General features: G+C 42.2%; 463 protein-coding genes, 7 tRNA genes, 3 rRNA genes and 1 riboswitch (2 of these 474 cut by a window edge). Of the genes, 201 read left to right on the forward strand and 272 right to left on the reverse strand.

The features are described 5' to 3' along the window. The 16 genes from KA713_11935 to KA713_12010 all read left to right on the forward strand — a co-directional run. Positions 1–305: the 3' portion of a prephenate dehydrogenase gene (locus KA713_11935; GenBank protein ID UXE65200.1), read on the forward strand. The gene continues 538 nt to the left of window position 1, outside the view; only the last 305 of its 843 coding nucleotides appear in the window; its start codon lies off the left edge, out of view; the stop codon is at positions 303–305. A gap of 239 nt (positions 306–544) precedes the next feature. Then, positions 545–1636, forward strand: a complete 1092-nt coding sequence (locus KA713_11940; GenBank protein ID UXE65201.1) for a bifunctional 3-deoxy-7-phosphoheptulonate synthase/chorismate mutase type II — start codon at positions 545–547, stop codon at positions 1634–1636. A 27-nt stretch (positions 1637–1663) separates the two neighbouring features. Next, entirely contained in the window at positions 1664–2509 is an 846-nt protein-coding gene (locus KA713_11945) for a M15 family metallopeptidase (GenBank protein ID UXE65202.1), read from the forward strand. Positions 2510–2563: 54 nt separating this feature from the next. Then, entirely contained in the window at positions 2564–3322 is a 759-nt protein-coding gene (locus tag KA713_11950) for an iron-sulfur cluster repair di-iron protein (protein ID UXE65203.1), read from the forward strand. Continuing rightward, on the forward strand, positions 3313–3738 hold the full coding sequence (locus tag KA713_11955) for a DUF3995 domain-containing protein (GenBank protein ID UXE65204.1): 426 nt from the start codon (positions 3313–3315) through the stop codon (positions 3736–3738). The genes KA713_11950 and KA713_11955 overlap by 10 nt, the downstream gene beginning before the upstream one ends. Positions 3739–3740: 2 nt before the next feature. After that, positions 3741–4196, forward strand: a complete 456-nt coding sequence (locus KA713_11960; GenBank protein ID UXE65205.1) for a PaaI family thioesterase — start codon at positions 3741–3743, stop codon at positions 4194–4196. A 4-nt stretch (positions 4197–4200) separates the two neighbouring features. Further along, the gene (locus tag KA713_11965; GenBank protein ID UXE65206.1) at positions 4201–4644 is read left to right on the forward strand and encodes a thioesterase family protein; all 444 of its coding nucleotides are present in this window, start codon (positions 4201–4203) and stop codon (positions 4642–4644) included. A 6-nt stretch (positions 4645–4650) separates the two neighbouring features. Further along, positions 4651–5181, forward strand: a complete 531-nt coding sequence (locus KA713_11970) for an RNA polymerase sigma factor (GenBank protein ID UXE65207.1) — start codon at positions 4651–4653, stop codon at positions 5179–5181. 31 nt (positions 5182–5212) lie between these two features. Further along, on the forward strand, positions 5213–5488 hold the full coding sequence (locus tag KA713_11975; GenBank protein ID UXE65208.1) for a hypothetical protein: 276 nt from the start codon (positions 5213–5215) through the stop codon (positions 5486–5488). Then, on the forward strand, positions 5481–5948 hold the full coding sequence (locus KA713_11980; protein UXE65209.1) for a periplasmic heavy metal sensor: 468 nt from the start codon (positions 5481–5483) through the stop codon (positions 5946–5948). The genes KA713_11975 and KA713_11980 overlap by 8 nt, the downstream gene beginning before the upstream one ends. Positions 5949–6053: 105 nt before the next feature. Continuing rightward, positions 6054–6998 carry a YHYH protein gene (locus tag KA713_11985; protein UXE69112.1) on the forward strand — a complete coding sequence of 315 codons (945 nt, stop codon included), beginning with the start codon at positions 6054–6056 and terminating at the stop codon, positions 6996–6998. 13 nt (positions 6999–7011) lie between these two features. After that, positions 7012–7638, forward strand: a complete 627-nt coding sequence (locus tag KA713_11990; GenBank protein UXE65210.1) for a hypothetical protein — start codon at positions 7012–7014, stop codon at positions 7636–7638. Between the two features lie 124 nt (positions 7639–7762). Next, complete coding sequence (locus tag KA713_11995; GenBank protein ID UXE65211.1) at positions 7763–8284, forward strand: transposase; 522 nt, start codon at positions 7763–7765, stop codon at positions 8282–8284. Further along, the gene (locus KA713_12000) at positions 8265–8801 is read left to right on the forward strand and encodes an IS630 family transposase (GenBank protein ID UXE65212.1); all 537 of its coding nucleotides are present in this window, start codon (positions 8265–8267) and stop codon (positions 8799–8801) included. Before KA713_11995 ends, KA713_12000 begins: the two co-directional genes overlap by 20 nt. Before the next feature lie 51 nt (positions 8802–8852). Continuing rightward, the gene (locus KA713_12005; GenBank protein ID UXE65213.1) at positions 8853–9611 is read left to right on the forward strand and encodes a YHYH protein; all 759 of its coding nucleotides are present in this window, start codon (positions 8853–8855) and stop codon (positions 9609–9611) included. Next, complete coding sequence (locus KA713_12010; protein UXE65214.1) at positions 9583–9891, forward strand: hypothetical protein; 309 nt, start codon at positions 9583–9585, stop codon at positions 9889–9891. Before KA713_12005 ends, KA713_12010 begins: the two co-directional genes overlap by 29 nt. Here KA713_12010 and KA713_12015 read toward each other — a convergent pair. Next, the gene (locus KA713_12015; protein UXE65215.1) at positions 9853–10980 is read right to left on the reverse strand and encodes an ISAs1 family transposase; all 1128 of its coding nucleotides are present in this window, start codon (positions 10978–10980) and stop codon (positions 9853–9855) included. The genes KA713_12010 and KA713_12015 overlap by 39 nt on opposite strands. A gap of 199 nt (positions 10981–11179) precedes the next feature. Between KA713_12015 and KA713_12020 the strand changes: the two genes are divergently transcribed. From KA713_12020 to KA713_12030, 3 genes are read left to right on the forward strand one after another with little or no spacing between them, the layout of a single operon-like run. Continuing rightward, the gene (locus KA713_12020; protein UXE65216.1) at positions 11180–12502 is read left to right on the forward strand and encodes an IS1380 family transposase; all 1323 of its coding nucleotides are present in this window, start codon (positions 11180–11182) and stop codon (positions 12500–12502) included. Between the two features lie 54 nt (positions 12503–12556). Then, positions 12557–12847 carry a hypothetical protein gene (locus KA713_12025; protein UXE65217.1) on the forward strand — a complete coding sequence of 97 codons (291 nt, stop codon included), beginning with the start codon at positions 12557–12559 and terminating at the stop codon, positions 12845–12847. Then, positions 12819–13508: an SCO family protein gene (locus tag KA713_12030; GenBank protein ID UXE65218.1), complete on the forward strand. Its 690-nt coding sequence runs from the start codon at positions 12819–12821 to the stop codon at positions 13506–13508. Before KA713_12025 ends, KA713_12030 begins: the two co-directional genes overlap by 29 nt. On the opposite strand, the gene KA713_12035 is transcribed toward KA713_12030, so the two are convergent. The 5 genes from KA713_12035 to KA713_12055 all read right to left on the reverse strand — a co-directional run bounded on the left by KA713_12035 (position 13505) and on the right by KA713_12055 (position 20402). Further along, positions 13505–14470 (reverse strand): MoxR family ATPase, encoded by a 966-nt coding sequence (locus KA713_12035; GenBank protein ID UXE65219.1) that lies wholly within the window; start codon positions 14468–14470, stop codon positions 13505–13507. The genes KA713_12030 and KA713_12035 overlap by 4 nt on opposite strands. Before the next feature lie 42 nt (positions 14471–14512). Next, complete coding sequence (locus tag KA713_12040; protein ID UXE69113.1) at positions 14513–15841, reverse strand: peptidylprolyl isomerase; 1329 nt, start codon at positions 15839–15841, stop codon at positions 14513–14515. Further along, entirely contained in the window at positions 15822–16700 is an 879-nt protein-coding gene (locus KA713_12045; protein UXE65220.1) for a peptidyl-prolyl cis-trans isomerase, read from the reverse strand. Before KA713_12045 ends, KA713_12040 begins: the two co-directional genes overlap by 20 nt. Further along, on the reverse strand, positions 16701–18650 hold the full coding sequence (locus KA713_12050; GenBank protein UXE65221.1) for a peptidylprolyl isomerase: 1950 nt from the start codon (positions 18648–18650) through the stop codon (positions 16701–16703). A 138-nt stretch (positions 18651–18788) separates the two neighbouring features. Beyond that, entirely contained in the window at positions 18789–20402 is a 1614-nt protein-coding gene (locus tag KA713_12055; GenBank protein UXE65222.1) for a DUF4139 domain-containing protein, read from the reverse strand. A gap of 95 nt (positions 20403–20497) precedes the next feature. On the opposite strand from KA713_12055, the gene KA713_12060 reads away from it, so the two are divergent. The 3 genes from KA713_12060 to KA713_12070 are packed head-to-tail and all read left to right on the forward strand — an operon-like array spanning position 20498 to position 22159. Then, the gene (locus KA713_12060) at positions 20498–20758 is read left to right on the forward strand and encodes a hypothetical protein (protein ID UXE65223.1); all 261 of its coding nucleotides are present in this window, start codon (positions 20498–20500) and stop codon (positions 20756–20758) included. 11 nt (positions 20759–20769) lie between these two features. Then, a complete protein-coding gene (locus KA713_12065) occupies positions 20770–21081 on the forward strand; it encodes a type II toxin-antitoxin system RelE/ParE family toxin (protein ID UXE65224.1) in 312 nt (103 codons plus the stop codon). Continuing rightward, a complete protein-coding gene (locus tag KA713_12070) occupies positions 21074–22159 on the forward strand; it encodes an Ldh family oxidoreductase (GenBank protein ID UXE65225.1) in 1086 nt (361 codons plus the stop codon). Before KA713_12065 ends, KA713_12070 begins: the two co-directional genes overlap by 8 nt. Here KA713_12070 and KA713_12075 read toward each other — a convergent pair. From KA713_12075 to rplC, 34 genes are all read right to left on the reverse strand, one after another. After that, on the reverse strand, positions 22156–22695 hold the full coding sequence (locus tag KA713_12075; GenBank protein ID UXE65226.1) for a hypothetical protein: 540 nt from the start codon (positions 22693–22695) through the stop codon (positions 22156–22158). The genes KA713_12070 and KA713_12075 overlap by 4 nt on opposite strands. A gap of 13 nt (positions 22696–22708) precedes the next feature. Continuing rightward, positions 22709–22999 (reverse strand): septum formation initiator family protein, encoded by a 291-nt coding sequence (locus KA713_12080; GenBank protein ID UXE65227.1) that lies wholly within the window; start codon positions 22997–22999, stop codon positions 22709–22711. A gap of 272 nt (positions 23000–23271) precedes the next feature. Next, positions 23272–24549 carry a phosphopyruvate hydratase gene (eno, locus tag KA713_12085; GenBank protein UXE65228.1) on the reverse strand — a complete coding sequence of 426 codons (1278 nt, stop codon included), beginning with the start codon at positions 24547–24549 and terminating at the stop codon, positions 23272–23274. Positions 24550–24599: 50 nt separating this feature from the next. Continuing rightward, a complete protein-coding gene (locus KA713_12090; GenBank protein ID UXE65229.1) occupies positions 24600–24968 on the reverse strand; it encodes a four helix bundle protein in 369 nt (122 codons plus the stop codon). Between the two features lie 120 nt (positions 24969–25088). Continuing rightward, positions 25089–26174 (reverse strand): glutamine-hydrolyzing carbamoyl-phosphate synthase small subunit, encoded by a 1086-nt coding sequence (gene carA / locus KA713_12095; protein ID UXE65230.1) that lies wholly within the window; start codon positions 26172–26174, stop codon positions 25089–25091. 153 nt (positions 26175–26327) lie between these two features. Then, entirely contained in the window at positions 26328–26849 is a 522-nt protein-coding gene (gene rplQ, locus KA713_12100) for a 50S ribosomal protein L17 (GenBank protein UXE65231.1), read from the reverse strand. After that, on the reverse strand, positions 26849–27838 hold the full coding sequence (locus KA713_12105) for a DNA-directed RNA polymerase subunit alpha (protein UXE65232.1): 990 nt from the start codon (positions 27836–27838) through the stop codon (positions 26849–26851). Before KA713_12105 ends, rplQ begins: the two co-directional genes overlap by 1 nt. Before the next feature lie 23 nt (positions 27839–27861). After that, the gene (gene rpsD, locus KA713_12110) at positions 27862–28467 is read right to left on the reverse strand and encodes a 30S ribosomal protein S4 (protein UXE65233.1); all 606 of its coding nucleotides are present in this window, start codon (positions 28465–28467) and stop codon (positions 27862–27864) included. Between the two features lie 36 nt (positions 28468–28503). Beyond that, positions 28504–28908 (reverse strand): 30S ribosomal protein S11, encoded by a 405-nt coding sequence (rpsK, locus tag KA713_12115; protein UXE65234.1) that lies wholly within the window; start codon positions 28906–28908, stop codon positions 28504–28506. A 24-nt stretch (positions 28909–28932) separates the two neighbouring features. Beyond that, entirely contained in the window at positions 28933–29313 is a 381-nt protein-coding gene (gene rpsM, locus KA713_12120; GenBank protein UXE65235.1) for a 30S ribosomal protein S13, read from the reverse strand. 2 nt (positions 29314–29315) lie between these two features. After that, on the reverse strand, positions 29316–29432 hold the full coding sequence (gene ykgO / locus KA713_12125; protein ID UXE65236.1) for a type B 50S ribosomal protein L36: 117 nt from the start codon (positions 29430–29432) through the stop codon (positions 29316–29318). Between the two features lie 12 nt (positions 29433–29444). Further along, positions 29445–29663, reverse strand: coding sequence for a translation initiation factor IF-1 (gene infA, locus KA713_12130; GenBank protein UXE65237.1), 219 nt, complete (start codon positions 29661–29663; stop codon positions 29445–29447). Next, the gene (gene map, locus KA713_12135; protein ID UXE65238.1) at positions 29642–30439 is read right to left on the reverse strand and encodes a type I methionyl aminopeptidase; all 798 of its coding nucleotides are present in this window, start codon (positions 30437–30439) and stop codon (positions 29642–29644) included. Before map ends, infA begins: the two co-directional genes overlap by 22 nt. Before the next feature lie 6 nt (positions 30440–30445). Then, positions 30446–31756 (reverse strand): preprotein translocase subunit SecY, encoded by a 1311-nt coding sequence (secY, locus tag KA713_12140; GenBank protein ID UXE65239.1) that lies wholly within the window; start codon positions 31754–31756, stop codon positions 30446–30448. After that, positions 31757–32203, reverse strand: a complete 447-nt coding sequence (rplO, locus tag KA713_12145) for a 50S ribosomal protein L15 (GenBank protein ID UXE65240.1) — start codon at positions 32201–32203, stop codon at positions 31757–31759. A gap of 1 nt (position 32204) precedes the next feature. After that, positions 32205–32384: a 50S ribosomal protein L30 gene (rpmD, locus tag KA713_12150; GenBank protein ID UXE65241.1), complete on the reverse strand. Its 180-nt coding sequence runs from the start codon at positions 32382–32384 to the stop codon at positions 32205–32207. A gap of 26 nt (positions 32385–32410) precedes the next feature. Next, positions 32411–32929 carry a 30S ribosomal protein S5 gene (rpsE, locus tag KA713_12155; GenBank protein UXE65242.1) on the reverse strand — a complete coding sequence of 173 codons (519 nt, stop codon included), beginning with the start codon at positions 32927–32929 and terminating at the stop codon, positions 32411–32413. A 4-nt stretch (positions 32930–32933) separates the two neighbouring features. Further along, entirely contained in the window at positions 32934–33281 is a 348-nt protein-coding gene (locus tag KA713_12160; GenBank protein UXE65243.1) for a 50S ribosomal protein L18, read from the reverse strand. A 10-nt stretch (positions 33282–33291) separates the two neighbouring features. Next, positions 33292–33849, reverse strand: a complete 558-nt coding sequence (gene rplF, locus KA713_12165) for a 50S ribosomal protein L6 (GenBank protein UXE65244.1) — start codon at positions 33847–33849, stop codon at positions 33292–33294. A 13-nt stretch (positions 33850–33862) separates the two neighbouring features. Then, positions 33863–34267 carry a 30S ribosomal protein S8 gene (rpsH, locus tag KA713_12170; GenBank protein UXE65245.1) on the reverse strand — a complete coding sequence of 135 codons (405 nt, stop codon included), beginning with the start codon at positions 34265–34267 and terminating at the stop codon, positions 33863–33865. Positions 34268–34422: 155 nt separating this feature from the next. Then, the gene (gene rpsN / locus KA713_12175; GenBank protein ID UXE65246.1) at positions 34423–34692 is read right to left on the reverse strand and encodes a 30S ribosomal protein S14; all 270 of its coding nucleotides are present in this window, start codon (positions 34690–34692) and stop codon (positions 34423–34425) included. A 6-nt stretch (positions 34693–34698) separates the two neighbouring features. Next, a complete protein-coding gene (rplE, locus tag KA713_12180; protein ID UXE65247.1) occupies positions 34699–35250 on the reverse strand; it encodes a 50S ribosomal protein L5 in 552 nt (183 codons plus the stop codon). A gap of 3 nt (positions 35251–35253) precedes the next feature. Then, the gene (rplX, locus tag KA713_12185; protein ID UXE65248.1) at positions 35254–35598 is read right to left on the reverse strand and encodes a 50S ribosomal protein L24; all 345 of its coding nucleotides are present in this window, start codon (positions 35596–35598) and stop codon (positions 35254–35256) included. Between the two features lie 4 nt (positions 35599–35602). Continuing rightward, complete coding sequence (gene rplN / locus KA713_12190) at positions 35603–35971, reverse strand: 50S ribosomal protein L14 (protein ID UXE65249.1); 369 nt, start codon at positions 35969–35971, stop codon at positions 35603–35605. 2 nt (positions 35972–35973) lie between these two features. Continuing rightward, a complete protein-coding gene (rpsQ, locus tag KA713_12195; protein ID UXE65250.1) occupies positions 35974–36246 on the reverse strand; it encodes a 30S ribosomal protein S17 in 273 nt (90 codons plus the stop codon). 4 nt (positions 36247–36250) lie between these two features. Beyond that, positions 36251–36445: a 50S ribosomal protein L29 gene (gene rpmC, locus KA713_12200; protein UXE65251.1), complete on the reverse strand. Its 195-nt coding sequence runs from the start codon at positions 36443–36445 to the stop codon at positions 36251–36253. A 4-nt stretch (positions 36446–36449) separates the two neighbouring features. Continuing rightward, a complete protein-coding gene (gene rplP, locus KA713_12205) occupies positions 36450–36881 on the reverse strand; it encodes a 50S ribosomal protein L16 (GenBank protein UXE65252.1) in 432 nt (143 codons plus the stop codon). Positions 36882–36912: 31 nt separating this feature from the next. Next, a complete protein-coding gene (rpsC, locus tag KA713_12210; GenBank protein ID UXE65253.1) occupies positions 36913–37734 on the reverse strand; it encodes a 30S ribosomal protein S3 in 822 nt (273 codons plus the stop codon). After that, positions 37734–38207, reverse strand: coding sequence for a 50S ribosomal protein L22 (rplV, locus tag KA713_12215; GenBank protein UXE65254.1), 474 nt, complete (start codon positions 38205–38207; stop codon positions 37734–37736). The genes rpsC and rplV overlap by 1 nt, the downstream gene beginning before the upstream one ends. A gap of 11 nt (positions 38208–38218) precedes the next feature. Next, complete coding sequence (gene rpsS / locus KA713_12220) at positions 38219–38497, reverse strand: 30S ribosomal protein S19 (protein UXE65255.1); 279 nt, start codon at positions 38495–38497, stop codon at positions 38219–38221. A gap of 1 nt (position 38498) precedes the next feature. Next, positions 38499–39323: a 50S ribosomal protein L2 gene (gene rplB, locus KA713_12225; GenBank protein UXE65256.1), complete on the reverse strand. Its 825-nt coding sequence runs from the start codon at positions 39321–39323 to the stop codon at positions 38499–38501. 12 nt (positions 39324–39335) lie between these two features. Continuing rightward, complete coding sequence (gene rplW / locus KA713_12230; GenBank protein UXE65257.1) at positions 39336–39623, reverse strand: 50S ribosomal protein L23; 288 nt, start codon at positions 39621–39623, stop codon at positions 39336–39338. 8 nt (positions 39624–39631) lie between these two features. Next, complete coding sequence (rplD, locus tag KA713_12235) at positions 39632–40258, reverse strand: 50S ribosomal protein L4 (protein UXE65258.1); 627 nt, start codon at positions 40256–40258, stop codon at positions 39632–39634. Further along, positions 40258–40890: a 50S ribosomal protein L3 gene (gene rplC, locus KA713_12240; GenBank protein UXE65259.1), complete on the reverse strand. Its 633-nt coding sequence runs from the start codon at positions 40888–40890 to the stop codon at positions 40258–40260. The genes rplD and rplC overlap by 1 nt, the downstream gene beginning before the upstream one ends. A gap of 454 nt (positions 40891–41344) precedes the next feature. On the opposite strand from rplC, the gene KA713_12245 reads away from it, so the two are divergent. Next, positions 41345–42367 carry an iron ABC transporter permease gene (locus KA713_12245; protein UXE65260.1) on the forward strand — a complete coding sequence of 341 codons (1023 nt, stop codon included), beginning with the start codon at positions 41345–41347 and terminating at the stop codon, positions 42365–42367. After that, positions 42367–43290 (forward strand): ABC transporter ATP-binding protein, encoded by a 924-nt coding sequence (locus KA713_12250; protein ID UXE65261.1) that lies wholly within the window; start codon positions 42367–42369, stop codon positions 43288–43290. The genes KA713_12245 and KA713_12250 overlap by 1 nt, the downstream gene beginning before the upstream one ends. A 65-nt stretch (positions 43291–43355) precedes the next feature. Here KA713_12250 and KA713_12255 read toward each other — a convergent pair whose 3' ends face one another. The 11 genes from KA713_12255 to KA713_12305 all read right to left on the reverse strand — a co-directional run bounded on the left by KA713_12255 (position 43356) and on the right by KA713_12305 (position 52847). Then, complete coding sequence (locus tag KA713_12255) at positions 43356–43949, reverse strand: hypothetical protein (protein ID UXE65262.1); 594 nt, start codon at positions 43947–43949, stop codon at positions 43356–43358. Between the two features lie 148 nt (positions 43950–44097). Beyond that, the gene (locus tag KA713_12260) at positions 44098–45777 is read right to left on the reverse strand and encodes an amidase (GenBank protein UXE65263.1); all 1680 of its coding nucleotides are present in this window, start codon (positions 45775–45777) and stop codon (positions 44098–44100) included. 9 nt (positions 45778–45786) lie between these two features. Next, positions 45787–46494: an Eco47II family restriction endonuclease gene (locus KA713_12265; GenBank protein ID UXE65264.1), complete on the reverse strand. Its 708-nt coding sequence runs from the start codon at positions 46492–46494 to the stop codon at positions 45787–45789. A 50-nt stretch (positions 46495–46544) separates the two neighbouring features. Continuing rightward, positions 46545–47816, reverse strand: coding sequence for a DNA (cytosine-5-)-methyltransferase (gene dcm / locus KA713_12270; GenBank protein UXE69114.1), 1272 nt, complete (start codon positions 47814–47816; stop codon positions 46545–46547). Between the two features lie 57 nt (positions 47817–47873). Then, a complete protein-coding gene (locus KA713_12275) occupies positions 47874–48779 on the reverse strand; it encodes an alpha/beta hydrolase (protein ID UXE65265.1) in 906 nt (301 codons plus the stop codon). Further along, positions 48779–49846 (reverse strand): dipeptide epimerase, encoded by a 1068-nt coding sequence (locus KA713_12280; GenBank protein UXE65266.1) that lies wholly within the window; start codon positions 49844–49846, stop codon positions 48779–48781. The genes KA713_12275 and KA713_12280 overlap by 1 nt, the downstream gene beginning before the upstream one ends. Positions 49847–49860: 14 nt before the next feature. Next, complete coding sequence (locus KA713_12285) at positions 49861–50178, reverse strand: type II toxin-antitoxin system RelE/ParE family toxin (protein ID UXE65267.1); 318 nt, start codon at positions 50176–50178, stop codon at positions 49861–49863. Further along, positions 50162–50383: an addiction module protein gene (locus tag KA713_12290; GenBank protein UXE65268.1), complete on the reverse strand. Its 222-nt coding sequence runs from the start codon at positions 50381–50383 to the stop codon at positions 50162–50164. Before KA713_12290 ends, KA713_12285 begins: the two co-directional genes overlap by 17 nt. A 66-nt stretch (positions 50384–50449) precedes the next feature. After that, complete coding sequence (locus tag KA713_12295; protein ID UXE65269.1) at positions 50450–51526, reverse strand: DUF1611 domain-containing protein; 1077 nt, start codon at positions 51524–51526, stop codon at positions 50450–50452. 47 nt (positions 51527–51573) lie between these two features. Beyond that, the gene (locus KA713_12300) at positions 51574–52443 is read right to left on the reverse strand and encodes a serine hydrolase (GenBank protein UXE65270.1); all 870 of its coding nucleotides are present in this window, start codon (positions 52441–52443) and stop codon (positions 51574–51576) included. Positions 52444–52496: 53 nt separating this feature from the next. Then, on the reverse strand, positions 52497–52847 hold the full coding sequence (locus KA713_12305; GenBank protein UXE65271.1) for a hypothetical protein: 351 nt from the start codon (positions 52845–52847) through the stop codon (positions 52497–52499). A gap of 59 nt (positions 52848–52906) precedes the next feature. Between KA713_12305 and KA713_12310 the strand changes: the two genes are divergently transcribed. The 6 genes from KA713_12310 to KA713_12335 all read left to right on the forward strand — a co-directional run bounded on the left by KA713_12310 (position 52907) and on the right by KA713_12335 (position 56562). After that, complete coding sequence (locus KA713_12310; protein UXE65272.1) at positions 52907–53329, forward strand: hypothetical protein; 423 nt, start codon at positions 52907–52909, stop codon at positions 53327–53329. Positions 53330–53340: 11 nt separating this feature from the next. Then, positions 53341–53571, forward strand: coding sequence for a hypothetical protein (locus tag KA713_12315; protein UXE65273.1), 231 nt, complete (start codon positions 53341–53343; stop codon positions 53569–53571). Next, positions 53568–53873 (forward strand): type II toxin-antitoxin system RelE/ParE family toxin, encoded by a 306-nt coding sequence (locus tag KA713_12320; protein ID UXE65274.1) that lies wholly within the window; start codon positions 53568–53570, stop codon positions 53871–53873. The genes KA713_12315 and KA713_12320 overlap by 4 nt, the downstream gene beginning before the upstream one ends. Continuing rightward, on the forward strand, positions 53874–54920 hold the full coding sequence (gene rlmN / locus KA713_12325; GenBank protein UXE65275.1) for a 23S rRNA (adenine(2503)-C(2))-methyltransferase RlmN: 1047 nt from the start codon (positions 53874–53876) through the stop codon (positions 54918–54920). Positions 54921–54986: 66 nt separating this feature from the next. Further along, entirely contained in the window at positions 54987–55700 is a 714-nt protein-coding gene (locus tag KA713_12330; GenBank protein ID UXE65276.1) for a carboxypeptidase-like regulatory domain-containing protein, read from the forward strand. A gap of 172 nt (positions 55701–55872) precedes the next feature. Continuing rightward, on the forward strand, positions 55873–56562 hold the full coding sequence (locus tag KA713_12335) for a VIT1/CCC1 transporter family protein (GenBank protein UXE65277.1): 690 nt from the start codon (positions 55873–55875) through the stop codon (positions 56560–56562). A gap of 9 nt (positions 56563–56571) precedes the next feature. On the opposite strand, the gene KA713_12340 is transcribed toward KA713_12335, so the two are convergent. The 9 genes from KA713_12340 to KA713_12380 form a co-directional block, all read right to left on the reverse strand. Then, positions 56572–57423: a rhomboid family intramembrane serine protease gene (locus tag KA713_12340; protein ID UXE69115.1), complete on the reverse strand. Its 852-nt coding sequence runs from the start codon at positions 57421–57423 to the stop codon at positions 56572–56574. Between the two features lie 89 nt (positions 57424–57512). Further along, positions 57513–58091, reverse strand: coding sequence for a rhomboid family intramembrane serine protease (locus KA713_12345; GenBank protein ID UXE65278.1), 579 nt, complete (start codon positions 58089–58091; stop codon positions 57513–57515). An 11-nt stretch (positions 58092–58102) separates the two neighbouring features. Further along, positions 58103–59899 carry a DNA mismatch repair endonuclease MutL gene (gene mutL / locus KA713_12350; protein UXE65279.1) on the reverse strand — a complete coding sequence of 599 codons (1797 nt, stop codon included), beginning with the start codon at positions 59897–59899 and terminating at the stop codon, positions 58103–58105. Positions 59900–60041: 142 nt separating this feature from the next. Beyond that, a complete protein-coding gene (locus KA713_12355; GenBank protein UXE65280.1) occupies positions 60042–61205 on the reverse strand; it encodes an efflux RND transporter periplasmic adaptor subunit in 1164 nt (387 codons plus the stop codon). Between the two features lie 16 nt (positions 61206–61221). Further along, positions 61222–65550, reverse strand: a complete 4329-nt coding sequence (locus KA713_12360; protein UXE65281.1) for a CusA/CzcA family heavy metal efflux RND transporter — start codon at positions 65548–65550, stop codon at positions 61222–61224. Positions 65551–65552: 2 nt separating this feature from the next. Beyond that, positions 65553–66662 carry an outer membrane beta-barrel protein gene (locus KA713_12365; protein UXE65282.1) on the reverse strand — a complete coding sequence of 370 codons (1110 nt, stop codon included), beginning with the start codon at positions 66660–66662 and terminating at the stop codon, positions 65553–65555. A gap of 100 nt (positions 66663–66762) precedes the next feature. Then, positions 66763–67113 (reverse strand): hypothetical protein, encoded by a 351-nt coding sequence (locus KA713_12370; GenBank protein UXE65283.1) that lies wholly within the window; start codon positions 67111–67113, stop codon positions 66763–66765. A gap of 34 nt (positions 67114–67147) precedes the next feature. After that, positions 67148–67669 (reverse strand): ATP-binding protein, encoded by a 522-nt coding sequence (locus KA713_12375; protein UXE65284.1) that lies wholly within the window; start codon positions 67667–67669, stop codon positions 67148–67150. Then, a complete protein-coding gene (locus tag KA713_12380; protein UXE65285.1) occupies positions 67666–68331 on the reverse strand; it encodes a nicotinamide mononucleotide transporter in 666 nt (221 codons plus the stop codon). Before KA713_12380 ends, KA713_12375 begins: the two co-directional genes overlap by 4 nt. Positions 68332–68354: 23 nt before the next feature. Here KA713_12380 and KA713_12385 point away from each other — a divergent pair, with 23 nt between their 5' ends. Next, positions 68355–68594, forward strand: coding sequence for a hypothetical protein (locus tag KA713_12385; protein UXE65286.1), 240 nt, complete (start codon positions 68355–68357; stop codon positions 68592–68594). Continuing rightward, complete coding sequence (locus KA713_12390; protein ID UXE65287.1) at positions 68576–68878, forward strand: type II toxin-antitoxin system RelE/ParE family toxin; 303 nt, start codon at positions 68576–68578, stop codon at positions 68876–68878. The genes KA713_12385 and KA713_12390 overlap by 19 nt, the downstream gene beginning before the upstream one ends. Here the strand turns inward: KA713_12390 and KA713_12395 are convergent. From KA713_12395 to KA713_12415, 5 genes are read right to left on the reverse strand one after another with little or no spacing between them, the layout of a single operon-like run. Next, positions 68875–70323, reverse strand: coding sequence for an aldehyde dehydrogenase (locus KA713_12395; GenBank protein ID UXE65288.1), 1449 nt, complete (start codon positions 70321–70323; stop codon positions 68875–68877). The genes KA713_12390 and KA713_12395 overlap by 4 nt on opposite strands. Before the next feature lie 13 nt (positions 70324–70336). Beyond that, positions 70337–70588, reverse strand: coding sequence for a hypothetical protein (locus KA713_12400; GenBank protein UXE65289.1), 252 nt, complete (start codon positions 70586–70588; stop codon positions 70337–70339). Next, the gene (locus KA713_12405; protein UXE65290.1) at positions 70585–70788 is read right to left on the reverse strand and encodes a hypothetical protein; all 204 of its coding nucleotides are present in this window, start codon (positions 70786–70788) and stop codon (positions 70585–70587) included. The genes KA713_12400 and KA713_12405 overlap by 4 nt, the downstream gene beginning before the upstream one ends. A 58-nt stretch (positions 70789–70846) precedes the next feature. Next, the gene (locus KA713_12410) at positions 70847–71038 is read right to left on the reverse strand and encodes a hypothetical protein (GenBank protein ID UXE65291.1); all 192 of its coding nucleotides are present in this window, start codon (positions 71036–71038) and stop codon (positions 70847–70849) included. Between the two features lie 41 nt (positions 71039–71079). After that, the gene (locus tag KA713_12415; protein UXE65292.1) at positions 71080–71865 is read right to left on the reverse strand and encodes an SDR family oxidoreductase; all 786 of its coding nucleotides are present in this window, start codon (positions 71863–71865) and stop codon (positions 71080–71082) included. A 71-nt stretch (positions 71866–71936) separates the two neighbouring features. Between KA713_12415 and KA713_12420 the strand changes: the two genes are divergently transcribed. The 4 genes from KA713_12420 to KA713_12435 are packed head-to-tail and all read left to right on the forward strand — an operon-like array spanning position 71937 to position 75615. After that, positions 71937–72464: a 3-hydroxyanthranilate 3,4-dioxygenase gene (locus tag KA713_12420; protein ID UXE65293.1), complete on the forward strand. Its 528-nt coding sequence runs from the start codon at positions 71937–71939 to the stop codon at positions 72462–72464. Between the two features lie 2 nt (positions 72465–72466). Next, positions 72467–72988: a DinB family protein gene (locus KA713_12425; GenBank protein ID UXE65294.1), complete on the forward strand. Its 522-nt coding sequence runs from the start codon at positions 72467–72469 to the stop codon at positions 72986–72988. Continuing rightward, on the forward strand, positions 72985–74253 hold the full coding sequence (kynU, locus tag KA713_12430; GenBank protein UXE65295.1) for a kynureninase: 1269 nt from the start codon (positions 72985–72987) through the stop codon (positions 74251–74253). The genes KA713_12425 and kynU overlap by 4 nt, the downstream gene beginning before the upstream one ends. A 6-nt stretch (positions 74254–74259) precedes the next feature. After that, positions 74260–75615, forward strand: a complete 1356-nt coding sequence (locus KA713_12435; protein UXE65296.1) for an FAD-dependent monooxygenase — start codon at positions 74260–74262, stop codon at positions 75613–75615. Here the strand turns inward: KA713_12435 and KA713_12440 are convergent. The 4 genes from KA713_12440 to KA713_12455 all read right to left on the reverse strand — a co-directional run bounded on the left by KA713_12440 (position 75597) and on the right by KA713_12455 (position 81043). Then, the gene (locus KA713_12440) at positions 75597–75902 is read right to left on the reverse strand and encodes a type II toxin-antitoxin system RelE/ParE family toxin (GenBank protein UXE65297.1); all 306 of its coding nucleotides are present in this window, start codon (positions 75900–75902) and stop codon (positions 75597–75599) included. The genes KA713_12435 and KA713_12440 overlap by 19 nt on opposite strands. Next, a complete protein-coding gene (locus tag KA713_12445; GenBank protein UXE65298.1) occupies positions 75880–76161 on the reverse strand; it encodes a type II toxin-antitoxin system Phd/YefM family antitoxin in 282 nt (93 codons plus the stop codon). Before KA713_12445 ends, KA713_12440 begins: the two co-directional genes overlap by 23 nt. A gap of 50 nt (positions 76162–76211) precedes the next feature. After that, a complete protein-coding gene (locus KA713_12450; GenBank protein ID UXE65299.1) occupies positions 76212–77648 on the reverse strand; it encodes a transporter substrate-binding domain-containing protein in 1437 nt (478 codons plus the stop codon). 77 nt (positions 77649–77725) lie between these two features. Further along, the gene (locus tag KA713_12455; protein UXE65300.1) at positions 77726–81043 is read right to left on the reverse strand and encodes a TonB-dependent receptor; all 3318 of its coding nucleotides are present in this window, start codon (positions 81041–81043) and stop codon (positions 77726–77728) included. Between the two features lie 189 nt (positions 81044–81232). On the opposite strand from KA713_12455, the gene KA713_12460 reads away from it, so the two are divergent. From KA713_12460 to KA713_12475, 4 genes are all read left to right on the forward strand, one after another. Then, entirely contained in the window at positions 81233–83788 is a 2556-nt protein-coding gene (locus KA713_12460; GenBank protein UXE65301.1) for a zinc carboxypeptidase, read from the forward strand. Between the two features lie 62 nt (positions 83789–83850). Further along, complete coding sequence (locus KA713_12465; protein UXE65302.1) at positions 83851–84234, forward strand: four helix bundle protein; 384 nt, start codon at positions 83851–83853, stop codon at positions 84232–84234. Positions 84235–84326: 92 nt separating this feature from the next. Then, positions 84327–84845: a hypothetical protein gene (locus tag KA713_12470; protein ID UXE65303.1), complete on the forward strand. Its 519-nt coding sequence runs from the start codon at positions 84327–84329 to the stop codon at positions 84843–84845. 83 nt (positions 84846–84928) lie between these two features. Beyond that, positions 84929–86521 (forward strand): FMN-binding glutamate synthase family protein, encoded by a 1593-nt coding sequence (locus tag KA713_12475; protein ID UXE65304.1) that lies wholly within the window; start codon positions 84929–84931, stop codon positions 86519–86521. A 323-nt stretch (positions 86522–86844) separates the two neighbouring features. Here the strand turns inward: KA713_12475 and KA713_12480 are convergent, their stop codons facing one another. From KA713_12480 to rplU, 4 genes are all read right to left on the reverse strand, one after another. After that, positions 86845–88485 carry a RagB/SusD family nutrient uptake outer membrane protein gene (locus KA713_12480; GenBank protein UXE65305.1) on the reverse strand — a complete coding sequence of 547 codons (1641 nt, stop codon included), beginning with the start codon at positions 88483–88485 and terminating at the stop codon, positions 86845–86847. An 11-nt stretch (positions 88486–88496) separates the two neighbouring features. Continuing rightward, on the reverse strand, positions 88497–91670 hold the full coding sequence (locus tag KA713_12485; GenBank protein UXE65306.1) for a SusC/RagA family TonB-linked outer membrane protein: 3174 nt from the start codon (positions 91668–91670) through the stop codon (positions 88497–88499). Between the two features lie 246 nt (positions 91671–91916). Beyond that, positions 91917–92174, reverse strand: a complete 258-nt coding sequence (rpmA, locus tag KA713_12490; GenBank protein ID UXE65307.1) for a 50S ribosomal protein L27 — start codon at positions 92172–92174, stop codon at positions 91917–91919. Positions 92175–92291: 117 nt separating this feature from the next. Beyond that, the gene (rplU, locus tag KA713_12495) at positions 92292–92600 is read right to left on the reverse strand and encodes a 50S ribosomal protein L21 (protein UXE65308.1); all 309 of its coding nucleotides are present in this window, start codon (positions 92598–92600) and stop codon (positions 92292–92294) included. A 186-nt stretch (positions 92601–92786) separates the two neighbouring features. Here rplU and KA713_12500 point away from each other — a divergent pair, with 186 nt between their 5' ends. The 3 genes from KA713_12500 to KA713_12510 all read left to right on the forward strand — a co-directional run bounded on the left by KA713_12500 (position 92787) and on the right by KA713_12510 (position 98085). Further along, a complete protein-coding gene (locus tag KA713_12500) occupies positions 92787–93914 on the forward strand; it encodes an ISAs1 family transposase (GenBank protein UXE65309.1) in 1128 nt (375 codons plus the stop codon). Positions 93915–94568: 654 nt separating this feature from the next. Continuing rightward, positions 94569–95555: a ribonucleotide-diphosphate reductase subunit beta gene (locus KA713_12505; GenBank protein ID UXE65310.1), complete on the forward strand. Its 987-nt coding sequence runs from the start codon at positions 94569–94571 to the stop codon at positions 95553–95555. Positions 95556–95613: 58 nt separating this feature from the next. Continuing rightward, positions 95614–98085, forward strand: a complete 2472-nt coding sequence (locus KA713_12510; GenBank protein ID UXE65311.1) for a ribonucleoside-diphosphate reductase subunit alpha — start codon at positions 95614–95616, stop codon at positions 98083–98085. Between the two features lie 59 nt (positions 98086–98144). Here KA713_12510 and KA713_12515 read toward each other — a convergent pair whose 3' ends face one another. The 4 genes from KA713_12515 to KA713_12530 form a co-directional block, all read right to left on the reverse strand. Beyond that, positions 98145–100055, reverse strand: coding sequence for a mucoidy inhibitor MuiA family protein (locus KA713_12515; GenBank protein UXE65312.1), 1911 nt, complete (start codon positions 100053–100055; stop codon positions 98145–98147). A 213-nt stretch (positions 100056–100268) separates the two neighbouring features. After that, positions 100269–101354, reverse strand: coding sequence for a Fic family protein (locus KA713_12520; GenBank protein ID UXE65313.1), 1086 nt, complete (start codon positions 101352–101354; stop codon positions 100269–100271). Positions 101355–101951: 597 nt separating this feature from the next. After that, positions 101952–102041: transfer RNA gene (locus KA713_12525), tRNA-Ser, on the reverse strand. 91 nt (positions 102042–102132) lie between these two features. Then, positions 102133–103662, reverse strand: coding sequence for a hypothetical protein (locus KA713_12530; GenBank protein ID UXE65314.1), 1530 nt, complete (start codon positions 103660–103662; stop codon positions 102133–102135). Between the two features lie 85 nt (positions 103663–103747). Here KA713_12530 and KA713_12535 point away from each other — a divergent pair, with 85 nt between their 5' ends. The 7 genes from KA713_12535 (at position 103748) to KA713_12565 (ending at position 110469) form a co-directional block, all read left to right on the forward strand. Then, on the forward strand, positions 103748–104092 hold the full coding sequence (locus tag KA713_12535) for an MGMT family protein (GenBank protein UXE65315.1): 345 nt from the start codon (positions 103748–103750) through the stop codon (positions 104090–104092). 107 nt (positions 104093–104199) lie between these two features. Further along, positions 104200–105225: an aminotransferase class I/II-fold pyridoxal phosphate-dependent enzyme gene (locus KA713_12540; protein UXE65316.1), complete on the forward strand. Its 1026-nt coding sequence runs from the start codon at positions 104200–104202 to the stop codon at positions 105223–105225. Beyond that, on the forward strand, positions 105222–106352 hold the full coding sequence (locus KA713_12545; protein UXE65317.1) for a DUF3667 domain-containing protein: 1131 nt from the start codon (positions 105222–105224) through the stop codon (positions 106350–106352). Before KA713_12540 ends, KA713_12545 begins: the two co-directional genes overlap by 4 nt. Before the next feature lie 36 nt (positions 106353–106388). Continuing rightward, on the forward strand, positions 106389–107621 hold the full coding sequence (locus KA713_12550) for a replication-associated recombination protein A (protein ID UXE69116.1): 1233 nt from the start codon (positions 106389–106391) through the stop codon (positions 107619–107621). Positions 107622–107702: 81 nt separating this feature from the next. Beyond that, positions 107703–109775: a VWA domain-containing protein gene (locus tag KA713_12555; GenBank protein UXE65318.1), complete on the forward strand. Its 2073-nt coding sequence runs from the start codon at positions 107703–107705 to the stop codon at positions 109773–109775. 54 nt (positions 109776–109829) lie between these two features. Continuing rightward, positions 109830–110063 (forward strand): hypothetical protein, encoded by a 234-nt coding sequence (locus KA713_12560; GenBank protein UXE65319.1) that lies wholly within the window; start codon positions 109830–109832, stop codon positions 110061–110063. Further along, a complete protein-coding gene (locus KA713_12565) occupies positions 110053–110469 on the forward strand; it encodes a putative toxin-antitoxin system toxin component, PIN family (protein ID UXE65320.1) in 417 nt (138 codons plus the stop codon). Before KA713_12560 ends, KA713_12565 begins: the two co-directional genes overlap by 11 nt. 10 nt (positions 110470–110479) lie before the next feature. On the opposite strand, the gene KA713_12570 is transcribed toward KA713_12565, so the two are convergent. Continuing rightward, positions 110480–111178 carry a superoxide dismutase gene (locus KA713_12570; protein UXE65321.1) on the reverse strand — a complete coding sequence of 233 codons (699 nt, stop codon included), beginning with the start codon at positions 111176–111178 and terminating at the stop codon, positions 110480–110482. 161 nt (positions 111179–111339) lie between these two features. Here KA713_12570 and KA713_12575 point away from each other — a divergent pair, with 161 nt between their 5' ends. Together KA713_12575 and chrA are read left to right on the forward strand one after the other, a co-directional pair. Further along, a complete protein-coding gene (locus KA713_12575; GenBank protein UXE65322.1) occupies positions 111340–112311 on the forward strand; it encodes an isopenicillin N synthase family oxygenase in 972 nt (323 codons plus the stop codon). A gap of 17 nt (positions 112312–112328) precedes the next feature. Next, entirely contained in the window at positions 112329–113546 is a 1218-nt protein-coding gene (gene chrA / locus KA713_12580) for a chromate efflux transporter (GenBank protein UXE65323.1), read from the forward strand. A gap of 72 nt (positions 113547–113618) precedes the next feature. Here chrA and KA713_12585 read toward each other — a convergent pair whose 3' ends face one another. The 3 genes from KA713_12585 to KA713_12595 all read right to left on the reverse strand — a co-directional run bounded on the left by KA713_12585 (position 113619) and on the right by KA713_12595 (position 115887). After that, positions 113619–114290 (reverse strand): TonB family protein, encoded by a 672-nt coding sequence (locus tag KA713_12585; GenBank protein ID UXE65324.1) that lies wholly within the window; start codon positions 114288–114290, stop codon positions 113619–113621. 139 nt (positions 114291–114429) lie between these two features. Continuing rightward, positions 114430–115098 (reverse strand): energy transducer TonB, encoded by a 669-nt coding sequence (locus KA713_12590; GenBank protein ID UXE65325.1) that lies wholly within the window; start codon positions 115096–115098, stop codon positions 114430–114432. A 93-nt stretch (positions 115099–115191) separates the two neighbouring features. Next, positions 115192–115887: a hypothetical protein gene (locus KA713_12595; GenBank protein ID UXE69117.1), complete on the reverse strand. Its 696-nt coding sequence runs from the start codon at positions 115885–115887 to the stop codon at positions 115192–115194. Positions 115888–116103: 216 nt separating this feature from the next. Between KA713_12595 and KA713_12600 the strand changes: the two genes are divergently transcribed. Next, entirely contained in the window at positions 116104–116502 is a 399-nt protein-coding gene (locus KA713_12600) for an OsmC family protein (GenBank protein UXE69118.1), read from the forward strand. Here the strand turns inward: KA713_12600 and ytxJ are convergent. Beyond that, on the reverse strand, positions 116492–116848 hold the full coding sequence (gene ytxJ / locus KA713_12605; protein ID UXE65326.1) for a bacillithiol system redox-active protein YtxJ: 357 nt from the start codon (positions 116846–116848) through the stop codon (positions 116492–116494). The two genes, KA713_12600 and ytxJ, sit on opposite strands and share 11 nt — an antisense overlap. 30 nt (positions 116849–116878) lie before the next feature. Beyond that, a complete protein-coding gene (locus KA713_12610; protein ID UXE65327.1) occupies positions 116879–119419 on the reverse strand; it encodes a hypothetical protein in 2541 nt (846 codons plus the stop codon). An 81-nt stretch (positions 119420–119500) separates the two neighbouring features. On the opposite strand from KA713_12610, the gene KA713_12615 reads away from it, so the two are divergent. The 3 genes from KA713_12615 (at position 119501) to KA713_12625 (ending at position 120993) form a co-directional block, all read left to right on the forward strand. After that, complete coding sequence (locus KA713_12615; protein UXE65328.1) at positions 119501–119791, forward strand: hypothetical protein; 291 nt, start codon at positions 119501–119503, stop codon at positions 119789–119791. A gap of 185 nt (positions 119792–119976) precedes the next feature. Beyond that, a complete protein-coding gene (locus KA713_12620) occupies positions 119977–120828 on the forward strand; it encodes an SPFH domain-containing protein (GenBank protein UXE65329.1) in 852 nt (283 codons plus the stop codon). A gap of 9 nt (positions 120829–120837) precedes the next feature. Next, the gene (locus KA713_12625) at positions 120838–120993 is read left to right on the forward strand and encodes an Arc family DNA binding domain-containing protein (protein UXE65330.1); all 156 of its coding nucleotides are present in this window, start codon (positions 120838–120840) and stop codon (positions 120991–120993) included. Positions 120994–121015: 22 nt separating this feature from the next. On the opposite strand, the gene KA713_12630 is transcribed toward KA713_12625, so the two are convergent. The 3 genes from KA713_12630 to prmC form a co-directional block, all read right to left on the reverse strand. Continuing rightward, positions 121016–122995: a dehydrogenase E1 component subunit alpha/beta gene (locus KA713_12630; protein ID UXE65331.1), complete on the reverse strand. Its 1980-nt coding sequence runs from the start codon at positions 122993–122995 to the stop codon at positions 121016–121018. A gap of 76 nt (positions 122996–123071) precedes the next feature. Further along, positions 123072–124079 carry a fatty acid desaturase gene (locus tag KA713_12635; protein UXE65332.1) on the reverse strand — a complete coding sequence of 336 codons (1008 nt, stop codon included), beginning with the start codon at positions 124077–124079 and terminating at the stop codon, positions 123072–123074. A gap of 187 nt (positions 124080–124266) precedes the next feature. After that, complete coding sequence (gene prmC / locus KA713_12640; GenBank protein ID UXE65333.1) at positions 124267–125109, reverse strand: peptide chain release factor N(5)-glutamine methyltransferase; 843 nt, start codon at positions 125107–125109, stop codon at positions 124267–124269. A 35-nt stretch (positions 125110–125144) separates the two neighbouring features. On the opposite strand from prmC, the gene ribD reads away from it, so the two are divergent. Further along, positions 125145–126176: a bifunctional diaminohydroxyphosphoribosylaminopyrimidine deaminase/5-amino-6-(5-phosphoribosylamino)uracil reductase RibD gene (ribD, locus tag KA713_12645; GenBank protein ID UXE65334.1), complete on the forward strand. Its 1032-nt coding sequence runs from the start codon at positions 125145–125147 to the stop codon at positions 126174–126176. Positions 126177–126214: 38 nt separating this feature from the next. Here the strand turns inward: ribD and rrf are convergent. From rrf to fabG, 18 genes are all read right to left on the reverse strand, one after another. Further along, a 5S ribosomal RNA gene (gene rrf, locus KA713_12650) occupies positions 126215–126327 on the reverse strand. An 85-nt stretch (positions 126328–126412) separates the two neighbouring features. Next, a 23S ribosomal RNA gene (locus tag KA713_12655) occupies positions 126413–129303 on the reverse strand. Between the two features lie 35 nt (positions 129304–129338). Next, positions 129339–129503, reverse strand: coding sequence for a hypothetical protein (locus KA713_12660; protein ID UXE65335.1), 165 nt, complete (start codon positions 129501–129503; stop codon positions 129339–129341). 1 nt (position 129504) lies between these two features. Then, positions 129505–129578 (reverse strand) — tRNA-Ala (locus KA713_12665). Positions 129579–129654: 76 nt separating this feature from the next. After that, positions 129655–129728, reverse strand: a tRNA-Ile gene (locus KA713_12670). A 125-nt stretch (positions 129729–129853) separates the two neighbouring features. Next, positions 129854–131374: ribosomal RNA gene (locus KA713_12675) — 16S ribosomal RNA — on the reverse strand. Together the 16S, 23S and 5S rRNA genes with 2 tRNA genes alongside form the textbook arrangement of a ribosomal RNA operon. Positions 131375–131866: 492 nt before the next feature. Continuing rightward, positions 131867–132397: a DUF2480 family protein gene (locus KA713_12680; GenBank protein ID UXE65336.1), complete on the reverse strand. Its 531-nt coding sequence runs from the start codon at positions 132395–132397 to the stop codon at positions 131867–131869. A 101-nt stretch (positions 132398–132498) separates the two neighbouring features. Further along, a complete protein-coding gene (gene tsaB, locus KA713_12685; protein UXE65337.1) occupies positions 132499–133182 on the reverse strand; it encodes a tRNA (adenosine(37)-N6)-threonylcarbamoyltransferase complex dimerization subunit type 1 TsaB in 684 nt (227 codons plus the stop codon). Further along, entirely contained in the window at positions 133182–134891 is a 1710-nt protein-coding gene (locus KA713_12690) for a S41 family peptidase (GenBank protein UXE65338.1), read from the reverse strand. The genes tsaB and KA713_12690 overlap by 1 nt, the downstream gene beginning before the upstream one ends. 66 nt (positions 134892–134957) lie before the next feature. Beyond that, the gene (rnpA, locus tag KA713_12695) at positions 134958–135311 is read right to left on the reverse strand and encodes a ribonuclease P protein component (protein UXE65339.1); all 354 of its coding nucleotides are present in this window, start codon (positions 135309–135311) and stop codon (positions 134958–134960) included. Between the two features lie 68 nt (positions 135312–135379). Beyond that, the gene (gene rpmH, locus KA713_12700) at positions 135380–135547 is read right to left on the reverse strand and encodes a 50S ribosomal protein L34 (protein UXE65340.1); all 168 of its coding nucleotides are present in this window, start codon (positions 135545–135547) and stop codon (positions 135380–135382) included. Between the two features lie 239 nt (positions 135548–135786). Next, complete coding sequence (locus KA713_12705) at positions 135787–136776, reverse strand: adenosine kinase (GenBank protein ID UXE65341.1); 990 nt, start codon at positions 136774–136776, stop codon at positions 135787–135789. Between the two features lie 327 nt (positions 136777–137103). After that, entirely contained in the window at positions 137104–138144 is a 1041-nt protein-coding gene (locus KA713_12710) for an IS5 family transposase (protein UXE65342.1), read from the reverse strand. 243 nt (positions 138145–138387) lie between these two features. Further along, positions 138388–139614, reverse strand: coding sequence for a homoserine dehydrogenase (locus KA713_12715; protein ID UXE65343.1), 1227 nt, complete (start codon positions 139612–139614; stop codon positions 138388–138390). 70 nt (positions 139615–139684) lie between these two features. After that, positions 139685–140779, reverse strand: a complete 1095-nt coding sequence (metX, locus tag KA713_12720) for a homoserine O-acetyltransferase (protein ID UXE65344.1) — start codon at positions 140777–140779, stop codon at positions 139685–139687. 75 nt (positions 140780–140854) lie between these two features. Then, positions 140855–142177, reverse strand: a complete 1323-nt coding sequence (locus tag KA713_12725; protein ID UXE65345.1) for an O-acetylhomoserine aminocarboxypropyltransferase/cysteine synthase — start codon at positions 142175–142177, stop codon at positions 140855–140857. Positions 142178–142425: 248 nt separating this feature from the next. Further along, a riboswitch (SAM riboswitch) is annotated at positions 142426–142529 on the reverse strand. A gap of 225 nt (positions 142530–142754) precedes the next feature. Beyond that, entirely contained in the window at positions 142755–142931 is a 177-nt protein-coding gene (locus tag KA713_12730) for a sensor histidine kinase (GenBank protein ID UXE65346.1), read from the reverse strand. Between the two features lie 175 nt (positions 142932–143106). Continuing rightward, positions 143107–143853 (reverse strand): 3-oxoacyl-[acyl-carrier-protein] reductase, encoded by a 747-nt coding sequence (fabG, locus tag KA713_12735; protein ID UXE65347.1) that lies wholly within the window; start codon positions 143851–143853, stop codon positions 143107–143109. Positions 143854–144194: 341 nt separating this feature from the next. Between fabG and lpdA the strand changes: the two genes are divergently transcribed. Continuing rightward, complete coding sequence (lpdA, locus tag KA713_12740) at positions 144195–145583, forward strand: dihydrolipoyl dehydrogenase (protein ID UXE65348.1); 1389 nt, start codon at positions 144195–144197, stop codon at positions 145581–145583. A gap of 332 nt (positions 145584–145915) precedes the next feature. Here lpdA and KA713_12745 read toward each other — a convergent pair whose 3' ends face one another. The 3 genes from KA713_12745 to KA713_12755 form a co-directional block, all read right to left on the reverse strand. After that, positions 145916–146614: a hypothetical protein gene (locus KA713_12745; protein UXE65349.1), complete on the reverse strand. Its 699-nt coding sequence runs from the start codon at positions 146612–146614 to the stop codon at positions 145916–145918. 103 nt (positions 146615–146717) lie between these two features. Continuing rightward, positions 146718–147338 (reverse strand): HAD family phosphatase, encoded by a 621-nt coding sequence (locus tag KA713_12750; protein ID UXE69119.1) that lies wholly within the window; start codon positions 147336–147338, stop codon positions 146718–146720. A 96-nt stretch (positions 147339–147434) separates the two neighbouring features. After that, positions 147435–148259 (reverse strand): esterase family protein, encoded by an 825-nt coding sequence (locus tag KA713_12755; protein UXE65350.1) that lies wholly within the window; start codon positions 148257–148259, stop codon positions 147435–147437. 315 nt (positions 148260–148574) lie between these two features. Between KA713_12755 and lysA the strand changes: the two genes are divergently transcribed. Both lysA and KA713_12765 read left to right on the forward strand, forming a co-directional pair. Further along, positions 148575–149813, forward strand: coding sequence for a diaminopimelate decarboxylase (gene lysA, locus KA713_12760; protein ID UXE65351.1), 1239 nt, complete (start codon positions 148575–148577; stop codon positions 149811–149813). A gap of 110 nt (positions 149814–149923) precedes the next feature. Continuing rightward, on the forward strand, positions 149924–151135 hold the full coding sequence (locus KA713_12765; GenBank protein ID UXE69120.1) for an NAD(P)/FAD-dependent oxidoreductase: 1212 nt from the start codon (positions 149924–149926) through the stop codon (positions 151133–151135). Between the two features lie 101 nt (positions 151136–151236). Here KA713_12765 and KA713_12770 read toward each other — a convergent pair. Further along, a tRNA-Phe gene (locus tag KA713_12770) sits at positions 151237–151312 on the reverse strand. A gap of 150 nt (positions 151313–151462) precedes the next feature. On the opposite strand from KA713_12770, the gene KA713_12775 reads away from it, so the two are divergent. The 5 genes from KA713_12775 (at position 151463) to KA713_12795 (ending at position 156714) form a co-directional block, all read left to right on the forward strand. After that, positions 151463–152776 (forward strand): 4Fe-4S dicluster domain-containing protein, encoded by a 1314-nt coding sequence (locus tag KA713_12775; protein ID UXE65352.1) that lies wholly within the window; start codon positions 151463–151465, stop codon positions 152774–152776. Between the two features lie 47 nt (positions 152777–152823). After that, positions 152824–153606, forward strand: a complete 783-nt coding sequence (locus tag KA713_12780; protein ID UXE65353.1) for a (Fe-S)-binding protein — start codon at positions 152824–152826, stop codon at positions 153604–153606. 50 nt (positions 153607–153656) lie between these two features. After that, the gene (locus tag KA713_12785) at positions 153657–154157 is read left to right on the forward strand and encodes a hypothetical protein (protein ID UXE65354.1); all 501 of its coding nucleotides are present in this window, start codon (positions 153657–153659) and stop codon (positions 154155–154157) included. Positions 154158–154257: 100 nt separating this feature from the next. Further along, positions 154258–156249, forward strand: a complete 1992-nt coding sequence (locus KA713_12790; protein ID UXE65355.1) for an OmpA family protein — start codon at positions 154258–154260, stop codon at positions 156247–156249. Between the two features lie 63 nt (positions 156250–156312). Then, positions 156313–156714 carry a DUF2721 domain-containing protein gene (locus KA713_12795; protein ID UXE65356.1) on the forward strand — a complete coding sequence of 134 codons (402 nt, stop codon included), beginning with the start codon at positions 156313–156315 and terminating at the stop codon, positions 156712–156714. Between the two features lie 9 nt (positions 156715–156723). On the opposite strand, the gene KA713_12800 is transcribed toward KA713_12795, so the two are convergent. Beyond that, entirely contained in the window at positions 156724–157902 is a 1179-nt protein-coding gene (locus KA713_12800) for a phosphoribosylformylglycinamidine cyclo-ligase (GenBank protein ID UXE65357.1), read from the reverse strand. Between the two features lie 64 nt (positions 157903–157966). Beyond that, entirely contained in the window at positions 157967–159385 is a 1419-nt protein-coding gene (glmM, locus tag KA713_12805) for a phosphoglucosamine mutase (protein UXE65358.1), read from the reverse strand. Positions 159386–159501: 116 nt separating this feature from the next. On the opposite strand from glmM, the gene KA713_12810 reads away from it, so the two are divergent. Next, complete coding sequence (locus tag KA713_12810) at positions 159502–159690, forward strand: type II toxin-antitoxin system HicA family toxin (protein UXE65359.1); 189 nt, start codon at positions 159502–159504, stop codon at positions 159688–159690. A 1-nt stretch (position 159691) separates the two neighbouring features. Continuing rightward, positions 159692–160087 (forward strand): hypothetical protein, encoded by a 396-nt coding sequence (locus KA713_12815; protein ID UXE65360.1) that lies wholly within the window; start codon positions 159692–159694, stop codon positions 160085–160087. A 13-nt stretch (positions 160088–160100) separates the two neighbouring features. On the opposite strand, the gene KA713_12820 is transcribed toward KA713_12815, so the two are convergent. Beyond that, on the reverse strand, positions 160101–160340 hold the full coding sequence (locus KA713_12820) for a hypothetical protein (GenBank protein ID UXE65361.1): 240 nt from the start codon (positions 160338–160340) through the stop codon (positions 160101–160103). Positions 160341–160482: 142 nt separating this feature from the next. Here KA713_12820 and mazG point away from each other — a divergent pair, with 142 nt between their 5' ends. The 7 genes from mazG (at position 160483) to KA713_12855 (ending at position 165110) form a co-directional block, all read left to right on the forward strand. Continuing rightward, entirely contained in the window at positions 160483–161295 is an 813-nt protein-coding gene (mazG, locus tag KA713_12825) for a nucleoside triphosphate pyrophosphohydrolase (GenBank protein ID UXE65362.1), read from the forward strand. Positions 161296–161452: 157 nt separating this feature from the next. Continuing rightward, positions 161453–161674, forward strand: coding sequence for a helix-turn-helix transcriptional regulator (locus KA713_12830; GenBank protein UXE69121.1), 222 nt, complete (start codon positions 161453–161455; stop codon positions 161672–161674). Continuing rightward, positions 161661–161987, forward strand: a complete 327-nt coding sequence (locus tag KA713_12835) for a HipA N-terminal domain-containing protein (GenBank protein UXE65363.1) — start codon at positions 161661–161663, stop codon at positions 161985–161987. The genes KA713_12830 and KA713_12835 overlap by 14 nt, the downstream gene beginning before the upstream one ends. A gap of 1 nt (position 161988) precedes the next feature. Next, positions 161989–162942, forward strand: coding sequence for a HipA domain-containing protein (locus KA713_12840; protein UXE65364.1), 954 nt, complete (start codon positions 161989–161991; stop codon positions 162940–162942). A gap of 2 nt (positions 162943–162944) precedes the next feature. Next, positions 162945–163361 carry a Holliday junction resolvase RuvX gene (gene ruvX / locus KA713_12845; protein ID UXE65365.1) on the forward strand — a complete coding sequence of 139 codons (417 nt, stop codon included), beginning with the start codon at positions 162945–162947 and terminating at the stop codon, positions 163359–163361. A gap of 44 nt (positions 163362–163405) precedes the next feature. Beyond that, entirely contained in the window at positions 163406–163963 is a 558-nt protein-coding gene (locus KA713_12850) for a peptide deformylase (GenBank protein ID UXE65366.1), read from the forward strand. A gap of 4 nt (positions 163964–163967) precedes the next feature. After that, positions 163968–165110, forward strand: a complete 1143-nt coding sequence (locus KA713_12855) for an aminotransferase class I/II-fold pyridoxal phosphate-dependent enzyme (protein ID UXE65367.1) — start codon at positions 163968–163970, stop codon at positions 165108–165110. A gap of 48 nt (positions 165111–165158) precedes the next feature. On the opposite strand, the gene KA713_12860 is transcribed toward KA713_12855, so the two are convergent. Together KA713_12860 and KA713_12865 are read right to left on the reverse strand one after the other, a co-directional pair. Beyond that, positions 165159–165989, reverse strand: a complete 831-nt coding sequence (locus tag KA713_12860) for a phosphatidate cytidylyltransferase (protein ID UXE65368.1) — start codon at positions 165987–165989, stop codon at positions 165159–165161. Beyond that, positions 165986–167008: a CPBP family intramembrane metalloprotease gene (locus KA713_12865; GenBank protein ID UXE65369.1), complete on the reverse strand. Its 1023-nt coding sequence runs from the start codon at positions 167006–167008 to the stop codon at positions 165986–165988. Before KA713_12865 ends, KA713_12860 begins: the two co-directional genes overlap by 4 nt. Here KA713_12865 and dusB point away from each other — a divergent pair. From dusB to KA713_12910, 9 genes are all read left to right on the forward strand, one after another. Next, a complete protein-coding gene (gene dusB / locus KA713_12870) occupies positions 166989–167984 on the forward strand; it encodes a tRNA dihydrouridine synthase DusB (protein UXE65370.1) in 996 nt (331 codons plus the stop codon). The genes KA713_12865 and dusB overlap by 20 nt on opposite strands. A 61-nt stretch (positions 167985–168045) precedes the next feature. Then, positions 168046–168273 (forward strand): hypothetical protein, encoded by a 228-nt coding sequence (locus tag KA713_12875; protein ID UXE65371.1) that lies wholly within the window; start codon positions 168046–168048, stop codon positions 168271–168273. Continuing rightward, entirely contained in the window at positions 168263–168589 is a 327-nt protein-coding gene (locus tag KA713_12880; GenBank protein ID UXE65372.1) for a type II toxin-antitoxin system RelE/ParE family toxin, read from the forward strand. The genes KA713_12875 and KA713_12880 overlap by 11 nt, the downstream gene beginning before the upstream one ends. 7 nt (positions 168590–168596) lie before the next feature. Beyond that, positions 168597–169475: a DMT family transporter gene (locus KA713_12885; protein ID UXE65373.1), complete on the forward strand. Its 879-nt coding sequence runs from the start codon at positions 168597–168599 to the stop codon at positions 169473–169475. 210 nt (positions 169476–169685) lie between these two features. Next, positions 169686–171593, forward strand: a complete 1908-nt coding sequence (locus KA713_12890; protein UXE65374.1) for a S9 family peptidase — start codon at positions 169686–169688, stop codon at positions 171591–171593. A gap of 92 nt (positions 171594–171685) precedes the next feature. Then, positions 171686–172531, forward strand: coding sequence for a carbon-nitrogen hydrolase (locus KA713_12895; GenBank protein ID UXE69122.1), 846 nt, complete (start codon positions 171686–171688; stop codon positions 172529–172531). Positions 172532–172618: 87 nt separating this feature from the next. Next, positions 172619–173659, forward strand: a complete 1041-nt coding sequence (locus tag KA713_12900; protein UXE65375.1) for an agmatine deiminase family protein — start codon at positions 172619–172621, stop codon at positions 173657–173659. Positions 173660–173734: 75 nt separating this feature from the next. Next, complete coding sequence (locus KA713_12905; GenBank protein ID UXE65376.1) at positions 173735–174388, forward strand: hypothetical protein; 654 nt, start codon at positions 173735–173737, stop codon at positions 174386–174388. Between the two features lie 3 nt (positions 174389–174391). Continuing rightward, the gene (locus KA713_12910) at positions 174392–174607 is read left to right on the forward strand and encodes a PLDc N-terminal domain-containing protein (protein UXE65377.1); all 216 of its coding nucleotides are present in this window, start codon (positions 174392–174394) and stop codon (positions 174605–174607) included. Positions 174608–174658: 51 nt separating this feature from the next. Here KA713_12910 and KA713_12915 read toward each other — a convergent pair whose 3' ends face one another. From KA713_12915 to rimO, 3 genes are all read right to left on the reverse strand, one after another. After that, entirely contained in the window at positions 174659–175234 is a 576-nt protein-coding gene (locus KA713_12915) for a 5-formyltetrahydrofolate cyclo-ligase (protein UXE65378.1), read from the reverse strand. Continuing rightward, on the reverse strand, positions 175227–176789 hold the full coding sequence (gene bshC / locus KA713_12920; protein ID UXE65379.1) for a bacillithiol biosynthesis cysteine-adding enzyme BshC: 1563 nt from the start codon (positions 176787–176789) through the stop codon (positions 175227–175229). Before bshC ends, KA713_12915 begins: the two co-directional genes overlap by 8 nt. A gap of 97 nt (positions 176790–176886) precedes the next feature. Further along, positions 176887–178197 carry a 30S ribosomal protein S12 methylthiotransferase RimO gene (rimO, locus tag KA713_12925; GenBank protein UXE69123.1) on the reverse strand — a complete coding sequence of 437 codons (1311 nt, stop codon included), beginning with the start codon at positions 178195–178197 and terminating at the stop codon, positions 176887–176889. Positions 178198–178286: 89 nt separating this feature from the next. Between rimO and KA713_12930 the strand changes: the two genes are divergently transcribed. Together KA713_12930 and KA713_12935 are read left to right on the forward strand one after the other, a co-directional pair. Continuing rightward, positions 178287–178790: a hypothetical protein gene (locus KA713_12930; protein ID UXE65380.1), complete on the forward strand. Its 504-nt coding sequence runs from the start codon at positions 178287–178289 to the stop codon at positions 178788–178790. Continuing rightward, positions 178771–179538: a hypothetical protein gene (locus KA713_12935; GenBank protein ID UXE65381.1), complete on the forward strand. Its 768-nt coding sequence runs from the start codon at positions 178771–178773 to the stop codon at positions 179536–179538. Before KA713_12930 ends, KA713_12935 begins: the two co-directional genes overlap by 20 nt. Here KA713_12935 and ftsY read toward each other — a convergent pair. From ftsY to KA713_12970, 7 genes are all read right to left on the reverse strand, one after another. Beyond that, positions 179535–180494: a signal recognition particle-docking protein FtsY gene (gene ftsY / locus KA713_12940; protein ID UXE65382.1), complete on the reverse strand. Its 960-nt coding sequence runs from the start codon at positions 180492–180494 to the stop codon at positions 179535–179537. The genes KA713_12935 and ftsY overlap by 4 nt on opposite strands. 111 nt (positions 180495–180605) lie before the next feature. Continuing rightward, positions 180606–180761, reverse strand: coding sequence for a DUF4295 domain-containing protein (locus KA713_12945; GenBank protein UXE65383.1), 156 nt, complete (start codon positions 180759–180761; stop codon positions 180606–180608). Positions 180762–180764: 3 nt separating this feature from the next. Continuing rightward, complete coding sequence (gene rpmG, locus KA713_12950; GenBank protein UXE65384.1) at positions 180765–180947, reverse strand: 50S ribosomal protein L33; 183 nt, start codon at positions 180945–180947, stop codon at positions 180765–180767. A 20-nt stretch (positions 180948–180967) separates the two neighbouring features. Next, complete coding sequence (locus tag KA713_12955; GenBank protein UXE65385.1) at positions 180968–181207, reverse strand: 50S ribosomal protein L28; 240 nt, start codon at positions 181205–181207, stop codon at positions 180968–180970. Between the two features lie 200 nt (positions 181208–181407). Continuing rightward, positions 181408–182067, reverse strand: coding sequence for an HAD family phosphatase (locus KA713_12960; protein ID UXE65386.1), 660 nt, complete (start codon positions 182065–182067; stop codon positions 181408–181410). A gap of 247 nt (positions 182068–182314) precedes the next feature. After that, the gene (locus KA713_12965) at positions 182315–182635 is read right to left on the reverse strand and encodes a hypothetical protein (protein UXE65387.1); all 321 of its coding nucleotides are present in this window, start codon (positions 182633–182635) and stop codon (positions 182315–182317) included. A gap of 14 nt (positions 182636–182649) precedes the next feature. Then, positions 182650–184887, reverse strand: a complete 2238-nt coding sequence (locus tag KA713_12970; protein ID UXE65388.1) for a T9SS type A sorting domain-containing protein — start codon at positions 184885–184887, stop codon at positions 182650–182652. A gap of 90 nt (positions 184888–184977) precedes the next feature. Here KA713_12970 and KA713_12975 point away from each other — a divergent pair, with 90 nt between their 5' ends. Then, positions 184978–186261, forward strand: a complete 1284-nt coding sequence (locus KA713_12975; protein ID UXE65389.1) for a UDP-N-acetylmuramoyl-tripeptide--D-alanyl-D-alanine ligase — start codon at positions 184978–184980, stop codon at positions 186259–186261. 2 nt (positions 186262–186263) lie between these two features. Here KA713_12975 and KA713_12980 read toward each other — a convergent pair whose 3' ends face one another. Next, a complete protein-coding gene (locus KA713_12980; protein UXE65390.1) occupies positions 186264–186806 on the reverse strand; it encodes a YceI family protein in 543 nt (180 codons plus the stop codon). A gap of 66 nt (positions 186807–186872) precedes the next feature. Here KA713_12980 and KA713_12985 point away from each other — a divergent pair, with 66 nt between their 5' ends. Then, positions 186873–187532, forward strand: coding sequence for a DUF2461 domain-containing protein (locus tag KA713_12985; GenBank protein UXE65391.1), 660 nt, complete (start codon positions 186873–186875; stop codon positions 187530–187532). Here the strand turns inward: KA713_12985 and KA713_12990 are convergent. The 3 genes from KA713_12990 to KA713_13000 are packed head-to-tail and all read right to left on the reverse strand — an operon-like array spanning position 187529 to position 190501. After that, positions 187529–188734 carry a hypothetical protein gene (locus tag KA713_12990; protein ID UXE65392.1) on the reverse strand — a complete coding sequence of 402 codons (1206 nt, stop codon included), beginning with the start codon at positions 188732–188734 and terminating at the stop codon, positions 187529–187531. The genes KA713_12985 and KA713_12990 overlap by 4 nt on opposite strands. Then, on the reverse strand, positions 188718–189269 hold the full coding sequence (locus tag KA713_12995) for an RNA polymerase sigma factor (protein ID UXE65393.1): 552 nt from the start codon (positions 189267–189269) through the stop codon (positions 188718–188720). Before KA713_12995 ends, KA713_12990 begins: the two co-directional genes overlap by 17 nt. An 8-nt stretch (positions 189270–189277) precedes the next feature. Next, on the reverse strand, positions 189278–190501 hold the full coding sequence (locus KA713_13000) for a hypothetical protein (protein ID UXE65394.1): 1224 nt from the start codon (positions 190499–190501) through the stop codon (positions 189278–189280). A 177-nt stretch (positions 190502–190678) separates the two neighbouring features. On the opposite strand from KA713_13000, the gene KA713_13005 reads away from it, so the two are divergent. From KA713_13005 to rodA, 7 genes are all read left to right on the forward strand, one after another. After that, positions 190679–191515 (forward strand): amidohydrolase, encoded by an 837-nt coding sequence (locus KA713_13005; GenBank protein ID UXE65395.1) that lies wholly within the window; start codon positions 190679–190681, stop codon positions 191513–191515. A gap of 115 nt (positions 191516–191630) precedes the next feature. Then, a complete protein-coding gene (purH, locus tag KA713_13010) occupies positions 191631–193154 on the forward strand; it encodes a bifunctional phosphoribosylaminoimidazolecarboxamide formyltransferase/IMP cyclohydrolase (GenBank protein ID UXE65396.1) in 1524 nt (507 codons plus the stop codon). A 100-nt stretch (positions 193155–193254) separates the two neighbouring features. Further along, the gene (locus KA713_13015; GenBank protein UXE65397.1) at positions 193255–194280 is read left to right on the forward strand and encodes a rod shape-determining protein; all 1026 of its coding nucleotides are present in this window, start codon (positions 193255–193257) and stop codon (positions 194278–194280) included. Positions 194281–194392: 112 nt separating this feature from the next. Continuing rightward, positions 194393–195232, forward strand: a complete 840-nt coding sequence (gene mreC / locus KA713_13020) for a rod shape-determining protein MreC (protein ID UXE65398.1) — start codon at positions 194393–194395, stop codon at positions 195230–195232. 125 nt (positions 195233–195357) lie between these two features. Further along, on the forward strand, positions 195358–195741 hold the full coding sequence (locus KA713_13025) for a Rod shape-determining protein MreD (protein UXE69124.1): 384 nt from the start codon (positions 195358–195360) through the stop codon (positions 195739–195741). Then, on the forward strand, positions 195738–197564 hold the full coding sequence (locus KA713_13030; GenBank protein UXE65399.1) for a peptidoglycan glycosyltransferase: 1827 nt from the start codon (positions 195738–195740) through the stop codon (positions 197562–197564). The genes KA713_13025 and KA713_13030 overlap by 4 nt, the downstream gene beginning before the upstream one ends. A gap of 5 nt (positions 197565–197569) precedes the next feature. Further along, complete coding sequence (gene rodA / locus KA713_13035) at positions 197570–198844, forward strand: rod shape-determining protein RodA (GenBank protein UXE65400.1); 1275 nt, start codon at positions 197570–197572, stop codon at positions 198842–198844. A 30-nt stretch (positions 198845–198874) separates the two neighbouring features. On the opposite strand, the gene KA713_13040 is transcribed toward rodA, so the two are convergent. The 4 genes from KA713_13040 to KA713_13055 all read right to left on the reverse strand — a co-directional run bounded on the left by KA713_13040 (position 198875) and on the right by KA713_13055 (position 202126). Continuing rightward, complete coding sequence (locus KA713_13040; GenBank protein ID UXE65401.1) at positions 198875–199234, reverse strand: phosphate-starvation-inducible PsiE family protein; 360 nt, start codon at positions 199232–199234, stop codon at positions 198875–198877. Positions 199235–199458: 224 nt separating this feature from the next. Continuing rightward, on the reverse strand, positions 199459–200241 hold the full coding sequence (locus KA713_13045) for an IS3 family transposase (GenBank protein UXE65402.1): 783 nt from the start codon (positions 200239–200241) through the stop codon (positions 199459–199461). A 23-nt stretch (positions 200242–200264) separates the two neighbouring features. Continuing rightward, entirely contained in the window at positions 200265–200534 is a 270-nt protein-coding gene (locus KA713_13050) for a transposase (GenBank protein ID UXE65403.1), read from the reverse strand. 515 nt (positions 200535–201049) lie between these two features. Beyond that, the gene (locus tag KA713_13055) at positions 201050–202126 is read right to left on the reverse strand and encodes a mannose-1-phosphate guanylyltransferase (GenBank protein ID UXE65404.1); all 1077 of its coding nucleotides are present in this window, start codon (positions 202124–202126) and stop codon (positions 201050–201052) included. Positions 202127–202371: 245 nt separating this feature from the next. On the opposite strand from KA713_13055, the gene recQ reads away from it, so the two are divergent. From recQ to KA713_13095, 8 genes are all read left to right on the forward strand, one after another. Further along, positions 202372–204552 carry a DNA helicase RecQ gene (gene recQ / locus KA713_13060; protein ID UXE69125.1) on the forward strand — a complete coding sequence of 727 codons (2181 nt, stop codon included), beginning with the start codon at positions 202372–202374 and terminating at the stop codon, positions 204550–204552. A gap of 89 nt (positions 204553–204641) precedes the next feature. Further along, positions 204642–205937, forward strand: coding sequence for a phosphoribosylamine--glycine ligase (gene purD / locus KA713_13065; protein ID UXE65405.1), 1296 nt, complete (start codon positions 204642–204644; stop codon positions 205935–205937). Positions 205938–206280: 343 nt separating this feature from the next. Then, positions 206281–207603 carry a Signal peptidase-like protein gene (locus KA713_13070; protein ID UXE69126.1) on the forward strand — a complete coding sequence of 441 codons (1323 nt, stop codon included), beginning with the start codon at positions 206281–206283 and terminating at the stop codon, positions 207601–207603. Further along, the gene (locus tag KA713_13075) at positions 207600–208082 is read left to right on the forward strand and encodes a gliding motility lipoprotein GldH (protein ID UXE65406.1); all 483 of its coding nucleotides are present in this window, start codon (positions 207600–207602) and stop codon (positions 208080–208082) included. The genes KA713_13070 and KA713_13075 overlap by 4 nt, the downstream gene beginning before the upstream one ends. A 192-nt stretch (positions 208083–208274) precedes the next feature. Further along, positions 208275–209372, forward strand: a complete 1098-nt coding sequence (locus KA713_13080; GenBank protein ID UXE65407.1) for a hypothetical protein — start codon at positions 208275–208277, stop codon at positions 209370–209372. 50 nt (positions 209373–209422) lie between these two features. Continuing rightward, entirely contained in the window at positions 209423–210946 is a 1524-nt protein-coding gene (locus tag KA713_13085) for a magnesium chelatase (protein UXE65408.1), read from the forward strand. A 1-nt stretch (position 210947) separates the two neighbouring features. Next, positions 210948–211634: an ATP-binding protein gene (locus KA713_13090; protein ID UXE65409.1), complete on the forward strand. Its 687-nt coding sequence runs from the start codon at positions 210948–210950 to the stop codon at positions 211632–211634. Positions 211635–211729: 95 nt separating this feature from the next. Then, positions 211730–211894 carry a hypothetical protein gene (locus KA713_13095; protein ID UXE65410.1) on the forward strand — a complete coding sequence of 55 codons (165 nt, stop codon included), beginning with the start codon at positions 211730–211732 and terminating at the stop codon, positions 211892–211894. Positions 211895–211896: 2 nt separating this feature from the next. On the opposite strand, the gene KA713_13100 is transcribed toward KA713_13095, so the two are convergent. The 8 genes from KA713_13100 to selD form a co-directional block, all read right to left on the reverse strand. Then, on the reverse strand, positions 211897–212616 hold the full coding sequence (locus KA713_13100) for a glycosyltransferase family 2 protein (GenBank protein UXE65411.1): 720 nt from the start codon (positions 212614–212616) through the stop codon (positions 211897–211899). After that, a complete protein-coding gene (locus KA713_13105) occupies positions 212613–213587 on the reverse strand; it encodes a GDP-mannose 4,6-dehydratase (protein ID UXE65412.1) in 975 nt (324 codons plus the stop codon). The genes KA713_13100 and KA713_13105 overlap by 4 nt, the downstream gene beginning before the upstream one ends. A gap of 187 nt (positions 213588–213774) precedes the next feature. Continuing rightward, positions 213775–215220 (reverse strand): amino acid permease, encoded by a 1446-nt coding sequence (locus KA713_13110; GenBank protein UXE65413.1) that lies wholly within the window; start codon positions 215218–215220, stop codon positions 213775–213777. Positions 215221–215291: 71 nt separating this feature from the next. Beyond that, positions 215292–216329: a hypothetical protein gene (locus tag KA713_13115; GenBank protein UXE65414.1), complete on the reverse strand. Its 1038-nt coding sequence runs from the start codon at positions 216327–216329 to the stop codon at positions 215292–215294. Continuing rightward, the gene (locus KA713_13120; GenBank protein UXE65415.1) at positions 216330–216854 is read right to left on the reverse strand and encodes a hypothetical protein; all 525 of its coding nucleotides are present in this window, start codon (positions 216852–216854) and stop codon (positions 216330–216332) included. A gap of 62 nt (positions 216855–216916) precedes the next feature. Continuing rightward, entirely contained in the window at positions 216917–217375 is a 459-nt protein-coding gene (locus KA713_13125) for a YHS domain-containing protein (protein UXE65416.1), read from the reverse strand. Positions 217376–217493: 118 nt separating this feature from the next. After that, positions 217494–218267 (reverse strand): glutaminyl-peptide cyclotransferase, encoded by a 774-nt coding sequence (locus tag KA713_13130; GenBank protein ID UXE65417.1) that lies wholly within the window; start codon positions 218265–218267, stop codon positions 217494–217496. Further along, positions 218264–219295 (reverse strand): selenide, water dikinase SelD, encoded by a 1032-nt coding sequence (selD, locus tag KA713_13135; protein UXE65418.1) that lies wholly within the window; start codon positions 219293–219295, stop codon positions 218264–218266. The genes KA713_13130 and selD overlap by 4 nt, the downstream gene beginning before the upstream one ends. 116 nt (positions 219296–219411) lie before the next feature. Here selD and KA713_13140 point away from each other — a divergent pair, with 116 nt between their 5' ends. Further along, a complete protein-coding gene (locus KA713_13140; protein ID UXE65419.1) occupies positions 219412–219561 on the forward strand; it encodes a PLDc N-terminal domain-containing protein in 150 nt (49 codons plus the stop codon). On the opposite strand, the gene mnmH is transcribed toward KA713_13140, so the two are convergent. From mnmH to KA713_13210, 14 genes are all read right to left on the reverse strand, one after another. Then, entirely contained in the window at positions 219512–220564 is a 1053-nt protein-coding gene (mnmH, locus tag KA713_13145; GenBank protein ID UXE65420.1) for a tRNA 2-selenouridine(34) synthase MnmH, read from the reverse strand. The two genes, KA713_13140 and mnmH, sit on opposite strands and share 50 nt — an antisense overlap. Before the next feature lie 102 nt (positions 220565–220666). Continuing rightward, positions 220667–223294, reverse strand: coding sequence for a carboxypeptidase-like regulatory domain-containing protein (locus KA713_13150; protein UXE65421.1), 2628 nt, complete (start codon positions 223292–223294; stop codon positions 220667–220669). Between the two features lie 76 nt (positions 223295–223370). After that, entirely contained in the window at positions 223371–223955 is a 585-nt protein-coding gene (locus KA713_13155; GenBank protein ID UXE65422.1) for a nicotinate-nucleotide adenylyltransferase, read from the reverse strand. After that, entirely contained in the window at positions 223952–224368 is a 417-nt protein-coding gene (locus tag KA713_13160; protein UXE65423.1) for a PIN domain nuclease, read from the reverse strand. The genes KA713_13155 and KA713_13160 overlap by 4 nt, the downstream gene beginning before the upstream one ends. Beyond that, entirely contained in the window at positions 224368–224613 is a 246-nt protein-coding gene (locus tag KA713_13165; GenBank protein ID UXE65424.1) for a hypothetical protein, read from the reverse strand. Before KA713_13165 ends, KA713_13160 begins: the two co-directional genes overlap by 1 nt. A 61-nt stretch (positions 224614–224674) precedes the next feature. Further along, complete coding sequence (gene gmk / locus KA713_13170) at positions 224675–225271, reverse strand: guanylate kinase (protein UXE65425.1); 597 nt, start codon at positions 225269–225271, stop codon at positions 224675–224677. Further along, the gene (rsrA, locus tag KA713_13175) at positions 225271–225534 is read right to left on the reverse strand and encodes a mycothiol system anti-sigma-R factor (GenBank protein ID UXE65426.1); all 264 of its coding nucleotides are present in this window, start codon (positions 225532–225534) and stop codon (positions 225271–225273) included. The genes gmk and rsrA overlap by 1 nt, the downstream gene beginning before the upstream one ends. A gap of 3 nt (positions 225535–225537) precedes the next feature. Next, entirely contained in the window at positions 225538–226128 is a 591-nt protein-coding gene (locus tag KA713_13180) for a sigma-70 family RNA polymerase sigma factor (protein ID UXE65427.1), read from the reverse strand. 45 nt (positions 226129–226173) lie between these two features. Then, on the reverse strand, positions 226174–227034 hold the full coding sequence (locus tag KA713_13185; GenBank protein UXE65428.1) for a glycosyltransferase family 2 protein: 861 nt from the start codon (positions 227032–227034) through the stop codon (positions 226174–226176). Between the two features lie 17 nt (positions 227035–227051). Beyond that, the gene (locus tag KA713_13190) at positions 227052–227738 is read right to left on the reverse strand and encodes an FkbM family methyltransferase (GenBank protein UXE65429.1); all 687 of its coding nucleotides are present in this window, start codon (positions 227736–227738) and stop codon (positions 227052–227054) included. Further along, positions 227735–228385 carry a class I SAM-dependent methyltransferase gene (locus KA713_13195; GenBank protein UXE65430.1) on the reverse strand — a complete coding sequence of 217 codons (651 nt, stop codon included), beginning with the start codon at positions 228383–228385 and terminating at the stop codon, positions 227735–227737. The genes KA713_13190 and KA713_13195 overlap by 4 nt, the downstream gene beginning before the upstream one ends. A 3-nt stretch (positions 228386–228388) precedes the next feature. After that, a complete protein-coding gene (locus KA713_13200) occupies positions 228389–229369 on the reverse strand; it encodes a glycosyltransferase family 2 protein (GenBank protein ID UXE65431.1) in 981 nt (326 codons plus the stop codon). Positions 229370–229378: 9 nt separating this feature from the next. Continuing rightward, positions 229379–230200: a hypothetical protein gene (locus tag KA713_13205; protein ID UXE65432.1), complete on the reverse strand. Its 822-nt coding sequence runs from the start codon at positions 230198–230200 to the stop codon at positions 229379–229381. A gap of 79 nt (positions 230201–230279) precedes the next feature. Next, positions 230280–232064 (reverse strand): glycosyltransferase, encoded by a 1785-nt coding sequence (locus KA713_13210; GenBank protein ID UXE65433.1) that lies wholly within the window; start codon positions 232062–232064, stop codon positions 230280–230282. Positions 232065–232507: 443 nt separating this feature from the next. Here KA713_13210 and KA713_13215 point away from each other — a divergent pair, with 443 nt between their 5' ends. Further along, complete coding sequence (locus KA713_13215; GenBank protein ID UXE65434.1) at positions 232508–233212, forward strand: UMP kinase; 705 nt, start codon at positions 232508–232510, stop codon at positions 233210–233212. Between the two features lie 17 nt (positions 233213–233229). On the opposite strand, the gene KA713_13220 is transcribed toward KA713_13215, so the two are convergent. From KA713_13220 to KA713_13230, 3 genes are all read right to left on the reverse strand, one after another. Next, a complete protein-coding gene (locus tag KA713_13220) occupies positions 233230–233655 on the reverse strand; it encodes an AraC family transcriptional regulator (protein ID UXE69127.1) in 426 nt (141 codons plus the stop codon). 204 nt (positions 233656–233859) lie between these two features. Next, positions 233860–234069 carry a hypothetical protein gene (locus KA713_13225; protein ID UXE65435.1) on the reverse strand — a complete coding sequence of 70 codons (210 nt, stop codon included), beginning with the start codon at positions 234067–234069 and terminating at the stop codon, positions 233860–233862. A 43-nt stretch (positions 234070–234112) separates the two neighbouring features. Next, positions 234113–234670, reverse strand: a complete 558-nt coding sequence (locus tag KA713_13230; GenBank protein UXE65436.1) for a cupin domain-containing protein — start codon at positions 234668–234670, stop codon at positions 234113–234115. A 186-nt stretch (positions 234671–234856) separates the two neighbouring features. Between KA713_13230 and frr the strand changes: the two genes are divergently transcribed. Then, complete coding sequence (gene frr / locus KA713_13235) at positions 234857–235411, forward strand: ribosome recycling factor (protein ID UXE65437.1); 555 nt, start codon at positions 234857–234859, stop codon at positions 235409–235411. Between the two features lie 77 nt (positions 235412–235488). Here frr and metK read toward each other — a convergent pair whose 3' ends face one another. The 3 genes from metK to KA713_13250 form a co-directional block, all read right to left on the reverse strand. Further along, entirely contained in the window at positions 235489–236742 is a 1254-nt protein-coding gene (metK, locus tag KA713_13240) for a methionine adenosyltransferase (GenBank protein UXE65438.1), read from the reverse strand. A 79-nt stretch (positions 236743–236821) separates the two neighbouring features. Continuing rightward, positions 236822–237523 (reverse strand): SAM-dependent methyltransferase, encoded by a 702-nt coding sequence (locus KA713_13245; protein UXE65439.1) that lies wholly within the window; start codon positions 237521–237523, stop codon positions 236822–236824. Positions 237524–237576: 53 nt separating this feature from the next. Next, positions 237577–238347 carry an alpha/beta fold hydrolase gene (locus tag KA713_13250; protein UXE65440.1) on the reverse strand — a complete coding sequence of 257 codons (771 nt, stop codon included), beginning with the start codon at positions 238345–238347 and terminating at the stop codon, positions 237577–237579. Between the two features lie 198 nt (positions 238348–238545). Here KA713_13250 and KA713_13255 point away from each other — a divergent pair, with 198 nt between their 5' ends. The 12 genes from KA713_13255 (at position 238546) to mnmD (ending at position 248155) form a co-directional block, all read left to right on the forward strand. After that, entirely contained in the window at positions 238546–238722 is a 177-nt protein-coding gene (locus KA713_13255) for a helix-turn-helix domain-containing protein (GenBank protein UXE69128.1), read from the forward strand. A gap of 142 nt (positions 238723–238864) precedes the next feature. Next, positions 238865–239149, forward strand: coding sequence for a hypothetical protein (locus KA713_13260; GenBank protein ID UXE65441.1), 285 nt, complete (start codon positions 238865–238867; stop codon positions 239147–239149). A 22-nt stretch (positions 239150–239171) separates the two neighbouring features. Further along, entirely contained in the window at positions 239172–239882 is a 711-nt protein-coding gene (locus tag KA713_13265) for an esterase family protein (GenBank protein ID UXE65442.1), read from the forward strand. A gap of 5 nt (positions 239883–239887) precedes the next feature. Then, complete coding sequence (locus KA713_13270) at positions 239888–240832, forward strand: alpha/beta hydrolase (GenBank protein UXE65443.1); 945 nt, start codon at positions 239888–239890, stop codon at positions 240830–240832. Between the two features lie 6 nt (positions 240833–240838). Continuing rightward, complete coding sequence (locus KA713_13275; protein UXE65444.1) at positions 240839–241885, forward strand: hypothetical protein; 1047 nt, start codon at positions 240839–240841, stop codon at positions 241883–241885. 71 nt (positions 241886–241956) lie between these two features. After that, entirely contained in the window at positions 241957–243054 is a 1098-nt protein-coding gene (locus KA713_13280; GenBank protein UXE65445.1) for a carboxylate-amine ligase, read from the forward strand. A 66-nt stretch (positions 243055–243120) separates the two neighbouring features. Next, positions 243121–243921, forward strand: coding sequence for a homoserine O-succinyltransferase (locus KA713_13285; GenBank protein UXE69129.1), 801 nt, complete (start codon positions 243121–243123; stop codon positions 243919–243921). After that, a complete protein-coding gene (locus KA713_13290) occupies positions 243918–245111 on the forward strand; it encodes a hypothetical protein (GenBank protein UXE65446.1) in 1194 nt (397 codons plus the stop codon). Before KA713_13285 ends, KA713_13290 begins: the two co-directional genes overlap by 4 nt. A 41-nt stretch (positions 245112–245152) precedes the next feature. Then, positions 245153–245710 carry a hypothetical protein gene (locus KA713_13295; protein ID UXE65447.1) on the forward strand — a complete coding sequence of 186 codons (558 nt, stop codon included), beginning with the start codon at positions 245153–245155 and terminating at the stop codon, positions 245708–245710. Between the two features lie 39 nt (positions 245711–245749). Next, on the forward strand, positions 245750–246985 hold the full coding sequence (locus tag KA713_13300; protein ID UXE65448.1) for an insulinase family protein: 1236 nt from the start codon (positions 245750–245752) through the stop codon (positions 246983–246985). A gap of 16 nt (positions 246986–247001) precedes the next feature. Continuing rightward, positions 247002–247481 carry a 2-C-methyl-D-erythritol 2,4-cyclodiphosphate synthase gene (locus KA713_13305; protein UXE65449.1) on the forward strand — a complete coding sequence of 160 codons (480 nt, stop codon included), beginning with the start codon at positions 247002–247004 and terminating at the stop codon, positions 247479–247481. Further along, on the forward strand, positions 247478–248155 hold the full coding sequence (gene mnmD / locus KA713_13310; GenBank protein UXE65450.1) for a tRNA (5-methylaminomethyl-2-thiouridine)(34)-methyltransferase MnmD: 678 nt from the start codon (positions 247478–247480) through the stop codon (positions 248153–248155). The genes KA713_13305 and mnmD overlap by 4 nt, the downstream gene beginning before the upstream one ends. A gap of 67 nt (positions 248156–248222) precedes the next feature. Here the strand turns inward: mnmD and KA713_13315 are convergent, their stop codons facing one another. The 9 genes from KA713_13315 to KA713_13355 all read right to left on the reverse strand — a co-directional run bounded on the left by KA713_13315 (position 248223) and on the right by KA713_13355 (position 258980). After that, a complete protein-coding gene (locus tag KA713_13315; protein ID UXE65451.1) occupies positions 248223–248798 on the reverse strand; it encodes a NifU family protein in 576 nt (191 codons plus the stop codon). Positions 248799–248898: 100 nt separating this feature from the next. After that, the gene (locus KA713_13320) at positions 248899–249651 is read right to left on the reverse strand and encodes an FKBP-type peptidyl-prolyl cis-trans isomerase (GenBank protein UXE65452.1); all 753 of its coding nucleotides are present in this window, start codon (positions 249649–249651) and stop codon (positions 248899–248901) included. A gap of 78 nt (positions 249652–249729) precedes the next feature. Then, the gene (locus KA713_13325; protein UXE65453.1) at positions 249730–250881 is read right to left on the reverse strand and encodes an ATP-binding protein; all 1152 of its coding nucleotides are present in this window, start codon (positions 250879–250881) and stop codon (positions 249730–249732) included. A 56-nt stretch (positions 250882–250937) separates the two neighbouring features. Further along, on the reverse strand, positions 250938–252338 hold the full coding sequence (locus KA713_13330; protein ID UXE65454.1) for a dicarboxylate/amino acid:cation symporter: 1401 nt from the start codon (positions 252336–252338) through the stop codon (positions 250938–250940). 155 nt (positions 252339–252493) lie between these two features. Further along, positions 252494–252682 (reverse strand): hypothetical protein, encoded by a 189-nt coding sequence (locus KA713_13335; GenBank protein ID UXE65455.1) that lies wholly within the window; start codon positions 252680–252682, stop codon positions 252494–252496. Continuing rightward, positions 252679–255840 (reverse strand): N-6 DNA methylase, encoded by a 3162-nt coding sequence (locus tag KA713_13340; GenBank protein UXE65456.1) that lies wholly within the window; start codon positions 255838–255840, stop codon positions 252679–252681. The genes KA713_13335 and KA713_13340 overlap by 4 nt, the downstream gene beginning before the upstream one ends. 11 nt (positions 255841–255851) lie before the next feature. Further along, on the reverse strand, positions 255852–256388 hold the full coding sequence (locus KA713_13345; GenBank protein ID UXE65457.1) for a Uma2 family endonuclease: 537 nt from the start codon (positions 256386–256388) through the stop codon (positions 255852–255854). 63 nt (positions 256389–256451) lie between these two features. Then, the gene (gene aroC / locus KA713_13350) at positions 256452–257525 is read right to left on the reverse strand and encodes a chorismate synthase (GenBank protein UXE65458.1); all 1074 of its coding nucleotides are present in this window, start codon (positions 257523–257525) and stop codon (positions 256452–256454) included. A gap of 18 nt (positions 257526–257543) precedes the next feature. Then, positions 257544–258980, reverse strand: a complete 1437-nt coding sequence (locus KA713_13355; GenBank protein UXE65459.1) for a BatD family protein — start codon at positions 258978–258980, stop codon at positions 257544–257546. Positions 258981–259184: 204 nt separating this feature from the next. On the opposite strand from KA713_13355, the gene KA713_13360 reads away from it, so the two are divergent. Both KA713_13360 and KA713_13365 read left to right on the forward strand, forming a co-directional pair. Next, positions 259185–259370: a hypothetical protein gene (locus KA713_13360; GenBank protein ID UXE69130.1), complete on the forward strand. Its 186-nt coding sequence runs from the start codon at positions 259185–259187 to the stop codon at positions 259368–259370. A 133-nt stretch (positions 259371–259503) separates the two neighbouring features. Then, positions 259504–261501, forward strand: coding sequence for a S9 family peptidase (locus tag KA713_13365; protein ID UXE65460.1), 1998 nt, complete (start codon positions 259504–259506; stop codon positions 261499–261501). A gap of 23 nt (positions 261502–261524) precedes the next feature. Here the strand turns inward: KA713_13365 and queG are convergent, their stop codons facing one another. The 3 genes from queG to ruvB are packed head-to-tail and all read right to left on the reverse strand — an operon-like array spanning position 261525 to position 264672. Continuing rightward, positions 261525–262502, reverse strand: coding sequence for a tRNA epoxyqueuosine(34) reductase QueG (gene queG, locus KA713_13370; protein UXE65461.1), 978 nt, complete (start codon positions 262500–262502; stop codon positions 261525–261527). Then, positions 262499–263629 carry a DUF1016 family protein gene (locus KA713_13375; GenBank protein UXE65462.1) on the reverse strand — a complete coding sequence of 377 codons (1131 nt, stop codon included), beginning with the start codon at positions 263627–263629 and terminating at the stop codon, positions 262499–262501. Before KA713_13375 ends, queG begins: the two co-directional genes overlap by 4 nt. An 8-nt stretch (positions 263630–263637) precedes the next feature. Continuing rightward, on the reverse strand, positions 263638–264672 hold the full coding sequence (gene ruvB, locus KA713_13380; GenBank protein ID UXE65463.1) for a Holliday junction branch migration DNA helicase RuvB: 1035 nt from the start codon (positions 264670–264672) through the stop codon (positions 263638–263640). A 90-nt stretch (positions 264673–264762) separates the two neighbouring features. On the opposite strand from ruvB, the gene KA713_13385 reads away from it, so the two are divergent. From KA713_13385 to KA713_13395, 3 genes are read left to right on the forward strand one after another with little or no spacing between them, the layout of a single operon-like run. Further along, positions 264763–265803 carry an FAD:protein FMN transferase gene (locus tag KA713_13385; protein ID UXE65464.1) on the forward strand — a complete coding sequence of 347 codons (1041 nt, stop codon included), beginning with the start codon at positions 264763–264765 and terminating at the stop codon, positions 265801–265803. Positions 265804–265840: 37 nt separating this feature from the next. Beyond that, a complete protein-coding gene (locus tag KA713_13390) occupies positions 265841–266047 on the forward strand; it encodes a hypothetical protein (GenBank protein ID UXE65465.1) in 207 nt (68 codons plus the stop codon). Positions 266048–266099: 52 nt separating this feature from the next. Then, positions 266100–266840, forward strand: coding sequence for a ZIP family metal transporter (locus tag KA713_13395; GenBank protein UXE65466.1), 741 nt, complete (start codon positions 266100–266102; stop codon positions 266838–266840). On the opposite strand, the gene mtgA is transcribed toward KA713_13395, so the two are convergent. Both mtgA and KA713_13405 read right to left on the reverse strand, forming a co-directional pair. Beyond that, complete coding sequence (gene mtgA, locus KA713_13400; protein UXE65467.1) at positions 266829–267539, reverse strand: monofunctional biosynthetic peptidoglycan transglycosylase; 711 nt, start codon at positions 267537–267539, stop codon at positions 266829–266831. The two genes, KA713_13395 and mtgA, sit on opposite strands and share 12 nt — an antisense overlap. A 113-nt stretch (positions 267540–267652) precedes the next feature. After that, the gene (locus KA713_13405; protein UXE65468.1) at positions 267653–268087 is read right to left on the reverse strand and encodes a hypothetical protein; all 435 of its coding nucleotides are present in this window, start codon (positions 268085–268087) and stop codon (positions 267653–267655) included. A gap of 68 nt (positions 268088–268155) precedes the next feature. On the opposite strand from KA713_13405, the gene acs reads away from it, so the two are divergent. The 3 genes from acs (at position 268156) to KA713_13420 (ending at position 272019) form a co-directional block, all read left to right on the forward strand. Beyond that, a complete protein-coding gene (acs, locus tag KA713_13410; GenBank protein UXE65469.1) occupies positions 268156–270042 on the forward strand; it encodes an acetate--CoA ligase in 1887 nt (628 codons plus the stop codon). Positions 270043–270116: 74 nt separating this feature from the next. Then, a complete protein-coding gene (locus KA713_13415) occupies positions 270117–270470 on the forward strand; it encodes a DUF3127 domain-containing protein (GenBank protein UXE69131.1) in 354 nt (117 codons plus the stop codon). A gap of 274 nt (positions 270471–270744) precedes the next feature. Beyond that, entirely contained in the window at positions 270745–272019 is a 1275-nt protein-coding gene (locus KA713_13420; GenBank protein ID UXE65470.1) for a Glu/Leu/Phe/Val dehydrogenase, read from the forward strand. A 56-nt stretch (positions 272020–272075) separates the two neighbouring features. Here the strand turns inward: KA713_13420 and KA713_13425 are convergent, their stop codons facing one another. From KA713_13425 to KA713_13435, 3 genes are all read right to left on the reverse strand, one after another. Beyond that, positions 272076–273611: an NAD(P)/FAD-dependent oxidoreductase gene (locus KA713_13425; protein ID UXE65471.1), complete on the reverse strand. Its 1536-nt coding sequence runs from the start codon at positions 273609–273611 to the stop codon at positions 272076–272078. Positions 273612–273760: 149 nt separating this feature from the next. After that, positions 273761–275071, reverse strand: a complete 1311-nt coding sequence (locus tag KA713_13430) for a RagB/SusD family nutrient uptake outer membrane protein (GenBank protein ID UXE65472.1) — start codon at positions 275069–275071, stop codon at positions 273761–273763. A 21-nt stretch (positions 275072–275092) separates the two neighbouring features. Further along, positions 275093–278275: a SusC/RagA family TonB-linked outer membrane protein gene (locus tag KA713_13435; GenBank protein ID UXE65473.1), complete on the reverse strand. Its 3183-nt coding sequence runs from the start codon at positions 278273–278275 to the stop codon at positions 275093–275095. Between the two features lie 157 nt (positions 278276–278432). Here KA713_13435 and KA713_13440 point away from each other — a divergent pair, with 157 nt between their 5' ends. Beyond that, entirely contained in the window at positions 278433–279182 is a 750-nt protein-coding gene (locus tag KA713_13440; GenBank protein ID UXE65474.1) for a DeoR/GlpR transcriptional regulator, read from the forward strand. Here KA713_13440 and KA713_13445 read toward each other — a convergent pair whose 3' ends face one another. From KA713_13445 to mltG, 5 genes are all read right to left on the reverse strand, one after another. Continuing rightward, on the reverse strand, positions 279183–280412 hold the full coding sequence (locus KA713_13445; protein ID UXE65475.1) for a carboxypeptidase-like regulatory domain-containing protein: 1230 nt from the start codon (positions 280410–280412) through the stop codon (positions 279183–279185). 56 nt (positions 280413–280468) lie between these two features. Further along, positions 280469–281668 carry an anhydro-N-acetylmuramic acid kinase gene (locus tag KA713_13450; GenBank protein ID UXE65476.1) on the reverse strand — a complete coding sequence of 400 codons (1200 nt, stop codon included), beginning with the start codon at positions 281666–281668 and terminating at the stop codon, positions 280469–280471. Between the two features lie 29 nt (positions 281669–281697). Continuing rightward, on the reverse strand, positions 281698–282693 hold the full coding sequence (locus KA713_13455; GenBank protein UXE65477.1) for a YihY/virulence factor BrkB family protein: 996 nt from the start codon (positions 282691–282693) through the stop codon (positions 281698–281700). Positions 282694–282828: 135 nt separating this feature from the next. Next, positions 282829–283236, reverse strand: coding sequence for an acyl-CoA thioesterase (locus KA713_13460; protein ID UXE65478.1), 408 nt, complete (start codon positions 283234–283236; stop codon positions 282829–282831). A gap of 87 nt (positions 283237–283323) precedes the next feature. Continuing rightward, positions 283324–284370: an endolytic transglycosylase MltG gene (mltG, locus tag KA713_13465; GenBank protein ID UXE65479.1), complete on the reverse strand. Its 1047-nt coding sequence runs from the start codon at positions 284368–284370 to the stop codon at positions 283324–283326. Between the two features lie 125 nt (positions 284371–284495). Here mltG and KA713_13470 point away from each other — a divergent pair, with 125 nt between their 5' ends. Continuing rightward, positions 284496–285119 (forward strand): threonylcarbamoyl-AMP synthase, encoded by a 624-nt coding sequence (locus tag KA713_13470; protein ID UXE65480.1) that lies wholly within the window; start codon positions 284496–284498, stop codon positions 285117–285119. A 25-nt stretch (positions 285120–285144) separates the two neighbouring features. Here KA713_13470 and KA713_13475 read toward each other — a convergent pair whose 3' ends face one another. The 4 genes from KA713_13475 to rocD all read right to left on the reverse strand — a co-directional run bounded on the left by KA713_13475 (position 285145) and on the right by rocD (position 288604). After that, positions 285145–285906, reverse strand: a complete 762-nt coding sequence (locus KA713_13475; protein UXE65481.1) for a hypothetical protein — start codon at positions 285904–285906, stop codon at positions 285145–285147. Between the two features lie 22 nt (positions 285907–285928). Continuing rightward, entirely contained in the window at positions 285929–286969 is a 1041-nt protein-coding gene (locus KA713_13480) for an NAD(P)-dependent alcohol dehydrogenase (protein ID UXE65482.1), read from the reverse strand. A 6-nt stretch (positions 286970–286975) separates the two neighbouring features. Continuing rightward, positions 286976–287128 carry a hypothetical protein gene (locus KA713_13485; protein ID UXE65483.1) on the reverse strand — a complete coding sequence of 51 codons (153 nt, stop codon included), beginning with the start codon at positions 287126–287128 and terminating at the stop codon, positions 286976–286978. Positions 287129–287371: 243 nt separating this feature from the next. Continuing rightward, positions 287372–288604, reverse strand: a complete 1233-nt coding sequence (gene rocD, locus KA713_13490) for an ornithine--oxo-acid transaminase (GenBank protein UXE65484.1) — start codon at positions 288602–288604, stop codon at positions 287372–287374. A gap of 56 nt (positions 288605–288660) precedes the next feature. Here rocD and rmuC point away from each other — a divergent pair, with 56 nt between their 5' ends. From rmuC to KA713_13545, 11 genes are all read left to right on the forward strand, one after another. Further along, complete coding sequence (gene rmuC / locus KA713_13495) at positions 288661–289977, forward strand: DNA recombination protein RmuC (protein UXE65485.1); 1317 nt, start codon at positions 288661–288663, stop codon at positions 289975–289977. Between the two features lie 56 nt (positions 289978–290033). After that, complete coding sequence (locus tag KA713_13500; protein ID UXE65486.1) at positions 290034–291251, forward strand: ABC transporter permease; 1218 nt, start codon at positions 290034–290036, stop codon at positions 291249–291251. A gap of 75 nt (positions 291252–291326) precedes the next feature. Continuing rightward, entirely contained in the window at positions 291327–291803 is a 477-nt protein-coding gene (locus KA713_13505) for a hypothetical protein (GenBank protein ID UXE65487.1), read from the forward strand. Between the two features lie 96 nt (positions 291804–291899). After that, a complete protein-coding gene (locus KA713_13510; GenBank protein ID UXE65488.1) occupies positions 291900–292274 on the forward strand; it encodes a co-chaperone GroES in 375 nt (124 codons plus the stop codon). A 60-nt stretch (positions 292275–292334) separates the two neighbouring features. Then, complete coding sequence (locus KA713_13515; protein UXE65489.1) at positions 292335–292874, forward strand: Uma2 family endonuclease; 540 nt, start codon at positions 292335–292337, stop codon at positions 292872–292874. A 20-nt stretch (positions 292875–292894) separates the two neighbouring features. Further along, positions 292895–293119, forward strand: a complete 225-nt coding sequence (locus KA713_13520) for a hypothetical protein (protein ID UXE65490.1) — start codon at positions 292895–292897, stop codon at positions 293117–293119. A gap of 67 nt (positions 293120–293186) precedes the next feature. Further along, positions 293187–293975, forward strand: a complete 789-nt coding sequence (locus tag KA713_13525) for a sulfite exporter TauE/SafE family protein (GenBank protein ID UXE65491.1) — start codon at positions 293187–293189, stop codon at positions 293973–293975. A gap of 149 nt (positions 293976–294124) precedes the next feature. After that, positions 294125–294778: a TetR/AcrR family transcriptional regulator gene (locus KA713_13530; protein ID UXE69132.1), complete on the forward strand. Its 654-nt coding sequence runs from the start codon at positions 294125–294127 to the stop codon at positions 294776–294778. 5 nt (positions 294779–294783) lie between these two features. Beyond that, entirely contained in the window at positions 294784–296940 is a 2157-nt protein-coding gene (locus KA713_13535; GenBank protein ID UXE65492.1) for an ATP-binding cassette domain-containing protein, read from the forward strand. Positions 296941–296944: 4 nt separating this feature from the next. Continuing rightward, the gene (locus KA713_13540; protein ID UXE65493.1) at positions 296945–298240 is read left to right on the forward strand and encodes an HlyD family efflux transporter periplasmic adaptor subunit; all 1296 of its coding nucleotides are present in this window, start codon (positions 296945–296947) and stop codon (positions 298238–298240) included. Next, a complete protein-coding gene (locus KA713_13545; GenBank protein ID UXE65494.1) occupies positions 298240–299706 on the forward strand; it encodes a TolC family protein in 1467 nt (488 codons plus the stop codon). Before KA713_13540 ends, KA713_13545 begins: the two co-directional genes overlap by 1 nt. Before the next feature lie 326 nt (positions 299707–300032). Here KA713_13545 and KA713_13550 read toward each other — a convergent pair whose 3' ends face one another. Then, positions 300033–301127, reverse strand: a complete 1095-nt coding sequence (locus tag KA713_13550) for an ISAs1 family transposase (protein UXE65495.1) — start codon at positions 301125–301127, stop codon at positions 300033–300035. Between the two features lie 231 nt (positions 301128–301358). Further along, on the reverse strand, positions 301359–302138 hold the full coding sequence (locus KA713_13555; GenBank protein UXE65496.1) for a segregation/condensation protein A: 780 nt from the start codon (positions 302136–302138) through the stop codon (positions 301359–301361). 182 nt (positions 302139–302320) lie between these two features. Between KA713_13555 and KA713_13560 the strand changes: the two genes are divergently transcribed. The 3 genes from KA713_13560 to KA713_13570 all read left to right on the forward strand — a co-directional run bounded on the left by KA713_13560 (position 302321) and on the right by KA713_13570 (position 305927). After that, a complete protein-coding gene (locus tag KA713_13560) occupies positions 302321–304246 on the forward strand; it encodes a 1-deoxy-D-xylulose-5-phosphate synthase (GenBank protein UXE65497.1) in 1926 nt (641 codons plus the stop codon). A gap of 15 nt (positions 304247–304261) precedes the next feature. Next, positions 304262–305023, forward strand: coding sequence for an alpha/beta hydrolase (locus KA713_13565; protein UXE65498.1), 762 nt, complete (start codon positions 304262–304264; stop codon positions 305021–305023). A 121-nt stretch (positions 305024–305144) separates the two neighbouring features. Further along, complete coding sequence (locus KA713_13570; protein UXE65499.1) at positions 305145–305927, forward strand: hypothetical protein; 783 nt, start codon at positions 305145–305147, stop codon at positions 305925–305927. Between the two features lie 57 nt (positions 305928–305984). Here KA713_13570 and KA713_13575 read toward each other — a convergent pair whose 3' ends face one another. Both KA713_13575 and KA713_13580 read right to left on the reverse strand, forming a co-directional pair. Further along, positions 305985–306233, reverse strand: a complete 249-nt coding sequence (locus KA713_13575) for a hypothetical protein (protein UXE65500.1) — start codon at positions 306231–306233, stop codon at positions 305985–305987. Between the two features lie 46 nt (positions 306234–306279). Beyond that, the gene (locus tag KA713_13580; GenBank protein ID UXE65501.1) at positions 306280–307488 is read right to left on the reverse strand and encodes a carboxypeptidase-like regulatory domain-containing protein; all 1209 of its coding nucleotides are present in this window, start codon (positions 307486–307488) and stop codon (positions 306280–306282) included. A 203-nt stretch (positions 307489–307691) separates the two neighbouring features. On the opposite strand from KA713_13580, the gene KA713_13585 reads away from it, so the two are divergent. Together KA713_13585 and KA713_13590 are read left to right on the forward strand one after the other, a co-directional pair. Continuing rightward, complete coding sequence (locus tag KA713_13585) at positions 307692–308837, forward strand: histidine kinase (GenBank protein UXE65502.1); 1146 nt, start codon at positions 307692–307694, stop codon at positions 308835–308837. Next, on the forward strand, positions 308838–309584 hold the full coding sequence (locus KA713_13590) for a response regulator transcription factor (protein UXE65503.1): 747 nt from the start codon (positions 308838–308840) through the stop codon (positions 309582–309584). 25 nt (positions 309585–309609) lie between these two features. Here KA713_13590 and KA713_13595 read toward each other — a convergent pair whose 3' ends face one another. From KA713_13595 to kdsA, 3 genes are all read right to left on the reverse strand, one after another. After that, positions 309610–310287 (reverse strand): phosphatase, encoded by a 678-nt coding sequence (locus tag KA713_13595; protein ID UXE65504.1) that lies wholly within the window; start codon positions 310285–310287, stop codon positions 309610–309612. 134 nt (positions 310288–310421) lie between these two features. Further along, positions 310422–311429, reverse strand: coding sequence for a CBS domain-containing protein (locus KA713_13600; GenBank protein ID UXE65505.1), 1008 nt, complete (start codon positions 311427–311429; stop codon positions 310422–310424). Between the two features lie 41 nt (positions 311430–311470). Continuing rightward, positions 311471–312322 (reverse strand): 3-deoxy-8-phosphooctulonate synthase, encoded by an 852-nt coding sequence (gene kdsA / locus KA713_13605; GenBank protein ID UXE65506.1) that lies wholly within the window; start codon positions 312320–312322, stop codon positions 311471–311473. Positions 312323–312526: 204 nt separating this feature from the next. On the opposite strand from kdsA, the gene KA713_13610 reads away from it, so the two are divergent. From KA713_13610 to KA713_13620, 3 genes are all read left to right on the forward strand, one after another. Further along, on the forward strand, positions 312527–315109 hold the full coding sequence (locus tag KA713_13610; protein ID UXE65507.1) for a hypothetical protein: 2583 nt from the start codon (positions 312527–312529) through the stop codon (positions 315107–315109). Beyond that, complete coding sequence (locus KA713_13615; protein UXE65508.1) at positions 315060–317408, forward strand: transglycosylase domain-containing protein; 2349 nt, start codon at positions 315060–315062, stop codon at positions 317406–317408. Before KA713_13610 ends, KA713_13615 begins: the two co-directional genes overlap by 50 nt. Before the next feature lie 80 nt (positions 317409–317488). Next, entirely contained in the window at positions 317489–319264 is a 1776-nt protein-coding gene (locus KA713_13620; protein ID UXE65509.1) for an excinuclease ABC subunit C, read from the forward strand. Positions 319265–319295: 31 nt separating this feature from the next. Here the strand turns inward: KA713_13620 and KA713_13625 are convergent, their stop codons facing one another. Beyond that, complete coding sequence (locus tag KA713_13625) at positions 319296–319991, reverse strand: hypothetical protein (GenBank protein UXE65510.1); 696 nt, start codon at positions 319989–319991, stop codon at positions 319296–319298. 63 nt (positions 319992–320054) lie between these two features. On the opposite strand from KA713_13625, the gene KA713_13630 reads away from it, so the two are divergent. The 9 genes from KA713_13630 (at position 320055) to KA713_13670 (ending at position 326902) form a co-directional block, all read left to right on the forward strand. Next, positions 320055–320963, forward strand: a complete 909-nt coding sequence (locus KA713_13630; GenBank protein UXE65511.1) for a TIGR01777 family oxidoreductase — start codon at positions 320055–320057, stop codon at positions 320961–320963. A gap of 72 nt (positions 320964–321035) precedes the next feature. Then, positions 321036–321788, forward strand: coding sequence for a TIGR00730 family Rossman fold protein (locus KA713_13635; GenBank protein ID UXE65512.1), 753 nt, complete (start codon positions 321036–321038; stop codon positions 321786–321788). Positions 321789–321855: 67 nt separating this feature from the next. After that, the gene (locus KA713_13640; GenBank protein ID UXE65513.1) at positions 321856–322182 is read left to right on the forward strand and encodes a winged helix-turn-helix transcriptional regulator; all 327 of its coding nucleotides are present in this window, start codon (positions 321856–321858) and stop codon (positions 322180–322182) included. Positions 322183–322241: 59 nt separating this feature from the next. Continuing rightward, complete coding sequence (locus KA713_13645; GenBank protein ID UXE65514.1) at positions 322242–323090, forward strand: arsenite methyltransferase; 849 nt, start codon at positions 322242–322244, stop codon at positions 323088–323090. A 21-nt stretch (positions 323091–323111) separates the two neighbouring features. Continuing rightward, entirely contained in the window at positions 323112–324206 is a 1095-nt protein-coding gene (locus tag KA713_13650) for a GNAT family N-acetyltransferase (GenBank protein UXE65515.1), read from the forward strand. Positions 324207–324377: 171 nt separating this feature from the next. Next, the gene (locus KA713_13655; protein ID UXE65516.1) at positions 324378–324713 is read left to right on the forward strand and encodes an arsenosugar biosynthesis-associated peroxidase-like protein; all 336 of its coding nucleotides are present in this window, start codon (positions 324378–324380) and stop codon (positions 324711–324713) included. 61 nt (positions 324714–324774) lie between these two features. Then, positions 324775–325830 (forward strand): arsenosugar biosynthesis radical SAM protein ArsS, encoded by a 1056-nt coding sequence (arsS, locus tag KA713_13660; GenBank protein ID UXE65517.1) that lies wholly within the window; start codon positions 324775–324777, stop codon positions 325828–325830. 23 nt (positions 325831–325853) lie between these two features. Further along, positions 325854–326126 (forward strand): hypothetical protein, encoded by a 273-nt coding sequence (locus KA713_13665; GenBank protein UXE65518.1) that lies wholly within the window; start codon positions 325854–325856, stop codon positions 326124–326126. 14 nt (positions 326127–326140) lie between these two features. Next, positions 326141–326902: a creatininase family protein gene (locus KA713_13670; GenBank protein ID UXE65519.1), complete on the forward strand. Its 762-nt coding sequence runs from the start codon at positions 326141–326143 to the stop codon at positions 326900–326902. 135 nt (positions 326903–327037) lie between these two features. Here KA713_13670 and KA713_13675 read toward each other — a convergent pair whose 3' ends face one another. Beyond that, entirely contained in the window at positions 327038–328033 is a 996-nt protein-coding gene (locus KA713_13675; protein UXE65520.1) for a hypothetical protein, read from the reverse strand. A 185-nt stretch (positions 328034–328218) separates the two neighbouring features. Between KA713_13675 and KA713_13680 the strand changes: the two genes are divergently transcribed. Then, positions 328219–328815: a thymidine kinase gene (locus tag KA713_13680; protein ID UXE65521.1), complete on the forward strand. Its 597-nt coding sequence runs from the start codon at positions 328219–328221 to the stop codon at positions 328813–328815. Position 328816: 1 nt separating this feature from the next. Next, on the forward strand, positions 328817–329485 hold the full coding sequence (recO, locus tag KA713_13685) for a DNA repair protein RecO (protein UXE65522.1): 669 nt from the start codon (positions 328817–328819) through the stop codon (positions 329483–329485). Between the two features lie 54 nt (positions 329486–329539). Here recO and KA713_13690 read toward each other — a convergent pair whose 3' ends face one another. The 6 genes from KA713_13690 to KA713_13715 form a co-directional block, all read right to left on the reverse strand. Then, complete coding sequence (locus tag KA713_13690; GenBank protein UXE65523.1) at positions 329540–332014, reverse strand: hypothetical protein; 2475 nt, start codon at positions 332012–332014, stop codon at positions 329540–329542. Positions 332015–332093: 79 nt separating this feature from the next. Beyond that, positions 332094–332885, reverse strand: coding sequence for a hypothetical protein (locus KA713_13695; protein ID UXE65524.1), 792 nt, complete (start codon positions 332883–332885; stop codon positions 332094–332096). After that, positions 332886–333938 carry a ParB N-terminal domain-containing protein gene (locus tag KA713_13700; GenBank protein UXE65525.1) on the reverse strand — a complete coding sequence of 351 codons (1053 nt, stop codon included), beginning with the start codon at positions 333936–333938 and terminating at the stop codon, positions 332886–332888. A 119-nt stretch (positions 333939–334057) separates the two neighbouring features. Next, entirely contained in the window at positions 334058–335026 is a 969-nt protein-coding gene (locus KA713_13705) for a DNA cytosine methyltransferase (GenBank protein ID UXE65526.1), read from the reverse strand. Positions 335027–335147: 121 nt separating this feature from the next. Beyond that, positions 335148–335222, reverse strand: a tRNA-Val gene (locus KA713_13710). A 67-nt stretch (positions 335223–335289) separates the two neighbouring features. Then, positions 335290–335895 (reverse strand): DJ-1/PfpI family protein, encoded by a 606-nt coding sequence (locus tag KA713_13715; GenBank protein UXE65527.1) that lies wholly within the window; start codon positions 335893–335895, stop codon positions 335290–335292. A gap of 133 nt (positions 335896–336028) precedes the next feature. On the opposite strand from KA713_13715, the gene KA713_13720 reads away from it, so the two are divergent. From KA713_13720 to KA713_13730, 3 genes are all read left to right on the forward strand, one after another. Beyond that, positions 336029–337054, forward strand: coding sequence for an aldo/keto reductase (locus KA713_13720; protein ID UXE65528.1), 1026 nt, complete (start codon positions 336029–336031; stop codon positions 337052–337054). Positions 337055–337127: 73 nt separating this feature from the next. Next, complete coding sequence (locus tag KA713_13725) at positions 337128–337778, forward strand: DUF3291 domain-containing protein (GenBank protein UXE65529.1); 651 nt, start codon at positions 337128–337130, stop codon at positions 337776–337778. 48 nt (positions 337779–337826) lie between these two features. Continuing rightward, positions 337827–338297 carry a hypothetical protein gene (locus tag KA713_13730; protein ID UXE65530.1) on the forward strand — a complete coding sequence of 157 codons (471 nt, stop codon included), beginning with the start codon at positions 337827–337829 and terminating at the stop codon, positions 338295–338297. Here the strand turns inward: KA713_13730 and KA713_13735 are convergent, their stop codons facing one another. Further along, entirely contained in the window at positions 338298–338804 is a 507-nt protein-coding gene (locus KA713_13735; GenBank protein ID UXE65531.1) for a DUF1905 domain-containing protein, read from the reverse strand. Between the two features lie 187 nt (positions 338805–338991). Here KA713_13735 and KA713_13740 point away from each other — a divergent pair. From KA713_13740 to KA713_13765, 6 genes are all read left to right on the forward strand, one after another. After that, positions 338992–339064: transfer RNA gene (locus KA713_13740), tRNA-Met, on the forward strand. Positions 339065–339100: 36 nt separating this feature from the next. Continuing rightward, the gene (locus KA713_13745; GenBank protein ID UXE65532.1) at positions 339101–339352 is read left to right on the forward strand and encodes a GIY-YIG nuclease family protein; all 252 of its coding nucleotides are present in this window, start codon (positions 339101–339103) and stop codon (positions 339350–339352) included. Between the two features lie 170 nt (positions 339353–339522). Further along, positions 339523–340410, forward strand: a complete 888-nt coding sequence (gene era / locus KA713_13750) for a GTPase Era (GenBank protein ID UXE69133.1) — start codon at positions 339523–339525, stop codon at positions 340408–340410. A gap of 68 nt (positions 340411–340478) precedes the next feature. Beyond that, positions 340479–341786: a ribosome biogenesis GTPase Der gene (gene der, locus KA713_13755; GenBank protein UXE65533.1), complete on the forward strand. Its 1308-nt coding sequence runs from the start codon at positions 340479–340481 to the stop codon at positions 341784–341786. Between the two features lie 127 nt (positions 341787–341913). Then, a complete protein-coding gene (locus tag KA713_13760; GenBank protein UXE65534.1) occupies positions 341914–342102 on the forward strand; it encodes a hypothetical protein in 189 nt (62 codons plus the stop codon). Positions 342103–342280: 178 nt separating this feature from the next. After that, positions 342281–342904, forward strand: a complete 624-nt coding sequence (locus tag KA713_13765; GenBank protein UXE65535.1) for a SprT-like domain-containing protein — start codon at positions 342281–342283, stop codon at positions 342902–342904. 11 nt (positions 342905–342915) lie between these two features. Here KA713_13765 and KA713_13770 read toward each other — a convergent pair whose 3' ends face one another. Genes KA713_13770 through KA713_13785 form a run of 4 tightly spaced genes read right to left on the reverse strand, consistent with a single transcriptional unit; the run spans position 342916 to position 345914 of the window. Further along, on the reverse strand, positions 342916–343452 hold the full coding sequence (locus KA713_13770; protein UXE65536.1) for a Uma2 family endonuclease: 537 nt from the start codon (positions 343450–343452) through the stop codon (positions 342916–342918). A 47-nt stretch (positions 343453–343499) separates the two neighbouring features. Continuing rightward, positions 343500–344309, reverse strand: coding sequence for an N-acetylmuramic acid 6-phosphate etherase (gene murQ, locus KA713_13775; GenBank protein ID UXE65537.1), 810 nt, complete (start codon positions 344307–344309; stop codon positions 343500–343502). 36 nt (positions 344310–344345) lie between these two features. After that, complete coding sequence (locus KA713_13780; GenBank protein ID UXE65538.1) at positions 344346–345188, reverse strand: N-acetylglucosamine kinase; 843 nt, start codon at positions 345186–345188, stop codon at positions 344346–344348. Positions 345189–345203: 15 nt separating this feature from the next. Next, a complete protein-coding gene (locus KA713_13785; protein ID UXE65539.1) occupies positions 345204–345914 on the reverse strand; it encodes an RDD family protein in 711 nt (236 codons plus the stop codon). 95 nt (positions 345915–346009) lie between these two features. Between KA713_13785 and KA713_13790 the strand changes: the two genes are divergently transcribed. Continuing rightward, positions 346010–346924, forward strand: coding sequence for a DUF58 domain-containing protein (locus KA713_13790; protein UXE65540.1), 915 nt, complete (start codon positions 346010–346012; stop codon positions 346922–346924). A 40-nt stretch (positions 346925–346964) separates the two neighbouring features. Here the strand turns inward: KA713_13790 and KA713_13795 are convergent, their stop codons facing one another. Further along, positions 346965–347207 carry a cytochrome b5 gene (locus KA713_13795; protein ID UXE69134.1) on the reverse strand — a complete coding sequence of 81 codons (243 nt, stop codon included), beginning with the start codon at positions 347205–347207 and terminating at the stop codon, positions 346965–346967. A gap of 37 nt (positions 347208–347244) precedes the next feature. On the opposite strand from KA713_13795, the gene KA713_13800 reads away from it, so the two are divergent. Further along, on the forward strand, positions 347245–348489 hold the full coding sequence (locus KA713_13800) for a dipeptidase (GenBank protein ID UXE65541.1): 1245 nt from the start codon (positions 347245–347247) through the stop codon (positions 348487–348489). Between the two features lie 49 nt (positions 348490–348538). Further along, positions 348539–351907: a zinc-dependent metalloprotease gene (locus KA713_13805; protein UXE65542.1), complete on the forward strand. Its 3369-nt coding sequence runs from the start codon at positions 348539–348541 to the stop codon at positions 351905–351907. Here KA713_13805 and KA713_13810 read toward each other — a convergent pair. The 11 genes from KA713_13810 to nusB all read right to left on the reverse strand — a co-directional run bounded on the left by KA713_13810 (position 351894) and on the right by nusB (position 363508). Further along, complete coding sequence (locus tag KA713_13810; GenBank protein UXE69135.1) at positions 351894–352448, reverse strand: ATP-binding protein; 555 nt, start codon at positions 352446–352448, stop codon at positions 351894–351896. The genes KA713_13805 and KA713_13810 overlap by 14 nt on opposite strands. A 99-nt stretch (positions 352449–352547) precedes the next feature. Beyond that, the gene (locus tag KA713_13815) at positions 352548–353057 is read right to left on the reverse strand and encodes a hypothetical protein (protein UXE65543.1); all 510 of its coding nucleotides are present in this window, start codon (positions 353055–353057) and stop codon (positions 352548–352550) included. Between the two features lie 204 nt (positions 353058–353261). Then, positions 353262–354719 (reverse strand): TolC family protein, encoded by a 1458-nt coding sequence (locus KA713_13820; protein ID UXE65544.1) that lies wholly within the window; start codon positions 354717–354719, stop codon positions 353262–353264. A gap of 66 nt (positions 354720–354785) precedes the next feature. Then, positions 354786–357833, reverse strand: coding sequence for an efflux RND transporter permease subunit (locus tag KA713_13825; protein UXE65545.1), 3048 nt, complete (start codon positions 357831–357833; stop codon positions 354786–354788). Between the two features lie 59 nt (positions 357834–357892). Beyond that, positions 357893–358975 carry an efflux RND transporter periplasmic adaptor subunit gene (locus tag KA713_13830; protein ID UXE65546.1) on the reverse strand — a complete coding sequence of 361 codons (1083 nt, stop codon included), beginning with the start codon at positions 358973–358975 and terminating at the stop codon, positions 357893–357895. A 38-nt stretch (positions 358976–359013) separates the two neighbouring features. After that, a complete protein-coding gene (locus KA713_13835) occupies positions 359014–359619 on the reverse strand; it encodes a dephospho-CoA kinase (GenBank protein UXE65547.1) in 606 nt (201 codons plus the stop codon). Then, complete coding sequence (locus KA713_13840) at positions 359616–360551, reverse strand: hypothetical protein (GenBank protein UXE65548.1); 936 nt, start codon at positions 360549–360551, stop codon at positions 359616–359618. The genes KA713_13835 and KA713_13840 overlap by 4 nt, the downstream gene beginning before the upstream one ends. 24 nt (positions 360552–360575) lie before the next feature. Next, positions 360576–360884 carry a preprotein translocase subunit YajC gene (gene yajC, locus KA713_13845; GenBank protein ID UXE65549.1) on the reverse strand — a complete coding sequence of 103 codons (309 nt, stop codon included), beginning with the start codon at positions 360882–360884 and terminating at the stop codon, positions 360576–360578. A gap of 174 nt (positions 360885–361058) precedes the next feature. Then, the gene (locus KA713_13850; protein ID UXE69136.1) at positions 361059–361577 is read right to left on the reverse strand and encodes a DUF1573 domain-containing protein; all 519 of its coding nucleotides are present in this window, start codon (positions 361575–361577) and stop codon (positions 361059–361061) included. Between the two features lie 173 nt (positions 361578–361750). Next, positions 361751–362059 carry a YtxH domain-containing protein gene (locus tag KA713_13855; GenBank protein UXE65550.1) on the reverse strand — a complete coding sequence of 103 codons (309 nt, stop codon included), beginning with the start codon at positions 362057–362059 and terminating at the stop codon, positions 361751–361753. Between the two features lie 159 nt (positions 362060–362218). Next, a complete protein-coding gene (nusB, locus tag KA713_13860; GenBank protein UXE65551.1) occupies positions 362219–363508 on the reverse strand; it encodes a transcription antitermination factor NusB in 1290 nt (429 codons plus the stop codon). Positions 363509–363513: 5 nt separating this feature from the next. Here nusB and KA713_13865 point away from each other — a divergent pair, with 5 nt between their 5' ends. Continuing rightward, entirely contained in the window at positions 363514–365298 is a 1785-nt protein-coding gene (locus KA713_13865; protein UXE65552.1) for an ABC transporter ATP-binding protein, read from the forward strand. Positions 365299–365349: 51 nt separating this feature from the next. Here the strand turns inward: KA713_13865 and KA713_13870 are convergent, their stop codons facing one another. From KA713_13870 to KA713_13900, 7 genes are read right to left on the reverse strand one after another with little or no spacing between them, the layout of a single operon-like run. Continuing rightward, positions 365350–365811 (reverse strand): hypothetical protein, encoded by a 462-nt coding sequence (locus tag KA713_13870; GenBank protein ID UXE65553.1) that lies wholly within the window; start codon positions 365809–365811, stop codon positions 365350–365352. Then, the gene (locus KA713_13875) at positions 365801–366658 is read right to left on the reverse strand and encodes a 3-hydroxybutyryl-CoA dehydrogenase (GenBank protein UXE65554.1); all 858 of its coding nucleotides are present in this window, start codon (positions 366656–366658) and stop codon (positions 365801–365803) included. The genes KA713_13870 and KA713_13875 overlap by 11 nt, the downstream gene beginning before the upstream one ends. Beyond that, a complete protein-coding gene (gene pheS, locus KA713_13880) occupies positions 366658–367692 on the reverse strand; it encodes a phenylalanine--tRNA ligase subunit alpha (GenBank protein UXE65555.1) in 1035 nt (344 codons plus the stop codon). Before pheS ends, KA713_13875 begins: the two co-directional genes overlap by 1 nt. A 9-nt stretch (positions 367693–367701) precedes the next feature. After that, positions 367702–368784: an undecaprenyl/decaprenyl-phosphate alpha-N-acetylglucosaminyl 1-phosphate transferase gene (locus KA713_13885; protein ID UXE65556.1), complete on the reverse strand. Its 1083-nt coding sequence runs from the start codon at positions 368782–368784 to the stop codon at positions 367702–367704. Continuing rightward, positions 368768–370093, reverse strand: coding sequence for an exopolysaccharide biosynthesis polyprenyl glycosylphosphotransferase (locus KA713_13890; protein UXE65557.1), 1326 nt, complete (start codon positions 370091–370093; stop codon positions 368768–368770). The genes KA713_13885 and KA713_13890 overlap by 17 nt, the downstream gene beginning before the upstream one ends. Before the next feature lie 30 nt (positions 370094–370123). Further along, positions 370124–371320 (reverse strand): O-antigen ligase family protein, encoded by a 1197-nt coding sequence (locus KA713_13895; GenBank protein ID UXE65558.1) that lies wholly within the window; start codon positions 371318–371320, stop codon positions 370124–370126. Between the two features lie 46 nt (positions 371321–371366). Beyond that, on the reverse strand, positions 371367–372449 hold the full coding sequence (locus KA713_13900) for a transposase (GenBank protein UXE65559.1): 1083 nt from the start codon (positions 372447–372449) through the stop codon (positions 371367–371369). Between the two features lie 511 nt (positions 372450–372960). Between KA713_13900 and KA713_13905 the strand changes: the two genes are divergently transcribed. Beyond that, positions 372961–374856, forward strand: a complete 1896-nt coding sequence (locus tag KA713_13905) for a hypothetical protein (protein ID UXE65560.1) — start codon at positions 372961–372963, stop codon at positions 374854–374856. Here KA713_13905 and KA713_13910 read toward each other — a convergent pair whose 3' ends face one another. From KA713_13910 to KA713_13945, 8 genes are read right to left on the reverse strand one after another with little or no spacing between them, the layout of a single operon-like run. Then, entirely contained in the window at positions 374857–375399 is a 543-nt protein-coding gene (locus KA713_13910) for an HAD family hydrolase (protein ID UXE65561.1), read from the reverse strand. Beyond that, positions 375392–376120: an NTP transferase domain-containing protein gene (locus tag KA713_13915; GenBank protein ID UXE65562.1), complete on the reverse strand. Its 729-nt coding sequence runs from the start codon at positions 376118–376120 to the stop codon at positions 375392–375394. The genes KA713_13910 and KA713_13915 overlap by 8 nt, the downstream gene beginning before the upstream one ends. After that, positions 376117–376692 (reverse strand): D-sedoheptulose 7-phosphate isomerase, encoded by a 576-nt coding sequence (locus KA713_13920; GenBank protein ID UXE65563.1) that lies wholly within the window; start codon positions 376690–376692, stop codon positions 376117–376119. Before KA713_13920 ends, KA713_13915 begins: the two co-directional genes overlap by 4 nt. Before the next feature lie 15 nt (positions 376693–376707). Beyond that, complete coding sequence (locus tag KA713_13925) at positions 376708–377739, reverse strand: dehydrogenase (GenBank protein UXE65564.1); 1032 nt, start codon at positions 377737–377739, stop codon at positions 376708–376710. 10 nt (positions 377740–377749) lie between these two features. Then, positions 377750–378520: a WecB/TagA/CpsF family glycosyltransferase gene (locus tag KA713_13930; GenBank protein UXE65565.1), complete on the reverse strand. Its 771-nt coding sequence runs from the start codon at positions 378518–378520 to the stop codon at positions 377750–377752. Positions 378521–378526: 6 nt separating this feature from the next. After that, a complete protein-coding gene (locus tag KA713_13935; GenBank protein UXE65566.1) occupies positions 378527–379483 on the reverse strand; it encodes a glycosyltransferase family 2 protein in 957 nt (318 codons plus the stop codon). Further along, positions 379443–380585, reverse strand: coding sequence for a hypothetical protein (locus KA713_13940; GenBank protein UXE65567.1), 1143 nt, complete (start codon positions 380583–380585; stop codon positions 379443–379445). Before KA713_13940 ends, KA713_13935 begins: the two co-directional genes overlap by 41 nt. Further along, a complete protein-coding gene (locus tag KA713_13945) occupies positions 380585–381610 on the reverse strand; it encodes a glycosyltransferase family 4 protein (GenBank protein ID UXE65568.1) in 1026 nt (341 codons plus the stop codon). Before KA713_13945 ends, KA713_13940 begins: the two co-directional genes overlap by 1 nt. A 435-nt stretch (positions 381611–382045) precedes the next feature. Here KA713_13945 and KA713_13950 point away from each other — a divergent pair, with 435 nt between their 5' ends. Beyond that, complete coding sequence (locus KA713_13950) at positions 382046–382885, forward strand: hypothetical protein (protein UXE65569.1); 840 nt, start codon at positions 382046–382048, stop codon at positions 382883–382885. A 59-nt stretch (positions 382886–382944) separates the two neighbouring features. Here the strand turns inward: KA713_13950 and KA713_13955 are convergent, their stop codons facing one another. The 14 genes from KA713_13955 to KA713_14020 all read right to left on the reverse strand — a co-directional run bounded on the left by KA713_13955 (position 382945) and on the right by KA713_14020 (position 397124). Continuing rightward, positions 382945–383904 (reverse strand): FkbM family methyltransferase, encoded by a 960-nt coding sequence (locus KA713_13955; GenBank protein ID UXE65570.1) that lies wholly within the window; start codon positions 383902–383904, stop codon positions 382945–382947. A gap of 10 nt (positions 383905–383914) precedes the next feature. Further along, positions 383915–385339 carry a hypothetical protein gene (locus KA713_13960; protein UXE65571.1) on the reverse strand — a complete coding sequence of 475 codons (1425 nt, stop codon included), beginning with the start codon at positions 385337–385339 and terminating at the stop codon, positions 383915–383917. A 90-nt stretch (positions 385340–385429) separates the two neighbouring features. After that, the gene (locus tag KA713_13965) at positions 385430–386593 is read right to left on the reverse strand and encodes an O-antigen ligase family protein (protein UXE65572.1); all 1164 of its coding nucleotides are present in this window, start codon (positions 386591–386593) and stop codon (positions 385430–385432) included. A gap of 55 nt (positions 386594–386648) precedes the next feature. Continuing rightward, positions 386649–387581, reverse strand: coding sequence for a GDP-L-fucose synthase (locus KA713_13970; protein UXE65573.1), 933 nt, complete (start codon positions 387579–387581; stop codon positions 386649–386651). Then, entirely contained in the window at positions 387581–388693 is a 1113-nt protein-coding gene (gmd, locus tag KA713_13975) for a GDP-mannose 4,6-dehydratase (protein UXE65574.1), read from the reverse strand. The genes KA713_13970 and gmd overlap by 1 nt, the downstream gene beginning before the upstream one ends. 38 nt (positions 388694–388731) lie before the next feature. Then, the gene (gene rfbB / locus KA713_13980) at positions 388732–389739 is read right to left on the reverse strand and encodes a dTDP-glucose 4,6-dehydratase (GenBank protein UXE65575.1); all 1008 of its coding nucleotides are present in this window, start codon (positions 389737–389739) and stop codon (positions 388732–388734) included. A 2-nt stretch (positions 389740–389741) separates the two neighbouring features. After that, positions 389742–390290: a dTDP-4-dehydrorhamnose 3,5-epimerase gene (gene rfbC, locus KA713_13985; GenBank protein UXE65576.1), complete on the reverse strand. Its 549-nt coding sequence runs from the start codon at positions 390288–390290 to the stop codon at positions 389742–389744. Next, the gene (rfbA, locus tag KA713_13990) at positions 390290–391174 is read right to left on the reverse strand and encodes a glucose-1-phosphate thymidylyltransferase RfbA (GenBank protein UXE65577.1); all 885 of its coding nucleotides are present in this window, start codon (positions 391172–391174) and stop codon (positions 390290–390292) included. Before rfbA ends, rfbC begins: the two co-directional genes overlap by 1 nt. 33 nt (positions 391175–391207) lie before the next feature. Further along, on the reverse strand, positions 391208–392113 hold the full coding sequence (locus tag KA713_13995) for a Gfo/Idh/MocA family oxidoreductase (GenBank protein UXE65578.1): 906 nt from the start codon (positions 392111–392113) through the stop codon (positions 391208–391210). A gap of 7 nt (positions 392114–392120) precedes the next feature. After that, positions 392121–392702 carry an N-acetyltransferase gene (locus KA713_14000; protein UXE65579.1) on the reverse strand — a complete coding sequence of 194 codons (582 nt, stop codon included), beginning with the start codon at positions 392700–392702 and terminating at the stop codon, positions 392121–392123. Then, the gene (locus KA713_14005) at positions 392695–393828 is read right to left on the reverse strand and encodes a DegT/DnrJ/EryC1/StrS family aminotransferase (protein ID UXE65580.1); all 1134 of its coding nucleotides are present in this window, start codon (positions 393826–393828) and stop codon (positions 392695–392697) included. Before KA713_14005 ends, KA713_14000 begins: the two co-directional genes overlap by 8 nt. Beyond that, positions 393828–394853, reverse strand: coding sequence for a UDP-glucose 4-epimerase GalE (gene galE, locus KA713_14010; GenBank protein UXE65581.1), 1026 nt, complete (start codon positions 394851–394853; stop codon positions 393828–393830). Before galE ends, KA713_14005 begins: the two co-directional genes overlap by 1 nt. A gap of 2 nt (positions 394854–394855) precedes the next feature. Next, on the reverse strand, positions 394856–396106 hold the full coding sequence (locus KA713_14015; GenBank protein UXE65582.1) for a nucleotide sugar dehydrogenase: 1251 nt from the start codon (positions 396104–396106) through the stop codon (positions 394856–394858). A gap of 1 nt (position 396107) precedes the next feature. Next, positions 396108–397124 (reverse strand): NAD-dependent epimerase, encoded by a 1017-nt coding sequence (locus KA713_14020; protein ID UXE65583.1) that lies wholly within the window; start codon positions 397122–397124, stop codon positions 396108–396110. A 91-nt stretch (positions 397125–397215) separates the two neighbouring features. On the opposite strand from KA713_14020, the gene KA713_14025 reads away from it, so the two are divergent. From KA713_14025 to ccsA (KA713_14050), 6 genes are all read left to right on the forward strand, one after another. Further along, the gene (locus KA713_14025) at positions 397216–398061 is read left to right on the forward strand and encodes a hypothetical protein (protein UXE65584.1); all 846 of its coding nucleotides are present in this window, start codon (positions 397216–397218) and stop codon (positions 398059–398061) included. A gap of 11 nt (positions 398062–398072) precedes the next feature. Then, on the forward strand, positions 398073–398726 hold the full coding sequence (locus KA713_14030; protein ID UXE65585.1) for a heme exporter protein CcmB: 654 nt from the start codon (positions 398073–398075) through the stop codon (positions 398724–398726). Positions 398727–398795: 69 nt separating this feature from the next. Then, on the forward strand, positions 398796–399470 hold the full coding sequence (gene ccsA / locus KA713_14035; GenBank protein ID UXE65586.1) for a cytochrome c biogenesis protein CcsA: 675 nt from the start codon (positions 398796–398798) through the stop codon (positions 399468–399470). Positions 399471–399510: 40 nt separating this feature from the next. After that, positions 399511–399711 carry a CcmD family protein gene (locus KA713_14040; protein ID UXE69137.1) on the forward strand — a complete coding sequence of 67 codons (201 nt, stop codon included), beginning with the start codon at positions 399511–399513 and terminating at the stop codon, positions 399709–399711. Positions 399712–399875: 164 nt separating this feature from the next. Continuing rightward, entirely contained in the window at positions 399876–400286 is a 411-nt protein-coding gene (locus KA713_14045) for a cytochrome c maturation protein CcmE (GenBank protein ID UXE65587.1), read from the forward strand. A gap of 93 nt (positions 400287–400379) precedes the next feature. Continuing rightward, on the forward strand, positions 400380–402908 hold the full coding sequence (gene ccsA / locus KA713_14050; GenBank protein UXE65588.1) for a cytochrome c biogenesis protein CcsA: 2529 nt from the start codon (positions 400380–400382) through the stop codon (positions 402906–402908). A gap of 70 nt (positions 402909–402978) precedes the next feature. Here ccsA (KA713_14050) and KA713_14055 read toward each other — a convergent pair whose 3' ends face one another. From KA713_14055 to KA713_14080, 6 genes are all read right to left on the reverse strand, one after another. After that, positions 402979–404118 carry an acyl-CoA dehydrogenase gene (locus tag KA713_14055; protein ID UXE65589.1) on the reverse strand — a complete coding sequence of 380 codons (1140 nt, stop codon included), beginning with the start codon at positions 404116–404118 and terminating at the stop codon, positions 402979–402981. Positions 404119–404252: 134 nt separating this feature from the next. Beyond that, on the reverse strand, positions 404253–404951 hold the full coding sequence (locus tag KA713_14060; protein UXE65590.1) for a zinc metallopeptidase: 699 nt from the start codon (positions 404949–404951) through the stop codon (positions 404253–404255). Positions 404952–404953: 2 nt separating this feature from the next. After that, positions 404954–405445, reverse strand: coding sequence for a D-glycero-beta-D-manno-heptose 1-phosphate adenylyltransferase (gene rfaE2 / locus KA713_14065; protein ID UXE65591.1), 492 nt, complete (start codon positions 405443–405445; stop codon positions 404954–404956). After that, positions 405430–406425: a flippase-like domain-containing protein gene (locus KA713_14070; protein ID UXE65592.1), complete on the reverse strand. Its 996-nt coding sequence runs from the start codon at positions 406423–406425 to the stop codon at positions 405430–405432. Before KA713_14070 ends, rfaE2 begins: the two co-directional genes overlap by 16 nt. A 15-nt stretch (positions 406426–406440) precedes the next feature. Then, positions 406441–406788 carry an aspartate 1-decarboxylase gene (locus KA713_14075; GenBank protein ID UXE65593.1) on the reverse strand — a complete coding sequence of 116 codons (348 nt, stop codon included), beginning with the start codon at positions 406786–406788 and terminating at the stop codon, positions 406441–406443. 80 nt (positions 406789–406868) lie between these two features. Next, positions 406869–407717 carry a pantoate--beta-alanine ligase gene (locus tag KA713_14080; protein ID UXE65594.1) on the reverse strand — a complete coding sequence of 283 codons (849 nt, stop codon included), beginning with the start codon at positions 407715–407717 and terminating at the stop codon, positions 406869–406871. A 123-nt stretch (positions 407718–407840) separates the two neighbouring features. Between KA713_14080 and KA713_14085 the strand changes: the two genes are divergently transcribed. From KA713_14085 to KA713_14120, 8 genes are all read left to right on the forward strand, one after another. Beyond that, on the forward strand, positions 407841–408644 hold the full coding sequence (locus KA713_14085) for a glycogen/starch synthase (GenBank protein UXE65595.1): 804 nt from the start codon (positions 407841–407843) through the stop codon (positions 408642–408644). A gap of 126 nt (positions 408645–408770) precedes the next feature. Beyond that, entirely contained in the window at positions 408771–410606 is a 1836-nt protein-coding gene (glmS, locus tag KA713_14090; protein UXE65596.1) for a glutamine--fructose-6-phosphate transaminase (isomerizing), read from the forward strand. A 4-nt stretch (positions 410607–410610) separates the two neighbouring features. Beyond that, on the forward strand, positions 410611–411246 hold the full coding sequence (locus tag KA713_14095) for a CPBP family intramembrane metalloprotease (GenBank protein UXE65597.1): 636 nt from the start codon (positions 410611–410613) through the stop codon (positions 411244–411246). A 272-nt stretch (positions 411247–411518) separates the two neighbouring features. Beyond that, positions 411519–412013 (forward strand): hypothetical protein, encoded by a 495-nt coding sequence (locus tag KA713_14100; protein ID UXE65598.1) that lies wholly within the window; start codon positions 411519–411521, stop codon positions 412011–412013. Between the two features lie 393 nt (positions 412014–412406). Then, on the forward strand, positions 412407–412955 hold the full coding sequence (locus KA713_14105) for an RNA polymerase sigma factor (GenBank protein UXE69138.1): 549 nt from the start codon (positions 412407–412409) through the stop codon (positions 412953–412955). Between the two features lie 2 nt (positions 412956–412957). Beyond that, complete coding sequence (locus KA713_14110) at positions 412958–413737, forward strand: HEAT repeat domain-containing protein (GenBank protein UXE65599.1); 780 nt, start codon at positions 412958–412960, stop codon at positions 413735–413737. A 151-nt stretch (positions 413738–413888) separates the two neighbouring features. Continuing rightward, positions 413889–414779: a hypothetical protein gene (locus KA713_14115; GenBank protein UXE65600.1), complete on the forward strand. Its 891-nt coding sequence runs from the start codon at positions 413889–413891 to the stop codon at positions 414777–414779. 54 nt (positions 414780–414833) lie between these two features. After that, positions 414834–415721, forward strand: a complete 888-nt coding sequence (locus KA713_14120) for a DUF4097 family beta strand repeat protein (GenBank protein ID UXE65601.1) — start codon at positions 414834–414836, stop codon at positions 415719–415721. A gap of 75 nt (positions 415722–415796) precedes the next feature. On the opposite strand, the gene KA713_14125 is transcribed toward KA713_14120, so the two are convergent. Next, the gene (locus KA713_14125; protein ID UXE65602.1) at positions 415797–416462 is read right to left on the reverse strand and encodes a 3-hydroxyacyl-CoA dehydrogenase; all 666 of its coding nucleotides are present in this window, start codon (positions 416460–416462) and stop codon (positions 415797–415799) included. Positions 416463–416512: 50 nt separating this feature from the next. Here KA713_14125 and KA713_14130 point away from each other — a divergent pair, with 50 nt between their 5' ends. Further along, on the forward strand, positions 416513–416893 hold the full coding sequence (locus KA713_14130; GenBank protein UXE65603.1) for a RidA family protein: 381 nt from the start codon (positions 416513–416515) through the stop codon (positions 416891–416893). Here KA713_14130 and KA713_14135 read toward each other — a convergent pair. The 5 genes from KA713_14135 to KA713_14155 form a co-directional block, all read right to left on the reverse strand. Beyond that, positions 416890–417660 carry a DUF2279 domain-containing protein gene (locus tag KA713_14135; protein UXE65604.1) on the reverse strand — a complete coding sequence of 257 codons (771 nt, stop codon included), beginning with the start codon at positions 417658–417660 and terminating at the stop codon, positions 416890–416892. The two genes, KA713_14130 and KA713_14135, sit on opposite strands and share 4 nt — an antisense overlap. Before the next feature lie 33 nt (positions 417661–417693). Continuing rightward, a complete protein-coding gene (locus tag KA713_14140; GenBank protein ID UXE65605.1) occupies positions 417694–417873 on the reverse strand; it encodes a hypothetical protein in 180 nt (59 codons plus the stop codon). 267 nt (positions 417874–418140) lie between these two features. Next, on the reverse strand, positions 418141–420381 hold the full coding sequence (locus tag KA713_14145) for a M1 family metallopeptidase (protein UXE65606.1): 2241 nt from the start codon (positions 420379–420381) through the stop codon (positions 418141–418143). Between the two features lie 22 nt (positions 420382–420403). Further along, positions 420404–420874, reverse strand: coding sequence for an N-acetyltransferase (locus KA713_14150; GenBank protein ID UXE65607.1), 471 nt, complete (start codon positions 420872–420874; stop codon positions 420404–420406). 2 nt (positions 420875–420876) lie between these two features. Continuing rightward, positions 420877–421461, reverse strand: coding sequence for a HupE/UreJ family protein (locus tag KA713_14155; GenBank protein UXE65608.1), 585 nt, complete (start codon positions 421459–421461; stop codon positions 420877–420879). 101 nt (positions 421462–421562) lie between these two features. Between KA713_14155 and KA713_14160 the strand changes: the two genes are divergently transcribed. Next, the gene (locus KA713_14160; protein ID UXE65609.1) at positions 421563–424013 is read left to right on the forward strand and encodes a prolyl oligopeptidase family serine peptidase; all 2451 of its coding nucleotides are present in this window, start codon (positions 421563–421565) and stop codon (positions 424011–424013) included. A gap of 44 nt (positions 424014–424057) precedes the next feature. Here the strand turns inward: KA713_14160 and KA713_14165 are convergent, their stop codons facing one another. The 4 genes from KA713_14165 to KA713_14180 all read right to left on the reverse strand — a co-directional run bounded on the left by KA713_14165 (position 424058) and on the right by KA713_14180 (position 430043). Next, positions 424058–425185 (reverse strand): amidohydrolase family protein, encoded by a 1128-nt coding sequence (locus KA713_14165; protein UXE65610.1) that lies wholly within the window; start codon positions 425183–425185, stop codon positions 424058–424060. A 7-nt stretch (positions 425186–425192) separates the two neighbouring features. Beyond that, positions 425193–425738, reverse strand: coding sequence for a DUF2911 domain-containing protein (locus KA713_14170; GenBank protein UXE65611.1), 546 nt, complete (start codon positions 425736–425738; stop codon positions 425193–425195). A 189-nt stretch (positions 425739–425927) separates the two neighbouring features. Further along, the gene (gene gdhA / locus KA713_14175; protein ID UXE65612.1) at positions 425928–427280 is read right to left on the reverse strand and encodes an NADP-specific glutamate dehydrogenase; all 1353 of its coding nucleotides are present in this window, start codon (positions 427278–427280) and stop codon (positions 425928–425930) included. 639 nt (positions 427281–427919) lie between these two features. After that, positions 427920–430043, reverse strand: a complete 2124-nt coding sequence (locus KA713_14180; GenBank protein ID UXE65613.1) for a S9 family peptidase — start codon at positions 430041–430043, stop codon at positions 427920–427922. A 99-nt stretch (positions 430044–430142) separates the two neighbouring features. Between KA713_14180 and KA713_14185 the strand changes: the two genes are divergently transcribed. Beyond that, positions 430143–430910, forward strand: coding sequence for a tryptophan-rich sensory protein (locus tag KA713_14185; GenBank protein ID UXE65614.1), 768 nt, complete (start codon positions 430143–430145; stop codon positions 430908–430910). A 1-nt stretch (position 430911) separates the two neighbouring features. On the opposite strand, the gene KA713_14190 is transcribed toward KA713_14185, so the two are convergent. Both KA713_14190 and serS read right to left on the reverse strand, forming a co-directional pair. Continuing rightward, positions 430912–431163: a hypothetical protein gene (locus tag KA713_14190; protein UXE65615.1), complete on the reverse strand. Its 252-nt coding sequence runs from the start codon at positions 431161–431163 to the stop codon at positions 430912–430914. Between the two features lie 22 nt (positions 431164–431185). Beyond that, positions 431186–432460 (reverse strand): serine--tRNA ligase, encoded by a 1275-nt coding sequence (gene serS / locus KA713_14195; GenBank protein UXE65616.1) that lies wholly within the window; start codon positions 432458–432460, stop codon positions 431186–431188. A gap of 260 nt (positions 432461–432720) precedes the next feature. Between serS and rho the strand changes: the two genes are divergently transcribed. Then, positions 432721–434307 (forward strand): transcription termination factor Rho, encoded by a 1587-nt coding sequence (gene rho, locus KA713_14200; GenBank protein UXE65617.1) that lies wholly within the window; start codon positions 432721–432723, stop codon positions 434305–434307. Positions 434308–434545: 238 nt separating this feature from the next. Here rho and KA713_14205 read toward each other — a convergent pair whose 3' ends face one another. Then, positions 434546–435781, reverse strand: coding sequence for a DEAD/DEAH box helicase (locus KA713_14205; protein ID UXE65618.1), 1236 nt, complete (start codon positions 435779–435781; stop codon positions 434546–434548). A 56-nt stretch (positions 435782–435837) separates the two neighbouring features. Here KA713_14205 and KA713_14210 point away from each other — a divergent pair, with 56 nt between their 5' ends. After that, positions 435838–437178 (forward strand): dihydroorotase, encoded by a 1341-nt coding sequence (locus tag KA713_14210; GenBank protein ID UXE65619.1) that lies wholly within the window; start codon positions 435838–435840, stop codon positions 437176–437178. A gap of 110 nt (positions 437179–437288) precedes the next feature. Then, positions 437289–437362: transfer RNA gene (locus KA713_14215), tRNA-His, on the forward strand. 259 nt (positions 437363–437621) lie between these two features. Here the strand turns inward: KA713_14215 and KA713_14220 are convergent. From KA713_14220 to KA713_14230, 3 genes are all read right to left on the reverse strand, one after another. After that, positions 437622–440693: a glycosyl hydrolase gene (locus tag KA713_14220; GenBank protein UXE65620.1), complete on the reverse strand. Its 3072-nt coding sequence runs from the start codon at positions 440691–440693 to the stop codon at positions 437622–437624. A gap of 144 nt (positions 440694–440837) precedes the next feature. Further along, complete coding sequence (locus KA713_14225; protein ID UXE65621.1) at positions 440838–442526, reverse strand: sodium/solute symporter; 1689 nt, start codon at positions 442524–442526, stop codon at positions 440838–440840. A 39-nt stretch (positions 442527–442565) separates the two neighbouring features. After that, complete coding sequence (locus KA713_14230; GenBank protein UXE65622.1) at positions 442566–443420, reverse strand: helix-turn-helix domain-containing protein; 855 nt, start codon at positions 443418–443420, stop codon at positions 442566–442568. Positions 443421–443584: 164 nt separating this feature from the next. Between KA713_14230 and KA713_14235 the strand changes: the two genes are divergently transcribed. The 7 genes from KA713_14235 (at position 443585) to KA713_14265 (ending at position 449796) form a co-directional block, all read left to right on the forward strand. Then, positions 443585–444553 carry a phytanoyl-CoA dioxygenase family protein gene (locus KA713_14235; GenBank protein UXE69139.1) on the forward strand — a complete coding sequence of 323 codons (969 nt, stop codon included), beginning with the start codon at positions 443585–443587 and terminating at the stop codon, positions 444551–444553. A 1-nt stretch (position 444554) separates the two neighbouring features. Further along, on the forward strand, positions 444555–445370 hold the full coding sequence (locus KA713_14240; GenBank protein UXE65623.1) for an aldo/keto reductase: 816 nt from the start codon (positions 444555–444557) through the stop codon (positions 445368–445370). A 326-nt stretch (positions 445371–445696) separates the two neighbouring features. After that, positions 445697–446947 (forward strand): glycoside hydrolase family 3 protein, encoded by a 1251-nt coding sequence (locus KA713_14245; protein ID UXE69140.1) that lies wholly within the window; start codon positions 445697–445699, stop codon positions 446945–446947. A gap of 1 nt (position 446948) precedes the next feature. After that, positions 446949–447251 (forward strand): hypothetical protein, encoded by a 303-nt coding sequence (locus KA713_14250; GenBank protein ID UXE65624.1) that lies wholly within the window; start codon positions 446949–446951, stop codon positions 447249–447251. A 5-nt stretch (positions 447252–447256) separates the two neighbouring features. Further along, on the forward strand, positions 447257–448063 hold the full coding sequence (locus tag KA713_14255; protein UXE65625.1) for an N-formylglutamate amidohydrolase: 807 nt from the start codon (positions 447257–447259) through the stop codon (positions 448061–448063). 70 nt (positions 448064–448133) lie between these two features. After that, positions 448134–449501, forward strand: coding sequence for a formimidoylglutamate deiminase (gene hutF, locus KA713_14260; GenBank protein UXE65626.1), 1368 nt, complete (start codon positions 448134–448136; stop codon positions 449499–449501). A 25-nt stretch (positions 449502–449526) separates the two neighbouring features. Then, positions 449527–449796, forward strand: coding sequence for a hypothetical protein (locus KA713_14265; GenBank protein UXE65627.1), 270 nt, complete (start codon positions 449527–449529; stop codon positions 449794–449796). Between the two features lie 201 nt (positions 449797–449997). Here KA713_14265 and KA713_14270 read toward each other — a convergent pair whose 3' ends face one another. Beyond that, positions 449998–453135 (reverse strand): glycosyl hydrolase, encoded by a 3138-nt coding sequence (locus KA713_14270; GenBank protein ID UXE65628.1) that lies wholly within the window; start codon positions 453133–453135, stop codon positions 449998–450000. 77 nt (positions 453136–453212) lie between these two features. Then, entirely contained in the window at positions 453213–454436 is a 1224-nt protein-coding gene (locus tag KA713_14275; protein UXE65629.1) for a serine hydrolase, read from the reverse strand. A 200-nt stretch (positions 454437–454636) separates the two neighbouring features. Between KA713_14275 and KA713_14280 the strand changes: the two genes are divergently transcribed. Beyond that, positions 454637–457015: an ABC transporter permease gene (locus tag KA713_14280; protein UXE65630.1), complete on the forward strand. Its 2379-nt coding sequence runs from the start codon at positions 454637–454639 to the stop codon at positions 457013–457015. 79 nt (positions 457016–457094) lie between these two features. Here the strand turns inward: KA713_14280 and KA713_14285 are convergent, their stop codons facing one another. Next, positions 457095–457271, reverse strand: coding sequence for a hypothetical protein (locus KA713_14285; protein ID UXE65631.1), 177 nt, complete (start codon positions 457269–457271; stop codon positions 457095–457097). A gap of 87 nt (positions 457272–457358) precedes the next feature. Between KA713_14285 and KA713_14290 the strand changes: the two genes are divergently transcribed. Continuing rightward, positions 457359–460532 (forward strand): glycosyl hydrolase, encoded by a 3174-nt coding sequence (locus tag KA713_14290; protein UXE65632.1) that lies wholly within the window; start codon positions 457359–457361, stop codon positions 460530–460532. A gap of 204 nt (positions 460533–460736) precedes the next feature. Here the strand turns inward: KA713_14290 and KA713_14295 are convergent, their stop codons facing one another. Continuing rightward, positions 460737–461373: the 3' portion of an NAD-dependent epimerase/dehydratase family protein gene (locus KA713_14295; GenBank protein ID UXE65633.1), read on the reverse strand. It continues 275 nt past the right edge of the window; 637 of the gene's 912 nt are visible here — the last part of the coding sequence; its start codon lies off the right edge, out of view; the stop codon is at positions 460737–460739.

The raw sequence follows: 461373 nt of genomic DNA on the forward strand, positions 1-461373 counted from the left end.
ACGTTTCGCACCTATCGCACGTTAGCTCATTTTTACTAGGACAAACTGTGCTCGACATAGAGAAAGATGAAAAGAATATATTTAATTTAGCAGGAAGTGGTTTTGCTTCAACCGTGCGTTTGGCGAAAAGTTCACCTGAAATGTGGGCTCCGATATTCGAACAAAATTCAGGATTTTTGAGTCAGGCATTGTCGGAATACATTATGCACTTGCAACGGTTTCACTATCACTTGATGAAGCACGATACAAAAGAATTACTGAGTACGATGAAGAAGGCAAATGAAATTAGAAGGATATTGAAATAGATACTGGATTCCGGATGCTGGTTGCCGTCCAGAAACTAGTATCCAGTATCTAGTGATAAGTTAAATGTATTATGACGTCATTTAAAAAGTAGGCAGTAGGCAGTCACCGCAAGTCCTATAATGCACACTGTATCCTGCCCACTGCCGACTTTATAGCCCCGTACGCCAAAGTACAGTTAACATAACACTAGCATCACTAAATATAAACTGAAAAAATAAAAATAAACTTAAAATGACTTATGAAAGGTATTAACACGATTAGCGGTTGGTTAAAAATAGATAAACCGATTATCATCAGCGGACCTTGCAGTGCCGAAACGGAAGAGCAAACCATTGCCACGGCCAAGCAAATTGCTGCCACAGGCAAAGTGCATGCCTTGCGAGCAGGCATTTGGAAGCCCCGCACACGACCCGGACAATACGAAGGCGCAGGTGATATTGGGTTGCAATGGTTGGCCGCTGCTAAAAAAGAAACAGGTTTGCCCATTACAACCGAAGTGGCCAACGCTGCCCACGTGGAAGCAAGCTTAAAAGCAGGTGTAGATATTTTATGGGTAGGCGCGCGTACCACCGTGAATCCATTTTCAGTGCAGGAGATTGCCGACTCCTTGAGAGGCGTTGACATTCCGGTGATGGTAAAAAATCCGGTTAACCCCGATCTAGAATTATGGATTGGTGCTATGGAGCGTTTGAGCAAAGCCGGCATCAAAACAATGGCCGCTATCCATAGGGGATTCTCTTCGTTCGAAAAAGGGCCCTTCCGAAATCTGCCCATGTGGGATTTAGCAATCGAATTGAAAACTCGTTTCCCTGAATTAGAAATTATTTGCGACCCAAGCCACATTTCGGGCAACCGCGATTTGATTGCTTTTGTTTCTCAAAAAGCACTTGACATGGACATGGCAGGTTTGATGATTGAAAGTCACATCCACCCCGATGCCGCCTGGAGTGATGCCAAGCAACAAGTAACGCCAGCAGTATTGGGCAAAATTCTTTCTGAATTAGTAGTACGCAGGGTTACAACAGACAACAAAACATTTAAAGATACGCTCAGTATTTTGCGTGAACAGATTGACTCGCTCGATGACGAAATCATGCAGAAGATGTCTGCACGAATGAAAATATCAGAAAAGATTGGTCAGTACAAGAAAGACAACAACGTTACTATTTTACAAGTAAACCGTTGGGAAGAAATTGTGAAGACACGCGTAGCACTTTGCAAAGCCATGGGAATGGACGAAGGCTTTACCAGAGATCTGTTACGATTGATTCACCATGAATCGATACAAGTGCAGACGAAGGTGATGAATCAAGTGGAGGAGAGAGTTTAAACTTTAGTTGACAAAAAACGAAGGGTTATGAAAAGTTGGCAGTTGGCAGCCTGCCTACCGGACAGGCAGGTAAACAGTCGGCAGTACCCGTTGGCTAATGCTACGGAGGATAAATCGGCAGTAAGCAGTTGGCAGTATCTCCTAACTCCTAACTCCTATATTTTGACTGCTTTTGTGTTGCTACTATTGACCATAAAAGTTGTTAGCGGTCAAACCATTGATAAAAAATACCTACTCGGTCAATTTGATGAAACCAAAGACAGTCGGTTTGTAAAGATTGATTCTCAATACGCAAGAGGAAGTGCAGTCGGTAAATTTCTTCGCAAAGAAAGTTATGAGGCTTTTGCAAAGATGGCGAATGCGGCCAAGAAGGAAGGCGTGATCCTTTTCATCATTTCAGCTACACGCAATTTCACTTCACAAAAATCGATTTGGGAAAATAAATGGAATGGTAAGACCTTAGTGGAAGGAAAAAATCTAACCACCATTGCGGATCTCCCCGAACGAGCCAAAATGATTTTGTTATACAGCTCGATGCCCGGCACCTCACGTCATCATTGGGGTACAGATATGGATTTGAATTCGCTGGACAATTCTTATTTTGCTTCTGGCGAAGGATTGAAAATTTACCAGTGGCTGCAAGTGCATGCGTCAGAGTTTGATTTTTGTCAACCGTATACATCTAAAGCAACTGGCCGCTCCGGCTATGAAGAAGAAAAATGGCATTGGTCGTATTTACCTTTGTCAAAAGAATTGTTGAAAGAATACAAGAAACAAATCCGATCTGCGGACATCAGTGGATTTAAGGGAAGCGAAGTGGCTAAAAAATTGAAGGTCATTGATTCTTACGTTGACGGAGTGGCTTGCAAATAAGGTGGCCAACTGCCTATTGTCTGCTACTTCTTGTTTTCCTACCTTTACTTATTGATGGAAAAAGTGTTGCTCAAAAATAAACGCATTGCCGACCTAGTGGAGGAGGACAAAGAGATGGCACAAGTGCTCTTTTACTTCGGCATTCGCTTTTATGAATACTCTGATCAAACCTTGGAGCAAGTATGCAAAAAGTGTGGCCTCAATCTTGAGCAAATGGTGAAAGAACTTGAATCGCCACGCACCAATTTTCAAGAAGAAGACGTTCCGCTCTTCTACTATCCCATCGATTTGATTATTGAATACCTGAAGCATAGCCACTATCTTTTTGCGAAACACAAGCTGCCATTTATCGGCAAATTGGTTGAAAATTTTAAAGCAAATCATGTGGAATATGATTCGATCGAAAAAGATTTAAAAGTTCTTTACCCGTTATTCTTAGAAGATTTTATCCATCACATCTACGAAGAAGAAGATACACTCTTTAAATACATCAAAACATTGGAGCGTGCCAAGCGAGGGTATTACAATCCATCGCGCCTTTATCAGTTGATGGAAAAACATTCGTTGCAAAACTGCGCCCTCGAGCACGAAGCCCATGACGATGAGATGGCAGGCATTCGCAGAATAACAAAGGATTATTTTATCACACCAGACGCGCCCCTTCACATCAAAGTGATTTTCACAGAACTCATCAACTTCGAAAAAAGTTTGCAAGTTCACGCCCGCATCGAAAACGAAATTCTGTTTCCCAAAGCACTGTCGTTAGAAAACGAGGTAAAGCAAATTTTCTTCACGAAGGCAAAGTGGAATTAATCCTTGTTTCGGCCATTATCAACTTCACTATTTTAATCACCCTTGCAGGTATTCATTTTTATTGGGCAATGGGCGGCACATGGGGCGGTGATGTTGCTGTTCCTTTGAACCCGCAAGGCAAAAAATTGTTTCAACCAAGCGCACTTTCTTGCATAATAGTTGCGATTGGTTTGCTTATTTTTTCTGCTATTGAGTTAGGCTATGCACAACTTTTATCCTGGCCAGTTCCTAATTACATCTTCAAGAATGGAAATTTCATTGTTACCTTCATTTTTTTACTCCGAGCCATTGGCGATTTTAGATATGTTGGCTTCTTTAAAAAAATAACAAGCAGCGCCTTTGCAAGAAATGACACTCTTTACTATTCACCGCTTTGCTTGCTGATTTCGCTCTTAAGCCTTAGCCTTAACTTTTGATTATGAACCTCAACCAACTTCATACCTTTCGACAAGTGGCAGCCAATGGTAATTGGAAAGCCATTGAAGATCTCTTCAATGAATCTGTTCAACTCAAGCAAATGCACATACGGGTAGATTTATCAACATCAAAGTTACCAATGGTTTTTATCGATGAGGTAATGGATATTCACAAAGGTGGTATCGGTACAGACGCAGTGAACGGTGCTGTCATTGCGTTACTTTCAGACCTAGCGATTGGCTTGCTGGGCATTTACCACTATGCCGATGGGCTCACGGCCACTTCAAGCCTCACCATTCATTACGTTAAACCCTTGCTTACACAAAAGGTAATTGTAAAGGCCGAAGAAACCCAAGTCATCGGCAAACGTATTTTTGGAGTCGCTAGTATTATGAACGAAAAAGATGAAGTTTGCAGCTATGCCAACGGAAGTTTAGCCAAAGGAATTGTAATATAGTGTTATGACGAAGTTTGAAATACCCATTCAAGTTCGGTGGTCAGACATTGACCAAAACCGGCACCTCCGACATTCCGCCTATTATGATTACGGGGCTACTACTCGTATTGCCTGCTTCTCACAACACGGGCTCACCAATCTAAAATTTGAGGAGTTGCGCATTGGTCCGATTTTGTTTCGGGAAGAAGCCATCTTTAAAAGGGAAATTAAATTTGAAGATTTGGTTACGGTTGATTTAGTAGTGACCAAGTCAACCAAAGACTTTAGCCGTTGGAGTATTCGCCATCACATTTATAAAGACGATCGAACCGTTGCTGCCATTCTTAATATGGATGGTGCGTGGATCGACATGACGAAACGTAAATTGGCTGTTCCGAATGAATTCATCCAAAAGGTATTTGAAGATTTTCCGCAGGCGGAGAATTTTGAGTGGGTGGTGAAAGCTTGATTTAACATGGCAATCGAAGGGCAATTCGAATCCATTTACAACGAATATAAAAACCTTGTCTACAATGTATGCTTGCATTATGTATTGAACAAAGAAGATGCTCAGGACGTGGCACAAGAAGTCTTTGTAAAGCTGTACCATAATCTGAACCAATACAAGCCGGAGGCAGCGTCATTAAAAACATGGATTTACCGCATCGCGATCAATCAATCGCTTGATTTTCTCAAGGCAAAAAAGACAAAAAAGCGCTTCGGGTTTATCACCTCTCTCTTCCATCCTGATTCCAACGAGCCATTGTACGAGGTGGCCTATCTTGGCATTTCCCTGGAAGACAAAGAGAGTTTGCAAGAACTATTGAGAATCATCCACTCGCTGCCCGACAAACAAAAAACAGCCATTATCTTATCTAAAATTGAAGATCGCCCGCAAAAAGAAGTGGCCGAGATTATGGAATTAAACATAAAAGCGGTTGAGTCGCTGCTCCAGCGAGCCAAACAAGCCATTGAAAAAAAATTAAAAGACAGAGAAGGATTTTGAAGTAACTATCGTAAAACCAAATACAAAGGCTATGGACATTGATAAAAAGCTGGAATTACTGAAGAAGATTCAACCCGTGGAGGCACCTCCTTTCTTGCTCACCCGAATTAGGGCGAGCATCGATTTGCCAACGGGTGAAAAACTTTCAGTCACATGGAGGTTCACTTTTGTCACTGTGGCACTGATCGTTCTCACACTAAATGTTTCGGCATTTTTCACGCTACCAAATAATAAAAGTAGCAAAGGCATTGAAGAGGTAGTTAACTCCATGGAATTGTCTAACTCAAACGATTTGTACCATGAGTAAACTAAAGTTGTTGACCATTGTTGTTTTCCTTTTGTTGGCGATCAATTTTCTTCTTGTGGGGTTCTTGTTTTTGAAAAGACCTCCACACGGGCGCCCATTTGATCGAATTGGCCCAAAAGACAGAATCATTGAAATCTTACATTTAGAAAAGGATCAGGTAGAACAATATGAAAAATTGATCGGACAACATAGAACTTCAATTAAATTATTGAATGACCGTATTCAAGAAACGAAAAGCAGTCTTTATCAAACTCTTCAAAACGAAAATGGCACGGTCAAAGATTCACTGATCAACGAATTGGGTGCTTTGCAAAAGGAGATTGAAGCCATTCATTACAATCATTTTAATGAGATTAAAAAACTTTGTAGAGCCGATCAATTAGACAACTTTAGCGAACTAACCGATGATCTTGCTGATTTCTTTAGCCCTGAAAATAGAACGACTCCACCGAAAGAATAGATTTATTCCTCCCACCGAAGGATTGTTTTAAAAAGGTCGTATTCATAGGTATACTAAAATACAACTATGATAAAGCTTAAAACTTCTCGTAAACTTTCAGTTGCAATGATTACACTGGCTTTGGGTCTGATTGCATCGTGTAGTAATAGTGACCCAACACCTGCAGCCAATTCTTCTGGCACGGTCATTCAGGTAGACGCTAGCAAATTTCTTTCAGCAGGACTTTCTGAGCCAATTAGTATTGTTTCGCGCACCCTGTCTAACGGAAAAACAGCCGATTGCTACAAAATTGTGAGCAAAAGTACACCCACTGATCATGCACAAGGTCCGTGGTGCCCCACGAATATTGCAGATGATGCAAGCAAAGGTGGCATTTGGATGGAAGGAGGTAACGTGTATGATGTAGATGGTGCCTTCATTAAGAACCTGGCCACATTTTACAATAATACGACTTGGCAAATGTACAACGCAAACACTGGCGCTATCACCAAGACATTAACACAAGCCGATTGCCAGGCTGCCGCCAATCCAAATGTTGGCGTAGCCTATAAAAATTACTGTGTAGAATGCTTGCCCTCCTACGTTTCCACACTGACCAAAACCATTTACATTCCGGTTACTCCTGTGAAGTTATCTTCGTCAACCAGTTTTGGAGCTGGGCCTGGTTCATCGGGACCATCCGCACGAGGCATTGCTTTCAACGGAGTGGTATTTGATGCCCCTGCGCCTGTAAACATAATTTTAGCTGCCTACACATTGGCTCCGTTTGACGATGCAGGAGGCCATATAAACTTGGGGGCAGGTTATCATTACCATGCAGCCACAGGAAAGTCGACTAAAATTACACAAACCGATGGTCACGCAGCAATGATCGGCTATGCCATGGATGGTTTTGGAATATTTGAACGATTGAGTGCTAGTGGGACAGAGTATTCGGATTTGGATTCCAACCGTGGGCATTATGATGATACCCGAGGTTACCACTACCATGTAGACAAAGCAGGGTCGAACAATTTTATCAATGGTTTGGCCGGTGCCTATGCAAACTAATAAAAGCTCTCCTATGAAAATACTTGTTGTGTTTTTTTTGTTCGTTGTAAATATGGCGAATGGCCATAGCCCAGATTTATCAAGTTTGATGATTTATGAGCAAAATGGAAAATTTCTCTTGCTGATTAAAAGTTCACTTACCGCTTTTGAAGGAGAGATTGATTATCAATATGGAAAAAATGCGTATAAAACTAAGGAAGAGTTTATTCAATTGGTGATTGAGCATTTTAGAAAAAGCAGTTTGGTGATCATCAACAATGATACGAGTAGGTTTGTAAATCTTCAGGTTCAGCTCGGGCATGAAACAACCTTATTCGCAGAACTGACTGGTAAACCCAAAAATGGTAAGTCCTTTTTCATTCAAAATACGATGTTCAAAGACATGCCAAACAATCAGACTGAGTTGATTGTAGCTACCCAAGCCTTACCACAAAAGCAATACATTTTATACAACGGTAACAATCATGAAATAAAGCTGCGGGTAGAAAATGGAAAATGGGAAGTTGATAATTCTCACAATGCTCTTTTCTCCAATAAAAATTCTATTTTGTGGACGATGCTTTTTTTAACGGCTATTATTTTTGTGGTAGTCGTCAATAATAGAATCCCTAAAGTCGATTCTTCGAATGAAGTTATCTGAGCCACTGTAGTGGTTTGTTTGCCCGATATAAATCCGAAACACATTTTATACACAGCGACATAAGTAATGCAGTATAATTATTAAATTGTTATCTTTGTTTTCAACAAACTAAAAATGAAGACAAATGAAACGGTTATTTATTAAAGACGACAAGAACATGCACATAGCCATCCAACAGGAGATACACAGATCGGATGATTCCAAGTACGATCATAGGCTACACGGTTTATTGTTGGTTCTTAACGGCTATGATTGTTATACCGTGGGAGAATTGTTTGGTCAATCCCCTACTACTATTCAGAGATGGGTAAAAAGTTTTAACAGCAAAGGGTTTTCTGGTTTGGCAGAAGGAGGAAAGTCAGGTCGGCCTGGTAGTCTAAGCGAGAAGCAATGGCAACAATTAGGTGATGACTTACGCAAAAGCCCTGTCGATTTTTCTTATGGACAGAATTTTTGGGATGGTAAGTTGATGTCCGCCCACCTTAAAAAAAAGTATAAGGTTGAACTGGGCGTCCGTCAATGCCAACGGATATTTAATTCGATGGGATTTCGACTACGAAAGCCGCGCCCACTAATTGCAAATGGAGACCCAAAAGCCAAAAAGGCTTTTAAAAAAACTCCTTTTGATGGCAATAAACAAAAATAACGATTTGCGTTTTGAGGATGAATGTCATTTTCAGCAGCATGGTTCAAGGTGCAAAATGTGGTTTCCGCCCGAAGATAAAGACCCCGTTTTGCTTCATGCCCCCACACGGAAAACCATATCACTTTTCGGGGTGGTAAGTGCAAGTACTGGACAGATGACAACAATGCTAACCAAAGTGTTCAACGCAATGACCTTTTTGGCGTTCTTAAAAAAAGTCCTCAAGACAAGAAAACGCGGGAAGAAATTGATCGTGGTTCTGGACAACGCAAGATATCACCATGCTATTTTGTTGAAGTCGTGGCTATCGGAAAACCAGGATAAAATCGGCCTAATGTTTTTGCCACCATACAGTCCCGATCTAAACAATATTGAGCGGGTTTGGAAGATAACACGCAGGAAATGTACCCACAATAAATATTTCTCCACACTGGGCGAAGTAGAGTTAATTATAAAAAAACAAATGAAAGAGTGGGGAAAGCCAAATGAAACAATACATAAATTATGCTGCATTATTTAAGTCGCTATGTATAGTAGTAATCAAATTACCATTTTAAACTTAGAATAGCCAATGAAAAAAATAAAAAGCATGACTTGGTTCAACTATCTTTTCTGTTTGTTCTTACTGGGCGCTTGTAAAAACAACGATGTGACACCAACCACAACCTCAACGGAGGTTCCCGATGTGTACAAAAAAATATATGGCGCCAGTAGTGTAACCTCTGATGGAACATATATTACAATTAAAACAACAGGCGCACCCGATCACAAAAGTGTTTACTACGCTTCCACCAATAGCCTGTATGAAAGCTTTACAGGTACTACTTTTGGCGGAAACACATTTAAGAAAAACCCGAATTCAATAAACACATTCAATTATACTTTTAAAATCCCCGCGAATCCAAAGGTAGCAGCTAGTCATAGTGCCACCCCGCTTGGAGCAATTGGTGTTTCGTTGAATGGCGTTCCGTTTTACAATCAATATGCTGGCCCCAATCAGCCTCTGACGAATGAAATCACTAGTTTTGATCAATACTATAGGCACCCTCAGCAAGCAGGTGCCTACCACTATCATGTAGAGCCAATCTATCTAACACAAGTAAAAGCAACTAAGTCGGCTTTGCTAGGCTTTCTCTTAGATGGCTTTCCTGTGTATGGCCCTCAAGAGAATGGCGCTGACGTGGTGGAAAGTGCGCTTGATGCCTATCACGGGCACACTGCTGCAACAGTGGATTATCCCAATGGCATTTACCATTACCACGTCACAAACAAAGACCCATACATCAACGGAAGTGGTTTTTATGGAACACCTGGAACGGTTTCGCAGTAATAGTACATTTATCATTTTACTACTCTTAACGATTGGCTGCCAACAGTTGAGTGTACGAGAGAAAACGAACCATCCAGTGATTCGACTGCACATAAATGATTCGAATCTTCAGATGGAGAATGGTATATTACTTTGGAATAAATCACCCTTCACAGGGATTCTCTTTTCACTCAATCAAAACAATGCAGACACCTTATCTTTATCGACATACCAAGATGGACATGAGCCAGGGAAATCGCTTTTAACATTTCAGCACCAAACTTCTGTAACCATCATCTAGTGCAGCGGTCAACCGTTTAGATCGTTTGGACATTTTGGTGGATTTTTCTTTGTCCAACAAAGCCAAGGCCATCTTGTTGACAATCGAGAAATTGATAACCGAGTTTCCGGATTTCATCAGCAGGGCATCTTCGTTGAAGAGCACATCCAATGACCAGTGCAGGTTGTTTTCGATTGCCCAATGTTGCCTGATCTTGGCATTGAACTGTGCGGCATCCCCGCGCAAAGAAGAAATATAATAGCGGGCCTCCCGCGTGATCTTCCCTGTTTTCTTTTCTGCCCGTTCTGATCTTATCCGCACGATACTTTGAAGCCCCGGCCAATTCGAACGGTCATCTAAAAACCTCAGCCCACTGATCACATCACATCCCCTTTTTTCTGCACGCCCATGCCCCATATCTGTCTGCCTATGGGAATGGGAAGGTTTTTCAAGGGTGAACACTTTCTCGATCTGTTGTTTCAGACTTTTCTGGTTGTCCTTCACCATCAAAATATAATCGGCCTTCTTGTCGAGGATTTTCTGGGCAATATCCTGTTGGCAGCCCATTGCATCCACAGTGACCACACAGCTTTCAATGGCAAGCATGTCCAATAAAACAGGGATGGCGGTGATCTCATTGCTCTTTTCCTTCACACATTGTTGGCCCAGGCAAAGCCTGTTTTGGGTGGCATAAGCAGAGACCAGGTGAAAAGCTGTCCGGTCTTGCGAAGCTGATCCACAAAGCGTCTTCCCATCTATGGCAACCACTTCCCCGTCCGTTAGTTTGGACAGGGAATTGACCCAAAGCATAAAACACCGGTTGAACTCAACGGGGTCGATCAACGCAAACACCTTCCCCAACACATCGTGTGAAGGTATCCCATTTGCATAGGGAAGGTATTGGCGCAACCAGTCCAGTTTGGCTTTCCCGAAAACGTGTACGGGGCACCAGCCATCGGCCCCGCTCAGTACGGCCGAGATCACTAAAAACAAAATCTCATCCAGCGGGTATTGAAAGTGGCCTTTGGTGGTTCTGCGAGGGTCGGGCAAGGGGCTGAAGGATGTATGGAAAACCGAGTTGCTATCTCTAAGGGGATTTGGGCTACGCATTTTTTTTCACGTAACTCATTTTGATGAATCAAAAATACAGTATCACTGCCCTTGCTCCAAATACTTCATAATCATTTTGTTATCTGAAAATTTCTTAAAAGCGATTTCCCTGGGACATGAGCATGGCAAGTGGAGGCAGTTTTATGAACCCAGATTTTGCAGTAGAATGAAATAGTGACAAGGTGTCTTATATTTGAATATGGAACACCACTATACCGATAAATTAGTAACAGCGTGGGGCGGGATGAAAGAGATGAAAATATTGATTGACCAAACTGGGATCAGCAAGAAGTTGGCCGAGCTTGGTTTGCCTGAGAGCAAGAGTAACAACCGGATAGATGCCGTGGGTATAATAGAGAGTTTTTGGGTGGGCATCTGGATTGGTTGCTTTCGTTTTAGTCACACAGCGGTGGTGCGGGTTGATGAAGTGTTGCGCCAGATATTTGGATGGAAGCGGGTTGCTTCGGGGACCACCTTCGGGCGGTTCTTTAAAAAGTTTACGCCCTCAATGAACCACCAAATTTTCATTGAACTGTACACGTGGTTTTTTGAGCAGATCCAATTCGACAATTATACGTTGGATATGGACAGCAGTGTGATCACCCGTTACGGGGAACAGGAAGGCAGCAAAAAAGGGTACAACCCCAAGAAGCCTGGCCGTGGCAGCCATCATCCCTTGTTTGCTTTTGTCAATGACATACGCATGGTGGCCAATTGCTGGAACCGCAGCGGCAATACAGGGAGCAACAGCAACTGCATCCATTTTTTAGAAGAGACCTTTGCCATCCTCAAAAACAAAACAGTAGGGTTGTTCAGGGCCGATAGTGGGTTTTGTACCGGTACAGTCTTGGATTTCATTGAGCAGAGAAATATCCCCTACGTCATTGCCTGTAAGCTGTATGCCAATTTACAAGCCAGCATTTATGGTATCACCCAATGGAATGCGATAGGCGAAGGCTTATGGGTATCGGAAATAAACTACCAGCAAGGCGGCTGGGGCAAAGCCCGTAGGATTGTGGTCATCAAACAAAGTGAAGAAATCAGGGCCAGGGCAACGGGTAAGAAGCTCAAGACATTATTCAGCAGCGTGGGCATAGCGGACGAAAAAGTGTACCGCAAAAGGTACCATGCCTTTGTCACTAACCAAGCCCTGCCGGCAACAGAAATATGGGAACAATATAAGCGCAGGGGTGATGCCGAAAACAGGATCAAGGAGTTGAAAGAAGATTTCGGTACAGAAGGCTTTTGCATGGATAGTTTTTGTGCTACTGAAACAGCTATGCGCTTTGTGATGGTAGCCTATAATTTGATGAGCCTGTTCCGCCAAATAACCCATCAAAAACAGCCACAGCCCAAGCTTTCCACATTAAGGTTCAACTGCTTTGCAGTTGGAAGTTGGGTGGAGCAGGAAGCCCAAAAATGGGTACTGAAAATGTCCGTCCCACTCAAAAGAAGGCAATGGTATGATGGATTATTCTCAAATGTCCAAAAAATAAACCTGCCACTAAGTCTGACTGGATAGTTCTACTGCAAAATCTGGGATGAAGGAGGTAACTTAAAAGAAAAAAGATTTTTCGTGAACGGATCGAAAGAAGGTGAGTACGTAACATGGTGGCCAAACGGAAAAAAGCAACTTCACTATTTTTTTAAAGATGGTGAATACGAAGGCTGCTGTCGCGAGTGGAACGAACAGGGGACATTGATCAAAGTGGCAAACTATAAACAAGGCCATGAGGAAGGATGGCAACAATTGTGGTACGACAATGGGAAAATACGAGCGAATTACATCATTAAAAATGGAAGAAGATTTGGATTGCTGGGCACTAAAAACTGCACCAATGTTTCGGATAGTGTTTTTCGGAAGTAGTGTTTTAGTCATCATGATCTTTTCTATGTCGTGTTCAAATAGAAAAGCAAAAAACAGGCTACCGTATTACAATACGCCTGAGTTTACGCCCACGTTCATCGATTCACAAGAAGAGGCTGCGCAAAAAATCAATCACACGATCCGTTCGTTTTCATTCACCGATCAAAATGGAAAGTCAGTTACCGAACAGGAAATAGAAGGGAAAATACACGTGGCCAATTTTATCTTTACCAGTTGCGGAAGCATCTGTCCGGTGATGACCAAGCACATGAAATTGGTTCAGGAAAAATTTGGTGACAATCCTGCTGTTGTTATTCTATCTTTTAGCGTAACCCCGTGGATCGATGACGTCAATCGTCTAAAAACCTATGCCGAGGAGAACGATATTACCTCACCCAATTGGCATCTGCTCACGGGGAGAAAATCAGAGATTTACGATCTGGCCCGCCAGTCTTATTTCGCAGAAGAAGATTTGGGTTTCACCAAAGACAGTACTGATTTTTTGCATACAGAACACGTTTTGTTGATTGACCAGTCGAAGCGCATCCGGGGAATTTACAACGGAACCTTGCAACTGGAAACGGAGCAAATGATTAAAGATATCGATGAACTAGTAGAAGAATTCGGTAATCCTTACGGGAATAAAGTTAAGCCGAACTAAACCATCAATTTCTCTATGATTCCATCTACGGTTACCCCATCGGCTTCTGCTTTAAAGTTGCGCACCATGCGGTGTCGTAGCACGGGTTTGGCAATGGCTTGCACATCTTCAATATCAGGGGAATACTTTCCATTGATGAGGGCATTACATTTAGCCCCTAACACCAAATACTGCGAAGCACGGGGGCCAGCACCCCATTCTAATAAATCATTTGCTATCGAAGAGGCTCCCGTTTTTCCGGGGCGTGTTGACTGGCTCAATTTCACAGCATACTCTACTACATTATCGGCAATGGGCACTCTGCGCACCAAATGCTGAAAGGCCACAATCTCTTCGGCTGTAAGTGTTTTAGATGCTTGCTGAACAACATCTGCTGTCGTATTTTTTACAATACTTAACTCCTGCTGGTAAGAAGGGTAATCCAAAAAAATGTTAAACATAAAACGATCCAACTGCGCTTCTGGCAACGGATATGTTCCTTCTTGTTCGATGGGATTCTGCGTGGCCAGTACAAAAAACGGGCGCGGAAGCGGATAGGTATTTCCGGCAATGGTCACTGCATATTCTTGCATTGACTCTAACAGCGCGGCTTGGGTTTTGGGCGGTGTGCGGTTGATCTCATCTGCCAAAATAATGTTCGCGAATATTGGCCCTTTGACAAATTGAAAATTGCGCTCTTTGTCCATCGTTTCTGCACCTACAATATCGGAAGGCATTAAATCGGGCGTGAACTGGATGCGCTTAAAATGTAAGTCAAGCGAGGTAGCAATGGTTTGTACCAACAATGTTTTGGCCAAACCCGGAACACCCACCAACAACGAATGGCCTTGACAAAAAATACTGGTGAGCACCAAGCGCACCACTTCATCTTGCCCTACCACCACCTTGGCAATTTCGCTCCTCAGGTTTTGATAGCTCTGTGCCAACGCATCGGCTGCTTCTACATCGTTTTTGAAATTCATTTTCATTTGAGATTTTAGATTCCTGATTTTAGAATGAAGGTGCTACTCTAAAATCTTACAATAATTGTACGTTGGGTCGATGTTGATGAATACATCTTGGCGCGACTTACTAAACCACTTGCCAATGGCTTTGTCTCTTTTCTCCGCCAAGGCGGCCGATTGAATGCGGTGCCAGTCATCTTTTAAATTAGCTTGGTGCGGAGGCACCTTCGTTTTATAGTATAGAATGCGCATACCTTCTTTTCCATCATCGGTGCGGTACGCAATTGGCTTAGAGATGGTTCCCAACTTCATGGTATCAATTGCCAAGTAAACGACTGGATCAATATCGCGAAGCGAAACGTTGATACCTCCATCAGGATCGGTAAAGTAGCCACCACGGCCTTTGGTTTCGCTATCATCTGAGAATTGCTTGGCGGCATACTCAAACTTGATACTGTCTTTCACAATTTTTCTCCGCAAGCTATCTAAGAATTTTTCTGCTCGATTAATATCTTCCTTCGATGGATTGCCCAACAATAAAATGTGGCGTGAATTATACTCGTTGCCGCGTCTGTCAATCAACTGCATGATGTGGTGGCCAAAGGAGGATTTGAAAGGCATAGAGATTTCGCCTTTGCGAAGTTTAAATGCCATGGCTTCAAACTGAGGTACCATCGCTCCACGCCCCACAAAGCCCATCTCGCCACCGTTTTGTCTGGCACTTGGGTCTTCCGAATATTTCAATGCCAAATCATTAAAACTTTCTCCCGCCAAAATTCTATCGCGGAGTTCGCTCAACCTTCGCTTGGCTTCGTCTTCTTGTTGAGAACTTATTTTAGCGATACGAACGATCTGGCCAATCTGCACATCTGAAGAATAAAAGGGTAAGCTATCCGTTGGTATTTTATTGAAGAATCGCTTTACTTCTGCCGGTGTCACTTTCAACTCTTTGGTTATTTTTTGGGTCATCTCACGCGCAAGCAATTGCTCGCGTATTTGATCGCGAAGTTCCAATCGGATTTGATCCATGCTCTTGCCATACCTGCGCTCCAACTCTTCGGGCGCATTGCCAGAGCTTTGCAAAATCATGCCCATGCGCTGCGTGGTGTTCTGATCTACCTCTAGATCGGTGACCGTAACCGAGTCAATCTCTGCCTTGGCCACCATCAGTTTATTCATGATCAACCGATTGAAGATTTGGCACTTCATCTCATCGGTAGCCGGATTGCCTTCTGCCACCGCACCTTGGTAGGCCTGCTCCAACTCCGACTTAATCACAATGTAGTTATCTACTTTGGCAATGATCTTATCCACTACAAATCCTGTTTTGTCTTGGGCATGACCAATCATGGTCGCCAAGCAAAAGAGACTAGCGATTGAATACTTCAAACTCTTTTTCTTTAGCAGCATTTTCATAAATTTCATCTTCTAATTTCTTGGCAAGTTCTACTTTCCGTTTGTTCAAAATAATATTGCGAATATCTTCTTTCACAAAATCAATAGGCGAAGCATTGTCAGAAATCTTGTAAGCATTTATCTTCAAGAAATATAAATAACTTGCATCGCTAGTTTCGTAATAATTATAGCTGCGGAGGAATTGTATTTTGTTCGGGATATCGGCCAGTGGTGAATTGGCGGCCAGCTTGTCGAACTCAATCCAAGTAGAGTCAGGCAATTGATAGGCTTCAGTAAACCCGAGGCAATAGGATTTTAGCTCACTCCTATCTTTTGGCTTAGTGGAAAAGAGCAAATCTTTGATGCGCTGTGTGCGCGGTGCCGTTTTAGCCACTTTGATATAAGCCCCTTGAATAATGTTTTGTTTCAAAATAAAATTATCCAAATGCTCTTTGTAATAAACCTCTAACTCTTGCTGGGTAACACTATCGTTTAGGTTTTTATTGATGTAATAATTTTGAAATTCGTAGCCAATCAAGCTATATCGGTAGTCGAGTACTTTGCGTTCTACTTCCGCTTCGTTGATGTCAATGTTTTTGGCTGCTTCATTCAATAGCAATTGTTTGCGAATCCAACTGTTGACATAGGCCGAGGCGCGCGCTGCGCTGTCTTCTTTTGTGCTTTCAGAAGAAGCAATGCCGCGCAATTCATCAGCATACAGATACGTTTGCCCCACACGTGCCACTTCTTTTCGTGCGGCATCCCCAGCACTATTTCCTTTCATGCGAATGATGTCGCACGAAAAGACAAAAAGCCAAATAGACAATACAAGTAGGTAGGTTGTTAGTTTCATTTACTTTTTAACCAATTCTGCCAAAACCATTTTCTTTCCTTTGCTAGAAACGGAAACGGGGTATTTCTTTCTCAGCTTTTCTAACCATATTTTCTCCAACTCGGCCTGATAGTCGGTAATGATAGATGCTTTGGATTCTTCAAAAGTTTTAAGGCCTGGCAACACCAGTTGCTGAATCTCCACCAGGTAATAATTGCTTTCTACCTGTGTTTCGTGCAGCCCTACCACCCAGCTTACTTTATCAATAATCTTGCTATCGCCTTTTTCATACTTGCGAAAAGATTGAACCGACTTAAACTTTTTTAAGAATGCTTCCGAAATGGTATCTCCTTTCTCCACCTTCCGCTTAAATTCGTCAATGGGGCTTTTATCGGTGGCTGTAAAAATCCGTGCCTCTACCCGCTCTTTGGCTTGAAACTTATCAGGATGTGATTGGTAATAGTTTCGCTGGCCTAAGGTATCTTCGGAAGCTTTGTTCCAAATTTTTTTTTCCATGATTTCGAAAAACAAAATGCCTTCGCGGTATTCGGTTAGGAGATTTTTAAATTCTGGTTTGTCTGATTTAAGTCGTTCCTCCTCCAAATCGTTCATTGATTCGTCCACAAAAGTGGTGTACAATTGCTCTAGGTAATTTTTAGGGTTCATACCATTGGGGGCTTGGTTGATGGAGATGAATTTTACCACATCGCTCACGCGCAATTCCTTTCCTTGCAACGCTGCAATTTTCTTCTCCAACAAAAGTGAACTGCCCGAAAACTTCCATTTGCCTTTGTTAAAGGAAGAATCGGCCAACGCAAAAAATTCCCTTTTTACTTCCTCTACCTCTACAAAACCCATGTCCTTTTTTCTCTTTGCATTTAATGCCTGCTGCGAGATTTGCAAACGCTCATCGCGAGCCACTCGTTTTTTCAAAGAGGCTTCCAATTCAGCATAGGGTGGCAACGGAATTTTTTTCTCCAATCTTATCAAATGCCAGCCAATGGCCGATTGGAACGGATCTGAAATGTCGCCCGGATTTTTAAGCGAAAAGGCCATGCGCTCGAATTCAGGAACGGAGGCCAACGCACCTACGCCAAATGGCCGAAGTTTGCCGCCAACATCTTTCGTGCTGGCATCTTCTGAATATTCTTTGCACAGATCATTCCACGCACGACCGGCCTTTAGTTGTTCGTAGATTTCTAAAATAGTGTTTTTTACTTTTCCGTTTTTATCCTTTTCAGCGCGAAGCAAAATATGCGAAACTTCAACTTCGCCACGCGCAGGTTTTTTGTCGATTACTTTGATGAGATGATACCCAAAACGTGTGCGAACGATAGGGGAAAGCTGACCAACATTTGTTTGATATGCTGCTCTCTCAAACGGATACACCATCTGCATAGCGGTAAAGTAACCCAAATCGCCACCATTGTATTTGGCTGATGGATCCTCGGAAAGTTCGCGTGCCAGTTTTTCAAAATCTTCGCCAGCCAAAATCCGTTTGCGTATGTCTGCCATCTTTTGGTAAGCTGTCAACGTATCGCTTGGAAAAGCATCTTCCTTTAAGCCAATCAAAATATGAGAAGCCCGCACCTCTTGGGTGAGGTTTTGATAGGTCTCTTTGGCCAATTGATCAACCACGTCTGGCTCGGCCCGGTAGGGTTTCTTTAAATCTTCGCGGTACGTTTTAAATTCTTTTGTAAATTTTTTGGTGGTATCCATCCCCAAGGCACGGGCTTCGGCCACTTTTAGCTTAAAGTTGGTGAAGAGATTGATGTATTCGCTGATTTTACTTTCCGTAAATTCTTCGGGGCGGTTTTGGTGGTTCTTTTTATAGAGGTACACAAACTCATCGGTATAAACGGGCTGTTTGTTGACCGTAATGAGCGGAACGGGCTGTTTGTTTTTTTTAGTTTGAGAAAAAGCCTGAACCGAAAAACCGGTAAGAATCAAAAATAATAGCCTAGTGCGCATTTCTAAAACAGAATAAGAACGCAAAAATACGCCTAAATTTTTGAATGGAAAGGCTGAATTTTAATTGATTAATACCTTGATTTAAAGACAAAAGCGGTGTTAAAACACCGCTCTTACCTAATCTTGAAAAATTTGCTTCTACAAACCCATCACTTGTTTATCCTTCGGGTATTTCACTTCAAATTGATAACTCAATTTTCGGGTTTCGTTTGCTTTTAGATCCAACTCCCACACCAGCTTACCGTTGGTTTTGTTGTACTTGGCTCCTCCTGCATTTTGAAGCGAGACATCTATTTGGGTATTCTGTGATATCGGCACCTGATCTTCTACTACAATTTTGATCGACTCGCTTTTGCTATTGCGAACAGAAATTTCGTATGAATAACTTTCCTTTTTGGTAGAGCCCACAAAATTGCGCGAAGTGAGGTCTTTCAATTTTTCGCGCTTCACCACAATCCGCTTATCGCGCCCAAGCGAAATGGAAAGAGTGTCTTTGATATTGTTGGGGTCAATAAACGACTTACCCACAAACGTTCCCTCAAAGAAGATATTTGCTTCGCCTGGCAATAAACTGAATTCTTCCCAGCCCGTGGCTCGTGCTAGCAAGAAAGCATCGTTATCCAACTTGGGTGCTACCGAATACACATAGTCTGACTTCATTTCATAATTACGAATATCAACCGTGGTTGCTTTTGCTGCCGACACAACCGTATAAGGGAGTGAAATGTCAAACTCGGTATTGAGTGAAGTTTGAATAGTGGAAACGTAATCCGCTACTGAGGAAGCAACAGAGGCTGCCATGTCAGCATCCATTTTTGCCATTTCCATGGAGGGTGCACCCGCCATAGCTCTTTCCTTCTTCTTGTCACCAAAGTAACCCATCCTAACAGGCTGATAAAAATCCAAGAACCAAGAACTCAATTCAGGTTTCAATCCACTTTGATTTGGATTGGCCGTAGACAATTTCAATTTTACGTTCTTCCACTCCTCGCCCGTACTTTGAAATACATTGGCTTTGTAACTCAACTGCACCGGATTTTTGGTATTGATGGCTCTCAAATCATACACCGGATACCACCCCGCATTCGCCACTACATAGTTTACGTCCAAATCCACCGCAGTAGCCGCTTCTGCCGAAAGGCTCACCACAATTTCACTCGTGCCTCTATTATACAATTCATGGTGTTCGTTAATCTGATTGTTCAGTTTGCCCATGCGTTCATTAATCTTTTTTATTTTCTCGTCTTGCTTCATGCGTGCAGCAACAATATCGCTCAAACGACTTCTATAAAAATCGGCCATCGCTTTTAGTTCAGCCACCGTTATGTTTTGATTGGCACTTCCAATTTTTTGGTTGCTTAGGAGCATTTGTTCTTCTTTAGTAAGAATCTCCTTCTGGCTTTGTTCCAACAAAAGTTGACGTTGAAGTATTTCCACTGAGTCTTTCAACACGCGCAATCCCTTTGGCAAATTGAATTCATTCAAATAGTTTTGCTGATGGTTGATTCCCAAAATAACAAAACCCCCTTTGCCCGAAACCTGAATGCTGGTGGGATCGAGTTGAGCAGTCAATCCGCGCAATACGAGATTAGTTCGACCCACTTCAATGCGGGTTTTTACCTCGCGTGTTACTTGTGCTTTGTTTAAAAACACGGTCACTTCTGTGATTTTTGAGTCGGTTGGTTTTTCGGTTTGGGCAAAAGCCGTAAAAACGCCCGCTACCAAGGCAATAGTTAAAAATTTATTCTTCATGGAATTCATTATTTGTTTTAAGCTTAGATGCTAACCAAATCAAAATTCCATAATTAAACTGACAACTTTATTGAAAGTTTGCCTTAAATTCATTGGTGAATAGCATCAAATCTATTTTTGTATCTTTCGGATACAATATTCATGATATGGGAGAGGCAGTAAAATCTAAAATCTACCAATTAGTGGATTCGATAGGTGATGAAAATATACTTCAACAAGTAATGGAGGATGTCGCTTTTTATGCTTCCAAAAAAAATGAAATGGACTTATTGACAATTGAACAACATGCAGAATTGAATGAGGCCATTAAGGAAGCTGATGCCGGGGAAACAATCACTTGGGATGAATTTAAATAAGATATGAATGGATGGAAGAAGCGAGCAGAAAAGAAATAATTATTACCAAACGGTTTCGTAAGGATACCGACCGAGTATTTCACTATCTGCTAAGTAACTTTTCCTCGAAAATAGCTCTATTGTTTTTAGATAAAATCCAGGAAAGGATTGATTTAATTTCGAATCACCCTGCCATTGGCAAACCCTCCCCTAATCATCGGAATATTAGAAGCATTATGGTGAAGCCTTACAATCTTCTTTTTTATCGATATAATAAAGTTACAATTCTTTGTTTATTCGATATGAGAAGTAATCCTGAAAAAAACCTTATTAAAAATGATTGAATCTGTTTTTACTTATAGTTCGCTCAAGCAGTTTGCATTTGATGTTTTCAAAAAAATAAATTGCACGGATGCCGATGCACAACTCGCTACCAACGTTTTACTAAGTGCCGATTTACGCGGCATCGATTCGCATGGCCTCGCACGCTTGTCTGGCTATGTGCGCTTGTGGGAAGCCAAACGGGTGAACAGTCAGCCGAAAATTAAAACCGTTCATGAAACGCCCAGCACAGCAGTGGTGGATGGCGACCAAGGCCTCGGCTTGGTGGTGGCACCTCATGCCATGAACATTGCCATCGCAAAAGCAAAACAAGTTGGCACCGGTTGGGTGGCGGTAAAAAACTCCAATCACTTTGGTATTGCCGGCTATCATTCCATGATGGCCTTGGAGCATGACATGATTGGCATTTCGATGACCAACGCAAGTCCCTTAGTAGCCCCTACTTTTTCGATTGAGCGATTGTTGGGAACAAACCCCATTTGCGTGGCCATACCGGCTGATAAGCAACCCCCATTTGTGGCCGACTTTGCCACCACCACTGCTGCCAACGGTAAACTTGAGATCTTACAACGAAAAAATAAAGAAGCACCGCAAGGCTGGATACAAACCAAAGAAGGTAAACCCAGTACGAATCCGAATGAATTGAAAGATGGTGGCGCGCTTATTCCATTGGGCAGCGACTTTGAGCATGGCAGCCACAAAGGTTTTTGTTTGGGCGCGTGGGTCGATATTTTTTCTGCCGTGCTAAGCGGTGCCAACTACGGGCCGTGGGTCCCACCATTTGTAAGTTTTCTGGCTCCAACTGCCGATCCGGTAGGAGAAGGCATCGGTCATTTTTTTGGAGCGATGCGCGTAGATGCTTTCCGCCCGGCAAGTGAATTTAAACAACACATGGACAATTGGATTTCTCGCTTTCGCGAAGCCAAAACGATGGAGGGGTACGACAGATTAATAATACCTGGTGACCCCGAGCGTGAAGCTGAAAGTAAACGATTGAAAGAAGGCATACCACTAAATGAAAAAGTGGTGAAGGATCTACAGCAACTCGCTCAGAAATTAAATCTTGCTTGGAAAAACTAAAAAGAAAAGAACACGCGGAATACCCAAGGTGACGCAAACGCACGGTCGGCCTGATTATAAAGCACATCGTATAGTCCTATTGCATTGATTGCACCACGGCCACCCAGCGGTTGCGAGTAACCCAAACCTAAAAGCATGCGGTTAAAACTTCTGCGTTCGCTTCGGTTAATGAAAGTAGGGGTAGAAATGTAATTGTACTCAGCATAACCAAAAAACTGCCCACCAAAATTGTAACGCGCAAAGGGGCTAACACCATATTGGTCTAAGTTGATCCCTAAATCAGAATAACTGGTCCGTTGCCAATTGATGCCTGTACCTACCGAAAATTGTGGTTTCACCATATAACCAATGATTGGGTTGAGTGCGATGAAAAAATAATTGTTTCCAAATCCATCTCGCCCACCACTTAAGCCAAAACCACCACCAAAGTAACCACGCTCTTTGAAGGTATGTGGCGTTTCTTCATCGATTGTCCGTTGCGCAAATGCAGAATATGCTACCAAACCAAAAACTAACACAACCACTAACTTTTTCATATCGGTATTGATTTTAATCTTCTTCCTGAATGATAAAAATGTCTTCCTTTTCTTTCTTCATCAAGTACTTTTCACGAGCAAACTTCTCCAATAGTTCCTTATTCGTCAACAGCTCTTTGCGGTCTTCTTCCACTTCCTTTATTTTGGCTTGATAATATTGTTTCTCTTTTTCTAAGGTGCGCAACTTAGATCCAAGTTTGAAGCGGGAAATCAAATCGTTGGAATCCAAAAAGATCATCCATACCAAAAAACAAAGCCCGGTAACCCAATAGAAGTTCCTAAAAATGGGAGGTAAACGTTTCATTGTTTAAAACACTTTGACAATAGTTTAAAAAATATTCTATCATTCATTTTTGATCTACGAAAAGTAAGTGATTTATTTGGTTTCAATCATGGTTATCAAATGAATCATTGATATGTTTAGTCAAACAAGTCAGACGAGTTTCCTACAAGTCCTTTAACCCCAACATCATGGTCAAAAATGAATACTAAAGTAGGCAAAATTTGGTAAAATGCTAGCAAACAAAAAAAAGCCGAAGGTCTCCCCTCGGCTTTTCAAGTATAAGTTTTTCTCGGTTAAAACTTCTTGCCCGGAAAATACGCCACTTCACCCAATTCCTCTTCAATGCGGATGAGTTGATTGTATTTCGCCATCCGATCTGAGCGGGAGGCAGAACCAGTCTTGATTTGACCACAGTTCAAAGCTACCGCTAAGTCGGCAATCGTATTGTCTTCGGTTTCACCGGAGCGGTGGCTCATGATGCTTTTGTACGAATTTCGTTTGGCCAAATTCACGGCATCAATTGTTTCGGTCAACGATCCGATTTGGTTTACCTTAATTAAGATCGCATTGCCCACGCCTTTGTCAATTCCTTCTTGCAAGCGTTTCACGTTGGTTACAAACAAATCGTCTCCTACCAGTTGTACTTTCTTACCTACGTTGTCAGTCAATGCTTTCCAGCCAGCCCAGTCGTCTTCGGCTAAACCGTCTTCAATGGAAATGATCGGATACTTCTTTGTCCAGTTCGTCCAGTACTCGGCCATCTCCAACGGTTTCAATTTTTTACCAGACGATTTTTTAAATGTATAGGTTTTGGTTTTGCTATCGTAAAATTCGGAGGCGGCAGGATCTAGTGCAATCATGACATCCGAACCGGGTTTGAAGCCAGCCTTTTCAATAGCCTTCAATACAATCTCAATCGCTTCTTCGTTTGACTTGATATTAGGTGCAAAACCACCTTCGTCACCTACGTTGGTAGATAGACCTTGGTCATGCAATACTTTTTTCAACGTATGGAAAATCTCTGCACCCATGCGAAGTGCTTCAGAGAAAGTCTTCGCGCCTACGGGCATGACCATAAACTCTTGAAAGTCGATCGAGTTATCAGCATGGCTACCACCATTTAAGATATTCATCATTGGTACGGGCAACGTGTTTGCGTTCACGCCACCGATGTAGCGGTATAATGATTGGCCTGCTTCCATGGCTGCCGCCTTCGCAACAGCTAATGAAACACCTAAAATCGCATTAGCGCCCAATTTTCCTTTGTTAGGTGTACCATCAAGCTCGATCATGATTTTATCGATCAACGACTGATCGAAAACAGGGAATCCAACTACTTCTGCAGCAATCTTGGTATTGACATTATCAACGGCCTTCAATACACCTTTGCCCATGTATTTTTTCTTGTCGCCATCGCGCAGTTCCACTGCTTCATGCGAGCCAGTGGACGCACCCGAGGGCACAGCCGCGCGACCAAATGCACCTGATTCTGTTACTACATCAACCTCTACGGTTGGGTTTCCACGGCTATCAAGTATTTGACGTGCGTGGATGCTTTCGATTAAACTCATAAGTGGATGTTAGATTTTTAGATGTGAGATGTTAGATTTATGTTATCGATTTAAGATTTAGGTTTCTTTTGATTTAAAGTCTTTAACGATGCAGCAAATATTGCAGTCAATTCATTCGATTCTTTTGTTAGCAATTCTAGCTCTTTGTCATCCTTTTTTAATAGCTCAACATCAGCCAGAAAGGTTAACCAGAAATGACTTTCATCAGCTTCCTCCAAAACTGTTTTTATCTTATTTGTGAAATCCGCATCAGATTTTCCTCTATTTGCGGCTCTATAATTTGCAGCTACCGAAGATGATGACTTTAATAATTGGTAAGTGATAACTTTTGCGGCTTCTGATTTTGGCAACCTATTCATCAACTTAAAAACATTAATGGCAAATTGTTTTGTCCTCGCCATTAATTCAAATTTGTCCATAAGCAGATGTTATATATTTTGATTTTAGATGTTAGGTGTCAAAACTAGATTAGGTTTATTGGGAAAACTATTGTTTTCGAGTACACCACAGTCCAAATCTAACATCTTACATCTCACATCTTAAATTTTAATCATTGCCAGAAACTGGTCAAAAAGGTATCTGGAATCATGCGGCCCTGGCGAAGCTTCTGGATGATACTGAACTGAAAACGCTTTTTTATTTTTCAACCGAATGCCCATGATGGTTTCGTCATTCAAGTGTACGTGCGTCACCTCTATTTCGGGGTGTTGCTCCAAGCCCTCGTTCTTTACTGCAAAGCCATGATTTTGCGAAGTCATTTCTCCCAAACCGGAGACCAAATTTTTTACAGGGTGATTGAGCCCTCGATGACCATGGTGCATTTTGAAAGTGGTCAGTCCTCCAGCTAAAGCCAGCAACTGATGACCTAGGCAAATTCCAAAGACGGGTTTATCGGCCGCCAACATTTCTTTCACCGTCTTAACGGCATAATCCATTACTGATGGATCGCCCGGGCCGTTGGAGATAAAATAACCTTCGGGATTCCACGCATTCATTTCTGTAAAAGGTGTTTTCGCTGGGAAAACTTGTACATAGCAACCTCGCTCAGCTAAGCTTCTCAAAATATTGGTTTTGATGCCCACATCTAAGGCCGCAATTTTTATGGTTGCTTTCGCATTGCCAAAAAAGTACGGCTTCTTGGTGCTCACCACCGATGACAACTCCAAGCCATCCATCGAAGGTACTTTCTTCAATTCTGCTTTCAATTGATCGGGCGTCAACTCTGAGGAGATGATGGCATTTTGTGCACCTTTGCTGCGGATGTGGCGTACCAACTTGCGCGTGTCTACATCGGCAATACCTACGACATTGTTTTTTTCTAAATACTGCTGCAGACTTTGCTTCGAAGTTTTGCGGCTAAAATCATCGGAGAATTCATTGATCACAATACCTTTGATCATGGGCGCGGCCGATTCTTGTTCTGCCTCTACCGTTCCGTAGTTACCGATGTGAGCGGTGGTGTTCACAATGATCTGCCCATAATACGAAGGGTCGGTGTAGATCTCTTGGTAGCCCGTCATGCCCGTGTTGAAGCAGATTTCGCCACCGCTGGTTCCTTTTTTTCCAATGGCGCGGCCTTCTACCAGCAGGCCATCTTCTAGCAATAAGTAAGCTTTATTTTGCAAGGTGAGGTTTGTTTTAAAAGGTTAACAAAAATACTTTTCGGATTGATACTGTCGCTAAAAACGCGGTTAATTCTTTCCGCATTCGATGTAAATAGGGCATAAAAAAAGGGATTGAACTCTCGCTCAATCCCTTTCTATATTTTAGGCCATCCACTATTCGTCTTTTTTAGATTTTTTAGTGGCTTTTTTTGGCTTTTCCTCGGTTTCGTTTACTTCGCCCTCCACTTTGGCATCTTCTACTACGCCTTCTGCTTTCTTGGCGCGACTTCTTCGTGTTTTGGTCTTCTTTTCAACACCATCTTTTTTGTAGATGTCGTTGAAGTCAACAAGCTCCATCATACACATGTCGGCTGCATCACCTAAACGAACTTCGCCCAATTTAATGATGCGTGTATAACCACCTGGACGGTTAGCAATACGACCCGCCACTTCACCAAACAAAGCCTTGATAGATTCTTTGTTTTGCAAGTATGCAAACACCGTTCTGCGCGAATGTGTAGTGTTATCCTTCGATTTGGTCAGCAAAGGTTCCACATATTTTCTCAATGCTTTTGCTTTTGCTACCGTGGTGGTAATGCGCTTGTTTAAAATAAGCGATGATGCCATGTTGGATAACAACGCATGACGGTGCGCTGATTTTCGGCCAAGATGGTTTACTTTCTTCCCGTGTCTCATTAGTCTTCTTCTAATTTGTATTTTGCCAAATCCATTCCAAAGGTCAAGTTCTTATCGGCCACCAATTGCTCAAGCTCGGCCAATGATTTCTTACCAAAGTTGCGGAACTTCATCATGTCTGAAATATCCAATCGTACCAAGTCGCCAAGTGTTTTTACTTCGGCAGCTTTCAAACAATTGTACGCGCGCACCGACAAGTCCAAATCGTGAAGTTGTGTCTTCAACAACTTGCGCATGTGCAACATTTCTTCGTCAACCTGCTCTACCTCGCTATCTTTTGTTGTTTCTAATTCAATTGATTTGTCAGAGAATAAACGGAAGTGCTGGATCAAAATGAACGCTGCGCCTTCCAATGCCTTTTCTGGATGGATAGAGCCATCGGTCTCAATTTCAATCAACAATTTTTCGTAGTCAGTTTTCTGCTCAACGCGCGTGTTTTCTACACTGTACTTTACATTCTTAATCGGTGTAAAAATCGCATCGATGGGAATGAAGCCGAATACTTGCTCGTTGGGTTTGCTTTCCTCTGCAGGCAAGTAACCTCTGCCTTTCTCAATCATCAACTCGATTTCGAAATGTGCAGCCTCGTCTAAATTACAGATCACGTGGTCTGCATTCAAGATTTCGAAGCCAGAGGTAAACTTAGCGATATCTCCTGCTTTGAATTGCTTTTGCTTCTTGATATTGACTACTACTTTGCTATCGTTGCCTTCGCCTACTTTGCGGAAGCGAACTTGCTTCAAGTTCAAAATGATTTCGGCTACATCTTCTACTACCCCTTCGATGGTAGAGAACTCATGAAGAACACCTGGAATTTTAATACCGGTGATCGCGTACCCTTCCAAAGACGACAATAAAATTCTGCGTAATGCATTACCGATAGTTACTCCGTACCCTTTTTCCAAAGGTTTGAAAGTAAAGAAGCCATGGAAATCATCTGATTTTTCCATCACCACTTTATCTGGCATTTGAAATGCTAATATTGACATATTGGTTTTATTACTTGTTAGAATTACTTAGAGTACAATTCGACAATCAACTGCTCGTTGATATTTTCAGGAATATCTTGGCGTGGCGGCAAGTTGATTAATTTGCCCTCCATCTCCTTTAAATCCCACTCCAACCAGTTGTATTTTTTTGCACCTTGTATGGAGAGTGAGTTATTGATGGCTTCCAATGACTTTGATTTTTCGCGCACCGCTACTTTATCGCCAGGGCGCAAAAACGATGAAGGGATATTCATTACTTCACCATTTACTAAAATGTGTTTGTGCACAACCAATTGGCGAGCTGCTCTTCTGGTAGGAGCAATGCCCAAACGATACACGGTATTGTCTAAGCGAGACTCCAACATTTGAAGAAGCACTTCACCGGTTACGCCTTTTTTACGAGACGCCTTGATAAATGTATTCTCAAATTGGCGCTCTAAAATTCCATAAATGAAGCGTGCCTTCTGCTTCTCTGCTAACTGCAAAGCATATTCCGATTGCTTGCGCTTTTTTCCTTTTCCATGTTGACCTGCAGGATAGCTCTTTTTTGCCAATGTTTTTGCATCGCCAAAAATCGGTTCGTTATACCTTCTAGAAATCCTGGTTTTGGGGCCGGTGTACCTTGCCATATCTTGTTCTTAAATTCTTTATCTAAAATCTTACTTTTAAACTCTTCTCTTTTTAGGAGGACGGCAGCCGTTGTGCGGAATGGGTGTGAAATCACGAATGATCGTTACTTCTACGCCACATGCCTGAATGCTGCGGATAGCAGACTCACGTCCGGCACCGGGGCCCTTCACAAAAACTTCTACTTTGCGTAAGCCTAACTCAAATGCTTTGGATGCACACTCTTGAGCAGCAACCTGTGCGGCATAAGGAGTGTTTTTCTTAGAGCCTTTGAAGCCCATCTTTCCAGCCGATGCCCACGAAATCACCTGTCCGGTGCTATTGGTCATCGAGATGATGATATTGTTGAAAGTAGCGTGCACGTGTGCTTGGCCAATGGCTTCCACATTTACTACGCGCTTTTTGCTTTTGTCTTTCTTCTTTTCAACTGCAGGTGCTGCCATACGAAAAGTATTATTGTTTAGTTGTTAACCTTTAACTGCTTTCTTCTTATTCGCTACTGTCTTACGCTTGCCCTTACGGGTACGTGAGTTGTTTTTTGTCTTTTGGCCACGCACTGGCAAACCTTTGCGGTGACGAAGTCCACGGTAACAACCGATGTCCATCAATCGCTTGATGCTCAATTGCACCTCCGATTTCAACGCACCTTCAATGCGGAATTGCTCTCCTATGAGTGAACGAACCAAGTTCGATTCTTCATCGGTCCAATCTTTCACCTTTTTATCCAAACTGATTTTAGCTTGGGATAATATTTTTTGAGCTGACCTGCGGCCAATTCCAAAAATGTAGGTAAGGCTGATCTCGCCTCTTTTGTTATCCGGAATATCTACACCAGCAATACGTGCCATAATTATCCTTGTCTTTGTTTATAACGTGGGTTCTTTTTGTTGATTACGTACAATTTTCCTTTGCGTCTGATGATTTTGCAATCAGCGCTTCGTTTTTTTATGGATGCTCTTACTTTCATATCGTTGCTCTATTACTTGTATCTAAACGTTATCCTGCCTTTGCTCAAATCGTATGGAGACATCTCTAATTTTACTTTGTCGCCTGGTAAGATGCGGATGTAGTTCATCCTCATTTTACCCGATATGTGAGCCAACACCTCATGGCCGTTTTCTAACTGCACTTTAAACATGGCATTAGACAACGCCTCTAAAATTGTTCCGTCTTGCTCTATCGACTTTTGTTTCGCCATTTATAACTATAACTCTCTTCTAAGTACTCGTGTGTTGTCAAAATCTCAGTGCCATCCTTATAGATCGCCACCATGTGTTCGAAGTGAGCCGAGGGTTTGTGGTCGTACGTTCGAATCGTCCAACCATCCTTCTCTTGCACCACTCGTTTTGTTCCCATGTTGATCATGGGCTCAATGGCGAATACCATTCCTGGCATTATCTTAGGCCCCTTCCCTCGCTTTCCGTAGTTCGGCACTTCGGGGTCTTCGTGAAGGTCTTTTCCTACTCCGTGTCCCACCAGTTCCCTCACTACTCCATATCCAAACTTTTCTACAAAACTTTGGACCGCAAATCCGATGTCACCTATTCTATTTCCGGCTTTCGCTTGTGCGATGCCGAGATAGAGCGATTCGTACGTTCGGTTCAGCAAACTCAACACCTCTTCGCTTGCACCTTCCAAGGGATAGGTATAAGCTGAATCGCTGTGAAAGCCTTTGTACTTCACGCCACAATCAATGGCTACCACATCTCCTTCTTTCAATTCGTAGTTACTCGGAAATCCGTGTACTACCACATCGTTTACCGAAATACAAAGGGAAGCTGGAAACGACCCATTGTAATTCTTAAAGGAAGGTATGCCGTTGTTGTCTCGTATATACGCTTCGGCAATTTCATCCAGTTTTTTCGTTTTCACTCCAGGCTTTATGGCCTTGGCTACTTCCGCATGAGTCTTGCCCAAAATTTGAGCACTCTCCTTAATAATCTGAATGTCCTCTGCCGATTTGTAGTGAACCATTCAACTTCAAGCCGCAGCAAACTGAGAACGTCCTTTAACTCTGCCAGACTTCATCATTCCTTCGTAGTGGCGCATCAATAAATAGCTTTCTATTTGTTGAAGCGTATCCAACACCACACCCACTAAAATGAGCAATGATGTTCCACCGTAGAAATAGGCGAAGTTTTGGGTGATGCCGGCCTTCACCGCAAAAGCAGGAAGGATAGCAACAGCGGCCAACAACAATGCGCCTGGCAACGTAATCTTTGATAAAATGCTATCTATAAATTCGGCAGTTTGCTTGCCCGGTTTGATACCTGGAACGAAACCACCGTTTCTTTTCAAATTGTCAGCAATGTCATTGGATGGAACGGTGATCGCTGTGTAGAAAAATGTAAACACAATGATCAACGTTGCAAATAAGGCATTGTATTGCCATGAAGTAAAGTCAGCAAACGTAGAACCCACGTAAGCACTCACATCACTGTCTTGCCAAATTTGCGCAACCAAAGGAGGTAAAAACATTAACGCCTGTGCGAAGATAATGGGCATTACACCAGCTGAGTTCAACTTCAATGGAATGAAGTCGCGCTTGCCACCGTATAATTTATTTCCTACTACCTGCTTTGCGTATTGAACCGGAATTCTGCGAACCGCCTGTGTTAAAGCAATCACACCCACTACTACAAAGAACAAAGCAAGAATTTCTAATATCAAGGTCAATCCACCACCTAAACCTTTCGCATCAGCCTCTTGATAGATAGCTGCTGGGAAGCGAGAAACAATGCCAATCATGATCAACATGCTGATACCATTACCAATTCCCTTGTCTGTAATACGCTCACCCAACCACATACAGAACATAGTGCCGGCCACAATGATGATCATCGAGGAGATGGTAAAGAACAAACCGGGATTGATAATCGCCTCATCGTTCACCGTAGCTCTCAAGTATCCATACGACTGAGCGGCCGTAATGAAAATGGTTAATACGCGTGTGAACTGATTCAATTTTTTTCTTCCGCTCTCGCCTTCCTTCTGCATTTTAGCAAAGCGCGGCACAGCTACCGTTAACAACTGCACCACAATAGAGGCAGAGATGTAGGGCATAATGCCCAACGCAAAAATGGAGGCGCGACTGAACGAACCACCCAAGAATGTATTCAAGAAATCGAAAATACCGCCTTGGTTACCTGTTAATAAATTAGGATCAATGCCAGGCAATACAATGTATGAGCCCAAGCGGAAAATAATCAAGAACCCAATCGTATTGATAATACGAACGCGAAGGTCTTCGATTGAAAAAATGTTCTTTATGGTGGTAAAGAAACGCTTCATTTATTTTACAGTTGTGGCGCTTCCGCCTGCGGTTTCAATTGCTTTTGTGGCGGTTTCAGAAAAAGCGTGTGCCTCAACATTCACTTTCGCTTTCAATTCTCCTCTGCCTAAAATTTTTACTCTGTCTTTTTTGCCTACGATACCATTATCAATCATCAATTGAACATCGATAGCGGTAGCGCTGGTCTTCTGTGCCAATGCCTCGATCGCATCTAAGTTAATGGCCTTGTATTCAACGCGGTTTAAGCTTTTGAAACCAAACTTAGGAACGCGTCTTTGAAGTGGCATCTGACCACCTTCAAAACCAAATTTGCGTGCATAACCAGAACGTGACTGAGCACCTTTGTGTCCACGGCCGGCAGTACTACCACCCGAACCTTGACCACGGCCAAGTCGCTTGTTGTTTTTTGTCGAGCCTTCTGCAGGCGATAATGTGTGCAGTTTCATTTTATAACTCGGTTACGCTTACTAAATGACTTACTTTTTTTACCATTCCTTTGATTTGCGGAGTAAGCTCCACCTCAACTGTTTGGTTTACTCTTCTAAGACCCAATGACTTCATTGTCAATTGTTGTGTTTCAGGTCTCTTGATAGTGCTACGGGTTTGTGTGATCTTAACTTTTGCCATCGCTTTCGCTTTTAAAACTCCGTTGATTATCCGTTAAATACTTTTGATAACGATACGCCTCTATTGCGTGCAATAGTTTGCGGATCACGCATGCTGGTCAATGCTTTGAAAGTTGCCTTCACCACGTTGTGTGGATTCGAAGAACCTTTCGACTTTGCCAACACGTTATGCACACCAGCACTTTCCAACACGGCACGCATCGCACCACCTGCAATTACACCTGTACCAGGCGAAGCCGGCTTTAACAATACAAAGCCACCGCCAAACTTGCCCAGCGATTCGTGCGGCACTGTTCCTTTGATAATCGGCACTTTTACCAAGTGCTTCTTGGCATCATCAATACCTTTGGTGATGGCGTCCGTTACTTCATTGGCTTTACCCAAACCGTACCCTACCACTCCATTACCATCGCCTACAACTACAATGGCTGCAAAGCTGAATCGTCTACCACCTTTCACCACTTTCGCTACGCGCTGAATGGCTACTACTTTTTCTTTTAAATCAATTTCGCTGGCTTTTACCGTACTGACGTTGCTCTGTGTCATGCTATTAAAATTTTAAACCTCCCTCTCTGGCACCTTCTGCCAAAGCCTTGATATTACCATGATATAAGTAACCGTTGCGGTCGAACACTACTTGTTGTATGCCGCTGGCCAATGCCTTTTCAGCTAACTTCTTTCCTACATTCTTAGAAAGCTCCACTTTCACTCCGCCCTTTTTGTCCAAGTCTTTGGAAGATGCTGCCAACAAGGTGGTGCCTTTGGTATCATCTATTACTTGTGCATAAATAGTGGTGTTGCTCTTGAAAACAGAAAGACGTGGCCTTGCCGCAGTGCCTTCCATTTTCTTGCGGATTCCTTTCTTAATCCGCTCTCTTCTGTTTTTAATATTTGGCATGACTTATACTTTATTTAGCAGCTGCCTTACCAGCTTTACGTCTTACAAATTCACCCATGTAGCGGATACCCTTTCCTTTATATGGCTCTACGCTGCGCAGTGATTTAATCTTAGCCGCCACCTGGCCGATCAATTGTTTATCAATACCTTCTAACGTAATGATAGGGTTTTGACCTTTTTCTTGGGTGGCAATCACCTTCAATTCACTAGGGACTGCGAAGATAATGCTATGTGAAAATCCTAAACTCAAATCCAACAAATTGCCTTGAGCCGTTGCCTTGTATCCTACACCAATTACTTCTAATTGGGTTTTGTATCCAGTGCTTACACCTTCCACCATGTTATTGATAAGTGAGCGGTATAAACCGTGCATGGCCCTGTGGCGCTTTTGCTCGGTCGGGCGCTGAACCAAAACTTGGCTTCCTTCCAAAGTGACTTTGAAATCTTTATCAATAACTTGTTTCAATTCGCCCTTCGGACCTTTTACAGTAACCTGATGGTCGCTATCAGAAAAGGTGCATGTAACACCTTTTGGAAGTTCAATGGGTAGTTTACCTATACGTGACATATCCTTTCAGCGATTAATAGATGTAACACAATACCTCACCACCAACATTGAGCGCCTTGGCTTCCTTATCGGTGATTACGCCTTTTGACGTTGACAAGATGGCGATACCTAAACCGTTCAATACTTTTGGCAATTCATCTGCACCACGGTATTGACGCAAACCTGGTGAGCTGACGCGGTGCAATTTGGTGATCGCAGATTCTTTTGTTTCTGGATTGTATTTCAACGCAATCTTAATGTTGCCTTGCTTGTTTTCCGTATCCTCAAACTTATAGTTTAGGATGTACCCTTTATCGAAAAGTACTTTCGTCATCTCCTTCTTTAGGCTAGACGCGGGCACTTCTACAATACGGTGGCGCGCTTTGATAGCATTGCGTAACCGGGTCAAATAATCTGCAATAGGATCTGTTGTCTTCATTTCACTCTACTTTTTAAAAAGCAAGCCCCGGGTTTTAAACGGGGCTGCAAAGATAAATAACAATTTTAGTTATCCAAACTGTTACCCGGTTTCGCTTTCAATGTTTGAGCCGCGACCTCGGTACTCAGCAACCAATATGTAGTACAATAACTCTCTTACCAGCTAGCTTTTGTTATGCCTGGGATTTTGCCCTCGCTTGCCAATTGGCGGAACTGGTTACGGCAAATGCCAAACTTTGACATATAACCTCTCGGTCTGCCCGTTAGCTTGCAACGGCTATGCAAACGAACTTTGGAAGAGCTTCTAGGAAGTTTATCCAAGGCTGCCCAATCTCCGGCCTCTTTTAGCGCGGCACGCTTTTTTGCGTAGCGCTCTACCAAGCGAAGCTTTTTCTTGTCTCTAGCGATGACTGCTAATTTTGCCATTCCTGTTTAGTTTTTAGTTACAAAAGGCATCCCAAATGCTTTGAGCAATTCATAGCTCTCTTCATCTGAAACTGCGGTTGTTACAAATGTGATATCCATACCGTTGATCTTGGTCACTTTGTCAATTGATATCTCGGGGAAGATGATCTGTTCCTTCACACCCAAGGTATAATTGCCACGGCCATCAAAACCTTTATCGCTGATGCCTTTGAAATCGCGCACACGCGGCAAGGCGATATTCATCAAACGATCCATGAATTCGTACATCCGATCGCCACGTAGTGTAACCTTTGCGCCAATGGCTTGATTGCCACGTAGCTTAAAGTTCGAAATGTCTTTCTTCGATTTGGTTGATACTGCCTTTTGGCCTGTGATTGTAGACAATTCCTCTACACCTGCTTCAATCAATTTTTTGTCAGCTACGGCTGCGCCAATGCCTTTGTTCACACAGATTTTCTCAATCTTAGGAACTTGCATAATTGATTTGTACTGAAATTTTTCTTTCAGTGCCGGAATAATCTCTTTGCTATATTTCTCTTTTAGTCTAGGCGTTGCCATATACTATTGCTTAATGAATTCTCCTGTTTTCTTTGAATAGCGCTGTAACTTACCCTTGCTATCAAGCTTGCGGCCAGTGCGTACCGCTTTGCCTGTACCGGGCTCTATCAACATCAAATTGCTAAGATGGATAGTACCCTCTGTTTTCTTAATACCGCCCTCCGGCTTTCCGGCAGATGGCTTTTGGTGTTTGGTAATGATGTTGATCCCTTCTACAATTGCCCGATTCTTGTCGATCAATATCTCCATAATCTTTCCTTCTTTGCCCTTATCGTTGCCAGAAAGAATTTTCACTGTGTCGCCTTTGCGCACATGAAGTTTTGGCTGCTTGTTAAATTTCCTTTCCATATTCTTATAGCACTTCTGGTGCCAATGAAATAATTTTCATGAATTGTTTTTCGCGAAGCTCACGTGCCACAGGGCCGAAGATACGAGTACCTCTTGGCTCGTCTTGCGCATTTAAAAGCACCGCTGCGTTATCTTCAAAGCGGATATACGATCCGTCTTTTCTTCTTACCTCTTTTTTAGTCCGAACGATCACTGCCTTTGAAACAGTGCCCTTCTTTATTTGGCTGGTGGCGATGGCCGATTTTACGGTCACTACAATTTTGTCGCCTACACTGGCTGTACGCCTGCGCGTTCCGCCCAATACGTGCATACACAAAACTTCCTTTGCACCACTATTGTCGGCTACCGTAAGCCTCGATTCTGTTTGTATCATGATTACTTCGCTTTTTCAATAATTTCTACCAATCTCCAGCGCTTCATTTTGCTCAATGGGCGCGTTTCCATAATGCGAACCACGTCACCAATACCAGCTTCATTCTTCTCGTCATGAGCCATAAACTTAGACGTTTTGGTCATGAATTTTCCATAGATGGGGTGCTTCACCTTTCTATCAATAGAAACGGTAATAGACTTTTGCATTTTATTGCTGGTCACTTTACCAATTCTGTCCTTTCTGAGGTTACGTTCGTTTTCTTGCGCCTGCTCCATGTGATTATTTTTTTGATTCCTTAGCTGTTAATTCTGTATGCAAGCGTGCAATAAGCTTGCGTGTCTCTTTAATGCGCATTGGATTTTCAATGCTAGAGATTTGGTGCGCGAACTTAATCTTGCGAAGATTTTCTGTTTCGCTTCCAATTTTCTCTTTCAATTCGGCTACAGTTAAGCCTTTAATTTCTGTGTTCTTCATCGTATTACTTTTCTACTTGTTCAACATAATCCCTGCGAACAGTGAACTTCGTCTTCAACGGAAGTTTTCCTTCTGCCAATGCCAATGCTTCTTTAGCGGTAGCCATTGTTACGCCACCTGCTTCGAATAAAATCGTTCCGGGTTTTACAACGGCCACCCAATATTCAGGAGCACCTTTACCTTTACCCATACGAACCTCGGCTGGCTTGCGTGTAATTGGCTTATCTGGAAAAATGCGAATCCAAACTTGTCCTTCACGCTTCATGGCACGGGTAAGAGCCACACGGGCAGCCTCTAACTGACGGGCGGTAATCCACGCTGGCTCTAGAGCCTTCAATGCAAATGAACCAAAAGCGATTTGGTGACCACGTGTGGCCAACCCTTTCACTTTGCCCTTTTGCATTTTTCTAAACTTTGTACGCTTTGGCTGTAACATGACTTGCTACCTTAAATATTTTAAACCTCAATTATCTTTTTCCGCCTCTTCTTGCTCCGCCACGATTGTCATCGCGATCGCTTCTTTCTCTTCTTTCACCACGCTCACCACGAGGAGGACCGCCTGGGCCTCTTCTTCTATCGCCACCGCCTTGTTGCGCTGGGCCTTTGTTATTATCCCCTCCGGAATTACTAACCATGCCGATGTTAGGCGATAGATCGCGCTTTCCGTATACTTCACCTTTGAAAATCCAAACCTTGATACCGATTTTACCATACACTGTTTGAGCTTCAGAGATTGCATAATCAATATCTGCGCGCAAGGTGTGCAAAGGAATACGGCCTTCTTTGTATTGTTCGGTGCGGGCCATATCGGCACCTGCCAAACGGCCACCCAATTTTACCTTGATACCTTCCGCACCTACACGCATGGTTGACGCAATTGCTTGCTTCATCGCTCTGCGGTAAGAAATACGTGCTTCCAATTGTTGTGCAATGGATTCGCCTACCAAACGAGCATCTAATTCTGGACGCTTAATTTCAAAGATGTTAATTTGAACATCTTTCTTGGTAAGGTTCTTCAATTCTTCTTTGATCTTATCTACTTCAGTACCGCCTTTTCCAATAACCACACCTGGACGAGCCGTGTGGATGGTAATGGTAATACGTTTTGAAGTACTACGCTCGATTACTACTTTGGAGATACCGCCTTTTTGAATGCGGGCATCTACATACTTGCGGATGGTGTGGTCTTCTACCAACTTGTCTGAGAAATCTTTGCCACCGTACCAAGCTGAATCCCAGCCACGCACGATGCCTAAACGTAATCCAACAGGGTTAATTTTTTGTCCCATTACTTTGCAGTTTCTGTTTGAACAGTTCTTTTTCTTTCTTTCGGCTCTTGTGCGGGCATACGATCTACGGTTAACGTAACGTGATTGGATCTTTTGCGAACACGGTGCGCACGACCTTGTGGTGCTGGGCGAAGACGCTTTAAAATTCTTCCGCCACCCACAAATACTTCTTTCACATATAGATTGGCTTCATCCAAATCAACGTCTGGGTTTTTAGCTTTCCAGTTTGCCATGGCCGAAGTCAAAAGTTTTTCCATCTTATCAGAAGGATGCTTGGCATCGTAACGCAAAATCGTCAACGCTTTGAAAGCATCTACGCCCCTGATCATATCCGCAATCAACCTCATTTTGCGAGGTGAAGTAGGCGCGTTGTTAAGGTATGCAGTAGAAGGGCCGGTTTTGGCTGCTTCTTTAATAGCCTTAAGTTTTGCTCGCTTGGCTACTGATCCTTTAATTTTCTTTTCTTTTTCCATTGCTCGCCTGATTATTTAGCGTCTGCCTTGTTATTACCACTGTGTCCTTTAAAGGTGCGGGTAGGTGCGAATTCGCCCAACTTATGCCCCACCATGTTCTCGGTTACATACACTGGAATAAACTTGTTTCCATTGTGTACCGCGAATGTGTGACCTATCAAATCAGGAGTGATGGTAGATCTGCGTGACCACGTTTTAATCACTGATTTTTTTCCAGCCTGCTCCATTACTTGCACTTTCTTGGCAAGACGGGCATCTAGGTATGGACCTTTTTTTATTGACCTTCCCATATTATTTCTTTCTTCTTGCTATAATTAAGTCATCAGAATACTTCTTCGGATGGCGAGTTTTCTTGCCTTTCGCCAACAAACCTTTGCGCGAACGCGGGTGACCGCCTGAAGCGCGACCTTCGCCACCACCCATTGGGTGATCGACTGGGTTCATCGCTACCGCACGTGTACGTGGACGGATACCTCTCCAACGGCTACGGCCTGCTTTACCAACGCTTTCATTCATGTGCTCGGCATTCGATACGGCCCCTACTGTTGCCATACAGTTTACCAATACATTGCGCATTTCGCCCGAAGGCATCTTCAAGGTAGCATACACATCTTCGCGAGCTACCAATTGAACAAACACACCTGCACTGCGTGCGATGGCAGCACCTCTGCCCGGCTTCAATTCCACATTGTGTACAACCGTACCCACGGGGATCTTTGAAAGCGGCAAGGCGTTTCCAACTTCAGGGGCAACGTTGTCTCCTGAATATAAGGTTTGACCTACTTTTATTCCATTGGGTGCCAAAATGTATGATTTGGCTCCGTCTGCGTAATACAATTTAGCGATGCGCGCTGTACGCGTAGGGTCGTATTCAATCGACTTTACCACCGCTGGGATGCCGAACTTATTTCTTTTGAAATCGATTAAGCGAATTTTTTGCTTGTGACCTCCACCGATGTAACGCATGGTCATTTTACCGCTGCTGTTACGTCCGCCTGACTTCTTCAGGGTTACTACCAATGACTTCTCAGGTTTTGATTCTGTGATATCATCGAACCCAGGGGCCAAACGATGGCGTGTGCCTGGGGTAATCGGTTTTAATTTTCTAAGTGCCATCTTACCTGAGAATTATACGTTGCTATAAAAATCAATAACTTCACCAGTCGCTAAGGTAACGATCGCTTTTTTGTAGCTTGGCTTGCGGCCTGATACGCTAGCTGCTTTAGTGAAACGGGTTTTTGCTTTGCCCAAAACACGCATGGTATTCACGCTTTTCACGTTTACGCCATACATTTTTTCTACGGCATTTTTAATTTCTATTTTGTTGGCTTTTTCATCTACAATAAAGCCATACTTCCCTTTTTCGTTTAAGGCAGAAACTTTTTCAGTAACGAGGGGGCTAACTAAAATACTCATCGCTTCTGTTACTTTAAGAGGTTATTGATTGTGTCAAGTGAGCTTTCTACCAATACCAGCTGCTGTGCATTCATTACATCGAATGTATTGAGTTGTGCAGCAGTAATGATTTTGGTGTTTTGAATGTTTCTTCCGGAGCGAACAACATTGTCGTTAATAGAAGGAAGAACCACGAGTGTCTTTTTATCAGCCAAGGAGAGAGACTTCAACATGGCTGTGTATTGTTTGGTTTTAGGAGCGTCAAAATTGAAATCTTCTAAAACTGAAATGGAATTGTCTTTTGCTTTGTAGGATAGAGCCGACTTGCGCGCCAAATCTTTTACTTTCTTGTTGAGCTTAAAGGAGTAATCTCTAGGCGTAGGTCCGAATACGCGACCACCGCCTTTGAATTGTGGGTTTTTGATGTTACCCGCACGTGCACCACCAGTGCCTTTCTGCTTCTTCAACTTCTTAGAAGAACCTGAAATTTCGTTACGCTGTTTTGATTTGTGCGTACCCTGACGTTGGTTGGCTTGAATGCTCTTTACATCTAAATAAATAGCATGGTCATTTGGCTCAATGCCGAAAACCTCTGGAGAGAGGTTGATTTTTCGGCCGGTACTTTCGCCACTGTATTTTACAACTGCTATGTCCATTACTTTTGAAGGATTATCGTTGAATTCTTTGCGCCTGGAACAGATCCACTCACTAAGATTATATTTTGCTCAGGCATAATCTTAACCACTTTCAAATTGGTCACTTTTACGCGCTCGCCCCCCATGCGGCCAGGCAAACGCTTACCTTTAATAACACGGGCGGCAAACGATGCGTTACCCATTGAACCAGGTGCGCGAAGACGATTATGCTGACCGTGGGTTTGACCACCCACACCAGCAAAGCCATAGCGCTTTACCACACCTTGAAAACCTTTACCTTTTGAAGTACCTACTGCATCGATGAAATCACCTTCTGCAAATACATCCCCTACTTTTACTTCTTTACCTAATTCTGCAACGGTGTCAAATTCAGTCGCGAAATCGCGGAACTCAACAATATTCTTTTTAGGAGTGGTGTTCGCTTTTTTGAAGTGACCGACCATAGCAGAAGAAGTATTCTTCTCTTTCTTTTCGCCAAAGGCCAATTGAATGGCTTTGTAGCCATCCACTTCTTGGCTTCTCACCTGCGTCACTACGCAAGGGCCAGCCTCGATGACTGTAACGGAAACACTCGTTCCGTCTGCGTTAAAAACGCTGGTCATTCCTATTTTCCGTCCAATTATTCCAGGCATGATTGAAACCTTTTTACTTGTTTTTAATTCGATTTGCGGGTTTCCTTCCGCAAAAAGGACTGCAAAGATAGGAACATAAGATTAGTTACCAAGAGGGCAAATGAAAAATTGTGAGGGAATTTGGAAATTAAAGGAGAAGGGGTGCTAATTATGCCTTTCAAATAATTGATATTCAATAATTTAAGATTGACTTTTTTTTATATAACAATTCAATTGTGGCACTTGCGGGCTTCTAAAACTGGAAGGAAAAGCCCCTTTTTGCAAGTTACCTGTTGGCATCTCTACAATCATTGCTTTTTTCATCTCAACACGCTACTTCCTTCTAAAGAGAAGGGTGGAGTTTTTAGAGTTGCCCTTATCTTCATACAAAAAGCCCAATAACCTTATCTATGGATGGCGCACCTCTGTTTATGGTAGGAAGTAAAGCTTTGAATATCTTTACGAAATAATATCCGTGTCGCTATTCCCATCTTATTGGAAAAAAATCCTAACCGTAGGTGGGTTATTGATGTTGCTATTCACCTTAGATGTATCGATGGGTGAATCGTTCATAAACCCTTTCGATTGGATAGGCTCATTGTTTGGTCCTAACGAATCTACTCTAGCAGAAATCGTTTGGCATTTTCGATTGCCCAAAGCCATTACTTGTGTGTTTGCGGGGGCAGCACTGGGCACGGGCGGATTGTTAATGCAAACACTTTTCAGAAATCCGTTGGCCGGCCCCGATGTGCTGGGGCTAAGTTCGGGAGCAAGTTTATTGGTTGCATTGGTGATTATGTTGGGGCAATCCAGCATCAGCATTTTGCAATCTTTCGCTGGCAATCCGTGGAGTTTGGCATTGGCGGCCACCTTGGGCAGTGCTTTCGTGTTTATGTTGGTAATCGCCATTTCACGGTTTGTAAAAGACGATACATCTTTATTGATTATAGGCTTGATGTTGAGCGCAGCTACTACTTCAGTGGTGGGTATGTTGCTTTTTGTTAGCAAAGCTGAAGACTTGCAGCTTTTCATGATTTGGTCACTGGGCAATGTGGGTGGCACGAATTGGAAAGAGATTTTGGTTTTACTGATAGCCGTTGCCATCGGCATCACCATCGCAATCAGCCAAGTCAAATCACTTAATGCCCGACTTTTGGGCGAAACCTATGCGCAAAGTTTAGGCATCGCATTATCTCCATCGCGGTTTTGGCTCGTTGCTTCTACCAGTTTATTGGCAGGAAGTGTTACTGCATTTTGTGGTCCTATTGCTTTTGTTGGATTGGCCGTGCCGCATTTAGTGAAACTGATTGCCCCGACCAGCAATCATAAAATGTTATTACCCTTAGTAATGATGGGTGGTGCGAGTTTGTTGTTGTTTTGTGATATGCTCACCCACTCGGTTGGCTCAACTATTTTGCCGCTCAATGCGGTGACCTCTATTATCGGTGCTCCGTTGGTGATTTGGATGGTAGTGAAGAATAAAAAAGTAAGCAGCTAATGGAAGCGCACAACCTTTCTATCGGCTATCGCAGCAAAACAAAAGACAACATTTTGTTCGAAGGTTTAGATTTGGTGCTGCGGGCAGGTGAATTGGTTTGTTTTATGGGGCCAAATGGGGTTGGAAAATCTACGCTGATGCGCACCTTGGCGGGATTGCAATTGCCCTTGAGCGGAACGCTTGAGAAAGTGAACGAAAAAAATGTGGCGTTGGTATTGACCGAGCGCATTTCGGCCGCTAACATGACAGCCAAGGAATTAGTAGCATTTGGGCGGTACCCCTACCTCGATTGGCGCATTAATCTTTCTCAACAGGATGAACAAATTGTTCATGGGGCAATTGAGCAAGTGCACATTGCAGACTTAGCAGACAAAAAAATCAATGAGCTAAGCGATGGCCAAATGCAAATGGTGATGATAGCAAAAGCCTTGGCACAACAAACTCCCTATTTACTTTTAGACGAACCTACGTCACACCTTGATTTGAACAACCGTGTGGAGATTATGAAGTTGCTTCGTCAATTGGCGCATCAAACAAAAAAGGCCATCTTAATTGCCACACACGAATTGGACCTTGCTTTGCAAATGGCCGATGTAATTTGGCTGGCAACTGCCGACAAAAAAATAATGGCTGGCATGCCGGAAGATTTAGTGCTGAGCGGTGCCTTTGATGCAGTATTTAAATTAAAGGGTTTTGATTTAAAAACGGGTAAAGTGCATCACGAAGCACATCGAAACATATCCATCCGATTGGAAGGCATTGGTTCTACATATCTGTGGACGAAAAATGCATTGGAGCGGAATGGGTATGCGGTGGATGACACTTCTACTTTATTAATCAAAATAGATAACCAGCGATCGAGTTGGGAGTACAATAAAAAATTATTCACCAAACTTGAAACATTGATTAGGCAGTTACCTTAGATTTTCTTTCAATGAAAGCCGCCAAGATGGTTGTATTTCAAAATTTTCCAAACAATAGCTTAGAACTAAGTTGATACCTTATTTTTAGGGTCGTGCAAATCGATATCATGCACACTAAATCCCAAATCGCGAATAACTTTATCCCGAATACTTATTGCTCCAACATAAAGAACTGAGTTAACATCATAACCGCTATTAAAAGCTGCTTGCTCCAACATCAATTTACATTCCTCAAGGTTCTGATAATCTGATACTATACTTATTAGTGATTCTTGCGCTTGATAAGGGTTTTCGGGACCTGAAGCTTTAACTCTTTCTAAAATGTCTTTGTAATATTTGCTAGTGAAATCTGATATTTTAGAAGTCTCAAAAACTCTTAAACCAGCTTCATTGAGAATCAACGGGGAATTTGATTTGCTCAAATGATTTCTCCATAGAGTATCCACCTTAACGGTCATCTGACCAAAACTATATTTTATTTTAGGAACGTCTTTTAAAGTTTCCTCCATAGAATCAATAGATTGGACAATTCTACCCGTTCGAAAAATAAGAAAGGCAGCACTTCCTAATATTGAAACGAAAAGTGCTGCGACAATACCCCAAATAGTCACCCAATCGGAGGTCGATAATTGTAATATTATCATAATCGAAGTTTTCATATGCTATTTACGACATTAATATTCAGTTAGTAAGCATTAACGTGTAAATAAAGAAAGGCGCTCAAATGTAACGTATTTTTTACAAGTTTAGTTTTAATTTATTAATCAAATTCCGTACCGCTAAAAATTACCTCGCCCACTTGCAAAGCTATTTGCTTATTAGCGCTTTAACAAACATTTTCGGGTGCTTCTCGTCCCAATCACTAACGCTCTGAAAAAGATAGGCTGCTTCCAAAAGAGGTGCCTCATCATACAAGTTTCCAATCAGTGTTAAAGAAGTTGGACGACCTTTTTTATCGAAACCAGTTGGAATTGTGATGGCAGGATGGCCTGTTAAATTGGTGGAAAGTGAAATATTCTTTCCGCTAGAGGGTGCAATGATGAAGTCGTAAGGTGCAATCATCGCATTAAACTTCTCGATCAACACTTTTCGAAAACGATTGGCTTGCAAATACTCTACCGCTGAAATAAATCGTGCTTGGCGAAGGGAGTTGGCACGTGAACCCTTATCTTGCTCTGATAACAATCTCTCTTGATGGCTGCGCACCAGCTCATCAAAAAAACTTCCGGCTTCGGCACGTAAAATAATATCGAACGATTCGTAGGGTATCGAGTCGGGCAACTCAACTTCTTTCAAATCAGCCCCTAGGTTTCTAATTGTTTGTAATGTCACCGAATCTATTTTCCTATAGTGAGAAGTGTCTTCGTCAAATAGTTTTTTGAAGTACCCAATTTTAAAATTTTTCAAATCCTTTTTCGGTTCAAAACCAAATGCATAGTCAGCGGTAGCCCGATCCTTTTCTGCCTCGCCATTTTTTCCTTTGATCAATGAAAACACGAGCGCACAATCTTGTGCCGATCGTGCAATCACACCTACTTTGTCCATCGACCATGAAAGCGTCATGCAGCCACCTCGGCTCACGGCTCCAAAGCTTGGTCGCAACCCAGTAACCCCACAGCGCGCAGAGGGAGCCAACACCGAGCCTAGCGTTTCCGTACCAATGGCAAAAGGAACAAGGCCGGCTGCCGTTGCCGAAGCTGACCCTGCTGATGAACCGCTCGCACCTTGCTTTAAATCCCACGGGTTTTTTGTTTTGCCGCCAAACCAAACATCACCTCGTGCCAACGCACCGGTTGTTAACTTGGCGACCAACACCGCACCGGCTTCTTCCAATCGCTGAACGACTGCGGCCTTTTCATTAAACTGCTGCTGTTGATAAGGCTCGGCTCCCCACGTAGTTTTATAGCCGGGCACCGAGAACAAATCTTTTATTCCATAAGGTATGCCGTGCAAAAGGCCTCGATAATTTCCTCTCGAAATCTCGTCATCAGCTTTTGCGGCTTGTTGAAGTGCGAGTAATTCGGTTATGGTGACTACCGTTTTTAACGTATCGCCATACTTTTTTAGTCGCGCTAGGTAAATTTGAGTTAAGCGCGAGGAGGAAATTTTCTTTGCTTTGAGAAGATGAGCCAATTCGGTTACTTTCAAAAAAGCAATCTGTTCATCGGTTGACGGCAAATTTATTTCGTTCTCATCCCAACGACTGATGACGTTTCTTTTTTTAAATTGAAAGTTATCGGGCTTTGGGTCAAACAGCACCGCGGGGGCTACCTCGTTGGCAACTTTGAATTTACGCATGCTATCATAGCCGGCTTTGTTGTCGGCTAGGTAGGTGCGCATTGTATCAATTTCGCTTTTGCTGAATTGCAAGCCAATCAATTTTTGTGCACTTACAACATCTTTGCGTGAGATTTTATTTGGGGCGTGGCAGGCGCTCGCAATTGAAACGAGCAGGAAAAGCAAAGAGCATTTAGAATTTTTTATCATCGAAAACAATTATTCAAACGCCTTTTTAAAAAATTCCTTGAGTTTTTGTTTTTCAGGCAACTGCTTAGTGTTTTTTGAAACCGCTTTAATCACAGTCGGCAAAACATCAAATAAATTCTCCAAGGCATTTTCATCACCCGTGACCAATGCATAAAAACTTGCACCATCAATTTCTCTAATCTTTTCATTCAAAGCGCATTTCTCTCCTTTCTCTTTATCAGACGGTGTAAATTCTCGATTAAACCGTTGGGGCTTTTTAGGAACAATGGCTACATAGTAGGCTGTATAACCTTTGTAGACGCTCGCTTTCTGCATCACTAATTTTTCTAAAGAAGAATACAACTCTGCGAGCTTGCCGCCTGAAATGGTGTTGTACTTATTTTTTATTTCACCAATAACTTTTTTCTCTTCCGAAAGGATGTCCACCACATTTCCTTTTGTAAGATTAGTCCAACCCTTTACACATCCTAAAATATTTTGATGAAACTCACCAACATGATTGAGTAAAGTTTTTTGGGCTTGGCGGGTTTTCTCACTTTCTAGCCATGCGTTGTATTCAATGTCGAATCCGGCCATTTCAAACAGAGTTGAAAATGGGTCAATGACGTTTTTCGTAAAGTCTTTTTGAGCCTTAAGCTGGGCTTCGCTTGCCTTTAATAAAAGGTGCTCTACAGCTCCTTGCAAATGCTTATCATCAATCCAATCTAAGTAAGACATAAGAGAGTTATGATTCTACTTTCTGAAAAGTATGAATTAAACTCTAAAAATCATAAGCTCATAGTTACTTGGTTAAGCGAGGCACGGCTCTCTAAAGAATAATGCTCGTACACTTGATTCAAAAAACGTACAATAGAGTAACCAAGCTCGTGAGCCAAGTTTACTGGCACAGCATTCCCAATTTGTTTATATTGTTGAGCCACCGAACCTGCAAATTGCCAATCATCGGGAAAAGTTTGAATGCGTGCATACTCCCTAACTGTAAAGGGACGGGTTTCATCTGGATGACAGCGCTCAGTTTGTTTTTGAGCCGGACTGCAAGTCAATGTTAAACTTGGCTCATCCCAACTCATCCGCCTTGCCATGCCTGTTTTGCCGCCACCTAAAAAGAAACTTTTTTGCATATACTCCTTTTGAAGTTTAAGGGGCAAATCACGCCAATATCCTCCAGGAGGTACTTTATCCAAAATCTCTTTTTTCCTTTTGGGGTAACTTACACCTAAAGACTTTGGAACATCTACTGGGAAAAGCTCGCTTGCTTGCAGTGCATCTTTGAGCTTATAAATTTTTTTATACGGTTTCGGGAAAGCAAAATCAATATCAATGTCTTTTCGAACGCCTATTAAAATCAATCGTTCGCGCTTTTGAGGAACTCTATAAAAAATTGCTTTCAAAATCTTTTCGTCCAATGGTTTGTACCCAATCTCGTCTAAAATTGATTTCATCCCCGCCAAAGTTCTGCCGCCATCATGATTCAGTAAGCCACGAACATTTTCGCCAACACAAAGCAACGGATTCGTTTCCTTTACCACTCGGGCAAACTCATAAAACAAGGTGCCTCGGGCGTCCTTCAATCCTAGTTTTTTCCCGGCATAACTAAAGGCTTGGCATGGAAATCCTCCCGTCACTACATCAATTTTTCCTTTGTACTCTTTAAAACTCACTTGTCTAATGTCTTCTTCAATCACTCGCCACTTTGGTCTGTTCTTGCGAAGTGTTTCCGCTGCCCAATGGTCAATTTCATTCAGCGCAGCACATTTCAGTCCTGCTTTTTCCAAGCCAATGGCTAAACCGCCAGCTCCGGCAAACAATTCGAGAACGGAATAATGATGACTAGGCTTCTCTTGATTGGATGCCGAGTCTTTATTGAATAAAAATTCTAATTCGTCAAAAATCTTAAGCTGCTCTTTCTTGTAAACTCGATAATTGCTCATGGGCTCGCGAACCGCAGTGAGTTTGCCGCTATTGTCCCATCGCCTGAGGGTTTCTTTACTCTTACCCAACAAATCGGCCACTTCAGAAAGGGTATAATGTTCTTTTATAACCATATTAGTAAAGCTTATACATGGTTACAAATATAAATGAAAGATCGTTATCTCCTACCTCAAAAACCCCTTGAGCACTTGACTATACTCTTTCGATTTATTTACATATGGCATGTGACCTTCCTCACCAAAGTTTACGACTGGTGCTGTTGGATAAAGTTTTTTAAGAGATGCACGCAGCATGGGCGAAATCAAGGGGTCATTGTTGGATTCGATAATCAAGACGGGGATGGTGGTGTTGGCTGCCGGCTTAAATTTATCAATAACACAACTGTATCGTGCCAATAATTGGCTGCGCGAAGTGCGGTAGGTGCCTTCCATCAAGTACGCTTTCAATACTTCATTATTGCCCGAAGGTGGAATTACTTTTTGTTTGATGTTGGTTCTCAATGCTGACATCACCGCCCAGTGCGGTGCGATGCGCATAAGCCAGTGATTGGTTTTGTTTTCTTTTTCAATGATGGTATTGGGAGGAAAGGTATTTCCGAATACAGCTCGCTCCACTCGATTTGGGTAGGTGGCCACCAAGTACTGCGCAAAATATCCACCCAATGAAGTGCCCACGACATTTACCTTTTCAATTTTCTCTTTGTCGAGAATGGCCATCGTAGCTTTACCCATGTCCGCCAGATTATCAACAGGCGGGTAAGTGATGGAAATAATATTGAAACCGTCCTTGAGCGCATCGATTTGGTTCCACCAGATATCGTACGCGCCAGCCATGCCGTGCAAAAACAAAATAGTGCGGTTGCCTTTACCGATCGATAGATACCTCCAGTCTTCTCCATCTACTTCGATTGTAGAAAGTGGTAGGGCGCGCAATTCATACAACTTATCGACTTGCGCTGATGGATAGCCGTGATAAAGTCCATTGAATGTTTTTTGTGGAGAAGGGAAAAAATAAATGATAACAAGGGCTACAGCAACCCAAATCAACCGATAACGATATTTCTTTCGCATTATAGTTTCTCCACCCCCAAGCCTGGTTTTTCAGAACAATACATTACTCCATCTCTCAAAATAAAACCACCTTTCACCACATCGCGAGCAAGATCTAGACTTCCATCTAGGTCAATGTACTTTGTGTTTGAGCACGAAAATGCCAAGTGCAGCGCTGCCGTGATGCTGATGATACTTTCATCATTGCAACCCCAGAATAAATCGATGCCTTCATGCAAACCAATTTCAGCAATCTTTAAGCCTTGACTAATGCCGCCACACTTCATCAATTTAATATTAAAAATGCCCGTGGCCACCGGAGGTTTCACTATTTCCAAAGCACTTTTGGGAGTCAACAATGATTCATCTGCTGCAAGTATTTTTCTGATTTCGGCCGGCAGTTGGCGCATGGAGTCAATCTCCTTAGCGGGAAGGGGCTGTTCAATCAACTCAACATCCAAGTGCTTGGTCTTGTTATAAAACTCAATTGTTTTGGCTAAATCATAACCCTGATTGGCGTCAATGCGGATGGTGAATTTCTTCCCGAACTTTTCACGCAGCTTAACAATGCGCTCGATGTCTTCAGCTAAATCTATTCCCAGTTTTACTTTTAAAACTTTAAAGCCACGTTCTCCATATTCTTGTGCTTCTTTCAACGTTTCTTCCACATTTTTAATTCCGATGGTATTGGAGGTAGGCAACGATTGAATTTTTTGCCCCAGGAATTTTACCAGTGGAACATTCAAGAACTTGGTGAACGCATCGTACATGGCAATGTCGAGGGCAGCACACGCGGCTGGGTTGGCGGGAAATTTTTTCCACACTTCAAAAGTAAGTTGGTTTAGTTCGCGAATATCACGCCCAACTAAAAATTGGATGTTGGCTTCTTTCAACGCAGCTTCGCATTGCTCAAAGCTTTCGCCAGTCACATACTCGCTGGGATTGCCTGCACCTATCCCCGTAAGGCCGTTTTCAAGTTCAATCTCGACAAAAGCATTGTTTACTTCATCGATGGTTTTGAAAGCGATGGTGTAGGGCTTGGTGTTGCCTAAGTCGGCCGACCACGATTTGATGGATTTGATTTTCATTTAAACAAATTTTATTAAAGGCCGCTGGTTCTTTTGCGAATGTATTTCTCATTTCGTTTTGTGTGAACGACTCCTATTATTTTCACCATATTCGCTTCGACAAAATAATATACTCGATATGGAAAGCGCTGCAGCAAAAGAGACCGAATGGAGTCAAAGTTAATTTGGTATATGAAAGGATTCCGTTGCAAAAAATTGGTGGAATTTTTTAGGCTTAGTAAAAACCTGTCCTCAAGCCCTTTCATTTCACTTCTATACCAGACTACAATCTCTCTAATATCCTCTCTAGCTTGTGGGATGAAGTCTAAAAGATACTCAGGGTTCTTTGGCATAACTTACTACTTCATCCCATGAATATGTTTTCTGGTCTCCCGATTTAAAATCTTCAAATCGTTTTAATATCATTTTTTTTTCCGCTTCGGGTATGCGCAAATCTTCAGATGTGGTATCCTCGGCAATGCTGTCCCAAATTGCTTCTACCATCAATATACGCTCTTCAATGCTCAACTGGCGGATTTCTTTAATTGTAGCAATCATAAGGAATTCGGTAAAGACAAATATATGAACCTGTCATATTACACTGGCGAAGTTACGAGAGTTTTTCTAAACCTGCGCTATCGATTTTTCAATCATTTCCTTAAAGATAGGCACTAGTTGTTTAACGGAATCTTCTAGCGGAAGAATAACTGGGATGCCCAACTCTTTTTCTTTCTGTGCAGCCCAAGTACGAGCTTCCTCTTCTTTCATCTTCATCGTGTTCACGGTAATGGCCACCGTGGGCGCACCATAAATTTTTATTAAATCAATTTCGTCTTTTACGTCCACAATGTTCGCAGGATAATCTTCTAAGCCTTTGTACTTTTTGCGAGTAGGATTATGCTGTAACACAGCTGCATTGGCATCGGCCGACACAATCCATTCGGCACCTGCCGGGCCGCTAGGGTTACGTAACGAAGATTGACCTTCGATAAAAATGATATCAGGCTTTACTTCTTCCCAGCAAGTTACAATGGCGTGTTCCATCTCACCCGAAATAAAATCATTGAGCGTGCTATCGAAAACAAATCCATAACGTGCACCTTGCATCCAACCGGTTTGTCCGGTGTAAATCATTTCGGCTTTGTAACCGGCCTCGCGCATAGCTTCCACCAAAAATCGTGAAGTCGTTCGCTTGCCCAACGCACAGTCGGTACCCAACACAGCAATTTTGGGGCAATGCACATTTTTTATTTTGCCACTCCAAAAATGAAGGTCTTTGAATTTTTTAGGTTTGCGCACATCAATAATTTCTAAGCCGCGCGATTTAGCAAAATCCGCTAGCTCAGGAATATCTGAAATGTATTCATGCAATCCGTTGATAAGTCCATAGCCATGAACCAACGCATCTTTCAAAATAGCGCGCAACGAATCGGGAATCACCCCGCCCTTGGTGGCAACGCCAATGATTCCATAAACCGCTTTCTCCTTTGAGTTCTTGCTGAAATCATCAATGGAGGCATAAATAGGAATATTCCGTTTCTTCCCATCCAAAATTTCACCTGCATCCTTACCAGGGTATTTGTCATCGATCACACCAATAATGTTAAATCGCTCAGTGCCACGAATAAGGCCATGAGCTGTTTTTCCGTTTGATGAATCTAAATGGCCAGCCGTGATAATGATCGCATTGGTCTTTTGCATAAATTGATTTGAAAATTTGTTGATTTGAAAATTGAACGCCTTGGCTATCAATCTCGCTTCAAAGTAACAACCGGGGCATCATACTTCAAAATAAACTCGCGCAAATCAGGCCTGTGCTTTCTCTTGCGCTTGAGTTCGTATTGATAGACAGTTTGGCCTAGGTTTTTCATAAACGGATAACCAATCGTTTTGTATTCGTACTTCCCATCGTTGTAAATGCCATCGGTATTGGTATTGATAACGGCCGATAACATAAACTCTACTCCGTTTTCAAAATCAACGATATAAGCATTGTCGATTAAATAGCCGTATGCATCGCCTACTTTATTGAAGATGCGGATGTTTTTGGGAATCGATTTTTTATCTTCGCCAAACATCAAAAACTTGCAATAGGCATCATACATAACGGTGTCTTTTTTATAAGGAGGAGAAAATGTTTCGGTCGGCAATTGGCTCATGTATTGCATCACAAATTTTCGGTCGGCTTCGGTGAGATCAAACCGCTTTTTGGGGTCAACAAAATTGGGGAACAAAATTGCCTTTAGAATTTCTTGTTGTTCAAAAAGTGAATAATCGTTTTTATAAGTAAAGTCAAATGGCTTTCGTATCAAGGTATCCTTCTTAATAAATCCTATTCCTTTGAACACTCTTCTTCGAGGAAAAACCGAGTCCGTATTTACTAACATTGGTTGTTTGTAGATAACCGAATCGTTGCGAATAAAGCGAACCGCCTCCGTATGTCTATTTTGGTCGGGTGAGAGTGGCCGCTCCAACCGATGAAAGAGTTTTACCAAATACCCTTTTTGTTGAAAAGCCTGATTGGTGTGGCGCTGCCCTACAAATTCATATAATCGATTGTATGCATCGTTATCGCTTACCACCAAAATCTTTTTAGCATAATGCGCGATGGTAGGCACAGCTATCCACAGCCGTAGTATCCATTTTTACTGATTGTTGCCCCTCGTAAAGACTATCGTGAAAAATAGGGGTGAACTTGTCTATTTTGATACCCTGCTGCCGTAGGTATTTTATCTTTTCTAGTGCCAACAAGCAGCATAGGGAGCTTTACGGTGCTGGCCGGATAAAAATATTGGTTTGAATCGGCCCGAAAGTAAAAAGACTTAAAGTTTGGCCTGTTTATTGAATCACGGTTGATTTGGGTGTAAATAATCTGAATTTGAAGTGTATCTGCCTTATCCAGAATATTTTGAAAATTCTTGGGGTCTTGCTTCATTAGGTTGGCAAGGAAGTTTTCGTCCTCCACCAGTGCCGGTTGACAAGCAAAAAGCACGAAAAATAGTACTGATAAAAAGACACGCATGGTTAAAATTTTTACGGCCTAAAATAGTTTAAATTTGTAACACATAAACCATTTAAGATATGAAGACTGCAATAATTGTGATGATGAGTTTAATTGCTTCCTCTGGTTTTTCGCAAGGACTAATTGGCACGTGGCAACTAACAGAAGAAAAGACATGCTTTACGGCCTCTTTCGAAAAAAGCGATACTGAAAAAGAGTTGGAGCAATCCATGGGCAAAGGTTCTAAATCAGCCGTGGCCAAGATTATTAAGTTTGATAAAAAAGGAACGGGCGAAGAAGGGATTTTCTCGCAAGGCAAGAAAAAGGGAACGGGGCTAAGTACATTCAAATATTCTGTGAAAGACAAAGAGCTTCAATTGCTTGATGCAAAATCTGGAATCATTACGCAGCGATTTGTGATTGACGAAGTAACGGAGAGTTCGTTGAAAATACACGATGCTGTGAAGGATTGCGAAGTGAAGATTTTTTCGAGGGTAAAGTAGTATATTTGAAGATGGATGAAATTACACAACAAAAGCAAGAACTTGTTCGCATGATTGAATCTGTGAATAATCCAGAAATTCTTGATTCCATTAAGAATTTATTATCTGATGGCGAAAGGGATTTAATGTTAAAACAGAAAATGGTTTTTGGGGCACTTAGGTCTGAAGAGGATTTCAAAGCAGGCAGAGTCTATACACGCGAACAAGTTATAGAACGAACGAACAGGATTTTGGATAAATGAAATTAGTTTATTCTGAATATGCGGTAGAGCAACTTCAGAGAATTTTGGATTTTTTGGTTTACCAACAAGAAATTCCATCGCAAAAAGCACTGGAGATAAGGGATAAGATTTTAGATAAAGCGGATACGATTCTTTCCAACGTTTACGTAGCTCAAAAGGAAGAACTTTTAGAACATCTTCAATTAGCCCATCGTAGACTTATAATTAGTAACTACAAGATTATTTATACAATCAAAACTGACCATATTTTGATTACTGATATTTTTGATACGCGTCAGAACCCTGATAAAATGAAAGGCTGAATGACCGAAACCATCACACCACGCGACATCCGCAAACTCAAGCTCGAAGAACTGAAAGACTTTTTTGTTTCGCAGGGCGATAAAGCCTTTCGTGCGCAACAAGTGTACGATTGGCTTTGGAACAAATCGGCCAAGAGCTTTGAACAAATGACCAACCTCTCGCTGCCCACCCGCGAGCTGTTGAAAAAGCATTTTGTCATCAACCACATTAAGGTTGACAAAATGCAGCGCAGCGAAGACGGCACCATCAAAAATGCCGTGATGCTGCACGATGGAATGATTGTTGAGTCGGTGCTGATTCCCACCGAAAAAAGAATTACTGCTTGCGTCTCTTCGCAAGTCGGTTGCAGCTTGGCCTGTAAGTTTTGTGCTACTGCTCGCTTAAAAAGGCAACGCAATCTAAGCCCTGATGAAATCTACGACCAAGTGGTGGCCATTAAAGAGCAAGCAGAATTATTTTTTGGAAGGCCACTTACCAACATCGTGTTCATGGGCATGGGCGAACCACTGTTGAACTACGCGAATGTGATCGAAGCCATTTCAAAAATCACTAATCAAAAAGGCTTGGGCATGGCCAGCAAACGCATCACCGTTTCTACAGTGGGCGTGGCCAAAATGATTGTGAAAATGGCAGACGATGGCGTGAAATTTAACCTAGCTGTTTCATTGCATGCCGCCATCGACAAAACTCGTTCTTCCATCATGCCCATCAACGATTCTAATCCGTTGGAAGAATTGGGTGAAGCCTTGAAATACTGGTATCAAAAAACAAAAAGCAAAGTCACGTATGAATATGTGGTGTGGAAAGGCGTGAACGACACCGAAGAACATGTCCGCGCATTACTTCGATTTTGCAAATTGGTACCCAGCAAAGTAAACCTGATTGAATACAACCCCATTGATGATGGCGAGTTTCAGCAAGCCTCCGAAGAAGTACTGAATATGTATATGGACTTGCTCGAAAGCAACGGCATCACCTGCCGCGTGCGCAAAAGCCGTGGAAAAGATATTGATGCGGCCTGTGGGCAGTTGGCGAATAAAGGGTAAATAAATTCCAGAATCTAATCAACCATTATTCGTCTGCATTCATCTTATCTTCATATTTTGCGCCCCATGTCCTTTAAGTTGAAATTAATCTTTGCCGTAATTCTAACCGCTACACTTTCGTGGGATGGGCAAGCGCAAAAATTGATTAAGGGAATTGTAGTTGACTCGGCCACGCTCAATAATCTGCAAGGAGTACACGTGATGGTAAAAAGTACAAACCGCGCCACCACTACCAATCAAAATGGGGTGTTCACCATTTTGGCTACTGAAAAAGACACCCTCATTTTTTCATATGTGGGATACGCTAAAGAAAAATTGCCTATTTACTTAGAAGAGGAAACCATGTTTGTGCGTATGCGCGAAGAAAGCATTCTGCTAAAGGAAGTTATTATTAAAGATAGATTTCTCTTGCTAAACGAGCGATATATTACCTCTCCTACCCTGAACAGTTCAAAACCTTTAAAGAGTGCTGGTTTTTCTTCTCAGGGTGGAGTGGGTGTAAATTTCTCCTACTTTTCAAAACAAGAAAAAGAGAAAAGAAAGCTAGGAAAGATAATGGCGGAAAACGAGAAGGCGCGTGTGTACATGGAGATGGTAAATGATCCCGACTTAAAAGATGAAATCATGGCCCGGTACAAAATAGATGAAGCAAAATTTTATGAACTGTTGGCCATCTATAATGAGAAAAATAGAGACATTATGTATTCGTCTAACTCGGGACTGATTCTAAACTCATTGCTTTCTTATTACCAAGAGGCGACTAAAAAAAGTAAGCAGTAAGCAGTTGGCAGTAGGCATTCATTGGTCTAAAAGACGATTACTAAAATTGGCAGCCATTGAAATCTTCTATTCTCGTTAAAATCCTATATTCTAGCTCCGAGCTCCTACATACTTTCATTAAATTCTATAGTCCAAATTCTGACTTCTAACTTCTTCTCTCTACCTTCGCCACATGGAAGAACACTTTAAAAGTTCAGAAAAAGTACGCGACTTTGTAATTGGCATGAGCGATGGGCTCACCGTGCCCTTTGCATTAGCGGCTGGCTTGAGCGGTGCCCTAAGTGCCGAGCCGAACTCCACACAAATAATTATTACTGCAGGCTTGGCAGAAATTGCTGCAGGTTCTATTGCCATGGGATTGGGCGGCTACTTGGCAGGGCGCACTGAAATAGAGCACTATGAAACAGAAGAGAAGCGCGAGTACGATGAGATTGTGCACAAGCACGAAGTAGAAATAAAAGAAACCAAAGAGATTTTTGAAAAGTACGGCATCAGCGATGAACTGCAAGAAAAAATTGCACGGGAGATGGCCAAGCGACCCAAAGAGTGGGTGGATTTTATGATGCGATTTGAGTTAGGTCTTGAAAAACCCGACAAGAACCGGGCGCACCAAAGTGCTTTTATTATCGCCATCAGTTACGTTGTAGGCGGCTTGATTCCATTAAGTGCCTATTTCTTTACCTCCTCAGCCGAAGAAGGTTTATTGTATTCTTCCATCATCACTTTGTTGTGTTTAATTGTATTTGGTTTAACAAAAAGTAAGCTCACGGGGCAGCCCTTATTGAAGGGAACGCTTCGGGTTACGTTGATTGGAGCGGCAGCGGCAGCCGCAGCATTCGCCATTGCGAAGATGATTGCGTAAGACAAAAACTTATTTCTTACTGGCATTGAAGAGTTTTTCTTTCTCTTCTTTGGAGAGGCTTTCGTAGCCTTTGTCGGAAATTTTATCGAGAATGGTATCGATTTCTTCTTGTGAAGCTTTTGTGAAAGTAGATGAAGTCTTCTTTTGAACTTTAGGTTCTTCTTTGCGGTAGGTGATTTTTACTTTCGGCTTAGGTGCAAACAATGATTTAATGGCATCAATAGTGCCCGTTATCCACGCGCCCCAATTAATGCCTGCTTGCAATTGCTTGGTATAAATGAAACCCATCAATGCCCCGCCTAAGTGAGCTAAATTACCACCAGCATTAGAACTTACAGTACCAAGAAAGGAAAGAAAAACAATAATAGCAGCTAAGTATTTTATTCTAACGGGGCCAAAGAAAAGTAAGAAAAATGTATACTCTGGCAACAAGGTAGCAGAAGCAACCACAATCGCATCAATACTTGCTGAAGCCCCAACCATCACTACATTTGAGTTTACCGATCTCATTACAAAGTAAGGAATGAGATTATAAGAAAGTAGATAAACTAAAGCCCCAGATATTGCACCTAAAATATAAACTGCTATGAGCTTGTCACTACCCAAATATTCTACAAACAGTTTCCCAAACCAATACAAGGTTAGCATGTTGAAAAGTATATGCAAGATTCCCGGAATTTCATGCATAAACGAGTAAGTAAGTATCGTCCAAGGTCGGAAGATAAATTCTTGGAATTTTGCTGGGATTTGAAACTGCAAATGTATTGCATCGAAAAATCCTCTAAATCCTCCAATCTCAGATACGACAAGGATTATTCCCATAGTAACAAACACCACCACGTTGATGATGATCAACTGCATGTGGGCGTTGTTGGGTTTGCTAAAGGCGTTTTTAAATTCTTCTAACACAAATTTTTATTTCTGATTAGCAAAAATAATAGGAATACTTTTTATTTTCCTTGACTTCGCCAATACGTCATAACAAGATAAGCCACCAAGGCACCACCAAAGTGTGCCAAGTGTGCCACTGAGCCAGATCGATCCATTGCATAAGTGATGAACCCCATTACAAACACCATGTACTTTGCTTTCAACGGAATGGGCGGAAACAACAACATAATCTCCAAGTTAGGGAATTGTAACCCAAACGCCATCAAAATTCCATACAGTGCTCCGGATGCACCCAACATGTATCCACCATTGCCAGGAAAAAAATAATTAAAGATTGCATAAATCACGCCTGCGCCAATTCCTGTTATGATGTAAAACGATAAGAACTTCTTTTCCCCCCAATACGATTCTAGAATAGGTGCAAACGAAGCGAATGCCAACATATTAAAAAATATGTGCATGAAGCTGCCATGCGCAAACATGTAGGTAAAAAATTGGTAAGGCCTAAAAAGTCCCGATTTAAAATCCCATAAGGACAAATACTGTGTTACGTACAGACCTTCCAAGAGATTCTGGGCTAAAAACACGATTACATTAATAATAATGATTGTTCTAACCAGTGGAGTAATATTAAACATATCTTCTAAAACTAACGATTAAAGTAACTTTCTATCTTAGACGTGTCAAGGGTGAAAAATGTTGGCTTTCCTTCCGGGGAATAATTGGGATTGGCACAGGCAAATAATCTTTCCACCAACGCTTCCATTTCCGCAATACCTAATTTTTCGCCTGTGCGCAGGCTGGTGCGCTTGGCCATCGCACGTGCCAAATTTTCTTGTATGGGCAATTGCAACTCAGATTGATTTTTTTTGAATTGCTCAATCAACCCTTCCAACAATGCCTTCTCCCCCATTTTCATATCGGTGGGTGTGCCCGTAATCAACAAGGCATTCTTCCCAAATAGTTCAAACCGAAAACCGAGTGCAGCAATTTCTTTTTCCATTTCAATTACCAACGCAAAATCGGGTGCGCTAAGGGATATGGTCTGCGGAAACAAACTCTGCTGGCTGTGGCCATTGTTTGATTTCAACTGTCCACTATATTTTTCAAACAGTATCCGCTCGTGAGCCGCTTGTTGATCGATGATCATCAACCCACTTTTGGTCGACCGCACAATGTACTTTTGTTGGAATTGAAAGATGCCTTTTTCAAATACCTGTTCACTCGAATCGTGATGGAGATTAATCGCACTTTCAAAAATCAATTCTTTTGGCTGCGTGGGCGCAAACAGTTTTGAGTTGCTTTCGTCATCAAACATCCGTTCCCAATTTTCTAGGTTGCTGCGCTTAAAGGAGGTGGCAAATTGCTCGTCAAAGTAGTGTTGATTCGTAATAGGTTGGGCAGCCAACTTGTGGGTCAAATTTACATCGGCTTGAAAATCGATGGCCGGTGCTAAGTTGTGTGTGCCCAAGGCTTGTTTCACTGCCGACCACACCACGGCATACACGGCCCGTTCATCATCAAATTTTATTTCTGTTTTGGTGGGGTGAACGTTCACGTCAATATGCTTGGGGTCAATCTCCACCATCAACACATAAAACGGATAACTATTTTCGGGAAGCAAGCCTTCATACGCAGTCGTTACCGCATGGTGCAAATAATTGTTGCGGATGTAGCGGTTATTCACAAAAAAGAATTGCTCGCCCCGAGTTTTCTTGGCAGATTCCGGTCGGCCCACATAGCCAGTCACTTTGATTAACGAAGTTTCTTCTTGGCTGGGTGCCAATTGATGCTGGTAGTTTTTTCCAAACAAGGTAACAATGCGCTGACTTAGCTTGGCTGGTGGCAATTCATAAATCAATTCATCGCCTTGCATTAATGAAAAAGACAGCGCAGGATTTGCCAACGCCAATCGGAAAAACTCATCGATGATGTGGCGCATCTCCACCGAATTTGACTTTAAAAAATTTCTGCGCGCTGGGATATTGTAAAACAAATTCTTGACGCTGATGCTGGTTCCTTTCTCGCACGCTACCGGCTCTTGCTTTTTCACTTCTGATCCTTCCACCAACAAAAAAGTGCCCAACTCGGTTGTTGCCAACTTTGTCTTCATTTCAAATTGCGAAACGGCCGCAATGGAAGCCAATGCCTCCCCACGAAAGCCCATGGTGCGCAGTTGAAACAAATCTTCGGCCTTTCTGATTTTGGAGGTAGCATGCCGCTCTAAGCTTAAGCGGGCATCTGTTTCGCTCATGCCATTGCCATTGTCAATTATCTGAATCAGCGCTTTGCCCGCTTCCTTCACAATCAATTGAATGGAAGTTGCCCCGGCATCAATGGAATTCTCCATCAACTCCTTTACAGCCGAAGCGGGGCGCTGCACCACTTCGCCTGCGGCAATTTGGTTGGCAATGGAATCCGGAAGCAGGTGAATGATATCGGGCATGAAAAAATAAACCCAAATTTACAGATAACTTACCGAACGGCATAGAGGAGTTGAACTCGATAAATTGGTAAGTAGGCAGTAGGCAAAGAGCGGAGGTTCACCAATGTGAAAAATTGCCTACTGCCTACTAAAATAAAAAAGCTTATTCAAATGTCATCCCACTCTTTTTCTTGCGCTCGTTTTCTACTATCATCAAATTTTTGGTAACAATACGGTAATCTCCGGTGGGTTCATTCGCGAACGCAATCTGTACTTGCTTTTCGTTTTGGTTGCCCAACGATACCCGGTATTTGTGCATCATGGTTTCCTTATTCTTGTTCTCATTGGTAAAGCTTAAATAAACAAAGTGGTGATCTTCCTCCGTTAAAATAGCTGCCAGCGGAACGGTCAACTTGGGCGTCAGGCTTTCCTTCTTCACAATCACGCAACGAACGCTCATATCAGGTAACACCAACTTATCCGCTGGTGCCGTAAATTTTACGTGCACGGTTACCGCTTTTGTCTGGGGATCGATGGCACGCGAGATGTGGGCTACTGAACCAATGACAGAAGGATAGCTGTGGGTAATAAAATCTATTTCTACAGGCTGACCTTCGGTGATGTTATCGAGGTCTTTATCGTACACAAACACATCGGCCATCAACTCACGGTTGTTCACAATTTCTGCAAGCGTTACATCGGTAGTTGCCAGCATTCCAATTTGCACAGGCAATTTAAAAACGTATCCGTCAATAGGTGCCAAAATCATCACGTTTGATGCTACTTCAGGGTTGTTGATGAACTCTTTGGAATAGCCCAACAACATAAGTTTGGCCTGCAAGGCATTTACTTTGCTTTCGGCTGCCCGCAATTTTGATTCGGTCGTTTGAAAATCAACCAGGGCACCGATGTTATTTTTGATCAACTCCTCTTGGCGTTTGAATTCCAACTGTAAGAAGTCGCGCTGTGCCCTCGCTTCAAAAAACTGATTTTGCAATTCAATCACCTCCATGCTACGCAGCGACATGAGGGGCATACCTTTTTTCACGTACGTTCCTTCCCGCACCATGATGTTATCAATCTTACCCGAAATATCAGTGCTTACCGAAGCGCGAAAGTTTGGGATGGCCATTACCTTGCCCGCCAGGTAAATATTTGATTCTACTTGTTTGATTTCGGGAGCTGTCAATTGCACATCCATCAACACAAGTGAACTATCGGCTATGGAAACTACCGTAGTGTTTTCGTCTGTGGCAATAGAGGCTGTCTTCTTTTCTCCACACGATAGTAGGGACAGAATGAAAAGCAGGATAAATAGATTCTTCATGTAATAAATAATTGTATTACTCACCTTTCAGGTAAATAAGGTTGATAATGGCTTGGTTATAGTTTTTTAATGTCTCTAAATAATTTTGCCGGATGGTGTACGACAACTCTACGTTTTGCAGATATTGATAATACGTAATGCTGCCCAACCGAAAACTTTCGCGTGCGTTGCGTAAAATCTCGGAAGCTTCGGGCAATCCGGTCGATTCAAAGTAGGTTACGTTGTCACGATTCTGTCGGTAATCAGCTTGTGCTTTCGCGTATTCGGTATTAAGTTGATAGGCGGTTAACAATTGTTGTGTTTGCGCAATTTCAATTCCCTTTTTGGCTGCGTTGATATTTGACTGGAAAACCCATTGCCACACGGGTAGGGTAATACCCAATCGCAGACGCGGTTCAATTCCGGTATCAGGCGTGCCTTGGTTCAAGTATCCTAACACAGGGCCGGGTATTCTTCTTCTGCGTTCTACCTTCAACTGATTTCTATTCAGCGTTACGTTTCGGTAACTGTAATCCAGCAATGGGTTGTTGGAAATGTAGGAAGTATCGACTGGCGTAAAAACAAATTGATACGAACTTTTCCGCAGCGCCTCGGCCGGAATGTAAGTGGTATCATTGGGGCGGCCCATCAATAAATTGAATTGATACTTGGCATTGCGCAATTCGTTGCGCGAAACTTTTAACGAATATTGAATACGCTTGTACTGCGACTCACCGTTGATTTTTTCCAAGGAAGAAATCTGCCCAACACGGTAACGGATTTCATTCACCTTCAACAGATCGAAATAAACCGAATCTTGGCTTTGCAACAAGCGTGTTCTCGCCAACGAAAATTGCAATTGATTGTAGGCAGCCCGTAACCGAAATTTAAGATTATTGATGGTGATGTTTTTTTCTGTTTCCGTTAACTGAATGCGTGTACGCTGCGTTCGGCCTTGAGCTGTGTAAACACCCGGATAATCGATTACTTGCAAAATGCCTGGGCGTAAATCTTGACCTGTGGGAGCCTCAAAAACCAAATCAGGCGTTGGCAAATTAAACGTGGCCGGTTTCAGTTTTATTTGCTGATCGATGCGTTGCTGCGCCAACGTCATCTCCGGGTTTTTTTTCAACGCCATAGTGAGCGCACTGTCCAGCGTAATGGGCTGATGTTGTTGCGCGGTGCTAGGCAAAGCGAGCATGAACAACACAAGGGTGGTGGCGATAAATGATGTATTTGGCATTTTCGGTTTTTTAACAAAGAAAGTATAGATCACCGGCAAAATTAACAAGGTTAAGATAGTAGCCGTAAACAAACCACCGATTACCACCGTGGCCAATGGCTTTTGTACTTCAGCCCCCGCACTGGTGGATAAGGCCATGGGCAAAAAGCCCAGTGCCGCCACAGCCGATGTCATCAAAATCGGGCGGAACCGATCTTTCAACCCTTGCAAAACACGATCGTTTACGTTGGTCACTCCTTCTTGCTCCAATTCGTTGAACCGGCTAATGATGAGGATACCGTTCAATACTGCAATACCAAACAATGCGATAAACCCAACCCCTGCCGAAATACTAAAGTTCATTTGCCTGATCAACAAAGAAAAAACACCGCCCACAGCAGATAACGGTACCACGGAATAAATCAACAAACTATCTTTTACGGTGCCGAAGGTAGCGAACAGCAATCCAAAAATGATGATCAACGAAATAGGCACCACAATGGCCAATCGTGCTTTTGCTCTTCTAAAATTTTCAAATTCCCCACCAAAATCAACTGTATAGCCAGCAGGCAAATTTACTTGCTCGCCTATTTTTTTCATGGCATCGTTCACCACCGACTCCAAATCGCGGCCACGCACGTTAAAGCCGATGTTCATTCTGCGCTGCAAATTTTCGTGCCCAATTTCAGAGGGGCCAATTTCTTCATTGATATCAGCAAGCTCCTTGAGTGGAATGGGGTCGCCATCTATATCATTGAGAATAAGGCCACCAATGCTTTCAGCTTTCGACCGATCTTCAGCAGATAAGCGCAAGGACAAATCAAATCGCTTGTCATTTTCGTAGACGGTGCCTGCTCGTGCGCCCGCAAAAGCGGTAAGCACTGCACGGTTTACTTGCGCCACGGTTATACCATAACGTGCCATGGCGCTACGATTGTACTTGATGTTGATTTGTGGCAGTCCAAAGATTTTATTCTCCTGCACATCGGCCGCACCATCTACCCCTTTTATGATTTTAATAATTTGATTGCCCTTCACCACCATGGTGTCTAGGCTTGTGCCGAAGAGTTTCACCACCACATCGGTACGCGCACCGCTCATTAATTCGTTCACACGGTTTTCAATGGGTTGCTGAATCGAGTTGACGATACCTGGGTATCGCTGCAGCAAGACTGCAATCTGCTCTACCAACTCTTCTTGGTCGTGCGCTTTCTTCCATTGGCTTTTGTCGGTGAGCACCACCACAATTTCTTGTGCTTCCATTGGCATGGGATCTACCGGCACTTCGGATGTTCCAATTTTTGAAACAATTCGCTCAATCTCATCGGGATACGCTTGCAACAACATCTTTTGGATTTTTTTGCTGAGCGCGATGGTCTCCGTCATGGAAGTGCCCACGGGCAAATTGGTTTCAATCACCAAATCTCCTTCTGCCAACTTGGGAATAAATTCTCCTCCAATAAATTTAAACGCCACCACCCCCGAAACCATAATGCCAATGGCAATGGCCACCACTACATTTCGTTTCGCTAAACCGAAGCGTATGAGTGGTTCGTACAATCGATACAAAAATTGCACGCCCACTTCCGACCAACCATGATGATCAGCCGATTTTGGTGGCTGCAAAATGATGGAGCTCATCATGGGCACATAGGTGAGCGCCAAAATAATGGCACCAAAAATGGCGAAGCTTACGGTTTTGGCCATAGGGCCAAACATTTTTCCTTCAATGCCCGAGAGTGTTAAGATGGGGAAGTACACAATCAAAATAATCAATCCGCCAAACACCACCGACTTCTTTACTTTTTGTGTGGCTTCAATCACAATATTTTCTTTTTCTATTTGCGACATGCTCTCTTCCTTGGTATGCTTGGCCATGGAAAATGCCAAATAGAAAACCACCGATTCTACAATGATAATCGATGGATCGACTAGCAAACCAAAGTCGATGGCGCCCAAACTCATGAGGTTGCCCACCACATCGAATTGGCGCATCAATCCAAACGCAAATAACATAGAGAGGGGAATCACCGAGGCTGCCAATAAACTTGCACGCCAGTTTCCTAAGAATACCAAAATCACCAACACTACAATGAATGCACCCTCCACCAAATTAGTACCAACGGTTTTGATTGCCTTCGAAACAATTTTTTCTCGGTCGATAAAAGGTTCAATGATCAACCCTTCAGGCAAGCGTGCTTGAATGATGCGCATCCTTTCTTTGATGCGCGTGATCACAGCACTTCCGTTTTCTCCTTTCACCATCATAATGATGCCACCCACGGCCTCACCTTCGCCATTCAGCGTGATGGCACCATAACGAATGCTGTGGCCAAAATCAACATCGGCCACATCTTTTACCAGAATAGGTATGCGATTGTTGACACGAATAACGGTATTGCCAATTTCTTCCAGTGTGGTGGCCAATCCAATCCCACGAATGGTGAAAGCTTTATTGTCTTTTTCGATGTAAGCTCCGCCCGTGTTGCTATTGCCCGTGCTGAGTGCGTCAAAAATTTCATCGATGGTTACACCCAACGCACGCATGCGCTCTAACTTTAACGTGGTTTGGTATTCTTTTTTGTATCCACCAAAGCCACTTACTTCGGCAATGCCACGAATGCCCAGCAGTTGCCTGCGAATGACCCAGTCCTGCAAGGTTCTAATTTCAGCAAGCGAAAAAGATTTATCGTTCGGATCTTTTGGCCTGATCACATATTGAAACACTTCACCCAAGCCCGTTGATACCGGACCCATGTATGGCTTACCCAGTTCAGTGGGGATATCAGCCTTTACAGTTTCTAATCTTTCAAATACTTGCTGGCGCGCCCAGTACACATCGGTATCATCATCAAACACCAACTTTACCACCGATAATCCAAACTTGGAAACAGAACGCACCTCTACCAAACCTGGAATGTTGGACATGGCCATTTCCAACGGGGCAGTAATAAATTTTTCCATCTCCAGCGCAGCCAAGCTGGGGCTGTTGGTGATCACATCAACCTGATTGCTGGTAACATCGGGCACGGCATCTACCGGAAGTTTAGAAAGTGAGTAACTGCCCCACGCTATCAATGCCGCCACCAAAATGCCGATGAACAGTTTGTTGCGAACACTGAATACGATTAACTTATCTATCATACTTAAAAATTTGCGGCCATCGAAATCAAGACATACCCATCATAATCCACTAACCTATTAGGGCCGTCCAAAAATAACTTATCCTTGTTAAGGGCGTACCTGCCTTCCATACGAACGGTAAAATTCTCACTTAACAATCGTTCGAGGGTTAAAGTTACGCTATTTGATTGCCAGCCGTTAGGATTATTAGCGGCATTGACCAAACTAGGGGTCACTAATTTACCATTCAGCTCCGGAATCATGTTTTTGGGGTCATTGACCATATCCCAACGCGATGCCAAAGCCCAATTGCTGTTAAAGCTATATCGAACTGAAAGTGCTGGGGCAATCATAAAAAGCACTTCATTATTGTTTTCTGATTGTTGCTGGTGAGCAAAGTCAAGCATGGGCACAAAAGTCCAACGGTTTACAGTCCTCTTCCAAAAAATATTGTGATACACACGATTGCGAGAAAAAGACTCACCTATCTCTCTCACATCACCCAAGTAAATTCCCCAGTTGAAAAATGTGTTTTTGCGATTGTCATACTGTGCCACAAAGCCCAGTGCCTTTTTTCCGTTAGAGTCTTTGATTTCTTGCCAGCCATTTAAAACCATAATGCGACCAGACCAAAAATTATTGATTTGATATTTGAAGCGAACGCCCGCTTCGTAGTCGGGCGCAAAGTCGGCAATGTAGCCACGTGTGGCGTGTAGGTTTTCTTTGCTTAGAAAAATTTCAAATCCGTACAAGGATGGGAATATTCCTGCTTCGACTGAAAACTTTTTCGTGAACTGATAATTCAAACTTGCCTCACGCACCATGCGCATCGATTCCAATTCTTGCGCATAAAGCGATTCTACAATGTCGCCCACATGCAATGCCAACCGAAAGGTAAGTTTATCCATTTGGTAGGTAGACCCTATGTAGGCATAGGGTAAAGTGAATTTATCTGAATATAGTGGCGAACTGGTGTATTGCCGCCTTCCAAAATCAACAGAGTTAACTCGGTTAGGATCTTGAATGCCTGCCGCATAGATGAAATCAAGATACCCGTGCATGGTTAGTTTGCCCTTTTTTGGTCCATGATGGTACACCACTTGATCTGCCGAATCAATATCTTGAGATCGCAATTGAATAACGCAACAAATACTACTTAGTACAAAAAAGATTTTTTCATTATTTAAAATCTGATAAAGAGTGAAACACCAAACAAAAAGAGTTTGGGCTCAATCAGATTCTAAAAACACAAAGCAAGACAGTATTGGGCGGCTGCCTAAAATCTTGGCGAAGGTTTACGGTTCTTGTTTGATCAAAAGATTTGATAACAAAATAGGTTGCAGAAAAAGCAAGAAAAAATTGACCGATCGGATCGGTGGAAATGGAATGAACCTCGCTATTTCTGTACTCTGCAAAATTTTCTACCTCATCCGCGGTGATTACGCACTTCTCTACCTCTTGTGAAAGGTCTGCCAGCTCATTCTGATTAAAAAACTGGTAGGGACTGATCAAACAAAAGCAGACCAATACCAACCAGGCCAATGGTTGGATGTGCTTTTTGATGATGCTGATGGACTTTTTCAAAGTGGCGCAAAAATAGAAAAAAAACAAAAGCACCCTATTTTGAAAGTAATAATTTCAGATTTTGTTCAATGATTTGCTGCCTTTCAACCCAACTTCCTTTAACCAACGTGTAAGAGATGCCTCTTTTCTCTAATTCATCCTTAAAAGCGTCAAACATTTTGGCTCGATGAGCTCCCAAATCGCGTAAGCCATCTGCCACCCATGGCACATCAACATCAAATAAAAAATAAGTGTCATAAGTTATCTGTTTCTCCAGTTGGTAGAGAATGGGAGGAACGATTTTGAGGTAATGACGACTATAAATTTGGGTGGTGATCAAGTCGGTATCGCAGAAAAGAAACTTGTTGGCAATTTTCGTTTTCTCCATCACGCGCTCGGTTTGTGCCTTCCCTATCCGAATAATATCTTCGATTGTAAATTCATTACTCGAAACGATTTCCTTGGCCACTTCAGGCACAAATTCAGTTTGGTAAATTTCAGCAAACTTTTTTGCCATGACGGATTTGCCCGTGCTCTCGGGACCGTAGAAGCAGATTAGTTTTATCCCATCGATCATACAGCCTTTACATTTGATCGGTATTGCTTTTTCCAATTCAAAAATCCAAACCCCGCAATAAAACAAAACACCACGTATTCGATACCTACCAACATAATGTCCTTTGAAAAATAGAGGGAACAAGCTACTACATCTACCGCAATCCACACCAGCCAACATTCTACTTTTTTTTGCACCATCAGGTAAGTGGCCACAATACTCATGACGGTAACAAACGAATCGGCAAACGGAAAAGCACTTGGTTGGCTGAACAGCACCGGAAAAAATTCGTGAAGGTTTTTTGCAAGAAGGCCCATGGTAACTGTTCCAACCAACCCAATCAAAATCATACTAGCAAGCATTTTAGTAGGCATGAGGCTTACCCGCAGTTGATTCTTTTGGTTTTCTTCTTCTTTGGCAGGATGCGTCCACCGCCACCAGCCCATCAGGTTGGTGATGAAAAAGAAAATTTGCAAAAACATATCGGGATATAACTGCACTTGAAAGAATAAAAAGAAAAATAGTACCACGTTAATGATACCAATTGGCCAACTCCAAATATTTTCTTTTGCAGAGAGCCATACCGCTATCGCACCCGAGAGCGTACCAAAAAACTCGAGGTAGCTCATGGGGTAGCCGAGGATGGTGAAAAAAATGGATTGGTGTGAGAAGAAGTCTGCCATTCAGATTTTTAACGTAACTTTAAATGAAATTCAAAGCTATGGAAACTGTTCAAATAAAAATCATCAACCCTAAAGCCAAAAAGTTACTGAGTGGCATGGAAGATTTGAAGCTTATCCGTATAAACGTTGCCGACAATCTATTTCCTCTCACAGATGAGCAAAAAAAGAGTATCACAATGAGTCGAAAACAGATAAAAAAAGGTGATTTCAAAGAACATGGAGTGGTCATGAAAAGTGCACGCGAATGGATAAAAGGAAAATAATTTGGTCCGCGCGGGCAGAAAAAGAATTACTCCATATCCTTGATTTTTATATCGAAAGAAATGGCAACACCAAATACTCCACAAAAATATTGGATAGAGTGGAGAAATTGATAAGCCTTCTAATTGCCTACCCAGAATTGGGCCATCTGACAGAAAACAAAGAAACCAGAGTAATTGTAAAAAATGATTTTCTTATCTTCTATGAAGTGAGTAAGTTTTATGTTGAAGTTGTGTCGTTTTGGGATGGCAGACAAAATCCAAAATATAGGATTGATAAGATTTAGTTGCTAACCTTCACACACACATTCTTCGCCTCCGTAAAAAATTTCATTGCTTCCCATCCACCTTCTCTGCCTACGCCACTTTGCTTCATGCCGCCAAAGGGCGTGCGCAAATCGCGTAGCAGCCAGCAGTTGATCCAGATGATGCCGCTCTTCACTTGTTGCGCCACCCGGTGCGCGCGCGATAAATTTTCTGTCCAGATGGTAGCGGCCAAACCATAGTGTGTGCTGTTGGCCATCATCACGGCTTCTTCTTCGGTATCGAAAGGGAGAATGGTTACAACGGGGCCAAAGATTTCTTCTTGGTTGGTGCGGCAAAGATGGTTGAGCCCGGTGATTACGGTTGGCTCAACAAAATAACCATCTTCGCATCGGCCATTTATTTTTATTCGTTTACCTCCTGTTAAAATGATTCCGCCTTCTTGCTTGGCCAATTCAATATAGGAGAGCACTTTATTAAGGTGCGCTTCTGAGACCAACGCACCCAAATTTGTTTTGGCATCGAGCGGGTCACCTATTACTAAACTCTTTGTCCGCTTCACAAACTCTTCCACAAATCTGTCGTACACACTTCGCTCTACCAAAATGCGCGATCCACACAAACATATTTCGCCTTGGTTTGAAAACGAAGAGCGAATGGAAGTGGCCATGGCTTTTTCAAAATCACAATCAGCAAACACCAAATTTGGATTTTTGCCACCCAACTCTAATGAAAGTTTTTTAAACATCGGTGCCGCAGTTGCCGCAATGGTTTTTCCCGTAAGGGTGCCTCCTGTAAAAGAGATAGCCGAAATAGTTGGATGCTCCACAATTGATTGGCCGACTTTACTACCCAATCCGTGAACAATATTGAGCACACCTTTTGGCAAACCTGCTTCTATGCACAGCTTAGAAAACAAATAGGCCGTCATCGGTGTAAGCTCTGATGGTTTGGCCACCACCGTGCAACCTGCAGCCAAAGCAGGAGCAATTTTCCAAGTGAATAAATACAAAGGAAGATTCCAAGGCGAGATACAACCGACCACGCCTATGGGAGAACGTAAGGTGTAATTGATGGCTTCGCCTTCGGTGAGGTGCGATTCAGAAGAAACATGCATGGCTGCTGTTGCATAAAAGCGCATATTGGCCGAGGCGCGTGGTATGTCCATTACCTTCGCTAGTGATACTGGCTTTCCATTATCAATGCTTTCGGCCAACGAAAGTTTTTCAAAGTCGCGATCAATGAGGTCAGCAATTTTTTGAAGCACGGCTGCTCGTTGTGCATTTGGTAAACTCGACCAACCCGGAAACGCTGCTTGGGCAGCCTCCGTGGCTAGGGCCACATCGCTCGCATCTGAATCGGGTATAAGTGAGTACACTTTTCCCTCGGCAGGATTTATGTTTTCTAAATAGTTGCCTGCATTCGGTGCAAGCAGTTGGCCATTGATGTAGTTGAAGATTTTTTCCATCACAATTGATTGATCAAATTATTGTAGTCTTCATGTGATCCAATCCAAAACCAAATAAGTGTTTCATTTTCTTTGACTCCGATAGCTCGATGGAGCCTATTCGAACAGAATAGATAGGTCTTACCTCGTGAATTTGCTTATAGTTCAAACTGCTATGGTATGGATCTTGCCTCCACAATGCATAAGCCTTTCTGGCTTTCTCTTTTATGGGATCAGGTAGTTTGGCAAACGATTTCCTAAATCGATCAGTAGTACGGGCAATCACTCACTTAAGTCTAATGGTTTTGTCTTACCCGTTCTGAATTCAGAAATTGCCTCCTCCGCTAAAGTCACCAAATTATTCTGTGAGTCTCGAAAAGTCTGGGACCATTCAATTTCATCCAAAATAAGTCGAGCAATGGTTTGCTGATCATTTACAGAAAGTTTTTCAGCTTTATCAACGGCTTGTTTTAGTTCATTTACCATATAGCGAAGCTACAAAAAGTTTCTTACTTCTTAGTAATCACAAATTCAACTCGTATGTTCAGCAACCGTTCTTCTTCCGTTTCTCCTTTGGAAACAGGCAAGTGGCACCATTTCCTTTTCCCGTTACGTGGGCGGAAGCAATGCCATGGTCAACCAAATAAGTCCTCACGGAAGGTCTAATTTTCGAAAATCCGACCACCCGCTTTCGGTTCTTTACAAGGAGTTGATTTTCCAAATCAAATACCACCATATTGTTATCGGCACTTACCGCCAACAAATTATCAGCAGCAGTTACAAGCTTCCTGTTCGTCCTCCATCCACCGGCAAGTTGATTCCGGTAATATAACCTGCCGCGGGACTACACAAAAAGGCAATGGCTGCGGCCACCTCTTCCGCCTCTGAAATTCTGCCAATGGGTACTTCTTCAATCATTTTCTGCTTCACTTCATCAAACGATTTGCCCGTGCGCTCTGCGTTACTCTTGATTACAAATTCCAATCGACCTGTTAGGGTTGTTCCCGGCAATACATTGTTCACCGTTATCCCGTAAGGCGCTAATTCTGTTGCCAATGTTTTTGACCAATTGGCTACCGCTCCGCGGATGGTATTAGAAACACCCAATCCCTTGATGGGTATTTTTACGGAAGTGGAGATCACATTTACGATTCTTCCATACCCCTCCGCTTTCATACTTGGCACCAGTGCCTGCACCAAATGCTGCCCGCAAATCAAATGAGCTGAAAAGGCCTTTAGAAATTCTTCTGGGTTAGCCTCGATTGCAGGGCCTGCGGGTGGACCGCCTGTGTTGTTGATAAGAATATGGGTCTTGTTTGCTTTCGCGAAAGCACTGATCACTTCTTTGAGTTTGTTGGGTTCGCTAAAGTCAGCAATCAAATAATTGTGCTGCTGGCCGTGCGCGGTAGGCAACCCTGTGAGCGTCTCTTTCAATTTTTCTTCATTGCGTGCCACTAAAGTGATGGATGCCCCCAGTTGCGCCAGCTCCATGGCTGAAGCTTTGCCAATGCCTTGGGTACTGCCGCAAACAACTGCCCTTTTGCCAGTCAAATTTAGATTCATAAAATACCGCTAAGTCGTTAAAATATTTGTTGTTAAATTAGCACATTCTGAATTTAAAACCACAAAATGCCATGTCTATTCGCAGACCTTTTAACCTGAATAAGTGGATTGAAGAAAACCGTGCACTGTTAAAGCCTCCGGTTGGCAACAAAAATCTGTATGCCGATGCAGGCGACTACATTGTGATGATTGTGGCAGGCCCCAATGCACGAAAAGATTATCACTACAATGAAACCGAAGAATTGTACTATCAGCTGGAAGGCAATATCACGGTAAAAATCCAAGAAGACGGCAAGGCAGTGGATATTCCGTTGAATGAAGGCGATATGTTTTTGTTACCCGCACGCGTACCGCACTCGCCCATTCGCACACCTAATTCAATTGGGTTGGTGATTGAATGTAAACGCACCACAACCGAAGACGATGGCCTAATGTGGTTTTGTGAAAACTGCAACAACAAACTACACGAATATAAATTTCACCTGGAAAACATCGAAAAAGATTTCATTCCGCGTTTCCGCGACTTTTATGGATCCGTGGAATTACGGACTTGTAAGAAGTGCGGTACAGTAATGGAAACAGACAAACGATTTGTATAAGAATGAAAAAAGAAGAAATCATACGCGAGCTTCATAAGCATTACTTGGATTTTAGTCAATTTGTTCAATCAATTCCACCCGAAAAAGTAAGCACCCATTCTAACAATAAATGGAGTGCCGCAGAACAACTGGACCATATCATTAAAAGTTTGGCACCTGTTAAGTTAGCCTTCTCACTGCCACACTTTTTATTCAAAATTGCTTTTGGCAAAGCAAACAGGCCATCAAAAAACTATGAGCAATTAGTTGCCAAGTACCAAGGCAAATTAGCAGAAGGAGGAAAAGCACCCAAAAGGTATATACCTGAAAAAAAGAGAAACGTATCGAGCGAAGCATCCAAATTAGATGCAATCGTTGAAGCGCTGTGCAAAAAAGTAGAAGGGTTTTCAGAAAATGAATTGGACTTATTGCTATTGCCTCATCCCTTAATGGGAAAATTAACGTTACGCGAAATGCTTTACTTCACCATCTATCATGTACAACATCATCACATTCAAGTAAAAAACAATCTTTCGCTAAAATGAAATTTGAAAATTCACTGGCTTTTGCAAAACAGTTAGATCAACAAGACCCACTTAAATCTTTCCGCTCTCAATTTCATTTTCCAAAAATAAATGGAAGAACTCCTCTTTATTTTACTGGCAATTCGTTGGGTTTACAGCCTAAGATCACCAAAGAATTTGTGAATGAAGAATTGGAAGATTGGTCGAAGCTTGGAGTGGAAGGTCATTTTCATGCACGCAGGCCATGGTTACATTATCATAAATTCAGCAAGAAGGTGCTGGCGCAATTGGTAGGAGCAAAACCGATTGAGGTAGTGGCCATGAATCAGCTCACCGTTAATTTGCATTTGATGATGGCTACCTTTTATAATCCAACCTTTTTGCGGTATAAGATTATAACTGAAGCAGGCGCTTTTTCATCCGATCAATATGCGTTTGAATCGCAATTCAAGTTTCGCTATGTCAATCATAACGATGGATTGATTGAACTAAAACCACGACCGGGCGAGTTTACCCTTCGCACCGAAGATATTGTTCGCGCCATCAAAGAAAATTCCGACCAATTGGCGCTAGTCATTTTCGGTGCGGTGCAATATTATTCGGGTCAATTCTTCGATATAGAAAGCATCACCAAAGCTGGTCATAAGGCTGGTGCGATGGTTGGTTTTGACTTGGCGCACGCCATCGGTAATGTGCCGTTGCAACTGCACAAACACAATGTTGATTTTGCTGTGTGGTGCAGTTACAAGTATTTAAATGCTGGGCCGGGAGGAGTGGCCGGAGCGTTTGTTCATGAACGCCATGCAAAAGATTTTTCACTTTCGCGCTTGGCCGGATGGTGGGGGCATGACGAAAAAGAGCGCTTTCAAATGAAGAAAGGTTTTGTGCCCATGCCTGGGGCAGATGGCTGGCAGGTTTCTAATTTTCCAGTATTGTCTGGAAGTGCCTTGCAAGCTTCGCTACAAATTTTTGAGAATGCCAGCATTAAAAAATTGAGGAAGAAAAGCGAACTGCTGACGGGCTATTTATACTTTTTGTTGCAGCAAATTGATTTAGAAAAAGAACATTTTCTAATCATCACGCCCGCCAATGCCAACGAGCGGGGTTGCCAGCTTTCTATCTTGATGAAAAAAGATGGCAAGAAGGTATTCAATAAAATTGCGAAAGCAGGAGTCATAGCCGATTGGCGCGAGCCAAATGTCATTCGTGTGGCACCCGTGCCATTGTACAATTCATTTGAGGATGTGTTTAGATTTATTAAAATTTTTAGAGATTCATTAAAGTAAATAGTTGTGTCAAACAAAAAACACATTGCCCTTATCGGTGCTGGATTAGTTGGTTCGTTGTTGGCCATCTATCTACGGAAAAGAGAGTATCAAGTTTCGGTTTTTGAGCGCAGACCCGACATGCGCAAAAAAGGATATGAAGGCGGACGATCGATTAATCTTGCCTTGAGCAACCGTGGCATTCGCGCACTAGAAGAAGTTGGTTTGGCCGATGCGTTAAAGAAAGAAGCTATTCCTATGCATGGCCGCATGATCCACGATTTGCAAGGCCACCTCAATTTTCAACCGTACGGAAAAGAAGGAGAATACATCAATTCTGTTTCGCGAAGTGGGTTGAATAAGATATTGATGAGTGAAGCCGAGCGTTTAGGTGTCAATTTCTTTTTTGAAAGAAGAATTCAACAGGTTAATTTTGAAAAAACATCCATCACCTTTCAAACTTCAAACCACGAAACTCAAACATCTAATTTCGATTTAATCATCGGCACAGATGGTGCGTTCTCGGCTGTTCGGCTAGCGATGCAACTCACCGATCGGTTCGATTATCAACAAGACTACATCGATCACGGTTATAAAGAATTGCACATTCCATCCGATCAAGCTGGCAATTATCAAATGGAAAAAAATGCACTCCACATTTGGCCACGCGAAAGTTACATGCTCATTGCATTGCCCAATCCTGACGGTAGTTTCACACTCACGTTATTTTTTCCCTTTGATGGAGAGCCTTCCTTTAACCAATTAAAAACAGAGCAGGATGTAGCCTCTTTTTTTAAGCGCGTGTTTCCAGACGCGCACGCGTTAATGCCTGAGGTACTAAAAGATTTTTTTCACAACCCGACCTCTTCGTTGGTGACCGTAAAATGTTTTCCATGGGTAAAAAATAAAACACTTTTGATTGGCGATGCTGCCCATGCCATCGTTCCGTTTTATGGCCAAGGCATGAATGCTGGCTTTGAAGATTGTCGCGAATTAAATTTATTGTTGGATAAACATCGTGATGATTGGGAAAAAGTTTTGCCCGCGTTTCAAGAATTGCGAAAGCCAAATGCCGATGCCATTGCGCAGTTGGCACTCGATAATTTTATTGAGATGCGCGACTTGGTAAACGACCCTGATTTCATTCTCCGAAAAAAGATTGAAGCCGAACTTCATAAACGTTACCCCACCCAATGGATTCCACTTTACTCGATGGTCACCTTTCGCGAAGACATACCCTACGCGGTTGCCTACGCCACGGGACAAAAGCAAAAGAAAATAATGGAAGAAGTTCTTCGATTACCTAATATTACAACATCTTGGGAACAGCTACGATTTGAGGAGATTATTGAAAAATTGAATGATCAGAGTATTTCGGTGTAATTTCTAGCTCCGTGTAAAACTCGGTAAACGTAAACTGCATTGGACTTAATGCTATAAAAAATTAAGTAATTACCTACCACCAAATAACGATAACCTAAAAGACTCAATCTTTTGTCCCTCGCTTTTCGACCTGCCGATGGATTCTTTGCCAAGAGAGAGAAAGCTATCTGAAATTTTTCAAAAATACTATCCGCAGCACTTGGCCGATCCTCGAAAATAAAGTCAATAATTTCTTCGATGTCTTCCTCGGCTTGAGAAAGAATATTAACCCTTACTTTTCCGCTCATCAAGTCTTTTTCGAATGTCCTTCATTACGTCACGATAAGGTCGGCCTCGATCACCTTGATCCCACTGCGCTTGTGCAACCGACAGTTTAGCAAACAAGTCGAGTTTTCTTTCGAGTTTCCGATACTCCTGAATTGACATGACTACTAGGTCGCCTTCCCCATTTTTAGTTATGTAAATAGGTTCCTGCGTAGCATGCGCCATCTCTGAGATTTCATTCGATTTGTTCCGCAAATCTGAAATTGGTTTTATAATCGCCATGTATCAAAATTATATCACTTAAATGATACTTCCAAGAGCACTCCTAAATTTTAGGCTTCAATATGTATCTTGTATTCTTCGTATCGTTCCAACACTTCCTTCACATAACGCACGGGGCCATCGCATCGGCAATAGCCTGCGGCCACCACCGCATCTCGATAGTATTTTGGATTTGACTTTTGTGAAAGAAAATATTCTACTTCGTCTGTCCACTTCGCGGGATTGCGTCCATTTTTTCGGGCTAGCTTCTGCGCATCGATCACGTGAGACAAGCCCACATTGTAGGAAGCCAACACAAACTTCATTCGCTCGTCAGGGTTGGTTACCGTTTTTACCCAATAGTCATCCAAAAATTTCAAAAAACGAATACCCGTTTTGATGTTTGTTTGCGGATCCCAAAGATTGTGGACACCAAAATAATCGCCCGTCTCCGGCATCAGTTGCATCAGCCCAATGGCACCCGCCCACGATTTTACATTGGGATCAAAATGTGATTCTTGATAAACGATGGAAGCCACCAAGCGCCAATCCCAACCCAATTGCTCCGCTCCTTTTTTAAGTTGCTCGTCATAGGGGGAAAGTTTTTGTCCGCCTAACGTTGAATAATCGCTTTCTGCCATGGTTATTGAAAATCGCGGGGAGTTAAAATACTTATCATATATCGTTTGGAAGATTCCGTTCCGCTTTACCTGCAGCAGCCACTGGTTTGTGGCCGCTAACAACAAGGGAGAATTTTGTCTCACTCCCCAAGCAATTTGCTGTGGCAAGCTTACGGTGGTGTTAATATCCAAGTTCGGGTAATACAATGAATTGACCAAGGCAATGGTTTGATCGGTGACCGTGTATTTTATTTCACCCGTGGCCACCTTTCGAATCAACGATTCTGTTTCCGCCAAAGCACTGTCTTCCTTGATCAAAATATCACCACCTACTTCGTGCGATAAATTTTTCAACCGCTCACTAAACGAAGAACTTTTTAGCACGTGGACTTCTTTACCAACTAGTTCGATGGGGTTGCGAATTAGTTTTTTCTCCACCACCGCTGGCGGCTGCATGCGCCAGTTGGCTGGCTTCTTTTGTACCAATACTTGATAGGTATTAAAATGGGTCTGTGTAAAAGATAAATAATTAGTTCGCTCTTTTGTAACGGTCAACGGAAAAGCCAATACATCTCCACCGCCAATGTTCAATTGATTGATGGCCTCATCAATGCCGGAGATTACTTTAATTTTCAATTTTACTTTTAGCGACTTACACAACTGCTGCAACAGCTCATACTCATAGCCCATGGGTGTGCCTTTGTAAATAAAATAGCTGACCGAGTTGTTATCGATAATGGCTTCTAAGTAGCCCCGTTTCTGAATGGCAGGAAGGTCAAATTCTACTTGCGGAGTTTGCGAAAAGGTTGGTTGATCGGCCACGGGTTTACAATGCGTTGCCAAAAGCGCAATTGTGAGAAAAAAAACGACTACCGCCTTTCTAGCCATTAGTGAAGGTAGGCAGAAAAGAGATAAAAAAAAAGACCGCCTAAAAGGCGGTCTTTTGAAAAATTTGAAGTGCTAATTTAGTTGAAAATATACCGAAGGCTTAGCTGTGCCTGCCAAACATCATTAATCGTTGTACGTGTTTGATAAGTTCTCGAAACAGGAGTAATGGTGCCTCCCGCAGTTGAAAGAGGAGTAAATCTGTATATCGGTTCCCCGGCAGCAGTAAAACCAGAACGATTCAAAAGCTGTGTTTGAACGTTTAAATCCGAAACCCCCCAAGCACTATTCAATAGATTACCGATATTAGTGAAATCTGCTCTTACTTGGATGGTGTTCCTTTTCCCTTTGTCTCCTACCTTAACAAAAAACTCTTGGACAATGCTTAAGTCAACGCTAGTGAGCCATGGGCGCAATGCGCCATTGCGTTCAGCATATTGACCTCTTCTTGAACTGAGATATTCATCTTGCGAGATATAGGCATTAAAGTCGGCTGCTTGCTGAGCGGCAGAATAGGAACCTGCTGTCAATGGCCCAGATCCATCCGGATCCCATGTATTGTCAAAGATTAAATCGGTAGCTGCGTCACGAGGAACCCAGATTAGGTCGTTTCCAGTAGCTGCATCACCATTGGCATCGCCAGAATAAACGTAGCTAAATCGACCTTGCGTTCTGCTCTCCCAAACCATTGATATCTGAGTAGCTGCAAATCCTAGGTATTCCTTGCGGTAGCTTGCAGATGCGATCACTCTGTGCGTTTGATCGTTGCTAGAAAAAGCCAGATCTGGTTTGTTTGGATTGTTTACGATGGCATTTCCTGTCCATGAACCTCTCGCGATTGAACCTGCGTCTAATACATTTTTGGATTCACCGTAATTGTATGCTGCCATGGCAGTAAATCCATTTTTGAAAGGTCTGGATAGCATGGCTGTAAGTGAAGTAGAATAACCTTGGTCATTATTGGAAAGAACCTCTGCACTTGTAACGGTGAAGCCTGGGCCAGGATTTACTCTATTGTTTGTCCAACGGGCTCTAGTATCAGGTCCAACAAAAGACGATTGAGCACCCGGTAAATTTGCATTCCAATACGTAACTCCATTTACATCCTTTGAATAGATGTACTCTAACGTACCTACCAAGCCGAAAGGAAGCTTCTGATCAACCGCTAAATTTGATCGCCAGATTTGAGGAAACTTAAAGCTCGGGTCTGTAGCAGCAAGTTCAACGGAACTTGGCAACGTAGGCGTAGCAGGAATATAGGCAGCCGGATTGGGACTGAATGGTCTGATCAGAGTGTTATCTAATTGCTCGAAACCTGTTAACACACCATTGTTACCAATCTGGTTTGATATCCACACAAACGCAGGACGACCAGTAAACAAACCTGTACCTCCTCTTACCTGAGTTGATCTATTTCCAAATACATCATAGTTAAACCCAAAACGCGGAGAAATCAGCACATTCGCATCAGGCAATTTTGAAGTATTGATTTTATAGCCTGCATTTCCGTTCGCATCATTAAATGAAAGTGGTTCAACCGAAGTATTTGTTCTACCAGTATTCTCAAAACTTGGAACATCAAAACGAATACCAGCCGTGATTTTTAATCTTTCAATTGGTTGGAATTCGTCTTGCAGGTACAATCCCATATAGTTCACCTTGGTTGGCTGAACTGGCTCGGCTCCTCCCGGAAGACCGGAATAGCGCAATTGGAACCGCCTCAGAGTAGGATCATTAGTGGGATTGGCGTCAGTAGCAGCATAGAAGTTTGCAAGACTATTATACACGTAAACGCTTTGCGAACCTGGGAAAAACACATTTTCAAACTCAAATCGCTCAAAGTTGAAGCCAGCCGTTACGGTATGTTTGCCACCGTAGTAGGTTAAATTGTCCTGAAACTGATAGGTCTTATAATTCAGTTTATTACTTGGCGTGAAAGGCTCAGAACCAAACGTTATATAAGTCGTGCCTCCATTCTGAATCTCCACTAACGGAAACAAGTTACCCGCAGAACCTCGATCTTCATTTTGGAAGGTATATCCAGCAATAATCTGATTAGATAACTTACCACTAATTCGGGAGTTCAACTCAGCAATTACTGATTGTATTTTCTCTGTCTGCTTATAGTTTGAATTCTTATAGTTTAATGCATTATTATTTGACCTTCTGGCGCCAAAACCAAGTGAAGCGCTATTACTTAACAATACATCTGTTTCTGAATCTAAATAATTGTAACGTAGACTTAACTTGTTGTTTTGGTTGATGTTGTAATCAAACTTTATCAAAAACTTGTCACTGAATGACTCATTGTTATAGCCTTGATAAGGACCGGTTTCGTAGCCATAAGTACTCTTGAGAAAAGAGCTCAAAGCGTCCAAATCAGACGCTAACACACGTGTCACGTTGCCGGTAACAGGTTCAGTGCCTGTGTTTGCCCTGAAGTTGGTGGCTGGCTCGGTTCTTCTTTCAAGTTCGGCATTGGCAAAAAAGAACAATTTGTCTTTAATAATCGGACCCCCTATTCTAAAGCCATATTGCTTGACATCAAAACTATTTACTACAACAGGCAAATCTTTTGCCTTTGTACCAACGAATGATTCGTTCCGTATGTTGTAGAAAACCGAACCGCTAAATTCGTTCGTTCCGCTACGTGTCACTGCGTTCACACCGGCACCTGTAAAGCCTGCCTGCCGAACATCGAAAGGAGCTATGTTTACTTGAACTTCCTCAATCGCATCTAACGATATGGGTGTAGAGCCCGTGCGACCGCCAGGCTGGTCAGCCAAACCAAAACTGTTGTTGAAAATTGATCCATCAATTGTAATGTTATTCAATCTAGCGTCTGTTCCGGCAAAGGAACGTCCATTCGCTTGTGGAGTCAATCTCGTAAAGTCATTAATTGAGCGGCTGATTGTGGGTAGTGAGTTGATCGTTTGTTTCGTGATGTTTGTCCCCGCTCCGGTCCTGTCAGCACTAAAAATATCGCTCTTATCAGCTGAAACCACAACCGCCTCTAAATCTGTTGATTCCTCCGGTAATTGAATATCCAGGTTAGCAACTGCCCCCAAGCTAAGATAAATGTCAGTATAGCTCGTCTCCTTGTATCCAACAAATGAGACCTTAACGACATATGGCCCTCCAATTCTCATACCTGGAATAACAAAACGGCCATCGGCTTGTGTGGTGGCTCCATACGTACTTCCAGAAGGTGTGTGTGTTGCTACCACATTCGCACCTGGTAAAACTTCGCCAGGAGAAGTAGTCCGTTGTTCGGCAGTCACCGAACTTTTTATTCCTGTCACCTTTCCGCTGATCGAAGCGGTGGTAACTCCTTGCGCCATCAGCCCTACCGTTGCCGATAGGAGAAGCGTCAAAGTCAGCAGTAAATTTTTTCTCATAAGCTTTTTTGGTTTTTTAATCAGGGGCAAAAGTATCCTTTTCGTGATAACTCTTTACGATGTCTATTTTAAATTATTCCCTAATTTTGTTAACAATTTGGTAACATTGGGATACCGTTTATCCCGTATTCGATTGCGAAAACGCAGAAAATGCGATTACTTGATTTTTTAATCAAAGCTCTACTTGAAATGAAAAAACTACTCGCCATCTGTCTGACGTTGGGATGCTTATCGACCGCTTGGTCGCAGGTAAATCTTGACTACTATCTTCTCTTCAAAACCCAATACAACCCTGCCATCCCAACCCCTCAATCTGTTATCGGACATCAAGTGGGCGAGTGGCATATCACGCACGATCGGCTGGTAAACTACATGATGGCACTGGATAAAGCCTCCGACCGGATTTCATTAGAAGTTATCGGCCAAACCCATGAAAACAGGCCTGTAATTGTATTGATCATTACTTCACCCAAAAACCATCAGAACATTGAGCAAATTAGAATGCAACACATTCAATTGAGCGACCCAGCAAAATCGGGCAGTCTTGATGTAAAAGATATGCCTGCTGTATTTTACATCGGCCACAGCATTCACGGCAACGAAGCCAGTGGAGCTAACGCCTCGTTGGTCACCGCGTATTACCTAGCGGCAGCGCAAGGACCAGAGATTGAAAAGTACTTGGACAACACCGTCATTCTTTTTGACCCTAGCTTTAACCCAGATGGCTTGCAGCGATTTTCGGGTTGGGTAAATGCCCGCAAAAGCAAAGTGCCCAATGCCGACCCGAATGATACCGAACACAACGAAGCTTGGCCAGGCGGTAGATTCAATCACTATTGGTTCGACCTCAACCGCGATTGGCTGGTGGCACAGCACCCTGAGTCGCAAGCGCGCGTAAAAAAATTCCATCAGTGGAAACCGAACGTGCTTACCGACCATCACGAGATGGGCACAAATGCCACTTTCTTCTTTCAACCCGGTGTTCCTTCGCGCATGCATCCGCTCACGCCCGAAAAAAATTTAGAGCTCACCAAAAAAATCGGCACCTATCACGCGAAAGCGTTAGATGAAATCGGGTCACTCTATTATACACAAGAAGGCTACGATGATTTTTATTATGGCAAAGGCTCTACGTTTCCCGATGTGCAAGGGGCTATCGGTATTTTGTTTGAGCAGGCCAGTTCGCGCGGCCATGCGCAAGAAAGTGTGAACGGTATTTTGCGTTTTCCTTTCACCATCCGCAATCAGTTTACCACCGCGCTGAGTACGCTTAAAGCGGTAAATGAAATGCGCATAGAGCTTTTAGAATACCAGCGCGAATTTTACAAAAACGCTTCCGCGGAAGCGGCCAAAGATTTGACCAAAGCAGTGGTAGTGGGCTCGAAAGACAAAGCAAAACTATTTCACTTTGCAGAAATGGCAGCACGGCAGCAGATCGCTATTCATAAATTAACCAGTACCCAAACAATCAACGGAAAATCATTTGAAGCAGAGAATAGCTATGTGATACCGTTTAATCAAGCACAATATCGCCTCATCAAATCGATGGTGGAAAAGCGATTGCAGTTTAAAGACAGTTTGTTTTACGACATCAGTAGTTGGACGTTGCCGCTGGCCTATGGCTTGGAATACGAAGAAGTAAAAACTCCGATTTCGCTAGGCCAGAAACTGACAGATATAAAAATGCCAGAAGGCAAAATGATTGGCAAAGGAGAATATGCGTACGTGGTTGAGCCGTTTGGTTACTACATACCTCGGGCTACCTACCGTTTGCTCAGCAAGAACATTCGGGTAAAAGTAGCCACCGACCCCTTTTTTGCTGATGGGAAAAAATTTGAGCGAGGCACATTGTTGATTCATGTGGAGAATCAAGAAAAAGTTTCGGCCGAGCAACTACAGGTTTACATGAAAGAAATCGCAGAAAAAGATGGCTTGGATGTTTACGCGCTTAGTACAGGTCTCGATTACCGCGGTGTGAGTTTGGGAAGCCCTACTTTTCTTACACTGAAAAAACCAGAAATCGCCATGCTAGTAGATGGCAATGTATCCCCCACGGATGCAGGTGAGCTTTGGCATTTGTTGGACACACGGTTTCAAATTCCGGTGACGTTACTGCCCACCGCGGTATTCAACTCAACTAATATTAATCGCTACAACACCATCATCTTCCCGGAAGGAAGCTATGGCTCCATCAGCGATGCCGCAAAAGAAAAACTAAAAGCGTGGACGCAAGCAGGCGGTTTAGTAATCGGGTTCGAATCGGCCGTTAATTGGTTGACTACATCTGGTCTAGCAAAATTTGAAACCAAAAAAGAAGAGGATGCCAAAAAAGAAAATGCAAAACAGAAACCCTATGCCGACATCGAAGAAAACCGAGGTGCACAAGAAACCAGCGGAGCCATTTTTGAAGCGGATGCCGACTTGACAAATCCGCTGATGTATGGTTACACCAATTCCAAAATCGCGTTATTCAAACCCAACAACATCTTCATGCAAAAGGCACCCGGTGCTTATGCTAACCCACTCTCGTATGGAAACGCTCCACTGTTGAGCGGTTATATTTCGAAACCAAATTATGCCAAGCTCAAAAATTCTTCTTGCTTGGGAGTTTCTGCTCTAGGACGGGGCCGGGTGATTGGCTTTACCGAAAACTTAGCTTTTCGCGCCTTTTGGTTCGGCACAAACAAGATGGTGATGAATGCAATTTTTTATGGGCCGCTTCTGAGCAATGAGGTGGGAAGGTGAGAGTGATCAGTAAGCGGTATTCGGTGAGCAGAAGATATAGTGTTCAAACAAATCCTTAAATCATGGAATATGTCGAAAGTTTTCGAGACTTAGAAGTCTATAAATTCTCTAGACTGTTATCAAAAGAAATCTTCGAATTGACAAAAAGCTTTCCAAAGGAAGAGATGTACTCAATGACTGATCAGGTAAGAAGATCGTCAAGATCGATTGGTGCACAAATTGCGGAAGCGTGGGGCAAAAGAAGGTACGAAAAACATTTTGTAAGCAAGCTAACAGATGCAGATGGCGAACAGCTCGAGACCCAGCATTGGATTGAATTAGCCTTCGATTGCGGCTATCTATCAAAAACGAAGACAGACGAATTATTAAACCGATGTTTTTCTATTGGCAAAATGATCGGTTCAATGATCACAAAGTCGTCATCTTTTTGCAAACCTGATCACTAAAATCGACATACCGAACACTGACTACCGAACACCGGTAACCGTTCACTAACTCCAAATGCCTAATTTTATTACCTTTGCAAAACCCTTTGCCAGTGTTGCGAAAATTTTTTCCGCTGGATAAAAATTATCTCCTCGAAGAAGCTCAACTTCAACTTCGGGAGGAGCTACTTCGCTACCTGGTAGAAAAAGTGAAGGACTCGTTTGAACTTCGGCACAACCCGTTAGGGTTAGTTGACTCTTTTAGTCTTCAAATTAGAAATTATAAAACTGGTTCGGTTGAGCCTCTTGACCGTTTCTACGAAAGCCTGGCAGCGATTTATCGGTTTAAATGTGGAGACAACCAGCTTGAATTTATTTGGGATGGACGAGATCATCGGGAAAAATACAAGGCCGAGTGGATTGCCTTTTTCAAAGAAAGCACAGACCGGTTTTGCAAACAGGAACTGTTCATTCAGGCTGTTTTAGATCTAACTGTATTTCAAGCTAGCATACAAGAAGATAACATCAAGCACCTTCATTTGGCCGAAAACAGAATGAACCATTTTATGGCACAAGAGTTTCAGGTCAAGTTTCTTCGAAACCGGGGGGTAGTGCGGCTAGAGGTGGCCTAGCGCATTGGCCTTTCTACAAAAAGGCATTGGGCGGTGAATTTTTGTGCCAATAGTTTATATTTGAGTGCTAACCCTGCCCCATCATGAGAAAACTATTCATCATTAGCAGCATACTTATTTCTGCCGTTTTTATTGTTTGGTCTTTTTTCTGGCCCGATATGCTGCTTGCATTCGTGATCATCATTCCTATTATTTATATGGGAGTGGTCGACATGATCCAGACAAAACAATCGATCAGGCGCAATTTTCCCGTGTTGGGTAGACTACGGTATGTGTTTGAAGATCTGCGTCCAAAAATCCAACAATACTTTGTGGAGTCGGACACTGATGGTGCTCCCATCAACCGCAATGAACGGTCGGTTATTTATCAGCGTGCAAAAAAACAAACGGATACTGTCCCTTTTGGTACGCAACTAAATGTGTATGCAGAAGGATACGAGTGGATCACCCATTCTATCGCGCCCAAGGATTTTCATAAAATGGACCATAGCCCTCGGATTCGTTTTGGAGGAAAAGAGTGTCAACAGCCATACGACATGAGCGTGTTAAATGTATCTGCTATGAGCTTTGGTTCACTCAGCAAAAATGCAATTCTGTCATTGAATGCTGGGGCAAAAATTGGTGGCTTTGCCCATAACACAGGTGAGGGAGGCTTGAGCCCCTATCATTTACAACCGGGAGGGGATATCATTTGGCAAATCGGTACGGGCTACTTTGGTGCCCGCACGGAAGATGGAAATTTTTCGGACGAAGCGTTTAAAACAAACGCCATCAAGCCAAACGTAAAGATGATAGAAATAAAATTATCACAGGGGGCAAAACCAGGGCACGGAGGTATTTTGCCAGCCTCCAAAAATACTCCAGAGATTGCTGCCATTCGTTTGGTGAAGCCTGGCACTACCGTTTTCTCACCACCCTTTCACAGTGCCTTTTCCACTCCAAAGGAGTTAGTCTTGTTCATCAAAAGATTAAGAGATCTTTCTGGAGGCAAGCCGATTGGTTTTAAGTTGTGCGTAGGCAGAAAAAGTGAATTCCTTTCCATTTGCAAAGCGATGGTAGCTTTAAAAACATATCCCGATTTTATAACAGTGGATGGTGGCGAAGGTGGCACGGGCGCGGCTCCGCCCGAATTCACCAACTCGGTAGGCATGCCTTTACTTGATGCATTGGCATTTGTTGACAATGCTTTGCGCGGTTTTGGTATACGAAACGAAATGAAACTCATCGCTTCTGGAAAAATATTGAGCGGCTTCCACATGGTAAGGGCCATGGCACTAGGTGCAGATACCTGTAATTGCGCGCGTGCAATGATGATGGCTTTAGGCTGCATCCAAGCGCTGGAGTGCAACAAAAATACTTGCCCCACTGGTGTGGCTACGCAAGACCCCTACTACATGAAAGGGTTGGTTGTTGAGGACAAAAAAACCAGGGTGGCAAACTACCATAAAAATACTGTTGAAAGCTTCGTGGAGTTGATTGGCGCTGCCGGCATAGACCATCCGGATAAAATCAATCGCACGCATGTGTACCGCAGAGTATTCATGAACATGGTAAAAACCTATGAAGAGATTTACCCCACTCTTCCCGAAGGATGTTTATTGGAAGGTGGCGATACACCTTTTGACTATGAGGATTACATGAAGAGAGCAAGTGCCGAGAGTTTTGAGGTGGTCTAATAACTCTTAAGCTTTTTTTGATGTCCGATCAAATGGTGAGATCATTTATCTTCGATTGAGAACTTCAAATTGCATACTAAAAACAAAAAAATAAGAAATCTTAGGTTGGCTTCAAATGGAGCCATTTTTACATAAACCCTGTAAAAAAAGCCTTGACCGATTTCTCAGTCAAGGCTCGCTCGATAGTCTTTAATAACTTACTAATTATCTATCCAAAGCCTAGGTGTTTGTAAGCTTGGGTCTTATAAAAGAATATTTGTATGGAACAAAAAGAGGCTGTCCTTTTGAGACAGCCTCTTTTTATTATTTGATCACAGCTTCTCTTACTGTTTAACCGCAACAGAACCTTCTAGTGGCTTATTAAAGTCAAGCTCATTGGCTGGCAAGTCCCAATATCCTGCATAATCATATTCAATATAGCACGGATATACACCTGGTATACCATCTCCCTCTGGATCGTAAACATTAGCTGGAACAAGAACGTTTGCATTTGAACGACCTCCTCCGGCACTTTGCTTGTCAATTACACCCCATCTACGAGCGTCATAAAAAGATAAACCCCACAACGCCATAGCCGCTCTTCTTTCTCTTCTAAATTCTTCAATAGCTTGAGCAGTGTTTAAACCCGTTCCGCTTACATTAGCTATTCCAGCACCTTGGAAAGTCCTAACATTATCGACATGAGTCAAGCCAGCATCCAATTGATTTGTTCGGATCTTAGCTTCGGCAAGCATTAACTGGTTTTCTTCATAGGTTGGCGAAATTGGCCAGAGTCCCTGATTGGCTGCCGTAGCAAATTTTCCACCATTCTCAACGTCTGTAAAAGCCCAAGTAGTGCCAAAGTTCAATCCTCTGTTTCTGAAGGCAGGCGAAAAACCTCCATCATAAGGATACGGTTCAAAATTTTTCGCTAGTCTCTGATCACCGGGTTTGTACTCCTGAACCAGTCGCTCGCTAACTCGCACCCAATCTTGCTCCACGTTGGCCAAATAATTGGTGTGCCAAAAATTTCCCGCTAGGTCATTAGTCCCATCGCTTGACATTCCATAATTGAATGGCAGGTCTGAGGCTGTCATTCCGGCATTGCAAAGAGTGATCACATTTGCCCAATCCCCAGCTGTCATAGCAGAAACCTTTTTATTCACCACCAAATTTCTCGCCTTCATGGTATTGATCATCCTCACCCAATTGGCAGCAGAAATGCCTGTTCCGTTGAATCCCGGAACAAGTCCGTTAATTGTAGATGTATAATCGGCATCACCAGGGGCTATGGCCGCTAACAACGCAGAAGCTAAGTCTAGATTTCTATTTGCTTCCACAATGATCTCTGTTCGATCCTTATAGTTTCCATTGGTCTCGCCTACCTTATTGTTTATAATTCCACCCAAGTACAAAGATCCAACTCTGGAATACATAAATCCCTTCCACCAAAGTGCCCATGCCTGCAACGTGGCCTTTTTGGTTGCTGCATTACCGCTAAATAGAATTGTTTTATCCAACGCCTCCAACAATGCGTTGCACTGCCCGATAGTTAAATAAGCCGAATACCACTCATACTTTGTGCCATTTCTGTCACCAGCTGCTCGTGAGTTAGTATTCTTCATTTGTTCAGTCATCGATACATACGGGACTATTGTATGTGGTAAATTAGTGCCATTCGGCAGCGTAATTTTGTTGTAGACCGCCCAAAATCTCCAACCAAAGTTTCCATAATGAATGACACCATCATCACCTAAGTTATTCATCATGCAGATATTAGACATAAATCCACTATTCCCATTTTCAAGATCATTGCGGAATCCTAAAAATTTTTCATAGATACCTGTTGCAAAAGCATTTACCCCAGTTTCGGAAGTTAAGGATGCCTTTGTGGGCTGGTTAGGATTAACCAATTTTAGTTCATCCGTATTACATGCAGAAAACACGGAGATAAAGACAGCTATTAATAATAATTTCTTTGTCATAGTTTTAGTATTTAAAATCCGATTGTAACGCCAAACTGATAGGACTTCAAGTTAGGAAAATTGAAAGAGTCAATACCCCTTGCCGGTCCATCCGAAGGATTTTGATTGTTTCCAATTTGCGAAATGCCTGCTCCTTGAGCGGTACCGCCCACCGAAGCACCTGATGAAACAGATTCTGGATCCAAACCTCTATAGCCAGTAATAGTGACTAGGTTTCTTGCAGCAAAATTGACCGAAATTTGTTTTGCCCATTTTCCTCTTACCGCGCTGCCTAAATTGTAAGTCAAAGAAAGATTTCTTAACCTGGCAAATGATCCATCTTCTACAAACCACGAAATTGGCGAAACCGAGTTGTATAAACTTGCATAGGTCTGAACCCAAGCGCCACTTTCACCCGCAACAGTAATAGGTAGATCATAGTCTTTAGAAATATTATCTCTGTATAACCACTGACGAGTTTGGTTGTATATCTTATTACCCACCATAAAATCCCACTGCATATTCAATTGAAAATTCTTCAAGAAAGAAAAATCATTGATCAATGAGCCAAAATAGGATGGCTGTGGATTGCCAATATCTACCAGATCGGTAGATGAACTCACGACAGCAGCCTTACTGATGTTATTCACTACAATTGAACCATACTGTGTATTAACTACACTAAAATCTGCAGGGGTAGTAATATAAGGTGTGCCATCAGGTCGCTTCGCATCCAAGGAGGAGATTGCGTATTGGCCGGTCATAATACCGAGGGGAGCTCCAACTCGATTTAAGAACAGGCCACTTGGCCCATAAGGTACCGGAATATTGAGGGATAACTGATCCACCAAAGTCTCTGCAGTACCAATTCGTGCACCTAAATTCCAAGTGAAATTTGAACTGGTGAACACGCCAAGATCAACGCTAATATCCATACCTTTTGAACCAAGTGAGATATTATTGTTTACTACTGCCGATACACCGGTTGTTTGACCTTGGTTTGCTTGTTGAATAATATCGGTGCTTTTTCTGTCCCAATACGTAAAAGCAACATCTATTTTTGTTAACCAACGATCAGAAAAAGAGGGTGTAATCGTGAAATCTGTTCCAACCTCAATCTCCTTTGTTCGTTGAACACTCAAAGCTGGATTTCGAGCAACCGCCTGATTAAACAATCCAGGAGTTGATCCATACAACTGCGAGCTAAGTACATCCTGTCTTGCGTAGTTAAACGGCTGAACACCTGCCTCTCCATAGGCTCCCCTAAATTTCCAATTGGTCAAAAACTGCGCGTCAATCAATTGAGAAAGATTGAAATAGGCTGTACCCCGTGGGAATCCAAAAGGAGTGATACTCGTACCTGCTGAATTAAATCCAAATTCCGAAGAGTAATCCGATCTAAACCCAACCGACACACCCGCGATATCCCCGTACTCAATTGTTTGATTGATGAGGTACCCAAAAGTTGTAAATGCTCCTTCATTTGAAAAAGCAGCTTGGGTAGTACCATTGTTTAAATTGTATGGCGGATAGCTAAAGCCATTGGCTGTCGCAGAAAAATAACTATTCTCATCCTTACGGTAGTCATACGTTAATTGAGTAACCGTTTTAATGGGAATACCGAAGCCAAAATCCTCTTTAAAATCAAAGTTAATAAGAGCGGTTAGCAGCGAGTTTTGATACACCGATTTAGAATTGTTCTGAAAATACTGCCCAGTTCCCGGAGGTGGTCCCCAAAAAGCTGATGCTGGTGTTACAAAACCAGCCTGACTTCTTGTGACATCCGTCCCATTTGAGTTGTAATATTGTACTCCGTACTTGTAATCTAATGTCACAAACTTTGGAAATTTGTAATTAAAATTAAAACTCTGAATAACGCGAACATCTTTGGCGCTCCGCGTTCTCCATTCGAGTTCTGAAAGTGGATTAAACTCATTCGTAGACCTCGGCTTTATTACTTTGAAGCCTGTTGGAAGTGTGGCATTGAAATCAACCCAGGCATCATTATTAATCATGGCAAAGCGATTTCCACTTAAAAGATTATCCTGTTGGAGTTGTAATTGGGAAGTTGACCGTAGGGTTAGCCCTTTTACCAACTCTGTTCCAATATTTAATCCAATGTTCGTTCTTTCCAATTCACCAAATCGAACGTTCTGTTGTTTCAAATAATTGACATTTAAAGAATAGTCCAATTTCTCGCTTCCTCCAGAGATATTCACCGTAGAATTGGTTGAAACGGCCTGTCTGTAAGCTTGAGAAAGGTGGTCGGGCGTTGCTTCCCTGTATGGCTTATCATTTTTTAATGATCCACTGAGTAATGAGGCCGGGCTAGTCCAAGTTCCATTTGCGTTTGGAGCAATTCTAGCACCGCTCCCATCGACAATAAACCCTTGACTATCTGTTTGAAAATAATGCTTTTGTGCGTTTAGAGGCACACTCCCTCTGATGATCTCATCAATTATTACTTTCGAGCTTACGGAAATATTCACTCTTCTGTCGCGTGACCCTTTCTTGGTGAAAATTTGAATTACACCATTTGCACCCTGAGCTCCGTAAAGCATACCAGCAGCTGCACCCTTTACAACTTCAATTCGCTCAACGTTGGTCATATCCAACCCCTGAAGAGGAGAATCTCCGTTTCCCGCACTGATCTGAACTCCATCCATTAGAATAATAGGCTGCGTAGAACCCAACGAATTGATACCTCGCAACTGAATATTCGCTGCTGATCCAGGGGCACCACTAGTAAGTTGTATCTGTGCTCCTGCAATTTTACCTTGAAGTGCTTGGTCAAGTGAAGCAACAGCACTTTGCGGAAAATCCTTTGCTCCCATTGTCGCTACCTCAATTGGAAGTTTTCTTTTCTCAGTAGCTACCCCTACACCAGTGACAACGATCTCAGAAAGTTGGGTAACATCCAATCCAAGCTGAACATCAACGACTGTTCGATCTCCTATCTCAATCTCAGCGGTCTTTAAACCGATAAAAGAGAAAACGAGACTGCCGCCAGAGGCAGGTACGGAAAGAGAATACTTTCCATCGGCATCTGTAACAGATCCACTGGTGGTACCTTTAACGATCACATTCACACCAGGTAAAGCCGATCCGTCTTCCGTGGACGAGACCCTACCTGTAATCACTCGTTCTTGCGCCCAGGCACTGAGCACAAAAACGAATGAGAAGCACAACAGTAAAAACTTCTTCATAGGTTTTAGTTTAGGTTAAACATTTAAGTCCCCCAAATTATGGTATTATTATCAAGTAAAAAATACTGTTGCTGGATTTTTTAAGAAATTTCTTTCTGCACACGGTTTCTGCAACGGAATAAAAGATGGGTGAAGTAATATTCAACAACATAAAAGTAATACTGTCAATTGGCAAAGTTTGGGGCATAAAAAAGGCTGTCTTTTAAAAAAGACAGCCTCTTATATAATTAATACTAGCTTGTTTTTCTATGCCTCAGCTACTACCGAAACAAAAGACTTATTTTCTTTTCCTTTTTTAAAGACTACTGTACCAGGAATCAAGGCGAAAAGCGTATGGTCTTTTCCCATGCCCACATTTCTACCCGGGTGATGCTTTGTGCCGCGCTGGCGAACGATAATGTTGCCGCCAATTACTTTTTGGCCACCAAAAGCTTTTATACCTAGGCGTTTGCTTTCCGACTCGCGGCCGTTCTTTACTTTACCTTCCCCTTTTTTATGTGCCATAACTCAATTTGAAAATTTGCTAATTCGTTAATTTGAAAATGATGCCAGCTTTATTACCAACTTGTTAAATCGAAGACCGAAGTAATTTTCAAATCTTCAAATTATCAAATTGGTTAATCATCCAATGCTTTCAATTTGCACCTTCGTGTATTGTTGACGGTGACCATTGCGTTTTGCATAACCTTTTCTGCGCTTTTTCTTGAACACAATAACTTTATCACCTTTTACGTGCTCTAGGATTTTGCCAGAAACCTTCACGCCAGAAACAGTAGGAGATCCCACCTGCACGCTGCCATCTGCATCTGTTAAAAGAACTTTATCGAACGAAACAGCAGTTCCTGCATCGCCCTCCATTTTAGGCGCATATATATATTGGTCTTTGCTAACCTTAAACTGCTTACCGGCAATCTCAACAATGGCGTACATATTTGTTCTTTTAAAAATTGGAGTGCAAAGATAAGGCTACTGGACAAAAAAACAAGGGTTTGTTGGGAAAAAGACAGGGAAATCGCTTTTAAGAAATTTTCAGATAACAAAATGATTATGAAGTATTTGGAGCAAGGGCAGTGATACTGTATTTTTGATTCATCAAAATGAGTTACGTGAAAAAAAATGCGTAGCCCAAATCCCCTTAGAGATAGCAACTCGGTTTTCCATACATCCTTCAGCCCCTTGCCCGACCCTCGCAGAACCACCAAAGGCCACTTTCAATACCCGCTGGATGAGATTTTGTTTTTAGTGATCTCGGCCGTACTGAGCGGGGCCGATGGCTGGTGCCCCGTACACGTTTTCGGGAAAGCCAAACTGGACTGGTTGCGCCAATACCTTCCCTATGCAAATGGGATACCTTCACACGATGTGTTGGGGAAGGTGTTTGCGTTGATCGACCCCGTTGAGTTCAACCGGTGTTTTATGCTTTGGGTCAATTCCCTGTCCAAACTAACGGACGGGGAAGTGGTTGCCATAGATGGGAAGACGCTTTGTGGATCAGCTTCGCAAGACCGGACAGCTTTTCACCTGGTCTCTGCTTATGCCACCCAAAACAGGCTTTGCCTGGGCCAACAATGTGTGAAGGAAAAGAGCAATGAGATCACCGCCATCCCTGTTTTATTGGACATGCTTGCCATTGAAAGCTGTGTGGTCACTGTGGATGCAATGGGCTGCCAACAGGATATTGCCCAGAAAATCCTCGACAAGAAGGCCGATTATATTTTGATGGTGAAGGACAACCAGAAAAGTCTGAAACAACAGATCGAGAAAGTGTTCACCCTTGAAAAACCTTCCCATTCCCATAGGCAGACAGATATGGGGCATGGGCGTGCAGAAAAAAGGGGATGTGATGTGATCAGTGGGCTGAGGTTTTTAGATGACCGTTCGAATTGGCCGGGGCTTCAAAGTATCGTGCGGATAAGATCAGAACGGGCAGAAAAGAAAACAGGGAAGATCACGCGGGAGGCCCGCTATTATATTTCTTCTTTGCGCGGGGATGCCGCACAGTTCAATGCCAAGATCAGGCAACATTGGGCAATCGAAAACAACCTGCACTGGTCATTGGATGTGCTCTTCAACGAAGATGCCCTGCTGATGAAATCCGGAAACTCGGTTATCAATTTCTCGATTGTCAACAAGATGGCCTTGGCTTTGTTGGACAAAGAAAAATCCACCAAAATGTCCAAACGATCTAAACGGTTGACCGCTGCACTAGATGATGGTTACAGAAGTTTGGTGCTGAAATGTTAAAAGCGATTTCCCTGGGGAAAAAGAGGGGAATTAGAATAGGGTAGATAAAATATAAGCAATAGGCTTTCCGCTAAGGAGAATAAATAGTCAAAAATTTGATTAACAGGCAGTTGAAAATTAAAAATTGATAAAATGCCGGAGAAAGTCACTTACCCTACCTGAAGATAAACAGCTAGGAGTTTAACAATTTAGTAAGTAGGTAAGCGGTAATGGTAATTATTCTGGTCATCAATAAACATAGGCAATCAGTCACTCCAAATCTCCAAACTCTGATTCCAAAATTCTATGTTCATTTTCACGCAGCCTTTAATACAACAATTCAATCGATTGAGCAACCATTCAAGCATTATTAAATTTTAAAAAAAGTTTAATTCAAACTTCACTTCGCTTCAACTCTTTAAGTAGGTGATTATGAATTCATTTTCTTTTACATGATTTTTTTTTCCTGTCTTTTCACCGCTTTGCCTGTTGTTCATCTCTTTGAATTCTCTTTTGCATTTAAGTTATTTGTCGATGCTGTTGTCAAAATTTTTGTACAACTAAAAAATCAAGACTGCTGCATAAAAATTTTAACGACTAAACAAGTAAACCAGCAACTTCTTTTTTAAGATTTTGTTGACAAGACATACCACTATCTAAACCAATATTTTTTAAATGAGCCAAACCCATATTGAACCCATTTTGAGAGAGAACAAAGACCGATTCGTTCTCTTTCCCATTACCCACCCTGACATATGGAAGTACTATAAACAAGCCGAAGCCAGTTTTTGGACAGCCGAAGAGATTGACTTAGGGCAAGACATGAAAGATTGGCTGGCATTGAACGATGGCGAGCGCCACTTCATCACGCACGTGTTGGCCTTTTTCGCGGCTAGCGATGGCATTGTGAACGAAAACTTGGCCGAGCACTTTGTTTCTGAAGTGCAATACACCGAAGCAAAGTTTTTCTACGGCTTTCAAATCGCCATCGAAAACATCCACTCGGAAACTTACTCTTTATTAATAGACACCTACGTTAAAGATCCAAAAGAGAAAGACATGCTCTTTCACGCTATCGAAACCATGGATTGCGTGAAGAAAAAAGCCGACTGGGCACTAAAGTGGATCGACCAAGGAAATTTTCAAGAACGCTTGGTAGCATTTGCGGCCGTGGAGGGCATTTTCTTCTCAGGTTCTTTCTGCTCCATTTTCTGGTTAAAGAAACGCGGCTTGATGCCTGGCTTGACTTTCTCTAACGAGTTGATCAGCCGCGATGAAGGCTTGCATTGCGATTTTGCTTGCCACTTGTACACTGAACATGTAAAAAATCAATTGCCCGTGGAGCGCGTGATTGAGATTATAAAAGATGCGGTAGAAATTGAGAAAGAGTTTGTTACCGATGCCCTGCCCGTGAATTTGATTGGTATGAACGCTTTGCAAATGTGCCAGTACATTGAATATGTGGCCGATCGCCTCATCAATGAATTGGTCGGCCAAAAAGTGTACAACGCCACTAACCCATTCGACTTTATGGACATGATCAGCTTGCGCGGAAAGACCAACTTCTTTGAGAAGCGCGTGGCCGAATACCAGAAAGCTGGAGTAATGAAGAGCACTGAAAAAGAAAGTGCTCCAAAGTTTTCGTTGAACGAAGATTTTTGATATATTCGATTCGCCATTTTTTAAACTTTTTTTTTAACAACCCACAACCTATTCTAACATGCTCGTATTAAAACGTGACGGACACCGGGAGTCCGTAAAGTTTGATAAAATCACCGCCCGAATTGAAAAACTCTGCTACGGTTTAGATCCCAAATTTGTCAACCCAGTAGAGGTGGCGATGAAAGTAATCAATGGTTTGTATGACGGTGTTTCTACCGTAGAACTGGACAACCTTGCCGCTGAAACTGCGGCATCGTTAACCACCAGGCACCCAGATTTTGCCAAGTTGGCGGCACGGATTGCGGTTTCGAACCTGCACAAGGTTACAAGTAAATCGTTTTCCAGCACCATGAAACGTTTGTACAACTACGTTGACCCAAAGACAGGGCAAAATGCCCCCTTGATTTCGAAGGAGTCATGGAAGGTGATTCACGAACACGCAGCCGAACTGGACGAAGCCGTTCTATACGATCGCGACTTCAGCTACGACTACTTTGGTTTCAAAACCTTGGAGCGCTCGTACCTGATGAAGATCGATGGAAAAGTGGTGGAGCGTCCTCAACACCTGTTAATGCGGGTAGCGGTGGGCATCCACGGAGAAGATATTCCGGCAGCTATTGAGACATACAATTTACTTTCAGAGAAGTGGTTTACACACGCCACTCCTACCCTCTTTAACGCAGGCACACCCAAGCCTCAACTTTCATCTTGCTTCTTGTTGACCATGAAGGATGATAGCATTGATGGCATTTATGATACATTAAAACAAACCGCCAAGATTTCTCAATCAGCAGGTGGCATTGGCTTGAGCATTCACAATGTGCGTGCAAAGGGCTCTTATATTAAAGGAACTGGCGGCACATCCAACGGCATTGTGCCCATGCTGAGAAACTTTGACATGACAGCTCGGTACGTAGATCAAGGTGGCGGCAAACGCAAAGGCAGTTTCGCCATTTACTTAGAGCCGTGGCATGCCGATGTGTTTGATTTTCTCGAACTGAAGAAAAATCACGGCAAGGAAGAAATGCGCGCCCGTGATCTTTTCTATGCGATGTGGATTCCGGATTTGTTCATGAAGCGGATTGAAGACAACGAAATGTGGTCGCTCTTCTGCCCGAACGAGGCTCCTGGCCTTGCCGAATGTTGGGGTGAAGATTTCGAGCGCTTGTATGAAAAATATGAGAAAGAAGGAAAATACCGCAAGCAAGTAAAAGCACAAGATTTGTGGTTTGAAATATTGGAAGCTCAGATTGAAACGGGCACTCCTTACATGTTGTACAAAGATGCCGCCAATCGCAAATCCAATCAAAAGCATTTGGGTACGATCAAGTCGAGCAACTTGTGTACAGAGATTATCGAGTACACCTCGCCTGATGAAGTAGCCGTATGTAACTTGGCGTCTATCGCGCTGCCTAAGTTTGTAACAGACGAAGGTAAATTCGACCACCAAAAATTGTATGAGATCACGAAAGTGGTAACACGCAATCTCAATAAAGTAATTGATGTAAATTACTATCCTGTTATAGAGGCGAAGAACTCAAATATGCGTCACCGCCCCATCGGCATTGGCGTGCAAGGGTTGGCCGATGCGTTTATTTTGTTGCGTATGCCGTTTGACTCAGAAGAAGCGCGTGGTTTGGATACCGATATCCACGAGACGATTTACTTTGCCGCCATGGAAGCTTCGATGGAGTTGGCAAAAGAGAATGGTCCATATGAATCGTACAAAGGCTCACCCGTATCAAAAGGAATTTTCCAATTTGACATGTGGGGCGTAACGCCATCGTCAAGAAGATGGGATTGGACCAAGTTGAAACAAGAAGTGAAGAAAAACGGTGTACGCAATTCCTTGTTGTTGGCTCCGATGCCTACCGCCTCTACTTCGCAAATTTTAGGAAACAACGAGTGCTTTGAGCCCTACACATCCAATATTTACACCCGCAGAACATTGTCGGGTGAGTTTATCATTGCCAACAAGCATCTGATGAAAGATTTGATCAGTGCAGGTTTGTGGAGCGAAACCATGCGCCAAAAATTGATTGGTGCAAATGGCTCGGTACAAGGCATTGCAGAAATCCCTCAAAACATTAAAGACATTTATAAAACCGTTTGGGAGATTTCGCAGAAGGCCATTATTGATATGAGTGCCGACCGCGGTGCTTACATCTGCCAAAGCCAGAGCTTGAACATCCACTTGACCAATCCAAACTTTGGCAAGTTGACATCGATGCACTTCTATGCTTGGAAGAAAGGTTTGAAAACCGGTATGTACTATTTGCGTAGCAATGCAGCAGCCGATGCCATCAAGTTTACACTTGATAAATCAGCACTTGCCCAACCTACCACCGCAGAGGCAACCACTACCATGACGGTGAGTGAAACCGTAACCGTACAACAACCTGTGATGGTGGCTGCTGAAACGCAACAAACCTTGCGCTACGAAGCACCCGTAACGGATTACGAACAAAAACGTGCCGACATGGCATGTTCATTGGATAATCCTGATGCGTGCGAGGCGTGTGGTTCGTAAAAGAATCAAGAATAGAATTCAGAAGAAAAAAAACCCGGCTTATCACCGGGTTTTTTTGTTTACTCCAAAATCATGTTTGACGACTTGGGATAGCGGATCGTATACTGAAGTTTGATGGCTTCTGTCTTGCCGGGCTGAATTACCTTTTTCCATTTCAATAAACCCGTTTCTTCGTTGTGCTCTGCGTTGGAGTCCTCTATCTTATCTACATCAATATCTTTTGTGTTGGGAATAGGCAACTGATCTTCGATCAAAATCAAGACAGGTTGCGTTTTTTTATTACGCACTGTAATCTCGTAGGTAAACGAAGATTTTTGACTGCTTCCAATCAATTGCCTTGACGAGAGGTTCTTTAACTTCTCGCGCTTCACCGACACATTTGAATCTCTGCCCAATGAAATACGAAGCGTGTCGCTTGAGTTGCGTGTATCCAAAACCGATTTTCCAATGAATTTACCTTCAAAAAATAAGTTCGCTTCGCCTGCCAGAAAATTGTATTCATCCCACCCTGTCACTTTTGCAATTAGAAAAGCATCCAAATCAATTTTTGGAACGCAAGAATATTCGTACAGCGCATCCAGTCCATATTCAACCATATCCGTAGCACGCACTTCTCCGTCTGATTTAATTGAAAAAGGCTCGGTAATGGTAAATTCAAAATTGGTTTGCTTTACAATAGTGGTAGCCGCAATTGTTTTGGGCACACGCGGAGTGTAGGTTCTAAATCCATCATCGTTGGTAACGGTACTAATAGAACCTGTTAATTCTCTTTTTTGCGAAACCCCATAACCCGTTACAACTATTTCATTCAACTGAGTTGCATCCGAAGATAGATGAACATCGATTGCATTTCTTCCGTTGATTGGAATTTCTTCGGTTTTCATCCCGATAAAGGAAACCACTAACGAAAAAGCTTCAGGAGGCAGCGACAAGTGATAGTTTCCTCCCGCATCTGTCACCGTGCCAATGGTGGTTCCTTTTACAACCACATTAACACCCGGCAATCCAACTCCATCTTCATCGCTTATCACTCGACCTTGCACATAAGAGCTACTTGAGTTTACTCCTACAGACGCTATGCCTCTGATTCGAATGGAATTGCTATAGCCATTATTGAATCCTAATACCCATGTTTTCAATGACGGCTTCTCTCCCGCCATGAGCGGATTTGCCGAAGAGATGATCAAGTCAACATTGTCCCAATCCTCACCCGATTGTTGTGATACATTGGCTTTGTAAGTAATGCTGACGGGCGACTCTATATTCTTTGCGCGAATGTCATACGATGGAAACCACTTCGCATTTTTTACCAAATATTTTAAGGAAAAGTTCGATTGAACATCCGCTTTAGATGAAACCTTCACAGCTATTTCCCCACTTTCCTCTTCTTTCGATGAACTTAATTCCCTTAGTTGGCTATCAATCTTGGCAATGTCTTCATTTATTTTTCTGATGTTTTTATCGATTTCAAAAAGCTTGGACTTGATTTCCAATAGCCGCTGACGAAAGTAGTCCATGGCGATTTTAAGTTGCTCAACCTCCACGCCTTTTGAAGTGCCGCCAATTGACTTATTGGTTTTTAAAATGATCTCTTCTTCCTTATAGACTTCTTCTTGCGATAACTCCTGTCTGAGCAAAATGGCTAACCGCTTTTTCTCGATTTCAAGATTTGATATCCTGCCCGGCTTTTGTTGTTTTTCAAGGTAATCGACATTAAAAGCAACAGATAATATTTTTACACCTTGCGAGGCTTCCGCCTGAATGCTTTGTTCCAATATCCGAGGTGATAAGTTTTTGAAGGTGAGGATCGTGACACCTGCCCTCAGGTTTACGGTGGCATTTCTTGTTACTTGTGCGCCTTCTAGGAAAACCGTGGCTTGTCTAATTTTAGAAGATACACTTTGATTCTGCTCTTGAGCGTAGGCCATAGCAATTGTAATAGCCAATAATGAAGTAAAGATTGCTTTCATAGCGTTGAGGTTTAGGTTTCAACACTAGGATGCTTTCGTTATGTATTTTCCATAAAACGGGGCCAGATATAAAGTTGCAAGGGCTGCCGAAAAAAACACTACCCTGTGGTTTGCGTGGAGGGTGGTGAGGGTAGAGATTTTTTTGCAAGCGTAGCGCACCTTTGCGGCTTTCTATTACGCATACCCGTAACTTTGTGTTATGTTTAACTATTGCTACTTCATTAGTAACTCAAATAGTTTGGTGTTGATATAAAGGGTTTCTTTCCAAACTTGTTTTGACTTTAGAATACCAATGTCTTCGAGTTGTTTAAGATATTTAGATGCTGTAATGCGAGATATCTTCATGCGGGTAGTTAAAATTTCAGTTTTACAGTAAGGGTGCTCAAATAAAATCTCGATTAATTCTTTATCGTACGCTTTGGAAGCTTCCTTCTTTACCTTTTCCTGTGTGCTGATGAACAGTTTTTGAATGGCTTTAATTTGTTCGATTGTCTCAAGGGAGGTTTGCTCCACGCCTTTTAACATATACAGAATCCAATCTTCCCATTTATCTTTTGTACGAACTTCCTGAAGAAGACGATAATATTCTGCTTTATTTTGAATGATGTACTCACTTAGATATAGGATAGGACTTTCTAATAAATCACTAAGTATGATTTGCAGTATGTTAATGATTCTTCCTGTTCGACCATTGCCGTCATAGAACGGATGGATGCTCTCAAACTGATAATGCTGAACTGCCATTTTGATAAGAGGTGAGATATCATTTTGCTCATTTATATACTCCTCTAAATTCTTTAAGAGTTTTAAAATTATTTCGTGGTCATCGGGTGGAGTATAGATGACTTTGTTGGTAGAGGCATTTCTTAGCGCGGTACCCGGAAGTTTTCGGATGCCGGCATTATTTTCTTCCAGAATTTTTTGAATGTTGATGATTGCATTCGTGCTTAAAAAACCTTTTTGCTTAATGAAATTAAAGCCAAAGAGTGCGGCCTCTCTATAGCGCAACACTTCTTTTGTGGCCGGATCAGGTTCTATGCCTTTAGCAGAGAGTGCCTGATATAGTTTGTCTTGCGTGGTGATTACATTTTCAATTTCGGAGCTGGCTCTCGCTTCTTTAAGAATAACAGCATTTAATAGAATGGAAGGATTGGGTAAGGTTGGAGCCAACCCCTTTAACTCTGCTAAAGCAACAGATGATTTCACCAACTGCCGCAACACCTTCACGGTTTCAATTTTTTCCCGTTTAGGGGGTAGTACAGGTAGTTTGTTATAGGGGTTTTCAGCAGAATCTTTCATGTGTTAATGTTTATTGCTACTAGTCACTTGGAATTCGGATTATCGTATTGTGGAGTACGACACCCCTATGCTCATTTCATGTAAAAGGTTTATACCTGATTGGGTTATCATGTAAAGATAGTGATAAATAATATACATGATAAAACTCTCAAGTATAGAAAGTATACATGAGGGATTAACTTGGGTTTACCCTCTGTTGCCTTACGACATTGCTGTTTAGAAGAAGTTTCTCGATTCTGTGGTGCACCCTTGCCCGTCAAAAAAAATTGAGAAGGTTATCCATCAAATCCAAACCAAAAGCAAAACCATTGTTATCTAAATCCGATATTTGACAAAGTAGAGTTACGTAAGTCGTATAGGTCTTTTGGTGTAGCCCAATTTTCTGAATGAATTAAGTTACGGTTCTTCACTTTGCTAGATTCTCTTATCATCACTTTTATCAAATGAAATCAGGTTCATCATTTCGCTAAGGCGTGAGCGGAGCACCGCTACCGGCACCTAGGGATTGAGCGACTTTGAATAATTTGAAAGGGTATAAAAAGAAAAAAGCCCGAATTCATAGAGAATTTGGGCTTTTAGTTTTAGTTGATTTTCAACTGGCAGAGGAGGAGGGATTCGAACCCCCGGACCTCGTGAAAGGTCTCCGGTTTTCAAGACCGGTGCAATAAACCGCTCTACCACTCCTCTGTTTACTTCTTCGCAGCTTTAGCGAAGGAGTTATTTTGCGATTTTGGACTGCAAAAGTAATGGTTATTTTGTTTTCGGCAAACCAGCAACCCTACTCTTCGCTAAAATCGGCAAAAGTCTTTTTTATTTCCTCGTTATCGTATTTAGGATAGGCCGGCAAGGCTGCACTAAGCTCTAAAGTCTCCAATTTTTGATTGTTGATAATGGGCAACAGCTTATCGCGGTCGGCATCAAAAGATTTATCCCTGCGGGCAGATTTAAGGGCATACTTACGGGCAAAGTTGTCACCCTCCAATTGCAATTGGTTACGGATCTCAACATTGATTTTCAGCTTGTCCAAAATCTCATTTTTCGATTTGCCAATCACTTCCGTTGCTTCCAGGGTTCCCAACGTAAGCACCGTAGTTCCCCCAATGGCAGAAACGGCTTTGTAGCTGTTGGGGTCGTTCGATAAAACGACAGGCGATAATCCGGTGGTTGCACCCAACGATGCATTTAAAATGGCGCGATTCTTTTTGCCCTTTTTCGCTTGCTTCAATGTTTTGCTCAACACCTCATGGTTCTCGTCTAGTTTTTCGATCAATGATTTGGCTGTAAGGAGCAAGTTTTTATATTTCTGAAATAGCAACTTGTCCTTTTCATCAATATTTTCGGCATCGAGCACTTTTACTTTAATCTTACGTTCAATCCGATTGGCGGATTTATCCAACACAAAAAAAATCAAACCAATGGCCTTTTCTTTTTCTGCCTCTTCTACAAAACTGTATCCCGGCAACCAAGTAAACTCACCCTGCACATTGGTACTTTCTTTCAAACTGTTTTTGCTGATACGCGTATCGGAACTAACAAAGTCGAACGTGGTGATGTTATCATCTCCATTTGGGTCAGAAGCATAAATCTTAAAGTTCAACCGATCGTCTTCTTTGATGGTGAAGGTGCTATCGCCCGGAAGGATGAGCAAATCAGGCGGCAGGTCGAGTTGCGTCTGGGCAATTTTTATACGGCCTTTTATCTCTGCTTGTTCGGGTTGGTCTTGAATAACAAATTCCAAAACCAACGCATTATTTTTTAAGAAGTTGAATTGATTGCGCGAAGGGTTCCAGGTAATTAAACCTTGCGAAGAAAACTGTAAACCCTCTGGCAGCTGTGAAACAACAGGCTTGTACACGATGGGGTCATTGTCAGGATCGGTCACATAATCGTCTGAAATTTGATATTGATTTTGCGTGGATTGCTTGACGTAAAAAGTGGGCAAGTCGTCAATCAGTGGCGGCCTATTTTGATGGAGGATAGTAAATGAAATTGGCTTCCGTATGCGATGACCATTTTTCCATTCGGCCTGAAATATCAACGTGATTTCTTTTTGCTTTTCAAGACGGTCAACCAAATCAAAAGAAGGCGTCCACGAAAAACGGCCGAGCGTATCAAGCGAAATTCGGTAGCCATTGATTCCGTCTATCGAAAACCTAGGTTTTTCTGGGTCGGTGACATTCAAATTAAAGGTGAGCTCTTGGCCTTCTTTTAAAACCGTCCAGTTTTCAGTGCTAGGAAAAATGAAATTTTGCCCAAAAAGATGATCAGACACCAAAATAAAAACAACAATAAAAGGCCAAAGCCGCATGACGAAAACTATTTTAACGAGTGGCAAATTTAGTATTTTGTGCGTTTATTAAAACTGTAACTTTCGTCCAACATCAGTTGCTGTTATGCCAAAATCCAAACCCGAAAAGAAGCACAACTTTTTTGAGGACGTATATGAAGTGGTGAAGTTGATTCCGAAGGGCCGTGTTACGAGCTATGGTGCGATTGCCAAATACCTTGGCACCGGCATGAGCGCGCGTATGGTGGGATGGGCGATGAATGCGGCCCATGGCCTAGGTATTGCTGCACACCGAGTGGTCAATTCAAAAGGACTGTTGACTGGCCGGCATCACTTCACGCCACCAAATTCGATGCAAAAGAGTTTGGAAAAAGAAGGAGTGAAAGTGAAGAAACATCAAGTACAAGATTTTGAAAAGAGACTTTGGGATCCGAGGAAGGAGTTGCTTTAAATCTTTGCCTCATGCTTCAAGCTACACGCCACAAGCCTGCGGCCTGAAGCATGGACGTGCAGCCAAATGAGGTAATGAATTAACACAAATTTTCAATATTTTTCAACATGACAATCGACCTTCGAAGCGACACCGTAACCAAACCAACTCCTGCCATGAAAGAGGCCATGTTCACAGCCGAGGTAGGCGATGATGTTTTTGGTGAAGACCCCATGGTAAATAAACTGGAAGAAAAGTGCGCAGCCCTATTAGGCATGGATGCAGCCGTGTACTGCCCCAGCGGCACCATGACCAACCAAATTGGCATCAACGTGCTCACACAGCCCTACGATGAAGTGATTTGCTACAAAGGCGCACACATTTACAAATATGAAGGAGGTGGACTGATGGGCAACAGTCAGGTAAGTGTAAAATTATTGAATGGCGATAGAGGAAGAATATCAGTTGAGGAAATTGCGGCCAATATCAATAACGATGACCAGCATTATCCTCGCACAGCGGTGGTAGCTTTGGAAAACACAGTGGTGCGTGAAGCGGGAAGTTTTTATTCATTGAAAGACATTGAAAAAATAAGTGCCTTTGCTCGCAGCAAAAATTTACAAATGCACTTGGATGGAGCAAGGTTGTTCAATGCGTTAGTAGCCACAAGAGAAAATGCGGTTGACTACGGAAAATATTTTGACACGATTTCAATTTGTTTATCGAAAGGATTAGGTGCTCCTGTGGGTTCAGTATTGGTTTGCAAAAAGGAGTTTGCAAAAAAAGCGCGAAGAATGCGCAAGGTTTTTGGTGGAGCTTGGCGGCAAGCTGGATTTTTAGCTGCTGCTGGAATTTATGCCCTAGACCATCATGTTGGTCGATTGAAAGAAGACCACGCACGAGCAAAAAAATTAGGCGAGTGCTTGCAGCAACAATCGTATATAAAATCAGTAATGCCAGTAGACACCAATATTGTGATTTTCGAACTGGTAGCCGCTGTAACACCAACTTTGTTCTTAGAAAAAATAGGAAATCATAATATAAAGGCACTCGCCTTTAGCGCTACTGAAATCAGGTTGGTGACACATTTGGATTTTGATGATACTATGCTGCAAAAGACAATCACTGCATTAAATCAACTTCGTTTTTCATGATGGATGAATTAGGAAAATCGATACCCATCTCGGAGGGAATGGTAGATGCCGAACAAGGTGGGGAGCGCAAGCAGCCCAATGAGTTTTGCTTGAACTGTGGAACAAAATTGCTCGATACCTTTTGCCATCATTGCGGTCAAAAGGATATTCCACAGCGGCAAACGCTAGGCGAGCTCTGGACAAATTTCATTTCATCGTTCTGGAGTTACGAAGGGAAATTTTTCCGCACGACCAAATACCTAGTTACAAAACCAGGGTTTTTAGCTGAAGAGTATTGTGCCGGCAAGCGCGAAAGCTATTACCATCCCGCCCGCATGTACGTGTTCATCAGCTTTGTGTTCTTCTTCGCCTTTTTTTCCGTTGCAGATTTTGAAGAAGAAAAAAAAACTGAAAAGGACAAAGTTGAACTCAGTGAAAAAGACAAGAAAGAAATTGCCGATAATACAAAGAAAGGTTTGGATCAAGTTGTAAAATTTACGGGCGATTCCTCATTTGTTGCCCTGAGTGATTCCGTCCAGAAGCAGGTAAATGCCAGCTTAGATACCACTAAGTCAAAAAAGAAAAAGCAAAGCGGTGCAAGTTTCAATTTCGATGATGTAGCAGAATACAAGACGATTGAAGCATATGACTCCATTCAGCTGACCAAGCCAGAGGCAGACCGCGACAATTGGTTTGTTCGGCTTGTTTCAAAACAAGTCATTAATGTACGAAACAAGTATGGCGAAGATTCAGAAAGATTGGGTGAAGAATTTCTTGCTGCCTTCAAGGACAATTTTTCCAAGGTGCTGTTCTATTTGCTTCCTTTTTTCGCACTACTGCTCAAGTTGCTGTATATCCGCAGGGGATACTACTATAGCGAACACCTGGTATTCTCGATTTACTACTACAACTTCTTTTACCTAGCCGGCACCTTGCAAATAATGGTAGGACTTTTGCCTTGGCTTGCATGGACGAGCACGTTTATAGGGTTTTGGATTGTACTGTACTTGTTGTTCGCCATGAAGCGCATGTACAAACAAAGCTGGAGGAAAACTATTTTAAAATACTTAGTCTTTGGTTTTTTATTCATCATCTTGGTAGCAATTGCTTTTGCAATTAGTGCTTTTGTAGTGTTCTTATCGATTTAAGTTGTGATTAACAACCGAGTGCCTTTAGCCGAACGCATGCGCCCTGCTAAGTTAACCGACTTAGTTGGGCAGAGCCATTTGGTAGGAACCAACGGCATCATCCGCAAAGCCATTGAAACGAGCAACGTGCCTTCCATGATTTTGTGGGGACCGCCTGGAGTGGGCAAAACCACCATCGCCAATATTATTGCCAATGAAGTAAAGCGACCTTTTCATATTTTAAGTGCTGTGAGCGCGGGCGTGAAAGATGTTCGGGAGATTATTGAAAAAGCAAAATATACCACTCGTGCAATTTTATTTATCGATGAAATTCACCGTTTCAATAAATCACAGCAAGACGCACTGCTTGGTGCGGTGGAAAAAGGAACGATTACCTTGATTGGCGCCACCACCGAAAACCCTTCCTTTGAAGTCAACTCCGCTTTGCTTTCGCGATGTCAAGTGTATGTGCTCAAGCCGCTTACCAATGATGAACTCATTCAACTAGCACAACACGCCATTCTGCAAGACAATGATTTGAAAAATCGCTCCATTGAAATAAGAGAACGGCAGGCCCTGATTAATATTTCAGGGGGCGATGCGCGCAAACTTCTCAACTTAATTGATTTGATTGCCGAAGCGACTGTTGGTGATGTGGTCATTACCGATGAGTTGGTGATGAACGTAGCACAAAAACACATTGCCATCTATGACAAAAGTGGTGAGCAACATTACGATATCATTTCCGCCTTTATCAAATCCATCCGCGGCAGCGACCCCAATGCAGCGGTTTATTATTTGGCCCGAATGATTGAAGGGGGTGAAGATGTCAAATTCATTGCCCGCAGAATGGTGATATTGGCCAGCGAAGACATTGGTAACGCCAACCCAACGGCATTGGTGATGGCCACCAGTGCTTTTCAAGCCGTCAATGTAATTGGGTATCCCGAAGCAAGGATTATACTTTCGCAGTGCGCAACGTACTTGGCGAGTTCGCCCAAAAGCAACGCCAGCTACGTAGCGATTGATAATGCTTTAAAAGCGGTAAACGATTTAGGTGATTTGCCTGTTCCGTTATCTGTGCGTAACTCGCCCACCAATCTGATGAAAGACTTGGGTTATGGAAAGGATTATCAATATGCCCACAGTTTTGAAAATAACTTTGTGAATATGGAATTTCTACCCGAACAGATTAAAGGCACTACGTTTTACAACCCCGGTAATAATCCGCGCGAAAATGAGTTACGGAACTATTTGAAGAATTTGTGGAAGGAGAAGTATGGATACTAATTTGAAAATGAGTCAATTTGAAAATTCTGCCATTAAACCAATAACCTGAAACCAGCAACCAGCAACCAGCAACTACGAAACGTGCAACGCCTACAATTTGAACATTCGCCATTATTTATCCTTCTCTGCTTGGCCGTTGGGGTGGGCTATGCCTTTGTTTTGTACCAATCGAAAAGTCCGTGGAGCAAAAGAGCAAATCAAGTATTGTTTGGGTTGCGGGCAGGATTGGTGACGCTTCTTTGCTTTTTGTTGATTGGCCCCATCTTAAAACTCATCACCAATCAAGTTGAAAAACCTTCGTATGTTTTCTTGATTGATAATTCTAAATCCATTTCAGAAATACTAGACTCCACCCGGTTAATAAAAATAAAATCGGATTTAGAACAAGCGGCCGATGCATTGAAACAACAAGGCTTCGAGGTGAAGTGGAAAAGTTTAAGCAATCAATCAGAGAGTTTTTTGTTCAATCAATCGCAATCTGATTTAACATCTGCTTTGCGCGAAACGCTGGCCGACTATGAAGGAAAGAATCTATCGGGCATCACCTTGGTTTCAGATGGGCTTTATAACTCGGGCACTTCACCTTTATACACACCCCTGTCCGTGGCCGTCAATACGGTTGGCATTGGCGATACTACCGCGCGAGCTGATTTGATTCTGAAGAATGTGGAGTACAATAAAATTGCTTATCAAGGAAATAAATTTCCGATTCGTGCCGAAGTTTTAATCCAAAACCTACCCAATCAAAATATTTCAATCCGAATTCTAAAAAATGGAAAAGTAATAGAGCAACAGACCAAAAATTCCGAAACAAAAACCGTACTCGCCATTGATTTTCTATTAGAAGCTTCGGAAAAAGGAATGCAGCGATTAGAGGTGGTGGTCGATGCCCTCTCAACAGAATCCAATCTTAAAAACAATCGTGTCAGCATTTTTGTAGAGGTGGCGGAAGGGAAAAAGAAAGTGCTGCTGGTAGCTCCCTCGCCTCATCCGGATATCAAAGCGATCCGAGCGGTGGTCGACAAAAATTCAAACTATGAATTTATTTTGCACATACCGGGCGTGGCCGAAGCCGAAGCAGCCATGCTAAAACCCACGGCTGTTGAGCTTGCCATTTTTTACCAAGCAGTTGATGTGTTTGGCAAGACCACCTCCCTCCTACAACAATTTTTAAAAAGCAAAACCTCTGTTTGGATAATATTGGGCAACCAATCGAACCTGCGGCAGCTGAGCGCGAATACGGTGCCATTGGCTTTTGATAACTTGGGTCAGACCGATGAAGTAACTCCCATTATCAATCAATCCTTTCGCGACTTTAGCTTTCAAGAAAACAGCAATGGAATTTTTGCTCGTTATCCGCCAGCCGAAGTGCCGTTTGGTAAATTTTCCTTCCCCTCCACTGCCAACATACTGCTGTACCAGCGCATTGGCAGCGTGGCTACCGACCGACCATTGTTGTTTACCTGGATAGATGAAAACCGAAAACTGGCCGCCTTGGTAGGAGAAGGCATTTGGAAATGGCGGCTGCACGAATTTAGTACCACCGAAAAAACAGAAATGTTTGACGATGTGTTTTTGAAACTGATTCAGTACCTCAGCACACAAGAGGACAAGCGCAAATTCAGATGCTTTCCTGTTCAAAATGAATTTTTAGAGTCTCAATCGGTAACACTAGAAAGTCAGGTGTACAATGATTTGTACGAAACCATCTACGGAAACAAAATCGAAATCGAATTAAAAGACGAAACCGGAAACACTACTCGTTATGATTACGTAACCAGTCCGGGGGGAGTGCGCTACCAAATTGGGGGATTGAAAGAAGGTGTGTATCAATACAAAGCCTCTACCCAAATCAACAATCAACGCGAAGAAGTGCGTGGACAATTTTTGGTCACGGCCGCTACTCTTGAAGAACAAAACCTAACAGCCGATTTTGGTTTACTGCGAAAACTGTCTCAAGCCAACGAAGGTAAATTCTACCAAGCTAACAACCTTGCTGCCCTTAACAATGACTTTCAAAAACTGGAAGCCAAAAGCCTCATCCACTCCGATGAGTCATTCAACCCACTCATCAACCTCAAATGGTTTTTCTTTTTACTGTTGTTGGTAGTGAGCGGAGAGTGGTTTTTGAGGAAGTATTGGGGTGGGTATTGATTTCTCTACATTTGATAATATGCTATCTTTGTTTAAGCAGTTAGATAATTATTTATGGAAAGAATTGTAATAGAAGTATCACCCAACGTTGCCCGCGCTTGGCGAAGTGCATCAGATAGCAAACGAAAAATGCTGGGCAATGAAGTAAGTGTGCGCATTGGTAAAGAACTTTTGAACGGGTCGAAAGAAGAGTACATTCAATACATCCGTGAGTTGCAACAAACAATGAAAGAGCAAGGCCTTACTCAAGAATTGCTCAATGAAATCTTGAACGAAGATGAAGATTGACAAAGTCTTCGTATTCGATACTAATTCAATAGTTAGCGCCCACCTTATCGCTGGTTCTGTAAGTGACCAGGCTTTCCAAAAGGCATTGCGATTAGGCGCAATTGCTATTTCAGAAACAACCATGATTGAACTTGTGGACGTATTGTACCGCAAAAAGTTTGACAAATATTTTAACGAGGAACAAGCCCGTGAAAAACTCATCCAAAAAATAGAAGAGTATGCGGTAACTTTTTCTCCTAGTGAAAAAATCACAGTCAGCATTGACCCAGACGATAACATGTTTTTGGAACTTGATGTTGCCTCTCAAGCTTCGTGCATTATTTCAGGTGACCCTCATTTGCACGCTCTCAATCCCTTCAGAGAAATTCCAATTTTATCTGCATCTGATTTCTTGAAGGTATTTTGATGAGGCTAATTTACACTCCCTTCGCCACCTCATCCCAATTCACCACATTCCACCAATTGGCCACATACTCGTTGCGCTTGTTTTGGTATTTCAAATAATAGGCATGCTCCCACACATCCAAAGCTAAAACAGGCGCACCTTTTAGTTCGCTTAAATCCATCAACGGATTGTCTTGATTGGGTGTAGAACCAATTTTTAATTTTCCACCATCGTTTACCAACCAAGCCCAGCCCGAACCAAAGCGTTTCATGGCGGCATCCGTAAACTGCTCTTTAAATTTATCAAACGAGCCAAACGCGCCATTGATGGCATCGGCCACTTTGCCAGTGGGTGCTCCTCCTCCATTTGGTTTCATCGCATTCCAAAAAAAGTTGTGGTTGTAAACCCCACCACCATTGTTGCGTGCCTTAGCCGATAGCTTGGAAACGTTCGCAAAAAAATCTTTTTCAGTTTCAAAAGTAATTTTGTCGGCACCAATGGCTTCGCTCACATTTTTTACATACGCAGCGTGGTGCTTGCTGTAATGAATCTCCATGGTCATGGCATCAATGGAGGGCTCGAGTGCGTTGTAGGCATACGGCAACTTCACTTGTGCAAACTGAACAGGCGTTAATGCGAATAGCTCCTTTGGATTAATCGAGCTAACAACAGCACCTACGGCTGTTACCTTCAACGCGTCTTTTACAAACTTTCTCCTAGTGGTTTTCATAATTCAATATTTTAGATTCGATTTTAGATTTCTGATTTTCACTGCTATTCCAACGGGTTGCTTGAGTCCTGAAGTTTAGGTCTTTTCACTTCTCCATTTAGTGGCCTAATTTACCTAAAAATTTGATTAGCTTGCATAAACCAAAAACCATACCGTATAATATGGCAGACGTACTGTACGATGAAGCGCCTTCTTTAGATTTAGCAGACTTCACAGGAAATAATCCTGACAAGAAGAAAAAATTTGTGCACGACCTTGGCACCGCTTATAACAATATTGGTTTTGTAGCAATTCGAAATCATTATCTGACAGACGATTTATCTTCAAAGCTTTACGACCTCATTAAAAAGTTTTTCGCCCTGCCCGATGCCGTAAAACAACAATATGAAATAGCCGGATTAGCAGGGCAGCGTGGCTATATCGGCAAAGGAAAAGAACACGCTAAAGGCCGCAACACGGGCGACCTAAAAGAATTTTATCACGTAGGGCAAGAGGTAAAAGACAACGACCCGATCAAAAGTGAATATCCAGATAACATTTGGCCAACAGAGCTTCCCGAGTTTGAAAGCATCGCACTTGAAGTATATCAGCGATTGGAAAAAACAGGTATGCAAATGCTCAAGGCTATTGCCTTGTATTTGAACATGCCCGAAGACTACTTCGACAAAAAAGTTAAGCATGGCAACAGCATCCTTCGCCCCATTCATTACTTCCCCATCGAAAACCCAGAGGCAGTACCAGCCGATGCCGTGCGCGCAGCCGAGCATGGAGACATCAACCTTATTACATTGTTGATGGGCGCCAGTGCCGATGGATTACAAGTGTTAAGACGGGACAACAAGTGGATACCCATCACTGCCTTACCCGAACAATTAGTGGTAAATGTAGGCGACATGCTAGAACGATTGACCAATAAAAAATTAAAGTCAACTATTCACCGAGTGGTCAATCCGCCCCGCGAGCAGATGAACAAACCGCGCTACTCCATTCCATTCTTCATGCACCCACGCTCCGAAATGAGTTTGGCCGCATTGTCCAGCTGTGTAGACCCAGAAAACCCAAAGCAATGGGAAGACATTACAGCAGGAGAATTTTTAAATCAGCGTTTACGCGAAATTGGTTTAAAGAAATAGAGGTGAAAAACTAAGCCTTGACGCACCCTGTCAATTATATTGCTTTCCTGAAAGATGTCTTCGTACTTTCTATCTCTAGTTTTGGAGGACCTCAAGCACATTTGGCACACTTTCAAAAAATGCTGGCGCAAAAGCGGCAGTATGTAACCGAAGCAGAACTAATTGAACTAAATGCTCTTTGTCAAGTTTTGCCCGGCCCCACCTCTACGCAAACACTTTCTGCTGTTGGCTACAAATTAGGTGGCCCCAACTTGGCTTACTTGACTTTGTTGATTTGGATGTTGCCTTCTGTCACTATCATGACGGTGGCAGGCTTGCTCATTGGCAGTTTCGATTCGAAACAAGTATTTGCCTTCACTAGGTTCATTCAACCCATGGCAGTAGGATTGGTAGCGTATGCCGCCTATACCATGGGTCTAAAAGCGATTGCCCGATTTCGAGCAGTGTTGATTATGCTGGGTGCAGGATTGATATCATTCTATATCAAAACACCTTTTGTGTTTCCCATTGTATTGTTGATTGCAGGGGTAATAACAGCCTTCAACTATAAAGTATATCCGCGCGAAGAGAAAAAAAAATTTGAAGTGCCTTGGGCAAATTTCTTTTTATGGATTGGGGTTTTGATACTGGCCGCCATTTTAGGTAGTTTAACAAAAAACACACCTTCCTTTCTTCCTGTCCGTTTATTTGAAAACTTCTATCGAAATGGAAGTTTGATTTTTGGAGGGGGCCAAGTGCTGACTCCTTTGTTGCACACAGAGTTTGTACAATTTGCCAAACCTACTATCGAAGGCATCCGTGAGCCTTACTTAACCAACCAAGAATTTCTTTCGGGATATGCACTCGCACAATCATTGCCAGGCCCGGTGTTCTCGTTTAGTTCGTATGTGGGAGCTCTGGCCATGCATAGTCGAGGGTTTGGTATGGGAAGCCAAGTGCTAGGCGGAGTGATGGCTGCCATTGGAATTTTTCTCCCTGGCACATTCCTAATTTTCTTTATGTTTCGGATTTGGGAGAGCTTAAAAAAATTTAGACCAATTCGCGCTTCACTCGAAGGAATCAATGCCGCTAGTGTTGGGCTGGTGACCGCTGCTGCCTTCACGCTTTTTCAGCCACTCGAAGGTTCTTTCTTAAATTATTCATTTATGATTGCCACATTCCTATTGGTTGCGTTCACCAAAATCCCTTCGTGGGCAGTAATAGCTTCAGGTCTGATTTTAGGGTTTCTTCTTTAGGAAAAGCAAATGACTAAAAAAAATCCCCACCCGATTGGGGTGAGGATTCTGAAAATACTTCTAGATTATTTCTTATCCCAACTTAAAGATGATAGGCAATGTATAGCGTTGCTTCACAGCCTTACCTCTTTGCTTACCAGGGTTCCAAGAGGGTGAGCTTTGTACCACACGAATGGCCTCCTCATCACAACCGGCACCAATACCTTTAATCACTTTCACATCACTAATGGCGCCATCTTTACCAATCACAAACTGAACGAATACTTTTCCTTCCACACCCATGCGCCTGGCTTGAGCGGGATATTTCATTTTATCGCTTACCATTTTATAGAAGGCCGACATACCACCTTTGGGGGTAGCCGTTTCTTCCACCACAGTAAAGATTTCATCAACTTCTTCCTTTACCTCCTCGACTACTGTCACAGCTTCTACCTTGGTATCTTCTGTAACCTCTACGTCAAATTTGATGTTAAGGTCTTCTTTGATTTCTTGTTCATCGGGCACCTCCACAATTTGGGGTTGCTGAATAACCGGTGCGGGTGGAGGTGGTTGTTCGGTGGGTGGCACTTCCAACATTTCTTCCATTACGTTGGTACGGGCACCTTGTAAAAGGTCTAATTTTTCTTCGTAGGTGCGGTGTTCAAACGACCTTTCTGCAACTATTAGTGTAAAGGTCAAACCTATACTAAAAAATAGGCCTGTTTTGTTGGTCAAATCTGCTTTTTCTGACTTCTTGGCTTCCATATTGATAAGGTTAGGATTTCAAATATAGCAATACAATCCTAATCCAATAAAGGAGTCACAGAAATGGTCAATTTTTTTTTGATTTTTTTGCAAAATCTTAAAAAAACAGACCTAAAATCTCAAATAAAAGCGGTTAAGCCTAAAAAGCGAACACAATCGGAACGATGCAACGCTGACGAACGGGCTTGCCGCGCTGCTTGCCGGGTGTCCAATTGGGGGCTTTTTGCATCACTCGCACAGCTTCTTCATCACAGCCGGCACCAATGCCACGCAACACCTTCACTTCGCTAATCGAGCCATCTTTGCCTACTACAAACTGCACCAATACTTTGCCCTCCACTCCGGTTCTTCTGGCCACGGCAGGGTAACGTACGTTGTCTTTTAGATATTGATAAAAAGAATTGATGCCACCGATGGGTGCGGCAGCCTCTTCCACGATGGTGAAAATCTCATCTGTCTCTTCTGCGGCAGCTTCGGTTACGGTTACGGTTACGGGCAAATCCACACGGGGTGCTTCCACATCAAACTCTAGGTTCAATGTTTCGTTCACCTCTACTTCATCGGGCACTTCAATAATCTGAGGTTGCTGAATAACCGGGGCAGGTGGTTGCGCTTGTTCGGTGGGCGGCACATCAAGTAACTCTTCAAAATTATTACCACTCTTGTTTTCAGCAATGTTTATTTGCTGGTCCACAGTTTTCCACTCAAAGGCAGTTGAGGCTAACCCCAACGAGGCGAATAAACCAATTCCAAAAAACAGACCGCGCTTATTCGATACGTCAGCCTTTACACTTTTCTTTGCTTCCACAACTTTTCAATTTTAATATTCAATTGAAGTTGTTTACGGCAAGTGTGCGTAAAAAGTTGGAATTAAAAATTTATATATTGAAAAGGAAACTTATTACTTACGGCTTCCGTAGAAGAGCGTGAAGTATGCTGTGGGAAAAATCGCTTGATTGGTAGCGGTGGGCATCAGAATTACTTCTTTGAAGTAAGCATCCACCAAAATACCTACTTCAAATCCTGTTACCTGCGATTTCACTAACCCTAGTTCAAAATTTATCCCGAATTTTAGATTGGCACCCATTTGGATTTTCGATTTGCCCAGGCCTTCAAACAAGTAACCTGTTCCATAAATCTTATCAATGGTATGGTTAGGATTGTTAGGGTCATACTGCTCGTGCACGGTATTAAAAAAACTATTGTCAACAGATCGCTCAATAAAATAAGGAGCTACAATTCCTAAAGAGGGGCCACCGGCAACTACTGCTTTTATCTCAACTCCTTGCTGTGGTGCTTTGGTAAACAAAACAAAATCCCTTCCGTACTGAAATCGGAAAGCATACAAATAGTTGGTTTTGCCATAGATGAAAAAATTACCAGTAGATCCTGATTGAATCCGTACTTCTTGTGGATTTTTCACGTTCATGATTTCCAGGCCAAAAGTCTCAAACTGATTTGGCCGGATGCGTCTTGCTTTTTTGAACGTAAACCCTCCTATTAAACCACCAGCCGAATTCTTGTTTATGCCCCAAGTAAATTCAGAATTGTATTCATAGCTGTCTTGGGTTTGGGCCCATGCGCCCAAACTTATCATGGTGAGACCCGTCAGTAATAAAATTCTTGAATGCGTGTACATCTTTGAATTAAAGTATCCCAAATTTACGTTAATTAGCCAAACGAAAAAGACCTAAGTAAAGTTTAAAAAGTTATGAAGTGGCTGTAAAAAAAGCCCTTTCAATATAATTTGAGCGTTATTTCGGTTCAGGACATACAACCCTAAAATTAAACTACAATACTTATGAATTCTATCATGGCAACAGCCGAATATCTTGGTCAGTTACGCACCCAGGCCACCCATTTGCGCTCTGGGAACACCGTGATAACCGATGCCCCCACCGACAATATGGGCAAAGGCGAGGCGTTTAGCCCTACCGATTTGGTATGTGCTGCCCTTAGCAGTTGCATGATGACCATTATGGGCCAAGTGGCCGAGCGGGAGGCCATCGACCTAAAGGGATTGAAAACGGAGATTGTGAAAATGATGTCTAGCAACCCACGAAAGATTGCAGAAATTGAAATCACTTTTTCGCATCCGCATTTGGTAGCTACCGACATTCAAAAACAAAAATTGATGAATGCCGCCCGCACTTGCCCGGTGGCATTGAGCCTAAGTGAGCATCTTAAGCAAACGGTAATCTTTAATTTTTAGCGTGAAGGCCTGCCAACTGATTTTTGATAGTGGTGTAGTCAATATCAAAATGTGAGCGATCAAATACCGACTTGCCTTTTTGAATAATCAATACTTGAGGTGACTGATGCTCTACACCAAACAATTGCGCAATCTCGTTGGAGATAGAGCGATAGGTAAGTAAATCTAAATAGTAAGCCTTCGTTCCCTTCATTTCTTCTTCATGCCAGTTGCGTTCCAATCGGTTTAACGAGGTTTTGCTGATTGAACAGGTAGTGCTGTGTTTAAAAAGCAACACAGGTTGTTGATTCGATTGTTCTTTTATTTCTACCAGTTGATCGCTAGTGGTTAAGGGAATCCAGTTCATGCTACTTCGCTAGGTAAATTCATAATTAAACTAATCGTATAAATCTTTCCACAATTCTTTCTCTTTCTTATCGTAGCGAGGCCTGCGTACTTTTTCCTTTACCGCCTCGGTTTGATTGTCGCTCTTCTTAAAGAGCTTTGCCCACCACAACTTCACATTCATAAAAATAGTTCGTTCGCCTTTCACATTGTCGCGATGGCCGTGAGCAAATTTTGCATCGGGGTGTAATCCTTTGCCCCGTGGCTTGCTCATCTTCAAGTTCCCTTGATAGTTATTAATTTTAGCATAGGCCCGGCCGGGTGCAATTACTTTCAACGCGTCTTTATCACTCTTGGGATTGTGCCTATAATTGCGTGTCAATCGAGCTCGACCTTGAAAGGTGTTGCCCTTGCTAAATGTTTGGTTAGGTTTGCGTACATCTAAGGCCGATTTATTGCTGCTTGGGTTATGTTTGTAGCTCCAAAGTATTTTCATTCGGCCTTCATATTCGCTGGCTTTTACTGAAGCACTGCTCGGGCCAATACCCTTTAACATTCCGTCCTTGGCATTTGGCTTTTTGATATACTTTCCTTGTTTCACTTTTATTTGCAAGCCTTCCACTGCAAACACGTCATCATCCGGCTCCTTTTTCTTTAGTGAGTTTTTATTGGCCTTCGGATTTTGAACATATTTATAATCACGCTTTACCTTTACTTGTAAGCCCTCTGCTGCAAACGTATCATCGTTGGGTTCGCGTTTCTTTAAAGAGTTATTATTGGCCTTTGGATTTTGAACATATTTATAATCGCGCTTTACCTTTACTTGTAAGCCCTCTGCTGCAAACGTATCATCGTTGGGTTCGCGTTTCTTTAAAGAGTTTCTATTGGCTTTTGGATTTTGTACAAAAAGATAGTCGCGCTTAACTGGCAATATCAAATCCTTTTCGGCCAAAATGGTACTAGCAGGCTTTTTCTTTTTAAGTGCTAACTTGCTTGCGCGCAGATTTTTAATGTAGCCATATTCCATCTTTATCTTTCCAGAATAATTCGTGATTTTAGTATCTCGCGCCAGCGGTGCTCGTGAAGCGATGGGTTTCTCTTTGTTGTTCCAAAGTTTTCCGCTCACGCTGCCTCCACCTTTCTTTGGTTTTATTGATTTTATGAAACCTGTAAATTCTTCGCCCTGATCGCGCATGCGCGGATAGGCATTTTGTATTCGGATATTGCCAGAATATGTGCCCCCACCGCGTGCACCAGCACCGGGGGTCCGAACACTCAGCGGATTTCCATTATTGTTCTGCGGTTGTCCGCTGATACTGCCACCACCTTTTAAAGGGCGTTTCGTTTTTGTAAAGCCTGTAAATTCTTCTCCCTGATCGCGAAAAGTATGCTTCGCATTTTTTAAACGAATGTTTCCAGTATAGTTTCCCGTGCGTGCTGCAGAACCCGGTGGCACTTTGACACCAATGGAATTTCCGTTGTTGTTCCATCGCTTGCCACTGATGCTTCCGCCTCCCTTCAACTGTCGTATTGATCTGGTAAACCCTGTAAATTCTTCTCCTTGATCACGAAAAATATGCTTCGCGTTTCTTAACCGAATGTTTCCGGTATAGTTTCCCGTGCGTGCCGCAAAACCCGGAGGCACTTTGGCACCAATGGAATTTCCATTGTTGTTCCATCGCCTGCCGTTGATGCTGCCACCCGGAAGCGGCCCATTGGCACGACCACGATTGCCACTAACAGAAAATTTTCGTGGAAAAATAAACTGGCCTGGATTTTCTGTTTTTCTTCCTGAAGAAGTTCTTCTAAGTGATCTACCAGATACATCTCCGCGCCAAGCGCGTTCCCCACGTTTGGTTGCACTGGCATAGCCACTTTTGAAAGTCCCTCGATATGGCCGATCTCGCCCTTTCAATTTTTTTGGCTTGTAGGGGCGAGGGCCTGCTTCAAACACCATAGGTGGAGATTTGAAGTTTCGTGTGCGTAGTTCCCTACCAGCAATATCTTTGGTGTAAGGCTTTTCACCTTTTCTGAATTTTCCCCAATACACATTTTTCTTGCCGCGCGTAACAAAGGAGCGCGAAGCAGACCGCGGTGCACTTCTGCTTTTTCGAGGTGGAGAAAATACGCGCTCGCCAGAGCGAGAAACAACTTGCGGTGTGGAATTGCGGTAAGGTGCTTTGGAAAAAGAGCGCTCACCACTGCGCGGCTTACGAGAATTGTTATTTACATAGGGGCCACTATTGGGGTATACGTTATTTCGTGCCGCACGAGCGGTGGAAGACTGAATGCGCCTAGGGGAAACAGGCCTTCCAGGTTTATCGCCTTTACGTTTTTTTCCATAGTAAGTGGCAGGTGGCTGTTCGATGGCCGGCATAGCCGAAGATTTGTTTTTGGTGCGAAGTCTCCGACCCGATATATCTCGTGTATTTGACTTAACTACTTTTTCCTTCTTGGGTTTTGATTTTTGAATTTGCTTGGGGAGTGCGCGGGCAGGCTTATCACCCTTGGTATTTTGGCCAAAAGTAAGGTTGGCCACTGCCATCAACAGCAATGCCAATAACGCAATTTTGAATGATTTTGGAATGCCCACCAATTCTTTGTTAATAAAACCCTCTTTGGTTTACTTTAAACAGGCTAAGTTAGCAAAATATTGTGATTGATTTGGTCAGCTATGAATTTTCAAGAATTCCAAAAATCCTTAACGGACAATGAACCTAGCGGCAACTTTAGCCCTTTGCTAGTAGCCTTATGGCACGATGGCAGAGGGGATTGGAAAAGCAGCCACAATATTGTTCAAGACATTGAAACAAAAGAAGCAGCTTGGGTTCACGCGTATCTTCACAGAAAAGAAGGTGACGATGCAAATGCTCGATATTGGTATGCCCGCGCAGGCAAAAAGTTCCCGAAGTTTGATTTAAAGCAAGAGTGGAGAGAGATTGTAGACGAGTTGCTCAATCAATAGCACGCCAGATTTTAATGCATCTCCTTTCAGGTCATCGAGATAACTGGCATTTCCGCAAATTTGTTGATATCATTTGATGGATTGCGAATCCCAGAAATGATTTTTATAAAAAAAAACTTACTAAACTAAACCTTAGTGTCTTTGAATACGTAATATTGATATAATATCATTTTAATATCACTTATATGAGCAACGAAAAAAGCTATTCACCTATCTCTGGCTACTTAATTTTTTTGATCATTATTACTTTGCTAGCGATTTGTCTTGCTGGAGTAATTTTTTTGAAAAGCCCGGTTTTTATTTTCTTAGTGCTACCTGTCATTTTTTTGATGCCCGGTTTCTTCTTTTTAAATCCGAATAGCTCAATGGTATTGGTCTTGTTTGGTGATTATCGAGGGACAGTTAAATCAAGCGGTTTCTTTTGGGTAAACCCTTTGTTTAGCCGAAAAAGTATTTCGCTAAGGGCGCGAAATTTTGATAGTGAAAAGATTAAGGTGAATGATAAAGTGGGTAACCCTATCCAAATCGGGGTGATTTTGGTTTGGCAGGTGAAGGATACTTACAAGGCGGCCTTTGAAGTGGACAACTACGAGAATTTTGTTCGCATTCAAAGCGATGCCGCAGTTCGTACCCTTGCAGGAATGTATCCTTACGATAACTTCGATAACGATTCGGAAATGACGTTGCGTTCGGGTCATGCTGAAGTAAATGCAGCATTAGAGGAAACATTACGTAACCGACTCGATATTGCTGGTATTTATGTGATTGAAGCGCGTATTGGCTATTTGGCTTACGCTCCAGAGATTGCTGGAGCAATGCTGCGAAGGCAACAAGCTACTGCAGTGGTTGCGGCACGATTCAAAATAGTAGAAGGAGCAGTTAGCATGGTGCAAATGGCATTGGCACATTTGACAGAACAAAACGTTATTGAACTTGATGAGGAGAAAAAAGCAGCAATGGTTAGCAACTTAATGGTGGTACTTTGTGCTGACAAAGATGTAAATCCGGTCATCAACACCGGAACATTAAATCAGTGAAGTTAAGATATGGCTCAAAAAAAACCATTTGTTCTACGCTTAGATCCCGAGATATTAAAGGCTGTGGAGAAATGGGCAGGCGATGAATTTCGAAGCACCAATGGACAATTGGAATGGATTATCAGCAAAGTATTGAAAGAGCAGGGAAGGCTGAAGAGTAAGTGAATAAGCTACTAAATTGTTAGTCTTAGAATTGCAATAACTCCTCAATCTTTCCCTTCAACCTACCCTTCGCCAAAAAATTATTCTCCAAAGTTGGTGCAAACGGAATGGCGGTATCCAAACTTGCCACGCGCATCACGGGTGCATCAAGGTATCGAAAACAATGCTCTGTAATCAAAGCAGAAATTTCCGCTCCAATTCCTCCAGTCAGCGTATCTTCATGTAGCACCAAAACACGCCCCGTTTTTTTTACGGTTTGTTCAACGGCATCTTTGTCCCATGGCAACAGTGTGCGCAAATCCAATACATCGGCATTTACTTCGGGCATGGTTTGCAAAATTTCTTTTGCCCAATGTACACCCATACCATACGTAATAATTGAAACATCGCTTCCTTCACTCACTAATTTCGCCTTGCCTATTTCTACCGTGTAGTAATCGTCCGGTATTTCCTCTTTTACCGAGCGGTACAACACTTTATGCTCAAAATATAAATACGGATTGGGGTCTTCCAATGCTGCACATAACAAACCTTTCGCATCGTAGGGATTGGAAGGGTACACAATTTTTAAACCAGGTGTATGAAAAAACCATGCCTCGTTGCTTTGCGAATGAAACGGCCCCGCAGCCGTGCCTGCACCTGTAGGCATACGAACCACCACATCGGCTGCTTGGCCCCAGCGCCAATGGATTTTAGCAAGGTTGTTCACTATCTGATTAAAGCCTTCCGTTACAAAATCGGCAAACTGCATCTCCACCATCGCCTTCATGCCTTTGATGGATAAGCCCAAGCCAGACCCCACAATGGCCGCTTCACAGAGCGGTGTGTTACGCACACGCTCCTTACCAAATTTCTCTACAAAACCATCTGTGATTTTAAAAACACCACCGTACTCCGCTATATCTTGACCCATCAACACTAAGTTATTATGCTTCTCCATGCTCTGGCGGAGACCGTCACTAATGGCATCGATAAATCGTTTCTCTGATTTCTTTTCATTTGTTGGTGAAACCACAACTTGTTGATGAGGTGCATACACATCATTCAATTCCAATTCGGTATTGGCTATCGGATGTGTTTCCTCAAACGCTACTGCCAACCCATCTTCAATTTCTTTTTTTATTTTCTTTCGAAGGCCGTCAATCCATTTTTGGTCAAGGACTTTTTCACCAATCAAGTACTTTTCAAAATTTTCAACAGGATCCTTTTTCGCCCACTCTTCCATCAATTTTTTAGGAACGTATTTCGTTCCACTAGCTTCTTCATGGCCACGCATACGGAAGGTCATACACTCCAATAAAATCGGTCTGGGTTTTTTGCGCAAACTCTCCGCTAGATTTTTTACGGTATCATATACTTCCAGCACATTGTTGCCATCTACTTGCACTCCTTCAATACCGTAGCCAATCGCTTTGTCAATAAATTGTTTGCACCGAAATTGTTCGCTGCTGGGCGTACTCAATCCGTAGCCGTTATTTTCAATCACAAAAATCACCGGTAAGTCCCACACGGCAGCCACGTTTACCGACTCATGAAAATCGCCTTGACTGGTGCCACCATCGCCATTGAAAACAACCGTTACTTTATTTTCCTTTTTCAATTTGGTGGCCAGTGCAATTCCATCGGCCACACCGTTTTGAGGACCTAGGTGGGAAATCATGCCCACAATATGGTGCTCGTTTGTGCCGAAGTGAAAAGAGCGGTCACGACCTTTGGTATAGCCCATCATGGTTCCTTGCCATTGTGCAAACAGTCTGTCAAATGGCATCTCTCTACCGGTAAACACACCAAGATTTCGGTGCATGGGTAAAATGTATTCGTCTCTATCAAGGGCTGCGGTAATCCCCACTGAAATGGCTTCTTGCCCAATGCCGCTGAACCATTTGCTGATTTTGTTTTGGCGAAGAAGAATCAACATCTTCTCTTCAATCATGCGCGGTTTGAGCAGAGCGCTGTATAATTTTTGAAGGGTTTCGTCAGTGTATTTTTTGCGGGAGAATTTCATAGAAATAGAAAATCAAAGGTAGTAGATTCTTAAAAGCAATCTAATTACAATCCACATTGAAATATGTAAAAATGAATTAAGCGACTGCCTTCTCCCTCACCATCTCCGCATCCGGCCTGCTTTCATCCGTTAACGCCACTTTACCACGTTCATTGCGCGTAATGCGCGAGTAAAGGGAAATGTTTTTATCGAACAAGAAACGGAAAAACAATTTTGTCCAAGATTGATGAGACTGGAGCGAATCGTAATAAGGAGCGGCTCTTTGTTTTAACTGGGGGAGTTTATTCCACGGCACGCTGGGGAAATCGTGATGCTCGTTATGAAAACCAACATTAAAGGCCAAAGCGTTCATCGGGCCATAATAGCTGTATGTTTCCTGATTTTCGTCAAGTGTCAAATAATGTTCTTGTATCCACCTCGCCCCTAGCGGATGCAAACCCACTGAGAAGAAGAAGCTAATGAGCATAAATACCAACGCTTGGATCCCAAAGAAATATACAATGGCCACATCAAAGACAATTTGCGCAATCCAGTTGGTAACAATCCAGCCATCCACTGGTTTAATTTCCTTTAACCGAAACGTGCGGAACACTTGAAAAAACGGATAGAGCAAAAGCCAAAATGCTTTGCCGATGGTGGAATTATTAAATAATCTCGCTTCCCAAAAATCGGGTAAATCGGCATCCAACTCATGTACGCCTTGAAAAGAGTGGTGCTTAATATGATAACGCTCGAAAGAAATAGCCGAAGGAAAAACATGAGGCATATTGGCTACGATAGCAGCAATTCTGTTCAGCGATTTGTTTTTGAAAAGCAAGTGATGAGAGCATTCATGAATCATGACAAACAACGCATGATTAAAAAAAGCACCTACCAGATAGGCAACTAATACCATCATCCACCAAGCACTGTCTTTTAACAAATATGACATCACCACCATACCACTCACCAATCCAAGAATCGCCAACAGCGTTAATGGATTCTTTCCCATAAGTTGTTTCACTTCAGGGTGCGATTTTAAAATTTTGGCAGTGCGAATACGGTGCGGCTCGGGGCTGTTGGAAAAATGAAATTGCTGAGTCATAGGTCAATAAATATAAGGTCACAAAAGTAACGATTTTACTGAAGCAATCCTTTGTTTGGCTTGTTTGGAGTACAAGGCCCGATTACGCACACGAATCACCTCTGGAAAAGGTGTCACACTCTTTTAAGTAGCGGAAACTGTTTAAGAGTAAATTCTTTGAATACTAGCTCATTAAACAAAGTAAAACTTAGCACTTCTCTAATGAGGCCACAATCATTCGGGGCTTACCTTCTAAATCTGGAAAATAACTTACCGAATCATAACCATGTAATTCAAATAATTCAACCGTTTGCTTGACTAGGAGCGGATTTATCTCAGCCACAATTTTCCCAAAGGGCTTTAGCCACTTCTTACCTTGAGTGGCTAATGCGCTATAAAAAATTAACGGTTCATTATCAGATACGAACAAAGCTAGTGCAGGCTCATAGACAAGAACATTTTCATGCATGATAGAGCGTTCTTTTTCCATTATATAGGGAGGATTGCTTACTATGTAATCCAATGGCTCAAGGCTTACTTCAGAATTCAAAAAATCATCTTGAATAAATTCCACATCAGCGTTTAATCTATTGGCATTTCTTATGGCCACTTCGAGGGCGATATTACTGACATCAAGAGCAATAACCATAGCCTGTGGAGCTTCAAGTTTTATTGAAATAGAAATACAACCACTGCCTGTTCCAACATCCAAAACCCTAGAGCCTTCGTTTAATTTTTGTTGGATTATATAATCAACAATCATTTCAGTTTCTGGCCTGGGTATTAAAACAGAAGAATTTAGCTCAAAAAAATGATTCCTAAACCATGCTTGATTGGTAATATATTGAATGGGTTCATGCCGATTAATTCGATGAATGACATCTGTAATTTCAATTTTTGCAATTTCAATGTCCGGATTTTGCATGATGGCTTCACGCGTTAAGTTCAGTTTGCTTTCAAAAAAAAAGTATAGAATGGCAATCGCTTCCTCGCGATCAGAAAGGGATATTTGGCTTAGGAGTTCGTTGAAAGCATCCTTTGCTTTAGTCATGTAGAAATGGATCTTTGCAATGTTAAGAAAACAGAATGACACAACAAGAGGTTTTTATGGCTCGTGCACTTGAACTTGCCAAGCTGGGTGCTGGATTGGTGAGCCCAAACCCACTTGTTGGTTGTGTCATTGTTCATGAAGGAAAAATCGTAGGCGAAGGTTGGCACAAGAAGTATGGTGAAAATCACGCTGAAGTAAATGCGATTAAATCAATTAAAGATCAATCTATTTTAAATCAATGCGATTTATATGTAAATCTTGAGCCGTGCAATCACTATGGCAAAACACCACCGTGCGCAGATCTCATCATTGAAAAAAAAATCAAGCGAGTTGTTATCTCCAATCTCGACTCAAACAAAAACGTGAGAGGCAATGGGGCAAAAAAACTGAAAGATTCTGGTATTGATGTGATTTCTGGGGTACTGGAGAGACAAGGAAAAGAATTAAATAGGTTTTTTTTTACAGCCACTCAAAAAAATAGACCCTATATAATTCTAAAATGGGCTGAAACAACTGATGGTTTCATGGCTCGTGAAAATTTTGATTCAAAGTGGATCAGCAATATTTACGCCCGTCAATTTGTTCACAAGCTAAGAAGCGAGATTGATGCCATTCTCGTTGGCAGAAAAACCGCAGTCGTTGACAATCCTGAATTAACCACTCGGCATTGGTCTGGTGGAAGTCCTATAAGGGTAGTTCTAGATCGAAATCTTAAATTGAATGATTCCTTAAGATTACTTGATACTAATCATCCAACATTGGTTTTTAACAACTTAAGAGATTCAGATAAAAACAATGTGTCATTTATAAAACTTAACGAACATAATTTCATGGAAGAATTACTTCAAAATTTGGTTCAAAAAAAATGCAATTCATTGTTGGTTGAAGGAGGGAGTTCAACGCTAGATGGTTTTATTAATGCCAATCTATGGGATGAAGTGAATTTAATTAAATCAACACAAAAATTTGGATCTGGAATTAAATCGCCAGAACTAACTGCCAACCAAACTATGAAAGATGGATTTATATTAGATGATAGCGTGTCTATTTTACATCCACGCGCATAAAAAAAAGCCCCGTTTTTTGGGGCTTTTTGTTGGTGGCAAAAAGGCAACGGCCTACTCTCCCGGGTCTTACCCTAGTACCATTGGCGCTGGCAGGCTTAACTTCTCTGTTCGGGATGGGAAGAGGTGTGGCCCTGCCGCCACAGTCACCTTGATTTCTTCAAGTGTCCAATTTTTTTTTTGACATGCTGCCGGCAGAGGAAACGTAAGGGCGGTCCACAGGGGCGGTGCGCCTGGCGCGCCCGAAGCGCCCGGGCAATTAGTACCGCTCGGCTCTGGCATCGCTGCCCTTGCACCTGCGGCCTATCAACGTGGTCATCTCCCACGGCCCTTAAAAGGAAGCCTCATCTCGGGGCGGGTTTCGCGCTTAGATGCTTTCAGCGCTTATCCCTGCCCAACATGGCTACCCGGCGGTGCGGCTGGCGCCACAACCGGTACACCAGGGGTTGGTCCAGCCCGGTCCTCTCGTACTAAGGCCAGATCCCCTCAAGCTTCCAGCGCCCATCACAGATAGGGACCGAACTGTCTCACGACGTTCTGAACCCAGCTCGCGTGCCACTTTAACGGGCGAACAGCCCGACCCTTGGGACCTTCTCCAGCCCCAGGATGTGACGAGCCGACATCGAGGTGCCAAACCTCCCCGTCGATATGAGCTCTTGGGGGAGATCAGCCTGTTATCCCCAGCGTACCTTTTATCCTTTGAGCGATGGCCCTTCCATGCAGGACCACCGGATCACTATATCCAGCTTTCGCCCCTGCTCGACATGTCCGTCTCACAGTCAAGCCCCCTTATGCTATTGCACTCCGCGCACGATTACCAACCGTGCTGAGGGGACCTTTGAAAGCCTCCGATACACTTTCGGAGGCGACCACCCCAGTCAAACTACCCACCACGCAATGTCCCGCGCCAAAAGGCGGGGTTAGGCACCAAGGAGGCAAAGGGCGGTATTTCACCGTTGGCTCCCCTGCCCCTAGCGGGGCAGGATCAGCGCCTCCCGCCTATCCTACACATCACCCCCCCAGTGCCAATGCGAAGCTATAGTAAAGGTGCATGGGGTCTTTCCGTCCCGTGACGGGTACACGGCATCTTCACCGTGACTACAATTTCACCGAGCTCATGGCCGAGACAGCGCCCAGATCGTTACACCATTCGTGCAGGTCGGAACTTACCCGACAAGGAATTTCGCTACCTTAGGACCGTTATAGTTACGGCCGCCGTTTACTGGGGCTTCGGTTCAGCGCTTCGCCTTGCGGCTGACGCCCCCCCTTGACCTTCCAGCACCGGGCAGGTGTCAGGCCTTATACTTCATCTTGCGATTTCGCAAAGCCATGTGTTTTTGTTAAACAGTCGCCTGGGCCATTTCTCTGCGGCCCCGCTCGCGCGGGGCACCCCTTTTCCCGAAGTTACAGGGTTAATTTGCCGAGTTCCTTGGCCATGATTCACTCGAGCACCTCAGGATATTCTCCTTGACTACCTGTGTCGGTTTGCGGTACGGGCCCCACAGCGGTTGTGCTTAGGGGGTTTTCTCGGGAGCATGGTTACGTCCGCTCCATTCGGCCGGGGCCTCTTGGTACTTTCGGGTTTCGGCAAGGGGCGCGGATTTGCCTGCGCCCCCTGTACCTACGCCCTTAAACGGCCTGTTCCGTCAGGCCGTGGGACTTTCACTCCTCCTTCGCCCCATCGCCCGCTGCGGTGGTACCGGAATGTTGACCGGTTTGCCATCGGGTGCGCCTTTCGGCCTCCCCTTAGGTCCCGACTGACCCGCGGCTGATTGACATTGCCGCGGAAACCTTAGTCTATCGGTGGGCGGGGTTCTCACCCGCCTTATCGTTACTTATGCCTACATTTGCTTTTCCAACCGCTCCACCAAAAGTCATCTCTTGGCTTCCCCGCTGTTGGAATGCTCCCCTACCACTGTCCCGCTCACGCGGGACAATCCCAAGCTTCGGCACCACATTTTATGCCCGATCATTATCGATGCCCTGTCGCTCGACCAGTGAGCTGTTACGCACTCTTTAAAGGGATAGCTGCTTCCAAGCTAACCTCCTGGCTGTCGCGGCAACTGGACCTCCTTAGTTCAACTTAATGTGGATTTTGGGGCCTTAGCCGTGGGTCTGGGTTCTTTCCCTCTCGGACACGGACCTTAGCACCCGTGCCCTCATTGCAAGGTATGTTTGCCGGCATTCGGAGTTCGTCAGGATTTGGTAGGATGTGACTCCCCCTAGTCCTATCGGTAGCTCTACCTCCGGCAAACTCGACCCTCACACTGTCCCTAAAGACATTTCGGGGAGTACGAGCTATTTCTCAGTTTGATTAGCCTTTCACCCCTACCCTCAGCTCATCCAAAAGCTTTTCAACGCTTACTGGTTCGGGCCTCCACCCCGTGTTAACGGGGCTTCACCCTGGCCAAGGGTAGATCACAAAGTTTCGCGTCTGCCCCCACTGACTGTGCGCCCTGTTCAGACTCGCTTTCGCTCCGGCTCCCCCCGTCAACGGGGTTAACCTTGCCAGTGACGGCAACTCGTAGGCTCATTATGCAAAAGGCACGCCGTCACCAAATCCCTTGGCTCCGACCGCTTGTAGGCGCATGGTTTCAGGTTCTCTTTTCACCCCGTTGTTCACGGTGCTTTTCACCTTTCCTTCACAGTACTGGTCCACTATCGGTCTCTCAGGAGTGTTTAGCCTTACCGGATGGTGCCGGCAAATTCAAACGGGGCGTCTCCGACCCCGCCCTACTCAGGGTACCACCTCTCCCCTATGGCTTCCTTTACGGGGCTCTCACCCTCTTTGGCCCGGTTTCCCACCCGGTTCATGTCGCCCTCGGTTTCGATTATGTGGCCCTATAACCCCCGCCAAGCCTTGACTTGGCGGGTTTGGGCTCTTGCGCGTTCGCTCGCCACTACTGGCGCAATCACTGTTGTTTTCTCTTCCTCCGGGTACTTAGATGTTTCAGTTCCCCGGGTTTGCCCCCATTGCTGGGTGTCACGCCTTCAGCGTGACGGGTTGCCCCATTCGGACACCTGCGGATCAAACCCCGTTTGCGGGTCCCCGCAGCTTTTCGCAGCTTACCACGTCCTTCTTCGCCTCTGAGAGCCTAGGCATCCCCCATGCGCCCTTCATTACTTCTTTTTGGCGCGGCCCCGCGGCCGCCCCTGTCTATGCTCTTACATTTTCTCTGCCAACATGTCAATGAACACTTTTGCCGCCCTTGTGGCGGCATAGCGGCACGGCATTTCCGCTGCCCTTGCCTTTTTTGTCTCTTTTATCCCGCCCCCGGCAGCCCGTTTGGCGGCCGGTGTTCGTTCCCGCACCCCTTTCGCTGGGCCCATGTGGAGAATATCGGAGTCGAACCGATGACCTCCTGCTTGCAAAGCAGGCGCTCTAGCCAGCTGAGCTAATCCCCCTTTTCAACAAGTGGGCCTGCGTGGACTCCCCGATAGCCATCGGGGTAAACTTCCCGTCCACTTAGTTCCCACTTCGTGGGCCTGCGTGGACTCGAACCACGGACCTCTACATTATCAGTGTAGCGCTCTAACCACCTGAGCTACAAGCCCCGGTGGCCGGTGGCCGGTGCGGAAAAATGACTTTGAAAAGGCGGGCAAAAAGAGAGGGGGGCGGGAGGGCCCGTCCTTGCCCTGTGCGCGGAACGCCCAAAGGCGTGCCGGCACGGGCGCTCCAGAAAGGAGGTGTTCCAGCCGCACCTTCCGGTACGGCTACCTTGTTACGACTTAGCCCCAGTCACCGGTTTAACCCTAAACAGCGCCTCGCGGCAACTGCCTTCAGGTCCCCCCAGCTCCCATGGCTTGACGGGCGGTGTGTACAAGGTCCGGGAACGTATTCACCGCGCCATTGCTGATGCGCGATTACTAGCGATTCCAACTTCACGCAGGCGAGTTGCAGCCTGCGATCCGAACTGAGACGCGCTTTTCGTGATTGGCTCCCCGTCACCGGGTCGCGACACGCTGTGCGCGCCATTGTAGCACGTGTGTAGCCCTGGGCGTAAGGGCCATGATGACTTGACGTCATCCCCTCCTTCCTCTCCGCTTGCGCGGGCAGTCCCCTCAGAGTCCCCACCTTTACGTGCTGGCAACTGAGGGCAGGGGTTGCGCTCGTTGCGGGACTTAACCCAACACCTCACGGCACGAGCTGACGACAGCCATGCAGCACCTTGCTCCCTGTCCTTGCGGAAAAGCGCATCTCTGCGCCTGTCAGGGGCATTCTAGCCCAGGTAAGGTTCCTCGCGTACCATCGAATTAAACCACATGCTCCACCGCTTGTGCGGACCCCCGTCAATTCCTTTGAGTTTCACCCTTGCGGGCGTACTCCCCAGGTGGGTCACTTAACGCTTTCGCTAAGGCGCTGGCCGTGTACCGCCAACACCGAGTGACCATCGTTTACTGTGCGGACTACCAGGGTATCTAATCCTGTTTGATCCCCGCACCTTCGTGCCTCAGCGTCAGTTACAGCCTAGCAAGCTGCCTTCGCTATCGGTGTTCTTGACGATATCTAAGCATTTCACCGCTACACCGTCAATTCCGCCTACCTCGACTGTACTCAAGTCCTTCAGTATCAATGGCACCTCGACAGTTGAGCTGCCGTATTTCACCACTGACTTAATGGACCGCCTACGCACCCTTTAAACCCAATAAATCCGGACAACGCTCGCCACCTACGTATTACCGCGGCTGCTGGCACGTAGTTAGCCGTGGCTTATTCACCGGGTACCTTCAATTCCCCACGCATGGGTCTTTTATCCCCCGGCAAAAGCAGTTTACAACCCAGAAGGCCTTCTTCCTGCACGCGGCATGGCTGGATCAGGCTCGCACCCATTGTCCAATATTCCCTACTGCTGCCTCCCGTAGGAGTCTGGCCCGTATCTCAGTGCCAGTGTGGGGGATCACCCTCTCAGGTCCCCTATTGATCATCGCCTTGGTGGGCCGTTGCCCCGCCAACTAGCTAATCAAGCGCATGCCCATCCACGGCCCCGTGGTTTAAATACAGGACGATGCCGTCCCGTATTCCTATGGGGCGTTAATCCCCCTTTCGGAGGGCTGTGCCCCGGCCGTGGGCAGGTTGCATACGTGTTGCGCACCCTTGCGCCACTCTAGGTCAAGTATTGCTACTCAACTTGCCGTCCGGCTTGCATGTATTAGGCCTGCCGCTAGCGTTCATCCTGAGCCAGGATCAAACTCTCCATAGTATTGCATTCGGCCCCCAGCGCATCGCTGCACGGGGGGCACTGTTCTCTTCAGGACGGGCCCGGACACCCATGACGCATCCATCTGCGGCTTGGGCGCCCCGGCCCCCTTTACCTCTCTTTACCCAACCTTTTCAAGGAACGTTTGAGCTATTATTCTGCTCATTGAAACTTACCTCGTTCGTTAACTCAGTAAGTCTATCTTTAAAAACGGAGCGCAAAGGTATGGAAAACCAAATTGCTTTGCAATAGCTATTCTAAAATAATTTGAAGTTGCACTGGTTTTCAATTAGTTGTGGTTAGAAAAAAGTTCTTCTGCAAAAACTTGTATTGTCTGACGTTGATTAAAATCAAAAACCAATAAAGATTAGCGAGAAAAATTGTGGATAACTTTTAAACTAAGCAGATGAATTGCAGGTAAAAATCAGTCGTGAAAAAATATCTTAAAAGGAAAAATTCTTCTGAGTTCAATATAATTTTGGATTGACTTTAATTCTACTTCGCTCTCTTAAAAAGCGGAACCGTGCTACATGGCTCGCCAAACATAATACTGGCTGCCCATGGGCGCAGTCGATTGGCGGCTTCTACATAGATTGCAACAGGTACTTCTACTTTACTGCAGCCTTTGATGACTACTTTAGCGTTTTTGTATTGTTGCCAATCTATTTTTTGAAGTGATTGTAAAAAAAGTTGTGTTTCGAGTGTTTGCAAATCGCCAAAAACAACTTGAGTTGCATAGGGCTGAAGAGAAAGGGAGACAAGCATAAACGCCCATGTAGGAATGATGGCATCGGCAGAGCAGTGGAGAGCTACAAATTGGTTTTGATACTGCTGCCAATTATGATTTTTAACGTGCTCTCGAAACTCTTTTTCTTTGAGAACAATCTCCTGGAACAACCATGGTTTGATATCCACCAGCGTGCGGCTACCTAGTTGAAAATAATCTTCTAAATTGAATGCAATCAATGCACTGCTTGCTACGCGGTTGAAGATAGGCTCTTCGGTATTTAGTTGAGTGTTGGGCATTGGAGCGTTTGGGCTGATTTTTTTTTATAGTTGTTGAGATTGTTACAGGACTCTTTCGGAATCCTAATCCGACCAACTTGATAAGTTGAACACAAAAGAAATCAAATTGGTTTTTTTATCATGAAATCTTTCAGGTAGAATGGCTCGTACAATGGAAGGTCCTCAAATTTACCGGATATAAATTTTTGCCACACTACTGGCCCCATGTGTCGGGCCGAAGGATGGACATCCTCGATAAAAATTGCGTGGGGATGAGTAATAATTTGCTTGCACTTGCTTGCACCATCACCAAAAAAGTAAACTTCATTTTTCTGCAACCATTCACCAAAACTACTGGACTCAATTACTTTTGCCTGGGTTGATTCGATAATATCTGCTTTTGTATCTGCTAAAAGGCAGTATACTTCCATTCTGCGGGCGTCTAACATTGGGCACAAAAGGGATGACCTTTCCTTAAATTGGTGGTCTTTTATAGTTTGATGCACCATCAGTTCGAGCGTGTTGATTGAAATAAGAGGCAGCGACTTTGCAAAGCAAATACCCTTGGCTGTGGCTACCCCAATACGAAGCCCGGTATACGAACCTGGCCCTGCAGAAACGGCTACTGCAGAAAGCTGATCTACTGATGTATCGGTTTTTTTAAACAATCGATCGATCATAACAGCTAATTGTGAAGCGGTTGATTGGGGGGCAATGCTTACTTCGGTTGCCACCCATTCTTCAGCGTCCTGCAAAGCCACTGAACAAATGGGTGTGGCCGTTTCGATACATAGAATGAGTGCCACTAATTAGGTAATAGTAATTTTTTGTAGGCCGCCTGATCTGCTAAAATCTTTTTGGCTTCTTGCACTTCCTTATCGCGATTGAGGGATACCAATGCCTGGCCTTCTGAAAGCTGATAATGAAAACCGATTTCTTCTTCCAGTAACGGAGCTATTTCTGATTTAAGTCGTATTAAATCAGTGTTTCGGTATTGACTAACTTTGGATTGAAGTTCAGTGAGCGATTGCTTCAAATCTTCATAATACCGTTCACTTTTTGCCGAAACCACTAATTCTTGTGCTTTTTTCTCCAACTCCGAAGAATAGGAGAACCTTCTTTCCTTTACCCAATCCACAAATTTTTTATATTCAAGTTCTGAAAGTTTGAAATCCTTTAATTGAATAGCGGGATTTTCTGAACAGAATTTGGTGGCATACTCAAACAACAAACCAGAGTTGGCCAATTCTACGGTTGCTGTAGCAAACTCATCTGCAGGGATAACAATGTCTGGATCTAATCCGCCACCATCGTACACTTTTCTGCCTCCTTTGGTTTTGAATTCACGTTTTAGTGAATCGGCAAATTTTTCAACAGCTCCATCGCTTTTGCGATGGGTGTAATCCAATGCTTGAATGCAGCGGCCACTGGGTATATAATACTTAGCAGTAGTAACTTTCAGTTGCGCATTGTAGGAAAGCTGACGGGTGGTTTGCACCAAGCCCTTTCCGAATGTTTTTTGGCCTACTAAAATGGCGCGGTCGTAATCTTGTAGTGAACCCGCCACAATTTCTGAAGCCGAGGCCGTGCCACCGCTTGTTAAAATTGCCAATGGAATTTCTAAATCTTGGGGTTGATTTAGTGTGGTGTACAATTTGTTCCACTCTTGCACTTTTCCTTTGGTCGAAACAATTTCTCTATTCTTGGGCAAGAAAATATTGGCAATGTTGACTGCCTCGTAGAGTGACCCGCCAGGGTTGGCCCGTAAATCCAAAATTAATTTTTTTGCCCCTTGTGATTTTAATTTTTCAACCGATTCTTCTATTTCTTTGGCAGCGCCAGGGGTAAACTCATCGAGTTTGATGTAGCCGATGTTTCCATCTACTAAAGTGCTATAGGTAATATTGCTGATTTTGATTTTCTCGCGAACAAGTTTTACTTGAATATCTTCTTTTGTGCCAGTGCGCCTTACTTTGATTGTCACTTCTGTATTGGGTGTTCCTTTCAGCATGTTGCTCACTTCGCTAGTGGGTTTGCCTTGGGCATTTTTTCCATCTACTTCAATAAACTCATCACCAACTTTTAGACCTGCCCTGTAAGCAGGAAAATCTTTGTAAGGAATCGTGATCACTGTTTTGTTGTTGACGATGCCAATGAGTGCGCCAACACCTGCATATTGGCCAGTTGTTAAGATGCTGAAAGCCTCTCGATTTTCTTCTGGGATATAGTCGGTATAGGGGTCCAATTGCTCGAGCATACCGTTGATGCCCGTTTCGATTAACTTTTTTGGGTCAACTTCATCGACATAGTAGGTGTTGACTTCTTTGAAGAGAGTGGCAAAAATATCCAAGTTCTTGGCGATGTCGAAGTATTTTTCGGCCGGGGGGGTGAAGGCGAAAGAAATGAGGGCTATTAACAGAATTGCAAGGGAGATTTTGATTACCTCACCCCTCCGCCCCCTCTCCGAAAGAAAGGGGGTGACCGTACCTACCTTTTTTTCGTTCTTACTTTTCATTTTGTGCTCTTTAAGTATTCGCATAAAAATTGCCTCGAAGACCTCTTGTTCTAATTTTCTGTCTATTTAAAGCTCGTTTAATTTCTTGATGGCCAAAATCATCTTTTCGTTGATGATTTTAGAATCTAAAATTTCTTTGGGAGTATAAATATAGGCAATCAGCCAGTTTTTTTCGCAAGAGAAATTATGCTTGTTGAGGCGATATGCCTCGCGGATGCGCCTTTTGATTTTGTTACGGTCTACGGCACGCTTGAAATGGCGAGCTGAAGCAGAGATGAGAACCTGATTTAGTGAACTTGTGGAAGGCAGATGGATGACCTTAAATGGGTGCAAATAAAAATAGGAACCCTTGGTAAAGAGTTCCTCTATTTGCTTTTTGCCTGAAAGCCTTTCTTCTTTTTTGAAAGTAAACTTTCTCATACGACCTCACCCCCAACCCGTCTCCAAAGGGAGAGAAGGGACGGTCGAGTTTTATTTAAATCTGAATGCTACTTCGCTTTAGACTTAGCAGTGCCTTCGTCTGATACGGTAAGTCTTTTTCTACCGTTTCTTCTGCGGTTTGCCAACACTCTGCGGCCATTGGCTGTTGCCATACGCTCGCGGAAACCGTGTTTATTCACTCTTTTTCTTTTGGAAGGCTGATAGGTGCGTTTCATATCTCAAATCTTAGCTAAATGACTGATTCTTAAAACCTTTTCGTAAAAGGGCTGCAAATATGGCTAAGAATTGTGGATTATACAACTGGTTGTTGGGGATTGGGGTCGAAGCGCGATTGCTTTTGAAGCTGGCCGGACTTGGAGTGGATAGCCTGCCTTTGCCGAAGCGGCTACGTGCGGGCACATCCGACCCGTGTGAGTGGCTTGTTGCGATGTTAGGAGCCACCAACAGAGAAAAATTACAACAACAGATGCTCCAATACTTTTTCCACTTGCGGGGTGGTGAGCCTTGGGCCAAATTGCTCCACCACTTTTGACGATGCCAAGGATGCTAACTTGCCAGCTTCGGCATAGCTATGGCCGTTGGTGATGGCATACATAAACGCACCTGCAAACATATCGCCTGCCCCGTTGCTGTCTATGGCGTGCACTTTGTATGGTTCTATGTTGATGAAGGTGTCTCCATCGTATACCATCGCTCCGTTTTTGCCGAGGGTCATTACAAAACGCTTGGCTAGACTTTTTAATTTTTCGCGGGCTTCGGCAATTGAATTGGTACCTGTAAAAATCATGGCTTCTTCTTCGTTGCAAAAAAGCAAATCGACACTGGCGCCCACTACTTCTTCCATTTGCTTGGAAAAATATTTGACCATGCTGGGGTCAGAGAAGGTGAGGGCTACCGAAACTTTGTGATGCTCGGCAAGTTTTTTCGCTTCCTTCATGGCCTCCAGACCTTTAGGGCTTGCCACCAAGTAGCCTTCCATATATAAGTATTTTGAGTTTTTGATGGCTTGCTCATCCAAGTATTCGGGCGAGAAGAAAGAATTCACCCCTAAAAAGGTATTCATGGTGCGCTCGGCATCTGGGCTGGTCATTACCAAGCAGCGGCCAGTGTGGTCAACTGGAAGTTTTTCGTATTGCAGGTTAGTCGCAATACCATTGGTTTTTAAATCATCGATAAAAAATTTGCCCAGCTCATCTTTCGCCACCAAGCAGGAGTAAAAACCTTTGCCGCCAAACTGACTGAGTGCGGTGATGGTGTTGCCCGCAGAACCTCCTCCCGTGAGTTTGCTTTTATTCATGTCGATAGCTTTCATCAAATGCTGTTGGCGTTTTTCATCTACCAGCGTCATCACGCCTTTTTCCACTTCGTTTTTTTGAAAGAAGTCGTACTCTACTTCAGTAACAATATCAACAATGGCATTGCCTATGGCATAAACATCAAACATGATTAAGGATTTTAGATTTAAGATGTGAGATTTTAGATTTTGCGCGAAGATAAGTTAAATCCACAAAGTGTTGAAAATGCAGAGAAATTATGAAGAACACTCAAATTCAGCTCTGGCGCTAAAATCACACCCACTTTTTAACTTTTAAAAGTAAAAATAAAAACCTGTCCATTTTACTTTAAGGGCATCTCTAAAAACCCGTTTTAAATTTTTTCACTTCCTAGTTTATCGAATTTTTTCTTTGCCATCTTAAAAAATAGTGATTAAGGGCTCTTTTGACTTTTTCTTTTCACCCTTGGCAGGATGATGATTGACCATTTGGTCAAACTATCGGCCATTCAAGTTCACTTTTATTTGCGTTAGCCTGAACAAATTGTAGGTGAGGTTCATTAAACCAATCGTTGCTTTGGCCCTCACAAAGTTTCGGCATCGGATATACATTCGGTTCATCGAGTTGGTCATGAACCCAAAAATGTGTTCCACTCTTGCCCTTGTCTTTGATTTCTTCTTGTTGCGCTTTTGCTGCGCCTTGGTAAGGGGTTTATTGCGGTATCCTTTTTCATGGATCATGGAGGTCATATTTTTTTCGTTCAACTCTTTTTCAATTTTCTCACTCCGATAAGCACTATCAGCATATACTTTTTGTCCGCGATCCCTTTTGTCAATCAATGATCCAATCATTTCACTATCGTGAACATTGGCAGGGGTTACCTTATAACCCGTAATGAGTTTGGTATGCGCATCGGCTTTCACATGGTCTTTATATCCATAGTAACTTTTTCCATTGTGCGTAACCCATTTGGCATCAATATCTTTCTGGCGTAGCTTGTTTTCTTTATCTTTCCAATCTGGGGGAATAATTCCCTCATTGAGTTGTTGGTTTTCATCGCGACCGTTTCGTTGAATAGGGACTTCCACAATGGAGGCATCTATCATTCTGCCTTTGTTAAGAATTACACCCCGTTGGCTCAAGGTTTTATCCAGCAAGGAAAACAATTTCTCCACCATCTTGCCTTTGGCAAGTTCATTTTTAAAGTTCCAGATTGTTTTGGCATCGGGCACCGTATCAGATATGGTCAACTCTAAAAAACGCATGAACGATAAACGATCTAAAATCGCATATTCCGTGCCGTCATCGCTTAAATTATAATAGCGTTGCAAAATCAATATTTTGAACATCATCAGATAATCAAAGGAAGGGCGACCGCCTTGGCTTCTGTCTTTTCCCGATTCAAAATGTGCCTCCAAGGGTTTGCGGAAAATCTCAAAGTCAATGTGGGCTTGCAATTTTAACAATGGATCGTTTTGCTTACCGATTTTATCCAACCGAAACTGCTCATCAAATAATCCTCTCGATTTATTTTTCATCTATTTTCACCTTTGCATCAAGAAACAAAATTTATAGATAACTTCGTAGGGTTTTTAGAGATACCCTTAATGGACTTAAAGTAAAATACCAATATTTTTATTTTACTTTATCAAAAATTCGATCAGTAAGACTTATGGAAAAAAATGGAATTCTAAAGGAATTTACTGGTAATTTTAGGAACCGGATTTTTGGGTTTGCTCCCTATTTGAACTTATTTAATGACTGACGAGTAGAAAAAGTCCTTAAGCACTCAACAACTCCTTCTCTTCCAATTTCTGAACAACACTCAAATTCAACTCAGGTGCTAGAATTATGCTTACTTCCTCTCGTTCAGAAAGTTCTTTTAGTTTGGTAAGTGATACAGAGCCCGTCATGTATTGTAAGCCTTGCCCTTGGTAGCCGCCTTTAAAGTTTTCAAAATCGGCTGGCTGGATGGACTCCTTTTTAGTGAAGCTTATGACCACATCTACCAACGCGTCATTCGAAAATGCAAAGCCTTCACCTTGGGTAAATTTTTTGTATTCGTAGCGATAGTCAAACGTAAGTGCAGAAATATCAGACAGCACAGCCGAACCCGTAGGATAGCCACCTGCGCCTTTGCCAATGAACACTTGCTTTTCTGCGAAAGCTCCTTCTACCAATACTGCATTGTATTCGTTGCGAACGTTGGCAAGCATGTGATCAGCAGGAATAAACTGCGGAGCAACAAAGCCAATAATTTTCCCATTGAGCTTGTAAGCACGAGCCACCAATTTGATGGTAAGGTTATTTTCTCTGGCGTATTTTAAATCCACCGCAGAAATCTTATCGATGCCGATATTGATGATGTCTTCGGGTTTCACAAAAACGCCAAAGGTGTGGGCGATAGCAATTACCAACTTAAACTTGGGGTCAAAGCCTTTCACATCCAAACTTGGGTCGCTTTCAGCAAAGCCTAAGTCTTGTGCGCCTTTCAACGCTTCGGCATAACTTCTGCGTTCCTCAAAAACTTTCGTTAAGATATAATTCGTAGAGCCATTGAAGATCCCTTCAATACTGGTGATTAAATCATTATCGTAGTATTCTTCTAGATTTCTGAGGATTGGAATGCTTCCGCACACGGAGCCTTCGTACAGCACAGAACGATTATACGTTTGTTGAAGCTCGTAAATTTCAGAAAGGTTTTCGGCCAGCATGCGCTTGTTGGCAGTAACTACGTGTTTGCCTTTTTGCAACGCAGCTTTCACGATTTCAAAAGCGGCATTGGCATCATCAATCAATTCCACTACAATGTCAATGTCGGCATCGTTAAGGATATCCAGTTTCTCAAACGTAAAAATGGAGCTATCCAAATCGCGTTGTTTGTTTCTGTTTTTTACACAGATTTTTTTGATCTCTGCTTTTACACCATGTGTTTTGTTGAGTACGCTGTACAGGCCATGCCCTACTACACCGAATCCGAATAAACCAATCTTTAATTTCTTTTTCATTTTTTAGAAGTATTATTAAAACCTTCAAGTTCTTTTTGCTTTAGCGTTCAGACCTTGAAGGTTAGGTTTGTTAAGAATTAAAATCCTCCATCGATTTAAAATCATACGAACCATGCAGCAAAACTGTTTCCTTTTCGTTTGCCTTAGAGCGTAGAAATCTTTTAACAATTTTTTTAAACTGATCGAACTCCACCAAAAAGCCATCGTGACCATACAGCGAAGCGATCGATTCAAAATGAGCATTGGGTATTCTTTCTGCCAAATACTTTTGTTCTTGAATGGGGTACAAAAAATCATTTTCAATACCCACCACCAAGGTTCTGGCTTTGATGCTTTTCAACGCGGCTTCCACGCTTTCGCGATTGCGGCCCAAGTTATGGCTGTCCATCGCCTTCGACAAAATCCAATAGGTAAATGCATTGAAGCGGTTCACTAATTTTTCTCCTTGGTATTTTTGGTAGGTAGCTGCTCGATAGTTGTCTGTTTTATCATTCGTTTTTTCAGCTTGCGTTTCCGCATACGTTTCATACGCGCGATAGGAAATCATGCCCATGGCCCGTGCCGCCTTCATGCCTTCAGCACCCGCGCGCAAATCATCCTGCTTCCAGGTAGGGTCGGCTTCAATGGCCATTCGCTGTGCTTCGTTAAAGGCAATGCCCCACGGTGAGTGAAAAGCATTGCACGCAATCGGTACGATGTGTTCAAAAATATTTGGTTGTTGAATCGCCCACTCCAAAACCTGCTGGCCACCCAATGAACCGCCAATCAATGTGTGAATTTTTTGGATGCCCAATTGCTGCCGCAGCAAATCAAATGCACGAACAATATCACGATGCGTAATGGCCGGAAAACTGTGGAAGAAATTTTTTCCTGTTTCTGGATTGATGGATAACGGGCCTGTGGAGCCATAACATCCACCCAACGTGTTGGCGCAAATGATAAAATAATCGCGTGGATCAAAGGGTGAACCTTCTTCAAATAAACCTTTCCACCAATCGGTAAAATCAGAACTTCCCGTAAGGGCGTGACAAACCCACACCACATTGCTGCGGTCTTTGTTCAATTGCCCAAGCGTGGTGTACTTAAGTTGAAAGCCCGGGAGTGTTTTCCCGAGCTCTAACTCAAAGTTCTGTTGATAGTGAAAGATCGATTCTGATTTTATCATATTAGTTAAAAAAGCCGTGAGCCTTGAGTTACGAGCCACCGCTGGCAACTAGCAGCTCGAAACTCAAAGCTTATTTTAAGCAACTAGTTCTCCCGCAAACACCTTATCAAACGCCTGTTGCAAATCAGCTTTGATGTCGTCTATATGCTCCAGACCAACTGATACACGCAGCAACGTAGGCAATACGCCCGATGCAATTTGTTCTTCATCCGACAATTGCTGGTGTGTGGTGGCCGAAGGTTGAATGATCAACGTCTTCGCATCACCCACATTGGCCAGGTGACTGATCAGTTTCAAGTTATCTACTAACTTGGTTGTGTGCTGTTTTGTTCCCTTTACGGTGAAAGATAATACCGCACCGAACCCATTCTTTAAATATTTCTTGGCCAATTTATGGTAGGTGCTGGAGGTAAGGCCCGGATAATTCACTGTTTCTACATTTGGATGTTGCTCTAGCCATTGCGCCAACGCCAAGGCATTTTCAACGGCACGCTGCACACGCAACGAAAGCGTTTCCAAGCCTTGAATCAACAAGAAAGAATTGAATGGACTAATGGCCGGTCCGAAATCGCGCAAGCCTTCCACGCGCGCACGGATGATGAAGGCGATGTTGGGTAACCCAAGAGGATTGCCTTCGCCAAACACGTCCCAGAATTTCAAGCCATGGTAGCCTTCGCTTGGCTCAATAAATTGACTGAACTTGCCATTGCCCCAATTGTAATTTCCACCATCTACAATCACACCGCCAATGGAGGTGCCATGGCCGCCAATCCATTTTGTGGCAGACTCAACCACTACGTTCGCACCATGTTCTAACGGGCGAAATAAATAACCTGCTGCACCGAAGGTATTGTCAACGATCACCGGCAGGTCATGCTTTTTTGCCAGGGCTGCAATTGCTTCAAAATCGGGAATGTTGAAACCGGGGTTGCCAATGGTTTCTAAATAAATGGCTTTCGTCTTTTTGTCGATGTGTTTTTCAAATGCTTCTGGCTTGTCGCCTTCGGCAAAGCGAACTTCAACCCCCAAGCGCTTGAAAGCAACTTTGAATTGGTTGTACGTGCCTCCGTACAAAAAGGAAGTAGAAACAAAATTATCGCCAGCCTGCAAAATATTGTTGAGTGCAATAAACTGAGCGGCTTGGCCTGAACCCACCGCCAGTGCCGCCACGCCACCTTCTAAGGCCGCCACACGCTTCTCAAAAACGTCAGTAGTCGGGTTCATGATGCGGGTGTAAATGTTCCCAAACTCTTTCAAGGCGAAGAGATTGGCACCATGCTCAGAATTTTTAAACTGATACGAGGTGGTTTGATAAATCGGCACTGCACGTGAGCCCGTAGTAGGGTCAACTTCCTGGCCTGCGTGTAATTGGAGTGTTTCGAAACGTAAGTTTGACATAAAATAGTTATTTAAGGTTTAAGATTTTTTGATTTCCGATTTTGTAGAAAGAAACGTAGCCTTAGCCATACCCGTCACTCTGCAGGCCGTGCGCTAGTTTTGTTGTGAGATGGTTCAACAACCGATCAACAACAAAAAATCATACAACAACAAATGTTGTTTCGCAAAGTCTGATTGTAAATATTGGGTGAAAGAGATCGAACTTTTGTTCGTGCGGGAGTAATGTTGATTGTTTTCATTTTCATACCGGTTTATAGTTCCTCAAAGACCTTCTCTGAGGCAGGTATTAGCACCCTTCTCGGGGTTGCTAGTGGTTCAAAGAGCCTGTTCTCTCCCCACTTCTTTATAAATCGGTTTGCCTAATTTTTAGTAGTGGCTTCCCCGACTATGATGACACAAACGTATACTAGTTTAGTAGAGTTTCCAAATGTTGTGTTAAAAAATTCATAAAAATATTTTTTGGAGATGCTTACAAGTGTTTGGTGAATCTACAACGGCACCCTCGCATTAAACACAGATCCTGTTTCCATGGAGCTCGTAAACTCAATCATGCCATTCAGTCGCTCACCCTCTCTCTTTAATATATGGAGGCAAAGCCTTGTTTCCGATCGTTGGCGCGATAAAACATATCGAAAATGTTGGCTTGATGTGCCTCAGCAATCCCTTGCCCGTTGTCCTCCTCCGAAATGGAAACAAAAGAATGTTCTCCCTTTGGACTGGTAAGTGCTGTGTGTAGGCGTTTGGCTCGGCTCACTTGCGCCTTTTAAAATTGAACTTAAAGATAAGGGTCAATTTACAAAAATCAAAAAGTTGTTTTCAAACTAGGCACAAGTCTCGCGCTTGCTTACACGCATCGCGAAGACTTGCACCAGTTGGGTTATTTTAAGAAACCATGTTGCTGTGCATTGGCGCAAGACGTAAAAATCCGCCTAAGTAAGCATGCCCCCGTCCACTTGCAGCACCTGCCCTGTCATGTAGGTGGACATGTCTGAAGCTAAAAATACGCACGCATCAGCCACGTCTTCTGGTTTGCCTCCACGCTTGAGTGGAATGGCATCGCGCCAACTTTGTACTGTTTTTTCATCCAACTTGCCCGTCATTTCTGTTTCAATGAAACCGGGGGCGATGGCATTGGAGCGGATGCCCCGCGAACCTAACTCTAACGCAACTGATTTAGTAAATCCAATGATGCCAGCTTTTGAGGCTGCATAGTTTGCTTGCCCTGCGTTTCCTTTCAAACCAACTACAGAAGTCATGTTAATTATAGAGCCTCCTTTTTGTTTCATCATCGGTTTGCAGGCAGCCTTCACCGTATTGAAGCACGATTTCAAATTTACTTGCATGATTTTGTCCCATGCCTCTTCGGTCATTCGCAGCAAAAGATTGTCCATGGTAATGCCTGCGTTGTTTACCAAAATATCGAGTGAACCAAACTCGGCCACCACTTCATTGATTAGTTTATCGGCCTGGGCGAAATCAGAAGCATCAGAGCGATAGCCTTTGGCCTTAATGCCTTTGGCCGCGAGCTCTGCTTCCAATGCCTGACCTTGTTCTACGCTGGATAGATAGGTGAAGGCAACGTTGGCACCTTGCTCTGCAAACTTGATGGCAATGGCCTTGCCTATTCCTTTGGAAGCACCGGTGATTAGGGCGTTTTTATTTTGGAGGAGTTTCATGGGGAGGTATTGAAAAAATTTAGAAGTCAGAATTTAGGAGTTAGAATTTAGGAGTATGCTGTAATCTTCTTCATCAAACTAACTTCCAACTTTAACTAACCCCAAAACTAATATTTTTCTTATTGATATGTTAGATAAATTGAGGTGATGAACTGCGTATTGGCGTGGGCAAGGGATTGCAGCGGAAAGCCCGAAGTGTGTCGGGTTCGCGCGTGGCCGGACTTGTAGCGGAAAGCCCAGTGGCCTTTCGCCTCGCTTGGCCATGCCCCAAAGAAAAATCTTACTTGTTTTTCGATTTGTAATAAGCCACTATCTTTGACGCGATTTTAAAAGACAACTTTATGGGATATGATGTAATCGTTATTGGCTCTGGTCCTGGGGGCTATGTGGCGGCTATTCGTGCTTCACAATTAGGCATGAAAGTAGGCGTGGTAGAGAAAGCAGAGCTGGGTGGCATTTGCCTCAACTGGGGATGTATACCCACCAAGGCATTGCTAAAAAGTGCCAATGTGTTTGAATACATCAAGCACGCAAAAGATTACGGTATCGATGTGAAAGAAGCCTCACCCGATATGGCGGCTATGGTAAAACGCAGTAGAGATGTAGCGGCTGGGATGAGCAAGGGGGTGCAGTTTCTATTCAAGAAAAATAAAATCGATCAGATTGAAGGGCACGGGAAGTTGAAGAAAGGTGGCAAAGTAGAAGTGATGGATGCTGCCGGGAAGAAAACCGATTATGACGCCAAGCATATTATTTTGGCCACAGGCGCGCGCTCGCGCGAATTGCCTGCACTGAAAATCGATAACAAAAAAATCATTGGCTACCGCGATGCCATGGTACTGCCATTTAAACCGCAAAAAATGTTGGTGGTAGGCTCGGGGGCGATTGGTGTTGAGTTTGCCTATTTCTACAACACGATTGGTGTGGAAGTAACCATTGTTGAATTTTTGCCACGCATTGTGCCGGTGGAGGACGAAGAAGTTTCGAAGCAATTGGAAAAGTCATTCAAGAAATCGGGTATAACGATTTACACGAATTCAGAAGTGACGAAAGTCGATACCGGTGGCAAAGGCTGTGTATCGACCGTAAAAACGCCAGCAGGTGAAATCAAAATTGAAACTGACGTAGTGCTTTCTGCGGTGGGTGTCACCACCAATTTAGAAAATCTCGGATTGGAAGAAGTGGGTGTGAAGAACGAAAAAGGAAAAGTGATTGTAGATGCGTTCTACAAAACCAATGTGCCCGGAGTGTATGCCATCGGTGACATCACCAGCGGCCCCGCCTTGGCGCACGTAGCTTCAGCCGAAGGAATCATTTGCGTGGAAAATATTGCAGGCAAAAAACCAGAGCCACTCAATTATAATAACATCCCTGGCTGCACATACTGCTCACCAGAAATTGCTTCGGTAGGTTATACAGAAGAAGCTGCAAAAAAAGCAGGCTACGAAATTAAAGTAGGTAAATTTCCATTCACTGCTTCAGGCAAAGCAAAAGCGGCCGGTGCGCCAGATGGTTTTGTAAAGGTAATTTTCGATGCCAAGTATGGCGAATGGTTGGGTGCGCACATGATTGGCGCGAATGTTACGGAAATGATTGCCGAAGTGGTATCCGCACGTAAATTGGAAACAACCGGACATGATGTGATCAAAACGGTGCATCCTCACCCTACCATGAGCGAAGCCATTATGGAAGCCGCTGCGGCTGCGTATGGAGAGGTGATTCATTTGTAATAAGTGCCAGTAAGTGGTTCGTGTCAGGCCATTCGTGTAAAGCGAGTCGTCCCCATTTTTTTGAAAGGTGTAGGTAAAGAGGGCATCCGTAAAAGTCAACAACCTATTTATGTACTTACAAGCTTACACCCCCGATTTCGGGGTAAAAAAATAACCTAATCCCCAGCGGTGATAAACTGTATTGTTTGATGAAGGCTCAAGCGGGACGATTACGCCAGAGAGGGGTCATCTTTTCATGAAAAAACGGTGTGTGGGAATACAGTACGTACTTGAGAAAAAATTGATCACGTTATCAATCAACCTGATAGTAACCAACAGGCTTCTTTCAATTTCTATTTGCTAAACTCGGTCAGAATTTCTGACGATATCAGCTTGCCCTTTTTGTTGTAATCCTCCTGCTTAACAAGCCCAACACCTTTCGCAATCCATGATTTGGACGTGCCTGTTTTTGTCATCAACATCTTCACTTCGGTTTGGCTGGAGATGATGAAGCAATCAAACTTACCTGCAGGCGTGTCTATCGTTTCGGTTCCGGTAACCGTCCGGTCGGTGTAGCGCATAAAGAATTTGAAATTTATATTTCCGGAATTCATGATCATATTTAGGTCGATCTCCTCAAGTTTTTGGCCTACCTGTAGGTTGTTTGGCAACTTGAAATTATTTCCGTCAACAGAAACGGATACTTTCTGATCCTTTATTCCTGCCTTTAAGGTTTCTTCCGTAATCTTCTTTAAATCTACTTCAAAAGTGGTCCCATCAAAGGTTGACTCAAATTTCAGTGTTGTGGATTTGTTTTTTTTCTTGTCCTCCATAACCGATGTGGTCGTAGCTTTCTCAATTCCATTTTCAACCGTATAGTCGGTGATATCATTTGTAACAATTTGGGTAATGTTGCCTTTGTTGTCATAGTGCGTGAACACAGACTTTATCCCCTTCGTCATGGGGTAATACTCACTCCCCGTAGGATTTAGGAATGACATCAGCACAACCACGGGCAAAAAGGAAATCATGACTAGTTTGAATTTTTTCATTGTTTAAAGTTGAATGCAGAGGTAAGTAAGGAAAATAAGCGAAAATAGGCAAGCATTGCACGTGTAAAAATCAGCAACGGACGATTAGTTGAAGTGAAAATAGTCAAATCACTTTTGCTTTTGCTAGCTCCTTCTTTGTTTGTTCTGCCGATTGAAAATGAATCGTGGGCAATCCTACTTTTAAAGCGCCCTCCACGTTTTTGATATTGTCGTCAATGAAAATCGCCTGCGCAGGATTGATTTGATAGCGATCAAAAAGAATTTTATAAAATTCGGGAAAGGGCTTTCGCGATTTCTCTACCCCCGAAACCACAATACCTTCAAACCAATGAAGGAACTCAAAATTATCTAACGCCCACGGAAATGTTTCTGCCGACCAATTGGTGAGGGCGTAAAGTTTGTACTTTTTTGACTCTTTGATCTCCTTTAGAAGCGCTACGGTTTCATGAATGCGCCCGTTGATGGTCTCATTCCATCGGCCATACCACGCACGGATAGCCAGCTCATGTTCAGGAAATTTTGTAACCAACTCTTCGGTGGCTTCTTCAAATGAACGGCCCGCATCTTGTTGATCGTTCCACTCAGGCGTGCACACATTCTCCAGAAACCAATTGATTTCTTCTTCCGTTTTAAAAATCTTGCGATAGAGGTAGCGAGGGTTCCAATCGATGAGCACTCCGCCCAGATCGAAAATGACTGTGTTGATAGATGACAAAGCTAAGATAGTAAATGAATGATTAAAATGATAAAAAAGTCTATGTGCTTTTTTTCGCCAAGATAAAATGTTTTCTATTAATAAGTAAACAAAAAACCCTACTCCCTAACTCCCAAACGCCCATTTCAAAAACTCAGGCATTGCTTTCGCCCAGGTGGCGGTGTCGTGGCGGCCTCCCACCATTTCCAAGTAGTGAATATCTTTAAATGGCCGATATCCTTTTTTTGTCAGCTCGGCAATTAAATCTAATGTGTCGTCAATGGAGTCAATCACACCATTGTTGTTGCGGTCGCTGGCTTCATCTTCGGTACCCGTCTGAAACCAAAAACGCAAGCCATGTTTCATTTTTCCGTTGCGAATGCGCTGGTGCATAATACGATCGCGGTGATCGGAATAAAAAAGACTGTGGGCATCGCGTTTACGCCACCACAGCGAACCACTAAACACGCCCACCTTCCTAAACATTTCCGGATGGTTCCAAGCAATGTCCATTGCGCTGAGACCACCCATAGAGTAGCCAGCAATGGCGTGTTGCTCTGGCGAAGGATGGATGGGGTATTTATAAACCAAGTACGGCACAAGTTCGCTCACAATGTATTTTGAATACGCCTTCGCGCTGGCGCCTCTGCTTTGGTAGTCTTTTTTATCGGCCACACCGTATTCTTGCAAGCGATCACCAGCGGTTACACCCACAATGGCTACTTCTTGCACAACGCTCGATTGGGTAAGCTGTTCAATCGTTTCTTTTATTCTCACCGCTTCATTATCCTGCCCATCGTTTAACAACAGCAAAGGATATTTTTTTCCAGATGTTTCGAACCCCGCTGGCAATAGTATTTCTACATCCACATCGCGCTTAAGCAATTCTGAGTGAATGCCCGTAAGTTTAATTGATTGATAGGTGCTTTCCTTGATTAAATCTTCTTTCACCGTTTGCGATTCAGGTTATTACTTGTCATTTTTAAAAGACACAAAAATAGGATTTTTGAGGTGAGATAGGCGACAAATGCTTGTTCTAAGGAAAAATTGGCATGAAGTAGCACATGAAGAAAAAAGGAAATGCTTCAATTTTTGAGTTTGGATACTCAGCCTGAAAACTATAAATCAGTAGTCAATAAAATTCTTAATGGAGAAAAACTATTTGATAAAAATTGGATGGGCTATTCATATAAAAATAAGGTTGATTTTAGAACTTAAAAAATACAGGAATAGTTAGTTTGTATATTTGAGGCTTATTTTTTTAAAATGAACCTCGTCAATAACGTTTATCAAATCCAAGGGCTGAATGTAGCCGATATTTGCGCTGAATTTGGAACGCCATTGTATGTGTACGATGGCCAAAAAATAGTTCAGCAACTACAGAATTTAAAAAATGCCTTCTCAGAAAACCAAGTAAAGGTGAAGTATGCGGCCAAAGCGCTCACCAATATTTCGATTTTAAAGTTGCTGAAAAAGAACGGGGCAGGGGTAGATGTGGTGTCGTTGCAAGAAGCACACATTGCCATGGGTGCCGGGTTTACGCCTGACGAAATCATGTTTACGCCCAACTGCGTTGATTTTTCTGAAATTGTAGAAGGGGTAACGCTCGGCCTCAACATTAATCTCGATAATCTGTCGGTGCTTGAAAAGTTCGGAAAAAAATATGGAAGCAATTATCCTTGCTGCATCCGGCTGAACCCACATATTTTGGCAGGGGGAAATTATAAAATTTCTACGGGGCATGGCAATTCAAAATTTGGTATTTCGGTTTATCAGCTTCCGCAGATTATGCAGTTGGTGCAGCAATACAAAATCAATGTAAATGGTTTGCACATTCACACCGGTTCTGAAATCACCGAGACGGACGTGTTTTTGAAAATGGCCGAAATCCTGTTTGGTGTGGCCCGCGATTTTCCCAATCTTAAGTTCATCGATTTTGGAAGCGGATTTAAGGTGGCCTACAAAGAAGGCGACCACATTACCAACATTTATGATTTGGGTTTGAAGTTGGGCAAAGCCTTCAAAGAATTTTATCAAAGCTATGGCAAACAATTGGAGCTTTGGGTTGAGCCCGGAAAATACTTAGTAAGCGAAGCAGGTTATTTGTTTGTAAATGCCAATGTGGTGAAGACTACACCTTCCGTCACCTTTGTGGGTGTTAATTCAGGACTCAATCATCTCATCCGACCGATGATGTACGATGCTTATCATGATATTGTGAACACCTCTAACCCAACAGGCGACAACAAAATATACACTGTGGTCGGTAATATTTGTGAGACCGATACTTTTGGTGCCGATCGCAAAATGAACGAAGTGCGCGAGGGCGATTTGTTGGTACTGAAAAATGCAGGAGCGTATGGTTATTCGATGGCCTCTAACTATAATTCACGCTTCCGCCCTGCGGAAGTATTGGTGTTAAATGGAAAAGCGCAACTCATTCGCAAGCGCGACACATTGGACGACATTTTGAGAAATCAGGTAGCGATTGACTTTGATAAGTAGTGAGGCCGCATCCTTCATGCTACAAGCAGCTTGCATCGGGAGGCATGAGGCTTGTGACAATTCTTAAATAACACAACTTGTCTAACCACAAACCATTCGACTTAATAGTAATCGGTGGCGGGGCAGCTGGTTTTTTCGGTGCCATCAATGCTGCACATAAAAATCCTAAACTTAAGATTGCCATTCTTGAGAAATCATCAAAGCTACTTTCTAAAGTAAGAATATCTGGAGGTGGCCGATGCAATGTAACCCATCATTGCTTTGAGGCCACACCCTTGTCGCAGCACTACCCCCGTGGACAAAGAGAATTGAAGAAATTGTTTCGAGTGTTTCAAGCGAGCGATACGGTAAAATGGTTTGACGAGCGAGGAGTAAAATTAAAAACCGAAGAAGATGGACGGATGTTTCCGACCACCGATGACTCCCAAACCATTATCAATTGTTTTTTAAAAGAAGCTGACCATTATAATATTCAGATTTATCTAAATGAAGGTTTAGAACATTTGGAGAAAAATGAGAATCTGTTTTATCTGAAAACAAATCGACAAACGTTTATCAGCAACAAGGTGTTGGTAGCAATTGGTGGTCATCCTCAATCTTCCTCTTACGATTTTGTAAAACAAGCCGGCCATACCATCGTTCCGTTGATTCCTTCGCTTTTTACATTCAATGATTCCGAAAAGAAATTTAAAGACCTGATGGGTGTTTCGGTGGCGGAAGCGACCGTGAGAATTGCAAGCACCGATTTTTCAGAGCTTGGCCCGGTGTTAGTTACTCATTGGGGATTGAGTGGGCCAGCCGTTATCAAACTCTCGGCTTGGGCGGCTACCTATCTTCATGATAAAAAATACACGTTCACAGCTTTGGTAAATTGGACAGGCAAGCGGGGCGAAGAAGAAGTTCGGGAATTTTTACAAAATCAAAAGGCAAATCGCGGTAAGCAAAAGATAGTAACCAACCCATTGTTTGCGTTGCCGAGCAGGTTGTGGGAGCGGTTAGTCTCGATAGCAGAAATTATAGATGAAAAAATTTGGGCCGAGGCGTCCAACAAAGAAATAAATAAACTGACTGAACTTTTGATTCGGTGCCCATTCCACATAAAGGGCAAAACTACTTTTAAAGAAGAGTTTGTTACCTGTGGCGGTGTAGACCTGAAAGAAATTGATTTGCAAACCATGGAAAGCAAAAAAGTACAGTGTTTATACTTTGCTGGCGAAGTGTTGAATATTGATGGCGAAACAGGCGGGTTTAATTTTCAAGCAGCTTGGTCTACCGCCTTTGTGGCGGCTAAGTCAATTTCCCAACAATTTTTGGAAGCCTGACAGTGAAAACCCTTTGTAAAACGAATTGTTGATTTGGCTTTGTAGTATGTAAATAAAGAAATCCATGAACAAAAAATGCTAGCCAAAGCTAGCATTTGAAGTGGTGGTGACGGAGGGAATTGAACCCCCGACACAAGGATTTTCAGTCCTTTGCTCTACCAACTGAGCTACGTCACCTTAAAAAAATCCCTATTAATTCGTTCAATAGGGCGACAAAATTAGTGGAATTCTGTTAATTTGAAAGTGCCTGATTCCTAATTTCAACAACTTATTTTAGGAAAACGGCCTTTGATTGGCACAATGACACAGATTAGCTAAGTTTGACTCATGGCAATAGCACAGCAAATACTCTTCCTTATAGCACTCGGGCTTGCCGGGTACTTCATTCGCAAGCGCGTGGTGCGCATTCGCAAAAACATTGAATTGGGCAAAAAAGAGACCGTTTCAGGTTCTAGCAGCGAGCGTTGGCAAAACGTATTGCTCGTGGCCTTTGGTCAACGTAAAATGTTCAAACGTTTTATTCCCGCCTTTTTTCACTTTTTAATCTATGCTGGTTTTCTCATTATCAATTTGGAAGTATTGGAGTTTGTGATTGATGGCGTAGCCGGCACCCACCGGATTTTTGCCCCTTACCTCGGTGGCTTCTACAATGTGTTGATGAATATTTTTGAATTTTTGGCCGTGGCCGTGTTGGCGTCTTGCATTGTTTTTTTGCTCCGAAGAAATGTTTTAAAAGTAGCACGCTTTCAATCAGCTGAAATGACAAAGTGGCCGCGCATGGATGCCAATTTGATTTTGACGATTGAAATCATTTTGATGTTGGCTATCCTTACCATGAATGCTACCGACCAAATTTTGCAAACCCGCACTACACACTATCATCCGACAGGCTTATTGTTCTTTAGCAACATTATCACACCGGCACTTCAAAATATCAACACCTCAACGCTTATTTTTATTGAGCGTTTCTGCTGGTGGTTTCACATCTTGGGCATTTTTGCTTTCACGATTTATGTTACGTACTCCAAGCACCTTCATATTTTCATGGCGTTTGTCAATACCTATTATGCCAAACTTCAACCGAAGGGCCATATTAACAATATGCCTGTGGTTACGCACGAAGTGAAAACCATGTTGGGGTTACCGGTAGAGCCTTCAATAACACCATCAGTGCCTGGTCGGTTTGGTGCAAAGGACATCAACGATTTAAGCCGAATCAATTTGATGGCAGCCTACGCCTGTACTGAATGCGGCCGTTGTACGAGCGAGTGCCCGGCCAACCTTACGGGAAAAAAGCTGTCACCACGTAAAATCATGATGGACGTTCGCGACCGCATGGAAGAAGTGGGCAATAGTTTGGAAAAAGGCGGACCCGGTTTGAATGATGGAAAGTTTTTGCTGGGAGATTATATCAGCAAAGAAGAAATCAATGCGTGCACGAGTTGCAATGCGTGCGTGGAGGCTTGCCCTGTTTTAATCAACCCGCTGGAAATCATTTTGGAACTGAGACGCTACCAAGCGATGGAAGAAAGCAGTTCGCCCCAGCAATGGAACAGCATGTTTCAAAATGTGGAAACCAGCTTTACGCCTTGGAAATTTCCGGCCAGCGATCGCTTTAATTGGGCAAAAACAAATTCTTGAGAGCGGAAGAAAAATCGTAAATCTAAAATCCTAATTCGTAAATCTAAATGACCATACCAACCCTTGCCGACCTTACCGCCAAAGGCGAACAACCTGAAATACTTTTTTGGGTGGGCTGTGCCGGCTCGTTTGATGACCGCGCCAAGCGCGTGACCCTTGCCTTTGTAAAAATCTTAAATGCCGTAGGCGTAAAGTTTGCCGTGCTGGGCAATGAAGAAACCTGCACGGGCGACCCTGCACGCAGGGCTGGCAATGAGTTTTTGTTTCAGATGCAAGCCATGAACAACATACAAGTGCTCAATGGCTATGGCGTAAAAAAAATTGTGACTGCCTGTCCGCATTGCTTCAATACATTAAAAAATGAGTATCCAGAATTAGGTGGAAACTATGAAGTGATTCATCATTCTTCTTTTTTACAGAGTTTAATTAACGAAGGCAAAATCAAAATGGAAGGAGGAGGTTCGTTCAAAGGAAGAAAAATCACCTACCACGATAGCTGCTACCTTGGAAGGGCCAATAATATTTATGAAGCTCCGCGTGAAGTATTGCAAGCGTTGGATGCTGATTTGGTAGAAATGAAGCGATGCCGCACCACTGGCCTATGTTGCGGGGCGGGAGGCGCGCAAATGTTTAAAGAACCCGAGAAAGGAAGCCAAGACATTAACATCGCTCGCACCGAAGAAGCGCTTTTGACGGGTGCGACCACCATCGCAGTGGCTTGTCCGTTTTGCATGACCATGATGACCGATGGCGTGAAGAACAAAGAAAAAGAGGTGAGTGTGCAAGTGAAGGATTTGGCTGAGTTGATTGTGGAGGCCAAAGGGCTTTAAATATTAGAGAATGGTGTAGTCTATTTTTTCTTACTAATCGTTTCGATTTTATGCTTATCCCAATTCCTCAACTTCCCCCTTCTGCTCGTACTTGGATTTATCAGGCCAACCGAGCCCTGCTTTCTCCTGAAGTTGAAATCATAAAATCAGCCCTTACCGAATTTTGTCAACAATGGGCAGCACATGGCCAGCCGTTGGAGAGCAATTTTGAAATCCGGGAAAATCGGTTTGTGATTTTATTGGTGAACGAAGAAACTCACGCGGCCAGCGGTTGCTCCATCGATGGTTCGGTACGGGTGATGAAGGGATTGCAACAACAACTGGGCATCGATTTTTTTGACAGAACGCAAGTTCCTTTTTGGATCGAGAATCAAATTCAAACCTTTCCGACCACCCAATTGAAAGCGGCTTTTGCCACAGGCCAGTTGACAAGTCAATCGATTACTTTTAACACCTTAGCGGCCACCAAATCTGAGTTAGATCAAAGTTGGAAAATGTTGGCGGAAAAATCGTGGCTGATAAAATATTGGCCCAAACCAGCGTTATCCTAGTTGCGAGAGTTGAAACCATAAATCGCAAAATCACAACTTGAATAAAATTTTTGAGGATATATTTCGTATTTTTAACGATGCATTACGGAGTGCAAATAATATGAATGGTATAAGACTGGTTTTATTAGGATTGGCGCTGTTGGCAGTTGGGTGCAGCGTGGAGAAAAAGATGAAAAACAACTTCAAGTATGCCAAATACGAGAAGGTGATCAAATATTATAAAGATGTCGTGCGCAAGCAGCCCAACAATGGCAAGGCCAACTTTTTTGTGGCAGAGTCCTATCGCCTTTCCAATCGCTTAAAAGAATCAGAATCCTTTTATGCCAAGGCAAGCGGTGCGGGCATCGATAAAGATTCGGTAAAATTGTTTTATGCCAAATCTTTGCAAGCCAACGCCAAGTATGACGAAGCCAAAACTGTACTGGAAGCCTTGCTAAGCGGCACTGAAAATGAAAAACTGAAGGACCGCGTTCAAAAAGAAATCAACGGATTGTCTTATTTGGGAAAACTGAACGAAAAGAAAAGTTATTACCGGGTAAAGCAAATGGAGTCGCTGAATACACCCTTTGCCGAATATGCGCCTGCTTACTCCAATGGTATTCTATATTTTGCTTCTTCCCGCAGCAATGCCCGCATTTACGAGGCATCGGGCACACCGTTTACAGATCTGTATCAAGTAGAGACCAAAGGAGCAGTGCCTGATTTAAATACTTTAAAAACCATTCAGGGAAATATCAATGCCCCGAATGTGAATACAGGTTGCATCACCTTTTCTCCTGATGGTAAATTGATGGTTTTTGCAAGAGGCAATTCAGGAAAGAAAAAAGGAGCTGAAGATGTTGACTTGTTTTTATCGCGGTTTAGAAATGGCGTTTGGACAGATCCTATTCCGATCAACATCAATACACCAAAATATTGGGAATCTACACCGGCCCTTAGCCCCGATGGCAGAACATTGTACTTCTCCTCTAGCAGGCCTGGCGGTTATGGTGGATTGGATTTGTACTCCGCGCAAATGGATAGTCGTGGGCGTTTTGGAAAAGTAAAAAACCTTGGCCCTGACATTAACACGGCTGGCGATGATACCTTCCCTTACATGGCCGAAAACAGCAAACTTTATTTTTCTTCGGATGGCCACCCAGGCTATGGTATGTTAGATCTGTTTGTGGTGAACCGCGCTAATGGTAAAACGCAAATTGAAAATCTTGGTCAACCCATGAATTCCACCAGCGATGATTTTGGCATGTACCTCTTTAAACCCGATCGTGGCTTTTTCACCTCCAATCGCGAAGATGGAAAAGGGGATGATGACATATATACGTTTGTGAACGATGATCCAAATTTGAAAGTAGTCAATTACTATTTGCAAGGAATCACTTACAATGTTCGCAAAGACAGCTCACGCGAAATTTTGCCCGATACAAAAGTTTCGTTGCTTGACCAAGGTGGCGATGTGATGCAAGAATTTACCACCGGCACGGATGGAAAATTTTTGTTCCGCGTGTATGAAAACGAAAACTATGTGTTGTTGGGCGATCACGATGGATATATTGTAAAGCGACAGCCCTATACGACCATCGGTAAATCTGTTCCGTTGGAGTCATTGAAAGAACTTGTAACCAATATTACACTCGATACTGTTTTGGTATTGGATAGAAAGGCAAAAAACATTGCGTTCATATTGAAGAATATTTATTTCGCATACAATATGGCTGACATCAATCAGGAATCAGCGAAAGAGCTTGATAGACTAGTTCAAATTTTAGAAGATAACCCAGATATCAAAATTGAAATGGGTTCACACACAGATAGTGTAGCTTCTAACTCTTACAATATTGAACTTTCGCAACGAAGAGCACAATCAACCGTAGATTACTTGATCCGCAAAGGCATAGACCCCAAACGATTGACTGCCAAGGGGTATGGAGAAGAAAAGCCCATCGCGCATAACACCAATCCGGATGGCACCGATAACCCTGTTGGCCGACAAAAAAACAGACGTACCGAATTTCGCATTTTAGAAATAGGCCCCGCACAAAAGCGCCCTGACTTTGATGAGGAAAAATATTTTAAGGAGGACAATGATAACTAGATGGTGGATGCTAGATAATCGATTCTGGCGACCATCAAGAAGAATCTAGTTGGATCTAATTTCATGGAACTAACAATCACTACACCCGCACTACTCTTTCCAACGGTCTCTTTGGTGTTATTAGCTTACACCAATCGATTTTTGGCGGTAGCCGCGTTGATCCGAAAATTGGCGGCACAATACAAAGACGATCATAATGAAAATGTGGCCGATCAAATCAAAAGTTTGAAGTTGCGGGTACGCCTCATCCGCGATATGCAAATGCTCAGCATTTTTGCCTTGCTACTAAGCGTAGTGTGTATGTTTTCACTTTTTATTGGCGAAATAGTTCTCGCGAAATATGTTTTCAGTGCGTCTCTGCTATCGTTGATGATTTCATTGGGGATGTCGCTGCGCGAAATCATGATTTCTACTCATGCGCTTGCCATTCAGTTGAAAGACATGGGGGATGACTTGAAGCTCTAAGTCGAGAAATCAATTGTAAATAAATTCCCCTGCCTCCGTTTTTATCGTCACTTGTTTTTTCTCTGAGGCTTCAACCCTGCCAATAATTTTTGCTTCAATACCAAATGATTGAGCAATATCGATGATCGGCTGCGCAAACTTTTGCGGCAAATAAATCTCCATACGGTGGCCCATATTGAAGACTTGGTACATCTCTTTTAAATCCGTTCCACTTACCTCGTGAATCAGTTTGAACAAAGGTGGAATTTCAAACAAGTTGTCTTTAATTACATGCAGGTAATCTACAAAGTGTAAAATCTTTGTTTGAGCACCACCACTGCAATGCACAATTCCATGAATATGATTTCGCAGTTCGTTCAATACCTTTACCATCACAGGCGCATAGGTGCGTGTAGGCGATAGCACTAGCTTACCTACATCCAAAGGCGAGCCAGAAGGTGAGTTATTAAGTTTGTCCGTCAATTGATATTTGCCTGCGTAAATCAAATCAAGCGGAACGGCCGGGTCAATCGACTCAGGAAATTTTTGGGCGTATTCTTTTGCAAAAACATCGTGCCGTGCAGAGGTAAGTCCGTTGCTGCCCATGCCCCCGTTGTATTCGCTTTCATATGTTGCTTGACCATAAGAGGCGAGCCCTACAATTACATCACCCGCTTGAATATTTTTGTTGTCAATCACATCAGATCGCTTCATGCGTGCCACCACGGTGCTATCCACAATAATGGTTCTTACCAAGTCGCCCACATCGGCCGTTTCACCACCGGTGCTGATGATGTCCATGCCATGACTACGTAGCATGGCCAACACTTCTTCTGTGCCGTTGATGAGGGTGCTGATGACCTCACCCGGGATTTTATTTTTATTGCGGCCAAGGGTAGATGAAAGCAAGATAGGGCCTGTAGCCCCAACGCAAAGCAAATCATCCACGTTCATGATGATGGCATCTTGCGCAATTCCTTTCCATACTGATAAGTCGCCCGTTTCTTTCCAATAGAGATAAGCCAACGAAGATTTTGTTCCCGCGCCATCGGCATGCATCACCGTGCAATAGGCCGGGTCATTCGCCAGCAAGTCTGGCACGATTTTGCAAAATGCTTTTGGAAAAAGTCCTTTGTCTAATTTTTGGATGGCTTGATGCACATCTTCTTTGGAAGCAGAAACACCTCTTTGGTTGTAGCGGTCAGTCATTCATCAAAAAATTGAAAGGCAAAGGTAACGATTAGAAATTCTTTGGAGGGTGTGAGCGGTTTTATTAAAGTTTAGCAATACGCTTAATATCTTCGATAATCCGCTTCGCCAACTCATCCGCCTTTTTTTCATTTTGCGATTCGGCATAGATGCGAATGATCGGCTCAGTGTTCGATTTGCGCAAATGCACCCATTCTTTCGCCTGCTCAAAATCAATCTTTACCCCATCGATGTCATTTATCTTTTCGTTTTGGTATTTCGCTTTTACGTCAACCAGCACTTTATCAACATCAATTTGAGGGGTTAGCTCAATCTTGTTTTTGGAAATGAAATACTCTGGATAGGTTTTACGGAGCTCAGAAGCTGACAGATTTGATTTCGCTAAATGAGTCAAGAACAAGGCAATGCCCATCAACGCATCGCGGCCATAATGCAGCTCTGGAAAAATAACACCGCCATTGCCTTCGCCACCAATCACGGCTTTTACCCGTTTCATTTCGTTCACCACATTTACTTCGCCAACGGCAGCAGCAGTATAAGTCCCTTCCGCTTTTTCAGTTACATCGCGCAAAGCACGGGTGGAAGACAAATTGGAAACTGTATTTCCCGCCTTCAGTGAACCTTTGGCGGACAAGCCTTTTTTATTTTGTAACACATAATCAGCAACCGCCACCAATGTATATTCTTCCCCAAAGGGCTTTCCATCTTCGCATACCAATGCCAAACGGTCTACATCCGGGTCTACAATTATTCCCAAATCATATCCCTCCACCCTCACGGTTGTGCAGATGGCTTTAATGTTTTCAGGAAGTGGCTCTGGGTTGTGCGGAAACTTGCCAGTGGGGTCGCAATACAATTTTTTGATTTTCTTCGCACCCAACGCTTCCAATAACTCGGGAACACAAATGCCCCCTGAAGAGTTAACCGCATCTATCACAATTTTGAACTTCGCTTTTTTGATGGCCTTCACATCCACCAACTTATTTTTTAAAATCAGTTCGATGTGTTTTTTGATGTAGCCTTTTTTGTGTTCGTATTTGCCCAGTTTTTCCACAGGTGCAAAATCAAAACTTTCTTCACGCGCGATTTCCAAAACCTTGGCACCATCTTCCGCAGAAATAAATTCGCCCTTTTCGTTTAATAGCTTTAGTGCATTCCATTGAATGGGATTGTGGCTGGCGGTGAGAATAATTCCGCCACCCGCTTTTTCGATGGGTACGGCAATTTCTACTGTGGGTGTAGTAGACAATCCCAAATCAATCACATCAATACCCAGCCCTTGCAACGTGGCACTAACCAGATTGCTCACCATTTCGCCTGAGAGCCGAGCATCGCGGCCGATTACAATCTTTTTGCCTTTTCTAGATTTTACCCAGGTGCCAAAAGCGGCAGCAAATTTCACTGTATCGACCGGAGTAAGAGAATCGCCTGGCTTGCCACCAATGGTGCCACGGATGCCAGAAATAGATTTGATTAAAGTCATTTTTAAAATATTAAACGCGAATTTATGTATTAATCTTGTTTGTTTTGAGGTATATAATTATTTACCTTTGAACACCATTTTTTAAACTGTTGATAACAACTCGCAAATGACAAAGAATGAAAAGCTCGGAATTGTACCGAATGTTAACCCAAGATGGTTGGTATCCAGCATCTCAAAAAGGTTCTCACATAAAAATGAGACACAAAGTTAAATCTGGTACAATTATTTTCCCGAACCATGGCAGCAACGAAGTTGGTACGGGACTTGAAAAGAAACTTCTTAAGCAAGCAGGATTGAGAAAATAGAATGATGGTACAAAAAGTTAGAAAAAAAGTGGCAGTGAAAGTAGAGAAAACCAAAACGGGATTCTCTGCTTATGCTGTTGATTACCCCGTATTCACAACAGGCAAAACAATGATGGAGCTTTCAAAAAATATAGTTGAAGCGCTTAATCTTTATTTTGAAGACGATGGAATGGAAGTTGGTGAAAGAGACATTAAACTAGAGATAGAGCTAAAACAGTTCTTTCAATTCTACCGGGTCATCAACGCAAAGTTCTTGGCAGATAGAATTTCGATGAACCCAACACTTTTGTCACATTACGTGCAAGGCAGGAAGAAACCTTCGGCCACTCAAACAGAAAAAATTTTAAAGGGAATAAGAGAAATTGGAAAAGAACTCTCTGACTTATCTATAAGTTAGAATAGTTGGGGTTTTACCTTACATTCTTGATTTCTGGCAAGTCTACAGTTGCAGCCTTTTCCGGATCACCACACGCTTCGCCAGCCCCAACTACTTTGCCACAATAGCCACAGGTAATTCCTTCTTTTGCTAAAAACGGACTTTGTGTGGCACAGGTACCTCGGAATTCTCCGTTTTTAATAAATAGTAATCGTACCGACATCAATAAAAAGAAGAGTGCGAAAACTCCGAGTGTTAATAGGAAGACAGTCATTTTCTAGTTTTGATTTAAATTGTACGACTTACACTTTTAGGTCTGCAAAGATAAACAACTCTTTTGACTGCAAAGTTTTTTGCTGACTCGTTATTTTCTAGTGGTAATCGTACCTTGTACTTCAAAATCGTAAATAATAAACATGCCCCAACCACTTTCTGCCCCCGACCTTAACCGCGAAGCAAAGTTGAAAGCCTTTGACAGGCTCCTCACCGTAATGGACGAACTGCGCGAAAACTGCCCGTGGGATAAAAAACAAACCTTGGAGAGTTTGCGCCACCTTACGATTGAAGAAACATACGAGTTATCAGATGCAATCTTGGAAGGCAACCTGCAAGAAGTAAAGAAAGAACTTGGCGATTTGATGTTGCACTTGGCTTTTTACTCACGCATCGCATCGGAGTTAAAAGCATTTGACATGGCCGATGTGCTGAATGCGATTTGCGATAAGTTGGTTGAACGGCATCCGCATGTATATGGCGATGTGAAGGCAGACGATGAAAAAGCGGTGAAAGAAAATTGGGAGAAAATAAAATTGCGCACCGGAAACAAATCCGTGCTGGAAGGCGTGCCTAAATCACTGCCCGCATTGGTCAAGGCCATTCGAATACAAGACAAAGCGCGGGGTGTGGGTTTTGATTGGGAACGCAAAGAACAAGTGTGGGAAAAAGTGGAAGAGGAGATGAGTGAATTCAAACGCGAGTTTGAGGGCAAATCTGTGGAGACAATCGATAAAGAGAAAGTAATGGCAGAGTTTGGTGATCTGCTTTTTTCTTTAGTAAACTATGCTCGATTTATCAATCTCGACCCAGAAGAAGCACTGGAGCGGACAAATAAAAAATTCATTAAGCGTTTTCAATACTTGGAAAGCGAATCGGCTAAAGACGGCAAGAAAATGGGGGAAATGAGCTTAGCAGAGATGGATGTGTATTGGAATAGGGCGAAAGAGAAATAGGCGGCAAGCAGTGTAGTGTACAAAATTCATTTACCTCTTTTGATACCCAATCGGGTATAATTATATTCAAATTTTATTTTTTATACCCAATAGGGTATATTTTTATAATATTGATTTATATTGCACCCTTTAGGGTATAAAAGTGAATCCTGAATCATTGAATTTAGCTGAATTTGTAAAGTCCAAAAGAAGAAGCCTTCATTTGACTCAACCCGAATTAGCCGCAAAAGCGGGAGTTGGTCTCCGGTTCGTCAGAGAAATTGAGCAAGGAAAAACTACCCTTCGCATGGACAAAGTGAATCAGGTGCTGAAATTATTTGGACAAGAACTCGGTCCCGTGCCAGTTAATAGAAGAAAGTTAACATATGAGGGCAGCTAAGATTTTTTTTGGCGATGACTTTGCGGGAAGATTGGTTGAAGATGAGGAGGGCTACTCCTTTAGCTACGATAATAATTATTTAAAAGGGTCTAATCCAAATCCGATAAGTTTTACCCTGCCATTATCCAATAAGCCGTACAAAAGTCAAGTGCTGTTTCCCTTTTTTGATGGACTGATTCCGGAGGGTTGGCTACTTGAGATTGCCGAACAAAATTGGAAACTAGATGACCGCGACCGAATGGGCTTGTTGCTTGCCTGTTGTAAAGATTGCATTGGTGCCGTAAGCGTGGTAGAAGAAAAAGTAATTGAATAAAATGAAGCGGTGCCTTTATTGTTATCAAGAGTTAGATTCTGCGGGCGACTATCACGAGGCGTGCAGCAAGAAGTTCTTTGGCAAAAGATTAGCACCCGATTTTTCATATACCGAAGATCAACTCGTTGAACTTGCCAAGCGAATCATTCAAAATCAGATTGCGATTACAGGAGTACAAGCAAAACTTTCACTACATGTTGAGAAGCAAATCGAGAAAAACAATCCAACTAAATTTACCATCGTTGATTTGTGGGGAGGCTATATCTTGAAACTGCCTTCGGCAAACTATTCGCAATTGCCAGAATTGGAAGATCTAACTATGCACTTGGCAGAGATCGGTAAACTTATTAGTGTGCCACACGCGCTGTTTCGTTTACAATCTGGAAAACTCGCGCATGTCACCAAACGCATTGACAGAACTACTGATGGAAAAAAAATCCACATGGAAGACATGTGTCAATTGACAGAACGATTGACAGAACACAAATACCGTGGGTCGTACGAGCAAATAGGTAAAGCAATTATAAAATACTCGGCTCATCCAGGTTTAGATATCATCAATTTTTTTGAACAAGTTGTTTTTTCTTTTCTTACGGGAAATGCCGATATGCACTTGAAAAACTTCTCGCTTATTCAACAACCAGCATCAGGCTACACCCTAGCTCCGGCTTATGACATGGTGGCCACCGCTTTGGTGGTAATAGGAGATGATGAAGAATTGGCGCTGACCCTCAACGGAAAAAAAAGAAAATTGAAGATGGAGGATTTTGAAGAGTCAATGAATCATTTTAGGCTAGACACAAAAGTGAAGAGTACTATCTTTCGTAAATTCAATGAGTCGGCTTCAAAGTGGTTTCATTTTTTGGATTTAAGCTTTTTGGAGGACGAAACAAAAGTTCGCTATCAGGAACTTATAAAAGAAAGAATGAAGCAACTTAAACTCATCCAATTGTAAAAATGGCACGCATCCTCTCCATCGACTACGGAACAAAGCGCACTGGCTTAGCAGTGACTGACCCGCAGCAGATTATCGCGACAGCGTTGGAAACTGTAGAAACAGCTAGGCTAATTCCATATTTGAAAACGTACTTCGAAAAAGAAGCGGTAGGCGAAGTGGTGATTGGTTTGCCCAAGCAATTAAACAATCAAGATTCTGCCACGGCTCCTAATGTTCGCCTGTTTATTGAGCAGTTTAAAAAATCTTTTCCCACCAAGCCGATTGTAACCATAGACGAACGCTTCACTACCTCCATTGCCCAACAAGCCATGATCATGGGTGGCATGAAGAAGAAAGATCGCCAGGTGAAAGGCCAAGCCGATAAAATCAGTGCGGTGCTGATTTTGCAAGATTATATGCAGGGCAAGAAAAATTAGAACGGTTATAATTTCTCCCTAACTTTGAGCAATTATTGACACGCATGGTTTACCCGATTGTAATGTATGGCGACCCCGTTCTTCGCAAGAAAGCGAAAGAGATTGCAAAGGGGGAAATGGATGTAAAGGCGTTTGCCCAAGATATGTTTGAAACGATGGCCGCAGCCAGTGGCATTGGTTTGGCCGCACCGCAGATTGGCAAGAGCATTCGTTTTTTTGTTGTCGATGCCTCGGTGCTCGAAGAGCAACCGAAGCTAAAAGATTTTAAGAAGGTATTCATCAATCCCATTATCCTAGAGGAGGAAGGAAAAGAGTGGGATTTTGAAGAAGGCTGCTTGAGCATTCCCAACATTCGTGCAGATGTATGGCGTAAAGATAAATTGCGTATCCGCTATTTGGATGAAGAGTGGGTGGAACATGAAGAAGAATTTGACGGCATGAAAGCGCGCATCATTCAACACGAATACGACCATATTGAAGGCAAACTTTTTATCGACTACTTAACTCCGCTGAAGAAGAAAATGCTAAAAGGCAAGCTGTCAGATATCAGCAAAGGCGATGTGGATACGGAGTATCGGATATTGGCTCCGCTAAGGAAATAATCACATGAACATTCAATCGCGCCTACCCGAAGTTGGCACGTCTATTTTTTCTGTGATGTCGAAACTGGCATCGGAGCACAATGCTATTAATCTCTCCCAAGGGTTTCCTGATTTTCCGGTCTCAGAAGTTTTGGTTGACCTGATCCACAAAAACATGAAGGCTGGCCATAATCAATATGCGCCCATGCCGGGTGTGCCAGGTCTGCGAAAAGTTATTGCTGAAGTAGTAGAGAAAACCTACCAACGCAGAACGGATTTTGAAACTGAGGTGACGGTAACAGCCGGTGGAACCGAAGCCATTTTTGCTACGATTGCAGCATTGGTTAGAGCGGGTGATGAGGTTATTGTTTTTGACCCTTCTTACGATTGTTACGATCCAGCCATCCGATTGAATGGAGGCATCCCCATTCATATCAATCTAAAGGCACCTGATTTTTTGATCGATTGGCAACACGTTCGCAATGTCATCACCTCCAAGACACGAATGATAATGGTGAATACACCGCATAATCCTTCGGGTTCTATTTTAGCTGAAGCCGATATAAAAGAGCTTCAATACATTGCATTGAAAAACAATTTATTGGTGTTGAGCGATGAGGTGTATGAACGAATTATTTTTGATGACAAAAAACACGAAAGTATATTAAAGTATCCGGGACTTGCGAAGCAAAGCATCGCTGTCTTCTCATTTGGAAAAACATTTCATGCCACTGGATGGAAAGTTGGCTATACAGTCGCATCTCCTGAGATCACGACTGAAATAAGAAAGGCACACCAGTTTATTACCTTCAGTGTAAACACACCTACGCAGTTTGCGTTGGCAGAGTACATGACAAATCCTGATCATTATCTAGCCCTCGGCAAATTCTATCAACAAAAGCGAGATTTCTTTTTAGAACAAATCAAAGGATCTTCTTTTCAACCATTGCCTTGCCACGGAAGTTACTTTCAATTGCTCTCCTATGAGGGCATTTCTGCCTTAACTGAAACAGAGATGGCCGTTTGGATGACGAAAGAGAAAAAGCTGGCACCTATTCCCGTGTCGGTTTTTTACAAAGATGGAACCGATCAAAAGCTATTGCGATTTTGTTTCGCAAAGGGTGATGAAACACTAATAAAAGCTGGAGAAATCCTCAGCAATATGTAAGCAAAGGCCATCAGGTGTGAGTTAGTGAATCGGTAGTAAATCAAATATTCAAAAAATCTCCAAAAACGCCACAATAAATGGAGCGGAGATAAACAAACCATCAAATCGATCTAAGAAACCACCATGACCGGGCAAGCTAGTGCCTGAGTCTTTAATTTCAATGCTGCGCTTGAGCAACGACTCCACCAAATCGCCATACACTCCGCCCACGATGATAATGCCACAAATGGATAGCCATTGCCAAAGTTCAAGAGATTTAAAAAAGTAAGCCATCGCAAATGCCATGGCAATAGCCAAAGCCGCCCCTCCAAAAACTCCCTCCCACGATTTTTTTGGCGAGATACGTTCGAACAATTTTCGTTTGCCGAAAAAATTGCCGGCAAAATAAGCACCTGTGTCGGTGGCCCAGAGGATGAACAAGCAACCAAAAACAATTTCGAAATTGTACTTACCATTTTCGAAAGCAGCGATGTGCATGAGTGCCAACGGAACGGCTATGTAAAAAATCCCTAAAAAAGTAAAGGCAATGTTGGTGAAAGGCTTGCGCTCAAACTTTTTATAAAGTTTAATCATGTACACACATGAGAGCAGGGGAAAAAAAATAAAGTAGTAACGATAGGAGATTGTCCCGCGCTCAATAAAAAAAGAAAGAAAGAAAATAGTCATGCCGCAAATCATGCCAAATGTTTTTTGAGGCACCATGCCATCTAAACCCACTAACTTATAAAACTCACGCAGCGACAAAAAGAAAATAATGAAGAACACAATTAGGTACGTCCATTCGCTATAAACAATTCCAAAGATGACACCAGCCGCACCCAATAGTGCAGTGGTCAATCGCTGGGGTAGGTTACTGAATTTTTTAGGTGTCGCGTTCAAGAAAAAGCAGTTTTAGGTTCTTCAGATTTCCGTTTGAATAAGAAAAGAAGCGAAGCAGCAATCACGGCAAAAACAATCACTGCATACCAAGGAGCAGCTTCCTCTTTTTCCAAGTCCATATTTACTATTTTTAACTGATGCAAATACATCATCAAAACAGCAAAGCCATTGTTTACAAAGTGCGCAAACATGGGCACCAGCAAATTGCCCGACCAATGATAAAGATAACCAAACAATCCGCCCAAGAGCATGCGGGGTACAAACCCAAAAAACTGCATATGAATGGCACTAAATAAAAACGCGGCTACCCATATCGATAAATGGATATTTTTTGTTCCACGCATCAATTCATTTTGGATAACGCCTCGGAATAAAAACTCTTCGCACACGCCTGCTCCTACACCTACCACAATCATGGCAACGGCAAAATCGCCAAAGCTGGTAAATTGTGTAAACATTTTGGTGAGCGCTTCTAGCCGTTCTTCATAGCTCCGTGCCCATGTTTCAAATGATTTTAAAAAATCCGGGAACACAATATTTTTATTCCATTCAATGACAGCAGAATCTACCACGATAAATGCAAGCATGATAAAAAAACACAACAGCAAAAGGCTTGATTTCAGTTTTTGATTGCTAAAGCTTTTGATTCCATTTTGAGTCAGTGCTTTAAAAGTAAGGAATGGAGCTAGCAATAGTCCAAAAAATGAGGTGATACCCTGCATAACCAAGATGGGTACTTTCATTTCAGGAGTATATTGGCTGGTGGCCGCAGCCATCATAAAATCGCCTTTATCCGTATAAAAAAGTGAACCGACCAAACTCCCGATTCCCGCACCTACTAATGTGCCGATAAAAGCGCTAAGCAGTATAGCCAGCAGTACTAACCAAACTGGTCTTTTTTCAATCTCCCCAGCCATGCTTCTGTTAAATAATATTAATTTTGTCTTTTGGATTTCAGCTAAACCGCAAACAACGCTGTTTTTAAACGAATAATCAAACGTGGCGAAGATCGGAAACATAGAATTAGGAGATTTTCCGCTGTTGCTCGCACCCATGGAAGATGTGAGCGATCCCCCCTTCCGTGCCGTGTGCAAAGAGGGTGGTGCCGATTTGATGTACACCGAGTTTATTTCGTCAGAGGGTTTGATTCGCGATGCCGCTAAGAGCCGGCAAAAGCTCGACATATTTGAATACGAACGCCCCATTGGCATTCAACTTTTTGGCGGAGACATTGGCAATATGGTGGAGTCGGCTAAGATCGCCACCGAAGTGAATCCTGATTTGATCGACATCAACTATGGTTGCCCCGTAAAGGCAGTGGCTTGTCGCGGAGCAGGTGCCGCGCTGCTGCAAGATATTCCTAAAATGGTGCAGATGACGTCCGATATTGTGAAGGCCACCCACTTGCCCGTAACGGTAAAAACCCGCTTAGGCTGGGACGACAACACAAAAAATATTGTGGAGGTGGCGGAGCGTTTGCAAGACATTGGTATCAAAGCACTGACCGTTCACGGCCGCACGCGTGTGCAGATGTACAAAGGTTCTGCCGATTGGACGTTGATCGGAAAAATCAAAGAAAACCCGCGCATGCACATTCCGATTTTCGGCAATGGCGACATCGATTCACCTGAAAAGGCTGTGGAATATAAAAACCGTTATGGCGTAGATGGCGTGATGATTGGTCGCGCAGCTATTGGGGCACCTTGGTTTTTCAACGAGGTCAAACACTTTATCAAAACAGGTGAGCATCTGCCTGCGCCCACGATTGCCGATCGCATTGATGTAACACGCAAACATTTAGATTTCTCCATTCGCTGGAAAGGAAACAAACTTGGCATTTTTGAAATGCGTAGGCACTATACCAATTATTTTAAAGGTGTACCTGACTTCAAGCCCTTTAGAATGCAGTTGGTGGAGGCACCAACTATTGAAGATGTGAATCAAATCCTGAACGAGGTTGCGGATGTTTATTTTCCACAAGAGGTTATCGCTTAGTCGTTCGCGCTTTCCCTTTTCAATAACATCCCTATAAATTATTACCTTTGTTCACATAATTATGACTCAGCTAATACTAAATATTAAAAAAAGAAGTAAGGTTCCTTTTTTGAAAGAGTTGCTTAATGAAATGTCTTTCGTGGAAGTGATTGACCCAAGCAAGCAAAAAATCACCTTAAAGGAAAAACAGTTGTTGACGGATATTGAGGAGTCAGTTGGGTTCATAAATAATTATAAAAAAGGTAAAGTGAAGGCCAAGTCGATTAACGAATTGCTCGATGAGCTTTAAGATTGTCCCTACACCGCCTTTTGAAAAAGAACTTAAGAATCTTTCAAAAAAGTATCCTTCCATCAAAAAAGATATTTCTGCCCTATTCGAATCATTAGCTAAAAATCCACAATCTGGAACTCCTTTAGGTTCGAATTGCTTTAAGGTACGATTAGCAATTACATCCAAAGGAAAAGGAAAATCAGGTGGTGCTCGTGTTATCACTTATGTTCAAATAATTGATAAAGAAATTTTTCTTATTGCTATCTATGACAAATCAGAAATTGATAGCATTTCACTGAATGCCATACGCGATAGGCTGAAAGGGCTTAATTAGATTTCAGATGTCAGAAAACAAAAAAGGTACAGCCGTCTTTCTATTGATTTTGTTGGCGTTGATTTGGGGCACTTCGTTCATCCTCATTAAACAAGGCCTGAAAGTCTTTTCACCGGCAGAGGTGGGTTCGCTGCGCGTGGCCGCTGCTTCGATTTTTCTAATGCCATTTGCCTTCTTGCGATGGAAGGAACTGAAACAGGGGGATCATTTCAAATTGTTTCTTTCGGGCATGATGGGCATTTTTATTCCTGCCTTTTTATTTGCGCTCGCGCAAACGCGTTTGCAAAGTTCAGTGACTGGAATCTTGAATACGCTTTCACCCGTTTGGGCAGTGGTTATGGGCGTGCTTTTTTTCAATCAACGCTTTCGCGGATTTGCCATCGTGGGTTTACTTATTTCTTTTGGAGGTGCCATCATACTTGCCCTGGCGCGGGCAGATGGCGCGATTGGTGGATTCAACGGCTATGCCTTGTTGGTTGTATTGGCTTGTGCGCTATACGGTACCAACGTTAACTACTTAAAATATAAAGTAGAAGGCTTGGGTTCGCTTACTGTCACCAGCGTTTCCTTGTTGTTGATTTGGCCGTTTGCTCTTGTGTATTTATTGAGCTTTACCGATTTCACAGTCAAATTAATAGAGCAGCCAGGTGCGTGGCAGGCCGCGGGCTATATCATTATCCTTGCCTTGATGAGCACAGCAGTGGCCAATCTTATCTTCAACAAACTTTTACAAATTTCTTCGCCCCTGTTTGCTGCTTCGGTCACTTATGTTATGCCAATTGTTTCAGTGATGTGGGGCGTGCTGGACGGGGAGAAACTATATCTGGGCCATTTCATTGGCATGGCGGCCATTTTGGGTGGTGTGTATTTGGCGAATCGAAAGTAGTAAGTCTTTTTTGATTTGGGGCTTGGCTGCACGAGGCGATGCAGCCACCAGGCTATCCGCTACAAGTCCGCTCCCCGCACATTCCGCCCTTAGCGGGCTTTTTCGCTACTATCCCTTGCCCGCTGGCGCAGGTGAATGACCATCCGATGTTCTTCTGGGCAATTGTTGATCTAATTCTTATTACCTTCGTTCTTAGAAAAATCAATTATTATGAAACGCCTATCCTTTCTACCGGTTTGCTTTGTTATCTTCTTCAATTGCAACGCGCCAAAAGAAGAAACCTTGAAACAATATTCCATTAATCAGTTTATGGATATTGTTCAAATCAACGGTGGTTCGTTTTCACCAGATGAAACCAAGATTGTGTACAACAGTCGGGCTACAGGCATTTTCAATGCCTACGAAATCGATTTGAAAACTGGAGCAGAAAAGCAACTGACAACCTCCACCGACAATGCTGTTTTCAGTCAGTCTTATTTTCCAAACGATGACCGATTGCTTTACACCAGCGACAAAGGAGGAAATGAAATCAATCATCTGTATGTCCGTAACCAAGATGGTTCCGTTGTTGATTTGATTCAAGACAGCACAGCCAAAGCACAATTTGGTGGTTGGAGCTACAACAGAAAGTTAATGTACTATACGTCTAATAGTCGGGATAAGAAATTTTTTGATTTGTATAACGTGCAAATTGCTGGAGGCGAAACAAAAGTGTATCCCACTACGCTGGTGTACAAGAATGAAAAAGGATTGAACCCCGATGTGATGTCGAACGATGATCGCTATATCGCGCTGAGTGAAACCATATCGACCAATAATTCAAACATGTATCTGCTCGATACGCAATCAGGAAAACTAAACCTGGTTACCAAACACGAAGGTGATGCGCAATACAATGCTCAGTATTTCAGTTTGGACGGTAAGACGCTTTTTTACCTTACCGATGAGGGCAGCGAATTCATGTACCTGGCCAGCTATGATATTGCCACTGGCGAAAAGAAAAAAGTAGAGGAAGCGCCTTGGGACATCATGTATGCGTACTTATCTAGAAATGGAAAGTATCGGGTAGTGGCCATCAATAACGATGCTCGCACAGAGATTAAAATTTATAATGAGCAAGACGGAGGAAAACTCGTTTCCGTAGAAGGTTTGCCCGAAGGAGACATCACGGGTGTCAATATTTCAGATAGCGAGAAATTGATGTCCTTTTACGTAAGTAGTTCAAAATCGCCCAGTAATTTGTTTGTCTATAATTTCGACACCAAAGAGGTGAAGCAATTGACTAATACGATGACTAAAGAGATTGACCTGAACGATTTGGTCGCTGGCGAAGTGGTGCGGTTCAAATCGTTTGATGGGCTGGAGATTCCTTGCCTGCTCTATAAACCCAAAGGAATCAAAGAAGGCCAAAAGGTGCCTGCCTTACTCTGGATTCATGGAGGCCCAGGCGGACAAACTCGTTTAAATTATTCGGCTGCGCTTCAGCACTTAGTCAATCATGGCTATGCCGTGCTGGCGGTTAACAATCGCGGAAGCTCGGGCTACGGAAAAACATTTTTTGCTGCTGATGATCGCAAACATGGCAACGAAGATTTGCGTGACTGTGTTGAATCAAAAAAACTATTGGCTTCGTTGCCCTATATCGATGCAGACAAAATCGGAATTTATGGCGGAAGCTATGGTGGCTATATGGTAATGGCTGCCCTCACATTTGCTCCCGAAGAATTCAAAGTGGGTGTAAATCTTTTTGGGGTGACCAATTGGATCCGAACATTGCGCAGCATTCCATCTTGGTGGGAGGCACAACGCAAGGCTTTGTATACCGAGCTTGGAGATCCTACCTCTGCTGATTCCGTGGCGCTTTATGCGAAGTCACCACTCTTCCACACAGATAAAATCACCAAGCCGTTCATCGTATTGCAGGGCAGTAATGATCCAAGAGTACTTCAGGTAGAGTCCGATGAGATTGTGGCGAACGCACGTAAAAATGGTGTGAAAGTAGAATATGTTATTTTCCCCGATGAAGGCCACGGATTTGTGAAAAAGGAAAACAATATCAAAGCTTCCGAAGAGGTTTTGAAATTTTTGGATGCTAACCTGAAAGGCTCGAATGACTAAAAAATTAATGCAGAAATTTAACGCTAACCTTTAACTTTGCGCCTTTAAATTAAGGTTACGTGAGCAAACCAGTTAAAATCGGAACGGTGCAAATGAGCTGCACCAAAAACCCTTCTGAAAACTTACAGAAGGCAAAGGAGAAAATTCGCGAAGCTGCTAGCAAGGGAGCGCAAATAGTTTGCCTGCAAGAGCTTTTTACCTCATTGTACTTCTGCGATGTTGAAGATTACGATCACTTCAATCTAGCCGAGGCCATACCAGGCCCCTCTACCGATTCGCTCTCATCATTGGCAAAAGAATTGGGAGTAGTAATCATTGCCTCCCTATTTGAAAAACGAACGCAGGGAATTTATCATAACACTACTTCGGTGCTAGATGCAGATGGTGCGTACTTAGGCAAGTATCGCAAAATGCACATCCCTGATGATCCATCGTACTACGAGAAATTTTATTTCACTCCGGGTGATTTGGGATACAAAGTTTTTAAAACCAAGTTCGCCACGATTGGGGTGTTGATTTGTTGGGATCAATGGTATCCGGAAGCTTCTCGCATTACAGCCTTGATGGGTGCTGAAGTTTTGTTTTACCCCACCGCTATTGGATGGGCTACTTCGCAAGACGAAGCCACCAATACAGAGCAGTACAATGCTTGGCAAACCATTCAACGTAGTCATGCTGTAGCCAATGGCTTACATGTAGTGAGCGTGAACCGAGTAGGCTTCGAACAAAACGGTGCGATGAAATTTTGGGGGGGCTCATTTATTGCCAATCCACTAGGCACTATTCTTTACAAAGCATCCCACGAAAGTGAAGAAGTAAACGTTACTGAAATTGATTTGAATAAAACCGATAGCGTGCGTGTGCACTGGCCCTTCATGCGCGACAGACGAATTGATTCGTATCAGCCGATCACTAAGAGATTTATTGACGAAGACTAACCTAAAAGGTCGGCAGTAGGCAGACAGCAGTAGGCAGGTAAGGCCATCGACTGCAGACTGCCAACTGCAGACTGCCAACTTTCCTTCATGAAGACTCCCAAAGAACTCGGCTACCACTTCCCCGCAGAATTTGCTCCACACACCGCTACATGGCTAAGCTGGCCGCACAAAGAAGCCTCTTGGCCAGGAAAAATTGATACTATTTTTCCGGTGTATGCACAGTTTATCAAGCAGGTCGCTGAAGGCGAAAAGGTGAACATCAATTTGCTGGATGAGAAGATGAAGCAGTTTGCTGTTTCTCATTTGGAAAAAGTGGGCGCGGATCTAAAAAACATTCAATTCTTTTTTCACCCGACTAACGATGCGTGGTGCCGCGACCACGGTCCCGCATTTTTGATTAACCCAACGGAGAAAAAGAAAATGATCGTGGACTGGGGCTATAACGCGTGGGGCGGAAAGTATCCTCCCTTTGATTTAGATGATGTGATTCCTACGTTGATTGCAAAGCATTTTAACATACCAGTAGTGCATCCTGGTATTGTGATGGAGGGAGGCTCAGTAGAATTTAACGGAAAGGGAACGCTATTAACCACACGCGCTTGTTTACTTAATCCTAATCGTAACCCGCATTTGAATCAGTCGCAAATTGAGGAGTACCTGACTAATTATTATGGAGTGAATCACATCCTTTGGTTGGGCGATGGCATTATCGGAGACGATACCGATGGTCACATTGATGATCTTACCCGGTTCGTAAATAGTGATACGGTGGTAACGATTGTGGAGGAAAATAGAAATGATGATAACTACGAAATTCTTCAAGACAACCTTAAGGAATTGAAAACACTTCGTTTAGAAAATGGTAACCAGCTAAACATCGTTGAGTTACCCATGCCCGCTCCCGTTGTTTATGATGACCAAAGGTTGCCAGCGTCTTATGCTAATTTTTATATTGCCAACAAATACGTAGTTGTTCCGACTTTCAGAGATAAAAACGATGATAAAGCATTGACTATTCTTCAATCATGCTTTCCGGATAGAAAAGTGATTGGGTTAGATTCTACGGATATCATATGGGGTCTTGGCTCGTTTCATTGTTTGAGCCAGCAAGAGCCAAAAATATTATAACAGTTATAACAGTTTAATTAGAAGTTTAGAAGTTCAAATAAATTTCTTAGCTTTACTTCACTAACATTAAATCTAATGAAAACAAAATCTATTGTTCTTTCATTTCTTATATTCGTTGCTTGTGCCGATAAAAGTTTAGAGATAAAGAAATCAGATATAGCGGAACTTGCAAAAGAGTTTAATTTAAAGAGAATTGAGATTTCTTCAATACCTAAGGGAATTACTCCTTTAAAATTTAACTCTGTAGCGGAAGCCAAACTATTTTTGTCAAATAGATTATTCAAGGAGCAACCCTCAAAGTCAGTACATTCGAATGCAAGGATAGCGCAGAATAGTTCTTCGAACTTAGCAACTTGCGCTAATCCGCTGAATGCAGTTTACACACAACAGGTATCAGCAGGGATTTTGAGTTCAATAACCTTTACATCCTTTACAAATTATAATTATTGCGGAATGAGTTTTGCCTCGGTTAATAATATTTCGAGTACTATGACAGGGGCAACTTTGGGGGCTACTTATTCGCAGTCAAACTTTAGTGTAAACGTAACTGATACAAGTATATCATATACTATTTATGGTTCTATTGATTATTATTTGTTTGTCGAAGGCGGTCTCAATCTTTGGTCTCAAAACATTAGTATGGGAGGCAGCTTTACGAGTCAAGTGATTGGAACAACGGGGACTTCCGGGGGAAATCCAAAAGGATCTATTGCGCCACCTAAAAAATAGTTTATGCAATTAATAAATTCTCCTTCAAGTCTAGTACTGTGGCAGGTCATGGTTATTGCAAATGTTTCATTATTAGTATTTGTTTTTTTTACTGTTCTCAAAAGGCAAATAACATCCTTTGAAAAAGTAGCATGGCTTTTAATATCTGCGTTTGTGCCTTTCATCGGTTCTTTAGCTTACATCATTACTTTTTTCTTAAAAAAGAAAATCACTCAGTAAAATTTGTCGGTCCTATCAAACTCGTTTTGTTTCATTGCCTGATTCATCGGTTTAAAGAAGGTTGAATTTCAATACGCCCGAAGGCGTTAGGCAGTGCGTGAGCGTAATGTCGTCTTCGCCAACATCCTCAATCATGTCGATGGGTTGAAAAAGAGAAATACCTACTCGATGGCAACGGATTCGACACTCGGCTAAGAATTTGTCGTAAAAACCTTTTCCATAACCCACACGGTGGCCTACTTTGTCAAATGCCAACAGTGGCACCAGTACCATGTCTATTTTTTCAGTAGGCGCGGGTACACCCTGTTCAGGCTCCAATATGCCCCATTTGTTTTTTTTAAGTTGATGATATCCTTCGAAATAAGTATTTTCTAGTTCATCATCTTTAACTCTGGGAATGATAATGCGGATGTGCGGAAACTCCCTCCTGATGCGATCAATAATCTGCCACGTGTCAGGCTCTCGTTTTCCCTCTATGGGTAAAAAAACATGGAGACACTTGATAAACGACAAATCAACCTGTGCAAAAAAATGATTATAAAGCTGCAGATTTAGATTTTGAAACTCGCCTTCGGATAAAGCTTGCCTTTTTTGAATAAATTCTTTTCGGGCTTCGGCCTTAGTCATTCATCAACACGTTAAATCGAAAATCAAAGGCATCAAATGCAGCCAACAGCTTTTGAATAAAGGCCGGATCGCTTTGGTAGAAGTTTAGAAAGTTATCGGTGCGCTCTTGCAAGCTATCATTGGGGAACAGTGCATCTTTCACAGATTCGATCTGTTTCCGTTTTTCCTCGTGTTTGCGCTTTTCAGCTTTCAGCATTTTCTTTTCGATGCGTTCCAATCCGTTAAGCGCACGTTGATTTTCTGCCGCAACCAATTTCGTGAGCGTGCTATCAATGGCGGTGGCTTTTTTTTGTATTTCGGTCAATAAGATTTGAAGCGATTGCATCTGTTTACCAAGCGATAGATCATGCTGACTGTTATTGGCTACCCAATGATTGAACAAGTAATTTTTCTCTTGGAATAAATCTTTAATGTCTAATCCTGTTTTCGAAAATTTCTTTTGCGTGGGCGCATCCACCACCAATCCAAAATTGCGAGGTATCAAAACAGGGAAAGGCGTTTGAAAAAACTCGAACACACCCTTCAGTTGTAGCCAATACACCAACTCAGCAGGCCCACCCACATAGGCTAGGTTGGGCAAAATCATTTCTTGGTAGAGCGGTCGTAGCACCACATTGGGGCTAAACTTTTCGGGTTCAGCCAAAATCATTTTTTCGATTTCCAATTTTGAAAATGAAAGGGTAGAATCCACTACTTTAAACGTATCGCCTTCACGTTCCAACCTGCTTCTAACCCCATCATCTAAATAAAACAAATTGATGTCGCGGGCATTCACTTGTGTGTGATACCCCAGCGATTGCAATTCTTGTGTGGCCAGATCCACTACTTTCTTTGCAGAATGATTGAACAAATCATCCTGAATTACTTTGGTAAACAACGATTTCAGTTGACGATCGTCACCATCCACCACCACTAACCCTTCTGCACCAAACAATGCATTCACATATTGCCTGACAGCAGATGCTAATGTTTTATTTTTTTCGTACGCGGTTTTAAAAACACTTACATCGCCCGGCAATTGATTGATCAGATTTTTAAAGTCTTTGGTTTCAAACCTACCGACTGCACCTTGTTGCTCGGTCTGCCACATGTACTTTGTGCCATACAACCGAAACGATTTTATCTCTTCGTAATCGTGGTCTTCGCTGGCCATCCAGTAAAGGGGCACAAAGTGATAAGCCGGGTATTTTTCTTTGAGTGCTTTACACGCATTGATGACGGTAACAATCTTGAAGATGAAATAGAGCGGACCGGTAAAAACATTCAGTTGATGACCTGTCGTTACGGTAAAGGTTTTATTATTGCGTAATGAATCGATGTTTGCTCTTACACTTTCGCTGATGGTTAGTTGACTGTACTGTTTTGTCAGCACATCGGCCAGTAATGTTCGTTTCGCTTGTGAAAAAGAGGCCTTGTCTTTTAGTTGGTCGCCAAAATTATCTAACGAAGGAAACCGCCCATAGAATTTTTTGAGTGAATCTTTTTGTTGGATGTAATCAAGAAAGAAAGAACTAAAGGCGCGGGTGTCTGAAAAGTCAATCTTTCGAGTGGTCATATCAGCAACAAATCAGATGATTAAAAGGCATAATCGCAATTAACGATTGACATCGCTTTAAAGTTTTTGGATGAGCGGTTGTATTTGTTAAAAATTCCTAAACGACTTCTGCCAGCAAATCAAACTCCGTTGCGCTTTTCACTTTTGCCTGAACAAAATCTCCCACACGCAAATAGTTTTTGGTGCCATCCAGAATTACTTCGTTGTCCACTTCGGGTGAATCAAACTCCGTGCGACCAACAAAACTTCCTCCCTCTTTTCTGTCGATTAATACTTTAAAAGTCTTACCTACTTTGGCCTGATTTAATTCCAGGGAAATTCCTTGCTGCAATTCCATAAGCGCATCTACGCGCTCTTGTTTTACCTCGGCAGGCACATCATCAGTCAACGAATAGGCATGCGTATTTTCTTCGTGCGAATACGGGAATACACCCATTCTATCAAACCGCGAGCGCTCCACGAACTCCATCATTTCATTAAAACGTTCTTCGGTCTCTCCAGGGTGTCCGGCAATCAACGTAGTGCGAATGGCAATGGCTGGCACTTTTGCGCGAATGGTTTGCAATAACTCCTCCGTTTTTTCCCGTGTAGTGCCACGCCTCATGATCTTCAATACTTCGGTAGAGCCATGTTGCAAAGGAATATCCAAATACTTGCAAATGTTGCTTCGCTCGGCCATTACATCCAATACATCCAGCGGAAAGCCCGTTGGGAAAGCATAATGCAGGCGAATCCAATCAATGCCTTCTACATCGGATAGATGTTTGAGTAAATCAGAAAGGTTACGCTTTTTATAAATATCCAAACCGTAGTAGGTCGAATCTTGCGCAATCAACAGCAATTCTTTTGTACCGTTCTTGACCAAATTTTTTGCTTCTACTACCAGCTCTTCAATCGGACGAGAAACATGTTTTCCCCGCATGAGCGGGATGGCACAAAACGAACAAGGTCGATCGCAGCCTTCGGAGATTTTCAAATATGCAAAATGGCTTGGGTTGGTGAGTATGCGTTCGCCCACCAATTCATGTTTGTAATTTGCATTAAGTTGTTTCAGCAAACGCGATAGATCGCGGGTACCAAACCACGCATCCACGGCCGGAATCTCTTTTTCCAAATCTTGACTATAGCGCTGCGAAAGGCAACCCGTTACGTACACTTTCTCTACCAATCCTTCTTGCTTGGCATCCACATAGCGCAATATGGTGTCAATAGATTCTTGCTTCGCGTTGTCGATAAAACCGCACGTGTTGATGACCACAATGTTGGCATCGTCTTTTTTGGATTCGTGGGTTACATCAATGCCGTTGCCTTTTAACTGCGTCAACAACACTTCAGAATCCACAAGATTTTTAGAGCAACCCAGCGTCACAATATTGACTTTGGTCTTTTTGGTGCCTTTCGTTTTCAATTTCTTAGAATAAGAAGGCAAATTTACAAAAAATACGCGCGCAGCTAGGATTGTTGGCACAGTGCTTGAAGTATATTTGCCTTCTTAAAATGAAATCTTTTTCGACATTATTGATGATGGTTGCCATGGTAGGGCTCATCAGTGCTTGCTTTACCGAACCAGACTGCATTGTGACGGCCACCATGGAAGTGAAAATTGATTTTAAGCAAACCAAGTTGAATTCGCAGACCAATGCCCGATCGGTTGTGGATACTGTACTTTCATTTCAATCTATTCAAATAGCAGTAGGTGGCAAGGATACCTTATTTGCCGCAAACATAAGTGCCGCTTCGCTTACACTTCCGATAGACCCTAATCAACCTTCTATCAAATACACTTTTGTACGGAAGGGCCGTCAGGCCAATAGCCCAACGGTTACAGAATTTATTACACTTTCTTATGCCAACGAAACAAGGATAATATCTTCCAAATGTGGCGCCTTTGTTTACTTTTTAGATTTGAAAGTGGATGACTCATCGTATGGGCAAACTGGCTACAAGCTGGTCAATGATCGTCTCTTAAAAAATACCAGCAATGTTCAGATATTTTTTTAGCTCGTTGCTGATTTTGTTATTTTCAATTTCGCTTCGGGCGCAAACCACTACGCCTGCCGAAGAAACACCTTCCCCCAAAAGAATAAAAGTTGATACGGTAAAGAATAAATATTTTCCCACTGGCTTACGTGTTGGCACGGATGTTATTTCACTTGTGCGCGGTGGCGACCACTCGTTTAAAGGATGGGAGCTGAACTTTGATACCGATCTTTCGCGCTACTATTTTACGGTGGATTATGGCTATTGGGCCACCAACCAATCGCTTGATAATTTCCAATTGATTACCAGCCCTGCCAATCCCATCCTACGCACCTCAGGGCAATATAAAAACGATGGATACTATTTGCGCATTGGTGCCGATGTAAATTTCCTGTTGAAGGATCCTGAAAAGAATATGTTTTTTTTGGGGTTGCGCTATGGGCTTGCTACTTTTTCGGAGAGTGTGCAGTACACCAACCAACCGACTTATCCCATTTTTCAACCCTTTTCACAAAGTTTAAGCAATGGAAATGTATCTGGGTCGTGGTTGGAGGTTACTACAGGCTTGCGAATAAAAGTGTACAAAGAATTTTGGATGGGCTACACAGCACACTTAAAATTTGCTCCCTCCACTTCGGGTGCCACCAATTTTAATGCGTATGATATGCCTGGCTATGGCATCATTGAAGAAGCACCCTATTGGGGTTTCAATTACCAATTGTTTTGGCGGTTTGCTTGGAAAAAGCCTGCAAAAAAAAATAAACTTTAACGTTTGCGGAAAAGCGAATCCACAAACTCCGTCTTGTTGAATGTTTGTAGGTCGTCAACCTTTTCACCTACACCAATGTAGCGAACGGGAATTTTAAACTCATCAGATATGCCAATGACAACCCCGCCTTTGGCGGTGCCATCCAGCTTGGTAATGGTAAGGCAAGTTACATCGGTGGCTTTGGTAAACTCTCTCGCTTGAATCACGGCATTTTGCCCCGTGCTGCCATCCAATACCAACATCACATCGTGGGGGGCATCTGCAATTACTTTTTGCATCACCCGTTTTATTTTCGAGAGTTCTTGCATCAGGTTCACTTTGGTGTGAAGCCGCCCGGCAGTATCGATAATGATTACATCGGCACCTAATTCAACCCCTTTTTGCACGGCTTCAAAAGCAACGGCAGAAGGGTCGGTATTCATTCCTTTGGCGATCACGGGCACGCCCACCCGCTCGCCCCAAAGTTTCAACTGGTCTACAGCAGCGGCCCTAAATGTATCGGCTGCACCCAACACCACGCTTTTGCCATTCTTTTTTAGCTGAGCAGATAGCTTACCAATGGTAGTTGTTTTGCCCACACCATTTACACCTACTACCATCAACACATATGGCTTGGCGGTGTTGGGTATTTCGAAGTCGCGGGTATCGGTTGCATTGTTTTCAGAAAGCAAAGCGGCCACTTCTTCCTTTAGGATTGAATCTAGCCCTGAAGTGCCCAGATATTTGTCTTTGGCCACCCTTGCTTGAATGCGTTGAATGATTTTTAAGGTGGTATCTACGCCTACATCCGAAGAAATCAAAATTTCCTCTAGGCTATCCAACACCTCATCGTCTACAGTCGATTTGCCGGCAATGGCTTTGCCCAGCTTGCCAAAGAAACTCTCTTTCGACTTTTGCAGGCCGCTATCGAGGGTTTCTTTTTTTTCTTTGCTGAACAGGTTGCCGAGGAAAGACATTTTGATTTCAGATTTTGAATGAATACGGTTTGGTTGCGCCCTAATTTAATATTGGTTCTAAAACAAAAAAGTCCCTCAGGTGGGGACTTTCATTTGATAGCATTCTGAGCCTTATTTTTTGGCCAATGTTTCTTTCACCAAATCAGTTGTCACGATTTCAGATTTGAAAATGTAAGCCCCTGTTTTGTCAGACTTCACAGCGCGGATCACCTTTGCATAGTTCTTACCGTCTGTTTTCTTAAGCGATGCAACTACTTTCTTTGCCATGGGTTATTTAATTTCTTTGTGTAACGTTACTTTTTTCAATACCGGGTTGTATTTTTTTAACTCGATACGCTCCGTAGTGTTTTTGCGGTTTTTGGTGGTAATGTAGCGGCTCATGCCGGGCATGCCGCTGGTCTTGTGCTCGGTGCACTCTAAAATTACCTGTATTCTGTTTTTATTCCGTGCCATGCTATTGCAATGTTAGATTGTTATGCGGTGTAAAGGCCTTTCTCTTTCGATTCTTTGATAACGGCTGAAATACCTTTCATGTTGATGGTTTTGAGAGCCTTGGTAGAAACTTTTAAAGTAATCCACTTGCCTTCTTCAGGAATATAAAAGCGCTTCACTTGAAGATTAGGGTAAAATTTACGCTTTGTTTTGTTGTTAGCGTGCGACACGTTGTTCCCTACGCGCGTCCTTTTTCCAGTAAGTTCACAAACCCTTGCCATAAAAATATAGTTTTAAAGCCCTTTTTGAAAAGGGACTGCAAATATCGGTAAAAGCCACTCACTTATCCAAGTTCGGTTTTTAAATAATCGGTGATATTTAGAGAAAATGATGGCCTTTGAGGCATTTCTTAACAGGGTAATGGCAGAATACTGCCTTTTTGAAGGAAAATAACACGATTTGAACCAGCACTTGAGCTCGCCTATTTGAAAATCTTATTGGCTAATTCCATTGGATCCAGCCCCTGAAAATCATCAATCACAAAATCTGTACCTGCTAATTCTTGATGTGTATGCGTGGTGGCCACGCCTACCACTTTTGCACCCGCGGCCTTGCCTGAAGCAACACCAGAAAGAGAATCTTCAAAGACAATGCAGTTTTCGGGTGCAAAGTTGAGGGCAGCCGCACACTTTAAATAAATTTCGGGGTGGGGCTTTCCGTTTTCAACAAAGCTGTCATCTAATATAGTAGAGAAGTAGTCGCCTAAATTTGTTTTGCTCATCACAAAGTCAACATTGCTTTTGGGAGCAGAGGTGCCGATGGCCCGTGCGAATTTATATTCGTTCAGTTTGTCTAGAAAAGTGGGCAAGCCCGGCAACGGCTTCATGTCATCTTTCATCAATTCACGAAATAGGGCTTCTTTTTCTTCGGCATAGAAATGCAATTCTTCGGGCGATAATGTCCGACCAAACAGATTCGTGATCCATTGTTTGTTGGTGCGGCCATAAATGCGGTTGCGCAGTTCATCTTCCGTAAGGTGATAACCATATTTTTCACAAAACTGATGAAGGGCAATTTTATGATAGGGGTTGCTGTGGATGATCACACCATCCATGTCGAAGATAAAGGCTATACGTGTCATGTTGACTTTGAAACGCGCAATCTACAAAATGTAAAATTCCTTTCGCCAGAAAGAATTACGTCAATGAATATTAATTTAATGTGTGATAAAGCTTTCTAAGATTGCAATTTCTTCTTTTAGATCTGCCTTGGCTTGATTCAATTGTTTTCGGTCATTTAATCGATTGGCTTGATACGAAAGATGAGCATTCGGATGTGTAGTGCTTCTACTGGCAGAGCATTGGTCAATGTAAATTCTCTTTGATCCTTCAACCCGGTTGCATAATTATAAATTTTTTGCCCCAATATGGACTTGGCCAGAATCCACAACTTGATAAGTTACCCATTGAGTCTACAGCGATAGATGCTTCTATTTTCCCTTTAACTATTCCTTTGAAAACCTTGGATATCCTTAAAATAAAATAACCATTTATTGTATCAGTAAAAATAACTCTTGCTATAAATATCAAATCACTCTGTTCAATACTTCTTTGCCTAACTTTTTCAATTGCTTCTACTCCGCAGGTGCATGCTTCAGTTTGAAGTCCGACAAAAAAAGTTAGTGCAAGAATTAAAAGAATCTGTTTCATAAACCAATGGTAAATTATCTAACCACAAACTTCTTCCCATACACTTTCCCCTTCCAAGTAAACCGCGCGATGTACATACCGGTTGAGAGATTCCCGGCATCAACTGTGTAAGTTTGATTGCCCGGCACAAAGTGGACATCGCCCATTCGCTGACCGAGCAAATTGTAAAACTGAACTTGCACGTTGCGGTCGCTTAAAATTTTTAGGGTTTCGTTGTTAGTTAGTGTCACAGGGTTGGGATAGATAGTAATTTCTGGCTCAGGAGGAAGTTCTTTTCCTTCATCATTTTTCAATACATACAGTCCGCCCCGGGTATTCCCAACGATGATTGCCGGACGGTCGCTATTGAAAAGATTGGCGGCCGTTGGCCAACAGCTGGCGCCAAAGTTTCTGCTTTGGTAGCTTTTGGTTACATCATTATAAACCAATTGTGTCACTGGGTTGATAGAACTATTCTGTGCCCGAAAGTCTGTGTAGATCGATAGTTCACCACGTTGGTTCGCGACTGCTAAATCCGAAAACCCATCGGCATCAAAATCAGCTGCGGCCATGGCCAAATTTTGACGATCGGTACTGTTGCCCACACCCAAAAAGTCAGACTTGGTTAATGCATAATTAAAAGAACCTGCAGGGCCGTTGTTTTTATAATATTCAATTCCACCGGTGTCGTTCCCTACTAAGACATCGAGCAAGCCGTTTTGATCTACATCTACAAGCAATAAATTTTCAGAGACACCAATTCTAAATTGGGTTGTCTTTAGATTTGGGTCAGTAACGGTGAATCGGTCTTGTGCGGAATTGGCAATGTAGAACAGGGTAGCCGTTGCGTTGTTTCGGTTGGTATTGGCCGTGAAAGCCAAATCGGTTTTGCCATCTGCATTTACATCGGCAAACTGAATTTTGATATTACTGTAATTGAGCGAAGAGAGAAAGAAATAATCTTCAGTAATCAATTTGAAAGAGGGCAATTGATTGGTGCCTATGTTTTCATATTGCGCCACCGTAGCGGGTAACGAGGGCCGAGTGTTGTTGCTTACCAGCAAATCCAAATCGCCATCGCCATCCATATCAAAAAAAGCGGGCACACTATTATCGCCCACATCAATCATATCGCCTTGCAAAAAATTGGTTTTTGAAAAGGTGAATTGTGGACTGGTGGCTGTACCGGAATTTTTAAATAGATAAAGTGATTGCTTAAAGTCGATCGTTGGGGAGTTTCGAAAACTTAAATTAGGTGTTACCACCAAATCGGATAATCCATCAAACGTTAAATCCTCCATAAAAGGCACAGGATAAAATGGCATGAGCAAAGGCGAGCTTGCTGGAAAGGGACTGAAACTGCTCATCAACGGATTATCGCGTGTGCCCGTGTTGCTGAGTAAGTATAAATTAGTGCATGATTGTTCGGAAAAGAAAAGATCGCGGGCGCCATCGTTGTTGAGGTCAATGGTAAGTATTGCTTTGCCGCCCGAGTGCTGTGTTCGTCCGCCTGATAAAAGTTCAGCGCAGGTTTTGCCACCCTGAAAGGAAATTTTACCACAGGTGCATTCCGAAAAGCCTCCCCAATTTTGCGTAATGCGTTTGAATTGTAGCGAGTCGCACCTACCGGAATTTTCAATCGAAAGGTTGGTGTGCCACTCTACTGTGCCAAAACTAGAAGCGAAGTTAGTGTTCAAGATATCCAAATCCCCATCCCCATCGATGTCGTCAATGGCAGGAATATCATCGATGTTGATTTTTAAGTTGATGTTGCTAATAAAGCCTTGTGTTAAAATCGGGAGCGGAGTACCGGAAGTTTTGTCGATGTTAAATGGCCTCCAACTAGGTGGCTGCCCAGGCTTGGTGGTATTGACAAATGCCACTAAGCCAAATGGATCGCTGGTGAAGATATCCTTTTTGCCATCGCAGTTAAAATCACGCAGCAAAAGCCATTGATTGATCGAAGAAGGAAACAACGATTCGTAAGAAGGGGAATAAACGTATTGATTGTTTTGATTCAAATAGGTTAACACTTGGTTGGTGGTGCGCTCAAAGATTACGAGGTCTTGTTTGTTGTCACCATTCAAATCCATGGCATTGACTTGAGCCGCGTTGAGCCCACCTGCCCACGGCATGGCAAGGGTTGTTCCATTGACTTCAACAGGAATGGATTGATCGATGGTATAGGTGAACTGACCCTTGGCAAGGGTAGCAATAAAAAGGAATAGGAAAATCAACCGCACCATTGGATTGCTAACGATTTTATCAATCAAAAATTATACTACAAAGTTGTGCAAACAAACACTGTATAAATACGATTATCGGTAAAATAAAAATTGATTTTCTAGCTTTAGGAAATTTTTATGGACATCCCTCAGCTCTACCAACTCTATCTTCAATCCGGCAAAGTCTCTACCGACACCCGCCAAATCATACCCGGTTCTATTTTCTTTGCTCTTAAAGGCCCCACGTACAATGCCAACGCTTTCGCGGAAGAGGCCTTGCAAAAAGGAGCGAGCTATGCGGTGGTAGATAATGCTGCCTTTGCCAAAGGTGACCGCATTATTTTAGTCGAAGACTCGTTGCAAGCGCTACAACAATTGGCTGCCCATCACCGCGATCAATTAAAAATTCCGGTCATTGGCCTTACGGGATCAAACGGAAAAACCACCAGCAAAGAATTGGTGAGTGCCGTGCTGAGCAGAAAATTTAAAACCTTTGCCACCAAAGGAAATTTAAATAACCACATTGGTGTTCCTCTTTCCATTTTGTCGATTGACAATACATACGAGATAGCCGTAATTGAAATGGGTGCTAACCACGTAGGAGAAATTGCAAGTTTGAGTTCGATTTCAAAACCGAACTATGGATTTATCACCAACATTGGCAAGGCACACATTGGCACTTTTGGTGGATTTGAAAATATTATCCGCGGAAAATCGGAATTGTACCAACACTTGATTAATGCCAATGGTAAAGTTTTCATCAACTCGCAAAACCCAATTTTGGCCAACATGGCCAAGCGAATTAAAGAACCGATTTTTTATCCAGCCAAAAGCGATTACTACCATTGTGAATTAATCAGTGCAGATCCATTTGTAAAAATCAGGGCCGCAAATGGAGATGAAGTAACCATCCAATTGGTGGGCAGTTATAATTTTGAAAATATTGCCGTGGCATTGTGCATCGGAAAATACTTTGGTGTGCAAGATACGGATGCTAACCAAGCGGTGGCCGACTATGTGCCGGGCAATATGCGCTCGCAGAAAATTGAAAAGGGGAGCAACACAATCATTTTAGACGCTTACAATGCGAACCCCAGTTCGATGCAGGCGGCCATCGAAAATTTGGCAACCATGCACGCCATTAAAAAAGTAGCGATGGTGGGTGACATGTTTGAGCTTGAAGACGAGGCTGAAGCGGAGCACCGGCAATTGGGAAAATTATTAAAATCTAAAAAGCTTGACGCGGTTTATCTGTGTGGAAAACTTTGCCTATTTGCGAAAGAAGAGTTTCCTGAAGCCCGCTATTTTGAAACGAAAGATTTACTGATCGATGATCTTAAAAAATTCCCCATTCAGAATGCTACTATTTTAATTAAGGCTTCGAGGGGAATTGGGTTGGAGAAAATTTTGGAATTTATCTAAACTTATTTGGCCACCATCACTAAATTTAATTTCACATAAATCTCCGTTGCTATTTTTGTACTTACGATTTCGGGTATTTTAATGTCATGATCGGCCAAAGCAATGGTGAAATTTGAGTTGACCGTAAGCGTACCTTTTTCTATTTTTATTTTTGCTGGAATTATCCGCGGCTGCTTTTTTCCATGAATGGTTAAGTTTCCGTTTGCTTTTACATCGTACTCACCATCTTTTGTAAAGTCTATTGTCTCCACAATTTTTCCTGTGAAGGTAGCATCATAGTACTTATCGGTCTCCATGTACTTTTCATTAAAGTGGTCTTTCTGCAACTTGCTGTTAAACCCTTCGAAAGATTGTACCTTAACCAGAAAAGCAAATTGATTGTTGGCCGAATTAATAACACCTTGTAAATTTTTCGACTGAGCCTTGATCAACTCAAGCTTGGCGTTGGAGGTAAAATCGATTTCACCCTCTTTCACGGAGAATTTGGTTTGGCCATAGATTGACAAATGACCAATTAGTAGTAGAAAAAATACGATTGCCCTCATTTTGTTTTTTTTATAAATGTAAATTTAATTTAGGTAACTTTAACTGAATAAAATAGGTGATTTAATATGGAATCCATACTCAAGTTTTTAAAAGCAATTGCAAAAAACAACAACCGCGAGTGGTTTGAAAAAAACAAACCAAAATACCTGGAAGTCAAAGTAACGTTTGAAGATTTTTTGGAAGCACTTCACCAAGAGCTATTGAAGTTTGATGAAAGCTTGGCCACGCTCAATCCGCGCAAGTTGGGTTTCCGCATTTACCGCGATGTGCGCTTCAGCAAAGACAAAAGCCCGTATAAAATAAACATGGGAGCAGGCTTTTCTGCTCATGGCAAAATGGAACAGGAGGCAGGCTATTACATTCACTTACAACCCAACAACCAAAGTTTTGTGGCAGGTGGTTTTTACATGCCCGATGCTGAGAAGCTGGCCAAAATCCGCCAAGAGATTGATTATAATGCAGCCGCTTTCACTAAAATCTTAAACAATAAAAAATTCAAAGCCACTTTCCCCAAAGGGCTGGATGATTTTGACAAACTGAAAACTGCACCCAAGGGCTACGCCAAAGACCATCCGCAGTTGGACATACTAAAACATAAAAGTTTTATTGTCTCGCATTATTTTACCGACAAAGAAGTGGCTGATAAAAAATTTGCTAAGAAAGTAGCTGATTGCTGCAAGGCATTAAAGCCGTTGAATGATTTTTTGATGGAGGCGGTGGCTTAAAAAAGTTTCGAAATGCCAAACGAAATACCTGCGCGATATGGGTATACATTTATTGGAATGTCTAATCGCTCGTTTGACATTAGCGTGTAATGAAAAAATGGTTGCACAAAAAACTGATAGCCATTTAATGACTCCACTTCAATGCGATATAAAATCTCATATCCTCCATAGAAGGAACCGCTATTCGTGTAAGGAGCTCTAGGGCTATTGAGAAGACCGCTTTCAAAAAGCAATCCACCGCCCATTTTGTGTTTCATTTTGCCCTCCGTCAATAAATACAAAGCTCCTAGCCGAATTCCCACGTTTAACATCTTGTATTCGATGCCCTCGTTTTTCATTGTGGGCGAAATTAAATACGTGCTCGCATTCTGCTTTTCAAAAGTTAATTCAGTGTTCGACAAAGCTCGATAGCTAAGAATTTGACTTTGGTAATAAATCGTGGCACCACTGTACAAATCGATTTTTTTGCCAATCGATAGCTCAATCCCACTTGAAATCCCAAAGCCAAGGCGTTGAGTGGAAATGAGTGAAGGTGAATTCAGTCTGTCGATTGTCATATTGTCGGCAGGCGATGCTTCTACTCGATAAAAAGATAAGGAAGGAGAGAAGAATGCAAAGCCACGCAGGGTTTTGATTCGCTTTGGCTTCTCTTTAGACTCCTCCTTAACAGCTTTCACTTTTCTGGTGGTATCCAAAGCTATTAAGACTTGCGAAGCTGAATCAGGTTTGCTTACTTCTGTTAGAGAAAAATCTGATGTTTTGATGCTTTCTGGCAATGGATGGTTATAACTATCCAAATTTTTAGATGATATAAGTGTGAAATCGTTCGCTTCGTTAACGAGCGGAGTTTTTTTCATACTTTTTTTTGAGTCAAAACTTTGTGCTTTAACATATTCTTTGGCTTGACTGGATGACATTGGTGGCAATGGATGCCGATCGGCATATTGCGCATGGCTGTCAACTAAGTTGTTTGGAGCAAGCGGTTTCAGAGTCACAGCTTCATTCTGGTGATGCAGATACCGGCCTACTAAAATAGACAAACCAATAATTGCACTTATTGCCAAAAAAGCGGCTTTACGGTTGCTCCGTCTTGGCAATTGTGTTTCGATGCCATGCCAAACGCTTTCGTCTGGTACATCATGATAGTTAGCCAATTTTTCTTTTGCATTTGCCAACCAATTTTCTTCAGGCAGATTTTTCATAAGAAATGGATGCCATTTTGTTTAACTTTTTTTTCAACAATTCTTTGGCGTAGTTTAGTTGTGATCTAGATGAGCCAACAGATATTCCCATCAACTCTGCAATTTCGCTATGCTTGTAACCTTCTATCTCGTAAAGATTGAATACCATTTTACAACCCAGCGGAAGAGTGTCTATGATTTCAACGAGCTGCTGTGCTTCCAGATGGTGACCCTCTATGCCGATACTCGTTTCAGAAATATTATCAGTCTCTAACCGAACGATCTCACTTTTTTGCCATCGGTGAAAGTGGGAAATGCACACCCGCACGGTAATGGCTTTGGCCCACGGCTCTAATTTGGTAGCCTCGGAAAGTTGGGGCAGGTTGTTAAAAATTTTGATAAAAGCTTCTTGTAAACAATCCTGCGCGCCTGCACGGTCGGGTGCATAGCGCCTGCATAAACCCATCAATTTTGGTTTCAATAGGTCGTACAGCTGTCGCTGTGCCTTGGAATGGCCCTTGATGCACTGATTGACAAGGTGTTCGAAGTTTAGCATCTACTGCCTCAATTCGATAGCTTTATTCTTACTTTTCCATTGCCGCAAGTTGAGCCTTGGCAAATTCGGTATACAAGGCTGTCGCTTTTAAACGAGCTCGAAGGTCTCTGGTACGAAATGAATTGGCTATTATTTATGGTATTGATATTAGCAGTACCTAACTGCGGACTTGTTACAATGGTGAATGAGTCGATTGGCTTTCCACAAAGGATGTCGTTATTGAGAACATCTAATTGCATAAGGGGTATGTTATTACCCGAGAGGTCAAAGAAATCCTCCACTGCGCGTAAGGCACAAGCGACATCACTTTTGATAGAAACCGCCACAGTCGCTGAAACACACTTTCCGCTCAAACAAAGTTGATAGGTTAGGGAGTCAACGAAACCATTTCCAGCGGAAGGAGGGAAAACATACGAAACATACTTATTGGAATCGATTTTCACGCTTCCAAATTTTGGCATCCTGAACAAGCTAAGTGAGGTGGCAGCATCTGCACAGAGTTGGTCATTTGCCAACACTTTTAGAGCTGCCTTCCCAACATTGCTGCTGAACTCAAATTGATCGTTTCGTGCCAAAGGAGCACATTTGCCATTTCTCCTAAGGTAAACAATCCCAAACGTAAAGTCATTGTCAATCGATAGCTTATAAATAATGCTGTCATTAGCAAAAGTTGAATTTGGTATGTATTCAATCTTGTTATTAACAACCTTGGCCGAGCCTTGCCTTGGCGGATAATTGCCATTAGGCTGGAATACAGAAATTGAAAAAGCACGGTTACAGTAAAGATCATTGCTTGCCACATCAATCAAAACGGATGATGTGACGCCAAAAACATAATCATCCTTAGCAAAAAGGCAGGGTAATTTGGTTGAATCGTTCTCGATGATAATTCCAATACTATCTGTTTTTAGAGCTTGATTATTAGCGATGATTGAGAAAGAAAATGAGTCTCTTGCCTTTTTCGTACCAGTGTTTGGTCTGTATTGCAGAAGACCGTTCCCCAAATCAGCAAGCTCACCATTTTTTGTAGATGTGTTTATGCTAAAAGTTACCGACCGATTTGCTTTTACGACTGAAGACAAATCGATGAAGCGGGAGTTATTAATGAACGCAATAATCGCTTCGTTATTGATACTAACGTTTGGTTCCGCCTTGTCCACTTCAAGCGTATCACAGGAAATGGTTATGGCGTAACACAAAAACACGAATAGGAATGAGTGTTTAGCTTTCATAAAATTGGATTCTTTTGTAAGTATGAGCAGTTTTTGATACCGAACGTTGGACAGCCAAGGTAAATTTTGCCTATTACCTTAATTCAACCTTATCAAAACCTTCAAAACTTTTCAAATAGCACCTTCCTCTCATTTTCAAATTAATATGTTTTCTTTGCACTCCGTTTCGCAGCCACTATGCAAGATTTAAAAGTTACGCTCATCCAGTCTGACCTGCATTGGGAAGACCCCACGGCCAATTTGGCCATGTTTGAAGAGAAAATCTGGCAAATTGGGCAACAAACCGATGTGATTGTGTTGCCCGAGATGTTTACCACGGGCTTTAGCATGCACGCCCATCGCCTAGCCGAAATGATGAACCTGCGCACTTTTAAGTGGATGCGCCAAATGGCCGACCAAACGGGCGCACTCATTTTGGGCAGCTTTATCGCCAACGTACACGACCGCCACTTCAACCGATTGCTGTGGATGGAACCGGGCGGCAACTTTAAAACCTATGACAAAAGGCACCTTTTTCGCATGGCCGAAGAGCAGCACGTGTTTTCATCGGGTGAAAGTTTGTTGATAGGCCACTGGAAAGGCTGGCGGATTTGCCCATTGATATGCTACGATTTACGCTTCCCTGTCTGGGGCAGAAATAGATGGAATCCGTCCCTAAAAAAACTCTCCTACGATTTGTTGATATACGTGGCCAACTGGCCGCAGGTGCGGGCAAATGCGTGGGAGGTACTGCTCCGGGCACGCGCCATTGAAAACTTAAGTTATGTGGTAGGTGTAAACCGTGTTGGTAATGATGGCAATGGAGTTGAATACAATGGCCAGTCGTCTGTGATTGGCTTTAAAGGCGATTCTATTTTTTCGGTAGAAGGTGCAGAAGCTGTAAAGACTATTGAGCTTAGCGCCAATGCGCTGCAAGCCTACCGCGACCGCTTCCCTGCTTACTTAGATGCCGATGACTTTAGCATTGAAGTCGAGGCGATGGAGGAAAGGGATTTTTTGCATGGTCTAAGTTAATTTGAAAATGATTCAATTTGAAAATTTGAATATTTCCAATTGAGCTCAACTCAATGTTCTACATAACATCGATCATTTTCAAATTAGCTAATTTTCAAATCTTCAAATTGAACGTATGACTAAAAAGATTTCGAGAGCCCTCATCTCTGTTTTTTACAAAGACAACCTCGAACCCATTATCCACTTATTGGCGAAGCAAAATGTAGAATTTGTTTCTACCGGTGGCACACAAGAGTTTATTGAAAAGCTTGGCTATAAAGTTACGCCTGTTGAAAAATTGACGAGCTATCCATCCATCTTTGGTGGTCGGGTAAAAACATTGCACCCTGCAGTATTTGGTGGGATTTTGTTTAGAAGGGAAGAGGCGGGCGATGTAAAACAAGCGGCAGAGTTCAATATCAATCCCATCGATTTGGTAATAGTGGATTTGTACCCGTTTGAAGAAACCGTGGCAAAGGGTGGTAGCGAAGATGACATCATTGAGAAAATTGACATTGGTGGCATTTCGCTTATTCGGGCGGCTGCCAAAAATTTTGCCGATGTGTTGATTGTGGCCTCACGCAACCAATACCCCGAGTTGCTTGAGTTGTTGAAAAGCAAAAACGTTTCGAGTGAATTAACCGACCGCAAGCATTTTGCTGCTTTGGCATTTGATGTTACCTCGCATTACGATTCTGCTATTTTTTCCTATTTCAATCACGATGCGCAAATCACCAGCTTTAAAAGCAGCCATCAGCAGGGGCACATTTTACGCTATGGCGAAAACCCTCACCAAAAAGGAATTTACTATGGTGACTTAGGGAAGTTGTTTGAAAAACTTAACGGCAAAGAACTTTCATACAACAACTTAGTGGATGTAGATGCCGCAGTTAATTTAGTGCAAGAGTTTGAAGGTGAGAAGGCATTTGTCATTATCAAACATACCAATGCTTGTGGCGTGGCAATAGGCCCATCCGTAAAGGAAGCGTACCTAAAAGCCTTTCAAGCCGATACGGTTTCAGCCTTTGGCGGTGTGTTGGCCACAAATCAAACCATCGATTTGGCAGCAGCCGAAGAAATCAATAAGTTGTTTTTTGAGATTTTGATTGCGCCAGGCTATGAACCGGCCGCATTGGAGCTTTTAAAAACCAAGAAGAACCGCATCTTATTAAAGCAAAATCACTTATTGAAGGCGACCAAGCAGTTTAAGAGCTTGCTGAACGGTGTGATTGAGCAAGATGTTGACTTTAAAACCGACAGCAAGGAAGACTTGAAGACGGTGACCAAAGTTGCCCCCACACCATCGCAGGTCAATGCCCTACTCTTTGCCAGCAAGATTTGCAAGCACACCAAGTCAAACACCATCATTTTGGCGATAGATGGTCAAATGTTGTCAAGCGGAGTGGGTCAAACCAGTCGAGTAGACGCGTTGCGCCAAGCCATTGAGAAAGCGGGCACGTTCGGGTTTACGTTAGAAGGTGCGGTAATGGCATCGGATGCGTTCTTCCCTTTTCCAGATTGCGTGGAGATTGCGAACCAATACGGCATTCAGTCGGTGATTCAACCGGGTGGCTCTATCAAAGACCAAGACTCCATCAATTATTGTGACCAACATGGCATGAGCATGGTGTTCACTGGCTTTCGCCACTTCAAACACTAGCTTGTAAGTTTTTAGGCAAACTATCTTAAAAATTCACGCAATTATTTCTTTAATTTCGTGCCTAATTTTATTGTCCACTTTTACTTGACAAGGCAACCGAATGGCACTTTTTGATTTTTTCACCCAAGATATAGCAATTGACTTGGGCACAGCCAATACGCTGATTATCCATAAAGACAAAGTAGTGGTAGATGAACCGAGCATCATCGCCATCGACAAAACTACCAACAAAGTGCTGGCCATCGGTCGCGAAGCCATGCAGATGCACGAAAAGACCCACGACAACATCAAAACCATCCGTCCGCTGAAAGAAGGAGTGATTGCCGACTTCCATGCGGCCGAAATGATGATTCGCGGTATGATTAAGTTGATTGACACGGGTAGGCGGTTTTTTCCGCCATCATTAAGAATGGTGATTTGCATTCCTTCGGCCATTACCGAGGTGGAAAAACGTGCCGTGCGCGACTCGGCAGAACATGCTAATGCCAAAGAGGTGTACATGATTCACGAGCCGATTGCCGCTGCCATTGGTATAGGCATCGACATTGAGCAGCCTGTGGGCAACATGATTGTAGACATTGGTGGTGGAACGACTGACATTGCTGTGATTGCCCTTTCGGGGATTGTGTGCGACCAATCGATTCGGATTGCAGGCGATACCTTTAACAGGGATATTTTGGACTACATGCGCAGACAACACAATCTGTTGATTGGCGAACGTTCGGCCGAGCGCGTGAAAATTGAAGTGGGCTCTGCATTGACAGAATTAGATGACGGCCCTGATGATTACGAAATCCGCGGTCGCGATTTGATGACAGGCATTCCCAAAACAATCAAGATTTCTTATTCAGAAGTTGCCTTTGCGTTAGATAAGTCCATTTCAAAATTGGAGGAAGCAGTATTGAAGGCCCTGGAGCTTTCCCCGCCCGAGTTGTCAGCCGATATTTACGAACAAGGAATTTATTTGACAGGTGGCGGGGCCATGTTGCGCGGATTGGACAAACGATTGTCACTGAAGACCAAACTGCCCATACACGTGGCCGAAGACCCTTTGCGTGCGGTGGTGCGTGGAACCGGGGCAGCTTTGAAAAACATAAATCATTACCGCAAGGTTTTGATGACCTAGTTTTGAAAATAGGCAATTGACAATTGGTAGTTGACAATTGCTCCGAATTTTGTCAACTGTGTTTTGTCAATTGTCAACTAATATGAATAGCTATCAACACCCATACTAGTCCATGCAGCAGCTCTTTCATTTCATTTACGCATACAGGGCTTTTTTCATTTTTTTGTTTCTGGAATCATTGTGCACTTGGTTGGTAATCGAGAACAATCAATACCAAAGCACCAAATACTTCAATACCTCCAATAGCGTTGTGGCATCCATTATCAGCACCTCGCAAAATATTCGTGAGTACTTTTCTTTGCGAGACATCAATCAGGCACTGGCTGGTGAGAATGCAGCGCTCCGCAAAAAAGTAGACCAGCGCAATCAAATGTTGAGTCAATTGGATCTTCGTGAAATAATAGACACCGCCATCATCAATCGGTTTGATTACTTGAGTGCAAAAGTGATTAACAACACCACCCGCAACTATAAAAATTTTATCACCATCGATAAAGGCAAATCAAATGGATTAGAACCTGGCATGGCTGCGATCAGCTATGCGGGTGTGGTGGGCAAAGTAAAATCCGTATCAGAGCATTATGCCGTGTTGATTTCTTTATTGAACATCGATAACCAAGTATCCAGTAAAATAAAACGGACGGGTCACTTTGGCACTGTGCAATGGGATGGCACTGATGCCCGCATCATAGATTTAAAGTACATTCCGAGGCATGTGCAATTAGAAGTAGGTGATACCATTGTTACCTCTGGTTACAATGCCATTTTCCCAGAAGGTGTTTTGATTGGTGTTGTAAAAGATGTAAAGCTAAATGAAGAGGCACAGTTTCATACCATCAAGGTTGCCGTGGCACAAGATTTTGGCAAGTTGGCTTTTGTCGAGGTAATCAAGAGCAATTTGAAGCACGAGAAAGATTCGCTAGAACTAAAAACCATAGGAGCACCCAAATGACGCGTACTGCCATTTTATCATTCCTTGCTTTTTTTGGCTATGTGCTGGTACAAGTGCTGTTGTTTAAAAATTTGGTGCTGTTCAATACCGCTTTTTGCTTTTTGTATATCTTCTTCATTTTATTGCTGCCGATTGAGTTTAACAATCTTTGGCTTATGCTCATCGGGTTCGTAACTGGTTTTTTCATCGACATTTTTTATGACAGCCTGGGTTTGCATGCGCTGTCCTTGGTGTTTGTTGGGTATGTTCGCAACTATTGGCTATCTACCATTACACCGCAAGGTGGATACGATATTGGTATTCAACCTTCGTTGGCCGCCTACGGGCTTCAGTGGTTTTTGGTGTACTCCATTCCGCTGGTGTTTGCTCATCACTTTATTGTTTTCTTTGTAGAGGCTGCGGGCTTTCAATTTTTTTGGTACACCATGTTGAAAGTGATGATGAGCCTTTTGTTTACCCTTACGGTTGCACTAATTTTGCAGTACCTTTCACTTGACAGAAGAAGATGAACGAAGGGAGGCGTGAAATACTGCAAATCGTTTTTGTGTTGGTGGGGATTATTTTCCTCATCAAATTATTTTTTATTCAAGTTTTAGATAGCAAATACGCTGAGCTGGCCGATAGCAATGCTATACTTCGCCAAGTAGAATATCCCTTTCGGGGATTGATAACCGACCGACAAGGCAAGTTGATTGTTTATAACACACCCGAATATGATTTAATGGTGGTGTACAAGGATGTAAAGAACTTGGACACTGCAAAATTTTGCCAAGTGTTTGGAATTACCACCGAAGAATTAAGAAAGAAATTCAAGCGGTTTAGGGAGATGAAGAAAAGTAAAGACAAAGACTTTACACCCGTCAAGCCCATGCTTTTTATTGATCAACTTTCAAACGAAGATTTTGCAAGGGCACAGGATTACATGGATGAATTCCCTGGCTTTTACATTGAAGCCAGAACCACACGCGCTTACACCACGAATGCCATTGCTAATGCCTTAGGGTATGTAAGTGAAATCAGCAAAACAAAATTAGAAGAAGACAAGTCGAAAATTTATAAGCAAGGCGATTATGTAGGGCAAAGCGGCATCGAAGCATTTTATGAAGAGCAGCTTCGTGGTCAGCGCGGCATACGCTTTAAACTTCGAAATGTAAAAGGGATTGAAAAAGGTTCTTTCAAAAACGGTTCGTACGATACGCTTTCTGTGCCAGGTCAAGATTTAGTTACCGGTATTGATTTGGATTTGCAAATATATGGTGAGTACTTAATGAAAGGAAAAGCTGGGAGCATTGCCGCCATCGAACCATCATCAGGCGAAGTGTTGGCATTGGTTTCAGGTCCATCGTATGACCCCAAACTTCTTACTGGAAAGAATTATAGTAGCAATTTTCAGTTCATCAGCACCGATACCATGAAGCCGCTCTTCAATCGGCCGTTGATGGCACAGTATCGTCCGGGTTCTATTTTCAAAATCGCTCAAGCGATGACGGCTCTTCAAGAGGGTGTGGTTACATCCGAAACCAGATTTAGGTGCGACAAATCTTTGATTGGATGCCATGCGGGACACGATAATCAAGATTTGAGAGGCGCCATTACCAATTCATGCAACCCATATTTCTTTAATGTGTTACGAAAAATGTTGAACAAAGGCGTAACCAACGACCCCTTCTCTGACACACGTGTTGGATTGGCCGAATGGAATAAACATATCAATAGTTTTGGTTTTGGAAGTCAGTTGGGCATTGACTTGCCAAATGAAAAGGGTGGCTTGATTCCAACACCTGCCTACTACGATCGTGCCTACAGCAATCGTCCCTGGAAATTTTCAAACATCTATTCCATTGCCATCGGTGAAGGAGAAAATTTAGTTGTGCCATTGCAGATGGCCAATTTTGCGGCCACCATTGCCAATCGCGGATTTTATTATACACCACACATTGTAAAAGCAATTGGGAAAGATAAGAAGCCGTTGCCCCAATACTTGGTTCGTCACTATACCACCATTGATTCATCTTATTTTAAAATTGCCGTGGATGCCATGCAAAATGTGGTAGAAGCAGGTACAGGCGTTCGAGCCAGGTTGCCCGACATCATCGTCTGCGGAAAAACCGGAACCGTTCAGAACGACCCACTTCCCGCTCATGCTGTATTCATAGCCTTCGCTCCACGCGATAATCCTAAAATAGCGATAGCGGTGTATGTAGAAGATGCAGGCCAAGGTGGCCGCGCGGCTGCTTCTATCGCCAGCTTGATGATTGAAAAATATCTAAACGGTAAGACCAAAAGGCAATACATAGAAGATTATGTATTAGCCGGCAAATTTTTAGACTGACCACATTGAGAAGAGACGATGACATATCGGGCAGTTTAGATTGGACAACTGTTTTGTTGTACATGGCTTTGGTGTTGCTCGGCTGGCTCAACATTTATGCAGCCATTTATGATGAAACCGCGAATCAATCCATTTGGGATTTATCGTTGAGTTCAGGAAGGCAGATGATGTTTATTCTCGCAGCTGTGGTAATTGTTGCGGCCATCATCATTGTTGACATGCGCTTTTACGAAACTTTTGCGTATCTCTTTTATGGCCTCATTTTATTCATGCTGATTTTGGTGCCCATCATTGGGAAAGAGGTGGGTGGAAACAAGGCGTGGATCGGTATTGGGTCGTTTGGTGTGCAGCCTTCTGAGTTTGCTAAATTCATTACAGCCCTTGCCGTGGCCAAGTTTGCGGGGTCGGTTGGTTTTAAAATGGATAACCTTCGAAACCAAGCAGTATTGTTTGCACTGATTGGGTTGCCCATGGTATTGATCCAACTACAAAAAGATACGGGCACGGCTTTGGTATTTACTTCTTTTGTGTTGGTTTTCTATCGCGAGGGTATGTCGCCCTTTTTGTTGATTGTTGGAATTTGTGCTGCTTTTATTTTCATCATCACACTGCTGGTGCCCAACCCGCTTTACTTGCATGCCGCCATTGCCGTTATCTTGCTCGTTGTTATCTACTTGGGCAAAAAAAAGTTTAAGCGAATCGCCATCGTAACCATTGGCGCTCTCATAATTGCAGGGGTTATAGAAAGTGTTGACTATGTGGTGAAAGATGTGTTGAAGCCCCACCAGCGAAATAGAATTATGGTACTGGTAGATCCTGACATCGATCCGCTGGGTACGGGGTGGAATGTAACGCAATCTAAAATCGCCATCGGTAGCGGTAGCTTTGCTGGCAAAGGATTTTTAAAAGGCACACAAACAAAGTTTGATTTCGTTCCTAAGCAAAGCACTGATTTTATTTTTTGCACCATTGGCGAAGAATTTGGTTGGCTTGGAAGTTTGGCAGTGATTGGCTTGTTTGTAGCATTGCTCTTGCGTGTAACGTTTATTGCCGAGCGGCAGAAAAATAGGTTTGCTAGAGTTTATGGTTACAGTGTGGCGTGTATTTTATTTTTTCACTTTGCCATCAACATTGCTATGACGATTGGATTGTTTCCGGTAGTTGGCATCCCACTTCCATTCTTTAGTTATGGAGGCTCTTCACTTTGGGGCTTTACTATTTTGCTTTTTATCCTGCTGAAGCTAGATGCACATAGGGGAGAAATGCTGCAGCGGATTTAGTAAAAAAATCATAGCCTCAGCTCTCTCAAATCAAAATTCAAATCCATTTATATGTTCGAAATCCATTATAAAAATATGTCTAACCACAGCAACAATAGCAATTTCAATAATTACATTTATGTAATTAATACTATTTTTTTGTTTGTATTCCCTTAATGATTCAATTACCTCAATTAGAATTGTAATTAATAAAACAGCAGCAATTAGACCTTGTACTGTTGAAATAAATAAATTAGCTTTATCAATTTTAGGTTCTAGAAAGTTAATTATTTCATTTTTAATAATTATTGTTCTCAAAGTGATCAATACAATTTCTACCAATGAATAAATCATTATCAGAGATAGGAGTAGTATCAATATGTTTATAGTTACTTTAATTATTCTGTCCATATAATTTTTTGCATTAAGTTTTTGGTAAATGGCTGAGAATTTTGACAGGTTGTAAATATAGATTACTGTTTTGAATTTTGCATAGTTGAACTGAAACGGAAGCGGGCTCTGCTGAGGAGCAACCTGCCAGGGTTACGTTCAACCGACTGGAATGGTCAAGCCCTGCCGGAAGCGCAGGGCTTTTCTTTTGGATCATTCCAAGAGCTTTATGCCTTAAGAAAACCTTACGCTGCATAAGCCATCGGGGTTTGATAGTTGAGCGATTGATGTGGCCTTTCATGATTGTAATCATCGACCCATTTAGCAGTTACTTCATTGGCTTGTTCAATAGAGTGAAATAGATTCGCATCCAGTACATCTTCACGGTACGTTTTGTTGAACCGCTCAATGATGGCGTTCTGCTGTGGCTTTCCTTTCTGTATGCGGCCCCATTCTATATGGTTGTTTTGCATCCACAACTGAAACCGTTTGGAGCGAAACTCTGGGCCATTGTCAGTACGGACCTTAAGCGGTTTACCATAACGTTCAATAGCCAACTCCACTATTTCAATCACCCTTCGAGCTGGTAAGTTGAAATCGACCTCAATGCCTTTGCACTGTCGATTGAAATGATCGACAATGTTAAGTGTTCTAATCCTTCGCCCATTGCTCAGCGCATCGCTCATAAAGTCCATCGCCCATTCCTGGTTGGCTTTTAATGGAATAGAGATAGGATTAGAAGGATTGTCCTTGATACGCTTACGTGGCTTTTTGCTCAACGAAAAACTTTCGTTCTCATACACCCTGCGAATTTTACTATCTCCCATCCCGGGGTGCTTTTTCTGCACCAGTTTGATCACTTTCATCCTTCCTTTCCGACTGCTGCCAATAACTTCCTCTATCGCTTTTTTTACTACGGCATCTTTGGCGGGCATTCGCTTTTGGTAATACTTTTTGGTGCGCGAACATCCCACCAGCTTACACGCCTGAGCATGGCTCATCTGGTAGTGGCCTGCCAGATACCCCAAGCCGTGTTCTTTTTGATCAGGCGCTAAAACTTTTTTGTGAGCAAATCTTTAATGGCATCGATCTCTAAACTTTGGTTGGCCACAATCTTTTTCAGTCGAGAGTTTTCATACTCAAGCTCCTTAAGCCGTTTGAGTTCGTCCACCTTCATACCGGCATACTTCCTTCGCCAGTTGTAAAACGTGGCTTCACTGATGCCGTGTTTGCGGCACACTTCGGAAACCTTCTGATCTTGCTGTGACTGTTCGTTGAGTATCCCAATAATCTGGGCCTCGGTAAAGCTCATCTTTTTCATTTGACTGTTTTGTTAGGTTAAAATTAAAAAAACTCTACTTTTAACCTGTTCAAAAAAATTCAATTCAATTTGATAAGTATATTGATTTAGTGGGGTTTGAAAACCTTGATGCAAAACCTTTACGTCTATACTCACCAATTCATAAAATACGTAAACCCTTTATTGGCGAACTAGGTGATATTTCCAATGAGGTTTTTACTATAGAAAAGATAGCGAGAATTATCCACTAGGTACAATCTGGTTTAATAAAAAAAATAGTAAGATCATATCATGGACGCTGATTAATCAAGGCGGCTACTATTTTCTAACCTTCAATTTACTGTAACCCCACCGAGGAATTTTTGGCCGCGGTCGGTCTTACTGAGCCACCCAAAGCGCTTTGGGTTTAGCTGCAGACGCTTTGTATTTTTTGTTGCGTGGATTATAACTTTCAACATTGTTCAGCAAGTAGGACGAAATTGGATCTTAATAAACTGCTCGCATCGTTGTTTTTGAGAAAAAATCAGACAGAGAGACTACAAGTAATCGCTACTGTTTGGTTTGCTCTTCAGGTCGTTCACAAATTTTCGAAAAAGGTCTTCTTTCTCTTTTTCACAAACGATCACCACATTGCCAAACGCGCCTACTAGGTACCCGTTCAAACCTTGTGTCACCACCAGTTTTCCTTTGTCTCCTTTGATGATCGAGTTTCTGGTTTCGTAGGTGAGGGCCTCCACATCGATTACGTTGTTCATGCTATCTTTTGCAGAATGCTCATACAGCGAAAGCCACGAACCTAAATCAGACCATGCAAAAGAACTCAGCCATACATACACGTTATCGGCTTTTTCCATGATGGCATAATCGATGGAAATATTTTTTACCTGTGAATAGGCGGATTGAATCGCCTCTTTCTCTTCGCTTGTGCCAATTTTATCGGCTACTTCTTCAAAGATTTCATTCATCTCGGGCAAGTACTTGGTAAAACTTTGTAAGATCGCCTTCACACCCCAAATAAAAATACCTGCGTTCCACACAAAGTCTCCACTCTCTAAAAATTTGTTGGCCAAGGTAACTTCTGGTTTTTCAGTAAAGGTCTTTACTTTTTTCAATAGACTCTTGGTATCAATAAACTGAATATAGCCATAGCCTGTTTCGGGCCGTGTGGGCTTTATGCCAAGTGTTATCAGTTTGTCTTGCGACTTGGCTTGCTCTACCGATTTTAATATCGTCTGTTGAAAGTCAGATTCATTTAAAATCAAATGATCAGAAGGCGCAACTACAATAATGGCATCTTTATTAAGCTTGTAGATTTTGTGGCTCGCATACAAAATGCAAGGGGCTGTGTTTTTGCGCATTGGCTCGGCCAAAATTTGCGCATCGCCCAATTCTGGAAGTTGTTCTTTCGTGAGTATCTTGTGCTCTTCGTGAGTCACCACAAAAATATTCTCCGGAGGGCAGATGGCTTTAAACCGATCGTAAGTCGATTGTATAAGAGTTTTGCCTGTGCCCACAACATCTAAGAATTGTTTGGGTCTTGCGTTTCTACTGTATGGCCAAAAGCGAGTGCCTACACCGCCTGCCATTAACACCACATAAAGATTTGGATTCATCCCGCCAGTCTATAAAAAATTAAAGTTACGAATTTAGGAAACTCTTTCGGTATTTATAAAACGGAAGCGCTGCAATCGTTACCAGACTGTAAAACATTTTTCGCTCAAATCACCCTGAAGCCTCCATAAGCACGATTTGCTATGTTAAAAAAATCCTCATAAAAACTTGGTGGTTAATTGAAGTTTTTATACTATATTCAATTCCTTTTTAGAAAGACATCAGAATTTAAGATACCTATTGTATGATTGTTGCAGAAGAGAAAGATGTGTTAAAAGCCAAACTCAAAGAAATATTTGGTTATGGAAATTTCAGGGGAAATCAAGAACCCGTTATTCGCAATATTCTAAGTGGCAGAAATACTTTCGTTATTATGCCTACTGGTGCAGGCAAATCGCTTTGTTATCAATTACCTGCCATGATCAAAGATGGCCTTGCCATTGTTATTTCTCCCCTCATCGCATTGATGAAAAATCAAGTGGATCAAATGAATGCGTATGGTGTCAATGCGCGCTTCCTCAACTCTACCCTTAGCAAGGGAGAAATTACCAAACTAAAAAAAGATTGTGTGAGTGGATTGGTGAAGTTGTTATACGTGGCACCTGAGTCGTTGAACAAAGAAGAGAACATTGAATTTTTGCAGAAGGTAAATGTTTCGTTCATTGCCATTGACGAAGCGCACTGTATTTCTGAATGGGGTCATGATTTCCGCCCCGAGTATCGTAAAATAAAGACGATGATTGGTCAATTGGGTGATAAGTCAGTAATCGCACTTACGGCTACCGCCACGCCCAAAGTGCAAATGGATATTCAGAAGAACTTGCAGATGGAGGATGCGGACGTATTCATGTCTTCCTTTAATCGCAAGAATCTGTACTATGAAGTTCGCCCGAAGAAAGAAACAAAGAAGCAGCTCATTCGATTTTTAAAAGAACACAAAGGCAAGTCAGGAATTATCTATTGCCTTAGCCGGAAAAAAGTGGAAGAGATTGCACAACTGTTGAACGTGAATGGTTTTAAAGCAGCTCCTTATCATGCGGGATTAGATCCGGATGTGCGCATGAAAAACCAAGATGACTTTTTAAATGAGGAGGTAGACATCATTACAGCCACCATTGCATTTGGTATGGGCATCGATAAACCAGATGTGCGTTTTGTGGTGCATTACGATGTACCAAAATCGCTTGAAGGATATTATCAAGAAACGGGAAGAGGTGGCCGCGATGGATTGGAAGGCGTTTGTTTGATGTTTTACAGTCACAACGATTTGAATAAGCTGGAGAAATTCAACAAAGACAAATCGGTGCAAGAGCGAGAGAATGCACGGGTGCTGTTGCAAGAGATGGAGTTTTATGCGGAGAGCCCGGTGTGCCGCAGAAAGCAATTGCTTCATTACTTTGGTGAAGAGTACATGGAAAAAAATTGCGGAGCTTGCGATAACTGTCTTCATCCACGCGAGCGTTTTGAAGGAATGGATTTTGTGCGCATTGCCATTGAATCGGTGAAGCAAACAGACGAGCGCTTCGGCTTGGCTCACTTAGTAAATGTAATACGCGGGGTTGAAGATGAGTATGTAAAAAGTTACGGCCATTTTGATTTGGCTATTTATGGAAAAGGCGATACGGAAAGCGAAGATTTTTGGAAGAGCGTGATACGCCAGGCATTGATCTATCAATACTTGGAAAAAGACATAGAGAATATTGGTGTTTTAAAGATTAGCAAAAAAGGAGAGGCATTCTTAAAGAAATCACACTCCATTGAGTTGGCTCGCGATCACGACTTTACTTCTGATGGCGAAGACGAAGAATCATCCGAGCGCGTAATCATCAATTCAAAATCGTACGATGTAAAATTGTTTGAGTTGCTGAAAGCCCTTCGAAAGAAGATGGCCAAAGAAAAGGATTTACCACCCTACGTTATTTTTCAAGACCCGTCTTTAGAGGAGATGGCCACTACCTACCCGACCAACAAAGAAGAGTTGGCTTCAGTAAACGGTGTCGGCATGGGCAAGGTAAATAAATTTGGAAAAGAGTTCTTGGAGGTGATCCAGAAGTATGTTGATGACAATGGTATCGAAACCGCTTCGGAGGTCGTAGTTAAGTCTTCGGTCAATAAATCGAAAATAAAAATTTTCATCATCCAGCAAATTGACCGCAAGGTAGATTTGGAAGAGATTGCTTCTTCTAAAGCATTGAGCTTTGAAGAATTGTTGACCGAGATGGAAAATATTATTTACTCAGGTACGAAGCTTACCATTGACTACTACATAGATGAAGTGTTGGACGAAAATCGCCAAGAAGAGATCTATGATTATTTCTTGAATTCCGAAACAGATAGTATTGAAGAGGCGATGGCCAATCTCAGTGACTATTCAGAAGATGACGTGCGCCTCATGCGCATCAAGTTTTTGAGCGAGTACGCAAATTAAAGAGCAGAAGAATTATTGCAGTGGGGCGGGTGGTTTACTACCCGCCTTTTTTATTGGCCTTCCCTGATTATATTTACCATTTCGTTTTTATGAACATACTTTTATTAGGCAGCGGTGGGCGTGAACATGCGCTTGCTTGGAAAATTAAACAAAGCCCGAAATGTGAACGGCTATTTGTTGCCCCAGGAAATGCCGGAACAAGTTTGGTAGCTGAAAATGTAAAGATGGCCGTTGATGATTTTGAAACGATTGGTAAATTTTGTGTTCAAAATATAATTGACTTAATAGTAGTAGGCCCCGAGGTTCCATTGGTCAAAGGCATTCGCGATTATTTTGAATCACAACCTGAGTTAAAGGGAATTCCATTGGTTGGCCCCGGAAAGATGGGCGCACAACTAGAAGGCAGTAAAGATTTTTCGAAGCAATTTATGTTGCGCAATGGTGTGCCTACCGCTCAAGCAAAAACTTTTTATGCACACCAGTTGACGGAGGCAATTGAATATCTGAAAACGTGCAAGCCCCCGCTGGTTTTAAAGGCCGATGGCTTGGCAGCTGGTAAGGGTGTGATTATCACCTCTGATTTGCAAGAGGCACAAGCAACCATGCGCGAAATGCTGGAAGGCAAAAAATTTGGTGATGCCAGTGCCAAAGTGTTGGTGGAAGAATTTTTGGATGGCATTGAGCTTTCGGTTTTTGTGTTAACCGATGGTGAAGACTATGTTGTTTTACCTGAAGCAAAAGATTACAAGCGTATTGGCGATGGCGACACGGGGCCTAATACGGGCGGCATGGGTTCTGTTTCACCTGTGCCCTTTGCGGATGCAGCCTTCTTAAAGAAAGTAGAAGAGAAAGTAATCAAGCCAACCATTGCCGGATTAAAGAACGAAAAAATTCCTTTCAAAGGATTTATTTTTATTGGTTTAATGAACCTGCCTGCCGGACAGGCAGGCGTAACAGGCGAACCGTTTGTAATCGAATACAACACTCGAATGGGCGACCCTGAAACGCAATCGGTGATGGCGCGCATTAAAAGTGATTTTTTGGAATTGTTGTGTGCGTGTGCCCAAGGAAAGTTGAGGGGAAAAAAAATTGAAGTTAATCCAGAATATGCGCTCACCATTGTGCTTGCTTCAGATGGCTACCCTGACGAATATGAAAAGGGAAAAGTAATCGATGGTTTAGCTGCGGATACCAAGGCGTTGGTTTTCCACGCAGGAACAAAAACACAAAACAACGAAGTGCTGACAGATGGCGGCCGTGTGCTGGGCATTACTGGAAGAGGAAAAACATTGAAAGAAGCACAGACCAATGCCTACGCACTCGCTGAAAAAATTAATTGGGATGGCATTTATTATCGGTGGGATATTGGGGCGGATTTGATGTGAGAGATGGCTTGCATTTTTTTAAGATTGAAAATTTTGGATCAACTGAGAAGTTAGGTACTGGCATCGGCCAACGATAGAAGTGGAAATCCCGAACTGTGCTGGATTTGTGTGCGGACGGACTTGCAACGGATAGTGCGTTGCCCTTGCGTAACTGTTCGGTTAGACAGTCGCTTCGTTTGGGCAGGCCCAGTTTTACCTCTTGCCTTTCCCCCGCCAAGGCATTACCTTTAACCTTTTAACTCTCAATACCTGAACGATGGGCTGTGCATGTGGAACGAAAAAAGGCGACAAAGTAGGTGGCTGTAAAAATAATGGTGCGTGTGGCACTGGCGGTTGCAATAAAATGAATGTGTTCGATTGGCTTTCCAACATGGATATGCCGGTGGAAGATAAATTCAATGTGGTGGAGGTTCGTTTTAAAAATGGCCGCAAAGATTTTTATCGCAATACAGATAAACTGATGCTGACTACGGGCGATGCAGTGGTGCTGGAAACCCAAAGTGGTCACCACATTGGGCACGTATCGTTGCAAGGCGAATTGGTGCGCTTGCAAATGCAAAAGAAAAAAGTGGCCAACGATGATGAAATCAGGAAAATTTATCGTGTGGCCAACCAACGCGATTTGGACAAATACGAAGAAACCAAAAAGCGCGAAAACCCAACCCTTTACCGCAGCCGCGAAATTATCAAGCAATACAAGCTTGATATGAAACTTTCAGATGTCGAATATCAAGCCGACAATACCAAAGCTACTTTCTTTTACTCTGCGGAGGACCGTGTTGATTTTCGTGAATTGATTAAGCAACTGGCAGCAGAGTTTAAAGTGCGGGTGGAGATGCGCCAAATTAGTTTGCGCCAAGAAGCAGGAAGAATTGGTGGTGTTGGCGTGTGCGGACGAGAATTGTGTTGCTCTACATGGCTAAGCGATTTTAAAAATGTGGCCACCAGCGCTGCCCGTTATCAAAACCTCTCGCTCAACCCCAGCAAACTTTCTGGCCAGTGCGGCCGATTGAAATGTTGCCTGAATTATGAGTTGGAGACATACATGGAGGCGTTGAAGTTTATTCCCGAGGTGGAACGGCCTTTATTGACCGAACAAGGAGAAGCTCGCTTGCAAAAGACTGACATCTTCCGCAAGATCATGTGGTTTGGTTATAAAGAAGACAACAATTGGTATCCGCTCGATGTAGACCGTGTGAATGAAATATTAGCCTTGAATAAAGAAGGTAAAAAACCTGCAACCTTGAAGGTAGATAAAGAAGAAGTTCGTGCTCCACTAAGTGTACTCAATAGCGACTTGGAGACAATGGACAAAAAATTCAAGAAGACAGGAAAAAGTAAAAATCAAAACCGCAATCGCGATAACCGACCCAACCGGCCGCAGAATCAAGCTGGCGCCAACCCAACTAATCGGCCATCTGGACAAACGCAAAACAGACCAGAGGGACAAAACCAAAATGCATCCCGCGGCCAAAACCCAAATCAAAACAGGCAGGGGGGGCAAAATCAAAATCGTAATCAAAACAAGCAAAGCGGTCAGCCAAATGGTGGGCGCCCCAATCGCCCGAACAACCAAAACCAAAATAGAGACCGAAACAGAAATAATCCTCCGCGCAACCCCAATCAAAAGCCTGGCAATACCAATACTCCAGAAAATCCTTCATGACCAAAGTAGTTTTAGCATTGTTGACTGGTTGCTTATTTTTTGCAACCGCCTGCGACTCCAGCCGATTGTATGAAACCAACATGGAGTTTAAAAACAGAAGTTGGAATGTCAGCGAGAAGGTTTCGGTGGAATTTGAAATTACTGATACCGTTCAGCGTTACAACGTATACCTCAACGTACGCAATTCGTTGGATTACCCCTACTCACGGATTTTTGTTAATTATACGTTACAAGACTCAACCAGTGCGAACCTAGAAAAAAAAATGATTGGCGAAAATCTATTCGATCAAAAAACAGGCGAGCCATTTGGCCAAAGTGGCATTGGCGATTTGTACGACCATCAATTTCCCATTCTTTCGAATTATATTTTTCACACAGCGGGTAAATACAAAATCACCTTTGAGCAATTTATGCGGCAAGATACTTTGCAGGGTGTGATAGCAGTGGGGGCGAGAGTTGAAAGTGTTGAAACAAAATAATCGTAGCTTAGTTGGGGGTCACAATTTGATCATAATTTTAGTGAAGAGCTTTGCAAGAACATAGATGAAGTAAAGTTTAGCCCAAAAGAAACAGATTGCGCAATTATTTGGTTAATTAACTACAAATGATCCCAACTGGTTCTAGCCTTTCCGGGAAGACTAAATTGTAAACATAAAATCACAAATTAAAGAATGCTTGGCCACCGGTTTTCAAAATTCACCCCCCCACCCGATCAAGAGAAGAGCGATTTCGAACGATTGCTGAAGATTTTCATGCAGTTGGTATTGATTACGGCCGGCAATGTGGGCGAGGCATTGCAATGGCTCACCGAAGTGGACAAACAATATGGTCTCACCAACGATAAGTATGGAATGGGCGATTTTATTGAAGACCTCAAAAGAAATGGGTACATCACCGATGAAGGACCCAAGGGAGAATTCAAATTAAAGGCAAAAGCCGAACAGAACTTACGTGAGCGCGCCTTGGAAGAAATTTTTGGGAAACTAAAAAAAACAAAAGGGGGAGATCACAAAACTCCGCACAGTGGCCGTGGCGATGAAACCACCACCGATAGACGCGAGTATGAATTTGGCGACTCGGTGGAAAACATTTCAGTTACTGATTCGCTGCGCAATGCCCAAGTGAACCATGGGCTAGACGATTTTCTAATGACTGAAAATGACCTGGAGGTGATGGAGAACGAGTTTAAAACCCAAACCTCCACCGTGCTGATGATCGATATTTCTCATTCCATGATTTTGTATGGTGAAGATCGCATCACTCCAGCCAAAACCGTTGCCATGGCCTTGTCTGAATTGATCACCAAAAAATACCCAAAAGACACGCTGGATATTTTGGTTTTTGGTGATGATGCGTGGCAAATTGAAATCAAAGATTTGCCTTACCTGCAAGTGGGGCCGTATCACACCAATACCGTGGCGGGGCTTGAGCTGGCGATGGATATTTTAAGGCGTAAAAAAAATAGCAACAAGCAAATTTTCATGATCACCGATGGCAAGCCCACGTGCATCAAGCAAGGGATCAAGTATTATAAAAACAGTTTTGGGCTTGATCAAAAAATATTGAACAAAACCCTTGACTTGGCCACGCAATTGCGGAAAATAAAAGTGCCTGTTACTACTTTTATGATTGCCACCGACCCCTACTTAAAAACCTTCGTTCGCGAGTTTACAAAAGCCAACAACGGCAACGCCTACTACAGCAGCTTAAAGGGCTTGGGCAATTTGGTGTTTGAAGATTTTAAGAGAAACCGAACTAAAAATTTATAAGAGGCAATTTCCTAACTACTATATTCTAACTCCTAACTACTTATTCTAGAATGAACAAAAATGAAAATATCAAAACACTGAGCGAATTAAAAAAGGCAGGCTACCAATACAAAACCATTAAAGAAGAGCTTAGGCAAAACCTGATCGCAAAACTGAAGAAAAAAGAAAATGTGTTTGAAGGAATTTGGGGCTATGAAGAAACGGTGATACCCGATTTGGAAAGAGCGATTTTAGCTGGCCATGACATCAACTTATTGGGTTTGCGCGGGCAAGCCAAAACGAGGTTGGCGCGGTTAATGGTTCATTTGCTGGACGAATACATTCCTGTAATTGAAGGTTCCGAATTAAATGATGATCCGCTGCATCCCATTTCGCACTATGGAGTGGATAAGGTAAAAGAGTTGGGCGACAACACCCCCATCACATGGCTTCACCGCGATGACCGCTACACCGAAAAATTGGCCACACCCGATGTATCGATTGCCGATTTAATTGGTGATGTAGATCCAATCAAAGCTGCTTCTTTAAAGTTGCCGTATTCAGATGAGCGGGTGATTCATTTTGGTTTGATACCTCGCTCGCACCGCAGCATTTTTGTGATTAACGAATTACCAGATTTGCAGGCACGCATTCAAGTGGCGCTTTTCAATATTTTACAAGAGGGCGATATCCAGATTCGCGGTTTCAAACTCCGATTGCCGTTGCAAATTCAATTTGTGTTTACGGCCAACCCTGAAGATTACACCAATCGCGGAAGCATTGTTACACCATTAAAAGACCGCATCGATAGCCAAATCATTACACACTATCCCAAAACATTGGAAATCGGAAAACGCATTACCCAACAAGAGGCCAACATTCACGCAGACCAAAAGAAACTAATTTCAGGTGCCGAGATCACGAAAGATTTAATCGAGCAAATTGCCATTGAAGCGCGCAAGAGCGAATTTGTGGATGCCAAGAGTGGCGTATCTGCCCGGTTAACAATTTCTGCTTACGAAAATTTGATTGCCGCAGCCGAGCGCAGAGCATTGATCAACCAAGAGAAGAGTACTGTTATTCGCATTTCTGATTTTGTTGGGGTAATTCCCAGCATCACAGGCAAAGTAGAATTGGTGTACGAAGGCCAACAAGAAGGCCCTGGCATAGTAGCGCAAAACTTGGTTGGCAAGGCCATTCGGACACAGTTCATTCAATATTTTCCAGATCCAGAAAAGTTCAGAAAACAAAAAGAGAAAAGCCCTTACAAAAAAATATCATCCTGGTTTGGCGATGGCAACAGCCTTGACCTATTGCACGATATGCCCAATAGCGATTACGAAAAAACATTGAAGTCAGTGCCGGGATTAGCAGACTTAGTGAATGAATACCATAAAGCACAAGACATTTCCATGAAATTGTTTTTGATGGAATTTGCCCTTCATGGTTTGGCGGAATACAGCCTCATCAGCAAACATAACTTGAGTTCGGGTTTACAATTTAAAGACCTGCTGAGCAGCATGTTTACCATGCCCACGTTTGACGAAGACGATACTGAAGAAGATGATGACTTGATGAGCGGACGCCAGAATTAATATGAATCACCTGCACCTCAAAGACCTCGAGGCAATTGAGCTTGATGAAGATCAATTGTTTGAGCTGCGACAGTTAGTGGCGGAAGGAGAGGGAGGGCAACTAGAGTTTAAAAGAAGAGCGAGTGATCCCGGTCGGATTGTGCGTGAGTTGATTGCTTTTGCCAATACCCACGGGGGCACATTATTGGTAGGGGTAAACGATGACGGGGATATTTCCGGGGTCAAGTTTCCAGAAGACGAATCGATGGGTATTGTGGAAACCTTACAAAAATCTTGCAGGCCACCATTGGTCTATCATGAATCCGTTATCGCACTTTCAGAAACCAAATTCATTATTCGGTATGATATTCCGCAAAGCGACAAACGTCCACACTTTTTTGTGGATAAAGGTCTTACAGAAAGCTATGTACGAGTGAACGACATGAGTATTAAAGCTTCCGCTGAGATGCAGGAAATCATTAAGCGGTCGAAAAAGAAAAAAGACATACGATTTGCCTATGGTGAACATGAAAAATTATTGATGACTTATTTGGCAGAACACACGACCATCACTCTTGACAAATTTCGTGCATTGACCAAACTAAATCGCTTTAAGGCATCGCGTAAGCTGATTTTATTAGTGCTGGCAAATGTGCTTAAGATAACCGCCTCTGAAAAGGGGGATATTTATTCAATGCCCTTACGTTAAGACAGCAACTTCGGTGATTGATTATAACGGTTAGCTTTGTAAAACAGCAAAGCCCCAGGGCAGTTGGTTGCCTGAAGTACACCATCAGCCGGGTCATGCAGCTTATAAAACATCGTGCAGAATTGTTGGGCTATCATTTTGAAGGCGAAGAACTAAATACACTTTACGAAAACTTTTTGATCGTAGCAGACGAAAAGGGGAGTGTAGATAACGAAGACTTGCAAGTGTTAGTGGGAAATATGCCTGTATTATCTCGTTAACGCTAATCACGATTTTTAAACAGGAATCTAAAATATTGGAGGGTTGTTTTAAAAACCTTCATCTTCGATTGGCCTTGGCGCTTGCTTGAGTGCAACCGCATGGGCACTTCTATTACTTCTGCTCCTTGCTTTATGCATTTCACCAAAATTTCTAACATGCAAATAAAACCCGTCTCGGCTATTAGTGCAGGGCTTGCTTTTTTAATCGTTTGCAAAATAGAAAGGCTATATACCCGATAGAATGAACTTAGCGTTAGCACTTGTACATTAAACAAAAACCGAAAAAGGAAATTAGCACACGCAGATGTAAACTTTCGATAGAACGATGTTTGCTCAAAGCCTCCACCTTGTGCATAAACGGAGGCCAGCACTAAATCGTACTTCATTTTGTTCAGCATCAACATCACAGGTAATATCGAAAGATCAGAAGTGCAGTCGGCCTCTAAGGTGACTACGCAATCTGAATCTGATTTGCTCTCATTCAAAATCCATTCAAAGCCGGTGTTGAAGGCAGCACCCGGTCCACGGTTGATGCCGTCTCCCAAAATAATGAACAAGTTATCTTTAAATAAATCTTCAATAATCGCTTTGGATTGATCGGTTGATCCATCATCCGAGAAAACAAAAAACGCTTCCTCGGGCAACGAAAAATCAGCTAACTCGCGGTAGAGGTTGGGGATATTTTTCTCTTCATTAAAAACGGGAATCAGAAAAAAAATCATTTGGTCTGATCTATCTCCTTTAGTGTGATGCGAATGGCTTCGGCCAATTTTACTTGTGGTGCATATCCAAGAATAGATTTTGCTTTCTGTAAATCGGGTATTCTTCGCTGAATATCTTTGTATTTACCGAAAACTTCACTCATTGGCACAAATTTGATCTTCAATTTTTTTCCGGTATTGGCAATTTCGTGAATCAACTTGGCAGTATCCAAAACAGACAATTCTTCATCATTGCCAATGTTTATCAATTCACCGACTGCTTTTTCACTTTCTAGAGCGAGCACCGTGCCGTTCACCAAATCGGTGACAAAACCCATTGATCGTGTTTGGGTTCCATCGCCATGCACCACCACTTCTTCATCATTTAAAATAGCTCGGATGAAAATAGGCACATGCCCGCCACTCCAGGCAAAATTTGATCGAGGACTGAAGCCTCCAAAATAACGAATTACTACCACAGGCACTTTGTGGTCGTTGTAATAACCAAAAGCAAGTTGCTCCCCATACAATTTAGAAACAGCATAGCTCCAGCGTTTAATCATACTGGGGCCGATAAGCAAATCACCATCTTCATTAAGTGGCAGATCAGGCGACATGCCATACACATCAGAGGTAGAAGCAAACACCACTTTGCAGCCCCACATTTTAGCCACTTCAAAAACATTTTCAGTGCCTTTGGTATTCACCATGAGCGTGGGCAGGCTAATGTCCTTCTCTGAAATTTTCTTTACCGCAGCCAAATGAATGATCGTAGTAACATCTTTGGCCAAAATTTTAAGCGTATCAAAATCAAGGATATTAACGCGATAGAATTTGAAATTAGGATTTTTTACGCTGTTGGATAGATTGTTCATGCTTCCGTACGACAGGTCATCAATCCCAGTAACGGCATAGCCTCTTTCCAATAAAATTTCTGACAAGTGAGAACCGATCATCCCGGCAACGCCTGTAATTAATACATGATTATGCACGTTATTGAATTTACTTGAAGTCTATGAAAAAACTTTTAAATATACTATGACATAAACAAAGTAAAGTAAGGATTAGGTACTGATTAGATTAATACTACTCGCAATCGCAACGACCACAGAGTGAATTATATATCGCCTACAGTATCTGACGATTGGTTTTTAGAGGCGAAGTTTTTGTGCCAAACCATCAGCCTTTCCTCAGCACGCTGTTTCTTTTGCTGTATCCAAAATAAATAATTAACCCGAACAACAACCATCCAAAAGCCATTAGTTGTGTTTTGTAGTCTAAACCGACAATAAGAGCGGTACAGATAATTGCACCTAATGCCGGAATCAATGGCACTAACGGTGTTTTAAATGGACGAACTGCATGGGGATTTTTGATCCTCATCACCCAAATGCCAACGCACACCAGTACAAATGCGAAGAGTGTCCCAAAGCTTGTTAGGTTTCCTACCAAGCTCTCCGGTAAAAAAGCACCGAAGGGTAATACGCAGAAAAGTAAAATCAAATTCGACTTATAGGGAGTTCTAAATTTTGGATGCAAGTCTGAGAACACCTTTGAAATGAGGCCATCTTTTGACATGGAGAAGAAGACCCGCGATTGCCCCATCAGCATGACTAGAATGACCGAAGTAAATCCGGCCAGTATCGCCACAGTGATCAGCGGACCAAGCCATTCATACCCAATCATATATTTATTGATTGCATAAACTACGGAAGCTTCGCGTCCTTCACCCCTAAATTCTGTCCAATTGGCAATGCCCGTAAGAACGTGTGAAAACAACACGAATAAAATAGTGCAGATTATAAGTGAACCCAAAATGCCAATCGGCATATCGCGTTTAGGGTTTTTAGCCTCTTGGGCGGCTGTGGAAACCGCGTCAAAACCAATAAAAGCAAAAAATACAATTCCTGCTCCACCTAAGATTCCTCCCCAGCCGTGGCGATTCCATCCTTCTTGTCCAGGCATGGTTTCGGGTATTGTAAAAGGTGTATAATTTGCATCGTTTATAAAGCCCCATCCTAAAAAAATAAAAACCAGAACGATCGAAACTTTTACAAACACAATGATCGCATTAATAAAGGCGGACTCTTGCATTCCTTTAATGAGAATTAATGTAACTACTATCAGAATGATCACTGCAGGTACATTGATGATTCCGGTAATACCGTCTATGGATGTTTCAAAAGGTCCATGGCAAAATTCATAAGGTATTGCCCCGCCCAGCAAACTGTTTAAATACTGACTCCATGATATTGCTACCGTTGCCCCCGCAAGTGCATATTCCAATACCAATGCCCATCCAATGATCCAGGCCATAAACTCGCCCATGGTTACATAGGCATAGGCATAAGCGCTTCCTGCAATGGGTATCATGGACGCAAACTCTGCGTAACATAATCCAGCAAAGGCACAACCGATTCCAGCAATAATGTACGATATAACAACTGCCGGCCCCGCTGCATCTCCTGCCGCTGTAGCCGTGCGAACAAATAGCCCTGCACCTATGATTGCGCCAATGCCTAATGCAATAAGATTCCAAGGTCCTAATGTGCGCTTAAGGCCATTTCCAGAATCACCTGTTTGTGCCATCAATTGCTCAAGGGGCTTCTTTATAAATAAACTCATGAAGAATTTGTTAAGTAAATATGAAGCCCTAAAAGTAAAAAGAATAATGGATTAAGGAAGGGGTATTTTGATTAGGCGGCTTTTATTGACTTTACTTTTTTATAGATGGCGCGGCCTTCGGCAAAGGAAAGATAGGGGACACCCCGTTGGTGATTTTGTTTGCTAACGAGATAAAGATTCTTCCAATGGGTGAGCAGATCGGCCATGCCACGCCAAAGACTTGCGCCAGGGTGGTAGATGTGGGCAGGTTCTGCACCACATCCATTCAGTTCCACAATTTTTACGTTGCCGTTTTCTAAATCCTTTACTGATGCGCACCGCAAATCAAATCGGCCAAAATAAAAACCCTTGATTTGCTTGCTGATGCGGTCAAACGATTCGGAAAGTTGGGGGGTAATCAAGTGATTGGCATTCAAAAATGTAGTGCCCAAGCAATGGTTGCCGATCGAAATAAGTTCAATCGCTTCGCCTGGCTTTAGAATATGGTTCCATTCCGTTTTATACTTTTCTGCAAGAATGTTCCATTGAATTCTGGCTCGATCATTTTCTTCAATCAATTGACCAAGGGTTTTGTGCCCATCCCCAACAACGCTTAAAAATTTTTTGCCTGTGATGGAATTTACAAACCCGTTTTCCTTTTGGGGAAAGCGTACATAATACACACCAAACTCTAGGGGCAGCTCCACCAGTTCTTGTGCAATAAAATCAATGCGTATTTCAGATAGGTATTGATCAATATCTCCGATTGATTTTATCTTACTTACCATCCACCCTCGTTCGCCTAAATCGGGTTTGAAGATGACGGGCAACTGCAACTGATTTTGATTTAACAGCGCTACTACTTTTTCTCTTGAAGCAGTGGCCTCAATCAATATCGTTTTCGGTTTTACCAAATCAGGAACCAATTGAAGCACCTCGTATTTCGATTCGCCCATCATGCCACCAGTGAGAATGCTGGGGTTGGAGGCGGAGAAATAAAACAGCGAGCGCTCTTTGAGGGCATACCAAATCCAAAGAAAAAAAAGCGGAAGTTGGATGATGCCAAAAGGCCAAAATTCCCAGTGGAAAAGTTTTGTTTTAAAATTTTGCAAAGCAACCAACCCACTCACTTAACGATTGATTGGGGCAAGCGCACCTCCTTTTTTATAACGAATGGTTGAAACGGCCACACCAAAATCGGGCGGCAGCGTGATGTGAGGGGACACCTCGTGTACGCCTATTTTCATAATGGCCATGTGATGCACCGCGTGTTCGATATTGTAGGTCAGCTCGCGCCAGTAATTGGTGGCAATGGAAATACAGCACTCATCACTGGTATGGTAGCCCACCTCCAATTGCAATGGCCGATCGATTTGTTGGAGCGAAATAAAGTGGTGGATGCGCGAAAGGTTATTGAGGGCAATAAAGCGATCTGTTTCGATCAATTTATCGTGGCTTCGCTTGTCGTAGTTTACAATCCCTTTTTGATACCCCTCTTCCAGGCAGATAAAAAATTCAATGGTGTGGCGCAAATGCTGCCCTAAGGTAGAATAGCTCAATGCCTTGGAAGGCTTTGTAAAGTCAGCGTCATTCAGTTGGCCAACTAAGTCAGAAAGTTGCTTTAGTATTGCTAAGCAGGCGTTGGTGAGTTGCATGAAATTGCTTTGCAGTAAAGTTATAGTAAAATTAACATTCCATGGTTTCCGTTCATCTGATTTTAGGGCAAGAACCGCTTCCAGTTTTGATCACCCTTGGTTTTTAAGGTCTTTTCGTTCTTGTTCCAATCTTTTAAGGTATTGTTGCCCCAAAAGTTATAGAACAAATAAACTTTGCCGTCAATTATTTTAAAGGTCTCGGGGTCAATTTTAACTTTCTCGCCCGCTTCGCCCATCGCGTAAGCACACCAACCCCCGTAGGCTGGTTCATACTTTTCTGGGTTGGCTTTAAACTTTTGCTGGTTGGTGGCATTGGCAAAATGGTAAGTAATCCCTTGATGGGTGAGGTTGATTGCGCTTTTTCCCTCCAGCGGCTTACCATCAAAGTAGCTGACAGGATCATATCCTTCAATGGCAATATTTTTTTTGGTATTGAAATGCTTTATGCGTTCGGCCTGTGTTTGGGCAACCGAAAGTTTGTTTGCAACCAAAAGACATAGAACGATTGATAGGTTTTTCATGGATTTACTTTTTGAAGACTCTATAGCTGCTTTAACTCACGCGAGGCAAAGATGGTTGTTTCCAATTCATCGTTTTGTCACCTACACGGCAAATTAGAACAAAGAAAAGCGAATCAGCCTATTTCAATCGAATGGCCACTAAGGCAGGCCAAAGTTTGCCCGTAACCAAAACCAATTTGCTCTTGGGTTCGTAAGCGATGCCATTCAACACATCGGCATTGGGGTTGCCCGGATACACTACCTCGGCCACTTGGGTTAGATCTAGTGTACCTACAACTTCGCCATTGGCAGGATTGATTTTTACAATGAAATTGGTTTGCCATACATTGGCATAAATGAAGCCATCAATGTATTCCAATTCATTTAGGTTGTTAATAGCTTTTCCTTTTTCTGAAACCGTTATTGTCTTTTTCACGGCCAACGTAAGTGTATCTAAAAAGTATAATTTCTCTGTGCCATCGCTCGCAATCAAATTTTCACTGTTGTGGGTGATACCCCATCCTTCGCGGTCATAGTTAAACTCGCCAATCTTTTCATAATTTATGGAGTAGATGAATCCCACTTTGCTTTTCCAAGTGAGTTGATAAATCTTGTTGTTTAGCACCGTGATGCCTTCACCAAAATATTGTTTGTCTAACTCTACTTTCTTTTCTTGTTTGCCCGTAACGATATCCACTTCGGCAATCCAAGAGGTGCCGTTTTGACCAGTACTTTCCAATAGATTTCCTTGCTCCACCACCAGCCCTTGTGTAAAGGCTTTGGCATCGTGCGGAAAAACTTTTACGATAGTATAATCAATCAGAGATGTGTTGCTTTCTGACTTGCTTTCTTTTTTTGAGCCGCAACCAAAAATCAATAGCGCCAATGCAATAAATAAACAATCCTTCATCATCGAATATGGATTAATTTTTCGTTCTGCTTTACCAGTTTTCCAAATGACTTTAGAGAAAGTCCTAAATCCTTAGTGGATTGTTCAAATGCATGCGCGTGTTGCGGATCAACACACACCAATAAGCCACCACTTGTTTGTGGGTCTGCCAAAACGGCCCGCTGCATTTCGCCTAACGAGCCAATTTTGCTACTGTAGCTATCCCAATTGCGTTGCGTGCCCCCTGGCATCGATTTTTGTTGTAGATAGAAATCTAAAAAATCAAACTTCGGCACTTTGTCAAATTCGATCTCTGCCGATAGCCCACTGCCCTCGCACACTTCGGCAAGATGACCGAGCAAACCGAAGCCAGTTACATCGGTCATGGCGGAGATGTACGCTAGCTTTCCAAAAGCAGCACCGGCTTTGTTGAGCGTTAACATCGTGTCAACGGCTTTTTGTAGATGCTCTTCTTTTACAATTCCCTTCTTTTGGGCGGTGGTAACGATGCCGATGCCCAACGGTTTTGTTAGGTAAAGTAGTGCGCCTTCTTTTGCTGTATCATTTCTTTTCAGTTCTTCATTTTTCAGCTTGCCTGTTACAGCAAGGCCAAACACGGGTTCGGGGCAATCGATACTATGACCACCAGCCAAGGGAATGCCCGCCTCTGCACAAATTTTTCGGCTGCCTTCCAATACTTGCTGCGCTACCTCTGTTGCTATTTTGTTGATGGGCCAACCCAGTATGGCAATCGCCATTAAAGGTTCGCCACCCATGGCGTACACATCGCTTATGGCATTTACAGAAGCAATTGCACCAAATGTAAACGCATCATCTACGATGGGCATAAAAAAATCGGTGGTGCTTACAATGCACGTTCCATCGCCTAAATCAAATACGGCTGCATCATCTTTTGATTCATTGCCAACCAGTAAAGAAGGAAAGTTTGCTTTTGGCAAAGCCGAGTGAAGCATGGTATCTAATACGGACGGGGAGATTTTACATCCACAGCCAGCACCGTGACTGAATTGAGTGAGTTTTATAGACTCCATTGATTAACGATAAAATAATACTGGCAAATTAACCATTTCAAATTCAATGTGTTGATTTGTGCATGATGTACTTTCAAAACCTACTGATTGCAATATTGGTTTCATTACATTTAGTATTGGCTTTATTTCATGTTTATGATTTGTTTACTAAAAGCCGGAGAAATCAAAAATTTCTTTGGATGATATTTTTATTCACTGTTCCCATCATCAGTTTTTTTATTTACCGGAATACAATGAAACGACATCGATTTGGTTCTTTATTTTGAGGTCAATAATTTGTTTAGCAAAATTCTTGCTACTTTCTCCATTCCAAAACATGGACGCCACAACACGGCTTGATTTATTCTCTAAACTACTTGAATAATATTTATCGTAATAGGTCAACAAAATATCGATGGTGGTAAAGGCATCTCCCGCCAACCATTTTTCTTTGGCCGCTTTGTAATGTTGCCCCCCTAGCCGCTTGGTGATTTTATCCATACACGCCAAAAATTCTTCTTGGTCGGCATGGCCATATTCGTTTACCAATCGCTGGATGCGTACTTCTTTCGGCACGTCCATTTGGACGACTGGGCTGTTTTTCATTTGCGTCCAGAAAGTAGGTGGTAAAAAAACTTTGCCAATGGTGATGGATTCATCTTCAATCCAAATCCTTTTTGATAAATCAAGTTGAAGAAGTTCTTCAAACAAGTTGTTGTGAAATTGTTCGGTGGTTGGCTGAGGGGGCATCATCAGGGCACCAAAGGCTGATCCTTTGTGGTTGGCCAAGTCTTCTAAATCTAGAATTTGCTCGCCAGCGGATTTTAAAGCTCGCAACACTTCACTTTTGCCGCTGCCTGTGCAGCCACCAATTAAAATTAGCTCAAGGGGTTGGCTGAAATAATCAGCGGCAAATTGACGGTAGGTTTTATAGCCCCCCTTTAGGGTATGGCATTTTATTTTTGCCATGTTGGCAAATTGCGCAAAGTTGTTGGAGCGCATGCCGCCACGCCAGCAATACACTAACAATTCTTTTCCATTTGAAATCCTTTCTGCTTCATCAACAATACAGGCTAAGCGCGGGCCCACCAATCGGAAACCCTCTTTGATGGCAATGGCTTGACCTTGTTGTTTGTAGGCCGTGCCCACAATTACGCGTTCTGCATTGTTAAGCAACGGGATGTTTGCAGCCGATGGCACATGCCCTGTTTGAAACTCGCCTTCGGAGCGAACATCCACCAAAGGCAATGTAGGTCGTAGCGAAAAAAATTCTGGAATAGACAAAGGCATTGCACAAAGGTCGTTAACTAATTGACAGTTGGCAATTAAACAATTAACAAAGTTACGGCTGAATAAAATTGTATTGAATTGATAACTTAAACGATTGCTTCACTAGTCTCCGAAACTTACGCTCAGGTTAGAGCTAATGCCTATCCGGAAACCATAATCAATATACGAACCATTTTGGAAAGCAACTGCCCCTTCTAATCTAAATATGCGCAAGATGCCATCAAGCCCATAACCGACTTCGGTATAATTACCTGATTTTGGGGTGGCCAAATAGTTGACAAAGAAATTTTCTTGCACACCCATTAAACGAATGAAGGGAATGCGTGTAATCAAAAACTTTCGCAAGTGGTAATGAGCGTTTACACTCAAGTATTGATCACGGGTGCTGTAAAGATAATAATCCATCAAGCGGAAGCTGCCCACCGGATCGGTGGTAATAATAGGAGTGCGATTACCCAAAAAATGCTGATAATCCATAAAGAAAATTTTATCAGCATTGAAAAACTTGCCAGCCTTTACGTTTACATCCAATGTGCCGCGGATTCCAAATTTTACTTGCTGACGTGCACCAATCTCCAATTGATCAAAACTTACTTCGCTTCCCAGTAAGCCATCAAAGCCTTTGCGATAATCTAGTGTAAGTAACGGTGATGAATTTTGAATGCGAATTTTATTGCCGTTGCGAATCCTAAACTTCTGCCACGGCCTGGCTTCTAACCCAACCGAACCAATGAATGCCGTATTGTTGGCAAAAGAAGTAGAAGCATTCTCTAAGTTGATTGGAGCGTTTTCAGTGTATTTTTCTTTGCTGCCGCTGAAAAAAGTATAATTCGATTTGTTGAAAAGTTCGTAGCGCTTCGCCCACGTAAATTGTGAATGGAAGGTAAATTTTTCATCGAAACGTTGTCGGTACTTGAGATCAACAAAATCTTGCTCATAAATTTTCATCCAATTTTCACCAACAAAAAGCGAAGTAGCGGTATTGACGAATGAATGAATGGGTTCGTTGGGGTTATATTGTTGAATATAGGTACCACCCTCTAGTGTAATTCTTTTTTTAGCATCTCTAAATTCCACTCGCAACTTGCCGCTTAGTTTTTCGCGTGCAAAAGCATAACGTGCTATGGGGCTAATCTCCAATCGCGATGTTTTTCTTTTGGTAGTATCTCTCGGGTCTTTTACCGTCCATCGTTTGTACAGGCTAGTACGGTAGATTAGATTAAAGCCTTCCACCGTGTTGAATCCACCGTATGGGAAATGGATTCTAAAATCAGACGTTTTAGAAACTTTGTAGGTATCGCCAACTAATAAATCCGTAAGCTGAAATCCCTTCTTGCCTTTTTTGTTTCGAAGCGTATCGCCTTCATCTCGTTGCTTTTGAACTACCGACATGCTATCGTTTACTTGATAGCCTCGCTCTTCTTGTTTTGAAAGAGCCGCAGGCCGAATATCAGCCCAGAAAGTAGAGTCTTTTTTATAAGCGGCCGAGTCAACGGTATATTTGCTTTCAAAAACCACATCAGGTTCTTTGGTTTCCTTTTGTTCTAGCTTTTCGTATTCACGAACCATTTGCCGAAGCTCTTTATTGGTTACTTCTTTCCCAGAAGCCAAGCGCTCTTGTAACTGTTGATCTTTCTTACTGAATTTTTTTTCAATTTTTTTGGCCTGTTCTTTTTCAATTTTTTCGTCAATTACTTTCATTTCGGCTACTACCATATCCGGATTCAATTTGATTTTGTAATCTTTTGTGGTGGCCAGGTAGTTATAGTAAAAATCAAAGCCAAAGACTTTTCCTTCCACATCAAACTGCTGTGAAATCGGCATCCACGCTTTGTCTTCAATCGGGTTGTAGATTTGGCGGATACGCGCTTTGATCCCCAGCTTGATGGTTTTTAAATCTAAGCTGTGTATGCTCCACCAATCTTCCACAATAAAAATTACTCCTTCAAATACATTGTCACCTTTAGAGCGAGGCGTAACTTTTATTTTGCTCACTTCGTATTGCCCTTCTTTGAACGAGCCCATATATTCAAACTTGTAGTATGAAAAAGCGGATGGCGCCAACGGAGTAACCACTTCCGCTATGTCGGGTTCGTAAAAGCTACCCAACACATATTGATTAGGGGATGTGTTGCGGTCTTTGCCGTTGGTGTACACGGCAATTACTTTTTCTTCATATTTTTTTGGTCGCGTGTACTTGATTTCGCTTACCGATTCTGAAATAAACAAACGGTCTTTGGTTATTCCTTCCTTCTCGAGTGCCTTTTTAGCAAGCCAAGGGTAATCTCTCAGCTGCCCTTTACCTTTGATGTAAACCTTTGCCGTATAGCTATCAAGTTGTTGTGTATGGTATTTTGCTTTCGCGATAGCTTTGCGCATAATGGTGTACGCAGGGTCTTCTTTGCCAGCTTTGATTACCACATTCTGCAAAACAATAACTTGGGTTTTTAATACAATTTTTAATTCGGTGAAGCCCTCGCCTACTGTTATCTTTTGCTGTTGAGTTTCGTAGCCCAAATATTGAAAGAGGACATCGTATTGGCCGGGTGGAAGCGATAATTCGAATTTGCCCTCCAGATCAGTGGCCGCACCGTTGGATATTTGCTTGACAAAAATACTTGCAAATGCCAGGGCTGTTCCGTCATCTCCTTTAATAGTCCCCCTTATTCCGCCAGCGAAGGAAGAAAAGGAAATGGTTATCAAAACCAAATTGAGTAGGTGTCTTTTCATAGGTAAAAAGTAAATATAAGCTAAGACGCTAAGAGTCTGGTTTAAGTTGCAAACAGGGCAGATTAACCTTATAATTTTACTTATAAAAATCCTTCAACCGAATGATTGCTTCCACCGCTTCAGGAACGAGGTAGCGAATGGATTTATTGTTCTTGATCGATTCACGGATGTAAGTAGCAGAAATATCAAGCAAAGGGGCGTCCACCATTTTTACATGGGCATGACGCTTTAAGTCAGAATTTGTTACATGTGGCCGTGGATAAACATATAAGCCATATTGATTCAATATCTGCTCGTGGTTTTTCCATTTGGCAAAGCTTTCGAGGTTGTCTTCGCCAATGATTACTTTAAAATCCTTGTCGGGATGTTTTTCGGTGAGGTATGCCAGCGTGTGAATCGTGTAGCTTGGTTTGGGCAAATGAAACTCAACATCCGATACCTCAATTTTATAATGGTCGGCTACGGCTGCCTTGGCCATGTCGTACCGATCAAACTCATGAAGAAGACCTTTACTGGGCTTTAGGGGATTTTGAGGAGAAACAATCAGCCAAACTTTTTTCAGGTCGACATTCTCAGCCATAATATTGGCAATAATCAAATGACCGATATGGATGGGATTAAAGGAACCAAAGAAGAGACCGATTTTTTGCCGTTGATTCATCTCTCAATTGTCGAGAGGAACTGAGCCGGAGTCAAAACAGGAATTGATGAGGACTTGAAATCTTTGGTGTTTCTGGTAATAATCGCTTTAATATCTTTCACCATCATCGCACTGAAATATTGCAACCCATCTTCAAAATCCAAAAAGTCAGAAGCTACGACCTGCTTGAAGAAGATAGATTCAAGATCAATAACATGTATCCAGTCTAGGAATCGCCCAACAATAGCGAATGAATCTTGCTTATGTTTAGCAGCGAAATAGGCAACTATAGATAAAGTAAGAGCCGAAATATGGATGTCAATCTTACCCATATCCTTTAATGCAAATATGGACTCCGCATCTTTAATAAATTCAGTCCGGTTAAGTGCGAGATCGAGAACTACATTGGTATCTAAAAATACTTGAGGGACCATTACTTATGCTTTTCCATAAGATATCTATATCTCTCTTCACGATAATCAAAGTCGTTGGGTGCTTTTCCAAGTATTCCCTTCAATTCCATAACCGAAGATCTCTTTTCATCTAATGGTTTTGTGGGTGTTAACTTCTGTAGATACTCTTCAACTACTGATGACAGACTAATACCTTTTTCAATAGCGTATTTTTTAGCCTTTTGAATTACTTTGCTATCCAGCGTAAGTGTCAGTTTTGCATTCATGGTTTTTAGAAAAGAAATTATAGACAGTAAAATTGCAAAATTATAGCAGAAAATTCAAGATTTAGCCTCTAAATGAATCATACAATCGTTGCGCTTCTGCGAGCGAAGTGGAGAGATCCTGATTTAAAAGCACCACATCAAACTTATCCTGAAAGGTCATTTCAAATTTGGCTTTGAATAATCTGCGCGATAAACTTTCTTCTGATTCGGTGCCACGGTCTTTTAATCTTACCTCCAACGCCTCTAACGAGGGTACTTTTACAAATATTGCAAGAGCTTTATCGCCAAAATATTTTTTTAGGTTGATGCCGCCTTTTACATCTACATCAAAGATTACGTTTTTGCCTTCTTGCCAAATGCGCTCTATTTCTGATTTAAGGGTGCCATAGAAGTTGCCCGCATATACCTCCTCCCATTCGATAAACTCGTTATTGTCAATTTTTTCCTTGAACTCATCGGGCGAAAGAAAGTAATAATCCTTTCCATCTGTTTCGGTTCGGCCGCGTTTGTCGCGTGTGGAGGCAGATATTGAAAATCCTAAATCTGAATTGTTTTCTAAAAGGTGTTTTACGATGGTGGTTTTTCCGGAGCCAGAAGGGGCCGAAAAAATAATGGCCTTACCACCTTTTGGGGACGTCTCGGTAGGTGAGCCTGCCATTAGATTGCTTTTTGGGCTAGCTGCGCTTTAATCTGTTCGACCAAATCAGCAGGTGCCTCTCCTCCGCAGCATTTGCTTTGCAATAATTGTTTAATAGCAATTTCCAAATCGTATGATTTGTAGCACGGCATGCAAAAACCCATGTGCTCCTTGAAATATTCTTTTTGCTCATCGGTTGCTTCTCCATCCAAAATGGTTTGCAACATTTCTCTACAATTTGGCTTGGCCGCATTGTGGGAGGCAAATGGATTTGATTGATTCATACGCTATGCATTTTTATAGCCCATCGATTTGGCATACTCACTTAATTTCTCTTTCAACAAATTACGAGCACGGTGCAACCTACTGCGCACGGTGCCAATGGGTATATCCAATATCTTGGCCATTTCTTCGTACTTAAAACCCTCCAAATCGCACAAAATAATCACGGTTTTAAAATCAATCTCCAACGAGTTAAGCGCGTTAGAAATTTCATCACCCATCATGTCTTTCAGCGCTTCTACGCGCAAGTCGGGTGTTATTTGCCGGTTTACATCTTCCGAGTTGTAATACGTTTCAACTTCTTGATAATCTACTTTGTTTGGCTCTTTGCTCTTTTTGCGATAATCGTTAATGAAACTGTTTTTCAAGATGCGAAACAGCCATGCCTTTGCATTAGTTCCTTTTTGGAATGATTCTATAAAACGAAATGCTTTTAAGTAGGTATCTTGCACCAAGTCTTTGGCATCGTCCCTGTCAAGTGTAAGTCGATAGCCGAAGTTGTACATGGAATTGATATGGGGAAGAAATTCGTTATTGAATATCTCTCCTTTCTCTTTGTCGCTGTAGGATTGCTTGGGGCTTTCTTCAAATTCCATGAGGCCACAAAAATAGTCAAGAACAGGGAGACTAGGCGGCTAAACTTAAATGATTTTATAGTTTTTGTATTCGCCTATGCGGAAGCCAATAAGGCGTTTTATTCTCTCTTTAAGCGAATAATTCTTTTTGGAAACATCAAAGTCAAATTTCCAATTTTTTTCACTAATCCGCCTGGCCATCACGGAGGGGTGGGTGTCAAGGAAAAGCGCCAATGAATCTATTTGGCTATAGTCAAATTCCGCTGCCTTTGCCACATGTTCATCTACCCATTTGTCATCGTGGTAGAAACTACTAAAAGTACGTTGTTTATGCTGCATTGCACGAGGATCGCGTACCCAGCCATAGTGATAGATGTAAGCATCGATTAATTTTACACTCAGTTTCTTATTGGGTTCCTTCCGGAACCCTTGTGCATCGCGATAGGAGAAAATGCTCTTGTCGTTTCTGACGATTCGAATTTCCCTGCGGTACCAATTCCATGATTCTCCGACATAGTCATATGATCCGTAAAAGTGCTTATAGTGAAAAAGTAATCCATCAATGGCTCGATTCTCTTTGTACTCGGTCATTGCCTGACGAATGGTGTCGTAATACTTTTCATGTACAACCTCATCGGCTTGTATGTAGAAACACCAATCGGCATCAGCACTTATCGCTTGAAATGCTTTGTCTGTTTCTACCGCCAATACGCGGCCACCCTCGCGAAGGGTATCATCCCAAACGGTGTGGATGATTCTAATTTTAGAGGAGTTGATGGCCTGGATTAAATCAAGCGTATTGTCTTCACAATTTCCAACTGCAACAATAAACTCATCGCAAAGTGGCAGCACAGAAGTAATGGCCTCTACAATTGGGTAGTCGTATTTAACTGCATTTCGAACAATGGTGAAGCCAGCAACTTTCATTTAACTTCAATTGTAAACTACTTTTTCTTGAAAACCCGTTTGAACTTTTTCCATCTGATCTTTGCTTCAGACAAAACCGTTTCTAATTGATCGCTCACGGATGGCTTACCCAATTCATTTTTCATAAAAACAGTATCGCTTGCGTCTTTAAACCAGAGGCTATATCGGTTGTCAATCATCCATTGGGTAATTTCCTTGATAAATGGGTTAGTATAGTATTTGCCATGTGTTTCAACAGAAATAACTTTTGGCCTACTCTTCAAATGGTTGATCACATGCCACTCTCCCCCTTCAATATCCACGCTCAAAAGGTCGATGTCTCCCTTATCTATTTCTGAGAAGACCACGCAATTTACTGCAAAGCTATTGTCCATATCAACTTTGTACTTATCGTTCACAATGGCCGGGCTTGACTTAAGTTCGGAGATAAATGTGGATGCGGCAGCGCGCGATAGACGAACCGTACCAGAGCTGGACCAAACCGCCACGGGAAAAATGGTCACGTTGTGTTGTTTGAAATAGTCTTCGAGAATACTCACCGTTTTCGGATCAGCTTCTACCAGGCTTGCCCTTCGTCCCTCTTTGATAAAATCAATAATGTTGGATGTTTGAGGAAGGTAGACCCCCCCTTCGCACGCATGGTCAATTGAAATATTCCTTGACTTTATCTTTCGATAAATTTTTTTTTTCTCTTTGTCGTTCATTTTGGTCTCGCGATGGTAGCAAATTGTAGGTAACGAATATCCCAGAAACTTCCTAAGAAGAATAGGTTCCAGATGAATGGACGAATTGATTTGGTTGGGTTAATGCCTTCCATCTTCACCACTTCATAACCATTCGACTCAAACATTTTTCGAATGCTTCGATAGGTGAAAAAACGAAAATGGGTTTTGTCCATAATTCCACTATCGGTGTAATCCCAATTCTTATTAAAAAAGTAATCAAACAGATTTCTGAAGTACCGGATATTTGGAATAGAGCTGATCATGACGCCTTCCTTTTTCAGTTTATGCCTCAGTTTACTAATGACAGTATATGGGTCGATCAGGTGCTCGAGTACATCATTACAGATAATCACATCAAAGTAGTTGTCAGGCAAACGGGTCAGCTGTTCGGCTACATCCCCCACTAGAACTTTTGTCATTCTTTTTTGTGCAATGTCGGCTTGTTCTTTTTCGTATTCGATACCCCAAACCTCTAAAACCCCTCGTGATAAAAGTAATTCAGCAAAATTTCCATCACCGCAGCCGATCTCTAAGGCGACCCTCGCTTCAGTGGGTACAAACGGGAGCATTTCCTTGCGCACCACATTGAAATAGATTTCCGGTTTGGTCTTAATGTCGAAACTCATTTTCTATATCTTAATTACCTTTTGCTCGTCAAGTTCTGAACAGATATCTTCTACTATTCTTTCTAACGGCTTTAAAGGTGCGTTAGAAATTGATAAAAGCCTTTGCTTTGATTTTTTTATTTCTGATCTTTTTCCAAGGTAATTAAAAAATGCAATATGGTATTTCCAGCGAAATACTACCGCTTGTATAACGAGAGTTATTGCTTGCCTTGAGTACCAAATCAATTTTGATTGCGCATTCAAATGTAAGGAATGAAAAATAAGCTTATTCCGCTGTGTCGTTATCCAAATTCTTCTTTTTTTATTGAACTTGTTAATCGTGGTAGAGGCTGGATGTCGGCAAACAGCACTGTGTTCATAATAGCACCTCCAGCCCAGTCTCCAGGCACGCATAGACAAGTCGGTATCCTCATAATAAAAAGGAGCAAAAATTTCATCAAAACCGCCTAGTGAGTTTAATTTCCTTCTATCGACTAATGCGCCTCCGCCTGAAACAAAAAGGGTTGCTACCAACGCAGATGGTTTGTCGACATAGAAATTGAATGGTTGAATTTTTTTTGATCCTAACAGCAACGGGTACTTACCGGCATCTTGTATTTTTTCATCATTTAACCCAATGAAGCGGCCACTAACGCCAAAGGTATCTGGGAGGTCGAAATACGGAAACAGATGCTCAAAATAGTCGGGTAGCAGTGAAACATCAGTGTTTAACAATAGGACAAGTTCCTTTGTCGCTAGCTCTATTCCGCTATTTATTGTTGGTGAAAATCCACGATTTGTTTTTTGGGCAACAACCTTAACGTCATTAAAATTTTCTTTTAAAAATATGACTGACTCATCTGTCGAAGCATCATCGGCAACGATTACTTCATGGTCAACTCCGGCTTTCTGAAGCGCAGTATATACAGAAGGCAGGTTTGCTGCCAGCAAATCTCTTCCATTATAGTTGGGAAGTACTACCGAAATCGATTTTTTGATATTCAACGCGAATAACTAGTTTAGTGGGTGGATGTACTCTTGCAGTTTACTCTTGTTGTTGCGAATGTACTCGGGGAAGGTTTCATCGATTTCTTTAAAACGGCACTGAATATCTTGGCCAAATACGCTTTTGCCATTTTCGATGAGTTCCTTTATTCTGTCAGGGCTCTTGAATTCATCTTTGTTGAATTCGTCATGGCCAAAAGATTCAATTTTATAGATAATCTTATCTACACCACCCAATGACGTAAAATGCCATCCGGCATCTTCAATTACTTTATTCCCCTTATACTTATGTATTTCTCTAAGTACCCGAAGCTTTTTCACACTTTTGAAGTTTTTGTATTGAGTCATTACCGACCCATACCACCATGCGGGCTCCTCCAAGTTGAGGACATCAACTTCTATGCAATTCAAAAAATAGTGATAGATCCTTTGTTGGAAAATGGTTACACCCACATTCTTTTTGTGTTGTAATAGAAATTTAGGCTTGGGAATTTCATCCACGTCAGAAAAAATGATCACGTCATCTGGACTACAATCTGTCAATGCCTGTTTTACTTGATCTTTTTGGTGATGATCATAATCCATCGCCTTTGGAATTTTAAAGCGCGAGAAAAAAGTAGGATACTTATCTACAATGACGTGTCTTATTTTGTGATGGAATTTCTCGAATCTATTTTTGTTTTCGCTATAGTAAAGGGGTTTTGGTTTTTTTTGAAATGTTTTGGTGGCTTCAACCAACACAAAAACATCCACAACTGGATCCAGTTCGTTTAGCCGGATTTCTAGAAGGTCCAGCTCGTTAAAAAAAGAAAAGCAATCATAAATTTTCATCCAACTCTAACTTTTTAGGATCGAAGAGATCATTATACAATAGATTATGTACGGATTGGCTCTCGCAATAACCATTAAGCTATACTATTGCTGGGGTTGAACTGTGTTCTCCGACCGATTCTTTTCGTTGCGAGGCTAATAGAATACGAGATGCAACTTGTGATACAGTGATCATTCGTATACAGGCGCAGTCACCACTTTTCTTACAGTCCGAACAATCTTTGTCAGCAACAAAATACGTAGCATTCGTACCTATGGGCCCCCATCGCCCGGGGTGTATCGGTCTTATTGGTGGGAATAAACCAATACAAAATTTTCCAAGCGCTGCCGCCAGATGAAGGACCCCAGTGCCGGACGCAACTAACCCATCGACTTTGCTGATGAAAGAACTCATTTCTTCCAGTGAAAACTTTCCCATAACATTTTGAACACCCTCAGCCGTTAACAGCTCAGGCAGCTCTTTTTTAATGCTAAGCTCTTCTTCTTTTAATCCCGTAATAAAAAACGAGAAACGTTCTTTCGGCAATTGTTTAATCAGCGCGTGGTAATTGTCAAGACCCCATTCTCTTCCATTTCCTTTTGATTTTGGGTGAATGATTAAGTTAAACTTGTAGGGATGAAGTAGCCCCTTAAATTTTGGCTCAGGTGTAATTCCGTAGAGTTCTCGAATTTGGGATAGATCTAAATCGGTATTATAACGAAAAGGCCTAAGTAGCTTAAAGTTTAATTGGCTTTCGTGTAAATCTGATTTAACGCGACTGAAATTAACGAGGTGATTACAATAAACCCAATTGAACCAGCGATGACTAGTGGAAACTCGATTCGGAATACCAGACCTTTTTGCAATGCGACTTAACTTATAGTCTGGATAAACAAATATAATGGTTTCAATATTTAGCTTTTTAAAAAAAATAGGGTTATTGAGGATCTCTTGCTGATCTAGAAAAACATCAATGTGAATAGATTGCTCAATTACCGCTTTGGTATATTTTTTTCCAATGAAATAAATCTTGCTATCTGGAATCAAGCGCTTAAGATATCCGGCTATAGGTAACGTAAGAATTACATCTCCTAAATTATCTGTCCTGCTAATGACTATATTTTTTCCAATTAACCGCTGTTGGTTGGCCTCATACAATTTGGCGTACTTATAAAATACATGGTTTCCTTCGGCTGCTGCCACCATTAGGCCTTCAAAGCCATCTAAAAAGCCACGTTTAATCAAATAACTTTTTATAAATGCAAACCAAGAATGCCCCAAGATTTTAAGTACAGAGCTATTCTTTTTACCAGTGCTCTCATCTCTATATATACTTGAATAAGATTGAATTTTTGTCAACGTTTCAACAGAATCTTGGTAGGCCGTGTGCATTAAATCGCCTTCAAGATGAATAATTTTAGAACCACCTTGAAGCAAGACCTTATCGTGAGGATTTTCTCCGCCCCAAATGCCTTTTTGCCTATCCCACAACCTTATCTTCCTGTCAGGATACCAGCTTCCATGTTTAATCCATTTTCCACCATAACTAGAAAGCCGATTCATTCGATAGGCAGATGCATTCCAATTTAATTTAACTGCCCTTATGGATTGCAATAACTTCTGCGACAGATACTCGTCCGCATCCAACGATAGCACATGGTCAAAAGCAGCTTGACTTAACGCGAAGTTTTTTTGCTGAATGTGCCCTTCAAAGGGATGCTCTATAAAACGGACGTTTTTTTCGAGGCAGATTCTTTTTGTGTTGTCTTTAGAAAAGGAATCAACCACCACAATTTCATCGGCCACAGTTTTTACGGAATCGATGCAGCGACCAATGTTTTTCTCTTCGTTATACGTGATGATGACAACGCTTAGCTTTACCATGTAGGACAAATTCAATCAGCAAGTTAATGCCAATCGCAGAAATAAAAAACCCTACAAAAGTGGAATCGTCCATTTAGGAAATTGCAGTTTAAAATTTCTGGCTTACCAACTTTTATCAAACGCCATAAAGTCTTGCACCGTGGGAACAAGACCTTATGGATATTTGATTTTTATCGTTTCGCCAACGCAACGCTTGACTTTAGCAGAATAATAAACTCTGCGCAGTAAACATCTTTGTCAAGCCCCCGCGCTCCTTTTGCCAGTAACTCAACATCCGTTCCAGAGAAGATATTGGCCATTGGTCGATTCCATAAGTCCACGGAATATTTTTCCGGCTACTATGAGTGCTATAAATGGTCGTTGAAAAAAAACAAGGCTGAAATCCCACTAAATTTTGAAAAAAACCTAGCATATTTGCTCAGTTAAAGCCACCCAAATCCCTCATGAAATACAAACGAATTGTTCTTAAACTAAGCGGAGAAGCCCTGATGGGTTCTAAAAACAGCAACATCGACCCGGCCGTGCTTGAGCAGTATTCTGCCGAAATCAAAGAAATAAGGGATATGGGAGTGCAGGTGGCCATTGTAATAGGAGGGGGAAATATTTTTAGGGGAGGCCAGGCCGAGGCGTTGGGCATCGACCGGGTGCAGGGCGACTACATGGGTATGCTGGCCACGGTTATCAATGCCATGGCTTTGCAAAGTGCGTTGGAGCGTCACGGCATGTACACCCGCTTGATGGCTGGTATAAAAATGGAGCAAGTGTGTGAGCCTTTTATCAGACGCAGGGCCATCCGACACTTAGAAAAAAACAGGATCGTGATTTTTGGCGCAGGCATTGGCAATCCATATTTCACCACCGATTCTACCGCCAGCTTACGTGCGATTGAAATCCAAGCCGATGTAGTATTAAAAGGAACACGGGTGGATGGAGTTTATACTAAAGATCCTGAAAAATTCCCCGATGCGGTAAGGTACAAGACATTAAGCTTTCAAGAAGCGTACGAAAAAAACCTGAACATCATGGATATGACAGCCTTTACCCTCTGCCAAGAAAATAAGTTGCCGATTATCGTATTTGACATGAATAGGAAGGGCAATTTGATGAAGATTGTAAAAGGTGAAGAAGCAGGTACTTTAATTAGCTAATCTGGCAGTTCATTTTGTCAACCTCCTGAGTAATAGTTTTCAGATAGGCCAAATTCTCGCTCGGGGGCTTTGTTTTCCACATCGTGAAAGGCAACGGGTGTAAGACCTGTAAATGATTTATAGTCGCGCACCAAGTGTTGATAATCGTGGTATCCACATTCGATGGCTACGCGTAACCAATCATAGTGGGTAAATTTATTTTTATAACGAAAGGCACGATCAAAGCGAGCAATGCGTAAGTAGAGTTTCGGATTTACACCAGTTTGCTCTTTAAAAATTCGCTCAAATTGTTTTGGGCTTAGGCAAGCTTGGTCGGCTAGCCAGTCCACTGAGGGTATTTCGTGCTGTTGCGAAAGGTAAGCGAACAATGATGCCATCGACCGATGGTTTTTTCGTTGTTTTTTGGCAAGGGAAATTACAAACTGCTCTACAATACCAATCATTTGGTCATAACCCTTAGCGAAATGGAGTTGCTCGTTTACGAGGTTCAATTCTGTTGAGAAGATCTCTTCTGCGTGCAAATAACGGTTGGTAAACTCTTTAGCCGGAGTGCCCAACAACGAGGCCAATGCACCAGGATGAAAGATAATTTGCACGACCAAGAAGTGGTGGCCAATATAGCGATGCGTTACCTCTGTTTGCTGTCCCTAAAATACAACGGGCAAATTTTCAATCACTTTTCCATTCGAGAGATACTTCACTTTCTCCCGATCAAACGGATAGAACGCCAAACAGTGCTCGGGTCGAGGTGGGTAGGCTTTAAATGGAACCAGTTGATTTTTATCAAATACTAAATGGACAATGCGATAGACTTGAACGAAGTCTTTTACTTGAACAGACGGTATGAAGTCGCGCAATATCAAGCCATCGAAGTTAGAAACAGGAAGGTACTACATTTTCTTAGAGCGTTAATGGCGGCCCCACACTTTTCATTCCGTGCTCGGCATGGATGCGATCCATTTCTGCTTTGGTTGGCATTTGCTTAAGACCATTTAAGGTGATGAAGAATTCTTCCATCTTGCCTGCCGGTTGTAAAAAGTAGATGAGTTTACCCACCTCTGTTAATTGAATCCAAGTATGGGCGATGCCGCGCGGTAAAAAAATGGTTTGCCCTTGGTTCAATTCGTGAGTTTCTTCTCCTACTACAAATCGAAACCTTCCCTCTGTCACGGTAAAAATTTCATCCTGATAGAGGTGAATATGCAGCGAGGGACCGGTTTTTTCTATTCCGCGGTATTCGAAAACGGAAAGCTGGCCACCGGTATCTTTCGAGGAGATTTTGAGATCGTTATGATTTACTCCTTTAAACAGGATAACATCACCAAAACGAGATTTGGCCTCGTCTACAATAAAAGGTTTGGAAGCAGACCTTTTACCTTTTTTTCCGGTGAATGGTTCGGCCAAGGCAAGAATGGGCGAAAAAGCGAAGCCTGTCAATAAAAATTGTTTACGATTCATAGGATTTAATTTTTCTGAAAGGTGAGCGATTAATTGGCGGGCTAAGTGGTAAAAAATAGACATTCTTAGAAGTGCCCGTGGTTATTTTATTTTTTGATTAACCCAGGGCATTTGTAAAAATTGAGACCAACATATAAAAATGCGGAAGAAAAAATCGTAATTCGTGCCCAGTAAATTGATTGCATTATGGAAGAAATTGAATTATACCTAGACGAGGCCAAGGATCAAATGAACAAGGCGATCAACCATGTATCGCTAGAGCTGACCAAAATTCGCGCAGGCAAAGCTAATCCTTCTATGTTGGATGGCATTATGGTTTCATATTATGGAGCGATGAGCCCATTGCAACAAGTTTCATCGATGACCACTCCCGATGCGCGCACCATTTTTATCAAGCCGTGGGAGAAAAGCCTTATTCAAGAAATTGAAAAATCCATTATTAATGCCAACCTGGGGCTTACCCCACAAAACGATGGTCAGCAGATAATCATAAACATACCCATGCTGACGGAGGAACGCAGAAAACAATTGGTAAAGCAGGTGAGCCAAGAATGTGAACACGGCAAAGTGAGCATCCGCAGTATTCGGAAAGACACCAATGAGAGTTTGAAGAAAATAAAAGGTGTTTCAGAAGATGATGTGAAAAATGCCGAAGAGAAAGTGCAGAAACTTACCGATGAATTTATTTTAAAGATTGACAATCTCCTTAAAAAGAAAGAGGCGGAGATTATGACGGTTTAAACTTTCCAAAGCCTAAAAATCAATTAGCCCATGTGACTCTCATCGCATGGGCTAATTTTGTTTCAAGTATTAGGCTACTAAATCTTAAACGCCTTCTTCAAGCTTTCTACATAGTCCAATTTCTCCCAGGGGAACAATTCAACTTTAACTCTCTTTTCTGTTTTCTTTCCTTTATTGAAAACTTTCTCTACAATCTTTGACTCGCGGCCCATGTGGCCATACGCTGCTGTTTCAGAGTAGATAGGGGTACGTAATTTAAAACGCTCTTCAATAAAGTAAGGGCGCATATCAAAGACCTTCTCGATCTTCTTCGCAATTTCCCCATCAGTCAAATTTACCTTTGCTGTGCCGTAAGTGTTTACATACAAACCAACGGGCTTGGCCACACCAATCGCGTAAGCAACCTGCACCAATACCTCATCACAGATTCCAGCCGCCACCAAGTTTTTTGCAATGTGGCGTGTGGCATAGGCTGCTGACCGATCCACTTTAGAAGGATCTTTGCCTGAGAAGGCGCCACCACCGTGTGCACCTTTGCCACCGTAGGTGTCTACAATAATTTTTCTACCCGTCAAGCCAGTGTCGCCATGCGGGCCACCGATCACAAACTTGCCGGTAGGATTTATAAAGTATTTAATTTCTGTATTGAAAAGTTTTTGCACACGCTTTGGCAATTTTTTCATGATGCGTGGCACCAAGATGTTGATCATGTCATCCTTGATTTTTTTCAACATGGCCGCGTCCTTATCAAAGTCGTCATGCTGGGTAGAAATCACAATCGCGTCAATACGCTGTGGTTTGTTATCATCGCTGTATTCAATCGTCACTTGCGATTTTGCATCGGGGCGCAAGTAGGTCATTACTTTTCCTTCTCTACGGATCACGGAAAGTTCACGCAATAATAAATGGGCCAACTCCAGCGGAAGTGGCATATAGTTGTCCGTTTCGTTGGTGGCATAGCCAAACATCATACCTTGGTCGCCAGCGCCTTGGTCTTCTTTTTTCTTGCGCTCCACACCTTGGTTAATGTCTGATGATTGTTCGTGAATGGCTGAGAAAATGCCGCAGCTATTGGCTTCGAACATGTATTCACTTTTGGTATAACCTATTTTACGAATCACCTCACGGGCAATGTCTTGCACATCTAGATAGGCTTCTGACTTTACTTCACCCGCCAAAACTACTTGGCCAGTGGTGACGAGCGTTTCGCACGCCACTTTTGAGTTGGCATCATAAGCCAAAAAATAATCGATAAGAGCGTCAGAGATTTGATCCGCTACTTTATCAGGGTGGCCTTCAGAAACGGATTCAGAGGTGAATAGGTATGCCATGTTGCTTTTTTGTTTTTGTATTAGGGCGCAAAAATAGGTTAAAGAAATTAAACCAAAAAGCCTCTTTTATGTATTTACTTTAACCCAAAAAACTAAATACAGCGGGTTCTTTGAGCAATGCGGGTTTGTTTTTTTTCCACTGACCAACCGATTTGGTTTGAATGAATTCATGTATGCCCGTTACATCAAGCGCAATCGATAGCTGTGTTTCATTCTTGAGCGAATTCAACAAATGGTCGAGCACTTGATTGTTACGATACGGGGTCTCGATAAAAAGTTGCGTTTGTTTTTTTTGCTGCGATTCTTTCTCCAATTCTTTGATTGTCTTTACAGCCTCTTTTGCATCGATAGGCAAGTAACCATGAAAAGCAAAACGTTGTCCATTCAGCCCACTCGCCATAAGCGCTAGCAAAATGGACGAAGGCCCTACCAGTGGTACTACCTGAATGCCGTGTTGATGGGCATACGCCACTGCCAGCGCTCCAGGGTCAGCTACACCGGGGCACCCCGATTCGGAAATTACCCCAACATTTTTTCCTTCCAACAAAGGCTTCATCAATTCAACTAGCCCTACTTGAGTGGTGTCTTTGTTCAGTACCTCAAATTGTAAACTCTCAATCCGCTCATAAATTTTCAATCCGCTTAAAAACCTTCTAGCTGTGCGCACATCTTCTGCTAGGAAATATTGAAGGGATGGTAGGGCTTCTAGTACACTCGGTGGAATAACCTGTTGAGTGCCTTCAGCAATCAGGTTAGGTATAAGAAAGAGTTTTCCATTCATTTAGAAAGGAGTTAGGATATTGGAGTTAGGAGACACCGAATACCAAACACTGACTATCGCTCTCTACTTTCTAGAGACCTCAACACCAACTCCACAAACCCCTTCGGGTCTTCGGCTTGCACCCAATGGCCAGTGTTCAATGTTTCTATTTTTGCCTGTGGAAAATAGCTGGTTATCAATTGGTCATCGCCAGGTTTAAAGTAATTGGATTTAGCGCCTTTGACAAATAAGGTTGACTTATCAAATATGCCCTCGTATTGCATGCCGGCACCAATCTCTTCAATATGTGTCTCGATGGCAGCTAAATTTATTTTCCAAATAAACCTACCCTCGCTATCGCGCGATAAGTTTTTAAGTAAGAATTGGCGGACGTCCGCTTCGTCTACATATTCTGCTAAAATTGCTTCGGCCTCGTTTCTTGATTGAATGCTGGACAGTGGTATGGCTGCTAGTCCGTCCAAAATATGATCGTGATGAACAGGGTATGCTTTGGGTGCGATATCTACCACAATTAATTTCTCAATGGTGTTTGGGTTTTTAATGGCCAAATTCATGGCCGTTTTGCCGCCCATCGAGTGACCAATAACGATTGGATTGACAATGGTATTCTCACTCATGAATGCTTCTAAATCTTCCGTCAGTAGTTTATAATTGAAATCATCTGAGTGGGGTGATTGCCCGTGGTTGCGCTGGTCAATAGTGTATACCGTGTACTTTTCTGCAAAGACTTTGGAGAGCGAGTACCAATTATCAGAAGAGCCGAACAGCCCATGCAAAATCAGCAATGGTTGTCCGTGGCCCGCTTGGCGGAAGAATAATTTCATGGCGCGAAGATAGTAAAGAAATAAGTCGGGCTAATTTGAATATTCAATCACCAATAGCATTGTCTAAGTTCAAATAATAAGTGCAGCACAATAGGTTGAAAGAAAGGAGAATTTCTCCCCCTTTCAATTGGCCAAGTTAATTAAACTTGTGTTGCAATGACAAAATATAAACAACTTGGCCAAGAATAAAGGTATGTAATTGGCAGACTTTTAAAAGCGGGCAAAACGCACGAGGAGATGGCCACGGCTGTTGGTTGCCATAAATCTACTATCAGTCGGGAATTAAAGAGGAACACTCGTAATGTGGCAGTGAGGCAAAATTGTACAGGCCTGAGAAGACTCAAAGAAAACAAATGTTACCAAAGTCACACTTAAGCAAGTGAAGAGAGTAGAAAAAATGATCAATGAAAGACCTGCAAGAAAATTTAACTATCAAACCCCAATGATGTATTTTTACAAAAATTAAAAGTTGCACTTATTAATTGAACACAGCAGTTTAGGAATATAAAGAATTGAAATGATTGGAAGCGAAGAGATTAGTTTTCAGAAGTTTAAAATCACACTAAGATATGGCATTACGTGGGAACAATTATTATTCTTTTCATTGATCTATGGTGCCATTATCTTTATTCCTTATTTAGATGCAACTAATTATTTGATTCCGACAATAGCAATAATCACCTGCGTCATTCATGCGCTTTTGATAATAATAGACATGAATAATTCTGAAAATAAGTTTATCGAATATTTTGAATCCGTACTCAATTATGAAAAAATAAAAAGGGTTCAAGAAACCCATTAAAAGGAAAACAACATTTTAAACTATGCCCCACGAACACTTACACCGCTGGTATTCTCCTAAACTCAGTCGCGATATTGAAGTATTGGCCTTTGGCCATCGAGGTTATCCAGTCATTCTATTCCCCACCTCCATGGGGCGGTTTTATGAAAACAAAGATTTTAAGTTGATTGAAAGCGCGAACTGGTATTTGGACAATGGCTTTATCAAAATCTATTGCCCCGATGGCATTGACTCACTGAGCTGGTACAACAAAGGCATTCATCCAGCCGACCGTGTACGAAATCATATTTGGTATGACGAGATGTTGTTGAATGAATTGATTCCGCTGGCGCAAAACGAAACAGGAGTATCGCGTGTGGCCACTGCTGGTTGCAGCTTTGGCGGCTATCACGCCTCCAACTTTGGTTTCAAACATCCGGAAGTGGTTAAATACATTTTCAACATGGGCGCTGCTTTCGATATCAAAGATCAGCTAGACGGATATTATGATGATAATGTATACTTCAACAACCCACCCGATTTTTTAGAGAATGCCAACAATCCTGCTCTTTGGGATCAATATATTGTGCTGGGCACTGGCACCAACGATATGTGTTGGGATGCCAATGAAAAAATGGCGGCCATCCTTCGAAAAAAGGGAATGCACCACTGGCTGGATGTGCGCCCCGGTGCCAACCACGATTGGCCTGTATGGCGCGAGATGTTTCCACATTATTTGTCCTTGATAAAGTAAAAAGTGTGCGAAAACATCGAAATTCATTTGTATTCATTTGTTCATTTGCGGCAATCTTTTCTCTTCACTTTCAAACTTCATTTGCAAAAATCAATATTCATCAATCCGTAACAATCGGAGGCATCCAACAATGGATTGAAATCAAAAGCGAGAAAGACGACAATCCTGTTTTGCTTTTTCTTCATGGAGGCCCCGGCAATTCGGCCATGGGTTATGCGCACAAGTTTACTTCCGAACTTCGAAAGCATTTTATAGTAGTGCTGTGGGATCAGCGCGAAACGGGAAATACGTTGCGCCTTAATACAACCAACCAACCTCTTTCGCTTTCGCTGATGGAATCGGATGTAAAGGAGATGACAGATTACGTATGCACTCGATTTTCAAAAAAGAAAATCTATCTCATGGGTCACTCGTGGGGCGGTTTTTTGGCGTTGCGCATGGCCGCACGGTATCCAGAAGAGGTAGCGGCCAGTTTGGCCATCAGCCCTATGATTGACCAACTCGCGAGTGAAAAACTTTCGTTGGAATGGATGCGAGCCCAAGCAAAAAAATCAAACAACCTTCCAGCTATTGCCGAACTATCACAAATAAAAGTACCGTTTGAAAATACCAGCCAAATCTATTGGCACAGGCATTGGTTGGCTATTTTTACCGGAAATCGGCCACCGAACAAAATCTATGTAGAACAGTGGGCCACGAGGTGGTTGAGTGCATTCAATGAAGCCTCTGCTATCAACTTTAGAACTAACACTCCTTCGTTTGGTTGCCCAGTTTACCTGTTTATTGGTGAAAAAGACTACCAAACCCACTTTAGCATTGCCCAAGACTACATTACTTCATTAAAAGCAGAAAAAAAGGAGCTGTTTTGGTTTAAAAATTCAGGGCATAATCTTAATCTTACAGAACCGAAGAAATTACAAGCGATTATCATTTCACTTACCCATAATTAACCCCGTATGAAAAAAATAGGAATACTACACGGCATGGAACGTTCGTTTCCCGAGGCTTTTGTTGAACGTGTCAATAAGGCTGGCCTGAAAGATATCAAAGCCGAACCTGTAATAATTGACATGGTGGCGCAAGGCCAAAGTGATGAATATGCCGTCATCATTGACCGAATTTCGCAAGATGTTCCGTTTTATAGGGCGTTTTTAAAGAACGCGGCCAGCACGGGTACAGCTGTCATCAACAATCCATTTTGGTGGAGTGCAGATGAAAAGTTTTTTAACAATGCCTTGGCCGTAAAAATTGGAGTGCCCGTTCCGAAAACGGTTATCCTCCCATCGCACGAACGCCCTACCGACACCAGCGATTCTTCTTTTTCGAATTTGAAGTTTCCGTTGAGTTGGGAAAAAATATTCGATCACATCGGTTTCCCTGCATACATGAAGCCGCATGCTGGTGGCGGATGGAAAAGTGTGTACAAACTCAATAATATGGATGATTTCTTTAAGTCCTATAGCGAAACAGGTCAACTGGTGATGATGCTTCAAGAAGAAATTATTTTTGAGGACTACTTCCGTTGCTACTGCTTGGGAGGCAAGTATGTGCGCATCATGCAATACGAGCCACGCAACCCTCACCACCTACGTTATCAAAGCAACAATGGCCCCGCTTCTGAAAAGTTATTGAAAAAAGTACACGACTATGTGTTGCAATTATGCCATTCCTTAGGGTACGATTTCAATACTGTGGAGATGGCCGTGCGCAACGGCATTCCTTACGCCATTGATTTTTGCAATCCAGCACCCGATGCCGAAGTAACTTCAGTAGGGCAAGAGAATTTTGAATGGGTAGTCGAGCACGCCACCAAAATGGCCATCGAGCGGGCACAGATGCAAAAGCCTGGTCAAGATAATTTGACTTGGGGCACATTTGTAAGAGATGGTGTAACTAACTTCCAAAAAAATACCAGGCCGGTAAATTCAGAAACAACAGAAGAAAAACCAAAGGAATCAAAACCAAAAATAGAAAAGGCAACAAGGGCTAAGTCAAAAAAGTAATGCTCAAAGTGCTTGCTAAACCCATTAATGCTTAATCTGTGAATCTGTGGAAAAAAAAGTAAATAATAGTAATGGAAAAGTTTACACTTGGCGTTGAAGAAGAGTACATGGTGATTGACCCAGAGACCCGGGAGTTAAAATCGCACGATCAAAAAATTGTCGAGCTAGCGTCAAAGTCGTTTAACGACCAAGTGAAAGCGGAGATGCACCAAGCCGTGGTAGAGGTAGGCACGGGCATTTGCACGGATACCGAGCAGGCTCGGAAAGAAATCTCACAATTGCGCAGGCACGTAGCCGAGGTAGCTGCGAGTTTGGGTTTGCGAATCGGTGCTTCGGGCACGCACCCCTTCTCGCACTGGAGCAAGCAGTTGATTACGCCTAACCCGCGCTACGATGCCATCGTGAACGAAATGCAAGAAGCGGCACGCTCCAATTTAATTTTTGGATTGCATGTGCACGTGGGCATCAAAGACAAAGACATGGCCATTCACATCATGAATACCGTGCGATACTTTTTGCCACATGTGTATGCGTTGTCTTCCAACTCACCTTTTTGGGAAGGCCGCAACACCGGTTTCAAGTCCTTCCGAACAAAAGTGTTTGACAAATTTCCACGCACGGGCATCCCCGATGCATTCAATAGTTGGGATGAGTTTAAGAATTATGTGAACCTGCTCATCAAAACCAATTGTATTGATAACGCTAAAAAAATTTGGTGGGATGTGCGCGTACATCCATTCTTTGACACAATCGAATTCCGGATTTGCGATGTGCCCATGCGTGTGGAGGAAAGCATTGCCATCACGGCTATCTTTCAAGCCTTGGTAGTGAAGTTGTACAAATTGCGAATGGAAAACATGAGCTTCATCATGTACAGTCGAGCGCTGATCAATGAAAACAAATGGCGCGCCTCACGCTATGGACTGGATGGCCGTTTAATCGATTTCGGTATCCAACAAGATAAAGATACGCGTGATCTGATTCGCGAGTTATTGGAATTTATTGACGATGTGGTGGACGAACTGGGTAGTCGCAACGCTATTCAATATGTTCATAAAATTTTGCATGAAGGCACTGGTGCCGACAGACAATTGGCTGTTTTCGCCCATACCGGAAGTTTAGAGCGCGTGGTGGATTATATCGTTGAGCAAACCGTGCATGGTGTATAAATTTTATTGACTAGCATCTCCATAACCTTGAAAGAAAATCAAAATCTAAAACTCGCTATTCTGGACATGTACGAAGGCATGCCGAATGAAGGCATGCGAAGCATTCGTCAATTAGTAGAAGAATTGGGGGCCGATCTTCATATACCCTTGCACTATCAGGTTTTTCAAACTCGCCTCAACGGTGAAATACCAGACTTGAGTTTCGATGCCTTTATTTCAAGCGGTGGACCCGGCAGCCCGTTGGATAGTGAAGGCTCTTATTGGGAAAGAAAATATTTTGGATTGATGGATCAGCTTCATCATTACAACCAAGAAAACCCAACAACAAAAAAGCATGTATTATTGATCTGCCACTCGTTTCAAATTTATTGTCGCTACTACGAGTATGGTATGGTTTCCAAACGCAAGTCTACTTCATTTGGGGTAATGCCCATGCACAAAACGTTAGAAGGTCATCACGATCCGCTTCTTCGCTCGTTGGGTGATCCTTTTTGGGCGGTTGATTCGCGCGACTATCAGATTACGGAACCAAATGTTGAAAAGATAAAAGAAAGAGGAGGTGCTATTTTATGTATTGAAAAATACAGGCCCACCGTAGAGTTGGAGCGGGCGGTAATGGCTGTACGTTTTGATGAAGCTTTTTTTGGCACACAGTTCCACCCCGAGGCAGATGCCGTGGGTATGCGCATGTACTTGCTTCGTGAAGACAAAAAAGAATTGGTAATCGAAAAGCACGGTGAGAAAAAATATTGGGAAATGCTAGATCACCTAAACGACCCTGATAAAATCATGCAGACCAACCGAGCCGTCTTACCACGATTTTTAATGATGGCTTTTCATCATCGGTTAAACGCTGTAGCGATATGATTGCACTGGCACGCGAACATTTCAACAAACAATTCTCGGAAGAGAAATACCAACAATTTTTACAATCGCTAAATGCCGAATACAACTACACCATTCCCTTTCGCGTAGCGGAGACGCCTGTTTTTGTTGGTGCCGAATTTAGAGACAAGCTTTTCAAGGCATCGGACGAAATAATCGATGTTTTGGTCCGGCCAGATTATCGAAAATTAATGGAGAAGGCTTTGCCCGCTCATCTTAGTGTTCCGCGCGAAACGAACCACACACTTTTCCTCGCACTTGATTTTGCTGTTTGTTCAGAAGTCAATCACGAACTTGTTCCTCGCTTGATTGAACTGCAAGGATTTCCTTCGTTGTTTGGCTATCAAGATTTTTTAGGGAATAAATTTCGCGAGCATTACAACATCGATTCATCCTATCACTTTCATTTTGGAAGAGATTCGCAATCGTACTGGCAGTTGATGAAAAAAGTAATCGTGGGCAATCATTTACCAGAAAATGTAGTCTTGCTGGAAATTGATCCCCTGAAGCAAAATACCACTATCGATTTTTTGATTACTCAAAAACATTTGGGCATTCATTTGCTTCACATTGGCGATGTAATCGTTCGCGGAAAAAAGCTATTCTATAAAAAAGAATCCAAAGAAATTCCTATCCATCGAATTTATAATAGAGTCATCTTTGATGAACTGGTTCAACGAAAAGACCTACCAACACAATTTCACCTTACGGAAGATGTGGATGTGGAATGGGCCGGTCACCCCAACTGGTTTTTTAAAATCAGCAAATACACCATGCCTTTTTTAAAATCGGAAGCAGTTCCAGCATCAAGGTTTTTAAGTGAGTTTAATTCCTATCCAACAGATTTAGAAAATTACGTGCTGAAGCCACTCTTCTCGTTTTCGGGTAGTGGCGTTATTTTTAACGTGACACAAAAGGATGTAGATGCCGTGCCTGAACAGGAGCGTTCAAATTTTATGCTTCAACGCAAAGTACATTACGAACCGATTGTACAAGCCACTGATGGATTTGTGAAGGCTGAAATTCGTTTGCTTTACATTTGGGAAGAAGGCAAGCCACGCCCCGAACTCGTCACCAACTTAGCAAGACTTAGCAGAGGCGAAATGATTGGTGTAAAATATAACAAGAATAAAACGTGGGTGGGCGGAACCGTGTGCTTTTTTGAGCAGTAACAGATTCCGTCATTTTCAATTGATTCACTTTCAAAATACGGATGTCCTCTCATCATTTTGTAAAAGAAGACCAGGAACCTGCACTAATCATTGCCTCGGTCACGCATCAAACATTTGAAAAGATAAAACCTTTGTTGGAATGGAGCCCAAGAATAATTGTCCACTACGCTACCCTCGATTCGATATTGAATTGGGGTATCAAATTTGATGGCGTAATTTGCACCGCTGCCTTGAAATCATCCTTTGAAAAAAAATTAGCCAAATACGAACCATTGGAGTGGTTTATTTATTCAACAAGCTTTTTGCAAGAAACCATAGCGGAAGTGATGACCCGAAATATAGCAGCGGTTCAAATAATGGATGCACAGGAAGATTATCCGTTAGCCGAACTTGAAAGGTTAAAGATTCATTCATTCACACTGTTGACCGACTCGGTACGGTGGTCGTTGATCAAAAGCAAAAAATGGCGCAAATGGTTGCCCGCCAACAGTTTGATCCATGTTTATGTTGCTGGTAAAACTGAAACAATTTCTACGGCCAAAGCAGATTCACTTTCCATTGAAAAAGAAACTATTTTTTGGATTGGCGAACCATACTAATATGGGTTAATCCAAAAACTACCCGTATTTTTGATCTCCATGATTGCTTATACTGAATTTACTTTGGCCAACGGATTAAAAGTGATTGTTCACGAAGATCCCTCTGTGCAAATTGCGGTGCTCAACATTTTGTATGATGTTGGTTCGCGAGATGAAGACCCGAGCAAAACAGGCTTTGCTCATTTGTTTGAACATTTAATGTTTGGAGGCTCTAAAAACATTCCCAGCTATGACGAGCCCCTTCAACTGGTAGGTGGAGAAAATAATGCCTTTACCAGCACAGACATCACCAATTATTATTTAACCGTTCCTGCTGCCAACATTGAAACAGGTTTTTGGTTGGAGAGTGACCGTATGATGAGTCTTTCTTTTGACCCAACGGTGTTGGAAGTGCAGCGCAAGGTGGTGATTGAAGAATTTAAACAGCGCTACTTAAATCAACCTTACGGTGATGTTTGGCTAAAACTTCGACCGCTTACATACACCACCCATCCTTACAAGTGGGCCACCATCGGTAAAGAAATTAGCCATATTGAAAACGCTACGCTAGATGATGTCCGTGATTTTTTCTTTTCCCATTACTTGCCAAACAATGCTGTGTTGGTAGTAGCGGGGAATGTTAAAGTAGATCATGTAAAGAAGCTAGCAGAGAAATATTTTGCGCCCATTCCTGCAGGAAAAAAACCAACACGCAAATTGCCGCAAGAGCCGCTGCAACAAAAGAAGAGAATCTTATCTGTTGAAGCCAAAGTTCCTGCCAACGCCCTTTACAAAACATGGCACATGAGCGGTCGGTTCAATAACGATTATTATGCCTCCGATTTTATTAGCGATATGCTCAGTCGTGGGCAATCGAGCAGATTGTATCAGCACTTGGTAAAAGAAAAAGAAATATTCACGTCCATTTCATCTTTTATAATGGGCACGGTAGACCCTGGGCTGATGGTAGTGAGTGGCCGGGTGAAGGAAGGCATTTCTTTACAAGATGCCGAAGGAGAATTAGAACATGTGATTGAAGATTTTAAAAATACGGTAAGTGAACAAGAGCTTGAAAAAGTGAAAAATCAAGCCGCGGCCACATTGGCATTTGGCGAAGTAGAAGTACTGAACCGCGCTATGAATTTGGCATTTGCTTCCCTTTCGGGAGATGCGGGATTGGTAAATCGAGAGAGTTCAATTATTGAATCGGTTAAGCTCGAGGATGTTCAAAAAATTGCGAAAGAAATAATACGAGAAGATAATTCGAGCGTGATGTACTATCAAGCTTTGAGCTAAACAAAAAAAAGTTGCCATGAAACTTCGTGTAGGCTTAGGTTTTGATGTTCACCAATTGGAAGAAGGAAAAGACTTTTGGTTGGGTGGAATAAAACTACCCGCCACCAAAGGTGCCGTTGGCCACTCCGATGCCGATGTGTTAATCCATGCGATTTGCGATGCGCTATTGGGTGCTGCCAACATGCGCGATATTGGTTTTCATTATTCAAACAAAGACCCGCAATGGAAAGGAAAGGACTCCAAATTCTTTTTGCAGGATGTCACCCAAAAGCTTTTAGAGAAAGGTTGGAATATTGAAAATGTAGACTGCACCATTGTGCTCGAAAACCCAAAAATCAATCCGCACATTGGCGAAATGAAAAAAGTGCTCGCTCCGTTGATGAATCTTACGGAAGAGGATGTCTCCATCAAAGCAACCACCAATGAAACGATGGGATACGTGGGGCGAGAGGAAGGCGTGAACGCGATGGCGGTGGCCTTGATTGCAAAAAAGTGAGCCTTCAAATTATTCAAACAAAAGACGGGTCAAGTTCAATTTTTAATTCAGACCTAAACGAACCCTACCACTCTATACACGGAGCCATTCAAGAATCGCGGCACGTCTTTATCAAAAATGGTTTAGACTATTTGTTTCAAAAAAGTCAGCCGGATTCCATTTCCGTTTTTGAAGTTGGCCTGGGCACCGGGCTAAACGCGTTGCTTTCACTAGCGTTCGCGATTCAAAATCGTGTGAAGATCCATTACTCTTCCATCGAAGTATTCCCAATCGATTCAGTGCTTGCCGCTCAACTAAATTATCCTGCTTACATAGAACTCGAAAACTCATTTGACTATTTTCAAAAAATCCACTCTTCAGCTTGGAATGAAAAAAAATCTTTGCACCATTATTTTGACTTATTGAAAATTCAACAAACCCTTCAATCTTTTACATTTGATCAAAACAAGTATGGCCTCTTTTTCTTTGATGCCTTCGCACCTGAGAAACAACCCGACATGTGGCAGATGAACGTGCTAAAAAAAGTTACAGATGCTTTAAAACCAAATGGCTTTTTAGTAACCTATTGTGCGAAAGGTCAATTAAGACGAGACTTGCTTTCGTTGAATTTAAAAGTGGAGAAATTGCCCGGTCCACCGGGCAAGCGAGAAATGATTAGAGCAATTAAGGTTTAAATACCAGATGCAATTAATAAAGCGCACGACTGCGTACTGCCGTCTGCTTACTGCTTACTTTTCAAAACTACCCCAACGCCTCCACTTCCTCCACTTCCTCTGGCATCATTTTTTTGAAGAGATTTTCAATGCCTGCTTTCAACGTAATGGTTGATGAAGGGCATCCGCTGCAGGAACCTTGCAATTTCACTTTTACTTTTTTTCCTTCTATGGAGTGAAAAGTAATCGCGCCACCGTCTTGCTCCACAGCAGGGCGGATGTATTCATCCAATATGGTTTTTATTTTTTTTACTGTTTCGGTTTCCTCCAGTTGTTCGCCTTCTGAATCCCTACCATCTAACAGCAATTTTCCTGATTCCAAAAATGATTGAATGTGCTTTTTAATGGTCTCTTGCACTTCAATCCAATCCACGTCTTCCTTTTTGGTAACGGTAACAAAGTTGCTCATGTAAAACACGCGATCCACAAACGGATACATAAAGAGCTCTTGCGCCAATGGGGCTGATTCTGCCGAAGCCTGATTTGGAAAATCGAAGCTCATGCCATCCGGAATCAGCATTTCGTTTACCACAAATTTGAGCGAATTGGGGTTGGGGTTCGATTCCAAGTAAATATGAATGGCTTTGGGCACAGCTTTTAACATAAAATTAGTTTTTGAAGGAACAAAAGTAGCCAAATAAAGTTCGCTCCCGAAGACAATTTTAAGATGCCTTCTGTGCCCTTCACATGTTTGGCCGTGAAAGTCAATTGACCTTGATCAGCTCTAGTTCGAATACCAATGTTGAATAAGGTGGTATTTGAGGACCATTGCCACGATCGCCATATCCAATCTCCTCCGGAATAAATAAAATCCATTTGTCACCCTCGTGCATCAACTGAAGGGCTTCTACCCAACCAGCTATTACCTGCGTTACTCCAAAAGTAGCAGGACTGCCGCGTTGCACCGAGCTGTCAAAAACGGTTCCATCCAATAATTTACCGGTGTAATGAACAGTTACTTTGTCATTGGTCGTTGGCACTTTTCCTTGACCTGCGGTAATCACCTGATATTGCAAACCACTGGCCGTAGTGATCACACCTGGCTTGGTTTTGTTTTCAGCTAGAAAGCGTTTGCCTTCTTCGCGTGCCTTTATCGATTTCAGCATGGATGCCTCTTGCATGTATTGCTGCACCGTGTTGGAGCATTCTTGTTGGAGCATCAACAACTGCTTGTTCTCAAAGACATCTTTGATACCCGCTATCATCACATCTAGCGAGAGCGAATCGCCTCCCTGTGCTTTCACGTTAGATGCTATCAAAACACCCAAGCCATAGCTTGCCTTTTTGTGTTTATCGGTTAACCGAATGGCAGGTTTTTTTAGTTCCTCAATTTCCTTTTTGAGATTTTGTGTTTCTCCTTTTAATTGAATGACTTGACTTTGAAGTTCTTTCTTGGATTGCGCAAAGACAAAAGCGTTAACGACAATCAGAATAGATGTTGCTATGAAATTCTTCATTGGTTTTCTTTATAATAAGCCGGCAAATAACGGAAATCTTTTGGACTAAAATTAAGCTGGAAGAAAGTCACTGAATTTTTATAGGTTACCAATGCCTTTCCAATTGTGAACGCTAAATTCTTTATAGTTCTTTCCTGCTTCTCCAGAATACACCAATTGCCCGCCAATCTGCCCTGTTAATTTCTCCCAATAATTCAAGCCTTTAAAAAAATCCATATTAAGTGTGGCGGCTGACTTTATCTCCACCGGAATTTGCGTACTTCCGTTGTCAATCAGAATGTCTACTTCGTTACCGCTACTGTCACGCCAATAATAAAGGTTGCTACGCAGGCCTTTGTTGTATCGGTTCTTCAACAACTCAATCACAATAAAATTTTCAAACAAAGCTCCGCGATAACCATGATTGGTTAATTCATTCGAGTTTTTGATGCCCAATAAATAACAAGCCAACCCTGTATCATAAAAATAGAGTTTCGATGATTTTATCAATCGCTTATTGAAGTTTTTGTAATAGGGTGGTAGGGTGTGCACAATATAACTTGCCTGCAAAACACCCAGCCACGATTGAACCGTTTTGTGGTCAACACCCGTCTCGTTAGCAAGGTTAGTTAAATTGATTTGCTGTCCGATGCGTCCTGCACAAAGAAATAGAAATCGTTGAAAGGTGGTTAGGTCGGAAATATTTTTTACCAATCTCACATCGCGCTCTACGTACGTGCGCACATAGCTAGCAAACCAAATCTCGGGGTTTGTTCGATCATGCACAACAGAGGGATAGCCACCTAAAAAAATATTTTCCTCAACGGTTCGTGGTGGTAGTGGACACATTTCACTTTCGTGGATAGAGAATGGTAGTAAATCTAGGTAGCCAACCCTTCCGGCCAGCGATTGGGAAATAGATTCAAGCAATAAAAAATTGTTTGAGCCGGTAAGCACAAATTTTCCCCTTTCATCGCTTGAATCTAAAATGCCTTGCAGGTAAGAAAACAGTTCAGGGGCTTTTTGTACCTCATCTAATATTGCGCCTTGTGGTAAGGAAGCCAAAAACCTTACAGGATCGGCCAACGCCAAATTTCTGTCGGTCGGATTTTCAAGAGTGATGTATGGCTTATCAGGAAAGAATGATTTTGTCAAGGTGGTTTTTCCACTCTGACGAGGCCCTGTGATCGCTATGGCTTTAAAGGAAGCAGCAATCTCCTGCAGCAAAACAGATGCTTGTCTAGCAATCATTCATGCAATTTGGGAATTAAATTCCCAAATTGCAAAGTAATTTGATAGTCAATAAGTTATGATGATTTTTCTGCCTCTACAAGTGAGTTTTCCCACTTACTGACCACGGCCGTGGCAATGCTATTGCCCACCACATTGGTGGCACTGCGACCCATGTCAAGAAGCGGATCTATACCCAAAAGCAACGCAAGGCCTGCCTCAGGAATATTGAAGGTGGTTAATGTTCCCGCAATCACCACCAACGAAGCGCGTGGAACTCCCGCAATTCCTTTGCTGGTGAGCATTAGCACCAACAACATGCTGATCTGTGTTGAAAGAGGAAGATCAATTCCGTACGATTGTGCGATGAACAACGAGGCGAACGTCATGTACATCATGCTGCCATCCAAATTGAATGAATAGCCCAGTGGCAGTACAAAACTCACGATCTTATCTTTGCAACCAAACTTTTGCAATAGCTCCATCGTTTTTGGAAAAGCAGCTTCGCTACTGCTGGTGCTAAAGGCAAGTAAAATGGGCTCACGCATTTTTCGAAGCAACTCAATCACGCGCTTGCCAATGATCAGCGCGCCTGCCAACGCGAGCACAATCCACAAAATCAACAAGCCCGAATAAAATTCAGTGATGAAAATGGAATACGTTTTAAGAATGCCCAATCCTTGCTTGGCAATGATGGCTGTCATGGCACCGAACACAGCCACGGGTGCGAAATTCATGACATAACCCGTTACTTTAAGAATCACATGAGCGATCGCATCCATTGCTTTGATTACGATTTTTCCTTGTTCGCCAATAGCCGCAGTAGCTACGCCAAAGAAAAGAGAGAACACCACGATTTGGAGAATTTCATTTTTGGCCATTGCATCAATTACACTGGCAGGGAAAACGTGATACAAAAAATCATTTAGTGATAGACTGTTATGTGCCAAGCCGATGTCGGTTCCTGCATCGGGCAACGGCAACTTCATGGCAATGCCCGGCTGAAAAATGTTTACTAAAATCATCCCCAACAAAAGGCTGGTGAGCGAGGCACCCACAAACCACAGCAATGTTTTGCCGCCAATCCGTCCTACCGAATTGATATCGCCCAACTTGGCCACCCCAACCACCAATGTTGTAAACACTAACGGTGCGACAATCATTTTAATCAGCCTCAGAAAGATATCGGCAAGAACAGAAAACGGTTCAACCTTTTTATCGCGGGCTGCGATGATGGCACTTCGCTCTTTTGTGATAGATTTCTTTTTTTGTTCTAATTGTATTGAAGCTAGGCTATCTTTTGATTGTGATAGCTGATGCTGAATTTGCTGAATGTTTACCTCGATGGATTCAAGCTTTTTATTTTCATCGGCTACATAGCTTTTGTTGAGGGCAAAGCCTAAGCCAATGCCCACAAACAAGGCGATGATAATGTAGAGGGTAAGACGGCTTTTGGTTTTTGGTTGCGGACTTTCCATAAATCATTAAGGTAGTACAGTTTTTTCAACTGTGATGAACAAAGAGTCTATTTTGAGTTGAAGTTCAATGGTTTCTTTTATTGAGGTGGCCATTTTGCAATAGTGGGCAGGGTCTTACATCAGGCGGCCTTTACGGTCTTTCAAGTATTTTTCCATTACCTGATAGCCGCCAAACTTGAAGCAAATTCTAGATGAGTATTTTTGTAAATCAAACCCCATGATGCGTGATTCTTGTTTGAAATGAATACTTCTTTAATATTTGTGTCAACATTTAGGAGTAAGTGCTGGTGGTATCCTAAGTATTTTAAATACATGTAGCCTGCAGTTCTTAATGTTTCTTTCATAGTTTAATTTTTATGAATTCGATTTGCTTAAATAGTGAATCCAGTTTTTGTTGAATTTCAATCGTATGTGTTATTGCTGCAATAACTTTACAAAAAAGAGCCGGGTCTTTCATCAATTTATCCTCTATACCTTTTAGATACTTATCCAATACTTGGTATCCACCCACAGTATAATTCCAAACCTCATTAGAAATTCCCTCGAAATAATTTCTTTCATTAATATATAGAAAACTATTTTCTTCGTCATATTTCAATTTCAAAATTTTATCATCCCCCTTTCCTCTATACTTTGCTACAGTTTTGCTGATAGATTTATGCTTTACCAGATGAAGATGAACAAGCTCATTGCCCAATTCCGCTATTCGCAAAAATAACTTATGATTCCCGGTAAAAGGTATACGCGGGAAATCAAATTTTAAGAATTCAGCATACGTATCACGATAAAAATTACAATGCAAAATTCCGTAGCAGTAATGAAGTATATGCTCAGGCGTTAATTCTCTTGATCCAAATTTCTTTTTATAAGAAATCGATAGGTGTTCGGTAATGATTTTGCTAATGTTTGGACGTTTTCCGTCACTTCCGTATTTTTCTTCAGGCTCAAAAAGCATCATGCTATGAGCAATTTTTCTTTTATCTTCCTTTTTGTATATGTAAAGAGGGAATAGCACAGTACCTCCTCTTCGATAGAAGTTTAAATCAATGATGTTTTCAGTTATGAAAGCCAAATCATAAACCTTCGAACCTACAGAAGCCCAATTTTTTCCACTTACTAACCCTAAATTATTATTCAGCATATTTGACATTACCGATTCAACCTTACGCGCAACTATATAATCATGATAAAAAATTTGAGCCGTCTGAAATGGTCGATATGAAATAGGCTTAACAAAATCAACTAGATTTACCTCTTTAGTTAGCTCCGCACGTGATTTAGCGATATCCCATTTATCGTTATCTTTCAATGGGAGGTTAAATATGTTTGAAACCTCTTCATCACTAAGGGTTTTATTTTTAAAAGTACTTATCTTGTTTAGTAGCTCGTTCTTTTCGGGAGCTATTGCTAATCCATCTCTTTTTGTGACAATTCCAGTATTATAAATCGGAAAAATACTGTCAAGTAAAGGCCACTCTAAGAACTCTTTAATATCTTTCGTGTTGTCCTTTTTTAAAAAATAAGAAGGATTTGTTGGCTTTACTACTTCGTAATTTTTTTTTGAGAATTTTGCATCCTCAAGCCAACCGTATTTTTCTTTGCGCAAGCCGAATAAATCATCGGCAAAAACTTTACAACCTTTTTTGTCTTTCTCTTTTATGCCAATGAAAATTGAAACACCTTGGCGTATATCAAACACGTTTTCGTCTTTGCCGCCTTCTGGGGTGGTTTCTTTTTTTAGGCCGTTGCCGTGCAAATCAATGATGTAAATTTCATTGAAGGTGTTCATCAAACTTTGGCGCATTCCGCGGAACGTGGGGTTATCCAAATAACTGTGATTGGTAATCATGCCTACAATACCATGCCCCGCTTTATGTATTTTCCATTGCGAAAAGCGGAGGAACTTAACGTAATCGTCTTGCAACCATTTGGGATTTTTTTCTCCGAGCGGCTCGCCATCAACTTTGTAATAGCTCTGCGCTCCGTCAATATCCTCTTTCAATAACTTTTCTGTCCAATCATTTTTAGTAGCTGAGTGGCCGCTGTAGGGTGGGTTGCCCAGTATCACCAGAATTGGGTCGTGGCGTTTTACTTTACCGGCTTGGTGGCTTTCGTCACTCAAACTTTCCAGGCCAGGTATTTCGGTCTGCGCCAAATCTTCCATATCAAGCGTGTTGGTAAGAAACAAATTGAAGCGATCACCGTCCTTCATTTTGTAGCCCAGCTCTTCCAACAAAAAAGCAATTTTTATATGACCAATGGCGTAGGGAGCCATCATTAGCTCAAAAGCAAAGTAGTGTTTAAGTATGTGGTTTTGGAAGAATTGGTTTAGGCCGCCATCGCCATACTTGCTTGTAAATTCTTTCACGGCCAACTTAATGGCTTCGGCTGGGAACGTGAGCGTGCCGCCAGCAGGGTCTAGCAGCGTTACTTCTTTGCTGGCCAGGCCATCATGCAAATCGAAATGGGTTTTCAATAAATCGTGGATGGCGCGCACAATGTATTTTACTACAGGCTCAGGCGTGTAGTACACACCGCGCTTTTCGCGGGTTGCGGGGTCGTAAATATTTAGAAACGTTTCGTAGAAGTGAACGATGGGGTCTTCGCCCTTGCCCTTTCGGTAATACTCATGCAAAATGCTGCTTACATCCGCAGCTTGCAGCACTTCGGCAATATCGTCAATGGCTACCTCCATGCCCACCGGTAACTTTTTGCCAAGCGATATAAACTGAAACACATCGCGCAAAATGCCAATGGTTTGAGGGATTAAATCAAACGCCAATTTTCGATTGAACTTTCCATTCGCTCGGGTACGAGCAGCAAACAAACCGTAGGTAATGGTCTGGCTATAGATGTCGGCAAAGCCATCTTCTTTTAAGTCGGCAATCAGGTATTTTTTGAACGCGGTGTAAAATCCGTAAAGCGGCCCTTTGCCTTTTTGCTCTTCCTCTAGTTCAATAGTTACTACCTCATCGCGCAAGAAGCGAGTTCGCTTGGCCAATTCGCTAGCAAGCGATTCCGCAGTAAATACTTTGGGGAGTGTAAAAGAAAAATATTTGTTAAGGAGCGCCAGAAATTTCTCTTCATTTTCAACAGGCGGAACGCTCTTTAATTTTTTTGCAATAAACGGGCGGCCAATGGAGACCTTGTCGATCAACTGGCCATTTCGGTAAAGCCTAAACTCATAAAAATCTGTCAAGATTAAATTTGGAAATACTCCGCGATAGCGCTTTAGTTGAATTCCATCTTCAATCACATCGAGGTTTTCGCCCGGTTTCTTAGCTTCGATATAACCTACTATGCTTTGCTGCCCATCCCAAATACGAAAGTCGGGATTACCCGCCTCGGTTTTCTTGGGCAATATTGTGATCTGGATTTTCTTTCGCCCAATGCTTTCGGCAAAAGCCTCAATAAGCGAAGCTAAATTGCCATAATAGCTTTCTTCGCGGGCATCGCCTTGGGCGGTAGTGTCGGCTATTTTTTTGAGGTAGTCTTGAAGCATTTAAGGCAAAATCAAAACTCGATTACTTTTTTCAGCAATTTGGAGTCAATTGTACCTTTAAGGGATTTGAGTTCTAGATAGCTTCCGTTTTGCCATTGGTACCCGGTAGTTTCTTTTGTTGCAGGATCAATAATCCAGTATTCTTTGACGCCAAAATGCTCGTACAGATTTTTTTTGATCACTTTATCGTGATCTGGATTTCCAGGAGATAGAATTTCAATAATTAAATCGGGAACGCCATGAATTACATCATCATCGTCTACGATAGATGAATTTTCAGTTGAAACAAAGATAATATCAGGTTGAACTGCATTTTGTTCATTATCAAGATAAACATCGAAAGGAGCAACATACAGTTCTCCCAAATTCATAGACTCTATATGATTTCCTATTTTGATTACCAGTTGAGTGAGCAAACGTTGATGCCTTGCTTTTGGGCTGGGTGACATATACAAATGGTTATTGATCAACTCAGCCAATGTGCCTTCAGGAAGCATGTCAAAAACTTGCATCATCGTACGTGGAGCTGAGATGATTGGTGGAATCATACTTGAAAGTTACATTTTTTTCTTATGCCACCGAAGAACAATCTTTACAAAATTAACATGATGCTAAATTTTAGAGACTTGGTTTCTCAACAAGAAATCGACCAACACCAACGCTGCCATGGCCTCCACAATGGGCACAGCGCGCGGCACCACACAGGGGTCGTGTCTTCCTTTGCCCGAAACCGTAGCATCGTTACCTTCCTTGTCAACGGTTTGTTGATCCTGCATAATGGTAGCCACGGGCTTAAACGCTACATTAAAATAAATATCTTCTCCATTGCTAATGCCGCCTTGCACGCCACCAGAATGGTTTGTCTTGGTTCTTATTTTTCCCTGATCATTGTAAAACTCATCGTTGTGCTGGGAGCCGCGAAGCTGCACGCCTTCAAACCCACTGCCATATTCAAACCCTTTCACTGCGTTAATACTCAACATGGCCTTGCCTAATTCGGCATGAAGTTTATCAAACACGGGTTCGCCCAAGCCAACAGGCGTGTTTTTGATAACACAGGTAACAATCCCACCGATAGTATCTCGGTCTAACCGAACTTGATCTATCAACGCAATCATTTTTTCCGCCATAGCGGGATCTGGGCAACGGACAATATTGTCTTCGGTTTTAGAAAAATCAAGTAAAGAATAATGTGGTGCCTTCAATTCACCGACTTGCGAGACAAACGCATTAATCTCAATTGAATACTGCTTCAACAACAACTTAGCAATTGCCCCGGCTGCCACTCGTGCAGCGGTCTCTCTGGCCGAACTCCTGCCACCGCCTCGATGATCGCGAATTCCATACTTCTCTTGATAAGTAAAGTCAGCATGAGACGGGCGAAACGTATTTTCAATGTGACTATAATCTTTGCTTCGTTGATCTTGGTTTTCAATCACAATGGCAATGGGTGCACCTGTGCTTTTCCCTTCAAACACACCAGAAAGGATTTTAAATGTGTCTTCTTCCTTTCGCTGAGTAGTTATTTTTGATTGGCCTGGCTTGCGTCTGCTCAATTCGGTTTGAATAAATGCTTCGTCTATTGCTAAGCCAGCTGGGCAACCATCAATCACCACACCAATGGCTAAGCCGTGGCTTTCGCCAAATGTTGAAATCTTAAAAAGAGTACCATATGAATTGCCCATGAAAGTGAAAAGTAGTAATTACTTTTTGAATACTAAATAAGCAGCAGCAAGTAGCATGAGGCCAATAAAGATATTGATCGCGATTTTGATCCAATTAGTAGTAGCCATCGACTTCAACTGATTGTCTGTTGCATCGGCTCGATCATAGAATGAACCCAAGTCGTTGCTTTCGATGGATTGATTTTTTTGACTTTCACCAATCACGTTCACTGTCTGATTAGATTGCAGGGTGTCATACTTTTTGGTTTTAGGGTTGAAAAATACCCATTTGAAATAATCCTTCATGGCAAATGTGCCCGGCTCTTTGGGGATCATAAAGTAACTGAACGATTTTGTGCCGGTTACACGGCCATTATCGCGATTGATACTTTGCTTTACATTGGGTTCATAAAAATCAAAGCTTTGGTTGTTCTCCACTTTTGGTTTTTCGATACTCGAAATATTTCCCTCGCCATAAATATTGAAATCGTACACCACACTCTGCCCCGTTTCCATTTCGTTGGTGCCAATTCGCTCTTGCAACTGATATTGCCCCACGGCCACTTGGTCGCGGAGGGGGTGCGGAGGGAGGTCCTTCACCTTTACAGTGCGTGGCTTTGAGTAAAATGTTTTAAAATCTTCTTGCCGATTTTGCCCAAAGAAGGAAGGGTTTTTCGCCACCTTAAATTTGATCATCTCTAAACCTACGCTCGGAAAAACCACCGGCTGGGCGTTCAGTGGGTAGAAAGCGGCTTGATAAATTTTGTATTGTGTGTAGTTTTTACCGTTGATCGTGATGGACTCTCCTTCGATACTTTCGATGTTAAAATTTTCTTCCCAGCAAGTGGCTGGTTTTATCTTCTTCAAAATATCAGCCAACTGTTTGCCCAAATCGTGAAACTGCATAGGTGCTCTGTTGTTTTCTGCCACCAAAAAAGAAAGTGTAGCCGTAAACCCTTCGCCCACATACACCTCATCGCTGCTTACCGTTAATGCCAGTTGGGCTTCTTCTTTTACATCCACAAATTCGGGCGTGCCCCTATTAAAAAAATCATCCGCAGGGTCGCGATCAAACAAACTCCGAAAGGGATCATTTTGCTGAACTTGCACCGGTGGTCCCACTTTCACTCGCCTTCCATTTACATTATAGAGTTGGTCGTTCACCTTCATTTTGAAGGGTGGCACGTTCACAATACCTTGTTTAGTAGGCACGTACGTCATGATAATACTTTGCGAAGAACTCATCTGGCCGTTAATAATGCTGGTTTGCGAGGAGGAAGAAGTGCCCCGCTTATGGAAACCGTCAATATCCGGAAAGTTATCATAGCTCCGAAGTCGATCGTTGTTTACAATAATGGTAATAGTCCACGCCTGGTTCTCCCCAATTTCCTCGGGGCCTAATTGAATTTGCACATTTTGACTTTGGCCGGCAAAAAATCCAAAAAGAATAAAGAGGCAAAATAGGCTTTTACACATAAATTTCCGCATTGCAATAAGCACCGCAACCTGTTGCGTACACAAAAGTAAAATCTTCTTTCTACTATAAAACTCCTTTCGTATTTTCATGTCGCGGAAACAAGCGAATTAGTTGTAATCGTTTACCAAAAGCGGGCAACTTACAGCTATTTTCCACGTTGTAATTCAGATTAAAATCTAAAAACGTTTTTTTGAAGAATGAGAATGCTCAATTATTTTAAAACCATCCTTAGCCGGGTGAGTTTTGATGCCCGACTCTTCGAAAAAGAGTTGCGCAAGGCTATCAAAATGCTGATAGCCGAAGAGTTGCAGGAGCTCAGAAATTGGTGCTATGCCAATTATGGGAGTGAACATCAGGCCATTTTAAACCGATGTTTTGTGATTGCGTAAAAAATTCTAGTGAGAAACCATTTGAAAACCCCGCATTGTCGGGGTTTTTTGTTTTCTCACCCTTCCCATTGAAATAAAAAATCCTCGTCAAATTAAGTTCAATAGTTATCTTTCAGCACCTAATCTTTCCTTTATGAGAATAATGTTGTTTTGCCTTGGTCTTTTTGCGTCTCTTGCTTCACTGTCGCAGCGGGCCATCACTCCTTCTGACATATATCGGTTAAAATCCGTTAGTGATCCACAAGTATCGACTGATGGAAAATGGATAGCCTATGTGCTTTCCACTCCCGACTCTGCAAAAGATAAATCAGATGCCGATGTGTGGATGGTAAGCTGGGATGGAGCCGAATCGATTAAACTCACGGCAAGCAAAGAAAGCGAAAGCCGTCCACGATGGTCGCCCGATGGAAAATTTTTGACTTTTCTTTCATCGCGTTACGAAACCAAGTCATCGCAACTTTGGCGAATGGATAGGCGCGGTGGGGAAGCTGAAAAATTAACTGACTTGAAATATAGTATTGACGATTATGTCTGGAGCCCCGATGCCAAAAAGATAGTGTTGGTTATTCAAGATCAAGAATCGAGCGAGGAAGCGGAAAAGAAAAAATCAGCAAAACCAATTTTGATTGATCGGTATCACTTCAAATCGGATGCTGGAGGCTACTTGGAGCGAAAGCGCTCACACCTATATTTATTTGATGTAGAGACTAAAAAATTAGATACCCTCACGAAGGGTGACTTTGATGAAGGTAACCCCGTATGGTCTCCTGATGGTAAAAAAATCGCCTTCGTTAGCAACCGAAGTGCAGACCCCGATCGAAACGGAAATACTGACATCTGGGTGATGGAAGCGAAAAAAAGTGCTCCGTTAAAACAACTTACTACTTGGCAAGATGCCGACAATAGCCCTGCTTGGAGCCCGGACGGAAAATTTATCGCCTATCTCAAATCGCAAACACCTGAATACGATATCTACGATCAAGGCCAACTCGCATTGGTTTCTGCTGATGGCGGAGTTCCTAAAATCTTAAACCCGAAACTGGATCGAAATATATCGGCCCCTCGATGGAGTAGCGATAGTAAATCAATTTGTGTAATTGTAGATGACGACCGCAGGTCATACCTATCGACATTCGATTTGGATGGCAACATGAAAAAATTAACTGCGGATGATCGCACGTTTGGTGGCCTGCAGCGAGCTTCAACCAATAATTGGGTTGCGCTTTCCAGCGACCCTCATACGCCCAATGAAATTTATGCAATCGAAAATGAAACGATCCGCAGAATCACGCATGTGCATGACGACTTTTTGAAGCCATTGGCATTGGCTAGCGTAGAAGGTTTTTCATCTAAAAGCAAAGACGGCACAGTAGTTAATAGTTTATTTTTCTGGCCAGCCAATCAACCAAAAGATAAAAAATTGCCCTTGCTTTTGTGGATACACGGAGGCCCAACCGCACAAGACGATTTTGGTTTTGATTTAACTCCGCAAATTTTTGCGGCACAAGGTTATGCTGTGGCTACCGTTAATTATCGCGGAAGCAGCGGCAGGGGACTTGCTTTTAGCAAAGCTATTTTTGCTGATTGGGGAAATAAAGAAGTAATGGATTTGATTGGAGCCGTCAATCATTTGATATCAATCGGCAAAGTAGATGAAACCAAACTTGGTATTGGAGGTTGGAGCTACGGTGGTATTCTAACCGATTATGTAACCGCTACTGATCCGCGATTTAAGGCTGCGGCCAGTGGGGCAGGAAGTGCACTGCAACTTTCCATGTATGGATCTGATCAATACATTGCCCAGTATGAAAGTGAATTGGGTGTGCCTTGGAAAAATATGGATAAATGGATGAAGGTATCCTACCCATTTTTGAATGTTGAAAAAATAAAAGCGCCAACACTTTATATGGTGGGCGAAAAAGATTTTAATGTGCCCGCGGCCGGCAGCGAACAAATGTACCAAGCATTAAAGTCGTTGGGCGTGCCCACGCAATTTGTAGTTTACCCAGGGCAACACCATGGCATAAGCGTACCGAGCTACCAAAAAGATAGATTAGTTAGGTATTTGGATTGGTACGGAAGATACCTGAAGAAAGAGGAAATGAAGGAAAAGCTTCCCACAAAAAAGTAGATGGGCAGCGCATGGGAAAAAAATCAGATCTGAGAAATAAATTTAATATTCCTTTTCAAGCCCCCTAGCTTGGTTCGCCTAACAGCCGACTTTTTAAAGAGCTTTTCAAAAACATCTTCGGTGATTTCTTGCCAATCGGCACGAGTCATTTTTTCTAGATCGGGGTGGGGAAAGAATTTTTTTTCTTCATGTGGTTTCGAAAAGCGATTCCACGGGCAAACGTCTTGGCAAATGTCGCAGCCAAAAATCCAGTTTTCAAATTTGCCTTTTACATCTGTGGGGATTTCTTCTTTCAACTCGATGGTGAAATACGAAATGCATTTGCTTCCATCTACCACATAAGGTTGCGGAATAGCATCCGTAGGGCACGCATCCATACAAGCTGTGCAGGTGCCGCAGTAATCTTTGATAGGGCCATCGGGTTCTAGTTCTAAATCTAAAATCAGTTCAGCCAAAAAAAAGAAGCTGCCCACTTCGCGGTTCAGCAACAGTGAATTTTTTCCAACCCAACCGATACCCGATTTTTTTGCCCATGCACGCTCATGCACAGGGGCAGAATCGACAAACGCTCTGCCGTTCACCTCACCAATTTCAGATTGAATCAACGCTAAAAATTCTTTCAACTTTTCCTTTACAACAAAGTGGTAGTCTTCTCCGTAAGCGTATTTGGCGATTTTTAATTTACCCTCTGAAGCTTTGGAGGAGGGACTTTCTACCTTCGCGGAAGAGATAGCCGACAAGTCCTTTTTTGGGAAATAATTGTAAACCAAACTTACCACCGATTTTGCTTCCGGCACTAGCAATCGTGGGTCTAGGCGTTTATCAAAATGATTTTCGAGGTAACTCATTTTGCCTTGGTAGCCTCGCTTGAGCCATTCTTCCAACCGTGGTGCTTCTTCTTCTAAGAACTCGGCCTTCGATATGCCGCAGAAACTGAAGCCGAATTGGGAAGCGTACCTTTTTATTAAGGAAGAATACTCTGCCGATTTTGTATGGTTCAATGTCGTTTTGATAAGCGAATGCTTTCTTTATATTTTTTGATTTCTAGCCGCAGCTCTCGTTTTAACTCTGCCTCCGTAGGTAAATATAATTTGTATTTAGAGGCAAATAATCGTTTGTTTTCTTTTAGAATGGAGTACTTGACAATCGTTTCATTTTTCTCTGAACAGAGAATGATTCCGATGGTGGGGTTGTCCGTTGATTGTTTTACTTCTTCTTCAAAGTAGCGAACATACAAATCCATCTGACCAATGTCTTGGTGGGTAAGCTTTCCAATTTTTAAGTCAATTAATACAAAGCATTTTAGTATGTAATTGTAAAAGACTAGGTCTACATAAAAATGATCATCTTCAGCAGAAATACGTTTTTGCCGTGCTATGAAAGAAAAACCCTTTCCCAACTCGAGCAAAAATTGCTGAATGTTATCAATGATTAGCTTCTCCAGCGTGCTTTCAAATAAATCTACGTTTGGCTTTACTTGTAAGAATTCAAGTATGTATGGGTCTTTTATAAAATCAAGTTCGTTTGGTAGTTCTGCATTTTTATCGGTAGCTGATTTTACTTTTTTCTTATTCTTAGAAGACAGTATCCGCTCGTACGTGAATGTATTAATTTGCCTCTCTAGTGTTCGGGTACTCCAATTTTGAGTGGCGCTCTCGTCCATATAATATTGACGAGCCCTTTTGTTTTCAACTTTTAACAGTAATCGATAGTGCGTCCAAGTCAATTCTGGCCGAATAACTTTGGCTACCGCTTTGCACCAATTAGTAGATTCGTCACGCAGTGGGTGGCGAATTGGGGAAGAAGATTTTGCCGAAGAAGATTCGTCACGCAGTGCGTGACGAATCGGAAACGCAAGATAGAATTGACGCATGTACCGAAGGTTATTTTCGGTATAACCTTTCCCCAATTTTTTGGTAAGCTGGTCAGCCAATTTGGCCAACAACTCTTGCCCATACACTGCACGTACGTTGCCTTTTTGTTCTTCAATCACAATTCGCTCTCCGATTTTCCAATAAGCGACCACCATCGAAAAGTTAACTGCGCTGTAAGCAAAATTTCTCGATTGATGCACGATTTGAATAACATCGCTTACAAGGTTATCTTTTTTAAAAACTTTAGAACTCATATACGACTTTAATCAAATAACCCGGGTCCTTTGGCCGAAGGAGGAATGACAATCTTCAAGTGTTTGTAGGCCAACTCCGTTGCCTCGCGGCCGCGTGAGGTTCGCTTGATATACCCCTCTTGAATCAAGAAAGGCTCATACATTTCTTCGATGGTTTCCGCCTCTTCGCCTACGGCCGTGGCAATAGTGGTTAATCCTACAGGGCCGCCTTTGAATTTTTCAATGATGGTGGTGAGGATGCGATTGTCCATATCATCCAGTCCGTTCTCATCTACATCCAATGCACTGAGTGCCATTTGAGCAATGGCTTTGGTGATGGTGCCATCTCCTTTTATCTGGGCAAAGTCGCGGGTGCGCTTGAGTAGATTGTTGGCAATACGAGGTGTGCCCCGACTGCGCCTGGCGATTTCATACGCAGCATCGTCCACAATAGGCGTAGCCAAGATGGCCGCGGAACGCTTTACAATTTTGGTCAATAGCGAAGAGTCGTAATATTCTAATCGGGCATTGATGCCAAAGCGAGCGCGAAGTGGTGATGTTAATAGGCCTGCGCGTGTGGTGGCTCCAATCAACGTAAACGGGTTCAAACTGATTTGTACCGAACGGGCATTTGGGCCGCTATCGAGCATAATGTCGATGCGGAAATCTTCCATGGCCGAGTAGAGATATTCTTCCACAATCGGGTTGAGCCGATGGATTTCATCGATGAACAATACATCGTTGGTTTCTAAGTTGGTAAGAAGGCCGGCCAAGTCGCTGGGTTTATCCAGCACAGGGCCAGAGGTGATTTTGATTTGAGAGCCTAGTTCGTTTGCTATGATAAACGACAACGTGGTTTTGCCCAACCCGGGCGGGCCATGCAACAGCACATGGTCAAGCGACTCGCTGCGTTGCTTGGCGGCCTGCACAAATATTTTGATGTTATCGACTACTTTCTTTTGTCCGCTAAAATCTTCAAAGGCTAGTGGTCGCAATGCTTTCTCTAAATCACGCTCTCCCGAGTCAAGGCCTTCGCCATCGGCTTTTAAATAATCTTCTCGCATATTTTTTTGCTGCATAAGGCGCAAAGACGCCAATACTGATAAAAAATCAAAGTTAAAAAAATTAACTTGCAAGCTCATTCTTGAATATAAATGGACAATCGAAAGAAGAACGCAATCTATTCGCTGGTGCTGTTGGTGGTTTTTGTTTCTATCTGGTGGTGGCGCAAATCGCAACAGCCACTGAAGCTCGAGCCGATGAAAATTGAAGGAAGCACGATGGGCACTACCTATCACATTACATACTTTGACGAACAAAAAAGAAATTTTAAAGCTTCCGTTGATTCGTTGCTAGTGTTGGTGAACAAGTCGATCAATACATACGACCCTGAATCGGAAGCATCTCGATTCAACAAGGGAGCAAGGGGTTTTAAATTTGAATTGCCGTATTTGTTGCCACCCATAAAAAAGGCGACAGAAGTTTCGAGGGCATCAGATGGGGCGTTTGACCCAACGGTGATGCCGCTGGTGTACGCGTGGGGTTTTGGCAAAGCGAAAGACAAGCCCATTCCTACTAAGCAAAAAATCGATTCGTTATTGCAGTTTGTGGGATTGGACAAAATTCAATTTAATAGTGATAGTGTTTGGAAAACCGATCCACGTGCACAGTTAGATTTTGGGGGCATCGGTCAGGGCTATGGTGCAGATGTAGTTACAGATTTTTTGAAAGCGAAGGGAATTAAAAATATGTTGGTGGAGTTAGGTGGAGAAGGTATGGCTTGTGGAATGAACTTATCATCGGGCAAAGCGTGGGAGCTTGGGATTTTGGACCCAAACTCAACACGCGACAGTCTATTTTTTAAAGCGTATGTAAAGCTTACGGATAAATCATTCACTACTTCTGGAAATTATTTTAACTACCGGATTATTGATGGCAAAAAATATTCTCATACCATCGACCCGAAGACTGGCTACCAAGCGGAGCGGGCGATTTTAAGTTCATCGGTGTTTGCGGCAGATGCCAGCACGGCAGATGCGTGGGCCACGGCTTTTATGGTGATGGGGCACGAGACGGCTATTGAATTGTTGAAACAACACCCCGAGTTGGAGGTGTTTTTTATTTATACTTCTGCGGATGGAAAGATTGAGACGTATGTTACTCCGGGGATAAAGGATTTGATTGAACTTAAATAGCATACTAAAATAACTGAGAAGCTTGTATCTTTAATAAATGATAAAGCCCATTTTATATTCTAATATCGAAGACAAAAACCGTTTCGAGAAAGAGATGTTTAAAGCTCTTTCACCAAAAGAGGCACTCGTGCGAGCTTTGGATATGATTGATTTGATGGTGCACCTAAGAAGAGCCTCGGGAATAGTAATAGAAGAGAAAGATGATATGGATTGGATTGTTCTCCCGTTGAAAAAGGACAAATAGAATACCAATTCATTTTCACGCAAAGCCGCTAAGTTTATTTTTAATTGCACAGATGACCTCCTCAATTATAATTTTGTTTTTCGTTGCCCTCAGTGCGGGAGCGGTTGCCTTCTACATTCCTAAAATAAATACTGGCACTTATAAACTGTGGCTTGTTTTCGCAGGCTCTTATTTATTCTCCATCACCATCGTCCATATTTTTCCTGATTTGTTTTCACAAACAGCGCAGCCTGCCTTGCTCGGTGTTTGCGTATTGATTGGTTTTTTCTTGCAGCAAGGGTTAGAGTTTCTATCATCTGGTGTGGAGCATGGGCACATCCATGTGCATGAACAAAAGCATCATCAAGAGCTATCGGCCATTTGGGTATTGGTAGCCTTGTGCGTTCATGCTTTTTTAGAAGGGGGCATGTTGGCCCATGGGCAGTCTGGTCATCACCACCATACCAGCAACACATTGCTTTGGGGTATTTTGCTGCACAAGGCACCTGAAGCATTTGCCTTGATGTCGGTATTGATTTGTGATGTGAAGAGTAAAACGAAAGCGATACTGATGTTGGTGATTTTTTCTGCGGCTTCACCAGTAGGTTTATTTCTATCCAATTATTTAGTGGTAAACGAAATCATGTCATCTCAAGCATTCATGATTCTGTTTGCTGTTGTCACGGGAAATTTCTTGCACATCTCCACTACTATTGTTTTTGAAAGCAGTGCCGACCATAAGTTTAACGCCAAGAAAATGGGCATTGCGGTATTGGCGGCAGGTATTGCCATCGCTACCGAATTACTTTTTTAAAGGGGCTTGTAATAATTCTTGAATATCTTCATCGGGTTCGATGTTGTTCATCTGAACCATTATCTGTGGATATCTTCTGCTGATGTAGTTAGATGGTGGTTGGACACGAAACTTTTTAGGATTGGGCAGACAGGCGGCAATCATGGCGGCTTCGGCACGGGTCATTTTTTTCGCAGGCTTTTTGAAGTAATTTCTTGAAGCTGCTTCTACACCAAAAATCCCTTTTCCCATTTCGGCCACATTCAAGTAGACTTCCAAAATCCTTTCCTTTCCCCAAATCAATTCAATCATAAATGTAAAGTATACCTCCAAGCCTTTACGCACCCAACTGCGGCCTTGCCACAGAAAAACATTTTTAGCCACTTGTTGGCTGATAGTAGATGCGCCCCGAACACGCTTTCGTTTCTTGCTTTTTTCACTCCATGCTTTTTTAATGCTTTCAACATCAAACCCATTGTGGTCTGGGAAAAGCTGGTCTTCGGATGCCATGACCGCCAACTTGATATTGGGCGACATTTCTTTGTATGAAATATAGTCTCTTTTCAATCCATTGCCTTCCATCCAATTGGTAAACTGAGTAATGGTAATAGGTGGGTTGACCCATTTCAACAAAACAATATAAACGAGCTGAGCAATTAAGAGAATGAGAACAAGCTTCTTGAGCTTTTTTAAGAAAGGTTTGAGGAAGGGTAAATTCATTGGTGCTAACAGACAATTTCTGATAAAGTGTATTTTTTTGTTGGCCTTACTATCGCAAAATTCGTTCAATTAGGGTAATGGATGAATTTAGTTTCTCTTAAAAAATTACCACCCTACTCAATCGAAAATTGGGAAGCCAATCGCCCAACCATTGATTGACCATCAGAAGTAACAACAAAAAAATCTAAATCACTCTTGTCATCTGCATAATTTTTGGAGAGTGATCCAGAAACGAAAATGCCCCGAATAAAAGGAAATTTAGAAATAAAGGCAGCTTTTTTTCTTGCCAACTCCATTTGCCCAATGGCCCGCGCATTGGCCGTTCTTCTTTTTTCAATCATAGAGTAATCATTGCGCAAACAATAGAATTCGTAAAATTTGAAAATAACATCGTCTTTTTCCAGCTCATCCAACGCAAGTTGAATTTCAGAAGGACGCGATTTCACCGTAAGTTTTGTGGTGATTTCTGAAAAAGTGAGCGGATAAGAAAATACATCATAGTAAGCCAACGTCTGAATAAGACAATACTTCAGCAATTCTACTATCATTGCATAAATTTAATCAACTTTTTTATTTAAGCTTAACCTATTACTTTGTAATGTAAAATTATCATGGCATGATCACTAATTCTGAACAATACCTTCAACAATACAAAGAAAGTGTAACTGACCCTGAAGAATTTTGGGCGGAAGTTGCCCAAGATTTTGTATGGCGCAAGAAATGGAATAGCGTGCTCAAATTCGACTTTCACAAACCCGAAGTAAAGTGGTTCATTGGTGCCAAGCTCAACATTACCGAAAATTGCATTGATCGACATTTGCCTCACCGAGCCAATCAAACAGCTATTTTATGGGAGTCGAATGATCCATCCGAACCTTCGCGCAGCATCAGCTACCAACAATTGCATGACGAAGTGTGCCGCGTGGCCAATATGCTAAAGAAACATGGCGTGAAAAAAGGAGACCGCGTTTGCATCTACATGCCGATGGTGCCAGAGACCGCCTTTGCCATTTTAGGCTGCGCGCGGATTGGAGCCGTCCATTCGGTAGTATTCGCTGGTTTCTCTTCGGGCTCGTTGGCCGATCGCATCCATGATAGCAGTTGCAAGATGATATTGACAGCCGATGGCGCTTATCGCGGAGACAAAAAAATAGATTTGAAAACCATTGTTGACGAAGCCTTAACAAAATGCCCGACTGTTGAAAAATGTATTTTGCTAAACCGCACGAACTTGCCCGTAAAAATGCAGGCAGGCAGAGATTTTTGGTGGCATGATGAGATCAAAAAAGAAAACACGATTTGTGCTGCGGAAGAAATGGATTCGGAAGACATGCTGTTCATTCTTTACACATCCGGCTCTACCGGCAAACCCAAAGGCATGGTGCACACATGTGGTGGGTATATGGTGTATAGCAACTATACATTCAAAACAGTTTTTCAATATAAAGAAGGACAGATTTTTTGGTGCACTGCCGATGTGGGGTGGATCACAGGTCACTCGTATATTTTATACGGCCCACTCGCTGCAGGGGCAACTACTTTGATGTTTGAAGGGGTACCCAGTTGGCCCGACATGGGTCGCTTTTGGCACGTGGTCGAAAAACATAAAGTCAATATTTTTTACACCGCACCTACTGCTATCCGGTCGTTGGAAAAAGCACCTCTGTCATTTGTAGAGAAATATGATTTGTCATCGCTGCAAGTGTTGGGCAGCGTAGGCGAGCCCATCAACGAAGAAGCCTGGCATTGGTATGACAAAAACATCGGCAAAGGCAAATGCCCTATTGTTGACACATGGTGGCAAACCGAAACAGGCGGCATCCTAATTTCGCCCTTGGCGGGGATCACCAAAACGAAACCTGCCTTTGCTACTTTGCCATTGCCTGGAGTACAGCCCGCCATCATGGATGAAAATGGAAATCAACTTAAAGGAAACAACGTGGAAGGAAGGTTGACCATCAAGTTCCCTTGGCCTTCCATGGCGCGCACGATCTATGGTGATCATCAGCGTTTCAAAGACACCTATTTCTCAACCTTTTCAGGAAAATATTTTACTGGCGATGGCTGCAAGCGCGATGAAGATGGGTACTATCGAATCACCGGCAGGGTGGATGACATTATTATTGTATCGGGCCACAATATGGGTACAGCCGAAATTGAAAGTGCCATCGATGAGCATTCAGCAGTTTGTGAATCGGCTGTGGTTGGGTTCCCTCACGACATCAAAGGCCAAGGCGTGTATGCGTTTGTAGTTACCTACGATCCCGTACACGAGGCCACTCACTTGCGCAACGAAATCAAAGAAGTGGTTTCAAAAATTATTGGCCCGATTGCCAAGCCCGATAAAATTCAGTTTGTAAGCGGATTGCCCAAAACGCGATCCGGAAAAATCATGCGCAGGATTTTGCGCAAAGTGGCAGAAGGGGACACTACAAATTTGGGAGATACCACCACGTTGTTAGATCCTGCCATTGTTGATGAAATTAAAGCGGGGGCACTGTAATTTTTTCACCGAACTACAAAAACGAATTTTACTATCTTTCGCACTCAAATTTTAAAAGTTGAAATCGTATGGCAATGGACATCACAGGTAAGGTAATCAACCTTCTCCCGCTGCAATCAGGTCAGGGAAAAAATGGCGTTTGGAGAAAACAAGAGTTTATTTTAGAAACTCCCGGTCAATATCCTAAAAAAGTTTGCCTTTCGCTTTGGGGCGATAAAGTGGACGAAATCAAACTAACGCCTGGCGAAACCATCACGGCATCCGTCAATGTAGAAAGTCGCGAATACAATGGCCGCTGGTACACCGAAGTGCGCGCTTGGAAAGTTGCCAAAGGTGCAGGCGCTAGCAATGGCCGAAACGAAGCGCCACCCGTGGGTGAAGAACCGTTTACTCCAGACGCCACGGCAAGTGATGATTTGCCATTTTGATGCTTTGAAAAAAACCTAATCTCCAATAAAAATTAAGCGGTAGTCAACCACTTTGCAGAAATAACCTTTGTCCAAAAGTTGACTACGGCTAATTTTATTTAAGTCATAGAATCAAATCTCCATAGATTCTACTTATCGTAGCTTGATTTTCTTATAGGCTACCGTGTTTAGTCAAATTACTTATCTTTGCAACCGTTTTCGATGCTACAATAGCTCGCTAAATTCGATGATTTAATAAATCTCACATCATAAATCTTAAATCTCAAATCTATTTATGGCTTATATCGAACCTGCTCCCCTCCTCGACAAAGAAAATCCATTTGAAGCAATGATGTCTCGCTTCCGCACCGCATCACAAATTTTAGGTCTGGAAGAAGAAGTTTATAATGTATTGAAAGTGCCTGCACGACAAGTGATTGTGTCGTTGCCAGTTACGATGGATAACGGCAGTATTCGAGTATTTGAAGGATATCGTGTTATTCACTCTACTATTCTTGGTCCATCAAAAGGTGGCATTCGTTTCGATCCTCACGTGAACTTAGATGAAGTAAAAGCCTTGGCCGCCTGGATGACGTGGAAGTGTGCCGTAGTAGATATTCCGTATGGAGGTGCCAAAGGCGGTGTGGCTTGCAACCCGCGCGAGATGAGCGCTGGGGAAATTGAACGACTCATGCGCGCTTACACGCTAGCGATGATTGATATTTTTGGTGCCGATAAAGACATCCCCGCCCCAGACATGGGCACAGGCCCGCGCGAGATGGCTTGGTTGATGGACGAATACTCACGCACACAAGGTATGACGGTGAATGCCGTAGTAACGGGTAAACCGATTGTACTAGGTGGTTCGCTCGGAAGAACAGAAGCAACAGGTCGTGGTGTAATGGTATCTGCGTTGGCCGCGATGGAGAAACTTAAAATCAATCCTTACAAAGCAACCTGTGCCGTGCAGGGTTTTGGCAACGTAGGTTCGTGGGCTGCACGATTATTGGCCGAGCGTGGTTTGAAAGTGCAAGCCATAAGCGATTTGGGAGGTGCCTATTATAATGAAAGCGGAATTGATATTGAAGCAGCCGTAAAATACCGCGATGCGAACAAAGGCTCGCTAGAAGGATTTGGCCACGCTGAAAAAATTGGAAGTGGTGATATTTTAACCTTACCGGTGGACGTGTTGGTACCGGCCGCTACCGAAGATGTAATTACCGGAAGCAATGCCGGAAAAATTCAGGCGAAGTTGATTGTTGAAGGAGCGAATGGTCCTACCTCATCAAAGGCTGATAGCGTGATCTATGAAAAAGGTATCAGTGTGGTGCCCGATATTTTGGCGAATGCAGGCGGTGTTACTGTATCATACTTTGAGTGGGTGCAAAACCGATTGGGTTATAAGTGGACTGCTGATCGTGTGAACAGAAGGAGCGACCGGATTATGAAAGACGCTTTCGACAATGTTTACAAAACCGCTACTGAATACAAAGTTTCGTTGCGCATTGCCGCTTATATGGTGGCTATTGACAAAGTAGCGAAGACCTACAAATATAGAGGAGGGTTCTAAAAAGTTTCAACCTAACATAAAATGCCTCGATTCGCTCGGGGCATTTTTGTTTCAACCTATTTACGCTCAAGTACAGCCATCGCAGCATTGTGACCGGGTATGCCGCTAACACCACCACCACGTTTAGCTCCTGCTCCACAAATAAAAATACGGGAGTCATCCGTTTCCACACCCCAACCTGGCGCTTCTCCTTCCTCGCGGAATGGAAAGGCTAAGTCTCGGTGAAAAATATTTCCACGAGGCAAACCAATCGCGGCCTCAATATCTAAAGGCGTTTTTACTTCTATAGACAGTTCGCCATTTGCTGACCGTGCTAATACAGATTCGATTGGGTCAACTAAATATTGATTCAATGATTGAATGGCCGACTGCAATGCAGCTTCTCGCTGTGCATCGTGATTACCGTCAAAAAGATTAGCGGGTGTGTGCAAGCCAAACAATGTCATGGTATGATATCCCATTTGTTGCAGTTCGGAGCTTAGAATACTTGGGTCGGTGAGGGTATGACAATAAATTTCCAACGGGAGATTATCCGGAATTTTTCCCGAGTGGGCCTGTTGATACGCTGTTTCGAGTTGGCTAAAACTCTCGTTGATGTGAAACGTTCCTGCAAACGCATCGCGTGGGTCTGCACCCGATTTTAACTGTGGCAGTTGTTTTACCAACATATTGATTTTTATTTGCGAACCTTCTAAACTTGGTGGAGGAGTTTTGCCACGGAGTTTTGCCAATACTTGTGGTGCGGCATTGCAAAGTAAATAACTAGCAGAAATGCTATTCCCATCTTCTAGCGTAACCAAAACTTCTTTTGCATCGGAAGCAACACTTGCCACGCGACTGTTCACCGCAATGGTTACTCCCGCAGCTATGGCCACTCGCTCTAATTCTTTTACCAACGCACCCATTCCGCCTTGTGGCACTTTCCATTCTCCGTTTCCATTTCCGATTAAGTGGTAAAGAAAACAAACATTGGCCTGCATTGAAAAGGCAGAAGTGAATGTGCCGATAAGTGCATCGGTAAGTACTACACCACGCACAATATCATCTTTAAAATTATTGGTGATCACGTCACCTATTGGGTTTTCAATCAGATCATTCCATACATGGTCGAGTCCTATTTCTTTTTTTAATTCCGATCGTGTCGGCAATGGCTTCAGCATAGAAGGAGCTATGCGCTGTGCAAATTTTTCGATGTCTCCATAAAACTTTTGCCATGCTTTCATTTCTTTTTCTCCACCAACTATGGATTTAAACGAAGCGGCTGTTTGTTCATCCCAAATGCGCGAAATGTGCAAGCCTTGATCTTTACCGTTTCTGCTGAACGGAGTATAACTGGCCACCTTGCGTGACAATGTTTTGAAATTGAGACTTAGATCACGTACAATTTTATCCGGCAACAACGACACGAGGTAGGAATAGCGAGAGAGGTATGCATCAAAATCGGGGAAAACCCGTACGCTCGTAGTGGCTCCACCGATTTCAGCATTGGCCTCTAATACCAAAACTTTTTTTCCGGCTTTAGCCAAATAGGTTGCTGCAATCAACCCATTGTGGCCTGCACCAATAATTACAATGTCATATTTCTTTGTCATGAAAAGATAAAATAAACAGCTTGGGTAAAATTAGTGAAAACTTGAGCGCAAAACATAAACCTCCTTTGCAAGATGTGCGTTGCCTTCGGAGTGTAACCTAGAAAAAAAGCCCCGAAAATTTTCGGGGCTTTTTTAATGATTCAGCTAAACTAAATAGCCGGGTCTGCTGGTGTGTTTGGGTTATTGTCCCTCTCTGAAAAAGGGTAGGGTAGAAAATTGCGACTCCGTTCTGAAGCAGGTCGACCAAACCTGCGGCTATCTTCTAGTCTCATTCCAGTCAAATAGAGTTCAATGCATCTTTGCTTATATATTTCATCCAAAATTGCACCTGGCGTATTTTCTCCACTATAGGCAGGTTGATTAGCACCAATGCCGTACGAATCAGCGGCAGGAAGCTTCTGCAATATTTTGTTTAATTCCGTTGTAGCATTCGCCAGATCATTTTTTCGGGCAAAGGCTTCTGCTTTATTCAACGTAACTTCTCCTGCACGATAAATAGGTAATACACTTGAATTTGACGTAAAGAAACTGGCCCTACCTAAGTTAAGCGTTCCACCTGCACTATAAAAGAAAGCCCTTCGTCCATCATTTGCTGGCGTTTGAAGGGCAGTGGGTAAGCTAAACTGGGTATTGAATGGCTCTGTTACATTTCTATTACCAAAACTACTCTCAAACAAAGCATTTCTTGTTAAATCATCATGTCGAAACTCCGATTTAACTGTAGTCGCTAAGGAAACAAGATTAGCTGCCGATAATGCTTTGTCATTATCACCTGCCATTAATGCGTATCGACTAATAAGTGCATTAATGGTATTTAGATAATCAATACCTGGAACAATGCCCGCAGAAAAATCAGGCGAAATAGGCGCCTTGGCAAGTTCCGTACGTGCCGCTTCAAGAATAGAAATCGCTTCATTTAAAACAGCTATCCTATCCACAAATGGAGCACTAGTTCCGCCTGCTTGAGTTGCGCTTGTTCCATTTACTATTGGCGCTTGTTGCCAAAACATGGCTAAATTGCCAAGAGCCATTGCTTTAAAGATGGATGCGTGAGCTTGCAACGCGCCCTTCATACCTTGATCGGAAGCAATTTTCAAATTCGACAAAATTAAATCGGCATTAGATCGAATTAAGTTACACTGATTCCATAGGTTAGAAATCACCCCATTATTACCTAAAACAGACGCTCCTCCTAAAAACAGATTCTGCTCATCTGTATTCCCAGCATTTAAAACTAGCAACTCTTTGGTTAATAATCCACTAGTTGTGGGTATAGTATAATTCGGTGATAACCTGGAAATAGAATATTTAAAGGAGAGCCCATTTGCTATAGTGATTAATCCAATGACATCAGATACTACCTGAGTCTGGGTAGCGGAACTGGGATTGGTGTACTCCTGATTGCAAGATGCAAACATGAACACAGCTATCAAAACAACTGCATTTATTATCTTTTTCATATCATCAATTGATTAAAGGTGTTAGAATGAGAAGGTGATTTGCGCTTTGTATGTACGCGGAATAGGCACGTTACCAAAGTCAACACCCCTTACGCGGTCACTATTTCCTCCTGCATTGGTTTCCGGGTCATAGCCATTGTAACTATCCCATGATATCAGATTTCTTCCCGACAAACCAATATTTACATTATTGATGCCTTTGATTGGGCTTTTTAAATTATAAGACAATCCTATTTCGCGCAATTTTACAAATGAGCCATTATCTACTCGCCACTCTTCAATAGGGCCGATTGCGAAAATGTATCCTCTTACAATTTCTCCTTTCATCTCTTGCTCAGCGATGGGGCCAATACCAACATTCTCGCGGGTTCTTTTATCCGCATTAAAAACACTTACACCTTGTACAAAATCAAACAGGAAATTGAAATTAAAATTTTTGTAAGCCAAATTACTCATTAGTGATCCTGTCCAATCTGGATTGGGATTTCCAATAATCGTTCTGACTGCGCCTACCCCTGGCCCAAATACGGGCTGACCAGTAACAGCATCTCTAGATTGCGTGTAAGTTAGTGGCGTCAATGAACTCTGCACTCCTCTTTCACTTTGCAAAAATCCTTGAGGCGTTAACAGTGGATCTCCATTTCCATCCCTGGCGATGGTAGTGCCGTAAAACACACTAGCAGGTGCGCCTTCAATCAAAAAAACTGGTGCTCCAGCAGAATTCCCAATCGAAATTGTTGGACTTCCTAACTTAGTGACTTTGTTTCTATTTTGATTATAAATGAATGTAACATCCCAAGTCAAGTTTTGAGTTTTTACAGGAACAATGTTTAAGGATATCTCAAAGCCATTGTTTTCCATTGTACCCACATTGTTGACAATACTCAAACCACCTTCTGATGAGGCCGTTCCCCTGCTAACTACTAGGTCTGTAATACTTTGGTTATAGAAAGTTGCACCCAAATTGATTTTACTGTTCCAAAAGTCGATGTCTGTTCCAAATTCAAATTCACTCATTCGTTCTGGGCGAACATTTGGATTAGCTAATTGAGAGCTAGGAACAATTGTATTTCTACCTAAATAAGGAGTTGGTTGAAATTGCCAAAAGCGAGAGAATGGATCCAAACCAACCAGATTACCGGCCTGTCCCCAAGAGCTTCTCAATTTTAAAGAACTTACAATACTAGCTGGAATGCTACTTTTCCAAAAATCCATGTCTGATACAACAAAGCTACCACTCACCTTTGGATATGTTTGAGTTCGCTCGCCCTCAGAAAAAATAGAAGATTGATCTCTTCTGACCGCTCCGGTAATAAAAGCCAGATTCTTATAACCCAAAGTAGCCTGCCCAAAATAACCGCTTAGACTAAACTGAGGCAACCCATAGCCTGCTGTAACAGCAGAGCTAGCACCGCTTACAGTTTCAATCAATGCATTTACCCCCTCACCACTGGCTCTTTGAAAGTCGGTGCGTTGATACTGGTAGCTGCCACCAATAACGGCATTTAGCTTTAAGTCAGAAGTCAATTGCTTTTCATACGAAACATTTAAATCAGTATTAAACTGCAATACCGAGTTGCTAGCATTAGAAGCATAGCCAGTTGGGTATCTTTCTGCTGGCAGGCCAGCTACCGATTGATAAGGATACGGCCTGATTAACCCTCTTCCATTTTGTGTAAATGCGTCCACTCCAATTACCCAATCGATACCAAGTCCTTTTATTGGTGTTAGATTAAGTTGAAGGTCATTGACAGTTCTATTTACAGACTGTGTAAAATTCATGTCTTCGATTGTAGACAAGGGGTTTACCCGAGTTGCTTCTACTGCTTGGAGTTTTCCATTTGATGGATTGCGTTGAGTAATGTCATATATATTGTTGGTAATGTTTATTGAATTGATTGGGCTGTAGAAAACGTTGCCATTTGCTTTTTCATTTGAGAACGAATTGGAGTATGACAAGCCTACACTTAATTTTGCCCAATCTGCTAATCTTTGCTCTATTCTTGCGCGAAGATTGTAACGAGTAAAGTCAGTACCTTTAATGATACCTTCGTTGCGTGAATACGAAATAGATGTAAAGTATTGCGTTTTGTCATTACCTCCGTTAATGGATAAGTTGTTATCTGTACCATACCCCTTCTGGAAAATTTGATCTTGGTAGTCATAGCGAGTAACATCAACTAAATTGGTTCTTAAACTACTAACTACGTTGTCTCTTGTAACCGCTGTAAATGTCTCTCCTGGTAGCGCAGGCCAGGCTGTGCTTAGAGGTTGAATTGGGTGTAACCGTAACCCCACACTACCAAACTGTTTTCCATAAGTTGAAATAGGTACTTTCTTCCTAAGTTCATTCATTGTTACGCTAGTAGAAAATGAAAATCTTGGCGCACCTGATTTACCCTTCTTAGTAGTAATTAGCACTACTCCATTCGAAGCACGTGAACCATATTGAGCAGCGGCAGCAGCACCATTAACCACATTAATGCTTTCAATATCTTGAGGATTGATATCTACTAAGCGGTTATTCCCAACGGATGCTTCACCTACTTGATTCCCCAAAGCGGTTTGAGATACGTTAGCAGTAGAATTACTGACTATAACACCATCAATTACATAAAGTGGATCGGAAGGTCCTGACAGTGATTTTACACCGCGTAAACGAATAGTCATTCCTCCAGCAGGATCACCTGAGTTTTGAGTGATTTGAGCCCCAGGCACTTTGCCTTGCAAAGCCGTAAATAAGTTATTTGCTCCAGATTTATCAATCATGCTAGCGCTAACGCTGGAAATATTATTACCCAACTCTCTCTTCGCTTGTTTTAAAGTAGAACCTGTAACCACCACTTCATCCAAAGCTTTTATATCCGTTGATAGTGCAATGGCCACTGGCGCTGTAGAACCATTTGAAATGTTAACTGTTGACACAACAGTTTGATATCCAATAAAACTAACTTGGAGTTGTAAATTGCCATCGGCACTTTGAACAGACAGCGAAAAATTTCCATCAGCATCAGTTATCGTACCATTGCTGGTGCCTGTAACCAAAACACTCGCTCCCGGTAATCCTTGTTGAGTTTCAGCATCAGTTACTCTACCCGTAATAGTAACAGATTGGCTTTGTGCCCAGGTAGTGGTACAAACCAGCAGCAAGAGAATGCTCCAATAGGCAGCTCTTCGCTTTTTGAGTCGGTAAAATTGAATCATGAAATTTGTTTTTAAGTGAAGAATAGTTATTTTTTTGGTTATAGTGAAGTATTAAACCCGCAAAAACCAGAAAAACTTGGGATCAATTTGCGTTTTTTTTCTTGAATCGCAAACGATTGTGAATTTTTTTTGTAAAATCGTGCAATAAGCCTGACCTATGCTCAAAGAAGAGCGACTTAATTATATAGTTAATGAGGTGAAGATCCGCAACAGGGTTCAACTGGTAGACATTGCCCAAAAACTTGCTGTATCGGAAGACACAGTGCGCAGGGATTTAAATTACCTGGATGAGCAAGGCAAAGTGAAAAAGGTTCATGGAGGTGCTATCTCCAACTCTTTTCACGTCTACACTTATCGTGAAGACCAGATTTACGCGTATGAAAGCAAATCGGTTATTGCCGCCAAAGCGATTAGCCAACTGAAAGAAGGAGATGTGGTGGTGATGAGTGGGGGCACAACCAACTTGGAGGCAGCAAGGCTAATTCGTAATGATTTAAAAATAACTGTATTTACACCTAGTTTGCCCATTGCCATGCAATTGCTGGTTCACAAATCAATAGAAGTAATATTTGTGGGGGGTAAACTTTCGCACGATGCTCAAATAGCGGTAGGGGGCGATGCTATTAGAACGCTGCAACAAGTGAAAGCCGATGTGTGTTTGATGGGCACCGGTAATCTTGACGTTAACCACGGGCTCACCGAGTTTGATTGGGATGTAGTGCAACTAAAAAAAGTAATGATTGAATCGGCTAAGCGTGTAATGGTACTTACGATTTCTGAAAAGATAAACTCTTCTCAGCGCTTCAATGTTTGTCCCGTCACCTCCATTCATACATTGATTACCGAACTGCCACAAGATGCCAATGCCCTTCAAGATTTTAAAGAAAAAGGGCTGCAAATTTTGTAATCAATCCTCATTTACTGGTTCATAGTCGAGCGGTAGCAAGGTTGCAATTTTCTCTGACCACGACCAATAGTTCTCAAGAAAAATACCCCGTACATCTTCGTAATATCCGTTGCTATAAATCTTTAACGGGGTCAACACGCGCAAAATAGAACGCTGCTTTATCCGCTGCTCTCTTCGTGCAATGGTTTGTGCGTAGATGGGGTCCTCTAGTCGATCATACTGAATCGCAAGCAAGCCTTGATAATTTGCTTCACCCGTTTGGCTCGTCATAAATTCTGTACCCGTAAGTTTTTCGCTGACCACACTATCTATCTCTTTTGGCAGATTGCGCAGCCGTAAATAATAACTGAGGCTATCACCTTTAAAATCCTTTGCGTTAGAATAAAAATTGATCTGAAGTTGACCATCACTCATTTGCTTTTTTCTCAGTTCATTGATTTTTGCCGAAAGGTGCTCATCGGATGGTCGTTCCTTATTGGGGATTCTAAAAAGGCGCGAAACTTTAAAGTCATTTTCTCTCCACGCTTGATTTCGCCAAGAGCGCATGAAGTGTAACAGCGATCCTTCATAAATTCGCTGCCTCTCTTTCAGCCAATTCTTTTTTTCGCGTTCGTTCTTAGCAGCCATCTCTTCAAATTGTGGAAGACCATAAATATTAAACAGGCCACTTCTACTAGCATATTCAAAATGATAAAGATGATACTTGATGCGATAGCCAGTTGCTTTGTTTTCAACTATGATAGGTTGTTTGGCGTAGGCTACCAATGTTGCATCTTTTGGGTCGAAGTAAAGTGATAAATCTTTCGGGTTGAGAATTTTGCACTGCTGTGCATACTTGGAAGTACCTAAAAAGTGATACTTGAAATCTCGATAGTTCCTATTCCATCCAATGGTATCCGGCTTTACTAAAATTTCCTTCAATACTTTGGCTTCTGGGGCAAGTTTTTGATGAATGATTAAATGGGTAGAGCCTTCAAAGGTTACCGACTGCTGTGCAGTAGCGTAGCCAACAAAAGTAAGAGTAAGGTCATATTTGCCTGATGGAAACCCAGAGAAACTAAACTCACCATTGATGCTGGTACTTGCACCAAAAGTAGTATTGGCAAAGAATACATTGGCAGATGGAATGGGCTCTCCCGTTTGCTCATCTACTACTTTACCCTCTATTTTGTTTTGCCCAAAAGCAGCAATAGAAAGTAGCGTGATTAACAGGAAGAGTACTTGATTCATGGTGCTAAGCTAATATTCTTCATAGAATTTACTTACTTAGACTACGTTAATTAAGGTTAATTTGGTAATGAAATCTTGCCCATCGATACGCTCGGTATTCCATTGCGGCCAGAGCCGTAGTTTACTTGCCCTCCACAAATGCATTCGTTGGCCAATGTTGCAAACAGCACCGCTTCTTTTGCATCGGGGTGAATGCCCAAATCTGCAGTGATTAAAAACTCTTGATGTGAAAGTTGTGACTTCAAATGCTGCATCAGCAAGGGGTTGTGCATACCACCACCGCTGGAATATATTTTAAAATCAGTTCTGTCTTTTAAGCACTCACGAAGTGCCACCACAATCATATCGGCTGAAAAACGGTTGAGGGTGGCCATGGCATCTTCATGCGAAATGGATTCTGTTTGCGATTGTTGCTGGGCTTGAGACAAATAATTAAGATTGAATAACTCAGGGCCGGTAGTCTTAGGAAAAGCTTGCTGAAAGAATGAATGGTTCTTCAATGCCTTCAAGAGTGCGTCATTTATTTTTCCTTGGCTAGCCACCTCGGCATTCTCATCAAAGTATTTGGAAAAATGCTTTTGCATGTAGGCGTCCATCAACGTATTGCCCGGGCCAACATCGGTACTGAATACTTCATCGGCATTTACTGTGCCGGGCAAATATGTAAAGTTGGCAATGCCACCAATGTTGAGCATAATGCGGTTCTCTCCTTTTTTAGAAAAGATTAAAAAGTCTCCATACGATGCCAACGGGGCGCCTTCTCCACCACCGGCAATATGCTTTTGCCTGAAGTCGCTAAGCGTGATAATGCCCGTGGCATGGGCGAGGTGATCACCATCGCCAATTTGCAATGTTGCATTGCCAAACTTTTCTTTTTGGTGAAGGGATTTTGGTGCATGATAGATTGTCTGTCCGTGGCTGGCAATCAAATCAATTTCGTTTGACGAGCGCTTCCATTTATTTAAACAACCCAAAATCAGGCGGGCATACTCCAATGCTACCCAAGCATTGAGCAAACAGACTTTTTCTAAACTGACCATATCCTTTGAAAAAACCGATTTGATTTCCTCTTTGAAAGAAGCACCGTAAGGAACGGTTTGAAATTCCAATAATTCGATTTGTGTATCCAATCCATTTCCGCGAAAACTGCACAGCGCCACGTCCAACCCATCCAGCGAGGTGCCAGACATTAAGCCAATGATTAATCGTTCAGGTTTTTGAGTGATCTTAAACAATGATTCTACTTGCTTGTTCATAGTAGGTTTATATTCAATGGACGGACTGATTATCTTATCGTTTTCTCTAATCGTTGGCTGCGTTGAAAATTTTTAACCGCCTCCATTTTTCTTCCATAGTGTAAACTCGCATTCACTTCGTACCCATACAAAAGAATTACAGTCACGAGTTGTATCCAAGCCATCAGTGCAATCAACGCACCTATAGAACCATATACTTTGTTGTAGCTACCAAAGTTGGTGATGTACACAGAAAATCCATACGACAGTGCAAGTATAGCAAGTGTGGCCAGAAACGAGCCGATGGAAAAAAAACTCCAGTTGTAATGAACGGCCGGCCCAAAATAATAGATAAAGGAGATCGCCAAAAAGAACACAATAAAGATTACCAAAAATCGCAATGCAAAGAGCATGTAGATTGTGAAACTATCCAAATTTAGATGACTGAAGTCTTCTAGGTGCGATAAAATATAATTGAGAACGAACTGACCCACAATGAGCAAGACGATAGCCGAAATCAATACCAACGCTAACGTCAGCGTAAGCCCCAGAGCCGTAACGCGCATGCGAAGCCAATGACGTTTTTCTACCGTGCGATAACAGGCATTGAAGGCACGCATTAAGGCCATCATACCATTGGTAGACAAATAAAGCGCAAACAAAACACCGAATGTCAACAATCCACCCCGCTGCTTGCTGATAATGTCGTACAGCGTTGATGAAATGGTGTCGTACATTGATGGCGGAACCAGCGATTTGATGAAATCCATTATCGTGACTGTTGTTATTTCTGGAAAATAAATTGAAATATAAGGAACGAGTGTAAACAAAAATATAATCGCGGGGAATGTGGCCAATATAAAATTGAATGCCACTCCATTGGCGCGATCCATAATTTCATCCTCGCTGATGTTGTAAGAGAAGATTTTAATGAACTTATACAGCGAAAGGTTATCGTACTTCTTGAGTTTTATCCGCTTAAGCCAACTGCGTCCGGTGCGGGCACTGTTAAATTTTAATATCCGCTTTCGGGTAACGTATTTCATGACTGAATTCGGAAATTTGGAAATGCGTTAATTCGAAAATGGATTGTACGTTCATAGCTTATGCCCCTAAGGATACAACTCCGCCTACTCTGATGCTTCCTCATTTTCAAATTTTGAAATCGGCTCATCTTCAAATTAATGAAAATAAGGTTTCAATACTTCCATAAAAGTCTCCGGTGGTCTGCACGGTCTACCCGTTTTCTTGTCGACAAATGCTAAATGTGTTTCGCCTTCGTGAATGAGTTTGCCATCGCCATTGTAAATTACGTAACTAAATCGAATGCGCACACTTGGTTTTTCGTGTATGGTGGTCACGATCCGCAAATGATCATCGTACAATGCCGCTTGATGAAATTTAGAATGGTTTTCAAGCACGGGCATCATCACGCCATCGTTTTCTAATTTTTTGTAGGTGAGACCTAATTGGCGCAGCGCCTCTACTCGGCCCACCTCGTAATACATGGCATAGTTACCATAATACACATAACCCATTTGATCGGTTTCACCGTATCGCACACGGACAAAAGTTTCGGAGGAATACATTCTTAGGAGATAGGAGTAGGGTTTCTGATTAATTATTACCGAAAACTGAATACCGATTGCTGAATACTAATTACCACTTATCAACTACTACTTACGAGCGGCCGCCTTCGTCATCTCCGCAGTCAATGCCTTTTGATATTTTCGAGCGTTCACATTGTGTTCATCTAAGTTTTTGGCGAAGTTGTGGTATCCTGAAAAATCCTCTTTGGCGCACATGTAATAATACTTGTGGTCTTCCGCATTGAGCACCGCATCTATGTTTACAATTTGTGGCACATTGATGGGGCCCGGTGGCAGACCAGGAAATTTATAAGTGTTGTAGGGCGAATCGATTTGCTTGTGTGTATTCAGCACCCGCTTAAGCGAAAAATCACCCGAGGCATACACCAAGGTGGGATCCGCTTGCAAGGCAATGTTTTTTTTCAGTCGGTTAATGTAGAGTCCTGCAATTTTTGGTGCTTCGTCTTCTTTCACCGTTTCTGCTTGCACAATCGAGGCCAAGATGGATACCTCGATTGGCATTAAACCAAGTTTGTTGGCTTTGGCAAGTCGATCGGTATTCCAGAATCGCTTGTACTCTTCATTCATTTTCTGAATCAGGCTTTCTGGGGTAACGTTGAAATAAACTTCATAGGTATTGGGGATGAACATGCAGCGGATGTTTTCCTTTGTAAAACCCTCTTTATTATTTTCAATAAATTTTTCAAGTGCCTCTTCAAATTCATCGGGCGTTACGCCAATGTTTTTGGTTAACTTCTCCCCGAGCTCACTCGTCAACCGCACATACGAAAACGTAACCTTTACTGGTTCTTGTTTACCTGATTTTAAAACTTTGATGGCTTGCAGATTGGTCATGTTTCTGCGCAAGATGAAGCGCCCTGGAACAATTTTTTTATTGTAGCCATTTAGCTTCGCCAAAAAACTAAAGGAAACCATATCGTTTACATAATTGCCGTTGCCTAAGTCCCTGAGCACGGATTGGTAGGTAGCCCCAGACTTCACCACAAACAATTTATCGTCTCTATCTACCAGCACATTGGCTACGTACACAATTTGGTACGTGTAAAACGTGAATGTGATGAGCAAGATGGAACCCACTAAAAAGCCAACAAGTTTTATTTTCTTTACATCCATTTGACAAAGGTAATAAATAGTCTTTTAGTCAATAATCGGTTTTCCGTATTCGCTTTTCAAGTAATCGGTAATCAGAAATCTGCTCTGAACTCCTATAACCAAATTCCTATCTCTTATCTTGCATGATGCCTGCGGAACTTCTATCCATTCACCCCATCAATCCCGAACCCCGAAAAATTAACCGGGTGGTTGAGGTTTTACAAAAAGGTGGCGTGATTGTGTACCCAACTGATACGATTTATGGAATCGGTTGCGACCTGATAAACAAGCGCGCTGTAGAGCGACTATGTGATATAGAAGGTGTGAAGCCACAAAAAATGAATTTATCCTTTATCTGCAACGATCTTAGTCATATCTCAGAATATGTGAGGAATTTACAAACACCTGAATTCAAAATTTTGAAACGATTGCTGCCCGGGCCATTTACATTTATCTTCGAATCCAACTCAAACGTGCCCAAGATTTTGGGCGTGAATAAAAAAACAGTAGGCATTCGTATACCCGATCATCACATACCGCTAGAGATTGTAAAGTTATTAGGCAATCCTTTGATAACATCTTCCATTAAAGACGATGATGCTATAAAAGAATATACCACGGACCCCGAGGAAATCTATGAAGACTTCAAACACAAAGTTGATTTAGTCATCAACGGAGGGATGGGTGGTAATGTGCCGTCTACCATTGTTGACTTTACGGGAGGTGAACCGATTGTGGTAAGGCAGGGGTTGGGAATATTCAAGACGTAAGGTTGGAAACCGGGCTACCAGAAACCTACTTTTCTTTTTCTGATATTCTTTTTAGTTTGAAAAACCAATATAGGCCACCCAATGGGAGTCCGAACGTCCATGCTGCATTGAGGTAACCCATATACGAAAAGCTAACACCTAACAGGAATTGAAAATTCAATGGCTGAATTGAAATGCCTTTGACAGCAAGGCAACTAAACGCTGGGACATTTATTAAAATTACTGCCAAGTATTTAAGCCATTTCTTTTCTAAGCTGCTTCGCTTAATTTTTCTTATTACATAGATATTAAAAATTGGAACACACAAAGCTACCAAACCAAAAAGCCAAAATAATGTCATTGAAGGGATAGGCTTTTTTATGTCAAGCGTATTAATGCTCATTATTTTTTTTGACGAATCATCAAACAAAACTTTCAAAACTCCGAAATCTCTATTGTTAGAGAACTGAACTAAAACAAGCGTTGTCTTTGGTGACGTCCCTTCTTCATCATTTGTTGAGAATTTTTTTTCAGATTTCATAAAAGAATAATCCAACTGTGAGCCAAAGTTTGAGACAATGGCTTCTCGAAAATCCTTAAAAACCATTTTCATAGTATCGATATTCGTACCCTTGGCAGTTGGGTGTTCCAAGGCCATCAAGCTTACACATTTGTCATACTCTTCATTCAACAAAGCCTGCGTAAACTCGATGGTTGTTTTTTTAAACTCAAATGTATTTTTGATAAAATCACATCCAGCTAAACAAAATATCAAAAAAAATAATCGAAGAAGACGCCTTACGTTCATAAAGATTAGTAGCAAATTCGAACTACAAGCTAGCCATATCAATCACAAACCTATACCTCACATCACCTTTCACCATCCGTTCATACGCTTGATTAATATCTTTGATGTCGATCAATTCAATATCAGAAACGATGTTGTGCTCGGCACAGTAATCCAACATTTCTTGGGTTTCAGGCAAGCCACCGATGGAAGAGCCCGCTACGCTTCTGCGGCCACCCACAATTGAGAACGGTTGAATTTCTAGTGCCTTCGAAGGTAATCCAACCAAAATATGCGTGCCATTTGTTTTTAACATGGACAGATAAAACCGAAAATCATGTTCGGCTGAAACAGTATCGATGATAAAATCAAAATAGCCCTTCACCGATTTCGCTTGCGCGGGATCACTCGTCAACACAAATTTATGGGCACCCAATTTTTTGGCTTCTGCTTCTTTGCTGGCCGATGTGCTCAGCACCGTAACCTCCGCGCCAAACGCTGCACCAAACTTTACCGCCATGTGGCCCAATCCTCCTAAGCCTAAAACTGCCAAGCGATGACCTTTGCCAATTTTCCAATGGCGCAAGGGCGAATAGGTGGTAATGCCCGCACACAATAATGGCGCAGCGGCTGCCAACGAAATTTTTTCTGAAATACGAAGCGTAAAATCTTCGTGAACGACCATGATGTTGGAGTAACCACCATAGGTAGGCAAACCGTCCTTGCCCATCCCATTGTACGTTGGCACAGCACCAACCGTGCAATACTGCTCTAAACCTTGCTTACAATTTTCACATCCACGACAGGAGTCCACCAAACAACCAACACCCACTAAATCACCAACTTTGAATTTTTTAACCGCACCACCAATTTTTGTAACCTTCCCTACTACCTCATGGCCCGGCACCATGGGAAAAATTCCAGGAAACCACTCATTGCGGATTTGGTGCAGATCAGAATGGCACACGCCACAATAGTTGATATCGAATTGAACATCATGTGCGCCCACTTCGCGCCTTTCAAAATTCCAAGGTGCAAGTGATGAGGTGTGAGTCTGAGCTGCGTAAGCTTTGGTTATTGTCATTTGGAATTAGTTGTCCTTTCCGGATTTAAGTGGTTCAATTTTCTTTCTTAGAGTTGTCGCACTTTCAGAGCGAGGTTGTAAATGTGGAGGTTTATTTCTGACGATAGAAAAATAATCGGTTCTATCCTTTACACCAGTAGCTTTTAATGTCTTCTTCATATGGTAAATCTATTTGAAGTGCTTGTAATTCGTAATTTGGGTCAGATGAAATTTTATATGCGATGTGAATAAACTTTCTTCTATTGCTAAAACCTACTATGTAATCGAAATTTGAAAATGGCTTTAACTGAGACTTCGTATTGGCAAATATACTCTGAATTTCATCCAATGTGATATTAAGTTTCTTAAGTTCTAGCCGATCTATAGAAGAGAAATCTATTTAGAAATCAACATTCATACCTGTCAAAATTCCAAAACCACTTTCTCAATAATATCGCAGCACTCGTGCAATTGCTCTTCGGTAATCACCAATGGTGGTGCTAATCGAATGATGTTTCCATGGGTTGGCTTTGCCAGCAATCCATTATTTACAAAACCTTCGCAAATGTTCCACGCGGTTTCACTCTGAGGCGTGTCGTTTATCATAATCGCATTCAGCAATCCTTTGCCTCTTACGAGTGTAATCATATTGGTGCGCTTCATAAAATCCGTCATCCGTGTCCGGAAAATTTTCCCTAGTCGTTCAGCATTGTCGGCAAGATTTTCATCTTTGATTACTTGCAATGCTTCGACCACTACAGCCGAGGCCAGTGGATTGCCTCCAAACGTAGAGCCATGTTCACCAGGCTTTATCACCAGCATTATTTCATCGTTGGCCAACACCAACGAAATCGGCAACACACCACCGGACAAAGCTTTGCCCAAAATCAACATGTCGGGCTTTACATTTTCATGATCACTCGCCAGCATCTTGCCCGTGCGCGCAATGCCGGTTTGTATTTCGTCCATCATCAACAACACGTTGTGCTGCTTGCAAAGTTTTTCGGCAGACTTCAAATAACCCTCGTGTGGAACATATACACCCGCCTCGCCTTGAATCGGTTCAATCCATAAACCGCATACGTTCGGATTGGCTAATACTTTTTCAAGTGCCGCCACGTTGTCATACTCAACAATTTCAAAACCTGGCATAAATGGACCAAACCCTTTGGTGGAGCTCGGATCGGTTGATGCTGAGATAATCGTAGTGGTGCGCCCGTGGAAATTTTTTTTCACTGCTACAATCACGGCTTGATTATCGGGGATACCTTTTTTGGTATAGCCCCACTTGCGGGCTAGCTTAATGGCTGTCTCGTTTGCCTCGGCACCACTGTTCATAAATAATGCCTTGTTGTAACCAAACGTTTCGCACACGTATTTTTCGGCCACGCCCAATTTATCGTTATAAAAAGCCCGCGAGGTTAATGTTAATTCTTTTGCCTGCTCGATCAATGCGTTGATGATGCGCGGATGGCAATGGCCTTGGTTGACAGCACTGTAGGCAGAAAGAAAATCGTAATAGCGTTTTCCCTCCACATCCCACAAAAACACGCCCTCACCTTTGCTCAACACCACTGGAAGTGGGTGGTAATTGTGCGCACCGTATTTTTCTTCTAACTGAATTGCCTCTTGGCTAGATGTAATTGTATCGACCATAAAATTTTAATTTCAAAGAGCTATAAAGGTAGCGAAATGATCTAAATTTACAGCCCATGGAAATACTGTTTATACTGATTGGGCTATTGGTAGGTGGTTTGGTTGGCTGGCTGATCAGCAAATCGTCTTTAGCAGGCGGATTGCAAGATGCCAAAACCCGTTTGTTGGTAGAGCAAGAAAAGAGCAAATCGTTGATCGATCAGTTGGACGCACAAAAAAAGATATTGGAATCGGAACGGGAAAAAATATTAGACCTAACCAACAGCTTGGCGGCAGCCGAAGCGGACTATCGCAACTTAGAAGAAAAACTAGAGGAACGAAAAGAAGAAGCACAAGAGCTACAAAAAAAGTTTACCGATCAATTTAAAAACCTCGCCAACGAAATTTTTGAAGAGAAGAGCAAAAAATTCACCGATCAAAACAAATCCAACATCTTTGATTTACTAAAACCGTTGGGTGAAAAAATTGTAGAATTTGAGAAACGCGTGGAAGAAACCCATAAAGACACCATCTCACGCAATTCTGCTTTACGCGAACAGTTAGAAAATTTGCAACGACTAAATGTGCAGATGACCAAAGAGGCCGAGAATTTAACCCGCGCCTTAAAAGGCGACAGCCAAACACAAGGGGCATGGGGTGAGTTTATCTTGGAAAGCATTTTAGAGAAATCAGGTCTTGAGCGTGACCGCGAATATTCCATTCAAGAATCATTTACAACGGCAGAAGGTCGGTTGCGGCCGGATGTGATCATTCGTCTGCCCGAAAATCGCCATGTGGTAATTGACTCAAAAGTAAGTTTAACCGCTTACAACAGTTTCATCAATGCACAAACCGAAGAAGAAAAAGTAATTGCCTTGAAAGCACATCTTATTTCTATTCGTCAACATATGAAAGGGCTTTCTGAAAAAAATTATCAAAACATTTCAGATCAAAGCTTGGATTTTGTGATCATGTTCATCCCGATTGAACCAGCCTACATTTTGGCCATCCAATCAGAGAAAAATTTATACGAAGAGGCTCTTCAGCGAAGGATAGTTTTTGTGAGCCCTACCTTATTGATCCCCTCTTTGCAGTTAATAAAAAACGTATGGAAGCAAGAGTACCAAAATCGCCACGTACTAGATATCGCCAACAAGGCAGGCGATCTGTATGATAAATTTGTGGGTTTCACTGAAGATTTGATTACACTCGGTCGGCACATGGATTCGTCCAAAAAGATGTACGAAGAGTCGATGAAAAAACTCTCCGTTGGAAGCGGCAACTTAGTGCGCAGAACGGAAGAGCTTAAAAAATTAGGAGCAAAAGCAAGTAAGTCGATTGATGGCAAATTGCTCAGTCGGTCAGATGACCAAGCTGATTTATTCAATCAATAGTCAACAATTTGTAACATTTTGCTTCTAAATTGGTCTTGGAGCATGAACCTAACAGTATGCTCAAAAAAATAGTTACTTCCTTTAAAATGGCCGTGGGCAACATGCACGGCAATCTCTTTCACACCTTGCTTTCGATTTTAGGGATGATCATTGGGGTAGCAGCCCTCGTTTCGATTTTATCGCTCATCGATGGCATGGAAAAATTTGCCAAAGACCAAATCAGCGAAACCACCTCTCTAAAATCAATTGCGCTAACGCCCAGAAGCACAAGAACCGTCAATGGCATTTCAGTAAAAAAAGATTCGTTTGTATACGTTACCTATTCCAAATTCAAAGAATTAGAAAAATCGATCAAGCAGCAAGCAAAATTTTATCTCATCAGCACACAATCAGCCGAAGTGAGCTCACCAGAAATTTCATCTCCCATAGTGAGCATGGTATATGGCTGCAGTGAAACCATGAGGCCCGGGCTCACACTCCTAAAAGGCAGATTGTTTACCATCAATGATTTTAATTCGAACCCTATCAACGCAATCGTAAACAAATCTTTTCTTTCGGCATCGGGCAAATCAGATTTCGCTTGGCTAGGTAAATCACTCCAAATCAATGGCCGTGAAATAAAAATTATTGGCATCGTGGATGAAAAATCTGAACGGCCAGAAATTTATTTGCCCATCACTACCTTCAGCCATGCAGAACTAAAATCATATCCGCCTTCAATTTCCGTGGATGTAGCCGAGGTAGAAGATGTGGCTTCAGTGAAGCAATCCATTAGCGCATGGATAAAAGAGCAATACCCCAACAATACTGATGACCTTGAATTGATGACGCATGAGTTCCGATTAGAGCAAGCGACCAAAGGCTTTATGCTGTTTCGCGTCATCATGGGTTTGATTGTAGGCATCTCAGTTATCGTGGGCGGCATTGGTGTGATGAACGTGATGTTGATTACCGTTACACAGCGTACCACTGAAATTGGTGTGCGAAAAGCATTGGGAGCAAATCGCAAAGATATTGTATTGCAGTTTTTAGCCGAGGCTGTTTCTATTTCAACATTGGGTAGCCTTTGCGGGTTGGTGTTAGGCATCTTGGGCACGATGGGCATCATCCCTATCGTGAAAGCCATTACAAAAGTTCCCTTTCAAGCTTCTTATACCTGGAACACCATTGGCGTAGTAGCCGTTCTCGCCATTGTGGTCGGAATTATTTTTGGAACCTATCCCGCCATTCGTGCTTCCAAGTTAGATCCGGTAGAGGCGATTCGAAAAGAGTAGTAAATTTTTTTGGGCATGGCCATGTGAGGCCAAAGTAAGTTGCAGGTTGGATTCTTAACTGCAATCTTTGCACATATGAAAGTAACTGCCGACAACAAACTCAAGAATTTTATACTAATAATAGTCTCATTAGCTGCATTTATACAAAATGTTTATTGCCAAGCTAATGTCAGCGACACAGCTTTATATCAACTTAAGGTAGTTCGTCACTTTGAATCTTTATCAGAAATGGCCACTGAAATAATTAACTTGAGGGATAATACGGGTTATCTTGTCTTTAAAAGAGATACTTTGATCTATAAGTCAAAGAGCAAGAAGTCGGCTAGGTTATTCGATGTGAAAATTTGCTATTGTGATATCATAAGTTTTGAGAAATATAATTTTGGTGGGATCATGCCCAACAGGATTAAAGTTATCACACTTGATAAAGTTTATCAATTTGGGACCTACAAACGAAGAACGGCAATACAAGTAGCACAAAAACAAATGTCACTTTGCAAAGAGAAACCAAGCCGCAAACTCGTTAAAGAAACTACCGAAGGCAACATGTGACATAATGATGCTCAAATCAAAAAAAGATAGTGGAGATCGTGAATTTTGGCGATTCATTTTTTGTCTATACTTTGAGCCGTTATTTGTGTAAGATTAATGAAAGTAACTGCCGACAACAAACTCAAAAAATTAATTGTGGTGGGCGATCGTGTGCTCATTCGTCCTGCCAAGGAATCTGACAAAACAGAAAGTGGTTTGTATTTGCCACCCGGTGTACAAGAGAAAGAAAAAATACAGCGCGGTTATGTCATCAAGGTTGGCCCTGGCTATCCGCTGCCCATGCCTGCCGATGAAGACGACCTTTGGAAGGGCAAAGAAGATCAAGTGAAGTATTTGCCCTTGCAAGCCCAGGAAGGTGACTTGGCTATTTTTTTACAAAAGGGTGCCATCGAAGTCATGTATGAAGGTGAGAAGTATTTTATTGTGCCACAGGTTTCTATCTTGATGCTTGAGCGGGAAGAAGATTTATGATTTTTTGATAACTTTGAATCAATGGAGTCAGTTACATTAAATATTCCCGTAGATTACCCGATGACGGATGATGAGCTATTTGCTTTTTGTGCTGCAAATAAAGAATTAAGAATTGAAAAAGATGAACTAGGACAATTAATCATTATGTCACCAGCAGGAGGGGTTACCGGAAATTTGAATTTTAGACTTACTGGTATTTTTTTTCAATGGGTAGAAAAAAGCAAACTAGGTTACGGATTTGATTCTGCAACAGGTTTTCGTCTGGCTGATAAATCGATGCGTTCCCCTGATGTATCGTGGATAAAAAAAGAAAGATGGGAAGCCCTAAAGGTAGAGGATCAAGAAAAATTTGCGCCCGTTTGCCCAGATTTTGTGATTGAAATACGTTCTAAATCAGATTCGTTTAGTCAGTTAAAATCCAAAATGGAAAAATGGGTTGAGAACGGTTGTAAATTGGCTTGGCTCATTGATCCGATCCAGCAAAAGTCGTATGTGTATAAGTCTCATACTGCCGTGGAAGAAATAACTGGCTTTGATAAAACACTTCATGCAGAACCTTTACTTCCTGGTTTTGAGTTGAACCTCAATCGGCTTCTCTAAATTCTTCCAACCTAAAAGTTATGGCAGGCCTCTCTTTTAATTCCCTGCGGGTGGGCAAACAATATGTACTTACCAACTTTGGAGAAACCTTTGAATTTGAAATTGAGCAAGCACTTTCGCACCACGATTTTAAAGTAAAAGATTTGTTTACGCTCGAGCGATATACCATCAAAGAGCTGATTAAGTTTGGCAGGGGTAAAGATTTTGAAATTCGCGAGAAAGAGACCGATATGGATTCGTTGTGAAAAGTATTTTTTTTAGTAGTCGCTAAGAGGACTGTGGCATTATACCTAGCTTGCCAAAAATAGTTGATTGGAATACTTCGGATACATTGCCGCCATCTTCATTGGGTTTCTGTTGGGTTTGCTCGGGGGCGGGGGGTCCATCCTTTCCATTCCCATTTTAGTCTACATTTTTAAATTGGATGCCGTAACGGCCTCTGCCTATTCGCTTTTTATTGTTGGCACTACCAGTTTGGCAGGTGCAGTGCCCAAGTACCGCGATCACTTAGTGAATCTACGAACAGGATTTCTCTTTGGCATACCTTCTATCATCACCATTTTTCTCACCCGAAAATTTATAGTGCCCGCCTTGCCTGAGATAATTGTATCGTTCGAAAATTTTGTGATCACCAAACGATTATTCCTGCTCGGGTTATTCGCCATTCTAATGGTGTTGGCATCTGTTAGCATGATTCGCGGCCGCAGAGAGATTCATCCATCCAGAAAAAAACACAACACACTTTTGATTATTGTGGAAGGCACACTCATCGGATTTCTGACTGGGTTGGTGGGTGCGGGCGGTGGCTTTTTAATTATCCCTGCTTTGGTGCTGCTCACAGGCTTGCCCATGAAAACCGCCACGGGCACTTCCCTTTTTATCATCGCGCTTAATTCGCTTACCGGATTTTTAGGTGATTTACTGAACCGTCCGATGGATTGGCAATTCTTGTTGATTATCACATCTATCGCAATTGTAGGTGTTCATTTTGGCAATGTGATGTCTCGTCAGATCTCTGGAATTAAACTTAAAAAGGTGTTTGGTTGGTTCACTCTTGCTATGGGTTGCTGGATTCTAGTTCGAGAGACCCTTCTTTCTTAAAATGTTTTATTCGATTTTTAGCTGAATTCGATGGTTTTAAGGAAATCAATCACTTAAATGAAACCTTTTAGGTCTCAATTACGATATTTGATAGCAATGCTATCAAATTGGTTTGTAATTATATCAAAATGCCAATCTTAACTTTCAAACTGAACGAGCATCTTTTTATTCGTGACCCCCAGCATACGCAGCTCGGTCAAAAAATCATTAGCAAAAGTGTAGAGCTGATTGACCAACTTGGTTTTGAACAGTTTACGTTCAAAAAACTGGCGCAAGAGATTGACTCTACCGAAGCATCGGTGTATCGTTACTTCGAAAACAAACATCGCTTATTGCTTTACTTGATCGCATGGTATTGGAATTGGATGGAGTACCGTATCGATATCTATACATCGGCTGTGGCCGACCCAAAAGAAAAACTGAAAGCATGCCTGCGAGTGATTGCCGAAGAAAAAAAATATGATCCTACTTTTGAATTTGTGAACGAAGAAGCCCTCCATCGGATTGTTGTCGCTGAGTTGGATAAAACCTATCTTACCAAAGGTGTAGATGGATACAACAAAGAGGGGTTGTTTGGTGGGTTAAAATCGGTGTGCACCAAAATCACTTCCATCATCAATCATATAAGCCCCGAATACGCGTTTGCTCAATCATTGGTCAGCACCATTTTGGTGACTGCCAATCAGCAACTTTTCTTTGCCAGTCATTTGCCATCACTTAGCAGTTTGGAAGCCAACGATGACCGGCACGATCGACTCTATTTATTTTTAGAAACAATGACTTTTCGTTCCATCCAAGCATAATCACTATGTTGACCAATAACCAAATACACCGTTGTTTGCGCGAAGTAGCCCTCGCCATGAAACACAGCTTTAGCTTGGAAGACATTCAACATGTTGAAGCCAACCAGCGCAATTATGCAGAAGATGAAGTAGCTGAATTTACCCGCGATTTATCTGAAGCTGGTAACAAGATTCGTGTCTTGTTTATGGAAAATCAGTTGGATGAAAAAACATTCCTCGATTATTTTGAAGAGCAGACCAAACCTGTACTCACCTTTTATCGCGATGAAGAAAATCGGCTTTATCCTGCATTATTGATCCCCTCCAAAAAAGGGATAAAGACTATTCATATCAATCTCGAAGGTGAACAGTCTACTCAATTTGATTCTACCCGATTACTCAAAAACGAAAATGGAGAAATAACTTTCTTCGCCATCTATGGATACGAAAGCCCTGTGAGCATCCAAACAAATGAAGGTGAGCACCCAGGCCCCGTACGCAGATTGTTTCAATTGCTGAAAACTGAGAAGCAAGAAATTTTCTACATCTTGTTTTATGCCATTGTAGTCGGTCTAATCAGTTTGATCGTGCCGTTGGGTATTCAAACCACCGTTGAATTGATTTCGGGTGGTGTAATCTTCAGCTCCGTCTATTTGATGATTGGGCTCGTGATTGTGGGTGTAATCGTGAGCGGGGTGTTGCAAATGATTCAAATCAGTTTAGTGGAATTTTTGCAACGAAGGATTTTTACTAAAGCAGCCTTTGAGTTTGCGTATCGCATTCCCCGCATTCGGTTAGAGGCCATGCAAAAAAATTATGCACCCGAACTCATCAATCGATTTTTTGATGTGATGACCATTCAAAAAGGCTTGCCCAAGTTATTGATCGATCTTTCATCAGCATCCATTCAAATCCTATTTGGTCTTTTATTGATCTCACTTTACCATCCGTTCTTCGTTTTCTTTGGTTTGATTTTGTTGAGCACGCTTGGATTGATTTTTTACTTGACCGGGCCACGCGGATTAAACTCCTCCATACAAGAATCAAAATACAAATATAAAGTGGCGCAATGGCTCGAAGAATTGGCACGCGCCATTCAGTCATTTAAACTAGCCGGCAGTACCGAATTGCCTCTTCGCAAAACAGACTACAATGTCAACAGCTATCTTAAAAACAGAAAAATACATTTCAATGTATTGCTCACACAGTATTCGTTCATTGTACTGTTCAAGGCATGTATCATTGGCGGGTTGTTGATTTTGGGAACAATCTTAGTAGTAGACCGTCAGATTACCTTAGGGCAATTAGTCGCTTCTGAAATTGTGATCATCTTAATTTTAGGGGCCGTGGAAAAAATAATCATGTACATGGACGTGGTGTATGATTTACTTACGGCTGTTGACAAAGTAGCACATGTAACCGATTTGCCTATAGAGCGTACTGGCGGCTACGATTTCCCGAAAGTAAAAGACGAAGGCTTTTCGGTTCGGTTCAAAGACTTGAAGTACAAATATAAAGGCAGTAACCAGTATGCGCTAAATGGCATTAATTTAGAGATCAGCGCGGGCGAAAAAATTTGCCTTACCGGAAGTGGAGGAGCAGGAAAGACAACTTTGGTAAACGTATTGGCTGGTTTGTATAGCGACTACGAAGGCGTTGCCACGATTAATCACTTTTCGTTGCGCGACTTGGATTTAACCCATTTACGCGATTATGTTGCCAAAAATATTTCACAGGAAGATTTGTTTGATGGAACACTCATTGAAAACCTAACTGTAGGCAAAATTTCTGAAACTGTTCAAGATGCCATTGAGGCCATGCGCACCGTAGGTATTTTAGATACCGTAAACGCGATGCCCGATGGATTGAATACGCAAATATTAAGTGGTGGCATCGGCTTGTCGAGTTCGTTTTGCAACAAGTTGATTCTTGCGAGATGTTTGACAGAGAAGCCAAGGCTTCTTATCCTAAACGATCTATTCCACGCGATTACCAAAAAAGAGAAAATGGAATTGCTGGGTGTCCTCCATCAAGCCAAACGCACCATCATTTATGTGTCGAATGACCCGTTGGTGATGAGTGCTTGTGATCGAGTGGTTATATTGGCTGATGGAAAAATAAAATCAGCAGACACCATGGACAATCTGATGAAGAACAACTTAGTCAACGATTTAATTTCCTAACGACATGCTCAACATATCACCCAATTCTGTACAAAAAAAGATGCCGCAGGAGAAATTGTATTCTCTTCGCTCGCTCGATACACCTTTGGCAGGAAAAATTTTGGCTCGATGGCTAATGATCATCTTCGCTTTGTTTTTTATTATCCTCTTTTTGCCTTGGCAGCAAAATATCCGCGGAAGCGGAAAAGTAACCGCTCTATCACCCAGTAACCGACCACAAACTGTTGAAACCGTTATTGCGGGTCGAATCCAGATCTGGAAAATTAAAGAAGGACAATTTGTGAACAAGGGCGACACCATTGCACTCATCAGCGAGGTGAAAGAAAAATACTTTGACCCACAATTTTTGCAACGACTACAACAGGTGATCACCGCAAAAGAGCAGAGCTTAAAATCCAAAGACTTAAAAGCCAAAGCACTTCAACGACAAATCAGCGCACTCGAAGATGGCATGCGTACCAAAATAGCTCAATCAAAAGCTAAATTGGAAGCGGAGGAAGTTAAATTCAATAACTTCAAAAATCAGTATGATCGCAATAAAGTTTTGTTTGAGAAGGGAAACATTCCGTTGACTAAATTTCAAGATATAGAGTACAAGTACCAAGGAGCAGAAGCTGATTTCGTTAATGCTAAGATTGAAATTGAAAGAGTTCAAGCAGAATACCTTGATAAAATCAATAAAGCAGAATCTGATTGGAACAACACCTTGGCAGATATGGCCGATACACAAGCCGATTTATTCAAGCTGCGCAATGAGCTTTCCAACATGGAAATCAGAAGCCAGCAGTACCACATACTCGCACCGCAGGCTGGCTTTGTGGTGAGGGCAACGCAAGCCGGCATTGGCGAAACCATCAAAGAAGGTGACCCGGTGTGTACCATTATGCCACAGTCAACCGACATTGCTGTGGAGATGCATGTGAAAGCCATGGATGTTCCGCTTATTAGTAAAGGGCGAAGGGTGCGCATTGAGTTTGATGGTTTTCCTGCACTGCAATTCAGCGGATGGCCAAGCATTTCGGTGGGCACATTTGGAGGAACGGTGGAAGTGATTGATTATGTAAACACAAAACCGGGTGAGTTCAGGATTTTGGTAGTACCCGATAAAACCGATACACCTTGGCCGAAGCAATTGCGAATGGGTTCGGGCATTAAAGGCTGGGTAATGCTAGACGATGTACGGGTGTGGTTTGAATTATGGCGACAATTGAATGGTTTCCCTCCAAGTTTGTATCAAGAGCCTGTGGAAGAAGAACACGACAAGAAAAAAAAGGAATCCAACGAAGCAAAAGCTAAATAATGAATCGATTTTTTCACATCGTATTTTTATTGATCATCGTTTCAACAAAAGGATTTGGGCAATCAGGTTTTGACTCATTGTTCCTTTTGCCAGATACCATCAAAGCATTTTCAATCGAAAACATGTATGCTTCTATGCTGGAGTTTCACCCCATCGTAAAGCAAACACGTTTGTTGAGCGAAAGTGCCCAGCAAGAAATACGCATGGCCCGCGGTGCATTCGATCCTAAAATTGCTACTGACTTAAGCATCAAAGAATTTGGGGATAAAGAATATTACAATAAGCTCAGATCATCCTTTTCAGTCCCCACTTGGTTTCCCATCGATCCTAAAATTGGGTTCGAACGAAATGCCGGTGCCTTTATTGATCCTGAAAATATAGTGGGTAGTTCATCTGATAATGCACAGTTAACAACGGGCATTTCGTTGCCGTTGGGCAGAGGGCTATTTACAGATGATCGCAGAGCAGCCTTGAAACAGGCAAAACTGTTTGCGGTAATGGCCACGGCCGAACAAGTAAAGCTCATCAACAAAATTTTATTGGATGCGGCCAAAGATTATTGGCAATGGTATTATTCATTTTATAATTATCGCCTTCTCGGCCGCAATGCCGTGATTGCCGAAGAAATCTTCAGGCGCGTAAAACTCGATGCGAGTTTGGGGGAAGCGGCCGCCATCGATACAGTTCAAGCTAAAATTACACTTCAACAACGGTTGGTTGAACGGCAAGAAGCATTCTTAGAATTTTTGAACACCGGAATCAAAATCTCAAATTACTTGTGGGACAATGCCGGCTACCCTGTTCAGCTATCAATAGACGTAGCCCCTATTTTGGTTTTGAATGATGGGCAATTGCTTTCCAATCAAACATTGGAAGAACTAGTATTTCAAGCGAAGCAAAACCATCCGGAGTTGATTAAGCTAAGAACTAAAATAGATCAGTTGGAAGTAGATCGAAAATTAGCCGTTGAATATTTAAAACCAAGATTAGATTTAAACTACAATTTCATCAATCAACCCCTTCGCCCCAATGGTGATTTTCAACCGTTTCGAATTGGCAGCGATTATAAGTTTGGATTGGATTTCTCGATGCCGATTTTATTGCGAAAAGAGCGGGGCAAGCTCGCCCTCACAAAAGTGAAGATTCAAAGCACACAATATGAACAAACGCAAGCCGAGCGGGAGATCGTAAACCAAATCAACATTGTTTTCAACCAAATTGTAAACACCAACAAAATTTTAATCCAACAAACATCGGTAGCTGAAAATTATGAACGGCTATTGAAAGCCGAATTGATCAATCTAGAAAATGGTGAAAGTGATTTGTTCAAAATAAATGTGCAGCAAGAAAAATTGATTCAATCACAATCTAAATTGCTGAAACTAAAATCTGAATACGAAAAAATGAAGGCCACCATCTATTGGGCAGCCGGGGTTCGTAATTTGAACTTCAATAATGGACAGTAGATCGCGCCTCATAAAACCACTATTAAAGTACTGAAGCATATCCGTTCAGCCGATAAGCCAAGACCAATATTCTTTAAAGTGATTCTGGCTTTCACTTTTTACGATTTTCAATTCATTTTACTGATAAAAAAGGTCGAACCAAATTTAGCGATGAGATTGAGTTTCGACTCGAAAACACAAGTTATTTTTTTTCAATTCAGTGTGGATTTAGCCCACGTATAAAGAATCGTATAAAAAATGATTTTCCAATGAGAATAGATGTCGGATATACGATGAATTTTTATGAAGAAGAAACTTACCTAAGGGTGTTAACAGGGCAAACGCATCTAAATTTTTAATAGACTTAGTAAATAGTTGTTATCCCAACCGGCTTTAAGGCGTTTGCTTTTTATACCTATCCTAGCTGTCTTCTCGTTTTTGATTATGTTTAGGGCAATGCGATTGAGTACCGAGTGATTTTGTGCGGCATAGCCCGCTCTTTTTCGGCTATGATCTTCATTGAAAGCGACATCCAATACCCAATGCAAGGAGTTTTCGATCCTCCAATGAGATCTTACGCAGGTGTTGATGTGGGCGGCATTGGGATACAAACTACTGATGTAATAGCGTGTTTCCTTTTCGGTTTTCTGAGTGGCCTTGTGGCAACGCTGTGATTCTATCTTGATGAGGGTCTTCAAAGAATCCCATTGATCCCTTTGGCCGATCATGGATAGGTCGGCTATCACTGAACATGTTCGTTTCTCAATACGGCCATGCCCTAAATCATTCTCTACCGAAACCTGCGTGCTGTCAATAAAGCGGAAAGATTCTTCCACCTGCTCTAGCAACCTTCCTTGGTTGCCCTTTAAGGCCAGAATATAATCCGCCCCTTTGCCAATGACGGCAGAGGCAATATCCTTCTGACAGCCCATCGCATCGATGGTCACAATGCACCCCTTCAATACCAATACTTCCAGTAAATGTGGGATAGCGGTAATCTCATTGCTCTTGTCATCTACTTTGTATTGCCCCAATACCAGCTCATTGGCACTGGCCCAAGCGCTCACCAAGTGAACCATACCCTTCTTCCCCTTTCCCTTGGAGCCGCGCATCGCCTTCCCATCAATGCTGACCACTTCCCCTTCTGTGAGATGGGCCACCGATTGAGCCCATTGAAGGAAACACTCTTCGAACTTCTCAGGGTCAAGGGCGGAAAAGAACCGGTTAAAGGTATCGTGCGAAGGGATGCCTTCCGGTAGTTTTAAAAAGGTCTTGAGCCATTCAAACTTGCACTTACCAAAGTATTCTATCTCATCCCAAGTGTCTGCCCCACAGAGCACCGAGGCAATGGATATAAAGATAATATCCCCCATAAGATGGACCTTGGTACGCTCTACGCGGGGATCTTCCAATCCCGCAAAAAATTGTAGCGGACTTTCCATGTCTTTTTGGGAACTAAAGTTAAAACTCCAACGCCTATCTTCCTATAATTTTAGATGCGTTTGCCCTGAGGGTGTTAAGCCCTGCGGCAGAGAAACGGGTAAAAATAGAGGAGTTTGGAATCAATATCAAAAATACGGTTTCGACAAAAAACATGTTTTTGACTCCAGGCGTATTCGTTCAGTTGTCATATTTTATCAATTCGCGCGTGTTCTAGAAAATGCAGTTCGTTCTTAACTGATATTCCCTTCCGCTGCCACATTCTCCTCCTCCTTCCGCATCACCCAAAAATTATTGAATCCTTCACCTTGTTGAATTTGGATGAGGCCATTGGCCAACATTTCTAAAATTGCCAAAAAATTAAAAATCAAAGAAATACGAGTAGGTACTTTTTCAAACAGCTCAATGAAAGCCACCCGCGGCTTGCTGGTGATTTCATTCATGATAAATTCTTTTTGGCCTTCAATAGTATAAGGATATTGAATGACTTGATGTACCGGTCTGTTTTTTTCTTCCTCGGCACGCTTTAGTACTTTTTCAAATACCATCAACAGTTTAAATAGATCGACATCTTGCAACTCTGCTTCCACGTTGGTGCTTTCGGCCAACTGCTTTAGCTCCTTCAGCAGGTTGCCCCGCTTCTCTTTCATCAATTCCACTTCTTCCATTTTGTGGAATTGCTCCACCACCGATTTGTATTTTCGGTACTCCATCAAGTGCTTCACCAATTCTTCGCGTGGGTCAATCTCATTGCCTTGCTCATCAATCTGCGGGCGTGGCAACAACATTTTAGATTTGATGCGCATCAGTGTGGCGGCCACCAAAATAAATTCGCTCGCCACTTCAATGTTTAGGGTTTCCAGTTTTTGAATGTACTCCAAGAAATCCTTCGTTATTTTGGCGATCGGAATATCATTGATGTCCAACTCATCACGTTCAATAAAAAACAAAAGCAAATCGAAAGGCCCTTCAAATAAAGGTAGGCGTACTTCAAAAGACTGTGTTTGATCCATAGAATTCATTAAAGGGCTGGCGTGTGTGTTCATTCGGGTTGCAAAATTATCAAATCAGGTCACAAAATCCCTGCAAAAGACTAAATCCGTACATTTGTTTAATGATTTGCCTCAAAACAGCTAAAACACTTAGCTTGCAATGCTGTTTTTAAGGTTGCACATTCAATTTGCCAAAAAACCCCATGCTGATTACACCCGGAAAATTACTGACTCAAATCGATGCCCCAAAGGACTTGAAAAAGTTGGACCAAGCGCAACTGGTTCAACTTTGCGAAGAATTAAGGCAGTTTATTGTTGATAATGTTTCTGTTTATGGCGGTCATTTTGGCGCCAGCTTGGGCGTGGTAGAGCTTACAGTAGCCCTACATTATGTGTACAATACCCCCTACGACCAACTGGTGTGGGACGTTGGTCATCAGGCATACGGTCATAAAATCCTTACAGGAAGGCGCGATGTTTTCCATACCAATCGAATGTACCAGGGTATTTCCGGTTTCCCGAAAAGGAAAGAAAGTGAGTACGATGCTTTCGGGGTAGGCCATTCTTCCACTTCTGTTTCAGCTGCCTTGGGCATGGCCATGGCTTCAAAGTATCAAGGCATTGAAGATAAACAGCACGTAGCCATCATTGGCGATGGGGCGCTTACAGGAGGCATGGCCTTCGAGGCACTGAATCATGCGGGGGTTTCTGACACCAACCTGTTGGTGATTTTGAACGACAATTGCATGTCCATTGATCCAAATGTAGGGGCATTAAAAGATTATTTAACCGACATCACCACGTCCAAAACTTACAATAAGCTGAAAGACGATGTTTGGAATCTCTTAGGCAAACTTTCGTCTGTTGGAAAAAGCGCTCAAGAAGTGGCCTCCAAAATCGAAACCGGAATAAAGTCTGCTCTATTAAGTCAAAGCAATTTATTTGAGTCCTTAAATCTGCGGTATTTTGGCCCAGTAGACGGCCACGATGTGGATCACTTGGTAGCGGTGCTAAACGATTTAAAAAACATCAAAGGCCCCAAGCTGTTGCATTGTGTTACAGTAAAAGGAAAAGGCTATGGCCCTGCCGAAAAAGGCAATGCAACTACGTGGCATGCACCCGGCACTTTTGATAAAATCACGGGCGAAATTCATAAGAAGACTTACGAGAAGCCGCAAGCCCCCAAGTATCAAGATGTGTTTGGCCACACATTGGTAGAGTTGGCAAAATTGAATGATAAAATCATGGGCATTACGCCCGCCATGCCTTCGGGTTCTTCATTGAATATCATGATGAAAGAAATGCCCAACAGGGCGTTTGATGTGGGCATAGCCGAGCAACATGCAGTTACATTTTCAGCAGGTTTGGCTACACAGGGATTGATTCCATTTTGCAATATTTATAGCTCATTCATGCAACGAGCCTACGACCAAGTGGTGCACGATGTGTGCATTCAAAATTTGCCCGTGAATTTTTGTTTGGATCGGGCAGGCTATGCAGGTGCTGATGGCCCCACCCACCACGGTGCGTATGACATTGCCTATTTCAGATGCTTGCCCAACATGATTGTGTCGGCCCCCATGAATGAGCAAGAGCTTAGAAACTTAATGTTCACGGCACAATTGCCTCGTCAAGAACAAGCATTTTCCATTCGCTACCCACGGGGGCAAGGCGTAATGCCGAATTGGCGAACACCCTTTGAGGAAATTAAAATCGGAACAGGTCGTAAAATCCGCGAAGGCGAAGAAGTGGCCATATTAACATTTGGCCATATTGGAAACTATGCCATCGAAGTCTGCGAAAAACTTGAGAAGCAAGGCGTAAGCATCGGTCATTACGATTTGCGATTTGCCAAGCCGCTGGACGAGCAATTGCTCCATGAAGTTTTTAACAAGTACAAAAAGATTATCACCGTGGAAGACGGCTGTGTGCAAGGAGGCATTGGCAGTGCAGTACTGGAATTTATGGCTGATCATCGATACCATGCCGAAGTCAAGCGATTGGGAATCCCAGATAAAGTAATTGAACACGGAGAGCAATTGGAATTGCATCACGAGACAGGCTTTGATGCTGCCAGCATTGAGCAAACCGTATTGATATTGTTAGAAAACAAAAAGCAGTTGGCGTAATCTATCGCCACCGGCATGTCCCCTATCCATCACCAAGAGTTAGGCAATGGGCGTCCATTGGTTCTTATTCACGGGTTTTGTGAAACGTATGAGATTTGGGAAGAGGTTGCCATTGATTTAGCAAAAGATTTTAAAGTATACCTGCCCGATTTGCCCGGCTTTGGCAAAAGCCCATTGCCCAACCCCCCATTTACCATTGATGATATTGGCTTGCTAATGGCAGATTGGCTGCGAGATCTTAACCTTAAAAGAGCTGTGGTGGTAGGTCACTCTTTAGGCGGATATGTAGCCTTGGCAATGGCTGTAAAAGATCAAGGTAGAATAGCTGGACTTGGCCTTTTTCACTCCACTGCAGCAGCCGATAGCGAGGAGAAAAAGGCCAATCGAAACAAAACTGCAGAATTTGTAAAGGCCAATGGAGTAGCACCTTTTGTGGAGGTTTTTGTGCCAGGGTTGTTCTTCCAAAAAGATAATCACTACCTCAACCAAGTGATGAATATGGCCAGGCGCACTCGGCAAGATGCGCTTTTGGCCTATACCTATGCCATGCGCGACCGCCCCTCGCGGGAGGATTGGCTAAAAACCTTTGATAATAAATTCTTAATAGTGGCGGGCGAATACGACTCGATCATTCCCGTAAGTTTGCTGCGGGAACAGGCCAGGGAAATCCCAAAGGCAGAGTTTAAACTCTTAGAAAATTCTGGTCATATGGGGATGTATGAGAGCCACGTTAAAACAATGGAAACCATAAAGCGCTTTGCCTTAACTTGCGTTTAACGATTGAACAATCGAGAATCTGCAAGGTTTTTTGGCTATTTTCATATAAAAATTGATTCATTTTGTTTTATATTTGGACTTAATACTTAACGGATTGCTACAACTTATACTCTAAAATAATATGCAAAACCCAAACCCTAACAACTTTGGAATCGCGCCAGACATTGATCCACATCAATATGATAGTTGGAATGCATTTGCTGCCAATTTAGGTTACGTTTTTTGGGCAGCCGCTTTCCTTATTGCATTAGGGTACTTTATTCGCCTGAATAGTATCGGTGGAAATAAGGAGAAATATGATTTCATTAATAAGCATGAGATCAAATGGTTGTGGACAGCCACCATTGTTTTTGTAATTGGATTATGTTGCTATGGCAACGCCAGCATTGAAAACATGAATGCAGTTCTTTTCTTTGTGCGGGCTTTTGTAACGATAGCTTTTGGGTTGATTGTAGCATTGATTATTCAAAACCTTCTTAAGTTCTATTATCCTTTCTTCATTGAAAAACGATTGAAACTGCTTCGTTACAAGCCTCGGATTTCTCCCAAAACAGGAAAGCCAATGAAGCTTTTGAGTGAAGAAGAAGAAGATGCTTATTTGGATGAAGGTATGCAAGCTGAAGAAAATATTTTCTCCGTTGACTATGACGTGTGGTTTGACGAACAATCCGGCTACACTCAAATCGAAAAATATTCTGGTCACTTACATGCTATCCAATGCCCGGAGTGCAATTACCAAACTTTCAAAGTAGTGAAGGAAGAGATTACCAAATTGCCTACAGCCACCGAAGAAGGTGAGATAATTAAGCACTATCAATGTGGCTATTGCGGTTACAAAGCAAAGAAAGCAGTTATCCTAAAGCACCACGTTAGTAAATTTGAGCATACCGCAGCCAGTGCTTAAGAAGGTTAGAAGTTAAGTCAGTTACAATACAAAAAGCCCCGAAAGGGGCTTTTCTTTTTAGTGAAATGAAGGTAATTTTATTTGATCCGAATAAAACTTCATTCGTGAGTGCGAATGGTCTAATAGTGTAATTTTTTCTATCAAAGTTTGCTTGTGATTAATAAAGACTTCAACGTAATCGTTGCCCAGCAGGTAAAGATTTACTTTATAGCGATAGTATCGAATGGCCATAACAAAATGAGCATGCTCATAGAGCAAAGAAATTTTCTTATCGAGCGGTGCTTTTGAAAGTTCGTTCCACGTCATCAACAGCTAAGATACTAGTTGAAAAACCTGAACGCAACTAGGGATTTCAATAATCTTGAAACTGGCTCTCTAGCGAGCCTTCTCGCTCGAGGTCTTTGATGATGCTTCTGTCAAGTGCGCTTTCTTTAATGACGTTATAGTTGTCCCAAAATTTCTTGTTGTATTCATTATCTTGATATTGAAGGCTATAACCTTTCATCCGATTTCGCAGGGTTATTCTATCTTTTACATCAGGGATTACTTTGTTTACCAAAAACTGCCTGATCAACTCGGTCTCAAATTTTAGTTTCTGTGTCTCCTCATCGTACCAGCCTACCTTCCAGTTGAGTAAAATGTAGTTCACATATAGTTTGCCATTCACCCATTTAAAATCAATGGTTCGCCTTAAGCCCTCAAACTTACTGATCAAACCTTTCTTTTTGCCAAGTATCCGCTTTTCTGTGTCGTCATAGTCAATGTGAATAATGCCGAATGTTTTTTTATCGATGTACAAACGCAGAAAGTAATGTTCGCTGTGCGATACCACAAACACATCCATTCCGGCATATTGAGAATCCTTCTCTCGCTTCAACGAACTGAAAAATGATTCTTCTTCGGGAAACATGCGGTAACGCACCATATTTTCGAGTAGTAGGTCTTGTAAAAGATTACCGTTGTCAAAAAACGAAGTGAACTTGCTGCTATAGCTCAAACTGCGCCTAACTTCTTCCAAAGCCACCCGCTCACGCAGTTTAAGTTTATTCCGGGGCTCTTGGTAATCTTCATCGTAAACCTTAAGGGCGGCCTCTAACAAAGAAATGTAGGTGTTGGCAACCTTTTTTAAGTCGCGATAAAAACATTCTAGAAGAAATGGCTTAGACGGGTAATTTTCGTTTATCCGACTGATCGCAATCTCCATTATCTCACCACCCCGAAGCGTGTCAGCCACTAGCACTTCTTTTAATACAAAGTTTGATTTTTCCATTTCAATCACTACCGAATCTCGCTGCAGCGACCACACAGGTGCTTCAAAGACTTGGTAACCCAACATGCTTATCGATAGTAAATTGTTGCGATATGCAACTGGGATATGAAAATCGAAATCACCACTTAAATTTGAAATCGTGCCGAGGGATGTGCCCACAATGCCAATGGAAGCATATGAGAGTGGCTCTTTAGTTTCTTTATCTTGTACTTTACCAGAAATGGTAACGGTTTGTGCCACGGCAGTTACCGAAAACACCCATACAAAAAATAATGATAGGCTTTGCCTCATGAAGTTATGGTGTTCAAAGTAACATTACCGCGGAATCAAAACAAAGCACCTGCAATTCGATACTAACTTTATCCTATCCATTATTCAGACAAACGGTAAAATGTAAAACCATTTTATCGATCAATTTGGCATCTTGGCGTTGATTTTAGTCATTAACAGCATTAATTTCCGTTTTCTTAAATTTATGGGAGAATCTTACATCGTTGAAACGAATTGCTGAAATACCAAGAATATGGAAACGCTCCTATTGGCTGATTTGCCTTTGGTATTTCATCAATTTTTCGATCAGTGCCATCATCGAGTGGAAGTTTGTCAATCCCGCTTACTATGTTTTGTGGAACGCTTTCTTTCTGTTTGAAGCGCTTTGCATTTTTATCATTGTAATTTTCATTTGGTCTCACTGGCTTTCTTCCTTTAAGCCCGTCTTTCAAGTAGCCGGACACGTGGCAGGCATTTTCACCTTCTTCTTGTTAATGGGTACACTCTCTTATTATTTTAATGACTACATGGATGGGCTTGTCTATTTTGAACATTGGCAAGAGTATATGTTAGAGTTGATGAGTTGGGAAGCGTTGCGTTTCCACGATCAGTACATTATAACAGTCGGTATCTATTATGTAATCCGCTACTTCCAAGGCATTCAGCGCAAAGAAGAAGAGAAAAGTTCGTTGGCTATCAAAAATCGCGAAATGCAAATTTCATTGTTGAAGTCGCAGATTAATCCACACTTCTTATTCAATACACTTAATTCCATTAGCACCTTGATAAGTTCCAATAAAGAGCAAGCCAGAAAAGTGATCACCAACTTATCCGACATTTTTCGCTACGCGCTGGATTCGCACAGTGAAACGATGGTAAAATTGCACGAGGAAATTGATTTCATAGAAAATTATATTCGCATTCAACAGGTTCGCTTTGGCGATCGGCTAAAATTTCAAAAAGAAATTGACACTTCCTGTTTGAATATTGAGATTCCTCCAATGATCCTTCAGCCCTTGGTGGAGAATTCAGTTAAATATGGTATTTCGCCCAAAGAAGATGGAGGGACCATATCGCTTTTAGTGAGGCGATCAGGCAAAGTGATTATGTTTGAAGTAAACGATGATGGTCTAGGCTCCAAAGCCAAAAAGGTAATGGATGGCAGTTCGAGCGGCATCGGCATGGCCAATACCGATCTTCGGTTGAAAAGCTACTTTGGTCCACAATCGGGTTTGCGTGTAGAAGCAACCGAGAAGAGGTATAGCGTTCGTTTTTTTATAGAAGATCAGAAGATAAAAAATGGATCAACCATCGATCATGCTCACGATACGAACACTACATTACAAATGGAAACACAAATTACCTACTAAATGAAGACTACCTGCCTGATTATTGATGATGAAAAATTGGCTAGAGATTTATTGCGTGAATTTATTGAGTCGATAGAAAGCTTGCAGCTTATAGATGAGTGTGCGAGGGGCTCAGAAGCAGTGGAAAAAATAAATAAACTAAAGCCCGATTTGATTTTTTTGGATGTGCAAATGCCCGGCATGAATGGCTTTGATGTACTGGATGAGATTGACCACGAACCGTACGTGATTTTTACAACGGCTTACGATCAATACGCCATCAAAGCATTTGAAAAAAATGCAATCGACTACTTATTGAAGCCATTGGATGAAGACCGATTTAGGCAGGCAGTGGACAGGGCACTTAAGCGTAAAAAAATGGAAGATGGAAGGTTAGAAGATTTGCTGGGTGGCATGAGGCAAGTGAATCATCTCGAAACATATGACACACATATTTTTGTTCAGAAATCAGAAAAACTTTTTAATCTGCCCATCGAAGAAATTATTTTTCTGGAAGCGTCTGGCGATTACACGATCATTTCAACTAAAACGGATCAGTTTGTAAGCTCGAGCGGTATTGGCAAACTGGAAGAGATCATGGATCCCAGCACCTTTTTCCGTGTGCACCGATCTACCATTGTGAACATCAACTACCTGAAGGAAATTGAACGCCACTTCAACGGAGGTATGGTGGTGAAAATGCAGAATGGTAAAAGCTTTCCGGTGAGTAGGACGTACGCGAAACAGATTAGGAAGAAGGTGGTTTAATTAATTGGGCATTAGGTGTTACCGCTTAGCTAATCCCCACAAACAACTTCATCTCCACGTGTTGTCGTTGTGCTAAGTAGGTTTGATAGGTTTCCGAAAAATTCATTCTGTTTGTGATCGCTTCTCCGTAATTCCCATAGAGCGAAATCAATAGTTCACATGCTTCACGCACCCCGCCTTTGGCGGGGCTGGCCATGTAGTCTACCAAATTATTTTCTTTGATGTATTCGGTAAACATGGGGTTATTCGAGCGATGGACATTGATCCGGATCCCACACTTTGCGGCCACGGCCAAGTCAAGCACATCGTCATAAACAAATGCTACTTCCGTGGCTTTTAATTGGTGCCCATTCAAAAAATGTTCAAACGACTTTATTTTGTTTGAGGCCTTAAAATACAATGCTGTAAAATGTTCACGTGTGGCCAGATAGTGAGCCGCCTCATTTTCTTCACCTGTGATAATGGCCGTGATGGGCAATTGTTGATTCTTTAACCAGTAGCTAAAGCGAAGCATATTAGTGCCCATGGCATCGGGCTCGGTAAAGCCGCTACCTTGCTGGTTATGCTTGGTGCCATCGTTGAATACACCATCCCAATCAAACACAAAGGCTTTTACCGATTGTAGTTTTTGTAAAATAGAAACGGCTGGTACGCAAAATGTGCCTCCCGCTTTTATAAATAAATTTTGTGTTTCTGTTCGCAAAGTTTTTTGAATTAGTTGACAAAAGGCAGTGGGCAAAATTAAGTTCAAATAAAAGCCTCTTGGCTATGAAAAACCAAGAGGCTCAATCATTCAGCAATTTGTCAACTGCTCTTTGTCAATGATCAATTGATTTATTAGTCTTTCAAATCTTGGATATCCAACATGCCTACTGGCTTGCCGCCATCGGTTACTAAAATAGTATCTACTTTCGTTTTCTTGAATAAATCAGCCGCTTCATTCAATAAAGAATCAGAGTCGATGGATACAGGTTCTTTGTATTGAAACTCGCCAATCTTTTTCGTTAAAATATCGCGACCGCTTTCTTGTAGTTTTCTTCTCAAGTCACCATCGGTGAACACACCCAACACTTTATGATCTTTAGTTACCGTGATGCTGCCAAAACCGTACTCCGTCATTTTTACCAATGCTTCGGTCACGGTGGTGTCAGCGGTTACTACCGGATTTTTGCTGCTCAATACATCTTTCACGCGAACGGTCATCAATTTGGTATGCTCCACAAATTGTTGTGTGCCCAATGCAGTTAAATTATTATCCGTTAATGCCTTCAGCACTTTCCAAGGGGCAGTAATCGTGTGCACACCGATGTTGATGGCATTGCGCACGTGCTCGGCATGGCGAACGGAAGAGAACATCACTTTGGTATCGTATCCGTAATGATCTACGGCATCCACGCATTGAGCCACTAAATCCAACGCATCGTGGCCTTGATCTTGCAGACGGCCCACCAGCGGGCAAACATAGGTAGCACCAGCGTGCATAGCCATGTAAGCCTGTTGTAGCGTGTAAACTAAATGCACGTTTACCAACAAGCCTTCTTTGCGCAGCATGTTACAGGCTTTTACGCCTTCTAACGAAACGGGGATTTTAAATACCGTTTTCTTCGCATCCAAACCTAAATCCAATTGGCGCTTGGCCTCTTTTAATACATCGGCAGCGGTGTTGCCCAAGGCTTCGATTTGCAACACAGGAACAATCTTAGAAAGTTTTACAATCAACCCATCCACATCGGTAACACCACCGCGGTGCATAAACGTAGGCGTTGTGGTCAATCCATTTAAAAAACCAAGTTGAAATGCTTCTTCAATTTCCTTTAGGTCTGCTGAGTCTAAGTATAATTCCATGTGTTATAGTTTTATGGTAGTTATTGATTTCTAGATTATGGTTATTGATTTACCAATGCTTTGGCTCGATATTTTACTTCTACTTGGTGCAATTCAATCAATGGCTTCAAAAATTCTTCTAACTGATTGATGTTTAATTGGCTGGCGGCATCGCACAATGCCTTGTCGGGATCAGGGTGTGCTTCAATGAATAAGCCATCTACCCCCGCGGCTATACCAGCACGTGATAATACTGGTAAAAATTCTCTTGCACCACCTTTGGCATCGGCACTTGGGATGCCATACTTGCGGATAGCATGCGTGACATCAAACACCACTGGGTAGCCTAATTTATTCATGTGATAGAAGCTGCGTGGGTCTACCACCAAGTCGTTGTAGCCAAATGTAAAGCCGCGCTCGGTTAGAATGATTTGATCGTTGCCGCTGTCTACACATTTGCCAACGGGGTGCTTCATGTTATCGGGTGCTAAAAACTGACCGTGCTTGATGTTGATTACGCGATTTGTTTTAGCGGCAGCTACCATCAAATCGGTTTGCATACATAGGTAAGCCGGAATTTGCAATACGTCCACCACATCGGCCACAGGAGCAGCTTGATTTGGGTAGTGGATATCGGTAAGCACGGGAAAGCCAAACTGCTCTTTTATTTTCGCCAATAGCTTAATTCCTTTATCCAAGCCTGGGCCGGTATAATATTTAAGGCTGCTTCGGTTATCTTTTTGAAAAGATGATTTGTAAATGATCTTAATCTTAAGGCGTTCGCCAATCTCTTTTAACCGCTCGGCTACGTGCAGCATGATCTTTTCTTCTTCGATCACACAAGGGCCCGAGATGAGGAAAAGCTCATCGGTGCCACACTCAATATTTCCAACGCGTACTATTTTCTTGTCCATAAGTGTCTGAATTTCAAAATTGACTGCAAAAATAAGAATAAATCGGGGTTCTTAAAGGATAGATTTTGAGCTGATTTAGCCCAATTGGCTATGCTGTGGAAGGCCCTAATTGGCAATATTCCCAATTGGCTATCGTTAATTATCACATCCTATTTCTTAGCGTACATTTGATTAATTTCGCTGCTTATTGCTAGCGCCTAAAACTTGAAAAAAACCAGCCCACAACCCCTTTTCTTTTTACTGGCAATTGCCGCTGGGCTTTGGCAAGGCTGTAACATCGATCAAAAGAGCGTTACCAGCAATTTTTTTCACAACACTACAGCCCACTACAATGGCTTCTTTTACGCGCGCGAAAAAACACGCGAGGTCGAAAAGATAATCCTTAAAACGTTGGACGATGACCCTACCCAAATCCTTCGACTGTACCCCTCACTTGATACCGTAAAGGCAAAAAGCTATTCGAAGGATACGGAGGAGATCATTAAAATGGCATCCATCTCCATCCAACGCCACCCCAATAGCAAGTGGGTTGATGACAACTATATTCAAGTTGGCCTAGCGCGTTTGTATTCGTGCGATTTTCAAAATGCCATCCTCACCTTTAAATATGTAAACACCAAAAGCAATTCGCCCGATGTTCGCCACCTCGCCTTGGTGCATCTGCTTCGCACGTTTACTGAAATGGGTGATTTTGATAGGGGAGAAGAAGTGTTCCGCTTTTTGGAAAAAGAAAAGTTGAGCAAACTAAATTCTAAAAAGCTGTACTTAGAAAAGGCATATCACTATCAGTTGCGAAACGATTATGACAACATGGTGCAAAATCTTTCGAAGGCCGACACATTGTTGTCTAGAACCGACAGGCGTGGCCGTATTTATTTTATCATTGGGCAAGTGTACCAAAAACTGGGGTTCAATTCGGAAGCGTATAATTTCTACCGAAAGTGTTTAGGCACCAATCCCGATTATGAAATTGATTTTTATGCAAGGCTCAACATGGCGCAGGTTGCACAGATTGAAGACACGCGCGATGCAAAACTGGTTCGTAAGCAATTTGCCAAAATGCTGGCCGATGCAAAGAATGTTGAGTTTAAAGATAAAATCTATTTTGAATGGGGAGAATTTGAACGTAAGCAAGGATTGGTGGCCGATGCCATTTCGCAATATAAAAATGCTGCGCATGCAGGCAAGAGCAAGCGCATACAAGGGCAAGCTTACCTGCGAACCGGTCAACTGTATTTTGATTCCTTAAAAAAATATAGCCTAGCCAAGCTCTATTACGACAGTGCTGTGGGCGCATTGCCAAAAGATTTTGAAAACTTGGAAGCCATTAAAAAACGCCAGGAGATTTTGGTGCAGTTTGCTAAATACACTGAAGCGATTAAGCTGAACGATAGTTTGTTGTACCTCGCTTCGTTGGATACCTCTGTTGTTCGAAAAAAATTGGATTCTGTTTTTGCTGCACGTGATAAAAAATTGGCCGCTAACAAAAAGAAAAAGAAACGAAGTGATAGTGGAGGAGGGCCGGCCAATTCCACTTTTGTACCTGGCCAAACTACGGGAACTGGAGATTGGTATTTTGGAAACAGTGATCTGGTGGCATCTGGTCAAACCGAATTTCAGCGCATCTGGGGCAGCATTCCGCTAGAGGATAACTGGAGGCGATCGTCCAAATCGAATGTACTGCGCGAGCCTTCTGTAGCCGCCATCAACAATCCGACCAACGAAAACAAGGCACAAACAGCCAGTGCAGCTCCAGAAAAGAAGGAAGAAAAAGTAGATGAAGCAGGAAGATTGATTGCCCAGTTGCCGTACAGCGAAAAACAACGGAAAGAAGCATTGGCAAAAATTGAAGAGGGCTATTACAAACTGGGAGATTTATTCTATTTCAACCTTAATGAAAAAAAGAATGCGTATGATTCCTATTCAAAACTATTGGAGCGATTCCCGGCTTCGGAGTTCAAGCCCGAAGCCTTGTATAAATTGTATTTGATATTTAAAGATACAGACCCTGCGAAAGCAGCGGCTTATGCACAATTGCTGAAGGATCAATATCCAAATGCTACCGTCACAAAAATCTTGTTGAACCCCAATTATCTAAAAGAGACAAGTGTGGCAGCAGAGAAACAAAAATTATTGTATAAAGAAGGATATGCCTACTTTCTACAAAATAATTTGAGAGCCGCCCAAGAAAAGTTGGCGCTTGCCCAACAAGTTGGCGAAACCAGTTTTACACCGCAGTTGGACTTGTTTAAGATTTTGATCATTGGCAAAACGGAAGACGTGGCCCGCTACCAATACGAATTGGAAAGCTACATTAAGAAATATCCTGCCGTGCCCAGCAAAGCATACGCGGAAGAATTATTGGCCTCGTCAAAAAACCTGTTGGCAAAACTAGAAAAAGCGAAAGGTATTCAGTTCAACACAGCACTCACGGGCATTCATTATTTTATTACCATTCACAAAAGTGCAGACAAGATTACCGTGCCTGTAGATAATGCGCTGGATAAATTTAATACCCAATGGAAGAACCTGAAGTTGACAACCTCTAACTTGGCGTTGAACGATGAAAGTATCATTACTATGGTTGTGGAACTGCCCGATAAAGAAACGGCCTTGAGCTACTTTGACAAATTTCTCGCCCAACTATCCAACACCAAACCTTTTTCCAATTATAAATTCTATAATTTTGTGATTACCAAAGAGAACTTTCAAACCTTTTACAGAACCAAAGCACTAGATGAGTACCTCACCTTCTTCGACAGGAACTATCAAAAGCAAAATCAATAAACTATTGGCTGTAAGAAAGCCGTGGATACCCAAGGCGATCAAGTATAGCTCGTGGGCATTTTTGTTTTTTGTGATTGGGTTTCCACTGTACATTTTATCTATAAAGATTGATTTGTTTGGCTTGTATGGCGGTATGCCCAGCTTGGCAGAGATTGAGAATCCTGACAATGATTTGTCATCCGAAATTTTATCTGCTGATGGTGTTTCTCTGGGGCGATACTTTCGCTACAACCATCTTAAAGGGGGGAACAGAAGTCAAATACATTTTAAAGATCTTTCTGAAGACCTGGTAAGGACGTTAGTGATTTCTGAAGATCATCGATTTTATGACCATTCTGGTTTAGATTTTCCAGCATACATTCGTGTATTAAAGGGCATGCTTACTTTTAGTCCAGCTGGCGGAGGAAGCACCTTATCACAACAGCTTGCCAAAAATCTTTACACAATGAATCCAAACAAAAGTCTAGATGGTTCATTGTCAAAATTAGGTAAGTATCCACGTAGATTTATACAAAAAACAAAAGAATGGATTATTGCCATTGACTTGGAAGAAAACTTTACCAAGGAAGAAATCATTGCTATGTATCTAAACACAACAAGTTTTAGTGGTAATATTTTCGGGATAAAGATCGCTTCAGAAACATTTTTTAAGAAAAGCCCTGACAGTCTCAACTTGCAAGAATCGGCCGTACTAGTAGGTATGTTGCAAGCTCCAAGTTTTTTTAATCCCAAGAGAAATCCACAAAATTCTCTTCGCAAGCGAAATGAGGTGCTCTTTAAAGTTTATAGACATGGTTACAAAATTGGCACCCCGGAAAAGTATGACTCTATTAAAACCTTGCCAATTGAATTAAACTACACTGATCAAAATCAAAACGAAGGATTGGCCACTTATTTCAGAACGGTGTTGGGAAATTATTTGATACGCTATTGCAATGATAAAGGAATTGACCTCTACAACTCTGGCTTAAAAATTTACACCACCATCGATAGCCGCCTGCAAAAATATGCTGAGGAGGCGATGAACGAACACATGAGTGTATTACAGAAGTTGTTTAATAATGAATGGAAAAGACGTAACCGAAACCCGTGGGTAGACGAATATGGGTTGGAGATCAAGGATTTTTTAAACAAGCGAATCAAGCAATCCGATGCCTACAAAGCGTATGTAGAAAAGTATGGTGAAAATTCTGACTCACTGAAAATTATGTTGAAACTGAAAAAGCCCATGACCATCTTTACGTGGGGAGGCGAGCGCGATACACTTTTCAGCAGTTTCGACTCATTGAATTATTACAAACGGTTTTTACAATCGGGGCTGATGAGTATGGACCCCAATACCGGCCACATCAAAGCGTGGGTAGGTGGTTTCAATCACAAATATTTTAAGTTCGATCACGTGCGTCAAGGCAAGCGGCAACCAGGCTCAACTTTCAAGGCATTTGTTTATGGATTGGCTATGGAAAACAAATATTCCCCTTGCTATAAACTTAAAGACATCTCTCCCCAGTTCACCATTCCCAACCAGCCACCCTGGTATCCCTTTAATGCGGATGGCACAAAAGGTTCTGGCAAAGAGATGACCATCCGCAAAGCGATGGCGCAATCCATAAACTCCATTACGGCCCAAATGATGCAAACACTTGGCGAAGAGAATGTGGTGGACTTTGCTCACAGGGTGGGCATTGAAAGCAAGTTAGATGCGGTGCCATCGTTGTGCCTTGGCACCAGTGATGTTTCATTATTTGAATTAGTGGGTGCCTACAGCACCTTTGTAAACGGAGGCATCAACACTGAGCCGTTTTTCATCACGCACATAGAAGACAAAAATGGAAATGTGATTGAGAATTTTGTTCCTAAAACCAAGCAAGCTATTGATGAGCAAACTGCTTACAAAATGGTGTACATGTTAAAAGGGGGAGTGGAGGAGCAAGGTGGTAGTTCTGTGGGATTGAATCGCGAATTAAAAATCGATAATGAAATTGGTGGAAAGACAGGAACCACCAACGATGCATCAGATGGTTGGTACATGGGTGTGACGCATAATTTAGTAACGGGTGTGTGGGTAGGTGGTGATGAGCGAGGGGTTCACTTTCCTAGCTGGGATTTTGGTCAAGGCGGAAAAACAGCGCGGCCCATTTGGGAAAAGTATATGTTGAAGGTTTATGCCGATCCTAAAGCAGGAATTGCAAAAGGATATTTCAAGCGGCCCACTTCGGGCGTTGATGTTTCAATTGAATGCGCCAAGCGTAGCGATTCAGAAGAAGCGCCTGTAGAAGAAGACGACATCAAAAATTAAAAGAACTGAAAGTTTAAAGCGCAAAGTTGAAAGCGGAGACTTTGTGCTTTAAACTTTAGACTTTGCACTTTAAACTTCTCATGATAAAAGATCAACTCGCCTCTCTTCCCGATTCACCGGGTGTATATCGATACTACAATAAAGAAGATGTATTGATTTACGTAGGCAAAGCGAAGAGTTTAAAAAAAAGAGTCAGCAGTTATTTCAACAAGCAGTCGCAGTACAATCGCAAAACCGAAAAACTTGTAAGTGAAATTGCTCGGTTGGATTTTACGTTGGCCAACACGGAGTTTGATGCGCTGTTGCTGGAGAATAATCTCATCAAACAAAATCAGCCAAAGTACAACATCTTGCTAAAAGATGATAAAACATTTCCCTATCTCTGTATTTTAAAAGAACGCTTTCCGCGGATCATCTCTACCCGAAAGTTTATTCCCAAGCAAGGCGAATATTTTGGCCCCTACTCAAGTGTGAGCGCGATGAACAGCGTGTTGGAGCTGGTGCGGCAATTGTATTCCATTCGCACGTGCTCGCTTCTGCTTTCGACTGAAAACATTGCAGAAAGAAAATTTAAAGTCTGTTTGGAGTACCACATCGGCAATTGCAAAGGCCCTTGCGTGGGATTGCAAGATGAAAGTAGTTACAATGAAGAAATTGCTCACGCACGATTCATTCTAAAAGGGAGAATAAGCATCGTAGAAGATTATTTCCAAGCGCGAATGAGGGAAGCAGCCGAAAAAATGGAATTTGAGCGAGCTGCTTTTTATAAAGTGAAACTCGAGAAGTTAGAGAAATTTCAAAGCAAATCGCTGGTGGTGAACCGTAAGCTGACGGATATCGATGTGATTACCATTGCCAGTAGTGAAACCGATGCCTTTATCAATTACTTACAAATCAAAGAAGGTGCTATCATCTTTTCGAAGAATGTTGAAATCAAGAAGAAACTAGACGAAACGGACGAAGAGATTTTGAACATGGCCGTGCAGGAGCTTCGCAGTGAGTACAAGAGCAACAACATGGAAGTATTTACCAACGTGGCCCTTTCGGTTAAGTCTGATGAGTTTGAAAATGTAGTACCGCAGATAGGTGATAAGAAAAAGTTGGTTGACTTGTCTTTAAAAAATGCCCTCTACCTAAAGCGGGAAAGAGAAATTAGTAAGGAAGAAAAGAAAACAAAGAAGAATGAAGTTCTCCACATCATGATGGAAAACCTTCGTTTGGTACAATACCCAAAAATTATTGAGTGTTTTGACAATTCAAATTTTCAAGGAACAAATCCAGTAGCGGCCATGGTACGATTTGTGGATGGCAAGCCAGACAAAAAGGGTTATAGGCACTTCAATATAAAAACCGTGGTGGGGCCAGATGATTTTGCTTCGATGAAGGAAATTGTGGGCAGACGCTACAAACGGATTATGGAAGAGCAAGGTGAATATCCGCAGCTGATTATTGTGGATGGAGGCAAAGGTCAGCTCAGCAGCGCATGCGAAGCTTTGAAAGAATTGGGTCTTTATGGAAAAATACCCATCGTGGGTATTGCTAAGAAGTTGGAAGAAATTTATTATCCCGAAGACCCCTTGCCCTTATTAATTAGCAAAAAATCACCTGCTTTATTTTTGATCCAGCGCATTCGCGATGAAGCCCATCGTTTTGGCATTACCTTTCATCGACTGAAGCGCAGCAACGCAACGTTTGTCACTGCACTTGAAACTATTCCCGGCATTGGTAAGAAAACAGCCGATAAACTATTGTCGCATTTCAAATCTTTTAAAAAAATAAAGGAGGCGAGTGTAGAAGAATTAACGGAAATGGTTGGCGAAAGCATGGCCAACAAAATAAAGAATCTTGGAGATTAGATTCATCTCGATTTCTTTCAATTTGAAACAATCAATTGATCTTCCTTAGCTTCTCCATCTGCGATTCCTTTACTTTTTTGATTTGAATGGCTGCATTTGAAATGGAGTCTTGCGCCTTTTTGTTGTTTTCGATTTTGATTTTCAATGCAGCGTTTTCCAGTTTGTTTGCCTCCAATGCTTTTTCCAGTTTCACTTTTTCCAATTCATTGTTGGTCAGTTTGGTTGCCAAATCTTTCCCTTGATTGGCAAAGCGAAGCGTTTGCTTGTCAACTGCATCCAATGCTTGCTGCGATTCGTCAATTTGATTCTGCATTTTTTCACGATAGAAGCGCACACCAAATTGATAGGTGAGTTTCTCCAATTGCTTTTGAATGAAATCAGCATCTTTTGTTTCCCACTCTGTAAGGCGAACGCCCAACCACACCGTTACCACATTTCCACTTTCGGTGGTGAGGGCGTAAATCACGCCTTTGGGGTACACCGTGCCATTGATGTTCGGGTTGGTGACCACCACGGGGTCGGACGTTAAAAATTTTATTTTGCCAATCTCCTTTAAAAATTTGTTGAGCGAAGCATTTACATCAGCGCGTTTACCCTCTAGGTTGGTCGAAAAACCTTCGGCTGTTTCGGATTTTACTTTTTCGGAATGTTTTTTTACCGTCAAAGATTGCGCGGTAACAGTATAGGCAGAGACGATAATAGCAATAACGGTAATAAACTTGTTCATAGTTGTAGTGTTAATAGAGATAGTTTAAAAAATGGGTACTTTCAACTTTCAAAGCTACGAATAATGAACAAAGTTTTAATAACGGGTGCATCGGGTTTGGTAGGGTCACGCTTGACGGAGTTGCTGCTTTCCAAAAAGATGGAAGTGGTGCATGTGGGCCGGACTAAAAGAAATGGTTCAGTGCCTTCTTTCGCTTGGGATGTGGACAAACAGCAAATGGATGCTAAAGCCTTGGCAGGAGTGGATACTATTGTACACTTAGCCGGTGCAGGCGTGGCCGACAAACGCTGGACACCTACCCGAAAGAAAGAGATTCTCGACAGCCGCGTTCAATCCACTCGATTGCTGTTCCAAACACTGAAAGAAAAAAAGCACTCTGTCAAAAACATTGTCTCTGCTTCTGCCATAGGTTATTATGGTTTTGGTTTGAGTGACCAACTGTTTACAGAGGAGCGCCCGCCCGCCACCGATTTTCTCGCAAGTGTAACCACCGAATGGGAAAAAGAGGTGGATGCCATAAGAGAATTGGAAATCCGCGTAGTTAAAATCCGGATTGGGATTGTGCTAAGTAATAAGGGTGGAGCATTGAAAGAAATGGCCAGGCCTATCCAATTCGGTGTAGGTGCACCTCTCGGGACTGGCCAACAAGTGATGAGTTGGATTCATATTGATGATTTGTGCGAAATGTTTTGCAAAGCCATCGAAGACCGTTCTCTTGCAGGTGCTTATAATGGAGTAGCTCCCAATCCTGTCACCAATGCTGAGCTTACCAAAGCAATCGCAAGAGTTTTGAAAAAGCCATTGTGGCTGTCCAACGTGCCTCCATTTGTATTGCGATTATTGGTAGGAGAGATGGCGGATATTGTAGTGAATGGGAGCAAGGTGTCGGCAGAGAAAATTTTGGCCACGCGTTTTAAGTTTCAGTATTGGCAAATAGATGACGCCCTACGAAATCTACTCAGCAAAAATTAACGTCATATCACTTACGACTTTGTGTCTTCGTGGCGAAACGTGTAGCTTTGACTTTCAATATTAAAAAGAATTATGAAAGCAAAGCCTAAGAAGAAGAAAGAAGCTGACATAAAAATTTCATTAGAAGAAGAACATCGTATCCGCAAGGCGTTTAAAGACAAGGATTGGGCGGAGATCAAAAGCTCCGACTCGTGGGTGATCTTTAAGGTGATGAGTGAGTTTGTAGAAGGCTTTGAAAAGCTCGCTAAGATTGGTCCTTGTGTTACAATTTTTGGTTCGGCTCGCATCAAGCCAGAAAATAAGTACTACAAAATGGCCGAGGAAATTGCCTACCAATTGGTGCAGCAAGGATATGGTGTGGTAACAGGTGGTGGCCCCGGCATTATGGAAGCCGGAAACAAAGGAGCTAACCGTGCTGGAGGAAAATCGGTAGGGTTGAATATTTATTTACCGCACGAACAAAAAGGCAATTCCTACATCGACCCAGATAAGCTAATTACCTTCGATTACTTTTTTGTACGTAAGGTAATGTTTGTGAAATATTCCCAAGGCTTCATTGTAATGCCCGGGGGCTTTGGTACGATCGATGAATTGAGTGAAGCCTTAACCTTAATTCAAACTAAGAAGATTGGTCGGTTTCCGATTGTATTGGTGGGCAAAAAATTCTGGGGTGGCATGATTGATTGGATCAAGGAAGTGTTGGTGGATGAAAAAATGATCTCACCCGAAGACTTAGACTTGTTCAGCATTGTAGATACCCCTGAAGATGCTGTTCAGGTAATTGATGATTTCTATGCGAAGTATTTGCTGTCGCCTAATTTTTAACGAGGGTGGAAAAAAAATGATTTCGAAAAGCTGAAACATTTATCGTAATATTACGATTAAGTACAACATGGGACTCACGAAGACAGAAGAATTCACTAAAACGCAAAACGAAGTGGCTGCGCTCGCTAAAGCGCTAGGACACCCAGCACGCATTGCCATTTTGCAGCATTTGATCAAAACCAAGTCGTGCGTGTGTGGAGATATCGTAGATGAATTGCCGTTGTCGCAATCCACGGTTTCACAACATTTGAACGAATTGAAGAAAACCGGTTGGATTAAAGGAAACATCGAGGGACCCAGTGTTTGCTACTGCATTGACGAGAAGTCGTGGAGCAAGGCCAAGAAAACGCTGGTTGATTTACTGGAGAGCTATGAGGGTACCAATTGTTGTTAACCTTTTTTTTGATCATATTCATCGCAATATTACGATAACAAAAACTAAAAATAACTTATATGACCACTACAGAAACATCCGAACAACTGAAACAACTGGTAAAAGAAAAGTATGGCCAGATTGCCGAACAGAGTAAAGCAGAAAATGAATCGAGTTGCTGCGGAGCGACTTGTGGATGTGCCACCGTGGACTACACCTTGATGGCCGATGACTACAGCCAATTGAATGGCTATGTGGCCGATGCCGATTTAGGCTTGGGCTGCGGTTTGCCAACTGAGTTTGCTCAAATCAAAGAAGGCGACACAGTAGTTGATTTGGGATCGGGCGCAGGCAACGATGCCTTTGTAGCTCGCTCCATTGTGGGCGAAAAAGGAAAAGTAATAGGCATCGATTTCACCGACAAGATGATTGAGAAAGCTCGCGCGAATGCGAAGAAGTTAAATTTTACGAATGTTGAATTCCGTCAAGGCGATATTGAGAACATGCCGTTAGCGGGAAACAGTGCCGATGTGGTGGTGAGCAATTGTGTGTTGAACTTAGTGCCCAATAAAAAGATTGCGTTTGAAGAAACTTTTCGCGTGTTAAAAAAAGGCGGCCACTTTAGCGTATCGGATATTGTATTAGTGGGCGATTTGCCGGAAGGCTTGCAAAAAAGTGCGGAGATGTATGCTGGTTGCGTGTCGGGCGCGATTCAAAAAATGGAATACTTGTCGATAATTAAAGAAGCAGGTTTCAATAAAATTGATATTCAAAAGGAAAAGCGCATCACCTTGCCGGATGAGATTTTGAAAGAGTACTTGTCGCCCAAAGAAATGGAGGACTTTAAAACAGGTAACACCGGTATTTTTAGCATTACCGTATATGCAGAAAAACCAGAAGCCTGTTGTGGACCGAGTTGTTGCAATTAATATTTATCTAACAAATAAGCTATGAATACAATGTTCTCAATCAGAAAATCAAATTTGGCTGACGAGTCAAGTATCATTCAGTTGCTAAAGGATTGCAAGTTGCCCACTCAAGATATCAGCACTAATACAATTGATTTCAGAATAGCTACTAGTAATGATAGACTCGTTGGATGTATCGGAATAGAATCTTACGGAGAGGATGTTTTATTGAGGTCATTTGCAGTTTCCAATGAATTTAGAAACAATGGCTTGGGTTCTGAACTTTTGCAATGGGTACTAAAAGAGTGTAATGAGGCCGGAGTAAAAAAAATTCATCTGTTAACAACCACGGCAGAGAAGTATTTTATTAACCATGGCTTTATTAAATCCGACAGATCCACCGCTCCTAATTTAATCCTAAGGACAACGGAGTTTTCTGAAATTTGTCCTGCATCATCTAGCTATTTGACTTTTGAAATTTCGGGTATCAAGAAAAATTTAAGTATGGCGTCACAAAAAACCAATTCATTGTTTCCACTGCTAAATACTTCTACAGAGAGCTTGATTGGACAGTTTGATGAAATACCAACGGAGCGTAAAAAACTTTTGCATGAGCTGACCCGCTACATCCAAACAGCCAATGACAAACCGGTGTACTTAAATTTCATTTGCACACACAATTCACGCAGAAGTCATATATCTCAACTGTGGGCACAAGCAGCAGCTTATTACTTTGATGTAAAAAGCATCACCTGCTTTTCTGGAGGAACGGAAGCGACTGCTTTCAACCCTCGTGCGGTAAAAGCCATGCAAGAGGTCGGGTTTAAAATTTCTGTTATCAAAGAAGCAGACAATCCGCTTTACAAAGTTGCATACGCTGAGGATGCCGAGCCTGTCACTGCTTTTTCAAAAAAATACGATGACTCCTTCAACAATAATCCGGGCTTTGCTGCTATCATGACGTGTTCACACGCAGATGAAAATTGCCCATTGGTGATAGGGGCTTCCGCCAGAATTGCAATCACCTACGATGATCCCAAGGAATTTGACGATACACCACAAGAAGCTGCTAAGTATTCTGAACGTGTTCAACAAATTGGAAGGGAAATGCTATTCGCCTTTTCACAAGTAAACTGATAGTTGGCTTAATTCGCCAATGCAATTTTTAGAATAGCAGCACATTTCCAGTCTGATGCTTTCAACTGCTGGGCAGCAAATCATAATTGCTGTCGTGGTTATGACAAAGCATCCTTGAGCACATCATGAAAAATTCGATACTTTTATACAAATTTAATCTAACAACGACTCATGGAACACAGCTACTACAACCCCGAAGACTTAAAAAAATTTGGCAACATTGGCGAATGGGAAAAAAATCTGGCCGACAAGTTTTTCTCTTGGTATGGCGATGTATTTAAGGAAGGTGACCTTACCGTGCGCGAAAAGTCTCTGATTGCGCTGGCAGTAGCGCACACAGTGCAATGCCCTTATTGTATTGATGCCTATACCCAAGACTCGCTGGAAAAAGGGGCTACTGAGAAAGCCATGATGGAGGCCATTCACGTGGCAGCCGCCATCCGCGGGGGTGCTTCGCTGGTACATGGTGTGATGATGATGAATAAAGCCAAGAAACTATCTATGTAAATTCGTTGTTGGTTGGTCGTAAGTCGTTGTTCGCAACCTCCAACAATCAACGAAAATTGAAATGATCAAATCCCTACATGCACGCCACCACCAATTTGCGCAACAAGAGCGCCAGGTAGAATTTCTTTCCAACGGAATTTTTAATAACGGAACACTACCATCCTTTGAAAAGAAGATCGGCTCGGTAGGATTTTTTCCATTGAAGCCATCGGCTATTGAAATCTTTCAGGTGAACATTGGCTACATGTGCAACCAGGTGTGCAAGCACTGCCATGTGGATGCAGGCCCTGACCGAAAAGAGATCATGACGCGCGAAACAATGCAGCAGTGTTTGGAGGTGCTCGAGCATACTAAAATCAAAACCCTCGATATCACCGGTGGCGCACCGGAAATGAATCCTGATTTTCGTTATTTCGTAAGCGAGGCGCACAAACGAAGAGTGAGGGAAATTATCGTGCGGTCCAACCTCACCATCATTCGATCCAATCCAAAGTATTACGATCTCCCACAGTTTTTTAAAGAGAACAATGTTCGCGTTTGCTCCTCACTTCCTTTCTATAGTGCCGACAAAACCGACCGCCAGCGAGGTGAAGGCGTTTTCAAAGATTCGATTGAGGCGTTGCAGCAATTGAACAAAGTGGGCTACGGCAAGGAGGGCAGCGGTATGGTTTTAGATTTAGTTTACAACCCGGCAGGAGCTTTTTTGCCAGGCGACCAAAAAGGATTGGAGCGCGATTTCAAAAAGGAATTGAAAGACCATTTTGGAGTGGAGTTCAACAACTTGTTTACCATTACCAACATTCCCATTAGTCGCTTTTTGGATTTTTTGATTGAGTCAGGCAATTATGAGGGTTATATGGAAAAATTGGTGAATGCCTTTAATCCGGCAGCCGTGGCGGGCGTGATGTGCCGCAATACTATTTCAATAGACTGGCAGGGCAATCTCTATGACTGCGACTTTAACCAGATGCTTGGTCTAAAAACTGAACCGAAGGCGGGTCAGCATATCAGCACGTTTGATGTGACCAAATTGGAAGACCGCAACATCGTGATCAACAATCATTGCTTTGCCTGTACCGCAGGGGCAGGAAGTAGCTGCCAGGGAGCAACAGCATAAAATTCATACCAAAATATATTTATATGGAGAGCGCAATCAATTGGATTGAAATAGCAGGACACGCAGGTGCATTTTTAAGCAGTGTTACCTTTATACCCCAAGTGTACAAGGCTTGGCAAACCAAAAGCGTAAGAGACCTTAGCCTTACCATGATGTTCATTGTATTTACCAGTACCATTGTTTGGTTGGTATATGGTATATCGCTAATGTTGTGGCCGGTGATTTTAGCAAATGGATTTGTTGGCTTTCTAAGTGGATTATTGATTTACTTTAAATTTACATTTTCAAAGAAATAAAATTTAAGATACTGATGCGCCCATACATTTTAAGAGAAACCAATTGGAAGGCCATTCAAGAAACAAAATTTGAAGTAGCTGTTTTGCCTTGGGGCGCCACCGAGGCGCACAACTATCACTTGCCATATGGAACGGACATCATCGAAGCGGAAGAGGTTGCTGCCGAAGCAGCACGCTTGGCATGGGAGAAAGGCGCAAAAGTAATCGTCTTGCCCTGCATTCCATTTGGAGTCAACACCGGACAATTTGATGTAACACTCGACATTAACATGAACCCCAGCACACAGTTGGCTGTTTTGCACGATGTGGCCGATACGCTCAACCGACAAGGCATTCACAAGCTGATTATTTTTAACAGTCACGGGGCCAATCATTTTAACAATGCCATCCGCGAGTTGGGCTTAAAATTTCCGGACATGTTTTTGTGTGCTTGTAATTGGTTTCAGTCGGTGGATCAAAAACTCGTTTTTGAAAACAAAGATGACCATGCTGGCGAAATGGAGACCAGCGTCATCATGCACCTTCAACCCAATTTAGTGCGACCGCTCTCAGAAGCGGGTGATGGCAAGGCGAAAAGATTTGCTTTTGCAGCGATGCAAGAAGGCTGGGGGTGGGCCGAGCGCAGGTGGACAGCGGTAACAAAAGATACTGGGGTTGGCGATCCAAGCAAGGCATCCGCAGAAAAAGGAAAAAGATTTTTTGAAGCAACAACACAAAAGGTGAGCGAGTTTTTTGTGCAGGTGGCCAAAACCGATAGAAAGAATTTTTATTTATAGACTTTGTTTACAGCTAAAAACTGTTTTCAACTAATAAGAGCAAATGGGTTTTTCAAATTACGATATAGATCATTAACTCAGTTTCTAAGCACAAATTTCAAAACTAGTATTCCCATTTTCAAATTTGCTGAATTTCTAGCTAAATCGTTTCGTCAACACTTCTACAAATTCTTCATACTCCTCGCTTTCCCGATCCCAATGCGGATAGGTATCTCCCAAGTGGGCGAGGGCGCGCGAAAGTGTATCCAACGAGTCAAGATAATCAATTTCTTCTGTAAAAATTTCAAAATCACCTTTAAACAGAATTTTGGTGAACATGAATTTTTGATTGATGGTAAGGTTATCTTTTAACTTGCCCACTTTTTGTTTGGCCAAGTTTTCACCTACCGTGGTAGTTTCTTTTATCGTTTCATGTTTTATAGGGTCAGCAAAAATTTTTTCTTGCTCAACTTTAACAAGTACTGACGGGATGCCTATTTTTTGAGGAGCCATCGGCTTGGTTGAAAAAAAATTATCGAGGTTGAGCGGAAGGCTTTTTGAAAACGCGGTAATGTATAGTTCCACATCTTCTGGCGTAAAATTTACCTCTTCTAGAATATGATCGAGCATAGCGAATGCCTCTGTCCCTGTCACCAGATCTGCTTTTTTATCTTCCAGTCTTTTAACTAAATTTTCAAGTGGTGCCTGATTGATTTTTAAATACTTCACCTCTTCTTTCAGAATGGCGGTACTTAAAAATCCATTTCCGTGGCGGTCAAGTGTGTCTGAAAAATAATCGTACGGTGCCAACAGCAAATTAAGGGTGCGTACGACTGAAGATTTCAGGAGCGGCTGAAAATCGTTTTTGCTGATCGAGATGTGGTTCGACAGAATGTTCTGAAGGTTTTCCATCGCCTCCTTCACTTCAGCTACTTGATAATCGAAGTAGGGGCTTTTGAGTTTTAAAATCTCTTGCCTCCAATTATGTTTTAATTCGCGCACTACAAACAGGTTTACTTGTTTGATGTCGCTTAAGTTTACTATTTCTGGGCCGGTTATTTTTTCTTTTTTAGCAAAGAAAGATTCAGCCAATAAAGTGGCATAGGCGTGGCTATATTGTTCTACCTCTTTTTGGCTAATTTTTTCGTCCATGTGGGGTGTTGAATTTAACGTTGGGTAAAGATAGTAATTGCCTGACTACCCTAAAATAGTGCTAAGATAAATCTACTTTGTACTCGTAGGTTGGGGACATAAAATATACGTGAGCCATGATGAAGGAATCGTATAAAATGCTGCCTCTATAATGACCAAAGTAGTAAAATGATTTACTTTGCACCATGTTTATTGAACCACATATTGGTCGCAATGGGCGCGAGGAAAAAAACGGATGGATCGAAGTCATCAGCGGCTGTATGTTTTCAGGCAAAACAGAAGAACTGATTCGTAGATTAAATCGGGCGTTGATTGCCAAGCAGAAAGTAGAAATTTTTAAGCCCACCGTTGATAAGCGTTACGATGACGAGAAAATTGTTTCGCATAGCGAGCGCGAGATTCGATCAACACCCGTAAATTTTGCTGGTGACATATTATTGCTGACTGGCGACTGCGATGTGGTGGGCATAGACGAAGCACAATTTTTTGACGATGCCATTGTTGATGTGTGTAACACTCTTGCCAACAGCGGCAAACGTGTAATTGTAGCAGGGCTCGATATGGATTATACAGGCAAGCCTTTTGGGCCGATGCCGAACTTATTGGCCGTGGCCGAATTTGTAACGAAAGTCCATGCCATTTGTGCCCAAACAGGTGAGTTGGCTTCTTTCTCCTATCGATTGAATCCAAACCAATCGCAACTGCTACTGGGCGAAAAAGACCACTACGAAGCACGCAGCCGCAAGGCTTTTTATAGTGATCAAAAAAAATCAACCGAGTAACGTGCTGCACAAAACACGCGGAATAGTTTTTCGCCTTACTCGCTATGGCGAAACATCCATCATTGTTTCGATCTTCACCGAACTGTTTGGGCTGCAATCCTACATCGTCAATGGGGCTCGCAGCAAAAACGGAAAGGGAAAAATTGCCTTGTATCAACCGCTTACATTGCTGGATTTAGTAGTGTACCACAAAGAGAACGCCTCCATCTTGCGCATAAAGGAAGAGCGGTGCTACCATCCGTATCAAACGCTTACTTCTGATTTCAAAAAATCAACGATCGCTCTTTTTCTTACCGAGATTATTAACAAAGCGGTGAAGGAGCAAAGCCATGCGCGAGAGATCTCACAATTTTTGTCAGAAGCATTTATCACATTGGACCAAATGAAAGCAGGCTCTGAGAATTTTCATTTGATTTTTTTGATTCACCTAAGTCGCTATTTAGGATTTGGTCCCTTTCAGCCGAGTGAAATCCTCAATCCATTTGAAAGCGACCAAGCCGAGCAGAAGATTTTAGAAAAGTTGCTGAGCGCGGACTTTGAAACCTCCATTGCCATTACCCAAATTCAGCGTAGAAACTTGCTCGATGTGTTGTTGCGTTTTTTTTCTACACATGTTGATTCGTTGGGCGAAATCAAATCGTTAGCGGTAGTAAGGGAAATGGTGGGGTGAAAAGTAGGCAGCAGAAAGCAAGCCATGTAGCGCTAGACCTCTGCCGACTATTCTTCATGGATTATCCCAATCAAAATAATCATCCTTTTCTAACTCCAACTCCTTCTTTTTCTTTTTTCCTTTTAGCTTGAAGGCATCCTTTAACTCTTGTACTTCTTTTTTTAAGTCACTGATGATTTTCTTTTTTACAGACGCTTGGTCGTAGCTGATTTGATATTTAGCGGTTGTGCCGGTGATTTTTAGAAACAATCGGGTTTGACCTTTACTATCCTCTTCAATTGCACCGAAGGCCTCATCGGGGTCTATTTTCTTTTTGTTGCGCAGGGGCACCACTACACGGTAGTCAATTTTTTGATTGAACAAATGTGTTCCGCTCAATTGAATAGTGGTGGCGTTGCTTTTGATTTCCATTTGCGGAATATAAATCATTTCGTTTTCGATGTGGATGTCGTTTTTTAAATCGGCAAAGCGAAGTTTGCTCAAACTTTCATCGTCCAAATAGTTGTTTAAGCCTTTCAATGGTTCGAAATTATTAAGTTCCCCATTTTTGATGCTTGCACTTACATCGGCCACCAATGTTTTGGAAATGAGTTTAAGGTTTTCTGTCATTGAAAAGTCCAACCCGACATCAGCGGTGGCTTGGCCTTTCAAGTGCTTGTCTTGAATAAAATCTTGATAGAAATTTTCAAACACATAAAATACACTGTCGACATGAATGCCCTTTAACTTGAACGTGGTAGAGACATCAACATCTTTCCCGCTTTTTGCCTCAGCCACGCCATCTAAACTTAGTTCGCCACCCATTGCGTTCATCGACAAGTTTCTGGAAATAGCCACTTGGTTTTTCACCAATAAATTTCCCTTAATGTTGGTAGGATGGAAGCGCTTGTAAGAAAGATTTTTTACATCGCAGTTAAAATTCAAATACAAGTTGGGCGATATGCTGAATTTGTATTGAGTGGAGTTGCTTTCGCCAAAGCCAAGCACAAAAAGTTGGTCGCCATCTATGTAATCAGATTTTAAATCTGCCTCAATGCCGATGGGTTGGTTTTCAAAAAGCAAAAAGGTGATGATGTTTTTGAAGAAACCATTCATTAAGAAATCGCTTTTCTCGAATTGGCCTCGCAAATTGCTCATGGCTAAATCATTGTTATTGAACTGTAGCGCTCCGTTGATGTCAGTAAATTTTAGCGCCTGCTTGCCGAAAACGAAATTCAGATCCCTTAAATCTAACGTGCCTTCTGTTTTTACTTTTTGCGCGGTAGCTTTTTTCTTCAGCAATGCAAGTTCGCCTGCCACCGAAAAATCTGCTGTAATGATTCCTTCAACTTTTTTTAATGTTTCGATAGGGAAAAAATTTTGAAGTGAGCCAGCATCCAATTCACCTTTAAAAGAAAAATCAATGACTGGCTTTTCGAGATTTTGAATGGTGAGGTTGGAAGAAAATGATTTTCCATTCAGGTCGCCCGTCATATTTTTTAAAAACAATTCAGCTTTTTGCAACTGACTAAACGAAGGTGTGGCAAAGGAGCCTTCCAGATTGGCATGCTCAATTCTCGCATCGTAGTCAGGATGAAAGAAAGTGGCATCCTTGCATCCAAAAGAAATCGAAAACATGGGTTCTTTGGTGTTACTGATTTCGCCCTTCACAGCCAAATCAAAAAATACAGCGCCCTTGCTTTGATATTTTAAAAATGAGTTGCTTACATCAGCTGGCAACAACGCTAGCAACGTTTGTAAGCTGGCATCTTTTCCTTTTGCTGTAAGGTCGATTTTATTTTTGGTTTTAAATTCATAATTACCTGCAATGGTAAAGACGGTTTTGTTGATTTTTAAATTACCCGAATGGATGATGACATTCTTCTTCAAATCATCATAATCTACTTGTGCCTGTAGAATAAATTCTTTTTCCCTCAAAAAAAGTTGATTGCCAATACCGATTTGGTGAGAGGTAATGGTTCCACGTGTATCGATTTTATACACATCACTTCGCACCGAAATGGAAGTAGTCAAGCTTTCGCTGCTGAGCACGTGGTGCTGGTGCGATTGATAATCGTTGTAGTTAAAGGATGTGCGGCTCAGCTTTACGTTTTTTAAATCGAACGAAATGCTGCCCCCGCTTTGTTCACCGGGCTTTACAATGGTAAAATTGTTTTTTCCTTTGTTATCTATTTTTAAATTGGTTTCGCTGTCGTTTACTTGAAGCCCACGGATAGCATAGTTGCCGCGCCACGCATCGATCGGGTTCATGTAAAACGAAATACGCTTCGCTGTAAGTAGTGGATATTCTCCCGGGTGGCTATCTTCTACGTATACATCCGTAAACACAATAGCTAGGTTAGGAAAATCGCGCCATGTAGAAATTTCAACCCTCCCAATTTTTACAGGCGTGTTCAGACTTTTATTCGCCTCGGCAATAAATTCTTGAATGATGCGGTCTTTGAATAAGAAGAGCGAGGCAAGCAACCCAATCAGCAAAACGGCCAAGCCCAACCCAACATATAAAATGATTTTTGTTACCTTCTTCAAAGTTTAAAAAATTGTGTTTAAAGATAAGACGAGCAATAAGTAAGTTTTCGCTACAGAAAATCACGATCGCCCAATCAGTTTAAATGAGTTCAAGAGAAACTGAGTTAGTAAGACGCGCTAAGTCACTTAGACCTAATGGGACCCAATTCATTCCTTTTTGGACAAGCCGCTCTAAATAAATGTAGTCATTGAAAAGAACACAGGGAACATGAATTTGGGCTTGCAGGCCTGCATGTTCTCCTAAAGATCTATTTCCTGCCATAACTGATTTATCTGCATCAGCCATATTAAAATTTCCGTTTTTGCATTGAAGCGATAAAATTGGCGCGTGAGGAATTGAGCCAAGCGGTAATACCCAAAGGATGTCCAGTCCTCCATCTTTGTCAGGAAGCCAGGGGTCTGGATTGGCCTTAAAGCCTAATGTTTTCAAGTGTGTCAAAAATTGATTTTTTTTCTTTTTTTGATCTCTAGGGAATCCTACTCTATGAATAGCTCCAGTGGTCCTGAGTTTCAGTCTTTCAGCTACACTACATTCAAAGTCCCTTGATCTTTTTCCAACACTACGAATTGAAATCATATCCACAATAAATTTCAAATAGTCATCATCTAGGGAGTCGAATCGTTTAGTGACTGCATTAAAACTAAATGGTAAATTATATCCTTTGCTCGTGAAATGAGTTTCTAATAAGGCAACAGACTTATTAATTGCAGCTTCAGAATCAAACTCCTTTGTAAGTTCCCTTAATTCATCAATTAACGATAAGCTCTTACCCTTTCCAGTTAAATCAGAAGCAGTGATTACCCGTGATTTAGAAGTATTAAGTTCTTGAACAACAATTTCAAAGAATTCAAAAAGACAGTAAGCAGCCATTTATTTATTAGCAATGTATTTCTTAATTTCCGCATCAAAAGCCTTGTAGGCATCCAAAGCATTGGTGTCTTCCTTAGTTTTCTTACTGCCGGATGACATTTTCTTCAGAAGGGTTCCTATTTGTTTGGTAAGTTTAATTAATCTTTTCTTGCTCTCCTCAGTTGTATCCACATAGATCTCAGCATCCGCTAGACTCTTACCTGAATGGAGTACGGCACTAGCAACTTTTGAACTTAAGACACGAGCGTATGTCGATATTTCTCGAGTATCTGAAACGACCTTAGTATCAGAATTTCTTGCCCCTTTCTCTTTTTTGCCGTATAAATCATCAAGAAGAAGAGCAAATTTTTTCTTATCAAAACTGATTACCTCAAGTGTTTTAGGATCTGTTTCTAATTCAAGAAATGCGGCAGTACCTGACCTTTTTAATGCTTCACTTAGGTTAGCAAAATCGTCACCCGCTGGTATTTGTTCTTTTGCTTGTTTAAGCACTCTTAATGGAATTAGAAAACCCTTTGCTGTAGTTTTAGAAAGCTGTGTCTCACGTAGTATTCTATCGATACCTCCTGGCCGTTTACTCTCCTCCTCTAAATATTGTGCCTTGCTCAATGGTGGCCAATCGCGAAATCCAAACAAATGCCGTACACCCAAATAGACCCTGAGGGCGTCTTCTTCTTTTGCTGTTGGTTTGTTGTGAAATACAAGTACCGGTATAGACTCTAAATCTTCGAGATGATCTGATGATGAGTACTTTGCTGGATTACTTCTAATTTCCTTTATGGCAGCTAACCTTCGATTACCTTCAATTACTACCAATCTATTTTTACTCCCTCGTTTAACCACAAGAGGCTCAAAATCAATAAAGCCATTTTGAAGAAATGAGTCAACAAGTTCAACTGCATAATAAGGTTCTCCAAAAATTTGCTTTTGAATTTGTTCCTGAGTATTTCCTATCATCTTGGTTGCGAATCTTGGATTTTCTGGATCAAAGTCAAGTAAATCTGGAGATACATATTCTATCGCCACATGAGAGACCGGAGCAGAAGCTGGCATATTGTTAGGATTTTAATTATGGAAAGAGCATTATAAATTCAAAAAGGTAACTAAAAATGCCTAAAGCATTAGAAAACTAGTAAAACTTGACGGAAATGCAAGACCTAAGTCTAAATCCTTTATTGATTAAGATAGTTTAAAACAGGAGCGACAATTACTTTTGACAATTTGGGAGGAACGGAATTTCCTACTACCCTATATTTATCCAATAAAGTTCCGTCTAATTTCATTTTGGACGATAGACCTTGAATTTTGGCACACTCCCTCCATGACAAGCGCCTATTAAATTCACCTTGTAATTTCCATTTGTCGGTCGAAACAAACGACATTGGGCTTCCTTTCGGATGTAATGGCACATGATGACCATGAGCAACAATTGTAAAACTGGGTTCGTCCCACGCTCTTTTTCGATTTCGTGTTAAATAATGACCATGAAAAGATCCATCATAGAATTCCCCTTCAGGCCACTCTACCATGCCTCCAATGACGTCTCTAAGAGTTCTGGATTCATTTCTTCCATCACTTCCATGGGTCACCTTTGGAAAAGAGTATTTGAAGTCCTTAATCGTTTTCTTTACCCCAACAAGAAATACTCTCTTTCTGGTTTGTGCCACCCCATACTCAGACGCGTCAACTTGGGAATAAGTAATATTATATCCCAATTCTGAAAACGCCCTAATTTGTTCTTGGATAAACCAACCTCTGCCAGCTGAAAGCATTCCCCTTACGTTTTCCACAAAAAGAAATTTAGGCTTAACTAGTTTTAGTGCTCTCAGGAATTCTTCAAATAGAAAGTTTTTATCGTTTTGGTGAATATCTCTTTCTTCCAATTCCTTCCACCTTCTTCTTGCTGCTTCGCTAAATCCAGTGCATGGATAACATCCTATAAGTATATCAGCTTGAGGGAATAACTTCACTTTTCTTATATCACCTAAATGAAAATCAACATCATTAAAAATAGATTTATAAGCATAGGCAGCATGTTGGTCGTTGTCATTTGCCCAAATGATTTCTGCGCCCGCTTGCTTAACGCCATAGTCAAATCCACCACAGCCAGAAAACAATGAGACTGCCTTTATTTTGTGCATATAAACGAGTTGATCTCTTAACAAATACAATATTAAATACTAACCGATAAAAAAGAAATCAGTTTGGTTTTTAGACCAACAAAAAAGCCACTACTTTTTAGTAGCGGCTTAAACTTTTAAGTGGGAGCTGAGGGGTTCGAACCCCCGACCCTCTGCTTGTAAGGCAGATGCTCTGAACCAGCTGAGCTAAGCTCCCATTTTAAGGACTGCAAAGGTAAAAGAGATTTTTGTTTGCGCAAAAATATTTTTCTTCAGGCCTTAGCCTATTCCCAATAATCATACTGCATATACCTCGCAGCTTCCTGTGCAACTTCCTTTCCCTGTAGCTTCTCCACCACATGAAAGGACATGTCAATCCCTGCCGAAACGCCTGCAGACAAAATGATTTTACCATTGTCCACAATCCGTTTTTCGGGCGATACTTTTGTGTTCGGGGCAATTTCGTGTAAGGTATCTACTGCCAAAAAGTGGGTGGTGGCCTCCAGATTATCGAGTAAGTTGGCTTTCGCCAAAATCAAAGCGCCTGTGCAAACGGAAAGTACCAACTCGGCATGTTTATTTCTTCCCTTTATCCAATCTAGTATTGCTGGATTATTCATTTCCCTCCGCGAGCCAAACGGACTTCCATCCGCATGATAGCCACCGCCACCGGGAATCAAAAAAATATCCACGGCTGGGCATGTATCAAATGTGTAAGTGGGGGTTACCATCAGATTGTTTCGGGCAGCAATAGTTTCTTTTTCGGCCACAGTAAAAACCTCGTAGGGTTCGCCTATCTTTCGCTTTCCGGTAACGGAAAAAACTTCAAATGGCCCGGCAAAGTCGAGCACCTCCACTTCATCAAATAGGATAATTGCAATTTTTTTCATGAACGGGGCAAATAACTAAACTTTTTTGCTTGTATTGTGCTTTAACTGGGTACTAGATACTTGATGCTGGCTTCTAGCGACCAGTATCCAGCATCTAGGATTCATACAAAGATAAACTAACGATTCAATCAATATGAACTACAAACTTTTCGGGCAATCGGGATTACGTGTTTCAGAATTATGCCTTGGCACCATGGGCTTTGGCACGGAGTGGAAGTGGGGAGCAGATAAGGAACTCAGTCAAAAGATTTTTGATGCCTACGCAAACGCAGGAGGGAATTTTATTGATACAGCCAATCGCTATACGGAAGGCACATCCGAAAAATTTGTGGGCGATTTTATAGCCAAAGACCGCGACCATTTTGTGGTGGCTACCAAATATACCCTTCGCGATCGCTCGGGCGATTTGAATTTTGCGGGCAATCATCGCAAAAATTTGATGCGTAGTGTGAAAGAAAGTCTGTGGCGGTTGAATACGGATTATATAGACGTGCTGTGGGTGCACATGTGGGATACTCTCACGCCCACAGAGGAAATCATAAAGGGCTTGGAAGATTTGATTACCCGCGGCATGGTGCACTACATTGGCATCAGCGATACGCCTGCGTGGGTAGTGAGCCAGGCCAACACGATGGCGCAACTGCGCGGTTGGAACCAATTTGTTGGGTTACAAATAGAGTATAGCTTGATACAGCGCACAGTTGAAGCAGAGTTATTGCCAATGGCAAAGGCCTACGGCATGACGGTGACTCCATGGGCGCCATTGGCAGGCGGTGCATTAACGGGAAAATATTTGAAGGGCGACAAAGGCCGCTTACCAGACACCAGCATTCGCCTAGGTGAACGCTCTGTAACCATCACTAAAAAAGTGGTAGAGATAGCGGATAAATTGGGAGTGACCGCCTCACAAGTTGCCATTAACTGGACGCGCCAACAAAAAGGCCAGAGTATAATTCCAATTGTGGGGGCTACAAAGGAACATCAAGTGCAAGATGTATTGGGGTGTTTGAAATTTGAACTGCCAATGGATTTGATTAACGAGTTAAATGAAGTCTCGAAAATTGAATTGCCCTTTCCGCAAAAATTCTTGACAGAGCCTGGTGTGCAAGATGTTTTGTTTGGTGGGGTGAGAGATAAGATGGTGGATAGTAGGTATTAATAGTCTGCTGTTGGCAGTAAGCAGTAGGCAGGGTTTGGCTGCCGACTGGATACTGCCGACTGCCAACTGAGAAATGGTTACACTAACATTCTACAACTACAAAAAAGGCTTCGGGTGGCTTGGCTTTTTGGCTATGGGCTGGATGCGCTTGCCATTGTGGCGGAATTCAGAAATCACTTTTTGGAAGTTATTGGGTGTGGGGCAGCCAGGCTTTAAACCTCAAGGTGATGGCCGGCAGTGGGCAGTTCTAATCGTCTGGAAGAGAACCCCCGATAAAATTTATTGGTGGCAGAAATTTCTTCAAGCAAAATCAGAAGTTACTTCTTTTCATTTGTTGCCCTTATTCGGTCATGGCTTATGGAGCGGTGTTGACCCATTTGGTCATTTGAAAACAACGAACCTACAATCAAAAAAAGTTGCCGTGCTTACACGTGCTTCCATCAAGTGGAGCAAAGCAAAATTATTTTGGCAAAACGTACCCGCTGTTTCCGAAGATTTAAATCAGTCGTTTCGGCCAGAGTTTACAGCAGGCATTGGCGAAATCCCCTACATCCGCCAAGCTACTTTTAGCGTGTGGAGCAGTGAAGTAGAAATGAAAAAATTTGCCTATCAACATGCGGCACACAAAAAAGTAATCGAAATGACCAAGCAACATAATTGGTATTCGGAAGAGTTGTTTTATCGGTTTGCAGTTGTAAAAATGAAATGGGTTGAGCTGGAGTAAATCTTTTGTGATTTGGTAAATTTCTATCTTTGTCGATAATCCAATTTCATGAACCCCATCTTCAAAAAACTCAACTATAAAGACCAAAAAGAACTGCATATTGTAAACGCACCAGATAGTTTCAAAAAAGAAACCGATGAGATGCATTCTTTAGCGTCTATTAAAAACTCGTTGACCAATACTAAAAGTGTTTCGTTTTTTCTAGCCTTCGTTACCAAACAAAAAGAAGTTGACGAATGGTGCAAAAAGATTGCTACTGTTTTAAGTGATGATGGATTGTTGTGGTTAGCTTATCCGAAGGGGACATCTAAAAAATACAAGTGCGATTTCAATCGTGATACGGGTTGGGAGGTGTTGGGTAAGTTGGGTTTTGAACCCGTGCGCATGATAGCCATCGATGAGGATTGGAGTGTGTTGCGCTTCCGCAAACCAGAAAACATAAAGAAGATGGTGCGTAGCTTTGCGATGACTGAGTTGGGAAAGAAAAAAGTAGCTGCTAACCGAGAGACAAAAAAATAGTCACCAAATTTCTTTTTTGTTCATTCGAATCATTTCAGGATAGCCTTTCCCTTGGCCCAAAGCGGTAACGGCCATCAATATTCTTTTTGTTTTTGTTTGTGCGGTCTTAGCACTTTCAATCCATTTGCTGAAATATTTTTGATGAGAGCCTGACAAGATTTTAAAATAGGAGAAGGCAACGGGTTCATCGCGCAAACATGCCATCAAATCAGGTGAGAGTACATACTTATCATCGTCTGCTGCTAGGATAACTTTTACGTTATCTCCTTGCCGCTTGCCCAAGGCTTTGCGCATGGTGGCATTTACAGGAAGAATGAAATCTCCATCACCCATCGGTATCAAAGCCATTTGCTTGAGTTTAAAAGTATCAATTGTGCCCTTTACTCGAAACGATGCTTTGCTGGTCTTTAATTTTTTTGCTTGGGTGGAAGAGATGGTAATGTATGACCAGCCGGTTTTTTCGCCTTTCTTGTCGAACTTTTCAATAGTGGTATTAAAACGGAGCATTGGAACTCAATATCCAAAAGCAAAGGATAATTTCAAACTTATCGCTTGATTACTTTGGATGCCAAGTTTCTACCATGCCCTTGCATGATGGCGAGATTGATCCAGCTCAATGCAAAATTTTTATAGCAGAGCGGTTGACCTTTTATTTGGTAATTCACCGTTTTAGCTCTACTTTTGCAATCCAAATCGCGGGGTGGAGCAGTTGGTAGCTCGTTGGGCTCATAACCCAAAGGTCACAGGTTCGAGTCCTGTCCCCGCTACTAAGAAGGATAGTGGTTGTAGTAAACCGCTTTTTTATGCAGTTTACTGTATACGTTCTTCACTCAGTTAGCTTTGACAAGATTTACATTGGGTATACTTCGGATTTGGAATCTAGACTGCGTTCTCATAATGAGCTAGCGACAAAAGGTTGGACGATGAAATTCCGACCTTGGAACGTAGTTCATTCTGAGACATTTGAATCCAAGATTCTAGCATTAAAACGAGAGAAAGAGTTAAAGTCTTATCAAGGAAGGTTGTTTATAAGAAATGACATTTTAAAATCATAGGACGGGTTCATATCCGCCAAATGGCGGACACAGGTTCGAGTCCTGTCCCCGCTACTAAGAAAAAAGATAGCGGTTTTAGTAAAACCGATAAAACCTAAACTGGCGGCTTAATCCGCTACTAAAATTTAAAAGCGGCTTTTTAGGTCGCTTTTTTTATTCAAACTGAAGACATCATGTCTGCAACCCACAAGGCCGGTTTTGTAAGCATCGTAGGCAAACCCAACGTGGGCAAAAGCAGCTTAATGAATAAATTGGTGGGCGAAAATTTATCGATCATCACCGCCAAAGCCCAAACCACCCGCCATCGCATCATGGGCATTTTAAATGGCGAAGATTTTCAAATCGTCTATTCCGATACCCCAGGCATTATGGAACCCAAATACGAACTCCACCAGGCGATGATGAGCTATGTGAAAGTTTCGTTAGAAGATGCGGATGTGGTTCTCTTGATAGTAGAATTGGGTGAGAAATTCGATGAAAATCTTTTCGAAAGATTTAAGTCGTTGACCACCCCTATCATTTTGGTGATCAACAAATGTGATTTGGCGATTGGCTCACAAGCGGAAGACAAAGTAGCATATTGGAAGACCTTGATCAACGCCAAAGAAATCATCACCGTCTCAGCAAAAACAGGGCAAAATGTAGAGTTGTTGTTGCAGCGAATAAAAGAAAATCTGCCCACTCACCCTGGCTATTACGATAAAGAGGAGCTTACCGATAGGAGTGAGCGGTTTTTTGCTTCTGAAATGATCCGTGAAAAAATATTCACCAATTATGAGCAAGAGATTCCGTATAGCACCGAAGTGGGCATCGAATCCTTTAAAGATGAGGAGAAGATCATCCGCATTCGCGCCACTATTTATGTAGAGCGCGATTCGCAAAAGGGCATTGTGATTGGAAAGGGTGGAAGCTCATTAAAAAAAGTGGGCACCGAAGCGCGCGAAAGCATGGAAGCTTTTTTTGGAAAAAAAGTATTTTTGGAAACGCACGTGAAAGTGGCCGATAACTGGCGCAAGCAGAAATTGAAATTGAAACATTTTGGATATTTAGATAATTAGTCAACTTTCGATTGACCACAGTCAATGGCACTGTGGACTATCGAATCGTGGACATTGGACTTGATCTTATGGCAAACGTAATAGCAATAGTAGGCAGGCCCAACGTGGGCAAATCAACTTTCTTCAATCGACTGGTAGAACAACGCCAAGCGATTATGGATGACATGCCGGGCGTTACGCGCGATCGGCACTACGGGTATGCGCAATGGACGAACAAATTTTTTACCGTTATCGATACGGGCGGTTACGTAACAGGCTCAGATGATAAGTTCGAATCGCAAATAAGAAGGCAAGTAGAGATGGCATTGGAAGAAGCCACCGCAGTCATCTTTATGGTGGATTGTAAAGATGGCCTTACGGGATACGATAAGGAGTTTGCCAAAGTCATTCGCAAGTCGAAGAAGCCGGTATTTGTGGCGGCCAACAAAGCAGATACGCCAACCAAAACCTTAGAGGCAAACGAATTCTATGAGTTAAACATGGGCGAAGTATTTCCTATTTCTTCTGAGAATGGCTCTGGCACTGGTGAGTTGCTCGATGAACTGGTGAAAGTTTTTCCATCCGAAGACCCCGAAGATCCGGAAGCGGGCATTCCCAAAATTGCCATTGTAGGCCGACCGAATGTTGGCAAGTCATCTCTCTTAAATATGTTGCTAGGACATGAGAGGAGCATTGTCACAGACATTGCAGGTACAACAAGAGATGCCATTCACTCACGTTACAAAATGTTTGGCAACGATTTTATTTTAATCGACACAGCCGGCATTCGCAAGAAGGGCAAAGTGACAGAGGACATTGAGTTTTATTCGGTTCTCCGCTCGCTGCGGGCGTTGGAAGAAAGCGATGTGTGTATTGTGGTGATTGATGCAGAGCGAGGTCTGGAATCACAAGACGTGAACATCATTGTGCTGGCGCAGAAACAAAACAAAGGCATTGTGATCATGGTGAACAAATGGGACTTGATTGAAAAAGACACCAAAACTGCGGACAAGTTTAAGAAAGAGATGTTGGAAAAACTGGCACCCATTACCTACATCCCGTTCATCTTTGCTTCGGTTGTAACCAAGCAACGCATTTTTCAAGTGATTGAAAAGGCGGTGCAAGTGTATAATAATAAAACCAAGAAAATCCCTACTTCGCAGCTCAACGATGCCATGCTTCCGGAAATAGTGCATTATCCGCCAGCGGCCACCAAAGGAAAGCACATACAGATCAAGTACGTTACCCAAGTGGCAGCCAAATCGCCTGCTTTTGCCTTTTTTTGCAACTTGCCCCAGTACATTCAAGAATCATACATCCGGTTTTTGGAAAACCGCCTGCGCGAAAAATTTGACTTTGAGGGGGTGCCCATAAGGCTGTTTTTCAGGAAAAAATAGTTCAGAAATCGGTTGTGGAGGCTTTTTTAGGCCTGAAATTATTCGAAATCGCCAATAATTTTACATACACAGCATCAAATTACCGCTGGCTTATTATATTTGCGCAAATTTTAATAACCTGTAAACTATGAAAAAATTCATCGCATCTGTTATCGTATGTGGCTTTGCTGTAGCAATGGTTGCATGTGGTGGCAAAAAAGTAGAAGAAGCTGCTGCCGCTGCTGATTCAGTGGTAACTGCAGTTGATACTACTGCTGCTAAAGTTGACTCTACTGTTAACGCAGTGGTTGACTCTGCTAATGCAGTAGTGAAGTAATCAATCTCACAAGATTGTTTTCCCGGGAAGGCTTTAGAGATAAAGCCTTTTTTTATTGCCCTCACCCCCGTCCCCTCTCCCCAAAGCGGGGAGGGGTGACTGTATTAACAAATTTTTAGCGAACCTCTAAAGGCGCGGATCCCATTTATTCAATGCATTTGTTCCTCTTTTTGATTTGATGGAAGAAGAAAAAGTTAGGCAATTGCTTCATCAACACGTGCCGCCTTTGGCAGTTGAATATTGTTGGGGACTTTGGAAGACCTATCGCTTCGCATTCAAAACCAAAAAAGCACGACAATCCAAAGTAGGGGACTTTACTTTTCGGCCGGGGCAGCGGCAGCAGATTACCATTAACCACGACTTGCACCCGTATCTTTTTCTAACCACCTACATCCATGAAGTGGCTCACTTGATTGTCCATGGCCAGCACGGTCGCAAAGCCGAGGCACACGGCCACGAGTGGAAAAATGCGTTTAAAAAATTATTGGAGCCATTGCTCACCGAAGAGATCTACCCGAGGCCCCTGCTCACGCTTTTAAAGAAGCACATGGTCAATCCAAAAGCCTCTAGCTATTCTGATTCAAAGCTAACAGCCGCCTTTCGCGGTTATGATGTGTTGAAAGCAAAAGTAATGGTGCTATCGCAATTGCCGGAAGGCAGCATCTTTCATTTACAGAAAAGATGGTTTAAAAAAGGCGAGACCAAACGCACCCGCGCGCTATGTACTGAAATCAAAACCAAAAAAAAATATTTGGTGCCGTTGGATGCCGAAGTAGGCAGCGCCCAGTTGGGGATGTTTTGAACCTTTGAAAACTAAAAAGTGAATGAGTGGTTGAACAAGGCAGATGTTATCTTGCTATTTCCTGATTCCAGACTTTTATAAACGCCCTGTAGCAATTGATAACCAGTTGTTGATTTGTTAGCCGGATCTACAATCCAATATTCTTTCACGCCAAAACGCTCGTAGAGTTCTTTTTTTACTTTCTCATCATGATCTTGATTGCCTTTTGAAAGGATTTCGATGATCAAATCTGGCACACCGTGTATCACATCGTCATCATCGATGATATGCAACTTTTCTGAGCCGACAAAAATCAAATCAGGTTGCACTGCATTTTGTTCTTCATCTAAATAAACATCCAGCGGGGCAAACAACACTTCGCCCAAATCATGCTGCACTACAAACTGATCGATGCTTCTAAAAAGATTGCGAAGGGTGCGTTGGTGTTTTCCTTTAGGGCTAGGTGACATATACAAACGGTTATCAATCACTTCTGCCAATGTGCCTTCTGGCAACATCTCAAAAACCTCCATGGAGGTACGTGGTGGACTTTGAAGTGCTTTTTGCATAGTTAAAGGTAGATTATTTTGGTATTCAATTCATCACGCTTCATTCTTTATTTAAATATCTTACCCTCAATCGCCTTCCTTACATTACCAAATTTTTTCAGCAACTCTTCGGCTTGAATCTCACTCACTTGTAGTTCGTCCATGATCATTTTCACCCCACGGTTCACAAGTTTGTGATTGGTCAATTGCATATCCACCATTTTATTTCCTTTCACGCGGCCAAGTTGTATCATGGCTGCTGTAGAAATCATGTTCAACACTAATTTCTGTGCGGTGCCGGCCTTCATACGCGTGCTGCCCGTTACAAATTCAGGACCTACCACCACTTCAATAGGGTGGTCGACATTCTTTGCTAACTCACTCCCTTCGTTGCAGGTGATGCATCCGGTAATAATTCCATTTTTCTTTGCTTCTTGCACTCCGCCAATCACATAGGGGGTTCTGCCCGAGGCAGCGATGCCCAACAACACATCGTTCAAATTAATGGCGTGTTTTTCTAAATCTTTCCACGCTTGGTGCGGATCGTCTTCAGCATTTTCTACTGCTTTGCGGATAGCTGTGTCGCCACCTGCAATCAAGCCAATCACTTTGCCTTGTGGCATACCGTAGGTGGGTGGAATTTCAGATGCATCTAAAATACCCAATCGTCCACTCGTTCCTGCTCCAATGTAAAACAGCCGCCCGCCTTGTTTCATTTTATCGCCAATCACCTTCACCAATGCTTCAATTTGCGGGATTACTTTTTCCACCGCTAAGGGTACACCTTTGTCCTCACGATTTATGTTGGCAAGCAGTTCGCTCACGCTCATGTGCTCGAGTTGATTGTAGTGAGAAGAAGATTCGGTCGTGGTAGGCATTAGAGATTAGGCATTAGGTGTTAGGGCATTCCAAAATTACAAATCCTTTTTATGATAAAGAGTAAGCCCGGCAATGGGGCCTTCCAAAATATTTTTAACCGTAATGCCTTTATCGTTGGCTACTTGCCGAAGCACATCGCTAAAATAAAATGCAATGGATCCGGTGAAATGAACTTTTACTTGGTGATAGTTGGCATACTTCATCACATTGTTGGTATAAAACGATTCAAAATGTTTGTACACCAATTGATAGCAGTACGGTTCTTTCAGATGTTGAAAAATGAATTTCGCAAAGCTGGCCAAGAAGGCGCTTGGCTTTTCTTGTTGATATACTTTTTCCAATACTTCCTCCCTCGTCCATGGAAAGCGAGCCTTGAATTGTTCGGCTAATTTTTCAGGCATGTTATTTCGGAAGCAATCAAACACCAATTGTCTGCCCAGGTTGGTACCCGATCCCTCATCGGCCAATATCCAACCTAAGTTGGCCACGTTGTCGATTATTTTTTCGCCATCGTATAAACAAGAGTTAGAGCCCGTGCCCAAAATGCAGGCAATTCCTGGCTCGTGTCCGCACAAGGCGCGTGCGGCTGCTAACAAGTCCCAACCAATTTCAATTTTTGCTTCGGGGTAATGCGTGGCAAAGGCGGCTTGAATAATGCGCTGATTTTTTTCAGACGATACACCCGTGCCATAGTAAAAAATCTTGGTGACCGTTTCTGTAGTCAGTGGCATTAACGAATCAGCAATAATTTGCTGAAGATGCTCGATGGGTTGATAATACGGATTGAACCCGGGCGTGTTGGCTTGACCTACTTCGCCATTTTTAAATAAAAATCGCCAATCGATTTTGGAGCCTCCGCTATCTGCTATAATAATCACAGTAAGTTGGTTTTGTTACAACGATGTAAGATGATTATAATCTTTAATAAGTACATACAAAAACTTGATGGGAGGCATATCTGTTTTTACCCCCAACTGTGTCTTTACTTTTTCGGTGATGGCCAACATTGGTTTCTGGTTTCCCAGATCGCGGTTGATTTCTAACGATCGCTGAATAAGTTCTATATCGGATGGGTTTAATTGAACGGCCTGTGGAAAGCTAACCTCATAATTGTTTTCGGGCGATACAAATACATCTTGCGCAGTGGCTTGGCGTTGCTCAATTAACTTGATCACGGTCGTTCCCGCTACCAAATCGCCCAAGCGCTGACCCTTGCCGCCAATGATTACGCTGAGCATAGCGATCAATCCACTTGCAACGTTTAGCTCGATCAATCCAAAAATCCATCGCAACACGTAATCGCCCACATTGGCGGGCGTTCCATTTATTCGCACTACTTTTATTTGCATTGCTCGCTTGCCGGGTGTTTGGCCATTCATAAAAATTTCAAAAAGCAATCGATAGAGTATGTAGGGGATGGAGAGTACGGCCACTAGTACCCAAATTTGCTTGAGGTCGATGCTCACAGAAATTGCAATCACTATGAAGGAATAAACAACAAAAATCAATTGATCAATAAGATAGCCCAAAATCCGATCGCCAACGCTGGCCAACGGGTATTGAGTAAAAATGTTTTGCGTTGTGCGGACTGAAATGGTTTGCATGAAGCGGTAAAAGTAAGAACAGTCAAGGGTAACGGTTAACAATATTCAACAATTTTTTGCGACCGGTGAAGCGTGGTGAATATTCTTTTGGCGCGATGAACGTTTTGGTAACTTCACCCTTGGCATTGGTTTCCCGCAGGTTTAAGTTTGATCAAGATAAGACGGTACCGGTGTATCCATCGTATATCCAAATGCGCAAGTATGAGTTGTTGGCGATATCGCAAAACTTGCAAAACACCGGCATCAAAAAAATCAGGCGCATCGGCCACAATCAAGAATTTGAATTGATCAAAGACTATGTTTCGGGCGATGACTTTCGCACCGTGAATTGGAAGGCCACTGCCCGCAGAAGCAAGTTGATGGTAAACCAATACCAGGACGAGCGTTCGCAACAAATGTATTCGCTTATTGACAAGAGCCGTGTGATGCAAATGCCCTTTGAAGGTTTGAGCTTGTTGGATTATGCCATCAATGCCAGTTTGGTGATTTCCAACATTGCTATAAAAAAATCAGATAAGGCGGGGCTTGTTACCTTTCAAGATAAAGTCAATACCCTGTTGCCGGCAGCCAAGCGAAACAATCAGATGAGCATTATCCAAGAGAATCTGTATCGACAGAAAACAGCTTTTGTGGAGAGCGATTATTCCGCTTTGTATGTTTCTTTGCGCAAGGCACTTTCGCAGCGTAGTCTCTTGCTGTTGTTTACTAATTTTGAAAGTGTATTCTCATTACAACGCCAATTGCCATTTCTAATTAGTTTAGCCAAACAACATTTGCTGGTAGTGATATTTTTTGAAAATACAGAGCTTGCTAAGCTTATTGATAAGCCAACCACCGATTTGAGACAAGTATACCATCAAGCCATTGCCGAGCGATTGGCTTATGAGAAAAAATTAATCGTAAAGGAGTTGCAAAAACATGGCATTCAATCGATACTCACGCCACCTCAAAAACTAACGATCAACACCATTAATAAATACTTGGAATTAAAGGCAAGGAATTTGATTTAGAATAGATGACTGCCAGTTAGCGTACAGGTAACCCCAGGCCCTAAAGAATAAGATATCCAATCACAACAAATTTCTTAAAAACCTCGTCCGTGTGTGGAGCATCCACTAGTTCATCTGTTAAATCTTGGCCAGCCCAATGTTCGTAATGTTTTCCGTTTTTCCATAAACGAGAAGCCGTAACATCGTAAACTTTGCCCTTGTAAGCCACCCAAACTTGAGGCTTATCTTGCCCATTCCGCAAAGAAAGCTCGGCTTTTGTAATTAAGTTTGGTTGGGTAAACATCGTAAAATCAATAACTTTAAGGCTCAAATCTACAACAATGCAAAAACCTCTACTCTTCTTTTTTTCTATTGTTCTACTTTTTTCATGCGCGCCAAAGAAACCTGTTGATCGCATGGATGATGCGCAGCTCCGTGCGTATGCAGATACGTTGGCTCACCAGTATATCATTACAGATGGCCATGTTGATTTGCCATATCGGTTGAAGGTGAAAAACTTTCGGTTGGAGCGCGAGTACATGGGGATACCCGTCTCAACAAAAGATGGAGATTTTGACTATGAGCGTGCCAAAAAAGGCGGCCTCGATGCGCCCTTTATGTCCATCTATATTCCGTCTACCTATCAGCAACAACCTGATAAGGGAAAGGCATTGGCCGATTCACTGATTAACATGATCAACACCATTGCCGAGCAAATTCCTGATAAGTTTGTTCGTGCCAATTCGTCTGCCGAAGTAGAGGCTGCTTTTAAAGCAGGGATAATCGCATTGCCGCTAGGTATGGAGAATGGAGCGCCTGTGGGTGATGATTTGGCTAATGTAAAATACTTCTACGATCGGGGCATTCGCTACATCACCCTTACCCATGGCAAGGATAATCAGATCTGTGATTCATCATACGATACCACGCGCACATGGAATGGCTTAAGTCCATTTGGCAGAACGGTGGTACAAGAAATGAACAAAGTGGGAATTATGGTTGATATCTCCCATGTTTCGGATAGTACGTTTTACCAAGTGATGAAACTGAGCAAGGTCCCGTGCATTGCTTCCCATTCTTCGTGCCGTGCATTTACACCGGGCTTTATTCGCAACATGAGCGATGACATGATTAAGCTTTTGGGTAAGAACAATGGCGTGATCCAAATCAATTTTGGTTCAACTTTTTTAGATTCAACAGTTCGTGCTGCAAATGAAGCAAATAGAAAAAAGCTTCAGGTATTATTAGATGAAAAGAAACTGAAGTTTTCAGATTCGTTGGCCAAATCAATTATTGAGGAATATCAAAAACTAAATCCATCGTTGTTTGCAGATGTGGAAACCGTTGCCAACCACATCGATCATGTAGTGAAGTTGGCGGGTATCAACCACGTGGGCATCGGTTCTGATTTTGATGGCGTGGGCGACAGTTTGCCAACTGGATTGAAAGACGTATCTCAATACCCTAATTTAATCTATGTTCTCTTGAAAAGAGGCTATACCGAAGAGGATATTGAAAAGATTTGTTATAAAAATGTGTGGCGAGTATGGAGTGCGGTAGAAGAATTTGCGAAGGCATCTAAATAGGTTCTTGACTTTATCTTTAACAGATTAAACTTTTATAAACATCATCAATATGAAAAGAAGTATCGGGATAGGGCTAGTGTTAATCGTACTGACAATGCGTGTGTTGGCTCAGGTGGTCACTCCACCTCAGCAACTGATGATAAAGCCCAAAGGTCAGATTGTTTGTTACAAAAATGATGTTAACGATCCTATTTATTTACCTCCTCGATTTGAAGCAAATCCTGCTGGCCGCACGCAAACTGCGGATATTCAAGTGGAATATGTGGGATTTCCGCCAGATGCACAGGCTTCTTTTGTTAGAGCAGTAGATATTTGGAAGACCTTGATTCAATCGAATGTAAGGATCAATATTCGTGCTGCCTGGGTTCCACAAGATGCGAATGTGTTGGGGTCTGCAATTTGGGGAAATGCTTTTGCTAATTTTGATGGAGCACCTAAGCTAAATGTTTTTTACCCAGTTGCTTTAGCAGAAAAGATCGCTGGTAAAAAATTAAATGGTGATCCGAATCCTACAACTGGAAATGATTATGACATCTACGCTTTTTTTAACAGTACTCAATCTCGCTGGAATTTTACAGATACCCCAACTCCTAATACTTATAATTTTACTACAGTAGTATTGCATGAAATCGGTCATGGTTTGGGATTTACCGATTCGTATGATTTAGAAAATGAATTAGGTTCTTTTGGTGTACAAACCACCACTACACCACTGATATTTGACGTAGGGGTAGAAAGTGGTGCTGGTGCAAGGCTTCTTAATCAGGCGAACAATACAACGGCATTGGCCACAGCACTAACAAACTCTAACGTAAATTATAATCCCTCCCGCAGTCTGGTAGGAGTAGCTTCAGAAAAGCCAAAACTTTATGCTCCTTCCGCATGGAGCTCTGGTTCTAGTATTGCTCATCTGGATCAAGCTACCTATAGTGGAACCGATAATAGACTGATGCGTCCTCAACTAGATTTAAATTCGGTTGTTTTAGACCCAGGCCTGATTGTGTTGAATATGTTTGCCGATATGGGCTGGGTTGCCCCGTCAATTGTACATACCCCATTGAAGGATACCGAAGTAACATCGAACGATTTTACAGTTTCGGTTACAGCTTCTTCTGATGGCACAAGTGGTTATTCGATTAATAATCAAGTCAAGCTAAGGTATCAAGTTAATGGCGGTGCAGAAGTGGAGTTGGTTCAAGCCCCCACTTCAGGAAACCAATATATATTTACCCTGCCAAAACCATCTCAACCGACAGCCTCTACCACCTATAGCTATTACTTGGTTGTAACCGATAACTACAAAGGACAAAACCGAACTTTTAGCAAACCAGGGCAATTTATTCGACCAGGAGATTCAGATCTGCAGGCCTCTTTTCAATTTAAAGCTGGGCCAGATACCACAATTCCGGTGATTGTACATACCCCAAAAGATTTTGTTTTAGAAGGAACAACCTCACTCGAATTAAAGGTATCGGTTACGGATAACATAGGTGTGCAGGGCGCCAAAATCGACTACAAAATTAATTCTGGCTCTCTTCAGGTGCTTAGCTTAGTTCAAGATAACGACACCACTAGCCTATACAAAGCCACTCTTCCAACAACAGGCTTAGTAAATGGAACCACCATTAGTTATCGAATAACTGCTACTGATAACTCTTCTAATGCTAATAGTGCCCTTGCGCCAACAGCTACAACTTTTTATGAAGTAGCCGTCATCGGAACGGCTCCTGCTCAGAACAGTTACTCAAATGATTTTAACTCGCCATCAAGTGATTTCTTTGGCAATGGTTACTCCATCATTACCCCTGAAGGTTTTAGTAATGGAGCGATTCATTCTTCACACCCTTACCCCGAAGCGGGTTCTGGCAGTTTAAATTTTAGCTATCAGTTGCGGGTTCCTATTAAGGTGAAAGCTCAAGGAGCTTCTATTAAGTTTGATGAAATAGTTTTGGTAGAACCTGGTGAGCCTGCCTCTGTTTTTGGTAACGATGACTTTTATGATTATGTGGTTACGGAGGCATCGAAGGACGGTGGATTATCGTGGAAGCCTATAGAGGATGGATATGACTCACGTGCTAATGCTGATTGGTTGGCTAAGTACAACAGTTCGATCATCTCAAACATCTCTCAAGGAAAGGGTGACCCTTCGCTTTTTAAACCTAGAGTTCTTGACCTATTAAAAAATTTCGAAGCTGGCGATGAAGTACTTATACGATTTCGTCTTTTTAGTGACCCTGGTGCAGCTGGGTGGGGTTGGGCTATTGATAACTTAAAAATCCAAATTGATGACGAGCCACCCATTCTTCTGCATAACCATTCCGATTATGTGATTGGTTCATCAAATTCCTTAGCCTTGACAGCTCAAGCTACTGACGCAAGTGGTGTGAGTAAAGTTTTTTTAGACTATAGTGTTAATGGTGGATCTGTCACTTCCGTTGAAATGCCACTAAGTACTGCCGCCAATACCTACAATTACATACTTGATCTTTCGCCACTTGCTATTTCGGCCACCAACAAATTAAATTATCGACTTCGGTCAATTGACGTATTGGGAAATACTGTACAAATTCCTGCGGTTGGTTTTTTTGATGTGGTTCGTTTGAATATTGGCACAGCCCAAGCCTCCTATAGTTCGGATTTTAATTCTGCCAACACAGATTTTGCGGGTAATTTTTTCTCGATTTCAACTCCTTCAGGATTCACCAACGGAGCCATCCATTCCGTTCACTCATATCCAAATGGATTTGGTATCCCAAATGCAACTTCTAATTATGCTTTTACTCTGACAAAGCCAATCTTAATAAGCGCTTCGAATCCTTACCTTTTATTTGATGAGATTGGCATAGTAGAGCCGTTAAATGATCAAATTAATGTAGAAGGCTCCAAAGACAACGGTAGTACATGGCAATCCTTTATAGTTGGATATACGGCTACATCTCAAACTAGCTGGCTTTCTGCATACAATTCAAAATCAAATGGAACATCGGCCTTGTTTACGTCACGCCTAGTGAACTTAACTCAAAACGGTTCCTTTAAAAGTGGCGACCAAGTATTAATCCGATTCAGAATGAACGTTAATTCAACCATTAATGCATGGGGATGGGCCATCGATAACTTAAATATTCAAACACCTATTACAGGTTTTGAAAGAACGTTGGCGGAAGCATCGTTCACTATTTATCCAAACCCATCGGCCGGTTCTAAATTGGTGCTGAAACTTGAAACACCCAATGACAATCTTATAAAAGTTCATTTCCTTACTGCCAATGGTAGTGCACAGCAAGAGCTGTCCATTCAACCAGTCAATAAACAAATTGAGCAGGAAGTTAATGTTGGCGACTGGAGTGATGGGTTTTATATTGTAAAAGCAGAAGTGGGCGGGGCAATCGTTACGCGCAAGTTTATTAAGAGTCGGTAGATGAAAGAATTGCATCGATGGCTTTTGTTGCGATGGTTGTGCGTTCACTACCCGTTCCGGAAATTTCAACAGTGGCCACACCCGTAGTGGCCACTTCTTTTTTATAGACTTCCCAAAAATGCTCACGTTTATCGGGGTGTTCTCGCTGTGGATCATATTGCCAAGGGATATCGATATTGGTAAGCAAGTATAAGTCGTACGTTCGTTGCTGAATCAGGTTCAATATTTCAGCTTCGCAGTTTCCATATTTATGTTCACTCCACACTTTTAGCACTAGCAAATTCGTGTCGCAGATCAGTATTTTATTGGCATCGTTCAGCCATTCATCTTCCATGCGCAATTGGCCATGCGCAATTTTTGTTATGTCGTTTTGCTGATAGGGTGTGCCCAATTTATTCAAATATGCCCTGGCATATTCTTCCACCCATGGTGTTTTATAGTAGTCGCCCAAAAACTTTGCTAATGCTGTTTTGCCTGTGCATTCCGGGCCAATGACGCAGATTTTTTTTACAGAAGACTGCCGTTTGGTGCTTGTAAACATTGCTTTTTTCACAAAATAGCAGATTTTACTTGGCATTAGCCAATTACAAATTATTACATACACCGATAGAATAATCATCTTTTGAGGCAAAAAAACAGCCTAATAAATGTCCATTACTCCAGTAAAACGATAAGGGAAGGACGTATCAAGTATTTGACAATCCATGTTGCGATTGTCAAGAATTTGCGGGAACTTCAAAGTTGAAAACCGGGAGCCAAATGAAATTGAAGGACTTATCTTAAAATGGTTGTTAACAACAAAATTCCGACCTATACCAAACTCAAATCGAGAAACAACTAAGTTATTAAAACACGGAGAGAGGTACCCAATCGAGACCGCCCCGCCTATGAAACCAAAAATCCCATTCTCGTCTCCAAATTCGAAGTATAGTGGTGCATCCCAATAATTACTATTGTTTTGACCATCGATTGTGCTGTAGTAAATTTGGGGCACTGGGTCGCCAATTACTTCATATGGCAGTTCTAGGCTTGTGATTCCTTTCACTGAAAATGTACACCATGCAACACCTCCCCCAATGCCCAGATAAGAACGATACGGTAATGGAATCTTTTTGAAGGGTAATGAACGGATTTGCTTTGGTATTCGCATGGTCGTTTTATTTTTTGATTTAAGGGGGATAGTATCTTTTCTGAAAACCTGACCTCGTGTGTCTATTGGTGAATTCGTTGTTTGACCATGGCAGACACTTACCAAAAGTATTGCCAATAAAAAAAGAAGATTTTTTTTCAGAAAATTCTTCATTTGATGTACTCGAACGTACATCAAATATACGATCTAAAGAGAAAGATTGCTTTATCTGTTGCTAGGGAATTTATCCACCAAACCTCCCGTCAACCGCACTAAATCCAATTTAGAAGAAAGCCCGGCATAGATGGCAGCAAATTTTTCTAATGCAGCTGAGCGATAATTCTCTTGCACAATGCGCAGGTCAATGGCACTGAGCGCACCGTTTTTATAGCGCTCATTTGCCAAACCCAAATTCAATTCGGCTGCTTCCAGTTTGATGGTAGCTATTTGCACCAACTGTTTTCGCAAGTTGTAAAAATCGTGGCCAGCCAGTAAGCTGTTCTCCAAATTGGCCTTAAGTTGCTCGGTGGTAAGCTTGGCCATCTTTTCTTGAATCTGTGCGTTGTCCACCGCTCGCCTTAACTGACTTCCGTTGAATAAAGTGTAGCGCAAGGAGAGATTGGCGTAACCTCCATACGAGTTACCTGTTTGAGTTTGTTGGGTTAGGGCGGTTTCATTTACCGAAAGAAATACGGGCTGTGCTAAATCGCGATTTAAGTAGCCGACCGTGTTCTCAATTGTGTTGCCTGTGTTGGCTCGAAAATTCGCAGTCAATTGGTCTAGGCTCCCAGTCCCTCCAACGTTCAATAAAAGCGAGGGTGCCATATTCGATTGTGCATTGCGTGTAGCATTATTCATTAGCTCTTGTGAAATATATTGATTGCGCAAATTTGTATTGGAGCTAAACATTTTATCGCGCAAGTCTTCGTATCGGTATTCTTCATTTTCAATTTCCAACCGATTGGTGAATTCGTACTTGTTGTTAATTGGTTCGTTTAGCAGCACGTTCAGGTTTCGCATCGAGTTTTTAACCACTATCTCTTGTTGCAACACATTGGCTGAATCGGTCAAATAGTTATTCTGCTCTTGTAACACATCAAAATTAATAGCCGAGCCTAAGCTTTTCTTAAGTTTTACATAGCTATATCGCTCTTTTGAAAAATCACGGTTTACAATAAACACTTGTAGTCGCTCTTTTTCCACAACCGCCTGATAGTACGATAAAATAATAGACTGGATGGTGGACTCCATCACAAAGGTAGCGTTGCCTTTGCTCATAGCTTCTAATTGCTCCAATCGTTGCTTGGCAATTTGCACAGCAAAGCCATCGAATAATGTGAATTGAACATCCAATTGACCCAATACATTATCTACGATGTTTAAACCGGCTACTGCAAATGGGTTCGCTGGCTTCCGTTGGATGATACTGTTATTTTGACTAGCTGAAAGTGTAACCGTTGGCAACCGACCGGCCATACCCCACGTGTTATTTTTTTTTGCGGCCTCTACATTCAGTTGCTGAATTTGCACTCCAAAATTATTCTTCAATCCGATTTGAATTGCGCGGGCAAGGCTGAGGGTGTCTTGGGAGTGAGCAGGAAAATAGGCGGCAAGCTGAAAGCCACAAGCAGCTAGCAGGAAGGCGTAAAAAAATCTCAGGCTTAGGTATTGGGACTTGGGCATCAGGCAGTAGGACTTTGGTATTGGGACTTCAGTGCTCGTGAAATCGTAAATCTTAAATCAAACATCTTAAATCTTTTGGTGCTTACTACTGATGTATGAATAAATGGCTGGGATAACGAACAACGTTAAAATCGTAGCGAACATCATTCCGCCAATAACGGCAATGCCCATGGAAACACGGCTTTCAGAACCTGCGCCCAATGCTAAGGCAATCGGCAAGATTCCCAATATCGTTGAAAGACTTGTCATTAATATGGGGCGGAAGCGTGAAGCAGCGGCTGCTTTTACAGCCTCTAAAACACTGAGGCCTTGCTCTTTTTGTTGATTAGCAAATTCCACTATCAAAATTCCGTTTTTGGTTACGAGGCCGATCAACATGATGATACCGATTTGGCTAAACACATTTAATGTTTGGTTGAAATACCAAAGGGAAAGCAAGGCACCTGCCAACGCCAACGGCACGGTAAACATAATCACCAACGGGTCTTTGAAACTTTCAAATTGACCGGCCAAAATCAAATAGATGATCGCTAATGCAATTAAGAATGCGAGGTAAATGCTAGATGAGCTTTCAGCAAATTCGCGCGAAGGGCCATCTAAGCTGGTGGTATAACTTTCGTCCAATACTTCACTGGCAATTTTTTCCATCTCTTTAATGCCATCGCCCAAAGCCGCGCCTTTTGCCAGCTGAGCTTGCACTTTGGCAGAGGAATAACGGTTAAAGCGATACAGCTGAGGTGGGCTGCTCAGTTCTTGAAATTGTACCAGATTATCTAACTGAATTAAGTCACCCCGCTTGTTTTTTACGTACAAGGTCTTTAAATCCAATGGTTCGTTTCGATTGCCACGCTCCACTTGGCCAATGATTTGATATTGCTTTCCGTCCATTACAAAATTGCCGAAGCGCGAGCCGCTCAATCCCAATTGCAAGGTCTGTGAGATGTCCAATACATTCACGCCAAGTGTACGCGCCTTGTCTCTGTCAATGGTGATGTTGATTTCGGGTTTGTTGAATTTCAGATCTAAATCAACAAAAGAAAACAGTGGACTTGCTGATGCTTTGGTCATAAACGCGGGCAATACCTTCCTCAACTTATCGATGTCAGGTGCTTGGATCACAAACTGAACCGGGAAGCCGCCACGTCTATCGCCAATGGTTTGCGCTTGGGTGGTGAACGTGCGCACGCCTGTGAATTTTTTCATCTTCACAGTAATGTCATCCACAATGCCTTGCTGTGTTCTGCTTCTATCGGCCGGGTCTTTTAAAATCACTCGAACAAAACCTGAATTGACACCCGCGCTTCCAAAACCTGGTGCGGTTACACTCACCATTCCGTTTCGTTCGGGAACTTCGTCTGAAATAAACTGGGTCAGTTCTTTTACATAGCGATCCATGTATTCAAACGTGGCGCCTTCTTGTGCTTGGGCCTGCAAGCGGAATTCGCTTCTGTCTTCTAAGGGAGACAATTCGGATGGGGTGATTTTTCCTAAATAGTAAATCAAAAAACCAGACATAAGAATCACCACAAAGGCGAGCCAACGTTTACTCATAAATCCTTCCAATAATTTGGCATAGCCCGCGGTAAGAGCCTGAAAAAATGGTTCGGTCTTTCGGTAGAGCCAAGGCTGTACTTCTCTGCGTTTTAAAATTTTGGCACTCATCATGGGGGTGAGCGTTAAGGAAACAAAAGCAGAAATCGCTACAGAGCTGGCCACCACCAATCCAAACTCTCGGAACAATCTTCCCGTGAGGCCTTGCAAGAAAATCACCGGAAGGAAAACCGCCACCACGGAAATAGTGGTAGAAATAACAGCAAAATAAATTTCTGTTGAACCTTTGCGCGCAGCTTCTTCAGGGTTTTCGCCCTCCTCCACTTTCACGTAAATATTTTCCAACACTACAATGGCATCGTCCACCACAATGCCGATGGCCAACACAATGCCGAGCAGCGTAAGCACGTTAATGGTGAAACCCAACAAGTACATAACGAAGAATGCGCCAATCAAAGAAATAGGAATAGTTGCAATTGGAATGATGGTGGTACGCCAATCGCGGAGAAAAAGGAAAATGATGGAAAGCACTAGACAGAAGGCGATGAAAATGGTTTCTTCCACTTCTGAAATGGATGAGCGGATGTATTTAGTAGAATCATAGCTCATCTGATAACTTACATCCTGGGGAAGATCGCGCTGAATTTGATCTAACTTTTTGTACAACCGATTGGCGATGTCAATATTATTGGCACCGGGCTGCGCTACAATGGCGAGCGCACAACCAGGGATTCCGTCTCTTCTTAAAATCGTACGTTCATTTTCAGGGCCTAGTTTGGCGTAGCCAATATCACTTACACGCACTACGTTGTCGCCTTGCTCTTTGATGATGAGGTTATTAAAATCTTCTTCGCTCGTCAAACGTCCTAAAGTGCGTACGGTAAGTTCGGTATTTTGTCCTTCCACACGGCCGGCCGGCAATTCAACGTTTTCGCGATTGAGGGCTTGCAACACATCGGATGGCGCAAGTTTGAGCGATGCCAATTTTATTGGATCCATCCATATCCGCATGGAGTAGCGCTGCTGCCCCCAAATCTGTACGGCACTTACACCCGGAATCGTTTGGATACGCTCCTTAAACATGATTTCAGCAATGCGAGAAATCTCCAATAGATTTCGTTTATCGCTGCGAACAGTGAGAAAAATTATCGGGCTTGAATCAGCATCCGCTTTCTCCACCACAGGAGGGTCTACATCCTGTGGCAACCGATTGAGTGCACCAGATACTTTGTCGCGTACATCGTTGGCAGCTGCTTCAATGTTCACCCCCAATTCAAACTCAACAGTGATACTGCTTCTTCCTTCGCGGCTCACCGAAGTAAGTGTGCGGATGCCTGGCACTCCATTCACGGCATCTTCCAATGGTTCAGTAATTTGCGATTCAATTACGTCTGCATTTGCACCAATATAACTAGTGGAAACAGTGACCACCGGTGGATCCACACTCGGAAATTCGCGCACACCCAAGAAAGAAAAACCAATCACGCCAAAAAGAATAATCACCAGCGACATCACAATTGCGAGCACCGGTCGGTTGATACTGATGGTTGATAAGCTTGCCATTCTTGAAAAGAATTTACGAGTTAGAATTTAGAATTTCCATGTAGGAAATTTTGTGTTGCCTATTGTTTACTTTTTACTGAGTCAAGTTTTACGATTTTAATGTCAATGCCTGGGCGAAGTTGCAAAATGCCGGTTGTTAAAAGCGTATCGCCAGCCGAAAGCCCAGATAACACCTCGAGGTCATTTTCGGTGCGAATGCCGGTTTCAATTTTAACTTCCTTGGCCTTGCCCGCTGCGGCAATAAAAACTTTCTTTCCACCTTGGTCCGGGATAACGGCTTCTGTAGGGACCAACACGGCATCATTTACCGATTTTAAAACCAATTGAACTTTTACAAACTGACCTGGGATCAATCGGCCACTTTTATTCTCTGATAAGGCCCTGATTTTTAAGGTGCGTGTCTCCGGGTCTATGCGGGGCTCAATGGCATACACATTACCATTATAAACAGTTAGGTCATTTTCGATCGTAAAGAAAATCTTTTCGCCTCTCATCAGTTGCGCGCTGTAACGAGCGGGCACCGCAAATTCAATTTTGGCAGGAGAAATATTATAAAGCGTAGCCACTACGATGGCTGGCGAAATGTAAGCACCTTGGCTCACATACCGTAAACCGATTACGCCACCAAAGGGTGCTTTGATGCGTGTTTTTTCCAATTGAGCTTCCAGCAAATTAATATCGGCCACCGTGGTATTCAATCGGTTCAATGCGTTATCGTATTCTTCTTGACTAATGGCATCTTTCTCCAACAACTTTCGTTGGCGAAATTCATTGTCTTGATTGAGCTTTTGATTATAACGTTGTTTTTGGATTTGCGCTTGAATTTCTTCGTTGTTGATTTCCAGCAACAAGCTTCCTTTTGCAACGGGCTTGCCTTCTTCAAAAAGTAAGCGAGTGATTTTACCAGACGATTCACTTTTCAGTTCCAACGATTCATTGGCCAACACAGAACCTGTAACAATTAATTTATTGTCGAGCCGAGAGGCTTTGATAATAGTAGCCTCTACCATCAATTGTGGTTTTTGCCCTGCCCCAGGGGCGCCCGTGGTTGCTTTCCTGTCGCCAAACAATTTTAACTTCGGCAATGCAAGTAAAAAAATCACCACCAAAATGATGACTGTTGTAAGAATGGTTTTTTTCATTTTCTTTTAATACAATTTGCCACGAAGGCACAAAGACGCTAAGCGGGTGATAACATTAAAAACTTCTGATGCAAATTTATCACTTGCGGCACCAACAATTCCGTTTCATCATTTCTCAAAACAAAGTCTGCTTTCTTCACCTTCTCTTCTTCCTTTATTTGATTTCGGATAATCTTCAATACTTCCTCTTCCGTCCGTTGTTTATCTCTCACTAACACGCGTTTCACACGCAAAGGTTCAGGTGCTGTCACTACAATTATTTTATCCATCTTTTTGTACGAACCCGACTCGAACAATAAAGCCGCTTCGCGCACCACGTATTTTTTTCCAATTTGTTCGGCTGTCCACTGGTCACCGTCCAACGCCACCCGTGGATGCACGAGTTCATTTAGTTTTTTTAACTTCTCTGCATTGCCAAATACAGCACTACTAAGGAAGCTTCTGTTGAGGCCACCATCCGCATCATACGACAAACTTCCGAATTCCTTTTTGATTTGCTCCACTAGTATTCCGTCAGTGGTCATAATACTTTTCGCTCGGCTATCGGCATCGTATACGGGAATGCCTAAGCAACCAAAAATTTTGCAAACCATACTTTTACCTGAGCCAATGCCGCCCGTAATGCCAATCTGCAATGGCCTCATGGATTAGAAATTATTTTTATCGAATCCATTTTTATCAATTCGATAAAGTTGGGCATCTTTAAGAATTTAGGCATGTTTGTCTCGCTCTTTACATCCAGCAGTAAAAGCATTTCTTTTTTGCTCCTGCCAAATTCTTCTAGTCGCTTTACGGGCACGGAAAAAGTACAAGTAATACTATCAGGCCAAGATATTGAGCTTACTACCTGTGGATTTTTAACCAGCAATTTTACAGCACATTTCATTTCCCTTACATCACCCACTTCAAAAATTACATTGGCCAATGGGGGATTTCTTTTGATGTACGGACTTTCAATGTTAATCTCTATGTCATCTTCAAAATTTTGGTCTAGCCGATTGGCCGTAATGTTTAGCTTGATTGAATCAGGAAGATTGAGCAAAATCGATTTGGGGCCCGATAACTCTACTGAATCAGGCAATATTACCACGGGGCTGGTGCGTCCAAAATCTTTTTCAAAATTTACGTTGGTCAAATCCACGTAAAGCCTAAAGCGATGTGTATCCGTTTCATCAATTTGAACCCTGAGCGTGTCGGTAACAATGTAGTTAATCTGCAGTTTGCCCAATTGCGGGGCGAGCATGGGCGTTAACGATGAAGCAACAATTTTTTTTACTTCCGTTGGTCGCTCAAGCGGAATGGTCAGTTCGGGCAACTTGAAGCCCACAAAATCGCGGAACAACTCCCACCCGGTGCCGTTGACATTTACATTTATTTGATGTGGTAAATTTTCGATAGGAGAAAACAAGGACTCATCGTACTCAAACCGAATGGGGAATTTTACATTCGTTGAATACTTCTTGTTAAGCGCATTGAAAAGCCAAAACACCACCGCAGTAAGCAAGCATAGCAGAACTGCCCGCCAGTTGGTTCTGTCGAAACGAAACAAATTGACAATGGCTTTGAGCAAATTCATGCTTTCGGCCCATGTTTAGGGCAATTATTTTTTTGCAGCAACCGCTTTGGTAGACTCCATTGATACCGCAGACTTTGAAATCTTGATGCGACCGCCACGCTCTACTTCAATAATGAGGGTATCGTCTTGCACCTCGTCTACCCGTGCATGAATGCCACCGATGGTGACAACAAAGTCACCTTTCTTAATTTCTTCGGTAAATTTCTTTTGGTCTTTCGCTTTTTTCTGTTGCGGGCGAATCATGAAAAAATAAAACACCACCAAAATGCCAACCATTGGCAAGAAACTAATCCAAGATGATTGACCTTGTGCTTGTAAAAGAATAGAGTGCATATAGTTGTTTGAAAATTTTAGGGCTGCAAGTTATCCTTTAAAATAAAACATCCCAAACGCCTCAGCATCTTCCCCCATTTTTTGGGGAGGGGTGACCGTCTTTGCAAAGCTAAAATGAAAAAAGCACCACTTTTCAATGGTGCTTCTAGTAATCTCAAGGCGTTTGGTAATTTACTATTTTACCACTGGGCCATTGGCACCATCCGGCTTGGGCGTTACCATTGCTTTGAACTTAAGCAAGGTGGTTTTAGGCCAGGTATTAGCTGTAACAGTAATTGTTTTGTTGTTGATGCCCTGTTTGCCGTTGGTATCAAACTCGGCCTTTACAAAACCCTCTCCACCAACCGGGATTGGTGTTTTTGTCCACTCCGGCACCGTGCAACCACATGAAGGTTGAGCGTTTTGGATAATGAGCGGGGCTTGGCCTGTGTTTTTTACTTTGTAGGTGAAGTTTACCTTTTTGCCTTCGTTTACCGTACCGAAATCATGGTCGGTGGTATTAAATTCCATCGTTGGAAGTGGGCCTTCAGGTTTTTCCTCTGTTGCTGGGGCAGCTTCGGGTGTAGGTGTTGCGCCAGGTGTAACAGTTGGTGCAGATGGTGTAGTTTTACCAGATTCCATTTGCGCCAAGCGGCTCTCCAATTCTGCGATTTTCTTTTCAGATGCTTTATCGTTGCAACTAACGGCTACCAAAAAGAGGGCTACGATGCCCATTAGTTTAACTGTTTTCATATGCTTTTTTATTTTTGCTTTTAGCTGTTCAGGTTAATTAATTACTTACAAAGTTATTATGAGTTAGCATTCATTCCAAAAAACTAAACTTCATTAACAAACTATTAACTTACCAAATCATTAACTAATCGGTTCTATTTGCTTCGCATTTGCGCCAAAAGTTCATCTACATCATCTAACAAACGCTGGGCTTTGTCTTTGGCTTCGGTTACAACCTTTTGGCCTTGGGCTTTCGCTTCGGTGGTCAGGTAACTGCTATTCTCGCTTGGCGGTGTTAAGTCAGAAATGTACTTTTCCAGCTTATCTTTATAATCGCCCAATTTAGCAGCCAGTTTCTCGCGGGTGACAGAGCCTTTGTCGGGAGCATATAAAATTCCCAAAATAGCTCCTGCTGCCGCACCTGCCAAAAAAGCCATCATTGCATTGCTTCCTTTTTTGCTCATAGTTTTGAAAGTTGAGGGTTACAAAGATAAAAAAAGTTACTTGCCAAAATCTGCCTTGTGTTTTTTAAACATCTATTAAGATCTTGTTGTGTTTGACGAAAAGACCTAAGAACTTTCCCATTCAACTATCTCCAAATTTGAAATAAACACAAACCAATTCTATTTATTATCCAACAACCCCTTTCCGCTTTTCTTAATGTCACCCGATTCCTTCATCTTTTTCGAGATCACGTCCAAAATTCCGTTAATAAATTGGCGGCTCTTTGGGGTACTGTATTCTTTTGCCAATTCGATGTATTCGTTGATCGTCACCTTGACCGGGATGCCAGAGAAGTTAACCATCTCGGCAATCGCCATTTCTAAGATAACACGGTCGGTAAGGGGCAAACGGTCTACTTCCCAATTTTTTGTGTTCTTGGCAATCAGGTCTTTGTATTCGTGTGGCAACTCGATGGTGGCTTTAAAAAGCTTTTCGATAAAGACTTGGTCATCGTCCCAATCGAGCGAAACTTTCTGTAGGTCTAATTTACCATCCGCATAAGATTTGAGCGTTTTTTCGGTCAAGCTGCGGATAATTGCTTTGTCTTCTGCCCACCGAATGTCTTGCTCATCGAAATAATCGTTGATGGAATTGTTGCCAAAAATAACTTTGCGCACCAGGTATTTGGCAAATGCTTTTTGCTCTTCATCTGTGCGCGTTTTTTCTTCAATGAAGCGAAGATACGTTTCATCTTCCTTTACAATTTCGCGAAACCATGCTCGCACGATGTCCATTTTACCATCCCATCCGCCTTGGCGTATCCATTCTTTTTTTAATTCGGGATGATTTAGCAGCGATTGCCACAGCGGCTGCTGAAGTACATATCCATGAACGGTTTTCTTATCGGATGCTCCCGCCTCGGCCAAAGCTACCAACAAACCCAGTACTTGATGATATGTATCGGTCAATTTTTGAATTTCGATGACCGTGTTTTTTCCTAAAAAGAGTTGATCTTTTTTTACTTGCTTGTGGTAGGTTTCCATGGCCTGATCCACTGCCTTCACAATGGATGCATCTGTTTCCTTTATCTCTTTTTCTTTGAAACGAGCATCTAACAAAAGGCGCGCAGTTTTACGCTGGGCTTTGAGCAATTCTTTGTTTTGCACCTCCATGCTATTGAGGTCGGGCTGAAAAGTTTCGTTAATAAAATCGTGGGCGAGTTGGTTGTTGGCTTCTTTGCATTGATCGAAGGCAAATAAGCTTTGCATAATTTTAATGCGGATGGTGCGTCTGTTGAGCATACGAGGGAGAGAACGTTTTTTGTGGGTGCAAATTACGCCCTTATCATGGAAAAAAAAATGATGATTGTTTTGGGAGGTGATGAGCAATTGCCTACTGCCTTTGCCTACTGTCATTTTTTCGTTGACGAACGAACTAAATCCCCTACCTTTCGTTTTAGTTTGAGCCATTATTCATGAAAGAACTTCGCTACCTCAATAAATACCTTTACAAATACCGCAAGTTGTTGATCTTAGGGTTGCTGTGGGTGATCATCTCAAATGTATTTCAGATTCTGCCTGCGCAAATGGTACGCTACTCCATTGATTTAGTGATGGACAACATTCGCATCTACCGCTCGTTTGATAACAGTTTATCGCAACAAAACTTCTTTAACGTTTTTGCCAAGGGTATATTGATTTATGCCTTACTCATTTTGGGGATGGCACTGCTGCGCGGCTTTTTCCTATACCTCGTTCGTCAAACGTTGATTGTGATGAGTCGGCATGTGGAGTATGATTTGAAAAACGAAATCTTTGAACATTACCAAGCACTTCCACTTAGCTTTTACCGAAAAAACAATACGGGCGATTTGATGAACCGCATCAGCGAAGATGTGAATAGAGTGCGGATGTACCTAGGGCCGTCTATCATGTACGGGCTTACCTTGATCACGTTGTTTTTGATGTTGATTCCGATCATGTTCAGCATCAGCGTAAAGCTTACCATCTATGCCTTGTTGCCCTTGCCAATTTTATCCGTCAGCATTTTTTATGTGAACAACATCATTGAGCACCGTTCAGAGTTGATTCAAAAAAGTCAATCGCGCCTGAGCACGTTTGTGCAGGAGGCCTTCTCGGGCATTCGCGTCATCAAATCTTTTACACGTGAGTTAGAGTCGGTAGAAAATTTTACAAAAGAAAGCAACGAATACAAACGCCAGTCGCTAAAGCTGACAAAGGTTCAAGCCTTGTTCTTTCCGTTGATTATGGGGTTGATCGGCTTAAGCACTGTGTTTACAGTATATGCCGGCAGTGTGGAGGTAATCAACGGCTCACTCACGTTTGGCAACATTGCTGAGTTTATCATTTACGTAAATTTACTCACCTGGCCGGTGACTTCACTGGGGTGGACCAGCAGCTTGGTGCAGCGGGCCGAGGCTTCACAAAAACGCATCAATGAATTTCTGAAAACTCAAACCGATATTATTTCTGAAAAAGATTTGAAGCGAGTGCTGGTCGGCAAAATTGAATTTGATAATGTTTCATTCACTTACCCCGACACGGGCATTAGGGCTCTCAAAAATATTTCGTTCAGCATCAACCCAGGCGAGTCGCTAGCGATTATCGGAACCACCGGCTCTGGCAAAAGCACGATCTCCAATATGATTGCCCGTTTGTATGATGTGACAGAAGGTGAAGTACGGATTGACGACATCGCAGTGAAGCAATACAATCTAACCACGCTGAGAAGTCAATTGGGCATAGTGCCGCAAGATGTTTTTCTTTTTAGTGATACCATTTTCAACAACATTGCTTTTGGATTGAAAGAGCCGAACGAAGAAAAGGTATTGCAAGCCGCCAAAGATGCAGATGTTTATGACAACATTATGAGTTTTCCCAGCACGTTTGCTACACGCGTGGGCGAGCGGGGCATTACCTTATCGGGCGGACAAAAACAACGGGTGTCCATTGCACGTGCCATAGCTCGCGAACCCAAGATTTTGATTCTAGACGATGCCCTTTCTGCTGTGGATACCAAAACCGAAAACACAATTTTGAACAGCATGAAGAAAATCATGCAGGGAAGGACAAGCATCATTATTTCGCACCGGGTATCGTCTGCCAAGCTGGCCAATAAAATTATTGTGCTGCACGATGGACAAGTGGTGGAAGAAGGCACCCACGAGCAATTACTGACCCGTGACGGTGTTTACAAAGAGCTGTATGAAAAACAGATGCAGGCGGAAGTGGTTAGTTAAAAAAATTAGGTAATTAGCAGTAAAAAGCTGGACGGATTTACTACTTATTAATTAAAAAACCACTTCATCTGTAATCGTCAAGTTCTGGCCATTCAAGGATACCCGATATTTGAGCAAGGGATTGCGTACTGAGCCACTAGTGGGGTAACCATCTGAAAAACTAAAGGTGGACTCACACCCTTTCATAAATAAACCCGAGCCATCTACCACCACGGGCATATCGTCATCGACCGAGCATCGCCTCTCATAGGCAATGTATTTTTCTTCGCTTTCGCGATATAGAATGATGCCACTGAGCCCAGCGTCTTGAATATATTGATATCCACCGTCTAATTTTAATCGTTGGTATTGAGGAAAGTTAAGGTTGATGGTTATAGGTGGGAACGAGGCTTGTGCGTGGGCTGATAGACTGAAAATTAGTAAGAAAGCTATGAGCCACAAGCCGCGAGCCCAAAGGAAACGGTAGGGACTGGAGTCTCGCGACTCGTAACTAGAAGCCTTTTTATTTCGCATACTCATAAAATCCTTTTCCTGTTTTTTTTCCTAAATCACCGTCCTTCACTTTCCGCTGTTGAATAGGATTCGGTTTAAACCGATGCGCTTGGTTGAACGAATCATACAGTGAAGTGGTCACGGCCAAATTCACATCCACTCCAATCAAATCCATCAATTCAAAAGGCCCCATTTTAAAACCAGCACTTCGCAAAAGCGCGTCAATTTGCGCATGGGTGGCCACACCTTCTTCCAATAATTTCAATGCCTCCACATAGTAGTGCCGCGCCACCCGGTTAACGATAAAGCCAGGAGAATCTTTTACCATTACTGGATTTTTTCCAAGTGACAGCGAAAAGGTTCTCATTTTTCCGGCAACTTCTTGGGAAGTGGCCTCGCCCATAATTACTTCCACCAATTTCATCACCGGTGCAGGGTTAAAAAAATGCAAGCCCAGGCATAGGCTTGGGTTTTGCAAAACAGCCGCGATTTGGGTGATGGGTATGGACGATGTGTTGGTAGCCAATATAGCCTTGCCTTCATTTATCTTCTCTAATTCTAAAAACAAGTTTTGTTTTGCCGCCAACTTCTCTACTACTGCTTCGATAACCACATCGGCTTTCAATGATATACTATTTTTTTCTACCGATAATCTTGACAGTGTGGCTACTTTGCTGTCTGCTGAAATTTTGTTCTTACTCACCAACTGACTTAGGTTAGCTTTGATAGACTCCAGTGCCTTGAAGGAAAGTGTTTCATCCAAATCATACAACTTAGTTGTGTAACCAGCAGCGGCACTTACTTGGGCAATTCCTTGGCCCATCGTTCCTGCACCTATCACTGCCACCGATTTTATTTCGGGCAACATTAGAGTACGGAGCTAAACTGCTTCAAAAAGCGAACATCATTTTCTGAAAACAACCGAAGGTCGTTAATGCTGTAGCGCAACATGGTGATGCGCTCTATGCCCATACCAAAAGCAAAGCCTGTAAATTCTTCAGGGTCGATGTTTACATGACGCAACACATTGGGGTGCACCATTCCAGAACCCGCAATTTCTACCCAGCCGCTGTACTTACACACGTTGCACCCTTTGCCATGGCAAATCAAGCACGAGATGTCAATCTCGGCACTCGGCTCTGTGAAAGGAAAGAAAGACGGGCGCAAACGTATTTTGGTTTCTTGCCCAAACATTTCTTTGGCAAAATGATACAAGGTCTGTTTTAAATCGCGAAAGCTGACATTCTTATCGACATACAAACCCTCTACTTGGTGGAAGAAGCAATGTGCGCGTGCTGAAATAGCTTCGTTGCGATACACCCGCCCTGGCATGATCGATCGGATGGGAGGTTTTTGGTTTTCCATTAAACGTATCTGCACATTGGAGGTGTGAGTACGTAGCAGCATGTCGGAGTTTTCTTCTGTAGATTTCTCAACAAAAAAAGTGTCCTGCATTTCGCGGGCGGGGTGGTTGGCGGGGAAATTTAAGGCAGAGAAATTATGCCAATCGTCTTCCACTTCGGGGCCATCGCTTACATTAAAACCAAGACGCTCAAAGATTTCGATAATTCGATAACGCGTTAAATTGAGCGGATGCAGATTGCCTGTTTTGTTGGGAACGATGGGCAATGAAAGATCAATCGCTTCACCAGAGGAAGTTGATGTATTATCAATTGCTTCCTGCCACGATTTGAATTTTGCCTCCGCTAGTTGCTTGAGGTCGTTCAATACTTTACCCAGTTTTTTTTTCTCCTCTGGAAGAGCTGTTTTCAAATCATCAAACAAGTTTGAAACCGCTCCCTTTTTGCTAATGAACTTCAACCGAAAGTTTTCCAAATCATCTTTCGACTTCACCAAAAAGGCTTCTACCTCTTGTTGTATCTCCTTTACTTTTTCTTCCATATTCAATGCTCAGCGCTGAGCCTTCTTGACAATAAAATTAATAATCAGGCAAATACCAATAACCAATGGCAAAATTAACTTATCGGATTGGTTTCTCAACAGGTAGGCCAACAGAATAAAGAAGAGGTTGATGGTTACCAAAACGATGACCGTCTTGTGATGTGAGAAGTTTAGGTTCAACAATTGGTGATGCAAATGGTTGCGATCTGCCTTGAAAGGAGATTGCATTTTTCGCACCCTCAAAATGATGACACGCAGTGTATCGAAAACTGGTATAATCACCACACAGAGGGCGGTGGAGACTGACGACTCAAATTTGGCCGCATGCCCCACTGGCAATTGAAAATTGGCATTGATGAATTGAATAGCCATGAACGAAAGCAAGAAGCCAATCATTAAAGCGCCCGTATCGCCCATAAAAATTTTGGAGGGCTGCCAATTAAAAAACAAAAAACCCAGTATTGCCCCAGCAAATGTCATCGCTACCAAACTGAACACCATATTATCAATGGCATAAAACCAAAGCCCGAAAAAAATCAAACCAACCATCCCAATCGAGCCGGCTAAACCATCTACTCCATCAATTAAATTATAGGCATTGGTAAGAATAATCAAGGTTAAAATACTGATGAACCAAATGACCCATGTGGGCACAAATGGCAGATCGATCAGGCCATAGGTTGAGTTGAGGGTTACGTTATCTAAAAAAACCAGCAACAAAACAGGCAAAAATTGACTGTATAATTTTTGCTTTGGCGTAAGTGCCAGCACATCATCGCGCAAGCCAATTATAAACATAACTGAAATGGAAATAAAAAAATATTTTTGTGCTCCCCAATCAGTCAAGGAAAGAGACATTAATAGAGCGAATATTGCCCCGAGAAAAATCGCCACTCCGCCCATGGAAGGTTTGAAGTCCGAATGAATTTTGTGATTGCCCGGAGAGTCATAAAGCTTCCACTGACTCAGAATTTTGATGAGCACAGGCATCACCAAAAAGGAGATTAAGAACGAAATGGCTGTATAAAGAAGAAGTCGGATGATAAAAGAATATTTGAAATTAGTAGCAAGGTAGTTAAAATGCCTTATCACTTCCTCGTATCAAGCTTACTACCGTCAAGAAAACGATCTTAATATCAAGCCAAAAAGACCAATTTTCAATATAGTAACGGTCTAATCGCACTCGGTTTTCCATATCAGATAAGTTTTTGGTTTCGCCTCGGTAGCCCATGCATTGAGCAAGTCCGGTGATGCCAGGTTTAATGTAATGCCTTCCCAAAAAATTTTCGATTAATTTGCTATATTGTTCGTTGTGCTTTAGCATGTGCGGCCGAGGACCAATCAATGACATATCTCCAATCAAAACATTAATAAATTGAGGGAATTCGTCTATGCTACTTTTACGTAAAAACTTTCCGATTTGAGTGATGCGGCTATCTCCCTTTGTAGCTTGAGTTAAATCTGCTTCTTGATTTACCACCATGGTTCTGAATTTAATGCAGCCGAAAGGAATGCTTTTCTCGCCATTTCGCTGTTGAACAAAGAAAACAGGGCCCCGTGAATCTAACTTTATCAATAATGCTATAAGGGGAACTAACCATGATAAAACAATGATACAAAACAAAATTGTGAAAGCTAGATCAAAGGTTCTTTTCAAGAGCTGATTTATCGACTCATCAAGAGGTATAACGGCAATATCCTGTAAATTTTTTTGATCATCTATTTGTATGGCGCGAGTGGCTTTGGCATCCATTACAATTTTGACATTAATCAGCGAATCCAATCCAAAGTTTACGAGCCTGTTCAATTGGGTTTCACTAACATTTGGAATACAACAAAAAATCATGTGAACGTCATTCTCTTCGCAAAATTGTTCAATCTCTTCAACAAAGAAGTAATCGGCATTAAAATCAAAATACCTAAGAAACCTCAATTTTTCATCTGGGTTCCGCAGGTAGTATTTTCTTACGTCATAAGAAATTTCGTTCCTTCCAATTAATATAAAATCCCTAACAATCTCTTTTGATTGTATCTTCCTAAGGTATAAAACAAAAAATTTGAATAGATAAAAGCAGGGTATAAAAATAACGTACACAATTGCAATCTGCTGTATAGAATAGCTGCGCCTGAAGAAAAAAATCAATGAAACCACTACCGATAGATGAATAAATAGAAAAACAAATTGGCTCTTAAAAATCTTTGTCAATGACCATGATTTGGAAACCGAATAGGGGTTGGCCACGAGTACAAGAAAAAACCAAGCTAGATTTGAATAAATGATTAAGTATAGCTCGTTGACTTGGTCGCCCCTAGAAAATTGGGTCAAATAAGAAAGGTAAATGGAGAGATTCAGAAAAAGCAAATCTGCTATAATGAATAGAAGCCTAATCAGTTGTGGCATCTTGGCAGTCTTGAATTTTCACAAGGTTAATTAGAATTTTTGAATTCCCAATGAAAAAATACTTTTCGTTGACAAGGCATTGGATACAATTAACTGATGTACCAAAGCAAAAAAAATAACCCCCTGATAACGGCTCAAAAAAACTTCTGTTACTCCATACACGATGAATGGGAAAAGCAAGAGAATGCCTAGCATGTTTTGATTCTTTACTGATAAATAAATAGGTCGGAGCAAAATAATAAGAAGCCCTATCAGTCCTATAATTCCATTTGAAAGGTATGATTGAATAAACTGATTATGGGAATTAAAATTTGCCATTGCAAAATTAGTCAAATTGTGAGTTCGGTAGTAGTCGTTAAGGACTAGGCTATAGTCACCAGTGCCCACACCCAACAAAGGATTTGAATTGGCAAGAATTGCGGATTCCCAAAGGCTCATTCTTTCCCAGTAGTCATTTTGGTTGCTGATTGAGCGGAACTGATCGCCACCTTGGAATACAATCGTTAGCCCTACCATGCAAACCAACAATATCGTTACTAGAGAAACTGAAACAGATTCTCTCTTTGATTTTTTCTCCAAAGTGTATTTGGAAATAAAAAATGAGAATATAAGTAACATGCTAATGAAAACTGTTTGCCCTCCTGTGAGCATCAAAATTAAAAAAAAGAAAATCACCAATCCGATCATCCAAATCGTATAGCGTTTAGGCAATTCATAATACAAAAGATAAAGCCCGTAGGTGATAGCAAAGATTAGGTAATAGGCGAAATAAGTGGGATCGAGATCAATTGACCGCGTAAGTGCACCATAGAAAAACGCTTGAAGGTCACCTGTATGAGTATAAGAAACCACGGCACTTGCCAGACATATAAAGCTGGCCGCCAACAACCCTACTGCAAAAAAGTAAAAAACTTGATCGAGCCTCTGCTTTGAAAAATTAGGCAGGCAGGTGATGGCAATGGGTAGGCCAATTAAACTTAAGTTGGTTTCTAGTTGCCTTACACCTAGATCAATATCAGACGAGTAGATTAGGCCACCTGCAAGAATCAAAAAGAACAGCAGCAGATCCCATGATTGATACAAAAAACTTGAAAAGGGAAAATTCTTGATGCTCAAAAAGATGCTCAATAATGCCATAACTAACAATAACCGCGAACTGACCAATTGGGAAAGAGGGATTGTAAAACAAAAGGTATAAAATGGATATTTATAAAATCGGTTTCTCATAGGTGAATTTCTAAAAAAAAACTTTTTTGTAATTTAATAACTGATGTTACGCAAAATTGAGTTTGAGTTGAGTTCCAGCTTTTAGTTTTTTGAGTTCAGTTAGGGCTTTTTCCATAGCCTTTGTGTACAGGATTGCTTTCATGGCAAAATGGTTAAGTTTTTTGTTGACCTTCATTTTCTCCAGTTTGATAAAAGCGATCAGGCAGGTGAAGACATGGTTTGCCTGTGTGCGCACTGTGTGTGCTGGAGAACCGCACAATGCCACATTTGATTTTAAACTTTTGTGATACTCTTCCTCTTTCCATCGTTTTTCATAGATCGTGATTATCTGCTGAAAGGTTTGTGTCAAATCGCTGCAGACCAGATACAGGGATGCCGTGCTGTTGTCTTCGTTTACGTAGACCTCCTTGATCAAATGCACGGGGAAGGTAACCCCCTCCAGGTAGACTTGTTGGCGCATGCCCGGTCCCAAGCTGAGTGATTCGACTCCTACATAACAGCCCCTGTTTTTATCGGGCAAGGTCAGGGCAACCTTGCGGTTGTTCTTGACGGGCATGACAAAATCCTTGTCCAGCCCTCCTTTGACAAACACCATGTTCTCTGCCGAGGCGTACCACACATCGTTGACCACCCATTTGAATTTCACTTGGTTGTCGGCCACATGCCGTAAGATATCCCGGTACATTTCGTTCTTGGTCCGTTCGCTCACCCTTTTCTCCCTCCCGGTCTTTTCATCTTTGGCCCAGGCCGTTTTGCGCACCAGGTCCATCCCGATGGGCAGGCTCACCCCTTTGCTGTAGTACAGGGCACTCAGGATATTCATCCCCTTTACGCTGCGCCCCTTGCTGTGGTCGTAATGCCAGGTGACCAGCTCGTTCTCATCGCTATATTCTTTCTCTGCCACCGAATCATCCATGGCAATGATCGCATCCCCTTGTTCAACTTCCCGCACGGTGCGCTTCACATATTCCCAGAGTTGCTTGCCCGTGAAATCCTCCCCAGAAAGAAAACGTGTGAACTTGTCGTGGCTGATGCTATCTTTCAGCGCTCGCGATAATTCGGTGTGTGTGACCTTCCCAAACGAACTGATCTGGTAATCGGTCAGAATATCCAAGATGTGTTTGTCCATGGCTCAAGTTACTATTTTCCACCAACTCTCAGTAGCTTCGTGCGTAACATCAGTTAATAAAAAAACAAATTTATGTAGCAAAAAAGGGGACTTTAGTAACCAGTCTTGCAGGCAGTTCCTTATTTCATTTAAGCTGTTCTTGAATAGAACACTAACTTGCAGAAAAATATTGTAAAGCCGCACATTTGGAGGGCTAATCTTTTACGTTATGTGTAACTTCACCCAAATTTAAAACTGCATGAATTTAAAGCCCGCCAGATATCTAATAAACTTATCACTATTTGCTGCCTTTATAAGTTTTTCCACTTCGTGTGCATATTTATGGCTTCGAATCGGTCTTAACGATCAAAGCAATTATATAGTCAGGGTACTTGGGTTTAGCCTATTGATTATTTTCTTTCCTTCTACACAAGATATTGTTCTAGCCTATATTGGGCGTTCAAGAAAAACAAATGCGATAATAATAATTACGACAGTTTTAATTCTTGCTACCCTTCTAGGTTTTTTTGGAATGGAACTTCCCCAGTTCTTTTTTTACATAGGTTACATTCTACTAATTTGTCATTTGTATCTGCTCTTAACAAGTTATAAAAATAAAAGAACAATAATCTATTTTGCCTTTACCGCTCTTTTATCTCTCTGGGTTATTGGTGTTTGTTGGTCTAAGCAGACCCTAAATCCAACATTTTTAGAAAGTGCTGCCGCGGGAATCTTAGGCTGGGCAGGCTGGAATGGCACCGATACATTATACCACATTGCCTTATCTCAAATGCTAAAAACATACCATATTCCTTCAACAGGAATAGATGGCCTTCCCTTTACATATTATCATTTTGGAAGCCATTTTATTTTCGCAAGTCTATCTTCCTTAATTGATGTACCTGTATTGGAATTATACAATATGGGCTATCCAATTCTTATAATTCCCGTTTTTTTTCAATTAACATTTCTTGCAATCAAAGGAATCAAGGACGTTGTTAGCCATTCAAATTCTTCACCAATAGGACTAATATCATTTTTTGTATTTATTTTCTATTTTCTTCAACTTGTTAGGCACCATTACGCGGGGGGGGGGCTAGGAACAACTTTTCTGGTCTCTGAGTCAAGCACCTTTTCTCTCATTTTTTTCATCTATTCTGCTTCACTTGTGTTGACCTATTGGAAACTAAAAGAAAACTCATTTGTTGGAATTTTTCTACTATTCTTGGTTATTCCAGTTTCGATTATTATGCTTGGCTTCATGAAGATTTCGACTTTTTACATATTTGAAGGGATACTAACCTATCTCTTCATTCGGATGAAAGCATACTTAAAAATCAGGAACATTTGCTTTCTGCTATTAAATTTCTGCTCTGTGGCTTTTGTGCTATTTTATTCATTGGAAACGTTACCATGGGGGCTAAGGTCTCATTTAAAGCCTTCTCTTGATTCAACCGGATTAGATCCATTTTCATTTTTCCAAATGGAATTCAAACCTCTTGATTTTGCCCTCATGTACTATCAAGTCACTCTTTTGATTCTAGCCTTTCTATTGTGTTCAAAGATTAAGTCCTTCAAATTACTTTCAAAAAGCTTTCATCGAAAAGAGACTCTAGGAATTGAGGTGGTAGTGGTATCAATAATTATGGGTCTTATTCCTGTTATGTTGCTTAAGCTATATCTACCCAATTACATGTATTTTCTATTTGTTCAGTCATTTCTGAGTATACTTTTTATTCCCGCATATTTAAAGGAAAATTTTTTTCAGATAAAAAACCCTTCCATCCGATGGAAGGTAGTGGGAATATCAAGCTTGGTACTCGTTGTTGTTTTCAGTTTCTTTTTTATTTCTATCCAAAAAGACCTTAATGGAATTGTCAATATTAACCTCCGAACAAGGACAGAATTGGCGCACGATAAATCCATCGCATGGACAAAAATAGATTTTCTTAAATCTGTGAAACTACTTAGGCAGGTTCAATCAAAACAGTTGATTGTTGACTCAATTACGGGTAACCCTATCCTTAGAATCCTAACAAAACTAAAGGAACTCGATTCTCTACCACTACGAGAGAAGAATGAGTCACTCATTTACGCTGATCTTTCAGAAATACCTATGAAAGCTCGTAATCCTACAACAACCTTATTTTGGGTAGATTTCTCAAAAGTCAATCCAAATTGGATGCTGTTCTGTTATGACCTGCCCATGATCATACCCGCCCTTTCCGGCATTGCAATGATAGATGGAATGCCTTGCAATTGCCCGAATTTAATCGGGCATGGATACATTTTTTACGCTGACAAGGCAGATTGCAAACCAATTGAATCGATGGAAGAATTGAAAAAAAAGATTAAGGTCAGTGGCATCAAACAAATCTTCGTATTTAATAAGACAACCTATGTTTTTGAGAAGATTCTTATAAACTGATTACTGAAATCGAAACAAATTAAGATTCCTTAATGAATGCGCGAATTCAAGAAGAGAGACGAATGTAAAATCCGATTTAAAGTATTCATTTTTCTTATCAGATATGAATACTGTCTTCATTCCTAGTTTTGAACCAAAGAGGATGTCCGAGTGTGAGTCGCCAATCATGATGCTTTGGTCAAACCGGAGATTGGGAAATTCTTTTTTAGCCTGCAATGCCATTCCAACATCCGGTTTTCTGCAATTGCACTCAAAATTATTATGAGGACAATAAAATATTCTGTCAATTCTACCACCGCCTTGCCTTATGCTATTCGTTAGCTTCTCGTGAATCATTAACAAATCTTGATGAGAGAATAAGCCCTTGGCAATCCCTCTCTGGTTTGTGACTATAAAAATTCTTTGAAAAAAATCTGAAAGCAAGTTTACAGCCTCAATTGCTCCAGGTAAAATGATTAAAGAGTCTGGATTGGTTACATATCCATTTTCTATTTTCCTATTTAGAACCCCATCTCGATCTAAGAATAATGTCCAGCTATTCATTCTTTACTATTAACTCGGGAAATTCAACTTGTGCCCTTTCATAGTCCTCCGGAACCCCAATGTCAATGAAAAAAAAATTTGACCGATAAGCCTTTAAACCAAATGATCCATTACTAGTTTCAAGTATATCCTTTTCAAAAGAAAATTTATCGGAAGAATATTTCTTAATGAAATTTGTATAAAACCCTGAAGTAAATAAATAAGCACCACAGTTAATGTAACCTTTCTCGACAAACATTTTTTTGTTAAACTTTGTAATCGAATTTCTATGATCAATAGACAACGAACCATACCTAGAAAAGTTTGTCATTTCGCACGAAGCAATACTTATGTCTGAATGATTCTGTTCATGAAATTTTAAAAAAGACGACAACTCAAATGCCGCGTATGTGTCTCCATTCAATACTAGGTAATTCTCACAATCACCAAATCCATGTAACGCATACTTTATCGCTCCTCCTGTACCCAATGGAGTCTCCTCCTGTATGTACTTTATCATAATATTCTTATAACTATATCCGAGCCGAGCTGCAATCAAATCCGCCTTGTAACCCACTGAAAGAATGACCTCTGCAACGATTTTTTGTTGATAGATCCATTCCAATAAATAAATCAAAAAGGGCAAACCCTTGATTGGTGCCAATGATTTAGGCACCTCTTGAACCACAGGCCGTAATCGTGTGCCAAGCCCCCCAGCGAGAATCAAAACGCCTAGTCTCACTTCTTAAATATTGTTGCTTCAACATACTCGCAAATAATGTGTCCAACAAGAATGTGGCTTTCCTGAATTCTTGGAGTATCTGTGGAAGGAACATTAATGAGATACTTGCAAATATTCGACATCCTTCCACCGGACTTTCCAGTAAATCCAATTGTTATCATACCGAGTTCGTTAGCTTTATTTAATGCATTAATCACATTTTTTGAATTGCCGGATGTTGATATCCCAAACAAAATATCTCCCTTCCTTCCAACACCGGTTATCATTCGGGAATACACATCGTCATAGCTATAATCATTCCCGACTGCAGTTAAGAATGACGTGTTGACATGCAATGCCTCAGAATAAAGGGGCTTTCTATCAAAATAGAATCTGCCAGAAAATTCAGCTGCCAAATGTTGAGCATCTGCAGCGCTTCCACCATTTCCGCAAAACAAGACTTTTTTATCATGATTAAAAGCATTTATGACTTCGTTCACAATTTTGCCTATTTCCTCTATTATTCTTTTGTCAGATGCCAGGACAGTTTTTACTGCTATCGATTCCTGGATAATTTCTTCAATCGCTTTCATATTTTTATTGTTAAGTTAAGCTTGCCAAGAAGTTAGGCCTTTGTCCACAAAACTAAAGTTTTTAACCTCACCCCCAAACTCGGATAATTTATTCATCACTTTATATCTCGTATTATCCGGACAGAAGAAAAACATAAAACCACCACCACCAGCACCAGAAATTTTTCCACCGATAGAGCCTTCGCTCATAGCTGCCTCATAAATTTTATCTAATACTAGATTTGTAATCCCCGATGCCATGTTTTTCTTATGAAGCCAACCAAAATTCAAAACCTCACCAATCTTATTGAGTTGTCCCTTAAGCAGGGCTTCTTTCATCATAATCGACTGTTCCTTTAATTTATGCATGGCATCAATTGATTCATTGTTTTTTTGCAAAACATTCTTTTGCTGAGCCTTAATAATCTCTGAAGAGAGTCGACTGGTACCTGTATAGTAAAGAACAATATTGTTCTCTAATTCATGAATATAATCCTCATTTATCCGCAAGGGGTTCACAATCACTTTATCCTCTCCAAAAAATTCCATAAAATTAAATCCACCAAAAGTGGCGGCATACTGATCTTGCTTTCCACCGGCCATACCTAAGTCAATTCTTTCAATTTCAAAAGCCAAGTGAGCGATGTCGTATTCACCCAACGGTAGGTTAAGCCACTCCACAAATGCGCCTAAAACAGCAACCATAAGAGTTGATGATGTTCCGAGCCCTGAGCCAGCAGGGGCATCGACAAAAGTATAAAGTTCAAATCCTATCGGATTTTTTAAGAAGTCTTTAAGAATCCTATTATAAATACCCTTAAAAAGATCAAACTGCCCATCAATTTGCAAATTTTGGGTCGCCTCAATTTCCAATTCTTCTCCTCTATCAAATGTTCTAAATACAATCCTCTTATCAGTCCTGGGAATTATTGATGCATACGCGTAAAGGCTCACTGTTGCATTTAGTATACTTCCTCCATAAAGATCAGAGTATGGGCTGACATCTGTACCACCACCTGCCAGGCCAATTCGTAATGGTGCTTTCGATCGATAAATGGGCTGTCGCATAATTATGAATTTAGTTTTTACTTTTTATAAACTCCTTTATAAAAATCTTGAAAATCTGCATATCATTAATAAAATATCTCTTGAATAATCGATTTGGATGCTGACAAAATCGATAAAACCATTCCAATCCAATTTGCTGAAAAAACCTTGGGCTTCTTTTCAAATGGCCAGAATAAAATTCCATTGATGCACCCAACATAAGAAACAAAGGCATTCGCTTGACTGATATGCTCCTGAAGAGTTCTAGGGCAAGGATATTCTGTTTTGGGAATTGAATGCCAATAAATACAAAATATGGATTAAACTTCTCAATACTTTCTTTGCAAGCGAATACAATATTTTTAATCTGAGTAGTATCCTTGGAATCAAACACAGGCGGAAAATAAGTCTTACATAGTTCATAGTCTTTCTCATACCATTCGCAAATCTCATTTCTAGCCAGTATCAAAAGCACAGGGTATCCCTTCTCCTTTATCCGAGACCAGATAAAAGGGAATAATGAACTTCCCGGCATTCGCCTTATCAAATTTTTTCCAATCAATTTGCTAAACAGAACCAGAGGTTGGCCATCGGCCAAAACAAAAGCCGATTTTTTAAACTCTTCTTTGAGAATAGCGTACTCTGGTTTGTTCCAATTAACAACGTCATCAACATTAGGCGTTATTAAAAATGGATTCTTCGAAGAATTTGTTCCGTCAAAACGGATAACTTCGTCCGCAATTTCATCATAGGAGTTTGAACACCTGAAATCAAAATCAAAAATTGCAACTTCCTTTACCACAACTTATTAATTGATTTTTACAAAAAGCGCACTTAAAATTCCACGCAAACCAAAAAAAAAGTTTTTGACGCTACCAAAACTTCTAATAAATGTAATTCCTGCTAAAAAAAAGGGCACAACGATACATGCAAAAAGATTAAAATGTTTCCGAGTTAGCAGGATTGAGCCCCTATTATAGTAGTAATAAAAAAGATGCCGCCTCCCCTTAGTGCTAACTGTGCCTTTATGATAAATAAGACTCTTCATTGAAAGCCTATTTGAGAAACCTGCTTGCCGACCACGTAGCTGCCAGTCAGCTTCCTCTGAATACATAAAGAACATTTCGTCCAATAATCCAATCTTTTCTATTACATCCCTTTTAACCAAAAGGCTAGCTCCACTTTGATAATCTGCTTTACATGCTTTAAGTTCCGTGATTTCTTCAATGCGTTCATTTTTACAAATCATTTTAGCGACGCCAAAATATGGAAGCAGCCTACCGCCACAGCATTGAATTGATTCTCTATTTGTGTAATCCATAATTACAGATCCCGCAAAGCCAATTGAATCATCTGACTCAATTGAAGAAATCAACTCATTAAGCGAGTTTTGAAGTATCACTGTATCATTGTTTAACAACCAAAAGTAAGAGAATGAAATCTGGTGCCAGAAAAGACGAAGGGCAAAATTATTGCCTCCTGCAAAGCCTCTGTTCTTACTTCCGGATAGCAGATAATAGTGAGAATTTTCATTGAATGAAGGCTCATCTCCATTTTCCCTCTCGTAAAAAATTACAGGGTTGATTTTTCTTCTATTAAAATATTTGACAATTTCCTCTACTGAATTATCAGTTGATCCATTATCAACTATAAAAACATATTCCAATTGCAAATCTTGTTTAAAGCTTTCAATCGCTTCAATAGTATCCGCGAAACCATTCCAATTAACTATTACTACTGCTGTCCGTTTCGGTTGATTTCTCACGTTTTATAATTATTCCCAAGTACGAAAAAAAAAGACAGTTAAAAATGGTAGAAAATCCAATAGGTATTAACATGGATGCGGTTAAAAAACCAAGGTATATAGGAAGGAGTTTATTTCTGGACACCTGATTCAAATAGAAAAAAATGCAAATGTAGAAAAAAAGAAATAAAATACCGTTTTCAATGATTGAAGTAAAAAAGGAGCCCTCAGAATAAAATTTATCCGTAGTAGATTGTAGGCTTCCAAAACCTGAATAACCTATTCCGTAGCCAAACGGGCGATCAAGAATAACCCATACTCCTTCGGTCAAGTTTCTTAAATGCAAAACCGCAGAACCATCTTGAATGAAGATTAATGCTAACTGATTCAGGTAGATAATGCCTACGAAAATGGCAATAATTATGAACAAAAATAAGAAGTATATTTTCTTGATAACATTTGCCTCTAGGAGCTTGAATAGAACAAACGCAAGTATGAATCCAATAATTACAGACCTAGTATATGTTAGAACCAACAACGATGCACTTACAATAAAATAAAAATTAGGGTGTTTAAAAGGCTTATAAGCATACAGGTAACTTGTCATAAAAAAAAGTACATAACCGGTTTCGAGAGGTGAAAGAAGTAAAGAGGAGTTTCTAAGCATTGTATGATGTATAGCATAAAAATGACCAACGCCTTGTACTTCATGGGCTTTTTCAATTGCTTTTTCGATAAAGAATGGCGGATTTGAAAAGTAAACTAAACTTCCAATTACAACTATCCAAAAACCAAAAAAAGTCAGCTTGTTAAAGCTGGTTTCGTTCAAATAAAAATAGCCGTATAAAAGAAAAATAACAGGCTTTAAGTAGTATAACGCCTCCGTAAAAATTATGCTGCTTTGGTAACCATTGAAGAAGCCCACTCCTATTCCACATGCTATTAAAATGAAAAAAGTAAGCGAGATTGCAATCAAATTCCTAGGGAAGGATATTCTATCTCCTTTTAGAGGGCGAAGCCCTAAACACAAAACAAACAAGCCATAAATTGGGTCATTTACATTTACGCCCGTCAACACAAATAGGATTGGGGAAAGAAAGAATAAAATGGGTAAGAACCACATTATATTGAATCTAAAAGTTGTTGATAATAGCTTTCTAAGCTTGATGCAATTTCGGCCCAGTGAAATTTCTTGGCTTCCTCAAGTGTTGTTTTTTTTAATTTTAAACGCGTTGATTGATTATAGCTTTCAAACGCAGATATGCTTTCTATAAGAGAGTGAATGTCTTCGAAAAATGAAGTCGTACTCAAAGAATAATCTTTAACACTATCAAGTTTACTGACTATCGAAGGGACCCCCACAGAATGTGCTTCTAACAAAGCATTGTTTGCTGTTGCAAATGTTAAAGGGAGGAGGTGGATATCACATTGGCTTAGCAACGTAAGATAAGTCTTTTCGTTTAAATATGGGTAAATTTTAACATTCTCCAATCCTATCAAAAAGGGTCTCCATTTCGAAGCTCCCAAAAGATGAAATTTCCACTTCCTTCCTTCAGCCTTGGCATAAGAGGCAAGTGCCTTGTACATTTCTAAATCACGAAAATTGGTTCCGACTGTAATTATGTTTAACACATCTTCTTCAGCGGGAGCTTGGCTTAAAAAAAAGCTAGAAAAATCATATACACCATGAGGGATAAATTTAACATCTGCCTGTGGAAACAACTCTCTGATTTCGCCTTCATTAGATCGTGTAAGGGTAATGATAGAATCGAGTCTGTCGAAAGCATTTTTCCGAAGCTTCATAACATAGCCGTGCTTATTCAAATTTTGCTCCTTAAAAACATCTAAGGGCAAATGAACGGTGCCCACTTTAACAATTTTACTACTTGACGGTAGGCTAAATGTGAGGTGAACCTCTGGCAAAAGAAAATGAATGAGTTGGTACCTACTTCCACGTAATCTTAGGGCAGCTTCGTAAGTCAGAAGATTTAATTTTTTAGGTATGGTGCCAAATTCGGAATTTGCAAACCAGAATTGATTGGCATCAATATAATCGAAAGGCAATAGCGTTGCTACCTGTTCAAATCCCGCGCTTTCTGAAAGATTTCCGCAGTGAAGACCCGCAATCAAAACATCATTTCGATTCATTTTCTGTAAGCAATTTTATTCTTTTTTAATGGTCAAAAAAATTCAACACAAACGTAGTAATTTTACAAATATTAACCCGAAGTCTAGATTATACTTATTGGCTATTCTACTTTATCCCTCTATTCTTTTAAGATATTTACTTATCCCCTTTAGCCTCTGATGGAATATGGAGATTTTGAATAAATCAAATTTGAAGCCATCTCAAAAGTACCTTGACTTATATGCTTCGTTGCTTTTTTTGCACAGGCTCTCCTTGGTATGAGCTTCAAAAAGCACTTCGCCTAAAAGCCAATTACTTGAAAAAATCCTTAAAATCTATTTTTGAGATGGCTTCTGGTAAAATTATTTTTTTTCGACCGTTTTTTTTTATGAACCGATAGTTCTAATTTGAGGCGGATTACTTCATAAGCCTTAGACAGGTAAAAGGAAGAAGCAATGAGAATAGTCAAAAGTATCATCGAGAAAGTTGGCCGTGCATTACATGGAGAATACGGATTAGCAATGCGTCAAACCTTAATTGACGATTACTTGCAAAGAAATTTACACGATAACCCAAAATACCAATATGCCAACAAATTAAATCGCTATGAGTTTCAGGCTTTTTCGCAAAACGGAGAGGACGGAATAATTGAGGAAATCTTTAAAAGAATTGGAACGACAAATCGGTTCTTTGTTGAATTTGGAGTTGAGGCAGGCGATGAGACTAATACTACGTACTTGTTATACAAAGGATGGAGTGGTTTTTGGATTGATGGTAGCCTAAAAAACATCGAATCAATCAAAAACAAATTCTCTAAAACCATTTCAGCAAACCGACTAAAGGCGGTCTGCAATTTTGTCACGGCTGAGAACATTGAGGGCATATTTAAAGCGTCTAACGTTCCTTTGGAATTTGATCTGATATCGATTGACATCGACCGGAATGATTACTATATATGGGACGCAATTACATCATATAAGCCACGAGTAGTAGTCATCGAATACAACGCCATTTTCCGCCCGGGTTGCGAATTCGTTGTACCATATGATCGCTCCATCATGTGGGATCGGTCAAGTAATTTTGGTGCGAGTATCGAATCTCTGTATAAGTTGGGTTTGAAAAAGGGATATAAGTTGATTGCATGTTGTTTCACGGGGGTTAATGCGTTCTTCGTACGCGAAGATTTAGTGAACGATTGTTTTGAAGGTCCATTCACTCCAGAAACCCATTATGAACCCCCACGATATTTCACCATATCAGGAAAGGCAGGCCATCCAAGAAAGGTCATCCTTTAACAATAAAACTTTAGGGTTTCCTTTGCTTCTTTTCCTCAGACTCTCCTTTATTAGAGATTCTAACTACTCCTAAAGGAGTAAATCATTCCAATATCATTGTTGTTAGGCCAAAAAGAATAACTTATAAATCCGTTCTTTTTCAAAATCTCGACCAATTCAACTGGACCCTCATTGTGCCATTCCATCATTATTAGCTCAAACTCTTTAAGCAAATTTTTGTCACTTAATTGTTTTAAGATGCCATATTCAGCTCCCTCGCAATCAATTTTAGCATACAATTTTAGCCCTGGGTTTTCACCTCGAATTTTCGTTACAACAGTTTCAGCGCTCTCTAAAACAACTCTTTCCGAAGTCATTTTGCCTTTCACGCTATCGTCTAAAACCCTATCGGGGATTCCATCTGTGCCCACGCTACCCTTATAATCCAAAAAATAATCTATTGACTTCTCTTCCTTCGTTTCGCCTACACCATAATTGAACGAATTTATTTTAGGTGCATATGAAGGATTTTGGTCGATATTCTTTCTGGCGAACTCATATGTTTTGGGAAATGGCTCGAATGAATACGTCTTGATAGTATTGGGATTCTTCGAGAAGAAAAGACTAGTCATACCAACATTCATTCCAATATCAACAAACACAAATTTGTCATTCGTCTCAACATTATAAACGCCATCTTTGAATATTTCTTTCATAATATTAATCTCTTCCCAAAAATTAATTGAAATATTCAAGCCCTGAATATTTACGGTCACTTTATCATTCTCGTCAATTTTAAATTCGGCATTGCACAATTCCATTAGGTCATATATATCGTTAAGGCCTTGCAAGAGAAAAAAGTTATTTTTCTTCGAAATAGTACAATTCAGTCTTTTTATGAAAAGTGAATTTTTAAACAGGTTGTAACTAACATCCTTAGGACTAATTTGTCTCTTTACTAAAGTCTTCAAAAACAGGAAATTTGGAACTAAGAATGGATAAAAAAATAAGTCAATAACAGTAAGCTTGTTTCTTTTCATTTTGGATCATTTATAGTTTACTCTCAATTTGTAACTTCTTCATTTCGCTTCTGTAAATAAAGTATACCCATGGCACTAAAATCAGACTGATTACAAAAAAGAAGGTAAAACCCATGCCCATAGGGCCTAAAAATTTTACCGTGAAAATACTGATTGCAATCATTAAAAAGGAAGAAACTAAGGTTGGAATCATAAAGGGCTCTTTTTTCTGAAAGCGAATAGCTGTTGCCATCACATTTGATACTTGTATAACAACGCCTGTCAGTAAGATAAAACCTAGTGTATAAAAATCCGTAAATCTACTCAATTGCTTCAAATTTAAAGATTGCATAATAAGAAGGACAAAATAAATAAACACAAACATTAATCCAGACATTAAAATACTGCGCAAGAGCGTTCTATTTACCAGTCTTTCAATTTCCCCATAGTTCTTTTGAGCACTTAAAATTCCCAACCTTGGGCCAATTATGTTTACCCAAGTGATTCCAACCAAGTTAACCATATTATATAGTTGCATTGTTGCCCCTATCCGGCCTGCTTCTGAAGAATTGACTAGCTTAAAGGCCAGTGGAGTAAAAGCTTGAAAAAGAAAATATCCAAGCAATAGGCTTATCCCCACGCGCCACTGCTGATTCCAAAATTCCTTGTTAAAGGAGTATCCTGAAACATTGTATGACTTGTTTATTTGATAAAATGGCAAAATTGGTTTATAAATCAACAACAAGGTCAATAAAGCATTTACTAAACTGATAGCAAACATTGTATATAGTTCTAATCCAATCACAATACTAACCCAGCCTACTAGCGAACTTACCATTGAGCTAAAAAGGATTATCTTTTGACACTCCTTTATATTATTCGAGCCCTCAAGAAGTGCCTTTTTAGGGGAGAGAAGAATAGAGCAAGAGGTTGTTGTGACAAGCAAAATCCAAGGTACCATGATAGTATCATTCTGTTCTGAAGATGATTCAGAGGTGATAAACCAAATACCACCAATTCCGATGATTAGAAGAAATGCAGTAGCGACAAACAAATACCACTTGTCACCTAATCTAACCAAATTTTGAAGTTTTGTCAACGATTCTGGTGAGCCTTTAATGACACCCTCAGGGCTGAGGGAAAGGTTGGCCCATTCATGACTAACAAATTGGATTAATACTAAACTAAATCCAATATCAAATAATCCATGGAAAACAATTAGGCTACTAAACAGGTAATAATAACCTTGTGTTTCAGAAGTGAAAAAAGATGTGATAAGCATAACGCTTACAAAAGAAGAGAGAGCTATCCACATCTTGCTTCCCAACGAATACAGTAGGGTCTCATTATAACCAATCGCACTTTTAATAGTTGCAAATAAACCAAACTCATTCCTATGATTACGAAAATCACTTAAACTTTTTTCTAAAAAGGCCCAAATCTTACCACGGCTCACAAAATTGAAATTTAATGTAAAGTTTTAAGGAAAAACGGAACTAACAACGATTGCCTTCATCAAATCTAGTGGTACTTTAAATAAAAAGTTTCAGTTATGATTTATCGCGGTCCGTTTCATTTTTATTAAAATGATAGAAAAGAATACCAAAAAAAGAATTCCTTTTTGCCTCCAAAGGGTTGATTCCGTTATGCTTGCAAGCATAAATATGACAACCAGAAACAATAGGTTCATGATATTCCTTGAAATTGCTTCGCGAATAATCAGCCCGAACCAAAGTATCAACAACAGCAAGCCGAGAATGCCACTAGCTAAGAGAGTTTCCAGATATTGATTATGGCTATTATACCCCATGTAAGCAATCCAATCAGGGTACGTATGATAAACCTTCGCCAACGCTTCCTCTGAATTACCAATTCCTACCCCAATCCAATAATTGCCTGCTGCTGTAAATGCTTGCCACGAACACCGCCACGAAAATGTTTTAATGTAAATAATAGCTTTTCCGTACTGACTTAATAGATTCAGTAAATCTGACTGCCAAAGCACTATAAGTCCCAAAATTACAATCGCTAACAATGAAACGATAAGATAAACTTTTCTATATAAAAAAAGGATGATTAAAAGCATAATTGCAGTGACCACCAAAGCATTTTTTGCATTAAGTAGTATCAATAGAGCAATCATCATTGCTCCCATTATTAAGTGAGGGAAGGAACGCTCCTTGAAAAAAACAAGCAATGAAGTCAAGCAAGAGAATGCCGAAAACATACCCAAATAAGGGTGGTCTACAGGTGAATAGCCTTTCAAACTAACGATAAGGATTAACTGTACCAATAAAGACAATCCCATCCAATTTATTACTACTCTTGCATCGTTTTCGCTCAATCGCTGGGTAAACAGAAGCAGCAATGGATAGGCCAAAAAGAAAAGATGCCTTTCAAGAAAATTAAAATTCAAATTTTTACAATCAAGGGAGACGCATGAGAAGAGGCTCAAGACATTCAGAATATAAAGAAACAAAGGGGTTACATACAAAAGCACATTGGCTTTGAATGGCAAGATGCTCTTCTCTTTCCAAAAAAAAACAACCAAACCACTCAGTGCCCAAAACAAGATTGCCACATTACTTAGTGCAATGGAATTAATAGGAATCACGAAAGAAACAAAAATCAATGCCCAAGTTTCGTAATGATTGGGTATCAATTCGCTATTCAAATAAGTGTCGGATTTGCTTAAAAAGTAATTTTGCATTTTATGATTTACCGTTTTCACCTTAATGAAAGCGTTTCTGTCTTAAGTATCGCAATCACAAAAATGTTTTACTTACGGCTTCTCTATAAGTCTCTATTAACCCTTTTTCCAATTGGACTTCCGGATCCCAACCTAAATCTTTTAATATTTTCGTGCTCAGTAACTTTTGGGGAGTCCCATCAGGTTTGGAATTATCAAATCGAATCTCACCCTTGAAACCAGTGATTTGGCTTATAATTTTCGCTAGTTCTTGAATTGAAGTTTCCTGGCCTGAACCAATGTTTACAAAGCCTACGTCTGAATAGTTATCCATCAAAAACAAACATGCATCCGCCAAATCATCTACGTGCATAAACTCCCTCAAGGGCTTCCCAGATCCCCAAACTTCAACCGTTGGTGCATTGTTGATCTTTGCCTCGTGAAATTTTCTAATCAATGCTGGTATAACATGTGACTTTTCTAAATCATAATTATCATTCGGTCCGTACAGGTTTGTAGGCATTGCACTGATGAAGTTACAGCCATACTGCCTGCGATAGCTTTCGCATAATTTTATGCCTGCAATCTTAGCGATCGCATAAGGCTCATTCGTTTCTTCTAAATACCCTGATAAGAGATATTCTTCTTTCAGTGGTTGTGGTGCCAGTTTTGGATAGATACAAGAAGATCCAAGAAACAACAGTTTTTTTACTTGATGGACATAGCTCTGATGAATGACATTGCTTTCAATCATCAAATTCTCGTACAAAAAATCTGCGCGATAGGTGTTGTTGGCCATGATGCCACCCACCTTGGCTGCAGCAAGAAAAACATACTCAGGTTTTTCGGCAGCAAAAAAATTCTCAACCTGACTTTGATTCCTTAAATCAAGTTCCTTTGAGGTGCGAAGCACTATGTTCGAGTAGCCCTCTGCCTGTAGTTTTCTTACAATGGCAGAGCCCACCATACCTCGGTGACCTGCCACATATATTTTGGAAGACTTTTCCATTATTCGTGGTGTTGGAAAATTTTATGGCCGCCTTGCTTCAGGTAATGATCGCGTTTGAATAACTCTAAATCGCTTGCTACCATCTCTTTCACCAAGGAATCTAGATCGTATTTTGGTTTCCATCCTAATTTTGATTTTGCTTTGGTTGGGTCCCCAATCAGTAGCTCCACTTCGGTTGGCCTGAAATATTTTGCATCTATTTTTACTACTTCTTGCCCCTCCTTTAAATTAAAGCCTTTGTTGTCAGATTTAACAACCACAGCAGTCTCATTTATTCCTTCACCAGAAAATTGAAGGGTAACTCCAAGCTCCTTGAATGCCTTGATGATAAATTCTCTTACCGTTGTGGTTACTCCCGTGGCGATTACAAAATCATCTGCTTTGTCTTGTTGTAGCATTAGCCACATTGCTTCTACATAGTCCTTAGCGTGACCCCAGTCGCGCTTGGCGTCTATGTTGCCCATGAACATCGTTTGCTGTAGCCCCAAAGCTATCCGGCAAGCCGCCCGAGTTATTTTTCTAGTTACGAATGTTTCTCCCCGCAAGGGTGACTCGTGATTGAATAGGATGCCATTGCCCGCATAAATGTTATAGGCCTCCCTGTAATTTACGGTGATCCAATAGCTATAGAGTTTTGCGACTGCATAAGGTGATCTGGGGTAGAACGGTGTTGTTTCGCTCTGCGGCACTTGTTGTACCAGTCCATAAAGCTCAGAGGTAGATGCTTGGTAAAATCTGGTCTTTCTTTCCAACCCAAGAATTCGAATGGCTTCCAACAGGCGTAGAGTTCCAATTCCATCTACATCCGCGGTGTACTCTGGAGAATCAAAACTAACCTTTACGTGCGACATCGCTCCAAGGTTGTAAATCTCATCCGGCTGAACCTCTTGCACAATCCTTATAAGATTGCCTGAATCCGACAGGTCTCCATAATGTAGTTTGAGCTTTAGATTCTTCTCATGAGGATCTTGATAAAGGTGATCAATGCGGTCCGTATTAAACAGCGAACTGCGCCTTTTAATGCCGTGAACTTCATATCCCTTTGACAGCAAAAGTTCTGCTAGGTAAGCTCCGTCTTGTCCTGTTATGCCGGTTATAAGTGCCTTTTTCAACTTGAATGGATTTAAATTTTAAAAAATGTTTGATACCACTATTTCGTCAAATACCAATTGATTGTTTTCTCTATTCCCGTATCAAAAACTTCTTCAGCCTTCCACCCTAATTCATTTTCAATTTTTGAGGCATCAATGGCATAACGCTTGTCGTGGCCCGCTCGATCTTTTACGAAGGTGATTAACTCCTTGTAGGAACTGCCATTTTTACGTGGCCTGGTTTTGTCTAATAACGAACAAATTCGATCGGCAATTTGGTTGTTGTTACGCTCATTTCTTCCGCCAATATTATAGGTTTCGCCAGCTCTTCCTTTTTCAAAAGCTAACGCAATGCCCGTACAATGGTCGAGCACGTATAGCCAATCTCTTATGTTTTTTCCGTCACCGTAAATAGGAATCGGCTGCTCACCCAATGCCTTGCGAATGATGGTTGGAATCAATTTCTCTTTATGCTGCTTAGGGCCGTAGTTATTAGAGCAATTTGTAGTTACTACGTTCAACCCATAAGTGTGAAAATAACTGCGCACCATAAAATCGCTGCTTGCCTTTGAGGCTGAGTACGGGCTATTAGGTGCGTAGGCCGTTGATTCCGAAAACAACCCGTCCTCTCCAAGTGAACCATATACCTCATCGGTGGATACGTGTAAAAATCGGTTTTCTTCAAATCCCGTTTTGAATTTGAAAGGAGCTTCCATCCAGGCTTTTCTGGCCACATCCAACAATGTGAAAGTGCCAAACACATTGGTTCTTATAAAAGCTTCAGGCCCTTCAATCGAATTATCTACATGCGATTCAGCAGCGAAGTGAACAACTCCATTGAATTGATATTTGCTAAACAAATTTTCAACAAAGGCACGATCGCAAATGTCGCCCTTTTCAAAAATGTAGCGTACGTGACCTTCCACTTCAGTTAGATTGTTCAAATCGCCTGCATAGGTGAGTGCATCAAGATTAACAACTTTGTAGTCTGAATACTTTTCTAAAAAGTGAACAATAAAATTCGAACCAATAAACCCTGCTCCTCCCGTTACTAATAAAGTTTTCATTACTAAAAATTAAAAATTGCTTTCTCTAAAGTTGGATGACTCTGGTCGCGCTGCGAAAGAATGAGGTCTTTTTCGCTCATGCCCCAATTGATCTTCAGTGCAGGGTCATTGTACATAATTCCTCCCTCCGCCTCAGGATGATAAAACTCATCGCACTTATACAAAATTTCTGCTGCCTCGCTCAGAACTAAAAACCCATGGGCAAATCCTCTCGGCACCAAAAGTTGTTTTTTGCTTTCGGCTGATAACTGAATTGAAAATGACTGACCGAAAGTTGATTTCTCCCTCCTTAAATCCACTACTACATCTAAGATTTCACCAAAAAGTACGCGAACCAATTTAGTTTGTGGATAGGGTGCGTTTTGATAATGAAGCCCGCGCAGCACCCCTTTTCTTGATTTGGATTGATTGTCTTGAATAAAATGGAAATCAATTCCCTTGAATTTCAGCACATCGTACCGATACGACTCCATAAAATAGCCGCGGCCATCTTCAATCACCTTCGGCTCCAATACGACTAATCCATCAAATCCTGTTTCAACAATATTCATTAGGCAGACTTGATTACTTTTTCATTGGCTACTTTTACCAGATATTGTCCGTATTGGTTTTTCAATAACGGTTTTGCCAACTCTAACAATTTCTCTTTTGAAATATACCCTTTGCGAAACGATATCTCTTCTAAGCAAGCAATTTTTAGTCCCTGCCTTTCTTCAATCGATTCTACAAAAGTAGAAGCTCTAATTAAGGATTCGTGTGTTCCGGTATCCAACCAGGCCATGCCACGGCCCAATAATTTAACTTGAAGTGTGCCCTCTTCTAAATAAAGTTTATTCAAGTCTGTAATTTCTAATTCTCCTCGCTGAGATGGCTTTATTCTCTTTGCCTTTTCAACGACTGTATTGTCATAAAAGTACAACCCTGTTACGGCATAATTGGATTTGGGTTCTTTAGGCTTTTCTTCAATGGAGAGCACCCTACCTTGATCATCAAAATCGACCACCCCGTAGCGATGCGGATCATTCACATAATATCCAAAGACGACTGAACCCTTTGTTAATTGATTGGCTTGCTCTAGCTGGGAGGAGAAATTGTAACCGTAAAAAATGTTATCACCCAAAACCAAACAGGCCGAATCGTTTCCAAGAAAAGATTCGCCAATCAAAAACGCTTGAGCCAAACCATCGGGTGAAGGTTGTTCTCTATATTCGAGTTTTAGACCTAAGTCAGAACCATCGCCCAATAGATTTTTAAACAAGGGCAAATCTTGAGGGGTAGAAATAATCAGGATTTCACGAATGTTGGCCAACATCAAAACCGACAATGGGTAATAGATCATTGGTTTGTCATAAATAGGAAGCATCTGCTTCGAAACAGACTTTGTGAGAGGGTAAAGCCTTGTGCCTGAGCCGCCTGCCAAAATAATTCCCTTCATTGGTTGAAATTTAGAGCGCGAATTTACGAAAAGTTATTCGCCCTTTGATTGTCTTAGTTGATAAGCCAGTTCAATGGATGGCTTGGCCTCCACTAGCCCAAAACCCCTCCCAGCCAATATTTCTTTATAACTGTTGGTATGAAGTTCGGTAAAACCATCGCTAAATTCAATTTCCATTCCATCCATTTTTAGTGAACGAAAGGTGCGCTTTCCTTTGGCCTTGACTTCTGCTGGCAAGTGGTCTTCGTTAATGCTCAATGACCAATTGATACGTGCCCTTTCCAATTCCAAATAGCCTCCGGCATGATCTGCTTCATAGGCGGAGACAGAACTATTCTTCACACTTCCAAAAACCCACAACAGCATGTCAAAAAAATGGATGCCAATGTTGGTGGCTATGCCGCCAGATTTGATTTCTTCTCCCTTCCAACTGTGGAAGTACCACTTGCCGCGGGAGGTGATGTAGGTCAAATCCACATCAAAAATTTTATCGCCTTTGGTTTCTTCTACTTTCCTTTTCAACGCTTGAATGTTGGGATGCAAGCGCAGTTGAAGAATAGTGTACACTTTTTTGCCCGTTTCTTTTTCAATTTCCGTTAAGGCATCTACGTTCCACGGATTCAATACCAACGGTTTTTCACAAATGGCATCCGCTTGATTGCGCAATGCAAATCGGATGTGAGAATCGTGAAGATAGTTAGGTGAACAGATGCTTACGTAGTCGATTTTCTGTCCTTGTCTTTTCAATTTATCGATGTGGCGATCAAACCGCTCAAACTCGGTAAAAAAATCAGCATGCGGAAAATACGAATCCATAATGCCAACGCTGTCAAACCTATCCAAGGCAGCCAGCAGATTATTGCCTGTGTCTTTTATCGCTTGCAAATGGCGCGGTGCGATGTATCCAGCTGCACCTATTAATGCAAAGTTCTCGGCCATAATGATATCAATTTACTTTATAGACCTTTCCATCTTTCAACAAATACTTGTCATCACTCTCAGGACAAGTGGCTTCTCCTTCTTTATTGAATGAAAGTTTATGACCGTATTCGCTCATCCATCCGGTTTGCCTGGCGGGATTGCCCACCACCAGCGCAAAATCGGGCACATGCTTTGTCACTACTGCACCTGCACCAATAAAAGCAAACGCCCCAATATCGTGTCCACAAACAATGGTGGCATTTGCACCGATTGATGCGCCCTTTTTTACCACCGTTTTTGAATATTGGTTCTTACGGTTAATCGCACTGCGCGGGTTAATCACATTTGTAAACACCATTGATGGCCCTAAAAAGACATCGTCTTCACAAATTACCCCTGTATAAATGGAAACGTTGTTTTGCACCTTTACATTCTTCCCTAACACGACCTCAGGCGATATGACCACATTTTGCCCTATGTTGCAATTCTCGCCAATTTTACAATGCGGCATGATGTGGGAGAAATGCCAGATTTTTGTTCCTGCACCAATTTCGCAGCCTTCATCAATCACAGCTGTTTCATGAGCGAAATAATTCTTTTCAGGCATGCCTTGGATAATCTTTAATGACTTGACAAATGTACGCTAATTCTTCCGTGGACATCTCAGTGTGTATCGGCAAGGAGATCACTGTTTTGGAAAGTTTTTCCGTAACCGGAAAAGAACCTTCACCAAAGCCTGTTCGCTGATACGCCTTTTGCAAATGCAATGGCACCGGATAATAAATCATGGATGGCACTCCTTTGCTCTCCAAATATTTTTTGAAAGCATCTCGGTCAATGCCATTTGTCTTTAGTGTATATTGATGGAATACATGCGTTGAGTTTTTTGCCCTTACTGGGATCTCCAAAAAACCGCAAGATTTTAGTTCGGCATCGTAGACATCTGCTGCTTCGTTTCTTTTGCGCGTATATTCATCCAGGTATTTCAACTTTACATTTAAGATGGCTGCTTGCAAGGTATCCAGGCGACTATTGATGCCAATCACTTCGTGGTGATATTTTATTTTTTGGCCATGACTGGCAATCATCGTCATTTTTTCCGCTAGTGATTTATTGTGGGTAAAAATCGCCCCTCCATCGCCATACGCTCCTAAATTTTTGGATGGAAAAAATGAGGTAGTGCCAACTATGCCCATCGTGCCGGCATTCTTGACCGTGCCATCTACAAATGTATATTCCGCGCCTAGCGCTTGCGCCACATCTTCAATCACAAAAAGATGATGTGCATTGGCAATTTTTAAAATCGGTTCCATATTGGCACTTTGTCCATACAAATGAACGGGCACGATAGCCTTGGTGCGCGAAGTGATTTTACTTTCTATTTGATTGACATCGATATTAAATGTCCATTCATCAACATCGATGAAGACAGGTGAAAGTCCTAAAAGGGCAATCACCTCTGCCGTTGCCACGTAGGTATGAACGGGCAAGATCACTTCATCCCCTTGCTTTAACTCGAGCGCCATCATGGCAATTTGCAATGCATCAGTGCCGTTCGCACATGAGACCACATGAACGTTTTGATTTTTTTGAGAAAGAGCTAGTGCAAATTCTTTTACGTCAGGTCCCTGAATAAAGGCCGAAGAAAGTAAGACGCTTTCAATGGCTGTATCGATTTCAGACTTAATGCGCAGGTATTGCCCCCGCAAGTCAACCATTTGTATTTTTTCCATCACTTGATACCTCGAATGTTTTTTTCCCATTGCCACGCGTGCAACAGGGATTCTTCTAAACTCAATTCTGTTTTCCAGCCTAATAATTTTTCTGCCTTCGCAGGATTGGCATAAATCTTTTCTATATCGCCAGCCCTGCGTGGGCCGATTTCATAATTTAACTGAACACCTGTGGTTTTGATAAATCGCCTAACCAAATCAAGCACCGTTACTCCATCACCTGTACCCAAATTGAAAACTTCATTTCTGCTCTCTAACGAAGTCACTTTTTGCAATGCTTTTACATGTGCTTTTGCCAAATCAACCACATGAATAAAATCACGCACACAACTTCCATCTGGGGTATCATAATCGCTCCCAAAAACCGTAAGCTTCTGGCGAATGCCTGCAGCTGTTTGAGTTACATACGGCACAAGGTTGGAGGGGGTGCCGATAGGCAATTCTCCAATCAGTGCCGAAGGATGCGCACCCACTGGATTAAAGTACCGCAGTGAAACAGATCTTAAATTCTTATTAGCATGAATGGAATCTTCTAAAATCCGCTCGCACATTTGCTTGGTAGCACCATAAGATGATTCAGCTTTTTTAAAAGGTGCTGACTCATCTACCGGAATGCGGTCGGGCTGGCCGTATACGGTGCAAGAAGACGAAAAAATTACTTTGTTTACATTAAATTTCTCCATCGTCTTGAGCAACGCCACCATTGAGCCCAAATTGTTTTGATAGTAAAGTAATGGATTGACCACTGATTCATTGACTGATTTAAAGGCAGCAAAGTGAATAACCGAATCGATCTGATTATTTTTGAAAAGGGTATCTAAAAATCTCTCATCTCTGCAATCTCCTTGATAAAAAGCAATTTTTCTATTCGTGATTCTTTCAATTCCATCGATAATTCTTTTTTCGCTGCGCGATAAATCATCAACGACTATTATCTCAAAACCTTGCTGAATTAACTCAACGGCCGTGTGCGCGCCAATGTAGCCCGCCCCGCCCGTCAACAGTACTTTTTTAGTGCTGGCCATGGTTATAATCTAGATGAAATTTGAGATGGATCTAAAAAACCTTTTACATCATAGACAATCGTCTTGTCGTTTCGTATCATTTTCCAATCCAAATTTTTGAATTCATGATGGCTAACGGCCAATACAATGGCCGAATATTTTTTATCCGGTTTGTTAATCAATGCCAAACCGTATTCGTGCTTCACTTCATCGATGCTGGCATGCGGGTCATACACCTCTACATCCGCTCCAAAACTTTGCAATTCTTGGATCAAATCAATGGCGCGGCTGTTGCGTATGTCGGGGCAGTTTTCCTTAAACGTAATTCCCAAAACCAAAATCTTGGCATTTTTTACAGGCAAATCATGTTGCGTCATCAATTTGACTACTCGGTTGGCAATGTGAATCCCCATATTGTCGTTGATGCGCCTCCCTGCCAAAATCACCTGTGGGTAATAGCCGAGGCTATCTGCTTTATACGTTAAATAGTACGGATCCACACCAATGCAATGCCCACCTACCAGACCGGGTTTGTAAGGAAGAAAATTCCACTTGGTGCCGGCTGCTTCCAATACTTGATGCGTATCAATACCCATGCGTTCAAATATCAACGCCAATTCATTAATAAACGCGATATTGATATCTCGTTGGCAATTCTCGATGACCTTTGCCGCCTCGGCAACCTTGATGCTCGAAGCTTTGTGTGTGCCCGCAACGATTATTTTTTTGTACAGTTGATCTACGCGTTCGGCTATTTCAGGTGTGCTACCGCTGGTCACCTTCTTGATGTTGGGCAACCGGTGCTGCTTATCGCCAGGGTTGATGCGCTCTGGAGAATAGCCACAGAAAAAATCAATATTAAATCTTAATCCGCTGAATTTCTCCAGCACGGGGACACAATCTTCTTCGGTGCAGCCTGGGTAAACGGTAGATTCGTAAATCACGATGTCGCCTTTCTTCAAAACCTTCCCCACCGTTTCGCTCGCCTTGATCAATGGCGTAAGGTCGGGCTTTTTGTAAACGTCTACGGGCGTGGGTACGGTGACGATGAAATGATTGGCGTCCTTCAATTCAATCGGATTGGAAGAGAAAGAAAGATGTTTAGATGACTTAAGTTCAACGCTGTCCGACTCAAGGGTTCGGTCGTGCCCATTTTTTAGCTCAGCTATCCGATCGGTGTTGATGTCGAAGCCAACCACCGGAATAATTTTTCCGAACTCAACCGCCAATGGAAGGCCAACATAACCTAACCCTATGATTCCTATCTTTTCCATGTTATCGTTTCTCTTTATAATAGTCCAAATACCAATCAATAAATTTACCCACACCTACTTCAATGGGAGTATCGGGCTTAAAATCAATTTTTTTCATCAAATCACTCACATCGGCAAGAGCTTCGGGCACATCGCCCTGCTGCATGGGCAAAAAGTTTTTGATGGCCTTTTTTTTCAACTTTTCTTCTATAATCTCGATGTACCTTATCAACTCTACCGTACTGCTATTGCCAATGTTAAAAATTCGGTAGGGGGCAAAGCTAGTGGCGGGATCTGATTTTGTGGCATCCCAATTTTTGTCAAATGACGGAATCTTTGGCAAGAGACGAATCACACACTCCACTAAATCGTCTATATACGTAAAATCGCGTTTCATTATTCCGTGATTATAAACGTTTATCGGTTCGCCCGCTAAAATCGCTTTCGTAAAAATAAACAAGGCCATATCTGGTCTGCCATAAGGGCCATACGCTGAAAAAAACCTTAGCCCTGTGGTTGGAATATGGTACAATGTCGAATAGGCATGAGCCATTAACTCATTTGATTTCTTGCTGGCTGCATAAAGCGCCAAGGGATGGTCAACATTGTCTTGGGTCGAGAAGGGCATTTTTTTGTTCGCCCCATAAACTGAACTGGAAGAGGCGTAGATCAAGTGCTTTACGGAATGGTGGCGACTGGCTTCGAGAATGTTTAAGAACCCCTGTATGTTGCTTTCAAGATAGGTATATGGATTTTCGATAGAGTGCCTCACACCCGCCTGTGCAGCCAAGTTGACGACAGCATCGTATCGGCTATTTTCAAATCGCTTGTCAATTTCTTTTTTGTTGGCAATATCAACCTTTGAAAAAGTAAAATTTTCAAAAAGACGTAAACTATCCAATCTCGATTTTTTTAAGTTCACATCATAATAATCGTTAAGATTATCCAAGCCCTCAACCCAAAAGCCATCCTCGCAGAGTCTTTTGGCAAGGTGATACCCAATAAACCCTGCTACTCCGGTAACCAATACCTTGCTCATCAAAACAATTTAAAAAAATAAAGCGGTAAATTTAGTAATTTACCAGTGTTCTGATAAGTTAAATCATTTTCTTTGCAGGAAAAAACGAAGTATGGCGCAGTCTGATGAAATCGATCTTTTGGAATTGGCCTTTAAATTGAATCGGGTTTTTATTCAAAACATTAGGTCGCTCATTATTGCTTTTTTTATTGGCTCCTTGGCCGGACTGGCTTTTTATCAGTTGGTTCCCAATGTTTATCAAAGCCGGATGATTTTCAGTTCGGGTGTGCTTACCTTTTCGGTGAGCAAAGCGTTGGTAACTGATTTGAATGGATTGATAGAAGAAAACAATACCAGCGAACTGGCCAAAAAGCTTTTTCTTACAAGTGCAGAAGCAAGCCATATAGCTGAATTAAAAATTGAGAATTCAATTGAAAAATCCGAGGCTTTAAAAGAAGAAGAAAAAACTACTTTGATCATAACCGTAAATTGCAAAGACCCCCTGCTGTATACCAAATTACAACCTTCACTCATCAAATTTTTTGAGACCAACGAATATGCACTTCTGAGGGAGAAAGAAAAGAAAGCGATCTACCAAGGCATGGTGGATAAAACCTCTCAAGAAATAACAGAGTTGGAAAAAATGCGAGTTCAGTTTTTAGAAGGAAATCTTTTCAAAAACTTAAACGCAAATACCATCCTTTTTGACCCTACTTCTATCAATGCAGGAATTATTGATTTGACCAGAGAAAAATTAAAGAATCAAAGCGATTTAGCTTTGGTTAACAATGTTCAATTAGTTCAAGGTTTTGTCAATTTCAACAGACCTATCAGCCCCAAGCTATCGATTTCACTGGCAGCTGGAGCGGCCATTGGCGTTTTTTTTGTTATAGTGCTTATAGTACTTAAAGGATTTAAACACTTGGTTAGATTAGCTAACCAAGAAAAAGAGAAGTAAAAGAAAATCTTGTGCTGACTCTACTCCAGAAAGAACTCACCCTCGAACTTAGGCGCAAATCTGTTTTAGCAGGGCTTGGGCTATATCTTCTAAGTACTGTTTTTATTTACTACTTAACCATTGGCCTCAACCATCACGTTTTATCTCCCTTAATTTGGAGTGCACTTTTTTGGGCAACATTGCTATTTACGGCTATCAATACCATTGCCAAGAGTTTTATAGGAGAAAAAAAAGGCCTGGAAATTTATTTTTACTATATTGTAAAACCTGAATCGGTAATCATCAGCAAAATGATTTACAACTTTATGTTGAGCGTTTTGATGGCACTTATCGGATTTATTCTCTTTTCTGTTTTGCTAACCAATCCGATTCACGATTTAAAGACATTCTCAATAGGTCTTGTCCTTACTAGCGCTGGTTTTGCCACCTCGCTTACATTGCTTTCGGGTGTTGCTGCCAAAGCTAACAATAGCAACATTGTGATGGCCGTGCTAAGTTTTCCAATCGTGATTTCCATCTTGCTGATGGCCATCAAAATAACCAAAAATTGTATCGATGGCTTGGAAGCTAGCGCCAGCTATGATGAGTTGCTAATCTTACTGGCAATTAATTGTTTAGTCGGGGCTATGTCGTATCTGCTCTTCCCGTATATTTGGCGGTCGTAACTTAGGCATTAGGGACTTAGGTTTTGGATATTAGGGCTTGATTCCGTCATTGGTTTGTAAAATAACAAGATGAGAAAGAGTTGGTGGAAAATAATGGGAGCTTTGTTGGTGACGTATTCGGTCATCGGTGGGTTTTTGTTTCAGGTGCCGAGACTTGAGATTGTGAATGAAACCATTCGTGCTCTATACTTTCATGTGCCTATGTGGTTTGGCATGGTGCTAATGTTTTTGGTTTCGTTTATCAGCTCTATCTCTTATTTGATTTCACAATCAGAAAAGTCAGATAATCGTGCAATTTCCTTTGCAAATACGGGAATCGTTTTTGGGATGTTGGGGATATTCACAGGCATGATATGGGCCAACTATACCTGGGGCTCTCCATGGCATGGTGACCCACAACAAAACGGGGCGGCCATAGCCCTGTTGGTCTACTTCGCTTATTTTATTTTACGAGGCTCTGTCAACAATCAAGAACAAAAAGCCCGGCTAAGTGCTGCCTATAACATCTTCGCCTTTATGGCAATGATTCCACTTATCTTTATCATCCCCCGCATCACCAGTTCTCTACACCCGGGAAGTGGAGGCAATCCTGGTTTTAATACCTATGACTTGGATAGCAGGATGCGAATGGTGTTTTACCCTGCTGTCTTGGGTTGGATGTTAGTAGGAACGTGGATATCTACTTTACAGATTCGAATCAAAAATCTTAACGAAAAAATTTATGAATTGGACGAGCAGCAATAATAGAATTCAAAACAAAAGGTGGAGAAACGGAAAATCTTTCTTGTCAGTATTGGTTCTTTTGCTTTTTACGATTTCTACTTTCGGTCAATCGCAAGAAGTGCCGATGGCTGATGGCATGCGTGCCGAAGGCAAGATTTATGTGGTGGTGGCCATTGTTTTGTTGATTTTGTCAGGACTGATTGGGTATCTCTTTTTCTTAGATAAAAAAGTATCAAAACTTGAAAATAGATTGCCTAAATAGAAAAGCGATCATCATTCTTCGAATGAGCCAAGAATCTTTTCTACATAACAATTGAAGATTCTTCGGTTCCTTAGAATTACAAAATTATTTGAGCCGTATTCGTCACCAAAATTTCCCTTCCTATCATTTTTAGCCCTACCTTTACCACCCAGAAAATCGGGTAGATGAAAAAGTCACACATTTTTGCCATTGTGGTTATTGCGGTCGCGATTGCCATCATTATCTCTACCGCTGGCGATGCCAGCACGTATGTAAATTTTGATGAAGCATACAAATTAGCCTCTAACGGAAATACAGCAGCCATCCACGTGGTGGGTGAATTAAGCAAAGATGCTTCTGGCCATGTGGAGGGCATTGAGAAAAGTGCCGATAACCTTTCGTTTAGTTTTATGTTGGTGGATGATAAGGGCAAAACTCAAAAAGTGTATTACAATGAACCTATGCCACCTGATTTCCTCCGCTCTGAAAAAGTGGTGGTGATAGGCAGCTATCAAAACGATGTATTTGTAGCCAAAAAAATCTTGTTGAAGTGTCCATCCAAATACCAAGAACAAAAGTTAAACGCATCAATTTAATTTGAAAATGTGTCAATTTGAAGATTTGAAAATTGATGTTACTCTGCTAGGGGTATTTTCAAATTCTTTCATTTTCAAATTTTTAAATTAACAATGCACTACTTAATCGGTAACCTCGGCCACTTTTTTGTTATCACATCTTTTGTAGCAGCTTTGGCCAGTGCCTTTTCGTATTTTAAAGCCACCGGAGAACAAAACCCCGAGCGTAAAAATGAATGGTTGAAAAACGGCCGATTTGCGTTTTATATTCACTCGGCAACCGTTTTGGGCATTGTAATCTGTCTTTATACCATCATTCAACAGAATTATTTTGAATATCATTACGCATACAGCCACTCCGACTCTCACCTGCCCGTCTATTATCTAATTTCCACTTTTTGGAACGGGCAAGAAGGCAGTTTCCTCTTGTGGATTTTTTGGCAAGCCCTTGTGGGTATTGCACTTATCTACACCCAAAAAAATTGGGAAAGTTCAGTATTGGTCATTGTCGCCTTAGTGCAGGCATTTTTAGGCTCAATGATTCTGGGGGTAGTTATCCCAATTATCAACATCAAAGTGGGCAGTTCACCTTTCATCCTTCTGCGCGATGCACTTTCCGACCCCATCTTTAAATTACAACCTGACTTTATACCCAAAGACGGAACGGGGCTGAACCCTTTGCTTCAAAATTATTGGATGGTTATTCACCCGCCAACGCTCTTCTTGGGCTTTGCGCTCACCTTGCCGCCATTTGCTTTTTGCATTGCAGGGCTGTGGCAAAAAAAATATGTGGAGTGGGTAAAGCCTGCTATTCCTTGGACGCTGCTCGGTGCTGCCATATTGGGTTTAGGCATTTTAATGGGTGGCTATTGGGCCTATGAAACGCTCAACTTTGGTGGCTATTGGAATTGGGACCCCGTGGAAAATGCCGTGTACGTGCCATGGCTGGTGATGGTAGCCTCCATCCACACCATGATTTCGTACAAAAACAGCAATACCTCACTTAAAGCTTCCATCATTTTGGTCATTGCCGTTTTTATTTTGATTCTATACCAAACCTTTCTTACCCGAAGCGGAATTTTAGGGAATGCTTCTGTTCACTCCTTCACGGATTTAGGCCTATCGGGACAGTTGCTGATTTATATGTTTTTTTTTATGCTGGTTGCCATTGCCCTTTGCATCGTTCGATGGAAAAATATCCCCTCCTCTCAACAAGAAATTTCCACCTATTCAAAAGAGTTTTGGATTTTCTTAGGGGCAACGGTTTTGTGTTTAATGGGCTTTCAAGTTTTGTTGCCAACGTCTATTCCCGTATGGAACAAACTGGTCTCCGCTTTTGGCATCGAGTCTAATCTTGCACCGCCCGCCAACCAAGTTGAATACTTCTCCAGCATTCAATTATGGTTTGCCGTATTGGTGGCACTTCTCTCTGGCACAGGGCAATTTTTTTGGTGGAAGAAAATCGACAAGCAAAAATTAAAGAACGAACTCATTACGCCTTTGATGATTACGCTGATCGTGTTTGCATTGGTAATTGCCGTTGCCAAAGTGTACAACATTAGCTACCTCGTCTTAACCTTGGCGGGAATTTACCTCATTGTGAGCAACATCAAAGTATTGTTATCGCTCTTGAAGCTGAACCCCAAGCTATCGGGCGGAGCCATTGCCCATATTGGGGTGGGTTTGATGCTGATTGGGGTGATGTTCTCAGCTGGATACTCAAAAGTTGTTTCGCTCAACAATTCTGGAATGTTAATCTCAAAGGAGGTACCAACGGAGTTCAACCGCGATAACCTGCTTTTGTTTATCAATGAACCTCGCTCCATGGCTGGCTACGATTTGGAATACCGTGGCGAGCGTGTGGAGGCCAGGCACAAAAGCGGCTATATCAACAAAAACGATATTGAAAAAACCTTCGATGCTTTTAAAGTAGTGGCCAAGAAAGACATCATCTATAAAGGCAAAAAACTTTATAGTGCAAAAGATACTTTTGAAATTTATCCTGAAAATACTTTTTATGAAATTGAATTGAGAAAGAATAATGAAGTGGTGGCTTCGCTTTTTCCCCGCGTGCAAATCAATGCGCAGATGGGTGGCTTTGTTCCCTCGCCCGACATCAGGCGCAAACTAACCAGCGACCTCTATACACATGTTTCTTTGCCCATGAACCGCGAAGGACTTGAGTGGGGAAAATTGGAAGAACTTAAAGTGCAAATGGGAGAAGAATTTCACATCAGTTCCAAGTACATCAGTTCACTGGAGCAGGTTGTCCGTATCAACGAAATTGAAGGGGTACCACTACAGCCAGAAGATGTGGCCGTGCAAGCCAAAATAAAAATTCAAGGCGAGCATGAAATTTTTTATGCCGACCCCATTTTCTTAATCCGAAATAAAAACCAAGTAGGCAGAATACCCAGTGAAATCAATGACTTGGGAGTCAAAATAACTTTATTGAATATTTTACCCGATACTAATGAGTTTTTGATTGGTATCAATGCCCGTCAAAAAGATTGGGTGGTAATCAAGGCCTTAGAAAAACCCTTCATCAACATATTATGGATTGGCACAATGGTATTGATGGTTGGGTTTACGATGGCAATGGTGAGGAGGTTTAGAGAATTTGAAGATTTGAAAATGAAGTAATTTGCAAAAAACTGATAAGTAAAATCAGAGTGCTATAATTTTCAAAATTTCAAATCAGCCCATTTTAAAATTACTTCAACAACTCCCTCGAAATTACCATCTTCTGAATCTCGGTAGTGCCCTCGTAGATTTGAGTGATTTTTGCATCACGCATCAAGCGCTCTACATGAAACTCTTTCACATATCCGTAACCACCGTGTATTTGCACGGCCTCTGTAGTCACCTCTTGGGCAATCTGTGAGGCAAACAGTTTTGCCATGGCGGCAGCCTTCACAAAATCTTTTTTCTGGTCTTTGAGGTAGGCGGCTTGCCACACCAATAAACGAGCCGCATCAATTTTGGTGGCGATATCTGCCAACTTAAACTGAATGGCTTGGTGCTCGGTCAAGTGTTTTCCAAACGCTTTGCGCTCTTTCGCATACTTCAAAGCAAACTCATACGCGCCCGCAGCAATGCCCAACGCCTGTGCAGCAATTCCTATCCGTCCACCATTTAGGGTTGTCATGGCAAACGTGAAACCAAAACCATCGTCACCGATTCGATTGGCTTTTGGCACTTTCACATCTTGAAACATCAACGAGTGCGTATCGCTGCCGCGGATACCCATTTTATCTTCCTTTTTTCCTACCACAAAACCTAACATACCACGCTCCACAATCAAGGCATTAATTCCCTTATGCCTTTTTTCTGGATGTGTTTGTGCAATCACAATATAGACGCTGGCACTCTTGCCGTTGGTAATCCAATTTTTGGTTCCATTTAAAATGTAATGGTCACCTTTGTCTTCGGCCGTGGTGCGCTGACTGGTGGCATCAGAGCCCGCTTCAGGTTCCGACAAACAAAACGCCCCGATAATTTCGCCAGCCGCTAATCGCTTTAAATATTTTTCTTTCTGCTCTTCCGAACCATATCGCTCAAGCCCCCAACAAACCAACGAATTGTTTACCGACATGCAAACTGAAGCCGAGGCATCAATTTTAGAAATTTCTTCCATGGCCAGTACATAGGAAATAGTATCCATGCCACCCCCGTTGTATTTAGGGTCTGTCATCATGCCCATAAAGCCAAGCTCGCCCATTTTTTTTACCTGCTCGGCAGGGAATTTTTGCTCATTATCGCGGTCAATGACGCCAGGTAACAATTCCGTTTGAGCAAAATCGCGGGCCGCTTGTTGTACGGTCAGTTGTTCTTCAGTTAGTTGAAAATTCATGAGTTCTATCGTTTGAAATCAATAACAATGATAAGGGATAAAATGATTTGAATAATCGTTAGGTTCAGTAAAAATTATCAATAAAAAAGGCCCGAGAAAATCTCAGGCCTTTTTTGATTTATTGGAAGTGCTGATTAATCGCGGTCAGCACCTAAGTACATCATCACATAATAGATAAGTGTGGTAACAGCGCCAATTGCAGCAACAACATAAGTCATGGCTGCCCATTTCAATGCATCTTGCGACATATCGTACTCGCTAGGCGTCACAATGTTTCTAGCTTTCACCCAAGCCAAAGCTCTTTTGCTGGCATCAAATTCTACAGGTAAAGTAACTAAAGAAAATAATGCAAACACGCCATAGCACACAATGATTACTAGCAAGGCTGTTTTCATTGGTAAAATACCTTGAGCGAAGATGGAACCAAAAATCATGGCCATCATAATAAAGTTTAACACACTTGCGCTGATATTTTGAACAGGCACCATCGCTGAGCGGAATTGCAGCATTGCATAAGCCTTAGCATGTTGAACCGCATGGCCGCATTCATGGGCGGCAACAGCCGTGGCGGCTGCATTGCGTCCATAAAAAACTTCCTGGCTAAGGTTAACCGTTTTGTCGGCTGGGTTATAATGGTCAGTCAATTGACCTTCTACCGAAATGACCTTCACATCACTGATACCGTTATCGGCCAACATCAGTCGGGCAATTTCGGCACCTGTTAAGTCTTTTGTTAAATGTACTTGTGAATATTCTTTGAATTTGCTCTTGAGGCGTGAACTGACCATCCAGCCAATCGCCATAAAAAATAAACCGATTACTAACGCTCCCATAATTATAAATTTATTGTTCGTTTAATTTTTTCTACAATTCGTGTAGTGGAATAACCCGGCACAAAGTCGATTGTTTTCACTACGCCTCCCGCGTTTTTTACAACATCTGCGCCAACTATGTTTTCTGCCAAATAGTCACTGCCTTTAACCAAAACATTGGGTATTAACGCAGAAATTAAGTCGAAGGGTGTGTCTTCGTTGAAAAAAACCACCAAATCCACAAACTGAAGTGAGGCTAAAATCCGCGCACGAGAGTCTTGGTCTTGCAGTGGTCGCTCAGGGCCTTTAAAGCGACTGACCGAGTTATCGGTATTTAACCCGATTACAAGCCTATCACCTAGCTCACGTGCCTTTTCTAAATAATCGACATGGCCGAGGTGCAACAAATCGAAACAACCATTGGTAAAAACCACGGTTTCGCCTTTCGCTTGCCAAGCTTTTACTTGCGTTTGAGCCTCTTCGCGCGATTTTATTTTGGTTACGGCTTTCTCCATTTAATTATCCAATAACTGCCAATCAGAGATAACACGCCCATCAAAATCATCAAAGCAGTTTGCCATGCGTGGAAAATAAACACAAACGCCACGGCATCCGATTGGGGCAAGTTGTACAACATCACCAAACCGAGCGGTACTAACGTATGGTATGACCCCGCTCCGCCAGGCAGTGGCGCAGCCATCGCAATTGAACCAATGGCAAACAACGTGAGCACTGCACTAAATCCGAGATTCTCCGTTTCAGGAAATGCTTTGATAACATAATAACTCATCAAAAAATAAGCACCCCATATCGCCAACGAATAAAAAATAAAAAGACCTTTATTCTTTAGTTGAAAGATGGCCATCAATCCTTCTTTGAATCCACGGATGATTTTTAGAAGCTTTTCATTTTTACGAAGAAGGTAAAGAGCCACTAAAAGAGCGATTCCAAGCAAGGCAGCTGCATAAACCCACAAGGGCAAATGAATGCCGCCTCCTCCCTTTCCAAAATCCAGGGTATCAATAAATGATTTCAGTTTAGCCCACTCTGCAAAAAAAGAAAGCGCAATCAAAACGAGTAAACAAATCACGTCTACCAAACGCTCAACTACCACTGTGCCAAACGAAACTTCAACCGGTGTTTTTTCTAATTTGTATAGATTGTAGCAGCGCGATACTTCACCTCCGCGCGGCACGCCCAAGTTCACTAAGTAGCCAATCATCAGTGAAAGAAAACTATTTAACAAACTAACTCTGTTGCCCGTTGGCACCAACAGCATCTTCCAACGCTCGGCTCGCAAGAGATGACTGACAACCGCCACGGCAGCCATTAGCAGCAAATAGCCTTTGTTGGAATTCTCCCAGGCTTTAAGCAAAAAATCTGTCTTGTTCTCTCCCTCACCTACCGATAATCCGCGCAACGAAAGCCATAGCAATGCAGCCGTCAGCGCAATCATGCCGAGATATTGAAGAAGGGATTTTATTTTTGGATTCACAGGTTCAAAACTAAACTATTCTAGCCGATTGTCTGGTGTAGGAAAGATTAAGGTAGGTTTAAATTTCTTGGCTTCCTCAAATTCCATGGATGCATAGGAAATAATAATTACCACATCTCCCACGGCCGCTTTGCGGGCAGCGGGGCCATTCAAACAAATAGTGCCCGAATTGCGCTCGCCCTTTATCACGTAGGTCGCCAATCGCTCGCCATTGTTAATGTTTACAACCTGTACCTTCTCTCCTTCAATTAGATTTGCGGCTTCCATCAACGCTTCATCAATGGTGATGCTGCCCACGTAGTGCAACTCGGCTTGAGTGATTTTTACGCGGTGTATTTTTGATTTTAAAACTTCTATTCTCATTTATTATTATTTCTGCCACTCATTCACAGATTTCTTAGGCCAAGATTCTAAAATTTTCAATGAAATCTGTCAATAGGTGGCTATGTTTTATCATCCATTAATAGATTATCAATCAACCTTACTTCGCCCACAAAGGCAGCTATCAACAAAATGGTTGTGTCAGTAACGTTTTCAGCGGGCATTAAGTTTTCGGCATGGGCCAACTCAAAATATTCGAGTTTAACGTTGGAAACAGCTTCACACTTATCTTTGATTGCTTTCGCCACTATCTCCATTGGCTGCCCAGATTTCAACAGCTGTTTGCCAAGCTGCAAGCTCTCATAAAGAACTAACGCGTTTTTTCGCTCTTGCAGATTAAGCCGCTGGTTGCGCGATGACATAGCCAAGCCATCCCTTTCGCGAACGATGGGCACAGATTTAATTTCTAAATCAAACAACAACTCATTGGCCAATTGGGTAATCACTTTTAATTGTTGAAAATCTTTCTGACCAAAATAAGCGCGGTGTGGCTGCACAATGTTGAATAACTTGCTCACCACCAAGGCCACACCACTAAAATGCCCCGGACGAAACTTACCTTCCATCACTTTATCCAACGTACCAAAATCAAACTTTAGTACACTGGGCTGAGTGTACATCTCCAAATTAGATGGCGCAAAAATCACATCACAGCCTGCTTGCAGAAGCAATTTCTCGTCAAGGCCCAATGTGCGCGGATATTTTTCTAAGTCGCTTGCGTTGTTGAACTGTGTTGGGTTAACATAAATGCTGCAAACCGTAAGGTCGTTTTCGGCCTTACAGGTTTTTATAAGCTCTACATGTCCAGCGTGCAATGCACCCATGGTGGGCACCAATCCCACCGATAGGCCAAGCTGCTTTTGGCTGTTAATAAAGGCCCTAAGGGGCTTAATCTCCTCGAAAATGCGCAAAATAGGCCTGTTTAAAGGGGTGGCAAAGATAAGGAGTTATGATTGAACATTAGTTGAACGGAGGGTGAATTTTGCGTACCTTTGCAGTCCGGTTTCTTTTTGCTTTCAAGAAAATAAAGTTTTATGTCGAAAATAAGAATATTGTATGTGGCCAGCGAAATCAATCCATTTTTGCAGACCACAGAAGTGTCGGATTTTGTTCGCAAGTTGCCTCAAGCGATGCAAGAAAGAGGCATGGAGATACGGATTTTGGTTCCTCGCTTTGGGTTGATTAACGAACGGAAAAATCGTTTACACGAAGTGGTTCGCCTTTCGGGGATTAACATTGCCGTGGGCGATGAAGAGAAACCTTTGATTATTAAAGTAGCTTCCATCCCGAACGCAAAATTGCAAGTTTACTTTATCGATAACGAAGATTACTTCCATCGCAAGTCTGTTTTTCACGACAAGGAAAACAGGTTCTTTGAAGACAATGACGAGCGCGCCATTTTCTTTTGTAAGGGCGTAATTGAAACAGTGCGCAAATTAGGCTGGTCTCCCGATATCGTTCATTGCAACGATTGGATAACAAGCTTTATTCCGTTGTATTTGAAAACTACGTATAAGAAAGACCCCTTGTTCAAAAACACCAAAAGTGTGTTTACGATCTATAACAATAGCTTTAGCCACAAGTTTAAAGGAGACTTGATGGGCAAAGTTCGCATGATTGACATTGAAGACAGCATGCTGGGCAATTTGAAAACAGCCGACTACGAAGGGTTCATTAAGTTAGGTGCTGAGTTTGCCGATGTGGTAAACGTGGCAGGTGACAACAAAAAATTGGATAGCTTAGTTAAGAAGTTGAAAGAGAAAAAAATTGAAACCTATGCGAAAGACGAAGACCACTCTGAGTCTTTCTACAATCTGTACACGGAGTTGGTGGGGTAATCGCTAATAGTCAATAGAAAATAGGCCTAAGCATTAATCGATAATTTATTTTAGAGATTAGGGCTTAGGCCTTAGTTTTGTTTATAAGTCAAAATCGTATTTCGTAAATCATAAATCGTACTTCTCATGTGTGGAATTGTAGCATACGTAGGTCATCGCCAAGCGAGTGACATCATCATCAAAGGTTTAAAGCGTTTGGAATATCGTGGCTACGACAGCGCGGGGATTGCCCTGTTGAACAAAGGCCTAAACGTTTACAAAAAGAAAGGAAAGGTAGCAGAGTTAGAGAGCTTTATCAAAGGCGAGAACCTTTCGAGCACCATTGGTATGGGGCATACACGCTGGGCCACCCATGGCGAGCCCAACGATGAAAATGCTCACCCACATTATTCCGCAACCAAAAAATTGGCCATCATCCACAACGGCATCATTGAAAACTATAGTTCGCTCAAGCAAGATTTATTGAGGAAAGGTCATCAATTTTTGAGTGATACAGATACCGAAGTTTTCATTCACTTTATTGAAGACATTAAAGAAAAAGAAGACTGTTCGCTTGATGAGGCCGTTCGTTTGGCGTTAACAAAAGTGATAGGTGCTTATGCGATTGTTGTGATGTCACTCGAAGACCCGACCCTACTGATTGCCGCGCGCAAAGGAAGTCCGTTAGTAGTTGGTGTGGGCAAGGATGAATTTTTTATGGCCTCTGATGCTACACCCATCATTGAGTACACCAACGAAGTAGTGTACCTCAACGACCAAGAGATTGCCGTGGTGAACAATGGAAAACTGACAATCAAAAACACTGCAAACTTACCATTGACACCTTATGTGCAGACCGTTGATTTGGAATTGGAGGCGATTGAAAAAGGTGGCTTTGAACATTTCATGATCAAAGAAATTTTTGAACAGCCTCGTTCCATCAAAGATTGCATACGCGGAAGATTAGATTCTGACACGGGTCGATTGGTGTTGGGAGGCTTGCGCGAATACATTAACAAATTAGTGAATGCAGACAGGATTTTGATTGTGGCCTGTGGAACAAGCTGGCATGCCGGCTTGGTAGCTGAATATTTCTTTGAAGAATTTTGCCGCATACCTGTAGAGGTAGAGTACGCATCTGAATTTCGCTATCGCAACCCCGTCATACGCGAAGGCGATGTGTTGATTGCGATTTCACAATCAGGCGAAACAGCCGATACATTAGCTGCCATTGATTTAGCGAAATCGAAAGAAGCCATCATTTTTGGTGTGTGCAATGTAGTGGGTTCGTCCATCCCGCGCGCTACTCATGCAGGCGCCTATACCCATGCAGGGCCAGAAATTGGTGTAGCCAGCACCAAAGCCTTTACCGCACAACTTACGGTGCTTAACATGATTGCACTTTCAGTTGCACAGCGCAAAGGAACTATCACCGAACAAAAATTTCATGAGTTAATGGTGGAGATGGAAAACATACCCGCTAAAGTAGAGCGAGCATTAAAGCTTAACAACCAAATACAAACCATTGCCGCTGAGTTTAAAGATGCTCGTAACTTTTTGTACCTAGGTCGAGGGTATAATTTTCCTGTAGCGTTGGAAGGCGCATTAAAACTAAAAGAGATTTCGTACATCCATGCCGAGGGTTATCCCGCTGCCGAAATGAAGCACGGCCCGATTGCTTTGATTGATGAAGAGATGCCTGTTGTTTTCATTGCTACAAAAGATAGCTCATACGAAAAAGTGGTGAGTAACATACAAGAAGTAAAGGCGCGCAAAGGCCGTGTGATTGCCATCGTAACAGAAGGCGACACCCACATCAACAAAATGGCAGAGTTTGTCATAGAAGTACCTGCTACATTAGAGCCGTTGATGCCATTGGTTTCGGTGGTGCCGTTGCAATTGCTTTCTTACCATATTGCAGTGATGCGCGGCTGCAATGTAGACCAGCCGAGAAACTTGGCGAAGAGTGTGACGGTGGAATAACTTCATGCTTGAAGAATCAACCAGAAAAAGGAATGAGATTTTAGCCGTTACAATTACTGGTCTTGGCAAATTTCTGTTCATGGATTTTTTGAATTGGAAACTGCCATTTATTCTTTTGGCTATTTCTGCCTGGCTGATATATGTCATCTATCAATTTAGAAGAAACCCTGAAGTGGTGAGGCAGTGGGGCTTTCGGTTAGATACCTTTTGGGCATGCACAAAGTTCTTATTACCAATTGGCATTGCCTCAATGTTGGCTTTTTTCGCGATTGGCTATTTCAACAAAACCCTGAATCTTTCTTGGCACATTTTCCCGATTCTAATTCTCTATCCTGTATGGGGAATTGTTCAACAATATTTGGTCATTGCATTAGTAGCAGGCAATCTTCAAGACTTGAAGTATAGAAATATTGGCCCCTCAGCCATTATCTTAACAACCGCACTTTTGTTTGGCCTGTTGCACTATCCTTTCTGGTGGCTAATTGCTGGCACTTTCGTATTGGCTTTGCTATATGGTTTTGTTTTCCTTAAAGTAAGAAACATCTATGCGCTTGGGCTTTTCCACGGATGGCTCGGAGTATTTTTCTTTTATACGGTAGTGGGAGAGATCCATTTGTTGAGGTATTTGGAAAAATCCTAAACTGAAATTTTTCTTTAACCTTTTTGCATCTCCCCTAAAACTTCGCTTACCTTTGCATCATGCTTCAACTAAAAGCGACATATCGTTTTATACACAAACCGGGTAGCGATATTCGGTTATGGGCGCGGATTTTCAGTTAGTCACACTACTTGATTTAAACACTGAAAGCCCGGCCTCGTCTGGGTTTTTTATTTTACCACCGGATTTAATGTGAAAAAAATCGTCAGCAATGACGGGTGGCATTGCTTTGCCAAAATCAACAAAATGAAGTTATGGAAACAGAAAAAATAAAATGGCTGGAAGAATATTTGGAGCATGCGCTAGAAGTCGCTTGGCTGGAGGGGCACGAGCGGGCGTTGAAGTTGCTGAACCAATTGCTGTATGAAGAACCAGGTTACGGAAAACTTCATCAAGCACTGGGTATCGTGTATTCTCGTTATGCAGATGATGAGAAGAAAGCCGAATTACATTTTCGTATGGCAATCCGGTTCAATCCACAATTGGCAGAATCTTACACGCAATTAGCTGAGATACTGAAACAAGACGAGCGGCACGATGAAACGATTGAGGTTTGTATAAAAGGCCTAGAAGTAAAGAAAGCTAACAAAGCACAGTTGCTGGAAAGCGTGGGCAACGCATGGGAACTGAAGAAAAAATATGGCAAGGCCATCAAAAGCTACCGCGATGCGTTGAGTCACTCAGCCGAGTTATGGAACTGCAAAGTATTGGAGGAGAGCATCAAGCGATGCAAGCGCAAGCAGAAATAGAACCTAGGGCTTAGGTGTTAGAGCTTGGATAAAAAATCTAAGTTCTAATACCCAAGTCCTCTCATGGATAAGAAGCTAACTAATCCGTTGAAGGCGGATAGGGCTGGAGCGTCACCAGACTTCCCTACATAGGAAAGCCTGACACATCAATTTATGGGAAGCTAGGCCGTGATGCGATAGCCCAGCCCCAGATTTACAACAAATAATTAAAAAATTGTTAAGTTACTCCAAGTTTCAAGATTTTATGTAATATCTTTTTTAGTAAAATCGCCTATTGATTTGTAAGCCTCACCAAAATCATTTACCTCTTACTGTAACCTTTCAAAATAAGTGTAGTTTCCCTTTGTGAAATCTTCAACCCCCGATTTGGAAGCGCTTTCTGATAATTCGTTGATGGCAAAGGTGCGCGATGGCGACCTAGATAGGCTCGGACTGCTGTTTGAGCGGTACAAGAAACCTTTGTACGGATTCTTTTACGGGCTCAATCGACAACAAGAGCTGAGCGAAGACCTTGTTCAAAATACATTCTTGCGCATTTTGAAGTATCGCCATCTCTTTCGCGATGAGCCAACACGCAGGCTAAACGGTGGCGACTTTAGGGCGTGGATGTTTCAGATTGCGCGCAACGTGAACAACGACCATTACCGGGGGAATAAAATCAAAGCCAAAGAAGAGTTGGAAGATTGGCAAGACAAGTTGGGGCATAACGAGAACATGTCGACTGAGATGTTGCAGGCAGATACGCACGAAATGCTTTCCATGGCCATGGAAAGACTGCCGATGGAGAAACGCGAAGTACTGCTACTGAGCAAGTATCAAGAAAAGAAGTACCACGAAATCGGGGAGATTTTAGGTTGCTCAGAAGGCGCGGTGAAGGTAAAAGTATTTAGGGCGTTGCAAGAGTTGAAAGAGGTGTACAAGCAATTGGAAAAACAAATGTGATTATGGAACAGGATCAAATAAACCGGTTGTTGACAAGGTACAACGAAGGCCTGGCCGATGCGGCAGAAATAAAAAACATCGAGCAGTTAATTGAATCGGGAAAGATTGAGCTGACACAACTGCAAGATTTTTCGAAGCTCGATTCTCAGCTTGCAAAGTTAGATGTTGGTTCTCCGTCCACCCGGTTAGCTGTTCAGTTTTATTCTGCATTGGTGCAAGAGAAAAAGCAAAATGAAAAAGGTACTCTTTCCCTAGTTTCAAATTGGAACAATCTGTTTCCTCGTTTGGCACTTGCTGCTTCACTCCTGATGGCCGGATTTGTTGGTGGCTATTTTTTGAAAGGGCCATCGCAAGATAAGTCGGTTACTGAATTGACTCAACAAGTGGGAGAATTGAAAGAAATGATGATGCTGTCAATGTTGGAAAAAGAATCAGCCACGGAGCGATTGAAAGCGGTAAGCCTAACCTCAGACATGGACCAGGTGAGCAAAAAGGTAACGGATGCACTCTTTAAAACATTAAACGGTGACGAAAATGTAAATGTGCGCTTGGCCGCCTTGGATGTGCTGATGAACTACGCCAAAGACAGCCAAGTTCGTGCTGGGTTGATCAAATCTATTTCTGTCCAAGATTCCCCTCTGGTACAGGTGGCACTGGCTGAACTGATGGTGACCTTGCAAGAGAAAAAATCGGTAACTGAGCTAAAGAAACTTTTGCAGAGCGACAAAACACCAAAGGAGGTAAAAGGTAAAATTGAAAAAAGTATTAGTGTGTTAATTTGATGAATGCCACAGATTACACAGATGTACACAGAAAAAAATTACAAAGGAAATTCCTTTTAAGATTCACAGACAATGACTAAAGCGAAAGAAAATCTTGGTATATCCTTGAAATCAGTGGCAAAAAATATTTAAAAAATAAGCTCAAAAAAAAATGAAAACAATTATAAATCTCATCCTAGCTATCCTGTCTGCGCATTTGGCCGCAGCTCAAACTTTCTCAGAAACAATCAAAAAAGAATTTGCTATCGAAAAAACAGGAGTGGAGAACACGATATTGGTAGCGAACATCAATGGCGATATCCATGTGGTAGGTTATGAAGGCTCAAAAGTGATTGTAGAAGTAGAGAAGAAAATCACTGCAAAAACACAGCAGCGATTAGAAGCCGGTAAAAAGGAAATTCAGTTTGGCACGATGAACCTTGCAGATACGCTCATCTTTTACATGCAAGGAGGATGCAATGTGTTTGGGAAACAGAATTGGAAGGCTCGCAATTTTGGCACACGTAACAAGTGGACTTACAATTGGGATGGCAACCATGATTGCGATACTAAATACGAATACAAGCTTGATTTCAACATCAAAGTGCCACAATCCGTTAATGTTGTTCTCAGCACGGTTAACGATGGGGATATTTCTGTTGAAAATTTAAATGGCACTTTGAAAGTTGAAAATATCAACGGGGGAATCAAACTTAAAAATATTTCACGAGAGGCCTCTGCTGCTACGATCAATGGTAACGTGGACATTGAGTATGCCAAAAACCCTACCAAAGCTTGTAGGTTCTACACACTTAATGGTGAAATCAACGCGTGGTTTCAAAAAGGTTTAACTGCTAACATGGCCTTCAAAAGTTTCAATGGCGAATTCTTTAGCAATGTGAAGAGTTTGGAATCATTACCAATGGAATTAGAGAAGGAACCAAGTCAGAACGGAACAAAATACAAATTGACCGGAAACCGTTTCAAAGTAGGAAACGGAGGAGCCTTGTTGGATTTCGAAACGTTTAATGGAAATGTTTACTTAAAAGAAAAATCATTGTAATTGGTTGCCCGCTTTAACAGCCGTGCATAAAATCAAATCTTAAAAAAATTAAAAATGAAAAAGCAATTTATAATCATCACAATCTTATTTATCCTATCGTTAGTCACTTCGTATGCACAAAATGCTGGAGAGTTTTCGGTGCCTCTTTCTGATCCCAACAAACGGGGCAAATTGAAAGCACATCTCAATTACGGTTCCATCACCGTAAAGGGATCGCCCCGCAAAGATGTATTAATAAAATACAAAGCGGTTGAAGAAAGTGATCGTGAAAATGATGAAGAAGATGATAAGGACGATGACCGAAGATTAAAACCTTTGGCTCGTATCAATACACAAACAAACAATGATAAATCTGATGGAAACAAAGCAGGTCTGAAAAAAATTTCGGGAGGTGTGCTGGACCTGGAGGTTACCGAAAATGGCAACTTGGTTAAAGTCGGCTCCAATTCATTTTCAGAAAAGGTAAAGCTGGAAATTGAAGTGCCGTTGGAATTTGATTTGAACGTAAGCACCTTCAACGATGGTGTGATGTTCATCTCCAACGTATCAGGTGAACTGGAGCTTACCAATCACAATGATGACATCACGGCCGAAAACATTTCGGGGTCGGTATTGGCTACCTCCTTTAACGGAGCTATTAAAATTTCATTCAACAAAGTGAAAGAAAATACACCCATGTCATTCTCTACTTTCAATGGTGATATCGACATCACTTTTCCATCTTCGCTTAAAGCGACCTTTAAATTGAAAACAGAGCAGGGCGAAATTTTCATCGGTTTTGAAATGAAAACAGTGCAAGAAGCACCTGTGCAGAAAAAAGAAATAAGTGGCGGCACCTACAAAGTTGTGATTGATGGATCGATAAAAGGCGAGGTAAACGGAGGAGGCCCCGAGTTCAGTATGAAAAATCACAATGGGGACATTATCATACGCAAGAAGTAAATATTTGATTAGTCATTTGCTACATGCCTCATGCTGCAAGCCATAAGCTTGTGGCCTGAGGCATCAGCCTTGCCGCTACTTTGATGGTTGGCTGTCGAGATATTCTTTGTTAAGCAAGAAGCAAATCTTGTAGCGCTCGTCTTTGGTATCTTTATAAAGTGCTTCCAATAACTCATGCACTTCTACAATTCCAATTTTGCTGCACCACTCAAATGGTCCGTACGGATAGTTAGTCCCTAGCTTCATCGCTAAGTCAATATCTGCGCGCGAAGCTGTTCCTTCTTCCACGGTAAAGTAAGCTTCATTGATAATCATGGCAATTACACGGGGAGTAACAAAACCAACGCGATCATCCACCACAATAAACTCAGTACCTAATTTTTGGCAGGTTGATCTTAGGATTTCTTCATTCTCCTTTTTCTGAACACATACTTCCAACAAAGGTCTGTTCAGAAAAGTGGGCAAACCACAAAAGCCAACGAACGTACCACGCTGATTTCCTTTGCACAAATCTGCCAACGATTTTGTGGTGGTGTTTAAAAATGCAACCACCTTCGGAAATTCTGAGTATAATTGTATCTGCTCATGGTTTTTAGCGATTGCAAAGTCAAAAACAACATCCGATTGCTTGAGCATTTCTTTCGCTTCTTGATAATGGGTGGCAAGCGAAACAGTTTGCTCCTTAAATTTCAGTTGGCATTCCTCCTTTTGTGCATTATTTCCTATTACCAAAACATTCATGGTCGTAAAGTTTTTCTGATATTTGAGTCAAAACTAATAATACCACGGCTATGACCAAAGAAGTGATCTATTCTGCACAGGCACCCGAACCCATTGGGCCTTACAGCCAGGCAATCAAAGCGGGCAATATGCTATTCGTCTCCGGCCAAGTGGCTATTCAGAAATCTTCTGGTCAAGTAATTACTGGAAACATTGTAGATGAAACTACCCAAGTGATGAAGAACCTGGAAGAAGTATTGAAGTCGGCCAATATGGATTTCAGTCACGTGGTAAAATGTACCATTTTTCTAAAAGACATGAACAACTTCCCTAACGTAAATGAAGTGTATGGCAAGAGTTTTAAAACCAATCCTCCGGCTCGCGAAACGGTAGAAGTAAGCCGATTGCCCAAAGATGTGAATGTAGAAATTTCATGTATTGCTGTTGGCTAAAAATAAAGCCAATGAAACCGCACTCCCTTTTCTGAAATCTCTAAAGCTGGTGCGGGGCATTTCAGAATATGCAACGGATAGAACAACGTGTTCATCCATGGTTTTTGAAAATGGATAACCGCAAAATTAAAATCCAGCGAAAGTAGAAATTTGCGGTAAGGAAATGATTGATGTAATTCATTTTGTGAATCTCTACCATAGATCATTCCCTCCGCACCAAAGCCAATGGCAAGCGATAACCAGCGTGGCCAATGTTTTAGGGTAGGTGACCAACTGTACCAAAAAGTTTGCCCGTTGTAATCTTTCAACAGTTCTTGTAAAAAGCCATCGCCCAATAAGCTTGGTCGCTGAATGGCATATAAGGTTGGGTGAAATGAAAACTTAGCAAAAACTTTTAGTGATTTCCAAAAATGCATTTGTAGGAAAAAAAAGATTGCGCCCAATGCATTCGCCATCAAATCAAAAATAGATGCACCATAGCCCGTGGAAAATCCATCCGGTATTTCCACGGATGACACAAATACAAATCCTGCAATCGCTCCCCATTTTATGGAAGCATTCAATCCGCCCCACTTCAATAGCCGATAAGAAATGGCAGCAACCTGAAAAGTCCAAAAAAAGTGCGCAAACTTATCGAGTTGTTTCCATTCTGGCAGATCGTTGAAAAAGTGAAAGGGTTCTATCATTTGGCCTGAATACCAAGCCATACTCATGGCCAGCACTAAGGCAGAATAGAGAATGCCCATTCCGGCCAATACCCATTTCAACCTTTCACGATTTCTATGTTGGGAGATCACCCGTTATAATTTTTTGGATGAATTTATTTTTAGGTACTCAATTGCTTTTGGCACGGTTTCGAAACTTCTGAAATTCCGTTGAAACATTAGATTGTAGCCCTTCAAGATAATCTTCTTGGTAAGCATCGCTTGGTCTTGGATAAGATTCTGCACTTCACGAGTTGCCGCTTCTATTGATCTCATAAATCGAGGAGTAGCATAACTTTTATTATTAAAAATTGAAATGAAGTGAGCTACCTGATTTGTTTTATTAACTTCCTCACTAAGCTTTAAAGCCAAACCAATCATATTGTCTTCATTTAAATTGGAGTAATCAATAACCTAGATTACTGGGTCTTCTGAAATTTTGTTTATCCGCTCTACCATCTGAACTCCAATTTAGTTAAGATAAGCCAGTAAAAACAAAAAGGCTCCGCTAAACAACGGAGCCTTTGCACGTGATTGCAAAATTTAATTTGTCTTCTTCTTCAACTCGTCAAATTTATTGGGTTGCGCCACTTTTGGAAATACGTTGTCTTCAATGGTAATGTCCGAGGTTTCTTTCATCGGGTCGATCACTACATTCACTACTTCTTTGTCTTTGGCAAAAACTTTGGTCACTTTTGTTTCGTTGATGCGCCAAATCTCAGCCGGCAATCGTTCTTGTTCTTTGCTGCCATCTTTAAATGTCCATTCGATGATTACCGGCATTACTAAACCGCCTTTGTTCGATAGCGTGATTTCATAGAAATTTTTATTTTCCATTTTGGCCATCACCGCTTTGTCGTCAATACGGTTCGCAAACTCACCATACATTCTGTTGTCGGTTGGAATCACGCTGAAATAATCTGGTCCTTTGCTAAAATCGCTTGGCTTATTGGCATCGCCTTCTTTTGGCAAATCGCCTTTGGCTACTTTCTTCTCTTTGTTCTCTAAATTTATTTTGTCGGTGCGGAGTTTGTACCACTTCACATTGTCGAGTGACATGTCCACATTATCGGTCGTGTAGAACCAGCCTTTCCAAAACCAATCAAGGTCAACGGCCGAAGCGTCTTCCATGGTGCGGAAGAAATCAGCAGGCTTGGGGTGTTTGAAGGCCCAACGCTGTGCGTATTCTTTAAATGATTTGTCGAACAATTCTTTGCCCATCACCGTTTCGCGCAAAATGAAAAGTGCGGTAGCTGCTTTTTGGTATTGCTCCGATCCAAAGGCAACTACTTGTTCTGAGTTGGTCATCAATGGACGCATGATTGTTTTGTCCCCTTTCATGTAAGGCACCAAGCCTGCAGGCTTGCCACGGTTCCAATCTAGTTGTGGATAACGCTCTAGCTCGGTCAACAACTGCACAAAGCTGTCAATGCCTTCGTCCATCCAAGTAGTTTGACGCTCATCGTTGTTGATAATCATCGGGAAAAAATTATGACCCACTTCATGAATCACAACACCCAACATGCGTTGCAGCGTGGCATTATCATACGTTCCATCTTTTTTCGGTCTTCCGAAGTTGAAGCAAATCATGGGGTACTCCATACCGATGGAAGCGGCATGAACGGACGTAGCATGTGGATACGGATAGTCGATGGTGTATTTAGAATAAACTTCAATCGTATTTTTTACGGCTATGGTCGATTCTTTTTCCCACAGCGGATTTCCTTCTTTGGGATAATACGACATGGCCAACGGAGTTTTGTCGCCAATCTTCACCGCCATGGCATCCCAAATAAATTTGCGTGACGAAGCAAATGCAAAATCGCGCACATTGGTAGCTTCAAATTGCCATGTTCTTTTTTCAGTTGATTTCGTTTTCTCTTTGGCAATGGCCTCCGCTTGCGTAACGATGATGACTGGTTTATCGTACGTAGTTTTTGCTTTTTCAAATCGTTCCATCTCCGTTTTGGTAAGAACCTGCTGAGGGTTTTTCAATGAGCCCGTTGCGCCCACCATGTGGTCGGCCGGCACGGTGATGTTCACTTTGTAATTCCCGAAAGGCAACGTGAATTCACCTCTTCCTAAAAATTGTTTGTTTTGCCAGCCCACTACATCATCGTACACACACATGCGGGGAAAGAATTGAGCAATGGTGTACACATAATTTCCGTCTTCTGGGAAAAATTCCAATCCGCTACGGCCACCATATAAATTGCGGTCGTTGATGTTGTAGCTCCACTCCACATTGAATGAAACTTTTGCGCCTGACTTAAGCGGTGTTAGCAAATCCACGCGCATCATGGTTTTGTTGATGGTGTACGAAAGTGCCTTTCCCGAAACATCGGTAACGGATTTTACTTTGTAGCCTCCTACATAATCATACAGGTCAAACTGGCCGGCCATCGACTTGGCAGCAACCGAATCGCGAATGGAGTTGGTTTGTGTTTTGGCCGTATTACTTTCTTTGTCTAAAATGTTTTGGTCGAGCTGCACCCACAAATACTTCAACACATCGGGTGAGTTGTTGGTGTATGTAATGGTTTCCTTGCCGCTCAAACTTTGGTTTTGATCGTTGATCTCCACCGACATATCGTAGTCGGCTTGTTGCTGCCAATACTTGGGGCCAGGCGAGCCAGAGGCCGAACGGTATTCGTTGGGCGTGGGCAACGTTTGATCGAGTTGCTCAAACTTACCTTGCCATTTGGGTGGTTCTGTTTTGGGTTGTTCTTGCGATAGAGCAACCACTGAAGTACAAAAGAAAAACATTAGTAGAAATTGTTTCATACGGATTATTATTTGGGTTTATTTATTCAAAATTCCATTTTCTTCTCATTACTAAATGGTCTAAGTTTTTACCAAAACCACTCGGAATTACCCGCTGTGTTTGAAAGCCAAGTTTATTGAATGTGCGCTCAAGCAATTGGGTTGTATTAATCAAAATATCATACTCCAGCTTTTCTTTACCTATGCGATCCAATAGAGTATTAAAAAATTCTGTTGAAACTCTAGAAAACTCCGAAGCACCTAACGAATATCTTTGAAACATGACCCAAGCAATACCAATTTGCTTTTTCTCATGCTTAACGTAATGTCCACCGCATCCTAAAATGGTCTGATCTTTAATCACAACCATAAAATTTTTATCCGCAAAATTTTCAAGAAAATATAGAAGATCGGCTTCATCTCTTTTTTCAAAATATTTAGGGCAATTAGATTCAAATATCAAAAGAACCCTTTCTTTGTCCGTCTGCTGATAAGTCCTTATTTGAATGGGCATTGTCAAAAAAGTCTGTCTTTAATCAAAATCAGTGCAATCCCTGCAATCGCAGAAGACATTACCAAGTTCCAATCGCGCCTAGCCACCCTTGCCCAATCAACCAAAATATAGCTGATGCCGATGAAAAGAACTACCACTATTATTTGACCGAACTCCAAGCCAATGTTAAAGGCCAATAGCGGGGAGAGTATTTGGCTTTCTTTTCCCAATAGCGACCGCAAGTAGTTTGAAAAACCCATGCCATGGATCAACCCAAAAAATAAGGCAAACCAATAATTGAGCTGCACGGTTTTGGTTTGGCCGAGCTCTATTTTTTTGAAAAGATTGCTGACCGCTGTGATGAAAATGGTGATAGGAATTAGCAGCTCCACCAATTCCGTTTTCACGGTGATGAGTTGCAACGTGGCCAAGGCCAAGGTGATGGAGTGGCCAATGGTAAAAGCGGTAACCAGAATCAATACCTTCTTCCAATCGCGGATGGCGTACACCGAGCAGAGCGCCAGCACAAACAAAATATGGTCATAGCCATTTTTATAATCCAAAATATGGTCACGACCAAGGGAAAAATAAAGAGTGAATTCGCTCATTACCATACAACATAAAGTTGGTGAAAGGTAAAGTTAAAAATGGTACTTTTAAAAACAGATTTTACTTTCCTTAAATTAGAATTCGTTAAAATCCAGTCACCATGAAAAAATATCTCCTTATTTTACTTGTTGCACTTTGCCACTCGGCTTGGTCGCAAAGCGATCTCTCCTACCAAACGCCACCTGACGACATCAAAAAATTGGTGGATGCTCCACTCACGCCATCGGTTTGGTTTTCGCCAGATAAATCGGTGATGGTGTTGCTCGATCGGTCGGATCTCCCCTCCATCGAAGAACTTTCTCGACCAGAATTACGCATAGCCGGGCTGCGCATCAACCCCGATAATTTTGGCCCCAGCCGCAATAATTTTTTCATTGGAATGAAAGTAAAGAAGCTCAGCGATAAAAAAGATTATGAAATCACCGGGCTTCCGAACGGAATACAAATGAGCAGTCCCGCTTTTTCACCGGATAGCAAAAAGTTTAGTTTCATTCAAACATGGCCCGACCGCCTAGAGCTTTGGGTGGTGGATTTAACTACGCTTTCCGCGAAGAAATTATCTTCCAGAAAAGTAAACGCCACCATGGGCGGAGTCCCTTATTCATGGTTGTCAAACTCTAACTCCATTCTCTATGCAAGTGCTGCCAACGAAGGCAATCAGGCCCCCATAAAAACACGTGTGCCATCTGGCCCGGTGGTAGAAGAGAACTTGGGCAAGAAAGCTCCTTCGCGCACGTATCAAGATTTGCTAAAGAATCCCTATGATGAATCGTTGTTTGAATTTCATTGCACGTCACAATTAATAGTCGTCTCGCTCGATGGCTCCGAAAAGACAGTGGGAAGTCCAAATATTTTCGCTCCCGTTCAGGCTTCATTCAATCCATCGCCCGATGGCAAAATGATACTTACTAAAACCATTCAAAAACCGTATTCCTATTTGGTGCCTGCTTCCTTATTTGCGATGTCGGTTCAAGTCATGGATTTGAACGGAGTGTTGCTCAAAAAAATTGCCGACATGCCGCTGTCCGATAATGTTCCGCTCGGGTTCAATGCCGTTGCCAAAGGGCCACGGTCGCATGCATGGAGAAGCGATCAATCTGCTACATTGTTTTGGGCCGAGGCGCAAGATGGTGGTGATCCAAAAGTAAAAGCAGACATACGCGATAAAGTTTATCAATGGGTCGCCCCATTTTCTGCCACTCCGAGTTTGCTTGTGAGCACACCACTACGATTTAGTACAGTAATTTGGGGTAATGAAAAAGTTGCGTGGGTGTATGAAAATTGGTGGGTCGATCGTAAACAGCGCGTTTATCAAATTGATCCTTCCACTACTGCAACTAAAAAGACAGTATTTGATTATTCGTTTGAAGATGCCTATAACGACCCCGGCAATGTAGTCACAGCTGCAAATGTGTATGGTCGGCAAACGATGGTCATTCAAAATAACTCCGTTTTCCTTACAGGAGATGGCTCTTCACCAGAAGGGGATTTGCCCTTCTTGGATCGATTGGATTTAACATCGTTAAAGAAAACAAGAGTGTGGCGATGCGAAGCGCCCTATTATGAATGGGTAGCAGGATTATTAGATGCCAAGAAAATTTCATTTGTCACTTCGCGTGAATCGAATGCAGAGAATCCTAATTTCTTTATTCGATCGATTGACTCCAAAACAATTACTCCGCTCACTAATTTCCCTCATCCATATCCGCAAATCAAAGATGTGAAAAAACAAGTGCTTCGCTACAAGCGCGATGATGGAGTGGAGATGACGGCTGATTTGTATTTACCTCCGAATTATAGAAAAGAAGATGGTCCACTGCCCACTTTTGTTTGGGCCTACCCGGCAGAGTACAAATCCAAAGCCGCAGCGGGACAGGTGAAAGGATCGCCACACACCTTTACGCGGATCAATGCGGGAGGGCCGTTGTTTTGGGTAATGCGTGGTTATGCCGTGCTGGACAATGCATCCATGCCGATTGTAGGTGAAGGAACGGCCGAGCCAAACGATACCTACATTCCTCAACTAGTGAGCAATGCGAAAGCAGTAGTGGAATATGGAAGTTCGCTGGGTGTGGTGGATAGAAATCGAGTGGGTGTAGGTGGCCATAGTTATGGCGCCTTCATGACCATGAATTTGCTAGCGCATTGTGATTATTTTAAAGCAGGCATTGCGCGCAGTGGTGCGTACAATCGCACGCTTACACCTTTTGGTTTTCAAAGCGAAGAGCGTTCATATTGGGAAGCACCGGAAGTTTATTACAACATGTCGCCCTTCTCGAATGCCGATAAAATAAACGAACCCGTTTTAATGATTCATGGAGAAGCCGACAACAACAGTGGCACCTTTCCGATTCAAAGCGAGCGCATGTACAATGCCATCAAGGGTCACGGTGGCACAGCCCGGTTTGTGCTGCTGCCCTACGAAAGCCACGGCTACCGTGCGCGTGAATCTGTACTACACACACTAGCCGAAATGGATACTTGGCTAGAAAAATATGTGAAGGGCACCACTGAATTGCCTGCAAAGACCAAAGTGGATATTAAGAATTGAGAAGGCTAGACTTCGTTAATTGATAGAAGCTTTAAGTGCTAAGCTTACTCCGTTGGGAACAAACTCTTATCAATACCCGGTATTACCTGCAGGGCATTTTTGTAGTACACTTTTCTCAAAACTGAATCGGGCAATTCAAGGCCGTACATTTTCCAGTGGGCGTGGCGTTTGCGGTAGTAATCAAAATATTCATCGCCTGTTTCCAACACCCGGAAGTAGGTATAGTACTCTTCTTTTTTGTACGTGTCTTTGCCAAACATAATCCGATCTTGGTACTTGATCATAAAGGCACGTGCTGCTTTTGGTTGCCTGCCCAACTCTGCCAGTACTGCCCCTAGTTCTGTGTAAACATTTGGCATTTCGTCAAACAATTTTCCCAACCGTTCTAAATCATTTCCAAACCAACCTAAGTGGGCATCAATAAATTTAGTCTGAGGATGTTTGCGAAACACATGGTGCTGTTCGCTCATGATTTGTTCGAATGGAGGCACTTTTGCGGGGTCGCGATATCGATCAGGTTCTTGTTTTAGTTCAAGCCAGCGTTCGTTGTGTTTGTCTTTCGGCTTCCAAAAAGAATTTGGTTCTCCAGAATGAATCAACACAGGAATACCTAATTCCCCACACTTCGCCCAAATGGGATCGAGACGCGGGTCATCAACAGCAATTCGTTTGCCGTCATTGTCTTTATCTGTTAGACCGAGACTTTTATACACTTTTAATCCTCTCACTCCTTGCTTCACGGCTTCATCCATCATTGCCAACGCTTCGTTGGGCCAACCCGCATCATCCAACTCTTCAAAATTAATATTCAAGAAAATAGCAAAACGACTGGGGTGATTTTTGTGCACGTTGCTCAGCGACCACTCCAACACTTTTCCGCGAAAGCCACTCAGGTTCACCATCACGCCCATGTTCAGCGAATCCATCTCCTCCACCAGATTATCGAGATTCTGAACGGGCATTCCCCACTGGTGGTTGTGCACATCCACAAACGGAAACTTGGCTCGTTTAAGCGGATGCTTCGGAACGACCAGCGTAGAGACGGGTTCGTACTCTTCCACGTCCATCACATTCAAGCGGTATTGAATTTTGCCAATCAGCCAAAAGGCGAGCCCAAGAAAAATCAATACCAAAACAGGCAAGCCTATCCAAGTCTTTTTCGAGAATGCCATCGTTGGCTTATTGAAGTGTAATGGGAACGCGTACGATGATTTTGTCCCACACAAAATCCATGTTCACACCTGTTGAATCGCTGGCAAAATTGATAATGAATTGCTCGGTTTCAGTTGGTGATTCCCTAACAGGTACGTCTACTTTGATTACATCTTTTGTGTAGTCTGGCTCTCTTGCTCCAAAGAATACACCTGCTTCACTGTTCAACGATACTTGAAAAGACGTAGGGCCAGGCACGGCATACATTCTATACGTGCCTGATTTGATTGGCTTGCCCGCAAAACTTACATCTTTGCTAAACGTAATGTCAGTAGTTGCATTCGCACCGAGCCTCCAGTATTTACCGTAAGGTTGAAGCGCTTTGTCTTTCTCTTCGCCAAAAATAAGTCTGCCTTTTTTGAAGGGCTGGCTGTAAGTTACTTTGATATTCAACCCTTGATGACTGAACTCAGAAACCTTTCGAGGGCTTTTCGGAAATAAATTACTGTAAACTAAAAAGCCAACGATGGCCAACAGCACAATGCCAAGGCCAATCAATATTTTCTTTACCATGATTTTTGGGTTTATTTTTTACTAGACGTGAATATACTCAGAATATTGTTGGGATCTGAGAGATAAAAAAAATATGAGACGTTAACGATAGCTGTTCGGGTTTGTAATCCCGAACCAAGATAAAAACGGATTTCAAATCCTTATCATAAGTCGTTCGACATTGCAAATGCTGAACAGCTAATAAACAAATTAAATCACCCCCTGTGCTTGCATTGCCTTGGCAACTTTCAAGAAACCAGCAATGTTGGCGCCTACCATGTAGTTGCCAGGCTTGCCGTATTCTTTGGCCGCGGCCAAACAGGTATCGTGAATGTTTTTCATAATGCCCACCAGTTTTGCATCCACCTCTTCGCGCGTCCAATTCGAACCCATAAAATTTTGAGTCATCTCTAAACCAGATGTGGCCACACCGCCCGCGTTGCTTGCTTTGCCAGGAGAATACATCACACCATTGTCCAACAAAACATTAATGCCTTCGATGGTGGTTGGCATGTTGGCACCTTCACCTACTAGCTTCACCCCGTTCTTCACTAAGTTATTGGCATCTTTTGTGTTCACTTCGTTTTGTGTGGCGCATGGAAAAGCGCAATCAGCCTTCACATTCCAAAGCGGATTGTGGTCAGCCCTTGTATCCACTTCTTGGTAAACGCACTTGTACTTGTCTGCATATTCTTTGATGCGCCCTCTGCGATTATTTTTCAAATCTTTTAGGAACTCCAACTTCTCTTGCGTAAAGCCAGCTTCATCAATAATGATTCCATTCGAATCAGAAGCGGTAATCACTTTTCCGCCCAAGTGAATGATTTTTTCAATGGCGTACTGTGATACGTTTCCAGAACCGGAAACTAAACACGTTTTTCCTTTGATGCTGCTGCCCACGTTTTGCAACATGTTCTCGGCAAAGTAAATCAAACCATATCCAGTAGCTTCCGTGCGAATCAAACTGCCTCCCCAGCCAATACCTTTTCCTGTAAGCACACCTGTAAATTCATTTTTTATTTTTTTGTACGCACCAAACAAATACCCAATCTCGCGGCCGCCCACACCAATATCGCCCGCAGGAACATCCAATCGGTGACTGATATGCCTTGCCAATTCACCCATAAAGGCCTGGCAAAATTTCATTACCTCATTGTCTGATTTTCCCTTGGGGTCAAAATCGCTTCCTCCTTTTCCACCACCCATGGGTATCCCCGTAAGGGCATTTTTAAAAATCTGTTCGAAGGCCAAAAACTTTAACACACTAGGTGTTACCGAAGGGTGGAATCGCAAACCGCCTTTGTAAGGACCAATAGCACTATTCATCTGCACGCGGTAGCCGCGATTTACTTGTACTTCGCCCTTATCATCTAGCCACGTAACCCGAAATGAAATCAAGCGCTCGGGCTCCAACATACGCTCCAATAATTTTAGTCTGGCAAACGCTGGATTTTTTTCTAGTACGGGCAACACGGAAGCGATTACCTCTTCGGCCGCTTGCAAAAATTCTGGCTCATTGGGGTTGCGCTTTTTTACATTTTCAAGAATGGAAGAATGGCTCATAAAGCTGGGGTTTTGGAAATGGCGAGCAAGTTAAGCAAGAAACTGCAAACGTTGTAGTGGCTTAAAGTTTAGGTTTTTCCTGAATTGGTAATTCAATGCAAATCGAGTGTTGATGCCGATTTGACTACTAAAAGAGTAATAAAAGTAGAAACCTTTGTGGACTTTAAAAGCAAATTTCAAAATGCAAGATTGGGTGGAGGTTCATATGATAAGTGTATGAATATAGCATTTGCTGCTTGTAGTGGAGATGCCGCCTGCACGATCATGTGTGGTTTTGCATTTGCAAGTTGCGTGGCTGCCACGATGATTGCATGTTGGTAGGTAGTTTTATATCTTCGAAAAAAATATAAAAATGAAGAACTTCCTAATCACGTGTTTTACAATAAACCTGATCCTTAGCGTAATTGTAAGCTTATTTTTTACAAGCAGAGGTGATAAATTTTGGCGTCTGTTCTTTATCAGCTTAGTTCTCTCGTGCTTTTATGGTATCACATCGGGTATAAAGCAGGATGGGGAAAGAAATCGAAAAAAGTCTGTTAAAAAATCCTTTGCTTAGATAAATTGATTTGAATAACTCCGAAATACACAAAAGGCTGTAAAATTTTACGGCCTTCTTGTTTTAATACCACTATGCCTAAATCACATATCCTTCTTCACCATCGGTGGAATCACGCCCATGTTATACCAAGTAAAAGCAAATTGATCGGCATCTAAATCCAAAGCTTTCGAAAGGTTAGATGAACCGTGAGCAGACTTTCGGTCGATCCGAATCAATACTGGCGCGGGGCCTGTTTGGGCTGCCTGAAGGCCAGCTGAAAATTTGAACGAGTGGCCTGGCACCACGCGGTCGTCATGATCAGCCGTGTTTACCAATGTTGCCGGATAGTTGGCTGCCTTCAAATTGTGAACTGGAGAGTATGATTTGAGATATTCAAACATTTCTTTCGAGTCATCGGCAGTCCCATAGTCAGGAGACCAACCAGGGCCCGCGGAGAATTTATGGTAGCGAAGCATATCCATTACACCCACTCCGGGTAAAGCAACTTTGAATAGGTCTGGACGTTGCGTCATGCATGCGCCCACTAATAGACCACCATTTGAAGCGCCTTGGATTGCTAAGTAGTTATTTGAAGTGTATTTTTCGGCAATGAGGTATTCTGCAGCGCCAATGAAATCGTCAAAAACATTTTGCTTTTTCATTTTTATTCCTGCCTTATGCCATTCTTCGCCATACTCACCTCCACCCCTGAGGTTTGGTTGCGCATAAATTCCTCCATTCTCTAACCAAACAATCAAGGACGGGTCGAAGTACGGAGTTAACGAAATGTTAAACCCTCCATAGCCATACAACATAGTTGGGTTTTTCCCATTTTGCTGCGTTCCTTTTTTATACACAATGAACATCGGCACTTGGGTGCCATCCTTGCTTTTGTAAAATTTTTGAATCATCTCATAATCCGATGCCTGAAAACTAACTTTGGGTGCTGTAACCTCTTCGGATTTCCCGCTCGGAATGTTATACTTAAAAATGGTGGTGGGATAAAGAAACGAAGTAAAGGAATAGTAGATATCCATCTCATTTTTTCGAGCACCTCCCCATCCTGCTGATCCAATTCCAGGCAGTGCCACATCGCGCTCAAATTTGCCCGACAGATCGAACTGTTTTATCAATGACTTTACATCCACTGTATAGTCTGCGAAAATTTTACCGCCTCCGGTTGAAAAACTTGCTACACTCTTACCCTCAGGTATTACATCCTGCCACTGATCAGGAGTGGGTCTAGACAACTCAACTTTTACTAAGCGCTGGTTTGGGGCTTTGTAATTGGTTTGAATGAGCAAAGTTTTTCCAATTTTATCCACTACGGAGTGATCATTTTCTTGGTTACTTACCACAGTCACTATTTTTGAATTCGGTTGTGTCAAATCTCTTACGTACAGCTCTTGTCCGGAAGTGCCATTGGTTGCTAAAATCACTTGCAGCTGTTCGTCTTCCGTTAAGTAGCTCCAAACGTATCTCCTGGGATTAGTATCATCTCCAAAAATAATGTCATCCTGCGAGTATGGGTTCCCCAATTTGTGGTAATAGAGTTTCTGGTTTTCAGCTTTGGCAGTAATTTTACTAGTGCCTTTTAATGAAGGGTACTTTGTGTAAAAAAAACCATCGTTGCCAAGCCACGCGATGGAAGAAAATTTTAGCCCCCGAAGAGTATCATCCAAAATTTTCTTTGTAAAGGGATCAATCGCTACTGCCTCCGTCCAATCGGAACCGCTTTTTGCAACTTGATAAACTAAACGCGATCCATCTTTTGAAAAAGACATTCCACCAAGCCGAGTGGTGCCGTCTGCCGAAAATGTATTTGGGTCTAGAAAAACCTCGGGCTCCCCTTTTTCTCCCTTTTTACGATAATACACGCTCTGATTTTGAAGCCCGTCATTTTTCGAATAGTAGAAGTAATCACCATATCGAAACGGAGCGCCTAAACGTTCGTAATTGTAGACTTCCCCAAGCCGTTTGCGTATATCGCCCCGGTATGGAATGCTATTCATGTAATTTGTTGTAAAAGCGATTTGCTTTTCAACCCAATCAGATGTCTCCTTTAATGTATCATTTTCAAGCCAACGGTATGGATCGGTTATGGGTGTGCCAAACAATGTATCTACCACAGCGCCCTTTTCGGTGACAGGATATTTCGAAATTTCAGATTTCTTGGGCTGCGAACAAGCAATAGCAAGGGCCGCAATGAATAGGAGTTTTTTCATCTTATTTGACTTTTGGGATTTGAAAATTATAAAAATGCAAGGCGATAACCAACAATTTGCAACACGAATGTTTTAACTTGTGCCTATCTCTAAAGATTTATGAAGACAACCTACCTTTCCCTTCTCAATCTCATCGGCCTGGTGGCCGTCATTATCGTCAATACGCTCGCCATCACGCTTCCGATTAATGGTATGAGTACGGGTGCTATTTCAGATTTATACCCGAGCTTGTTTACGCCCGCGGGCTTTACGTTTTCGGTTTGGAGCGCGATTTACCTGTTGCTCATTACTTTTTCGATCTACCAATTTTGGTTGCAACGCGAAGCTTATTTTTCTGAATTATCCTTGTGGTTTTTGCTCTCGTGCGTTGCCAACGCCAGTTGGATTTTGGTTTGGCACCATTTATTCACGTTAGCTTCTGTGGTCATCATGCTGTTACTGCTGTTTTCGCTCACACGAATCTTTTTGTTGCTTCAGCAACATAAAATGAAGGACGCGTGGCAGTGGATAGCGTTAAAGCTGCCGTTTTTGTTTTATCTCTCTTGGATTTGCGTGGCCACCATTGCCAACATTTCGTGTTTGCTGTTGGATTGGAAGTGGGACGGTGGTTTTCTCTCACCCGAAATTTGGACGGTAACGATGATCGCCATTGCAGCCGTACTCGGATTGTTTATGGCCTATCGATTTAAAGAGCCTGCTTTTCTGTTGGTGTTAATGTGGGCCTTCTTTGGTATTTACAGCAAGCGCGTGAATGCCGATTATCAACTAATTGCTGATGCTGCGAGAATTGCTACCGTGGTGATAGCGATTATGTTTGGTGGATTGATTGTTATTTTTTGGCAAGCTAAAACTACTAGGCCGAAGTAAATTACTTGTAGATAAGATAAAAAGCGAAGAACAAATGAAGTGCTAATGATCCAACGAGGGGAAAATAATTACCAGCATCGTACTTTCTAATTCCATAAACTTTCAACATGATATAGGGCAATGGGAGAAGTAAAAAAATGGCCTGAGGCAGCTGAATTTTTTTAAACAGGGTCAGAAATACCACGCCATAATAAGCGAACAATAAAATTCGACTTATTACTTCAATTGTTACCTCTTCTCTTTTTGGGTTCATTGGGGTGGATTTAAATAAATGATCAATTGACCCACTCAAACACCGTCCATGGCACCAACACTTTTGGAATCTTTATTCCTTCCGGTGTTTGGTTGTTCTCCAAAATCGCTGCCACAATCCGCGGAAGCGCCAGCGCACTGCCATTGAGCGTGTGCAACAATTGCATTTTGCCCTCTTTGTTTTTGTAGCGCAACTTCAAGCGGTTCGCTTGGTAGGTTTCAAAGTTACTAACAGAGCTAACCTCTAACCAGCGCTGCTGTGCAGCAGAAAACACTTCAAAGTCGTAGGTCATAGCCGAGTTGAAACCCATATCGCCACCGCACAACAGTAATCTTCTAAAAGGTAACTCTAATTTTTTCAAAAGCCCCGCCACGTGTTCGCTCATCTCTTCTAAAATGCGATACGAATCTTCGGGCTTGCACACTTGCACAATTTCTACTTTGTCAAATTGATGAAGTCTATTCAGTCCGCGCACGTGCGCACCCCAGCTACCCGCCTCCCTGCGGAAGCAAGGTGTATAGCCTACATTTTTTATGGGTAAGTCGGCTTCGCTCACAATTACATCACGATAGAGATTAGTAATCGGAACTTCGGCCGTGGGTATCAAATACAAACCATCGGCATTCACAAAATACATTTGCCCCTCCTTGTCGGGAAGTTGGCCTGTGCCATAGCCAGAGTCTTCGTTCACCACAATAGGTGGTTGCATTTCAATGTAGCCTGCCTTGTCGGCCTCGCTCAAAAAGAAATTGATCAACGCGCGTTGCAACTTTGCTCCTTTCCCTTTGTAGACGGGGAAGCCTGCCCCCGCTATTTTTACGCCCAGCTCAAAATCGATGATGTCGTATTTTTTAATCAACTCCCAATGAGGAAGTGCATCACTGCTCAGTGTGGGGATTTCGCCAATAGGCGCTTCATATAAATTATCTTCTGCCGATTTGCCTGCGGGCACGTTGGTGGCTGGCACGTTGGGGATTTTATAAAGTACTTGGGTCAGTTCTTTGTCAACACTTTCTAAGCGAACCCCGTTTGCTTTAATGATTTCTTTTTCTTGTGCTACCTGAGCACGCAAGGTGGTGGCTTCATCGGCCTTGCCACTTTTCATCAGCTCTCCAATTTTTTTTGAATCGGCATTGGCTTTGGTTTCTCTTTCTTGGGTATCGGTAAGGAGGGCACGCTTTTGTTTATCGAGCTCAAGGGCTTTGTTTACTAATTCGCTGGCATCTTTCAAATGTCGTTTCGCCAGTCCATCGATAACGGCCTGCGTATTTTCGCGTAAGGTTTGCAATTGCAACATAGGTGATGAATTTAAGGCGTCAAAAATAGCCAATATTTTTTGGTGAATTTTCGATCCTCATTTGATACTATTCAAATTTTGGCTTATTATTGCATCATCAATCAGGCCACACCGGCCGACCCAATCAATAAATTTCAATTTCGTTAGTTATCATTTTCGGTTTTGATTTACATGTTTATCTAGTTTTTTGCTGAATAACAGCCCTTGCTTTTTATTATAAACCATAACTTCTCTATTTAACCCCTCTATTAAAATTCTGCATGTACACAATTGAAGATCTCAATGTCAGGCTTATTTCTGAATTAAAAGAAATTGCTGAAGGAATGGGCATCAATGCCAAAAAACTAGGTAAAGAAGAACTTGTCTACAAAATATTGGACAAACAAGCCGTAGCAGGCGAGCCTACACCAAAGAAAAAAGAAACGCAAGAGCCCGAGCGCAAAATGCGCCCCCGCAGAAGAGAAAACGTGGCGCCCCCTGTCACCGAATCCGCTACTCCTCCTGCCGAAGAAAAATCGAGCGAAGAGATGATAAAGGATCCTGGCTTTGAAGTCGATCAAAACATTACTCGCTTTGAAGAAACCACACCCGAACCAATTGCAGAAGCAACTACTTCCACTCAAAATGAGCGCACCGAAACCAGGAATGAAAATCGTGAAGAACGTTCGTTCAATCAAAGCCAAAACCCCAACCAAAATCAGCAACCCAGACGCGAAAATTTGGTAAAAGATTTTGATGGTGTGGTCTCCAACGAAGGTGTATTGGAAATTATGCAAGATGGTTACGGCTTTTTGCGCTCATCTGATTACAATTATTTGGCCAGCCCCGATGATATTTATGTATCCCCTTCGCAAATAAAATTGTTTGGCCTTAAAGTAGGCGATACCGTAAAAGGACAAATACGCCCACCGAAGGAAGGCGAAAAATATTTTGCACTATTGAAAGTAGATAGTGTGAACGGAAAAACCACGGAAGAAATTCGCGACCGTGTTGCCTTTGAATATTTGACCCCACTTTTCCCTGAGCAGAAATTAAAACTCAGTACCACCCACGACAACATGTCCACTAGAATTTTGGATTTGTTCTCGCCCATCGGAAAAGGTCAGCGTGGTATGATTGTGGCCCAACCTAAAACAGGTAAAACGGTTTTGTTGAAAAACATTGCCAACGCCATTGCCGAAAATCACCCCGAAGTATATTTGATTGTGTTGTTGATTGACGAACGCCCTGAAGAGGTGACGGACATGGCACGCAGTGTAAAGGCGGAAGTGATTGCTTCCACATTTGATGAGCAGGCCGAGCGACATGTGAAAGTTGCCTCCATTGTTCTGGAAAAAGCAAAACGTATGACCGAGTGTGGCCACGATGTAGTAATCTTATTGGACTCGATTACTCGATTGGCGCGTGCGTACAATACTGTAGTACCATCATCAGGTAAAATTTTATCGGGTGGTGTGGATGCAAACGCACTCCACAAACCGAAACGTTTCTTTGGTGCCGCTCGAAAAATTGAAAACGGTGGTTCGTTGACCATCATCGCCACGGCATTGATTGATACCGGATCTAAAATGGATGAGGTAATCTTTGAAGAATTTAAGGGAACGGGTAACATGGAGTTGCAACTAGACCGTAAACTTTCAAACAGAAGGGTGTACCCAGCGATTGACGTTCCTGCTTCGGGCACCAGACGAGAGGATTTGTTGATGAAAGAAGAAGAACTTCAGCGGGTGTGGATCTTGCGCAAGTTTATGGCCGATATGAATTCCATTGAAGCGATGGAATTCCTACAATCGAAAATGAAAGGTACTCGTAACAACGAAGAGTTCTTGATTTCGATGAATGGGTAGATAATTTGAAAATGAAACAATTTGAAGATTTGAAAATGTAAGAACCGTTTTCAAATTAACTCATCTTCAAATTTTGAATTCGCGGTCTTTATTCTTTTCTGTAGTACCATGTTATCAGTTTCTTCAAATGGGGTTTCATTAACTTAAATGCCCCGGGCAATTCTTTGAAGTAAGTTGAAGATTTGAAAATGAAAGAGCCATTTTCAAATTAACTCATCTTCAAATTTTCGAATTGATTTTATTTTCGCTCGTGAAACGCCCCTTTGAATTCGGGGTCTTCATATCTTTTCTGCCGATCGATTTCACGTGCCATTTCTTGGGCTTCCTCAAATGGGGTTTCGCTTACTTCAATACCGCTCGGCAATTCCTTCACAGCAATTTTTTCGCGGATGATTTTTTGAATTTTATCGATGTGATAAAGCTCGGCATTCGTTACAAATGAAATCGCCTTGCCACTTTGAAATGCACGACCCGTGCGGCCAATGCGGTGCACATAGTCTTCGTACACAAACGGCACATCGAAATTGATCACGTGCGTTACATTGACTACATCAATGCCGCGCGAGGCAACATCGGTTGCTACCAATATCCGCAAGTTGCCTTCCTTGAATTCATTCATGGAATTGATGCGCGTGTTTTGCCCCTTGTTGGAATGCACCACTTTTGCAGGCCCCAAGTGTTTGCGATCTAAATATTTGAAAACATTGTCGGCTGTTTCTTTGGTCCGTGCAAAAATCATCACCCGTGAATACGTCTCTTTGTCTTGAAGCAGGTGTTCTAAAAAATTAATTTTTGTTCGCATGTTGGGGATGCGATACAACTCTTGTTCTACTTTTCGGGCAACGGTTGCCTGTGGTGTTATTTCTACGCGAACTGGAAATTCAATAAACTCTTCCGCCAACCGTTCTACTTTCTCCGGATAGGTAGCCGAAAACAATAAGTTTTGCCGCTTGTTGGGGATGACTTCAAAAATTTTTCTGAGCTGTGGCATAAAGCCCATGTCCATCATGCGGTCGGCTTCGTCCAGCACCAACGCTTTAATTTGTTTCACCGGAACTTCTTTCCGCAAATACAATTCTAAAAACCTGCCGGGTGTAGCAATTAAAATATCGATGCCGGCCTGAATTGCTTCGATTTGTGTTTTAGGACCAATGCCTCCATAAATTGCAGCTAGCCGAAGGTCGGTGAACTTGGTAAGTGCCAGTGTTTGCTTGGAAACTTGCACAACCAATTCTTTGGTGGGCACCAATATCAACACGCGCGGCTCCGTGCCTTGTGCAAATTTGGCTTTCATTAAAATAGGCAACAAATAAGCAGCCGTTTTGCCCGTGCCAGTTTGTGCGATGCCAATGATTTGTTGGCCGCCCATGATCAGCGGTATGCATTTTTGCTGAACCTCCGTAGGCGATTCAAACCCAGCTTCGGCTACAGCATCCAGTAATTGCTTGTTCAACTTAAAATCTTGCCATTGCATGGGTTGGTGGTTTCAGTTTTAACTTTCGTTTATCTTTCTTTTATCTTTACAAGGTAATGAACTCTACGTTAATCACAAATGCAAAAATAGTCAACGAAGGCAAGGTCTTTGAAGGTGATGTACTAATTAAAGGATCATTCATTGAAAAAATCGGTGCCGATTTGCAAAACCATCCTGCCAAAGAAGTAATGGACGCCAATGGCCAATGGTTGTTGCCGGGTGCTATTGATGATCAGGTTCATTTTCGTGAACCCGGCCTAACACACAAGGGCGAAATCTTTACCGAATCAAGAGCGGCTGTGGCAGGGGGCGTTACTTCTTATATGGAGATGCCCAACACCAATCCGCCCGTGTTCACCGAGCAATTGCTGGAAGACAAATACCAAATCGCTGCAAAAAAATCGCTGGCCAATTATTCTTTTTTCATGGGCACTTCCAACGACAACTTGGAAGAGGTGATGAAGACCGATGTTAAAAAAGTGTGTGGCTTAAAAATATTCATGGGGTCTTCCACCGGAAATTTATTGGTAGATGATTCCAAAATATTGGAAGCAATTTTCGCTAGGTTTCCTTCCATTATCGCTACCCATTGCGAAGACGAACCGACCATTCGCAAAAACCTAGCTGACTACAAAGAAAAATACGGTGACGATTGTCCAGTGGCCTACCACCCGCTCATTCGCAATGAAGAAGCTTGCTACAAATCTTCCTCGTTTGCTACAGGCTTGGCTAAAAAGCATGGAACACGTCTTCACGTTTTGCATATCTCTACCGCCAAGGAAACACATCTTTTTGACAACACGTTGCCGCTCGAAAAAAAGAAGATTACAGCCGAAGCTTGTATCCATCATTTGTGGTTTAACGAGGCCGATTATGAAAAGAAAGGCATGAACATCAAATGGAATCCGGCTATCAAAAAAGCAACTGATCAACAAGAAATTTTGAAGGCGCTATTGGACAACCGCATCGATGTGATTGCCACCGACCATGCCCCGCACACGCGCGAAGAAAAAGCTCAAAAATATTTTCACGCTCCTTCAGGCGGACCATTGGTTCAACATAGTATGGTGGCGATGCTAGAATTTTATCATCAAGGAAAAATCACGCTTGAGCAAATCGTGCAGAAGATGAGTCATAACGTGGCCATTCTTTTTCAAATTGATAGACGCGGCTTTATACGCGAAGGATATTATGCAGACTTGGTATTGGTAGATCCACAGCAACCTTGGAAGGTGGAAAAAGATAATATTTTAGCCAAGTGTGGTTGGTCGCCATTCGAGGGGCAAACCTTTCAGTCGGCTGTTACGAATACGTGGATTTCAGGGCATCATGCCTATGCCAATGGGATTTTTAACGAGCACAAGATGGGCGAGCGGTTGAGTTTTAACAGAGATTGATTTTGGATTTTACCCGAAGCTATCTACCTTTGCAGTCCTTTATCCTCCTAAGCCTCAGCTGGGGTAGGTTAAATGAATTCTCCTTCGCTAAAGTTACGGAGGAAAAAACGGTGGATGTAGTTCAGTTGGTTAGAACATCAGATTGTGATTCTGAGGGTCGTGGGTTCGAGTCCCATCATTCACCCAAAAAAATAAAGCTCTGCGAACGTGGAGCTTTTTTTATTTACAATTCGAGTGCCGTTTCGCTAGGCGGGCAAAGAACTTGCTCGAGCCAAAGGCTCAGCATCCCATCGCCACTCCTAAAATTTAAACCCCGCGAAAGCGGGTTTTCTTTATGACGGAGTTTTACATATACTGAGGTAAACAATTCATTTTATATCCGTCATGCGAATGTTGTAAAAGCGCGCTTGAAACAGTAAAGACTCCTTGACTCTCTTTCTAAATTACTTTTTATTATCAATAATCGCCTTCATCTGCTTATTCATCAATACAGGATTGATCGCATCGATGCCTGTCTTGAGTGTAGTTTCCAATTTTCCAAGATGGCTATCCAGTTCTTTGTTAAGTTCTTCAAAAACTTTGTACGCACCAGCTGTAGGTTTGCCATCGCCTGTCTCCAAACTTCTCCTTAAAGCTGAAAGACGATTGCCCAACTTGATGGGGAAGTTTAATGGGTCCTGGCCGCTGCGGTTTTTTGTCTGGTACAAATCTTCTTCGATGGCAGTTATCTTGGCAATCAATTCTTTCGCTGATGCTGAGAAAGTTGGATCGTTTACTTCTTTAGCGCGTTCTTCAATTTGTTTTTTCAAATCGCGTATTCGGATGACGGCTTCGTTAGTAGCCGATTCGCGGTCGCGGATTTTTATTGCCAAGTCAAACGTCTCTTTCAAGTCGGATTCACTTACACCTTTTACATTCGGATTCATTTTTACATTGAATGAATACGTTTGCGAATAGCTCCCTGCTTTAAAGCGAACCTGATATTTCCCAATGGGTGCCTCAGGTCCATTCTGCGGACGGGCGCCCCAGATGATGATACCATCAAAAATAGTAGCGCCTTCATAACGACCGTTCCATCTAAAAGTATTTAATCCCGCGGCAGCGGTTGGCTTGCTGTCGCCACCACCCCAAAAGTCTCCGGCAATCGGTTTCTCTTCGGACTTTGTGCCAATGAACTTGCGCACCAGATTTCCATTGGCATCTAAAATTTCAATTTTAACTGTGTCTACTTTGTCTTTTAGATAATATTGAAAAGCCGCATCGTACACACCGCGAATCGCATCACTCGGCTGAAACAGAATCGCATTTTGTTTCATCAATTCAGGTGTGAGTTGACGCAGTGGATTGATGTCGTCTAAAATCCAAAACCCACGACCGTGTGTTCCTAATACCACATCATCGTTCTTGACTACTAAATCGCGAATAGGTGTATCGGGTAAATTTAATTGAAGCGGTTGCCAGTTATCGCCCGCGTTGAACGACACATACGCTCCATGTTCTGTTCCCAAAAACAAAAGCCCGGGACGGACATGGTCTTCACGTACTGATCTGGAGAAATGCCCGTCCTTAATTCCGGTTACAATCTTCGTCCATGTTTTTCCAAAATCCGTTGTTCTAAAAACATAAGGCTGGCGATCATCCACTTGATAACGGAACGCAGCAACATAGGCAGTTCCCGCCTTGTGTCGCGACTCATCGATGATGGCTACAACCGAATTTTTTGGTAAGTCTTTGGGCGTGATGTTCGTCCAACTTTTTCCGCCATCGCGTGTGATGTTTATCTTTCCGTCATCAGAGCCTGCCCAAATGGTATTCACATCGTGAAACGAAGGAGCAAGTGCAAATACAGTCGCATAAATTTCTGGACCGTTCATGTCGCGCGTGATTTCTCCACCAGATATTCCTAATGTCTCGGGATCAGCATAGGTTAAGTCGGGAGAAATTTTTTCCCAGCTCTGCCCGTCATCGGTTGTTTTCCACACGTGCTGCGAGCAGGTATATAAAATTTTTGAATCCTTTGGTGAAAATACAATTGGGAATGTCCATTGCCAACGCTCGGGCAGTGAACTCGCAGGCTCTCCAGAAAAAAATCTTGGATAAACTTGAATGTCGCGTGTCTGTCCGGTCGAAACATCTTTACGTGTGAGTAACGCTCCCTGACTACCGGCATAATAAATATTTGGATTATCGGGATGAGAAGTGATGTACCCGCTTTCTCCTCCGCCCACATCATAACCCCATTCGCCTAGCACATTCATGTGGTTCCAACCTTCGCTTGGAACCGCAATGGTTGAGTTATCTTGTTGCGCGCCCGCTACATGATACGGCACATGGTTAGTGGTAGTAACATGATAAAATTGCGTGGTGATATAGTCTTCATCTGTCCAGCTTTTGCCACCATTCACAGACACGGCACCACCTCCATCATTGGAAGTAATCATACGCAGTGGGTTGTTTGGATCAATCCATAAATCGTGATTATCACCATGTGGCACTTTTATCTCCGTGTCGAACTTCACACCGCCATCGGTCGATTTCCAAAAATCCACGTTCAAACAATAGACGGTCTCGCGATCAAATGGATCGGCATAAATGCGCGAATAGTAAAATGCCCGTTGGCGTAACTTCCTTTCATCATTTGTTTTCTTCCACGTAGCACCGGCATCATCACTTCGGTAGACTCCACCATCGTTCGCCTCTACAATTGCCCATAGTCTTTTGTTATCAGCCGGTGATACCGTTATCCCAATTTTGCCCAATGGCCCTTCAGGCATGCCGGGATTTTTGGTCAATTCATTCCAAGTCTCTCCCCCATTTTCAGATTTCCATAGTTTACAATCAGGCCCACCGCCCCACATCTTCCACGTTCTCCGGTAGACTTGCCAGGTAGACGCATATAATATCTTTGGATTCGTTCGATCAATAATCAAATCAGCAGCTCCGGCCTTTGGGCTTACATATAAAACCTTCTTCCATGTATTACCCCCATCAATAGATTTAAACACACCTCTCTCTTCATTATCACCGTAAGGATGACCGAGTGCAGCCACATAAACAATGTCAGGATTGGTAGGATGTACACGAATTCGAGAAATCGCTTGTGTTTCTTTCAGGCCGAGAGAGCGCCATGTTTTTCCACCATCGGTCGTTTTATAAACCCCGTCACCTTGTGTGATGCTTCCACGAAGTTGTGTCTCGCCTCCCCCGATGTAGACAACATCAGGATTGGTCTCGGCAACCGCCACAGCACCTATAGATGAAGAAGAAATTTGTCCGTCAGTTACAGGAGCCCATTCTTGTCCGCCATCGGTCGTCTTCCAAAGTCCACCACCAGTAGCGCCAAAGTAATATTCATTGATTCTACCCGGGCTTCCGGACGCGCCCAAAGAACGCCCCCCTCGTGCCGGGCCAATGTTGCGCCATTTTAGTTTGTCAAAATATTTGGAGTCAATGGTTTGGGCGTGCACTTGCACCATTTCCGAAAGTAAAAGTAGGAGGTAGATGATCTTATTCATAGAGGTAGGTTATACTGAAAAGTACGAAAAAGATTTTTGTGAATGGAGTAAATATATATTGATGAATATTGCAGAGTATGAGTGGTTGATAATAACACCAAATTTTTATTTATTGAGCAATGGAGTAGGAAACTGCAGACTAGATTATCCGGCAATCCCCCACGGGCTAAATAGTATCCATAAAAAGATAACACTGCCTATCAAAAGTAGTGTGAGCCAAAAATCAGTTGAGTAGCTTTCTCCTTTAACCGAAGGAGTTCGTTTATACGTTACCAATTTTAGTTGCTCTTCCGATTGTGCCGGTGCCGTGAAGCTCACAAGAATCAATATCGCACCGCAAATGAGAAACAGAAATAGTGCAAAATGCAAGAAGTTAATGCCTAGCATAAATTGAAGAAAACTTCCTTCCTCCACATGAATCATTCCCTCTTTTGCCAAGTATTCAGTTACTAATCGCGAAACGCCAATCACAAACCCTGCCCACAGCGAAACAATAGCTCCGCGCGCATTAATGCGTTTTATGAATAGACCCAACAAAAACACACAAGCGATAGGTGGAGAAATATATGCCTGAATGTTTTGCAAATAATGAAACATGCCCCCTCCCATCAGGGTTCTCATAAAAGGTATCCAACTTAAACTCACAATCACCAGCACGATGGTTGCAACCTGGCCCACCAATACCAATTGCTTTTCGGATGCTTGTGGCTTGAAGCGCTTATAAAAATCGATCGTGAATAATGTAGACGAAGAATTGAACGCAGATGATAGTGAACTCATCAAGGCAGCAAGTAGTGCAGCAATGGCTAGTCCTTTGATTCCCACAGGAAGCAACGCAGTGATCATAGCGGGCATGGCTTGATCAGCATTGTCCAACGAAAACGAAAGCAATCCTTTTTTAGCTAACGCGAAAGCAATGATGCCTGGCATTAAAAAAATAAATACAGGAAGAAGTTTTAGAAAGCCTGCAAACAAAGTACCCTTTCGTGCCTGACTAATATCCTTTGCCGACAATACCTTCTGAACGATAAACTGATCGGTACACCAATACCACACGCCCAGGATCGGAGCACCAAACAACATTCCTGTCCAAGGGTAATTTGTATCCGACACGAGCCGCCATAAGTTAAAAAATTGAGACACACTTGGACTGCCCGATTCTGAGTTTGCCACGGCAATGGTATGCGTCATCTCATTCCATCCACCCAATTGGTGCAACCCAAAAAACGTAACGGCAATTGTTCCTGCCAATAAAATGACCGTTTGAAGTAGATCGGTGTAAATAACGGCTGTCAATCCACCAAGTACCGTATACAATCCAGTTGACAGTACAATGATGATCGCGCCCGTCCAAAACGGAATTCCAAACATGTCGAAGATCAAGGCGCCTGAAAAAATGATAAGTGAAATTTTAGTAAGCACGTAAGCTAATATGGACACCACCGAGAGATACGTTCGCGCAGCAGGGGAGTACCGCATCTCTAAAAACTGGGGCATGGTGTACACACCTGTTTTGAGATAGAAGGGCACAAACACCCACCCTAAAATAATCAGCACCAACGAAGCTAGAATTTCAAACTGTGCATTGGGCATATCCGCTCGCGCCCCAGAGCCGGCAAGTCCCAAAATAATTTCAGAGCCAATGTTAGATGCAAAGAGCGCTGAGCCGATTACAATCCACCCCTCACTTTTTCCCGATAGAAAATAATCGGCAGATGCCGCCTCACTGTTGCTGTGCTTGCGCCTGAGGGTTGCCCACCGGGCAACGTAAAAGACAACTCCAAAATAGGCAAGTACAATAAAGATATCGAACGAACTCAGGTTTGTAATCATGTCGAAAAGTTTGGTGGCTATAAGTTAGGTAAAGATTAATTAGTTAAGTGCATGTGAGTACCGTTTTTTGAAATGCAGCGGGTTTTCCTTGGCATACTTGTTAAACGTTTTGTTGAAATACGACAAGTTGGTGAAGCCGCTCTCGAAGCAAGCTTCCGTTACGTTATTACCCCTCAACAATGATTTCTTGGCTTGGTTGACACGGTACTGATTTAAATATTCAGTAAACGTCATAGCAGTCATTCGCTTGAAGTACCGGCAGAAAGCAGCCATCGATAAACTACAAAGGCTCACTACTTCATTCACATCTATTTTCTCTTGATAATGTTCTTCTACATACCTGTAAATTCTTTTGATGCGCTGTTGCTCTTTCAAATTGTAGTTGTGTTCCACAGGTGAAATGTTGAGCACTTTACTTTCCGTGCTGGTGGCAAGCAGTTGAAAGATTTCTAACAATAAGATCCATTGCCGAAAGTGGTTCTGTTGCACCATCTCCTTTAATTTTTCGCCCACCATCCGTTTGGTTTCGCCATCGAACGCAATGGCTTTTCGCGCTTTTAAAAACAATGTTCGAATGTCCGAAAGTTCTGGTATATGATCGAGTGCTGCTTCCAGAAAATCCTCCTGCAATTGGATCACAATTTTTTCATATTCCGTACGAATACCGTAGTCAAAATTTAGATGGGGAATATTCGGCCCCATAAACACGAGATCACTACCGTTAAATAAAGAGATGTGATTACCAATATGCCGCGTGCCATCTGCCCCAGCGATAAAAATCAATTCATATTCCGGATGGTAATGCCAATAGAAAATCTCATTCAGTCGAGGATTTTTCAAAATCCTGAACGAGCTTCCCTCATCGGGTTTTACTTTTTCAAGTTTGATCTTCATACATCCTTTTTTTTGAGTTCGAATGTATCAAATTAATCAATACATTAACCCAAACATCAATGAAGAACAAAAAATGACAACTCCAGTGGAAATTTCTACCTGTAAGCAGGAATACATTTGACTTATAAAACAAGCACAATATGGAAAAGAACGAACCCGCTACAATGGCGCCCACCATGGCGCCTACTATGATCCCCAATCAGAATCATAAAGATATTCCTGGCAATCCTTCTACAGCTACTTCCAGTAAAATCAAATTAAGTGATCGCTCAAACGGTAAGCCCCTTCGGGTTTTATCAGAAGATGATTGGAAATTTTGGAAGCACAATGGCTACATCGTCATCAAAAATGCTGCACCAATAGAAAATTGTGAACGAATGGCTAAACTGCTTTGGGAGTTTGAAGAAAAAGATCCGAACGACCCATCAACTTGGTATGCGCCAGCACGTGCCGAAATGAAAATGAAGGAACTCACCAATACAGGTATGGTGGAAATCTACAATCACCAATATTTGTGGGACAATCGATCTGTGCAACGGATATACGATGCCTTTGTGGATATATGGGGAACAGAAAAACTTTGGGTAACCATCGATCGTGCGAATTTGAATTTACCGATACGACCCGGTTACGAGTATAAAGGGTTTATTCATTGGGATTATGATCCAGAAACAAAACCACAAAACGTGCAAGGGGTTTTGGCATTGGCAGATCAAACCGATGAAAATATGGGCGGCTTTCAGTGCATCCCGGAATTGTTTCGCACCTATGATACCTGGAAACTGACACAACCAGAAGACCGCGATCATTTCAAACCCGACACCACGGGATTTGAATTCGTTAAAGTAAAAATGGAAGCGGGCGATATGCTGATTTTCAACAGTGCACAACCTCATGGAATACGGCCAAACAACTCAGGCACAAAAGTGCGCATGGCACAATACATTTCCATGATGCCGGCTGAAGAGGACAACGATGGCATGCGCGAATGGCGTGTTAATTCATGGCGCAATCGAATTGCTCCAGAAGGTTATGCTTTTCCGGGTGATCCACGCAACTGGGAACAAACCAAATATCAACGTGCCGAACTCACTCCGCTCGGGAAAAAATTATTAGGACTCGAAAAGTGGTAAGATGAAACAACTTTTTTCAACGCTTAACAATGGCATTACTATGCCACTTTTAGGCTTAGGCGTTTACGACATGTATGGCCACGAAGCGGAGCAAGCCGTGACCAATGCCTTAGAAATAGGTTACCGCCTGATTGACACCGCTGCGATGTACAAAAATGAAACAGAGATTGGCAATGCGATTCGAAACAGCAATGTGCCCCGCAGCGAAATCTTTCTCACAACCAAGGTAGCCGATGGTGATCAGGGCTATGATCAAACCCTACGGGCATTTGACGCAAGCCATCAGAAACTGAATTGCGACTACATTGATTTGTACCTTGTACACTGGCCGATAAAGAAGACACGCAAGGACACTTGGAGAGCACTTGAAAAATTGTATGCCGAAAAAAGAGTGCGTGCCATCGGTGTAGCCAACTACCTTATCCCTTTTTTGCATGAGCTAGAAACGTATGGCAACATCGTTCCCGCTGTAGATCAAGTTGAGTTTAGTCCGTATTTATTTCTGGAAGACCTACTGAACGAATGCATGATAAAAAATGTGCAACTGCAAGCCTACACACCGCTGGTGCGTGGCCAGCGATTTAATGATCCAAAATTGATTGCTCTTGCAAATCAATACGAAAAAACCCCTGCCCAGATTATTTTGCGTTGGGCACTGCAGTTGGGTGTATCCACCATCCCAAAATCTTCTAACCTAAAAAGGCTAAAGGAGAATTTTGAGGTGTTTGATTTTACTATTTCAGATAAAGACATGAACAATATCAATGCTTTTCATGAAAACTTCAGAGTGGTAGATGATCCGATGGTGTTGTTGTAAGGAAGATCAATAATGCTAATAAATTTTCCCTTCATCCTTAGGAATCATGGCGTAAACACTGTCAGATGAGATGTTCCAAAGATGACTTGCCGTTAACCACCGTCAGGTTATATATTCACTTTTGATTTTAGCCTAGTATAAGGTATCCTTTTCCTTCAATGTAAGATGATGTCACCTTGCAAATAAGAGAGATTTACACAAAAGAAAATAAAAAGAAAAAAGCTGCTCTTCACAATTTAATTTTAGATTCACGCAAGATTTAAATATAAAAACACTTTATGATTCCTACACTTGCAAACAAAATATTTTTAATAGCTTCGTGCATGATAAAAAGACTCTGCTTTTCGTTTTGTTTAGGGATGACCACCCTGGTTGCCCAATCCCAAACCCTCGATAGCCTCGACATTAAGATTGGCCAAATGATTCTGATTGGCATTCCACATGCTAGTACTGACACGCTGGTGATGGAGGAAGTGCGCAACGGCCGCGTGGGCGCTATCATTTTGTTTGAAAAGAATGTGCCGAAAAAACCCAACGCTTTTGCAGATTTAAAAAAGATAATTTGGTCTTACAAAAAAGTGGCGCCCATACCGTTGTTTGTGGCCATTGATCAGGAAGGTGGAAAAGTAAACCGCCTAAAAGAAAAATACGGGTTTACACGCTCCATCACTGCGGCTGCAACGGGTAAATCAAGGTCTCAGGATTCGATTCGATTTTATGCAGATGCTACGGCCGCCACATTAGCAGGACTCGGCTTCAATATCAATTTTGGCCCAGTGGTTGATGTGGCGGTTGAGCCGACCAATCCCGCGATTGTTAAGAATGAACGTTCCTACTCTGCTAACGAAGACAGCGTGGCATTTTTTGCGAAAGAGTTTGTGAAAGAGCACCGCAAGTACGGGATAATTACTGTTTTAAAACATTTTCCCGGTCACGGCAGCTCCATGGCCGATACGCATTTTGGGATAGCAGACGTGACAAAAACGTGGAGCGAGCGCGAATTAAAACCCTATAAACTGCTGCTCGATTCTGGCTATGTGGATGCCGTGATGACGGCACATATTGTGAACAAAAACTTGGACAAAAACGGAAACCCGGGTACGCTTTCGCAAGACATCTTACAGGGCATTTTGTGCAATCAACTCGGCTACAAGGGCGTTGTATTTTCAGATGATATGCAAATGGAGGCCATTACCAAACAATATGGGTTTGAGCAATCTATCGTAATGGCCATCCAAGCAGGCGTGGACATTATGTGTTTTGCTAACAATGTGCCGGGCAGCCAAAAGAGAAAAGTAGATTTGATTTTTTCGGCTGTCAAAGATGCTGTGGCAAAAGGTGTGATTACACCCCAACGAATCGATGATTCTTACAAGCGAATTATGAAATTGAAAGGCGAATTAAACACGGACTATAAAACAGAGTATAAGAGATTGTTGGAGAAAGATCAATTGCATAATCGCTTAATGTTGCAGCAACTAAAAGCCGCGCGGCAGGAGATTAAATTATTGAACGAGCAAATCGCCTCACTTGACAAAAAGAAAAAGAAGAAGAAAAAGAACCAAACTTCAAATTAGTATGAGCAAGAACTTTGTAATTGTAATCTTAGCTATTCTTTGTGTTGGATTTTTCTTTTATGGATTGATTCAAAAAATAGAGGCAGAAAAGCAGGCAGAATTAGCCATTGCTCAAACCAAGATTGCAATGGAATGCGCAAGCATGATGCAGCAAAAAGATAAAGAGCTAACAAGTAGAAATGAACAACTTATGCATGCGCTGAATGAGGCTAGGATAGCAAGAGACAGAGAGCAAGAAAATCTTAAAAAAGCAAATGAGCTTTATGAGAAGACTGTAAAGAAAGCCGAACAAAGTAGAAAGTGAGTTCGATGGACAGCTTCAGAATTATCAAGCCATCTACAGAGTCTGTCCCAATTATTGTAAGTGTGCCCCATTGTGGCACTGCGTTTCCACCAGAATTAATTCATCAGTACAAACCTACTCTTTCCACAGCACCGGATGACACCGATTGGTTTGTCGATATGCTGTATGACTTTGCGCCAGCCTTGGGCATTACGATGATTACCGCTCATTATAGTCGGTGGGTAATCGACTTAAATCGCGATCCTGAAAGCAAACCATTGTATTCGGATGGAAGAATTATTACTGCCCTTTGTCCGGTCACCAATTTTTTAGGTGAATCCATTTACGTTGATAATCGAGAGGATATAGAATCAGATGAAGTTAGAAGAAGGGTAGAGCAATATTATTTGCCGTACCATCAAAAGCTTCAAGAACTTCTACAATCAACCAAAGAAAAATTTGGAAAGGTTTTATTGTGGGATTGTCACTCTATTCGGCAGTACGTTCCAACTATCCGAAAAGAAAAATTCCCTGATTTGATTTTAGGAGATGCAGATGAAACTTCGTGTGAATTAAAATTAATTGAATCAACAATTAATATCCTTTCATCTTCAGGCTACACCTTTCAGCACAACGACCCATTCAAAGGCGGATATATTACACGGCAGTACGGTAAGCCCAAACGTAATGAGCACGCTTTGCAATTGGAAATGAGCAAAGTCAATTACATGGACGATGCCGAGAAAAACTACCACCCCGAAAGGGCAGAGAAAATGAGGGGGTTGTTGAAAAGGAATTTTGAACAATTGATAGATCGATTAACGAATAACTAACCATATCTTAGCTACACATTCACAGTTTTTTTCAAATCTGTATCTGTGAATCTGTGGCAATAGTAAAACCATGCACTACTACCGATTTGATTCATTGCTCCAAAAAGAAGGCTGGCTTACACCTGCTTATGTTGGTGTTGATGCGAAAGGACTTATTACCTATCTCTCTGCAAATCCTCCAACAGAAGCCTTCGCATGCGAAAGCGTAAAAGGTTTTGCCTTGCCAGGATTTCAAAATGGTCACTCGCATGCCTTTCAATATGCCATGGCAGGGCTTGCAGAAAACCATCCTGCAGGCACAAGTGATGATTTTTGGACATGGCGAGAAGAAATGTACAAGTGCGCATTATCTGTTAACCCTGACCAAGCAGAACACATTGCTTCTATTTTATACGCGGAGATGGTGAGGCTTGGGTATACGCATGTGGCCGAGTTTCATTACCTGCATCATGATAAAGATGGAAAGCCGTATACTAATTTGGCAGAGATGGGGGAACGAATGCTGGCGGCTGCTAACCGGGCAGGAATAAAAATCACGCTGATTCCGGTCTTCTATCAAAAAGGAGGATTTGGACTTCCGCCCCAAGATCGGCAACGAAGGTTTATCTCTAAAACGGTTCAGGAGTATTTCAAACTCTTGGATGCTTCTGCGAATATTGTTAAAAAATATCCAGATGCTCGACTAGGCTTTAGTGTTCATTCATTGCGCGCGGTAGATTTGAATGACATCATTGCTACCTATCAACAAGGGCCTAAAGATATTCCGTTTCATTTGCATATAGCCGAACAGAAAAAAGAAGTGAGTGATTGCTTCAATTATTGCGGCAAACGCCCAATGCAATGGCTGTTAGAAAATTTGCCCGTTGACCGAAGATTTAATTTAGTTCACGCTACTCATTTGGATGACTCCGAATTAAATCAATTGGCAAAATCAGAAGCAACCGTTGTTTTGTGCCCATCAACGGAAGGCAACTTGGGCGATGGTATTTTTAGGATGAAGGAATTTGTAAAACAGGAAGGGCGATGGTGCATGGGCACCGATAGTCACATTGGCATTAATCCATTAGAAGAATTTCGAATGATTGACTACCGACAACGATTGGTTACCCATCAACGCAACACATTTGAAGGAGATGCAGCCCACTACATGGTGAATGAAGAAATTGAAAGTGGGCGCTTGGCAACAGGGGTAAAAGCATTTAACCATTTTGCCATTGGCCAACCACTCGATGCTGTGATCTACAATTCGCAATCACATTTGTTGGATAATTCTTCAGAAAAAAATCGATTGGCGACTATCGTTTTTACGGGCGATTCAAATAGAAATATCGGCACTTTGATAAATGGTAAATGGGTAGTGAAGAATGGCCATCACGTCAATGGAAGAATTATCAAGTATAATTTTGGGAAGGCTATGAACGAGTTGGCGAACCGTTAAGCCTTGATTCTTTATATTTGTACCAATGGAAACGCGAGAAGAGGTACTACGAAAAATAAATTGGGATTATACCTATACAGTAGAAGATCAAGAAAAACTGTTGGCTAGCCCAAGTCTATCTGACAAAAAGCATATTTATGTAAAGATCCTGCAAAGCGTTAGGTGGTACACCATAAAAAGTATTCTTAACGAGGATGAATTAAGAGAAGCATTGTCCCCAGAAGTTATTGGGGCTTTATTTCCTCCGGCCCTCCGTGAAAAATACCATTATGCACGAAAGGTTCTATTTGGATAAACTTTATCCGCTTCAAGACCAAATACTAAACCTTCTCTCACGAGTAGAAAGTGATTTCTATTTGACAGGTGGTACAGCTCTTAGTCGACATTACTTAAATCACCGCTTTTCAGATGACCTTGATTTCTTTTTTAATCGTTCTGTAAATTTTAAAAGGGATACCCAACAAGTGTATAGGCACAAAACCCTTTGGAGAAATATCTACATCTCCCCCACCTGCTTTTTCACCATCACCATATCAATGCCTTTGTCTTTAATCATCTTGTTAAGGTTATCGACATTGGTGTTGATTAATGACTTGAGCTTTTGCAATTCGGCATCGATTTTTTGAGTTAGCTCTTCGCGTACCTTTTCACCTTGCTCCGTTGGCCTAAAATCTCCACCACCTTGCTCGGTTAGTAGATGGGCCAAACGATTGTTGAGCTTAATGCCATAGTTGAGCGGATCTTGCACTCTTTTGTTTTTGGTTTGGTGAATGTTGTTTTCAGAAATGGTCAACTCGTCTTCAAATTTTTTAAGTGTCTGATTCAATTCCTGAAACGAAGGGTCTTGCCCAATTTTGTTTTTCACATACCCCAAATCCTCTTTTATCTTTCGGATGTCGATCACGCCTTGATTGGCTTCGCTTACTTTGTCGCGCACTTTTATCAAGAAATTGAATTGAGCTGCAAAATCTTCTGCAGTGGTTGCAATACGCGGGTCTTTCAAAATTTCAAAGTCTTGTTCTTGCGATTGACCCCCAACCGTTAAACGAACTTTGTATTTGCCGGGCACGGCTTTAGGCCCCAAATTTGGTGAACCGTAAAACACCATTCCCGGAAAGGTTTTAAAACCTGCATAACGCAAGTCCCACACAAAACGATTGCCTCCTGTTTTTACTGCAAGCTGCTCGGATTTTTCTTTTGCTTTGCTGCTGAATGTTTTGATAACATCACCATCTGCCTCCAAAAATTCCAATTTCACTTCTTGTTTGTCATCTACGGCTTTCAAATAATAATGTACCAACACTCCGCCAGGTCTATTTTCACCCTCGCCTTTGCGTTGCTCGCGATAACCACCCTGACTGGGCGAGCGATACGTGTTCATCGGTTTGAACAATATACTTTCTCGACTGGATATGCTGGCCACCACTTGATGCAGCGGGGTGAGGTCATCAATCATCCAAAAGCTTCTGCCGTGCGTAGCCGCAATTAAATTATCGTCTTTCACCGCTAAGTCAGCAACGGGAACGGGCGGAAGATTCAGTTGAAACTTATTCCAGTTCGAGCCATCATCAAATGAAATCCACATTCCTTTTTCAGTCCCTGCATACAAAAGACCTTGTCGCTTGGGGTCCGCTCGAACCACCCGCAGAAATTCTTCTTTGGGGATGCCGGCAGTAATGACTGTCCAAGTTTTTCCGTAGTCAGTAGTTTTGTAGGCGTACGGTGTGTAGTCGCCAAACTTGTAAGAAGTAGCTACAGCATACGCTCCGCCTTTTATAAATGGATTCACATCGATGCTGTTCCACATATTGTACTTGGGCGATTGTGGAGGTGTTACATTTTTCCAATTCTTTCCGCCATCGGTGGTTACGTGCACTAGCCCATCATCGGAGCCTGTCCAAATTTCGTCTTTGGTGTAAGGTGATTCGGCAATCACAAAAATATTCGCGTAGTACTCAGCACCCGTATTGTCTTGCGTGATGGGGCCACCAGAAGATTTGATCGTTTCAGGTTCTCCGCGCGTCAAGTCAGGGCTAATGACTTCCCAACTTTGTCCGCCATTAGTGGTTGAATGCAAATGATTGGAACCCGCAAATAACTTTTTAGAGTCGTGCTTGCTGAATACCAACGGATAGTTCCAATTGAAACGATACTTCATTACCTCCACACCGGACCCCGCTGGCAAATCGGGCCACACATTGGTGCTGCGCTCTTGGCCATTGTCCAAATTTTGCATGCTCATGTAGCCCTTGTAATCACTTCCGTAAATGATGTTATGATTCAACGGGTCGGGTGCTAAGTGCGCACTTTCCCCAATGGAAAGGGCCGTCCAATCTTTGCTGCCAATCGAAGCACCATCGGTGCGATGTGGAATGCGTACACTGGTGTTGTCTTGCTGGGCGCCTAAAATGTTGTAAGGAAAAGCATTGTCGGTAGTAACGCGGTAAAACTGTGCCGTTGGCTGGTTGTGATAGCTAGTCCAATTCTGTCCACCATCATTCGAAATCTGTGCGCCCCCATCATCGGCAATGGCCATGCGGCTATTGTTGTTCGGGTCTATCCACAGATCGTGATGATCGCCATGCGGTGCATCTTTTAACTCAAAAGTTTTGCCCCCATCTTTTGAAACACCGTAGCTTACGTTCATCACCCACACCTTGTCTTCGTTTTGTGTATCGGCATAAATACGGCAATAGTACCACGCCCGCTGCAACAAGGCCCGATCTTGATTGATGCGCCCCCATGTTTTTCCGGCATCATCCGAGCGATACACTCCGGGTGCTTCCGTGTTTTCAATAATGGCCCAAACGCGGTTCGAATTTTTTGGAGAAACGGTTACACCAATGATTCCGTTCATGCCCTTTGGCATGCCAGGTTTATCAGAAAGATTTTCCCACGTATCGCCACCATCGCTGCTTTTCCATAGTTTAGAATCGGGGCCACCACTATCCATGCGATAGCCATTGCGCTTCATATTCCAAGTAGCGGCATACAAAATTCTTGGATTGTTTGGATCCATCACCAAGTCGCCCGCCATTGCTGTTTCGTTAATGTATAAAACTTTTTTCCATGTGGAGCCGCCATCCACACTTTTGAACACACCACGCATTTCATTGGGTTTCCACAAATTTCCCATCGCGGCTACGTAGACTACATCAGAATTTTTAGGATGGATGCGAATGCGTGAAATATGACGAGAGTCGGCAAGACCTATGTGTTTCCACGATGCACCCGCATCGGTTGATTTCCAAACACCCCAGCCAGACGATACATTATTGCGCAAGGTTTGCTCACCTTCGCCCACATAAATTACATTAGGGTCTGATTCTGCAACCGCCACCGCACCAATGGTTCCACCAAAATAATTGTCGGTAATGTTCTCCCATGTTTGCCCCGCATCGTTGGTACGCCACACGCCACCGCCCACTGTGCCGAAATAATATAAATTGGGGTTGTCCGGCACACCGGTAACGGTGCACGACCGCCCTCCACGATAGGGCCCCACTTCGCGCCAGCGAATGCCCGAGTAGAGTGAAGGATCAATGGAGCCAGCGGTAGTTGGAGTCGGTTGTTTCTTCTGTGCGAAAAGTGAAAAAGAAAGAACAGAAAGCAGAAGGATGAAAAGTTTTCTCATGGCATAGTTAATAACAAACGAGTTACTAAATTTTTGCCAGAGAATAAAAGCGACTTATGTAATCGGTAGAATAAATCTTAATGACTTATCTTTTCTATGATTGAACGGAAAAGACCAATCTCCAAATCGTGGAACAAACCGTTTTTGTCATTTTTGAAATGATAGTTGGATGATAATTTTACGATGACCACATCTTTGTCGGGATCTATATAAATGAACTGGTCGTAGATACCCTGTGCATCAAACTCATCTTCTCCACCGAATGGGATCCACCATTGAAAGCCATACCCATCTTTGCGGTCGGCCGAATTTCGTTTGCCCGGCATCACGTGGGGGGCATCGGGTGTAACGGATGCGCGCACCCACGCTTCGGGTACAATTTGTTTGCCCTGCCACCTTCCCGAATCTAAAAACAACTGACCTACTTTTGCATAATCTTTTGCCGTGCAGTTTAGTCCGCCCAGTGCAAACTCCATTCCTGTTTTGTCAACTATCCAAAACGCTTCATCTTCGGCACCTATTTTTGACCACAGCTTTTCCTTCATGTAGTCGGTGATCGATTGGCCAGTCGCCTTTACCAAAATCATTCCCAGCACCTGCGTGTCGATGCTCACATAATGATTGTAGGTGCCGGGTTGGCGCGCGCGCTTTAACCGTTTTGCAAAATCACTCATTGGCATGCCCAATGCAAAATACCTTCCCATCACGTTGATGTCAGAATTAAAATCGCCATAGTCTTCGTTAAACCCAACACCCGATGACATTTGCAGTACATCTTTAATGCGCACACCATCATAACCTGTTCCTTTAAACTCTGGCAAGTAATCCGTTACGGTTTGTTCAATGCTTTTGATTTTTCCTTCTTCAAGGGCAATACCGAAGAGGGCGGATACCACAGATTTGGCCATCGACCAAGATATGTGATGATCGCCAGCTGTAAACCCATTGCCATAGTATTCGTACAAAATAGAATCGTGACGAATGATTAGCAATGCATCGGTCAATGTGAAATCCAAAAAGGCTTGAGTTGTGATTGATGAATCTCGGGCGTTGAATTTTTCGGGCAACGAGATTTGATTTTTCGCTGACAGAAAATTGAAAGAAGTGGCTGGTTTAGGAACTACATTCACGTTAAAAATTTTATGGATGGATTTGAAATTGTATGAAATCTCATCTTTCTCAAAAAAGGTAAGCACTTTATAAAGTTGGTAGGCTTCTTGGCGGTAGAACAACAAGACCACAATCGCCAACAGGGATATTAGTCCAACAAATGCAATTAAAGTTCTTTTCAAAAGCTTCATAAAATTGGGTTAAGAACCCGAAGGTAATGAGTTTGGGGTTTTATCAAAAACATTGGCCGTCCGCAGGCGGTCAGTTTTATCCGCTAATGCACAGTCTTCACTAGAGAAGATCATGTTTCAGACTTCCTACAAGTGATTTTTTAAATGGTATTGAAATTGTAAAACCTTTAAGTTGGCCGATCCATCCTCACTAAAAACCTATGCTCAAAAGTTACCTACTTATTGCCATTCGCAGCCTTCGCAGAAACAAGCTCCACGCAAGTATCAATATCATTGGCCTAGCAATTGGAATGGCATGCTGCATTTTGATAACACTCTTTGTTCAGTTTGAATTGAACTATGATCGGCATAACAAAGATGCCGACCGAATCTACCGCATGGCCATTGGCTTGGAAGCCAACACGTGGGCGATTTCGGCATTTCCCATTGGGCGTTTGCTAAAAGATAACTTTCCCGAGGTAGAAAAATTTACACGCATAAAGCCGAGTGAAATCTTTGTGCGCAATTCTGCTAACGAAATCAAGAACAAAGAGAAAGTTTTCTTTGCTGATTCTTCGGTATTTGATGTGTTGGATATCAAACTAGTTAAAGGAGATCCCGCCACGGCTTTGGCTGAAATCAATTCCATGGTGCTAACACAAGAAAAAGCGCGCTCTTTTTTTGGTAACGAAGACCCCATGGGCAAAACGCTTACTCTACTCAACGATAAAAAAGAATACAAGATTACGGGCATATTCGAACCACTTCCATCCAACTCTCATGTGCATATCCAGATGATGGTATCGTCTGATAACATGGGGCCGATGCGAGCCGATGCAAAAGATGGTTGGAACTATTTGACTAACCACTATACTTATTTGGTTCTTCCAAAAGGCATCGATCATCAAGCATTTGCCAAAAAGATTTCAGCCTTTATGGACAAGTACCAAGAAATAAAGCCGGGTGATCGCCCCAGCGATATTCGCTTACAACCACTCACCGCCATTCATCTTCACTCTAATTTAGGCCTAGAAGTGGAGGCCAATGGAAGTTTGAATACAGTTTACATTATGTCGGCCGTGGCGTTTTTTATTTTGATAATCGCCTGCATCAACTTTATGAACTTGACCACCGCACAATCGCTCAAGCGTGCTCGTGAAGTGGGCATCCGCAAAGTGGTGGGCAGCAAGAAATCGCAATTGGTGTTTCAGTTTTTGAGCGAATCAGTAGTGATTAGTTTTGTTTCACTGGTGCTGGCCATTTTTCTTTTATTCGTGGTTGTACCAAAGTTCAACGAGCTATCAGGCAAAGAAATTGTTTTCAATCCTCTTCAAAATGGTTTTGCGTGGTTGCTGTTTGCTACCATTACTTTTTTTGTGGGTGTTTTGGCGGGCACGTATCCAGCCTTCTTTCTATCCAGTTTTAAACCAACCCTTGTGCTCAAGGGAAATTTTGTGAGCAACCTAAAAGGGCAATTGATGCGAAAGGGCTTAGTAGTTTTTCAGTTCGCGATTGCTTTTGTGATCATGGTAGGTACGTACATCATCTACTCACAACTCGATTTCATGCTCAACAAAAATATGGGTTTTGATCGCGAGCAAACGGTGGTGATCCGGCTTCCACAAGATAGCATTGGCGACCTTACTCTTAAGAACGAAGTGCTACAGTTGGCGGGTGTGCAAGCGGTTACCCGTATGGGTGAAATCCCTGGAAAGATGGTATGGACAAGTGGATTCTGGTACGAGGGTGCCCCCGAGAATAAAGCTGAAAATCTTTATCACTTCTCAGGTGATGTGGATTTGTTGAAAACCATGAATATGAAAATGAAGGTGGGTAATTATTTTGCTCCTGATACGAAGCAATTTGGAAAAGAGTTTGTGATCAATGAAACGGCAGCCAAACATTTCGGTTGGAAGCCTGAGGAGGCCATTGGTAAACTCATGAACTTTGGAGAAAGAGGTCAAGACCCAGGAAAGATAATTGGCGTGATGGAAGATTTTCACTTTAAACATTTGCATGATAAGATTGACCCTTTGATCATGTATACGTCTCCTCATTACGAAGGCCAGTTTATGGCGATAAAAATACGATCATCCAATATAAAAGACATGGTCGCTTCCATTGAAAAGACATGGAAGGCCACGGTGCCCAATTACGAGTTTGAATACCAATTTTTGGATGAAACATTTGACAAATTGTTTGATCAAGAAAAAAGATTGGGCCAATTATTTGGTGTTTTTTCTGGCCTCGCAATTTTTGTTTCTTGCTTGGGCTTGTTTGGGTTGGCTTCCTTTACAATGGAACAAAACAAAAAATCAGTTGCCGTGCGAAAAGTGTTGGGTGCCTCAGTCGGCAACATTGTGGTGATGATGTCCAAAGACTTTTTAACATTAGTGTTGATCGGATTAGTGATCGCAGCACCTATCGCCTATTTCGCGATGGACAAATGGCTTAATGGCTTTGCCTACAATGTAGGCTTTACGTGGGTGGTGTTTGCCTATGCTGCCTTGGCAGGAGCAATTGTAGCTTTTGGCACGGTGAGCTACCATTCTTTGAAGGCGGCTACATCAAACCCAGTGAATTCTTTGAAAGAGCAGTGATAACTTACTATATTCTGACTAAGTATTTGGTCTACACCTTTCGGTGAATCCGTGGCAACCACCACTCCAACTACTTAAATCATCCCGGCAACGTAAACAAATCAAATTGCTCTTGAATGGAAATTGTGTCAGGCACCAAATGTGTTACGAACCATTCGGTTTTGTAAAAAACAATCAACAGGTAAAGGATCGGGATGGCCGAGAAGAAAAATAGCAACGTCAACGAATTTTTGGGATAGCTTTTGCTCAGCACCACCTTTTATCACAGAATTGAGATTATCATCAAATCCTTGCAGGTTTTATGAAGAAAAATCCGTAATTACGTTCTCCTAATCTCTAAACTATGCAACGACTAGCTTTAATTTTCATCGCTTTCGCGATCTGTATTTCTTCTTTTGCCCAGAAGAAAACCACTACCACCCAACCCGCTCCTAAACTGGAGGCCGATTTATTTAAAGGCATTAAATGGCGCAACATAGGCCCCGGCCGGGGCGGTCGTGCCAATACCATTGCCGGCCATCCTACCGATGACAATGTGTACTTTGTTGGCTACACAGGCGGAGGGGTTTGGAAAACGGAAGATGCGGGCATTGTCTGGAAAAACGTATCGGATGGATTTTTTAAAGTAGGCTCAATGGGAGACATCGCTATCAGCGAAAGCGACCCGAATGTGATTTATGTAGGCACGGGTGAACATGCCGTGCGTGGTGTGATGACTTCGTATGGTGATGGCGTTTACAAATCGACCGATGGAGGAAAATCGTGGAAGAATATCGGCTTGGAAAAAACACGCCATATTTCAGATGTGGTGGTGCATCCGATGAATTCGGATGTAGTGTTAGTGGCAGCACAAGGCCCTGTGCACGGTGCAAGCCCCGACCGTGGAGTTTATAAATCAATCGATGGCGGTACAACCTGGAAGAAGACTTTATTTGTAGACGATAACACAGGCATCAGTAGTTTGAGCATGGACATGACCAACCCACGCATTCTATATGCTGCCACTTGGCCGCACAGACGCTACCCTTGGAAAGTAGAAAGCGGACCAACTTCAGCCATTTGGAAATCGACCGATGGGGGAGAAACGTGGAATAAAATAATGGAAGGCTTGCCCAAAGAAATGGGAAAAATTGGCGTGTCGGTTTCGCGGGCGAATCCCAATCGTGTGTACGCAATCATTGAAGCCGAAAAATCGAAGGCTGGTTTATACCGCAGCGATGACGGTGGAAAAAAGTGGACACAACTTTCGAGCGACAACAATATCACCGCACGGTCGTGGTACTATATGGAAGTTTTTGCCGACCCGATCAATGAAGACATCGTCTATGTGCTCAACGCGCCTATGACTCGTTCCATTGATGGTGGAAAAACCTTTCAAGTAGTGGGGGTAGGGCATGGCGACACACATGATTTGTGGATCAACCCAAAGAAGAATACGAACATTGCACTGGCCGATGATGGCGGAGGCGAAATTACATTTAACTCCGGCAAGACATGGTCAACACTCGGCAACCAACCCACCGCACAATTTTATCGTGTAAATGTGGACAATCGTTTCCCCTATTGGGTGTATGGAGGTCAACAAGACAATACCTCGGTAATGATTAAGAGTCGAACCAACAGCATGGGCATCACAGAGAAAGATTGGGTGAACGGCCCTGGTTGCGAGAGTGCCTACATCGCATTTGACAATCCAAATAATCCCCAGTTATTTTATGGTGGATGCTATCAAGGCCAAGTGGATGTGTTGGATTCACGCACGGACGAAACCAAAGACTTGATGGAGTACCCGGCCACCAATTTGGCGTATGCGCCAAAGAAAATGAAGTATCGTTTCAATTGGAATGCACCGCTCGTCAATTCACCGCACGATGCAAAAACATTATACCACGCGGCCAATGTTTTGTTCAAGTCAACCAACGGTGGCCTTAGCTGGGAAAAAATCAGTGGTGACTTAACACGCAACGATAGCACCAAACAAGATTACAGTGGCGGCCCCATTACCAACGAAGGTGCCGGTGGCGAAAATTACAATACCATTTACTATGTGATTGAATCGCCACATGAAAAAGGATTGATTTATACAGGGAGTGATTGTGGATTGGTGCATTTCACCAAAGATGGTGGCAAGACTTGGCAAAACGTTACACCTGCAGGTTTACCCGAGGGCATGATTCACTCTATTGAGGTTTCCCCGCACGAGAAAGGCACGGTGTATATTTCAGCTTCGCGCTATAAGTTCAACGATTATTCAAATATGAGCTACAAATCGGTTGACTATGGAAAGACATGGACGAAAATTGGCAATGGCATTGAGACGGATGATTTCATCAAAGTAATCCGTGAAGACAAAAAAGTAAAAGATATTTTGTATGCTGGGGCGGAACGTGGCTTCTATGTTTCCTTCAATGGAGGAACCAATTGGAGCAAGTTGCAATTGAATTTTCCGGTAGTGCCGATTACCGATTTGATTATGCACGAAAATGATTTGGTGGCTGCTACGGCAGGCCGTGCGTTTTGGATTTTAGATGACTTAAGTCCAATACAGCAATCGAAAGGTGAATTGAACGGCCTCGTAAAAATTTACGCACCCAAACCCACTATCCGCCTCACAAGTTTTTCACCCGAATGGATGGTGCCCCCTCCCGGCACAGGACAAAATCCGATGAACGGTGTCATTCTCACCTACCACCTAAAAGAAAAAGCAGACACCAGCAAAGTGAGTTTAGAGATTTTGGATATGAGCGGGAATGTGATTCGAAAATATTCCAACAAAAAGGATGAGAGTATAAAACCTTTTCCGGGCGGTGCCCCTGCATCTCCTGTCATTCCTGCAGAAGCGGGCATGAACCGATTTGGGTGGGATTTTAAAACCGAAGCTTTACCGGATGTGCAAGGGGTGTATGTATATGGCGATTTAGCTGGGCATCGGGTGGCTCCCGGTCGTTACAAAGCACGCATCAAGTTTAAAAACGAAAGCTCAGAGACGGAGTTTGATTTAGTAGCCGATCCTAATCTGGTAAACGTAACGGCTGCCGATTGGAGCGCTCAACAGCAAGTGATTCAGCAAGCCGAAGATGGTTTGCGCGATATTCACAACTCAGTGAACAACATGCGCAAAGTAAAAAAGCAAATTGAAGGCTATAACGAGTTGTTGAAAAACGATCCCAATGCAAAAGAGCTAATCAATACAGGCAAAGAAATTATGAAAAAACTAGAAAAGTGGGAGAAGGAATTAATTGAACCGCGCTCTAAGAATTTCCAGGATGTGATCAATTTTGAGAACAAGCTAAACTCAGAGTTTTTGCAGATCAAATCCGCAGCCGACACACACGATCCGCGTGTAACGCAAGGTGTACGCGATCGATTAGGCGATATTCAAATCGACTGGATAAAGCAAAAGAATTTCATGAACGAGGTAATCAACAAAGACATCAGCAACTACAACAAAACCTTTAAGGACAAAAATTTGCCAGCACTGATTACGGAGTTGAAAGAGACGGTGATTAGTAACTAGTGATAAGTTAAATGTATTATGACGTCATTTAAAAAGTAGGCAGTAGGCAGTCACCAGTAGGCAGTCACCGCCAGTCCTATAATGCACACTGTATCCTGCCCACTGCCGACTTTATAGCCCCGTACGCCAAAGTACAGTTAACATAACACTAGTGGTTGATACAAACTTGAAAAGCACCTTGACCCAAAAAATCAAGGTGCTTTTTTATTTCAAGGTTTCTGCTATACCAGTTTTATAGTCGGTGGCCATCAGATTGAAGGCTTTTTCAATCTTAGTGCTGTCGAAGATATAGTCGTTTTCGTATTGATACATCATTTCTACAAACTCTTTCAATACTGGCACAAACAAACCAATCAACTTCACACCAAATTTTGGGAGTACCTGTAGCTTGTACGGTTTATTCTTGTATTCGCAAGCTAAGCGCACAAATTGCTCGCCCGTAATTTTTTCTTTGCTGGTGAGGGCATGCCATATCTGATTATAAGCAGAAGGTGTGTTCGCTAAAATGGCAACACTCTTTCCAGCATCGGGCGTGTAGGTGAAGGTGTGAATCTTTTTAGGGTCGCCAATCCATTGAGAAGTTTTTCCAACTTTCAATTTTTCACTAACGGTGGAATGTAAAATACTGAGCAGCGCATTGGGGCCGTAGAAATCCGCTCCGCGCACAATCATAGCATCGAGGTTTTTTGCTTTCGATTCATCCATCAACATGGTGGCAATCTTGGCGCGCACCTCCCCTTTCTTACTGATGGGGTTGTAAGGAGTCTCCTCCGCCATCACACCATTTACAAATCCATACGGGTATACGTTGTCAAAAAACACCAACTTGCTATTGTGTTTC

It is taken from the genome of Chryseotalea sp. WA131a, from assembly GCA_025370075.1.
Lineage (GTDB): Bacteria > Bacteroidota > Bacteroidia > Cytophagales > Cyclobacteriaceae > ELB16-189.

Bases quoted from the DNA above. Each gene is read 5' to 3' on its own strand.
- KA713_12425 (UXE65294.1), top strand. From the start codon at position 72,467: ATGAAAAAAGAAGAAATCATACGCGAGCTTCATAAGCATTACTTGGAT.
- KA713_13945 (UXE65568.1), bottom strand. From the start codon at position 381,610: ATGAATCGAAATGATGTTTTGATTGCGGGTCTTCACTGCGGAAATCTT.
- KA713_13800 (UXE65541.1), top strand. From the start codon at position 347,245: ATGCAAAAACCTCTACTCTTCTTTTTTTCTATTGTTCTACTTTTTTCA.
- KA713_14160 (UXE65609.1), top strand. From the start codon at position 421,563: ATGAAAAAATATCTCCTTATTTTACTTGTTGCACTTTGCCACTCGGCT.
- KA713_13050 (UXE65403.1), bottom strand. From the start codon at position 200,534: ATGAAAAAGATGAGCTTTACCGAGGCCCAGATTATTGGGATACTCAAC.
- KA713_12560 (UXE65319.1), top strand. From the start codon at position 109,830: ATGGAAAGAATTGTAATAGAAGTATCACCCAACGTTGCCCGCGCTTGG.
- rpsQ (UXE65250.1), bottom strand. From the start codon at position 36,246: ATGGAGCAGGCGCAAGAAAACGAACGTAACCTCAGAAAGGACAGAATT.
- KA713_12520 (UXE65313.1), bottom strand. From the start codon at position 101,354: ATGAAAGATTCTGCTGAAAACCCCTATAACAAACTACCTGTACTACCC.
- KA713_13110 (UXE65413.1), bottom strand. From the start codon at position 215,220: ATGAGTTTATTTATAAAGAAGCCCCTTGAGCAATTGATGGCACAAACA.
- KA713_13515 (UXE65489.1), top strand. From the start codon at position 292,335: ATGACGGATGATGAGCTATTTGCTTTTTGTGCTGCAAATAAAGAATTA.
- KA713_12795 (UXE65356.1), top strand. From the start codon at position 156,313: ATGGAACTAACAATCACTACACCCGCACTACTCTTTCCAACGGTCTCT.
- KA713_13015 (UXE65397.1), top strand. From the start codon at position 193,255: ATGGCACTTTTTGATTTTTTCACCCAAGATATAGCAATTGACTTGGGC.
- KA713_13375 (UXE65462.1), bottom strand. From the start codon at position 263,629: ATGAGTTCTAAAGTTTTTAAAAAAGATAACCTTGTAAGCGATGTTATT.
- mutL (UXE65279.1), bottom strand. From the start codon at position 59,899: ATGCCCGATATCATTCACCTGCTTCCGGATTCCATTGCCAACCAAATT.
- KA713_14170 (UXE65611.1), bottom strand. From the start codon at position 425,738: ATGGTAAAGAAAATATTGATTGGCCTTGGCATTGTGCTGTTGGCCATC.
- KA713_13210 (UXE65433.1), bottom strand. From the start codon at position 232,064: ATGGTAAAGCTAAGCGTTGTCATCATCACGTATAACGAAGAGAAAAAC.
- KA713_11990 (UXE65210.1), top strand. From the start codon at position 7,012: ATGAAAATACTTGTTGTGTTTTTTTTGTTCGTTGTAAATATGGCGAAT.
- rpsM (UXE65235.1), bottom strand. From the start codon at position 29,313: ATGGCACGTATTGCTGGTGTAGATATTCCGGATAACAAAAGAGGCGAG.
- kynU (UXE65295.1), top strand. From the start codon at position 72,985: ATGAAATTTGAAAATTCACTGGCTTTTGCAAAACAGTTAGATCAACAA.
- rpsS (UXE65255.1), bottom strand. From the start codon at position 38,497: ATGGGAAGGTCAATAAAAAAAGGTCCATACCTAGATGCCCGTCTTGCC.
- KA713_13080 (UXE65407.1), top strand. From the start codon at position 208,275: ATGCTTGGCCACCGGTTTTCAAAATTCACCCCCCCACCCGATCAAGAG.
- secY (UXE65239.1), bottom strand. From the start codon at position 31,756: ATGAAGCGTTTCTTTACCACCATAAAGAACATTTTTTCAATCGAAGAC.
- KA713_12690 (UXE65338.1), bottom strand. From the start codon at position 134,891: ATGAAAAGTAAGAACGAAAAAAAGGTAGGTACGGTCACCCCCTTTCTT.
- KA713_13790 (UXE65540.1), top strand. From the start codon at position 346,010: ATGAACGTTTTGGTAACTTCACCCTTGGCATTGGTTTCCCGCAGGTTT.
- rplX (UXE65248.1), bottom strand. From the start codon at position 35,598: ATGGAAAGGAAATTTAACAAGCAGCCAAAACTTCATGTGCGCAAAGGC.
- KA713_13505 (UXE65487.1), top strand. From the start codon at position 291,327: ATGAAAGTAACTGCCGACAACAAACTCAAGAATTTTATACTAATAATA.
- KA713_12815 (UXE65360.1), top strand. From the start codon at position 159,692: ATGATGGTACAAAAAGTTAGAAAAAAAGTGGCAGTGAAAGTAGAGAAA.
- KA713_12320 (UXE65274.1), top strand. From the start codon at position 53,568: ATGAAATTAGTTTATTCTGAATATGCGGTAGAGCAACTTCAGAGAATT.
- KA713_12550 (UXE69116.1), top strand. From the start codon at position 106,389: ATGCGCCCTGCTAAGTTAACCGACTTAGTTGGGCAGAGCCATTTGGTA.
- KA713_12295 (UXE65269.1), bottom strand. From the start codon at position 51,526: ATGCAAAAGACCAATGCGATCATTATCACGGCTGGCCATTTAGATTCA.
- KA713_14185 (UXE65614.1), top strand. From the start codon at position 430,143: ATGAAGACAACCTACCTTTCCCTTCTCAATCTCATCGGCCTGGTGGCC.
- KA713_12375 (UXE65284.1), bottom strand. From the start codon at position 67,669: ATGATCGATGGGATAAAACTAATCTGCTTCTACGGTCCCGAGAGCACG.
- KA713_13725 (UXE65529.1), top strand. From the start codon at position 337,128: ATGGTTACACTAACATTCTACAACTACAAAAAAGGCTTCGGGTGGCTT.
- KA713_13470 (UXE65480.1), top strand. From the start codon at position 284,496: ATGCCTGCGGAACTTCTATCCATTCACCCCATCAATCCCGAACCCCGA.
- rpsK (UXE65234.1), bottom strand. From the start codon at position 28,908: ATGGCAGCACCTGCAGTTGAAAAGAAGAAAGACAAAAGCAAAAAGCGC.
- KA713_14015 (UXE65582.1), bottom strand. From the start codon at position 396,106: ATGGAAAAGATAGGAATCATAGGGTTAGGTTATGTTGGCCTTCCATTG.
- KA713_14075 (UXE65593.1), bottom strand. From the start codon at position 406,788: ATGAGAATAGAAGTTTTAAAATCAAAAATACACCGCGTAAAAATCACT.
- KA713_13760 (UXE65534.1), top strand. From the start codon at position 341,914: ATGAAAAAATTCATCGCATCTGTTATCGTATGTGGCTTTGCTGTAGCA.
- KA713_12005 (UXE65213.1), top strand. From the start codon at position 8,853: ATGAAAAAAATAAAAAGCATGACTTGGTTCAACTATCTTTTCTGTTTG.
- KA713_12010 (UXE65214.1), top strand. From the start codon at position 9,583: ATGGAACACCTGGAACGGTTTCGCAGTAATAGTACATTTATCATTTTA.
- KA713_13040 (UXE65401.1), bottom strand. From the start codon at position 199,234: ATGGACAGAATAATTAAAGTAACTATAAACATATTGATACTACTCCTA.
- KA713_13480 (UXE65482.1), bottom strand. From the start codon at position 286,969: ATGACAATAACCAAAGCTTACGCAGCTCAGACTCACACCTCATCACTT.
- KA713_13835 (UXE65547.1), bottom strand. From the start codon at position 359,619: ATGAGGCCATTGCAGATTGGCATTACGGGCGGCATTGGCTCAGGTAAA.
- KA713_13260 (UXE65441.1), top strand. From the start codon at position 238,865: ATGATTGGAAGCGAAGAGATTAGTTTTCAGAAGTTTAAAATCACACTA.
- KA713_12440 (UXE65297.1), bottom strand. From the start codon at position 75,902: ATGAGCGGAAAAGTAAGGGTTAATATTCTTTCTCAAGCCGAGGAAGAC.
- KA713_13160 (UXE65423.1), bottom strand. From the start codon at position 224,368: ATGGTCCCTCAAGTATTTTTAGATACCAATGTAGTTCTCGATCTCGCA.
- KA713_13955 (UXE65570.1), bottom strand. From the start codon at position 383,904: ATGAAAAGAAACAAGCTTACTGTTATTGACTTATTTTTTTATCCATTC.
- KA713_13580 (UXE65501.1), bottom strand. From the start codon at position 307,488: ATGAGGCAAAGCCTATCATTATTTTTTGTATGGGTGTTTTCGGTAACT.
- KA713_12015 (UXE65215.1), bottom strand. From the start codon at position 10,980: ATGCGTAGCCCAAATCCCCTTAGAGATAGCAACTCGGTTTTCCATACA.
- KA713_14155 (UXE65608.1), bottom strand. From the start codon at position 421,461: ATGAGCGAATTCACTCTTTATTTTTCCCTTGGTCGTGACCATATTTTG.
- KA713_13360 (UXE69130.1), top strand. From the start codon at position 259,185: ATGCTCAATTATTTTAAAACCATCCTTAGCCGGGTGAGTTTTGATGCC.
- KA713_12050 (UXE65221.1), bottom strand. From the start codon at position 18,650: ATGCGCACTAGGCTATTATTTTTGATTCTTACCGGTTTTTCGGTTCAG.
- KA713_13485 (UXE65483.1), bottom strand. From the start codon at position 287,128: ATGAAGAAGACATTAAAAGCTACTGGTGTAAAGGATAGAACCGATTAT.
- KA713_13630 (UXE65511.1), top strand. From the start codon at position 320,055: ATGAACAAAGTTTTAATAACGGGTGCATCGGGTTTGGTAGGGTCACGC.
- fabG (UXE65347.1), bottom strand. From the start codon at position 143,853: ATGAAACTCCTCCAAAATAAAAACGCCCTAATCACCGGTGCTTCCAAA.
- KA713_12505 (UXE65310.1), top strand. From the start codon at position 94,569: ATGAGCCAAACCCATATTGAACCCATTTTGAGAGAGAACAAAGACCGA.
- eno (UXE65228.1), bottom strand. From the start codon at position 24,549: ATGAGTTTAATCGAAAGCATCCACGCACGTCAAATACTTGATAGCCGT.
- ribD (UXE65334.1), top strand. From the start codon at position 125,145: ATGACACAACAAGAGGTTTTTATGGCTCGTGCACTTGAACTTGCCAAG.
- rfbB (UXE65575.1), bottom strand. From the start codon at position 389,739: ATGAAAACTTTATTAGTAACGGGAGGAGCAGGGTTTATTGGTTCGAAT.
- KA713_14020 (UXE65583.1), bottom strand. From the start codon at position 397,124: ATGAGCAAGGTATTGGTTACCGGAGTAGCAGGGTTTATTGGGTATCAC.
- KA713_11970 (UXE65207.1), top strand. From the start codon at position 4,651: ATGGCAATCGAAGGGCAATTCGAATCCATTTACAACGAATATAAAAAC.
- KA713_14265 (UXE65627.1), top strand. From the start codon at position 449,527: ATGGAAACGCGAGAAGAGGTACTACGAAAAATAAATTGGGATTATACC.
- KA713_12600 (UXE69118.1), top strand. From the start codon at position 116,104: ATGGCAACAGCCGAATATCTTGGTCAGTTACGCACCCAGGCCACCCAT.
- KA713_13705 (UXE65526.1), bottom strand. From the start codon at position 335,026: ATGCACAAAATAAAGGCAGTCTCATTGTTTTCTGGCTGTGGTGGATTT.
- KA713_13865 (UXE65552.1), top strand. From the start codon at position 363,514: ATGAAAGAACTTCGCTACCTCAATAAATACCTTTACAAATACCGCAAG.
- KA713_13215 (UXE65434.1), top strand. From the start codon at position 232,508: ATGAAATACAAACGAATTGTTCTTAAACTAAGCGGAGAAGCCCTGATG.
- KA713_13325 (UXE65453.1), bottom strand. From the start codon at position 250,881: ATGATTGCTAGACAAGCATCTGTTTTGCTGCAGGAGATTGCTGCTTCC.
- KA713_14290 (UXE65632.1), top strand. From the start codon at position 457,359: ATGCAACGACTAGCTTTAATTTTCATCGCTTTCGCGATCTGTATTTCT.
- KA713_14125 (UXE65602.1), bottom strand. From the start codon at position 416,462: ATGAATGTTTTGGTAATAGGAAATAATGCACAAAAGGAGGAATGCCAA.
- KA713_13390 (UXE65465.1), top strand. From the start codon at position 265,841: ATGATAAAGCCCATTTTATATTCTAATATCGAAGACAAAAACCGTTTC.
- KA713_13300 (UXE65448.1), top strand. From the start codon at position 245,750: ATGATTGCTTATACTGAATTTACTTTGGCCAACGGATTAAAAGTGATT.
- KA713_11950 (UXE65203.1), top strand. From the start codon at position 2,564: ATGGAAAAAGTGTTGCTCAAAAATAAACGCATTGCCGACCTAGTGGAG.
- KA713_13120 (UXE65415.1), bottom strand. From the start codon at position 216,854: ATGCAACTCACCAACGCCTGCTTAGCAATACTAAAGCAACTTTCTGAC.
- KA713_13290 (UXE65446.1), top strand. From the start codon at position 243,918: ATGATTGCACTGGCACGCGAACATTTCAACAAACAATTCTCGGAAGAG.
- rpsN (UXE65246.1), bottom strand. From the start codon at position 34,692: ATGGCAAAATTAGCAGTCATCGCTAGAGACAAGAAAAAGCTTCGCTTG.
- mtgA (UXE65467.1), bottom strand. From the start codon at position 267,539: ATGAATTTACCCTTCCTCAAACCTTTCTTAAAAAAGCTCAAGAAGCTT.
- KA713_12450 (UXE65299.1), bottom strand. From the start codon at position 77,648: ATGGCTAGAAAGGCGGTAGTCGTTTTTTTTCTCACAATTGCGCTTTTG.
- KA713_12160 (UXE65243.1), bottom strand. From the start codon at position 33,281: ATGCCAAATATTAAAAACAGAAGAGAGCGGATTAAGAAAGGAATCCGC.
- KA713_12705 (UXE65341.1), bottom strand. From the start codon at position 136,776: ATGTTTGATGTTTATGCCATAGGCAATGCCATTGTTGATATTGTTACT.
- KA713_12445 (UXE65298.1), bottom strand. From the start codon at position 76,161: ATGGCGATTATAAAACCAATTTCAGATTTGCGGAACAAATCGAATGAA.
- KA713_12890 (UXE65374.1), top strand. From the start codon at position 169,686: ATGAAACGCCTATCCTTTCTACCGGTTTGCTTTGTTATCTTCTTCAAT.
- serS (UXE65616.1), bottom strand. From the start codon at position 432,460: ATGTTGCAATTGCAAACCTTACGCGAAAATACGCAGGCCGTTATCGAT.
- rplO (UXE65240.1), bottom strand. From the start codon at position 32,203: ATGAAACTGCACACATTATCGCCTGCAGAAGGCTCGACAAAAAACAAC.
- KA713_13665 (UXE65518.1), top strand. From the start codon at position 325,854: ATGGAGAGCGCAATCAATTGGATTGAAATAGCAGGACACGCAGGTGCA.
- KA713_11995 (UXE65211.1), top strand. From the start codon at position 7,763: ATGAAACGGTTATTTATTAAAGACGACAAGAACATGCACATAGCCATC.
- KA713_14190 (UXE65615.1), bottom strand. From the start codon at position 431,163: ATGAACCCAAAAAGAGAAGAGGTAACAATTGAAGTAATAAGTCGAATT.
- nusB (UXE65551.1), bottom strand. From the start codon at position 363,508: ATGGCTCAAACTAAAACGAAAGGTAGGGGATTTAGTTCGTTCGTCAAC.
- KA713_14270 (UXE65628.1), bottom strand. From the start codon at position 453,135: ATGAGAAAACTTTTCATCCTTCTGCTTTCTGTTCTTTCTTTTTCACTT.
- KA713_14230 (UXE65622.1), bottom strand. From the start codon at position 443,420: ATGAAGATCAAACTTGAAAAAGTAAAACCCGATGAGGGAAGCTCGTTC.
- KA713_13820 (UXE65544.1), bottom strand. From the start codon at position 354,719: ATGCCCAAGTCCCAATACCTAAGCCTGAGATTTTTTTACGCCTTCCTG.
- KA713_13340 (UXE65456.1), bottom strand. From the start codon at position 255,840: ATGCTTCAAGACTACCTCAAAAAAATAGCCGACACTACCGCCCAAGGC.
- KA713_13590 (UXE65503.1), top strand. From the start codon at position 308,838: ATGAAGACTACCTGCCTGATTATTGATGATGAAAAATTGGCTAGAGAT.
- KA713_13795 (UXE69134.1), bottom strand. From the start codon at position 347,207: ATGTTTACCCAACCAAACTTAATTACAAAAGCCGAGCTTTCTTTGCGG.
- rpsC (UXE65253.1), bottom strand. From the start codon at position 37,734: ATGGGACAAAAAATTAACCCTGTTGGATTACGTTTAGGCATCGTGCGT.
- rpsH (UXE65245.1), bottom strand. From the start codon at position 34,267: ATGAAGACAACAGATCCTATTGCAGATTATTTGACCCGGTTACGCAAT.
- KA713_13575 (UXE65500.1), bottom strand. From the start codon at position 306,233: ATGACGTGGAACGAACTTTCAAAAGCACCGCTCGATAAGAAAATTTCT.
- KA713_13055 (UXE65404.1), bottom strand. From the start codon at position 202,126: ATGAATCCAAATCTTTATGTGGTGTTAATGGCAGGCGGTGTAGGCACT.
- KA713_13085 (UXE65408.1), top strand. From the start codon at position 209,423: ATGAACAAAAATGAAAATATCAAAACACTGAGCGAATTAAAAAAGGCA.
- KA713_12250 (UXE65261.1), top strand. From the start codon at position 42,367: ATGGAAGCGCACAACCTTTCTATCGGCTATCGCAGCAAAACAAAAGAC.
- KA713_13415 (UXE69131.1), top strand. From the start codon at position 270,117: ATGGACATCACAGGTAAGGTAATCAACCTTCTCCCGCTGCAATCAGGT.
- metX (UXE65344.1), bottom strand. From the start codon at position 140,779: ATGATAAAATCAGAATCGATCTTTCACTATCAACAGAACTTTGAGTTA.
- KA713_13695 (UXE65524.1), bottom strand. From the start codon at position 332,885: ATGGCTGCTTACTGTCTTTTTGAATTCTTTGAAATTGTTGTTCAAGAA.
- KA713_11980 (UXE65209.1), top strand. From the start codon at position 5,481: ATGAGTAAACTAAAGTTGTTGACCATTGTTGTTTTCCTTTTGTTGGCG.
- KA713_13570 (UXE65499.1), top strand. From the start codon at position 305,145: ATGCAAAACCCAAACCCTAACAACTTTGGAATCGCGCCAGACATTGAT.
- KA713_12595 (UXE69117.1), bottom strand. From the start codon at position 115,887: ATGATAAGTTTGGGCGCATGGGCCCAAACCCAAGACAGCTATGAATAC.
- rsrA (UXE65426.1), bottom strand. From the start codon at position 225,534: ATGAATCAATCAAATCCATTTGCCTCCCACAATGCGGCCAAGCCAAAT.
- KA713_14100 (UXE65598.1), top strand. From the start codon at position 411,519: ATGGAAACAGAAAAAATAAAATGGCTGGAAGAATATTTGGAGCATGCG.
- rplC (UXE65259.1), bottom strand. From the start codon at position 40,890: ATGCCTGGAATAATTGGACGGAAAATAGGAATGACCAGCGTTTTTAAC.
- KA713_12910 (UXE65377.1), top strand. From the start codon at position 174,392: ATGCAATTAATAAATTCTCCTTCAAGTCTAGTACTGTGGCAGGTCATG.
- KA713_13165 (UXE65424.1), bottom strand. From the start codon at position 224,613: ATGAATGCAAAACTGACACTTACGCTGGATAGCAAAGTAATTCAAAAG.
- KA713_14250 (UXE65624.1), top strand. From the start codon at position 446,949: ATGAGCAAGAACTTTGTAATTGTAATCTTAGCTATTCTTTGTGTTGGA.
- ccsA (UXE65586.1), top strand. From the start codon at position 398,796: ATGAGAAAGAGTTGGTGGAAAATAATGGGAGCTTTGTTGGTGACGTAT.
- KA713_13565 (UXE65498.1), top strand. From the start codon at position 304,262: ATGTCCCCTATCCATCACCAAGAGTTAGGCAATGGGCGTCCATTGGTT.
- KA713_14210 (UXE65619.1), top strand. From the start codon at position 435,838: ATGAACTCTACGTTAATCACAAATGCAAAAATAGTCAACGAAGGCAAG.
- KA713_12345 (UXE65278.1), bottom strand. From the start codon at position 58,091: ATGTTTAATATTACTCCACTGGTTAGAACAATCATTATTATTAATGTA.
- KA713_13205 (UXE65432.1), bottom strand. From the start codon at position 230,200: ATGAAAATTTATGATTGCTTTTCTTTTTTTAACGAGCTGGACCTTCTA.
- KA713_13295 (UXE65447.1), top strand. From the start codon at position 245,153: ATGTCCTCTCATCATTTTGTAAAAGAAGACCAGGAACCTGCACTAATC.
- KA713_12895 (UXE69122.1), top strand. From the start codon at position 171,686: ATGAGCTGCACCAAAAACCCTTCTGAAAACTTACAGAAGGCAAAGGAG.
- KA713_14005 (UXE65580.1), bottom strand. From the start codon at position 393,828: ATGGAAAAAATACAAATGGTTGACTTGCGGGGGCAATACCTGCGCATT.
- KA713_12995 (UXE65393.1), bottom strand. From the start codon at position 189,269: ATGCTAAACTTCGAACACCTTGTCAATCAGTGCATCAAGGGCCATTCC.
- KA713_12565 (UXE65320.1), top strand. From the start codon at position 110,053: ATGAAGATTGACAAAGTCTTCGTATTCGATACTAATTCAATAGTTAGC.
- KA713_13600 (UXE65505.1), bottom strand. From the start codon at position 311,429: ATGGAATTATACTTAGACTCAGCAGACCTAAAGGAAATTGAAGAAGCA.
- KA713_12775 (UXE65352.1), top strand. From the start codon at position 151,463: ATGGCAATAGCACAGCAAATACTCTTCCTTATAGCACTCGGGCTTGCC.
- KA713_12455 (UXE65300.1), bottom strand. From the start codon at position 81,043: ATGAGAAAAAATTTACTGCTGACTTTGACGCTTCTCCTATCGGCAACG.
- KA713_12545 (UXE65317.1), top strand. From the start codon at position 105,222: ATGATGGATGAATTAGGAAAATCGATACCCATCTCGGAGGGAATGGTA.
- rplN (UXE65249.1), bottom strand. From the start codon at position 35,971: ATGATACAAACAGAATCGAGGCTTACGGTAGCCGACAATAGTGGTGCA.
- KA713_13155 (UXE65422.1), bottom strand. From the start codon at position 223,955: ATGAATCAACGGCAAAAAATCGGTCTCTTCTTTGGTTCCTTTAATCCC.
- KA713_13430 (UXE65472.1), bottom strand. From the start codon at position 275,071: ATGAAAAAGATAATAAATGCAGTTGTTTTGATAGCTGTGTTCATGTTT.
- KA713_12415 (UXE65292.1), bottom strand. From the start codon at position 71,865: ATGAATCTAAATTTGACTGGCAAAAGGGCAGTTGTTTGCGGCAGTACC.
- KA713_12035 (UXE65219.1), bottom strand. From the start codon at position 14,470: ATGAATTTCAAAAACGATGTAGAAGCAGCCGATGCGTTGGCACAGAGC.
- KA713_12965 (UXE65387.1), bottom strand. From the start codon at position 182,635: ATGAAACAGATTCTTTTAATTCTTGCACTAACTTTTTTTGTCGGACTT.
- metK (UXE65438.1), bottom strand. From the start codon at position 236,742: ATGGCATACCTATTCACCTCTGAATCCGTTTCTGAAGGCCACCCTGAT.
- KA713_13030 (UXE65399.1), top strand. From the start codon at position 195,738: ATGAACGAAGGGAGGCGTGAAATACTGCAAATCGTTTTTGTGTTGGTG.
- KA713_13220 (UXE69127.1), bottom strand. From the start codon at position 233,655: ATGATTGGTATTGTAGAGCAGTTTGTAATTTCCCTTGCCAAAAAACAA.
- KA713_12745 (UXE65349.1), bottom strand. From the start codon at position 146,614: ATGAAAAAATTCAAACTAGTCATGATTTCCTTTTTGCCCGTGGTTGTG.
- KA713_13805 (UXE65542.1), top strand. From the start codon at position 348,539: ATGAAAAGAAGTATCGGGATAGGGCTAGTGTTAATCGTACTGACAATG.
- KA713_13830 (UXE65546.1), bottom strand. From the start codon at position 358,975: ATGAAAAAAACCATTCTTACAACAGTCATCATTTTGGTGGTGATTTTT.
- KA713_12315 (UXE65273.1), top strand. From the start codon at position 53,341: ATGGATGAAATTACACAACAAAAGCAAGAACTTGTTCGCATGATTGAA.
- rpmD (UXE65241.1), bottom strand. From the start codon at position 32,384: ATGGCAAAAGTTAAGATCACACAAACCCGTAGCACTATCAAGAGACCT.
- KA713_13275 (UXE65444.1), top strand. From the start codon at position 240,839: ATGAAAAAAATAGGAATACTACACGGCATGGAACGTTCGTTTCCCGAG.
- bshC (UXE65379.1), bottom strand. From the start codon at position 176,789: ATGACCACTCGAAAGATTGACTTTTCAGACACCCGCGCCTTTAGTTCT.
- KA713_14000 (UXE65579.1), bottom strand. From the start codon at position 392,702: ATGCCTGAAAAGAATTATTTCGCTCATGAAACAGCTGTGATTGATGAA.
- KA713_11945 (UXE65202.1), top strand. From the start codon at position 1,664: ATGAAAAGTTGGCAGTTGGCAGCCTGCCTACCGGACAGGCAGGTAAAC.
- KA713_13965 (UXE65572.1), bottom strand. From the start codon at position 386,593: ATGCAAAATTACTTTTTAAGCAAATCCGACACTTATTTGAATAGCGAA.
- KA713_12990 (UXE65392.1), bottom strand. From the start codon at position 188,734: ATGAAAAATCTGCCTGAAGAAAATTGGTTGGCAAATGCAAAAGAAAAA.
- KA713_12305 (UXE65271.1), bottom strand. From the start codon at position 52,847: ATGCGTGTCTTTTTATCAGTACTATTTTTCGTGCTTTTTGCTTGTCAA.
- KA713_12280 (UXE65266.1), bottom strand. From the start codon at position 49,846: ATGAAAATCAAATCCATCAAATCGTGGTCGGCCGACTTAGGCAACACC.
- KA713_13095 (UXE65410.1), top strand. From the start codon at position 211,730: ATGCAGCTTATAAAACATCGTGCAGAATTGTTGGGCTATCATTTTGAA.
- KA713_12255 (UXE65262.1), bottom strand. From the start codon at position 43,949: ATGAAAACTTCGATTATGATAATATTACAATTATCGACCTCCGATTGG.
- KA713_13335 (UXE65455.1), bottom strand. From the start codon at position 252,682: ATGAAAGAAACATTAAGAACTGCAGGCTACATGTATTTAAAATACTTA.
- KA713_13875 (UXE65554.1), bottom strand. From the start codon at position 366,658: ATGTTGCCCGAAATAAAATCGGTGGCAGTGATAGGTGCAGGAACGATG.
- KA713_13460 (UXE65478.1), bottom strand. From the start codon at position 283,236: ATGTATTCCTCCGAAACTTTTGTCCGTGTGCGATACGGTGAAACCGAT.
- KA713_12935 (UXE65381.1), top strand. From the start codon at position 178,771: ATGTTCAGATATTTTTTTAGCTCGTTGCTGATTTTGTTATTTTCAATT.
- rplE (UXE65247.1), bottom strand. From the start codon at position 35,250: ATGGCAACGCCTAGACTAAAAGAGAAATATAGCAAAGAGATTATTCCG.
- glmS (UXE65596.1), top strand. From the start codon at position 408,771: ATGTGTGGAATTGTAGCATACGTAGGTCATCGCCAAGCGAGTGACATC.
- KA713_13250 (UXE65440.1), bottom strand. From the start codon at position 238,347: ATGAAATTATTCTTCCGCCAAGCGGGCCACGGACAACCATTGCTGATT.
- rfbA (UXE65577.1), bottom strand. From the start codon at position 391,174: ATGAAGGGAATTATTTTGGCAGGCGGCTCAGGCACAAGGCTTTACCCT.
- KA713_14105 (UXE69138.1), top strand. From the start codon at position 412,407: ATGGCAAAGGTGCGCGATGGCGACCTAGATAGGCTCGGACTGCTGTTT.
- rmuC (UXE65485.1), top strand. From the start codon at position 288,661: ATGGAAATACTGTTTATACTGATTGGGCTATTGGTAGGTGGTTTGGTT.
- rho (UXE65617.1), top strand. From the start codon at position 432,721: ATGTACACAATTGAAGATCTCAATGTCAGGCTTATTTCTGAATTAAAA.
- KA713_14110 (UXE65599.1), top strand. From the start codon at position 412,958: ATGGAACAGGATCAAATAAACCGGTTGTTGACAAGGTACAACGAAGGC.
- KA713_13615 (UXE65508.1), top strand. From the start codon at position 315,060: ATGAGTACCTCACCTTCTTCGACAGGAACTATCAAAAGCAAAATCAAT.
- KA713_12500 (UXE65309.1), top strand. From the start codon at position 92,787: ATGCGTAGCCCAAATCCCCTTAGAGATAGCAACTCGGTTTTCCATACA.
- glmM (UXE65358.1), bottom strand. From the start codon at position 159,385: ATGACTTTAATCAAATCTATTTCTGGCATCCGTGGCACCATTGGTGGC.
- KA713_12620 (UXE65329.1), top strand. From the start codon at position 119,977: ATGAGCAACGAAAAAAGCTATTCACCTATCTCTGGCTACTTAATTTTT.
- KA713_13745 (UXE65532.1), top strand. From the start codon at position 339,101: ATGCAGTTTACTGTATACGTTCTTCACTCAGTTAGCTTTGACAAGATT.
- kdsA (UXE65506.1), bottom strand. From the start codon at position 312,322: ATGGACAAGAAAATAGTACGCGTTGGAAATATTGAGTGTGGCACCGAT.
- rocD (UXE65484.1), bottom strand. From the start codon at position 288,604: ATGGTCGATACAATTACATCTAGCCAAGAGGCAATTCAGTTAGAAGAA.
- KA713_13840 (UXE65548.1), bottom strand. From the start codon at position 360,551: ATGAATTTGCTCAAAGCCATTGTCAATTTGTTTCGTTTCGACAGAACC.
- KA713_13620 (UXE65509.1), top strand. From the start codon at position 317,489: ATGATAAAAGATCAACTCGCCTCTCTTCCCGATTCACCGGGTGTATAT.
- KA713_13555 (UXE65496.1), bottom strand. From the start codon at position 302,138: ATGGATCAAACACAGTCTTTTGAAGTACGCCTACCTTTATTTGAAGGG.
- KA713_13190 (UXE65429.1), bottom strand. From the start codon at position 227,738: ATGAACGACAAAGAGAAAAAAAAAATTTATCGAAAGATAAAGTCAAGG.
- KA713_13075 (UXE65406.1), top strand. From the start codon at position 207,600: ATGACCAAAGTAGTTTTAGCATTGTTGACTGGTTGCTTATTTTTTGCA.
- KA713_13715 (UXE65527.1), bottom strand. From the start codon at position 335,895: ATGAAAAAAATTGCAATTATCCTATTTGATGAAGTGGAGGTGCTCGAC.
- aroC (UXE65458.1), bottom strand. From the start codon at position 257,525: ATGGGCAATTCATATGGTACTCTTTTTAAGATTTCAACATTTGGCGAA.
- KA713_12285 (UXE65267.1), bottom strand. From the start codon at position 50,178: ATGCCAAAGAACCCTGAGTATCTTTTAGACTTCATCCCACAAGCTAGA.
- KA713_13320 (UXE65452.1), bottom strand. From the start codon at position 249,651: ATGAAGAATTTCATAGCAACATCTATTCTGATTGTCGTTAACGCTTTT.
- rfbC (UXE65576.1), bottom strand. From the start codon at position 390,290: ATGAATATTGTTGAAACAGGATTTGATGGATTAGTCGTATTGGAGCCG.
- rnpA (UXE65339.1), bottom strand. From the start codon at position 135,311: ATGAGAAAGTTTACTTTCAAAAAAGAAGAAAGGCTTTCAGGCAAAAAG.
- KA713_14255 (UXE65625.1), top strand. From the start codon at position 447,257: ATGGACAGCTTCAGAATTATCAAGCCATCTACAGAGTCTGTCCCAATT.
- ytxJ (UXE65326.1), bottom strand. From the start codon at position 116,848: ATGAACTGGATTCCCTTAACCACTAGCGATCAACTGGTAGAAATAAAA.
- KA713_12835 (UXE65363.1), top strand. From the start codon at position 161,661: ATGAGGGCAGCTAAGATTTTTTTTGGCGATGACTTTGCGGGAAGATTG.
- KA713_12515 (UXE65312.1), bottom strand. From the start codon at position 100,055: ATGAAAGCAATCTTTACTTCATTATTGGCTATTACAATTGCTATGGCC.
- KA713_13420 (UXE65470.1), top strand. From the start codon at position 270,745: ATGGCTTATATCGAACCTGCTCCCCTCCTCGACAAAGAAAATCCATTT.
- KA713_13655 (UXE65516.1), top strand. From the start codon at position 324,378: ATGGAACACAGCTACTACAACCCCGAAGACTTAAAAAAATTTGGCAAC.
- KA713_13195 (UXE65430.1), bottom strand. From the start codon at position 228,385: ATGAGTTTCGACATTAAGACCAAACCGGAAATCTATTTCAATGTGGTG.
- KA713_12955 (UXE65385.1), bottom strand. From the start codon at position 181,207: ATGGCAAGGGTTTGTGAACTTACTGGAAAAAGGACGCGCGTAGGGAAC.
- KA713_11960 (UXE65205.1), top strand. From the start codon at position 3,741: ATGAACCTCAACCAACTTCATACCTTTCGACAAGTGGCAGCCAATGGT.
- rpsD (UXE65233.1), bottom strand. From the start codon at position 28,467: ATGGCAAGGTACACCGGCCCCAAAACCAGGATTTCTAGAAGGTATAAC.
- rpmH (UXE65340.1), bottom strand. From the start codon at position 135,547: ATGAAACGCACCTATCAGCCTTCCAAAAGAAAAAGAGTGAATAAACAC.
- KA713_12915 (UXE65378.1), bottom strand. From the start codon at position 175,234: ATGACTAAGGCCGAAGCCCGAAAAGAATTTATTCAAAAAAGGCAAGCT.
- purD (UXE65405.1), top strand. From the start codon at position 204,642: ATGAACATACTTTTATTAGGCAGCGGTGGGCGTGAACATGCGCTTGCT.
- KA713_12065 (UXE65224.1), top strand. From the start codon at position 20,770: ATGGAAGAAGCGAGCAGAAAAGAAATAATTATTACCAAACGGTTTCGT.
- KA713_13345 (UXE65457.1), bottom strand. From the start codon at position 256,388: ATGATTCCACCAATCATCTCAGCTCCACGTACGATGATGCAAGTTTTT.
- KA713_13940 (UXE65567.1), bottom strand. From the start codon at position 380,585: ATGTGGTTCTTACCCATTTTATTCTTTCTTTCCCCAATCCTATTTGTG.
- KA713_12930 (UXE65380.1), top strand. From the start codon at position 178,287: ATGAAATCTTTTTCGACATTATTGATGATGGTTGCCATGGTAGGGCTC.
- KA713_12395 (UXE65288.1), bottom strand. From the start codon at position 70,323: ATGGAAAAAATCTTCAACTACATCAATGGCCAACTGCTTGCACCGAAT.
- KA713_14120 (UXE65601.1), top strand. From the start codon at position 414,834: ATGAAAAAGCAATTTATAATCATCACAATCTTATTTATCCTATCGTTA.
- KA713_14095 (UXE65597.1), top strand. From the start codon at position 410,611: ATGCTTGAAGAATCAACCAGAAAAAGGAATGAGATTTTAGCCGTTACA.
- rpsE (UXE65242.1), bottom strand. From the start codon at position 32,929: ATGACACAGAGCAACGTCAGTACGGTAAAAGCCAGCGAAATTGATTTA.
- KA713_12635 (UXE65332.1), bottom strand. From the start codon at position 124,079: ATGACTCAGCAATTTCATTTTTCCAACAGCCCCGAGCCGCACCGTATT.
- KA713_12625 (UXE65330.1), top strand. From the start codon at position 120,838: ATGGCTCAAAAAAAACCATTTGTTCTACGCTTAGATCCCGAGATATTA.
- KA713_13900 (UXE65559.1), bottom strand. From the start codon at position 372,449: ATGGACAAACACATCTTGGATATTCTGACCGATTACCAGATCAGTTCG.
- purH (UXE65396.1), top strand. From the start codon at position 191,631: ATGACTAAAAAGATTTCGAGAGCCCTCATCTCTGTTTTTTACAAAGAC.
- ruvB (UXE65463.1), bottom strand. From the start codon at position 264,672: ATGCGAGAAGATTATTTAAAAGCCGATGGCGAAGGCCTTGACTCGGGA.
- KA713_13440 (UXE65474.1), top strand. From the start codon at position 278,433: ATGCTCAAAGAAGAGCGACTTAATTATATAGTTAATGAGGTGAAGATC.
- KA713_12715 (UXE65343.1), bottom strand. From the start codon at position 139,614: ATGAAAAAGAAATTAAAGATTGGTTTATTCGGATTCGGTGTAGTAGGG.
- KA713_12900 (UXE65375.1), top strand. From the start codon at position 172,619: ATGAAGACTCCCAAAGAACTCGGCTACCACTTCCCCGCAGAATTTGCT.
- KA713_13670 (UXE65519.1), top strand. From the start codon at position 326,141: ATGCGCCCATACATTTTAAGAGAAACCAATTGGAAGGCCATTCAAGAA.
- frr (UXE65437.1), top strand. From the start codon at position 234,857: ATGGAAGAAATTGAATTATACCTAGACGAGGCCAAGGATCAAATGAAC.
- mreC (UXE65398.1), top strand. From the start codon at position 194,393: ATGCAGCAGCTCTTTCATTTCATTTACGCATACAGGGCTTTTTTCATT.
- KA713_12380 (UXE65285.1), bottom strand. From the start codon at position 68,331: ATGGCAGACTTCTTCTCACACCAATCCATTTTTTTCACCATCCTCGGC.
- KA713_12000 (UXE65212.1), top strand. From the start codon at position 8,265: ATGGCAATAAACAAAAATAACGATTTGCGTTTTGAGGATGAATGTCAT.
- ruvX (UXE65365.1), top strand. From the start codon at position 162,945: ATGGCACGCATCCTCTCCATCGACTACGGAACAAAGCGCACTGGCTTA.
- KA713_12790 (UXE65355.1), top strand. From the start codon at position 154,258: ATGAATGGTATAAGACTGGTTTTATTAGGATTGGCGCTGTTGGCAGTT.
- KA713_12385 (UXE65286.1), top strand. From the start codon at position 68,355: ATGAAATTCAAAGCTATGGAAACTGTTCAAATAAAAATCATCAACCCT.
- KA713_13870 (UXE65553.1), bottom strand. From the start codon at position 365,811: ATGCGAAATAAAAAGGCTTCTAGTTACGAGTCGCGAGACTCCAGTCCC.
- KA713_13405 (UXE65468.1), bottom strand. From the start codon at position 268,087: ATGATAGTAGAATTGCTGAAGTATTGTCTTATTCAGACGTTGGCTTAC.
- galE (UXE65581.1), bottom strand. From the start codon at position 394,853: ATGGCCAGCACTAAAAAAGTACTGTTGACGGGCGGGGCGGGCTACATT.
- KA713_13700 (UXE65525.1), bottom strand. From the start codon at position 333,938: ATGCCAGCTTCTGCTCCGGTCTCTCATGTGGCGATAGAATATGTATCT.
- KA713_13785 (UXE65539.1), bottom strand. From the start codon at position 345,914: ATGCAAACCATTTCAGTCCGCACAACGCAAAACATTTTTACTCAATAC.
- der (UXE65533.1), top strand. From the start codon at position 340,479: ATGGCAAACGTAATAGCAATAGTAGGCAGGCCCAACGTGGGCAAATCA.
- KA713_13550 (UXE65495.1), bottom strand. From the start codon at position 301,127: ATGGAAAGTCCGCTACAATTTTTTGCGGGATTGGAAGATCCCCGCGTA.
- KA713_13730 (UXE65530.1), top strand. From the start codon at position 337,827: ATGAACCCCATCTTCAAAAAACTCAACTATAAAGACCAAAAAGAACTG.
- KA713_13855 (UXE65550.1), bottom strand. From the start codon at position 362,059: ATGAGCAAAAAAGGAAGCAATGCAATGATGGCTTTTTTGGCAGGTGCG.
- KA713_13545 (UXE65494.1), top strand. From the start codon at position 298,240: ATGAATCGATTTTTTCACATCGTATTTTTATTGATCATCGTTTCAACA.
- KA713_12290 (UXE65268.1), bottom strand. From the start codon at position 50,383: ATGATTGCTACAATTAAAGAAATCCGCCAGTTGAGCATTGAAGAGCGT.
- KA713_14150 (UXE65607.1), bottom strand. From the start codon at position 420,874: ATGCCCATTCAAATAAGGACTTATCAGCAGACGGACAAAGAAAGGGTT.
- KA713_12330 (UXE65276.1), top strand. From the start codon at position 54,987: ATGTCCTTTAAGTTGAAATTAATCTTTGCCGTAATTCTAACCGCTACA.
- KA713_12055 (UXE65222.1), bottom strand. From the start codon at position 20,402: ATGAAGAATAAATTTTTAACTATTGCCTTGGTAGCGGGCGTTTTTACG.
- ykgO (UXE65236.1), bottom strand. From the start codon at position 29,432: ATGAAAGTAAGAGCATCCATAAAAAAACGAAGCGCTGATTGCAAAATC.
- rpmC (UXE65251.1), bottom strand. From the start codon at position 36,445: ATGAAGAACACAGAAATTAAAGGCTTAACTGTAGCCGAATTGAAAGAG.
- KA713_12530 (UXE65314.1), bottom strand. From the start codon at position 103,662: ATGCGGCTTTGGCCTTTTATTGTTGTTTTTATTTTGGTGTCTGATCAT.
- KA713_12045 (UXE65220.1), bottom strand. From the start codon at position 16,700: ATGAAACTAACAACCTACCTACTTGTATTGTCTATTTGGCTTTTTGTC.
- KA713_13970 (UXE65573.1), bottom strand. From the start codon at position 387,581: ATGGAAAAGTCTTCCAAAATATATGTGGCAGGTCACCGAGGTATGGTG.
- KA713_13445 (UXE65475.1), bottom strand. From the start codon at position 280,412: ATGAATCAAGTACTCTTCCTGTTAATCACGCTACTTTCTATTGCTGCT.
- KA713_12660 (UXE65335.1), bottom strand. From the start codon at position 129,503: ATGGGCCCAGCGAAAGGGGTGCGGGAACGAACACCGGCCGCCAAACGG.
- KA713_14220 (UXE65620.1), bottom strand. From the start codon at position 440,693: ATGAATAAGATCATCTACCTCCTACTTTTACTTTCGGAAATGGTGCAA.
- KA713_14180 (UXE65613.1), bottom strand. From the start codon at position 430,043: ATGAAAAAACTCCTATTCATTGCGGCCCTTGCTATTGCTTGTTCGCAG.
- KA713_12460 (UXE65301.1), top strand. From the start codon at position 81,233: ATGAAAAAACTACTCGCCATCTGTCTGACGTTGGGATGCTTATCGACC.
- KA713_13500 (UXE65486.1), top strand. From the start codon at position 290,034: ATGCTCAAAAAAATAGTTACTTCCTTTAAAATGGCCGTGGGCAACATG.
- KA713_14045 (UXE65587.1), top strand. From the start codon at position 399,876: ATGAAAAAGTCACACATTTTTGCCATTGTGGTTATTGCGGTCGCGATT.
- KA713_13560 (UXE65497.1), top strand. From the start codon at position 302,321: ATGCTGATTACACCCGGAAAATTACTGACTCAAATCGATGCCCCAAAG.
- KA713_12905 (UXE65376.1), top strand. From the start codon at position 173,735: ATGAAAACAAAATCTATTGTTCTTTCATTTCTTATATTCGTTGCTTGT.
- KA713_13995 (UXE65578.1), bottom strand. From the start codon at position 392,113: ATGGCCGAGAACTTTGCATTAATAGGTGCAGCTGGATACATCGCACCG.
- KA713_12960 (UXE65386.1), bottom strand. From the start codon at position 182,067: ATGACACGTATAGCCTTTATCTTCGACATGGATGGTGTGATCATCCAC.
- KA713_13890 (UXE65557.1), bottom strand. From the start codon at position 370,093: ATGCCACAACTGATTAGGCTTCTATTCATTATAGCAGATTTGCTTTTT.
- KA713_13815 (UXE65543.1), bottom strand. From the start codon at position 353,057: ATGCGAATACCAAAGCAAATCCGTTCATTACCCTTCAAAAAGATTCCA.
- KA713_14240 (UXE65623.1), top strand. From the start codon at position 444,555: ATGAAACAACTTTTTTCAACGCTTAACAATGGCATTACTATGCCACTT.
- KA713_12570 (UXE65321.1), bottom strand. From the start codon at position 111,178: ATGAAAACCACTAGGAGAAAGTTTGTAAAAGACGCGTTGAAGGTAACA.
- KA713_13640 (UXE65513.1), top strand. From the start codon at position 321,856: ATGGGACTCACGAAGACAGAAGAATTCACTAAAACGCAAAACGAAGTG.
- KA713_12945 (UXE65383.1), bottom strand. From the start codon at position 180,761: ATGGCAAAGAAAGTAGTTGCATCGCTTAAGAAAACAGACGGTAAGAAC.
- KA713_13330 (UXE65454.1), bottom strand. From the start codon at position 252,338: ATGGAAAGTCCGCAACCAAAAACCAAAAGCCGTCTTACCCTCTACATT.
- KA713_12615 (UXE65328.1), top strand. From the start codon at position 119,501: ATGAATTTTCAAGAATTCCAAAAATCCTTAACGGACAATGAACCTAGC.
- KA713_14235 (UXE69139.1), top strand. From the start codon at position 443,585: ATGGCGCCCACCATGGCGCCTACTATGATCCCCAATCAGAATCATAAA.
- rplQ (UXE65231.1), bottom strand. From the start codon at position 26,849: ATGAGACACGGGAAGAAAGTAAACCATCTTGGCCGAAAATCAGCGCAC.
- KA713_12850 (UXE65366.1), top strand. From the start codon at position 163,406: ATGGTTTACCCGATTGTAATGTATGGCGACCCCGTTCTTCGCAAGAAA.
- KA713_13130 (UXE65417.1), bottom strand. From the start codon at position 218,267: ATGATGAAGGATTGTTTATTTATTGCATTGGCGCTATTGATTTTTGGT.
- KA713_12475 (UXE65304.1), top strand. From the start codon at position 84,929: ATGAGAAAACTATTCATCATTAGCAGCATACTTATTTCTGCCGTTTTT.
- rplD (UXE65258.1), bottom strand. From the start codon at position 40,258: ATGGACATAGCAGTTGTAAAATACAGTGGCGAAAGTACCGGCCGAAAA.
- pheS (UXE65555.1), bottom strand. From the start codon at position 367,692: ATGGAAGAAAAAGTAAAGGAGATACAACAAGAGGTAGAAGCCTTTTTG.
- lpdA (UXE65348.1), top strand. From the start codon at position 144,195: ATGGGATATGATGTAATCGTTATTGGCTCTGGTCCTGGGGGCTATGTG.
- KA713_12465 (UXE65302.1), top strand. From the start codon at position 83,851: ATGGAATATGTCGAAAGTTTTCGAGACTTAGAAGTCTATAAATTCTCT.
- KA713_13365 (UXE65460.1), top strand. From the start codon at position 259,504: ATGAGAATAATGTTGTTTTGCCTTGGTCTTTTTGCGTCTCTTGCTTCA.
- KA713_14085 (UXE65595.1), top strand. From the start codon at position 407,841: ATGTCGAAAATAAGAATATTGTATGTGGCCAGCGAAATCAATCCATTT.
- KA713_12885 (UXE65373.1), top strand. From the start codon at position 168,597: ATGTCAGAAAACAAAAAAGGTACAGCCGTCTTTCTATTGATTTTGTTG.
- arsS (UXE65517.1), top strand. From the start codon at position 324,775: ATGATCAAATCCCTACATGCACGCCACCACCAATTTGCGCAACAAGAG.
- KA713_13645 (UXE65514.1), top strand. From the start codon at position 322,242: ATGACCACTACAGAAACATCCGAACAACTGAAACAACTGGTAAAAGAA.
- KA713_13535 (UXE65492.1), top strand. From the start codon at position 294,784: ATGTTGACCAATAACCAAATACACCGTTGTTTGCGCGAAGTAGCCCTC.
- lysA (UXE65351.1), top strand. From the start codon at position 148,575: ATGAACCTCGTCAATAACGTTTATCAAATCCAAGGGCTGAATGTAGCC.
- KA713_13810 (UXE69135.1), bottom strand. From the start codon at position 352,448: ATGTTTACAAGCACCAAACGGCAGTCTTCTGTAAAAAAAATCTGCGTC.
- ccsA (UXE65588.1), top strand. From the start codon at position 400,380: ATGCACTACTTAATCGGTAACCTCGGCCACTTTTTTGTTATCACATCT.
- KA713_12975 (UXE65389.1), top strand. From the start codon at position 184,978: ATGGACATCCCTCAGCTCTACCAACTCTATCTTCAATCCGGCAAAGTC.
- yajC (UXE65549.1), bottom strand. From the start codon at position 360,884: ATGCACTCTATTCTTTTACAAGCACAAGGTCAATCATCTTGGATTAGT.
- KA713_13245 (UXE65439.1), bottom strand. From the start codon at position 237,523: ATGAATGGAAAACTCTTTCTTATACCTAACCTGATTGCTGAAGGCACT.
- KA713_12070 (UXE65225.1), top strand. From the start codon at position 21,074: ATGATTGAATCTGTTTTTACTTATAGTTCGCTCAAGCAGTTTGCATTT.
- KA713_12275 (UXE65265.1), bottom strand. From the start codon at position 48,779: ATGCGAAAGAAATATCGTTATCGGTTGATTTGGGTTGCTGTAGCCCTT.
- KA713_14275 (UXE65629.1), bottom strand. From the start codon at position 454,436: ATGAAGCTTTTGAAAAGAACTTTAATTGCATTTGTTGGACTAATATCC.
- KA713_12585 (UXE65324.1), bottom strand. From the start codon at position 114,290: ATGGAAGCCAAGAAGTCAGAAAAAGCAGATTTGACCAACAAAACAGGC.
- rplB (UXE65256.1), bottom strand. From the start codon at position 39,323: ATGGCACTTAGAAAATTAAAACCGATTACCCCAGGCACACGCCATCGT.
- KA713_12810 (UXE65359.1), top strand. From the start codon at position 159,502: ATGAAAAGCTCGGAATTGTACCGAATGTTAACCCAAGATGGTTGGTAT.
- KA713_12855 (UXE65367.1), top strand. From the start codon at position 163,968: ATGAACATTCAATCGCGCCTACCCGAAGTTGGCACGTCTATTTTTTCT.
- KA713_12535 (UXE65315.1), top strand. From the start codon at position 103,748: ATGCCAAAATCCAAACCCGAAAAGAAGCACAACTTTTTTGAGGACGTA.
- KA713_13635 (UXE65512.1), top strand. From the start codon at position 321,036: ATGAAAGCAAAGCCTAAGAAGAAGAAAGAAGCTGACATAAAAATTTCA.
- KA713_12485 (UXE65306.1), bottom strand. From the start codon at position 91,670: ATGAAGAAGTTTTTACTGTTGTGCTTCTCATTCGTTTTTGTGCTCAGT.
- KA713_12820 (UXE65361.1), bottom strand. From the start codon at position 160,340: ATGACTGTCTTCCTATTAACACTCGGAGTTTTCGCACTCTTCTTTTTA.
- KA713_14025 (UXE65584.1), top strand. From the start codon at position 397,216: ATGGCGCAGTCTGATGAAATCGATCTTTTGGAATTGGCCTTTAAATTG.
- infA (UXE65237.1), bottom strand. From the start codon at position 29,663: ATGGCGAAACAAAAGTCGATAGAGCAAGACGGAACAATTTTAGAGGCG.
- selD (UXE65418.1), bottom strand. From the start codon at position 219,295: ATGGAGTCTATAAAACTCACTCAATTCAGTCACGGTGCTGGCTGTGGA.
- KA713_12355 (UXE65280.1), bottom strand. From the start codon at position 61,205: ATGAAGAATCTATTTATCCTGCTTTTCATTCTGTCCCTACTATCGTGT.
- KA713_13625 (UXE65510.1), bottom strand. From the start codon at position 319,991: ATGAACAAGTTTATTACCGTTATTGCTATTATCGTCTCTGCCTATACT.
- KA713_12710 (UXE65342.1), bottom strand. From the start codon at position 138,144: ATGAAAAATAAATCGAGAGGATTATTTGATGAGCAGTTTCGGTTGGAT.
- KA713_13315 (UXE65451.1), bottom strand. From the start codon at position 248,798: ATGTTAAAAGCTGTGCCCAAAGCCATTCATATTTACTTGGAATCGAAC.
- mnmH (UXE65420.1), bottom strand. From the start codon at position 220,564: ATGCCTTTGTCTATTCCAGAATTTTTTTCGCTACGACCTACATTGCCT.
- KA713_13450 (UXE65476.1), bottom strand. From the start codon at position 281,668: ATGAACAAGCAAGTAGAATCATTGTTTAAGATCACTCAAAAACCTGAA.
- KA713_13305 (UXE65449.1), top strand. From the start codon at position 247,002: ATGAAACTTCGTGTAGGCTTAGGTTTTGATGTTCACCAATTGGAAGAA.
- KA713_12260 (UXE65263.1), bottom strand. From the start codon at position 45,777: ATGATAAAAAATTCTAAATGCTCTTTGCTTTTCCTGCTCGTTTCAATT.
- KA713_13180 (UXE65427.1), bottom strand. From the start codon at position 226,128: ATGGAATTTGAAGAAAGCCCCAAGCAATCCTACAGCGACAAAGAGAAA.
- KA713_13435 (UXE65473.1), bottom strand. From the start codon at position 278,275: ATGATTCAATTTTACCGACTCAAAAAGCGAAGAGCTGCCTATTGGAGC.
- KA713_13510 (UXE65488.1), top strand. From the start codon at position 291,900: ATGAAAGTAACTGCCGACAACAAACTCAAAAAATTAATTGTGGTGGGC.
- KA713_12725 (UXE65345.1), bottom strand. From the start codon at position 142,177: ATGTCAAACTTACGTTTCGAAACACTCCAATTACACGCAGGCCAGGAA.
- rplV (UXE65254.1), bottom strand. From the start codon at position 38,207: ATGGAAAAAGAAAAGAAAATTAAAGGATCAGTAGCCAAGCGAGCAAAA.
- KA713_12980 (UXE65390.1), bottom strand. From the start codon at position 186,806: ATGAGGGCAATCGTATTTTTTCTACTACTAATTGGTCATTTGTCAATC.
- KA713_13230 (UXE65436.1), bottom strand. From the start codon at position 234,670: ATGAATCGTAAACAATTTTTATTGACAGGCTTCGCTTTTTCGCCCATT.
- KA713_13070 (UXE69126.1), top strand. From the start codon at position 206,281: ATGAATGTGTTCGATTGGCTTTCCAACATGGATATGCCGGTGGAAGAT.
- KA713_14225 (UXE65621.1), bottom strand. From the start codon at position 442,526: ATGATTACAAACCTGAGTTCGTTCGATATCTTTATTGTACTTGCCTAT.
- KA713_14140 (UXE65605.1), bottom strand. From the start codon at position 417,873: ATGAGATCAATAGAAGCGGCAACTCGTGAAGTGCAGAATCTTATCCAA.
- KA713_12985 (UXE65391.1), top strand. From the start codon at position 186,873: ATGGAATCCATACTCAAGTTTTTAAAAGCAATTGCAAAAAACAACAAC.
- rplF (UXE65244.1), bottom strand. From the start codon at position 33,849: ATGTCACGTATAGGTAAACTACCCATTGAACTTCCAAAAGGTGTTACA.
- KA713_13285 (UXE69129.1), top strand. From the start codon at position 243,121: ATGTACGAAGGCATGCCGAATGAAGGCATGCGAAGCATTCGTCAATTA.
- KA713_11940 (UXE65201.1), top strand. From the start codon at position 545: ATGAAAGGTATTAACACGATTAGCGGTTGGTTAAAAATAGATAAACCG.
- KA713_12410 (UXE65291.1), bottom strand. From the start codon at position 71,038: ATGGTGGTATTTGATTTGGAAAATCAACTCCTTGTAAAGAACCGAAAG.
- KA713_12265 (UXE65264.1), bottom strand. From the start codon at position 46,494: ATGTCTTACTTAGATTGGATTGATGATAAGCATTTGCAAGGAGCTGTA.
- KA713_12390 (UXE65287.1), top strand. From the start codon at position 68,576: ATGGATAAAAGGAAAATAATTTGGTCCGCGCGGGCAGAAAAAGAATTA.
- KA713_13765 (UXE65535.1), top strand. From the start codon at position 342,281: ATGGAAGAAGAAAAAGTTAGGCAATTGCTTCATCAACACGTGCCGCCT.
- KA713_12420 (UXE65293.1), top strand. From the start codon at position 71,937: ATGTCTATTCGCAGACCTTTTAACCTGAATAAGTGGATTGAAGAAAAC.
- KA713_13735 (UXE65531.1), bottom strand. From the start codon at position 338,804: ATGCTCCGTTTTAATACCACTATTGAAAAGTTCGACAAGAAAGGCGAA.
- rpmA (UXE65307.1), bottom strand. From the start codon at position 92,174: ATGGCACATAAAAAAGGGGAAGGTAAAGTAAAGAACGGCCGCGAGTCG.
- KA713_13895 (UXE65558.1), bottom strand. From the start codon at position 371,320: ATGAGAAACCGATTTTATAAATATCCATTTTATACCTTTTGTTTTACA.
- KA713_14055 (UXE65589.1), bottom strand. From the start codon at position 404,118: ATGAATTTTCAACTAACTGAAGAACAACTGACCGTACAACAAGCGGCC.
- KA713_12335 (UXE65277.1), top strand. From the start codon at position 55,873: ATGGAAGAACACTTTAAAAGTTCAGAAAAAGTACGCGACTTTGTAATT.
- KA713_12080 (UXE65227.1), bottom strand. From the start codon at position 22,999: ATGAAACGTTTACCTCCCATTTTTAGGAACTTCTATTGGGTTACCGGG.
- KA713_13650 (UXE65515.1), top strand. From the start codon at position 323,112: ATGAATACAATGTTCTCAATCAGAAAATCAAATTTGGCTGACGAGTCA.
- KA713_12030 (UXE65218.1), top strand. From the start codon at position 12,819: ATGTTTCGGATAGTGTTTTTCGGAAGTAGTGTTTTAGTCATCATGATC.
- KA713_14115 (UXE65600.1), top strand. From the start codon at position 413,889: ATGAAAACAATTATAAATCTCATCCTAGCTATCCTGTCTGCGCATTTG.
- gdhA (UXE65612.1), bottom strand. From the start codon at position 427,280: ATGAGCCATTCTTCCATTCTTGAAAATGTAAAAAAGCGCAACCCCAAT.
- KA713_13950 (UXE65569.1), top strand. From the start codon at position 382,046: ATGAGAATAGTCAAAAGTATCATCGAGAAAGTTGGCCGTGCATTACAT.
- KA713_13100 (UXE65411.1), bottom strand. From the start codon at position 212,616: ATGATTTTTTTTCTGATTCCCGTTTTTAATGAAGAGAAAAATATCCCC.
- KA713_13825 (UXE65545.1), bottom strand. From the start codon at position 357,833: ATGGCAAGCTTATCAACCATCAGTATCAACCGACCGGTGCTCGCAATT.
- KA713_12680 (UXE65336.1), bottom strand. From the start codon at position 132,397: ATGCCCAACACTCAACTAAATACCGAAGAGCCTATCTTCAACCGCGTA.
- ftsY (UXE65382.1), bottom strand. From the start codon at position 180,494: ATGTCTTTCCTCGGCAACCTGTTCAGCAAAGAAAAAAAAGAAACCCTC.
- KA713_11985 (UXE69112.1), top strand. From the start codon at position 6,054: ATGATTACACTGGCTTTGGGTCTGATTGCATCGTGTAGTAATAGTGAC.
- hutF (UXE65626.1), top strand. From the start codon at position 448,134: ATGCACTACTACCGATTTGATTCATTGCTCCAAAAAGAAGGCTGGCTT.
- mazG (UXE65362.1), top strand. From the start codon at position 160,483: ATGCCCCAACCACTTTCTGCCCCCGACCTTAACCGCGAAGCAAAGTTG.
- KA713_12360 (UXE65281.1), bottom strand. From the start codon at position 65,550: ATGATAGATAAGTTAATCGTATTCAGTGTTCGCAACAAACTGTTCATC.
- rplU (UXE65308.1), bottom strand. From the start codon at position 92,600: ATGTACGCCATTGTTGAGATTGCCGGTAAGCAGTTTAAGGTTAGCAAA.
- KA713_13280 (UXE65445.1), top strand. From the start codon at position 241,957: ATGGAAAAGTTTACACTTGGCGTTGAAGAAGAGTACATGGTGATTGAC.
- KA713_13910 (UXE65561.1), bottom strand. From the start codon at position 375,399: ATGAATAGCTGGACATTATTCTTAGATCGAGATGGGGTTCTAAATAGG.
- KA713_12075 (UXE65226.1), bottom strand. From the start codon at position 22,695: ATGAAAAAGTTAGTGGTTGTGTTAGTTTTTGGTTTGGTAGCATATTCT.
- KA713_12540 (UXE65316.1), top strand. From the start codon at position 104,200: ATGACAATCGACCTTCGAAGCGACACCGTAACCAAACCAACTCCTGCC.
- KA713_12480 (UXE65305.1), bottom strand. From the start codon at position 88,485: ATGACAAAGAAATTATTATTAATAGCTGTCTTTATCTCCGTGTTTTCT.
- KA713_12310 (UXE65272.1), top strand. From the start codon at position 52,907: ATGAAGACTGCAATAATTGTGATGATGAGTTTAATTGCTTCCTCTGGT.
- KA713_14130 (UXE65603.1), top strand. From the start codon at position 416,513: ATGACCAAAGAAGTGATCTATTCTGCACAGGCACCCGAACCCATTGGG.
- rplW (UXE65257.1), bottom strand. From the start codon at position 39,623: ATGAGTATTTTAGTTAGCCCCCTCGTTACTGAAAAAGTTTCTGCCTTA.
- KA713_12865 (UXE65369.1), bottom strand. From the start codon at position 167,008: ATGTTTCCGATCTTCGCCACGTTTGATTATTCGTTTAAAAACAGCGTT.
- KA713_12020 (UXE65216.1), top strand. From the start codon at position 11,180: ATGGAACACCACTATACCGATAAATTAGTAACAGCGTGGGGCGGGATG.
- murQ (UXE65537.1), bottom strand. From the start codon at position 344,309: ATGCCTACCACGACCGAATCTTCTTCTCACTACAATCAACTCGAGCAC.
- KA713_13425 (UXE65471.1), bottom strand. From the start codon at position 273,611: ATGACAAAGAAATATGACATTGTAATTATTGGTGCAGGCCACAATGGG.
- rpmG (UXE65384.1), bottom strand. From the start codon at position 180,947: ATGGCACGGAATAAAAACAGAATACAGGTAATTTTAGAGTGCACCGAG.
- KA713_13905 (UXE65560.1), top strand. From the start codon at position 372,961: ATGGAACTTCCCCAGTTCTTTTTTTACATAGGTTACATTCTACTAATT.
- mltG (UXE65479.1), bottom strand. From the start codon at position 284,370: ATGGATGTAAAGAAAATAAAACTTGTTGGCTTTTTAGTGGGTTCCATC.
- KA713_14280 (UXE65630.1), top strand. From the start codon at position 454,637: ATGCTCAAAAGTTACCTACTTATTGCCATTCGCAGCCTTCGCAGAAAC.
- KA713_12800 (UXE65357.1), bottom strand. From the start codon at position 157,902: ATGACTGACCGCTACAACCAAAGAGGTGTTTCTGCTTCCAAAGAAGAT.
- KA713_12510 (UXE65311.1), top strand. From the start codon at position 95,614: ATGCTCGTATTAAAACGTGACGGACACCGGGAGTCCGTAAAGTTTGAT.
- KA713_12880 (UXE65372.1), top strand. From the start codon at position 168,263: ATGAGCTTTAAGATTGTCCCTACACCGCCTTTTGAAAAAGAACTTAAG.
- KA713_14145 (UXE65606.1), bottom strand. From the start codon at position 420,381: ATGAAACAATTTCTACTAATGTTTTTCTTTTGTACTTCAGTGGTTGCT.
- KA713_12785 (UXE65354.1), top strand. From the start codon at position 153,657: ATGCTTATCCCAATTCCTCAACTTCCCCCTTCTGCTCGTACTTGGATT.
- acs (UXE65469.1), top strand. From the start codon at position 268,156: ATGATCACTAATTCTGAACAATACCTTCAACAATACAAAGAAAGTGTA.
- KA713_11965 (UXE65206.1), top strand. From the start codon at position 4,201: ATGACGAAGTTTGAAATACCCATTCAAGTTCGGTGGTCAGACATTGAC.
- KA713_12630 (UXE65331.1), bottom strand. From the start codon at position 122,995: ATGAAATTCTCCCGCAAAAAATACACTGACGAAACCCTTCAAAAATTA.
- KA713_12090 (UXE65229.1), bottom strand. From the start codon at position 24,968: ATGGACAAATTTGAATTAATGGCGAGGACAAAACAATTTGCCATTAAT.
- KA713_13455 (UXE65477.1), bottom strand. From the start codon at position 282,693: ATGAAATACGTTACCCGAAAGCGGATATTAAAATTTAACAGTGCCCGC.
- KA713_11975 (UXE65208.1), top strand. From the start codon at position 5,213: ATGGACATTGATAAAAAGCTGGAATTACTGAAGAAGATTCAACCCGTG.
- KA713_13005 (UXE65395.1), top strand. From the start codon at position 190,679: ATGCAAGATTTAAAAGTTACGCTCATCCAGTCTGACCTGCATTGGGAA.
- gmk (UXE65425.1), bottom strand. From the start codon at position 225,271: ATGGCAGGCTCACCTACCGAGACGTCCCCAAAAGGTGGTAAGGCCATT.
- KA713_13150 (UXE65421.1), bottom strand. From the start codon at position 223,294: ATGAAAAGACACCTACTCAATTTGGTTTTGATAACCATTTCCTTTTCT.
- KA713_14205 (UXE65618.1), bottom strand. From the start codon at position 435,781: ATGCAATGGCAAGATTTTAAGTTGAACAAGCAATTACTGGATGCTGTA.
- KA713_12405 (UXE65290.1), bottom strand. From the start codon at position 70,788: ATGGTAAATGAACTAAAACAAGCCGTTGATAAAGCTGAAAAACTTTCT.
- KA713_13925 (UXE65564.1), bottom strand. From the start codon at position 377,739: ATGCGACAGCCCATTTATCGATCGAAAGCACCATTACGAATTGGCCTG.
- KA713_13385 (UXE65464.1), top strand. From the start codon at position 264,763: ATGGACAATCGAAAGAAGAACGCAATCTATTCGCTGGTGCTGTTGGTG.
- KA713_13000 (UXE65394.1), bottom strand. From the start codon at position 190,501: ATGAAAGCTAAACACTCATTCCTATTCGTGTTTTTGTGTTACGCCATA.
- KA713_13920 (UXE65563.1), bottom strand. From the start codon at position 376,692: ATGAAAGCGATTGAAGAAATTATCCAGGAATCGATAGCAGTAAAAACT.
- KA713_13770 (UXE65536.1), bottom strand. From the start codon at position 343,452: ATGCAAAAAGCACTTCAAAGTCCACCACGTACCTCCATGGAGGTTTTT.
- KA713_14060 (UXE65590.1), bottom strand. From the start codon at position 404,951: ATGGGAGCGTTAGTAATCGGTTTATTTTTTATGGCGATTGGCTGGATG.
- map (UXE65238.1), bottom strand. From the start codon at position 30,439: ATGGTTCACTACAAATCGGCAGAGGACATTCAGATTATTAAGGAGAGT.
- KA713_13540 (UXE65493.1), top strand. From the start codon at position 296,945: ATGCTCAACATATCACCCAATTCTGTACAAAAAAAGATGCCGCAGGAG.
- KA713_13125 (UXE65416.1), bottom strand. From the start codon at position 217,375: ATGAAAAACCTATCAATCGTTCTATGTCTTTTGGTTGCAAACAAACTT.
- KA713_14165 (UXE65610.1), bottom strand. From the start codon at position 425,185: ATGGCATTCTCGAAAAAGACTTGGATAGGCTTGCCTGTTTTGGTATTG.
- rfaE2 (UXE65591.1), bottom strand. From the start codon at position 405,445: ATGGAGAAAGCCGTAACCAAAATAAAATCGCGCGAAGAGGCTCAAACG.
- KA713_12875 (UXE65371.1), top strand. From the start codon at position 168,046: ATGACTCAGCTAATACTAAATATTAAAAAAAGAAGTAAGGTTCCTTTT.
- KA713_13185 (UXE65428.1), bottom strand. From the start codon at position 227,034: ATGAAAGTTGCTGGCTTCACCATTGTTCGAAATGCAGTTAAATACGAC.
- KA713_13720 (UXE65528.1), top strand. From the start codon at position 336,029: ATGAACTACAAACTTTTCGGGCAATCGGGATTACGTGTTTCAGAATTA.
- rplP (UXE65252.1), bottom strand. From the start codon at position 36,881: ATGTTACAGCCAAAGCGTACAAAGTTTAGAAAAATGCAAAAGGGCAAA.
- prmC (UXE65333.1), bottom strand. From the start codon at position 125,109: ATGACTAAAGCAAAGGATGCTTTCAACGAACTCCTAAGCCAAATATCC.
- KA713_13680 (UXE65521.1), top strand. From the start codon at position 328,219: ATGTTTATTGAACCACATATTGGTCGCAATGGGCGCGAGGAAAAAAAC.
- KA713_13090 (UXE65409.1), top strand. From the start codon at position 210,948: ATGAATCACCTGCACCTCAAAGACCTCGAGGCAATTGAGCTTGATGAA.
- KA713_13475 (UXE65481.1), bottom strand. From the start codon at position 285,906: ATGAACGTAAGGCGTCTTCTTCGATTATTTTTTTTGATATTTTGTTTA.
- KA713_12840 (UXE65364.1), top strand. From the start codon at position 161,989: ATGAAGCGGTGCCTTTATTGTTATCAAGAGTTAGATTCTGCGGGCGAC.
- rlmN (UXE65275.1), top strand. From the start codon at position 53,874: ATGACCGAAACCATCACACCACGCGACATCCGCAAACTCAAGCTCGAA.
- KA713_12780 (UXE65353.1), top strand. From the start codon at position 152,824: ATGACCATACCAACCCTTGCCGACCTTACCGCCAAAGGCGAACAACCT.
- KA713_12105 (UXE65232.1), bottom strand. From the start codon at position 27,838: ATGTCAATATTAGCATTTCAAATGCCAGATAAAGTGGTGATGGAAAAA.
- KA713_12340 (UXE69115.1), bottom strand. From the start codon at position 57,423: ATGCAGTTGATCATCATCAACGTGGTGGTGTTTGTTACTATGGGAATA.
- KA713_13395 (UXE65466.1), top strand. From the start codon at position 266,100: ATGACCTCCTCAATTATAATTTTGTTTTTCGTTGCCCTCAGTGCGGGA.
- KA713_12575 (UXE65322.1), top strand. From the start codon at position 111,340: ATGGCAGACGTACTGTACGATGAAGCGCCTTCTTTAGATTTAGCAGAC.
- KA713_13265 (UXE65442.1), top strand. From the start codon at position 239,172: ATGCCCCACGAACACTTACACCGCTGGTATTCTCCTAAACTCAGTCGC.
- KA713_13520 (UXE65490.1), top strand. From the start codon at position 292,895: ATGGCAGGCCTCTCTTTTAATTCCCTGCGGGTGGGCAAACAATATGTA.
- KA713_13355 (UXE65459.1), bottom strand. From the start codon at position 258,980: ATGTGTAAAAGCCTATTTTGCCTCTTTATTCTTTTTGGATTTTTTGCC.
- KA713_13675 (UXE65520.1), bottom strand. From the start codon at position 328,033: ATGGACGAAAAAATTAGCCAAAAAGAGGTAGAACAATATAGCCACGCC.